Raw genomic sequence first — 461,373 nt, 5'->3', positions numbered from 1 at the left:
TGCTATTGGAATAAATCCTATTTCTAATATTTCATCAAAAATATCAAATTTCTTCTTTAAATTATCATACATACTACCAATTCCGTAAAAAATATTTAATATACTTTCTCCCAACTCATCAGATATTTTATAAATACCAGGATTGGGATATCCACCATTATATTCTAATAAAAAATCTCTATAATCTTTTGGTAAGGTTATATTTTGATTTTTCTCGAAAATCTCTAAGTTTCCGATAGATAGATTATCATGGGTTTTTTCAATAATTACCACGCTCTCACTCCTTATTCACTATTTTTACCATTAACTTTTGATTGTCCACCTATGTGTTTAAATTCATCATGAATATCTTTTTCTACAAGAATCATTGTTTCTCCATCTTGATGATGATGCCAAGTGTATCCTAAAGGAGGTCTCCTTATGTCGGAAATTGGAGGATCAGTATCTTTACTAAGTTTAGCTGCTTTATTTGCATTTTCAAAATCTTTTGGATTATTTTTAGGTGAATGAACTTCTATTTTTATCGACTCAACATTTGGATGCTTATAAGGTATAAAATCTGGATAGCCATCTGGATACCTTATTGATATACCAGTCTTATTAGTATATTTCCAAGTTCCGTCACTATCAACAGAGATATCCCCACCCTTTTTATACCACTTTTCAGGTATTGGTAAGTTCATCGGTTTATTCTTTAAAATCTCCTTGGTAAAGTCTTCTAAATCCAACTTACCTTTCCCCATCCCCTTATCAGTAGCCTTTTCAACTTTCTTAGGACTTATCCACTTCACAATTGAAGATTTCCTAACAAGTCTAATACCCGCGTTACCCGCTTTTATCGCTGGCCCAAAAGGGGTAATCGAGGCCATGGACAGTCCCTTGGCCATGTAGGAACTATCGGGATCCGTGATTGTTTTTAAGTCATCCAGGATTAAGAAGTTAGCTACTCCCAACCCGGCTTTATCAATGAGGCTCAGTTCTTTGGGTCCGTAATCCTTTGAAACACGAACGAGTCCTTGGTTCATCATGATGTATTCGCCCGTATGTGGATCAATTGCGTAGTCATTCACAGGATTACCCACATGTTGTTCTTTTTCCATTGCGGCATAGAGTGCTTTCATCTGCTCATCTTCAAAAGTATTTGCCCCTACTAGATTGCCAGGTTCATCACCGGATCCTTGTCCCCCATTTACGCCGTCCATCCCAGCCGTCCGTTGTGCTAAATCTGTCTGAAGTGTATTTTTCGCCGACAATGCTGCCCATTTATCCATTGGGAAGTCAATGGCCGTCACACCGTCTGTGAATAATCCTTCGATATCAGAAATCCATGTTTCCATCGTCTTCAGGTCATTCTCTATCGTCATCAAAGCCCTCGTCTGGTTCGCATCAAATTCATACAAATCGGCAATCGTTCGATCCCGTTTCCTCCGCGCATCCCGAACCCCCTCCTGCACATCACTATCATTCAAATGTGGAAGGGCAACGATATCGGCGACCTGATTCATAATGTCGTTCGCTTCGTCGGTGAGACTGCTTGTCAGTTGTGAAATTTCTGTAAGTCCGGCTTCAACTTCTCCTTCAAGGAATGTTTCACGGATGAACCCGTTCATATCTGGCTCCAATGCATCGAGTGCGGAATCCATTTGGGTGAGGACATTTACGTAATTGCTTTTGAATGTCATGAAAAACTGTAAGAACGGCAGGTGGCACTCCGCATAAAATGCACGGATTGCATCTCCTCCTTGTCCTTTCAATGAGTCTTCCATCGCAACGAGTCCTTCGACTGCGGTCTCGATTGCATTCATTTCATTTTCCAATCGATTCAGCATGGTATTATTCCGCCGCAAGCCATCGTGGAAAGGACTGATATTCACTACTTTCATAGCGCCATCAGTATATATTAAAAAGGAACCTATCAAATACATAAATCTGTATCTTGTCTTTGATAGGTTCCAAGGCATTTTATATTATTGAATTTCTGATGAAGATCAGTAAAGTCTACATCATTTTCTATGAAAAGCTTTGTAAGTACTTCCAGTTCATTTTTTCATAATTACACTATCAGAAGTTATCTCGTTTAGAACCTGACTTCCGATTCGTACAGCAAATGATACAGGCAGTAAATAATTTAAATGGAATTGTTTTGGCGCTCAAGAGGGGATTCAAAATCGACGATATTCCCGTCCGTGGATTAGTGCGCTCAAACCGCATCAAATATACTAGTAATTCTCATCCTTTCCTGCTATTCATATTTATGACCCCTATTAGCTATATTTACATACACCCTATTCTTGTTGTTTGCCGACAATCCAAGATAAAGAAGGTTTGTCAGTTTAACATCATGAGCAGTTACTTCAAAATCAATATATTACAACCATAAATCGTGGGATCAAGAAAAAAGTCTTGAAAGGTAATAAGCCAATCAAGGTAAAATTATGTTTAGAATTTTAAAATGACATCTAAGGTCTTAAATGAAGATGGATCGTTTGCTTTGGAGGCATATAGGTGGGGACTCTCCAAATTTAACAACTTAAACACTTCACCATTTTCGAATTCTATATTTTTTTTCAATTCTTCAATTACCCCTTTATAATCAACTTTGTCAAATATTTCATTGGGTAACGTAATTATTATATGTGAATATTTCAACCTATTAGTCCTACATATATATACGTTATAATCAAAAGCAGCTATTTCATAATCTTCTGGAAGACTATATATAGACACAGATGAAATTTCTTCACCTTTTTCCACTGATTCACAAAATTTCCTTTCAATTCTTTTTAGTGAAGTTATCTTGCTACTTTTAATTGACACCCCAGAAACGGCCATATAATTCGGCTCGAAATTAAGTGAATTAATAAAATTTATAACATATTTATAAAAATCTAACCACTTTTCAGAATCAAAGGAATCAATCTCACCATATAATACAATTGATGTTGTTAATCTCTCTTCCATCACTAAACCTCATCTCTTTTTACTTTTTTGGCGGTAAAATGAATATGTCTCCAGCTCTATCTATCAAGAGTCTTTGATTATCTTCCATTCTCTCAATTAAGTCTTCCACATTATCTGTTTTACTTGGAACCTCATATTGATCAATTTTTCGATCTTTCCTAACAACCATTATATCAGGTCTTCGATTTGGTTTAATTCCTGGTATTTCGTTTGATAGACCTTTGTTTAAATAAATTTTACTTACATCATCCTTCTTGGCCAATTCATCAGCTTTATCTATCATTGCTTCCCAATGTCCAGGTGTTTTATTAGTATGTGGTTTGCTAGGGTAATTAATTTTATCCTGTACATTTTCACCAGTACCCTTAGACTTATTTTCAACTGCAGAAGTCTTCTTAACGGAAAGATTCCCTTTATACTTGGATGGCTTAACTCCAGGGATGATAGCCAGCGCCATTTTTTTGAAGCCTTTTTGGATGATTGCCCTCGGATGGATATAATCCACAAATGCTAGCTTCGTACCTTCAAAATAGTTGTCGAGCTCACGAACACCACCGTCATCGAATTCTTCTTCCACTTCTTTAACCACTTCGTATTGAATCTGCTTTCTTGTCCCAAGTTGGTATTCCTTAATAATCAGGCCATTTTCATAGATGTGGAATTTTAACAGGTTGTAGCTTCCATAAGCCCCACGCTCGATTGTCTCGGTTCTTTTACTTTCAAGTGCCTGGAAGGCTCCTGCTTTGATTTCCGTGCCGATCAGATTATCCTGATCACTATTCCCTAGGCCCCCCGCAACCGCTGTGGCCTGTTGATCGATGGCTGTTTGCAATCCGCTGTTCAGTGTAATTGCCGCCCACTGTTTAGACTCAAAATGGACGCCGGTGAGCCCTTCATTGAAGAGACTTTCGATATCTGCAAACCATGTCTCCATGTTGGAAAGGTCATTCTCTATCGCTATTAAAGTCCTCGTCTGGTTCGCATCAAATTCATAAAAATTGGCAATCGTATGATGCCGAATTCCTTCCTGCACAGCACTATCAATATAAAAAGTAAATAAAAAACAAGGTTACTAACCAAAAAAGCTGGTAATCAACCTCGTTAATAGAGTATTTAAATATATAGATACTTCATAAATCACTTTAAACTCCAGAAGAGGTAATGATTACTTTGGGTTATTTTTTTTTGGGCGAAACTATTTAATCTTTGAATAAATCTTCATCTAAAAATAATTCGATATCATCTAAATTGACATTTGTTTCTCTTTTGTGAGGTGTAAATTTTAAAATAAATTCTTCAAAAGAGTTTGCTATAAGATAAAAATATTCTTTACCATCTTCGTCTACCTTTTCTCCTTCATGATACCAATAATAAATTTTACCTCTATAATTATCTTTTAATCCTAAACATATTAAATCTCCCCCGTCTGCGTCTGCAATAGGCATTATATCAGTCCCTAAAATTTCTAAATAAGTTTGAATTACCACTTCAATATCATAGGTATCATTTGTAATGCCATAAAAGCCGCCTATCGAGTCAAAACCATCCTTATGAATTACTGGGGCAATTTCAATTGGCTGATACATTCTATCCTCTTTTAAAAAACATCCTCCATATTCAAGTAAAAACTCTTTATATTCCAATGGTAATTTCACACCATAAATACGCTCTATTGTAACAATCGATTTATTTGCATTTTCTTTTTTTGAAACTACCATTTCCGTATCAATTATCTCATTTAATAAACTTTTTAATCCTTTATCCAATTTTATTTTCCTCCTCTTAAATCTGATGCTGAACCAATATGTGCTACATTCCCATGCAAATCTGTTGGAATCAATTCAATTTCAGTTGAACTTTGTTGAGACTGAACGTTTTAATACTCTACTCTATCTTAATTATCACCTGAAATTCTATCATCTAGCTTTTCTCTGTCTTCAGCAATTTGTTCATATGAACTAATAAGGTTACTAATATAATCAATTTGAACCTCTCTATCATCTTGAAACAAATGTATTGTAGCCCCCTTACTTATTACAGCTTCCATTGTTTTCTTAAAATCTTTTAATTCATCCGTATCAAAATAATCACATTCTAGCACTACTTTACTATCTTCTATATTTTCTTTAATATCTTGAGTACTCGCCCTATTATTCTGTCTGATAATAGATACATACTTTAATTTATTGGAATCATTATCAATTTTCAATTTCATCTTTACCATAAAATTTCACCTCCCTAAAAGTCTTTAATTGGTATTATAGGTTCACCCGAATTACTTTTCCTCCAATTCCCACCATGCCATCCTTTTAAATGTTCATTAAAATTTACCGAATAGATTATTTCTCCTTTATCGGATGTGGATATTTCGAAGCACTATAACTATGATGCCCTGCAGTTGGTTTACCATCAAATTTAGGAGTTTTACCCGCAAGAATATCTTTTAACTGTTCTTGAGACCAATCTCGAGAAAGTGGTTCATGATTTAATAATCGTTGTTGTTCTTGATACCAAAATTCTTTAACTCCTTTATCCCTTTTAGCAAACTTTTTATTCCAAATGTAGTCTGCATACTCTTGTTTTGTAATAGTTCTAATATCAATTTTATCTCTTAACTCTTTCACTTTCTTAGAACTCATTTGTTTTGTCGTAGTTGGATGCTCATTTAAATCTAGTCCTTTTATCCTCACTGCTATAACATTTTTTGTTTCTTTCACATGAGGGATATCAGAAATTTCCTTACTAACTTCATCCGTACCCTTAGGCGTATTTTCAACTGTGGGAGTCTTCTTTACAGGAAGATTCCTTTTATATTTGGAAGGTTTGACTCCGGGAACTATAGCGAGCACCATTTTTTAAAAAGCCTTTTTGGACGATTTCCCTTGGCTGGATATAATCCACAAATGCTAGGTTCGTGCCTCCAAAATAGTCGAGCTCGCGGACACCACCGTAATCGAATTCTTCTTCCACTTCTTTAACCACTTCGTATTGAATCGGCTTTCTTGTACCAAAATTCTTGCACAAAAAAAGCACTTGTTGCCTAATTGCAATCAAATGCTTAATAATTAGCTATATAAAATAAATCATTAATATTCTATCTTTAAACCAATGAGCCTGTTAAATTTCGTGATTTATCCGCTTATTCTCTGTAACACTTTTTCATTCTTTTTTATCCATCTTTTGCTTTAAGTATTCTGCAATTTTTATTTGTCCTCTTTCAATGGCAAAGGCATAAGCTTCCATTTCTTTCATACATACTCTATGATGGTACAACCATCATAGAGTATGTACTTTTTTTCAGCCTATTCTTTTCATTCTACTGCAAACATACTTCATTCGCATTAATCTATATATTCTGCCGTACCAATAAAGTCCAAATTACAGGTATTATTATCTACTAATTTAACAATTTTACCTTCTTTATTATAATCATAATTATAAATTAAAATGATAGTATTGTATTTAGACTTTAACTTAATGTTAATGTACTGTTGTATTAATTGATTATCATATGAAAAATCTACTAATAGCTTTTCTATGTCATCTTCAGCGTCAGTAATCCAATCTTTTTCAACTAAGTCCCTATCATAATAGCCTAATTTAAAATCTTTCTCAAAAATAGAGGGAATACTATCTCCATCTACATTATATTTTATTTCAGTGTACGTTTCGAGTTCATCAAAATCACTAAAGCGCCCTAACCATAAAGAAACATCGTTTTTCATTTTTTACCTCCTCAAACCTTCTGGTAAATCCATAATGCCATTTTTCATTCAATTTTCAGCCCACTCATTAAGCCCTTTAACAAAACTTTCATAGTCAGAAGCAGAATCAATAATCTTTAACATCTCATTATGTGCTTTTGTCGAACCTCTGCTTCCATGACGACCAGGTGGATTTACAAATTCAACGTCTTTGGTCAAAGACCTCATATCTTTAATGTCATCCATACTAATTCCCCACTGCTTAAATTTAGGAGTTCTTGCTACAAGATGCCATTCATGGTATCCTCCTGGACGTCTAATCCTATCTTCTATTTTACTTCTCAACTGAGGATTATTCCACATTTCATCAATTTTTTTTGCTGATAGATTATCAAACCATTTATTGAACTCATTATTTCTTACTGATGGAATTTTCACATCACTCAAATGCTTCCTATTACCACTAGTACTCTTACTAACTTCTCCCGCACCCTTAGACTTATTTTCAACTGCGGGAGTCTTCTTCACAGAAATATTCCCTTTATATTTGGATGGCTTAACTCCGGGAACTATAGCGAGCGCCATTTTTTTGAAGCCTTTTTGGACGATTGCCCTCGGATGGATATAATCCACAAATGCTAGCTTCGTACCTTCAAAATAGTTGTCGAGCTCACGAAAACCTCCGTCATCGAATTCTTCTTCCACTTCTTTTACCACTTCGTATTGAATCGGCTTTCTCGTCCCGAGTTGGTATTCTTTTACAATCAGACCATTTTCATAGATGTGGAATTTTAACAGGTTGTAGCTTCCATAAGCTCCACGCTCGATTGTCTCGGTTCTTTTACTTTCAAGTGCCTGGAAGGCTCCTGCTTTGATTTCCGTACCGATCAAATTATCCTGGTCACTGTTTCCTAGGCCCCCCGCAACCGCAGAGGTCTGTTGATCGATGGCTGTTTGCAATCCGCTGTTCAGTGTAATTGCCGCCCACTGTTTAGACTCAAAATGGACGCCGGTGAGCCCACCCTTGAAGAGACTTTCGATATCTGCAAGCCATGTCTCCATGATGGAAAGGTCATTCTCTATAGTCATCAAAGCCCTCGTCTGGTTCGCATCAAATTCATACAAATCGGCAATCGTAATATCTCTTTAAAGAAATGGCGGCAGTCGGATTTCCCAACTACCACCACTTTATCATTCATTCAAGTTAACTTACTTTACATCTTTAACAACAACTTCATACATATCTCCAACTTTTTCATCTTCCGGTACCAATGCGTAATAATTTTGATCATTATCTAAAATAAATTGAACCAACTTTGTGCTTGTATCATTCCAGTAATTTTTCATACTAGAATAGTATTCTTCCACATCTTCTTTATAATCCAACTGCAATATATATTCTTTTTCGGTCATCGCAAAAACAATTAAACTTCCTAAGAGATTTTTTTGCTTATTTTCTTCTTTATATTCTTGTAGTAAGAACCAGATTTGGCCTAATCCTATAGTTTTTTTGTATTTTTCATAGAAACTACTATCATCCATAACCTCATAATCCTGTATCAATTCATTGATAAATGAGTGCCATCTTGTTGGAATAATCTTTTCCAATAAAGGATTTTTGTCAATTCCTTCAATTATTTCACCTAACTCTTCAATTTCATGTTCATTGTTGTATTCATTTGTAGAGAGGGGCTTGAATTTCATTGAATTCTTGTAATGCGCCAAATCATATGGATAGTGATTATGATTTATGAGGCTTGCATCATCAAGTTCGAGTATCTTTGCTAGTGCTGCTGTTTCAAAGCTCCAATACCCTATATATCCCGGTTCTTTATGGGAATTTTTCCATTCGTAATCATAATGACCTTTAAACCATTCCTTTTCCATATACGTTTGCATGCTTTTAGAAGCTTCTCTTTTATCAGTTTGCGCAAGTTCTATAATTTCTCTCGTTTTTGCATATGGATTTTCTTTAAAATAAACATTAGTGATTTTTTTCCAGCCAATATCACTAGCACATAATAAAAAGTCAATCACTGAATCACTCATATTTTTCTTCTCAACTAACTTACTTAGTCGTTCTATATTCTTTTTATCCGTTTCTAATAATATTCCTAAGGAAATCACCCAAAGTAGATTTACATATCCAACATTCCTAGTCCCTGTATGCTCTAAATTATCAATTGCATTATGAAAATCTTCTTCTATTGTACTAATGTCTTCTCCTAAGGAATACTTTGCAATAACATTATCCGTCTCATTTATAAAATTTGATAGATAAGTTTCTTCTATGATGCTTTTATTATCATTAGGATATCTTTGAATACCATTTTTTTCATCTTCTTCTAAACTATTAATTTCCTCTCTATCTTCTTCAATAATTTTTTTATTATATTCTATTCCTTCTCTACATTTTTCTTCTATACATAAATGATCTCTCATTATATTTGATTCCTCCTAGCTTTTGAATTATGGCCATTCTCCAATGATTTTACCATTGGCATCTAGCTTATATGTTTTTACATTTCCAGTACTATCAACTTTTGATAGTACTCTTTCTACTTCACCTTTTTTTAATGATCTCGCAATCTTTGTTGCTAATTGTTTATCTCCATCAACAGCTTTCAATACTCTACTTTTTTTAGTTACCACACCTGTCAACCAATCATCTGACATTTGTTTTCCATCTTTAGCTTTTCCTAATTGTGAACTACCAAACTTAGCTTCATCAATAACATATTTGATATTTGAATCCACATTTGCATTTTCGTATAGTCCGTCAATCCCTTTTACTATTTTATCATCTATACTTGATGGTGCATCTCTGCCTATTGGCTTTAAGTCAAACCCAGCATCTTTTAAACTTTGATTGTTTACTAGATTATCAGTTGATTTTATTTCACCAAAATTACCTTTTTGTTTATTTGTAGCTGTTTTCGTATCAAAGTCATCCACATTTGTTTTTTTACTTCCACCAGAACTGCCTTTTCCCGTAGCCTTACCAATATCACTCTCAACTTTCTTAGGACTTATCCACTTCACAATTGAAGACTTCCTAACAAGTCTAATACCCGCTGTACCCGCTTTTATCGCTGGCCCAAAAGGGGTAATCGAGGCCATGGACAGTCCCTTGGCCATGTAGGAACTATCGGGATCCGTGATTGTTTTTAAGTCATCCAGGATTAAGAAGTTAGCTACTCCCAACCCGGCTTTATCAATGAGGCTCAGTTCTTTGGGTCCGTAATCCTTTGAAACACGAACGAGTCCTTGGTTCATCATGATGTATTCGCCCGTATTCGGATCGATTGGGTAGTCATTCACAGGATTACCCACATGTTGTTCTTTTTCCATTGCGGCATAGAGTGCCTTCAATTGCTCATCTTCAGACGTATTCGCCCCTACTAGATTGCCAGGTTCATTACCGGATCCTTGTCCCCCATTTACGCCGTCCATCCCGGCTGTCCGTTGTGCTAAATCTGTCTGAAGTGTATTTTTCGCCGACAATGCTGCCCATTTATCCATCGGGAAGTCGATGGCCGTCACACCGTCAGTGAACAATCCTTCAATATCAGAAAGCCATTTTTCCATTGTCTTCAGGTCATTCTCAATCCCTATTAAAGCCCTCGTCTGGTTCGCATCAAATTCATACAAATCGGCAATCGTATGATCCCGTTTCCTCCGTGCATCCCGAACCCCTTCCTGCACATCACTATCATTCAAATGTGGAAGGGCAACGATATCGGCGACCTGATTCATAATGTCGTTTGCTTCGTCTGTGAGACTGCTTGTCAGTTGTGAAATTTCTGTAAGTCCGGCTTCAACTTCTCCTTCAAGGAATGTTTCACGGATGAACCCGTTCGCATTCGGTTCCAGTGCATCGAGTACGGAATCCATTTGGGTGAGGACATTTACGTAATTGCTTTTGAACGTCATGAAAAACTGTAAGAACGGCAGGTGGCACTCCGCATAAAATGCACGGATTGCGTCACCACCTTGCCCTTTAAGGGAGTCTTCCAGCGCAACGAGTCCTTCGACTGCGGTCTCGATTGCTTTCATTTCATTTTCCAAACGATTTAGCATGGTATTATTCCGCCGCAAGCCATCGTGGAATGGGCTGACATCTACTACTTTCATATATTTGAAAAAGGTGCCTATCATAGACATGACTCTGTATATTGTCTTTGATGGGCACCATGGCATTTTATATTGTTAGAATTCTTGTAGAAATCCGTAAAGTCTACTTCATTTTCTACGCAAAACTTTGTTTGTTCATCTAGATCCTCTTTTTCATGATTACACAATCCTTGTGACTGCACGGACTACTATTACTGGAACACAATAGCTCTCTTTAGCTAGTGTCTATTATATATATAGAAAACGCAGTTTCTCTCTTTTTATGGAAAAAATTCGTTTTCTACTTCTCTCCCACTATTCTCTTTCTACTCTGATGTGTTGCTAAATCCGCATATCTCGTTGTAATCGGTAAACGACTATCTTTTTCTATAAAGTGTAACGTTAATTCTGTAGCCGTATCTAAATCAATCCAGTTACCACAGGAAACAAAAATAGGTTTTACGTTTTCTCTCGTTCGTAAGGATCTTCCATATACATCATTATTAATTACTATATCTGTGTATGCACCTTTTAAATTTTCAGGCATGATGAAATCGACATTCTCTATTTTTAAATAACTTTTCGCTATACCAATCGTTGGTTTGTTTAGATAAAAGGAAGCATGTGTAGCAATCCCCATATGTCTATAGTGCAAATAACCGTTGCCATCAAACATATATAAATCTGGATTTATTGTTAATCTTTCTACTGTTTTAAGCACCAAAGGCAATTCACGAAAAGCTAAAAAACCTGACATATACGGAATCTCTATTTTATCAAAGTACTCAATCTGCTCTACTACCTTTTTGGTTTCATGATCAATCACGACTATACAACAAATTCCATAGTCTATCCCCTTTTCAGACCAGTAAGCGATATCTACACCAGCTACAAGATTTATTTCACTTATGACAAAGCTATTTTCAAGTAAAATTTTAGGTTGCAATTTGTTTTGCATTTCAATAAAATCTCTAATCCATCTGTTAATCATCGAAAGTTGTCCATATATTTCAGATCACCTTCGTCTGGACCTGTTTTCTCTTCAATAAGATTTCCGTCTTCATCCCATTTTTTATATTGAATTGCTAACCCCGCAAATCTTTCCCCTTTAAACTCAATTTGTCCATTTTCATAATAACTTAATTGATTTCCATGTGAAGTACCCTTATTCATATTTGATATGGATTTAATCCTAGCATTTTTATAAAACCGAACAGACTGTCCTTCTTTAACCCCATCTTGATAATAAGAATAATATGCTAAATTATCATTATCATATAATTCATAAGCTAGACCAGTAAATGGTTTCCCACTATCCTCTGCATCTATGACATAATCCCCATAGGGTGGCGCAAACCATAATTCTTCATCAAAATCAACTCCATTTTCCATTACATATTCCTTTTTTAAAACATTACTTAACATTTTTAGGCACCTCCGAAATAAATTCAATACCTTCAGTAATATACTCACAATGCGGACATCGTTTCATCATTTGGCCGGCCGGCTTTAATTTTTTCCCGCTTCTTACAACATGTACTGTTAAATTTTCAATTTTAGCATTGGGGTTTGCTAATAAAGCTTCATTTATAGCATTAACCTCTGCATGTGAGCCAACTCCTTTTGTTCTTATATAAGAATTAGCTATATTATCTGGCATATTTTTTATTCGATCTTCAATCAAAAAGTGTAGTTTGCTAGAGATATTACCATCTATTTCATTAATAGCAAAATAATATTTCCCATTTGTTTTATCATACACACCCGCAAGTGCAGGACCCGCATCATTCTTACTTAGACCTGATAATTTACTAAGTTCCTTCGCTGTTTCACCACGCAAATTAATTCTTTGATGTAATTGCTCTGTTGTGAGTTTACCATACTTATTTTGTAGAAAATCAATTCTTGATAGTCCATCTACTCTGTTGACTCCCTTAGGAGGTTTACTCGTATTCAGCGAATTACTCGTTTCCTTAACACTAACTGCACCCAAAGATTCTTTTGGAGCTATTGCCTTCGCGCCACCCACAAAAGTTGTTGCGAGCCCTAAGCTGTCCAACCAATGTTCCTTGGAAAAGGGTTCTTCCGGTGCGATTGCCCCTTTAACCGTTCCAGCTAAACCGATAGTCCAGTAATTCGTAAAGTCAAAAGCTGAATTCCACATCTTATCCGTTCTGTTTTTTGCCCCCGAGATAATTCCACCTGAAATACCAAGTGTTGCATAGTTCGCAAAGTCATTAGGGGAATCCAATGCTTTATCCGTTCTTGTATTTACTTCATCTACAAAGCCAGTCCCGATTTCCTTAAAGCTATACAAAGATTTCATTACAGGATTAGGTGTAGAATTAGGAAAATCTTTTTGGCTATATTTCTCAAACTCTTTGTTAAATCCATTAATCGGACTTGCCCAAGTTGCCATGCCTGGATATGTGTAATTGCTAGCCCCAAATAAAGTTACAGGCGGGCTGTCCACCATCACCCCGGCTATGTTAGCCATCGGTGCAGTCCGTTGCGCTAAATCTGTCTGAAGTGTATTTTTCGCCGATAATGCTGCCCATTTATCCATTGGGAAGTCTATGGCCGTCACACCGTCAGTGAACAATCCTTCGATATCAGAAATCCATGTTTCCATCGTCTTCAGGTCATTCTCTATCGTTATTAAAGCCCTCGTCTGGTTCGCATCAAATTCATACAAATCGGCAATCGTATGATCCCGTTTCCTCCGTGCATCCCGAACCCCTTTCTGCACATCACTATCATTCAGATGTGGAAGGGCAACGATATCGGCGACCTGATTCATAATGTCGTTCGCTTCGTCGGTGAGACTGCTTGTCAGTTGTGAAATTTCTGTAAGTCCGGCTTCAACTTCTCCTTCAAGGAATGTTTCACGGATGAACCCGTTCGCATTCGGTTCCAGTGCATCGAGTACAGAATCCATTTGGGTGAGGACATTTACGTAATTGCTTTTGAACGTCATGAAAAACTGTAAGAACGGCAGGTGGCACTCCGCATAAAATGCACGGATTGCATCACCCCCTTGTCCTTTCAATGAATCTTCCATCCCAACAAGTCATAAGTGAAAGGTTCCTGCTTGTAAAATGATTCAGGCTTGCCATAGAACCTAACACCTTTTTTCAACTATTTTTATAATATTCTGTCTTTAAAAACATTCCTTATGCATTAATACAATTCTAGTGAACTAAAATATCTAGAAATTAAAAAATGAAGACCACAGTCATGAATAACTGTGGTCTTCCAGAAACAATTCAGACTATTAATTACCAAGTTTATTCTTTCAACATCTCAAGAAAACTCTCGAAATTAGCACTTACATATATTATGGCCGGATAAAAAGTATCGGATTCCTCGTGTAACCAAAGAGATACTGTTGGAATCATATTTTCCCGGAAATCTAAACAAATGAAGTCCCCACCAAATGCGGTGGCTATAGGGATTAATTCATCTCCAATCAACTCTGGATTATCTGTCAATCTATCGTCAATTTGACTTAAGACAACAGCAATATCATACTCGCCTAAATCTGATTCCTTAGGGTTTTCAGAAATACATAAAAAGCGTTCTAATACATTTTCTTTGCCATTGACAAGAAATTTATTAGTTATAGGAATCCCACCATTATAGTGTTTAATAAACTCTAAGAATGACTCTGGATATATTACATTACTGTAATTCTCTAATTTTTTTATTCGCTCATTGCTAGGTGCATGTATATACGAGTTTTTTTCTATTTTCATATTTCCCCCCTTCCACCTGGTCTATTTGCCCAATGATTTTGGGTTCTTCCACCATTATGATTCGTCACATTGTGAACACCAAATTCAACTAACTCCACTATTCTGTCTTCTTCACTATATTTCATTAAATTTTTACGTTATTCTCAATTAAATAATTATCCCCCAATTTCCCCTTAATTAAGGTTATAGTGTTTTCTACCTTCTTAAAAAACACGGTCTTTTCATTTTCATTTGAAAATCCTTTGAACTCAAAATTGATAGCATTGTCTTCAAAGAGACTATCGTATATATTCTGTATCTCTAAAAGCATATTATCAATTTCGTCTTCATCCTCAAGTTCTCCAACTAAGTCATTATCAACTAATTCACCTTGTTCATTATATATCCACATTGGGTAGCATTGATATTCCAGAAATATCTTAATAATGTTCATGGTTCTCCCCCTTTTTATTATGGTAATGATTTTGGATTTGCCCCTACAATAAAACCATTATTTCCAACAGTTATAGCAACTCTTTGTTTCTGTCCGTTGAAAACTACTTCATAAATTGGTCTTCCGTTTCCTCGACCTTGAGTTCCAACAACTTTCCCTTTACTTAACGCCTCCATCAGCAAATCTGGAATTTCATTTGATTTAATTCCCTTTGCTGCAAACTCATCTGCATGAAGCATTACATGTTCGAAACCAGCATTTGAATTACCTTTTTCAATCCAGGCTAATTTACCACTTGCTGTTTTTGTAATAGCCATCAGTTCATCAGGGTTATATTTTACACCATTATTCGCCAGTTCATCTAATAATTCCGCTGATTTCCACTTTGAGTTACCTATCCCCTTATCAGTAGCCTTTTCAACTTTCTTAGGACTTATCCACTTCACAATTGAAGACTTCCTAACAAGTCTAATACCCGCTGTACCCGCTTTTATCGCTGGCCCAAAAGGGGTAATCGAGGCCATGGACAGTCCCTTGGCCATGTAGGAACTATCGGGATCCGTGATTGTTTTTAAGTCATCCAGGATTAAGAAGTTAGCTACTCCCAACCCGGCTTTATCAATGAGGCTCAGTTCTTTGGGTCCGTAATCCTTTGAAACACGAACGAGTCCTTGGTTCATCATGATGTATTCGCCCGTATTCGGATCGATTGCGTAGTCATTCACAGGATTACCCACACGTTGTTCTTTTTCCATTGCGGCATAGAGTGCCTTCAACTGCTCATCTTCAGACGTATTCGCCCCTACTAGATTGCCAAGTTCATCACCGGATCCTTGTCCCCCATTTATGCCGTCCATCCCGGCAGTCCGTTGTGCTAAATCTGTCTGAAGTGTATTTTTCGCCGATAATGCTGCCCATTTATCCATCGGGAAGTCGATGGCCGTCACACCGTCAGTGAACAATCCTTCAATATCAGAAAGCCATGTTTCCATCGTCTTCAGGTCATTCTCTATCGTCATCAAAGCCCTCGTCTGGTTCGCATCAAATTCATACAAATCGGCAATCGTATGATCCCGTTTCCTCCGCGCATCCCGAACCCCCTCCTGCACATCACTATCATTCAAATGTGGAAGGGCAACGATATCGGCGACCTGATTCATAATGTCGTTCGCTTCGTCGGTGAGACTGCTTGTCAGTTGTGAAATTTCTGTAAGTCCGGCTTCAACTTCTCCTTCAAGGAATGTTTCACGGATGAACCCGTTCATATCCGGCTCCAATGAATCAAGTGCGGAATCCATTTGGGTGAGGACATTTGCGTAATTGCTTTTGAATGTCATGAAAAACTGTAAGAAAGGCAGGTGGCACTCCGCATAAAATGCACGGATTGCGTCACCCCCTTCTCCTTTCAATGAATCTTCCATCCCAACAAGTCATAAGTGAAAGGTTCCTGCTTGTAAAATGATTCAGGCTTGCCATAGAACCTAACACCTTTTTTCAACTATTTTTATAATATTCTGTCTTTAAAAACATTCCTTATGCATTAATACAATTCTAGTGAACTAAAATATCTAGAAATTAAAAAATGAAGACCACAGTCATGAATAACTGTGGTCTTCCAGAAACAATTCAGACTATTAATTACCAAGTTTATTCTTTCAACATCTCAAGAAAACTCTCGAAATTAGCACTTACATATATTATGGCCGGATAAAAAGTATCGGATTCCTCGTGTAACCAAAGAGATACTGTTGGAATCATATTTTCCCGGAAATCTAAACAAATGAAGTCCCCACCAAATGCGGTGGCTATAGGGATTAATTCATCTCCAATCAACTCTGGATTATCTGTCAATCTATCGTCAATTTGACTTAAGACAACAGCAATATCATACTCGCCTAAATCTGATTCCTTAGGGTTTTCAGAAATACATAAAAAGCGTTCTAATACATTTTCTTTGCCATTGACAAGAAATTTATTAGTTATAGGAATCCCACCATTATAGTGTTTAATAAACTCTAAGAATGACTCTGGATATATTACATTACTGTAATTCTCTAATTTTTTTATTCGTTCATTGCTAGGTGCATGTATATACGAGTTTTTTCTATTTTCACATTTCCCCCTACCTTCCACCTGGTCTATATGCCCAATGATTTTGGGTTCTTCCACCAATAGCTTCATCAAACCATTCGAATTGTTTACCATCTGTTGCATCCCACAGATATTTAGGTAGCTCAATTCGTTTTTGAACTTTTTTTATTTTCATGACAAAATCCACTTTTTGTACCTTTTTCAATAAAGTAGTCCCGATGAATCATTCGGGATAATATATAGTTATATTGCTCTCCCGTGTTCATAACTTATTAACCTTCCCATAACAATCCTTGTTAATAAATTACGTTATTCAAATCGCAACATCCTGGTAACCTACTTCAGTCACCTTTTCATCTAATAAACGAAGCCCCAGTCCATTTTCCACATCCCATGTACACCTAAAAAGTATACCAATATCACGGCCCTCAAAAATATCTCCATACGAAACAACAATTCCTTCCAAAGTAAACATCTCAATAAGTTGGTCGGTTGTTTTAACTAAGGGGTAATTCTCATTAAATTCAATATCATAACCCATTTCATGCCGTTTTTGTTGGTAATAGTCTAAAATAGGTTGCAAGAAGCCTTGCTGCAATTGCTCCCAATTTTGCATTAATGATTGATATGCCGTATATTGTTCTTCATCAAACTTACCATCTTCTTCACCTTTAACCATGAATGCTATCTCGGTTTCTTTCCCTAAAAAATTTATGGTAGTGTCCTTAGACCAAACATAATCATATTCGAGTTCACCAAAAATCAGATCGTTAATTTTCATTTTTAAAATCCCCTTTTTTTATTTTTCGGCAAATCCTTTGGGTTCAAACGCCCCTGCATTTATCTCACCTACACCACCTAGATGCCCGAACTTACCGTTTATCTCTGTCGGTACAAGCTGCACTGTCTTCACATCATTCAATTCATGCCATGTTAATTTGTTTTTGCTTCGATATTTTTCTATGTCCCTAGCAGTAATCCCACCAGTTCCCATCCCCAATTGACGTGCTAACTCGGGGGAATTGTTGAGCTGTTCGGCCAATTTATGATCTGATTGAACAAAATTATTAGTTCTAGCTTTCCCTCCCAAATCCCCTTTACCTCCTAACATATAGTCGATTTCCACCTGTGCTTTTGCTACTGGCGCGAAATCAGGGACTCCATTTTTATATTGTATACCATCAATACCGGCCTCATCTAAAAATTTTTTTAATTTTGGGTCAGTCGATGGCTTAAGGGAGGCTAGTGATTCACCCCTCGTCCCTTCAAATTGGGCATTTGGATTTGTTTTCGCAGGTGTTTGATTAATTCTTGCTTCATATGAACTAGCAAATTCAGTTTGCTTAAAAGCAGGTGGTACATCACTTCCATTATTACCTTTTTGTTTATTTGTAGCTGTTTTCGTATCAAAGTCATCCACATTTGTTTTTTTACTTCCACCAGAACTACCTTTTCCCGTAGCCTTTCCAATATCCCCCTCAACTTTCTTAGGACTTATCCACTTCACTATTGAAGACTTCCTAACAAGTCTAATACCCGCTGTACCCGCTTTTATCGCTGGCCCAAAAGGGGTAATCGAGGCCATGGACAGTCCCTTGGCCACATAGGAACTATCGGGATCCGTGATTGTTTTTAAGTCATCCAGGATTAAGAAGTTTGCTACTCCCAACCCGGCTTTATCAATGAGGCTCAGTTCTTTGGGGCCGTAATCCTTTGAAACACGAACGAGTCCTTGGTTCATCATGATGTATTCGCCTGTATGGGGATCGATTGGGTAGTCATTCACAGGATTAGCCACATGTTGTTCTTTTTCCATTGCGGCATAGAGTGCCTTCAATTGCTCATCTTCAGACGTATTCGCCCCTACTAGATTGCCAGGTTCATTACCGGATCCTTGTCCCCCATTTACGCCGTCCATCCCGGCTGTCCGTTGTGCTAAATCTGTCTGAAGAGTATTTTTCGATGATAATGCTGCCCATTTATCCATCGGAAAGTCGATGGCCGTCCCACCGTCAGTGAACAATCCTTCGATATTAGAAAGCCATGTTTCCATCGTCTTCAGGTCATTCTCTATCGTCATCAAAGTCCTCGTCTAGTTCGCATCAAATTAATACAAATCGGCAATCGTATGATCCCGTTTCCTCCGCGCATCCCGAACCCCCTCCTGCACATCACTATCATTCAAATGTGGAAGGGCAACGATATCGGCGACCTGATTCATAATGTCGTTCGCTTCGTCGGTGAGACTGCTTGTCAGTTGTGAAATTTCTGTAAGTCCGGCTTCAACTTCTCCTTCAAGGAATGTTTCACGGATGAACCCGTTCATATCCGGCTCCAATGAATCAAGTGCGGAATCCATTTGGGTGAGGACATTTGCGTAATTGCTTTTGAATGTCATGAAAAACTGTAAGAAAGGCAGGTGGCACTCCGCATAAAATGCGCGGATTGCATCTCCTCCTTGTCCTTTCAATGAGTCTTCCAGCGCAACGAGTCCTTCGACTGCGGTCTCGATTGCTTTCATTTCATTTTCCAAACGATTTAGCATGGTATTATTCCGCCGCAAGCCATCGTGGAAAGGGCTGACATCTACTACTTTCATATATTTTAAAAAGGTGCCTATCAAAGACATGACTCTTTATCTTGTCTTTGATAGGCACCACAGGATTTTATATTGTTGGAATTCTTGTAGAAATCCGTAAATTATATATCATTTTCTATGTAAAACTTTGTTTGAGCATCCAGATCATCCTTTTCATGATTAAACAATCCTTGTGATTGCACGGACTACTATCACTGGAGCATAATTGTTTTAAACTTTCACGATTGAATGAACAACAGGATCCCCGGTACTTTATCAAGAGAATCATCAATAGCTCCATTTAGCTAGTGTCAATTTTATTTATAGAAAACATAGTTTCACTCTTTTTAGGCAAGGAATTTGTTTTCTACTTATCTCCCAATACTCTCTTCCTACTCTGATGTGTTGCTAAATCCGCATATCTCGTTATAATCGGTAAACGACTATCTTTTTCTATAAAGTGTAACGTTAATTCCGTAGCCGTATCTAAATCAATCCAGTTACCACAGGAAACAAATATAGGTTTTACGTTTTCTCTCGTTCGTAAGCATCTTCCATATACATCATTATTAATTACTATATCTGTGTGCGCCCCTTTTAAATTTTCAGGCATTATGAAATCGACATTCTCTATTTTCAAATAACTTTTTGCTATACCAATCGTTGGTTTGTTTAGATAAAATGAAGCATGTGTAGCAATCCCCATATGTCTATAGTGCAAATAACCGTTGCCATCAAACATATAGATATCTGGTTTAGTTTTTAATTTTTTGACAGTTTTAAGTATTAGAGGCAACTCACGGAAAGCTAAGAATCCAGAAATGTATGGAACAGTTATTTCATCAAAATAATCAACTTGTTCTACTATTTCTTTTGTATTATAGTCAATGACTACAATACTACAAGTACCATATTCTTTTTTATCTTTAACCCAATAAGCTAAATCAACACCAGCAACAAGTTTAATTTCTTCAACTAAAAATGTATTCTGTAAATAAACCAATTTCTTTAATTCATCTTGCTTCTCAACAAATTTTTTTATATATTTTTCTTTCAATTGAACTTCTCCATATATTTTAAATCGCTTTCATCAGGATTCTTTTTCTCCTCAATAAGATCCCCTGTTTCATCCCATTTTTTATATTTTATTGGTATACCAATAAAATATTCTCCTTCAAGTCTCTTTTCTCCATTCTCAAAATAACTTACCTGATAGCCATTAGAGGCTCCTTTAAGTATATTTGATATAGATTCTACGTTTCCATTGTCATAAAACTCTACCATTTCACCATCATTTACTCCATTTTTATAATATGCATAATAGGCCAGATTTCCATTATTATGCAATTCATACGCAAGACCTGTAAAAGGATTTCCATTCTTTTCAGCATCTATCACTATATCCCCATAAGGTAGTGAAAACCACAATTCCTCCTCAAAATCGACACCTTTCTCCAGTACATAATCCTTAGTAAGTATCTCAATCTCCAATTTTAGGCACCTCCGATATAAATTCAAATCCTTCAGTTATATAGGCACAATGTGGACATTTTTTCATCATTTGTCCAGTTGGTTTTAGTTTTTTTCCACTTCGGACAACGTTTACTGTTAAATCATTAATTTTCGCATCTGGATTTGCTAATAATGCATCATTTATAGCTTTGACTTCTGCATGAGAACCAGCTCCATAGGTCATTTCAGCATAGGAATCATATACATCTTTTGGCATATTCCCTAAACGTTCTTTAATTAATGGATGGATTATTTCTGGAACTTTACCTGTAGGATTATTTGTTGCAAAATAATATTTCCCCGTTGTTTTATTAAATACACCCGCTAATGCTGGGCCAGCCTGTTTGTTAGTTAAACTGCTTAATTTACTAAGTTCCTTCGCTGTTTCACCACGCAAATTAATTCTTTGATGTAATTGCTCAGATGTGAGTTTACCATACTTATTGTGTAGATAATCAATTCTTGATATCCCTTCAGCTCTGTTGACTCCCTTAAGAGGTTTACTCGTAGTTGGTGGATTACCTACCCCCTTACCGCTAACGGTCCCCAAAGATTCTTTTGGAGCTACTGCCTTTACACCTCCTATGGCAATTGTTGCAAGCCCTAAGCTGTCCAACCAATGCTCTTTGGAAAGAGGATCTTCCGCTGCTAATGCTCCTTTAACCGTTCCAGCAAAACCGATGGTCCAGTAATTCGTGAAGTCGTAAGGTGAATTCCACATCTTATCCGCTCTGCTCTTTGCCCCTAAGATGACCCCGTCTGAAATACCAAGAGTTGCATAGTTCGCAAAATCGGAAGGAGAATCCAATGCTTTATCTGTTCGAGTGTTTACTCCTACTACAAAGTCAGTCCCGATTTCCTTAAAGCTATTTAAAGATTTCATTACGGGATTAAGAGTAGATTTAGGATAGACTTTTTGGTTATTCATCACATGCTCTTTATTAAATCCATCAATCGGCATTGCCCAAGTTGCCATACCTGGAAGTGTGTAAACGCTAGCCCAGTAAAGATCGCCCACCACTTCTTGGAATCGATGCCCAAACATAGCTGTGGATCCCCCCGAAATAGATGCCCCCAATAACGTTCCAGGCTGACCATCCACGTACATCATGCTAGCGATGGCGGCCACTGGTACTGTCCGTTGCGCTAAATCTGTCTGAAGAGTATTTTTCGATGATAATGCTGCCCATTTATCCATCGGGAAGTCGATGGCCGTCACACTGTCAGTGAACAATCCTTCGATATCAGAAATCCATGTTTCCATTGTCTTCAGGTCATTCTCTATCGCTATTAAAGCCCTCGTCTGGTTCGCATCAAATTCATACAAATCGGCAATCGTTCGATCCCGTTTCCTCCGCGCATCCCGAACCCCTTCCTGCACATCACTATCATTCAAATGTGGAAGGGCAACGATATCGGCGACCTGATTCATAATGTCGTTCGCTTCGTCGGTGAGACTGCTTGTCAGTTGTGAAATTTCTGTAAGTCCGGCTTCAACTTCTCCTTCAAGGAATGTTTCACGGATGAACCCGTTCGCATCCGGCTCCAATGCATCAAGTGCAGAATCCATTTGGGTGAGGACATTTACGTAAATGCTTTTGAATGTCATGAAAAACTGTAAGAACGGCAGGTGGCACTCCGCATAAAATGCACGGATTGCATCTCCCCCTTGTCCTTTCAATGAATCTTCCAGCGCAACGAATCCTTCGACTGCGCTCTCGATTGCTTTCATTTCATTTTCCAAACGATTTAGCATGGTATTATTCCGCCGCAAGCCATCGTGGAATGGGCTGACATCTACTACTTTCATTATAACATCGCCTGCTTCGGTCCCGATAATGTACTATGCACGACAGTCGCTATTTTTTCGTCTGATTCACGTATGAATTCAACGGATCTAGTCGTTGTTTTACTATTCTCCATTAATACAGTTTGATAGCTCATCAAAAGCTGTTCCAGTTGAATCGACAACTTCGTCTGTTTAGTCACGACATCCATCGTATTTCCCGTAATCGGTGGTTCAGCTCTTGGAATGAGTGACTCCGTTTTGCTATTCATTTCCCTTAATTGGTTTTCAACTTCTCCATAGTCTATCTTCACTTCGGTCGACATGATAGTTATCTCCCCCGTTGTTAGTTGGAAGTTTTCACTTCTTCTTTTTCCCTTGCCGCTTCCTCGGCCAATAGACGCTCGATAGTCTGTTGAATGGAGGCAATTTCTGCTTGAAGTGAAGCAATTTTTGCTGCAATTGCACTATATACGTTTGCGAACTGGGCACCTGCAATCTCCAAAAAAGCTGTGTGAATTCCCCCTTCACGAATAGCTTGAAAATCAGTAGCATGTCTACCATGCCAAGTCGTGGGCGAAAGTTCTGGTTCCAAACATTTATGTTCATTCATAGTGAATTGCTGCTGTTTTTCGCTTAGTGAGGATTGACACGCATTCAGACGTGCAACCTCCCCTTCCTTCTTACTCAATAATGCATAGTAATAGCCAAGCAATCCTCATTCCCCCTACCTTTTTTATTCACCTCACATTTACCCCCCAATGACTTATCGGTTACTCGCATCAAAGACACTGATTAATTCTAATATAAGGTTGTAAAAATTTTTCTACTAATCTTGCCTTGTAGCGCATTATGGAACATCATTAAATCTATTATCAATCTAGTAATAACTATCCATAATTAACTCATGTCAATTCTCCATTATATTGTTAATAAAGAATGATATGGTATTTATCCATTGATACTATAAATAGCATTCTAATCTCCCCTTTGTCAAAGACATCTAATATGACATAAATTTTCCACAAGACTATTATCCCTCTATATATTGTCCCTCCAGATTATTTGGTTCTTAATCACACCTACTTATACCGTATAAGTCTATGAAATCATGACTTATATAGTAGGTACTTCGAGGTTTTTATTCTAATTCCGTGACTTAAGATCCGTTTTCATGCGTATTCAAAAAAATGCTAGCTACAAGTGGTAATTAATAGGGATTGGACGTTGGATCATGCCCAAGCAAAAACGTTAAAAAGAAACCAGTGTCAATATACAGAAATCTCTAAAGCGAAAAGAAAAGGAAATCTCAGGGACGCCCGTGGAAGCACTGGTAACTTCAGAATGAGTAACTGAGTACGTTACTACTTTGCACAAGAGTAAAAATGACTGATTGACAGACCAAATCCAAATGTGGATCGAAAAAAAAGGCGAAACTACTATTCTGGGCGAACATTTCTAAAATAAGAAAAGCCAAAGGATCTCCAGATTAAGAGATCCTTTGGCGAAAATTGTTTAGTTGCATTCAATTTTAATATAGACAGTCAGGATATTTTTGGGTCATTTGATTCAAAACACCTATAATGTTGTGTGTCAATTAAATATGAAAGTTCGAACAATCTATTTTTTATTTGCCAACTATCTATTTAACATAATAGCGTATCTGACAACTAAACTGGATAAACTTGTCACACGTGCTATACTAAAAATAGTACTTAATACTTTTATCCTATCATTTATGCATAGTAACAATGAATAACGACATAAAATTATGAGGTGATGACATGGTTAAATTGCAGAATTCTCAGTTTGGAAAGAATGTTATTATCGAAGAAAATCCGCTTTCAAGATGGTTATTTTCTAACACGATATCTGCATGGATATGGTTAGTTTTAAGATTATACCTTGGTTACTCTTGGCTGATGGCCGGCATTGGAAAAGTTACTTCTGACGTATGGACAGGTGCTAATGCTGGTGTTGCAATTGAAGGATTTATGGGTGGTGCCCTTGCTAAAGCAGAGTCGGGGGACGTCGCAGGGTGGTATGCTTGGTTCCTTGAGAGTGTCGTAATTCCAAACGCAACCCCATTTTCTTATATGGTCGCTTGGGGTGAAGTGTTAATTGGACTTGGCTTAATCGTTGGCCTCTTAACAGGAATTGCAGCTTTCTTTGGTGCACTTATGAATATGTCCTTCTTATTGGCAGGTACCGTGAGTACAAATCCCGTTATGTTTATAATTGCAGTATTCTTAATTATGGCCTGGAAAGTTGCTGGTTGGTATGGGCTAGATCGTTGGGTGTTGCCTCGCTTAGGAACACCATGGTCGTCAAACAAATGAATTGTATAAATTGGATGATATCCCAAGTTCTTTTACTTGGGGTATTTTTTTAACTGCCCTACTTGTTTCCTAAAAAGGACTGCCTGCGCCAGACACAAGGACGAAAAATTCACATAGTCGAGTAGTAATAAAAAAAGAATAAAAAACCACATAGATATTGATCAGTTTTGTACTCTTATACAATTGCATTGTATAAGAGTAGTTCCGCACACTGGTACCAAACACTATGGAGATTCCATTACGCCAAGTTTTAGTTTATAAGAAACACGCTCTGTTCAATTTGTTTCATTTCATAGAAATAACCTTTTTTATCCATCAATTCTTCAAATGTTCCAGCCTCGACTATGGTTCCATTGTCCATCACAATGATTTGGTCCATCTTCTCTAATCCTGTTAAGCGATGACTAACAACAATTACAGTATCATCTTTTGCTTTTTCAAATAAATAGCTGAAAATATGCGCCTCGGTTAAAGCATCGATGGATGACGTTGGCTCATCTAGCAGCCATAGAGGCGAATTTCTGAGCAGGGCTCGGGAAATAGCTAGACGCTGTTTTTCTCCACCTGAAAGATTCTCCCCTTTTTCTAAGACTTTATCATCTAAGGAAAAGTGTCCAAGCTTCACTTGTTTCAACATCTCTTCCATTTCTGTATCACTTAATCCATCACTAGCAAGCAGTAAGTTATCTCGAATGGTTCCATAGAAAAAATGATTTTCTTGCAATACTACATTTGTATTCTCCCAAATACACTCCTGTGTTAACTGATCAATCGAATCATTGTTAAAACGAATCTGACCTTGGTTTATACTATAAAACTTTAAAAGCAACTGCAACAACGTCGATTTTCCAGAACCACTCGGACCGACTATAGCTGTTTTTGAACCCGGTGGAAATGTTGTAGTTACATTTGTTAACGTATTACGTGTTTCATCTGGAAAAGCAAAAGTTACATCCTTCATTTCAATTGAAGGAACGCCCTGTATAGTACGTTTTTCAAAACTTTCTTGTGGTTTCTCTTGTACAAAATCTTTACCAACGACTGCGGTAAGCCTTGACGCAGCTTGCCGACTCTCTTCTAAATAGCTTGGGAAAGCTGCCATAGAAGTTGTATTTTCAAAAACTGTCAATGAAACCATGACAAACATCGCAAGGTAAATCCCATCCAGTTGACCATCTGCCACTAAATAAGCGCCAACACCTAGAACAAGCAATGATATGAGAAGCGATAGAAACTTGTTAGCAGCCTGGCTGAACAAATTATGAATACTTTCACGTTCTTGTTCATCTAAGTAGGCATGTACAGATTGATGCAGTTCGCCTTCTTTTTCTTCTAGTTGTTGGTGTATTTTTAAATCACGAAAGCCATAAATAAATTCTGTCACTTTGGTAGACAATTCTCCGCGTCTCTGTCTCACCAGTCGATCCACTTTTCGCTGCGTTAAAGCAAAGATTGATGGAACAACAAAGGTAGTTACTATCAGACCGACGAATACGACCAATGCTACTTCTATTGAAAACAATGCTGTAAAAAAGATTGTACATAAAAATACTAATAGTAAAACAACCGGTGGGTAAAAAACGCGCAAAAAGAAATTTTGTAATGCCTCTACATCACCCACTACTCTAGCAAGAAGATCTCCGCTTCGATATTTGCGGAATATCGTTGGTGCTAATGGTTCTAACTGCTCGTAAAAGGAAACACGCATATTACTTAACATCGTAAATGTCCCTCGGTGAGAAAAATAACGTTCTCCGTAACGACTTAATGCTGATATAATTCCTAAAATTTTAACCGATGCAACGATAATCATTAAGGTATAAATTGAAGGTGTTAAAGCCGCCTTGGAGATCAAATACCCACTGGATGCAAATAAACTAACAGCTGTTATCCCAGATATAAATCCGCAGATAATAGAATAGAAAATATCCTTTTTTTCTACGAATAATATCTTGGTAACAAATCCTAAGTCCTTCATTTTGCAATCCCTCCTTGTTGAACAGACACCATGTCACGATACACTTCCACCGATTCCAGCAGTTCCTCATGTGTGCCAGTTGCTAAGAGTTCTCCGTTGTCCAAGAAAATAATCTTGTCGGCATTTTTAATCGTATGAAGCCTATGAGCAACTGTAATGACCGCTGAAGCTTTAGACAGTTCCTTAATAGATGCTTGCAAGATTTTCTCCGTCCGAAGATCGAGTCCAGTTGTCGGCTCATCAAACAGAATAACAGATGGACTTTTTAAGAATGCTCTCGCAATAGCTATTCGTTGTTTTTCTCCACCTGAAAGGTCTCTTCCTCCTTCACCAATAGCTGTATCATAGCCATGTTTAAGTGAATCGACCAACTCGGAAATTCCAGCCTTTTCAGCAGCTTGTACGATCTCCCCTCGAGTAGCATCCATACGTCCGCCAATCGCAATATTTTCCGCAATTGTTCCTGAAAATAAATAAGGGTTTTGTGAAATATAACTTAATCGATTAAACCAATGTTTCTCTTGAAAGTTTGACCTTGGTTTCCCATTGATAAGCATTTCTCCCTCTGAGACCGAAACAAGTCCGGCAATTACATTTAATAGGGTTGATTTCCCCGCGCCAGTTTTACCGACAATCGCTACTTGTTCATTTGGAACAATTTCTAGTTGAATGTTTTTTAATGTAAATGCATCTTCTCCATAAGTAAATCCCACACCACGCAGTTCAATTGCTAGTGGTACTTCTCTTTCCAAGCTTTCTACTCCCCATAAAACAGGTTTCTCTGTGTCACTTAGTTCATCTGCTAGCTTTTTAGCCGCCCCCATACTTCCCCTACCCGTATGAAAAGCACTACCTAAGTCTTTTAATTTCATGAAAAACTCTGGAGCCAATACCAACATGAAAAACGCGGTAAAAAACGTGATATTCTGAAACACAATTAAACTAAGTGCAAGTTCTAGGGCTATGATCCCCATACTTAGCATCGATATGAATTCTAATACTAAGGAATTTTGGAAAGCAATTTTAAGTACTTCCATCGTCGCATCACGAAAATCAAGACTGCTTTTTCGTATCGTTTCTTTTTGTTCTTTGGAACGACCAAGCAATTTAAGAGTTGTCAATCCCTGTAACGTATCGAGGAACCCTCCCGAAAAAGCAGCCATTTTATCCAATTGGTCTTCGGTTTTGTCTTTTGTTTTGATACCAATAATTATCATGAAAACCGGAATAAAGGGTGCAGTGATTATAATAATCACTCCTGTGGATATATGTTGTGTCAAGATAACCACTAGAATGATGAGTGGAATGATAGTAGCTTGAATTACTTGTGGGATATAACCGCTAAAATAACTGTCAACTTCATCCACAGTATCCATCATTACACTTACTTTTTTACCCGACTGTCCTTGAAGTGATGATTGCAACGTATTTCCAGAAAACTTATTCAAAAGGTTTTTCCGAAGATTCCCTTTAACCTGTGAAGCCATTTTCACTCCAGTTCTCCCACTAAGATACTGAAGGATTGTTCTTGCGGAAAACGCGAAGAACAATCCTATCAACAGCGGTACAACATCAGAGAATGATGCATCTTTTATAAAGATACGATCCACAATTGCGACTAATAAATAACCCTGTCCAATAATTGCTACACCTGTTGTGACAGCAAAAATGACCAAGAGAACCAGCTTTCTTTTCTGTTCTAATGCTAATTCCTTAAGTCCTACCATCTCTCTACACCTCCCGAAAAACAAGCTAATTTAGCGAAGTATCCAAAGTTTATACACTGGCAGTAATACCGCTACCTCCTCGTTATATGACTTAAGGATATTTGTTTGGAATTACCGCCAGAAAGCTACTTATATCAGTGGAAGACGCAAGAATCCTCCACTACTAAAAGTTTCAATTTATTTTTCTTTTGAAACAAATCCATCTTTTGGTGAAGTCCAGAATGCACATACTATTGCTGTGAAGATTATGGTACATGAAGCTACAAAGATTAGAATGTCATGTAGCATTCATCTTACTCCTTTTCCCTGTTTTCTATTACATACTCTTTATCAAAGAAGAAAGAAAATACTTCCAAAAACAGGAGTAGTGCTCCAGTCCTCCCTGCCAGTTTCATAAAATTTGACCAAAGTAATGAAAGCCGCAGTCCATTCATGGTTCCAGTTACAACACCGACCGAAACCCAGGCGCCCAACGTTCGGCTATTAGAATATAATGTTCGTTATTTTTCTTAATTACCACTCAATGGGCTATCATGAGTGGAACACCAACCCATATCGTTGCGTAAATAATATAAAATGAATAGGTAAGAAATATTAATTTCCACCTTCTATACAACATCTTTTCCCAAGCTCCGCTTTGAGTAAATTATACAACCAAGGTACATTAATACTATTTTCAAGTCGTAGACCCATTTTAACTGTAATTGACTGTTAGTAGGTGGATATCTTGTGACAGAAACGACGATCATGTGACCGCGATTGGGCATTCTTTAGTTGTAAAAAAAACACTTAAAATCCAGCTACTATTCTCTGATAATTATGACACCCACAGAAAAAAATGTTAAAATAACAGTTAGAATATAATTCACTACGAAAAGGGAGGGATATAGATGCCGAATTCTTATGTATTGCATGAAGATATGGGGCTGAATACCGGAAATGCATATGTTGAAAAAATTATTTTCAGTTTGACTAAAAGTGGAGCAATTCTAAATGCGAATAAAGATTTCTGTACTCTTTCGGTGGAAAAAATCCCTTCTATAATTGGTACATCTATGTATGAATTTGTTCATGAGGATGATCGGTTGTTATTCATTGAGCGAATTCTTGAATGCTGTGATGGAAATTTGATTCCGTTTACTTTCAGGTTCACTACTAGTAAAAGGGATGGCATGCCGTTTTATGTAAATGTATGCAGGTGGATTAATCAGAATGAAGTGCTTATACATGCCATACCGATTGTAGATACGTTCGCCTATACATCTGTTGAACGCTCGTTAATTGATAAAGAACTCACGGTATTTGACATTACAGATAAAGCTGCCATCAATACTGGTTTTGACGGGACTGTTATTGGTGTTAATGACGCTTATATTGAACTCTTTGGATGGACACGTGAAGAGCTAGAAGAGAAGAAAGCCTCAATGGTTCCTGATTTTCTTATGTACGAACTTATAGAAATTAAGGAACGACTCATTAAGGGCGAAAAAGTTGTTCGTTTGAACACAGTACGAATAACGAAAAATGGACTAATGCTTCCTGTTAACATCGTTTTATTGCCTTATTATGACAGCGCTGGAATGGTTCAAGGCGTTTTTGCGCTTTCGAGAAAGCTTGAGGAAACGCTAGAAATGAAATCGTTTGTTGAAAAGCAGTTGGCAAATATTTTGCAACAGGAAGTATTAATTAAAGATATTACGAGAAATTTGGAATTCGGAGTTTGCCAGTATGATGTTAAAAAGGGGATGTACCTTTACGTAAGCCCTGGAATAGAACAACTTGTCGGTATCTCCGTTTTAGACTTAATGAAAGATCCTACATTGTTTGTTTCAACATGTCATCCAGATGATAAAATTGAATTGTTTCGTTTTTTTGAGGAGTTATCTAAAGAAAGGACCGAAATTGAGTATCGCGTGCTAAATAAGGATGAAAAAGTTTGCTGGATTCGAACAAAGATTACCCCTGTTATTGATGGGGCGGGAGAAGTTGTAAGATATGTTTCAATTACTCAGGATATTTCTAAACTAAAAATGCAAGAGGAGCTTCTTAGGAAGTGGGACATGCTTAACATAGTTGGACAATTATCTGCCAGCTTTGCTCATCAAGTTAGAAATCCATTAACAACTATAAAAGGATTCATTCAATTATTTCCAATGGGGCCGGAAGATACGTTTGGTCCGATTATGACAGAAGAGCTTATTAAAATTGAAATGATTATAGAAGAATTTCTTCAACTTGCAAAACCGAGTAACGGAACAGGTTTTACAACTACCTCCATTTATAATGAAATAAACCGAACCATTTCATTGATGGAAAAAGAGGCAATACTTCATAATATTTCATTCAATATGAATCTTAATGATAAAGATCAATTCATTCATTGTGAACCGAAGCAAATTCAACAAGTGCTCATTAATTTAATAAGAAATTCGATAGATGCAATGCCAAACGGCGGAGAAATAACAATCGGGACAGTGGTCGAAGAAGGACAAGTCGTCAAAATCATACTTACTGATACTGGTATCGGAATACCAACAGAACGTCTCAATAAGCTTGGAGAACCATTCTATTCACTTAAGGAAAAAGGAACGGGTCTAGGCCTTATGGTTAGTTATAAAATTATTGAAAACCATCATGGATCTATTCAATTCAAGAGTAAAGAGGGTTATGGGACGACTGTAGAAATCACTCTTCCGTTAAGTGCCCCTGTGAATTGAAAATAATTAATACGGTTGACTATAGATTTAACAAGACTGACAGACTTTCATTCCTTTAAAAAGAGGTACTTGTGTCAGACCAAACGTGTTGTACATTAGCAAGATGATGCACAACACGAGTGGTCTCAGACACAAAGACGAATCATCCACATATTCGATTAATTATACGAAAAAACTAAGAAAACCGCACTATATGTTTTGATACGCTTTATAATTTCATATTTTATAGAAGTACAATTTACTTTTCCTTATCCGCTTCTTTTGGTTCATCGCTTCCACGATAGCGATTATAAGGTAGAACATTCCAAGTTCTTTCTTGTAAATAATCTTCACTCAGCACTCTCGGAATGTCCGCAAGAATCTTTTTAGCGACATCAAGTTCACGTTGGGATTCTTCCTTATCCTGATACAAGAATTCATCGGAAGCGGTAGTTGGAGCTAGCGACACTTTCTCCTCCAAGTCCTGAATGACCATTTCTTGTTGAACGCGCATTGACTCCCGGGCATCTGTAATCCACTCCGGTTGCAAACCTCGATTGACATCACCGACGCAACTAAACTCATCAAAAATGTCCCGATAAATTTGGTCTGCATTGGTGCGGACATCCAAGTTCGCCGCTTCCAAATCAAGGTTAGTGAGTTGCTCCACTGTCAAAGGTGTATTGCGTTTTCGTCCACCGAGCCTTGTTCTTGTTAAATAGAAAGGGAATATGCTATTAAGTGTTTTGCCAACCGGTGAAATGGATCTTTCAAACTCATCAAGCCCTTTTGGCTGAACCCCCTGCATCGCAATACGAGCTGATTCAGGACGTACAATTTCCTTCGGTGGCATAATCCCATGACGAAGCATTTCTCGTATACCCGTACCAGAAATATTGATCCGATACTGTTCATCATGTGGACAGGACTGCCCTGTAGCAGGACTATCACAACGTGTGCAGTAAAAGACTTCATGATACAGCCGAACCTCGATCCCTAACTCTTCCGGTTTAAACTCGTCAAATATACTATGACTCGCGTACTTATCATAATAATCACCAATTCCCGCGTGATCTCGCCCGATGAGCGCATGCGTACATCCATAATTCTTCATAATTAAGGCATGTAAAACAGTCTCACGCGGCCCTGCAAAAATATACGTCACTCGCAAAGGTGCAAGAATGGAGCGACCTTTTGGATAATACGTATCTAAAACGCTTCGATAAGACAACATACGGTATTCATGACGTGTATACTCACGTTTGGCCATCTCAACTAAAGGTTGAAGAAGTAAGCCATCCAATTCTTCTAAAGCGTTCTTATGAATATACTCATGACCTCTATGCAAGGGATTGGCCCCTGTTATAAAACCTGCCGCAGTACGAAACTTCTTCTCCTCATAAAATATACGCCACGTATCTTTTGGTTCCAGTCGAAGTTTCTCAAATGGTCCCCAATCCATTCGCCGTAATAACCGAATAGGTCCACCTAAAGAGACATCCCCCATTCTTCTATAAATTGCATCTACCCCTGGATGATTACGATCGGTTGTATCAAAAAGGGCAGATGCACGTCGTTCCTTATCATACTGAAAAACATCTTCTATTTTCATAATAGCGACAGGTTCATTGTTTTCATCGGCAAGTGTGATCTCATCTCCAACTTTTAAGGACTTGACGATTTCCTTGTTCCTATTACCTATTGGAGCAAAGCTTAGCGGCGCCGGCCATATTACGCCACTTGTTAATCGCCCTTTCGAAAGAACAGAATTATAATCAGCTTCGTTCATAAAGCCTTCATTGGGAGATAACACCCCTGTGGCAATCATTTCAAGCGTTATGGAAGCCTCCATGTCTACCATAATCGTTGGTAACTGCTTGGCCCTGACCAGCTCCTCTTCCCGCTCTGTTCCCGTCACAACCTTATCCACTAATTTGCCACCATGAGGCTGTTGTGGATAGTTCAAATACTTATTTTCCGCTACAACATTTACCATCTCATTTCCTCCCCCTTTAAATTGTTTGTCTATATATATTTAAAAATTCAGAACACTAACACCACTATACCCGCACACCCAAAATAAATCAAATACTCTGAAACTTTTAGTCATTTACTAAAGATACTACTATTTTACAGATTTAAATCACTTGCTAGAATAACTCTACGCAAAAAAAACACAGCCATGTTACGCACAAGCTGAGTTGCATTCTTTTTTTTACTATTTCAGTCAAACTTCTAACTACTAGTTATTCCAAGTTTATCAATCCAGAATTTTAATTGTAACCGTTTTACGTCCCCAATTTAGTGCGTCTTGTTCATTTTCCATGAAGACATCAATTCTCTCACCCTTAATAGGACTACCAGTATCTCCCGCGATGACCTTTTTGTCAGGATTTGAACGCAAGTCAATACCGATGTAGTTAGAGAATTGCGTGCAGGAGGTAGCAATCGCGTGACACTATTCACCTCATTGATTTAATTGTCACAAAAAGAAGGGAACTGGAATATTAAAAGCAATTGGAACTATTGTATATCCATAGAATATCAGTACTTCAAAAGAGGAACTTGAAGCATTAAAAAGTCCATTGGGTACGGACAAGATTTGAGATGGTGTCGGATATGGCGAGTGCTACGCTAGGCACAAATATTGGTGGTTCTATTCGAATTCCCGTAACGGGTTCGAGTTAAGGTCACTTCTTAAGCTAATGAAGTGAAATTTGGTTGTTTGGGAAAAAGCGTGCATGCATACGGTTCGTTTAACAGGCAACCATATAGTTGCTTCACTTGAACAATGTAGAATCGCGACAGGCACTTATTTGCAACAGTATCACTGATAAGAGAGCTGTGAAAATGAAGGTCTTCAAGCCCAACTCGCCAGTATTTTATGAAAACAAAAAAACTGTCAACCAAATCCGATTGGTTGACAGTTTATTCATATCAAAGGGGTCCTATGTCAGGAATGAAGTTACACTTTGTTGACGACAATTTCTTCCTCCACGAGATCTACACGGACTTTTTCAACATGATCTTCTAAAATAAGATCTGTTAATGGATCTTCGATTTTATCTTGAATGACTCTGCGAAGTGGTCGGGCTCCGAATCGTTTATCATAGCCTAATTTGACCAATGCTTGTTTTGCTTCTTGGGAAATCGTGATGGCAATATTATTCTCTTCGATTGTTAGTTGTAAATCAACAAGCATTAAGTCCACGATTTCCAGTAGATGTTCCTCTGTTAATTCGTTAAATGAAACAATTGCATCGAAACGATTGAGAAATTCAGGTTTAAAATAATCGCCCAGCATTTCGAGTTTTGTAACGGACTCATGTACTGTTTGATTGAAACCGACACTCACTTTTTTGTCACCTGTTCCAGCATTACTTGTCATAACAATGACCGTATCTTTGAAACTGACTGTCCGACCATGTGAATCTGTTAAGCGGCCATCCTCCATAATCTGAAGGAACATATTTTGAACGTCTGGATGCGCTTTTTCAATTTCGTCAAGGAGTAAAATTGAATACGGATTCCGGCGTACTTGTTCTGTTAATTGACCAGCTTCTTCATGCCCTATATAACCTGGAGGGGAGCCAATAATTTTAGACACAGCATGTTTCTCCATATATTCACTCATGTCGAGGCGTATTAACGTGTCACGTGAACCAAATAATTCTTCTGCCAGGACTTTTGTGATTTCTGTTTTACCAACACCCGTTGGGCCAACAAATAAGAAAGAGCCAATGGGACGATTTTTGGCTTTAAGTCCCGCACGGCTACGACGAATTGCTTTTGCGATTTTATCGACCGCCTCTTCTTGACCGATGACTTTTTTGCTGAGATTTTCCTGAAGACCTTTCATTTTCACTTGTTCTGCTGCTTGTAGTTTTGTCACAGGAATTCCTGTTTTCTCTTCGACAATTAACTCAATATCTGCAACAGAAACTTCTATTTTTTCCGCTTCCCCACTCTGTTTCGCTTCTTCCAATTGTTTACGTAATTGAATTTCCTCAAAACGTAAATTTGCCGCTTTTTCATAGTCTTCCACTTCTGCTGCTTGTTCTTTTTCTTGAATGATTTCGCCGAGACGCATACCAATTGAATCTAAATCTGAATTAGTGGTGACATGTGTAAGGTTTAAACGTGACCCGACTTCATCCATCAAGTCAATCGCTTTGTCCGGTAAAAAACGATCTTGAATATAGCGTTGTGATAAGGTAACAAAAGCTTGCACCGCTTCATCTGTATAGCGTACTTCATGGAAAATTTCGTAACGTCCTTTTAACCCGTTTAAGATTTTAATCGTATCTTCTGCAGATGGTTCCTTGACGATAATCGGTTGGAACCGACGTTCAAGTGCAGCATCTTTTTCGATTTGACGATATTCTTTCAATGTCGTTGCCCCAATGAGTTGCAAGCCCCCCCGTGCTAAGGCTGGCTTCAAAATATTGCCGGCATCCATTTGCGATCCTTCTGTTGAACCTGCACCAACGAGCAAGTGAATTTCATCGATGAATAAAATTACATCTGTTCGTGCTTGAAGTTCTTCAATTAGTTGTTTCATCCGCTCTTCAAACTGACCACGAATGCCCGTATTGGTAACAAGTGAAGCAACGTCTAATAAGTACACTTCTTTATTCAGTAGTTTCATCGGTACATCGCCTTCGAGGATTTTTACTGCGAGCCCCTCGGCGATTGCTGTTTTACCAACTCCAGGCTCACCTATTAGCACTGGGTTGTTTTTATTTCTTCTATTTAGCGTTTCGATGACACGTCTCACTTCTTGATCACGTCCGATGACCGGGTCTATCAGTCCTTTTCTTGCTTCGTCTGATATATTTTTACCAAGTTGGTCTAACAAACCGTTGCCGTGACCTTCTTCTGTTTGCTTTGTTTGAGTTTTTGCCTGTTGGCCACCGTTTGCTTTGAAAAAGTGATTCGCATTGTCACTAAATGACGGCATCTTGCCTGCCTGTAATTGACCTTGGATTTCTTGAAAGCACGTAAGACACATATTGATGTGCATACCTTGCTGATTCACTTGAAATCTTAAACTCATCGTCGCTTCGTTTTTACCACAATGTTGACACTGCATATTCGTTTCCTCCCTTTATCTTCATTTATCTATCCCGCTTGGCTTTGACTATATTTGATCTATGAATTTATTGTACACTGACCTTTTTTGACTTTCAAGAAACTTGCTTGAATGTCTTTGATTTCCCCAATGAATCCTCATGCCCAAACAGAGTTTCAACATTTGGGATTAGTATCGGATGAAGCTGGGCAACCGCAACAAGTCTAAATTGTGTATACCGAAAGTATGCGTGCTTACAAAACAATAATGTCTAGTGTATCATTGACATTTCAAGTCAATACCTAGAATTTGAAATAGGAGTGATCCTCTTGACCAGTACAATTATTTTAAATGACAAAGTAATTGATTTATGTAGTTATGAAGACGAAAAAGTAAATGGATTATATAAAGTTTCAGTTGAATTTAACGTAACAAGTGATGATTACCATGACATTACAACTTTACTTTACAATGGAACTTTTGACGTGAATATTCCTGAGCAAGACTTACTTTTTAGAGGTACGATTCATAATTATTCTACTTCCATTACAAATTTGTACGTAAAAGATCAAATCGGAAAGTTTAAATTGACTTTGTTAGAAGTGAGTCATAAAGAAGAGGAGTAGAATGGAGTTTAACGAGATTAAGCATATTTGTTCAGTTCCCGTTCTCTTTAAATAAAAATCGGTACCTATGCAACAAATAACAACGAACAATTCATACAATTACATAAGAATTTAAATGACACTAGATATTGAAAAAAATACCTAGCCCATGCCTAATAATCATGTAATTATAGTGGATTATCAGAATTGTTCCATGCATAGGTACCTGATATTTATTTTAGTCAGGATTTATAACAGCAATTGAATGATCGCTTCTTTCATTTGTTGAGCTGCTTTCTCTACTGTTGAGCGAGAGCAAGCAAGGTTCATACGGACAAATCCTTCGCCTCCAGGGCCAAAGACATACCCTTGATTCAAAGCGACTTTTGCTTTAGAGAGGAACAATTTTTCCAACTCTTCGGGCGTGAGTCCCAATTCCCGACAATCAATCCAAGCCAGATAAGTCGCTTCTAGTGGTAATACTTTTAATACGGGTAAATTGGATTTGAAATACTTCGTAATGAAGTGCAAATTTCCTTCAACATAGTCAAGAACTTCCTCCAGCCATTGTCCACCGTGATTATACGCGGCCTCTGTGGCAAGTGCACCAAATGAGTTCGACATAGTAACAGCGTATTTATCGCCTTCCATTACAAACTTCTCTCGTAGCGCTTTATTGGAAATTATGATATTCGATGTTTGTAAACCAGCAAGATTGAATGTTTTACTTGGTGCCGTACAAATGATGCTATTGTCAGCAAACTGTTCTGAAATAGCCGAAAATGGAATGTGTTTTCCAGGTTTGAATACAAGATCTTGATGAATTTCATCGGATACAACAAGGACTCCACGTTCCAGACAGATGTCACCGAGCCGTTTAAGTTCTGATTCCGTCCAAACACGGCCACCAGGATTTTGTGGATTACAAAGGAGAATCATTTTAACCGAAGAATCTATTTTTGAAATCAGATCTTCAAAGTCCATCTCAAATCTACCTTCATTGAACAGAAGTGGATTATATACGACCTGCCGATCATGATTTTGAATCGCTTTCATGAATGGATAATATACGGGCGGTTGAACAATGATTTTGTCACCTGGCTCACTAAAAGCTTGGACAATTAAATTTAAAGCGGTAACGACCCCTGGACTATGACAAATCCACTCTTTTTCTATTACCCAATTATGGTGGTCTTTCATCCAATCGATTATAGCTTCATAGTAGCTTGGCTTCCTCGTCGTATATCCAAAAATACCGTGTTCTGCTTGGGACTGGATTGCTTTGACTACTTCATCTGGAACTTTAAAATCCATATCCGCAACCCAAAGCGGAAGCAACTCTTTTTCACCGAACAATTCCTCTGTTGCATCCCATTTCACAGATGCAGTGTTCGAACGCTCAACTACTTTGTCAAAGTCGTATTTCATAAAAACCGCCCCTTTTTCTACTCATTTGAATTCAAATGCCCTAGTAAGTCTGACATTTTCTCTACTTAAAATTGGATTTCACTTCAAAGCTGTCTATTATGCAGCTCAGCACTAGCAGCTAGTCCTAGGACAAAAGTTGAACTTGAACCCGAAGCTGTCTATCCAAACCATATTTCGGATTGTTCCCTACAATGGTAACATAAGCGCAACCGTTAACATCGCACGAAACGCTTCCGAATCACTAAATTTGCCAATTCCTATATCTACTATTCTCCTTGTTGGAGTAACGCGCCCGTTTGCTTAATAGCGATGCTTCATCTCTGATTGGTAGTTTTATACAAAATTAATGATAATTTGTTGTCAATCAACGAAACAAACTGATTAACTAGTTACATGATCTAATCGTTAAATAACAAGATTAAAAAAATCAGACAACATATCACTGTCTGATTTCTCGCTACTGACTTAACATTTTAAATTTGAACTATGAATCCCTATTTTATGGTTTAATCAAATTTTTTTAGTTCTTTTTTCGCAAAGTAACTTTTTTAAAATAGTAATATACAATGAATCCTGAAAGAATAATGATTCCAGTCACATATTCATTGAAACCTTGTGAAAGCAATCCTGCCTGAATAAGAGTATAAACAAAGAATATAGTAATATTTCCTAATGCTGTTGCGATAATAAAATATGAAAGTCGAATGGTACTAACACCTGAAACACCGTTAATGATACTTGTAGGAGCAAAAGGAAATATTCTTGCCCCAAATACATACCATAGTCCACTCTGTTCTACTTTACTAATATTGGACAAATTAACTTTTTTCAGTACAAAATCTTGAAGGACATATCGAATACTTAGAAATACAATTATCGCACAGAGAATGCTCGTTAATATGCTCCACACGATACCTAATTGAAAACCAAAAAGAGTATTATTTATCAAAATGACAAGGAAAAGTGGTATTACAGGAAATGTATTATGAACCAACATAATCATGAAGGTAATGAACAAAGTGAAAGCTTTATTATCTCCTAATATAGAAGTGATAGACTCTATATTTCCGGAGATAATACTGCGAAATAAATCGGTATTTAAATTAACGAAGAACAAGATCATAATTACGAGAAAAATAATTGTCGCTTTTTTCCCCCTGTTCAATAAGCTCACCCTTCCTCGAAAACAATGCTTTAATTTTATATTCATCCTAGTGTTGATCTACCGTCTGGAATAGAAGTCCAATATTAAAGGCAATCGTTGATTACGGCCACTTGTGACATCTTATTTACCAGTCCACTCCAAGGGATTTACCACGCCACGCCAAATGTATTTGCCAGTTGTGTAATGCAATGTAGAAGTACAGACCTTTGCAACAAATTTGTACAGTTTTATGTTGACATTAAGAATCCACTCAACAATGCTCGGCGCTTTGGGATGCCTCCCGCAATAAGTCAGACAGATGGAGGCTAAGGAATGATACTAAACGCTTAATTGTATACATTGGATAGGTCCACATTATCAAGTTCATTTCAAAACATATTCTGCTAGCACGCTTTGTACTTTATAAACATTCAAGGATTTATTGAATTTCTTTTGAATTGGTACAGAACTTCCCGATAGCCAGATTTTCAGTTCAGCCTCCAGATCAAACGTTCCTGCAGTTTCTATCGAGAAATGTACAATACTTTTGTACGGAATGGAATGATACTCAACTTTCTTTCCTGTGACGCCCTGTTTATCTACAAGAATTAGTCGTTTATCCGTAAATATCAACAGATCTCTAATCAGTTTATATGCATGCTCCACCTTTTCAGTAAGTGCTAGTAAATCCTTCATTTCCTTCTCTACTTTGCTCACTTCAATTTCAGATACATTCCCCATTATGCCGTCAAAAATACTCATTATTATTCCTCCAATTCATAGTGATTTCTAAGCCTCTACTAAAAGGTACCCAGTACTAATACATTATATAATTGCCTCGGGACCAGATTCCTAAAATTATTGAACCATTCTCCCACATTATAATACTCATCTGAATCAATTCGTCCCGGTCAATCATTCGGACATCATTTCACTTCGCTAACATCAAAGACTGTTTCGTATATATACTGTTAGCAACCACTCATGCAGCTCTAGCATTATACATCTTAATCGCTGGAATCACTTCCTGAATCAACTTTAACACCAACTGGCTTTAAAGAGGTAGCTCCGTGTCAGACACAATGACGAACACTTCACATTTTCAAGTAATTACGCACAAAGTAAAGAAAAACTGCATGGATGTTGATTTATTTTGTATTATTATGAAATACTTGTATTTTTTTACTGAATAGGTACCTAAAATCTAAAACCCCTTAACCAATTTGCATAGGCTAAGGGGTTTCAGTGGTTCAATATTAGTAATCTTCATTTTGTTTGGAAGCAATTACATTTATAATAGACCCCAGTTTGCGGACTTGTATGTCAAATCGATCAACAGCGGCTTTACTGTTTGGAAAAACGATTTGCAGTGAGCCTTCCGATACACCAGTGATGTGGAATTTGTTGGAGTTTTTGTCCCTTGAAATGGTGGCAACCTTCCTTTCCACTTGCGTATAGGACTGTCGCGATATATTCTCCCGGATCATTTATTGAAAAACAGTCGGGAGCTGCGTGAAAAGGCTTATAATCACAAGATTTTAACTTGACTTCCTGTTGGATTGTTTTACCGTCCATGGAAGCTAGTGAAATCTTTTTCACCTGTTGTCCCCCTGTATTTACGAGAACTTCAGTCGTAAGGATGTCTTCTGACTCTTCAATTGTAAGTTTTAATTGTTTGTCTTCTTTCCTCACATGTACATAATACTTCCTATAGTCGTCAATTGAGTTGTCTTTACTGAATAGCTCTGCGCATAGGTACCTAAAATTATGAGCTCCCACTCAAGGATGGATTATTTTTATAGGTATAGGACAATATTACTATCATTCATGTTTAGTGCAATGCGCCTGCTCCATTATAAAACCTGCTTGATGATTTTCCACACCGATTTTTAAGAGTATGACTAACAAATCGGGGACAGCCCAGAATAGGGAATGCTTTTCATCATTTCTTCAGCGAATGTTTCTTTCCTTTCGTGTCTGTCACAATCAACTGCGTATCCGTCACTTCCATCCGTTTCCCAAGGATATTCGACAACTTGATTGTTTTTTTATCCAGTAAACTGTACTTGAAGACGCCTTTTTTATTGAAATAATACATCGTGGAGTGGTCATGCAGCACGGAAAGGAATTCTCCGCCCGCTTCGCGATTTCTATGGACATCAAAAAGGTCAAATGTTGCGCGTGCGTCAAAAGTAAATTCCTTCCTCTTTTCGCTGCTGCCATCCATCGCTGTGGAATAAAACACGAGCGTACTGTCCTTAAAATCATCCGGACCAATCGCGCGTGGACCCATATCTGTGTAGAAGATCCGGTCATTCCAAACAAACATATTACTCATCTGGCTCGGCTCTTTCATTTTCACCAAATCTTGTCCATCAATCTTCATCTTCATCACAGCGTAAGCGAATGGTAATTCATCCGCTTCATGAAATCCGCCGCTATAGTATGGGATGAAAATCTCTTCGTTATAGACAATAAATCGGGTATCTGAAAATAAGTATAAAGCACTGGAATAATCCCAACTGCTTATCGGTACGTCTTTGGACTTTAATAACACTTCACGTTTGTCGGTTGCCATATTTTTTTTGATAAGTTCAGAATACCCAACCTCATCCAAATCAATGAAATAGGTAAAGCCATCCTGTTCAACGGTTTTCCCTTTCGTGCTGACATATGAACGATAGCTACTGAGCTTCATCTTATCATCCATGGCACGGACTAAAAATGCCGAAAACTGTGCACGCGTGACAGAGTCTGATGGCATATATTTGCCGTTCGATCCGCCCGCGACACGCTGTTTTGCGATTCCGTTGATGTCTTGATAGGCCCAGTGTGACGGTGTGACGTCAATAAATGTTGCTTGCTTGTCGAGCGGCATGTCGAACGCGCGACGCAGGATCGCGGCCATTTGCGCGCGAGATGTTTTTTCACCAGGACGCATGTAGCCATTGTCGCCGCGGAGAATTCCTTTTTCATTCACCGTCGCCAGGATCTGATAATACGGTGATTTTTTGGATACGTCTTTGAATGCGACGGAGGTATTTTCCGTCAGTGGCATTTTTAATGCCTTGATGAGCATCGATGCGGCTTGCGACCGGGTGATTGGCTCATTCGGCTTGAATTTGCCATCCGGATAGCCGCCGATAATATTTCGGTCGGATAAATACATGATTTCATTTTTCGCCCAATGCTTACCCACGTCGGAAAACTGAGTGGCAGCCTGTGCTTGAAATGGGATCGCAGCGAAAATGAGCAGTAGAGCCGTCAATACGGCAGTCAGTTTACTTTTCAAAATGATAGAACCTCCTATTTTTTAATAAGGTGCCTGCGGAAAGAAATGATTCATTCCACAGGCACCTTAAATCCATACTGTTGAGTGGTTGGAAAACCAGTATGGTATCTCCATATAAAAAGCGGTACCAGTGTCTAATACAGTTCGAAATTGTGATGGATGCTGGTACCCTAAATTAATTTATACTCCTTCCATCAGTGGTCCACGTAGACATCCTTGTACATACCAATATTCATAATAGGGCCTAATTGCTCTACATACACATTGATGCCTAGGAAATAATTGTCGGTATTGTCCGGGAACTTAATGGAGAAAGAACCTGCTTTCTTGGCATCAGCGCGGAACAAGTTACTTTCTGGATCTCTTGTGACCACGGCAATCTGCTCGGCATCTTTTGGTAGTACATGTCTTCCTATCTCTCCATCTGCTCTCAAATCCAATGTCGCGGACGTCTTTTCCTCCAATATCCGCATGCTGAAATAAAAACTCGGGGCGGAACTTTCCACCACCATGCCATACCGTACTTCTTCTCCATCAGCAAAACGGACAGTGGCGATATACCGACCCGGTTTATCGATTCCGATACGGATATTATTATACTTGCCATTCTGATTGATCTCTTCAGCATCGTAGCAATCAGAGGGACTGTTCGAGAGACATTTGCTGAACTTCACGTTGTCAGATAGCTTATTTCCATCCATTGTGGAAAGCGAAACGTTCTGGACTTGTTCTTTAACACTGATTATAGCTGGTGTAGTTAGAAAATCTTCGGTCTCTTCCAATGTCAACTTCAGCTCGCCATCGACTTCTTTGATATGCACATAATACTTTTGGTAGTATTTCTTATCCGGATTTCCCGAATACACTAAAGCGACACTAAATGTACCCGTCCCTTCTTGTAGCGGGACTAAGTGGATCTTATCCGCCGTACGGCTATTGGGTTTATCGCTTCCTACCACTGCATGGAACAAACCGGTATCCTTATGATTGGAATCGAACATTTTAAACTGGTCCCACTTGTAGTCGCTTGCCCGCACCGTAACAATCGGCGCCTTCGCTTCCTCCGTCGCCTTCAGCATTTTAGCCGCTTGTCCTCTTGTAATGGACTCATTCGGGCTGAACCTGTCAGCAGATTTTCCTGTAGTGATGCCAAGTCTGTAGATGGTCAAAATATTCGGATCATGACCTGTCCCACGTTTCACATCTTCAAATGGACTTTTATACGACGTGAAGTCATAACGCGGCAAATCGAACGCTTTAACGAGAATCGAAGCCATCTGTCCACGTGTAATTGGATCGTTCGGACCATAACGTCCATCCCCATAGCCGCTGATGATGCTTTTTTCCGCCATAGCTGCAATGGCTTTGTAGTAGCCGTTCGCTTTCGGGACGTCTTTAAACCCTGGATCTTTCACTTTAGAGGTGTCCAACTTGATCATCTTCGCGATGATTGCGGCCGCCTGTCCTCTCGTGATAGAGTTTCCGGGTTTGAATGTGCCGTCCGGATAGCCTCCGATAATATTGCGTTCCGCCAAATTATAGACTGCTTCTGCAAAATGTTTTGATGATGGTACGTCTGAAAATCGCTCTGTACTTGCTGCAAACGTGCCGGATAAAGGCAAACCGCAAGCGAGCAATAGTGCGCCGAGTACCATAATAAGTTTCTTCCTCACTCACATTCTTCCTTTCTATTCTAGTAGTAGTTTTTGATATAGAAGAAACTATTCGCTATTACCAATGTTTTTCAAACTAGCTGATGGAAAACCAGGTTGGTGTCTCTATATAGTGAGCGGTTGGTTGACGGCTACTTCTTCTGGACTGCTGCCAACCTGGTTTTCCGAAAAAAATTACGGCGGGGTTCCCATACCCCTCCTTTGCTATTCTGCTATCACCCAACGATCTGAGCCTGCATCCTGCTTCATTGTAAACACCCGCTCCGCTACCCCTTCTCGCTCATATTGGTAGTGGATTTCAAACTCATTCTCAGAAACAGGAGCCGTTTTCCGATAAGATGCCTCTAAAAACAGTTCACCTAACCGGCTAATTTGTGTAAACGCAGGCGTTTCCGGCAAATTTCCGAAGCCCAACAGTTCGTCATACAAATACAAATCAAAATATTGCTCCGGTGTATATTCACCAGTAAGCTGTCCGGATAAATAATCCATATACATCGAATGGGTACGCTCTTCCGTTGCTATGCCTACAACTTCTCCATAAATTTTATGCACTGGGGTAATCGCTGCCCCCTGCACCGTTTTACTTGCTGGAAAATGGTTCACTAATAAATATTCGCGCGCATTCAATAGCTGGTCGTAACCTCCTACAATCGCGATTCCCTGTTTTTCATAACGATCCCTAATTTCAGATGGCAACGGTTTGCCGTTTATCTTCAACTGGCCGTTTTTCAGCACGACACGATCCCCCGGGACAGCAATCACCTCGTAATAGGCATCCATATATGTCGGTAAATGACTAGTCGTATTTGTCATCGTGCGTACAATGTCGCCCGCCTCATAGACAACCTCATCGAATAAATTCGCTTTGCGCTCAATGACCGTATGGAATGCATCCGAACTCCCTGTTAATGAAAATTTTTCTTTATCCACATAATATAGACCGTCGACTTGATCAAAATTCGGAAGTGACGCAAATTCCTCATAATCAACTGCTGACAGTTGATTCTTCTTCTGCAGTGCCGAGATTTGCGCCAAGTCATCCAGTGGATCATATGGGACACCTGGTCCCTTATTTGAAGAAAGAAAATTCAGAGGGTCGATTGTGAGTATAAAAAACAGTGCAACTACAGGAATCGCCGCAGAGACAAATAGCACTTGCCAAGAAAACTTTTTAACCGGTGGCCGTACACGTTCATGTACACGCTGCTTTATCCGCCTTTCCTGCTTCGATGTATCGCCCATCATTTGATCGAGCTTACTTTTGAAATCACTCAATTGCTCTCTACCTCCCCGTCCTCTTCCTCAAAAAATTCCTTTAGCTGCTGCTTTGCCCTTCGCAGACGTGTTTTCACGGTATTTTCATTCAGCTGCAGATAGTTTGCTATTTCCGCTATAGATTGCTCGTCATAATAAAATAATATTAAAGGCTCGCGGTATTTTAACGGAAGCTGGAAAAGATTTTTTTCAAGTGTGGCCAGCCGCTCTTGCTCCAACACTACTTCTTCTGCGCCTTTTGTCGAAACAAAGATTGTATCGAACAGTACATCTTTTTTATGCTTCCACGAGCGCAAATAATCTTTTGCACGATTGGCTGTCATTTTCGTTAAATAGGTCTTCAAGGATGCCTCATTGCGAAACTGGTCACTCTTTTGAAAATACGTAATAAATACTTCTTGTACAACATCCTCGGCAGTCGACCAATTCTTCACATATAAATAAGCGATACGCACTAAATAACGCGAATGCTCATCGATTATTTGATCAATAGTACTCATTTACAAACCCTCGCCCTCTTCTACGGCCACGTCATATCCCCCTCCACATACGCAACAAATTTCTCAAACGACTTTTTTTCTGTACTTCCATATCGGCATACTTCATAATTTGAAGTCTTCCTATTTGCATACCCTTCGGTTGTCGTAAAGCCAATCAGCACCCCTGCCTCTTTAGCCGCCGCGATGAAATCCTCAGTATAATGCCCATACGGATAGGCTAATGAAACCGCTGCCGGCACTTGCTCAATATTTTGCTGTAAATCCAAAAGAATCTCTTCTTTTGAACGATCTAACGCAATACCTGCACCTGAAACCTTATTAAGTGAATGCAATTCATATGTATGTGCTTCGAACTGGAAAACATCCGCCAGCTCTTCTAGATCTGCAGCAGTAAAAAACTGCAGCGGACCTTCCGCATCAAACAGCTGCGCTCCCTGCGCCCGATCCGTACGTGAGGAAATAATGTGCTGAAGCGCACGAAACCCGTAATGCTTCAAGACGGGATATGCATACTCCTTCGTTGACAATAACCCATCATCGAATGTAATGAGCACTGCTTTGCTCGGTACAACAAGACGCCCTTCCAAATAATCATACAGCTGATGTGCCGTCAGCGTCTCGAAATGATGATCCGCCAAGTACCCCATCTGCTGCTCAAATGCTTCCAAGGAAGTCGTACTATCCATCGTTCTCATCGACTCGCGAGGCAAAACCTGATGGTATACAAGCACTGGTAGACCCGCATCCATTGCAACGGACTGCTTAGAAATATATCCCGGTCGCTCTCCTATTGTAAGGATATACCAATCCTCTTCCTCCCGTACAATCGGATAGCGAAACCCTTCTTCCAACTCCAGTATTACGCTGCTCTGCAAATCAGCATCCTCGTAAACTGCCGTTTTTTGCAGCGTATGAACCGCAGCCAACCGCTCCGTATGTACAACTGTCGAAAGCCTCTTTTTTTCAACCGTCGCCTGCCCCTTACGGACAAAGGCTGTCATATTTCCCAATCGAAGCTCATAATATGCCTCATCCTCACCTGTGATAGCAACGGGCTGATCTGCCTCCAACTCGCCAATCTGCGTCAAGGCCGCCCCTTTCATGTAAATCGGCTGACGTTCCTGCACTGTCAACACCCGTTCAAATACCCGCTTCGTGAGAAACCGCTCCGCTTCCTTCCCCTGCGCAAACACTCTTCCTTGCGATTCAACCAAAATCCATATCGCACCAATACTCATTATAAATACAATCAAGCAAACAACAAACGACAATTTACTGGAAATCTTCCTCATTCCTTTACCTCCACTGTCTATTAAGCAACGTACAGACGTAGGTTTTCAGAAAAAGTTTCAAAAGTATTTTAAAAAGTTTTTTAGGGACGGGAGAATCTATGCGGAAGCGGGCGACTACACGCAAAGATGAGGATACTTCATAGGTTAATCCCTCATTTGAATTAGCTTTTGTATTTCTTGATAAATAAATCCGTTTGTCATTTGTTTAGCCCATCGCACGCAGGTATTTGAAGATACGCAAAAAACTCAGCCCTTTTTACGTACAAGGCTGAGTTGCATTCTTTTCTTTACACTTTCAGTAAAACTTCTAACTACTTTTAATCGGTAATAGTATCAATCTAGAACTTTAATTGTAACCGTTTTACGTCCCCAATTTAGTGCGTCTTGCTCATTTTCCATAAAGACATCAATTCTTTTCCCCTTAATAGAACTGCCAGTATCTCCCGCAATGGCTTCTCCGTATCCTTCAACCCACACACGTGTTCCTAGTGGGATTATTAAAGGGTCAACCGCGATGACCTTTTTGTCAGGATTTGAACGCAAGTCAATACCCGATGCCGTTACACCCGAGCATCCTTCACAATAAGCTGTATACGCTGTTGCTGTAACTGTCATCTCATTAGTTGCTGAAGCAACAGCTTTCTTTATAACATTGTTAGTAGATGTTTGTGCTGAAGCAGTTTTTGAACCTTCTACAACTAATTTTTCTCCTGGGCGGATGATATCACTTGAAATACCATTCTTATTTTTTAATTCATCCACTGAGAGGTTGTTATTTTTCGCAATTTCGAAAAGAGTATCACCCTTCACAACTACGTGTACTTCCATCTTATCTTCCACTTTTAGTTTTTGCGACGGATAGATACGAGTAGAATTTAATCCGTTCAAAGTTTGTAATTCTTCTACGCTTACATTAGCCTCTTGTGAAATAGACCATAATGTCTCTCCCGATTCTACCGTATGGACGCTAGATGCAGATGCTTGACCCGCCGCCCCTACTGATAATGTTGCTAGTGCCGCTAGTGCAATGATGTGTTTTTTCATGTGATGAATTTCCTCCCTTTCACTAACCTGCATTAGCATAACACCCGAAGATATCATAGCCGTTACAGAATTGTGTGCAGGAGATATCAATCGCGTGACACTATTCACCTCATTGATTTATTTGTAATAAAAAGTGCGGGAGTGACGGGGTTTTAGTACGGAATTGAATGCAATCTATTAATGTATAAATATTACAAATAAGCGGGAATTATAATAGAAAGGGATTCTGTCTTCGAAAAAATCATTTGAACAAGCTGATTTAGATGACACAGATATTGCAATAACCTGATTTAAAGAGTGTTCAGTTCAATAAGGCGCAGGCTAAGAAAGATGCAGAAGTTTTGTATTTCCATCGTAGTGGGAGACGGTCATGGTACAATGTGGTAAACAGTCATTGTGTAGTAGGAGGCATGGAACATGGAGCAAGAAAAAGACAAAGTTAGTGTTAAAAGTGCAGCTACTTGGTTTTGGAAATGGTTTTTAAATAATAAAGTTGTAACTATTTTATTGGTCTCATTATTGGTTTTGCTAAATCTCCTTGTATTTTCTAAAATCACGTATTTATTTAATCCAATCAAAGGATTTTTCAGTGTGATTGGTTTACCCATTTTAATGGCGGGTATTTTATTTTATTTGTTTAATCCTTTGATTGATTGGATGGAAAAAAAGAAAATCCCACGTATAGCTGGAATCGCGATTGTCTTTATGATCATTATTGGTTTGGTTGTGTGGGGGATTATCATTCTAATTCCAATCATACGTGAGCAGACAATGAGTCTAATTGAAAACTGGCCGAATTATTGGGACAAGGTCATTGCTCAATTCGATAATTTATTGAGAAGTAATATATTTTCCCAATTACAGGTTCAATTGACCGATGTAAATCAAAGCATTATAAAATCTATTTCTGAGCAGGCAAACAGTGTCGTGAATTCAACCTTTTCCGGAATTGGTAGTGTGCTAGGAACAATGACTAATATTGTAATTGCCCTTATTACGATGCCAATTATTTTGTTCTTTCTATTAAAAGATGGTCGAAATTTACCTTACTATACAATGAAACTCATTCCGACTAGGATGCGATTAAGTACATATAACTTATTAAAAGAAATCAATACGCAAATTAGTCAATATATCCGCGGCCAGTTATTGGTAGCTTTTTTTGTTGCATTAATGTTCTGGATTGGGTTTGCAATTATCGGTCTTGAATATGCAGTGTTACTAGCGATATTAGCTGGGGTATTAAATTTAGTGCCCTATTTAGGTTCTTTTCTGGCAATTATTCCAATCTTAATCATCGCATTAGTATCTTCACCCGGGATGCTTGTTAAAGTAATAATCGTTTTTGCCATTGAACAAACTCTTGAAGGACGGCTAATACAACCATTAATTTTAGGCAGTAATTTGAAAATACATCCAGTAACCATTATTGTAGTCTTGCTGACGGCTGGGAAATTATTTGGTATTCCTGGAGTGATTCTTGGTATTCCAGCGTATGCCGTAATGAAAGTGATTTTTGAGCATCTATTTATTCGGTACCAGACATATTCAGGTTTATATGAGCAGGACTATAATCCCGCCCCTAAACCAAGCACGCCTATTGAGAAGAGAAAAAAATAAGTGGCTGTGCAGGATGCTATACAGATCATCTATTATTTATTCATGCGACAAAATCATTTCTATTAACGAATAAAAGAGGTGCCTGTGTCAGACACAAAGAATAAAATTCACACATTCAATTAATCATACAAAGAAGATCAGACATCCACACAGATGTCTGATCTTCTTTCTAAATATATTACTGAAATGCACTCCCTAAATAGCATCGCTCGCAAGTTTCCGAAATTCATATTATGAAAATGAGCAAACATACGGAACTGTTTGATCTTGTATTTTGAGGAAGTTTTCTAAACCTTCCCTATCCATTTGCATGGTAGCTTTAAAAATCGGTACACCACACACCCGCAAACTTTGTATTTATTTGGATGCCTGTTTTCTATTCAGTATTCACTACCAGTTAGCTGGAAGGAAAAGACTGGGTGGAAAAGTGAGAGTAGAAATAAAGAAGCACTAAATAGCTATAAAGTATACAACTTCACGATATAAAAAGAGTGTGAATCTAAATGACGACTATGCAAGGTGAAATAGATAGTTGAATGTAAATAAGAAGGGAGCCAATTCAACGCGATTGGCCCCCTCACATTTTTAATCAATTACGGTTTATTTACTAGGTAGTTTTGCACGCAAGTAGCAGTCATTATTCGATTACATATCTGAATTTATTTCATAGATTTGCGATGCGGAAATATTAATCAGGCCATTCATTTCCAGCACGGTGATTTTCATGCCGGACGTGATGCCCGATACCGCGTCGCCGGGCTGCCCAGTCCTCCAGTAAACATGATTCTCAAATTCCACTTCGACCGTCCCTACTTTCTTCGCAGTGACGCGAAAGACATTGGTTCCGGAATCCCTTGTCATCTCCGCAATCTCTTCAGCATTTTTCGTTACGATCTTATGCTTGCCAATGTTTTCGGCCGCTTCCTTGTCATAGTAATCGTTATGATCGAACAGTGCTTTCATGTCGAATACGTAGGTCAGCTGCTCCCTTAATGTCTTGATATCATAGTGGAAGTAGGCTCTTTCCGGTTTTTTCGCTTCGATGGCGTATCGCACTTCCTTGCCTCCAACGAGACGCGCCTTGGCAATATAGCTACCCGGCTCATCAATGGCCAGGCATACGTTTTGCGTCCCCTCGCATTTCTTGTATGCTGCATTGTCGTTCAGTAACTTCCCTTCCACTGTGGAAAGACTGATGTTCTCGACCTTTTCGCCGGCATATACTGCAAGCGGTGCTTCTGTCGGCAGGTAGTCATTCGTCTCTTCCAAGGTCAGTTTCAATTCGCCAGTCACTTTTTTCACATGCACATAGTACTTCTTAAAGATATGTCTATGCTGTTCAATAGGAACATTCCCATTGTACCCGATCAAGTTAAGCATGGCTGTTCCTTCCTTCAGCGGAATAAGCTGCAGGCGGTCTGTTGAATAGCCAGCTATACCGTCCACAACAATCGGTTCGTAGAGGTCCTCGCCCGTTCTCCATTTAACGTTGTAGATCCCATCCATACCTAATTCTTTCGCTTCGAGCGATACCATCGTCGGTTTCGATTCTTCGGTCGCTTTCATCATTTTTGCCGCCTGGCCTCTCGTCACGGGCGCGTTAATGCTGAACCGGTCAGGAGATGTTCCGCCCGCGATGCCCAGTCTATAGAGAATAAGGATGCTGGAACCGTGCGACTCGTACCCAACGACGTCCTTGAACGGATTTTTGGTGGCTTCGAAACTATAGCGTGGCAGATCGAACGCTTTGACGAGAATCGAGGCCAGCTGCCCCCGTTTGATTGGATCATTCGGCCCGTAGCGACCGTCCTCGTAGCCCCCGATAATATTTGCCTCGGACAGCGCGGCAATCGCTTTATAATAACCGTTCGATTCCGAGACGTCCTTGAAATTCGGTTTCTTAACGTTCGTTAGATCCATTTTCTTCAATTTCGCAATGATTGCGGCTGCCTGGCCTCGCGTAATCGGATTGCCAGGCTTAAATGTGCCGTCCGGGTACCCTCCGATGATATTGCGTTCAGCAAGTTCATACACCGCTTCTGCAAAATGCTTTGTCGTCGGTACGTCAGAGAATCGCTGTTTGACCGCTGCGTTGCCGGTTAAAGGCAAACTGCACACAAGCACCAGTACACCAAATATTGTAAGTAGTTTTTTCTTCAATTGTTGCCATCCTCTCTATTTCATATGTTTCTTTCTTGTAAGCAACGTACAGACGAGAGATTTCAGGAAAAGTTTCAAAGAAATATAGAAAGAATAAAAGACGTACGCTGTGTCAGACACAAAGACACACAATTCACATACTCAAGTAATAATACAAACAGTATAGAAAAGTCACATAGGCATTGGTTTTCTTTGTATTATTATAGAATTGTATTGTATTTACTGAACAGGTACTTAAAATTAATTTTCACATTTCCAACTCATTTACCTTTTGTGCCTCACTGTTGCCGGTGACGCTGCACTCCTTCTTCTCCGTAAAGTGTACGTACAAACACTTCTTCAGCACGTTTCGTTCGGATATTGATGGCGAACTTTTGCTCACATACCGCACAATTAAAGAAGTCCGGGTCGCCTATCGCTTTTAAAGTGAAAAATTCATCTTTGATTTCGAGAAATCTTCTTTGAGCCATCTGTGTAAAATCACTTCCTGCTCAGAACCTTTCTCGGCTAAACGCTTAAGATAGCGAATGTTTTCCTTCGCCAACTGACCGAATGAATGGCCCGCCCAGTACATACTTGCGTCCGTATAGCCATTGTTTGTTATATCTGTAATTAGATAATCGGACGGATCGTGTGTGATTTTCTGCGACAGCATGCCGAGCATCGCCAGGGTAACCTGATCGGGTTCACCTAATTGCTGGTCAGAGACACGTGCAAACTGTCCGCGTATCCGCTCTGCCGGATCAAAAGGGTCATTCATATGTATCAACCGATGAAGAAATACGGAGTAATGCACTCGTGTAACAGACTTATCGGGATTATAGAATCCGAAATCCCCTGTAGTGATTCCGTTTGAATAAAGTGCACGTATGTAGTTGCTTGCCGGATGGTCTTTCGGCACGTCCATGAAATCGAGTTCGACTTTCACTTTCAGATCAAATGCGATGGTCAGTACCTTCGCCATCTCTGCACGGGTAATCGGTTGATTCGGATAGAGGTTACCTTTTACATCCGGTTCAAAAATACCTGCTTGCTGCAGTTTCTTCACGTCATTGAAGAATGCATTTTCCGCCGATATATCCTTGAACGAGACGAACGGCTTTGTTACCGGCAATTTTACCGCACGGTTAACGAGCGCTGCCGCAAGTTTTCGTGAGATGACTTCGGCCGGTCTGAATTCCCCGTTTTCATAACCGCTTATAATTTGCTGGCCCCTCATTTCATGTACAATTTCAACATACGGACTGTTCTTTGATACACCTGTAAACGGCCTCTTCACTATCACTTCAGCATCTACAGGCATAACCATGGCAGGCATGGCGAGTGCCGCCGCGAGGGCGAGTTTCCATATCTTTTTCTTCATTGAATTTCCTCCGATCTGCGCTCTCACTGTCGTGAGCCAACTACAGACACGATTTCCCAAGAAAAGTTTCAAAGTTTTTTTATCAATAAAAGATGGATTTTCTTGCCCAATTGTTGTGTGGTGAGAGTTATTGTGTGGTGTACTGTGTATTACACAAGAGTGATGCAACATACTCCCCTTGCGAAACGTAATATAAAAAGAGGTACCTGTGTCAGACACAAAGGCGAACAATTCATATGGCTGAGTAATTATATAGGATATAAATAAAAACCGCATAGTTATTGCTTTAATCTGTATTATTATAGAATTGCATTGTTGTTACCGAATAGTACCGCGCATAGGGTACCAAAAATTAATTTAAGCAAATAAAAAAAGACCCTACTTGTAGGGTCTTTTTCTAGCTATTATTAAGCTTTTTGAACGTTTGTAGCTTGTAGGCCACGTTGTCCTTGTTCAATTTCAAACGTTACACTTTGACCTTCGTCTAAAGATTTGAAACCTTCGCTTTGGATTGCTGAGAAATGTACGAATACGTCCTCTCCTGCTTCACGCTCGATGAATCCAAAACCTTTTTCTGCATTAAACCACTTAACTGTACCTTGTTCCATAATTATTGCCTCCTAGTGCGGATATCCACACAATGTGTTACTACCCTTGCTCAAATACTTAGACGAAAAACAAAATCTTTTCTCAATCTGAAAACGAACAAAAATAACTCTTTCTTAGAATAACAGATATATGTTAAAACAGCAAATGGTCCTGCTCTAAAAAGGGGTATCAGACACAAAGACGAACTACTTACACTTTTGAATAATTATACAAAAAAATAAAGAACTACACACCATAACGGTATCGTCTATACTCTTCTTCTAAAGAAGACACTACGACCATTCCCTAGAAGATTTTGTATTAAAGATATCCAGACATTATGGTCAGGGTTTGGAGATTTAGATTTCCCCATTCTTGCTAACTGCTGTTCATACCAACCAATTTCTAACAAGGAAGCACTCTTGTCTATTCGTTTAATCCCCGTTCGGATTGGTTTTGCATGAACGGTTTCATAACTGCCATTAAAGATTCTATTTGCCAAGTCCGGCACTAAGGCAAAAGGTCTTGCAATTCCAACCATATCAATTTCTCCGTTCGCAATAGCTTCTTCCATACCTTTTTGAGTACGAAAGCCGCCTGTGACTACAATTGGAGTAGTGATTAATGCCTGAGCCTTTTTTGCATAGTCTATAAAATACGCTTCTCTTTTTTTTGTAGTTTCTTTTACATCTACACCCATCATTATCGGATTCTCGTAATTCCCCCCAGAAATTTCAATGAGATCAATCCCTAATTCGGACATTTTCTGAAGAACTTCCATGGAGTCGTCTTCAGTGAATCCACCCTTTTGAAAATCAGCTGAGTTAAGTTTAATACCGATTGGAAATGATCTCCCGACTTGTTTCCGGATTTCTTTATACGATTCTTCCAAAAACCTCATTCGATTTGCTAAGGTTCCTCCCCATTCATCTGTTCGTTGATTGTGGTAAGGGGATAAAAACTGGTTGAAAAGGTATCCGTGTGCTGCATGGATTTGAACACCTGTAAAGCCTGCTTTTTTCGCAATTCTTGCCGCTTCTCCAAATCGGTTAATCAAGTCTTCAATTTCAGACACCTGAAGAGCACGTGGTTGGTTAAAGAATCGTTTTAAACCTCCTGTAAGAGGAACTGCACTTGGTGCTACAGGTTCTTTTGAAATCATTTTTGGTGACTGCTTCCCTGGATGATTAAGCTGCATCCAAAGGTGAGTCCCATTTTCAGTTCCCGCTTTCGCCCACTTCATTAACATCTTTAAATCACGTTCATCTTCCAAAGCAACGTTATTCGGCTCTCCTAAAGCATTTCGATCTATCATCACGTTACCTGTCATGACAATACCCGCACCCCCCTCAGCCCAGGTTTTATATAAAGTAACCAATGATTCACTTGGATTTTGATAAACCGTTCCCAACGCTTCACTCATGGCAGATTTAAAAATTCTATTCTTAATGATTGTTCCATTTGGAAGTGGTAGAGAAATACCCAAAACGGACTTTGATTGATTCATTTTTAGCATGTCTCCTTACTATTTCAGATATGTAGAAAACGCAAAGGTATTGATTTATTTTGTATTATCCAATTGTATTGTATACGCTGAATAGTGTCACGCAGGTGCCTAAAATTTAATAAGAAGCAAGAACGAACAATAATAACCAGACCAATAGCATTTAAGCTAAGGTCTGGTTTTTTATTATATGGAAATATCTTGTTCAGCAGCCTGACTAATTCGCTGTTTCTTAGACTTTCTAAAATAAAGCAATTCATATATACAAGGGATAACAATCAGAGTTAGCAGGGTCGCCATGGCTAACCCACCGATAACAACAATCGCGAGACTTTGTGATACTAAACTTCCCGTTTCTGCTTGTTTCACTAAAAGTGGAAGCATCGCACAGATAGTTGCAATCGCGGTCATGAAAATCGGTCTCATCCTTGTTGCGGTTGCTTCAATAAGCGCATCACGAATAATCATTTTTTGTTCATTTTGTTTTACTCGGTCTAAAAGTACAATCGCATTTGTTACGACGATACCAATTAGCATTAATGCTCCTAGAAGTGCCGTGATATCAACTGGTATTCCACTGATAAGAATTCCTAAAATGGCTCCTATTGCAGCTAGTGGTAGAGAGCAAAGAATAGCGATTGGCGCTTTGATTGACTTAAATGTGATAACCATTATTAAAAATACAATCCCGATGGAAACAAGCATAATGAGAAATAAATCTGTAAAATCATCTGCTTGTTGACTACTTGATCCTCCAACTAGAACATCGACATTCTCCGGAAGATCTATGCCTTTCTTGTCATTGTTATCGCCGAAAATTTCTAGATTTACTGCGCTCGAAATTTCCGATAGCTTTGCTGGATCAACTGAAGCTGTTACTCGGAGGTAGGCATCCCCATCTTTATGGAACTGGTTAGTTGAACGCTCTTCACTTTGTAACTTAGCAATGGATGATACAGGGACAAGACCCATATCAGTCATGACTGGTATATTTTCTATGTCTTCAGGTGTTTTCGTATCTAAGAGAGGTTCTAGAAATACAGTTTTTTGTTTATCATCTAAACTAATCGTTCCTATTGGTGACTTATTTAACATCACTCCTAACTGTTGTGCAATTTGTTCGGTGTTTCCTTTTGTTGGGTCTACAACGAGGGAGTATACGGTTTTCTTTTCATCTTGATTGGTCGTAACTTCCTCTACGCCTTCAAGGATCTGTACTTTTTCTTTTATAGTAGTTGCCACATCTTCTAAATCTGCTAAATTATCACCTACTACATCAATGATAATATTCGTACTTGCTCCTCCCATCATAAAGGAAGAGGTAGTTACTTCTAAGAGGGCATCAGGATATTGATCTTTTTTCTTTTCCATTTCTTTTACGATGTGTTCTGTATCATTTTTATCTTCTAATAAAATACTGAAGGTTGCTTCAGTCTGTGATCCAACCCAGCCATATTGTGCCGCTTCAGCTGGAGAACCTACCTGTGAAAACACATGTTTTACTTCATCCATTTTTTGAATAGATGACTCCAGTTCCATTGTTTTTTCCTTTACTTTTTCAATTGGTGTATCATTCGGATAACTTAGCGTGGTCAAGACATAGTCTGCAGAGGAGCTATCAACTGCACCTTTTGGGATGACAAAGTAAGTAGCGATGGATCCGATGAAAAGGAAGATGGAAATCGAGAAGACAATCCATTTATGGTTTAAGGACCATGTAACCATTTTCGGAAAACGAACGGCAGGCTTATATTCAGGCAACTTTGTATTCTTCAATAATCCCGCACTCATTAACGGAACAACCGTCAAAGCGACGAGCAGAGATGCGAGCAAAGAATAGGTAACCGTTAAAGCGAATGGTAAAAGGAATTCTTGAAGGCCACCATTTAATAAGCTCATCGGTAAGAAAACGGCTACTGTTGTTAATGTAGAAGCAGTAATAGCGACTCCTACTTGTTCCGTTGCACCAATAATCATTTGGACAGAGAATTTCTCTGTTTGCATTTTGCGAAAAATATTTTCGATGACGACAATACTGTCGTCAACTAGACGCCCAACTGCAACAGCGACACCGCCAAGTGTTAAAATATTCAATGTCACCCCAGACCATGACAGTAGAAATAGTGTGAAGCAAAGGGATAAAGGAATCGATACAATGGTAATAAAGGTAGAACGGATATTTCGTAGGAAGAGCATAATGACAATCGCTGCAAATAGTGCGCCAAGGAGTACTTCTTTTATCATCGTGTGAACAGAGTTTTCTACTAAATCAGCAGAGGACATATAAATAACTGATTCTTGCTGATTATACTTTTCATTGATTTCCTTTGTTACTTTTTCAATTTCTTTGCTAATAGTCACTGCATTGGATTGACTATCCTTTGTGATGCTAATATCTAAGCTATCCTTACCGTTGAAACAGCTAATGAAATTCGCATCTTTTGTTTCTTCAACCGTTGCAATATCCGCAAGCGTTAAATCAGGTGTAATCGTTAAACCTTTCAATTTTTCAATGCTTGTTAAATCACCTATTACTTTAATATTACTTGTTTTTCCATCGATAATCTTTTCACCGACAGCTACAGCAGTATTTTGACCTTGAAGAATCCCCATAACCGCTTGAAGAGAAATCTGATTTTCAGCTAATTTTCCATCATCAATCTTGACTGAAATGATGGAATCTGTAATCCCATAGACATCTACTTTGGAAACCCCTTTAATTTCTTGATAGAGAGATGGAAGTTTTTCACGTGCAAAATCCAGATTTTCGGTAGTCAAACCTTCATTAAAGCTGACGGCAATGTTAGCAATTGGAATCATAGAAGTATTTAGCTGTGAGATTGTCGGCTTGGAGAGATAGAGAGGCAAGGCTACATTGCTTAACGCTTCTTGTACGTCCTGTTTGGCTTGTTTCATATCAGTTCCTGCCTCGAAGAACAGATCCACTTTTGAAAATCCATCTCCAGTTGTAGAATAGACGGAGGTTTTACCATTTAATCCGGTAATTGCTCTTTCAATCGGGATAGTTACTTCGGATTCCATTGTTTTGGAGTCAGTTCCCTGACCCATGGAAATAATAGTGACTTGCGGATTATCGGCAGATGGTAAAAACTCCATAGGTAGTCTAAAGTAACTGACAACGCCTATCACTACTATTAAAATGGTTAATGCAGCTACAGCGGCCCTGTTACCAAAAGCCCATTTGGTAAATGTCGACATAGAAAGTCTCCTCCTAAAAACTAAAGTAATTCAAAAAAATCAGACTTGAAAGTATATGCTCCCTTCCTTCGTTTTAGTTGCATCTATATTGTATAAAATAGGAATATATTCCACATTGAACCTTAGTATTATCCTTTTCTAAGACCTAAGGCTTAGCGTTAATGGGTAGCAGGTTCTCATTGAATTTCGAATAGTTTCAGAACCGGATACTTTAAATTAATGATGTATGGAATAAAGCTCTTTATTACGCAAAAAGCAGTATACCTCCCTATTCCAAAGGAAGTATACTGCTCTTGTACATATTGTTAAACCATATTGTAGGTCATGATAGATGACAGTCACACTTTCAATTTAGAAACGACTCCGAACATCGGTCGTAATTTCCAGTTAACTGTTAACCACCTAAAGCAACATTCGCAAAAATTGTTCGAAATTCACGCCTGCCTCGTTCGGAATTTGCTCTTTTGACGTAGCTTCAATCGCAGCGGCTAAAAACGCCTCCGCAATCTTCATGGACTCCACTATGTCCTGTCCACGCATCATTCCACCCATTATGACCGATGCAAACAAATCACCAGTTCCCGAATAACTCTCGCCATTATAGTCACGGATACTATAAAATGAGCGATTTGCATCGACATACATATTGCCTACATAGCGTTTGTTCGCATCTGCTGACGGCGGATTCAAACCAGTAATTATGACGTTCGCCCCTGTTTCATGCTGTAGCTGATGGCCCGCCTCCTCTAGCACCTGAATATAATCTGACTCATTTTGATAGCTCTGTAGCTTCTCATACGACAACCCTGTAAGCAAGCAACACTCTGTACTATTTGGCGTAATAATGTCAGCGGACTTCACTAAATCCTTCATACGATCAAGTAACTCGCCTGTAAACATTTTATATACCTCGCCCGTATCGCCCATTACCGGATCGACAAGCAGCTTCGTTTCACTCGAATGAAACACGTGTAAAAACTGAAATATGTTATCAATTTGCTCTTTTCCTGTCACAAAGCCTGTATGTATGCCATCAAAGGTTGCACCAAGCTTTCTCCATTCCTCCACAAAACAGTCCATTTTTGACGTTAAATCCTCACAATAAAAGCTTGGATACCCAGTCTGCGCCGTTAAAATCGCAGTTGGCAATGGAACTGCCTGTACACCCATCACTGATAGCACAGGAATTGCAGCCGTTAACGAGCATTTCCCAAAAGATGACATATCCTGAATTACAGCAACTTTTTTAATCATATTCGCCACCTAACTAATCCTACTTGTACTCTCTTCATCGTATCATAATAAAGCAGAGGCGAAAATGCACCAATTAATATGGATTGAAATGAAATATTATATTACAGACAATACAATCTGACCCTTTACATTTTAATGAAATTGACACTTTAACAATAGTCAGCTCTTTGCTAAAGTTAAAGCAGTCAAAACATTCATTAAAGTGAGGAAGATGCAGATGCAAAATATACAAAATCAAGTCTATACAAAACAACGAACGAAAACATTTGATTTAGTGATTACAGCAATTTTAGCAGCACTTATTTTCACCGCAACATTGATTAATATTAAGTTACCATTCGGGCAAGGTGGACTGATTCACTTAGGGACATCTATGCTTTTCATGGCAGCGATTTTATTCGGTCCTAAAAAAGGGGCACTTGCTGGAGCAATCGGAATGGGCTTATTCGATATCTTAGGTGGCTGGGCAATTTGGGCACCAACGACAATTATCTCCCGCGCATTACAAGGCTTAATTGTCGGGAAAATCGCTTGGTCTAGTGGCCATAGAGGCGACAATATGGGGTTAAACATTTTGGGAGCAGTTGTTTCAATGCCCGTGATGATTGCAGTGTACTATATCGGGCAAGCGATTATGTTCAAAAGCTGGATTGCTCCTATGGCATCAATTCCTGGAGACATCATCCAAAACGTTGTAGGTTTACTTATCGCGATTCCAGTATGTATCGCACTGAAAAAAACACCGTACTTCAAAAAGAAATTTTAATACGTACAACTGAAACACGTCATCTTGCTGTTTTGCTTACAGCATAGATGGCGTGTTTCTATTTTTCTAAAATACAATTCAAAACAGGCACCTAAAATTCACTTTAACTTGTCTTTTTCGGCGTGAACCATGTGATAATGAACACTATTATAGAGATAACAAACATATAGAAGTACGTGTTACTTGCCGCACTACTATAACCTGTCGTAGATTCTAAAGAAACATTCAATAATTGAATAGAATAAATCGTCATGATAACTGCTGTACCAATTGCTCCAGCTAGTTGGCGAATTGTGTTATTAATCGCCGATCCATGAGTGGCTAATTCTCTTGGTAATACATTTAAAGCAGCTGTGTTTAACGGCATCGTAATAAACGCCAAACCAATACGTAATAAAATTGTACGAACTAAAATATATGCTGTTGTTGTTTCTGGTGATAAATCAATAACTGCATACATCGATATCGCAATTAAACCCGTTCCTAAAATGAATAAAGGTTTTGCCCCATATTTATCGAATAACTTACCTGTTACTGGGGAAAGCGTTGCATTGATAATAGCTCCCGGTAATAATAACAATCCTGCTTCAAGTGCTGTAAACCCTCGTCCATCCTGCAAATAAATCGGCATACATTAAAATTGTAATCGCAATATTAACTACTGTCGTCATCGTAAATATTTTAAATTTGAAGACATTTAAATTCAATAAAGGTTCAGTAGCCTTTATTTGTCGATGACAGAACAATATCGTTACAAGCAAACCTCCGACAATTGATGTAAGAACGATTAAATCATCCCCCCCTCGGCTGCCTGCACTGCTAAAGCCAAATAGAACGAATCCAAAGCCAACAGTTGAGTAAATCACACTGACTATGTCGAGCCTTTCTTTTGACGACGTTTCAGCAACATTAACTAAATACTTACTTGCTATAATAATAATCAATGTTACGAAAGGAATCATGATGATAAATAACCATCGCCAAGATAAATACTCTAAAATAAATCCTGCTAATGTTGGTGCAATTGCTGGCGCAAAAATAATTGCGAAGCCAACATTCCCCATAATTGTGCCACGTTTTTCCGGAGGGTATAAATATACAATGACAGTCATCATTAATGGAATGATAATACCAGCACCCACAGCTTGAACCATTCTACCTGTTAATAGTACACCAAAATTATTCGCACATGCTGCGACAATAGAGCCGATTAGTAAAATAACAATGAGCTGATAAATAACTGACGTGTTGAAAAACGTTTCATTAAGTAAGCTGTAATGGGTACTAACACACCGTTTACAAGCATAAAGCCTGTGGCTAACCATTGAATCGTTGCAGCATTCACATCAAAAACAACCATTAAATCACTAAATGCAACGTTTAACAATGTTTGATTTAATGTAGAAAAAAAGGTTCCTGTTATCATGATGATAAGTAGCAATTTTTTAGCACTACTCGATACTTCATTTTGCATATAAAATCCCTCCCCATATAGTACCTGTTATCGACAAATTGTCTAAAAAACAGCATAGCAGAAGAAGAAAAAAACCCATATACAATCAGGTCATTTCTGTCGATTAACAGAAAATTAAATATAAAAAAGGAACGATTTAAATGACTTTTAAAGAAGATTCTCGTCCCATACGTACATAGGAAATGCTTAAGGAAGCCCTACTAACACTTTTACAAGAAGGTCACTTACTACACCAAATTTCTATCCAAAAATTAACAAAGAGAGCGAATTTGAACCGGACCACTTTTTATTTACACTATCAAAATATCAATGAGTTGAAGGAACATTTAGTAAGTGATATTTTACACGTGCTAACTGACAAAATAGAAAACTTAACTTCCATTTTTGATAGGAATCGAAAAGAGCACTTGATACAGCTATTGGATTATCTTCTTAATCAAAGAAGTTACATACTTGCTTTAGTACAGTTTGAACAAGTTGAAAAACATTTACTTTTGTTGATGAAAGATTTAATAGTAACCCGCAGAAATCAATCTAAAATTAGTGGAAGAAAAATCATTGTAGATACAGATATTAAAGCTGCCTCTATTATTGGTGTCATTATATGGTGGTTAAAAGATGGCCTATACCTGGATTCAGCGTATATCGCAGAGCAAATTAATCTCATGAATCAATCTTAATTTTATTATCTATTAAAAATATGAAATGCCAAAACATTGATTGCACAACGTTTTGGCATTGATTTAGATTCTTGATAGCAACGTTCCTCTGTCAGGGTTGCCATGGTACCTGTGTCAGTTACAAAGACCAACAATTAACACACCCGAATAAACAAACAAATGCATTTTATGGTAAAATTACTATAAATATAAATACTCTATAATCACTTCTTACACAATAGATCAGCATTACGTAAGGGGGAAAAGTAAATGGAACCATACTTGATATTTGTAGGAGTTTTTCTTGTATTTGTATGTCCAAACCTTTTTTTGATAATGAAGGGTCAACCATATTCCTATTCAAAGAAATTGACTGCTCCGCCATGGGCAGACAAAGAGACCAAACAACTTTTCAGACAATTCAATCACGCCTGGTCAAGGAAGATTGAGAAAACTGTAAATGTGCGTGTAAAGAATAGAAATCGTACGCTAACAGATGCCGAACTGCGAGAACAGTGGTATGAACTAAAGAAATTTCTTTTGTTAGCAGGTATCTCAAAAAGACTTCCGATGTTTTCCAAAAAGGTAGACGATATTTGGCACTTCTTTTTAGAAGAAGAGCAGCTGTATAATCAATTCTGTTTAGATTTCATTGGTGAACAGATTGAACATCACCCTCATGAAACACCAACACTTCTTCCAAATGAACGCGCTTGGTTCGACGTGTTATATCTTTCTTTTTTCAACGTTACTTCCCGCTCGCATCTATGGGGGAAATTCGCGCAAAAAAAGAAAGAACATGCAAAATGGATAGAGCGTATAGTGAATGATCCAAAAGGAATCATTGAGTCGTTTGGGCGTCACTCATCCGATGCCGCCTCGACAGATACATTGGCTACCTTTCTCAAATTCGCACGACAACAAGTGATGAAGTCAAATGGAAAGCGTGTTAAACGAAAAGACGGCTATTGGTATGGTGCCTCACTATTCGCCTTATATGAGTATGAAACAGTTCAAGTGAAGAAGAAAAAAGTGACCGGTGCTTTCGCAGACGGATCACCAGGCTTTGCAACCGACTTCGATTATAAAGAAGAATGGAACGAGATTGTCACCAATGTGAATTCGTTTGAAGTGGGAACAGACGCCGGAGCTATGCCAAGTGCACCTTCGGATGGAGGGAGCTCTGACTCCGGGAGTAGTTGTAGCTCGTGTAGTGGGTGTTCTTCATAAGAATAAGTAAGTGGAGGGCATCTGTGCTTGACAAAAAGACAAATAATTAACACACGTGAATGACCATACAATAAAACCAGACATTCGCCAATTTGTCCGATCTTCATTCTATTATTATGTAATTATAGCGAATGATCTGAGTAGCTCCACGTGCAGGTAATTGAAATTAAAAAAGGAGCACTTTATGAAGAAGTGGTTGATTATGCTGGCTGGAAGTATTCTTATTTTACAAGGTTGCATTACAGGTGGGAAAGGTATACCTACCGAACAGAAAAGGGAGGAAAATACATTGAACCTAGAATTACTTAATGCGGTTGAACTTAAAGATACAAATAGCGTAAGTAGACTGATTACTAAAGGGGCAAATATAAACGTACAGGATGAAAACGGTCGTACTGCTACTATGTTAGCTACATATAATAATGACGTCGTCACGGTAAAAGCCTTAATTAAAGCCGGTGCTGACGTCAATATCCAAGACGACATGAAAAACAATCCTTTCTTGTATGCTGGCGCAGAGGGGTACTTGGACATTCTAAAGTTAACAATCGAGGCCGGTGCTGACCCCACTATTACCAACCGATATGGAGGAACTGCTCTCATCCCTGCCTCTGAAACTGGATATCTCGATGTTATCAAGGAACTTCTTACTTCGACTGATATTGATGTTAATCATGTAAATAATCTCGGTTGGACAGCCTTAATGGAAGCAATCATTTTAAATAATGGAAACCAAGTACAACAGGAAACTGTACAATTACTTATAGATTATGGAGCAGATGTAACTATTCCTGATAAAAATAATGTCACTCCTCTACAACATGCACGAAAAAAAGGGTTTAAAGAGATTGAGCAAATATTAGTAGATAGTGGTGCTATGTAACAGTATTTTTTTATTTACTCATTAATGTTTATCGCAAAAATATTATTATCGATATAATTTCATCACCACAATTTACTTAATACAACAAACACCGCTAGGATAATTCTAACGGTGTTTGTTGTTTTCAGCTCAATATACAGGTACCACCACTGGGCTAAAATTCATTTTATAACAGGGTCCATCGGTTCCTTCCCCGTTAAAACAGAAATGTAGATTAGGTAGTCGATTACGTAGGCCTCGCCAGATTCTCCAATCTTCCATACTAACAGATACTGGCTTCCCTTCGCTAAACCTATTATCTGGATGTAGATGATCTTGTTCATATTTAAAGTTTTTATTTGTCCAGTCAAGATTCAAGTAGTAAAGAACCTCTCCAACAACCCTACAACCTTTTTCCATGTTGAGTACATCTTCAATTTCACCATCTGTGACTCTCAAATTATTTATCTGGTCGAGCATTACAATAGTAATTTCATAAACAAAGTTATTGATGTTACTCTTTATCTGTTGCAGCTTATTTGTAGTGCCAGAACATTATCAATTGCTTTTTCTCTTGTAGTTTCATCTTAGAATCTTTCATTCAAGGATGTTTTTCATCTCAAATTGGGTTGGACTCAATCTTCCAATCTTTTCACTAAACCTACAAACTTCATCTGTAAGTAATTACTCTAAAAAGTGGGTATGTACAGTTCTGGGTTGTTTCTTTCAACTGTAAGGGTCATAATCTTATACACCATTTACCCCTCCGACATTATTTTCACACTACAAAGGATATAATCACACTATTCCAATAATTATAGATACTCATAAACTAATTTGTATTAACTCACAGCAATAACATGAGAAAAACACCCTGCATTTCTGTAAGACGTCATATCTCAGTAGTCCGCCTATACTTTCATTTCCCCTTCAGCATCCTTGCCAAGTACGCGTCAGATTCGCCCTTCGGAATGCTTAGACTCTTCCACTGCTCTCCTTTAATCTGTTTTCCAATGAACATGACTTGTCCAATATGGATAGCATAATGCGCCATTTGCCGCTCAATCGCATCTATGACGGAATGTGCCTGCCCGCGAATATGAATATTCTTTTCCAAGTCTTGCTCATGCAAGCTTTCCAGCGCATCAAAAAAAACGCGCCAGCCATGTTCCCAATGATCCATCAGCTGCGCCTTTAACAATCTTTTCGTTTCGAATTCCCCATCACGATTACGGTCCGGCTTTTCACCGTCCGTCGTCAGAAAATCCGTCCACCTCGAAACCATATTTCCACTTAAATGCAGAATAAGAATCGCGATGCTGTTTGAATCGTCGTTTGACGTCCAATGAAAATCATCCTCATTCAACTGGTCGAATGTTTTTTCACCTTGCCCTTTTAACCCGATGAACCGCTCTCGAACAACTCGTAAATATTCTGTTCCAATCGACATATGGTGTTCCCCCTCTAGTTTCAAAAATCAGTTCGCTGATGTATTCGATGATAACGTGTGAGAATATTTTCACCATTGCTTAAGGCTGAATAGCCAGAAATGCATAAATTCAAAAAGCACCTACGCCATCAAGTACAGGTTCAATATCGAGAGGCGGTTTCCGGCTGGATGTTAAATAACGAGGCCATCAAAACATCCCATTTTCGTTTGGTGAATCTTTCGGCACCGGTTGGCCAACATCCCACATTTCAACAATCTTGCCTTCATGAAAACTGAAAATATGGACAACCGCTGCCCCTAGGTCCTCCCCCTTCTGTTTGATGTGGGAATAAACCATCACGTTTTCTCCCTCTTCAATCGTCTGCTTCACTTCGAGCGTTTTGTTTGGGCTGATACCGTCATTCTCTTCCATCGCTTGCTTAAGCGAATCCGCATCCCCCGGGAAATATGGATTATGATGGCGAAAATCTGGGCTTACGTATTTTTTATAGGCTTCGTCAATCTTTCCAGAGACGATAAGATGTAGAAAGTCCACTGCTTGGTCTTTATGTGGTTTCATGATTTTAACATCCTTTCCTGATATCACTTCTTGATCAGCATATTATTGGTATTCTATAAAATAGCCAAATATCCTTTTCCAATTGTTTTGAAGTATGCATGCAATCCACTTAATATGCGGTCAGTCGCTTTAAAAACATCATAAAAGTTTAAACATTCACGATAGCTTCTTGCACAACGTTCCTAAAATCATGTAAATGATGGGTGCGTTTCTTCCCATTTTCCTAGTTTAATTCCAGAACCATAAAGTTGCCCATAATCCATCGAAATGTACATATTTCACCTCGATCTATGTATTTATAGGTACCATCCGCTTACCGTTGTTTACATATACTCATTATCGGTAATGATTAATGTGCAATGTTAGTTACTATTAAACGAAGGAGCATGGACAATGCCCAATCAAAACCAAGACATAATTACCTATTTTCAAAAACTGGACCGTAGCTTTTTCATGGATGCGCACAAGGAATTCGCCTATATGGACGAAGCAATTCCGATTGGGCATGAACAAACCATTTCCCAGCCTTCCCTCGTACTCGAAATGACATTGGCCCTCGATTTGCAGCCTTATTCAAAAGTGCTGGAAATCGGAACGGGTTCCGGCTTCCAAACCGCCCTACTCGCCGCCTTCTCGAACCCCGTTTATTCAATTGAACGAATTGCTGCCTTGCATGAACGGGCAAAAGAAAGATTAGAAAAGGCCGGTTTCTCCAACATCCATTTCAAGCTAGATGACGGTAGCACCGGTTGGGAAGAACACGCTCCTTACAACCGGATTATGGTGACCGCCGCTGCTACCCAGGTGCCACGCGAACTCATAGACCAGCTAGCTATCGGAGGGAAAATGATCATCCCAGTAGGAACACCCCTCCTACAGGAACTCTTGCTCTTGGAAAAAGATGAAGATGGAGAAATCCATACCGCAGTGTTGGAAGAAGTGAGGTTTGTCCCATTGAAAGGAAAGTATGAATAGGTGACAGCACTTATTCCGTATCGGTTAAAAAATAAAACGCAAAAGAAGTACCTATGCCAGACAAAAAGACAAACAATTCAAATGTTAAAGTAATATTAAAAAAGTAAAAAAATTGCATAGGTATTGAATTGAGTTGTATTTACTGAATCGATACCTAAAATTAAGATCTATTTGTATTTCGTCGCTTCAGCAATCCTTTTTACCTTTTGGGCATGGCGGGCAATAAAATGGCTCATATACTTTTCCAAAAACAAATGATTTGCTACTTTTCCTAAAATGCCAAAAGGGGATTTATATGAGAAAGTATCTATCATGCTCGTTTCTGTGCCCCTTTCAATGAATTCTTGTGTATGTGTAAAAGAATGAAAGGCTCCACGAACCATGGCATCGGTGAATCTGTTTGGCTTCACCATTTCAATGACTTGAGACGTTAATTTCTGTTTCATCCCTAAATGGGTCGTCTCCCAAGTAACGAAATCGATTCAATAGGAAGCCCGTCAATGATAGCTAGTATCGGATTTCAGGTTACATTTCATGCAATTAACCAGGTGTGCCAGCGTCTATTACAAATTTTCAAAAACCCCAGCATCCATTTCTGAATACCAGGGCCTAAATCATTCATATGTAGTTCTAAACATCCATCCCCCCAGCCATTAAAAGAGGTACACTGTGTCAAAAACAAAGACGAACAATTCACACATTCGATTAATTATACTAAAATCAAACACTCCGCCGATGCTAATCCAGATTCACACTCTCCGTATTACGGCAATCAGGATAATTACTGCAACCGTAAAATTTTCCGAATCTACCTGTCTTTAAGGTCAACTGCCCATTACACTTCGGACAAGCAGTATATAATAGTGAGGCATCAGTCTTGGATATCTTTTTCGCACGGCTCGTATGTGAACGCGCCGTCTGCTTGGCATCTTTCGCTTTTCGAATCGATTGCATGTGCTCAGCCTTGAATAGTTTCCTGTCTTTTTTATATAGAGCCAAAAGTTCCGCGAGCTTTTCATTGATCCCCTTCACCGTGGCCTCACTAATATGCTGCTCCTTGTACTGACTGATTGTCGTTAGAAGATCAGCGAACTGTATGACATGCGCTGAGGTGAAACCCTTATTGAATTTAAAAGTAGTGTTAGATGAAAATGCGATGATGGAACAGACATCCTGCATTCCTTCTTGTCCTATGTAGGTAAGTAAAGCTTGAACATGGCCGTAATTTTGCCGGATTGGATTGTACATTTTTGTTTTCCTTTTATATATAACTTGTGTCCAATATGGTTTAAATTCATCACCAAAAATCCAACCGCTGTAATGTTTCGTTTCGATAACAAACACGCCATACACGGAGGTCACAATATGATCTACTTGCGTCAGTCCCCGCTCACCATTCGGAATATAAACATCATGGAAGACAGTATATGCATCCCCTAATTTCCGAAGCTTAGTCTTTACAACCCACTCCCCATACTTCCCTTTAATAACCGGCATTTTCCGCTGCAGTATAATCCACAAGATCATGAATATGACGACAACTGGAAACGCACTAGAGGTCATAAACATCTTGATTGTAATCAATATCCCTTCATAAAATCCCGATATCATACTATTTTCTGCATTCATAATATCCCCCCAAGTTAATCACTCAGTTGTCGGTAACCAGTCAATGTATCTACTTTTCCAACTATTACAATAATATCATATAATACGAAAAAAGTTCCATAAAAATAGGTACCTATGTCAACCATAGGTATACCCAAGTCGAATCGCTTCGTCCAGTTTCCGGGTACGTTCTTCAAAAGTAATTTCAGCGTCAATGCCCTTTGGAATATGGGACGATACAGTCTTTAATTTGTCCATCACCCAGACGTCCCCCCCTACTTTATTGTTAGGTGCACGAAACTTTCATGTTTATTACAACAATCCGATTTGTTTTATGGTGAAAAGATCTGAATTGCGTTTGAATTGCGTGGTTTCCAGACAGCCATCATTAAAGCAATAGGCGTTTTCCCCAATTGCCGAATTAAAAACTTTTTTCACAAAAATGTCCCCTTTCCCCTACTTTTCTTCTATATAAAGAATAAAGGGGATATTCTTTATGACAACTTACCTATCTGAATACGCTCACTTCACAAACAAACACGATTTAGACGCAGCAACAAGACAACATGTACTTACGCACTGGAACGATATGAACCAAACCGAGCGGGCTGTTCTTGATATGATCCGTCGCTACTCCGTTAAATACGGCGCCGCCCACTTGAAGCACGAAACAATCGAAAAGGCCATTAAGAAATCCAATGCAACTGTTCGACGCGCCATTCGCAAATTAGAAAAGCTTGAAATTATCGAACGTATTCACTATATCCGCCCAGTCATGAGCGGTCTAGGCGCTAATATTTACGTCATTAAACCTACTAATGACCAGTCGAAATTGAACACCCCAGAGAATGACGAAAAGCCTTCTAGCAGTAAGTTTGAACCCGCTAATCTACAAACCGAAGCTTTTCTTTCTAAAGCGATAAAACCTAAAGACCTTAAAAGAACGTCTCCTACGGAAATTGTGCCTACTACACTTTTCGGTAAAATGAAATCTCTTCTTTCTTCAACGATCGGAGAAAGTAAATTAGCACGTAATTTTTACGGCGTCTACCGGAAACAGTCTCTGCAAATGCTGAAATTCAGTATTCACGAAGACAAAGGAGAACTGTTCGAGCAATTAGCCATGCATGCCCTTCGTATTGCGGTTCAAACAACCAAACAGAAAAAAGTCCGGAATCTGCCCGGTTATTATTCAGGTGTTTTGCGCGAACTCATCGGCAAGGCTTTATTCAGCGAGGCTTTCATGGATTATGATGTAGCCGTTGAAGGGTTTTTCTATCGATGAAATGATTGTGCGGGTTATTGTATGGTGCCGAAACTTTAGTGTTTATTTCGCAAACATGAAGGTTTCATGGATGGAACAACTCAGAATCGTGTTTAAATTGTGTGGTGCATATGCAGCCATCACTAAGTACAAGAAGCGATTGCTATTAATAGACTTTGTGATTATATTACAGTATGTTATACATGCAATGTCTTCAAGTATTTATGATAGTTTAATGCTATTGTGAAAAGAGAATTCTTAATTTCATAGGCAAAACTTTCAATTAAAAAGATGAGGAAGTACAGATTGTATGAAAAACCGTAAAATAAAACTAATTTTAGTATTATCTACTGTCTTGTTATTGTTGTTTACAAGTTTAAATGTCTTTACCTCTTACGTGAAGATGAAAAAGACGGTTGAAGAGTCAATCGGTAATCAAAGTCTTATAGCAGCAGAATCCATTGCGTCTGCGTTAGATAAAGAAACGTATCAGAAATTTTTGAATAATCCCGCAAAAAACGACTATTATTGGGAATTAACAAACTACTTAGTTGATGCAAGAGAAAAACTGGGAGCATTATTTGTATATACATTGGAAATCGATAATCCAAAAGTATCGAACGTAATGATAGGCGGATTACCCAAGGAGTTAGACGAGAGCTATAGTATTGGAGTGGTTTGTACAGTACCCGAAAAGCAGGTCAAAAGAGCCTTTGAAGGAAATACATATGTTACAACTGTAATTGAGGATGCCGACCATGGCTCTTATCTTTCTGTTGGAGTACCGATAAAGGATGAAGCAGGAAAGGTCATGGGCTACTTAGGTATCGATATTAGTGTTGATACACTTAATGATATTAAGGGGAAAGTATTGAAAAACAATATCCTTCTCTTCGTCTTTAATGGTGCCTTTATTTTGGTCGCTATCGGATCCTTCTTATTATTGCAAAGATGGTATCAAAAAGAAGTGGCAAAGGAAGTCGGGTATACAGAAGATACATACCAAGCTGAACTTAAAACGTTAATCACTTCCATATCTTCTTTAAGACATGATTTCACCAATCATATTCAGGTTTTACACGGACTACTTCAACTAGGGGAATCTAAGCAAGCTCAGCAATACATATCTTCTTTGTCTAAAGAAGTTCTGGCGCTAGAAACTCTCAAACTAAATATAGATCATCCTGGTCTTTCAATCTTACTGCAAACAAAGAAACTGGCTGCACAAAATTATCATATTGATATGAATTTTACGGTTTCTCATGATGCATTCGATAAAATAAAAACAACAGATTTAATCATAATTCTGTCGAACTTAATTGATAATGCAATTGATGCAACAATTGCATTACCTGTAGCCGAACGTAAAATAACAATTAACTGTCAAACGGATGTTACGCAGTATCTATTTAAGATTACGAATACTGGACCTAAAATTAGTGACAATGAACATATTTTTAAACAAGGATATTCAACAAAAAATGCAGAACAAGGAAAGATAAGAGGGCAAGGTTTATTTATTGTGAAGGAAGTTGTGAATAGATATAATGGGGAAATCACAATTGATTCAATAAATGATTTAGAGACTATGGCCCTTGTGGGAATCCCTCTAAAGTAAATTTGAATGAAAGCGTAAACTCCCTACTACTTGTGGGGAGTTTTTTTATTCATTCCGCTATTCACGCTACTAATTTTTGTTTTGTGCATTCTTAATTCGAATGATTATTCAACTGTATGCACATCTAGTAGACATAACGCTAGTGACATATAGTCATCGTATATTTAATGATAAATTTCGACAAAAATATCACTAGCGTCGCACGAAGTCGTTCTGAATATTAAGTTTTATTTTTCATGCTTTCAAAAGAAAAAACGAAAACACCTGAATAACGATAATAAATATCCATTTTTTTACTACAGCCATTGACTAGCGTATCAGAGACAACTTTTTACTGTTAGGGCACGCTTTTTCCTTGGATTTTTCTGATCCAAGTATGTGCTGGCTTCCATAAAGCTGCTTTTAGATAACGACTGATTTGCAGATAGGTTCGTTTACTTTTGGTCTGTAGCTGCGCTAAAATATTTAAACAATACACGATCATGGCGATATAGACTTGGTTATGTACGCTTTCCTGACTTTGTCCATAGAACTTTTTGATGTTCAAATGCTGCTTCATCCATTTGAAAAACAGTTCGATGGCCCAGCGAGATTTATACAGTTCCGCGATTTCAGCCGCTGGCAAATCAAATCGGTTTGTAAGCAGGTTCAGCTGATTGCCTTTGGAATCTAACACTTTAAGAAGGCGAAAAGCGTTTTCCGAACGATTCTGCACAGTGCCGATGATTAATTTTCAGTACCTACTAGCGTTGCATAGTATTCATAAATAGTAAAAAAAGATAGATTATACCACCTATAAAACAAAAAAAGGAAACACGTCCGTAAATGACGAATTGTTTTCTTTTTTTATACAGTAGAGTTTTTCTTAAAAAATGCTCTTTAGTAATCGGGCTTACAATCGCGAAATCTTCTCCAAAACGGATTTCTATCGGTTTGGAATCCGGCAACCTTTGCCTTCCTTTGCTTTTCTTTAACCGACGTTTACAGGTAGTTAAAAGTTGGCTGATTGGATTGAAAATATAGAGACGAACTACCCTTAAAAATGCCCATACTGACTTTTTAGGTTGATGAATGAGTCGCATGATTTCAATAAGGGCAAAGGTAATCAACGTGATAAACAGCTGATTCCAAATACCTGCGGGCGAATGGCTGAACAAATGGCTGACCTTTAAATGCTGCTTAATCCATTTGAAGAAGAGCTCGATGTACCAGCGGTTCTTGTATGTCTCTAAAATTTCTGCTTCACTTAAATCGAGACGATTCGTGATTAGAAGGCAGAACTACCAGAGGATGAACCAGGTAGACGAGTAACCTACAGGTGATTCTGACGATGAACTGCACAGCCTTGGCGGAAAGTTTGCTTTGCTGGCGATGTTTCACTTTTTAAGAACCGAGTGAGTGGGTTCCAATATTATGTGTTAACCAAGCAGTAAGCGTACCGTTTTTTGTTTAAAGTGCAACTAGATACTGACTTCAATCAAGCGGATCCCGTACCAAACATCTTGCGACTGCGTGGCCGAATGGCTAAATGAGTCAGCTCCATCAAACTGCACGAACGAGATTTACGTACTAATCGTCAGCAAGAACAGTTTGTGCAATTGAAAAAAAACTATCAAATTTTCCGGGAACACCCCTTTCTATTGGGGATTGGAAAAAGCATGGTCCTCTCAATCTGAGGTTCATGCTTTTTCTTTGATTCATCTAGCTTCCTTCATTTGCAACCCCAACTGTTTATTCAACTTCAAAAACCCTATACCCGTAAGAATTGCACTTATGGCACCTATAGCTGCGGCAATGCCGATATCGCCGAACATCATAGTAGATAGGACCAATCCAATTACGCCAACAATGAGTAAAAGTATGCCGATGATTTTCATTATTATTCCTCCTTGTATTCAGTGTCAGTACATAGCACCGGGGGGTGTTAAACAGAACTATCCACTCATTCCAGTTCTTCCAACACATCTGGATAGACAGCGGTACTAAAGATTTCTCCAGTGCCGGCATCCTTCGTGTGCACTGTGACGTTCAACTCGTCTCCATCCTTTCTAATCAGTTACTGTACATAAAAGAAGACAGGCGAACCTTCACTCGAATCATATGAAACTTTATAGTCATCCCCAATTTTCACTTGGTTGGAAATAAAGCCCTCACCTGAACCACCATTGTAAAGCTCTTTTGACAATTCATTTGGGACGACAGCTGAAACCCATTCATATACTTCTCCTTCATTCGAGACGAAATCAAAATTCATGTTCGAAAAATAGAGGCTGTCATCGTCTGTTTCAGATTCCTTCAAAAACCCTTTCACCTTAATCAATACATATTCAAATCCATCAGCAGCTGGCTCATTATACATATTTTCTTTTTCGATAATTGCCCAAGCTTCATTCCCACGAATCGATTCAAGCAGTGTAATTTCTATGGATGAATCATAGGCATTATAGCTATCATCATAAATATTTTCCTTTACGGTAATCGTTTCTCCAAAGGGTAAAGGATTTGATCTTGTGCCAACTGGCTTTTCAACGATTACTTCTTCTTCCACTACTTCTTCAGCTTCAACTTGTGATTCTGCAGCCGCTTCATTTTTCGGTGTCACTTCTCGGCTATTTTTTTCATTGATGTCACCACAAGCCGCAAGTACCAACAACAATAGTGCACTCCAAATCATCATTACTTTTTTCATATAATTGACCTCCTGTTTTTGTTTACTCTCTCATTGTAAATGCCCATAAAAAATAACCTTTGCGTATATCCACAAAGGTCATCGGTATTGCTCGTACATTTTTTCTGCTTCTTGTTTCATCCGCTGGGCAAGTTGGCTGGGATGCAGTACTTTGACTTCGCCGCCCCATCGGAATAGCCACCGGACAAGGCCGTCACTCATAGCAACTTGTGACTTTAATAAAAACGTCCCGTTCTGTTGATCTACAATGTTGGCTTTTAAACCAAAGCGATCAATGACTACATTAATTAATTTGTCATGAAACTTAGCTTCCAATGAAATCATATCACCGCCAAACATATGGAACATCCCACTTGTATAGGTTTTTAAATCGAAATAAGGATCGGCTACAAATCGCTCTTCCAGTACACGAACAGTGCGCATGCGGTCAACGCGATATTGCCGAATTTCATCTTCTCTACTAAAATGTGCCACTAAATAATAGCGGTCATTATTCCACACGAGCCCAAGTGGTTTTACGAAATAATCGTTTCCGTCATTACTTAGATGAAATTGAAGATCCGTTCCGTACCTTCCATATTGAAAGGCTACCATTCGTTGGTCATGGATTGCTTCATGCAACGACTGAACAGTTGATATGATTTCGACTGCTCCTTGTGGTGATTCCTCGGCTACAACTAATTCATTCGTTAACTGCTTGGCCAAACTTTGGCTTGTCAGTTTTCTAATTTTCATGAGTAATTGATTTGTATCCCGCCGTGGAATGAATTTTGCTGCTGAAATGGCATCCATCAATAAGCGAAGTTCATGTATTTTGAAAAGCCGACCGTCATAATAATAACTTTTGAGTAACCCATTTTTCTGTTGGACAGCGACAACTGGAAAAGCAGTTGAATTTTCAAGTGATTGGACATCGTCACGAACTGCCCCGATTCCTACCTTTACATGTTCCGGGAAGAGCCCATGAATATCATGAATCGTCATCATTGTTTTTTCATCCGTATACTCTTGCAGAATGCGTATCACTTCTAACAAACGATCTCTTGCTGTTAATTGTTCAGTCATCATCGAACTTCTCACCCTTTTATGGATAATTTTCAATACCTGCGCGACAAACGATCACCATTTCCCTCACACAGTTACTTCCACCCATTGCTTCCCCTTCAACTGCTCAAATACCTTCTCCACGGTCCCAACTCCAACATTCTCATACTTCGCTAAGATCACAAGCTCATTCGGCAATTGTCCAACCGTATCAATCTGGTCCTCCTTCAATTGTTTAAGAAGGCTTGGGCTTCCTGTAAATTCGTCGACTGTGAATGGAATCATGGCCAGTTCTTCTGTGACTACGATAGAGTCGGCTTTATAAAAGAAAAACAGTTCACCTGGTCGCTCAATTAATAGTTGTCTACGGACTTTCTCTTCTTCGATATACGTTTTTAATTCCCCAAAGAGGTTTTCGTCATTTTTTTCGGTATAGCGTTTGACGTGTTTGTGTAAGCCTTCGAGGTAGTTTGGTAATTCGCTCATAATGCGTGCTTGTTGCTCTGCTCCGAGACGGATGAGGAACGTTTCGGATTTGTCGAAGCGCTGCGACAACTGGAAAGCGTCGCGCAGGAAATATGGGATGTCGAGTGTTAGCCCTTTGTATGTCAGTGTTCGAATTGTTGTAAAGCCTGGTTGTTCTGGAACGGACGGCATGTTCACAGCGATAACAGCAGATTGTTGTTGACCGGGTTCTATTGGCTCTTTCTGTAGTGCTTGTCTAAGCATTTCTTCAAGCACTTTCAACCGCCCTTCTAGCTCGCTGAAATCATACGTTTCTTCTATTGGTGACGGATCCACATATTCCGGTACGATAAGGTCAATAGGACCGTATACTTCGACATACCATTTAACGATTGTGTAAGATGGCTTCCCATTAAAGAAGTGCTTCAGAATAGCGGAACCTACTTGTACCATGTGCCGCCTTGTTGCCGAATTGGTGAAAGTGATGAAGCGCATCACGAATTTCGGGTGTTAATGTCATTTAGTAGATTGAGTCGTTCTTTGAGGTCTGTCCATTGTTCGTTCGGTAGTTTTTCTGCTTAAATGACTTGTTACAATATATTTTCAACGAACGCTCTCGCATGAGTTAGCATTGTCCGTGTGCTAGAGAAGATACTGCTTTCTAGTTCGCACGCGACGAATGCAAGTTCTTTAGAGAGCGGTTCAAGATATTGATAGAAGTAGGTTTGATTATTCATATAGCATGTCCCCCGATTATCGCAAATTGTTTATATGGTATTATTTCACAATATTAGCAGGGGGGCGTTGTTCTTTTCACATCCAATTCGGTAAAAGTACATGCCGAAAATCCATGAGAATTTCCCACACTGGCACTTCTAATTCCTCATGAAAAAAACACCACATTTTTTTGCTGGTGTTTTGGGTTTATTAGATTGGTTATGGATTCACTGTGTAATGGAAGCACAGAAGTTTCCAGTAAATCCGAAAGCTCTTTGTCATTTACACAGTTTTTTCTTAATTCTTCAACTTCTGTCACTCTCAATTTAGTTAGATTAGCGATTTCTGCATCATCAAAACAAGTGCGAAGTTTTTTCCTTCATCATGTATGCCTTCAATTTTTTGGCTAGCCATCAGCTCCGTAACCATAGGTGGTAAGTTATTTTTTCGAAATGTAACATTTGAAAGTGATCCTCTTGAAGTTAATCTCTTAATGATTCTTTTAGCTGTTCGGGTAATCGCAATAAATAATCGATTCGCAGAGGATATCTCTTCACTTCTAAATATCCCCTGCTCTGCTCTCCACAGTAATTCAGTAGACATTTTTTTGAAACTGAGAGGCAACCTTTCTTGTATTGTTTTCCTAATTTGTAATATCAGTTGCTATTTTAACGACCGCCCGCTGTAGTAAACTGAGGGTAGAATCTATTGGAGGTGTGTGTCGTGGGCTACACTACACTCCTAATTGCTCGATTTATGTCACTTGACTTACTCGTTTACATCGCACTTTTACGGGATGTTAGATTACAACGATTTAAACATTCCTACCTCGTTTTCCAGCTTTATGGGTCTTGTCCTACAAATAAAAAGTAATGCGTTAAATTCGAAGCTTAGATTAAATGGATTGTATCCCTGTAAGATGATAAAGCAAGATCCCTTCACTCGGTACACTTTATTCAGTATCTTTCAATAGCTTTGGAAGTAGAGGTGGAGTAATATCTTTCAATCCAGCTAGACCTAAAATCGTTAAAAATATTTTTTGTACACCATAAAAAGCATCTTTAGGATCATAATACTCATTTAGTGTATGGAATCCTCCAGCTTCACCTCCACCTCCTAAAGTAACAGCAGGAATTCCAAGTGAAATGGGGATATTAGAATCGGTACTACCTGCCCCATCCAATTTCTGTTCGAATCCTAGAATGGATGTAGCAGCTGCAGCAGCTTGTACGATAATGGTGTCAGGACTTTGATAGCCTGCTGGACGGTTACCTACTAACTCCATTTCAACAATAATATCATCTGTTTTCTCCCAATGAAGATTTTCTTCTTCCGCTGCAACATTAATAATATTAATTATCTTTTTTTCTAAATTTAATAATTCTTCCTGGGAATTAGAGCGCAAATCGATTACCATTTCTCCGACTTCCGCAATCGTATTCACTGAAGTACCTCCGTGTATTAATCCAACATTATACGTTGTTTTGGGTACCGTTGGGGTTTCTAATGATGATATTTTAGCAATCGCCCTTCCTAGAGCATGTATAGGACTCGGTGTCCCAAAATTCCCGAAACTATGCCCACCAGGTCCTTTGTATGCGACTTTATATCTTTTACTCCCCGTTGCTAAGTACGTTATTCTGTCTGGAGCCCCAGGTTCTATGGATATAAAACCATCGATATCGACTCGATTTTCAAACAATTTCTTTACTCCTAGTAAATCTCCAAGACCTTCTTCACCAACCGTTGCCCCAATTATCAAATCCCCTTCAGTTTCAATATTAGCGTGATTTAGTGCTCGAATTATTGTTAGGACAGATGCCAAACCACGACCATCATCAGCAATTCCTGGTGCATACACTCTCCCGTCTACAATTTTAGCAACCGTATCTGTACCTTCAGGAAATACTGTATCTAAATGTGCACACAAAACGATTGAAGGACCATTTCCGTTTCCTTGGCGAACTCCGAATACGTTACCAACTTCATCCACCGTGATATTTTTTAATCCAAGTTCAGTAAGCTTCCTTTGATAGTAGATTCCTCTTTTTTCTTCATAAAACGTAGGTGCTTGAATAGCTGTCAGCTCAATTTGCTCGTCAGTTGTGTAATCATTATCTTCTTTTAAAAATAATAGTCCTTTTTCTACTCTAGAATTGGAACTTAGTAAACTGTAAACATCTTTTACTTTATCCGATACAGTATACCCTTGCATTTCTTCTTCAATTACATACTTTTCAGTCATTAGAGAATCCCTCCGAATCTTGAAATAAACCACAGTTGAACATCGCTATAATTGTCTAACGAAAACGACTCCGTAAACGATAGCGGAGACAGCTTAGCGCTAATTAAGCTAATCAATTTATTTATTTTGTATTCTTCAATTACATTTCACTTAAATTCGGAATAGAATATATTTTTTTCGGTCTTCCGCGCTTACCCGTTGCCTCTTCAGTAACTTCTATTAGCCCCATTTGTTCCATCTCATTTAATATTCTTCTTGTATTTCGATCTGTGTTTTTCAGAAGTGTCGTTATTAGTTCACTATTAAAACTTGTTATCTTCTTATATTTAATGAAAAAGTAAATCTTCGCCGGAATTATTGGTGTATATTTATTTTCTTCCAGAATTTTTTTCCATGCCTCTGGAAGTTTATCTGCTGTAAAGTTATTATTCTCCTCCAGAAATACATTCATTATTTCTTTCATTTGATTGACAAATATTATTTTTTTACTTTGATTTTTTTGGTGTTCTTCAAAGGAGTGTCCAACATTTTGCATTGCTTCATATACAGTATGTCCTGAGCCAATCCCGATTTTCAGTTCAATTGAAGTTTGTAGTTCAACTTTATTCACTAGTTGACTAAGTGATTCATTCAAATACAATAATTCAAAATCACCATAGGTTGTGTAAATTTGAAAACGATCTTCATTGGAACTGTCGAGAACGCCATTTAACTTTTCGGCAACTTTCAATAATGCAAGTTCAAGAGTTAATCGTTTTCTTTTCGCATCGTATGTGTTAAGTGCTGTAATCCTTTCTTTATTTATTTGCTCGATTCCAATAATCGCAACTTTTGATTTTTCAAAGATTTGACTTGTAGCTCGGGAGACAAGTAAATTAAAGACCGTTTGTATTGCTAGTTGGGAAGGTACGATTCTATAACAAGGGATTCCTAACTTTTGCAACTCTTCATAAACAGTTAATAAACAAGTTACTGCAACTTCCGTATTTTTTTCTTTATAATTTTCAACATGAAATTCAATGATCTCTACATACGTTTGTTTCCTTTCATATGGGAATAACTCTATTTTCAAAGTGGTTAAGCTATACTCTCTTAGCAGCTGTTGAATTGTTTCACCTTCAATTGAATCTACACTAATTGAAGATGTCGTTTTCTTTCGCTCAAGGAATATTTTTAATAAAGTCCCTAAAAAAGCGATTCCGTATAGTGGTGGAAAAAAACCTTCGTTTTCCTGTATCCAGCCTTTATCAAGTGCATAATAATAAGGAGTTTGTCCCGAAAAAATCCACTGTGCTACATCATACTTATTGTCATTAATAATATGCTCCAATTCATCTCGATGAAAATATTCAAATTCGACTAACTCAATTCGGAAATCGGCACTTGCGACTTCTTTTATTTGATTTAGAGAATCGCGAGGTCCAATTGCACCAATTCGGATTTTCAACTTATCTCATGTCCGCTTAAAATAGGAGCCGATTCAGAAACACTCATCTTTACTTCATTAAAAAGTGGATGGTGACATGCAACAGAGTGACCAGGAAGTATTTCTCGATATTCCGGGCTTTCTGTTTTACATATATCAGTCGCATACGGACACCTTGGATGGAAGTGACAACCACTTGGTGGATCGCTTGGATTTGGTATTTCACCTTCGATGAGCTGATGCCTTTTCCGCAAATTGGGATCTGGAATAGGTACAGAATCTAACAATGCATGTGTATACGGATGAAGTGGGTTTACAAATAATTCATCCCGATCTGCTAATTCCACCATACGACCTAAATACATGACGCCAATCCGATCGCTAATATGTCGCACAGCTGGCAATCCGTGAGCTATAAAAATGTACGTCAAATCCATTTCTTTTTGTAATTTCTTCAGTAAGTTCAAAATTTGAGCTTGAATCGAAACATCTAAAGCAGAAACAGCCTCGTCACAAACAATTACTTTTGGTCGTAATGCGAGTGCACGTGCAATTCCAATTCGCTGGCGTTGTCCTCCACTAAATTCATGTGGGTATCTTTTTAACTGATGTTCTCCAAGTCCTACTAGCTTCATTAAGCTGAGAACTTCATCACGTAATTTTTTTCCAGATGCAACCTTATGAACAACTAAAGGTTCCCCAATAATTTCTTCAACCTGCATTCTTGGATTAAGGGAAGAGTATGGATCTTGGAAAATCACTTGCAAATCTCGCCTAGCTTTACGAAGTTCTTCGTGACTAAGCGAGGCAATATCTTTATTGTCAAAATATATATTTCCTTCCGTTGCATCAAGTAAGCCAAGCATTAGTTGTCCAGTTGTAGACTTTCCACAACCAGATTCTCCAACAATTCCAAGTGTTTCTCCTTCAAATACTTCAAAGTTCAAGCCGTCAACCGCACGGACCAATGTAGTGGTTTTCTTGATATAGCCTTTTGTAATTGCAAAATGTTTCTTTAAATTGCGCACTTCCATAATTACTCTTTTTTCTGATGTGTTTGAGTCTTTTACTAACTCCATCCTATTCACCCCCTTATACTTTAATGCAGCGCTTCGCATGGGTAGAACTGACATACTCTAGCTCTGGATGTATTTTCGTACACTCAGCATCCGCAAGTGGACATCTAGGGTGAAATTTACATCCGGTTGGCATATTCGCTGGATTTGGTACAGTTCCCTCTATTGAATAGAGGTTATCTACAACATCATGAATTTTTGGAATCGACGCCATTAATCCACGTGTATATGGATGTAATGGATTTTCAAATAATTCAAAGACTGGTGCTTCTTCAACAATTTCGCCTGCATACATAACGATGACACGATCTGCAACTTCTGCAACAACGCCAAGGTCATGTGTAATCATCAAAATACCAGTATTTCCTTTTTCCTTTAAACTTCTCATAAGCGTTAAAATTTGGGCCTGTATCGTTACATCAAGCGCAGTTGTGGGTTCATCCGCAATTAACAATTTAGGATTACATGATAATGCCATTGCAATCATCACCCGTTGTCGCATCCCCCCAGACAATTGGTGCGGGAAACGCCCCATTGCTTTTTCAGCATCCGGAATTCCAACAAGTTCTAGCATTTTAATTCCTTTTTTCTGTGCTTCTTCTTTTGATAATTGATTATGAACAATTAATGTTTCCCTTAATTGATAACCAATTGTAAAAACAGGATTTAAGGCTGTCATGGGTTCCTGAAAAATCATGGACATCTCTTTACCTCGTAATGTTCGGTAATCTTTTTTGCTAATCGTACGCAAATTTTTTTCTTTGAATACCATTTCTCCATCGTACACCTCACCGTTTGGAGGGAGAATTCCCATTAATGCGAGCGAGGTAACACTTTTTCCACTACCTGATTCTCCAACAATTGCCAACGTTTCTCCTTCATTCATAACAAACGATACACCATTCACCGTTGAAACGTATCCGTCTTCTGTTTTAAAACGTACACGCAAGTCTTTAACATCCAAAATTTTAGTACACATAATCTCACCTCGCAATTAGTCTATAAGTTTTGGATCTAACACGTCTCGCAACCAATCACCTAGAAAAATAACACCTAAAACAGTTACAGTAATTGCAACCCCCGGGAATGTAGCGACCCACCAACTCGTTGCAATATACTCTCGCCCATCACTTAACATAAGCCCCCATGAAACATCTGGTGATTGAATGCCGAGACCAAGGAAACTTAAACTCGCTTCTAAAATAATTGTTGAAGCTACATTTAATGTAGCAATTACGATAAATGATGAAATTACGTTAGGCAAAATATATTTCACGATAATCCGGTAATCCTTTGCTCCAATTGCTTTTGCAGAACGAACAAAATCTCTCTCTTTTACACTCAATGTTTCACTTCGTACCATTCTCGCGTAGACGACCCAAGAAGTTCCACCGAGTACGAGAATTAAAGTTGTAACACTTGGTCCCAAAACAGCGAGGATAATTAACATAAACAAAATGTTCGGAATCGCGAGGAATGAATCGACGGTTCTCATTATTATGAAATCCCATATATAACCATAATATCCAGCGATAAGACCAAAGATAATCCCCAAAAATCCAGCTAGAATAACTGCACTAATTCCGACCAGTAAGGATATTCTTGAACCATAAATAATTCTACTTAATACATCACGGCCTAAATTATCTGTTCCTAATGGGAAATCTTTTGTTCCCCCTTCCAACCAAAATGGTGGAATAAGCCGATGCATAATATCCGTTTTGGCAGGGTCATACATCGCTAAAATCGGAGCGAAAACAGCCATACCTGTCATTGCTAATACAATTAGAAGACCGACAAATCCAGTCTTACTTCTAAGAAGTCTTAAAAAGAGGTTGTGAAGTTTACTCTTCTTTTTCCGATTAAGCATGTACTGAGAATTTTCAATTGTTTTAGTCATGTAATTCCCTCCTTAATCGTACTTAATTCTTGGATCTAGGAGTCTATAGACAAGATCCGCGATTAAATTACTTAATATTACGAATATAGCAATTATAAATGTTGCTGCTTGTACGACGCCCATATCACGCAAATTGACGGCCTGTACGAGTAATTGACCTAGACCTGGCCATGCGAAGACTGTTTCTGTAATAAGTGTTCCACCTATTAATGTCGATGTTTGCAGAGCCATAATTGTAACAACTGGTATTAAAGCATTTCGAAATGCGTGTCTGTTGACGACAATCGACTCTCTTAATCCTTTACTACGGGCTGTCCGGATGAAATCTTGCCCCAAAATTTCTAACATACTTGAACGAATTAGTCTTGTCATTTCAGCAGCAATTCCTGTCCCCAGTGTAATTGCCGGAAGAACCAGATGCAAAAAACCTCCTTTTCCCGATACAGGAAAGAATTGAAAGTTAACGGCAAATACTAAGATGAGCATAATTCCTAACCAAAAACTTGGCATTGCCTTTCCTAGTACGGCCCCGCTCGTAATGAACAAATCCATGAAACTGTTCCTCTTTACAGCTGAGAGTATCCCTAGCGGAACGGAAATAAGAATTGCAACAATCATTGAAGCAATTGCAAGCTGAAATGTTGCGGGCATTCGATCTAAAACAAGTTCTAGAGCGTCTGAATCATAGCGTAATGATTTTCCAAAATCACCTTTAACTAAATCACCTAAATAAGAAAAGTATTGAACAGGAAGTGGATCATTGAAACCAAGGGCCTCCTTTAATGATTCACGTTCTACATCCGTGGCTGTTTCGGGGAGCATTAAGGAAACCGGATCACCCGTTACTCGAACTAATAGAAAAACGATTAGCGTAATGAGGAGAAGGACAGGAATCGTTTTCAACAAATTTTGAAGTAAATATTTCATTCAAGTGTACCTCCTCTTTTAACAAAAAAAGAGGGGGAAATCCCCCTCTTATTTCAATTTAATATCGTCTGCGTAGAACATTTCATCCAATCTAGGTGTAAATTCAATTCGATCATTCACACCGTAAATTGACTCAAGTTGATATAGATAAATTTGTGGACGATCATCTGCTATAAACGCTTGTGCTAGTTTATATTGTTCTGTGCGCTCATCCAAGTTCATGTTAGACTCGGCAGTTTTCAACAAAGCCTCTGCTTCAGGGTTATTATAATCGGTTTCCCCTTTTGCTCTTTCAAATTGCAAACGATCTAATGCAAGAGAAGCATCAAACATTGAGTTACCATAACCAATGAAGAACATATCTCCGAATGTTCTTTCTGTATATTTCACATTAAATGCACTCCACTCCAAGAGTTCGAGTTTAACTGTAATCCCAACTTCTCCAAGCATCGCTACCATTAATTCTGAAGTTTCTTTATCCTTCAAGTAACGACCATTTGGTGCACTTAATGTAAGTTCAAGTCCATCTGCGTAGCCAGCCTCAGCCAAAAGTTCCTTTGCTTTTTCTGGATCATACAAAGTTTTACCAAAAAGATCCTCATTTGCACCTACGTTACCTGGTGTTACACGTGTACGTGTAACTTGACCAGCACCGTTAAGTAGTGAATCTACAATTGCCTGCTTATCAATTGCCAAATCAATTGCTTCTCGTACCAGTGGATCTGCTGTAACATTTCCTTCTCCAGTACGAAGGACAAGCATCATGACACGTTGTGTTGGTGTTGTAATTACAGAAGAACCATCACCTGCGTCAATACGCTCAACATCAGTTGGTGGAATGTTAACAGCAATATCTACTCCTCCAGTAAGAAGTTCAGAAACGCGAGTAGAATCTTCTGGAATTGCTCTAAATACAAGTTCGTCCCACTTAGGGGCTTCTCCAAAATAGTCTTTATTTGCTTCTAGAACGAGTCGGTCGTCTCTTTTCCACTCTTTTAATTTATATGGACCTGAGCCAACTGGTTCTTTCAAGAAAACCTCCCAGCCTTCTTTTTCAATATAATCTTTTGGAAGAATTCCTGAACCAAGTCTAGACAAACGGTTTAGTAAAGCCGGTTCTGGATTTTCAGTGATAATATCAAATTCATAATCGCTTTTTACTTTTACCTCTTGAATTTGTTTATAACTCCCAAATTCAAGCAGTGTTTCGTCTTTCGCGACACGTTCCAGTGTGAATTTCACATCATCTGCAGTCAATTCTTCACCATTGTGGAATTTTACGCCTTCTTTAAGTTTGAAGGACCATGTATTATCATCTATATTTTCCCAACTTTCAGCGAGATCAGAGATGAAACCCTCCGCACCTCCATTTTTAACAAGGTAGTTGAACATATTTACATGCACTGCTTCTGTACTTGTCGTATTATGATTATGAATATCAAACGATGTTACATCTGTCCCATTCGCAATAGTCAGAATTTTTGATTCATTCTCCACCGCTGTATCCCCGTCTTTATCCTTAGCTTTATCCGTGCTAGAGCTATCATTGTCTTTTGAACATGCTGAAACGATTAAAAGCAATACGAGTATAAATGTTAGCAAATACTTTCTCATTCTTTTCCCCCCTCTTATTTGTTTAAAAATGATAGAGCTAAATTACTTAAAGCACCAATTCCAAACAATATTGCTTTCTCATCAACATTAAATCGAGTTGTATGGATTCCATTGGAAGTAGAATCACCCGAACACGTACCTAACCGGAAAAATACAGACGGCACTTTTTGTGAGAAATATGCAAAGTCCTCTCCACCCATTGAGGGATTAGAGAAACCAACAGCATCTTGACCAAATGCAGATCTTGTTGTAGAAACGAAAAACGCTTTACATACATCATCATTTTTTAAAGCTGGAGTTACATAGTTATAATTTAAATTGCAAGAACCTCCAAATGCTTTTGCTATGTTCTCTGCGATTTGACTCATGTTTTCTTCCATAACTTCTCTTGTCTTTGGATTCAACGTACGAACAGTTCCATTTACAGTCACCGTGTTAGGAAGAATCGTCCCTTTTGTTCCACCTTGAATTTGTCCAACACTGAGCACAACTGAATCGAGCGGATCAATTTGTCGACTTACAATTTGTTGAAGTGCAACAAGAACTTGTGCAGTGATCATAACAGCGTCGACCGCTAGATGCGGATGTGCTGCATGTCCACCTCTACCTGTTACTGTAAGTTCGAATATATCCACGGCAGCACCGCTGTAAACACCATTCGAAACAGAAAATTCACCAACTTTTAATGCAGGTGCGACATGTAGACCGGCAATCATATCCATCACTGGATTTTCGAGTGCACCGCTTTCAATCATCTTTTTCGCACCGAGCCCAATTTCTTCAGCTGGTTGGAAAATTAGTTTAAGTGTCCCCTTTTCCAAGCCAATCTCGGAAAATACCTTTGCAACCCCTAACAAATTCGTCGTATGGACATCGTGACCACATGTATGAGCTACACCGTCATGAATGCTTCGATAGTTTTCATCGATTTCATCAAGCATTGGCAAAGCGTCCATATCTGCACGTAAGCCAAGAACTCGTCCATCTTCTTTTCCCTTCAAAATTCCAATAACACCTGTTCCTCCAATACTTTCTTGCACTTCATATCCCCATTGCCTCAGATATGTAGCTACCACTTTAGATGTTCGTTCTTCTTGAAAGGCTAATTCGGGATGTTGCCGTAAATCTCTCCGAATTTCAACAAGGTCGTCGTAGTTTGATAAAATTGCTTCGTATAATTGCGGATGTACATCTTTGAGTTTCTCAAAGTTCTCATTTATAACTTGAGTGACCAACTTACTTATCCCCCTTTCTAAGACCCATTTCTTCTCCATATTTGAATATAAATGATGCCATCATTTTAATTCCATCAATAAAATCTTCAACACGGATGTTTTCATTTGGTGCATGTGTGTAAGACGTGAAATTACCTACTCCAAACGAAACTGCTGGAATACCGAATTTTTCAGTTAGTTCATACATAGGACCAGTTCCGGGCGTATTCGGAATCACATTTGGTGGTTGTTTCGTATATTCCTCAATTGTCTCTAATACAGCTTTAACAATTATTTCAGATGGATGTGTACGTACTGCAATCTCTTTACCGAATGTTCGTATTCCAATATCAATAAATCCTTCGGCATCCAGATAAGTACGCAATAATACCAATATTTTATTTGGTAGTTGGCCAGGTACAAGTCGAAAATCAATTTTTGCAACCGCTTCCGAAGGCAATACAGTTTTTGATCCCTCACCTGTATATCCACTTTGAATTCCACAAATATTACATGTTGGTTCAAAAATATGCTTTTTCTTCAATTCTTCACCTTTTAAGTTATTAATAAATTCATCAATACCCAAGTGTTCCAATAAATCAGTCTCACTTATTTTATATTGTCTGATCATTCGTGACTCTTCTTCGGAAATAGGAGTAATATCATCATAAAATCCAGGAATTAATATTCGATCTTGTGAATCTTTCAGTAGATTCAATGCTTTAATTAATCGCCAAACCGGACTCCCAATAATTGAAGCTTGAGCAGAGTGAAGATCTGTATTTGCACCTTTGGCAAAAAGTTCTACATATAACAATCCTTTAACGCCAAGCGATACTTCAAGGCGATTCTCTGCATCCCTATAACCAAATTCCCATACACAACCATCAGCATTAATTTTTTCACTATGTTTATCGGTGAATGCTCCGAGATTAATACTTCCAATCTCCTCTTCACCTTCAAAGATGAATTTAATATCAATAGGCAATTCACCAACTACCTCTTTAATTGCATGAACTGCTGCCATACGTGCTATTAAGTTACCTTTATTATCAGCAATCCCGCGAGCATATAATCGATCCCCAACAAGTGTTGGTTCAAATGGTGGTGTATTCCATAATTCAATTGGATCTTCCGGTTGAACATCATAATGATTATAAAAACTTAATATTGTATTTGTTTCTCCTGTTAAATGCGAGAAAACAACAGGTTGTCCACCAGTATCTAAAACTTCTGCCTGAACATTGAACGCTTTACTAAACAGATGCTCAAGATAAGAGACGCTCTCCTTCATCCCTCTATTTTGGGCAGCCACACTTGGAATCTCGCAAAATTCTGTGAGCCAATTTAAATAATACTCACGATTTTTTTCAATATATTCATGTATAGGTTTCATCAATTCAAGCTCATCACCTTTATCGGAAAATTTCCTAAATTACTTATACCGACTTTATATCGAATCCAGAATTATGTCAATAGATTTTATCTAAATTATTGAATTAGTTAGATTTCTATGTATAATATAAACAATGCTATAGAAAAAATAAAAAATTGAGGAGAAATGGATGAAAATGCAAACAAATCTCGAGTTTTTAAAGGCAAATGAAGATATTATAAAACAAAATTTACTTACTCTTGTTAAAGCTGAATCACCTAGCCACGACTTACAGTTGTTAAAAGAATGCGAACTAACAATTAAAGAGATTTTCCGCAAACACTTTGGCAGTCGATTTACGTTAATAGAATATTCAACAGAATACAGTGCTACACATCTACTCTATGAAATGAAGAATAACTTGAAACCAAGAATTTTATTAATGAGCCATTATGATACAGTGTGGAATGCAGGCGAATTACAATTGGTGGAAGATGAAAATATTATATCCGGTCCAGGCATTTATGATATGAAAGCTGGTCTCATATCTTCTATTTGGGCTATCAATTCTTTATTAAACGTAGAAAAAGAACTTCCTTTCACCCCCGTTTTTCTCTTTACTTCGGATGAAGAAACAGGAAGTGAGTCTTCCAAAAAAATTATTGAATCGGTTGCCAAAACTTGTGACGTTGTTTTTGTTATGGAACCGCCAGAGTCACAAACAAATGCATTAAAAACTGAACGGAAAGGTGTCGGTCAATTCGAAATCAAAGTAACAGGGAAAAGTGCACATGCCGGTAATCATCATGAGGATGGATTAAATGCAATTGTAGAAATTGCAAAAATCATTGTTAAACTTGAGAGATTGACCGATTATTCTCAAGGAACTACCGTGAACGTAGGAACAATAAAGGGCGGTTCAACTAGTAATGTAGTCCCGGAAAAAGCGAGAATTGAAGTCGATTTTAGATTTACATCCGATGCTGAAGGTAAACGGATTGAACAATTATTTAAAACCCTTACAACTGAAGATGATCGGTTCTCACTATTAATTTCAGGTGGAGTAAACAGACCACCACTTGAAAAAAGTGTTGGAAATAAAAAACTATTTGAACTCGCGAAAATTGCAGGTAAAAAAATCGGTATGAACATAAATGAGTCCAGTGTCGGAGGCGGTAGTGACGGCAATTTCACATCTCAGTTAGGTATTCCAACAATAGATGGACTTGGAATTCCAGGAGATGGTGCACATGCGAGAAACGAACATATCCAATTCAATTCCTTTGCAGAAAAATGTGCTTTTATCGCAGAATTTTGCATGGTTGTAAGCCGCACTAAAACACTTTAATATAATCTATATATGTTGAACAAATGAATACGGTGTATGCGCTTTACAAAGGTTTTTGGGAGGCCACTGAAAAAGCCCTTGTACTAGAAATGAATTAGGATTCCCACTAATACCGCTTCGACGCTTTGTGGATGCCTCCCGCGATAAGCCAGAAAGACGCGCCTGCGCTGGATGGTCTATGTGAGAAAGAGCTTTTCATTATCTGTGATGAAATCTGCAACCTGGAGTGCGTCTTTCTTGACTATAAGTAGTATCAACTAGTAATCACATTATAGTCTCGGCATATACATCTTAAAATCACATTTCTCTCGATAATGAACTCCCTAGCGCAGGCGCGGCGAAAGGCCTCCCCAAAGCGTTCTACAATCCACACCCCGAATTAATACTCTCTCCTTATTGAGCGCCACAGTAAATTTAGCGAAATTCTTTAATTCAACATATATATTGATTATATTAAAAATAGAAGTTTGACCAAGGAATTCCCTTAGCCAAACTTCTATTTTTACATATGATTAAATATCATCGAGAAGTATATTTGTTCATGACTTTTCAGACCATGCTTCCCCTTCATTCCACTAAACAAACAAATTGCCGTACAACGGCTAGTAAAAAATGAACATACAATCAGAGCCATGATTAGAAATGAAGAGCAAGCAAAGGCTTTTAAGACAATCGGTATTGAAACAAGGCATGCGGATTTGGAAGGAAGCGTGGAGGAGATTGTTGAAGCTGCACGGGGCTGTGACGCCTTTGTCTTCACCGCGGGATCTGGTGGACATACAGGGGCAGACAAGACAATCTTGATCGATTTGGATGGAGCAGCTAAATCGATAGAAGCTGCTACAATACTTGGCGTCAATCAATTTATTATGGTAAGTGCGATTCATGCCAATAAAAGAGAAAACTGGGGCAGCATGAAATATTATATGACTGCAAAACATCACGCTGATAAAATCCTTGAACAAAGTGACTTGACGTATACGATTATTCGTCCTGGAGGTCTTCTCAATGAACCAGGTACCGGAAACGTTTCGATTGCCGAAGATTTACCTACTTCAACTATTCCACGAGAAGACGTAGCCAAGACGATTTTAGCAACTTTAACGAAGGAAAACACTTTTAATCGTTCATTTGATCTTGTGTCTGGTGAGGATCAGGTTTCGGATGCATTAAATAGGGTTTAATCAGGTAGATATGTGATAGAGATGAAAAGATTTAGTTTATTACAGGGTGTTCTACAGTCTTTGGACGTGAAATTGTCAATCATGTCATGGACAAAACGTAAACATACACTCGAAAGCAACAATCCCTATAATGCAGTACCTAGCTAAATGAACAGCCGGTAATTTCAGACAAAGAACATACAATAAGCCCTCATTTTCTTGGTATCGAAAATGAGGGCTTATTGTAACTATCATGGTTTACTGAATGTCTTTTTGTTAGTCATTGTCTTTGCCTCTGTCTCTGTCTCTGTCTCTGTCTCTGTCTCTGTCTTTGTCTTTGTCTTTGTCTTTGTCTTTGTCTTTGTCTTTGTCTTTGTCTTTGTCTTTGTCTTTGTCTTTGTCTTTGTCTTTGTCTTTGTCTTTGTCTTTGTCTTTGTCTTTGTCTTTGTCTTTGTCTTTGTCTTCGTCCTTGTCCTTATCCTTGATCTTCTTTTTATCTTTCTTATCCTCTTTATCCTTCTTGTTTTCTTTATCTTTCTTCCGCTCGTTGTCTTTCCTTTTACTTTGTTTCTTTTTTTTCTTTTCAACCAATGGTAAATTAAATTCCTTGTTAGGCAATTCACTCATGGATTTAGATACTATTTGTTGGAAGATGGTTGTAACGGTGACACCACTTGTTGCTGTCAAGTAATGGTCTTGATCTGTTTTATCATAGCCTAACCAAATCGCGCCTACGAGATCTGGCGTATACCCAACAAACCAATGATCTTTTGAACCAGCTACACCAGGGAAAGGTAGTTGTGTAGTACCAGTTTTTCCAGCTACGTCTATTCCGGGTATCTGTGCATTGCTAGCTGTTCCGTTATCCACAACACCTTTTAGCATATACGTCATCTTTTGAGCAACTTCCGGTTCTGTAACCTGCGAAGACTTGTCACTCCACTTACCAATTATTTTTCCTTCTGCATCCTTTATTTCTGATATAGCATGAGCTTTCATCATTATTCCATCGTTAGGATATGCGGAAAAAGCCTGTGCCATTAACAAGGGTGACGTTCCTTGGTGTAAGCCACCAAGTGCTAACCCGAGATTATGATCTTCTTTTTCTAAAGGAATACCAAACCGTTCAACTGTACTAAAACCTTTTTCAATTCCAATTTCATTTAATAGCCAAACTGGAGGTATGTTATAAGAGTTTATTAGTGCATCATACAGTGTCACATGTCCGCGGTATCGTTTATCAATATTTTGTGGTTGGTAGCCGTCTATATTGATTGGTTCATCAACCAGCATATCGTCAAAGTCATACCCCTGCTCCAATGCAGAAGTGTAAACAGCAAGCGGTTTTAAGGCTGATCCGGGTTGCCTTACTAAATTTGTCGCATTATTAAAACGTTTGTACGTATAGTCTCCTCTTCCTCCAACTAACGCGCTAATCCCACCCGTTTTAGGATTAAGAAATACGGATCCACTTTGAATAAGTTGATCGGGCTTGCTAACTGGAAAATTGTTTTCATTCTGATAGACTTCTTCCGTAGCGTCCTGAATAACGGGGTTTAGTTCCGTATAAATATGAAGTCCCCCAGATAACACTTCATTCTCAGTTAATCCGTACTTATCTACTGCTTCCTCGATTAGATAGTCCACATAATATGGATATTTTCCTTTATAATCGATGGTCTCTTTATCCGTTAATACAATCGGTTGATCTATTGTTTTATCGAAATCCTTTTGATTGATATACCCTTCGCTCTTCATTAATGACAGCACGATATTTCTTCGTTCAACCGCTTTTTCCATGCTTTTATAAGGCGATAAGTTAGATGGGGCTTTGACTAGTCCAGCTAGTGTAGCTGATTCGTTTAAAGTTAATTCACTAACATCTTTTCCAAAATAGACGTGTGCTGCTCGTTGAATACCCCAGGCGCCTTCACCAAAATAGATTTGATTTAGGTAGCGTTCCATGATGTCATCTTTTGAGTACGTTCTTTCTATTTTCTTTGTGAATATAAGTTCTTTGAATTTACGTGTATAAGTAGTTTCTGCTGTTAGAAATACATTTTTCGAAAGTTGTTGAGTAATTGTACTACCACCAGCAACCACTTCACCTTTAACTAGATTTTTCATGAGTGCTTTGGTAATCCCAAAGTAATTAATTCCGTTATGCTTATAAAATTGTTGGTCTTCCGTAGCGACAAAAGCTTCAATGAGTTCTGTTGGAATTTGCTCCAAACTCACTCCTTCTATTTTCGAGTTAGACACTTTACTAGCTACCTCGCCATTTATATCGTAAATATATGTAGGTTTTGGTTCAACAATGTCCAATTTACTTACATCACTAAATATCACTAAAATCGTAAATGCCAATAGACCAAAAAAGATAATACCTATGGAGACGACTACTAGTCTACTGATGAGTTTTTTCGATTTAAACCATTCTTTACTTCTGCTTAATCGTGCTTGTTTATTCCTTCGTTCCATTCTACTCAATCTAATACCACCTTCTACTTTATTGCCAAATAATTTAACACTAACTTCTGGCAACCCATACCTACTTTCCAACACTAAACTAACTCCAATACGATATCAATAGTGTCATTGTCGCATTCGATGCCAGGTATCACCACAAGTTGAAGAGCTCAAAGACAAACATTTTACACTTCTGAGTACTTATAAAAAAATATAGTGAAAGTTTCATAGGCATTAATGTAATCAATAGTACGATTGCCCCATGATCAGTCAATCATGAGACATGTAGGAATATTGTATCCAACAATTCAAAGCCATTATCAGCAACCATTTTCTTCCTGAACTAACTGACAGCTTGTTCAATTTCAGAAATCCTACACCCATAAGAATTGCCCCAATTCCTATTTTTTTATGTGTTCCTGGAAGTAACCATGATTATCCTGAATCATCATCAATATTTTTTCAGTAGTCATCTAATTTCTCACCCTTTTATTGAGATTGTTCAATCCCCCATCTACTTTGGAATAGCATTTGGGTAGCTATTATTCCGCTAACTGTCACACTGAATTAGCCTGACAAGTGTTTATTGTGGTAAAATGGAGAGGTTGGAATAATTATGAAACCTCTAGTTACTAAGTTACGTTTATCCTCAAAAGGGTACTCGTTAAACAACACCAAATACTAGGAATAGAGTTATCATTTCCTTCCCTACTGAAATATAAAAAGTTAGCATAACACAGGGATACTTCTATTAAGTAGCTACCCGAAATAAGAGAGGAATGAACGAATAGTGCAATCAGTTGGAGTTTACATGGAAACAGAGAAATCAGCTCTCACGGACAAGTGTTTAAAACAAGCTATAGCTAAATTACATTTACATTTGACAGAAGGGCAAATTGCAAAACACAAAGAGCTATTGACCGTTTTAATAAGCCAGTTTTCGAAAACGCTTCTTTCAAGTAACGAAGAAATAGAGGACTTAAATTTAGAATATGACATTGATAACTACTATTACAAAGATGGCACTTTACTTAAAGATACTATCGAAATAATAAGTACTTTTCGTCTGTCTCTCATGCAAGAAATTCAAAAAAAGGGTCTTCTGGAGCAATATAATACGGAAGGAGTAGCTAAACTTTACGAAAAAATCACATTTGTTTTTGACGATGCTATTCGTAACACTACTAAAAAGTTTAATGAAAGTAATCAAAAAGTAATTAAAGCAATTGAAAAAGAAATTTTGCAACTTGCTGCACCCATTGTTCCAATTAGAGATGGCATTGCAATTTTACCCCTAATTGGTGACTTTAGTGAAGAAAGATCAACTTACATTACAAATACTGTGATTCCGAAGGTAACGAAGTTAAATATCGAATTGTTGGTAATTGATTTTTCAGGAATCCATGTGATTGATACCTATGTCGCTCAACATGTTTTTCAAATAATCGATATCTTAAAGTTGCTCGGAATTGAAACTGTCATTACAGGCGTAAGACCGCAATTAGCCATGACTACTGTAGAGCTAGGGATAGATACAAAGAATTTGAAAACCTATGGTAACGTTCAACAGTTCTTGGAGACGTTTGATAAAAAAGAACAAGAGTAAATAGGTGAATAAATCCACATCCCTCGGTTACTTGAAATTGGGATATTCTATTTTCTCATTTAAATCAAAAGAAGCATCTTACCTGCATGAATCTGACTAAGTATTTTCCATATGAATACCTAAGAAACGGTAGCTGTGCTGGCAAGTAATCGTGATAGTCACGATTGTTTCTACACAGCAACCATAAGTTCAAACCGCATGACAATCACTATCTCTACGATAAACGCATATTAATTTTTACTCTTTAGTCTCCATCCTCCCATACCAAATCATAGCAATCCCCATATAGAATGTAGATCTTGAATCTTTTTACTCGAAGGGTTTTTCAAAGATCTGTACACTTACCATAACTTTGCAAGTTTAAATATTTTTACTCAATGTGGTTTATCTTAATGCAACATGGGTATACATAGATTACAAGGCGGAACTACCGAAGGATGAACCTTAGTAGACGAGTAACCTACAAGTGATTCCGACGATGAATTGCACAGCCTTGGCGGAAAATTTGCTTTGCTGACGATAGGTACACTTTTTTAAGAACCGTGTTATCAGGTTCCATTTCTAATGTGTTAACCAAGCAGTAAGCGTACCATTTTTTGTGAAAGTGCAACTTGAAGACTGATTTCAAAAGGGCAGATCGCGTACCAACCATCTTGCGACTGCATGGCCGGAATGGCTAATTGAGTCAGCCCTATCAAACTGCACTGACGAGAGTTACATGATTATTCGTCAGAAAGAACAGTTTGTGTGATTAAAAAACTATCAAATTTTCCGAGTGCCCCCCCTTTTTATCGGGGTATGGAAAAAGCATGATCCCCTTTGTATAAGGATCATGCTTTTTTCTTGTTTATGGAACTATCACTACCTGCAAAAAACTGCCCGCAAAAGCTGAATGACATCCAGCCTTCCGGACAGTTCCTCTTTTTATATTCTTACTAATTTCATACCCCTATTAAACAAATAAGCTTAGAAGTAAAACAAAACCGAGACCACTCACCGAAATAACAGTTTCTAGCACAGTCCAAGTTGCGAATGTTTCTTTCATCGTTAAGCCAAAGGACTCTTTAACAATCCAGAAACCAGTATCGTTAACGTGTGAAGCAATGATACTACCTGCACCTGTTGCTAATACCATTAATTCTAAATTGACATCTGTACCTGCCATCATTGGAATGACGAGTCCAGCTGTCGTTAATGCTGCAACCGTTGCCGATCCCTGTGCTACTCTTATAACAGCAGCAATCAGCCAAGCTAAAATTAACGGTGATATTGCACTACCTTCAAAAAGGACAGCGACATAATCGCCAACTCCACCATTGATCAATACTTGCTTAAGTGCGCCACCTGCACCAAGAATCAGTAACATCATACCGATAGCTCTGACTGCGTTTTCTGCTGATTCCATAAGCTGTTTCATTGGAATTTTCCGTGCGATACCCATTGTATAGATTGCCAGTAATACAGACAGCAACATAACAGTTGTTGGAGATCCAATCATTGTAACTAGGTCAAAAAACACGTTTTCTGTATCATTTGCATCTCTAGACAGTTTGACGATTGTTGAGAAAGCCATTAAAATAACCGGGAATAATGCAGTGAAAGCACTGATACCGAATCCTGGTGTATCTTCCAGTTTAAATTGTTTTGTTTCACCTATAGAAGCGATACTACCGCTTGTACTGTCTTTATCAAAAGCTTTTGGTACAAATTTTTTCGCGAACTTTGTGAATATTGGACCCGCGATAATGACGATTGGAATTGCAATTAGGAAACCGTAAAGCAATACCAATCCTACGTTTGCGCCGAATTCATTGGCAATAACTGTAGGACCTGGATGTGGCGGTAAAAATGCATGTGTAGCTGATAACGCGGCCGACATTGGCAGTCCTAAGTATAAAAACGGTACTTTTATTTGCTTAGAAATTTGATAAACGATCGGAATTAATAATACTAGACCTACTTCAAAGAACAATGCAATCCCTAGTATAAATGAGGCCACTACAACAGCCCATTGGATATACTTCAATCCAAATTTTTCAATCAACGTCATTGCAATACGTTGAGCACCACCAGAATCGGCGATTAGCTTACCAAGAATCGCTCCTAACCCAAAGACTAATGCGATACTACCTAACGTTCCCCCCATGCCAGTTTCAATTGATTTAACAATCTCATTTATTGGCATACCTAAAGCTAAAGCGATTAAGAATGAAACAACCACTAATGAAATAAATGTATTTATATTAAATTTCATGATTAATATGAGTAAAACAATAATCCCTAAAGCGACAATTACTAATGGCATAACTTTCTCCCCCTGTTAACTACAGTGTTGGTATAGTTTTAAACGATGTTGGCAACTATTCTAGAGTTCATCTCTATTTCTTTGATATACAGCAATTGATGCTACCAATTGTGATTTTATGTACTAACCTGTTTTATCATAACAAGCAACGGTAATCATCCTTCGGCAGACTGCATCAACAAGATCCTCTTGCAATTAACGTTGGTTGTAACCGATATACCTCAGGTTCCCCTTGTTCTTTTTCATTCATTTGCTTCATGAGTAATTTAACAGCCAGATTAGCCATTTCAATCATCGGTTGTGAAATGGTCGTAATTGAGGGTGTATAAAAACTAGCAAATGGCACGTCATCAATACCGATAACAGCTACATCTGCCGGGATTATTAAATTATGATTTTTTATATACTTCAGTACTTCCATGAGCACGAAATCATTCCCCGCCAATATGGCCTCTGGTGGAGCAACAAGCTCGAACAATTCATCAAGAGCCGATGATATGGCATCCGAGTCAGCCGTCTTCACATAGTCTGCGTTAACATTCAACTGATGACTCTCTAACGCTCTTTTATATCCTTGAATACGTTCAATTCGTGGACTTATATTTCGAATGATCGACGTAGTAACAATGGCGATTTTGCTGTAACCGCTTTCAGCGAAATGGTTAACAGCCAATTCTGCTGCTTTATCGTTATCGAGAAGAACAGTTTCAATCCCGAGATCCGCGATTGTCCTGTCCATAAAAACAAGTGGAAAACCAGATTTTTTCATTCTTTTGTATAAGTCGATATTTCCACCTGTTGGAAATATGATAATCCCATCCACTTGTTTCGCCATGAGCATCTCGATATATTCCTTTTCTTTTTCCGGTTCATCATCCGCATTACAGACAATTATATGAAAACCGTGTTCATAAAACTTGTTTTCAATCGCACGGATAATATGAGTAGAGAACGAATGAAGTATATTTGCGACAATGACACCGACGGTAAAAGTAGACTTCTGCGTTAAGCTGCGCGCTACTATGTTTGGACGATAATCCAATTCTTCGACTGCCAATTCAATTCGTTCTCGTGTAAGCTCACTCATATACTCATATCGTTTGTTTAAAAATTGAGAAACTGTACTTTTAGATACCCCTGCTAACTTTGCTACGTCCGCGATTGTTATGTTCTTCAAATGATCCAACTCCATTATCTAACTTTACACCATTATACACCGGAGTAAGCCATGAAGCCTCCATCTACTTGAATTGTTGTTCCTGTAACAAAACCAGAACACGATTCATCAACAAGAAACAGCATTGCCCCAAGTAAATCTTCAGGTTTACCAAATCGTTTCATCGGTGTAGCTGCAATAATTTTAGTTGACCGTGCAGTATGGCTACCGTCTTCATTGAGCAGCAGACCACGATTTTGAGTTGTTAGGAAAAAACCAGGAGCAATCGCATTTACTCTCATCCCTGTTTCCGCGAAGTGAACAGCTAGCCACATCGTAAAATTATTGATAGAAGCTTTTGCTGCACTGTACGCTGGTACTTTCGTCAATGGCGTATATGAACTCATTGATGAGAGATTCAATATAGAAGGTGTTTCTGATTTTAATAGTTCTTTTCCGAATACTTGTGTTGCCAAAAAAGTACCGGTAAAGTTTGTAGAAAATACTTCAGAAAAACCGTTTTCATCCAAATCGAAAAAAGTTTTACCCTCTTCTTGTTCATCATAGATCTCCGGATCGGTTATCGCATCAGCATGATTGCCACCTGCTCCGTTAATGAGCAAGTCTACTTGGCCGAATTGTTTAACGGTTTCAACCCGTGCACGCTCCAATGATGCTCTATCCAGCACATTCGCCGCTAATGCAATGGCTGTACCTCCAGCTTCTTTAATGCTGTCAACGATTTTCTGACCTTTTTCAGCGTCACGGTTTAGAATTACCACTTTAACGCCTTGGCGCGCTAATTCACGCGCCATTTCTGAACATAAAACACCACTGCCACCTGTTATGACGGCTACCCGTCCATTTAGGTTGTTATGAATTGGAATCATGATTCACCATTCGCTTTTTTCGTTTCATATGCGTCCCATAATCCTAATAAATACATGATGCCTAAAGCACGGTCATACAATCCGTAACCTGGTCGGCAAACTTCTCCCCAGATATGGCGACCATGGTCAGGTCTGACGTATCCATCGTAGTTCTGCCTATTTAGTTCTTCGACGACACCTTTTACGTCAATTGAGCCATCTTGCGTATAATGAGATGTTTCTACGAAATCACCGTTATCATAAATTTTCACATTACGGATATGCGAGAATGGAGCACGTGAAGCGTATTTCTTGGCGACTTGAACCATATCATTCTCCGGATTTGCGCCCATTGAGCCCGTACACATTGTAAATGCATTTGACTCGGAGTCAGAAATGGCAATCAGTCTTTCGTAACTTTCTGGACCTGTCATAATGCGTGGCAGACCGAAAATCGACCAAGGTGGATCATCCGGGTGAATCGCCATTTTTATGCCGCAAGCTTCTGCAACAGGTAAGATCTCTTTTAAGAAAATCTCAAGATTTGCCCAAAGTTGCTCTTCGTCCACTTGTTTGTATGCTTCGAAAAGATCTGTAATCTTATCCAATTTCTCCGGTTCCCAACCTGGAAGCGTCAGATCTGAAGCTTCACTTACTGTCCGGATTAACTCTTTTGGATCAAGGCCATCTACTTTTGCCTTTTCATAAAATAACGCCGTAGATCCGTCTTCTAGCGGATGGAACATTTCCGTACGTGTCCAGTCAAATATTGGCATGAAGTTGTAACAGATAACTTTAACGCCGAACTCTGAAAGATTACGGATTGTCTCTTTATAATTTTCAATGTATTTAGCACGATCTTCATTGCCAATTTTGATAGCTTCATGAACGTTTACACTTTCAACAACATCCGCATGGAAACCGAATGATTTAATGTAATCGACTTCTTCTTTAATGGCTTCTTTTTTCCAAACTTCTCCGGCAGGCACTTGGTGCAATGCCCATACGATACCTTTTGTGCCAGGAATCTGCCTTATGTGGTCGAGTGTGACAGTGTCATTGTCTCTTCCATACCAACGAAATGTAATATTCATTATGCCACTCCTTTTATTGTGAAATTTTGTTTATATATTGTTTACTCAGTTCCACTACTGCTTCGTACCCACCCGTTTTGTATGCTTTATTTAAATCACTGCCGATTCCAACAGCAACTGCACCCGCAGCAAGCCACTCATTTATATTGTCTAGATTGATGCCACCTGTTGGCATAATCTTCACTTGCGGTAATGGCCCGTTCACTGACTTAATGAATGACGGCTTAAAGTCGTTTGCAGGGAACAGTTTCAATACGTCACAACCTGATTCAAGCGCTTCCACCATTTCACGAATTGTCATACAACCCGGGAAATACGGAATGCCGTAACGGTTGCAAATACGTGCCACGTCTTTATTGAAATGAGGACTTACGACGAACTTCGCACCAGCCAAAATGGCATGACGTGCGGTTTCGGGGTCTAAAACTGTTCCTGCCCCTAAAAGAATGTCCTCATATTGCAACTCTTCGAACACTTTTTGAACGTTTGGCGTCGTATACGTCAATTCGATTGCCCGAATACCACCTTCAGCAGCTGCTTTTGACAACTGGATGGCTTCCTCTGCATCACTTCCGCGAATGACCGCAACAACTTTAGATGCCGCTATTTGTGCATGAGTTTCAAACTTTGACATGATTGTTAGCCTCCCTTAGTCGAATACAATAACAGCTTTGCGAACTTTATCTGGATTATTCTCCACAAATGTAAATGCTTCTTGCACATCAGCAAGTGCAAATGTATGTGTGATTAATCCATCGTGACGAAGTTTTCCTGTGTTTAACAATTCAACAACTCTTGGCATTTGGTTCGTTTGCAATCTTGAACCAACAATGGTTATCTCTTTTTTCGTTATTAATAACTGTGGAATTTGAGCCGGTCTTTCATCGAAACCAAGGACAACAACCGTTCCAGCTGGCGAAACAACGTCAATCCCCAGTTCAAATGTCATCGGCAGACACACTGCATCAATGACGACGTTTGCTCCCTCGCCTTGCGTCCATTCTTTCACGCGTTCTTTCACATCTTCCGACCCTACTTGGACTATCCTATCCGCTCCGTTTTCCCGTGCGAATGCCAAACGTTCTTCGCTTAAATCGGTCATCATAACAGATGCACCTTGTAGTTTGGCGAATTTCAAGATACAGATTCCGATCGGTCCTGCTCCTTGGATAAGAACAGTATCACCTTTCCCGACTCGACCTCTCCATGTCGCTTGAGCGCCGATTGTGTAAGGCTCCGCCATAACAGCTTCGTTCCAATCAAGCGTCGAATCGACTGCGTGGAGTTGCTTTTCAGGAAGAACGAAATACTCTCTCATCCCACCGTCTTCATGGACGCCAAACACCGATAGTTGTTCACAGACATTCGGACGTCCTTTGCGGCATGCGTAACATTCGCCGCAGTAACTAATCGGTTCTACGACGACATGGTCTCCGACTTTAAGCGTTGTGACATCCACTCCCGTTTCCACCACTTCGCCAGTTACTTCATGCCCGACCACGCGCGGCAATGTCGCAAGCGGATTCGTTCCGTGGTAGATATGCATATCCGATCCACAAATCCCTACGCGCTTCGTTTTCACCAGTACATCCGTAGTAGAAACTAGTTTCGGTTGTTCGACTTCATTGATGACAAGGTCATACGCTTTCCTGACTTGAACAGCTTTCATCTTGTCCACCTCACCTTTCGATACCTTTTTCTTGTCGGATGAAGGGCAATACTTCTTCTAAGTAAGGAAGTCCTTCATTGTCCCCGGATACAGTTGTAACAAGAGCTCCGACGCCATTTGCCAATTCCAGTCTTTCTTGCGGAGAAAAACCATTCAAATATGCGTAGATATAACCAGCATCGTATCCATCCCCTGCACCAACTGTGTCCACAGGATTGACTTTAAATGCTTCTTTTTCATACCAAGTACCATCCGTTAGAACTCTTGAACCGTTTGCACCATCTTTTATCACGAACTGATTTATTTGGAAACGCTTTGCACAGTCAATTAGTGCTTCATCTGAAGAATCTTCAAGAATTAGTTCGATTTCATCGAGTCCTGTCAAGAGAATATCTACATACGGGAATATTTGCATAAACGCCGCTCTTGCTTCTTCAATCGTCCACATTTTCAACCGTAGATTCGGATCAAATGAGACTGGAATTCCTGCTTCTTTTGCAATTTCAAGAACTTGTTTCACGATTTCAATATTTTTTGGATTTATCGATAAAAACACGCCGGTGAGATGAATCACATCAACTCCTTCAAACATGTCTTTCGTAATATCTTTTGGTTCCATTGTAAGCATAGGAGACTGATGGCGATAATAAAACGTCTTGCCCGAACCGTCTTCTTGAATTTCTTTAAAGTTTAGCGAGGTAGGATACCCATCCATGAGTTCGACATTCGTCACATCGATGCCTTCACCACGCGCGAAATTGTAAATGACCCGTCCAAACTCGTCATTTCCTAAACGGCTCACCCATTTTGACTTAAGACCAAGACGAGAGCATCCAATTGCAAAATTCAATTCTGCCCCGCCCACTTTACGAGAAAAGTTTGTTACAAATCGTAAAGGACCAGTATCTGCCGGATTCATCGTAATAAGACCATCACCAAGTGTTAGAATACTAAAATTTGAAGACACATAATTCCTCCTTTATGCCAATTCGAGCTGCTATTAGTTCTATAATTAATTCAATAAAACGGTTTACTAAATCGGTTTAGTAAATTATACAATGAAAAGGCTTACATAATCAAGCATTAGTTTATGAAATCTAAAAACTCTCTTTCTTACTCATTATTTTCAAGTGTTTTTAGAGAATGCTTTCTACAGATTCGTCCAGTTTATATAGGTATTCATTTATTCAACATATAGTCGTAAAAAAGTTTTCTGTTTAAAGTGGTTTATCTTAATTTCACCCGGGTATAGGTAGATTACAAGGCGGAACTACCGGAGGATGAACCTTAGTAGACGAGTAACCTACTGGCGATTCTGACGATGAATTGCACAGCCTTGGCGGAAAATTTGCTTTGCTGGCGATAGGTACACTTTCCAAGAACCGAGTGATTAGGTTCCAATCTCTATGTGTTTACTAAGCAGTAAGCGTACCATTTTTTGTGGAAGTGCAACTTGAAGACTGACTTCAAAAAGCAGATCGCGTACCAACCATCTTGCGACTGCATGGCCGAAAATGGCTAATTGAGTCAGCCCTATCAAACTGCACTGACGAGAGTTACATGATTATTCGTCAGAAAGAACAGTTTGTATGATTGAAAAAACTATCAAATTTTCCGAGTGCACCCCCTTTATTGGGGAATGAAAAAAAAGCATGGTCCTCTTAGTTTGAGGGCCATGCTTTTTTGTGCAATAAGGTGTTTGGTATTGACGATTTCTTATTGGCTTACGCTAGGTTTACCAATTGTCGCCATGTATTCTTTCTCCATACCGCCATCAAATCGACCTTCCCACTTGGACATTACAACGACTGCCAATGAGTTACCGATTACATTGACAACTGTTCTTGCCATATCTAGAATTCTGTCAATCCCAGCGATGAAGGCAAGTCCTTCAAGCGGTATTCCCACAGTTCCAAGCGTCGCCAGTAGTACAACGAAGGAAACGCCAGGTACACCCGCAATCCCTTTAGAAGTAACCATTAACACGACCATCAACGTAATTTGTTGCATAATACTTAATTCAATTCCATACATTTGTGCAATGAAGATCGCTGCAAGTGCTTGATAAAGTGTAGAGCCATCCAAGTTAAAGGAATAGCCTGTTGGGATGACAAAGGAAACAATGTCTTTCGGACATCCGAATTTCTCCATTTTCTCCATCACTTTTGGTAATACCGTTTCCGAACTTGATGTGGAATAAGCCAATAATAGCTCATCTTTCAAGACTTTGATAAGGTGGAAAACGCTTGTCCCGCACATTTTAGCAATAGCTCCTAGAACCACTATTACAAAGAACGCCATAACTGCGTACACCAGAACGAGTAATTTCCCGAGCGGAATTAAGGATTCTAGTCCAAATTTTGAAACCGTTACACCGATTAATGCAAACACACCAAATGGGGCAAATTTCATAATAAGATTCGTTACCCAGAACATCGCATCTGCGGTTCCCTGGAAGAAGGCCAGTATTGGCTCCCCTCTCTTACCAATTGCCGCAACACCTAAACCAAATAGGACAGAGAAGAAAATAATTGCGAGCATGTCACCCTCAGCCATCGACTGGATAATATTGCTCGGAACAATGTTCACGATAATATCCATAATGCCATTATTCGATACTTCTTCAGTTGTTTGTACGTATTGTGAAATATCCCCTTTTTCCATTGTAGAGATATCCAAACCGACACCTGGTTTAAATAAATTTGCTGCTAACAAACCAACAATAATCGCAACTGTTGTAACAATTTCAAAGTAAAGGAGTGTTTTACCACCGAGTTTACCTAATTTTTTCAAATCCCCTGTACCCGCAACCCCAACGATTAAAGTTGAAATAATAATCGGTACAACAATCATTTTAATCATCCGGATAAACATGTCCCCTATGGGTTGCAGATACTTTTCAACTGCAGGGTTGCCAAAGAAAATTGCTCCGACTGTAATTCCTAATATTAAACCTAGTAAAATCTGATACGCCAATGTAAATTTAAACTTTTTCATGTACCCACCTCTTTTCAAAATATGAAAACGCTTACGAATTCGTTTTTTAGAACTTGTAAGCAATTATATGTGGGCATTATAAAATCCGACAAAATCCGACATTTCATTTTAATCTATTAGTTAAAACCTTCTTCGTAATATAATAACTCCAGTATTCTTCCTATTGAACTTAGTTGTGTACGTTAAGATTGATTGTGTTTTTCAACCGTATCAAAGTACATCACTTGAAGGAATTTCTTTATATTTATTTTCACTTTCGTTGATTCATTACTGTTTTGATCAATTTCTTTCATCCGTCGCCGTATTTCCTCAAATTCAAAATAGCGAGGCGCATAATATTCAAACTTCGGATTCATATAATCGATTGACCCTAATGAAGCCAAATTCGTGACTGCTGTTAGAATCGTTCTCCGGATTCGTTGTTCAATCGACTTACTTTCTTTCTTTATATCCTTGTTCTCTGTTGTATTTGAACTAGCTACAGCCTCATAAAGATCTTTCAATGAAGGAAATTGAGTGCTCGACTCTTTACGATTCATTAAAAACTCCATCATCAAAACCATATCCTCACTACCTGGTTCGCTGATAATACCTAACTCATTTAACAATGAATAAACAATTTCTTTTACGCTCTTCCTCTTCGGTAAAACTCCAGTTGAACCGATATGAGCTAATGATTCTCGAATAGACATTAACGAATTTTTCAGCCGGAACTGTTCTGACATTTTCCTTAGGATGCTCTGCACTTCAACACGATTAATTGGTTTATGTATAAAGAACTCAACACCTTTTTCATAAGCTTCCCCAACCATTTCCTTATTTACAATTTGAGAAATCATAATGAATTGGCCTTGGAATCCCAGTGTTCTTAAATGTTCCATCGTTTCGATTCCATCAAGTTCAGGCATTAATAAATCAATCAAGACAAAATCTGGGTTTGTTGAATGGACAAGTGAGAGTGACTTGACCCCGCTTTCCGCTTCACCAATGACAACACCTAATTCACCTTCCGTAATTATTTTCGCCAACATTTTTCGACTGGCCGTATCGTCATCTATAATAAAATAGCGCAACTTGATTCATCTCACTTTCTAATGTTCTTCGTTGGAATTCGGATTTGAAAAATCGTTTCTTCATCCAAAGACTCTACTTGAATTTGACCTTCAAGCGTTTGTATTATATGTTGCACATGAGACAAGCCGATTCCCGTTGCGGCAACGCCATGATTGTTAAATTTCGTCGTATAACCCGCTTCAAAAATAATTGGCAAATCCTCTTCTAAAATCCCTATTCCCGTGTCTTTTAGTATGAAATGGGTGTATGCCGCTTCTTCGTAAACCGTTACTATAATTTCGCCTTTCTGCTCAATGGATTCAACAGCGTTTGCGGCAAGGTTATTCAATAGTGCGAGCAACGGGATTTGTTGAGTCGTCTCGAAATCAACGGAAAGCGATAGTTGAAAAGTGATTTTTTTCCTAAGCAAAATACTATATTTATCATTTGCGGTAACAACCAAGCTTAGCACTTCGGAAAGTAAGAGGACATCATTTCTTTTTTCTGTAGATATACTGGAAATCCCAGAAAGAATCCGTTGCGTGTCTTTTTTCACTTCGTGTATTTCTTGCGTGATAAGCAATGCTTGCACGCTTAACTCTTGAAGGTTTTCCTTTTTTAATTTCCGATATAACTCATGGCTCGCTGCCGTGATTTGTTCAATATGGTCCAATGACTTTTGTAGATAAAGACTTTCCGCATATAAGTCTGCACCCACGCCAAGCATTTCTTGCATCTGTTTCTTTTGTTCAGATACGGTGATCATGCTATAAAGTCCCACTACAAAAAAGCTGCGGAACAAAGCCGTCCCAGCTATTAATGCCCATTCACGAAAATCTAAATCCACATGCATTGACAATAAGTAGCGCATAAGATGCTCCGCGCTATTTCCGATAAATTCAAAAAGGAGAGCCCATGCGCCCAAAAGTAATGGAAACGCTTTGTATGGTTCAATTTTAATAATGCTAAATCCGATTGCAAATAGCACATAATACAAAAATGCAGGCAGGTGATTTTGTAAACTTGCCCAAAATGAAATAGTCTCAGTCGTAAAATCGCCAATTAATCGGAAACAAACCACCGTGATCCCCGTGATAAGACCCGTTCGAATCAATGGAATAGAAGGACGAATAAGAATGAGTAAAAAGAACGTAATACTTCCTAATCCAAAACGGAAATTCTCCCCGTTGAAAGGAATCACTTTAATCTCGCTGGCAATCGCGGTCAATAAAGCAATTACAACGTAAGTGACACCAGTAGTTCCGATACTATTTTTAAGTTTAGTTATAGACAACATGAATTTCTCCTTTTATGTCCCACCACACTGTTTGTGTACGATTATTATCAACCAATTGATTGATAAATGAAAGAAGTAAAATTTGTTTACTTGCGAAAGAGCGTACTGAATTCGTTTTGCAGTGTGTTTCCCTGTATTTTGGGTACACTACAGCTTACTGGAGGAGATAAAATGGCTAGCAAAAATAGGATTTTGGTACCTGGTGCACGACAAGCGTTAGATCAGCTGAAAGCGGACGTCATGCAAGCCCAAGGCTACGACGTGGATAAATCTGCACCCAATAACGTGAAATTCGAAATTGCGGAGGAACTCGGCATTCCACTATCAAAGGACTATAATGGAAAACTAACGTCGGAACAGGCGGGGAAAATCGGCGGCTCGATTGGTGGCAATATGGTGAAAGAAATGGTAAGAATGGCGCAAGAGCAAATGACAAAGAAATAAATCTAACGCTTGTCCGTAACCCAAGGGGCAGCGTTTTTATTTGTTGGACGGTTCGATGTAATGGTTGGACACTTTAACGCGTTCGTTGGATACTTCAGCTTAATGGTTGGAAACCACTACGTTCGTTGCAGAGTTCGGGATAATGGTTGGACACTCTGCCACGTTCGTTGGACACTTCAGCTTAATGGTTGGAAACCACCACGTTTGTTGGACACTTCAGCTTAATGGTTGGAAACCACCACGTTCGTTGGACACTTCGGCTTAATGGTTGGAAACCACCGCGTTTGTTCGACATTTCGACGGAATGGTTGGACACTCTACCACGTTCGTTGGACTCTTCAACATAATGGTTGGACACTCTACCACGTTCGTTGAACACTTCAGCTTAATGGTTGGAAACCACCGCGTTTGTTGGATAGTTCAGCTAAATGGTTGGGCACTCTACCGCTCTCGTTGGATAGTACGGGAACAAGACACCCCAAAAAAAGCACCAGCCAAATTGCAGCCGGTGCTACCAATTAAAACTTCGATCCAGTATCTCCGAACTCTTGGAGCAGTTCTCCAAAACTTTTATTTTTCTCACGTTCTTTGCGTTCAAGGCGAATTTGCTCTTGGCGTTCCTCTTCTTTCGTCTCTTCAGCAGCTGACAATGCCTTTTTTGCCGCTTTCAATTTTTCAAGAATATCATCATCAAGTGCATCGGAAAATACCGATCCTTCATTGTCTCTTTTTTTCGGCTGAGGTGCAGTTTGTTTACGTTTTTTCGCCATTCATTTCACCTACTCTCGTTCATTATCGTGTAACGATTGTTGCGACTCCCTGTCCCCCACCTATGCATAGCGTGGCAAGTCCGGATTTCACATCACGACGTTTCATCTCATGGAGAAGTGTAACTAGGATGCGTGCCCCACTAGCCCCGATTGGATGGCCAAGTGCTATTGCACCGCCATTAACATTCAGTTTTGATGCGTCAAATTCAAGTTCTTTTCCGACCGCGATTGACTGTGCTGCAAATGCTTCGTTCGCTTCTATCAAATCAATTTCGGATAGTTGCATATTGGCTTTAGTGAGTGCTTTTTTAACGGCTTCCACAGGACCCAGACCCATAACTGAAGGATCGACGCCCGCATTACCATTCGCTACGATTGTTGCTAGTGGCGTCAAGCCAAGCTCGTCTGCTTTTTCTTTCGACATAATAACGAATGCTGCTGCACCGTCGTTAATACCTGAAGCATTTCCGGCTGTTACACTGCCATCTTTTTTGAATGCCGGTCGCAGTTTACCGAGCTTGTCTGCAGTTGTTCCGGCTTTGACGTATTCGTCTTGATCGAAAAGGATAGGATCGCCTTTTCGCTGCGGGATTTCAATCGCAACGATTTCTTCGGCGAAAGTTCCGGCTTCAATTGCTGCCGCCGCTTTTTGTTGTGATGCTGCCGAAAATGTATCTTGCTCTTCACGGGTAATTGAATATCGATCACAAAGATTTTCTGCTGTGATGCCCATATGATAATCATTGAATGCACACCAAAGTCCATCTGAAATCATACTGTCGATAATTTTTTGGTCCCCCATTTTAAAGCCTTCTCGGCCATTTTTCATTATGTATGGGGCTTGGCTCATGTTTTCCATACCGCCTGCAACAATAATATCCGCATCTCCTGCAATAATTGCTTGACGTGCAAGATGCACAGCTTTCAATCCAGAGCCACATACTTTATTAATTGTCAGAGCAGGAACGGTTTCAGGTAGTCCCGCTTTCATTGCCGCTTGCCGCGCCGGATTTTGACCTAATCCAGCCTGTAGGACATTCCCCATGATTACTTCGTCAACGCTCTCTGGTGCCACCCCTGCACGTTTCAATGCCTCTTTAATAACTGTCGCCCCAAGATCTGTTGCCGGTATATCTTTCAATGAACCAAGGAACGATCCGATAGCAGAACGAACCGCACTGATGATTACGACTTCTTTCGACATTTCTTTTCCCCCATTCCCTTATTTAAGTTGCCTGTATATGCATCCCTTCATTACAATATACTAGAGGAGGGATGATATGTTCATTTTACCAAACAACGTCACAATAATCGAGGTTGGTCCACGCGATGGGCTACAAAACGAAAAGAAACATGTCAATGAAAATGACAAGCTAGCATTTATTGAGGCTTTACAAGGGGCAGGCATTCAAGAAATGGAGCTAACTTCGTTTGTATCACCGAAATGGGTGCCGCAAATGGCGGATGCAAAAACGATTGTAGAAAAGTCAAAAAAGGTCGGCAGGCAATTCGTCCTTGCACCGAATGACAAAGGTGCCGAGCTTGCAATTGAAGCTGGTGCGACCAGTATTGCCGTGTTCGTTGGGGTGAGCAATACATTTAACAAAAAAAACATTAACCAAACAACCGCTGAAAGCATCGATGCGCTGCAGCCCGTCTTTGCGAAATTAAAAATAAATGACGTTTTTATACGGGCTTGTATTTCAACTGCGTTTTATTGTCCGTATGAAGGGAAGATAGAGATAGAGGATGTCGTCGCACTTTGTAAACGATTTGTCGCTATGGGTGCGAACGAACTTAGTGTCGCGGATACGATTGGGAAGGCGAATCCCCGTGAAAGTTATGAGTTATTCAAGACATTGAAAGAAGAATTTCCAGACGTACTGTTGACAGCTCATTTCCACGATACACGCAAAATGGCGATAGCAAATATTTTTGCTGCGCTACAAGCAGGTATCAACCGTTTTGATACGTCTGCAGGCGGCTTGGGTGGCTGTCCATTCGCACCAGGGGCAACAGGCAATGTTGCGACTGAAGATGTTGTCAACATGCTCGATACGCTCGGCATCGAAACCGGTGTCGATGTAAAAAAAGTTTGTCAAGCAGTCCAAGTGATTGCGCCGCATGTGTCACGGCCAATTGACACAGGAATGTACAGATTGTTTGAGAACGATCAACTGTAAAGGGAGTTGAGTGGGTTGAAACGGCGCGTTCTTTATATAACCGGTGTGATCTCTAGCATTGTTACAGCGTTACTGAGCATTTTCGGATTTCTCGCAACGAATAGACTGATGTTTTTGAAGTTGAAGGATTCCAACTTTATTTTAGAACGTGAAATTATTTCGAAACGGTTCGATGAACATTGGTATGAAACAGTGCGCAAAGACAATATGTGGATTGAGTCACCAAACGGTTATTTATTGAAAGCGGTCTTTCTAAAACCACTTGAAACGGCAAGAACGGTAATTATTTGTCACGGCGTAACGGAAAATAAAATCAATTCAATGAAATATGCCCGTCTTTTTGAACGTCTTGGATTTAATTCTGTCATTTATGATCATCGACGACATGGTGATTCAGGAGGAAGGACGACAAGTTTTGGATATTATGAAAAGATTGATTTACAGGTAATTGTCCGTGCGGTACGGGAACGAATAGGAAAGCGGGCATTGCTCGGTATCCACGGTGAATCAATGGGTGCTGCAACGACGATATTATATGCAGGAACCTTTAAGGATGAAGCAAATTTTCATATCGTCGATTGTCCGTTTTCTGATTTCTCCGAGCAGATTCTTCATATTTTACGCACAAATACGCCTATACGATCATCAATGGCTCTACGTGTTGCTAACGTCTTTCTTAAAATGCGCGATGGCTATACCCTGAACCTTGTCTCTCCACGAGAAGTCGTCAGAAACATTACTAAACCGGTTCTGTTCATCCACAGTTTGGAAGACGATTTCATCCTTCCCTATATGACAGAGGAATTGCACGAAGCAAAGCAAGGCGACAAAATGTTGAAACTTTTTAAAAAAGGTGCACACGCCAAATCGTTCAATGATAATCCGGTGCAATACGAAAAAACAGTACAGGAATTTCTAGGACGGTTTAAATTTAGAGATTGAAGAAATAAACAAGTTATGAACCATTGAACTGTACCCCGAATTTCGGACACTTTGAAAAAAGACCCGAAATTCGGGGTTTTTGTTTAACTTTTTTTTGCGGGACCAAACGTAAATACCTTGCTACCGATCATAAATGCCCCGCTATCAATCATATCCTATGCGAACCGATCATTAACTACTCACGACCAATCATATCCCACGCCTACCGAGCATTAACTACTCACGACCCATCATATACCACGCCGACCGAGCATTAACGACACTCGACCGATCATATCCCACGCCAACCGAGCATTAACTACTCACGACCGATCATATACCACGCTGACCGAGCATAAACTTCACACGACCGATCATATACCACGCCAACCGAGCATTAACTACTCACGACCGATCATATCCCACGCCTACCGAGCATAAACTTCACACGACCGATCATATCCCACGCCTACCAAGCATAAACTTCACTCGACCGATCATATCCCCGAGCGTTTACTTATCCTCAGTAGGAAATCAATATATTCCTAGACAACAAAAAACCATCTTTCCTGTCAAGCGTTCAACAGAAAAAATGGCTTATTAAGTGATCGGTAGAAAGTTTAAGTAATCCGAGTAAATTTCAGGTGAAAGATTAACCTATGTATAAAAATTTGCAGGCTTTCCTTTTCACTAATCCTTTACATCCCCATTAATAACAGGTATTACGTAATTACTTTTTAACCTTTTTATCTTTTTTGTCACTTACTTTGTTCATTTGGTTCATCATTTGATTGATTTTTTTCTGTGAGGGTTTTTGTCCCATTTGCATCATCATCATACGTAACATGTCTTCATTAATCGGTGGGTTATCTTTCAAATATTTCATCATATATTGACGTGCAATGAAAAATCCGAGGGCCACACCTGCTAATAGCGCGACGATGATCAAAACGATCCACCATACTGTAGTCATCCGCTATACCTCCTCTACTTCAGTTATTCGATTTTACTCTACCATGATGGATTATACAACATTGCACTAGTGAATAGCAATGGACCACAATTAAATATTCTAATCATCGCATAAGAGAATTTCTTACTTCACACTATTTAAACAGACAAAATAGACCCTATTTTTGAGATTTGGGTCCTTTTTGTCCCTATCCTATAAATATCATGTCAAAGATATGCGGCTTCTTCATATGAACGAAAATCAGTCGTTTTGACAGGTTTCAGCCATCCCCATTCCCCGTGCCCATCCATAACAGCGAAGAAGCGATCTGCCGCCCCAGATAGGGCAACAAACAAATCTAAATCAAGCATGCGGGATCCGTCGCAAAAGACATTAAGCGAATACGATGATAACGAAATAAGAATGGATCCTTTGACGGGATGCGTCAGTTTGTATTCCCCATTTCGGGATTCAATCGACGTAAATCCTTCGCCAAGGTTTGCAATGATAGCCTCATCAATCATTTTCTCTTCAAGCCTGTCACATAAGTAATGGACTTCAGGCATACAATCATTATTCTGCTCGTCTTCTTTTAATAGGTCATACAACAGCCGTTCACGTCCAATGACGAATGGCTGGTACATTTCTTTCACTTTATAAATTCCGTATGATCGCAATATCGCCACCCCCTAGAGATAATCCTACATGGTTTGATATAAAAAGGTTGTCATATTGCGGAATAGAACTGCACTATTATTGTCGGAAAAGATGGATAACTAAAAATTCTGTCAAGTAGTCTTGAAAAACAGTCCCGATTGCCAGAGTTTCTTCGGCGATCGGGACTGTTTCATTTATTTTTAGTTGTTGATTAACATTTTCACAGTTGCAAGAACATTGTCCTCTGTGAAGCCAAATTCTTTGATGACAGTATCTCCAGGTGCACTTGCTCCGAAAGTGTCAATCGCAATGATTGCTCCTTCGTCACCAACATATTTATGCCACCCTAATGAAACACCCATTTCGATACCAAGACGTTTTTTTACGTCTTTCGGCAATACGCTTTGTTTGTATGCATCGTCTTGTTTCTCAAACAGGTCCCACGAAGGCATTGAAACAACAGTAACATCGATTCCTTCAGCTAATAGTTTCGCCTGTGAAGATACCGCTAAGCTAACTTCAGAACCGGTTGCAATTAAAATTGCGTCCGCTTGTTTTTTGCTTGCAGGGGATACGATGTAAGCTCCTTTTTTGACGCCTTCCATCGCAAGTTCAGCTGACTTCGGAAGGACAGTCAAGTTTTGACGAGACAATACTAGTGCAGTTGGCGAGTTCTTCGACGATACTGCAATATTCCAAGCAGCTGCAGTTTCGTTAGCGTCAGCCGGACGAATAACTGACAATCCAGGCATCGCACGAAGCGCAGCAAGTTGTTCAACTGGCTCATGTGTAGGACCGTCTTCACCAACAGCTACGCTGTCGTGTGTAAATACGTATGTGACAGGGATACCCATCAGTGATGAAAGTCGGATTGCGGGACGTACGTAGTCACTGAACACGAAGAACGTCCCACCGAATACATGTAATCCGCCATGTAAAGTCATTCCGTTTAACGCTGTTCCCATTGCAAACTCACGAACACCGAACCAAATATTACGGCCGGAATAATCGGTAGCAAGGAAATCTCCTGCTCCCTTAATTGTCGTCTTGTTAGAACCTGCAAGGTCCGCACTTCCACCAAAGAACGAAGGAAGCTGTTTAGCAATCGCATTGATAGCGTCACCAGATGCAGAACGTGTCGCGTGAGATGAACCCGCTTCATACGTCGGCAAAGATTTTTCGAAGCCTTCAGGTAGTTTACGCTCGATTGCATCTTTCAATTGCTTCGCAAGATCCGCATGTGTCGTTTCGTATTTTTCAAATAGTGCGTTCCATTCCTGTTCTTTTTGCACGCCCAATTTCTCGGCAGATTCTTGGAATGTTTCATAGACGCCTTCAGGTACATGGAAATCTTCTTCGAACGTCCATTTATAATATTCTTTTGTCAATTTCATTTCATCTTCACCCAGTGGCATACCATGCGCATCTGATTTTCCAGATCTGTTTGGTGACCCGTAACCGATGACCGTTTTAACTTCGATCATTGTCGGACCTCCGACATTGCCTTTAGCTTCTTCGATAGCTGATGAAACGTGGCCAATGTCGTTGCCGTCTTCAACACGGATGTAATTCCAACCATATGATTCAAAGCGCTTACGAATATTTTCAGAGAAAGACATGTCAAGCTCGCCGTCTAGTGAAATATCATTGCTATCATATAGGACAATCAGTTTATTTAACTGCAAGTGACCTGCAAGTGAAATTGCTTCAGCAGCAACGCCTTCCATGAGATCGCCATCACCGCATAGAGCGTATGTGTAGTGGTCGACAACGTCAAAACTTGGTTGATTGTACGTTGCAGCAAGGTGTTGTTCTGCCATTGCCATTCCGACTGCCATACCAATGCCTTGTCCAAGTGGGCCAGTTGTTGCTTCGACACCGACTGTATGACCGTATTCGGGATGTCCTGGTGTTTTAGAGTTCCATTGTCTGAAGTTCTTGATTTCATCCATCGGAAGTCCATAACCGCCAAGATGAAGAAGACTGTATAAAAGCATTGAGCCGTGTCCTGCTGAGAGAACGAAACGGTCACGGTTAAACCACTGTGGATTTGAAGGGTTGTGATGCATATGTTTCGTCCAAAGTGTATAAGCCATCGGAGCAGCCCCCATTGGTAAACCTGGGTGTCCAGAATTCGCTTTTTCGATTGCGTCAATAGAGAGCGTACGGATTGTGTTAATGGCTAGCTGATCAATTTGTTTAGTCATTGTGTACATCCTTCCCGTCATATGTAATTATCTACATATCTTAGTTTAGACAATTCGTGCAGTTAATGCAAAGCTCAGTTTAGATATTTTCCGCCACGGGCGTCTTTCACCTTATCAGGTGTCACATCATTGCCTTCAGTATCAAGAACTTTGACATTCTCAATTGTATTGCGCATTGATGAACGAAATGTCTCTAGATATTCTTTTCGCAGTTGTGTCTGTTCTTTAGCTTCTTCGACCGACAGACCTGACGTCTTCGATTTTTTTGATAGTTCATTAATTCGTTTCATTTTATCAGCTGATAGCATATTATTTCCTCCATTATAGTTTATGACTACAAACGTATACAAAAAGAGCAGAAAGTGCAATAAATCAGCCTTCCTGCTCCACCTCATATTCTTTATACCTGCGATGCACGGTCGCTTTACTAATATCATGCCCGAGTCCTTTCAAGACGCCAGTAATTTCTTCATAGGTTAGTCCTTTGTCCCTCAGTGAAACGATTTCAGCTATTGGCACTTCAATCCGTTCACGACCGTCCAAGTTACCCCTGTTTTTCAAGTTACGCTCGGGTCGATAGCCCTCCCTTACTGCACGTTTCATGCCCCTTTTAATTTTGGCGTTATGTAGTTTACGCTGGTACTCTTCGACGATTGCTAAAATCTCAAGTAACATTGTGTCCATTTCATTGAGCGCTATAGGTCCGCTATCATTATGTGAATAAATCGCCGTGTCCGTTTTTGCCAATAGATGTAAAACTGCCATCCTAGCATTTCCACGTCCAAGTCTGGTTTCGTCTTGGATTAGGATTGCATCGACTTCCTCATCACGGATGTAATCCAGCAAACTTAGAAGCCCCTCACGGTCAATGTCAAAACCGCTGTGCTTATCCATAAATGTCGCGACATGTTCGAGACCGAGTTCAGCTGCCAAGTCCACTAGCTCCTCTTCCTGCCTCACCAGTGACAGTTCCTGCGTTTCTTTCTCAGTGCTCACCCGGCAATAGATGACACATCTTTTATAGTGCCCTGTCATCGATTAACACCCGCCAGTTGTGTATTGTTTTCCCCTACAGTCCGTACAGCAGGCAAAAGTAAATCCTCGCCTTTTTTTATTGTAGCAGATGATAGGTCATTCAATTTTATCACTTCTTTGATCCATTTATCTGTAGACATATTATCCGAGTGAAGATAAGCGAGACCCCAAAGCGTATCCCCTTCAGTGATTGTTATTTTCGTGACCATTTGTTCCTTCTCGTATTTACTTACACCTATAATTGCAAAAACCATACATAAAACGATAATAAGTACAACATAGCTATTTCTTTTAATAAAAGTCATCATTTTTCCCCCTTACGAATACTTGTTCGGAATGCTTGTTCTTATTATAGAAAAGGAATATGAGATTGTCAACACTTATTCGAACCTGTGTTTGCCATTTATACAAGAGACTGATATAATGAATCTATCGAAAAGACTAGATTGTCGGGAATTTATTTCACGACTTTCGGAAATTAGCAGAATATAAGGTGAGAGGTGAATAGGATGCAAAAAATTTCAAAAAGACAGGAAGATATTTTATCTTTCATTAAATCTGAAGTGAAGAAAAAAGGTTATCCACCATCCGTGAGAGAAATTGGCGAGGCTGTCGGTTTGGCATCAAGTTCGACTGTTCACGGTCATTTAGCGCGATTAGAAAGCAAAGGTTTCATAAGAAGAGACCCGACAAAACCGAGAGCAATTGAAGTACTCGATCCAGAAGGCTTAGAAACGTTGAAACCCGGCGTTCTTCACGTACCTCTTGTCGGTAAAGTTACGGCTGGTCTTCCAATTACAGCTATTGAAAATATCGAAGAGTACTTCCCACTACCTGAATCTTTTGGTACATCGGAAGACAATCTGTTCATGCTTGAAATAGTTGGTAACAGTATGATTGAGGCCGGAATTTTGAATGGCGACTATGTTGTCGTTAAACAACAACAGACAGCAAATAACGGCGAGATTGTCGTGGCAATGACCGAATACGATGAAGCTACAGTGAAACGTTTCTTTAAAGAAAAAGATTATTTCCGTCTGCAACCTGAGAATGCTTCAATGGATCCAATCATCCTTGATAACGTATCAATTCTAGGTAAGGTAGTTGGCGTTTATCGTATGATTCATTAATTCTAAGTATGCAAAAGGGCTGTTTCCTTCGATTGAAGGAAACAGCCCTTTTTATTTGTAGCGTTGACGTGACAGTTTTCGGCTTTGCCATGACAGTTCACCGTCTTGCCCTCACAATTCCGCCGATTACCGTGACAGTTCGGCGTTGCCATTACAGTTTACCGCTTTGCCCTCACAGTTCCGCCGATTACCGTGACAGTTCGGCGTTGCCATTACAGTTTACCGCTTTGCCCTCACAGTTTCGCCGATTGCCATGACAGTTCGTTAAATTTAATTCCCGATTAAGTTTTCCTTAACTAATTTACCAATTGAGGACAACACAGCTACTTTTACATGCTCGTACGTCAAGCCACCTTGGACATACGCCGTATAGGGCGGTCTGATGGGGCCGTCTGCCGTCAGTTCGATGCTGGAGCCTTGGATGAATGTCCCTGCCGCCATGATGACATCGTCGGTGTAGCCGGGCATATACGACGGCTCAGGGGCGTAGTGCGCATTGATAGGTGAGTTTTCTTGAATTGACCGACAGAACGCAATCATTTGATCGGCATTTTCAAAGGATACCGACTGAATTAGATCAGTTCTTTTTTCTGTGTAATGCGGCGATGTGTTGAGTCCGAAACTTTCTAGAAGTGCTGCGGTGAAAAGCGCTCCTTTTACGGCTTGACTGACAACATGCGGCGCTAGGAAAAATCCTTGGTACATTTCCCGCAGCGTATCCAGCGATGCCCCGGCTTCTGCCCCTAGACCTGGTGAAGTCATCCGGTATGCACACTTTTCAACTAGGTCTGCACGCCCAGCGATATAACCACCCGTTCTTGCGAGTCCTCCACCTGGATTTTTGATCAGTGAACCTGCCATTAAGTCAACACCGACTTGAATCGGCTCTTGTTCCTCGACAAATTCGCCGTAACAGTTGTCAACAAACACAACGAGGTCAGGATTGATGGCCTTCACTTTACGTACCATTTCACCGATTTCATCCACCATGAAAGATGGACGGTCTGAATAGCCTTTTGACCGCTGGATACCAATCATTTTCGTCTTACTGTGAATGTTTTTAGCGACTTCTGCAAAATCGACTGTACCATCTTCATTCAAATCGATATGTTTATAGGTGATGCCATAATCATGCAGTGAACCCGTGTCTTTCCCTTTTCCAGAAACAATGGAGTCCAATGTGTCATAAGGTTTCCCTGTAATATAAAGGAGTTCATCACCTGGTCGCAGGATTCCGAAAAGACTGATTGAAATAGCATGTGTTCCAGATATAATTTGATTGCGTACTAGGCAATCTTCTGCTCCAAAAACGTCAGCGTATACTTGTTCCAATACATCTCGGCCCGCGTCATCATAGCCGTAACCTGTTGAGCCAGTCAGGTGAAAATCGCTCACCGTATTTTTACGGAACGCAGCGAGTACTTTCCGTTGATTGTAAAAGGCAGTTTTTTCGATACCTTTGAAAAATGGTGCAAGTTTCTCTTCGATTGCTTCCGCATTCTCAAATAAAAGGTCGTCTTGTTCTGTAAACATAATTGGTATTCCTCATTTCATTAAATAGTCACTTCATTATCTTATCAGTCTGTCCGTAGAGGTCAACGTTTACAAGGTTTTCGTCATTGATTATTAATTGTTATCTGTTAGAATTCTTAAGGGTATATTGAATGGAGGAAATGAAGTGGCTTGGGATGTTTTTAGTTTTATCGGTACGGCAGCATTCGCTATCTCGGGCGCAATTGTTGCGATGGAAGAGGAATATGATATTTTTGGCGTTTATATATTGGGTATGGTCACTGCTTTTGGCGGTGGTGCCGTTCGTAATGTTTTAATAGGTGTGCCTGTCTCTGTATTATGGGATCAGCAATTCTTATTTTTTGTAGCAAGTATTTTGATAACCATTATTTTCTTTTTTTCTAGGTATCTTCTTTCGCATTGGAATAGATGGGGTAATTACTTTGATGCAATTGGATTGGCTGCATTCGCCATTCAAGGCGCCATGCTGGCCATATCACTGAACATGTCAATTTATGCAGTTATGGTTGCAGCAGTTCTAACAGGAGCGGGTGGCGGTGTCATCCGTGATCTGTTAGCAGGTAGAAAACCACTGGTCTTTAAACGGGACATCTACGCAGTGTGGGCAGCACTTGCCGGCCTTATAGTCGGGCTCGGCCTATTCAAGAGTGATCTGGCACTTTATGCGTTACTTGTGGTGACAGCTGGTCTACGTATTTTCTCGCTTGTTTTCCAATGGAAATTGCCAAATGGAAAAATTCATTAAAACCAAAAGCGGAACGGGGATTTTACTCCCTGTTCCGCTTTTGGTTACGTCTAGACTTCGGGCACCTAGAGGCTCGGTCATAAGCTGGTCAGGCTATGTGGCAAAGAACGCCACTTCGTCGGCACGTCTTATGACTGCCGCGGGCCCACAGGATGTGGGTCATGTAGCTGTTGCCACAGGAAGTGGCGCACTTAAGCTACATTCATTTGTTACAGGCGCTTCCGCTTTTGGTTACGTCTAGACTCCAGCGCCTAGAGGCTCGGTCATAAGTCGCTCCAACTATGCGGCAAAAAACGCCGCTTCGTCGGCACGTCTTATGTCTGCCGCGGGCCCACAGGATGTGGGTCATGTAGCTGTTGCCACAGGAAGTGGCGCACTTAAGCTACATTCATTTGTTACAGGCGCTTTCGCTTTTGGTTACGTCTAGACTCCAGCGCCTAGAGGCTCGGTCATAAGTCGGTCCAACTATGCGGCAAAGAACGCCGCTTCGTCGGCACGTCTTATGTCTGCCGCCTCTGACCAGGCGCTTCCGCTTTTGGTTATTCCGTTTCGTCTTTTAAAATTACTGGTTTCGTTGGGACATATGTGGAGATCGCATGTTTATAAATTAGTTGTTGCTTGCCGTCCGACTCAAGCAAGACGGTGTAATTGTCATACGATTTAATAAGTCCTTTCAATTGAAATCCATTCAGTAAGAATACTGTTACAAATGTATTATTCTTTCGTAACGAGTTTAAAAACGTTTCTTGCATGTTAACCTGTTTCATACGCCGAATCCTCCAGTTGTCATAGCTATATTTCTAGTGCTCCACTTACTTTATTCGACCCGGATTATCGAAACCCTTCAAGATTGCCAAAATTCTATTTACAATTTCAGTAGTTCCCAATTCTGCATCGAACCAGCTGATGTCCAGTTTGTTGCGGAAATAGGTCATTTGCCGTTTTGCGTAGTTACGCGTATTTTTTTTAATTAATTCAACAGCGTCGTCTAGTAACAACTTCTCTTCGATATATTGATGAAGTTCTTTATAGCCAATCGCTTGTACAGATTGTACGCCACGAATTTCTTCATCCCATAATCGTTTCGCTTCCTCTAGAAGACCTTTCTCCATCATTATGTCGACACGGAGACCAATCCGTTCATAGAGCACATCCCGGTCCATTTCAAGACCAACAATGAGATGGTCATAAAGAGATGCGTGTCCTGCGTCGTCTTCATGATCTTCCTTTGTTTTACCTGTAACTTCAATGATTTCAAGCGCTCGAACAAGCCGGCGATGATTATTCGGGTGAATTTTTTCAGCACTCACCGGGTCAAGCTCAACCAGTTTTTCATACAGATATGCGGCCCCTTTTTCAGCAAGTTCCTGCTCCAAGCGTTTCCTTACTTCTAGATCCGCCGCTTCTTCTGTAAAACGGAAATCGAACAGTACGGATTGAATGTATAATCCGGTCCCCCCTACGATGATTGGCGTTTTTCCACGGCCCTGTATATCTTTTATCCACTTTCGTACATCCGTTTGGTACTCTGCAACAGAAAAAGGTTCATTCGGTTCTTTTACATCGAATAAATGATGCGGGATGCCATTCATCTCTTCTTCTGTGATTTTGGCTGTCCCAATATCAAGCCCTTTGTATACTTGCATCGCATCACCATTAATGACTTCCCCGCCAATTATTTTGGCAAGTTCAATACTTAACGACGTCTTTCCAGATGCTGTTGGTCCGACGATTGCGATTACTTCAGGATATTTGCTCATTTTTTTCAATCCAGTCATAAACGGTTTTGAATACGTGTTGACGGTTCTTTTCATGGAGCATTTCATGCCTGCCACCTTCAAACAAAAGTACCGTAACATCTTCTAGGCCCGCCTTATTGTATTGCTTTGCTACACTCCAAACCCCTTTTCCACTGTCACCTACCGGATCTTCACTCCCTGAAAAGAGGATAATAGGAAGTTTTTTAGGGATTTTATTTATTTCATCTATGTCATGGATTTCTCCAAGTCCTTTGAATAAATCCGCAAAAAAACGGGTGGTTGGGACTACTCCACAAGCAGGGTCAATCAGATACTTCTCAACGGCTTCAGTATCGGTGGAAAGCCAGTCAAATGGCGTTTTCGGTTGATGAACCGACTTATTAAAACCACCAAAAACGAGTTTGTTCAGGAAATTATCTGGCTGATCAAAACCGTTTTTCTTGCCGTGCATGTAAGCAACTGCCTGCCCTGCGAAGCGGCTTGCACCAGGGTCTCCGCCTGTTCCTGAAAATATTGCCTGGTCAACTTCATTGCCGTGGAGTTGGACATATCTCCGTGCGACGAACGATCCCATACTATGACCGAACAGAATGAAACGCGGGGATGGATACTGCTCCCGGAGTTTCGAAATGACTTCGAAAGCATCCTGAACAACGTGGTCAAATCCGTCTTCATCGGCAAAATGCCCTTTCATTCCGTTCATTTTTGCCGTCTTGCCATGTCCCCGGTGGTCGTGACCAGATACGATATATCCTTTCTCCACGAGATAGTATGCAAATTCTACATATCTGCCAATATGTTCGGACATGCCGTGAAGAAGATGGATATGTCCAACCGGATTACCTTCTGGTTTCATCACGATGGCATGAATTAAAAAACCATCTGACATTTCAAGTGTCGCTTCTCTCATTGGAATGTACCGTCCTTCGCTTTTGTCTCGATCAATATGAACATTTTGATAGGGAATATCGCGTTCCAGTTACGTTTCCGTAATATTTAGTACGGCAAATCACCTCTGAAGACCGGTTAGAGGTCTCTGACGCTAAGTTTCGAATCCTTGGGCTAGCGACTCAAACAATCCACGTGTACATGCATTCAGCACGATTACACAGGTAGTACGAATATACTTCTTCAATCTGCTTTCTACATCACTCGTTTGAACATTTTTTCCAGTTCATACGTCGTGAAATGGATAAGCACCGGCCTGCCATGTGGACAAGTAAATGGATTGTCGACTGCAGATAGATCATTCAACAGCCTTTCCATATCTGCTAGTGTCAAATGGTGATTTGCTTTGATGGAGCGTTTACAACTCATCATAATGGCTGCTTCTTCACGCAATTTACCGATATCAATTTTTCGTGTAGTCAACACTTGCTCAATAATATCTTCGATGATAACCGTCTCTTCTCCTGTTGGAAACCAAGATGGATATTCTTTTACTGCATAGGAAGAAGGTCCAAACTCCTCTAGGAAGATACCGACTTCCTGCAACATACTCATGTTTTCCTCAATTTTCGTTTTCTCGTCTGCTGAGTAATGGAACATAAGAGGAATTAGTAACATTTGACGTTCTTCATTATCCGTCTCACTCAATTTATCCCTAAAAAACTCATACTTTATTCGTTCTTGGGCTGCGTGTTGGTCAATCATGAAGAAACCGTCTTCATTTTGCGCAACAATATAGGTACCATGAACCTGCCCTACTGGCGCTAGAGCCGGGAATTTTTTATCTACTTCTTGTTGTTCAACTTCTTCTAGGGCAATCTGCGGTTCATTGACCATCCAAGGCGTTTGTTCAACGGGATCATTTTCAGGTAGATCATAAGAATCGTACGTTGGTTTTTCTAGTGGTTTCATTGACGGTGCTGACGGTGCTACCACTGTTGTTGGCCTTTCTGTTCGGAATTGATTCCACATATTTACTTGCTCAGATTGATTTTTCTTGGCAGGTTCTTTTTTTATAGCGTCAGGAACGATTGTGTTTTTCCGAATAGCCTTCTGGATAGATTCTTTAATGAGCGCCAGTAACTCGCCCTCTTTACTCATGCGGATATGTTGTTTGGAAGGATGCACATTGACGTCTGTCAAATAGGGATCCCCTTCAACGTTGATAACCGAGATTGGAGAGCGTCCAATCGGCAAATACGTATGGAATGCATCTAGAATTGCATGATTGATTGCATTGCTCTTCACCCATCTGCCATTGACGATTAACGTCATATAGTTTCTTGACGCACGTGTCATTTCGGGCAAAGTTACATGACCTGAAACTTTGTAATCCGCATTCTCGCCCGCGAAGCTCACCATTTTACGGGCGACAGCTATACCGTAAATATCTGAAAGCACACGGCGTTGATCTCCGCTTCCTGCTGTCTGCAATAGTACTTGACTGTAATGCGAAAGTTTAAACGCGATTGTAGGATGGCTTAGTGCAAGTCGATTGACGAGATCGATTGTATGGCCCAGTTCTGTTTGAATTGTTTTCATATATTTTAGTCGTGCAGGCGTATTGAAAAACAATTGAGAAACAGTAATGTCCGTTCCTTTGCGGAATGCCGCATTATCATGTTTGACAAGTCGACCTCCGTCAATTTGGACTTCTGTGCCTTCTGTTTCTCCGTCAGAAGTCCACATAATTATCTTGGACACGGATGCAATACTCGCAAGTGCTTCTCCCCGGAACCCAAGCGTTCGAATTCGGAATAAATCATGGTCATTTGATATCTTACTTGTTGCATGCCGCTCAAACGCTTGAACAGCATCTTTTTTAGACATGCCATTGCCGTTATCTGTTCCACGAATTGTCAGTAGACCGGCTTCCTCAAGTCCAATTTCAATCACAGTACTTTCTGCATCAATCGCATTTTCAACGAGCTCTTTCACGATGGAAGCAGGACGTTCGACGACTTCGCCCGCAGCGATTTTATTGGACAGCGTATCGTCCATCACTTTGATGATGTCTATCGGTCTCACCCTTTCTTAGGTCTGAGCTTTTCTTTCAATTCATGGATGTATTGCAGTGCCTGGAACGGTGTCATATTAAGTAGATCAGCATCGTTCAGATTAGTCAGCACATCTTGCTCTTCTGCCGACAAGGTAACCTGCTCATCGTGTTGAATATCAAAAAAGTTCAATTGCGTTGGTTCATCTTCATGAACCGTTCGTTTTTCCACATTTTCAAATGTAGTGAGTAATGTTTTTGCTCGGTTGAGAAGCGATTCGGGTAGACCTGCAAGATCCGCAACGTAAATTCCGTAACTTTTATCAGCCGGCCCCGCCATCACTTTATGGAGAAAGACGACTTTTCCATCCTGTTCCATTGCAGCGACATGAACATTTTCAAGTCGAGATAGTTCATTATCCAAATTGGTCAGCTCATGATAATGGGTAGAAAACAGTGTATTCGCTCCAATTTCATTGTGAATATGTTCCATCATCGCCTGCGCTAATGCCATACCATCATATGTTGAAGTACCGCGTCCGATTTCATCAAAAAGGAGAAGACTTTGTGCAGTTGCATTTGCGATTGCGAATTGAGATTCCATCATTTCCATCATAAATGTACTTTGTCCTGAAGCTAGGTCATCCGCTGCACCAATTCTTGTGAATATTTGATCGGTAACAGGAAGTGACGCCTGATCGCAAGGTACGTAGCAGCCAATCTGCGCCATCACGACAATGAGCGCTACTTGCCGCATGTATGTACTTTTACCGGACATATTTGGTCCCGTGATAAGCAACATATTCGCTTCATCAGTCAATTTGCAGTTATTAGGAACATAAAGAGAATGGTCAATCATCTTTTCAACGACCGGATGACGCCCGTTCTTGATTTCCAATGCTTTTCCATCGTGAAATACTGGTTTTACGTAGTTACGCTTTTCCGAAACCGCTGCGAATGAAAGAAGGACATCCAGTTCGCTTAAGACACTTGCAAGATGCTGAATATGCCTAATATGTGTTTTCATGGAATCCCGAACCTTACTGAATAACTGATACTCTAGCTCTAGTCCTCCCGCTTCCGCATTGAGGATAAGATCTTCCTTCTCTTTTAGCTCAGGAGTTATGTAACGTTCAGCATTCGCAAGCGTCTGCTTTCTTTCATATCGTTCCAAATCGGCAAGGTGGATATTGGATTTCGTAATCTCTATATAATAGCCGAATATTCTGTTGTATCCTATTTTTAACGATTTAATGCCTGTCCGCTCGCGTTCCTCGCGTTCAAGTTCTGCAAGCCACGCCTTACCATTTTTTGAAGCATCACGGTATTGGTCGAGTTTTTCATCGTAGCCATCCTTGATGATGCCGCCTTCTTTAACGGATAGTGGCGGATTTTCAGCAATTGCTAGTTCAAGAATGTGTAGCGCTTCTTCGCAACCGTCAATTCGTTCGGAAAACTGATTTAGTAACGGTCTTTCTGATTCATGAAGTGCTTTTTTGATGTTTGGGACACGACGGAGTGAGTTACGAAGTTGTGCAAGATCCCTTCCACTCGCACTTCCCATTGAAATTCGCCCAGCGAGTCTCTCTAAATCGTATACTTCTTTTAGGCTTGTCTTCAATTCATCCCGCAGAAAAAACTCTTCAATAAGTTCAGTTACTGCATCCAGTCGATTTTCAATGGCTCTTTTCTCAGCTAATGGCTGATGAATCCACATTTTTAATTTACGGGCGCCCATCGCTGTAACAGTCTCGTCAAGCAACCAGTAAAGCGTGCCATCCTTGCTACCATTGCGAATTGATTGGATGAGTTCCAGATTACGCATTGAATTGGCATCAATGGATAGTTTCGTTTGTTTCTGGATAAATTCGAATGGACGTATATGATCGAGTGCCGTTTTCTGTGTGCGCCTAACATAAGATACAAGCATGCTACATGCTTCCTTGACCTCGTTCGGAATTGCACCAAAAAGATTCTCCATTTCGAACTGTTCCTCGCCATACTCGATGGACAATACAATACTGCGTTTCGCCATGCTATCACTGAGAGCGAGATGCAGTCCTTCATCGACAACGACTTCTTTCATACCCAGTGCCTCGATTTCGGCAATCAGCGTCCGCTCGTCGCCTTCCACAGACTCCACTTTACCTTCACCAGTTGCTAGGTCAAGATAAGCGAGTGCATACTTATTGCCATCAATAATGTCAGCCGATCCGATGAAATGATTCGTGTTCGCATCAATTGTTTTTCCTTCAGTCATCGTACCAGGGGTAATGATTTTAACGACTTCTCTTTTGACGATGCCTTTCGCTTCTTTTGGATCTTCCGTCTGCTCACAAATAGCCACTTTATGCCCTTTACGTACGAGCGTTTCTATATAACCTGCAGCCGCATGATAGGGTACACCGCACATTGGAATCCGATCGCGACTCCCAGAATCCCGACTGGTTAATGTAATTTCAAGAATTTGAGATGCTTCTTCCGCATCCGTGAAAAACAGTTCATAGAAATCGCCTAATCTAAAAAACAGAAAGGCATCTTTATGTTCGGATTTCACTTTTAAATATTGTTGGATCATTGGTGTGTGTGTTGTCATTTTTTAACCTCGCTACAAATTCTATTTTTTATTATTATAACAAACTTGGGCAACGAAGAGCCCAAGTTCTGCGTGATTTTTACGGTCTTCAAAAATCTAAGCAAATACCGGACAACGAAGAGTCCGGTATTTGTGTAATTGCAACTTCGTTAATTCAACTTCGTTAATTCAACTTCGTTAATTCAAATTGCAACATTTCGATTCTAACTGCAACTCCACCATTCTAATTGCAACTTTACGATTCTAACCGCAACTTCACAGCTCTAATCTCAACTTTGCATTTCTAATGGCAACTACACATTTATCATCATAAACTTCGGCTATGAAGGGTGCGTACCTGCCCACCCACGAAATCCATCAAAAAGAAAAAAAGCCGGTAGTGTTTGCCGGCTCTCAAAATGACGATGATTCTCTACCTTGTTTCTGACTATGCCCTTGGTCACTGCCCCGCACTTGCGCTTGCTCATGTCCTGGACTGTGGTCATGATCATGTGATGATGATTCATCACGGAATGACCATTCCTCTTCAAAACTTTGTGGATGTACCGTAATACAGACTTTTGTTTCGCCAACAACTTCTGCCATCAATTCTCGTTCGATCGTAATGCAGAACTTTTCACCACATTCCGAAATAACCGCTTCTGTACAGTTCGGATGCTGGATAACATCAACGATGACTTCTTCATGCCCAGATGTCGGCTCGTCTCGATAATGCAAACGAATCCGGTCCTTGTAAGGAATTGACTCCGTAAACACAGATGTCTTTGAATGTTCTTGATGGGAATACCAAACATTGACGTCGAACTTACCGGTAACTTCGATGAATTTACCGACCTTTTTCGCCTGATGTGTATGGTTGATGACCCAACATCCGAGTATACTCGTCGGACTATTTGGCGGCTTCAGTGTCACAGTCGTCTCAGTCCGCTTCTTCCCCTTGGCAATAACCGTCTTCGTCACGATCTGACGTAAGTTTTTCAGTTCGATTCCTCCTCCATTCGCTTCAATCCATCTTATGCAACAGAAGCCCAGAGAGTGAGAAAAATCGGAAGGAAATATTTTCCCACCGATTGGTATACTTACTTATAGTTTTTCATATGTCGTATTTTTTATATAAGAACCTGTTTCTCCACGTCTTACATCGCCATCTGTCGCTTTGATGATTTCATCTGTGACAGTATTTGCGATTGTGTTCGATACAAGTTGAAGTAAATCATTCACTTCGCCTTGTGATTGTTTAAATTCCTGAACAATAGGAACTTCGTCAATATCACCTTGGATTTTTTCGATTTTACCTTCAATGATACCCAACGCTCTTTCTTTTCCGTACTGTTGGAAATTGACTGCCTGCTTTTGCAATGATTTTAGGCTTGCAATATTTTCACGGATTTTTTGATTTTCATTAATTTGCTCTTCTGCCCGCTTGAAAAACTCCACTTGTTCTGTGTTCGCAATCATTACTGCGATCTCGCGTGCTTTTGCGATAATTTCATCTTTTGAATATAACTTTTCCATTATGACATCACCTTTTCCTTTTCTACTACGCCGATAAACTCACCGTCGAGTGACCATGTTTTGGCCTCTATTATTTTCACATTGACTATTTTACCAATTACAGATTGGGGTGCTTTGAAATTGACGAGTTTGCTCTTCTCCGTATATCCAGCGAGAACTTCCGGATTACGCTTACTTTCGCCTTCAACAAGTACCTCAACGATTTTACCTTTGTAAGGTTTCATCGCTTCTGCGGATAATTCATTGACGACTTTATTTAATCGCTGTAAACGCTCTTTTTTCACGTCCATCGGAATATTGTCAGCCATTTTTGCAGCCGGCGTGCCATCCCGTGGCGAATAAATGTACGTGTAAGCAATGTCGAAACCAACTTCCCTGTACAAGGATACTGTCTCTTCGAATTGCTCGTCCGTTTCATTCGGGAACCCAACGATAATATCCGTCGTTAATGTAACGTTCGGTATCGCTTTTTTAATTTTCCCCACGAGCTCAAGATAATGTTCACGTGAATATTTTCGCGCCATAATTTTCAATATGTCGCTGGAACCCGATTGAACAGGAAGGTGAATATGATCGACTAGATTGCCGCCCTTCGCCAGCACTTCGATTAGATGGTCATCGAAATCACGGGGATGGCTAGTTGTGAAACGGATTCTCGGTATGTCGATTTTGCTTAAATCATCCATTAAATCGCCAAAACGATAACTCGTCTCGTCAAAATCTTTTCCGTACGCGTTAACGTTCTGACCAAGCAATGTAATTTCCTTATAGCCCTCTGCCGCTAACTGCCGTACTTCCTGGATAATATCTTGCGGACGTCTGCTTCGTTCCTTGCCCCTCGTGTATGGCACGATGCAATACGTACAAAACTTGTCGCAGCCATACATAATGTTGACCCAAGCCTTAATGTTTCCGTGACGGACTTTTGGAAGGTTCTCAATAATATCACCTTCTTTTGACCACACTTCTATGACCATTTCTTTTGATAAATAGGCCTCATTTAAAATATGGGGTAACCTGTGGATGTTATGTGTTCCGAAAATCATATCAACCTGATCATACTTTTTAAGAATTTTATTAACAACTGATTCTTCTTGCGACATACAACCACATACGCCGATTAAGACGTCAGGATTTCTTCTTTTCAACGATTGTAAATGACCTAGCTCCCCAAACACTTTGTTTTCGGCATTTTCACGAATGGCACATGTATTGAGCAACACGACATTCGCATCCTCAACGGTGTCTGTCGGTTCATATCCAAGGCCTATTAAAATACCAGCAATCACTTCTGTGTCATGTTCATTCATTTGGCAACCATATGTCCGTATATAAAACTTCCGATTCGCCCCCATCTCACGGAAACGCTCGTCAATTTCAAAGTTATCGTAGTAAGCGATTTCTTCTTTGCCACGTTTTTTAGCGTCTTTCAAAGAAGGTGGTGCGTAGGCTGTCTGAAAATAGTGGCTATAGTCCTTGTCAGCAGTTTTTGCTTGATTCGGCTTCACTAGTCCTTCATTCAATCGCTGTTCCTCGTTCATTTAACTTGTCCCCTTTCATACAAAGCCTTGGGAATTTTAACGTATGATTTCATTATACTTAATTGTTGACCACCTGTACAAGAAGTCAAAGCTTTGTCGGTTGTTTGTCACAGTTATGAAAAGCGGAAGGCGCCGTTTTAGACGCGACAGGCATAAGACGGAACGGCGTTCTTTGCTGCATAGCTGGGCTGGCTTTCAAGGAACCCAGCCTAAGTGCACCGCGTCCTGCGGCAACAGCTGCGTGACTCACATCCTGTTAGCCTCCGAGCGTCTGGCGCCTGAAGCCTAGACACCATTCAAAGCTAAAAACTTAGTCTTATCTTCAAAAAAAAGAACTTTCTCTCGTGATACAACTAAAAAGACCACAGGATATTAATTTATCCTGTGGTCCTGACTCTTTCTAATTTACATATTACGCTGTCGTTTTTCAACAAGTAATTTCAATGCTGTACGTCCTTCACCGTTAATCTCGATATCAGTGAAAGCGGGTGCACAGATGAGATCTCCGCCACTTGGAGCGACGAATCCACGTGCAATTGCAATTGCCTTTATTGCCTGATTTAAGGCACCAGCACCTACTGCCTGCATTTCTGCGTATCCCTGGTCCCGGATAACTGCAACGAGTGCTCCTGCAACAGAATTCGGATTCGAGCGAGATGATACTTTCAATGGGTTCAACATGATTCCTCCTTATTTTTCGGTGTCTATGGATCGGAAATCTCCATAAACCATCCTATGATTCGGAGGTGATGTTTAGACGCATGTCAGCCTTTGAATGTACGGTCAGCATTGATGGCAACACGTTCAACTCTGATAGCTTTTCCTGTTTCATCATCTAATACTGCAAAGAGTCCGTTCAATTGGGTACGTCCTGATTTAGGAACTTCAAAACGAACTGGTAAATTCGTACGGAAACGATAGATGACGTCTTCTTTTTTCATACCCAGGATTTCATCGTAAGGGCCCGTCATGCCAGCGTCAGTTAAATAGGCTGTTCCTCCTGGTAGAATGCGGTCATCCGCTGTCTGGACATGCGTGTGCGTCCCTACAACAACAGATGCCTTCCCATCAAGATGCCAACCCATTGCGATTTTTTCACTTGTCGCTTCGGCATGGAAATCGACGAAGACAAGCGGTGAAATCTCTCTTGCTTCCGCTACCAATTCCTCTGCCTTTTCAAACGGATCGCCGTGCGGAGGTAAAAATGTCCGGCCATGCAAATTGATGATAGATAATGTCACACCATTACGTGAAATTGTCGTCATCCCTTTACCAGGTGCTTCATCTGAAAAGTTCGCAGGACGGATAAGGTAATCTGTATCATCGATAAAATCGTAAATCTCTTTTTGGTCCCATGTATGATTACCCATTGTTACAACATCTACTCCAGCACGGAGCAGGTCATCGAATATCGCTTTTGTGATTCCTCTCCCGGCTGCTGCATTTTCCCCGTTCGCAATAATAACATCAGGGTTATACTTCCTTTTGAGTCGTGGTAAATAGTCAAATACCATATCTCGTCCTAGCGATCCTACAATATCACCTATAAATAATACTCTCATAAAATAATCTCTCCCAATAGAAAAAGAGGCTCCCGGACCGAAATGCACGGAAACCCCCTTTTCTTTATTTTGCGTATTCGACCGCCCGTGTCTCACGGATGACCGTTACTTTAATATGTCCTGGATAATCGAGCTCTTCTTCAATCCGTTTCCGGATATCTCGTGCTAGACGATGGGCTGTAATATCATCGATTTGGTCTGGGCGGACAATAATTCGAACTTCGCGTCCTGCCTGGATGGCAAATGATTTCTCCACACCGTCGTACGATTCAGAAATCTCTTCAAGTTTTTTCAGTCTGCGGATATAATTTTCAAGTGTTTCACTGCGCGCTCCTGGTCTTGCAGCGGATAATGCATCTGCTGCTGCAACCAATACGGCAATGACTGATGTCGCTTCAGTATCCCCATGATGGGATGCGATACTGTTAATAACAACAGGATGTTCTTTGTATTTCGTTGCAAGTTCAACACCAATTTCAACGTGACTTCCTTCTACTTCATGGTCAATCGCTTTTCCGATATCATGAAGGAGTCCGGCACGTCGTGCAAGCGTAACATCTTCTCCAAGTTCTGCCGCCAATAAACCTGCTAGATAAGCAACTTCTGTTGAATGCTTCAAGACGTTTTGGCCATAACTTGTGCGGAAACGCAATCTTCCGATGATTTTAATAAGATCTGGGTGTAGATTATGAATGCCAATATCGAAAGTTGTCTGTTCTCCAGTTTCGCGGATGAGTTCGTCCACTTCACGTCTCGATTTATCAACCATCTCTTCAATGCGTGCTGGGTGAATTCGTCCATCTTGTACAAGTTTCTCTAATGCAAGTCGTGCAGTTTCCCGACGTACCGGATCAAAGCCTGACAAGATGACCGCTTCTGGAGTATCGTCGATTATTAGGTCAATTCCTGTCAACGTTTCGAGTGTTCGGATATTACGTCCTTCACGACCGATAATACGGCCCTTCATTTCATCGTTCGGTAGATTAACTACCGACACAGTCGTTTCAGCAACGTGGTCTGCTGCAAAACGTTGTAAAGCGATGGAAAGGATTTCACGCGATTTTTTATCCGATTCCTCTTTTGCTCGTTGCTCTGACTCTTTTGTCATTACAGCGATATCTGTAGCAAGTTCTTTCTCCACTTCACTAAGGATGAGCCTTTTCGCCTCATCACGTGTCAGTGATGATATCTTTTCAAGTTCAGTTTTCTGAACCGAAACAAGTTCTTCCGCTTTTTGTTCCATCTGTTCGATATGCTGTTGTCTTCCGGTAAGCGCTTCTTCTTTGCGCTCCAGACCTGCGTCTCTTTTATTGAGAGCTTCATCTTTACGGTCATGATTTTCTTCCCGTTGCAAAAGACGGCTTTCTTGTTTTTGCAGTTCCGCCCTTCGTTCACGGATCTCTGATTCCGCTTCAATTCTCAGTTTGTGAGTTTCATCCTTCGCTTCTAGTAGTGCCTCTTTTTTAAGAGCATCCGCTTCACGCTTCGCCTCTTCGACGATTTGTTCTGCCGTAAATTTGGCACCACTCACTTTTGAATCGTTCACTTTCTTATTAAAGAAATAGGTAACAACGGCACCAACGAGCAGACCGAGCAAAGCGGAGATAATCAATCCTAATGACATCCAGGTCACCTCCTCTTGCTATTCTTTTCATTTTCAGTCGGCTCATATATCAACGTACAACATACTGCCAAATTCATTTCAATGGAATGAAATTATACAATTCTAATTGTATCTATGTAAATTTGACATGTCAAGGATACACAGGTCTTTGAGACACATTATTCTTGGAATAATAATAGTTTTTTCGGAGAATATATAAAAACCGATCACGCCCTACTAAGAGGACGAATCGGCTTTTTGTTTAACTTATTCTTCACCAAGTAGCAGTTCCAACTCTTCGTCTTCGTCTACTTCATGAGCACCAATCACATAGTTTGAGCTTGCAAGTCCATATGATTCACGAATTTTGTTGGCGATTTCCGAACGGATATCCGGGTTTTCTTTCAAGAATTGTTTCGAATTCTCTCGTCCCTGTCCGAGTCGTTCTCCTTCATAGGAATACCAAGATCCACTCTTCTGGACAACTTCGGCTTCGGCACCAAGGTCGATAATTTCTCCTTCTCGAGAAATTCCTTCTCCGTACATAATATCCACTTCCGCTGTTTTAAACGGAGGTGCAACTTTATTTTTCACAACGCGGATTCGTGTTTTATTTCCCACTATGTCATTGCCTTGTTTAATCGCTTCTCCACGTCTTACATCTAGGCGTACTGAAGAGTAGAACTTCAATGCGCGCCCGCCTGGAGTTACTTCAGGGCTTCCGAACATAACGCCGACTTTTTCACGGATTTGGTTAATGAATATCGCGATTGTGTTTGACTTATTAATGGCGCCGGAAAGTTTACGCAATGCTTGTGACATAAGTCGGGCTTGTAACCCGATATGCGAATCTCCCATCTCGCCTTCAATCTCTGCTTTAGGTACAAGCGCCGCAACGGAGTCCACGACAAAAATATCAACTGCACCGCTTCGTACAAGCGCTTCAGCGATTTCAAGCGCTTGCTCTCCCGTGTCAGGCTGAGAAAGTAATAATTCATCGATGTTAACGCCTAACTTACGCGCATAAATCGGATCGAGCGCATGTTCAGCATCGATGAATGCAGCAGTTCCTCCAGCTGCTTGTACTTCTGCAATGGCATGAAGGGCAACAGTCGTTTTACCAGAACTTTCAGGTCCGTATATTTCAATGACACGGCCGCGTGGATATCCGCCTATGCCGAGTGCAGCATCAAGTGCAAGGGAGCCCGTAGAAGAAGTTTCAACTTCCAGGTTTGTTTTTTCACCCAGTTTCATAATAGATCCTTTACCAAACTGCTTTTCTATTTGTTTTAACGCCATTTCTAAGGCGGCTTTACGATCGCTCAATTTATTTCCTCCCTCAAGGTAATGTTTCTGTTTTTCTTACTACCTCTAGTATACTCCTTTAATGAGAAATACTCAATCAAAAAGCGAACATTTATTCGATTAATTTTCTCGAATTAAATTTATAAGTGAGAATACCTGGGTGTTTAACATTTTTAATTGAGAAATCGGCTTAAATCTTAACTTTGGCCTTCTTTTGTAGTTAGGTGTTTAATCAGATAATAGAGCGCAAATCTTGCTGCTCTGAGACGGTTTGCGTTTCTTGAACCTGATAGTAACAACTTAAATGTCTCTGTCTCTGCATTCGTAGAAGCGATACCTATCCACACAGTGCCGACTGGCTTCCCATCATGTGGATCTGGACCAGCCGCACCTGTTAAACCAATTCCAATATCCGATTTGAACGTTCGTTTCACGTTTACCGCAAGGGCAGCCGCGCATTCTGCACTGACGACACCATACTCCGCAAGTAGGGACTGCTCAATACCAAGTTGTTCCACTTTCGATTTCTCATTGTAGACGACAATGCCACCTTCTAGTGACGAACTAATCCCTGGTTCACCGGCCAGTTCTGCCATAAATAGGCCTGCCGTCAGACTTTCCGCAGCAGCTAGTGTCCAACCGTTTCGAATGAGAAGTTCTGCAGCTTTGGATGCCAATGTATCATCATTAGTTCCGTAGATGTAGTCTCCAACTAGTAAACGTATCTCCTCTTCTATAGGCGCAATCAGCTTCAACGCTGCATCGGTCGTTTGTGCTTTTGCAGTGAGGCGCAATGTGACGGCGTCAGCTGTTGCCAGCGGCGCAACTGTCGGATTCGTTTGTTTTTCCAAAACAGATTGAATCCGGTGTTCAAGCTCCGCCTCCCCAATACCGTAAAACTTCAGAACTCGCGATGTGATAACTTCCTGTTTGCCAGTAACACCTAACAAATAAGGAATCGCCTCGTCCGTAAACATCGGCTCCATTTCATGCGGTGGACCTGGGAGAAGGATATAGCGTACTTCATCCTTTTCAACAGCCATTCCGGGTGCCATTCCTTTTCGGTTTGCTAAGACTTTCGCGCCTTTAAACACTAGTGCCTGTTTCTTATTATTCTCCGTCATAACCCTACCGCTACGTTCGAAATATTGCTGAATATAAAGAAGTGCCTCGTCATCGCTGACTAATGTTGTACCGATATGTTTCACGATGGTTTCTTTTGTCATGTCATCTTTCGTCGGTCCAAGTCCGCCTGTAAAGATTAGAATATCTGCACGTTTCATTGCAATTTCAATCACTTCATCCAAACGATCCGGGTTGTCGCCCACAACCGTCTGATAATGAACATCGATACCAATTTCTGCGAGTTTTAACGAAATGAATTTAGCGTTCGTATTCGTAATTTGTCCAAGTAATAACTCTGAGCCAATTGCAATAATTTCTGCCTTCATAGCTACTCATCCCCTTACATTGAATCAACCAGTACACGTCTGTTTTTATAGAAGTAATCGAAACCTGACCAAATTGTAAAGAAGAGCGCGATGTAAAGCATGATGACACCGAATGGTACACCAATCGACTCGAAAAATATATTATTCAACAACAGCGAAGTAATGGCTAAGATTTGTGCCACCGTTTTAATTTTCCCGAGCTGGTTGGCCGCTACGACTTCCCCGCCGCCTGCAAGGATAAGCCTAAGACCCGTCACAGCGAATTCCCGGCTAATAATAATGATGACAATCCATGACGGTGCTATTCCAAGTTCAACAAGTATGATCAAAGCAGCAGAAACAAGCAATTTGTCCGCCAGCGGATCCAAAAATTTCCCCATATTGGTAACAAGATTATTTTTCCGAGCGATATACCCATCAAGCCAATCTGTTATAGATGCAATAATAAAAATAAGTCCACCGATTAAATGTTCTTTCATCATTTCTGTACCAGCGATAGTTATAGTGCCCAATTTAAAATCAACTAGCATGAAAACCATAAAAACTGGAATGAGCAGAACGCGTGATACGGTTATTTTGTTTGGCAAATTCATAAAATACACCTTTCCTTTCAAAGAAAATAGTCATCTAAAGTAGATGACTATTACTCTTTCTTGTATTCAATCATAATATTTTGTGGAACAGTATCCTGTGGTGGCACACCGTATTCAAGTAACACTCCGTTGACATATATTTCTGTAGACTTAGGACGCCCAACACGGATTCGTACAGATTCGGTAGCCGTCACATCAAATTCAATCGATTCCCCTGCTACCATAATACGTGCAGGTGTCATCCATTCTTTTCCGGAATTATCTTTTACACCAATCCAAGATCCCCCGGTTAAACGGATTTCAAGTTTGAACGATTCTGCTCCAGTTAGTCCGTACACTGATGTTTCTCCGCTTGCGCTTTCAAAAGCTAAAGTCTGTTCCGGTTTTTCCGGTTCTACCTCTTCCTCCACAGGCTTTTCTTCTACTTTTTCCGTGTCTTTCTTAGGAGGAGTTGGTTTACTATTTTCCATTATTACCGGTTGATTCGTTTCGACGCCATTCACATCATCTTTCTTGCCAGATGACCCTTGATAGAGGGTCCAAATAACAACCACTATAACGATAATAAATAAAGCGACGATGATTTTCGGCATCATTTCATTTAACTGATCATTATTTCTTAAACCTCTTTTACGTGTCAATGTCGACGAAGCACGCTGACCCGCCTCTTCCTTGGATGGCACTTCAGGAGACGTATTTTTATACATAGATAGCATTTCATCAGAATCTAGACCTACTGCCTCTGCATATTGTTTGATGAATGCCCGTACATAAAAAGATCCAGGCATCATGCTGTAATCTTCATTTTCGATACCGGAGAGGTACCGTTTCTGTATTTTCGTTATTGACTGTAAATCATCCAATGTAAATCCTTTAGCCATTCTCGCCTGCTTGAGACGATCACCTAATCCGGTCACCAAAAACACCTGCCTATCAGAAGTTGAATAAACCCGATCCATCCGTTATTCCATGGTCGGACATCATATGGTTTTTTTCCATCATTTCATATGTAATTTCTTGATCTGGTTCTGTTCTTAATTCAATAATATAATCAAAGTCTTCAATACTGTATTCCGAGTGCTGAACAAACATATCCGGATGCTCCACAACTTTTATAGAGGGCATTCGCATCATTTCCCTGACAAGTTGCATGTGACGTTCGTCCTCCGCCTTACGCGTAACGATACCATCCAAGATGAAGATATTATCTTTTGAAAACTCATCGCCCGCTAAATTTTTCCGCAACGTTTGCTTAATCATCGTCGATGAAAGGAATATCCACTTTTTATTAGCACAAACGCTGGCCGCGACGACTGATTCCGTCTTCCCTACTCGTGGCATCCCGCGAACACCAATCAATTTATGGCCTTCCTGTTTGAATATTTCAGCCATGAAATCAACAAGAATCCCAAGGTCATTTCGAAGGAAACGGAATGTTTTCCTTTCGTCTGCATCACGCTGTATATAACGTCCGTGCCTGACCGCTAGAATATCGCGCAACTTTGGCTCACGGATTTTTATTACATGAATCGTTTCCATCGTCTCGGCGATTTGTTCAAAACGCGCAATCTGGTCGTCGTTGTCAGTTCGTAGCAGCATTCCACGATGTCCGCCATCAACACCATTAATTGTAACAATGTTCACGCGCAACATTCCGAGCAACGACGAAATATCACCCAGAAGGCCAGGCCGGTTAACCTGAATTTCATATTCAAGATACCATTCACCCATCAGACACACACTCCTTTGTCCTTTTTTTTGAACACGCACTACTATATGACGCACAAGAAGTAATATAGTTCTATGATAGCTGATTAAATGCATTATGAAAAGGAAAAAGGGGATTGTTTTAATCCCCTTCCCCAATCAATTACATTGCGTACAAATTTTGAATTGCGCTTGCATGCCTCCATGATGCAGGTATGCTACGGGGCAGGATTGAACTACATCCCCCCTTGTTGCCTTTCCACGCACTTCAAAATTCGTGCTATCACCGGAGGCTTAAACTGAATTAAATTAAATATACCAGCCGCCGTTCACTTTCATAATTTCACCTGTCATATAATCCGCCTTGCCGCTCAACAGGAAATTAACTGCTTCAGCGACATGTGCTGGTGTCCCGGAACTCATAAGTGGTATTTCATCGATAACCATCTGTCGTTCATCTAATGGTATGTCACTAGTCATTCGCGTTTCTATCCACCCAGGTGCCACAGCGTTGACGCGTATTCCTGAAAAGGCGGCTTCTTTCGCGTATGCTTTCACAAATGCGTGTTGCGCCCCCTTCACAGCGGAGTACATCACTTCTCCTGCCGCCCCCGTATTACCCCATATCGAGCCAATCATGACAACGTACGATTGCTCAAACTTACGTAATTGTGGAGATACCAGACTTATAAATCGTGCTGGGTTTTGTACATGGACTTTCCATAATGCATCCATGTCTTCAGTGCTTGTTTCCGTTAACAGTTTCATCATCGATTGCCCATTTGCGACAACAACAGCACTAATAGTTCGAACTTGTTGGACGAGTAATTCTGCTCCATCTTGTGCACTGAAATCTGCTTGGACTGTTTTAAAACTCAATTGCGGATAGGTCATACTCAGTTCCTGCTTCAAAAGAGTAGCATGTGCAGCATTTTCATTGTAATGAAGGAATAGCGACCAGCCTGCAGCCGCTAATGTTCGACTAATCGCATCGCCTATTCCACCTGATGCACCAAGTACAACGCAGTATTTCTGTTCCGTCATTCTGCCTTATCAGCTGGAACAATTGAATAGACCGTATAACCGCTTTCATCCGAAAACGTTTGGAATGCATCTTTCAAATTTTCGAGCGTTAATTTCTCAAGTGTTGGAACAACATCAAACAAATTCATGTTGTTAAACGTATAGCGAGTAAACTGGTTGGCGATAAACTCCGGAGAATTCAAAGAACGCATGAATTGACCAATTTTCTTTTTCCTCATTCGATTAAGTTCCAAGTCCGTGATTGGCCATGTTTCAACGGTTTTTTTCACAGTTGTTCGGATTGCTTTTTCGAGTTGTTCCGGCTGATCTGTATCAGAACCAATCATTGCGAAACCGAAGCCATTCTCCATTGTAAAATCATAAGAAAATGACTCATCAATAAGTCCATCATTATACGTTTCTGTATAGAATTCGGATGATCTGCCAAACAGGATATCCAGAACTAGACCCGCTGAAAGTTCCTGAATGAGCATCTCTTCTCCATCAATATCTGTATTAGTACATTTCATACCAATATTCAATTTCGGCTTCGATACGTCCATTGCAAGCTTCCGCTCAGTGATTGCTGCGGTATCCTTTTCAGTAGGGAAACTACGTACAATTTCTGCAGGATCATCGAATGTTTTTGCATCTTGATTTTTCTTGATGAATGCCATCATCTCTTCCGGATCAACAGCACCTACAACGAAAAGCACCATGTTGGACGGATGATAGAACGTTTCATAGCATTCATACAAATAGTCCGCCGTGATATCTTGAATCGATGCGACCGTACCAGCGATATCAATTTTCACGGGATGTTCATGAAACAGGTTTTCGATCGTACCGAAATAGAGACGCCAATCCGGCTGATCATCATACATCGTTATTTCCTGGGCAATAATACCCTTCTCTTTATCAACAGTCTTTTCCGTGAAGTACGGCTCCTGTACAAAATCAAGAAGAATTTCAGTATTGTCATATAATTTATCCGTAGCAGAGAACAAATAAGCAGTTCGTGTGAATGATGTAAACGCATTGGCAGACGCACCGTGCACACTAAACTTTTGGAATACGTCCCCATCTTCTTTTTCGAACATTTTATGCTCAAGGAAATGGGCAATACCATCAGGAACTGTCACTTCCTCTGTTTTTCCACGCGGGATAAATGTCCGGTCGATTGAACCATATTTAGTCGTGAACGTCACGAATGTTTTCGAAAATCCACGTTTCGGTAAAATATAGACGTCCAAACCATTGTCGAGTTTTTCATTATATAATGTTTCCTGTAAATTATCGAAGTGAATATTCTTCATCATTAATTAGCCTCCTTGCCCGATAACAGATAGACGATTTCTAGTTTAATTTCAGATGCCATATTTTTAACATCGTCTTTTGTAACGGATTCCCAGCCTGCAATGATTGTATCTGCTGTGAAATTTTCATCTAGCTCTTTGTATTGATCAAATACTTCAATCTGTCCTCTTGCAGAATCAAACGCACTTTTAATACCGTTAGCAAGTAAGGCTTTTGTCTGTTCCATTTCAAGGTCTGTAATTTCACCTTGTTGAAGTGCAGTAAGTTGTTCACTAATAAGTTTTACGGCTTTTTCTTCCAGTTCAGCATCAATTCCCGCCATTACATAGAGAAGTCCATAATGCGAAGAATAGGAACTAGATGCGTAATACGCCATGCTTTCTTTTTCACGGACGTTAATGAAAAGCTTACTATGCGCAAAACCGCCGAAAACTCCGTTTGTCATTTGCATTTTCGCATAATCAGGGTGACGGAATGTAACTGGAGTGGTGAAGCCTAAATGGAGTTTTCCTTGTTTCATGTCTTGTTTTTCGCGAACATGACGGACTTCCATTTCTTGAGTCGCCGTTTGTTGTGTAGCAGTTTGACGTTCATGCACTTTACGGCTATTGAATGTTAATAGCGACCTGATTTTTTCTGTCATTTCATCTTCGTCAATGTCACCGACAATGTAGATATCAATTTCATCTTCATTTAGCATACTTTCGTATGCTGCAAATAGGTCTGCAGATGTAAGTGCATCTACATCCTCTTCCGTTCCATATGACGGTGCAGATGCGGCGCTATCGGGACGTAATAATTCAAGCATACGCTTTTGAGCATAACGTGTCTTGTCATCGTAAAGCGAACGAATTCGCTCTTTCACAGACCTTTTTTCACGGTTAACAACTGTTTCATCGAACTGTCCGTCCACGACATTCGGGTCAAAAATGACTGTCTTGATCAAGCTTAGTACTTCTTCAAGCACGCCACCTTCAGATAGATATTCGTCATTTACACATTCAGCTGATAGAGACACGATATGCGTTTCTCCACGTTTTCCAGCATCTGTGTACAATACTGTGCCGTATAATTCATCTAACGCATTGCGGAACTCAGTTTGTGACCTATATCGACCGTTAGATTCTTCTAAAATATTCGCCAATACTGCGCGAGGAGCCGATTTCTTTTCATCAAGAGCCGTTTTCCACTTGACCGAGAAATTGACAGTTTTGAACTGTTCTGACTTGCGGATATATAATGTGACGCCCTCTTGTAGCTCAACTTTTTTGAACATATAAACACCTCTGTTTTAGTTAATATGCGGAATCCTCACTTCACTATACATTCCATAAGTCAAAAGATGCAAATAAACTAGCGGATGCATCGTAACTTATATGAAATATCGTATGCTGAAGGCCCAAAAATGCCCCTAAGTCCAACGTAACAGACTATCGGGGCATTTTCACTTTTTAACGATTTCCTTTGATATACGGTTGTCCACTCGCTTTTGGTGCATTTGCTCTTCCAATGAATCCTGCAAGCGCAAGAATGGTTAATGCATACGGCAAAATGTGGAAATAAACAGCCGGAACATTTTCCAAGTACGATATGCTTGATGAACTGATAGCAAGTGCTTGTGCGAACCCAAAGAACAATGCAGCTCCCATTGCACCAATCGGATGCCATTTACCAAAGATCATTGCAGCAAGTGCCATGAATCCTTGTCCGTTAATTGTCGCATGACTGAAATCATTCGTCATTGTTTGAGAATAGATAGCGCCACCAATACCAGCAAGACCACCTGAAATGATAACCGCAATATAGCGAATTTTAGTTACGTTGATGCCCATTGTATCAGCAGCCATCGGGTGTTCCCCAACCGACCTTAGACGAAGACCGAATGGTGTTTTATAAATGATGAACCAAGCTAAAAAAGCAAGGCCAATTGCCAATATCGATGAACCATAAATCCCAGTGAAAAACATTGGTCCGATAACCGGAATGTCATGTAAAATTGGAACGTTGAAACGCGGAATGCTTTGTTGGATGAAATCCGTCTGTCCTTTGTCAAAAATCATTTTTACAGAGAACAAAGCAATAGCAATCCCTAGCATGTTAATGGCAACCCCTGATACTACTTGGTCAGCACGGAATGTAATCGATGCGACCGCGTGCATAATGGAGAAGATTGCGGAAACAACCATTGCTACAAGTAAGGCAATCCATGGTGTCCAAGAACCAAATGCATCGGCATAAGTTAGATTGAATATAATACCGATAAAAGCACCCATTACCATGAGTCCTTCAAGTCCAATGTTAACTACACCTGCACGTTCCGAGAACACGCCTCCGATTGCAGTGAAAATAAGAGGGGCAGCGTATGAAATGGATAACGGAATGATGAAATATACTATCTCTAGAAAACTCATATCACTTTGCCTCCTTTTTCTTTTTCATCTTGCTAAGAAGAACTCGGATGATATAGCCCGATGCAACAAAGAATATGATAAGTGCGATTACAATTGAAACAATTTCAACTGGTACCCCTGCCTCATTCGGCATATTCCCGGCTCCATATTTTAACGAACCAAACAGGGAGGCCCCAAAAATAACACCTAGTGGCGTATTAGCACCTAGTAAGGCAACCGCGATCCCGTCAAACCCAATTCCCGTAAACGCACTACGTGTCACTATGTTCCCAAATGTCCCAAGAGCTTCCATCGCTCCTCCAAGCCCTGCGAAAGCGCCAGAAACAACCATCGAAAGAATAATGTTCTTTTTCACATTCATTCCCGCATATTGAGATGCATGGTCGTTAAATCCGACCGATTTAAGCTCATATCCGGTTTTCGTTTTCTCCAAAATGAACCACATAACTGCAACCATTGCCAGTGCGACAAAGATTCCGTAATGTAAGGTTGAGAAATCAGTCAAGTTAGATAAGAAATCTGAACGTAGCGACGCCGTCTGGTGGATTTTCTCTGTCTTATATCCACCTTCAGAAACTGCTTTTATTAACGCATTTACTGTATGAAGTGCGATGTAGTTCATCATTATTGTTACAATAACTTCGTGTACATGAAGTGTTGCTTTTAAAATACCTGGAATCAATCCCCACAGCGCTCCTGCTACTGCTGCCGCAATAAGGGCAAGTGGCAAGTGGATGAATATCGGTAATTCAAATGCCATGCCGACATATGCCGCTGCAAACCAGCCAACAATCAATTGTCCTTCGACCCCAATATTGAACAGCCCTGAGCGGAATGCAAATGCAACCGCAAGACCCGCTAGTATATAAGGGCTTATTTGCCTGATTGTTTCTCCGATTGAATACATATCCCCAAAGATTCCATTCCATAACGCGATATAGCCAGCAACCGGATCGTATCCGCTGAACCACATTACGGCTGCTCCCACTAACAATCCCAAAATAATCGAGATGATGGGTACCAGTATATTTACAAACCTATTCGACATGGTTATCATCACCTTCTTTCAGCGTAACAGCGCCCTTGTCCCTGGAGTGTCCTGCCATGAGTAGGCCGAGTTGCTGCTCTGTTGTTTCGGTCGGAATAACTGTATCAACAATTTCTCCGTCGTAAATAACTGCAATACGGTCAGAAACGTTCATGACCTCATCTAGTTCAAATGAAATAAGAAGAACTGCTTTGCCATTATCACGTTGTTCAATTAACTTTTTATGAATGAATTCAATTGCACCAACATCAAGACCACGTGTTGGAAGTGCTGCAATCAGTAATTCCGGGTTACGATCTACTTCTCGTCCAATTATGAGTTTTTGCTGATTACCGCCTGAAAGCGAACGGACTAACTCTTGCTCACCTTGTGTCCGCACGTCAAACATGTCGATGATTTCTTTTGCTTTCTTAGATACGAGTTTATAATTCATAATGCCTTTTTTTGATAAAGGTTCTTTGTAATACGTTTGCAAAGCCACGTTATAGCCAACGGTGAAATCGAGAACAAGGCCATGCTTATGACGGTCTTGCGGAATATGACCGAGACCGGATTCTGTTATTTCACGTGGTTTTTTCCCAGTTACATCCTTTGAATCTATGAAAATTTTTCCACTTTTCACTTTACGAAGACCCGCGATTGCCTCAATCAATTCTGACTGTCCATTGCCGTCAATTCCCGCGATTCCTACGATTTCACCTTTACGAACGGATAGATTTAACCCTTTCACTTTCGGTATTCCGCGATAATCTTCAACAACTAGATTTTCTACTAGGAGAACTTCTTCGGCTGGATAGGACGGCCCTTTTTCCGTTTTAAATGTTACTTGACGACCTACCATCAATGTTGCTAGCTCTTCCGGATTTGTTTCTGAAGTAATAACTGTTCCAATCCCTTTACCTTTGCGGATAACCGTCACCCGATCGGAGACATCCATTATTTCCTGAAGTTTGTGTGTGATGATGATAATCGATTTTCCTTCTTCAATCAGTTTCTTCATAATTGAAATTAACTCAGTGATTTCTTGCGGTGTCAAAGATGCAGTCGGTTCATCGAAAATAAGAATTTCTGCTCCACGATAAAGCGTTTTCAAAATTTCTACCCGCTGTTGCATACCGACCGATATATCTTCGATCTTTGCATAAGGATCTACATCAAGTCCATATAATTGCGAAATCTCGGCCACTTTTTTGGCAGCGTCTTTAACGTTGATCATGCCCATTTTTTTCGGTTCATTACCCAGAATAATATTTTCAGTGACAGTTAGATTTTCAACAAGCATGAAATGTTGGTGAACCATTCCGATACCCAACCTGTTCGCGACGTTTGGATCTGTAATAGCCGTCGCTGTTCCTCGTACCCGAATCTCTCCACCTTCAGGTTGATAAAGCCCAAACAGCACGTTCATTAACGTAGATTTCCCTGCCCCGTTCTCGCCTAATAAAGCATGGATTTCACCTTTTTTAAGCTGAAGCGTAATATCATCGTTCGCAACAAAATTACCGAACTCTTTTCGGATATTTAACATTTCAATAACATATTCCACTAGGTTCACTCCCTCGCGTCTGCGTATGTAAGAATCAATCACGCCTCGGTATGATAGCATCAAAGTTTTGAATTGAGTTTTTAACTCTCTGCAAAATCTGTGACATCCGTCGGAGGCTTTTGGTTACAATTCAGCAGGGGTTTGAACCCCCACTGAATTGTAGGCTTCGTTTGCATTCATCTCGCCATTTATAGAAGTGGGAGACTTCTGTTGCTGACACTTCGCTTTCAGTACAAAAAATTGCTGAATGAAGTTAAATTAACAGAAGAAAAGAAACCTCGAACGGCATCTTTTCTTCTAGTAATTTAAAGGAGAATCATGGAGACCGAAATAAATCGGCCTTCATGATTGCTTATTTCTTTTATTATTTTTTAGCTCTGAATTCTGGAACTTCGATTTCACCGTCGGCAATTTGCTTAGTGAATTTTTCAACTTCGTCTAATACATCTTGTGGAATTGCTCCGTGCGAATCAGCAAGTGCAATACCATTGTCAGCAAGACCGAAAGTTGTTACTTCACCGCCAGGGAATTCACCTTTAGCAGCAAGATCTGCCGTGTTTTTAACTGCAATGTCAACACGTTTAAGCATTGAAGTCAATGTAATGTTATCGTCGCCTACTTTACCTTCATCGTACTGGTCAGAGTCAACGCCGATTACCCATACATATGCATCTGGATCTGCTTTTTTACGTTCTTTAGCTTCAGAGAATACACCATTACCAGAACCGCCGGCAGCGTGGAAAATAATATCTACGCCTGAAGTGTACATACGATTTGCTGTTGCTTTACCAAGTTCAGCTTTTGCAAAGTCGCCTGTGTACTGTACATCCACTTTTATTTCAGGTTTCACTGCAGCAACACCTGCAAGGAATCCAGCTTCAAAACGTTCGATAACGGGAATTTCCATACCGCCAATAAAACCGATTTTATCGGATTTTGTCATTCGAGCAGCTGCAACACCCGCAAGGAATGCACCTTCTTGCTCTTTGAACATAAGGCTTGCTACGTTAGGCAGATCAGAAACTTCGTCAACAAGCGCAAATTGATTGTCAGTACGCTGTGTTGCGATTTCTTCGATTGCATCTTTCATAAGGAAACCAATCCCGAAAATAAGGTCGAAGTCACGTTGGACAAGTTTGTTTAAGTTCGGTGCGTAATCGGCTGGTTCTTTAGACTGTAGATAGTCAAATCCACCATCCTTTTTTTCAAGATTATTCTCTTTGCCGTATTCTTTAATTCCTGCCCAAGCAGATTGGTTGAACGATTTGTCGTCAACACCGCCTGTATCAGTTACCATTGCGATTGAAAAAGTATCTTCTTTCGAACCGTTTGTAGAACCTTCTTTGTCTTTCGCTTTATCCGTTCCGCATGCACCAAGTAGTGTGCTTGCAGCTAGAACCATCGATAAAGCTAAACCAAATTTACGTTTGCCCATTGTTGGAACCCCCTTGTTTTCTTCATATTAGTAGGACGTATTAACGTCTTATACCCTTTTGCGTACTACGTGGAAGCTGAATTTATCAGCTCGAAAATAATTTTTCGAGTAGAGGACCATTTCGCCTTCCTCACTGTAATGATGTTGCCGGAGGACAAGGAGTGGAACGTCAATCCCACACCTCAGGATGGACGATGCTTCATCATCGTATCCAACAGGTTCAATGTGCGCCACAGCTTGAACAATACGGATTGTACCTGACTTTTCGATTGCGTCGAATAGGGAATTATTCAATAACTCGTCCGTTCCAGACGAAAGATTTTTTGAAAGAACCTTATCAATACAATAGACGACCGGGTCGCCGTCCGCAGTCCTTACTCTTTTAATTGTAACTAGACGCTCATCTTCACTACATCCGAACTTTGCGATACTTTCTTCACATGGTATCGTCTCTAAAACGTCCATAAAAATCGTTCCCGGCTCCATCCCCGCATCACGAATCATAGAAGAAACGCTGGATAAGTTTTCAATGCCCGATGAAAACAATGGTTTTGGCTTAACGAATGTTCCAACACCATGTTTACGGACAATGACTTTATCCTCCTCTAATACACGAAGTGCTTCACGGAGTGTTGCACGGCTGACACCCAACGTACGAGCAAGTTCAAACTCCGAAGGGAACCGCTCATTCTCTTTGAATATTCCCGATTCAATGTCCTTTTTCAGACGTTCAATCACCTGGACATATAGATGCCTTTGGTCCGCCTTTACCATCATTACATCTCCCCCTCAACGAGGTCAGACCTCTGATGTTAAACGTCACTACTAATCATCCATACTATATCACTTTCGTCATATAAAATAAACAATACTTCGAAAAATATTATCAATGTGTTCTTTTGATGTGCTCAAATATACCTATTCTGCCATTCTTTTCAGGATTAAATATCCGTTTCTTCCTTACTCATTAGCACTTGACGCGGTTTACTGCCTTCAGGTGGTCCTACAATCCCCCGCATCTCCATCTGATCTACAATGCGTGCGGCTCTCGAATAGCCGACCCTGAAACGACGCTGCAATAAGGAGACGGAAGCTGTCTGCATGTCCGTCACAAGTTGAACTGCTTCATCGTAATAGTCATCCGTTTCTTCATGTGGTGCTACTTCTTCTATTTCTGTTGGAATCATTTCTTCTTGATATTGAGCTTTCTGCTGCTCAATAACAAATTCGACAACTGCCTCAACTTCTGCATCCGTCACGAACGCCCCTTGAATCCGGACCGGTTTTGCGACACCCGCCGGAAGGAACAGCATGTCCCCCCTACCAAGTAGTTTTTCCGCACCGCCGCCATCCAAAATTGTTCTTGAATCGATTGACGATGACACTGCAAATGCAATCCTAGATGGGATGTTCGCTTTTATGATGCCTGTTATAACGTCAACACTCGGTCGTTGTGTCGCAATGATCAAGTGAATCCCAGCAGCACGGGCCATTTGTGCGAGCCGTGTGATTGAATCTTCCACATCGCTGGAGGCGACCATCATGAGGTCCGCGAGCTCATCCACAATAACGACGATGTACGGCATGCGTGGATGCTTTTCCTCATTCTCTTCGTTCCAGACTTCGATATGTTCATTGTATCCTTCAATATTTCTAGTTCCTGTGTGAGAAAACAATTCGTAACGTCTTTCCATTTCAGAAACAACTTTCTTCAGTGCTTGAGATGCTTTCCGTGGATCCGTGACGACCGGGGCAAGCAAGTGTGGAACACCGTTATAGACATTGAGCTCAACCATTTTAGGATCGATCATCATCATTTTCACTTCATGCGGTTTTGCACGCATTAAGATACTGACAATAATGCCGTTGATACATACACTTTTACCACTACCTGTTGAACCGGCAATCAGAACGTGCGGCATCTTATTCAATTCTGCCAGCATCGCCTGTCCTGTTACGTCACGCCCTAGTGAAATCATTAATTTTGAATCAGGACGATTATTCTCTTTTGCTTCAATGACTTCCCGAAGACTGACAACTGCAACTGAACTGTTTGGGACTTCGATACCGATTGCAGACTTCCCTGGAATCGGGGCTTCGATACGAATTCCACTTGCTGCTAGTGCAAGTGCTATGTCGTCAGCGAGGCTCACGATACGGCTTACTTTGACGCCCGTATCCGGTAACACTTCATACTTCGTGACAGCCGGTCCAAGATGCACCTCAGTAACCTTCGCTTTCACGCCGAAACTAAGGAAAGTTCGTTCAAGTTTTTGCGCATTCGCCTGAATCGAATTGTACTCTTCCGATTGATCGATAATGGGCGTTTGTTTCAGTAATGACGGTGGAGGCAAGATGTAAGATTCATTCTCCTCTTCTCCTGTGACACCTGTATAAGCATTGACTTCTACGGCAACTTCCTGTTGTTCTTGTAGTTGCCCTTCTTCTACAACTGCCGCCTGCTCGTCCTCAACAGGCTTATCTCTCCTTTCACTAAAGGCCGAAATGATTGGTTGTGATACAACCTCTTCGATTTCCGGTTGGAGCGGAGGTAGATTTTGTACAGCTTGTTCATCAGCTGTATTAGCTTTTCTCTTCGAGCGAGTCGTTCTTGATTCGCTCGAAGATTTTTTAACTGCTGATCCTTTTTTGGGAATTGAATCTTTCATCGATTTAAGTAGTTTCGGGAAATGTTCGGCTGCATATGGAACAAGCGCTTTGCCGGTTAAGAGAACAACACCGATTAAAAACAATAAAATACCTGCAACTGTTGCCCCAGCTGAGTCAAACAACGAGTAGAACATGGCAAATAGAATTGCCCCCGTCATTCCTCCCCCGAGCGCTCCACTCCTCGACGTGATGCCATCATTCGTGATAAGTACTTTCCATGTTTCTTTAAGCGCCGAATTCGACATAAGAACACGGCTTTCATACAGTTCCTTGAACAAATGGACATGACTAAACAGAACAAAACTTGCCAGAATGAATAAACATCCTCCTACAACACGGTTTCTCCAACCGCCTACCTTCTGTTTTATCATGAACATAAGTGCCTGAACAATGAGCAAGAGTGGGATCGCAACATGCCAGTTACCGAAAATAAATCTAGACAAAGAAGAGAGGCCTCTCCCAGCAATCCCGAATTCAAATATAATGATGATGGCAAGACCAATCATCACCAGGCCCATCACTTCATAGATCAACGGATGCAAATCGGATGACTTCTTTTTCGGCGCGGTTGATTTCTTTTTCTTCTTACTTGATTTTCTAGCCATGTATTTATGGTACCTCCTTTTCAAAAAAAGGGTTTCCCGCCGGTCAGACGGCAAGGAAACCCTTTGTAGCATTATTATCGATTCTATATACTTTGAAATAAAGATTTCCTTCTACCCGTTTCCGCGCTCAGGGATACCTTATAAGGCGCCTTTGCTCAGTTTATACAGGTGTGAAAGTATTCATATGTTCAATAAATATAGTTGTTGTATTAGTATTCCATAATTATAGGAATAATCATTGGTCTTCTTTTCGTTTGCTGATACAGATACGAACTAAGTGTATCGCGTATCTCTTGTTTAATGTTTGTCCATTCGAACGTCTCTTTATTCACATACTTCTCAACAATTTTTCTGACAAGATTTGCAGACTCTTCAAGAAGCTCTTCGGATTCACGTACATAGACGAATCCACGAGAGACGATTTCCGGTCCTGCAGCGATGCGTTTCTGTTTACGGTTTAGTGTGACAACAACTGTAAAGATCCCATCCTGTGAAAGTAGTTTACGATCACGGAGTACGATATTTCCAACGTCCCCTACCCCAATTCCGTCAATCAGAATATTACCTGCTTGAACTCGTCCACTCATGCGCATCTTATTGTTTTTATATTCGACAATGTCGCCTTTATCTGCAATAAATATTTGTGATTTCTGAAGTCCTGTCTCCTGTGCAAGTTTGGAATGCGCAATAAGCATCCGATACTCGCCTTGAATTGGAACGAAATAGCTAGGTTGCATTAAGTTCAGCATCAATTTCAAATCTTCCGAACTACCATGCCCCGAAACGTGGACATTCTTACTTGAAGTAAGAACATTTGCACCAGCTTTTGCAAGATCATTCATTGTCTGGAACATCGAAACTTCCATCCCAGGAGATGGTGTAAACGTAATAAGAACTGTATCTGTTTCTTTGATACGTAAGTCTCTATGCTGTTTACGGACAATTTTCTCAAGCGCATCAAGCGGCTCGCCTTGGTTACCTGTCACGATAATAACAACTCTATCATCATCATACTTCTCGATTTCTTTAACTGGGATGACAATGTCATCTTCAATCGTTAAATAACCAAGTTTCATGCCGACTTCGAAGTAACTTTCTAGACTCTTCCCAACGACTGCCACCTTTTTACCTGTTTCCAATGCCGTATCGAATACTTGCTGAATACGGATAAAATTCGACGCATAAAGCGCGACAAGAATTCTACCTTCCGCTCCGTGGAACGTTTTAGATAGACTTTTTTCGATAACTGACTCAGATGTCGTATAACCGGGACGCTCTGCCTCGGAAGAATCCGACATTAGGATGAAGACACCTTCTTCACCAAGTGCCGCCATTTTCGCAATGTCGGGACGGTACTTCCCTTTAGCAGACTGATCGAATTTGAATTCTCCAGTATGGACAATTGCCCCTTCACTTGTATGGAATACGATTCCGAGTGAATCTGGTATGCTGTGTGTCGTATGGAAGAATGTTACGTACGTACCTTTAAAATTCATTCGGCTTTTGTTCGTCACTTCAAAAAACTTAACGTTCGAGGGTGCCGGCATTTCTTTCAAATGTTCTTTCGCCAATGCGATTGTCAATTTAGAACCATAGACAGGTGCTTGTACTTTTTGCAAAAGATAGGAAATCGAGCCGATTGCATCTTCGTGACCGTGCGTCAGGAAAATCCCTTTTACACGGTCTTTGTTTTCTTCAATATAACTTATATCTGGAATGACGATGTCAATTCCAAGCATTTCTCCTTCAGGGAACATAAGCCCCGCGTCAACGATAAACAGTTCGTCATCAACTTCGACCACGTACATTGCTTTCCCGATTTCTCCAACTCCACCGAGTGGAATGATTCTAATTAGTTCATTTTTTGTTTTTGTCACTTTGTTTCCTCCTATTAATAATTCCCGTCCATAACGACTATATTTCATTATACGGGACTGAAGCTATCTGTACAAACAAAAAAAGCCGGTAATTGATACCGGCTCCGATTAATTGAAAATATGAAGGTTTTTTCTATAGTTTTTCCAGACGTTATCAAAGGGTTCATCATTGCCTTCGAGCGCGACCAACGGCAATCTAACTCCCCCAGTTTCAACACCCAGTTTTTCTAGCGCGTATTTCACCATCACTGGGTTGGGAGCGGTAAAAATTGCACGGAATAAAGGTAGCAACGCTCTGTGCATCGCCCCAGCTTGTTCTGTCCGTCCATCTTTGAAGGCAGCAATCATCTGCTGCATTTCATTGCCTGCAACGTGGGAAGCGACCGACACAATACCTTTTCCCCCTATCGCCAAGGTCGGTAATGCCAATGAGTCGTCCCCGCTATAAACTGAAAACCCCTGATCCGTCCCTGAAATAATGTCCACCATCTGCTCCAGGTTTCCACTCGCTTCTTTTACTGCTCGAATATTTGTTATTTTCGATAAAGCGATGAGCGTTTCAGGAAGCATGTTGACAGCTGAGCGCCCCGGAATATTATACAACATCACTGGTAGGCTAGTTTCACCTGCGACATGCGCGAAGTGGGCGTACATTCCTTTTTGATCAGGTTTGTTGTAGTAAGGTGCAACGAGCATAATACCGTCAGCCCCAACTCGTTCCGCCATCCGTGTAAGCTTGACGGTTTCCTTTGTAGAAAACGTACCAGTCCCCGCGATGACTGGTATGCGCTTGTTTACTTCTTTTATCGTGAACGTAAAAAGTGCTTCCTTCTCTTCTACGGAAAGCGTAGGAGATTCACCAGTCGTACCACATACGACCAATGAATCACTCCCATTCGCAATCAGGTGTTCAATCAGTTTGGCAGTTTTGTCGTAGTCAATGTCTCCCGTTGATGAAAAAGGGGTGACCATTGCAGTCGATACGCGTCCAAGCTCCATTGTTATCAGCCCTTTACTTTGTTTTATTAGTTAAGCAGAGTTTCTGCGATTTGCACCGAATTAAGTGCCGCCCCTTTTAGGAGATTGTCCGATACAATCCACAGATGGAATCCAGCCGGGTGTTCTGGGTCTTTTCTTACACGGCCCACAAACACTTCGTCTTTTCCTTCTGCAAATAATGGCATCGGATACAATTGTTTAGATGGATCGTCTTGGACGACGACGCCTGGTGCATTTTCAAGTAGAGCGTGAAGTTCTTCTACAGAAACTCCCTCTTTACCAATTTCAATATAAACCGACTCAGAATGCCCTGTTACGACAGGTAGACGTACACATGTCGCCGACACGGACAATTTCTGATCACCAAATATTTTTTTGGTTTCATTCATCATTTTGAGCTCTTCAAGTGTATATCCTGAAGCATCGAAGGCATCAATTTGAGGAATCGCATTGAATGCGATTGGATAATGCCGTTCTGCTGAAGCAGATGGTAAAATAGCTGCTTCTATTTTCGAGCGGTTTTCAAACTGCAAACTTTGACTTTCCAACTCTTCAATTGCTTCAGAACCGGCACCTGATACTGCCTGATACGTTGAAACAATAATTCGATCCAATCCAAACTTCTCACGAATCGGTTGCAGCGCAGTCACCATTTGAATCGTCGAACAGTTTGGATTGGCAATGATTCCTGTATGTCCGCTTAAAGCTCCCGCGTTCACTTCAGGAACAACTAACGGAATGTCTTCTATCATCCGGAATGCGCTCGTATTATCAATGACGACCGCTCCTCTTTTTACTGCTTCATGTGCAAACTTTTCTGAAATAGATCCGCCCGCACTGAAAAATGCGATGTCAATGCCTTCGAATGATTCTGGAACCGTTTCTTCAACAATATATTTATGGCCACCTGCCGTAATTTCTGCACCTGCAGATCGCTTAGAGGCTAGCAGCTTAATTGATTGGACTGGAAAATTACGTTCAAGTAATTTTTCAAGAATTTTTGTACCCACAGCTCCCGTAGCACCGACTATTGCAACATTAACCTTTTTCATCTCTATCTCCCTTTCAGCTTATACGGATGCATAAATAATCAGGACATGCATTTTTTATACTGTTTTCCAAATTGCTACAAAAAACAGCATGATTAACATAAATACTTCTGTCCCTTACATCGTTAGCAGTTCATTGGAGGAATTATATCATATATCCGATTATTCTGCTCTGTATTTTTATTTTTTGTCATGAATAATTAATAACGGTTGAAGTTGTCTTTTTTCAAGAGCTGCAGCTGTAGCAGGTACCATAAGCGTGAAATCGGAGATAAGTGAATTTGGTTTTTTTACTGGATCATCTTGCCCAAAAGGGATGAAAAACACATTTTTCATATTGAGTAGCTTCATGAGGTTCATTGCGTTTAAGCCAAGTGCATCGTTTGTTGAAATACCTATAAGTACTGGACTTTCATTCCGTAACGTAGCTTTTGCAGCCATTAAGACAGGTGAATCTGTTGCCGCGTTAGCAAATCTGCTCATGGAATTCCCAGTCATCGGTGCGATAACCATACAATCGACAGGAGTTTTCGGTCCGAATGGTTCAGCTCCTACAATTGTAGAGATAACTTTTTCACCCGTTGCGGCTTCAATTCGTGCAATCCATTCTTCCCCAGTTCCGAAACGCGTTGCGGCTGTCAAAACAGAGTGAGTGATAACGGGCACAACGGTTGCTCCCGCGTCTTTTAGCGAATCAATGACTGGTATAATTTCCTCATACGTACAATGTGACGCCGTAATCCCAAGGCCTATCCTCTTTCCCTTTAGCATCGTGTTCCCCTTTCATCTTCTATACATTCTCTCGAGCGCATCCGCCAAAGCGATTGCTGCATCTACAGGAAAGTGTTTTCCCGGTAATCCGAGGAGTACTGTATAGTATTCAGATGAAAGTTGCGCCTTTAGGCAGCCCGGGGCTGACGCAAGGTCATAAATGTGCAGTCTGGGGTTCTCAGTAGCCACAAGCCATTTTGCGGGAATCGTGTTAATCAGCATTCCTTCTTTCATTGCCCAATCGTCCGTTAACTGCTCCGTCTTATATCCGTGGTAACAAGCTTCACCAATCTGAGCTTCAGACCTAGCAACGACAGTCACAACAGCCCCTAAAGATGCCAATGCATGTGCTGTCGCCTTACCAACCTTGCCGAAACCCGCCACGGAGAAAGGAGTCCCTGAAATACACCGTTTTGTGCGCGCATAGTATTCATGGATGAATCCCTCGGCAGTCAGCTTCGCATTTTGCCAGATGAATTGCTCTTCTTTTAGATAGCAATGGAGTGACAATCCTGCCTCTCTTAGAGGCTTCAGCCATGGTTCCGAGGCGACTCCTGTATAGAGTTCCGTTCCCTCTTCTAGCAATAAAGGAGGAATTTCGTTTTTCATTTGTAAAATCGGGAAAACAATTTGCCTTGGCGAATTGTTCGCAATCACTTCACCAAGTTCATCCGAATAATGATCGGTTCCAATGTGTTGAGTGGCAAATCCTCTTTCAAACATGATGTCGCTGCAAGCCGCCAATCTGCTGTCCGTCCCTATGAAGAGCCAGTTATTATCTTTCATCGCTAGCCAACTCATCCATACTATGCGTTTTTCCGAATAGAATACGATGTTCTCCAATCAAGACAATTTCGTGCCAAGGTATGAATTCATCCGAAGGTTCTTGACGGTTCTTGAATGAAAATCGACCGAACTTCTTTTTAATTTCAAATCCGATAATATCCCCTGTTCTCCCGTTAAAAATAAGGTCGGTATCCGCCAAATAACCATAGCGGACCCCGTCCTCAACTTGAATAAGCTCCTTCTGAGCAAGTTCTGAAAGTAGCATCGTCATTCCCCTTTCCTTCGTCTCCATCCATCATATGAGATGAGCACGGGAAAACTGACTAACGCTAGCAATCATCTATTAAATTCTTTTAGAACATCCTTTGGGGCGATGATGGATGTTGCCCGTTGCCCACTAAAGATGTCGTTTGCCATTCTATAAACCTGATTTAATTCGATATTATCGATAAGAGCTACGACTTCATCGACTGATTTATGCTCCTCCAAAATGAGTTCATTTTTACCGTTGCGGTGCATCCTTGCTTCTGAACTTTCAAGACCTAGCAGGAACCCGCCTTTTAACTGCTCTTTCGCATTATGCAATTCGTTTTCTGTAACGCCTTCTGTCAATATCGATTGAATTACTTCATTAATCGTATCGGATAATTCCCTGAGATTCTCAGGAGAAGTTCCGCCATATATCATAAATGCCCCCGTCGTTTTATACGCCGAGAAATAGGAATGAATTGAGTAGGCCAAACCACGTTCTTCACGGACTTCCTGAAATAGTCGCGAGGACATCGAGCCGCCTATTATGCTATCCAACACAATTAACTCTGGAATTCGTTTATCGTCTACAGTAAGTCCTGTAAAGCCAAGACAGATATGGGCTTGTTCAATATCTTTTTCTTTCAGCGTAATACCGCCGTGGAATTCAGGTAACGCTACTGGTGTCGCCTGTTCAATCTTCTCGTCCTTTTTGAATGAACCGAATTGAACTTCAATCAGCTGTATTAATCGATTGTCATAGTTGCCCGCTACGGAAATAACAACTTGATCAGGCGTATACGTGCGTCCCATGAAGTCATCTATCATTTTGCGGTTGAACGTATTGATTGTCGATTCATCACCAAGAACTGGTTTACCAATCGGTTGTTCTGGAAACATAACGCTCCATAACCGTTCATCTACATCATCATCCGGTGCATCTTCGACTGCTGCAATTTCATCAAGGACAATCGACTTTTCTTTCTCAATTTCTGCTTCATCAAACGTCGAATTGAAAAACATATCCGTTAAGATGGATAGCGCGCGAGGCGCTTGGTGTCCGAGTACCGTCGTGTAATAACAAGTCATCTCTTTCGATGTGAAGGCGTTTACGTCTCCCCCAATTCGGTCAAATTCCTCTGCTATCGTTCGCGCACTTCGCGATGGTGTTCCTTTAAAGAGCATATGTTCAATAAAATGAGCGATTCCAGCTTCTGATTCCTTCTCGTCTCCTGAACCTGCACCTACCCATATCCCTAGTGCTACCGAGCGTACATGCGGCATTTTTTCATGGACGATTCTGACGCCATTTCGGCATACATGTGTTTCTATCATTCTTGGAATCCCCCTTTTAAACTCTATTCTATTTTTATAGTATATTTGATGGATGAAGAAAAGCGCAAGCGGACCGAGTTAGAGAACTCAGCTTAAGTTCGCCACAAGAGAAAGGCAGTCTAAAGTCGCCCCGTCCTGCGACAACAAGGAGGGATGCAGTTCAATCCCTCCCGATTGACTTAAGACCCGAGTGTTTGGCCGCTGGAGACTGGACAATGAAGAAAAAGCCCCTCATCTTCACTTGAAGAGGGGCTTTCCATTCTAGTGCTGTATGTCGATTCAGCTATTCGCTTTTTCAGCTGCTTCTTTTTCTTCAAGAATGACAATTTTTCTAGACAAGTTAACACGTCCTTGGTTATCAACTTCAGTTACTTTCACGAACATTTCATCGCCCATTTTCAAGACATCTTCAACCACTTTAGTCCGCTCTTCTGCAATTTCAGAAACATGGAGCAGTCCGTCTTTACCTGGGAATAGTTCAAGGAAGGCACCGAATTTCTCAATGCGTTTCACTTTCGCCATATAGTATTCGCCAACTTTTGCTTCGCGAACGATATTCTCAATCATCGCTTTCGCTTTGGTATTCATTTCATTGTTTGGAGAAGAGATATAAATCGTACCATCTTGCTCAGTATCGATTTTAACATTCGTCTCTTCGATGATCTTGTTGATGACTTTTCCGCCTGGCCCAATTACGTCACGAATCTTGTCTGGATTGATTTTGATGACGATAATTTTCGGAGCATATTCTGAAAGCTCTTCACGCGGGCCTGAAATTGCTGTGATCATATGGTTTAAAATTTTCAAGCGACCTACTTTTGCTTGTGTCAATGCTTCTTCCAAGATTTCACGTGAAAGACCATCGATTTTAATATCCATTTGAAGCGCAGTGATTCCTTTGTCAGTTCCTGCTACTTTGAAGTCCATATCGCCAAGATGATCTTCCATCCCTTGAATATCGGAAAGAACAGAGTAGTTGTCCCCTTTTTTCACAAGCCCCATTGCGATACCCGCAACTGGAGCTTTAAGTGGAACACCCGCATCTAACATGGCCATTGTTGACGCACAGATCGATGCTTGTGATGATGAACCGTTTGACTCGAGTACTTCAGCTACTAGACGAATTGTGTATGGGAAATCAGTATCATTCGGGATAACCGCTGAAAGTGCGCGTTCCCCAAGTGCACCGTGCCCAATTTCACGACGGCCTGGTCCCCGGATTGGACCCGTTTCGCCAACACTGAAGTTCGGGAAGTTATAATGATGCATGAAACGTTTTGTTTCTTCAAGACCAAGACCATCGATGATTTGTACTTCACCAAGGGCTCCAAGTGTACAAACACTAAGCGCTTGCGTTTGTCCGCGAGTAAAGAGACCTGAACCGTGCGTACGTGGCAAGATGCCTACTTCAGATGCAAGTGGACGAATTTCGTCAAGGCCACGGCCATCAGGACGGATTTTTTCATCCGTAATAAGACGACGTACTTCTTCTTTAACCATATGATCCAAAACGCCTTTTACTTGTTTCATCGTCGCATCGTCCGCTTCGTTTTCTTTGTAGCGTTCGATTACTTCGTTTTTCACTGCATTGATAGCATCTTCACGCGCATGCTTCTCAACAGTTTGGATTGCATTAACAAGATCGGTTTCACAGCTATTTTTAATATCGGACATAATTGTTTCATCCAATGTGAATAGTGCAACTTCCGTTTTCGCTTTGCCGACTTCAGCAATGATTTTTTCTTGGAATTCAATCAGTTTAATGATTTCACCGTGTCCGAACATAATTGCTTCAAGAATGATATCTTCCGCAACTTCTTGTGCGCCTGCTTCAACCATGTTAATCGCATCTTTCGTACCAGCGACAACAAGGTCAAGTTCACTCTTCTCCAATTGTGCCGGTGTTGGGTTAACGATGAATTTCCCGTCGATTAATCCAATTTGAATACCAGCGATTGGTCCTTCGAAAGGAATGTCAGAAATCGACAATGCAAGTGAAGAACCTAGCATTGCTGCCATTTCAGATGAACAATCTTGATCAACTGACATAACAAGTGAAATAACTTGTACATCATTGCGGAACCCGTCTGCGAATAAAGGACGGATTGGACGGTCGATTAGTCGGCTCGTTAAGACCGCTTTTTCTGATGGACGTCCTTCACGTTTAATGAAACCACCTGGAATTTTCCCAACAGCATACATGCGTTCTTCATAATTCACTGTAAGAGGGAAGAAATCTAATCCTCGTGAATTTTTAGAAGATGTTGCAGTTGAAAGTACTGTTGTTTCTCCGTAGCGTACAAGTACTGCTCCGTTAGCCTGTTTAGCAAGTTGTCCCGTTTCAATTGTCAACGGTCGTCCTGCCCAATCAAGTGTATAAACTTTTTTCTCGGTCATAATTGAACCCCTCTCCATATCCCAGCCTCGACTGTATACGTGTATGTACTTAGTAGTAGTGTAAGTGATAGCGCTCAGTGAACACAAGTTTTTATCATCATTAACCGTCATCATGGCACATTTGTACAGTATACCACTTTATTGTGGTTTCTAGTATAGAATGGGCGAAATTAGTGGTGTTATGGATTTTTTTGTAGGAAATGAAACACGGAAGTAAAGGACATAAAGAATTCCTGCAATCTGCTTCGCCGCCAGTCTTAGGGCGGGAGACTGCCACCTACTAATACAACGCCACTGCGATAGCATAAGCATGTCGTAGTGCTTTATGTTCAAAGTAAAGGCATTGACATGGTTTTTCACGAGTAAGTTCATGGCGGTCATAACAAGTTAAACGCAATTAAAAATACGCACAAAAAAAAGCGGGCACAAGGCCCACTTTCTGTAGTCATCTTATTAACGGCGAAGGCCGAGTTTAGCAATAAGATCACGGTAACGCTGAACTTCATTGTCTCGTAAGTATCTCAAAAGTCTTTTACGAGTTCCGATCATTTTGTAAAGACCACGACGTGAGTGGTTGTCTTTCTTATGAAGACGGAAATGTTCTGTCAGGTTATTGATCTCTTCTGTAAGGACAGCGATTTGTACATCTGCTGATCCAGTATCAGTATCATGAATTTTGTATTCACTGATCAATTCATTTTTACGTTCTTGTGTGATAGCCATCTTCTTCACCTCCATATAGTAAGATATCCCCGGTTCCCGAGCAAGCGTTGGTGATTCGCGATGCCAAGGAATGGTTTGTGCACATTGGCACGTATTTATAGTACCACGCCTATTTTGGAAATGCAACAATCATCCGCGTGCTGCTAGAATCTCTTGTGCGCTTTTTTTGTCTTTGGCGATCTGTTCGACAAGCAGATCAATGGAACCGAATTTTTGCTCAGGACGGATATGTCCAACCCAGTCTACAAATGCTTCTTTACCATAGAGATCTCCGGTAAAATCGAGTACATGCACTTCTACGACGGCCTGTCTATCACTTGGATCATGGAACGTCGGTTTAACGCCAACATTACACACACCTTCATATGTTTGTTCATCCACAGTAAAACGCACTGCATAGACGCCATTTGCAGGCAACACTGTACTTTTCTCTGGCATAACGTTGGCAGTGGGGAATCCGAGCAGCCTTCCTCTTTTCTCGCCATCAACGACTATGCCGACTGTCCGAAAAGGTCTGCCAAGAAGCAATTCTGTCTCTTCAACATTACCTTTAGACAAAAGCTCACGAATCCGTGTTGAGGAAATCTTTTGCTCATTATCTGTTACTTTTTCGATAACAGTTGTACCGAATGCCCCGTCTGACAAAGTAGCCATCTGCTCCATGGTGCCCGCGCCCTTCGAACCGAATGTAAAATCAAACCCTGCAGTAACATGCAAAACATGTAGTTCCTTCAAGAAAATATCCACGAATTGCTTAGGCGAAAGCGAAGCAAGTGCCCAGTCAAACGTTACGATGAACAAAGCATCGATCCCCATTGCACTAAGAAGCCTAGCTTTTTCCTTATACTGCGTAATATAACCTACCTTATTTTCACCATCACCAAATAGATGAGAGGGATGCGGATCGAATGTCATAACAGCCGAGCGGATACCCAGTTCTTCGGCCTTTCTTTTCGCTTCGTTGATCACTGTCTGATGACCTCTATGCAAGCCGTCAAAGAAACCAATCGCAAGGGAGTAATTCGCATCATCGTCAATCGTAATTGTTTCTGGATAATGCAATTTGTAGATGTCCATTAGTATCGCCCCTTACCTGTTCAGTGGAAACATCTTTTCAGGCTTCATAAGACCAAGCTTGGTAGGATGCTTCCTGTATACTGCAAGTGCCTTGCCTTCATTCATAAACACGAGTGCCACTTCCGTGTCCAGCAGTGGATGCTCCGGCAACACTTGTCCATTTTCTACTTTCTCCAGAAGCTCCTCAGGGATTTCAATCGCAGTAAAATCACTTAGTGCATCTTCAAGCGGACGAAGTATCGTGGCTATTTGCCCTTCTTCTTGAAGCGCCCTCACTTCATCCAAAGTACGGCAATCGTCCTGCACGTACGTTCCTGACGATGTACGGACTAATGCCGCCATATGCGCCGGGAAACCCAGCAGCTCCCCTATCTGGACGGCAAGCGTGCGGATGTACGTTCCTTTGCCGCAAGCAACTCGGATGCGGAATGAAACTGTTTCACCTTCATACCATTGTACAGGATCCAACAATTCGATTTCACGAATGAACACTTTCCGTTCAGGCCTTTCAACTTCAATGCCTTTTCGAGCATATTCATATAACTTTTTACCATTCACTTTTACAGCAGAATACATCGGTGGAATTTGGACGATTTCGCCTGTCAATTTGGCGAGCGCTGCTTCAATTTCCGTTCGTGTAATATGTTTTGGTGATAAATCCGAAGCTACGACTGCTCCATCCGCATCTTCCGTTTCAGTTGCAGTCCCAATGGATACAACCGCAATATATTCTTTGCCAGAATCTGTTATATATTCAGCGACCTTCGTTGCCTGTCCTATACAAATCGGCAATACGCCCTCTACGCTTGGATCAAGTGTACCAGTATGTCCCACTTTTTTCGTACCGAGAATCTTACGCAACTTGAATACACAATCATGCGAAGTCATTCCTTTTTCCTTCCACAGGGGAAGTATTCCATTCATACACGCCACCACCTTCACAATTCTTACTATATGTAAAAAGGAGGAAGCCGGAAAGTCCTTGTGGACACCGACTTCCTCCTTTTTGTTACTGACTAGACTCCGGGTACCAGATGCTAGGGTCATAAATCAGTCCAGCTCTGCGGACAGTACCCCGCGACGCTGGCCCGCTTTATGCCCCTCGCATCTTAGCGGCACCCTACTCTTTTTCTACTTCATTGTCTTCGTTTTTCACCTGTTTAAGAAGTGATTCGATTCGAGTTCCGTATGCAACGGAAGTATCGTATTCGAACTTAAGTTCGGGTGTTATCCGAAGCCTGATTCGCTGGCCGATTTCAGTACGAATATATCCTTTCGCCTGATTCAGCCCTCTTAGCGTATCCTTTTTTTCCGAATCTTTTCCAAGAACAGAAATGTAAATCGTTGCATGTTGAAGATCACCAGTCACCTCGACATCAGTTACTGTAACAAAACCGATTCGTGGATCTTTAATTTTTTGACCGATGATTTCACCAAGCTCTTTTTTCATCTGCTCTGCAACACGATTAGCACGCATTGTCATGGATGGTCACCCCAATCCCGTTTTAATAATAGTCGAGCGTTAAGTTGGACATTTCCCATTCTGGATTTGACTCCAAAAGTCGGATTGCCCGCCTAACCTCACGCTCAGCTGCATCTTTTGATGAGGCAACAGCAACAAGAGCGATTGTTGTTCGTTGCCACAGATCCTGATGATCTAGTTCTGAGATGGAGACATTATAGTCATTTTTGACTCTGTCCGTCATCCGTTTTAAAACAGACCGCTTCTCTTTCAATGAAGCCGCCTCCGGAATGAAGAATGAACATTCCGCATAGACAATCATACTCGTTTAATTTCTTCCATGATGAAGGCTTCGATAACGTCGTCTACATGTATATCATCAAAGTTTTTGATTGTAATTCCACATTCATAGCCTTTTGCTACTTCTTTTGCATCGTCTTTAAAACGTTTCAACGTATCTATTTCGCCCTCAAAGATGACGATGTTGTCGCGAACGATACGAACGCTTGAATCACGAGTAATCTTACCGCTCGTCACATAGCTTCCCGCAATCGTTCCGATTTTAGACACTTTAATTGTTTCGCGTACTTCAACTTGACCGATAACTTTTTCTTCGTATTCAGGGTCAAGCATACCCTTCATTGCCAATTCGATTTCTTCAATCACTTTATAGATGACACGGTGTTGTCTGATTTCAACGCCTTCTTCTTCAGCCGCGCGTTTCGCGTTGACATCTGGACGAACGTTGAATCCAATAACGATAGCATTTGATGCAGCAGCAAGTGAAATATCAGATTCATTAATCGCGCCAGCACCTGTGTGGATGATTTTAACGTTGACGCCTTCAACTTCAATTTTCATAAGTGAAGATGCCATCGCTTCAACCGTACCTTGTACGTCTGCTTTTACGATTAAGTTCAATTCTTTGATTTCGCCTTGTTTCATATGATCAAACAAGTTATCAAGTGTTACACGTGTTTTCTCAACGCGTTGATCTTGCAGCGCTTCACCAGCTCTAGTTTCCCCGATTTGGCGTGCTGTTTTCTCGTCTTCAAAGACAACAAAACGATCTCCAGCTTGGGGTACATCGCTTAACCCTGTAATTTCAATCGGTGTAGATGGGCCAGCTTCTTTCACGCGGCGTCCAATGTCACTTACCATCGCACGTACACGACCGTATGTGTTACCAACTACGATTGGATCACCTACACGAAGCGTTCCATCTTGTACAAGAAGCGTTGCAACAGCACCGCGACCTTTATCAAGAGAAGCTTCAATAACACTTCCGCGTGCGCGAATGTTTGGATCAGCTTTTAGTTCAGCGACTTCGGCAACAAGAAGAACCATTTCAATCAACTGGTCAATTCCTTCGCCTTTTAATGCTGAGATTGGTACGAAAATTGCATCTCCGCCCCATGCTTCAGCAACAAGTCCTTGGTCTGTTAATTCTTGCATAACACGGTCTGGATTTGCAGAAGGCTTATCCATCTTATTCACTGCAACGATAATCGGAACTTCAGCCGCTTTCGCATGGTTGATTGCTTCGATTGTTTGTGGCATAACACCATCATCCGCTGCTACAACAAGAATCGTAATATCAGTCACTTTCGCACCACGTGCACGCATCGTTGTGAACGCCGCGTGACCTGGTGTATCAAGGAATGTTATTTTCTTGCCCTTTTCTTCGATTTGGTAGGCACCAATATGCTGTGTGATACCGCCCGCTTCGCCTTGTGTAACTTTCGTATTACGAATCGAGTCTAGAAGTGTCGTTTTACCGTGGTCAACATGCCCCATGATTGTAACGACTGGAGGACGTTCAATTGAAGCAATAGCTGTTTCTTCATGCTCCTCAAAGTACGTTTCAAGATCAGTTACATCGATACGAATTTCTTCTTCTACTTCAACTTCATAATCTGCGCAGATGAGTTCAATCGCATCTTTGTCCAATTCTTGGTTGATTGTAGCCATGATACCAAGCATGAAGAGTTTTTTGATGATTCCAGACGGTTCCCGGCCTAGTTTGTTCGCTAGTTCAGCAACTGACAGTGATTCGTAGAAAGTGATTTTTTCCGGTAACGGTTTTTCCACTTTTGGAATCGGGTTCGCTGGACGATATCTTCTACGCCCTTGGTTTATACCACGTGCTGGTGGACGTCCACCGCGACCGCCACCTGGACGACTTGGACCTCCGCCACCTGGGCGTCCGCCTTGTCCACTTGGTGCGCCTTGTGCTGGACGGTTGCCACCTGTTGAACCTTGCGCTGGGCGATTGCTACCCGTTGAGCTTTGCGCTGGACGGTTGCCGCCTGTTGAACTTTGTGCTGGACGGTTGCCACCTGTTGAGCTTTGTGATGGGCGATTGCCACCTGTTGAGCTTTGTGCTGGACGGTTGCCACCTGTTGAACTTTGTGATGGGCGATTGCCGCCTGTTGAGCTTTGTGATGGGCGATTGCCGCCTGTTGAGCTTTGTGATGGACGGTTGCCACCTGTTGAGCTTTGTGATGGACGGTTGCCGCCTGTTGAGCTTTGTGATGGGCGATTGCCGCCTGTTGAGCCTTGTGATGGGCGATTGCCGCCTGTTGAGCCTTGCGCTGGGCGATTGCCGCCTGTCGAACCTTGTGATGGTTTTGGAGCCATTTTTTGTTCAGCACCCTTCGTTTCTACTTTTGGCGCACTTGGTTTAGTGACATTGCCACTGAATTTACTATTCAGCTTTGTAATCGAATCATTATCTAATGTCGACATATGATTTGTAACACTTACATTTATCTTTCCAAGCTCATCAATAACTTCTTTACTCGTCCGATTCACTTGTTTCGCGTATTCGTGTACTCGTATTTTCGTCATTAGTCCACCCCCGGTTATATTCGTTGAGTAGCCCGGACACCTTTTTAGCAAAACCGCTGTCCGTTAGCGCAAGCACCACTCGCGACTCTTTTCCAACTGCATGTCCAAGCTCTTCTCGAGTCCCGAAAACATGCTTCTCAACGTTGTAAAATGCACTTTTATCAGTTAATTTCTTCAATGTATTTTTAGATGCGTCTTCTGAAATAATTACAAGACGCGCTTTGCCGGCACGAATTTCCCGAACAACCAAATCTTCACCCATTATAAGCATTCTTGCCCGCGCCGCCATGCCAAGCATTTGATAAATCTTTTTCGGATCTGTCATTTTAATGCCTCCCGGCGGATCGCGTGGAGAAGATCCTCAAATACCTGTTCAGGTACGGCCGTTCCAAGTTGACTTTCAATCGATCTGTTACGGCGCGCGGATTCAACTGCTTCTTCGGATTTTGACACATATGTCCCGCGGCCTGATTTCTTGCCAGTGAGATCGACTGAAACTTCCCCTTCTTTCGGGCGGACAATGCGGATCATTTCCTTTTTGGGAAACATATTGCCTGTCGCCGCACATTTACGCAAAGGAATTTTTTTCATGTTTGTCATGTGTGCTCAACCTTTCCTCTCAGTCTTCGTTTTCCGTATCCGTATACAGATCGATTGTTTCAGTTCCAACGTCTTCTGTTACTTCATCTTCAACGAAGTACGGGTCACTTTCGTTCGCGTCCCCATCCAACTGGACTTGTTCTATGATTAACGCACTAGTGGCTGACGGATAAATCCCAAGTTCACGTGCATCCGTTTCGCTCTTAATGTCGATTTTCCAACCAGTCATCTTGGCAGCAAGTCTAGCGTTTTGACCACGTTTCCCGATAGCAAGTGACAATTGATAGTCAGGTACAACAACCGTTGTCGATCGATCTTCTTCATTTACCTGAACGTCAATTACTTTTGAAGGACTCAGTGCATTTGCTACGAATATAGCTGGATCCTCTGACCATTCGACGATATCGATTTTCTCGCCATTTAGTTCATTTGAAATCGATTGAACCCGTGCACCTCTTGCGCCTACACATGAACCAACCGGATCTACTGCATCATTATTCGTATGAACTGAAATTTTAGAACGGTCTCCCGCTTCTCGTGCAATCGATTTGATTTCAACGATACCTTCAAAGATTTCAGGAACCTCAACTTCAAACAGTCTGCGAAGAAGTCCTGGATGTGTTCTTGATACGAACACTTGCGGACCACGTGATGTACGTTCAACTTTTGTAATATAGACTTTGATACGATCATGGGGTTGATACTTTTCTGTCGGGATCTGTTCCCCTACTGGTAAAACAGCTTCGACTTTCCCAAGACCTACATACAAATTTCGTGCGTCAAGGCGTTCAACAATACCGTTGACGATATCATCTTCCCTATCGACGTACTCTTCATAGATGATGCCACGTTCCGCTTCCCTCACACGCTGCGTAACAACTTGCTTCGCAGTTTGTGCTGCAACACGACCAAAGTCGCGTGGCGTCACTTCTTCTTCAACAACATCTTCAAGTTCATAAGATGGGTTGATTTTATGTGCATCTTCAAGACTGATTTGTAGACGCTCATCTTCGACTTCTTCGACAACGTCTTTTCTTGAATAAACTTTCATTGTTCCTTTATCAAGGTTCAAGTCAACGCGCACATTTTGTGCCTGATTAAAATTGCGTTTATATGCGGTTACAAGTGCCGCTTCGATTGCTTCCACTAATACGTCCCTAGAAATACCTTTTTGCTTTTCTAAGGCTGTCAATGCATCGAGTAGATCACTACTCATGTTAATCACTCCTACTATTCAATTATGCGGAAAAGTCGATTGCCAAACGGGCAAGTGCGATTTTATCCAGTTCGATTACAACTTTTAATTTTCTCGTCTTAATACGCATTTCAACTTCAGCGCCTTCAGGACCATATGCCACTAAATAACCTTCGAACTCTTTCATATCTTTAATGGCTTCGTACGTTTTAATGAATACGAACTGTCCAATCGCTTTTTGAAAATCTTCTTCCTTCTTCAACGGACGCTCTGCGCCTGGTGAAGACACTTCAAGAAAGTAGTTTTGCGGAATTGGATCAGTACGGTCAAGCTCTTCACTCAACTTTTCACTAACTTGAGAGCACTGATCAATATCAATGCTTCCGTTAGGTGTATCAATATAGACCCGTAAAAACCAGTCTCTTCCTTCTTTAACGAACTCTACATCGACAAGTTCCAATTCTAGTTCCTCTACAATTGGACCGGCGATTTTTGCGACTTCTTCCGTAATATTACTCATCTTAGCCCTCCCGAAATATTAATCAAATACGCCTCGGCGTATTTGCGCCAAGATTAAGTAGATTTAGTTCACTACAAAATCTGTGGCATCCGCCGGAGGCTCTAACTTTATTTGATGAAAGCCTGAACTCCTACCAAATAAAATTAAAAAACAGTACAGAACAACAGAAAAGAGCGGGAAATCCCACTCTTTTTGCGCAAGACTATTACAAAAGTTGTTCCCATCATACCATACGATATTTGCTGGTGCAAACAAACCGAACAAGAAGAGTTCGGTTTGTTTGCATAATTCCAGCTTCCTTTACGGGGATTATACAATAGATGTTAAACAACGCTACATATTGTATTTCAAAAAACCCAGCAAAAATCCTAGAAGAGGGACAGCTGATTCGCATCAGGCATACCTTCCAAACAACCTAATGCGTCCATATACTCGACAATTGTCTTCGAAACACGGCCGCGCTGTTGGAAATCTTCTTTCGAAAGAAATTCTCCGTCTTTCCTTGCTTCAACAATTGAATTCGCAACGTTCGTTCCAAGAGAAGGAACTGAATTAAATGGCGGAATCAGTGTATCGCCTTCAATAAGGAACGTTGTTGCGTCGGATTTATACAAATCTGGTCTTGCCAATGAAATACCGCGCTCCCACATTTCCAGCGCAATTTCAAGTACCGTGAGCAAGCTCTTTTCTTTCGGCGTTGCATCAAGCCCTTTTGCATTAATCTCTTTAACTTGCGCTCTAACCGACGCAGACCCCTTCGTCATCGTCAGTAGATCGAAGTCCGTTGCCCGTATTGTGAAGTATGTTGCATAGTACAGAATTGGATGATGCACTTTGAAGTATGCGATGCGTAGCGCCATCAATACATAGGCAGCTGCGTGTGCTTTCGGGAACATGTATTTAATCTTTTTACAAGATTCAATGTACCAGTTAGGTACGCTTTGAGCTTTCATTTCCGCTTCAAACTCCGGTGTCAACCCGCGGCCTTTACGGACAAATTCCATAATCTGAAAGGCCATCGACGGATCTAGCCCTTGATAGATCAAGTACACCATAATATCATCACGACAACCAATAACGTCTTTCAATTCGCAAGTTTTGTTCTGAATCAATTCCTGGGCGTTGCCGAGCCAAACGTCCGTACCATGAGACAATCCGGAAATTTGAATCAGTTCCGAAAACGTCGATGGCTTCGTTTCTTCAAGCATCTGCCGTACGAATCTTGTCCCAAACTCAGGCACACCAAGCGTACCCGTCTTACAACCGATTTGCTCCGGAGTGACGCCAAGCGAAGTTGTACCGCTGAATAATTCCATGACGCCTTTATCATCCGGTGGAATCGTAAGTGGATCAATGCCGGATAAATCCTGCAACATTTTAATCATTGTCGGATCATCATGACCAAGAATATCGAGTTTCAACAAGTTATTGTCAATGGAATGGAAGTCAAAATGAGTCGTCTTCCAACTCGAATTCAAATCATTCGCCGGAAACTGAATGGGTGTAAAATCGAATATATCCATATCATCCGGAACAACGATAATTCCGCCGGGATGCTGCCCCGTATTCCGTTTAACGCCTGAACAACCTTGTACCAGTCGATCGATTTCAGCGCCACGGAAGTTCAAATTATTATCATTCATATAGCCGCGTACATAGCCATAGGCGGTCTTCTCAGCGACTGTTCCAATCGTCCCTGCACGATAAACAAAATCTTCACCGAACAGTTCCTTCGTATAATTATGAGCATGTGCTTGATAATCACCACTGAAGTTGAGGTCAATATCGGGAACTTTATCCCCGTTAAATCCAAGGAAAGTTTCAAACGGGATATCCTGACCATCTTTTTTGAACGGCGTTTCGCATGTTGGGCACATTTTGTCTGGAAGATCGTAGCCAGAACTGACAGATCCATCATCGAAAAACTCGGCTACCTTACAGGTCGGACAAATATAATGTGGCGGCATTGGATTTACTTCGGTGATTTCCATCATTGTAGCAACAAGCGACGAACCGACAGACCCCCGAGACCCAACCAGATACCCTTCATCTAGCGATTTCTTCACGAGTTTATGCGATATAAGGTAGATAACCGCAAAGCCGTGACCAATAATCGATTTTAGTTCTTTTTCAATACGCGCTTCGATGATTTCCGGCAATTGCTCACCATAGATTCCGTGCGCCATCGAATACGTCAGTTCACGTACTTCTTCATCCGCACCTTCGATTGTCGGAGTATAAAGATCATCTTTGATTGGTTTTACGTTACCGATTCTTTCTAAAATTGCATGCGGGTTGTCGATGACTATTTCTTCCGCGACTTCTTGACCTAGAAACGCAAACTCTTCCAGCATCTCATCCGTCGTTCGGAATTGGACCGCCGGTAGCGAATGCCTGTTCATTGGATTGGCTCCACCTTGTGATCTGACAAGTACTTGGCGGAATGTTGCATCCGTTTCATCAATGTAATGGACATTTCCAGTTGCACAAACGGGTAAACCAACCTTTTTCCCAAGCTTGATTAGTTTCCGCATGATGTCTTCCATATTCCACTCATCGCGAATCAATTCAAGTTCAAGCAGATGCGAATAAACTGGTTTGGGATGGACTTCAAGGTAATCGTAAAACTTCGCAATCTCCTCTACTTCTTCCATCGGTTTCTGCATAAGCCCCTCGAACACTTCACCTTTATCACAACCAGAGCCAACAAGCAGCCCCTTACGGTATTTAACTAGCAATGAACGCGGAATACGCGGAATACGGTAGAAATAATCCATATGTGAGTACGAAACAAGTTTGAACAGGTTTTTCAATCCTTCATCATCCACCGCTAAAAGTGTACAATGCGATGGACGGGACCGTTTGTAGACGTCGCCTTCACCAATATGGCGGTTAAAGTCATCCAAGTATTCGATGCCTTTGCCTTCCGCATCTTTTAACAAACGAAGGAACAGATGTGCAGTCGCTTCGGTATCATAGATTGCTCGGTGAGCCTGAGTCAGTTCGATTCCGAACTTTTTCGCCAGCGTACCTAGCCGGTGATTCCCCATTTCTGGGTACAGGAAGCGGGCCAATTCGAGCGTATCGATAACCGGATAGGCCGCAGCTTCCAAGTCCGCCTTTTTACATGCTTGATAAAAGAAGCCCATATCGAATTTCGCATTATGAGCAACAAGAATCGAATCGCCAATAAATTCGACGAAATCTTTCGTGACATCCTCAATTTCCGGTGCATTTTTTACCATTTCGTCGGTAATTCCCGTCAATCTGGTCGTTGTCGATGATAGCGGATGATGCGGATTTGAGAATCTTTCGAACGTCTCAATAATCTCACCATTTTTCACTCTGACTGCAGCCAGCTCGATGATTCTGTCATACACCGCCGAAAGACCTGTCGTCTCAACGTCAAATACAACAAATGAATCATCTTCAAGCTTTCTATGCTGTTCATCAAAAACGATAGGCACTCCGTCATCAACTAGATTTGCTTCTAGTCCGAAAATGACTTTCACACCATGTTTTTTCCCAGCGTTATACGCCTCTGGAAATGATTGAACGTTCGCGTGATCTGTAATTGCGATTGCGGGGTGTCCCCATTTCGCCGCTTGTTCAACAAGTGCAGATGCAGATACAACGGCATCCATCTGACTCATCGTCGTGTGTGCATGCAGCTCAATCCGTTTTCGGTCCTTCGGCGCCTTGTCTTGTCTGATAATAGGAGACACTTCCATAACGTCTTGAGCCATCATAATAAGATCCCGTACGAACGTATCGTTTTGGATACCGCCGCGGGCTCGAATCCATGTCCCTTTTTTCAGCGCCTTCATCATTTCCGCATCTTCGTTATCACGCGAGAACATTTTAACAAGAATTGAATCCGTGTAATCTGTTACTTTAATCGTCAACAGTGAGCGTCCACTCCGCAGTTCACGAACATCCGTGTCAAACACATAGCCTTCTATTGTCACGCGACGTTCTTCGTCCTGAATTTGCTGAATTTCGAGCATAGGCTCATCTGGTTTAATTGGCGTTCCGAGACGGAATGGTCCAGATACAGTGCCACTTTCTTTCTGGGATGTTTCCCTTAGTTTTAAATCTTCAAGCGCTTTTTTACCATACGCTTCCTCTTCCGCTAGCCGTTGCGCCATAAATGCTTTACGGGCAGCTTCCGCTCCGCTATCTTCATCTGTCAATTTGAAATCGACGACAGGCCGCGGAAATCCGAATGATGTATACACATCCGTGATGAGTCCAGCATATTTGCCTTTCATCATTTGTAGTTCCAAATCATTCGTACAAGAAAGCGTCATTTTACCACCCGTCATGACCGGCTTTTGTCCAATAAGAAGTTCTCTGATTGGCGGAGACATATCACTCAACTCTTCGATGATAAATGGCCAATAATCCGTTAGTAATTGCCCATCTACTTCCTGGTTTCTGGATGTAATCTGAAGCTTAACCGTCGCAATGGCCGCAAATGTTTTATGGATACGTTGTGAAAACACTGTATAGACATCTACTGGTAATGGCTTGTCGAGCGTTAAATTAAATTGCCACACTCTTGATTTTCGGTGAATGTTCACACGGTTAAGTTCCGCATGTTCAAAGTGAATGACATATTGATCATCTGTCATCTCGATTTGTTGCAGCAAGATATATAGTTTATTTATAGCGTCCATAAGCCTCTCCAATCCTTCATCAGTAAGAAAAGCGCAAGGCGCAGTCTAGACGCGACAGGCATAAGTCGATCCGGGGACGTGGCGCTCTTTGCCACATAGCTGGATTGCTTATGACCGAGCGGCTGGCGCCTGGAGCTAGACACTGTTCTAGGTCAAAAAACACATTCTTTCTTAATCTTTCGAAAAAGAAGGGAAGTACCGACATGCGGCCTTCCCTTCTCAATAGTTATTCAGCTGTGAAAAATGCTTGTAACTTTTCAGTTAGTTCTTCTTTTTGCCATTCAGCAGTTTCTCCGGTTTGTCTGAATTTAATTTCGACAATGCCTTCTGAAGCTCTTTTCCCGATTGTAATGCGAATCGGTAGACCAATCAAATCTGAATCTGCGAATTTAACGCCTGCACGTTCAGGACGATCATCATACAGGACATCATATCTGTAAGATTTTAGAACACTATATAATTCGTCAGCCAATTCTTTCTGACTTTCATCTTTAAGATTTACAGCAATTAGATGGACATCAAATGGCGCAATCTTCTTCGGCCATTTCAATCCGTACTCATCATTGAATTGTTCCGCGACAGCTGCAAGTATACGTGATACGCCAATGCCATAACAGCCCATGATGTATGGTTTCGATCTGCCGTTTTCATCAAGGAATGTTCCGCCCATCGGTTCACTATATGTCGTACCTAATTTGAATATATGTCCAAGTTCAATTCCTTTGGCAAACTTAATGGTACCCTTGCCATCCGGAGACGCGTCTCCTTCGAGGATGAAACGAAGATCTTCATAGCGATCCACAGCAAAATCACGTTCTGGATTGACATTTGTCAAATGGAAACCATCTTCGTTTGCTCCGCATACACCGTTGACGATTGATGCGACTGAGTGATCTGCAATCACTTTAAGATCAAGAGGAAGTTTAACTGGCCCGATTGAACCAACCCCACAAGAAAGAAGCTCAGTAACATCACCTTCTGCTGCGAACTCAACTTCTGAGGCACCAAGTACATTTTTCAACTTAATATCATTGATTTCATGATCTCCACGACAAAGGACGGCGATTAGCTCATCATCTGCTTTGAAGATAAGTGTCTTAATAAGACGAGTTGCATCGACATTCAGGTATGAAGCAACTTCGCTGATTGTTTTTTGATCAGGCGTTGCGACTTTTTCTACTTCCCGCAATGCTTCATCCAGTTTTTCATAGTTGACATTCACTTCAGCCATTTCAATGTTAGCTGCATATGAAGAAGAATCACTATATGCAATTGTATCTTCACCAATGTCAGACAGCGCCATGAATTCATGTGTATCTGTACCACCGATTGATCCACCGTCTGCCATAACTGCACGGAAATCAAGCCCAAGCCTTGTAAAGATATTCGTATAGGCTTGCATCATTTCCTGGTATTTCTCATCAAGACTTTCTTCCGTCGCATGGAAGGAATACGCATCTTTCATGATGAATTCGCGTCCTCGCAGAAGTCCGAAACGTGGACGCTGTTCATCCCTGAACTTCGTCTGTATTTGGAACATTGTCAGTGGTAGCTTCTTATAAGATTTCACTTCATCGCGAACAAGTGAAGTAATTACTTCTTCATGAGTCGCACCGAGGGCGAATTCCCGTTTATGCCGATCAGTCATTCTGAATAGCTCAGGACCATATGAGTACCATCTGCCAGTTTCCTGCCACAGTTCCGCTTGTTGCATAGCAGGCATAAATACTTCTACAGCTTCGATTGCTTCCATTTCTTCACGGATAATTGTCTCGACTTTTTGAAGTACTTTCTTTCCCAAAGGTAGGAATGAATAAATTCCACTTGTATTTTGTCGGATAAAACCTGCGCGTAAAAGTAACTGATGTGATTTTACATCGGCATCAGAAGGTACTTCACGCATCGTAGGTATGAATGTTCGCGATTGTTTCATCTATGTTCCCACCTTAAGTAATGTTTTTGGAATTCCTTGGTATATAGGTCAATATAAAGAATCCCATTTAATTCGCTACGGCGCTCAGAGATACGTGCCGACCTAAGCCAAGTCGCTTCGGTCCTGCCGATAAAGGCAAAGTACGCCTTTCCCGACAGGCCCTACAGCGCTTGTCGGCGCTAAACGGCGCCTTGCGCTTTTCTTGTCTAGACTTCAGGCGCCAACCCCTCGAGTCGCTTCGGTCCTGCCGATAAAGGCAAAGTACGCCTTTTCCGACAGGCCCTACAGCGCTTGTCGGGGTTAAACGGCGCCTTGCGCTTTTCTTGTCTAGACTTCAGGCGCCAACCCCTCGAGTCGCTTCGGTCCTGCCGATAAAGGCAAAGTACGCCTTTCCCGACAGGCCCTACAGCGCTTGTCGGGGCTAAACGGCGCCTTGCGCTTTTCTTTAGAAGAAAAAGCGCTGTATATCATTCCAGGTTACTATAAGCATAAGTAACATCAGCAGAACAATCCCTACAAAATGGACCATTCCTTCTTTTTGTTTGGCGATTGGCTTACCACGAATTGCCTCAAACAGGAAGAATAATAACCTTCCGCCGTCAAGTGCTGGCAATGGCAACAAGTTCATAATCCCCAGGTTAATGCTTAAAATTGCCGCCCAGTTCATGAGACTATATATACCGTGCTGCGCTACTTCCCCAGTAGCTTGGTAAATACCTACAGGTCCTGATAAGGCGTCGAATGACAATTGACCTGTTACAAGCTGCCCGAGTAAATCGGCTATTCTTTTAAACCATACAATTGTTTCTTCCGCCCCATGTTGAACTGCTTTTAATGCACCTTTCTCTACTGGGCTTGTATACTTCACGCCAATCTGGCCGTATTCTTTACCTTTTTCTTCAAGTGTCTTTGGTACAACATCCATCATCACCGAATCACCGTTACGATCCACTTCAAGCTGGAGCAGTATACCGGGACTATTTTGAATGATTTCAGCAAACTCCTGCCATGTTTCGATGGGTTTGCCATCGACTACTTTAACGAAATCTCCATCTTTCATACCAGCAACCTGTGCAGGATCACCGCTAACCACGTTTGTAATAACGGGTTCATATGTCGGTACACCTTGTAACAGTCCGATCGTAAGGAATATGAAAAACGCCAGAATAAAGTTAAACAATGGACCTGCAAAGATAGTCATTGCTCGGCCGCCGAGAGACTTCGATTCGAATTGGCGATCATACGGGGCAATAAGTGTTTTCTGCCCCTTCTCATAGATAACCGCTTTTCTAGATACATTGTAACGGACAAGCTGCCCTTCTTCATCATAGCCTTCGATGAATAGTTCCTTTTCCAAATCAGATGACTCGGTTTCAAGGAATAGAACGTCAGGATTCGCAACATTGCGGTTCAAGTAAATCTTTTCAACTTCATTCGCAGCATTAATTAATAGACCTACACGATAACCAGCCTGTAATGCAACCGTATCAAAGTCTTCCCCTGCCATCCGGACATAACCACCAAGCGGCAGAAGTCTAACTGTATATAACGTTTCACCTTTTTGAATACCAATAATTTTAGGGCCGAATCCTATTGCGAATTCACGCACCATGATTCCAGCCTTTTTCGCAAACAAGAAATGTCCTAGTTCATGAAAAAAGACCAAAGTACCGAATACGATTATAAACGAAATAACGGTTTCCATGAAAAACCACCTTCACTGACCTCTTTGGCCGTTTCTAAAAAACTCATTCTACCATAGCATACACCATTTTTCGAGTAAGCGAATCTGTTTCCAAAATTGCTTCAAGACTCGGAGTTAGAATTGTTCGATGCGCCTCCATTACTCGTTCAATGATGTCTTCAATTTGCACAAATGGAATACGACCATTCATAAACAACGCTACAGCCACTTCATTTGCAGCATTCATGGCAGCTGGCATTGTACCACCTTCTTTACCAGCAGCATATGCAAGTCCCAACGCCTTAAAACGAACTAAATCCATTTTCTCAAAATGCAACATTCCAATTTCTTCGAGACGAAGCGGTTTCGCGTTTTGCATTGGAATCCGATCTGGATAGGTCAAAGCATATTGGATAGGTACGCGCATATCTGGTGAACCAAGTTGCGCCATGACACTTGTGTCTTCGAACTCGATCATCGAATGGATGATACTTTCCTTATGAAGCAAACAATCAATTTTTTCATAAGGCATTGCAAAAAGATGATGTGCCTCAATCACTTCAAGCCCCTTGTTCAACATGGTCGCCGAGTCGATTGTTAATTTATTGCCCATTGACCAATTAGGATGCGCAAGAGCTTGTTCAAGCGTCACGTTTGAAAGTTCTGCCCGGGTAAGATCCCTGAAACTTCCGCCTGAAGCCGTCAAAATGAGCCTAGAAATACGTTTCGGATCTTCACCGTTCAACGCTTGGAAAAGTGCTGAATGCTCACTATCCACGGGTAAAATCGGAACACCGTATTTACGGGCTTCGCTCATAACGATTTCTCCTGCTGCGACAAGTGTTTCCTTATTGGCAATAGCAATAGTTATCCCAGCGCGGATTGCTTCAAGTGTTGGTTTAAGTCCAACACTGCCGATGACGGCATTAAGCAATATATCTGCACCCGTACGTGCCGCAACTTCAACAAGGCCTTCATCTCCGTAAACAAATTCGATAGCGGGAAATTCCGTTTTCAGCATTTCGGCATCTTCACATCTTATTACAGATATCATTTGTGGATGATACGCTGAAGCAATTTCCCTTACACTATCGATATTCAAACCAGCTGAAAAAGATACGAGCTTAAATTTATCGGGGTTGGAACCAATGATATCCAGTGTCTGTATACCGATGGAGCCTGTAGCCCCTAGTAGACTTATTTTCTTCGTCATGTAGACACCCTTTCCCTTATCCTACAAAGTGTAGAAAATGAAGTAATGGCAGTACAAAAAGGAGACTATCGAACCTGTCTAGAATCCCACCATGACCTGGCAGGAGCTTTCCTGAATCCTTCACTTCATAATGCCTTTTTAGTGCCGATTCGACAAGGTCGCCCAATTGCCCGACAATCGATGCAATAATCGTCACAACAATAAGTATGATATATGTAGAAGCAATAGGGAAATAGATTTGGAAGATGCAAGCAAAAACAACAGCTGACAATACACCGCCTACAAAACCTTCCACTGTCTTGTTCGGGGAGATCTCCGGCCACAATTTACGCTTACCTATTTTTCTACCTGTGAAATAGGCACCGGAATCCGTAACCCAAATTACCATCAAAGCATATACGACATATTCGATTCCGAATATTCTCGTTTCAATCAAATAATAAAACCCAATTCCGACATACAACACACCCAAAACAGAAAAAGCTGCATGATCGAACGTAAATCGATTTTTAACAACAACTGTATAAATCAATAGCATAAGGACAATAGCAAATGTCATTTCGATTTTTGTATAACCAACCATTTCGAAGACGGTGCTGCTCCAATTGGCAGGCATAAGTAATATTGCAAGCGCAACCCATGTCAAAATACCTTCAATTGAAATTAATTGAATGTCCCTCATCCGTAAAAGTTCATATAACCCAATTGTTGCAATTGCATAAACTGCAATCGTGAAGGGCAACCCACCTATTACAACTAGTGGAACGAAAAAGATAAGCGCAACGATTGCCGTTAGTATCCTCTGTTTCAAACGTCTCCATTCCCTTCTACACTACCAAAACGTCTATTTCGCAATTGGAATTCTTCAATCGCATTCAGCATGCATATTTCATCAAAATCTGGCCACAACACGTCTGTAAAAGAAAGCTCGGCATATGCGAGCTGCCAAAGCATGAAATTGGACAACCTGACTTCACCGCTTGTGCGGATCAGTAAATCTGGTTCCGGTAAATGAGCGGTCATTAAATGGGATCCAATGAGTGACTCATCAATATCTTCAGGATTAATTGAACCATCCGCTACCAGTGCCACAATTTCTTTGACAGATTCGACAAGTTCTAGCCTGCTGCCGTAATTCATGGCAAAATTCAATGTTAAACCGTCATTGTGCTTTGTTTCTTCCATTGCCTTACTAATCGCTTTTTTCGTATGATCTGGCAACATATCAAAGTTTCCAATCATTTCTACCTTCACGTTTTGCTCGATTAATTCTGGGAGGTGAGTGCTAAGAAACTCCCCTGGAAGTTTCATCAAGAAATCTATTTCTAGTTTCGGTCGTTTCCAATTTTCCGTAGAAAAGGCATAAAGTGTAAGCACTTTTACACCAAGGTCATTTGCGATGCGTGTTATTACACGAACCTTTTTCATCCCTTCATGATGACCTGCAATCCTCGGTAAATTACGCCGTTTCGCCCATCTGCCGTTGCCATCCATAATAATCGCCACGTGGGCAGGGATATGCTTGCTTTTAACAGTTGTCATTCGGTCCGAAATTGAACTAGCTGCCACCACAGTTTTTTTCCCAAATATTTTTTCCAGCATATCGTTTCCTCCACTCAGCTACTATCAGAGCAAGTACATACTCTATCGTAACAAATTAGACGGTTAATTTCATTTTTTATTGCTGTTCATAAAGAACAAATACGGAAACGCCTGTTCAAGGGCGTTGGAGTCTCGACGCGGGGTAGGACCTTTCATAGGTTATCCACAGGCCGAGAGCTTTATAATTTCCTAAGCAAAGAAAAAGACGTCCTGAAATTAGGACGTCTCGGAATATAGAAAGTTCTTCTATCAGATTTCCATGATTTCGTTTTCTTTATCTTTTGCAATTTCATCGATTCTCACGATTTGTGAATCCGTCAACTTTTGGATTTCTTCACCATAACGGTGTAGTTCATCCTCAGTAATTGAACTACTTTTTTCAAGTTTCTTGAAATCTTCATTCGCATCACGACGAACATTACGTATCGCTATTTTTGCTTCCTCTGCTTCTTTTTTCACAGATTTCACAAGTTCTTTTCGGCGATCTTCTGTCAATGCTGGAACAGCAAGACGGATAACGCTACCATCATTAGAAGGTGTAATTCCGATATCCGATTTCATGATTGCCTTTTCAATATCAGCAAGTATTGTCTTGTCATAGGGTTGAATGACAAGCAGACGTGCCTCAGGTACTGAAATACCAGCCATCTGTGATATTGGAGTAGGAGCACCGTAATACTCAACAGTTAATCTGTCCAGCATTGCAGCACTTGCACGTCCTGCACGAATAGACGCTAGTTCTCTCGTATATCCACCAATTGCTTTTTCCATACGATCTTTCGCTTGATCCATTACTTCGTTAGCCATTATAAATTCCTCCTGACGACCGTCCCGATCGATTCACCTAGGACGGCTCTCTTAATATTTCCATTTTCCATAATAGAGAATACTACGAGTGGGATATCGTTGTCCATACATAGAGTTGAAGCCGTTGAATCCATTACTTCAAGCCCTTGGTTAATGACATCCAAAAACGATAGTTCTAAGTATTTAATTGCATTCTTATCTTTAGCCGGGTCAGCTGAATAAACGCCGTCCACATTGTTTTTCGCCATAAGAATGACGTCCGCTTCAATTTCAGCTGCGCGGAGCGCTGCTGTCGTATCAGTTGAGAAATACGGATTCCCCGTACCTGCTGCAAAAATGACGACCCGTTTCTTTTCAAGATGGCGGATTGCTTTGCGGCGTATGTATGGTTCCGCAACTTGTCTCATTTCAATTGATGAAGAGACACGAGTTTCAACGCCAATTTTCTCAAGTGAATCTTGTAGAGCAAGGGAATTCATAACCGTAGCGAGCATTCCCATGTAATCTGCTGTCGCACGATCCATTCCCATTTCACTGCCAACTTTACCGCGCCAAATATTTCCGCCTCCGACAACAACGGCAACTTCGACATCTAGGTCAACAACTTCTTTCACTTGTATTGCAACGTTTTTAATAACTTCTGGCGATAGACCGAAACCTTGATCACCAGCAAGTGCTTCTCCGCTTAATTTCAAGACGATACGTTTATATTTTGGATTGCTCATTTGTATCCTCCATCTATTCTTTTTTCTTAAGAAAAGCACAAGCGCCTATTATAAATGAACGCAGTCTGTAGGCCCACGACATGCATAAGATGGGCCGGTGACGTGGCATTCTTTGCACACATAGCCGGACTGGCTTATGCCCCAATCTCCTAGGCGCCTGGAGCTAGACACTGTTCCATGTTGAAAAACTTATACTTTCTTAGCTCTTGAAAAATGGGGAACACACGCATGTGTTCCCCATTTGTTAGTCTATAACGGCTCAGTTACCTTTAACTTGGCTCATAACTTCATCTGCGAAGTTATCTTCAGGTTTTTCAATACCTTCACCAACTGCATAACGGATAAATTCTTTCAATGTACCGCCAGTTGATTTCACGAAATCGCCAACTTTTTGATCGGAATTTTTAACAAATGCCTGATCAAGTACACAAATATCTTCGAAGTATTTACCGATACGGCCTTCAACCATTTTCGCAACGATGTTTTCTGGTTTACCTTCGTTAAGCGCTTGTTCTGTAAGGATTTTACGTTCGTGCTCAACTTCTTCAGCAGAAACTTGGTCACGTGAAACGTATTTCGGATTCAATGCTGCAATGTGCATTGCAACGTCTTTTGCTGCATCTGAATCTGTTGAACCTTCAACAATAGTAAGAACACTGATTCGTCCACCCATGTGCAAATACGGTCCGAAAGCATCGTTATCTGTTTTCGTACGAATTTCATAACGACGAAGTGTAATTTTCTCACCGATTTTAGCAACAGTGTTTGAAATATGATCCGCTACTGACAATCCGTTTGGCAATGTAGATGCAACTGCCTCTTCGACTGTAGCAGGCTTTGTAGCAAGAAGGTGTACAGCAAGATCGTTTACAAGTGTTTGGAAACCTTCATTTTTAGCTACGAAATCAGTTTCTGCGTTCACTTCAAGAATAATTGCTTCGTTACCGTCAACATGAATATACGTTGTACCGTCTGCAGCAATACGATCCGCTTTCTTAGCAGAACTAGAAAGACCTTTTTCACGTAGGAAATCAATTGCCGCTTCCATGTCACCGTTTGTTTCTGTTAACGCTTTTTTACAGTCCATCATACCTGTACCTGTTTTTTCCCGTAATTCCTTAACCATTTGCGCTGTAATTTTCATTTTTTCCATTCCTCCTATTTATGCCATCAATTCCGAAAAAAGACGATAAGGGTATAAGCCGCTTATCGTCTTTTCATTTACTGGATTTACTCTGCAGCTACAGTTTCTTCTTGAGTCGCTTCTTCGTCTTCGCCTTGTCTTGATTCAAGCAAAGCATCAGCCATTTTGCTAGTCAATAGACGTACTGCGCGAATTGCATCATCATTCGCAGGAATGATGTAGTCAATTTCGTCTGGATCACAGTTCGTGTCAACGATTCCAACTAGTGGAATGTTCAATTTGATTGCTTCAGCAACCGCGATGCGTTCTTTGCGTGGGTCAACAACGAACATAACATCCGGAATTGCTTTCATATCACGGATTCCGCCAAGGAATTTCACAAGACGTTCGTGTTGTTTCTTAAGTTGTCCAACTTCTTTTTTAGGAAGTACGTCAAATGTACCGTCTTCTTCCATTTTCTCGATTTGTTTCATACGTGCAACACGTTTTTGGATTGTGCCAAAGTTTGTAAGTGTTCCACCAAGCCAGCGTTGGTTAATATAATACATTCCAGCGCGTTCAGCTTCTTCTTTAATTGCATCTTGTGCTTGTTTTTTAGTACCGACGAATAGAACTTTACCGCCATCAGCACCAACTTGACGCATGAATGCGTAAGCTTCTTCAAGTTTTTTCACCGTTTTTTGTAGATCGATGATGTAGATTCCGTTACGTTCCACGAAGATGAATTTCTTCATTTTCGGGTTCCAGCGGCGTGTTTGGTGACCGAAGTGTACTCCGGCTTCAAGCAGTTGTTTCATTGAGATAACTGACATTTTGTATTCCTCCTGTTTTGGTTTAATTCCCTCCGTGCACCTCATCCGCCAAAACGACCTATCGGCACCATTCCTGACGTCCGTCCACGTGTGTAGTATTACCATTCGATAATATACCATATGATTATCTTTATTGCAACCTTCATAGTTTGTAATGAAGAATCCCATTGAACTCGCTTCGACTGCCCCTTGTAAAGCATCTTCGCTTAGTTTATATAGGTATTCATTTGTTTAAAATATATACTTCATCTGAATTTCAAGATTAACTCTATCTCTGTACGTCCTTTGCCTAGTTGCTTAGCAATTTCTTCTATAGACTGCCCCGCGTCGTGCAGTCTAATTACCTGCGTTCTTGCATCCTCGGCTTCAACTGGCGCCTTAGACTCCTCAGTGGCCTGTCCTGCTGCCTTATAAGACTTGAGAGCAAGATTAACTGGCATTTTAGGTATGCTTGTACGAATTACTGGTCGAACTTCTTCTGATGCCACAGACTCTTGTGAAGCACTTACAGTTGTTTTTTTGACAGCAGGTTGTTGAGCATAGACTGTAAGCTGTTCAATTAAGCGCTCATTCTCGTCTTTCAACTCCGATAAGTATGCGACAATCGAATTATCCATTTCAGCCATAAGCTTGCGCTGTTTTTTTTCGAGATCATCAAACTTCGTAACTTTAGTGTAAAGCAAAGCTAGGAAGTAAAAACTGATTATTTGTATGATGAATAGAAACACTAAGAAAATCGTTATCATCGTCATTAGCCTGTAAAGTCAACAAACGCACCTTTATAGGGGTGTATCGTCTTCTTTTCCTCTTCATTTTGTTGGTGGTCTCCGTTTTGTAACTCTCCTTGATCATGTTCCGGTCGATGTCCATCTGCCGCCGCCTTCGCTGCCTCTTCCGATTCCAAGACAGTTTCTTTGCCTTTCAACGCTTGCCGTTCCATAAGTGAATTGGCATGATCTAAGTTTAATTGGGTTTGTTGGTGCTTTTGTTCTGCGATTTTTCCCGCATCGAAGGTCTTGGGTATCGCAATTTGCAGTTCAATCCCCTTCAAACTCATAAGATCCCTCCATCAACAATTTCAGTTGCTAATAGTTTGCGAAGTTTGAATAGCGCTTTCGAGTGAATTTGAGAAATCCGCGACGTAGATAAACCTAAAATCTCACCGATTTCTGTAAGAGTCATTTCTTCTGTATAAAAAAAGCTCAATACAAGCTGTTCATTTTTATTTAGTTCATTGATTTTAGTAATCAAGTCACCAATCAATTCAGTCATCATAGTCTTCTGCTCAGGAGTCTTTGTACCTTCATCCTTTATGATAAACGACTTTTGTCCTTCATCGTCATCGTCATTGACTTTCTCATCAATAGAAAGGACGTTTGAAAAATAATGTTCATGGACAGTCTGATATACCTGATCTACACTTATTCCCATGTGCTCAGCAATTTCTTCTGGTGTAGCATGACGTTGCAACTTCTGCTCAAGCTTCATAATTTCTTCTTCTTGTTTTTTGGATTTTTCCCTAGAAGAACGCGGTAACCAATCTTCTTTCCGCAAGCCATCGATAATGGTTCCACGGATACGAAAAGATGCATACGTATCAAATTTCAAATCCCTACTTGGATCGAATTTCGTTAAGGCGTCAAATAGACCGTGAAGTCCTAGACTCATTATGTCATCACGCGAAACGTTACGTGGCAGTCCAGAGCTAATTCGTTGCACATGATAGCTGACAAGCGGCGTGTACTTACGGACAAGTATGTCTCCTGCTTCGGGATCACGATTACGAATCCACAGGTCCCAACATACGGCTTCCTCCATCAAATCCTGTTTCGACATCGAATCCCTCACTTTCCATGGTGATTCCGTCATAGTTACTCATATTATAGCAAAGAAACGTAAGAAAAGCGCAAGGCGCCTACTTAGACGCGACAGGCATAAGTCGATCCAGCGACGTGGCGCTCTTTGCCACATAGCTGGATTGCTTATGCCCCGAGCGGCTGGCGCCTGGAGTCTAGACACCAATCGAAGTAGAAAAAACTTATACTTTCATTCGAAAAAAGGCGACTGAACTGACCAGCCGCCGTACTTAATTGTCCAGTGAACGAATTCATCCGCTCTTTTTTCAGATTTCTTTTGTCCCTAAGTTTACTGTACGGATGTTCAGTATAGATTCTGTAGGATTAAATTCAATTGTACGGCCGCTCGAGCCACCTGTGTCTTCAGCAATAATTGGGATAGACAATCGTTTCAATTCTTGTTTAACGGCTTCAACATTTCGCGGACCAATGCGAATCGTGTCGCTTGAACCGAATTGAAACATTTGTGAACCACCCGCAATTTTCGCCTTCAAAGCCATCGGTCTGACACCTTCCGCCTTGAGCAATTCCATCAACGCGTAAATACCGGTATCCGCAAACTTAGCGACATTAATGCGATCCGATTTACCAAGACTGGAATCCGGAAGCATGATATGTACCATTCCCGCAATCTTTTTACGCTCATCGTAGAGCACAATTCCGACACATGAACCCAGACCTGAAGTTCTAATTGTCATCGGCTCTTTGACGATATTCATATCCGCAATTCCTACCCGAATTACCTCACTCAAAATCACCATCTCACATTACACCTAGTGAACGGAAAATTGTAACGTAAGATGAAGGGTCCGGAAGCAGGAAAAAGTGACCGTCTACACTTGAAATTCCTTCCTCACTTTCCTCACGAATCTGCGTGTCAATAACGATGACTTCATCGCTATAATGAGATACTTCAATCAGTCCGAAACTGACGATTGCACCAACCATGTCGACACTTAACGAAGGTACTGTAGGATAAATTTTCAAGCCTGTAAAATCGGACAGAGCGGACAAGTAAGAACCCGAAAGAATATTGCCTAGTTCCTGCATCGCAGATACTCCTATTTCAGGTAGATTAGGAGAGGCAAAATCGAATGTCTCGTCCCCAATCAATCTTCTAATGAAGTGATTTGCTGATTCCACAGGAAGAACGAAAAACATACTGCCGGACAAATCCCCCTCAATGCGAAGGAAGATTCCAGCAACTATTTTTTCGGCACCACCAGCAAGGTCAAACATCTCATCGAATGATACTAGTTTGACATTTGGAACATGCATATCGATTTTACGATTAAGCAGTTGTGACAATGAAGTCGCCGCATGCGCAGCTCCAATATTCCCCACTTCTTTTAATACATCAAGATGCATGTCCGTAATCGCGTTGTCAGAGTTCATCTGATATCACCCGCTTCACGGGCTCGAGAACTTTATCTAGATTTAGCATAACAAGAAGATGTTTATCCACTTTAGCGACACCAGAAATGAAGTCTGATTCGATGGAACCGACGACTTCCGGTTGTGGCTCGATTGCATTTACTGGAATGTCGAGTACATCATTCGCAGCATCTACAATCAGCCCTACATCATATTCGTCTAGTGTGACAATAATTATTCTTGTACTGTCATCCATCTCTTTTGAAGTGAGGCCAAACCGCTCACGCAAGTCGACAATTGGCGTAACGATCCCTCTAAGGTTAATAACTCCCTTAACATAAGCTGGCGTTTTGGGAACCCGAGTAATCGAAAGCACTTTTTCGATTGACTGAACGATATCAACACCGATGGCATATTCCATATCCAACAATTGAAAAACAATTACTTTCATTTCTTTTTGATTGAGTTTGTCAGTCATATTTTTCACCCCCGCTTATTTAATCAATGCGTTGCAATCGACAATGAGTGCAACTTGTCCATTTCCAAGAATCGTTGCACCGGATATCGCGAATACACTTTGCAAATAATTACCAAGCGACTTCAACACAATTTCCTGTTGCCCGATGAATGAATCGACAACCAGTCCCGCTAATCTTTCGCCTTTTCGGACAATGACTACAGACTGATAGCCATCCGATTCACTATTTTGTTCTGGTATTTCGAAAATTTCCGTCAAATTTAATAGTGGTATGATATTGCCACGGAAATCGATAACTTGTTGGTTATGTGCATTCATAATTTCAGAAGTCTGAATGATAGCCGTCTCAATGATTGATGACAACGGTATCGCAAACACTTCTTTTTTCAATTCTACTAGCATAACTGAAATGATTGATAGCGTTAATGGAAGTTGGACTTGGAATAAGGAACCTTGTCCTTCTTTTGATTCGATTGACATAAATCCGCCGAGTGATTCGATGGTATTTTTCACGACATCTAACCCTACGCCACGCCCAGATACATCCGAAATTTTTTCAGCTGTCGAGAAGCCAGATGCCAGAATGAGTTCAGCTACTTGACGGTCCGTCAGTGTTGCAGCTGTTTCTTTTGTAACAATGCCACTTTTAATTGCTTTTGCAAGGACACGTTCACGATTAACACCGGCTCCATCGTCTTCAAGCTCTATAAATACATGATTACCCGAATGATAGGCACGTAAAGTTACAGTACCTTCTTCTGGCTTCCCTTTGGCGACACGCTCAGCTGGACTTTCGATACCGTGATCCAGTGCATTACGAATCAAGTGAACAAGAGGATCCCCGATTTCGTCAATAACTGTTCGATCAAGTTCAGTTTCAGCTCCAATGATTTCGAGTTCAACTTTCTTGTTAAGATCACGTGCCAACTGCCTGACCATTTTAGGGAAACGATTGAATACTGTCTCAACTGGTATCATGCGCATGTTCAAGATGATGCTTTGCAAATCACCAGATACACGCGTAATCCGCTCGACCGTTTCATTCAATTCTGGGTTATGGATTTCACTTGCGATTGATTGAAGTCTCCCCCGATCAATAATCAGCTCTTCAAACAGATTCATGAGAACATCCAGTCTATCAATATTCACACGAATTGTTTTATTACCGGATTGTACACCTGAGTTCCGTTTTCCTTTTTGCTCAGTTGAACCGTTTTTAGCATCTGCATCGATAATAGTAGGCGTAATCGATTCTGTCTCTTTAGCAGACGCGTCATCGTTATCACGTTTCAAGTAATCAGTTGTAACAGGTATGACAGACACGCTTTCAATTTCGGACACTTTCAATACTTTGGCTTTCAAGACATCCGCATCTTCTTTTGTAATAAGCGCCACTGTAAACGTTTCGTTAAAGTCTTCATTTTCAAGCCGTTCTACTTTCGGCTCAGTTTTAATGATTTCGCCGGATTTTTCCAGTATTTCAAATACCATATACACCCTTGCCGCTTTCAATAAACAATCGTCTCGTAGTTTCACATTAATTTCAAATGCGCTAAAGCCTTGCTCAAATGATTGACTAAGGACAGTCATTTCGTACCCATCATAACGAAGTGAATCTTCATGGCTTACTTTATCTTCTAGTACAACAGCTGCTGCAGTTTCAGCTACCACCGCCCCACCAACTTCAATCCTGTTCAATGACTCTACAAGTTTGGTTACATCTTTTTTACCTGTTCCACCTGAGGCGATATCCATCACCATCTCTTCAAGGTAATCGACAGCTTGAAAAACAACATCCAAAATTTCAGCTGTAACACGAATTTTCGAATTACGGATTGCATCCAATACATTTTCCATCATATGTGTAAGATCGGCGATGTCTTCATACCCCATTGTTGCCGACATCCCTTTCAACGTATGAGCGGACCGGAATACTTCATTTACAATGGCAAGATCTAGCGGGTTTTTCTCGAGTTCCAACAGATGTTCGTTGCACGCTTGTAGATGCTCCTTGCTCTCATCTATAAACATTTCCAAGTATTGATTTGTATCCATCGTGACGCCTCCTTCAAGACTTTATAATGCCAATAATCGATTCTGAAATATCGTGTAAGTCAACGACCTCATCGGCAAAACCAGCTTCTTTTATTGCTTTTGGCATGCCATATACGACTGATGTCTTTGCCGATTCTGCAATAGTAATTGTTTTACCATTTTTCCGTAGAACTTCCATACCATTTTTCCCGTCATACCCCATGCCTGTCATGATAACAGTCAAAAAGTTCAACTCCGTATTCTCGGCAGCTGACTCCAACAGAACATCAACAGATGGGCGATGTCCCGCACGTGGGGGATCCACAGCGTCTAGACGGACATAGTAGTACATGCCCTTTTTCATCATTTTTAGATGTTTGCCGCCCGGTGCAATATAGGCAGTACCATTTTCAAGCAACTCGCCATCTTCTGCTTCTTTTACATGAATATCACAAAGACCGTCCAGTCTATCTGCAAGGGATTTTGTAAAACCTGGAGGCATATGTTGAACAACCAGAATTGGAACACCGATTAATGCGGGTATACCCGTCAGCACTTCCTGCAGTGCCCTAGGTCCCCCTGTCGATGTGCCTATTATAACAAATGTTTTACCTGTTTTGGGAATCTTATTTTGAGACACATTCGCTAACTGACTCCGATTAGGAATAAAGGTAGGTATTTCAACGGCTTTATCAACCGATTTAGTGGTTGATTTTGAAATAATTGGCTGCGTCAAACGTCGGCCCGTAATCTTTCTTGTCAACGTAGACAACTGTACCCCTGAAGCGGCAATAACTTTCCCTAGAATCTCCTCCTTTACCTCGTGGAGATTCAAGGATATTGCCCCACCCGGCTTCGCGACGAAGTCAACTGCACCATATTCCATAGCGAGCATCGTATTTTCTGTTCCAGTTTTCGTTGTGCTTGACAACATGACAATCGGCACTGGATGGCTCGACATAATTTCTTTTAACGCTTCGAGACCATCCATAATTGGCATTTCTACATCCATGGTCACAACGTCTGGTTTCAAACTTTTCACCTTTTCGACAGCCTCTTTACCATTACGTGCAGTACCAACTACTTCAATTTCGGGATGGCCCGACAGGAAATCGGATATGAGCTTACGCATAAATGCCGAATCATCCACAACAAGCGCTTTCTTGCGATTGCCTGTATTCAAATCATCCACGCCCTTTCGCGAATATACTCCTCATTTTGCTTAGGAACCCTTCTCCTTGATTGAACTCTTCTTCAGAACTTGGACTGACAAACGTCTCAGCAATTGCCATCATTCTTTTGGATATAGGTGCCTTTGGATATAGTAGTATAAATGGCTCCTGTGCAAGCACTGCCTTGTGAACTACTGGATCTTCAGGCAGGAAGCCAAGAATCTTAGTCTCTTTCCCTAGGAACTTACGCATAGCATATTGAAGTCTCGTTACAGCATCATTGCCATCATCACCCTTTGAAACACGGTTACTGACAATACTGAATACCTTTTCCGGGTCTTGCAGGCAAATGAATTTCATCATGGAGTAGGCGTCAGTGATGGATGTTGGTTCAGTTGTCGAAATGACAATAATTTCATCGACTGCAACAATCAATTCGATTGAACGTTGCGTTGCCCCCGCTCCCATATCAAACAAGATGAAATCATATCCTTGTTGTAAATATTCGAACGCTTGGATTAGCCTATCGAACATAGCTGCCGACCATTCCATCACCATATCCAGCCCAGAACCCCCAGAAATGAACGACAAACCTCCAGGTGCTTCATTTACCACTTCATCAATTTCTTTTTTATTAAGTAAATAGTCTGTCAAACTATTCCGCGGGGCCATACCAAGAAGAATGTGGATGTTGCCCATTCCAATGTCCATATCAATGATAATTACTTTCTTACCTTTAGCTAATAGGGCGTGGGCGAAATTTGTTGAAAAATTCGATTTCCCAACACCGCCTTTACCACTGACAATGGCAATTGATTTTGACAGTTTACCTTGGGACTTCAGCATCTTGAGCCTAAGTGTTTCCGCCTGATCACGCATCATAAGCACCCTTTACTAACAAGGAAATCAGTTTCATGCTATCTGCCTCAGTAATATCTTCTGGAACTTCCTGACCATCCGTGTAATACGCAGTTCCGATACCATAGTCCTTCATCAGATTAAACATTGGACCAATTGATCCGGTCTCATCCATTTTTGTGAATATGAACTTTTCAACTGAAAATGATTTGAACTGTTCAATGATTACCCGCATGTCTTCTTCTTTAGACGTCATTGAGAGAACTAGATATGATTCCATATCTAGTGAAAAATCGATTAGACGCGTCAAATCTTCTACAAACTTAGCTTCTTTATAATTTCGACCTGCCGTATCAATAAATATCAAATCACGGTCAGCCAGTCTCTCGATTGCTTGTTCGAAATCCTTGCTGTTATATGCAATTTCCACAGGAGCTTGCAACAAGTTCGCATATGTACGAAGTTGTTCAATAGCTGCTATTCGATACGTATCAGTTGTGATAAAACCGATTTTCTTCTTTTTTTCAAGAAGCGCCCGTGCAGCAATTTTGGCAATAGTTGTGGTCTTTCCAACTCCTGTTGGTCCAAGAACATTTATGAATTTTTTATTGAAAGAAATGCCCCCAAACGGTAAATCTCCGATTTCTCGTTCAAGAAATTGTTTCACAATAAGAAGTTGCTCTTCATTTGTGAAATCTTTTTTCTCCGCTTTCATCCTGCCGTAAAGATTCTCCCCTAACTCAGTGATGAAATTTACGGACAGACCCTGTTTTTCAAGATGTGCAAGTAGTGGTTTCACGTCATCAGGGAAACGAGAATGAGTAGCAGCTTGTTGCATATCTTTCAACATTTTTTTCATTTCGTTCATTTCTTTTTTTAGTTCTATTGATGTATCGTCTTCTTGTACCGGGCGTGAAGAAATAATAGAAGAAGCTGTTTCTTCTATTTTCGAAACCGGCTCATCAAAACCCGCAACAACTTCTACAGATTTCTTTTTATATAAACCTAGGAACCCTTTTGATTTAACAACAGTTGAACTAAGGATGAGCGCATCATCACCAAAGTCCATACGAACTTTTTTCATGGCTTCTACCATTGTTTCCGCTGTATATTTTTTCATTTTCATCAGATATCCACCACCCCAACACTTTGGACTTCAATTGAAGCCTCAAGTTCATTGTAAGATAATACCGGAATTTGAGGGAAGTATCGTTCCGTTATTTGTCTCAAATACATACGGATTGCAGGCGTACATAGGACAACCGGTGATTGGTCCATCAATGCGACACGTTCTACTTCCCCTGCAATCGACTCGAGAATTTCCTGGGAATGTTGCGGGTCAAGGGATAAATAATTGCCTTGTTCCGTTTGTTGGATACTATCCGCAATCATTTTCTCAACTTTGCCAGAGACGGTTAACACTTTAAGCGATTGACCAGCAGATGCATACTGATTTGTAATTTGCCTTGCAAGGGCCTGTCTAGCATACTCTGTTAAAACGTCGACATCTGATGTATATTTCGAATAATCCGCAAGTGTTTCAAAGATGATTGGCAAGTTCCGTACCGAAACATGCTCGTTCAGCAACTTCGCAAGTACTTTTTGAATTTCACCAATCGATAACGGTGTAGGCGTGAGCTCGTCGACAAGAATCGGGAATGTTTCACGCACATGATCGACCAGTTGTTTTGTTTCTTGACGGCCAATCAAATCTGCAGCATTCGCACGAATCACTTCTGTCAGATGCGTCGAAACAACACTCGGCGGGTCAACAACCGTATATCCGAGAATCTCTGCATCTTCTTTGACGTCTTCCGTTATCCATTTAGCTGGAAGACCGAATGATGGCTCGATTGTATCAATCCCTTCAATCGAATCGTCCCCGCCCGGACTCATTGCTAGGTAATGATCAAGAAGTAATTCCCCTCTTGCTAATTCACTTCCCTTAATCTTGATCCTATACTCATTTGGTTGTAACTGGATGTTATCCCTAATACGAACAACCGGGATAACGAGACCCAGCTCAATTGCCAGCTGTCTACGAATCATAACGACACGGTCGAGTAAATCCCCCCCCTGCGTCGCGTCAACGAGCGGAATAAGCCCATAGCCAAACTCGAATTCGATTGGATCTACATTTAACAGATTGACAATATTTTCTGGACTTTTTAGACCTTCCGTTTCAAGATCTTCTTCCATCTCCAATAATTCCTTAGGATCTTCTTCGACCTTGTTAGACATTATATAGGCGGCTACTGCAAGTGTAATCGCGATTGGAAGTGTAAATATGTCATTAATTGGTGTAGCAAGACCTAGTAATAGCACTGTTACAGCTGCGACGTAAAGAAGTTTAGGTTGTCCAAGAAGCTGGTTTGTTATATCTGAACCAAGATTTCCTTTAGACGCGGCGCGAGTAACAACAATACCTGTTGCAGTTGAGATAAGAAGGGCTGGTATTTGCGAAACGATACCATCACCGACCGTCAATTGTGAGAAGAGGATGGCAGCTTCTGCGAATGGCAGACCCATTTGAGCTACCCCTATTATCATCCCAACAAGTAAGTTGATAATAACGATAATAATACCGGCAATTGCGTCTCCTTTAACGAACTTTGTTGCCCCATCCATTGCTCCGTAAAAGTCCGCTTCATTACTTACTTTTTCACGTCTCGTTCGTGCTTCTGTTTCAGAAATCATACCGGCGTTCAAGTCAGCATCGATACTCATCTGTTTCCCTGGCATTGCATCGAGCGTAAAACGGGCAGCTACTTCAGAAACCCTTTCCGCACCTTTTGTAATGACGATAAACTGAATAATGACAAGGATGACGAAGATAACGAGACCGACGACGATATTTCCTCCCGTAACAAAGGTACCGAACGTTTCAACAACTCCACCCGCATCTCCGTTTGACAAGATTGCCCGAGTCGTTGAAACGTTAAGGCCCAAACGGAAAAGTGTAAGCAAAAGTAATAAGGTAGGGAAAATTGAAAACTGTAACGCTTCCTGCATGTTCATGGCTGTTAAAAGAACTAAAAGTCCAAGTGTAATATTTATAATTATCAAGAAACTTAAAAGCCATGGTGGAAGCGGGATGACAAGCATCGCAACGATCATGATTACCGCGGCGAGTACTCCTATATCTCTAAATTGCATGTCATCCCTACTTTCTTGTATTTAATCAAATACGCCTCGGCGTATTTGCGTCCAGTTTTTTTATTGAGCTTACTCAATTAACTCCTTTGAAAATCTGTGACATCCGCCGGAGGCTTTTGGTCAACAAGGAAGGATTGAACTACATCCTTCCTTGTTGACCAAATCAAATCTTACGTTGAATTCTGTATACATACGCAAGTATTTCAGCTATTGCTTTGAAGAACTCTTCAGGAATCCTTCCTCCAATTTCAACATCGTCATAGAGTGCTCTGGCGAGTGGCCGGTTTTCTACCATTACAATGTTGTTTTCAGCGGCAATCAATTTTATCTTTTGAGCGACAAAATCGACACCTTTTGCGACAACAATGGGCGCATCCATATCCCCGTCCTTATACTTCAGTGCGATTGCATAGTGGGTCGGGTTCGTGATCACGACATCTGCATTGGGCACTTCCTGCATCATGCGTCGCATAGCCATTTCACGTTGGCGTTGCTTAATTTTGGATTTTATAAGCGGATCCCCTTCGGAGTTTTTATATTCATCCTTAATATCCTGTTTGGACATCCGAAGATTTTTTTCATAGTCATATTTTTGATACATAAAGTCTAGAATAGAAATGAATAACAAGACAAATGCTGCTGTTATTCCCATCAATGCAGCAAGTTGCCCGACCGTCGTTAATATATCCCAGGGGCTTTTGAATGCCAGTCCTAGTACTTTATCAATATTCGACATAAGGATAAGCGTTGTAGTTGTTCCGATAAATGTAATTTTCAGTACAGACTTCATTAATTCTACAATGGCACGGATCGAAAAAATCCGTTTTAGCCCTTTGATTGGATCTATTTTCTTCAAATCCATTTTCAATGGTTCAGCAGTAAGAAGCAAACCGAATTGAAATAGATTCCCAGCCACTCCTGCAACAACCGCTACAAGCATGACAGGCAATAGAAGAAATGCCATTTGAATTAAGACATCTCCATAAATGAGCATTGCCTGATCCTCATCTAGATTGGATATAGGTATATATTCAGTGAATGCCTGATGGAAAAACACGAAAAAGCGGTCCCTCATAAATCCTGCAGCAAAAAACAGGAACAGGAACACGGAAAGTAGCAGGATTGCACTTGTAACGTCCTGACTTTTTAAAACCTGACCTTTTTTTCGGGAATCTTGACGTTTTTTCGGAGTGGCTTTTTCGGTCTTTTCCCCTGCGAAGAATTGCAGATCAAGCCGCAACATCATACTAGCCACCTCCAAGAATTAACATCAAGTCCCTCATACTAATGATCATCACTTCAAATAATTTCTTCATCATTTGGACCATGACACCCATCATAATAAACAGAACGATAAAACTAACCCCAATCTTGATTGGGAATCCTACAACGAAAATATTTAATTGTGGCACTGCTCTTGCAGTGATCCCAAGTGCTAAATCAACGAGGAATAGTGTCGCAACGATTGGAATTGACATTTGGAAGGCGATTGCAAATGAGGTTGCAAAAGTCCGAATGACAAAATCGGCTAGTCCCTCTTGACCAAAAGCCGGCCATAGTTGATCTGCCGGGATGAATTGGTAGCTATAATAAATTCCATCCAAGAGCATATGATGGCCGTTTAACGCAAGTAATAAGAGGATGGCCAACGAGTTGAAAAATTGACCAAGAAGCGGAGATTGCGCTCCAGTTTGGGGATCAATAACGTTCGCAATTGCAAACCCCATTTGAAAATCGATAAAACCTCCAGCAATTTGAATGGCAGACATGACGATGAACGCGATGATTCCAATGAATAATCCTGTCATTGCCTCTTTCACGACTAATAAAAGATACGCCCCATTAATCTCCAGCACAGGCATGTCGACCGCATAGACCATCGACCAAGCAAGCAAGGCACCAAAAATGATGCGCTGAGTAGTCGGTATTGCACGATAAGAAAATAGTGGTAATGTAACAAAAAAAGCAGTGACACGAGTCAAGATAAGTAAGTATGCAGCTAATGAAGGGACTAGTTCTTCCATTTAATCACCCGATATACCGTCCAAGATTCTCAAAGATATCTGCTGCAAACGTTGTAACCCTTGCTAGCATCCATGGACCGAAAATGACAATCCCAACTAACACAGAAACAATTTTAGGCACGAATGCTAGTGTCTGTTCCTGAATCTGCGTGGTTGCCTGGAAAATACTCACGGAAAGCCCTGTCACAAGTGCAAGGATAAGGAGTGGGCCCGAAGTCAAAAGAATGACCCAGATTGCACGCTCTGCTATCTCTATGACTAATTCCTGTGTCATTCAAAACCCCTCCTAAAAACTTTGCAACAATGATTTGATAATGAGATACCATCCATCAACAAGGACGAACAGTAGTATTTTAAACGGTAACGAGATCATGACTGGCGGTAACATCATCATCCCCATCGACATAAGAATACTCGCTACAATCATATCGATAACTAAAAATGGTATGAAGATCATAAAACCCATTTGGAAGGCGGTTTTAATTTCACTCAAAGCAAATGCGGGAACTAACATCGTCAGTGAGATGTCTTCTAGTGATTCAGGTCGATCCGCTTTATTGTAGCGAAGGAATAACTCCAAATCCTTCTGTCGAGTATGCTTACTCATAAATTCTTTGAGTGGGATACTTCCCTTTTCATATGCTTCTTCAAGCGAAATCTCGTCCGCAAATAGCGGAGTAAGAGCCTGATCATTCACTTGCTGAAACGTTGGAGCCATGATGAAAAACGTCAGAAACAGTGCTAGTCCAACAATTACCTGGTTTGGAGGCATTTGTTGCGTTGCAAGTGCGGTTCTAACGAATGACAGAACGATGACAATCCTTGCAAAAGAAGTCATTAAAATTAGAATAGCTGGCGCTAAGGACAAGACAGTCAGAAGTAACATCATTTTGATAGATGTCGATACATTTGACGGATCACTGTCTGAAAAAAACTGAGCAATATCATTCATCGCGGTTGCGCTCCTTTTCTGTCAACCGGCTGATATGCCGTTTTCTCTCTTCTTTCATCTCCTCAAGCCTTGTTTGAAAAACAGTACTGAAATCGGATGACTCTTCCGTTTTCACATTCGAGTCACTTTTCGATTTACCCGTTACTTTAGCAAGAATCCGATTGAGCATCCCGGATACTATCTCCGTACTATTATCACTCGCGTAGAATTCTACTAGTTTGTCAATTTCATCAGGATCCGTAATTTCTTTTAACAATCGGATATCGTCTCCAACCCCAATAAGGTAATAGGATTCTCCTATGACTACCAGTTGAATCGATTTATGCTGTCCGAGCGAAATACCACCCATGTTTTTCATAAGTCGATTTTTATCGTAGAGCTTATTTTTCCGATTAACGAACTTCAATAGACCAAATAATAATCCAAGGACGAACACTAAAGCGAATAACGTTTTTATGTAGTCCCCCGCGGAGGAACCTACGTCCGCCTTGTCCGTAGTAAGATCATCAGCGGGCGGTGTTAATGTGTCCTCATCAGTATCGGTATCCTTTTCCGGGTCTTTGGTAAACAAATCTGACACCGGTTTGTTCGGATCAGCGTCGGTGTCTGCATGAACGGATGCGTACGGCAATTGGGTTACTAGGAAGATAATCAGTATGAAAGCTGACAAGTACTTTTGTACATTCGTTGATTTCATCCCCCGATTATCCTAATGCTTTTTCGATTGCTTCAACAACACGATCTGCCTGGAATGGTTTGACAATAAAGTCTTTTGCACCAGCTTGAATCGCATCGATTACCATTGCCTGCTGCCCCATTGCTGAACACATGATGATCTTCGCCGCAGGGTCTTTTTCTTTAATCGCTTTTAAAGCTGCGATGCCATCCATTTCAGGCATTGTAATATCCATCGTGACAAGATCAGGTTTTAAATCGAAATATTTTTCAATAGCTTGTACACCATCTGCTGCTTCGCCAACTACTTCAAAATTGTTCTTTGTCAAAATATCTTTTATCATCATTCGCATGAAAGCTGCATCGTCTACTATTAATATACGTCTACTCATTGTCATTACCCCCGTTAAATTATCTTAAATTGTTTAAACGTTCTACTTGACTTAAAATGTCTGTGATTCGTACTCCGAAGTTTTCGTCGATAACGACAACTTCTCCTTTTGCGATATGGCGATTGTTCACTAAAATATCAACCGGTTCTCCCGCCAATTTGTCCAGTTCAATAATGGAACCGCTTGACATTTCCAAAATTTCCTTCACGGAACGCTTTGTTCTACCAAGTTCGACCGTTACTTGTAAAGGAATATCAAGGAGCATATTCAAGTTGTTGGACTCTGACTTGTTTAATGATGGACTTTCAAAGTTGGCAAACTGTGCCTGCTGAACTTGTACCTGCGGTTGTTGCGGACGCATTTGCATCTGCTGTTGTGGTGCTGGCTGTCCGTATTGTGCGTCATAAGCCGGTTGCTGCATCCCTTGTCCATATCCATTTTGTTCGTACGACTGCTGTTGCACTTGTTGTTGCTGTGTTGGCTGTTGGTGTACTGGAGAAGGTTGCTGTTCTGTTGGTCGAGTCATCTCGGCAACTGCCGCAGTTTCCTCTTCTGCATCACCGCCCATGAGAGAAGCAACTAATTTCTTCCCAAATCCAAGTGGAACTAATTGCATAATGTTTGAATCGATCAGATCGCCTACTTTAAGCTCAAACGATACCTTTATCATTAAATCATCTTCGGGAATAAGATCCCGCCCTTTGTCTTCAAGGACATCCATCAAATCGATTGTTGGCGGTGAAATGTCGACTTTCTTATTGAATAAAGTTGACATCGAAGTTGCCGCAGAACCCATCATTTGATTCATTGCTTCTTGGACAGCGCTTAAATGAATTTCACCAAGGTCCATATTCGGATTTAAACCATCTCCGCCCAACATAAGATCCGCAATGATTGCCGCATCACTTTGTTTAATAACGAGTAAGTTCATACCGCTAAGTCCTACTGTATAGTCGACCTTAATAGCAACGTATGGATGGATGAATTCTTCTTCCAAAGCTTCCTTATCGACAACCGAAATAGTAGGTGTCGTTATATCTACTTTTTGTCCGAGCAATGCAGATAATGCTGTTGCTGAACTGCCGAAAGAGATATTCCCAATTTCACCAAGCGCATCTCTTTCCATATCATCCAAATAATCTGCCGTTACTATTTCTTTTGGGCTAGAATCCCCGGGCTCATCGCTTGACAAAGGTTCCCCACGTAATAGTGCTTCAATTTCTTCCTGTGAAAGGATATTATCACTCATCATCTTCATCCCCTCCAATCTTTGTATCAATTATCTGAACAGCCATCTGGTTTTTCAAATGGCCCGGCTGTGCTGTGAATTTCGGTATATCTCCGATTTTTATGACAAGTGGATCATCAATTTTACGATTTAGCTTTACGACATCCCCCACTTGTAGGTAGAGGAAATCCTCAATCGTCATTTCTGCATTACCTAGTTCGGCGATAACAGACAAAGGAGCTTGTTTCAATCGTTTTTCAAGAACCACAGTTTGCTCTACTGTCGGTTCTTTTTTGTTGGTCTGCATCCAATAGCGCACCGATAAGTTCGGTACGATTGGTTCAAGAACGACGTGTGGAATACAGATATTAATCATTCCACTAGATTCTCCAATGATAATATTGAACGAGATAACAACGACCGTTTCATTCGGCGATATCATTTGAAGGAACTGCGGATTAACTTCTATCTCCGTCAAAAATGGATCGATATCAATGATCCCTGACCATGCTTCGCGTAAATTGTCAAAGGAACGTTCAAATAAACTTGTCATGATTTTTAATTCAATTTCAGTCAAATTATCAACTTTACCTGGACTCTCTCCGACTCCACCCATCATGCGATCGAGCATCGTATAAGCAATGTTCGGGTTTACTTCCATTAGGATATTGCCATCTAGCGGTGGAACTTCAAATATATTGATCAAGGTCATATTCGGAATAGAACGTATAAATTCCTCAAAAGGAATCTGATCTACCGAAGCTACATTGATTTGGACATACGTTCTTAGCTGTGCTGAAAAATATGTCGTTAATAGTCTGGCAAAGTTCTCGTGGATCCTAGTCAAACTGCGTATCTGATCTTTGGAAAATCGAAGGGCACGTTTAAAATCATACACTTTTACTTTCCTGGTCTCATCTTCTTTTTTCATGTCTTCTGCAGACATTTCCCCTGTTGAAATCGCAGACAATAATGCATCGATTTCACTTTGGGATAATATATCCCCGGCCATATGGTCACCTCCCGGTATCTGACTCTAGTGCGACTAGTTGCCTGTATTGGTTGAAATAAAGTATCCGATTGAAGTCGCTGCGACGCTCGGGGATGCCTCCCTCTCCAAGCCAGGTAGCTTCGGCTCCCCCTTGTAAGCCGCCTTCGCTCGATTTATATAGGTGTTCATTTGTTCAAATTAACTGGTTATTGAATAATATACGAAACGATGTAGATCTTTTGGATTTCCCCATTTTGCATAAGGGGGTTAAGATGTGCTATCAAGGCATCCTCGAAAGCCTGTTTTCCGGCTTTCCCCTCAAGGTCTTGCGCCGTCATCTCGGAAAGTTCCTGGATAACAATATTTTTAACTTGGAAATCCCTTTTCGCCAGTTCTTCTCCTGCTAATTTATTATCTGTCTGAATTTTCAACGTGATTTTGATAAATTGTCGGTTGCCAAGATTTGTTGTGATTTCTTCAATGTCAACGGAAGATTCAACAATTTCATCAATTGTTGGCTCTTTTGCTTCATCGTCTTTGTTCAGTTGCATAACAAGAATGAGTCCAACTACGCCGATAAGCGTGATGCAAACTAGTATAATAAGGGATACCGTCAGTACTTTATTCTTCATCTTCTTCACCTCGTATATGCGGATTGGATAATAACTGGACCGCCTTATAAAATTCGATAATACGGCTGTTTATCTCGTCAGCCGTATCAAAGACAACATATTTCGTTCCTGTCGTAAGGGTAATCGTCGTGTCAGGAAATGACTCGACTTTCTCAATGTACAATGCGTTCAATGTAAACTCGGTTTTGTTTAGGCGAGTAACTCGTATCATATGTAAGGGGCCGGGCACAGAGCCGGCCCGACCCTCCTTTTCTAGTAAAGCTATGTTAGATTAATTGTGTTGTCAATTAGTTATCGTTTCAAGTTGACGAGTTCTTGTAGAATTTCATCGGATGTTGTAATTATGCGTGTGTTTGCTTGGAAACCACGTTGTGCGACAATCATTTCAGTGAATTCTTCAGCTAGGTCGACGTTGGACATTTCTAGGAAGCCGGATTCGATTGCACCTGTACCACCATCTAGTGGAACAGCCACTACCGGCTCCCCCGAGTTAACAGATTCTTCAAAGTAGTTCCCACCTACTTTCGTTAACCCTCCTGGATTCGGAAACTTAGCCAACTCGATTTTATCAAGTACTTCGAGCACCCCATCTGCATCCACGTAAGAAACTGTTCCATCTTGTCCAATTGACATACTTTGCGCATCAGTTGGAATTTGAAAATGTCCCCCTCCTTCTCCTACTAGAAATTTCCCATCACCACTCACTATGTTTCCTGTGTTATCCATATAAAAGTTTCCAGCTCTAGTATAAACTCTTCCAGTTCCATCCTCATCTTCAACTTGAAAGAAACCATCTCCAGAAATTGCAAGATCCAATGTATTTCCAGTAAATTGTGTTGATCCACCTGTATGAATCGTATCAATTGCAGCAATTTGCGAGCCAAGCCCCACTTGTTTTGGGTTTACCCCACCGCGTATCTCTCCTGGCCCTGAAGCTCCCGCCACTGTCTGTGAAATCAAATCTTTAAAAATTGTACGGCCTTTTTTAAACCCGTAAGTATTAACGTTTGCGATATTGTTACCAATTACATCTAGTTTTGTTTGAAAGTTTCGTAGACCTGAAATCCCTGAATACATTGAACGTAACATTTATATTTTTCCCCTTTCGATTTTAAAAAGTGTAACCGCATCTATCAGTCAGCGGTTATTGGCATCCATAAAGGTCCTGCCGAATTTTAACTAAGCACAATTGTGCCATCGATGTTCGTGAATAATTGATCTTTCGCTTCCATGCGATCCATCGCTGTAATGACTGTCGAGTTTTTTGCACTTACGATGAGTGCAGCTTGGTCCATCAAAACAAGCGATTCTTTGATTCCCTTCAACTTTGCCTCGTTCACCTTCGCCGTGACATGTGCCCACTCAGCATCCGATATCTGGATGTTTCGTTCTACCAAACGCTCTGATGCATGTTTGCTTATTTTAAGTTCAGCAGGCTGCACCGCTTTGTTCAGATGTTCGAGAAACGATTGCTTTGGGCTTGGTGTTGATGGCAGTGCCTGTCCTTGATGAATAAGCGGCTGCAATGGAATACGATGGAGGTTTAGTTTATCCATACATTCGCTCCGCTCTTTGTTATTTGCTTATCGATGTAAAGTTTTTACCGTCAATGCGGGTACCGTCTTCTAATATATATTGTAGTTTTCCATCTTTATTAGATACCGAAGCGACTGTACCTGTCTTCTCTTCTTCACCGTCCAGATAGCCGACTTTCTTGCCGATTAGCATGCTCGCTTCAACAAGGCTATTCGTTCCGCCCGAACCAGACATCACTTCTGAAATATTAGCAGGTGTCAATTCTTTGCCATCGTCCAAAATGAATTTCACAGAACCATTGTCATACTTCACAGACACGATACGATTGACCCCTTCAGTGATGATAGGTTTGCCATCTTCACCTACAACCGACTGACCTTTATCATCAAGTTTTAGTTCATGCCAACGGACTTCTTTGCCGGCAAAACTATTGTACTGAATAAGTTGTGATTGACCTTGTGCTTCCGCGAACTTTTCAAATGACTTCGATAAGTTCATTGTCTGTTCAAGTGCAGAGAACTGCGCCATTTGAGCGATAAATTCATTATCTTTCATCGGGTTTGTCGGGTCTTGGTTTTGCAATTGGGTGATAAGTAATTTCATGAAATCGTCTTTCCCCATAACTCCATCGCCAGTTTTACGCTCATCTCGCTGCTTGTTAATTAAATAATCTGTTCCTGTAATCGGTTTTTGTCCTGCAATCGTCATTCGTTATACCCCCAAATCAATCATGTATTCTTGGAATGTCATTTCTTCTTCATCATTTTGTTCCTGTTGCTGGTCTGTCTCTTGCCCTTCTTTTCTGAAGTGCTGATTAAACGCTTGGTCACGATCATTTTTCGCTGTATCTTGCAATGTTTGCGAAACGTCGATTCGTTCTACTTGCAGATTTTGTTGAAGGAATGCACTTCTAAGCTGGTGCAACTGACTGTCTAGCATCTCTTTACCGAGTGCAGTGGATGCAAGAATTCTTGCTGTCATGATGCCGTTGACTTGAAGCAATTCAATTCGTACTTGTCCAAGATGTTCAGGATACAGTTTGATAAGCAAGCGGTTCGTCCCGTTAGTTTGACCGAAATTCGAACGTTTGAAAATCGTTTGCATTTCCTTGATCAACGCCTCATTTCGTGCGTTAGTTCGATTTTCTACTTCAGTAAGCGTAAGTTCACCTTTTGCAGTTACAACTGTACCTAAAGCACTACTGACGGCTAGTTGTGAGGTTTCCTTGCTATTCGATGCGCTAACCGGTGATTCAGGACCGTTTTTCGCAGTACCTTCATCTGTTGAAGGTACTTTGGTAGTAACTGCAGTCGTAACCGTAGTAGGTAAAACTTGTTGCTGTGTATCCTTGTTATCTTTTTTCATTGTTCCATCGTCTGTCATCGTTTGCCCTGTTTCTACTTGAATTGTAAATCGTACGCTATTTTTCGACTCCATCAATTGTACCATGACATTCTTCGCAGAACCGCTAGAATTAAGTACTTTTTCGCAATGTTCCCCCGCTGTAGCTAGATAACTTTGCAGCGAGAAAACTTGCTGTTCTTGTTTCATAAGCAAATCGATTTTCGGAGCGGTAAGTTCTGCCGTTTTAAGCAACGTCAGCAATTCAACTGCCTGTTGTTTCGGTATATCGCCTTTTCCTTCAAGCGCATCCGTTAATTGCTTGAAAAACTGAGGAGCTACTTTATCAATGGCGTTCAAAACCGTCCAAAAGTCATTCGTATTAGCTACTGCTGACAGTTCCTCTTCGTCAAGATCTGCTTGTTCTAATAGTTGAAGCAAGCTTTCAATCAGTTGTTTCGGTTCAAGATTGAGTAGACTTACAAGCTCTTCTAGATTCCCTAGATTGGAAATTGAATCCAGTTTACTTTCGCCATCTGTTAGGTTTTTAATAGCAATCCCAAGCTCTTCAATAGAAGTTGCATTAAAAATTGCCATTATCGATTCATCGGTTATCCCGTCGACAGTCAGTTCCTGTACAGGGGCAACAGCTAATGGGACATTTCCAGCGATACTGCTGAAAACCGATCCAAATGAATTTGTTGCTGGCTGACCTGACTGAACTTTATTCGACGAATTTTGCACATTCACTCCAGCGATTCCTTGTAATGATGCGATGTTCACTTATTCACCTCCCTTCAAAAGCAGCTTTATAAAGCCCCATTTACTTGGTCATCATTGTCGTATATTTCGCTGCATCTTCAGGTGTCATTTTTTCAAAAATAGCAGCAAGTGTATCTGATTTCAAATTCGTCAAGATGCGCATCGCCTCCGCGTCACTCATTTTAGTAATGACCGGTGCCGATGATTTTGCAGACATTTGCTCAAACGTTGTTACTATTTCATTAAAATCTCGTTTGGAGTCATCTTTATTGCGCACCAACACAGCAATCTCATCAAGGAGTTTCTCTTGTTCAATCAGCAATTTTTCATTCTCATTAGCTGACTTATCGAGATCTTGCTGAACCTTGAACAGTTGGGCTTCTTTCTCTTGAATTTCCGCCTGCATCGTCACGACTCGTTCTTCAAGGACGAGATCACCCATAACGGGATCTTCTTCTTTCTTTTCTGTGATGAATGGTAATTTACCAGACAACTCTTTCGCCTTGTCGAATACATTGACATCTGCAAATTTCGCAATGATTAGAACGAGTGCCGTTGTGAATAACAGTGGAATAAGTACCCAAAGTAAAAGTTTTTGGAAGGTGCCGCTTTTCCCCTCTTGTTCTACGTTAGTTATTTGTTCTGTTTGTTTAGCCTTTTTCACCACATTATCACCTATTTTCTCTTCTGCGGAACTTCAGCGTCGACAATTCATCGAGCTGAATCGCTTCTAGCTGTTCCATTTCAGCGCGATGATGTTCACGATCTTTTTCTTTCATTTTTTCGAATTTTCTAACTTCCAACGTTTTTTCCAAAAGTTTATTCTCATACCAATTCATTTTTGAGCGAGCCTGCATGACTTGTTGTTGTACCACTGTAATTCTTTTCTCTAAGCTGCTAATGAACCGAGCATAATAATGAATTTCATTAACCGAAAAACCGACCGCCATCTTGACCTGTTGTTCGGTGAGCGTATCTTCTTTCTTTTTCAGCAAGTCATACAGTTTAGTCGCAACTGTTTCGAATGCCTCAACTGATCCTTTAAATTCCACTTCAGTTTCGGTTTTTTCTTGCTCACGAAAAGTTAGCACCTTTTCAAAGCGATAATTATAAGGCTTCATACGTTCCCGCCTCCAGCACCGAGTGATACGAGCTCAGCAATACTGTCCTCGATTGAAATGTTATCTTTGAAACCTTGTTTTAAAAAATTTGTAATAAGTGGTTCAAACTCAATTGCTTGATCAATTTCTTTAGATGTCCCGCGTTTATAGGCTCCGATATTAATCAGATCTTCGGATTTATTGTAGGTGTAATAAAGTTCGCGCAATCTTTCTGCTGCTTTTACGTGCTCTGGATCCGCAATATGATTCATGAGCCGGCTAACGCTTTTCAATACGTTGATTGCAGGATATTGTCCTTTGTTCGCAAGTGTCCGATCGAGTACAATGTGTCCGTCCAGGATTCCCCTAACTGCATCAGCAATTGGCTCATTCATATCATCGCCATCTACAAGTACTGTATAGAATGCCGTAATAGATCCATTCTCATTGGTGCCCGTACGTTCCAGTAATTTTGGCAAGATAGCAAAGACAGAAGGGGTATAACCGCGCGTAGCAGGGGGTTCTCCGACAGCCAGTCCTATTTCCCGCTGTGCCATCGCTACCCGTGTTACTGAGTCCATCATAAGCATGACGTTCATGCCCTTATCTCTGTAATACTCAGCAATTGCTGTTGCGGTAAACGCTCCTTTAATACGCATAAGCGCAGGTTGGTCCGATGTTGTAGCAACAACAATCGACCTGCTCATGCCTTCAGGTCCGAGATCACGTTCGATGAATTCACGGACTTCACGGCCACGCTCACCTATCAGTGCTATGACATTCAAATCGGCTGTCGTATTGCGAGCAATCATACCAAGCAAAGTACTTTTTCCAACACCAGATCCCGCGAAAATTCCGACTCGCTGACCTTTTCCGACTGTCAACATGCCATCAATCGCCTTGACACCCACCGCAAGCTTTTCGCTGATCGGTGGACGGGTAAGGGCATTAGGAGGGTCTTGTTCTGTTCTAACAGTTGTCAACCCTCTCGGAAGGATGCTGTTATCGATTGGGTTCCCCATCGAATCAAGCACTTTTCCTACTAAATTCATACCTACTTTGATTTCAAGCGGTTTCCCCAAACTTTCAACAAGGCACCCGCTAGATATATCACGGATATTTGTATAAGGCATCAGAATGACGATTTCTTCCTTAAATCCTACAACTTCTGCTTTAATAATCGAGTCGGACTTGCCTGTATTATTTAAATGGATATGGCAGACATCACCGATTGAACTTTCAGGTCCTTGTGACTCAATCATCAAACCAACAACGCGGACAACACGTCCAAGCTTTTTAAAAGTCTTTACATTTGGAATGACCGCAATTAAGTCCTCTGCTTTTTTCATCGTCAATCACCACTTTCCATGATACCGATGAGTTTCTCCCTTAGTTCATTCAACTGTTCGTCAATGCTGACAACAATCCGCCCATGATTTGTTTCGATATAGCACTCGTTTGATTCAAAATCATCATTTGCAAAAATAAGGAATGGCACATTCGGCGGGAAAATCGATGCAAGTTCAGAACGATTATCGGATACAAGTTCGAAATAATCGAGAGAAACATACAATTTAATCTCTTTCATTTCACGTGTTTCTTTTAAGGCTCTTTTAACAACTGATAAATAAACTTCCTTATCATCTTGAAGTACTTGTCCAATAATCCGCTCTGTAGAAAGCATTGCAAGATCGAGAATGATGCGCTCCTGGCTTACAAGATATTGACGCGCATTTTCAGTGGATAACTCCGTCGTTTCATTTGCAGTACTAATAGAAGCTGCCATATCCGATAATGACTTATTATGCCCCTCTTCGTAGCCGACTTGAAACCCTTCATCATATGCTTGTTGCTGAAGTACTGTTTTTTCATTCTGCCAGGCTGCTTGCATCGATAAGATATCTTCAGTGGCAGTTTGTCTCAGTCGTTCGATTGCCTCTTTTTCCTGCTCATTTATCGTATTGGCCTCTTTCAACATGCGGTCCCGTTCAATAAGTATGGAATCTAAGGACAAACTCACTTCCGCGTCGACTTCTTGCGAAACATAAAGGCTTCGAATGGAGATTTCTTTCGTTTCTCCATCCTCCAATATCGTATTGAATGAACGAAATACGTTAGACAATGATGTCATCTCCTCCACCACGAGCGATTATGATTTCACCCGATTCTTCCAATCTACGAATCGTGCTCACAATACGAGATTGGGCCTCTTCGACATCTTTCAATCGTACAGGTCCCATGACTTCCATCTCTTCTTGGAACGATTCCGCCATCCGCTGAGACATATTCCTGAACAAGACTTCTTTCACTTCTTCACTAGAAACTTTCAGTGAAAGGATTAAATCTTCATTTTCACAGTCGCGAATAATACGCTGAATTGAACGGTTGTCCAATGTAACAATATCCTCAAAGACAAACATACGTTTCCGAATTTCTTCTGCGAGTTCCGGATCTTGAATTTCAAGTGCATCAAGAATCGTTTTCTCTGTTGTTCTGTCAACTCCATTAAGCACTTCGACGACTGCATCCACGCCACCCGTTTCCGTGTGATCCTGCGTTACTGTTGAAGATAGTTTCCGCTCAAGTACCGCTTCGATTTCACTGATGACCTCTGGTGAAGTCGAGTCCATCGTCGCAATTCTTCTCGCGATATCTGCCTGCATCTCTTGCGGCAATGCCGATAAAATCAGTCCAGCCTGTTCTGCCTCTAAGTAAGACAAGATAAGCGCAATTGTTTGCGGATGTTCGTTTTGAATGAAATTCAGAATTTGTGATGGATCTGCACGTCTTGCAAAATCGAAAGGTCGCACTTGTAAGGAAGATGTTAAGCGATTGATAATTGCTTGCGCATGATCTTTACCAAGCGCTTTTTCAAGTACCGTTTTCGCGTAGCCAATACCGCCTTGCGAGATATAATCCTGAGCAAGTGCAATGTTATGAAACTCTTCGATAATTTCTTCTTTCACGGATGCCTCAACTTTTTTGACACCTGAAATTTCAAGCGTTAGGCGTTCAATTTCGTCTTCATTCAAATGCTTATAAATTGCTGCTGATACTTCCGGACCGAGGGAAATGAGCAGAAGTGCTGCTTTTTGTTTTCCTGTCATCCCTTTTTCTTTCTTAACCACAGTTCATCCCTCCGTCATTCCTCGGCTATCCATGTACGCAATAGTTTGGCAAATTCTTCTGGTTTGTCTTTTGCCATCTTCTCGAGTTGTTTCCTCCGGACAGTTCCTTCTGTTTCAAGTTCATTATTAATATCATCTACATCAAATGTTGCAAGTTGTTCTTCCATAATCAGTTCTTCTTCTAGCTCTTCCGCTTTTCGACGATTCCTAATGAACATAAACACAAGAATACCGATAATAAGAAGAAGTACACCGCCAATTACGTAAATCCACCACGGAATTGTAGACGTCGGCGCAGAGAAGTCATCCACTTTACCATTAAAAGGCTGTACAGAGACGGCGATTTTGTCATTCAGTTCCGCCACCGTTAAAGCTCCAGCTGCCTCTTTGTCAATAGATGTACGAATGATTGTCTCAAGTATGCGCTGGACATCATCTTGCATTCCCGGTGGCATTGATGTTGGATCGTCTGCAGTTGGTGGTTCAACCATTACCTGGATTCCGATATCACGAATCTTATAAGGGCTTTCAACAATTTCTTTACGAATACGGTTCACTTCATTGTTAACCGTTTCTTCGATTTTTTCATAATCACCGTTTGAAAATGTCCCTTCCACGTAGCCAGTCCCATTATCTGTAGGGTCCTCTCCTGCAGGAGTCCCGCCCGCGACTGGGCCATTTCCTGTAAACGATTCAGTAAGACGCTGTACACTAAGTGCAATTCCTTCCATACTCTCTTCGTCGACAGGTAATACAAGATTCTCTTCTCTGTTTTCAAGTTGGAAGTCAATATCTGTTGTGACTGAGACAACAATTTTATCTTGCCCCATCATTGTTCCAAGCATCATCTGTACTTGGCGTTGCAAATCACGTTCGATTGTTTTTTTGAGGGTCATTTGATCCGTAATGCTAGGTCCATATGCATTATCGGTAGCCTTCAAGTCAAAGTACTCGGAGTACTGGTTCATGATGACAATATCATCGGTCGACAGATTCGGTATACTTTTCGATATTAGATTATAAAGTGCAGTAATCTGTGGTTCTGTGAACTGGTGTCCCGCATCGGTTTTCAACATAATCGACGCACTTGCCTGTTGCGTACTCTCATTCAAGAAAACACTCTCTGTCGGCAATGTGACCATTACTTTCGCATCTTTCACGCCTTCGATTCCTTTAATCAGGTTCGCAAGTTCAGTTTGCATAGAAGCAAGCTTAATCATATTGAACTCATTGTCAGTCGTTCCAAATCCTGCATTTTCTGCAAAGAACGAGTAATCAATCATTCCTGAATTCGGAAAACCTTCTGCCGCAAGGGACACTAGTAATGAGTCTACGCTGTCCCTCGGCACTAAGATCGATGTGCCACCTGGCGCAACCTTGCTTTTAACCCCTTGAGCATCAAGCTGTTCTTTAATGCGTCCGATTTCAGCGCGAGATACCTCCGAATAGAGCGGCACATATTCCGTTCTAGATAGAAAGAATGTTAAGAAAGCAGCGATTAAAATAATGGCGATTGTAGATCCAATATAAGTACCTTTTTGTTTTTTTGTACGACTCGACCAAAGCGTTTGTAAATCCGCCCTGATTTTCGTCACTCTTTCATTCATTGTAATCCCCCGGTCAGCTTACGTAATTCAATAATGGACAACTTATATGTCGCGTAAAATCAAACAGGCATCCGGATGATTTCTTGATACGCTTCAATTACTTTATTTCGAACTTCCATCGTTGCATTTAACGCAATCGACGCCTTTTGTGCTGTAATCATGACATCATGAAGTTCGACATCTCCGCCACGCACTAATTTTTCCGTCATCATATCGGATTCTGATTGTTTATTATTAACTTCTTGAATCGCATCTTTTAAAAAGGTTCCGAAACTTTGTTGCGCTTCATATGGGGTTGGAGTTGGTTTCATTTGATTTTCCATATTAAGCACACCTGCTGATTGCACAGGATTAAAAATAGACTGTATAGCCATTAAGGTAACATCCTTCCAGTATCATTATTTGCCGATTTCAAGAGCTTTCATAAGCATTGATTTATTAGCATTAATCACAGTTACATTTGCTTCGTAAGAACGTGTAGCGGACATCAGGTCGATCATTTCTCGCAACGGATCAACATTTGGCATTGAAACATATCCTTCATCATTCGCATCTGGATGAGAAGGATCAAAGACAAGTTTAAATGGCGTTTCGGTATCTTCTTTAATCCTAGAAACCGTAACGCCATTTCCTGCTGAACCTTTTATTTGTTTACCCATCGAAGCATTTAACATCGATGAAAATTGCCCTTCTCGTGGTTGGAATGTAACCGATTTACGGCGATAGGGTTGCCATTCACCGTCAACCATCTTCCCGCGCGTTGTATCGACGTTAGCCATATTAGATGAAATAACATCCATCCGCATACGTTGCGCAGTCAATGCAGATGCGGATGTATTCAAGCTATGGAATATCGTCAATGTCAGCGACCTCCTTTAATAACATTTTGTAGCGTATTGAACTTTCCGTTAATACGATCGACAACTGCGTTATAGTAAATTTGATTGGCCGCAAGATCTGCCTGTTCCTTATCCATATCCACGCCATTTCCATCTTGGCGATAACGTAGATTCGAGTAATTAAAAACACCGGGATGCGTCGTACTAGACTTAAAATTGATATGCCTCTGGTCTGTTTTATAAGCTTCTAACGAATTCGCTTGCACATCTGAAAAAACTTCTTTAAAACTGACATTTTTCGCTTTATAATTTGGCGTGTCGATATTTGCTATATTCTGTGAAATTGTTTTCCCTTTTGTTGCAGAATAATCTAACCCGCGCTCCAATTGTGTTATCGTCGATCCAAACAAATTCATTGTTTCCACCTCTTGTTCCCTCTATTGGTGAATCAAAATAGTATTCATTTTACATTACTAATCTAGTACTCTTTTCACATACTTCTATTGTAGCGGATTTTGTTGATTCTTGTCTATATTAGAAGAGTAATATCTATTAGTCCAAAACAACCTTTTTTCGAGTAGTTTAATTATATAACTAAGATATTTAGTTCCAAAGTCACCATTTTTCCATTACTTCTATATATCCCCTCTTGTTGTCAGTTAATTCCTTTCATTCCTTTTATTCCGGTTTAAATTTATAATAAAAAAGGCACTTCTTCCTGAATTCAGAAGAAGTGCCTTTTTACCTAATACATACTTATGATTTTTGTTTTTCAAGTTCTTCAAGGAATTTATTATTAAGGACCTTGATATATGTCCCTTTCATTCCTAGGGAACGAGATTCGATAACGCCAGCACTTTCTAGTTTACGAAGTGCATTTACGATTACAGAACGTGTAATACCTACACGGTCTGCAATTTTAGATGCGACTAGTAGACCTTCATTACCATCAAGCTCATGGAAAATGTGCTCAATCGCTTCGTGTTCACTATAAGAAAGGGAATTGATAGCCATTTGAACAACTGCTTTACTACGTGCTTCGATTTCAATTTTCTCTGATTTCTCACGTAAAATTTCCATCCCGACAACAGTCGCACCGTATTCCGCAAGGATCAAATCATCATCTTGGAAATCTTCTTTAAGTCTAGCCAAGATTAGTGTACCAAGACGTTCACCGCCACCAACGATTGGAACAATTGTTGTTAAGCCGTCTTTGAAGAGTTCACGATTTTCAACTGGAAAGACTGTGTGTGAACTGTATACATCCAGATTTGAAGATGTTTCTCTTACTTCAAACAAACGATTTGTATATTCCTCAGGGAATTTACGATCAACGAACATTTGCTTCATGCGTTCGTTTTCGATTTGGTGGTGTATTTCTAAACCAAGTAATTTCCCTTTTCTGCTTACGATAAATGCATTACAGTCGATAACAGAACTAAGCTTCTCAGCCATTTCCTTAAAGTTTACAGGTTTTCCTGCCGATTCTTGTAGCATTGCGTTAATTTCACGTGTTTTTGATAATAAATTCATTTGTTTTTTTCCTCCTCATAATAGTTGCTTAGCGTTTAGTGAATATTCTAAAGGTTTTTAATCATTAAATAAACTAAAACGTTTCAATTAAAGTATAAAATGTGATAAATCTTTATTTTTCGCGATATCTTTCAGCTTTTCATCGACATACGCGGGTGTTATTTTAATCGTTGCCGGTCCGATATCAGCCGCTTCATACGATAGTTCTTCGAGTAATTTCTCCAAGATAGTATGTAGACGCCTTGCACCGATATTCTCCGTATCATCATTCACTTCAAATGCAATTTCAGCAAGTCGGCTAATTGCTTCGTCAGTAAAATCCAAAACAACATTTTCCGTATTGAGCAATTTTTCATATTGACGGATAAGAGAAAAATCAGGCTCTTTTAAAATACGTTCAAAGTCATTCTTCGTCAGCTTTTCAAGTTCGACCCGAATTGGAAAGCGTCCTTGCAGTTCCGGAATAATATCGGAGGGTTTTGACATATGGAACGCCCCTGCCGCAATAAACAAAATGAAATCGGTCTTTACTGTACCGTACTTAGTCGAAACAGTCGAGCCTTCAACGATTGGTAATATATCCCGCTGAACGCCTTCCCGTGAAACATCTGCTGACGAACCACTTCCACCCCGACTAGCAATTTTGTCCATTTCATCAATGAAGATGATACCTGACTGCTCTGTAAGCTCGATTGCTCGTCTTGAGATTTCATCATGATCAATCAGCTTGTCAGCCTCTTCCGCTTCAAGTGCGATGCGGGCATCCTTTACTTTCATTTTGCGCTTGACTGTCTTTTTCGGCATAAGAGAAGAAAATGCGTCTTGCATATTCGCACCCATCTGTTCCATACCCGACCCTTGTAAAGCGTCAAACATAGATGGCTGCTGTGCAGTAACTTCTACAGTGACCATTTGTTCTTCAAGTTCCCCCACTTTGAGGCTCGTCGCAATCTCAGAGCGTTTACGCTTCACTTCGGCTACTTCTGCATAATCAGGTTCTTCCTGCTCTGCTTTTTGGCCAAACAACATTTCAAACGGGTTTTGCATACCGCCCATTTTCTTTTTTTCAGGAACAAGTAATTCGATTAGTCGTTCTTCTGCAAGAATAACCGCATGCCCTTTCACAGCTTCACGCTGCTCTTCCCGAACAATTCGAACGCCCGCTTCTGTTAAATCTCTTATCATCGACTCGACATCACGGCCTACATAACCTACTTCTGTAAACTTCGTCGCTTCTACTTTAAGGAATGGAGCATTTACTAGCTTAGCGATTCTTCTCGCGATTTCAGTTTTCCCGACACCTGTCGGGCCAATCATAAGTATGTTTTTCGGTATGATTTCACTTTTCTCGTCATCAGAAAGCAGACTTCTTCTGTACCTGTTACGAATGGCTACAGCCACTGCACGCTTGGCTTTGTCTTGACCGATAATATATCTATCGAGATGTGCAGTCAATTCCTTGGGTGTCAGCTCTTGTCTCTTTATCATTCGAGTACCTCCACAATAATATGATCATTTGTGAAAACGCATATTTCTGCAGCCGTCTCTAGTGCCGCTTGGGCAATTTCTGCTGCAGTGAGCGAATGCCCACTGTACTTTTTCAAAGCCCGGCCAGCCGCAAGTGCGTAATGGCCACCTGAACCGATTGCCAAAACACCATCATCCGGTTCAATTACTTCTCCTGTTCCTGACACGAGTAACAAACGCTCGTTATCCATTACAAGGAGCATCGCCTCAAGTTTCCGTAGAATCCGGTCACCACGCCATTCTTTCGCAAGTTCAACAGAAGCCCTTTGAAGGTTGCCATTGTACTCTGTCAGTTTGGCTTCGAACAATTCGAATAGCGTAAAAGCGTCCGCTACCGATCCCGCAAAACCTGCCAGTACTTTACCACCAAAAATTCGGCGGACTTTTTTTGCCGTATGTTTCATGACGACTGCATTTCCTACCGTCACTTGCCCATCGCCTGACATGGCACAAGACCCTTCATGGCGAATGGCAAAGATTGTCGTTGCATGGAATTCCATCAGATCATCCTCCTATGCTCGCGGATGCGTATTCATATATGTTTTCCTTAAATGCTCTTTTGTTATATGTGTATACACTTGCGTTGAAGATAAGTGACTGTGTCCAAGTAGCTCCTGAACGGTTCTCATGTCGGCGCCTCCCGCCAAAAGGTGGGTGGCAAAAGAGTGGCGAATCATATGTGGATAGATTTTAGAGTGAAGTGATGCGCGTTCCATCATCATGCTTAAGATATGGCGCACACCTCGATCAGTCAGTGGGTCTCCCCGCAAATTGACGAACAGCATGTCGTGCTCTTTCTGCTTCATCAAATTCAGTCTACTTTTCTCACGATAAGCATCCAGTGCAGATTGCGCAAAACTACCGAATGGTACATATCGTTCCTTACGTCCTTTTCCCATTACCAAAACAATGCCAAGGTGATCATCGATATCATGCGTTTTGACAGCAGTCAGCTCGCTGACCCGCATGCCGGTTGCGTAGAGTAATTCAAGGAGTGCATAATCACGCAAAGACTTTCTATCTTCCCCCTCACAGGATGAAAATAAGGACTCCATTTCCTCTTCATAAAAAAAAGCCGGAAGTCTTTCTTCCTTCTTCGGGTGATGGAGAGAACGAAATGCGCTATCACTAATGTCATACCTGTCATTTGAAAATTTAAAAAAGGAACGGATAGAAGATATTTTTCTAGAAATCGATGCTCTCGATAAACCCAAGTCATACAGTTCAGTAGCATAAAGTCTTGCTTCAGGGTAAGTCACATCGTTCAAATCTGTAATTCCTTCGACTTCCAGGAACGTCAGAAATGCATCAACATCTTTTTCATACTCTGATACTGTGTGATATGAATAGTTCTTTTCTAAGCGTACGTACGAAATGTATTCATCACGGATGATAGAAGGTTGTACTGTCATACACTTCATCCTCCCTGAATAAAAAGCCTTTAAGTTATTAAAGTATTTCGAGTCATTTGAATAATAACACATTATTTACGAAACGTCATAGTAAAGCGAGTTGACTAATAGCCGAAAGAAAGCGACTAATCCAGAAATTCAAAAGTCATCCACGATTCACTATACAATACATGTTGATCCTACGGCAACTATCAATAGCCAAGAAGTCTGACCTCTTTCAATTTGTTCATGTTCCTGACACAATTTGTTCATATACAGAGAAAAAGCACTGTAATCTAGACGTCAATTCTCTTATTCGCAACTTATCCAGCGTACTAGATTTTATAATTTCCAATATAAATTGAAATGAATAATTCCTTGTAAGGCACCTTCGCTTAGTTTATATAGGTATTCATGGCCAACGTAATTTAGACAATTAAAAGGAGAAGGCTTGGAATACATCCCTAGCCTTCTCCTTTTAATATCAAATTATTCAAGATAGTGATACTAACTGAAACTCACTAATCGCTTTAAGTGCACGTTCTGCATGCTTCTCAGCACGTTCCAATTTGGTCCTAACGCGTTTACCAAGTTCCGGGAAAAGACCAAAATTGATATTCATGGGCTGAAAGTTCTGCGGATTGGCTTCAGTGACATATCGCGCCATGCTCCCGAGTGCTGTTTCGTGCGGGAAAAGGATTAATTCTTTACCAAGTGCCAGATTGGCGGCGTTAATGCCGGCTATTAAGCCCGAACCTGCCGATTCAACATACCCTTCTACACCAGTCATCTGTCCTGCGAAAAATACATTGGGGTTTGCCTTTAACTGATAAGTCGCATCGAGCACACGTGGTGAGTTAATAAATGTGTTACGATGCATGACACCATAGCGGACGATTTCAACGTTTTCAAGACCCGGGATAAGCCTGATTACTTCCTTTTGCGCGCCCCATTTCATATGCGTTTGAAACCCTACGATGTTGAATAGAGTACCAGCAGCATCATCTTGACGAAGCTGAATGACTGCTTTTGCAAGTTTTCCTGTTACCGGATGTTCAAGTCCAACTGGTTTAAGTGCGCCGAATAACAAAGTCTGTGCTCCGCGCTGGGCAACCACTTCCACCGGCATACATCCTTCGAAGTAGATTTCTTTTTCGAACTCTTTAAGGGGTACAATTTCTGCCGCCACAAGCGCATTATAGAATCGTTCAAATTCTTCCTCATTCATTGGGCAGTTTAAATAGGCTGCTTCGCCTTTATCATAACGAGATTTTAAATAGACTTTGTCCATATCGATGGAGTCTTTTTCTATAATTGGTGCTGCAGCATCATAGAAATATAAATATTCCTCGCCTGTCAGTTTACGAATTTGTTCAGCAAGTGCCGGTGATGTCAGCGGACCCGTCGCAATAATCGTAATGCCTTCCGGTAGTTCCGTCACTTCTTCATTTATAATTTCGATAAGTGGATGGTTTCGAATCGTGTCGGTAACACGGCCAGCGAACTCGTGGCGGTCGACTGCCAATGCCCCTCCAGCAGGAACCGCACAAGCGTCAGCTGCTCGAATAATGAGTGAGTCGAGCATCCTCATTTCTTCTTTGATAATTCCAACTGCATTCGTCAAATTGTTCGCGCGCAACGAGTTACTGCACACGAGCTCAGCAAATTTGTCTGTATGGTGCGCAGGCGTCTGTTTTACCGGTCGCATTTCATATAAACGTACGTTCACTCCACGGCTAGCAATTTGCCATGCAGCCTCACTCCCAGCGAGGCCTGCACCTATCACATTTACGATGGGTGTCATCCCGTCACCTTCTCTCTAATGTTCTTGTTGTCTTGGCTTCAGCGCCTAGGGGCTAGGGTCATAAGCCAGCCCAGCTATGCGGCAAAGTACGCCGCGTCGCCCTCCGCTTTTCTTTTTTACTGCGTATCTTCTTTATAGTCACATTCTGTACATTGAATCTGTACACCTTTTTTCAGTTTCTTTTCAACTAGCGTGCTTTCGCATTTCGGACATGGTCTTGTAATTGGCTTATCCCATGAAACGTATTCACATTCCGGATATCTGTCACAGCCATAAAATATACGTTTTGTCTTACTTTTCCGTTCGACGACTTGTCCTTCTTTACATGTCGGACAAGTCACACCGATTGGTTTGATAATAGCTTTCGTATTGCGGCAATCCGGAAAATCGGAACAAGCCATGAACTTGCCGTATCGACCCAATTTATAGACCATAGGAGAACCGCATTTCTCACAGTCTTCGCCAGCTGGTTCATCTTTGATTTCTATTTTTTCCATCTCTGCATCTGCGATTTGCACATGCTTCTCAAAATCGCCATAGAAGTTATCAATAACCTTCTTCCATTTAATCAGACCATGCTCCACATTATCAAGTTCTTTTTCCATTTGAGCTGTAAACTCAAGGTCGATAATATTAGGGAAGTATTGATCTACGGCCTGGTGAACAATACCGCCAAGTTCTGTCGGAAGGAATCTTTTCGCATCGAGGACGACATAGCCTCGTTTTTGGATTGTGTCGAGCGTCGGTGCGTACGTTGATGGACGACCTATCCCCTGCTCCTCAAGCGTCTTGACCAATCTCGCTTCCGAAAACCTCGGTGGCGGCTGGGTAAAGTGCTGTTTGGGATCGATTTCACTAAACTTCACTTGTTCGCCTTCTTCAAGCGGCGGGAGGATACGGTCTTTCTCCTCTTCTTTATCATCATCACCTTCAACATACACTTTCATGAACCCTTGGAATTTAACTTGCGAACCATTCGCCCTGAAGCGAACATCACCATTCACAAGATCGACCGCAACCGTATCGAGTACCGCTGGCGCCATTTGACTGGCGACGAGTCGTTCCCATATGAGTTTATAAAGCCGTAGTTGATCCCGTGACAATACTGTTTTCATAGCTGCAGGTGGTCGCATAACAGATGTCGGGCGTACTGCCTCGTGTGCGTCCTGCGTTTTTGCGGTATTGCTTTTAGCTGCTGGCTTTGATGTCGCTACAAATTCTTGCCCATACATTGTTTCGATGAATGATCTTGCTTCCTCTTTTGCGCTATCGGCAATTCGAGTCGAGTCAGTTCTCATGTACGTAATTAGACCAACTTGACCTTCTTTACCAAGGTTGATCCCTTCATAAAGCTGTTGGGCAAGCATCATTGTTTTTTTCGCTCGGAAGTTTAGCTTTCGTGCCGCTTCCTGTTGCAAAGATGAAGTGGTGAACGGCAATGCTGGATTTCGTTTGCGTTCTTTTTTAACCACATTCGCAATATCGAATGTATCTCCGCTTAACCGGCTTAAGATTTCATCGACCTGTTGTTTGTCTGTAAGTTTTACTTTTTTCTTCGAATCGCCAAAGAAATCCGCTTCGAATATTGTATCGTCTTTTTCGAATTGACCGGAGATGCTCCAGTATTCTTCAGGAACGAATGCATTGATTTCATTTTCTCTGTCGATAATCATGCGAAGTGCAACGGATTGAACCCGGCCAGCGGATAACCCTTTTTTCACTTTTTTCCAAAGTATAGGGCTGATGTTGTAGCCTACAAGTCGATCTAAAATGCGGCGGGCTTGTTGAGCATCGACACGATCCATATCGATTGGACGTGGATTCTTAAATGATTCTTTAATTGCTTCTTTTGTTATTTCATTGAAAACAACTCGACAATCTGATTCGATATCTACGCCAAGCTGGTTTGCCAAATGCCACGCAATCGCTTCCCCTTCTCTGTCGGGGTCAGCTGCGAGAAAGATTTTTTTAGCTTTTTTCGCTTCTTTTTTCAAATCTTGAAGAATCGGGCCTTTGCCGCGAATCGTAATGTATTTCGGTTCGAAATCATTTTCGGTATCTACGCCCATCTGACTTCGTGGAAGATCACGTAAATGCCCGAGTGATGCACGCACTTTATATTTTTTTCCGAGATAGCGTTCAATCGTTTTTGCCTTTGCGGGCGATTCCACAATTACTAGGTAGTCTGCCATTAAGTGTATGCCTCCTTAAAGAGGTTTTGTATTTATTCATCAAAAGAGGTAGTTCAAAAAGTCCGGACTTGCACAGGACATGCTGACTTCTGTGTTACCGCAGGACGCGGAGTCTTTAACAGAAGTTCATTAATAGCTGTCGAAGGGCCGCTCGAAGCGGATCACGCGGCTGTTGCCACAGGACGTGGCGATCTTAGGCTGCGTTATTGTCAGCTTGCTCTTCCGCTCCTCACATATAAACAACATACGCTGCGGTGCTCGAAGGCTACGCTTCCAATTACTCCTCGGCTTTTTTGTCCTTCCTTTTGAACTTTAACCCAAAAGAATATCTGTTGCAAAATGTATACCAGTTTTAAGATTAAAGCAACCTTTTCAATGAAAAAGAGTTTTATTCATCCATTGAAAACGAGTGATTCGACGATTTGGAACCCGTTCCATACCGGTCTTGCACCTTCATCTATCAACCTATTTGGACCAGCTGATAACAGTGATGTGACTGGCCCGGGAACTGCATAGATATCTTTCCCGTGATCAAGTGCATGTTCGACCGTACTCATCGTTCCACTTTTATCTGCCGATTCGGTGACAACGACCGCATCTGACAACCCGCTTATGATACGATTACGCATCGGAAAAGTCCAACGTTCCGGGTTTACATATGGTGGGTATTCTGTAATTAGAAGATGATTTAGTGCTATTCTTTCGGCGAGTGCACGATTCTCTTTCGGGTAAAGATGGAAAAATCCATGCCCAAGTACTGCAATTGTTTTACCGCCGTATTTAAGTGCTGCTATATGTGCCATCGTGTCGGCTCCCGTTGCTAATCCCGATACGATAATAGCTCCATTTTCTACAAGTGGAGGTACAATAAGCGACATCACTTCTTGTGAATAAACAGTTGCTTTCCGGGCTCCAATAATAGCCACTTTAAATTGTTTCGCGAGTAATGTGTGGTCCCCTTTTGCATAGAGAACTGCCGGAGGATCAATAAGTACATGTAACTGGTCAGGATATAAGGGATTGGTGAACGGGATTGGGGTGATTGCATTCCGCTCATATAACGCTTCGTAGGGGGTGTCTGCGTTACGGCCTAGACTGTCTTTCAATTGACTCGCTTTTGACACAGAGATGTTTAGGATATGAGCAAGTTCAACCGCCTTGTAAACATATAACTTTTCGAGATTGGGGTCTATCTCGTAAAGTCTGTTTAATCTGTTCAAAGGCACCGGAAATACATAGTGGAGCGCTAGTAATCGCCTTTCGGCATCTGACAGTACCATCGGATCCCTCCTTTTAAAGTAAAAAAAAGATGCAGCGCATAAACTAGCACGCTGCATCTTTCATATTAATGTGTTTTACACTTTTCGTATAGACCTTTTTCTTTAATTACTTTAATTAATGTTTCGCCGATAACAGATGGCGTGTCCGCAACTTCAACGCCTGCAGCGTTAAGTGCTTTGATTTTCTCAGCAGCTGTTCCTTTACCGCCGGAAATGATGGCACCAGCATGGCCCATACGTTTTCCTTCTGGAGCTGTTTGACCACCGATAAAGCCAACAACAGGCTTCGTCATGTTCGCTTGAATCCACGCAGCTGCTTCTTCTTCACCAGTTCCACCGATTTCACCGATCATAACTACTGCATATGTCTCAGGATCTTCGTTGAATTCTTTTAGTACATCGATGAAGTTTGTTCCATTAACTGGGTCTCCGCCGATACCAACAGAAGTTGACTGTCCGATTCCAGCGTTCGTCAATTGAAGAACTGCTTCATACGTCAGTGTACCTGAACGTGAAACAACGCCTACATGGCCTTTTGTATTAATGTAGCCAGGCATGATGCCGATTTTACATTCGTCTGCCGTGATAACACCCGGACAGTTTGGACCGACAAGACGTGTTTTCTTGCCTTCCATGTAACGCTTAACTTTGACCATATCAAGTACTGGGATATGTTCTGTAATACAGATTGTCATGTCAAGTTCTGCTTCTACTGCTTCAAGGATTGCATCTGCAGCAAATGGAGCTGGAACATAAATAACTGATACGTTTGCGCCTGTTGCTTTTACAGCTTCTTCAACTGTGTTGAAAACAGGAACACCCGCCGCTTCAGTTCCACCTTTACCAGGTGTAACTCCGCCAACAATTTTCGTTCCGTACTCTAGCATTTGTTCTGTATGGAAAAGTGCTGTAGCACCTGTAATTCCTTGTACGATAACTTTTGTATCTTTGTTAATAAAAATACTCATCGTTTGTCCCTGCCTTTCTTAACCTACTAGTTCTACAATCTTTTTAGCACCGTCTGCCATCGTATCAGCAGCGATGATGTTCAAACCTGATTCATTCAAAAGTGCTTTACCTAAGTCGACGTTTGTACCTTCCAAACGAACAACAAGTGGTACTTGTAGACCTACTTCTTTAGATGCAGCAATAACACCTTCAGCAATAACGTCACACTTCATAATACCACCGAAAATGTTGACGAAAATCCCTTTGACATTTGAGTCAGAAAGGATGATTTTGAACGCTTCTGTAACTTTTTCAGCCGTTGCACTACCACCAACGTCAAGGAAGTTAGCAGGTGAACCACCGAAGTAGTTAATCGTATCCATTGTAGCCATTGCAAGACCTGCACCGTTAACCATACAACCAACGTTTCCGTCAAGAGAAATATAGCTTAGGTCAAATTTTGAAGCTTCGATTTCTTTTGGATCTTCTTCATCATAGTCGCGAAGTGCTTGGATATCTTTATGACGGTATAGTGCACTGTCGTCAAAGTTGAATTTCGCGTCAAGAGCAAGTACATCGTCACCAGCTGTTACAACTAGTGGGTTAATTTCAACAATAGATGCGTCTTTTTCTACGAACACTTGGTAAAGTCCAAGCATGAATTTCGCTGCTTTGTTTACAAGGTGCGTAGGGATGTTCATGTTATATGCCATGCGGCGTGCTTGGAATCCAGTCAAACCAACAACTGGGTCGATGACTTCTTTGAAAATCTTTTCAGGTGTTGCTTCCGCAACTTCCTCGATGTCCATTCCGCCTTCTTCAGAACCCATAAGTGTTACACGGTCTGTTGCACTGTCAAGGACAAGTCCAAGATAGTATTCTTTTTTGATATCAGAACCTTCTTCGATAAGAAGACGTTTGATCTCTTTACCTTCTGGGCCTGTTTGGTGAGTCACAAGTGTCTTACCAATCAATTCTTTAGCATAAGCACGAACTTCATCAAGATTTTTTGCAATCTTAACGCCGCCCGCTTTCCCACGTCCACCCGCGTGGATTTGTGCTTTAACTACGATAATGTCTGTACCTAGTTCCTTTGCAGCTTTTACTGCTTCCTCAGGAGAGAAAGCAACAAGACCGTTAGAAACTGCTACACCATATTCTCTTAGTAGCTGTTTGCCTTGATATTCATGGATATTCATCTTACATCCTCCATTCGTACTTCTAAGCTATTTAATTTACTGCCTTATCCATTGTAGTAAACATGTCAAACAATGTCCACAATTGAATTCCAAATGTAGAAATTTGTCGAATCTATTTCAAACTTTCATTTTTCGTTTTGCTCCATGTTCGCGGTCAATCTGATAAATGTAGGCAAATACTTCGGATACCGCTTTGTACAATTCTTCTGGAATTGATTCGTTAACGTTTAGTTGCCCTAAAATTTCAACGAGGCTCGGATCTTCCTGAATGGGAATATTATTCGCCTTTGCTTTTTCCAATATATTTTCGGCGATTTTCCCTTTCCCTTTCGCAACTACTTTTGGAGCACCTGCCGAAAACGGTTCATACGAAAGGGCGACCGCCTCTTTTCGAGTATGACGTTCTTCTGTCATATGCGGAAGTCAACTCCTTGCCCATCAATTTTCATTGTTTTCTTCTGTTTCTGCGTGTTTTTTTCTTCCTCGATAAAATTCTTGAAAAATACCCCTGACAATTTATAGCCCGTCGACTCGAGTCCCACTTTCAATCTCTCCTGAAGAGGCCCTCCTCCAATCGACTTAAGCGTCTCATCTGCATTAAAGACGGTCACCATTACGACCCTATTCTGGACTTGCATATCGATAATCGTCTTGTTAATAGAGTCGAGTTCGAGATAAAAAAGAATTCGTGCATATTCAGCATCTATTTTTCCATCTTTTTGCATTTGTCCATTCCACTGCAATGTCGCATCGATACGCTTGCCAAAAAACTCAAGTGGAACTTGCATAATCAGTTGATGTTGCACACCGTTTTCCCCCGACTGGAGTAACTGCCCATTCATCCTCGTGACGACTGTTTCTGCAGCATCACGGAGAGCCGCCGAGACAGATGGATCATGCATCAGAGCCAGTAGCTGCGGTTTCAACATTTCCGCAAGACGTCCAAAATCAGGTTCTTTTCCGAGTAACCCCGCCTCATAATTGAGCCCAAATGAACGTATGACCGTTTGTAGCGCATCTTTCAACGCTTTTCCATCAATCATCGAAGCAACAGCGACTTCTGCTGCCTGCACCGTTTTCTGGATAGCTGGGTTATCAGATCGTTCCGCCGTTTGCAGTAGTACCGCTAACTTCTCAGTCCCTTGCTGACCGAGTAGAGTGAGTAATTGTTCTTTATGCCCCTCCGCTAAGGTACTAGTTTGGAAAGGGGTTGCAGCTGCATTTTCTGCCGTTATCCGCGTATATGCCTGACTGAATTCCTGGACAAACTTCGTTGGCGATTGTGCAATTGGCTGTGCATTTACGGCACGATCAATCATTGCCGTGAGCACCGTTTTCTGCTGTGCATTTGTCCCCGGATCGGATGAAATTAACGTTTTCAAGTTTTCCAACGGGACTTTCTGTTGAGCTGGCGGAGATTCTCCAATCTGCTTGAGCATTGTCAGCACCTGCTGCACAATCGGTGTTGACGCTAAAGGCGCTTGAGGCTGAATGGCAGCCTGTCTATTCATAGTTGTGACGGGAACGTCCTGCGGTCCTGCCAGGACTGATTGCGATGCAGTTAAGGCATTACTTGGTCGTGCAACGCCTTCTCCTGAAATCAATGAAGCGAGCACTTGCGGTAGGTTCGCAAGAGATGTCCGTTCCGGTAAAATACCTGCACTTTTCAACATTTGCAGGGTAGCAAAACGGTCTTCTCCAGGCGCGGAACGATCCAATAACGTGAGGATGGATTGACCTAGTAGCGCTCCTCCTGTCACCTGGGCAAACGGCTTGGCCATCTTCTCTAGCGCAGATAAAATCGCATCTTTGACCTGCGACGTAACCGTGTTATCCAGGGCCAACGCATTTCGCAACGAAGTCAAAACACTATGCAACCCTTCTTTTGTTTCGACTCCTAAAAGTGACCGAAAGATATTCTCAGTAAGTGGCAATTTCAGCTCAATCATCTTCTGAAGTGACGCGAGTGCTTCATTGCGCGCGGCTGGTGGTACACCTTTTAATAACGTTTCCGCCTCCAGCAAACTATCCCGCGTCATCGGAATTTTATTCTTCATGACGAACGCCAACAATGCTTGCATTTCTGGCGTCTTTGGCAATTGCATTGCATCCATTAATCCGCCGAGTTGGCGCGCCTGCCCCTCTGTAGCTTGAAGGGGTCCTGAAATGATCTTCAGCTGCAATTCTGGCTTAACTGCATTTACTTGAAAGTAGTAGGAGTCACCCGCTCTCATCGGAATTTCCAATTTAGCGAATACCTTTTGTCCACCAATTTGGACTTCAGCCATTTGGCCGGGAAAAAGCTGCTTAATCTGCCCATGTACCATTTGACCTTCATTCAAGACAAGCGGCCTACTTGGGACTGCGCCCGCCGCCTGACTTGCCGATACTGCCGCAGCAGGAAAATTCATCGGTTCTTCCTCCCTCCGTCCAACATTGATTTAACAGGTTCAAAAGTTGTACGGTGATGTTCACACGGTCCATGTGTTTGAAGCGCTAGAACATGTTCCCCAGTCCCATATCCCGCGTTTTTCTTGAAATTATACATAGGAAAGTCGTTATGTAAATTATCCATAATGGCATCTCTCGTTGTTTTTGCAATAATCGATGCAGCCGCCACAGCTAAACTCAACGCATCACCTTTAATGACTGATTCTGTAGGACAATTTACAGCGAGTTTCATGGCATCCACGATTACGAAATCAGGATTTACAGTAAGTCCCTCTACCGCCTGTTCCATCGAATCCCTTGTTGCGGCGTAAATATTCATGTCATCAATCATATGGGCTGATTGGATATGCGCTGAATAAGCGATAGCGACGCTTTTTATCTGTTCCGCAAGCCGTTCTCGTTCTGCCTTTGATATAGCCTTTGAATCATCCAGTCCAATAAGTTCCGGCGTTTCGCGTGGCAGAATAACCGCTGCGGTAACCACAGGACCCGCTAACGGTCCTCTCCCCGCCTCATCTACCCCAGCGATCAACGCACCTTCAAACGGCGCATACGACCTATCAAACGCTTCTTTCAGCATATGATTGTGTTCTATGGCTTTCCGCTTTTCATACTGGCGCTTCCAACGACTAAGTGCATTTTGCACGCCGGTTCTTGAATCCTGCGCAAGCACTTCCATCCAAGACTCCGGTTCTTTAACATGTGTCAGCCGTTCCGTAATTTCCTTTATCGTTTTCAATCTGATCACTCTCCAGTAACAGTCGACTTATCAATCCATCTATTTATTAGTATATCGGCTATCTTTGTCACTTTTCGACTCCCATAAAAGAAAAGGCCGATTGCCGCGGAATTAATTCCGTGCCGGCATCGGCCTAGTCATTTTGTGATTGTTGTGCTGTGAAGTCGAATGTCAGTTTACCAAGGTATTCGTTACGAATATCACGGACAACCAACTCCGCCACTTTGTCATAATCGACTTCTCCACCGACAGCATACACTTTACGAAGTGAACCAATCTTTTCAAAAATCGGAAGGATTTCGTCGCCGATGGTTGTTAATCCATATCTGTCTGTCAGCCTAGCTGGATAATTTGTCTCTAGGAAACGAAGGCCATACACTGCCAAGTCTTCCATATTTACAATTTTATCCTTAATAGCGCCTGTCAGTGCAAGCTTAAAGCCAACTTCTTTATCCTCGAATTTTGGCCACAGAATACCTGGCGTATCTAAAAGTTCAAGCTCTTTTTCATATTTAATCCACTGTTGAGCTTTTGTAACGCCAGGCGTATTACCTGTTTTCGCAATATTTTTCTTGGCAAGTCTGTTAATAAGTGTCGATTTTCCAACGTTCGGAATCCCCACTATCATCGCACGCATGGCGCCCGGACGAATGCCCCTTGAACGCATTCTTTCCAACTTCGGCTCCAAAATCTCTTTCGCAGCTTTTATTACAGTCTGAAGCCCTCTACCTTCAAATGAATTGATGGCAACTGCACGCATTCCTTGCGCTTCAAAATAACGAATCCAGCGTGCTGTTTCCGTTTCATCCGCAAGGTCCATCTTGTTCAGTATGAGAAGTCTTGGTTTTTGATGAATGACTTCGTCAATCATCGGATTTCTAGAAGATAGCGGAAGCCTAGCATCGATTAATTCAAAAACGATGTCAACAAGCTTCAGTTTTTCGGTTACTTCTCGGCGAGCTTTCGCCATATGTCCGGGAAACCATTGAATTGTCATGTTGTTAGTTCCTCCCGTCAGTTAATAATTCCAAAATCTTTAATCGGCCAGAAAACGACTTTTGTACTACCAATGATTTCATCGATGGCAACAGCTCCAATATGTCTGGAGTCTTTACTCTTTCTTCTGTTATCCCCCATGACAAACACATGATCTGCCGGGACTGTCGTGCTTTGGATTTTCTCTTCAAGTGTGAAATCTTCAGTCAGCGGACTGTCTGCCACTTCCGATTTGTATTGATCGAGATAAGGCTCTTCGAACGGTTTTCCATTGACGTATAAAACGTCATCCCGGTATTCTACTTCGTCGCCAGGAAGTCCAATTACCCTTTTTATGTAATCTTTCTCTTCAGGTGCATGAAACACAACGACATCAAACCGTTTTGGTTCTCCAATTGTATAACCAATTTTATTAACAATCATTCGATCGCCATTCTCAAGTGTCGGCATCATCGAAACACCATCGACAACGATCGGCGTAAAGAGGAAAACTCGGATGATTGCTGCAAGGCCGAATGCGATTAAAAGCGCCTTGACCCATTCCCATGTTTCGTTTTTCTTCTTCTTTTCATCATTCATTGGCAAGGCCTCCTGCTTACTACTGTTCTTATTGTACAGTCTATTTATTTTTGAGGCAAAAAGAAAGGAGGCCGTTTGTGGGCCTCCTGCATTTTTTATCGAAGTTCTTTGATACGTGCAGCTTTTCCGCGCAGACTGCGAAGGTAGTACAATTTCGCACGACGTACTTTACCACGACGAATTACTTCAAGTAGTGTGATTTTTGGTGTGTGTACAGGGAATGTACGCTCAACACCTACACCGTTGGAGATTTTACGAACCGTGAATGATTCACTGATTCCGCCTCCACGACGTGATATAACAATTCCTTCAAATAGCTGAATACGCTCGCGCGTTCCCTCTACGATTTTTACGTGCAAACGAACTGTATCTCCTGCACGGAAAGCTGGGTGATCAGAACGAAGCTGATCTTTTGTGATTGCTGCAATAATTTGTTGCATAGTTAATCTCTCCCTATCCTCAGGTGCTCTTACACTTCTTGCCTTTGCAGCGGAACATCTGTCAGTATGTACTTACATAGAAGCACATAGTAGATAGTACCACAAATCACAAGTCGTTGCAAGGTCATCTACTTATTTATTTTCTCGCTTTAATTGATGAAGGAACTTGCGTTGATGCTCAGTAAGTGGTGCATCTTTCAGCAAATCTTTTCTGCGTTCGAACGTCCGGAGCAATGACTGCTGTTCACGCCATTTATCGATTTCTGCATGATTGCCGGATAACAATACATCCGGTACTTCCATCCCATTAAAATTAGATGGGCGTGTGTATTGTGGATGTTCAAGCAATCCTGTCGAAAATGAATCGAGCACTGGTGAATCAGCATTGCCAAGGACATTCGGTAACAGCCGGACAACACTGTCAATCACAGCCATTGCAGCGATTTCTCCACCCGTTAGGACGAAGTCACCAATGGATAACTCGTCCGTGACCAGATACTGGCGTATCCGCTCGTCATAGCCCTCATAATGGCCGCATATGAACACGACATGTTCTTCAGCAGAAAGCTCTTCCGCTTTCTTCTGTGTAAATGTTTCTCCCTGAGGACACATCAGAATGACACGTGGTGGTTTTTCAAGCCCTTCAGATATAGCTTCGACTGCTGCAAAGAGCGGTTCAGGTTTAAGAACCATACCCGCGCCTCCGCCATAAGGATAATCGTCAACTTTACGATGCTTGCTTGTAGAATAATCACGAAAATCGGTGACACCAAATGTGACTGCACCGTTCGCCTGCGCCTTTTTCATGATCGAGGAATGAAGAACACCTTCGAACATTTCCGGAAACAGTGAAAGGACATCGATTTTCATCATGAAAGAAGTCCTTCCATCGGATCAATGATGATTTTCTTGCCAGCTATATCGACTTCTTTAACGATGTCTTCGATATAAGGAATGTAGTGAGGCTTGCCTTTTTCAGGCGTTACCGTCCACACATCATTCGCACCGGTTTCAAGAATTTCAGTCACTTCACCTAGTTCGATACCTTCAGTCGTGAACACTGTACAACCAACGATTTCGTGGTAGTAGAATTCGTTTTCGTCCAAATCGCCAAGTTGGTTTTCCGGTATCATGAAAATACCGTTGCGATACTTTTCAACATCGTTAAGATTTGGATGATTTTCAAATGTTAACAAGTCAAAGGTCTTGTGCTGACGATGACTTGCTACAGTTAAGTAAATAGGTGTCTTGCTGTCCGGCATGAACAAGGCAAGCTTGTTTCCGACCGTATAGCGTTCTTCCGGGAAATGAGTACGCGAGATAACGCGGACTTCTCCACGGATACCGTGCGTATTAACAATTGTACCAACGTTAAACCATTGCATAAAAATCACACCTTCCTTTATTTTAAATAATAATAACTTAACAATCAGCATTCATGTGTTCAACTTAAATAGACAAAAAAGGAAGGAACATAGGCTCCCTCCTTTTTTGTATCAATCTATAATATCGATATAAACCTTCTTGCCGTGGTGACTGCCTGCTGCTGAATAAACAATGGTGCGTATCGCTTTCGCAACACGTCCCTGCTTTCCGATAACTTTTCCCATATCTTCGGGATTTACGGATAGTTTATAGATAACACGATTATCATGTTCATCCATTGCAATCCGAACATCCTCTGGATAATCGACTAACGGTTTAACGATTGTCTCAATCAGCTGCTTCATGTACACCCCTCCTGATTACTTACCGAGTTTAGCGTTATGGTATTTTTCCATGATGCCTTTGTCGGAAAACAGGTTACGGACAGTATCAGATGGTTTCGCACCCTCTTGAAGCCATTTAAGAGCTAGCTCTTCATTGATTTTTACTTCAGCTGGTTTTGTAAGCGGGTTGTAAGTACCAACCGTTTCGATTTGACGACCATCACGTGGTGAACGTGAATCTGCTACTACAATACGATAGAAAGGAGTTTTCTTTGCTCCCATACGTTTAAGACGAATTTTTACTGACATTTTTACTTGCACCTCCGAATAGTTTCACACAAGATAGTATATTATCAAGCTTTCTGTTGTTTGTAAAGTGTTTTTTCTTAACACCTTGAATTTCTTTCGAAAATCCGGGATTTTATTTAAAAAACGAATCCAATCCAGGCATTTTCATCTTCTTTTTACCTTTTTGTTGCATGCCGGTCATTTGTTTGACCATTTTTTTCATGTCTTCGAATTGCTTTAATAGCCGATTGACATCTTGAATGGTTGTTCCTGACCCTTTTGCAATTCGCTTGCGACGATTTGCATTGATGATCTCAGGTGTATTGCGCTCCGCCGTAGTCATCGATTGGATGACCGCTTCAACGCGTCCCATTTGGCCTTCGTCAACTTTAGCATTTTCGAGACCTTTGATTTTATTGGCACCGGGCATCATTTTCAAAATTTCGTCGAGTGGCCCCATCTTCTTGACTTGCTGAAGCTGATCAAGGAAGTCATCGAGCGTAAATGATTGCGTCCGGAACTTCTCTTCAAGTTCCTTCGACTTCTCTTCATCGACATTCTCCTGTGCTTTTTCAATAAGAGACATGACATCGCCCATACCAAGAATTCGGGATGCCATACGTTCCGGATGAAACGGTTCCAGTGCATCCATCTTCTCGCCCATACCGACAAACTTAATCGGTTTGTCGGTAACAGCTCGGATAGAAAGCGCCGCTCCGCCTCGAGTATCCCCGTCAAGTTTAGTCAGGATAACGCCTGTTATTCCGACAGTATCATCGAAACTTTTAGCGACATTTACAGCATCCTGCCCAGTCATTGCATCAACGACAAGGAATACTTCGTCCGGTGTACTAAGGTCCCGAATATCCTTCAGTTCCTGCATCAGTACTTCGTCAACATGTAGCCTTCCAGCTGTATCAATGATCACGACATCATGATGTTCTTTCTCCGCCTCTGCAAGCGCCTGGCGTACAATTTCAACAGGTGAAATGTCAGTTCCCAGTGCGAACACAGGCATTGTTAACTGCTTACCGAGTGTTTCCAACTGCTGAATCGCAGCCGGTCTGTAAACGTCTGCCGCGACAAGTAGCGGCTTTTTATTGTGCCGTTTGCGAAGTACGCTTGCCAGTTTCCCCGTGGTTGTCGTTTTACCCGCACCTTGCAGACCGACCATCATAATGACAGTAGGTGATTTTCGTGCAAACTGGATTGGGTTCTGCTCGCCGCCCATCAGATTCGTTAGTTCATCTTTAACAATTTTAACAACCTGTTGACCGGGAGTTAGACTCTTCATGACGTCATGTCCGACTGCACGTTCACTTACTGTTTTGACAAACTCTTTGACAACTTTCAAGTTAACATCGGCTTCAATAAGCGCAAAACGTACTTCACGCATCATTTCCTTGACATCAGCTTCGTCAATCTTACCTTTGCCCCTAATTTTCTGTAGCGTCCCTTGCAGGCGCTGGGCTAATCCTTCAAATGCCATGCACAGAGCCTCCTACTCATGATTTCTTAACGCACTTAACAATTCTTTGATTGTTTCCGATTTTTTATCTGTATCGGTTATGAGCTGCTCAAGATAATCTACAATTTCTGCTCGCTTCTGGAATTCTGAAAATAAATTCAACTTCATTTCATAATCTTCGAGCATCGCTTCCGTCCGGCGAACATTGTCATAGACAGCCTGACGCGATACGCCGTATTCACCAGCAATCTCACCGAGTGAAAGATCTTCTAAATAGTAAAGTTGCATATAAAGTCTTTGTTTATCAGTCAAAAGTGACTGATAAAAATCAAAGAGGAAGTTAATGCGTGTCGTTTTTGCAAGCGTCATACGCTTTGCCTCCCCGCTATGTTCTTCCTAAGTCATCATAGTATGACAACCTCGTACTGTCAAGCCATTTTACTTGTCTGTGTGAAAAAGCGCAAACGCCTAGACATTATCTTCTTGTTCAAGTCCATCCGCAAATAGGCCGTAGACATATTTTTCTGGATCAAACGGTTGTAGATCATCCACACCTTCACCGAGTCCAACAAATTTAACTGGGATATTTAACTTTTTCCTAATAGCAAGTACGATGCCGCCTTTTGCTGTGCCATCAAGCTTCGTCAAGACGATACCTGTAACATTCGTCGCTTCTTTGAATGTCTCCGCTTGGATCAATGCGTTTTGCCCCGTTGTTGCATCGAGCGCTAAGAGTACTTCATGCGGTGCACCTTCTACTTCTTTACTGATAACCCGGTGCACTTTTTGAAGTTCATTCATCAGATTCACTTTATTTTGAAGCCTTCCCGCGGTATCACAAATAAGAACGTCCACTTTGCGGTTTTTTGCAGCACGGATTGCGTCGTACATGACTGCAGCAGGGTCAGACCCTTCCGATTGACGGATTACTTCTACTCCAGCACGTTCACCCCAGACGACTAGTTGATCGATAGCACCAGCACGGAATGTGTCGCCGGCCGCAAGCATAACCGTCTTGCCTTCTGCCATAAGTCGCGCTGCCAACTTCCCAATTGTCGTCGTTTTTCCAACGCCATTAACGCCTACCATTAAGATAACAGTTAGACCGTCTTCTTGAATACGCAGTTCGTTGTCGAGTTCTTCGCCAGCTTGGTAGATTTCAACCAGTTTTTCAGAAATAACTGATTGAATGCCCGCTGTATCTTTAATATTTTTTCGCTGTACTTCAACTTTAAGTAAATCGATAAGCTCCATGACTGTTTCAAAACCGACATCGGCCTGTAACAGTAGCTCTTCCAATTCCTCAAAGAATTCTTCGTCAATTACTCTGAAACGCGCAACAAGATCATTCACTTTGGATGTGAACTGATCTCGCGTTTTTGATAAACCATCTTTAAATTTCTCTGTTACTGCTTCGTTTGTACCCGTGATTTTTTCCTTGAGTTTCTTAAAAAAAGACAATTATAGTCACTCCTTTACATGATTGCTTCTTCCGGCACCTCGGAAATTTTAACCGAAATAACCCTGGACACGCCTGATTCCTGCATCGTGATTCCATAGAGCACATCCGCACCTTCCATCGTACCCTTCCGATGTGTAATTACGATGAATTGTGTCTTCTCCGAAAACTTCTTCAGGTATTTACTGTAGCGTATGACATTCGCTTCGTCGAGCGCGGCTTCGACTTCATCAAGAATACAAAAAGGTACTGGTCGTACTTCGATGATTGAAAATAACAACGAAATCGCAGTTAACGCACGTTCTCCACCTGATAAAAGGCTTAAACTTTGCAGCTTTTTCCCTGGCGGACGTGCGACAATTTCCACACCAGTTTCAAGTAAATTGTCAGGTTGCGTAAGTATCAAATCCGCCTCACCGCCCCCAAACATTTCCTTAAACACATGTCGGAAGCGGTTCTGGACAGCATTGAATGTCGTCAAAAAACGCGTTGTCATTTCAGCGTCCATCTCACTCATCGCTTCGTGAAGTGTCGTTTTCGCTTCTAATAAATCATTACGCTGTTCATCCAAAAAGAGATGACGTTCAGATACTTCTTCAAACTCCACAATAGCTCCGGGATTAACGGGTCCCAAAACTGCCAGTTGACGTTTTAAAGATTCAACTTTTTCTCTGGTCTTCACTTCATCAAAATCGTCCGCAATAATTCCATCCGCAAACAATCCATATTCAGTTAGAAGCTGCTGAGTGACCGCTTCATATTTCACTTCGAGACGTGATAGCACGATAGAGACCGCATTCAATGCAGAGATTGTTTCTCCCGTACTAGCTCGAAGTTTTTGAAGCGTTGCACTTTTCTCTTCAAGTAAATTTGCAAGCTTTGTGCGGATTTCCCTGTCTGTCATAATCGATTTCTCGATTAATTTCTTGTCAGCAGATGCCCTTTCAATCTCCATTGCGATTTGTTCCGCGCTCAACTCTCCACCATTTTCATTACCAGTGAAATACTGCATTTCATCACGCAAGGCAGTCAATTTTACTTTGGCTTGAGCAGAAGCATCTTCCATTTCGTCGATTGTCACTTGCAGATGTGCTTTCTGTTCACGCAAAACAGCTATGCACTCTCGAAGCTCATTGTATCGACTTGTTAATGTAGCCTCTTCGTTCCTCCGATTAGTAGCTAGACGTTCAAGCGACTCCACTTTGGATTGAATTGCTTCTAGCTCACTTTTCACGCGTTTATGATTTTGATGTAATGCTGCTTTCTTTTCTAACAATTCCGATCCAGTATTCTCGACACCGCGTCTTCCCATCTCAGTCGATGCTATCTCTGATTCCACCGACTTAATGGCGATGTCAGTTTCACGAATGCCAGATTCCGCTGCCGCAATTTCAATTTGCAGACTGTCCGTTAGTTTACGTAACTGATCCACTTCGTATATCTGCTTGGCAACGCCCATTTTAGTGTCGCCTATTTTCTTAGTAGCGGACTCAATTGAATCAGCCATACGAGTTAGTTGCAGCTGTAACGTTTCGAGTTCAGCTTTTCTTGTGAAGACGGATGCCTGTCCTTTGACTCCACCACCTGTAAGTGAACCACCAGCATTCACAACATCCCCGTCAAGCGTCACGACACGGAAACGATAGCCGAGTATCCCCGCAATGGCCGATGCCCCTACGAGCGTTTTTGCGACAATCGTATTACCAAGTAAGTTTTCAGTGATAAGTGCATATGTAGCATCAGTCTGTACAAGACGATCGGCAGTTCCGATGTATTCGGGATGCTGTTCAACCGAGCGCAATGCTGCTGGTTGAATTTTCCGGGATTTCATCACATCTCTTGGAAGGAATGTTGCCCGTCCAGCGTTCTTCGCTTTTAAGTAGCCGATTGCTTTTCTCGCTTCCGGTTCAGTTGCCGTCACGATATGTTGCATCGCACCGCCAAGCGCTGTTTCCACCGCTTTTATATACTCTTTTTCAACGGAAATAAGTTCTGCGACTGCACCGTCAATTCCGGCTAGTTTTCCTGACTTTTTCGCAACAAGAATCTCTTTTACACCTGAATAGAAACCTGAGAAATCCGCTTCCATACTTTCAAGTGCACGAACCCTACCATGCATTTCATGTTGCTTGTTAAGTGCCTTTTGCATGAGTTCCTGCTGTGAAGAAAGTTCGTCCTCAGTCTTACGCAACGCCTTTGACAATTCACGATAGGCCGAATCCGATTCCTTCAATTTCCGTTTCAAGACAGTCAACGAATTCGCTTTCACAGATTTTTCCTGTGTAAGTTTTTCATAGCGTTCCTGCAAAATAGATGTCTGAAGTATAATTTTTTCGGATGAAGACTGCTCCCCTTGAAGACGCTCTTCCGCGTGCTTCAAGTCGTTGCGGATTGTCGCTTCCTCGTTCAACCTGTCAATATAAGCTGATTTCAATTCATCTATTTCTTTTTCCGTCTCTTTGACAGAGCGTTTCAGTATGTGAGAAATACCATCCATCTCAACTTTTGTTTTTTCGTATTCTATTTCTGACAGTTGCTGCTTTTCACGGGCCGCACCAAGTTTTTCTGAAAGTGTTGCCAACTCAGTTTCGGTATTAGCAAGTTCAAATCGAGACCTTTCAATTAACTGGTCAGCATTGCGACGTTTTTCAAGTGATAAAAGACGTCTTCCTTCCCACTTTTCTGTCTCTGCACTTGTGACTACAAGTTTTTTTTGTAACGCATCCAATTGTTCGTCCATTTTCGCAAGTTCTTTCTTCGCAAATTCGGACGCTTCTTCAGCTTTCCTTGATTCAGCCTCAAGTAAAATCTTCTTCTCCTGAAACTTTTCGGCTTCTTGCGATCTTTTCAAAATTTCATTGCGGAGATTTCCCGCATCAAAGGTCAGCAGAGACACATCCGCTTCACGCGTCTCTTCCGAAAGCACTTTATGTTTTTTAGCAGCTTCTGCACTATTCCGCAACGGCTCAATTCTCGATTCAAGCTCTTTTAAAATATCAAGCACACGGTCAAGATTGTCTTCCGTCTCAAATAATTTGTGCTCCGCTTTCTTTTTCCTCGTTCTGTACTTCAGAACTCCCGCCGCTTCGTCAAAAATGCTTCGTCTGTCTTCAGGGCGGCTATTTAAAATTTCATCTACGCGCCCTTGAGAAATCATTGAAAATGCTTCTTTCCCAAGTCCAGAATCCATGAACACATCATTGATATCTTTCAGCCGGCACTGTTGCCCGTTTAATAGATAAGCGCTCTCCCCTGATCGGAAAACGCGCCTGCTGACACTTACTTCCGTATAGTCGAGTGGAAAAAGACCTTTACTATTATCAAGAATAAGCGTCACCTCTGCAAAATTAAGTGATTTACGTGAATCACTCCCCGCAAAGATGACATCTTCCATTTTAGAACCTCGGAGCGATTTCGCCGACTGTTCGCCAAGAACCCAACGAATAGCATCTGTAATATTACTTTTTCCACTTCCATTTGGACCAACTACAGCTGTAACACCAGGGACAAAATCAATCGCAATCCGTTCAGCGAATGATTTGAATCCCATAATTTCAAGTCTTTTCAAAAACACGATTAATTCTCTCCTTCAGCCTGCCGACTCTTTAAATCTTGAATTGCATGGCGGGCTGCTTCTTGCTCGGCCTCTTTTTTTGATTTACCGAGACCAGTTCCAAGTTGTTCATCGCCAAGTCGCACGACAGTTACGAAACTTTTCGCATGAGCAGGACCTTTCTCTTCAACGATTTCATACCGCAATTGACCATTATTCGTCTGTTGAACGATTTCCTGAAGACGGCTTTTATAATCCATCACATGCGAAAAAGCACCGACACTAATTTTAGGGAAGACGACTTTTTCAAGGAATGGGATAACCGCCTCCATCCCTTGATCTATGTACAGAGCGCCTATAAACGCCTCAAACACGTCAGCGAGTAATGCAGGGCGCATTCGTCCACCCGTCTGCTCCTCCCCTTTCCCAAGCAGGATAAAGCGACCTAACCCAAGTTCGTTAGAAAACTTCACAAGGGACGGTTCGCAAACAATCGCTGCCCTTAGTTTCGTAAGTTCCCCTTCAGTCATATTAGGCTCTGTCGAATAAAGGAATCGGGACACACCTAACTCAAGAACCGCGTCACCTAAAAATTCCAATCTCTCATTATCCGTGAAATTTTTTCTCCGATGCTCATTCACATAAGATGAATGTGTAAATGCATTATACAGTAGTGATTTGTTTTTGAAATGGACGTCCAATTCATTTTGTAAGTCATCGAATTTGTTTCGAATCGCTACGGGTAAAAGCGCAATTGTTTTTTTTCCTTTGAAGTTGTTTGTATGGGTCATCATCGATTCTGCCTTTCGGTACATAATGTTTATAATTTTACCCTTTTCAACGCCACAGTGCAAAAAAAGTTTGCTATAAACCCGAAAAGAGACGCTTTCAATCCTTTCAAGTAGAAAGGATGAAAGAGTCTCAATCAGAATAGCAATTAGTTCACTTTCGTTTCGATATGCGAAACTGCGTCACCGACAGTTGCAATCTTTTCAGCTTCATCATCGGAAATTTCCATTTCGAACTCATCTTCTAATTCCATTACTAATTCTACGACGTCCAATGAATCGGCGCCTAGATCATCACGGAAAGAAGCTTCCATTTTAACTTCACTTTCATCGACGCCAAGGCGGTCGACAATTACTTTAGTTACACGTTCAAGTACTGTTGACAAATTTGTCACCTCCTCTCAAGAAAAGTGGAAGGCGTCGTTTAGATGCGGCAGACATAAGACGGATTGTCCGAGCGGCGTTCTTTGCCGCACGGGCGAGTCGGCTTATGCCCGAGCATCTGACGCCTGGAACTGGACAATATAGAAAAGTGGAAGCGCCTGGTCAGAGGCGACAGGCATAAGACGGGCCAGCGGAGCAGCGTTCTTTGCTGCATAGCTGGACCGACTTATGACCCGAGCCTCTAGGCGCTGGAACTAGACAATATAGAAATGCGGAAGCGGCCTGCTAGATGCGACAGGCATAAGACTGACCGGCGAAGCGGCGTTCTTTGCCGCATAGCTGGGCTGACTTATGACCCGAGCATCTGGCCGCTGAAGCTGGACAACAAAGAAAAGTGGAAGGCGTCGTTTAGATGCGGCAGACATAAGACGGATTGTCCGAGCGGCGTTCTTTGCCGCACGGGCGAGTTGGCTTATGCCCGAGCATCTGACGCCTGGAACTGGACAATATAGAAAAGTGGAAGCGCCTGGTCAGAGGCGACAAGCATAAGACAAACCAGCGGAGCAGCGTTCTTTGCTGCATAGCTGGACCGACTTATGACCCGAGCCTCTAGGCGCTGGAACTGGACAATAAGAAAAGCATAGGCGCTAGAGCAGACACCAAAGCGCTTTAACACCTCTATTACATTACCATACCACCATCAACATGAATCGTCTGACCCGTAATATAAACCGCATCATCCGATAATAAGAACAGGACAGTACGTGCTACATCTTCAGGTCTGCCAAGTTTGCCAAGCGGAATAACCGATAGCATTTGATTCTTCACTTCTTCGCTCAATGCATCCGTCATATCCGTCGTAATGAAACCAGGCGCTACTGCGTTAACATTAATGTTGCGTGAAGCAAGTTCTTTTGCCGCCGTCTTTGTAAAACCGATGACGCCAGCTTTTGCTGCTACATAGTTTGCTTGTCCAGGATTTCCAGAAACCCCAACAATCGATGCAACGTTGACGATTCTTCCTGCACGTTGTCTCATCATCTGACGAGTGACGCCTTTTGTACAAAGAAAAACACCTTTTAAATTGATATTAATGACATCGTCCCACTCGTCTTCTTTCATACGCATGAGCAAATTGTCTCTCGTAATACCTGCATTATTGACAAGGATATCAATAGATCCAAACATTTCCAAAGTTTTATCAACCATTTCTTTAACACCGTCAGCATCGGATACGTCTGCCTGAATAGCGAACGCTTCTCCACCGGATTCTGTAATCAACTTAACGACGTCATCCGCTTTATCCTTACTTCCGCTGTAGTTGACAGCAACTCGTGCTCCTTCTTTAGCAAGAAGTAGTGCTATTTCACGGCCAATTCCACGTGATGCTCCCGTGACAATTGCGGATTTCCCATCAAATCTACCCATTACGACCACCCTTTCGAAGCTTCGATTACCGTTTGCAATGTCTCTTCATCATAGACTGGGAACACCGTTACACTCCGGTCAATCTTTTTAACGAGGCCACTTAGTACTTTTCCTGGACCACATTCGATGAAATGAGTAACACCGAGGTCAAGCAATGTACGTACTGAATCTTCCCAAAGTACCGGGGAATAAAGTTGTTCGACGAGGAAGCCTTTTATATCAACACGATCCGTAACGACCGAAGCATTCACATTAGCAACAACTGGAATGGATGCATCCTTCATCGCTACCTCATCAAGTGCAGCCCGCAGTTTTTCTGCCGCCGGCTGCATAAGCGAAGAGTGAAAAGGTCCGCTTACATCCAGCGGAATCGCTCTTTTCGCGCCCGCTTCTTTCAATTGGACACACGCTTTCTCAACGCCTGCTTTCGTACCGGAAATAACGATTTGTCCCGGACAATTCAAGTTGGCCGGTTGGACAGCAAAACCATCTGCTGTAATAGCATCTGTTACTTCTTTTAACTTCTGCCCATCAAGTCCAAGAATTGCCGCCATTGCCCCTTCACCAGCGGGCACCGCTTCATTCATGTACAAGCCCCGCTTATGAACGACCGACACTCCGTCTTCAAATGACATTACACCCGAGGCAACGAGTGCCGTATATTCCCCAAGACTATGTCCTGCCGTAAAGTCTGGCGTAACGCCTTCGTCTATCAATCGCGAAGCAATCATCGATCCGACGGTAAGTAGTGCTGGCTGTGCATTGTATGTCAGCGTCAGTTCATCTTGAGGTCCTTCTAGAATTAATTGACTAAGTTGAAAATCAAGTACACGGTCTGCCTGTTCTAAGAATAGCTTACTTTTGTCATGCGTTTCCGCGAACTCTTTTCCCATGCCAGCCGATTGTGAACCTTGTCCTGGGAAAATGAATGCAATCTTTGTCATCAATTTTCCACCTTTCTTATCGTTTCACGAATTGTTCCACAAACATCATATTCCACCATCGTTCTCGCTTGCCGAACGGCGTTCAATATAGCATTCGCATTTGAAGAACCATGTGCTTTAATAACAGGCGAATTCAAACCAAATAAACCCGCCCCACCATACTCTGTGTAATCCATTTTGTTTTTCAGTCCACGCAAATCGTCTTTCACAAGTGCTGCAGACAGTTTTGACTTCAATGAAGCGCTATACACCTCTTTCAACATAGAGAAGAAAGCAGATGCAGTCCCTTCCAGCGTTTTCAGAACCATATTACCCGTGAAGCCATCTGTAATGACGACGTCCGCCACGCCAGTCAATAGATCACGCGACTCAACGTTGCCGATAAAATTAATGGGCGCTTTCGAAAGCAAGTCAAAAGCAGCCTTTGTTAATTCATTCCCTTTTCCTTCTTCGGTTCCGATATTTAATAAGCCGACGCGTGGATTTTCAAGCCCCCGCACCTTTGTGGCGTAGATACTTCCCATAACCGCATATTGTTCAAGATGAGATGGTTTCGCATCCGAATTTGCACCAAGGTCCAGCATGACAAATCCTTTTCCATCGATCGTCGGAAGTGTAGGTGCTAAGGCAGGTCTCTCAATACCATCAATCCTACCTACGATGAATAGACCTGCCGCCATTAAAGCACCTGTATTACCAGCAGAGACGCAAGCTGAAGCTTCGCCCTCTTTAACAGCTTGAGCCATCCTTACCATTGACGCATCTTTTTTCCGGCGGATAGCACGAACCGGCTCATCGTCTGGTTCAATTTTCTCTGTACAGTGAATCACTTTTAGGCGTGCATGCTCCTTCAAGAAAGGTGCCATCGCCTGTTCATCACCATAAATATGTATGTTTATATCTTCGAACTCAGCGAGACTTTTAAGCGCACCGGCAATAATTTCACCAGGCGCATGATCTCCGCCCATTCCATCTACAGCTATGATCATTTTAATTCCCCCTGCTTCCTATCAGTCGTCCGGTACATGTGAAATTCGCCAGTGAATACCGTTTCGTCATTGACCGTCGATGCGACCATGACTAATGTCCGCTTTTCTCCCAGACTTTCTTTCTTCACTTCTGCACGTGCAACAACTCTATCACCAGCTCTCACCGGTTTCAAAAAGTCAATGGTCGACTTCACAGTCAAAGCAAGATCATCATTCATAACTGCAACAGCAAGTGAGTTTGCCTGGGCAAACAGATGATGTCCACGCGCAATTCCGTTACGCTGGAAGACATGATCTTCAGTCACATCAAATATCGACAGCGCCCTCTTATCGAGTTCCATATCGATGATATCCCCAAAGACTTCATCGGAGTGAAGAGACTTCACTTCCTCTTTCATCGTTCGAGACGCAACCGTTTTCAAACGTTCCCGCAGTTCGGGAATTCCGCGCTCTAGCCTGTCCAAACGTATCGTCTGGACACTTACAGTAAAATGTTCCGACAATTCTTCATCTGTCAGGAATGGATTTTCTTCAAGCAACTTTCCAAGCAGTCGTTGCCTTTCCTTTTTAGGCATTCTCAATCGGTTCACCTTCCGGATTAGCACTTGGTACTAATAGCAGTATATAAAAATAGAAAAAAGAAAGCAAGCACAGAAATGCAGAAGGCGTCGTTTAGATGCGGCAGACATAAGACGGATCATCAAAGCGGCGCACTTTGCCGCACAGATGAGCTGGCTTATGTCCGAGCATCTGACGCCTGGAGCTGGACAGCACAGATATGCGGAGACGACCGTTTTTTTAAGGAACGCAGCCTAAGTTCGCCACGTCCTGTGGCAACAGCTGCATGACCTACATCCTGTAGGCCCGCGACAGGCATAAGACGATTTGGCGGAGCGGCGCCCTTTGCCGCACAGCCGAAGCGGCTTATGACCCGAGCATCTGGGAGTCGAAGCTAGACAGCACTGAAATGCAGAAGGCGTCGTTTAGCCCCGAAAAGCGCTGGAAGTCCACAGGAAAAAGGCGTACTTTGCCTTTATCCTGTGGACTGAAGCGACTCGAGGGGCTGACGCCTGGAGCTGGACAGCACTGAAATGCGGAGACGACCGTTTTTAAGGAACGCAGCCTAAGTTCGCCACGTCCTGTGACAACAGCCGCATGACCGACATCCTGCAGGCCCTCAATCAATCAATCAATCAATCCTATCGCCACTAAGAGCACCCGACTCTTCAAGATGTGATCGAAGAATCGCGTATTCCTGATCTTCCCAAAAGTGACGCGACTCTAATAGTTGTTCCGCGTCTTTCCTTGCCGTTTCGAGCGCCCTATAATCGTGGACGGGATCTGCTACTTTAAACTCAGGCATACCGCTTTGCTTTTTCCCAAAGAAATCGCCGGCACCTCTTAGTTCGAGGTCCTTTTCTGCTAAAACAAATCCATCATTTGTTTCTGTCATCGTTTGCATCCGCTCTTTTCCCTCTTCGGTTTTGGGATCAGCAAGCAGAACGCAATAGGATTGCTCGGCGCCCCGACCTACTCGCCCCCTAAGCTGATGGAGTTGGGCAAGTCCAAAGCGCGTCGCGTCGTAAATAAGCATGAACGTCGCATTTGGTACGTTGACTCCGACTTCAACGACAGTCGTCGACACAAGAACATCGATTTTACCTTCACTGAAATCGCGCATGATGGCATCTTTATCGTCCGAATGAAGACGGCCATGCATGAGACCGACTGTGTATTTACCACTAAAATGAGTCGAAAGCTGACTATGGACATCCACTGCATTTTGGACATCTAATTTGTCGGATTCCTCGATTAATGGACAAATAACATATGCCTGACGTCCGGCACTTAATTCATTTTCCATCTTCCGTAAAACTGGAAGAAGGGAATCCTCTTTCAACCAATGTGTTTCAATAAGTTTTCGGCCAGCCGGCAACTCATCGAGTATGGAGACATCCATTTCACCAAAAGCAGTAATAGCAAGCGTTCGTGGAATCGGAGTTGCAGTCATGAATAGAACATCAGGATTCAATCCTTTATCCCGTAAAACGCGCCGTTGTTCGACACCGAAACGATGCTGTTCATCCGTAATAACCAACCCAGGATTTTTAAAGATGACATCAGGTTGAATGAGGGCGTGCGTGCCGATAAGCAAATCCACTTCACCTGATGCAAGTTTTTCAAGCAAATCTCTTCTCGCCTTCGCCTTTGTAGATCCAGCGAGGAAAGCAACTGTAATGCCGTGCGGTTCAAGCCATTCTGCAAGCGTAGATGCGTGCTGTTCGGCAAGGATTTCTGTAGGTGCCATAAGAGCCCCCTGAAATCCTGCCGTGATAGCAGCATATAAAGCGATTGCCGCTACGACTGTCTTTCCGGAACCAACATCTCCCTGAAGGAGACGGTTCATCCTAGTCGGACTTTTTAGTTCCCCACATAATTCATTGACAACCCGCTTTTGAGCCCCTGTCAATTCAAATGGCAATGCAGCGATGAAAGTCTTCACTTTGGCAAGGTCATAGTCGATAGCTACACCTTTCTCCGCTTCTTTTCGTGCTTTCTTCATGCCCAGCATCTTCAGCTGGAACATGAGCAGTTCCTCATAGACAAAACGTCTTCTCGCATGTTTCACATCAGCAGGGCTTGTTGGAAAATGAATCATCTCAAGTCCATTTCCGATGGCTGGCAATCGATACATTTCACGAATATCAGCGGGTAGTGATTCTGCGTGCTGACCGACAGCTGCATCCAATGCACTTCGCATGAAGCGTCGAAATGTCTTCTGATGCATAACACCTTTCAAACTGTATACCGGCTCAAAATCAGCTTGATCTGTTTTTGGGCCGTCCTTGAAGTTGCTTACATTGATTACTTGCCTGCCCCGATCCCATTTCCCAGTAACTGTGACAATCGTCCCAAGTGACAAACGCTCTTTTAAGTAATGTTGATTGAAAAAAACCGCCTTCACAAGATGCCTTCCGGCAAGAAGACGGATTTGTAAACGGGATCTATTTTTCCCTAAGAAAAGAATGGAAGGCTCACTTTCGACCCTTCCTTCAATTGTGACTCGTTCATTATGCGGGGTTTCAGTCAAATCTTTTAACCTGAAGTCTTCATGACGGTACGGGAACGTCATGAAGAGGTCTTGAAGCGTTGAAACTCCAAGTGCCTCAAGCTGTTCGCCGGCCGCTTTTCCGACTCCTTTTATCGTCGTTACAGAATCATGAATTGACAGTGTCACTATCTACCTTATCCTTACCAAATATCTTCGCTTCAAGCGCTTTTCCGGTTGGCGTAGCAGCCAATCCGCCTTTAGCTGTTTCCCGTAACGCTGAAGGCATAGACTTACCTATTTTATGCATTGCTTCAATTACTTCATCTGTAGGAATACGGCTAACGACGCCTGCTAGTGCCATATCTGCTCCAACGAGTGCCTTTGCCGCTCCCATTGCATTCCGTTTCACACATGGTACTTCAACAAGTCCAGCAACCGGATCACAGACAAGACCTAACATATTCTTCATAACGATAGAAAATGCTTCTGCACTTTGTTGTGGAGTCCCGCCCGCCATTTCAACAATTGCAGCGGCTGCCATTGAACCTGCTGACCCCGTTTCCGCTTGGCATCCACCCGCTGCGCCTGATATCGATGCATTATTCGCAACGACAAACCCGAAAGCACCAGACGTAAATAAATAATTAATCATTTGTTCCCGTGTAGGATTCAATTTATTTTTCACCGCAAACAAAGTACCAGGTACAATTCCTGCTGCACCAGCTGTTGGCGTTGCACAAATCGTCCCCATTGCTGCGTTTACTTCATTCGTAGCGACTGCCTTACTGACAGCATCCATGACCACATCGCCGCAAAGAGATTTTCCTGATGCCATATACTTTTGAATAAGAACTGCATCGCCACCCGTAAGACCGGATGCTGAATGCACCCCCTGCAATCCTCTTTCTACCGCCTTCTCCATCACCGTTAAGTTATTGTCCATCTGCGCAATGATTTCTTCTCTTGTACGTTTTGTTATAAGTATTTCTTGTTCAATCATGATTTCTGAAATAGGCTTGTTCTGCGACTCTGCAAGTGCAACGAGCTCTTTAACGTTACTAAATAAAACGTCCATCTATGTTTGCCTCCTATTTTACAGTTCTTTAGTTTGCCAATGTCGAAACTTGCGTTACATTCGGCAATGATTCCAACTCATTTATCAGTGCTGCGTCGATCATTTGATCAACTTCAATCACCATAAGGGCCATATCCCCTTTTTCTTTTCGGTCAACTTCCATATGTGCAATATTTATATTTAGTTTTGCAATTGCGTTGGAAACGCTTGCAATAACACCGGAACGGTCATTATGAACGATGAGGAGTGCTGGGTAATGCCCCGATAATCGAAGCGGGAATCCGTTAAGCTCAACAACTTCCATCGTTCCGCCACCTATAGAAATTCCAGTCAGTTCCATAACTCCCTCACTGTCCCCAATTACAAGACGGGCCGTGTTCGGATGTACCGCCTCTTCCTCTTCAGGAATAAATTCAAAAGTCAATCCAAGTTTCTCTGCATCAGCAAACGCAGACTTTATACGCTCATCGAATGTATCATAATCTAATAATCCACCAATAATTGCTACATCCGTACCGTGTCCTTTATACGTTTCTGCAAAAGAACCATAAAGATGAACCCGAGCCCATTCCGGCTGTCTGCCAAACAGTGTTCGTGCGACACGGCCGATTCTTGCAGCGCCGGCAGTATGTGAAGATGATGGCCCTATCATAACTGGTCCAATTATATCGAAAACTGATCTGAATTTCATAAACGCTACCCCCTCTTAATAAGCACGTACTGTTATTCATTTTACATGAGTTTTGCTTTAAAGACAAAAGATGTTGTTCCTTGTCGACGCAAGTAAAAAGCAGTGCGGCTTTTTACAGGCGCACTGCTCGTTACTAGTTTATTCAACTGAAATGATATATGGATACAATGGTTGTTTTCCGTTATAAAGTTCAACTTCTGCGTGATCAAAGTTATCCTCTACATAACTTACGATTGTAGAAGCATCTTTCTCGCTAATGTCTTCACCATAAATAATTGTAACAATTTCATCATCTTCATCAATGATCGAGTTCAATAGTGTTTTCATGACATTTTCAAGTGAAGGTGCAGATGTAATAATCTTACCACCTGAAATACCCATGAAGTCGTCTTTTGTAATTTCAACCCCGTCAATCGATGTATCTCTTACTGCATGTGTAACTTGTCCCGTTTTCACGAACGATGCAGCCTCTGTCATCGCTGCGACGTTTACACTCACTTCCGCTTCCGGATTGAATGCAAGTATAGCAGCAAGTCCTTCGGGTACTGTTTTTGTAGGAACGACAGCTGCTTCAATACCGATCACATCGGCCGCTTGCTGTGCTGCCATAATGATGTTTTTGTTGTTAGGTAAAATGAGCACTCGTTCAGCACCGACCGCCTCAATTGCCTTGACAATATCTTCTGTCGATGGATTCATCGTCTGCCCGCCTTCAATAATGGCAGAGGCACCTACGCTTTTCAGTAATTCAGAAATACCTGCTCCCATAGCAACTGTTACGACCGCGTATGGATGTTTTACAACTTCTTTTTTCGCCGCATTTTGTACCGAATAATTTTCTCCGACGATTTCGAGATGCTGCTGACGCATATTTTCAATTTTAATTTTAATAAGGGAACCGAATTTCTGCCCGTAACTAAGTGCGTCACCCGGTTCTTCTGTATGGATATGTACTTTCGCAACTTCATCATCAGAAATAACAAGTAAAGAATCACCGAATTGACTCAATCCTTGGCGGAATTCGGATTCATCGTATGGACTCGTTTGCAGTTTATCATCCTCGAACTTAACCATGAATTCCGTGCAATATCCGAATTCAATGTCTGCCGTATTCATGAAGCCTTGGACGCTGCGATGATGTTCCGCACTCACTAAGTCATCCATGGAATCGACGATAGTTCTTGCTGGTAGTTCTTCACCTTTTAAGCATGCCAAGAAGCCTTCGTATACATAAACGAGACCTTGTCCACCACTATCAACAACTCCAACTTCCTTCAATACAGCTAATAAATCCGGTGTCCGCTCAAGTGATGCTTGTGCTTCTTTCACTATAGCTTCCATTACTTCAATAATGTCATCTGTAGTCGCAGCTTTTTCTACTCCGATAGTAGAGGCATCTTTTGCGACGGTTAAAATTGTTCCTTCAACAGGTTTCATAACCGCTTTATAGGCCGTTTCAACGCCATACTTCAAGGCACCTGCAAATTGTCCTCCATTGACAGTCGCTTCATTTTCAATCGCTTTCCCGAAACCACGGAATAACTGTGAAAGAATAACGCCGGAATTACCGCGCGCGCCCATCAGCAATCCTTTCGATAACGCTTGTGCAGTTTGACCGATATGGGCAACCGCATTTTCTTCAGTTTCCTTCGCTCCTGAAGTCATCGATAAATTCATATTCGTACCTGTATCACCATCAGGTACCGGAAAAACATTTAGTGAATCGACATAATCGGCATTTTGATAAAGATGATGTGCACCCAACTTTATCATTTCCGCAAATTTCAAACCATCTATGGTCTTCATAGAAATTATTTCCTCCTCTTACAGGTTCGTCACTCGGACTCCCTGGACAAAAATATTAACAGATTTCACAGTCATGCCGACTGTCTTTTTCAATGTATACTTCACTTTTGATTGTACTTGGTAGGCGACTTCTGAAATTTTAGTACCATATCCAACAATGATATACATATCGATATGCGTATCATCGCCAAGATTACGAACGATGACTCCCCGCGTGAAATTTTCTTTCCCTAGGATTTCAGTAAGGCCATCTCTTATCTGATGCCTTGAAGCCATTCCGACAATCCCATAACACTCGATAGCCGCCTCACCAACCACTTGGGTAATGACGTCATTCGTAATATCGATTTTGCCGTATTCATTCTTTACTTCGATTGACATGTGTAATACCCCCTGGATCCTTTTTCACTAACCCCATTGTACTATACCTGTTATAATAATAAAAGAAAGCGATTCTATGACTTTTAAACGTGTAAAGGCTTTTACCTTGAAAGATGTCACAAAAAAGGTTGCAACACGTTTACGCATATGATACATTATTATGGTATGCGAATAAAGAAGTAAATCACTTAATCAACATTCGCAAGGAGGTACTATTATGTCTAAAGAATGTGTTATTACAGGACGCAAAGCCCGTACAGGCAATGCACGCTCCCACGCAATGAACGCAACTCGTCGTTCATGGGGTGCGAACCTTCAAAAAGTCCGAATTCTCGTTAACGGTAAACCTAAACGTGTATGGGTCTCTGCTAGAGCCCTTAAATCAGGTAAAGTTCAACGTGTGTAAAGGACTGTAATTAAAGTTTAAGCGCCTTGGTATTTAAACTTTAAAGAAAATAAAACGCCGGGCTGAATTTCTTCAGCCCGACGTTTTTTCTTTTTTCCTTTTCTTATTCTTGGTGTTGCTCGCAGTAGCTTTCGGTGAATCATCCTTCTGGAAAACAACCATACACTTCCTTACTACTCCACTCACAAATTTCGGCATTGTGAAAGTATAAACTCGCAATTCCCCACTCCTTTCAGGAATCTGAACTCCTTACCATTAAGCATATGCCCTCATGGAACGATATAGTACAGACTTCTTCAGCCAGTTCATTGCTAGTAAATAATGTCATGCCAGTTTCGAGCGTAGCATCTACCATTTCGAATTTGAAACCGGTAAGTGTAAGTCCACTAACTACCCCATTGAATGAAAAAAATGATATGTATTTAAAACGATTATCCGACGTCACTTGATAACTTCCAGGTGTAAGTATAAAAAGTTCATTCGTCCCATTACGAATCGAGAATGACGTATCATTATGAGCTATTTGAAGCCGGTACAGAAGATGAAGGGCTGATTCCATATGATCCAGCCTCCCTCCTGTAACTCCCGTCAAAATGACACACTCTGGCCCGTAGGAAAGAGCACGATCTACTGCAAGTTCCGTATCAGTCTCATTTTTTTCCGAACGAAATCGTCCGATTATGCGGACTGCGGCGGCTATCTCATCGTATTCACTTTTCGAAACCGAATCAAAATCCCCCACTGCTTCAAGAGGAACAATACCTCTTTGCAGCAAGTGAAGTGCACCTCTATCCGCCCCGATGAATACCGTATCTTTATGATGAAATTCCGTCAAGTCAGCTATTTCTGAATCGGGCCCGCCCGCACAAACGACTGCATACTTCATTTTCTTAGCGCACCTTCACCAGCAGCTTTTATCCGGCGTAAAGCTTCTGCACGATCAGGTGCATTGTAGATAGCTGATCCTGCAACTAAGATTGTAGCACCCGCTTCAACACACGGTATAATCGTTTCTTCATTAATGCCGCCATCGATTTCAATTTCAATCGGAAGTCCTCGCTCACGAATAATATCGGCTAGCTGTTTCACTTTCGGAACGACAGAATGAAGAAACTTCTGGCCACCGAATCCGGGATTAATTGTCATGATTAGGACTAAGTCAATTTCATCTAGAACATGAAGAATCGTTTCAATCGGTGTATGCGGATTCAAAACAACGCCCGATTTCACCCCGTAAGACTTAATCAGTTGCAATGTGCCGTGCAAATGAGGGCACGCCTCTACATGGACCGTAATATAATCAGCTCCGGCTTTTGCAAATTGTTCAATATACAGGTTTGGATTTTCAATCATTAAATGGACATCCAGCGGCAACTTCGTTACTGGTCGAAGTGCCTCAACAACAATCGCTCCCATTGTAATGTTCGGAACGAAATGTCCGTCCATGACATCGATATGGATTAGTGCCGCGCCAGCTGCTTCCACTTCTTTTACTTCTTCGGCAAGCTTTGAAAAGTCTGCTGCTAAAATTGAAGGTGCAATTTTAATCATGTTTTTCATACCTCGGCTTTCGGTCAAGTATTTCTTGCATGAACTGCAAGTAGTGATCATAGCGATGACGTGGAATTTCTCCAGTCTCCACCAACTCTTTTACTGCACACTTTGGTTCTTTCAAGTGCAAGCAACCTCTGAATCTACAGTTTGGCGCAACTTCATCCATGTCTACAAAGTAACGAGACAATTCTTCTTTTTCGATATGATCGAATTCGAGAGAGCTGAAGCCTGGGGTATCCGCGACAAGACCACCTGATATCTCAAGCAACTCAACATGTCGCGTTGTATGTTTTCCGCGTCCGAGCGCTTCCGATATTACCCCTGTTTTCAATTCAAGCACAGGCAATACCGTGTTCAACAATGTTGATTTACCAACACCTGATTGCCCGGCAAGAACTGTAGTCTTGCCTTCAAAATAAGGTTTCAATAAGTCAGTCAGTTGAGGATCGTCAATAAAAGTCTCTATAACATCATAACCGATTTTCTTATAATACGCCGCTGATTCAGCTACCATTTTCAGTTCATCAGCATTCGCAAGATCCTTTTTCGTTAGGCAGATAATTGGTTTTACGTCGAACGATTCGACGACAACCAAAAACCTGTCTAATAGATAAAGGCTGAATGCCGGTTCCACTATGGAGAATACGAGCAACGCCTGGTGAACATTCGAGATTGGCGGACGGACGAGTTCATTGAACCGCTCATGGACTTCAGTGACTGTTGCATCATTATCTTCAACACGTACATAGGTCACGAAATCTCCAACCAGCGGATGAATACCACGGTTTCTAAATACTCCACGTCCTCGACATTGAATGATTTCTCCGTCATTTTCTACATAATAATACCCGCTGATTGCTTTTCTGATTTGTCCTTCTGGCATTCTTTCACCCCTTCTAATTAGAGTCACTCTAATTGACCAATTCTGCAATGATAGGTTTTGAATCGCGCGTAACCTTATATGACCCAGTCTGTCCTTCTTCCAAGTTAAATGAAATTGATCTTTCCGTCGTTTCTGTGATTGAAAACTCATCAAAAACATCCGTTATCTTATTATTTTTGTCTTGAATGTAAATTTTAATAAGTTGTGGGACTGGAGCAGGCTGTTCCACTACTCCCGAGTTGTCTCCATCATCCTCTCCATCACCTTCGTCACCATCTTCATCGCTAGGACTAGGGCTAGGCTCAATCACTTCAGGTACATACTCAATTGTCACCTTTTTAACAACGAACTTATCGGGTTTTTTCTCTGGACCTTTTGATACGACGACTTCAACTTTCCCACCTTTTACAATTTCCGTTTTCCCATTTGGTGTTTGCGAAATGACACTACCTTTAGGCACTGTTGAAGAATAATCTTCTCTCACGGTATTTATAGTTAAACCTGATGACTCTTCATAATCTTCCAGCCGGTCCTTGTCATATCCTCTTAGATCTTCAAGAATTTGCTTTTCTTGGCCTTTACTAACAGTAAACAGTAAATCGGTTTCACTGAGAATTACTTCCCCTGCATCTGGTTCTTGTCCAATGATTGTACCCTCTGGTTTATCAGAAAATTCTTCTATCGAATCAATCGACTTAAAAAGTGTATCGTCTAAAGAAGCCATAACTTTATCGGCATCATCGCCAATATAATCTTCTAAAGTGCTTTTTTCTTTACCGGTACTAATATACAAGGTGATCTCGGAGTCAACACCCCGTTTCTTATCTGCCTCGGGTATCGTTTTAATGGCTTCCCCTTCATCAACATCATCGGATTGCTGTCCCTCAGTTACAACCGTATTAAAGCCTGCGTCAGAGAGCACATCCCTAGCCTGCGCTTCTTCCATTCCTGCCACAGTCGGAATAACAGCCTTTTTAGGGCCAAATATACCTGGAATAAGGGACAACACAAATATCAGGATAGCAATGCCAGCAATTCCACCAACAATGAATGGCCATTTCTTGCGTTTTTTCGGTGGTGTTGGCGGCGGGGATTGTTCAATTGTTACTGGTTCGATCTTCTTAGTCGCTTCAACGCTATCAAATTTTGTAGTTTCACTAACGATTGGTATCGCGCGCGTGCGGTCATCATCGAACACAATTGCGAATTTCTTCTCATTTGCCCGTTCGGGTGACAGTACAGTTAGCAAATCATCATACATTTCATCTGCTGAATCATATCGATATGTAGCATCTTTCATAGTCGCCTTCAAAATAACATTTTCTAAACTTTGTGGAATTGAAGGGAATACCATTCTTACTGAAGGCGTCTCTTCTTGTAAATGCTTCAATGCAATCGCAACTGCAGTATCCGCTGTAAATGGCAATTCACCTGACAGTAATTCGTAAAGTACGATGCCTAATGAATAGATATCAGACTTTTTTGTCGCCATTCCGCCACGTGCTTGTTCGGGTGACAAGTAGTGAACCGTCCCAATGACTGAATTCGTTTTTGTATGAGCTGTTGCACTAAGTGCCATTGCGATACCAAAATCAGTAATTTTCACATTCTCATCCGAATCCATTAAAATGTTCTGCGGTTTAACATCACGATGGACGATTCCATTATGATGAGCATTCGCAATTGCAGATACAATCTGTTGCATAATCGGCAAAGCTTGCTTAGGCGTCAAGGCCCCATTATCTTGGATAAACTTCTTCAAGGTTTGTCCTTCGATATATTCCATCACCAGGTAATGCAGCTCACCCTCTTCGCCCACATCGAATATATCAACAATGTGCGGGTGCGTCAGACTCGTTGCGGAAAGTGCTTCTCGTTTAAACCTTCTTTTCAATGCCTCTTCATTCGCAAAATCATAATTAAGAACCTTAATGGCAACATCGCGGTCCAGGATGACGTCATGTGCTAGATATACTTTTGACATGCCGCCGTCACCAATATTCCTTACAATTTCATAACGTCCACCTATTCTTGATCCAATCATGGATTAGTCGCCTCCACTTCAGTCGAGTCGATTAGAATTACGGAGATATTGTCTTCCCCGCCCATCTTGTTCGCTAAATCCACAAGTTCTTCCGTCTTTTCATGCAACGTAGCGTTTGATAGAACTATTTCACTCATCGATTGTTGACTGACTTTATTGCTCAGACCGTCCGTACAAATAAGCATATACATGCCCTCTTCTAACTCAAGCGAATAAAGATCGGGTACAATCGTTTTTTCAGAACCAACTGCTTTCATAATCCAGTTTCGTTGTGGATGAACTGCTGCCTCTTCCAAGGTAATTTCCCCACTGTCAAGAAGTGCATTTACGTAGGAATGGTCTCGCGTTACTTGCCGCACACCTTTCCCATCGATTGCGTAGACACGGCTATCACCAGTATGCGAAATAAGACAAGAACGTCCACGAATGAGAGCTACTTCAAGCGTCGTTCCCATTCCCTTATACGCTTCATTTTCGTTTGCATGTTTGTAAAGTATGTCATTTGCGAGAATGACCGCTTCCTGCAGCCACTGCGCCAACTTATCTTCTGCTTCAAACGTCGAACTATCAAGTTTCATGAATTGCTCGCCAATTACTCTGACTGCTGTCGAACTCGCGTAATCCCCCCCAAGGTGACCACCCATACCGTCCGCTATCACGGCAAGCATTACGCCCCTTGGAAGTGTGTATACAGCCGCACTGTCTTCGTTAACCGTTCGTTTCTTGCCGATATCCGTCAAGACTTCAAATTGCAACGTCCATCCCACCTTTTGCCTCGAATTCTTAGCTCACTTACTTTTTTTTCGGAAAGCAGCAACAAAAAAGCCATCGCTGCCAAAGTGTTGCGGAAGTACTTGAAGCGTGTTATCTTCAATCGCCAATTTCTCGTTTCCAGTTAGTTGTGGCAAAGGGATTTTCTCCATATCCGTATGACGCTTAAGGAATCGTTCAACCATTCCCTGGTTTTCGGCATACTCCACTGTACACGTACTATAGACAATAACCCCGTCAGATTTAATCAATTCACGAGCAGTATCTAGAAGGTCTGATTGAATCGACGTCAACGCATCGAAATCAGCTTGTGTTTTATTGTACTTAATTTCAGGCTTTCTACGGATGACACCAAGTCCGCTACAAGGTGCGTCGACAAGAATACGATCGAATGAGGACAACTCGTATAGCTCAGTCAATTTCCTGCTGTCTCCACTCAATGCTTTGATTGACGTTAAGCCAAGGCGAGTCGCATTTGCTTCAATAAGTTTCAGTTTATGTTCATGTAAATCATGTGCAAAAACTTCACCTTTATCGTTCATTTTTTCAGCGATGTGGGTTGTTTTCCCACCAGGTGCCGCACACATATCGAGTACTTTCATACCTGGCGATAAATCAAGTGCAAGAACAGGTAGCATTGAACTTTCGTCTTGAATAGTGATAAGTCCTTTTTTATAGGCTTGCGTATTTGCAGGATTGCCACTATCTGAAATGATGCACTCCGGTACAACTTCGCCTTTTCTTACTTCAACACCTTCTGATTCGAGTAAAGCAATGACTTCGTCTGGCGTTGTTTTTGCTGTATTGACGCGAATTGTCATCGCTGCTGGATGATTATTTTCATGTGCCATAATGGCCGCGTCTTCTTCACCAAATTGTTCATTCCAACGCTTAATCAACCATTCCGGATGACTCGTTTCGATAGAAGTTTTCAACGTACCATCTTGCATTTCATCAAGTGAGCGGACACCTTTACGCAACACGGAGCGAAGAATACCATTTACAGTTGGTGCTATCCGTTTATGACCGCGTCTTTTCGCAATTTCAACTGCTTCGTGAACAACAGCATGCGGTGGAATTTTTGTTAAATAAACGATTTGATATAACGATAACCGAAGAAGCTCTCGAACCCAGCCATCCAATTTACCACGGACAAACGGCTCAAGATAATAATCGAGTGTCATGCGGTGTTGAAGTGTGCCATACGTCAATTCCGTTAACAAGCCACGATCTTTCGTTTCAATACCATACTTTTCAATTGTTCTATGCAGCAATAGATTGCTATAAGCTTGATGATCATTTATTTCCATCAATATTGAAAGAGCAGCGTCTCGGACGTTGCCATTCCATATTTTCTTTTTCGGTCTAGTATTTATATTCATTCAAAACGGTCCCCCTTACTCCATTTAGAGCCGGTTCCGCGAATAAATTCACCCGCCGGCATCCGTTTTTTCCCGGCTGGTTGAAGATCCGTAAGTGCAACAGCGATGTCATCGCCCGCTTTTACAATAATACGATCACTATCGATTGCAATAATCGTTCCTGGTAACGCACTGTCAGTTGTATGGATTTTCTCACTCCACCAAATCTTGACGTTTTCACCTTGGAATGCGGTGTATGCAACTGGCCAAGGATGAAGTCCACGGATTTTATCGTAGATTGCCTTTCCACCTTTAGACCAGTCAATCCGTTCTTGTTCACGGGAGATGTTACGCGCGAACGTCACGAGTGATTCGTCTTGAACTGTTTGTTTATTTGTTTCGTTTAAAATAGAAGGCAATGTCTCTTTCAGTAGTGCCGTCCCTGCCACAGATAATGCAGTGAACATACTTCCTGTGTGATCCGTATCAGAAATAGGCACAATCACTTGTGAAATAATATCGCCTGCATCAAGTTTTTCGACCATATACATGATTGTGACGCCCGTTTCTGTTTCGCCATCCATGATTGCCTGGTGAATCGGCGCACCACCGCGATATTTAGGTAGTAAGGATGCGTGTACATTAATGCAACCGAGCCGAGGGACTTCTAGCAGTTCCTTCGGTAAAATCTGGCCAAATGCTGCAGTCACGATTAAATCTGGTTTAAGCGCAATAATTTCCTCAAGTTCAGCAGAACCTCTCAGTTTTTCAGGTTGAATAATCGGCAGTCCAAGCCGTAGTGCTTCAACTTTTACTGGAGGTGGTGTTAAGACCCTCTTTCGCCCGACTGGTCTGTCCGGCTGAGTGACAACTGCCACGATAGTATGCCCTTCATCAAAGAGCATTGTTAGGACAGATACCGAAAACTCTGGTGTTCCCATAAAGACAATCTTCGTCATTTCAGCTCACCTCCACCGCTTTCCCCTACTATCTCTGCTTCTTCTGTTTCTTCTAATTCAGACGGATCAACAACACGAATGATTTTCGAATCAAATAATACGCCATTTAAATGATCGATTTCATGAAGAATCGCACGTGCTTCATAATCTTCTGCTTCTAATTCATAAAGTGCGCCATTGCGTTCTTGTGCTTCAATGCGTACGAAAAATGGTCTTTCTACTTCGCCGAATAAATCCGGAAAACTTAGACAACCTTCTACTTCTATTTCGGATCCTCCGGTTGCTGTTACAACAGGATTGACCATCTCAATAACGTCTTGCCCTTCGCCCATATCGACAATCGCGACACGCACTGCTTCGCCAATTTGTGGTGCAGCGATTCCTATGCCATCCGCCGCCACCATTGTGTCGTACATATCATCTAGCAGTTTTGAAAGCTTCTTATCAAATTTCACTACTTCTTTACATTGTTGTTGAAGAACCGGAGCCGGATGCTTCACAATTTCACGTATTGCCAAATCTATTCCTCTTTTCTGTCTTGTTATCTAAGATGTAATTTAACCTTGTACTGCGGATTGGGGGCTGACATGGATATTTCACGTCTAGACTCCAGCGCGGGCCTACAGGATGTAGGTCATGCAGTCTTTGCCGCAGGACGCGGCGACCTTAGACTGCCTTCCCCTTATCCAAGGCGCATCCACTTTTATTTTTAATAAATGGACGCCGGTTCTACATCAACGGTCATTATCAGTCCTGATTTAATCCAGTCCGTCCGGTAATACTTAATGAGCTGCTGCAGCGTTTCTGTCAACTTCGGCTCTTTTTTGTATTTTATCAAACATTGGTAGCGATATCTATTGTTCACTCGACTGATAGCGGAAGCAGTTGGTCCGATGACGACTGTTCCTGCAGATAAGTTCTGTTTTAAGTAGCGTGCTCCCTTTTCTGCAAAGTCAGCTACTTTCAATAAATCCTCGTGCGTAAACTGAACAAGCGTGACGAAATAGAAGGGTGGATAGCCATATTGTCTTCTGGCCGCCATTTCCATCGTATAAAAAGGCTCATAATGCTGTGCTTTCGCTAATTCGATTGCGTAATGTTCAGGGGAATAAGTCTGGATGAAAACCTCTCCAGGCAATTCGTGACGTCCAGCTCGTCCACTTACTTGCGTCATCAGTTGAAAGGTTTTTTCAGCGGCACGGAAATCAGCTAAATGGAGTGTTGTATCTGCGGCAAGCACACCGACAAGTGTAATATTCGGGAAATCTAGCCCTTTCGCAATCATTTGGGTTCCGAGCAAGATATCCGCCTGTCCTTCACTGAACTGTCTAAGAAGCCGCTCGTGTGAACCTTTTTGCCTCGTTGTATCGACATCCATTCGAAGGACACGTGCTGTAGGAAACAGTTTCGCAATTTCTTCTTGCGCTTTTTGGGTCCCTGTTCCGAAAAACCGGATATGTTCACTTTTACATTCCGGACATACGAGCGGCACTCGTTCTTCATGACCGCAATAATGGCATTTTAACTGTTCGTGTGCACGATGATAGGTCAACGAAATATCACAATTTGGGCATTCAACGACTGTACCGCAATCCCGGCAGAGTACAAAAGATGAAAAGCCACGCTTATTCAGAAACAGTACGATTTGCTCTCTTTTTTCCAATCGAATACGGACCGCTTCCGCAAGCGGCAATGAAAACATCGAACGATTTCCGGTTTTCAATTCCTCTCGCATATCAACGACTGTTACTGTTGGCAGGGCCTGATCTTTTGGTCGTTTCGTTAGTGTAAGCATGGTATATACACCTTTTGATGCACGTGCATATGATTCCAGTGACGGCGTTGCACTTCCTAAAATAACAGGACAATTGTAATACTCCGCGCGTTTAATCGCAACGTCCCTTGCATGATAGCGCGGTGTATCATCTTGCTTGTACGTCGATTCATGCTCTTCATCGAGAATGATAATACCAATATTTTCAAACGGGGCAAATATCGCCGACCTTGCACCAATGACGACTTTTACTTCCCCCCGTTTTATCTTCCGCCATTCATCGTATTTCTCACCGGCAGACAAGGCGCTGTGCATAACTGCAACGAGCGAACCAAAACGCTCTTTGAAGCGCGACGTCATTTGCGGGGTTAATGATATCTCTGGGACAAGGACGATTGCTTCTTTGCCTTTATCTAAAACGCGTTTAATGGCACGTAAATACACTTCTGTTTTTCCACTTCCTGTAACGCCATGAAGTAGGAATGTTTCTGCTTTTCGATTGTCTTCGGATGTTGCTATATGATCAAGTGCAATTTGCTGTTCGTCTGTCAAGATTTCGGGTATCGCTGTATCTTTCAATTGAGGCGCATCAGGTTCACGGTACACTTCAGCAAGTTCTTCGAAGGCTGCGCCTCTTTCAATGACAGTTTTCAGCACAGCCGGTTGAATTCCCGACTGTTCCATCAGTTGTTTTGCACTGATCGTTTTCCCTGCATGCTCCAACATCCAGCGAAGTAATTCAGCTTGTTTTTTCGCATTGGAATGACTAGAGTCAAGCAATGATTGCAGTGTTACCTCATCTGCCATTCGAATCATCCGCACTTTTTTCACAGCAGTTTGCTGCCCTACGGCCGTATCGACCGTGACAATCCCTTCTGAAACATACCTTTTTAACATTTTCATCAATTCTGCTGAATCTACTTCTTTCAACTGAATCCGTTTCCTGCCCGCAAGAAAAGCTTTAAAATCAGCGTCTTCAATTCGTTCCGGTTCTTCGACAATGATGAACTTTTCATATTTTGCACGCATCGCAGCAGGTAACATCACTTGGAGGGCATCAATTTCATATGACAACGTCTCAACCGCGAGCCAGCGCGATAATTCGAGCAGTTCACTAGAAATGACCGGATCCAAATCAATAAGTTCATCAATCGGTTTAATTTTGCCGAGTGCAAGCTCACTTTCGTCCTTCAACATTGTTACGTAACCAAGCACTTTCCTGGGTCCAAACGGAACTTTCACTCTGGTTCCAGGCTCAATCACAGATTCCAATGCTTCTGGAACGAGGTAATCAAACGGCCTGTCGATTGGATAAGCCGCTACATCTACAATGACTTCAGCGATCATTTAGTTGATCACTTTCTTCTTTAATAATTGTTTCCAGCAATAGAATGGCGAGTTCTTTTTTCGGCATTGCTCGGAATGGCTTATGTGTTCCGTTTTTCGAAAGAAGTGTGACAACGTTTGTATCCTTCCCGAATCCAGCATCCGGATCAGTCACGTCGTTGACGATAATATAATCAAGGTTTTTACTTTCTAGTTTGCCTATGCCATAACCCACTGCATTTTCAGTTTCAGCAGCAAAGCCAACAAGGATTTGTTTCGTTTTCATAGAACCGATTGTTTTCAAGATATCAGTTGTTCGTTCAAGTTCAATAACAGAGTCCCCTACTTGTTTCTTCATCTTTTGGGGCTGAATCTCTCTCGGGCGATAATCCGCTACAGCAGCGGCTTTGATAACGATTGCCGCATCATCGAATTGTGTTCGGACGGCTTCAAACATCTCTGCCGCACTTTCAATATCAATGACAGTTACTCCCGCTGGCTTGTCCAATCCAACAGGTCCCGAAATAAGGACAGTGTCTGCGCCGAGTTTGGCTGCTGCTTCTGCCATCGCATAGCCCATCTTGCCACTTGAAAAATTCGAGACATATCGTACCGGATCAATCCGTTCACGTGTCGGACCTGCCGTGATCACAACTTTCTTTCCTGAAAGCGGAAGATATTTGGACGTTGTAAACCGTTCTGTTATCAGTTCTACAATCTTTTCGGGTTCTTCCAATCGACCTTTTCCTACATAACCGCATGCCAAAAAGCCTTCAGAGGGCTCGATGAATTTATAGCCATCTTCGTGCAGCGTAGTAATATTTCGTATAACTGCTTTATTCTCATACATATGGACATTCATTGCAGGTGCAATCCAGACCTCAGCCTGAGTAGCTAAGAGTGTAGTCGTTACCATATCGTCAGCAATCCCATTCGCGAGTTTACCAATTACATTTGCTGTGGCTGGAGCAACTACGACAAGATCAGCCCAATCTGCCAAATCAATATGTGCAATCACGCGGGAATTTTTTTCATCGAACGTATCGAAAAAAACATCGTTTCGTGACATCGCTTGAAATGTAAGTGGTGTGACAAATTCCTTTGCCGATTCAGTCATAATGACCTTTACGTCCGCTCCTGCCTGAGACAACTTACTTACAAGTGCAACAGCTTTATAGACCGCGATTCCGCCAGTTACACAAAGGAGGATTTTTTTATTCAACAACATGATCTCATCCCTTCTAAAATGACAAACTCCCAAAGAAAAACTCGTTTCTAAGGGAGTATCACGTTTATTTATTATGATATGAAAAGCGTAAGGAGCCGTGAACAAATGAACGCAGCCTAAGTTCGCCACGTCCTGTGGCAACAGCTGCATGACCTACATCCTGTAGGCCCGCGACAGGCATAAGACGGACCGGCGAAGCGGCGTAATTTGCCGCGTAGCTGGGCTGACTTATGTCCCGAGCGTCTGGCGACTGAAGCCTAGACACCATTTCGAATCGAAAATCCCACTGTCTATTAAGTACAAAGATAGCTGGACTTATTAAACTTCGTCTTCGTAGACGATTGAATCGTCCGATTTCTTTTTAGAAAGTACACCGGCTGCCACTTCTTCAAGTGCTTTACCGACATTCTTGTTAGAGACATAAGAAGTAAGAAGCTTATTGCCCTCTTCTTGCATTTGACGCGCACGTTTTGAAGCGAGTGTTACAAGTGTGTATTTCGAGTCGATTTTTTCTTTTAGAGAATCGATTGATGGAGTTAACATTGATTATTCCCCTTTCAGCATACCTAGATAGATTTTTTCTACACGTTCTCTGCGGCAATGTTCGGCAGTGACAATGGCATTGATGCGATCGCAAGCATTTGTCACTTCGTCGTTTTCTACGACGTAATCGTACAAGTTCATCATTTCAAGTTCTTCACGCGCTTTCAAAATACGTGTTGCAATGACATCCGCTTCTTCAGTACCTCTTCCTACAAGTCTGTCTTCGAGTTCAGATAAACTTGGCGGTGCAAGGAAAATGAATAATCCGTCTGGAACTTTGGCACGCACTTGTGCCGCTCCGACAACCTCGATTTCGAGGAATACGTCTCTCCCAGCGTCAAGCGTTGCATTAACATAATCAAGCGGAGTACCGTAATAATTGCCTACGTATTCAGCATATTCAAGAAGTCTATCTTCTTCAACCAACTGTTCGAATTCAGCCCGCGATTTGAAAAAATAATCGGAGCCATCCACTTCACCTTCTCGTGGACTTCTCGTCGTCATTGAAATCGAGTATTCATAATTCGTATCAGGTTGTGTAAAAAGCTCTTTTCGAACCGTCCCTTTGCCCACACCCGAAGGTCCAGATAGAACAATTAGAAGCCCACGTTGTTTGTACATGCAATCCCTCTTCTTATCTAATCTAATTTTACAGTGGAGCTTCAGCACAATCATGCCGGCTCCGATCGTTATTGATCGAAACAATCTGTTCATATTATACCATATATGCTTGTTGTAGTGCTAAAATAGGGAAAAACGATTTGAAAGAGGAATCCTAATGGCATTTGATGGTTTATTCACAACGGCTATGGTGCAGGAGCTACAAGTCTTGAAAAATGGACGTATCTCCAAAATCCATCAGCCGAACGCACAAGAAGTCGTATTTCTAATCCGTGCAGACGGTAAAAATCAAAAACTTCTTATTTCAATTCACTCAGCGTATTCACGTATTCAGTTGACAGAAGAAGCGATTACAAACCCTTCTGAACCGCCTATGTTTTGCATGGTTCTTCGTAAACACTTAGAAGGTGGGTCGATTACTTCCATCGGCCAATTCGGGACGGATAGGATTATCACGATTGACGTGAAGGCGAAAAATGAAATTGGTGATGATATTAACAGACGATTGTATGTCGAAATCATGGGCAGGCACAGTAACTTGCTGCTTGTAGATCCCGACCGCGACATTATCGTAGATAGTATGAAACACTTGCCGCCATCGGTAAATAGTTACCGCACAATATTACCGGGTCAACCTTTCATACCAGCTCCTCCGCAGGATAAAACAAATCCATTTGCGGTAACTGAAGAACAATTTAACGGGTTGCTACCAGAGTTAGAAAGTGCCCGTGAAGTCGTCCAACGATTTTCAGGCTTTTCACCAGTTAATGCGGAGGAATTATTATACCGCTTAAAAAATGCTCCAGAAGCGAATAAATTCATCGTTTTCACATCGCTCCTTGGGTCATTCAAAGGAATAGCTAGCACACCAAACATTTCGGAAATTGGTACAAAAACCGTATTTTCAGCGACAGCGCTAACACATTCCGATAAGACGATTGCGGAATACGAGACGCTTGGTGATTTGCTGGATAAAGTGTATTTCGCTCGTGCTGAAAGAGAACGTGTGAAGTCACAAGCCGCGGACTTAGAGCGTTGGCTCGACAATGAAGTTGCTAAACTGAATTTGAAGGTGAAGAAACTCGTAAAAGAAAGAGAAGCCGCTGGAAAGCTAGATACATTCCAACTTTATGGAGAATTGCTTACTGCCAATAGTTATGCCATTGAAAAAGGTGCAACAGAAGCAACTGTCGCCAACTATTACGAGGAAGGGACAACTGTAACCATACCGCTTGATCCTAGAAAATCACCGATTGATAATGCGCAGCGGTTTTATTCAAGGTATTCCAAAGCGAAAACAGCACTTATTATGATTGCTGAACAGCTTGAAAAAACGGCAGAAGATATCGCCTACTTTGAAATGATTAAACAGCAAGTGTTACAAGCATCCCCTATAGACATCGCAGAAATACGTGAAGAGTTGGCGGAACTTGGTTTTCTGAAGGCCCGCAAGTCGAAAAAGAAACTGAAACCGAAAAAACCAGTACCTGAAACATATGTATCATCTACTGGTGTGAAAATTTCAGTGGGCAAGAACAATAAGCAAAATGACTATTTAACATTTAAAATTGCATCCCGGGAACAAACTTGGCTCCATACGAAGGATATCCCTGGATCACACGTTGTCATACACGAGGCGGATCCAGACGAAGAAACAATTCGTGAAGCGGCTATCCTTTCTGCTTATTTCAGCAAAGCACGCGGCTCATCAGCAGTACCTGTTGACTACACCGAAGTCAGGCATGTGAAAAAGCCGAACGGATCTAAGCCCGGTTTTGTTATTTATTTTGAACAAAGGACTATATTAGTTACACCAGATGAGGATATTGTTATGAAACTACGAAAATAACTTCTAACGGCGTCTTTTGCTTAAAATCCAGCTGACGTCTGTTGATTAACCATTTATTCACATAGAATACAGGTGAGTAGGGCTTGGGAAAACCCTTTTTCACTGGATCATTTTCGGTTCGATTTCGGCGAACTAATAACGACACTTTTTTCGATAAGCCTGTCGCGTCCCTACATTGTTCAAGTGAAAAATGCGGTTAAGTTTGAAAGAAATGAATAGATGACTTTCTATAGAGATTGTAAGTGCCCGAAGATGCAATTTCGGGCACTCTCGCACATTGTACAATGCGCTCCTTGCTTACCTTTAGCAAAGAGTATGCATGTAATCATGTGATACCTTATAGAAAGTGGCACTTCCTTACTAGTAAAAAGAGAAACCCTAAAGAAAGTTTCAGCCGCCAAAATTGTATCTTTGGCGGCTTTTATCCAGGTAGATGACCCTCTACTATAAAATGCTATTCCACATGGATATCATAATTGTGGAATAGCATTTTTTTGTTTTAAGAAAGTTATCTCTACTTTTTATTGTACTCAAATTAAGGACATATACGTTTTTCAAACTGAAACAGCTTCTAGTCTCCAGTGCTTTTCTAGTATTCTTTTTTAAAATTGTACCTACATATACTAAACAGATACACCATACCAAATTATTTTAGCAACTATCTCTAAGCCACTCTCCGCATTGAACGGGACAATACAATCATGAAAGTTTTTATTTGTTGATTCTGGACTTAATACAATCACTTTTTGCTGTTCAATTCTTCTATAGCGCCTGACGGCATATTCATTCCCAAAACAGTAAACGGCTATATCACCATTTTCCAATTTATCTCGTCCAATTTGTAAAGCAACGATGGGAGACCCATCAGGAAATAACAAATTCATACTTTCTCCATTTACTTTAAATGCTATTAGATCTTCTTCTTTCGAGTGCTTCCCTAAGAAACTGACAGGTAGTTTAATAAATTCAATTTCATCACATTCGATACCATCAGTCAGCGAGAAAACACCTGCCGAAATGCTTGGTAAACATGGAATATTTACCGTCTCCGCTATAGGAAATGCGTTTTCTTTAAAGAAGTATTCCATTGGGACATCAAAGTAATGCGCCAATTGTTGTAAAGCCCCGGCCCTTGGAAATTTATTTCCCTTTTCCCATTCTGAGATCGTTGCTTGGCTCATCCCAATCGCTTCGGCAAGTTCCACCATCGTTATTTTATTTCTTTCCCTCAATCGCTTCAAACGTCTGGAAAATAAACCTTGTACCAGATTGGTCATGAATAGAACCTCCATTTACTTCTCATACTGATTGTACATCATTTCGGAAGTATTCTTATTTAATACAACAAAAAAGCATGTGGTAACTATCCCCATGCAACTTCTCTTGTTATATCACTTTTAGTAATATATAATTATGTGAATAAGGGGTGAATTATGTGACATCTGAAAATGGAGTGCCATTTTATCTCATCCAAACACTTCATTCTTTACGATTGAAATATGGGATGAATTCTACTGAACTCGCCGAAAAAATTGGAGTCAGCCTAACTACATACGAAGAGTGGGAAAAAGATTCTTCTGCCATCTCTTTTAATCATATGTTGAAGCTAGAAGAAGTATTTCAAATGCCCTCGAAGTATATTTATTTCGGAAAAGATATAACTTTAAGTAATCCTGAAAGAACGAATAGAAAGTAAAGTAAATTATATTACCAACTGTAACATATTCCATTGTCCTGTGTTCAAAGATAACTGTAAAAGAAGTTACTTTATAATTAGTTTTCTGTGAATACAAAATAGTTACACATTTCAGAGAGGTGTTGTTCTGATAAAATGACCAATTTAGATTCTACACTTGACATTGAGTTAGTCATTTCAAAAATTTCGTCAGACCAATCAAAGTCGTTTCAAACTGCTTTAAAGGATTTCCAGACGTTATTAAAAGAAGATAAATTAGAAGATTCTATTCTGAAAAATGTCTCCTCTATTTATTATGTATTAGAAAAATTACATAAAGAAAAGAAAATTCATAGACGAGAATTCAACCGACGTACTGAATCCTTAATTAATATTGTTCTACTTGCGAAAGATGTAAACGCAAATAATATACGTATAAGTAAGTCTTGAATTGCCAGGACTTGCTATCAATATAGAACAATGCTTTTAATTAATCTAGATGAAGTCTTAAGTAATAGATCTATGTAAAAGATGCTATTCCACGATGGTGACATTCATCGCGGAATAGCATCTTTTATAGTATAGACGACTATTGATTAACCATTTTCTTACACGAAGCACCTGTAAGAAAAACATACCCGTCTACATTTGAACTTGTACATTTTTAGATAACTTTGGTTAGTCGACACATATTTTTTCTGGGATAATTCCCCATAAGAACTCCCATCAATTTACTCTGGTACTTTTTTACTTTTATCGATTCGATTGTAATCAGACAGTTGAATCACTCGAACATCGCGGGTATTCAACTCGTGGTAAATCCCTCTGCTATCCCGGAACGAAATGTAGCGATCTCGCTCGCTTTGGATTAGCTCTTCTGCTCTTTCTTGGGACTCCATATAAATAAACCTTCTGATATAATGCCCTTCATCAAAAAAGTAAGTTATTTTGAATTCTTTCATGCCATAAACCTCCTGAAATGCGTAAGCGCTCTAGTCCTCTAAATGCCACATCAATCTACCGTTAAGATTCTCCTTTCATTCTAAAAACTCAGCCTATCCATTTCCTTTCGCACCTATTCTTCAACCGTAGAAAGGCAATCTTCAAAAAAGTGTACACAAAACTATGTTACACTTAATTTGGGTAATAAATGGCTGATGATAAACAATCCAGATCATTAGGGAAGGTCAGCACTTACGTTTATCTGCGGTCTATACATATTTCTATTTTTCGGGGAGGGTTATCACTTACTATAAATAGACCTATTACAAAGCAGTATAAACTGCCTGATATGAGAGGAGTTATAGATTTATCGGACATGAAATGCGGGCTTATATGACAGTAATTAAATTAAATGAAGCAAACATCATCTGACTCTAGTAAAATTCCCCACATACTAGCGAATTCTTTATCCTATGCTTTTGTAAAGAATTGCTTTCTCTGTCATTCTTCTTTAATGAGGGTGTAACGCCCCCCACTTCTGGCTATTCATACATACACCCATTGCGCTTATTTATGCCCAATTCATTTTTAATCCGGATAACCGGAAAAATTGAGGAGGAACTATGAACATGACACTTTTAAAAAAGATGACCGGATTTGGAACAGCTGCACTTTTGGCGTTCGGACTTGCAGCATGCAACAGTGATGATGCAAAAAACGACGATGAGCAAACATCAGGAACAAAAACAACGGCCGGTGACTCTGTTGACCACACAATTACAGGGATTGATCCCGGTTCAGGACATATGGAATTAACGGCGAGAGCACTTAAAGAATATGATCTGACAGATTGGAATCTCACTTCGGGCTCTGGTGCCGCGATGACAGCTGCTTTGAAAAGAGCTTATGATAAAGAAGAACCAATTATCATAACAGCTTGGAGTCCGCACTGGATGTTTCTAAAATTCGACTTAAAATATTTAGAGGATCCTAAACTAGTATATGGTGATTCTGAAGAAATTCATTCAATTACTCGATTGGGAATGAAAGATGACTTCCCTGAAGCTTACACGATTTTCCAACGCTTCAATTGGGACATAGAGGATATGAGCGAAATTATGGTCGCGATTGAAGACGGGGTAAAGCCTGAAGAAGCAGCCCAAACATGGATTGACGACAATCAAGACAAAGTAGCAGAGTGGACAGATGGCGTGGCTAACGTGGATGGAGATACCCTTAAGCTCGTCTATGCGCCCTGGGATAGTGAAATCGCAAGTCATAATATGATGAAACTTGTTCTTGAAGATAAGGGTTATAAAGTCGAATTATCGATGGTAGAACCAGGTCCAATGTTCTCAGCTATCGCTGATGGAAGTGCAGATGCAACATTCGCTGCTTGGTTACCTATCACCCATAAAACCTATCTAGATAAATTTGATGGTAAATTCGAAGATGTTGGTATTAATATGGTGAACGTCAAACAGGGACTAGCTGTACCAACCTATATGGAAGATATCAATTCCATTGATGATTTAAAGAAATAATTCCAGAAAAACAGCCCATTGCTTTTAGCGATGGGCTGTTTTCATAAAATGTTTTGACAACTGATTTTTGCTGTGGTTTGATTGTAGAATAGATGGGCAATTAAACTTGTTTTCACTCCTTGTAGAAAGTAGGTATATACCTAAAATGACAATGATTAGTGCTGAATTAAAAAACTTATCAATTGGTTTACCGAAAAAAATGAAATATGGTACTGATAAAGAAATGGATACTGGCATCTGCAAAGAAACGATTGAGGAGGTCTTTTTAACAAAAGATGGATTTCGAGGAGATGGTGTAGCAGACCTTCGACATCATGGGGGGCTTGATCGCGCAGTTTGTTTCTATCCGCATGAGCATTATTCGCTCTGGGAACAGGAGTTTAACAAGCCCCTACCACGTTCAGCTTTCGGAGAGAATATAACAGTCACTAATATGTTGGAACAAAACGTTCATATTGGTGACATTTTCCGTCTAGGAGATGCTGTTATTCAAATAACGCAAGGCAGAATTCCATGTAGCACGATTACAAAGAGAACCGATATGCCTCCCCTTCTCAAAAGAATGGTGGAAACCGGTTTCACGGGTTATTTATGTCGTGTTTTAGAAGAAGGCTCTGTACGAAAAGATTCGACAATTACATTAGTAGAATCTCATCCAAAACAAGTATCCATTCTTTTTGCTAACCAGATTTATTTTCATCATCCAAAGGATATTGAAGGCATCAAAAAAGTGTTGGACGTTCAAGAATTGGCTCACGATTGGCGTGAACGGTTGACCAAGAGATTAGAGACATTAACTAATCGAGTCTAAAAATTTTCGCATGTTCTTATTTAGGTTACTAGAAAAAAAGCTATTCCATGGATTTCACCGTGGAATAGCTTTTTGTTTATTTCAACAAACCAGCCTTCAATTTCCCGTGCCACTCAAGTAAACTAGCCATCGACTCTTCATTGATGGCCCCTTTTTCTTGTGCGACTTCAGCAAGTGCACCGAAATCAGTCAGGCTTTTGTAAGTCAGTCCTGCAGATGCGAATGTTTCATCTGCACTTTGAAGTTCATATGTAAAAATAGAAACAATACCAGTCACGTCAATTCCTTCAGAACGCAGTGCTTCTGCCGCATTTAAGCTACTACCACCCGTTGAGATTAAATCTTCGATAATAACCGCTTTATCAGTATCAAGTATTTTCCCCTCGATTTGACGGCTTCGGCCATGTTCTTTCGCTTTCGAACGGATATACACCATCGGTAATCCAAGTATGTCCGCAACCCAAGCCGCGTGAGGGATTCCAGCTGTAGCCGTACCAGCTATGACAGTTGTTTCAGGATAATTTTCACGAATCAATCCTGCTAGGCCTTCCGCAATCTTTTTCCGTCCAACCGGATCTGACATCGTCAATCGGTTATCGCAGTAGATAGGGGACTCAATGCCTGATGCCCATGTAAACGGTTCTTCAGGACTTAATTCAACTGCACCAACATGTAACAGGATTTCAGCAACTTCTTTTTTCACCATTGTTATTCCGTCCCCTTCCAAAGTGCAAGTATGTGTTCGTATGCTGCTCGCGGATCCGTTGCCCCTGTAATTGCTCGTCCGACTACGATATGTGTCGATCCTGCAAGACGCGCTTCTTCAGGTGTTGCAATCCGTTTCTGATCATGTGCTCCGCCATCTGCAAGGCGTATACCAGGTGTCACTTTGAAAAAGGGTTTTCCGCAAACATCTGCAATCGTAGTCGCTTCATGGACAGAACAAACAACACCATCAAGACCTGCTTCTTTCGTCAGCTTAGCATAATGAAGGACAGATTCTTGTAGCCCAACACCGATCAACTGCTCTTCACGAACTTGACGCTCGTCTGTAGACGTCAGTTGCGTAACGCCGATGAGTGACGGCCGTGATGATCCGGATGATGTCCCTTTATCCAATCCTTCAAGAGCCGCCTCCATCATTGTCTTACCGCCAGCTGCATGAACATTTACAAGGTCAACACCGAATCCCGCAAGCACTTCCATCGCTAATTTCACTGTGTTTGGAATATCATGCAATTTCAAATCTAGGAATACATCATAACCTTGTTCTTTTAACCGAGCCACAATCGCAGGCCCTGCTTTATAATAAAGTTGCATGCCCACTTTGACATTGACGTCTCCATCAAAAGCACGCAGGAAGTCGAATGTCTTTTCAGCTGAATCAAAATCGAGTGCTATAATCGGGGATGTTTTCATAGACGGTGACTCCTCCCTATCAGTTCAGAAATATGATGAATGCCAAGCTCGTCCAACTTAGCTGGCAATTGTTCAATGATTTGCGGACAAATAAATGGATTGACGAAGTTCGCTGTTCCTACCGCGACAGCGCTTGCACCTGCAGACATAAAGTCGATAATGTCAGCCGTTTCTGTCACCCCACCCATTCCAATAATCGGAATATTGACCGCTTTACTTACTTCATAGACCATCCGAATCGCAACTGGTTTAACAGCCGGACCAGACAAACCGCCTGTGCCGTTCGCAATAACGGGTCGCCCTGTTTTCTGATCAAGACGCATACCAATCAGTGTGTTAATCATCGTAATGCCATCTGCTCCGCCTGCTTCAACCGCCTGCGCAATTTCCACGATGTCAGTGACATTTGGAGATAGTTTGACATACACCGGAACTGAAGACACTTCTTTTACCGCTCTCGTCAGCTCTTTGGCGATTTCAGGATCTGTTCCAAAAGTAATGCCTCCCGCTTTGACGTTCGGACAAGAGATATTCAGCTCAAGCGCTTTAACATTTGGTGCTTGAGATACGGCTTTAGCCACTTCCACGTAGTCAGCTGTTTCAGTACCCGCAACGTTTGCAATAATTGGCACATCAAACTGTTCAAGCCAAGGCAACTCGCCTTCCAATACGCCTTTTAGACCCGGATTTTGCAGGCCAATTGCATTTAGCATACCGGATGCTGTTTCTGCAACACGCGGTGTCGGATTGCCGAGCCTCGTTTCAAGTGTTGTGGCTTTGATCATAATGGCGCCAAGCAGTGACAAATCATATAGTTGACCATATTCTTTACCGAATCCGAAACAACCGGACGCAGGCATAATTGGGTTTTTTAATGATAAACCTGGTAATTCAATCGATAGCCTATTCATATTGCCACCACCCCTGCCGGGAATACTGGACCATCTGAGCATACTTTAATATATGCTTTTTCCGATCCTTCCGTTGTTTGACAAACACATGCGAAACAAGCGCCAATACCGCAGCCCATCCGTTGTTCGAATGACAGAAAGCCTTTTTTCCCTGTATACATTTTTTCAATCGCTTCAAGCATCGGTATTGGACCGCAGCTGTAATACGTTGCAAAGTCATTGCCAAGTTCCGCCATGACAGTAGTCACGAAACCTGCCGTTCCCCGCGAGCCGTCAACAGTTACGATATGTGTCTCGCCGAGTTTACTAAATTCTTCTTCGTAAAACACGACATCCTTTGATTGGAATCCTAAGACATGCGTGCATTTCACGCCCTTCGCCGTCAATTTCTTCGACAGCTCATACAACGGTGGTACACCGATTCCTCCGCCAATTAAAATGGCCGTTTCTCCCTGCGACGTTTCTTCAACAGGAAAACCATTCCCTAGCGGACCAAGTACATCAACTTCATCGCCAGTACGTTTCTGTGAAAGGATGGTAGTTCCCCGACCTTCCGCACGATAAATAATGGTCATTTCGCCGATTTCTTGATCAATGGAAGCGATTGAAATTGGACGTCTTAATAGTGGTTCAAACGAGTCTGACACACGAATATGGACAAACTGACCTGGGGAAGTAATTTCCCCGACCAATTTACCGTTTAACTTCATTTCGAAAATATTATGAGCAATCTGCTGTTGTGAAGTAACCGTCATTCGATCTTGGATGATCATATAGTTTCCTCCACTTTCCCCATTTCCTCAGTTTGGAATGTCATTGATTCGATAACGCGTAGCATTGCATCTGCCGTATCAAGTGAAGTGAAGCAAGGAATGCCATTTTCAACTGATTCGCGGCGGATTCTAAAGCCGTCACGTTCAGGTTGTTTTCCTTTTGTCAGTGTATTGATAACAATTTGTGCTTCCCCTTTTTGAATAACATCCAGAAGCGTTGGCCCTTCAGAACCAATTTTACCGATTGTCTTCACGCGGATACCTGCGTCCTCTAGAACAGAAGCTGTGCCTCCAGTCGCTAAAATATGGTAACCAATAGCTGTAAAGCGTTTAGCGATGCTGACCATCTCTTCTTTATCTTTGTCAGAAACAGTCATTATCACGGAGCCGTATTCTTTTATTTCCATACCCGCTGCAACAAGGCCTTTATACAAGGCTTTTTCGAGCGTAGTATCTTTCCCCATTACTTCTCCTGTCGATTTCATTTCAGGTCCAAGCGTAATATCTACTCGACGCAATTTCGCAAATGAGAAGACTGGTACTTTAACGTAGACGCCTGATGGAGCCTGAGCAAGTCCATTTTTATACCCTTGTTCGATAATCGATTGACCTAGAATGGCTTTTGTCGCAATGTTTGCCATCGGAATGTTCGTGATTTTACTTAAGAATGGAACCGTACGACTTGATCGTGGATTTACTTCGATGACGTAGACTTGCCCTTCTGAGATGACGAACTGGATATTGAGAAGACCTACAATTCCAAGTCCTTTTGCAAGGCGTGTCGTATAATCAGCGATTGTCTCCATCTGAGAAGCCGATAAATTTTGTGGAGGGAACACGGCAATCGAGTCACCCGAGTGAACGCCTGCACGTTCAATATGTTCCATAATGCCTGGGATCAATACATTTTCTCCATCGCATATGCCATCGACTTCGATTTCAGTTCCTGTCAGGTAGCGATCGACAAGTATAGGATGATCTGGGCTTGCTTCAACTGCGTGCTCCATGTAATAAAGAAGTTCTTCTTCATGGTAGACAATTTCCATCGCACGTCCACCAAGTACATAAGAAGGTCTAACGAGTACAGGATAACCGATTTCATTGGCAATCGCGACAGCTTCTGGTACTGAAACAGCTGTTTTTCCTAAAGGCTGAGGAATTCCGATTTCACGCAATGCACTTTCAAACTTATTACGGTTTTCCGCACGGTCAATATCTTCTAGAGATGTTCCTAAAATTTTCACGCCGCGTGCTTCAAGGCCAGCCGCTAGGTTGATAGCTGTTTGTCCACCGAATTGAACGATAACGCCTTCAGGCTGTTCTAGGTCAACAATGTGCATCACATCTTCGATTGTCAGCGGTTCAAAGTATAATTTGTCCGAAATCGAGAAGTCTGTTGACACCGTTTCAGGGTTGTTGTTGATGATGATCGCTTCGTAACCAGCTTCTTGAATTGCCCATACAGAGTGAACTGTCGCATAGTCGAACTCGACACCTTGTCCGATACGAATCGGGCCAGAGCCTAGAACGATAACACTTTTCTTCTCTGTTTTAATGGATTCATTTTCATCTTCATACGTGCCGTAAAAGTACGGTGTATCCGATTCAAATTCGCCTGCACATGTATCCACCTTTTTATAGACTGGAATAAGGCCATGCTCTTTTCGCCAATCGTAAATCGCACGCTCATCTGTACTCCATAGTTCTGCAACTGTTACGTCAGAGAAGCCCATACGTTTTGCAGTGCGTAACGTTTCATAGTCAAACGGATTCGCTTTTAAGACTAGTTCAAACTGAACGATTTTCTGGAACTTGCGTAAGAAAAAGGCATCGATTTGACTCCATTCGTGAATCGTCTCAACTGTCGCTCCTCTACGGAATGCTTCGCCGATGAAGAACAAACGCTCATCGCCTGCACGACGGATACGTTTTTCAATCCATTCGTCTGTCATTGTCGAACCATTTTTCAACGATAAGCCAAATTGTCCTGTTTCAAGCGAGCGAACTGCTTTCAAAATGGACTCTTCAAATGTACGACCGATTGCCATTACTTCGCCTGTTGCTTTCATTTGTGTACCTAAGTTCCGTTTAGCAGATTCGAATTTATCAAATGGCCAGCGCGGGATTTTCGTCACGATGTAATCGAGTGTCGGTTCGAAACAAGCATATGTTGTACCTGTGACCGGGTTCATCATTTCATCGAGCGTGAGTCCGACCGCTATTTTTGCAGCGATTTTTGCAATTGGATATCCCGTCGCTTTCGACGCAAGTGCAGATGACCGGCTCACACGTGGATTCACTTCAATGATGTAATAGTTAAAGCTGTATGGATCGAGCGCAAGTTGGACATTACATCCGCCTTCGATTTTCAGTGCACGAACAATTTTCAATGACACATTGCGCAGCATCTGATTTTCTCGGTCTGTCATCGTTTGACATGGGGCCGCGACGATTGAATCACCCGTATGGATTCCAACAGCATCAACGTTTTCCATATTACAAACTATAATTGCGTTGTCCGCTGAATCTCGTATCACTTCATACTCAATTTCCTTGTAGCCAGCAATCGACTTTTCTAACAGACATTGCGTGACGGGGCTGTATTTCAAGCCACCTGTGACGATTTCATCAAGGTCTTTATCGTTATAGCAAATTCCTCCGCCAGTTCCACCCATTGTAAATGCAGGACGAACGATAACTGGGTAACCGATTCTTTTGACAAGTGTATAGGCCTCTTCAAGGTTGTGGATAATATCGCTATCTGGAACAGGTTCACCTAGTTCATTCATCAGTGTGCGGAATAGGTCACGGTCTTCCGCTTGGTGAATCGCATTGAGCTTTGTCCCAAGAATTTCAATGCCAAGTTCATCCAAAATACCTGATTCGTGCAGTTCTATCGCCATGTTCAGACCCGTTTGGCCACCCAATGTAGGCAGAAGTGCATCCGGGCGCTCTTTTCGGATAATGCGGCTAATAAACTCGAGTGTAAGTGGTTCAATGTATACTTTGTCTGCAATTTCCGTATCCGTCATAATGGTTGCTGGGTTGGAGTTAATCAGAATGACACGATAGCCTTCTTCTCTCAACGAAAGACATGCTTGTGTTCCGGCATAGTCGAACTCTGCCGCCTGGCCAATGACAATCGGGCCTGACCCGATAACTAATATAGTTTCAATATCTGTACGTTTAGGCATTGAAATTCCCCTCTCGGCTGCTTGTTTTCATTATATCCATGAATCGGTCAAACAGATGTTTCGAATCTTCTGGTCCTGGTGATGCTTCCGGATGAAACTGTACCGAAAATGCTTCGTATTTTGTGCTTTTCACACCTTCAACTGAGCCGTCATTAAGTGCTTTGTGTGTCACTTCAAGATCCGTATCTGCAAGTGATTCTTCATCTACTGCGTAGCCATGGCATTGTGAAGTTAATTCCGTCCTACCTGTAGTCAAATCTTTTACGGGATGATTGCCACCCATATGACTGTTTTTCAATTTCACTGTACGTGCTCCACAAGCAAGGGCAAACAGCTGATGGCCAAGACCTATACCAAACATTGGAGCTTTTCCTAGCAACTCTTTAATCACTTCAACTGTACCTTCAACATCCATCGGATTGCCCGGTCCATTTGACAACACAATGCCATCTGGTGATAAAGAAAGAATTTCTTTCGTTGTTGTATTATATGGAACGACGATAACGTCACAATCTCTCTCATTTAATTCACGTAAAATACCATGTTTCATACCATAGTCGATAAGGATGATTCGCTCTCCGCGACCTGGACTTGGATAAGGTTTTTGTGTCGAAACGCGTGCAACAAGATCTGTCGGTAAGACGTAAGAAGCGACATGCGCAACCGTTTCTTGCACGTTTACTTCTTCTCCTGCAGCAGTCAAAATCCCTTTTAGTGCCCCTTTGTCGCGTAGCAACCGTGTTAATTTACGTGTATCGATTCCTTGAATTCCAGGAATGCCCTTCATCGTCAACAGTTCGCAAAGCGTCATGCCGCTTCGGAAGTTCGATGGCTCGTCCGCTAGTTCACGAACGACTAAGCCGCTTGCTGCTGGTTCAATTGATTCGTAATCGTCTCGGTTAATGCCATAGTTACCGATAAGCGGGTAGGTCATCACAATGATTTGTCCAGCTCCCGAAGGATTGGAAATGGTTTCCTGATAGCCCGTCATCCCAGTTGTGAATACTGTTTCACCGATTGAAGCCTCGTCGGAACCAAAAGCGATTCCTTCAAAAATTGTGCCGTCTTCTAAAATAAGCATTCTTTTTTTCATCATTGTCCATCCTCCCAAACTACTTTTCCACCGAAAATCGTTTTAACTGGCCAGCCTGTGCATGTCAAACCGTCAAATGGTGTATTCTTACCTTTAGATACAAAAGTTGTGCGATCTATTTTTGCTTCTTTGTTCAAATCAAGTAATACTAAATCTGCAGTGGCTCCAACTTCAATTTTACCGTATGGTAAGCCGAATACATCCGCTGGTTTTTTCGTCATCCAATCGATGAGCTGCTGCAATGTCCATGTTCCTTTTTTAACAAAGTTCGTATAAAGGAGCGGGAATGCTGTTTCAAAACCAGTAATGCCGAATGGTGCTTTTGCAAAACCGACTGCTTTCTCTTCTGCAGTATGCGGTGCGTGATCTGTTGCTATGAAATCCAGTGTGCCGTCGAGCAATCCTTCGCGTAGTGCTGCGAGATCTTCTGTTCCGCGAAGTGGCGGATTCATTTTCCAATCGGCATCATCGCCTGGAATATCATCTTCCGACAGTAGAAGATGATGCGGACTTACTTCAGCAGTCACATGGACCCCCGCTTTCTTCGCGTCACGGATTACTCGAACCGACTCTTTCGTGCTGACGTGGCAAACATGATAATGAGCGCCTGCCGCTTCAGCTAATAAAATATCCCGAGCGATATGGACCGATTCTGCTATAGAAGGAATTCCTGGAAGTCCCAGTTCCTTATTACGTTTGCCTTCATGCATAGCACCACCGTAGATAAGCGTATTATCTTCACAGTGTGCAACAATCGGCATACCGATTTTAGCTGCGTCCTGCATCGCTTCGTACATCATTCCAGCCTGTTGTATACCAACACCATCATCCGTAAATGCGAAAGCTCCGTGTTCTTTTAGTTCTGCGAGATTCGTCCGTTCTTTACCGGCTTCCCGAATTGTAATAGATGCGTATGGAAGGACACGGATTAAGGACTTCTGTGCGATTAAGTCATTGACAAATGTCAGATTTTCTTTTGTATCCGGTACAGGTCGTGTATTTGGCATTGCACAGATAGTTGTGTAACCGCCTTTTGCTGCTGCCAATGTTCCGCTTTCGATTGTCTCTTTATGCTCTCCGCCCGGTTCACGAAGATGCACGTGGACATCTATGAAGCCCGGTGCTAGTAAAAGTCCTTTGCCGTCGATTACTTCAGCGTGTTCTACTGGTAAATGCTTACCGATTTCCGTAATTTTATCACCCGTTACTTTTACATCTGCTGTGACAAGTTCCCCATCACCGTTTAGCATCTGAACCCCTTGAATAAGTTTCTGCATGTCAATTCCTCCCTTTCAATACTGTTTCTAATACGGCCATCCGTATGTATACACCATTTTCCATTTGTTTAAAAATCCGTGATTTCGGACATTCGATTAAGGTATCTGCTATTTCCACACCTCGGTTAAATGGTCCGGGATGCATGATGATTGCATTTTCTTTCATTAGCTGCTCGCGGGCTTCTGTCAGGCCGTATCTTTCATGATAACTTTCACCAGCAAAAGTTATTTCTGCCTCGTGTCTTTCATGTTGAACCCGTAGCAGCATAACCACATCACTGTTTTTAATCACTTCATCCCACGAGTCCACACTGTTGAATTCGCCTGCCCATTCAGCCGGGCAAAGGAATGTCACGTTTGCGCCAAGCTTCGTCAGAGCATCGGCATTGGACCGTGCAACACGGCTATGTGTGATATCCCCTGTAATCAGTACGTTCAATCCTTGAAATGAACCAAACTCTTCTTTAATTGTGAATAAATCCAGCAGTGATTGCGTCGGATGCTGACCTGAACCGTCTCCTCCATTAATGATAGAAACTGACGTTCTACCAATCAACTGCTCATAGTAACCATCTTCGGGATGACGGATAACAAGTGCATCGACACCGATTGCTTCCAGCGTTTTGACTGTGTCATAAAGCGTTTCTCCTTTTAATGTGCTGGAGAAGCTTGATTCGAATGGCAACACATCCAGTCCTAGTTTCCGTTGTGCCATTTCAAAACTCATTTTTGTTCGTGTGCTCGGTTCAAAAAATAAGTTACTAACACTATATTTCCCGGGCAATTCTCGGACTCCATGTTTTTTGAATGTATCAGCACGATCAAGGATTGCCATGATTCCTTCTTCAGTCAGGTGTTTCATCGAAACAAGATGCTGCATCTGGTTTGTCCTCCTTTTATTGAAATGCTTAAGGGCCTGGGTGCTGAAGCCTAGACATATTGAAAAACGAGCCTTCCCGATAAACGGAAAGGCTCGTTAGGTATGACAATCCAAACCCTACACTTATTGTGCAGAATGGGTGTCAAACGAACCTTTCCCTGACTCTCGGAACAGTGTTAAAAGGTTTTCTATTCTTTTTCGTCAACTAGACTTTCATTTGTTCTCCCCGGCAGGACCAAGTTGAGTATCACACCGATAATTGCCGCTAGGGCCATTCCTTCAATTTGGAAAGTATCACTAAATTCGATGCTCGCCCCCCCGATTCCAATGACTAGAATGACTGAGGCGATGACAAGATTACGCTGGCTGCCAAAATCAATTTTGTGATCCACGAGCATGCGCAAGCCAGATGAAGCAATAATTCCGAACAAGAGAATTGAAACCCCGCCGAGCACTGCCGTCGGAATCGTCGCAATCAATGCCATCACTTTTCCTAAGAAGGAGAAGGCTATGGCGAAAACAGCAGCTCCTAAAATGACATAGACACTGTAAACTCGAGTAAGCGCAAGAACACCGATATTTTCACCGTATGTCGTTTTAGGTGGACCTCCTACAAGACCACTTATGAGTGTTCCAAGTCCATCACCTAGTAATGAGCGGTTCAATCCTGGATTTTTTATGTAATCTCTTCCAACGATTCGTCCAAGGACAAGTTGATGGCCGATATGCTCCGATATTGTGACAATTGCTATTGGCACCATAAGAAAGAGCAGTGTAGGTGTAATGACGAAATCATAATCCACACCTGGAATTAACATTTCCGGAAATTCAAACCACTTTGCTTCCATAACTTTTGTAAAATCTAAGATCCCGATGAAAGCCGAGTAAATGTAACCGACGATGATGCCGATTAGGATTGGCATTAAGCTAATGATTCCCTTGAAAAACATGAGGCAGATGATAGCAGCTGCTAGTGTAACAAGTGCAGCCGAGAAATGAAGCAGGTTATATACCTTTTCATCTCCAACTTGGATGGTACTTGCCATGCTGATTGCAGTTGGTGAAAGTGCCAGTCCAATTACGATGATGACAGGCGCTACAACAATCGGTGGCAAAACTTTCATGATCCAATTGTAGCCCGTTTTCCAAATGAGCAATGAAATAATTCCGTAGACAAGTGCCACAAACATGCTTCCTATCATCGCACTGCCAATTCCACCCGTTTGAGTTGCGACTTGTATCGGGATAATGAAGGCGAAAGATGAGCCTAAGTACGCCGGCACTTGGAATCGTGTAACAAGGATAAAGACGATTGTTGCAATACCACTTGTCAGAAGGGCGATTGCCGGACTTAATCCGACGAGCTGAGGTACTAATATTGTTGCTCCAAACATGGCAAACATATGTTGTAAACTAAGGATAATCCACCTAGCTGGTGCCGGTTTTTCATGCACATCTAACACTTTTTCATCCATTGCCAATACCCCCGTGCGGATTACTTTATTTTGTATTCATATTATGTTGAGATAAAGAATCCCCTTATAAGGCACCTTCGCTACTATTTAGAATGAATCGACACGCTATCTTTGCCATCTGTTTCTTCTACACTCACAACGACTCGCTCATCACTTGAAGTTGGGATGTTTTTACCGACGAAGTCTGGTCGTATTGGCAATTCACGGTGACCACGGTCAACAAGTACTGCTAGTTGGATTGATGCTGGTCTTCCAAGGTCCATAACTGCATCCATCGCTGCCCGAACTGTTCTACCTGTATAGAGAACGTCGTCTACCAAAATTACTTTCATATCTGTCACGTCATGCTTGATGTCTACCTGCTGAACAAGCGGTTCATTGTTACTATGTTTCAACGTGAGGTCATCCCTATACAGTGTGATATCAAGTTCACCGGCTTTAATCGGTTTTCCTTCGATAAGTTCAATCTTTTCAGCAAGTCTTTTCGCTAAGAAAGCACCGCGTGTTTTGATGCCGACAAGAATACAACCGTCAATTCCTTTGTTGCGTTCAATTATTTCGTGTGCAATTCGAGTAACCGCCCTGCCAATTGCCTGTTCATCTAGAATATTTGCTTTTTCCGTCATTTCAACATCCTCCATTTCCCTTGTCTACTTCTTTCTTTCTCTCAAATGCCTTCCGGGAGCCGATCGGGTTGGATATTCTCCTATATGAAAAGCGTAAGGCGCCGTCAAGTGAACACAGCCTAAGTTCGCCACATCGTGTGGCAACGTCTGCGTGACCTACATCCTGTTGGCCCGCGACAGGCATAAGGCGGATCGGCGAAGCGGCGTTCTTTGCCGTGTAGCTGATCTGACTTATGACCCGAGAGTCTGGCGCCTGTAGCTAGACATAAAAAACCCTCCCGGCCTAGGATGGCGGGAGGGTATACGTGCAGAAATAAATGTACATAGAAACTGCGCGCAGCAGTTTGACTGTACTTCCGTGCAACCTTCCCAGCCTCTCTGGACTGATGTTAAAGGTATCGCTATTCAATTGCTTCGTTCAGTATACAATTTACTCTTCTGTTTTGTCAACGCTTTTCCTAACTTCATCAACCAAGTCTTTAAAGTCTTCAGGTAGAGGACTGTTGAATTCCAAGTACTCACCTGTTACGGGATGATCAAAACCGAGCGTACCTGCATGCAATACTTGTCCATTAAATTGAAGTGTTTTTTTCGGTCCATATTTCGGATCTCCAACAAGTGGATAACCAATATATTTCATATGCACCCGAATTTGATGCGTTCTGCCTGTTTCTAATCTGCATTCGACAAGCGTATAATCCCCGAACCGTTCGATTACTTTGAAGTGCGTTACCGCATGCCTTCCTTTATCAACGATCGCCATATTTTGTCGTTCCCGTTGATCACGGCCGATTGGCGCGTCAATTGTTCCATTATCATGTGGTATATGGCCATGGACAAGTGCAGTATAAACACGCGTTACTGACCTGTTCACAAGTTGGTCTACTAACGATACATGTGCCTTATCATTTTTGGCGACCATCAAAAGCCCTGACGTATCTTTGTCAATACGATGGACAATCCCTGGGCGCACCACTCCGTTAATACCTGAAAGGTCCGTGCAGTGGTGCATAAGACCATTTACGACCGTTCCTGATGGATGACCTGGCGCAGGATGAACAACCATGCCACGCGCTTTATTGACAACGAGTACGTCCTTATCTTCATAGACGATATCGAGATTTAATTCCTCAGCAACCATGTCAAGCACTTCCAGTTCAGGTTCTTCCACCGTCACTATATCTCCCAGTCTTACTTTATAATTAGGTTTCACTTGAATTCCGCTTACTAGAACAAGGCTGTCTTTCAGCCATGATTGAATTTGCGTACGGGACCATTCAGGATTGACTGCAGACAAAGCTTTGTCTATTCGGCTTCCTTTGTGTTCTTCAGTTATTTCAATTTCTATTTTTTCCATTACGACACCTTTTTCTTGTTCTTTTTTTCATCCATAATAATATGAATGATGATCATAATCACACCGACCGTTAACGCTGCATCTGCAACATTAAAGATTGGAAAATCGTAGTTGATAACCGGGATTGTGACATCGACAAAATCGACAACTTCCTTGCGCCACAGACGATCGATAAAATTACCAATCGCACCACCAAGAAGAAACATTAAACTGAATCCAAAGAGCGGTTGCCCTTTCGCTTCTTTATGGAAGAAATAAATAATACCAATTGCAACGGCAACTGTGACAATATAAAATAACCACATTTGTCCTTCAAGCATACCCCAAGCGGCTCCCTTGTTGCGATGAGAAAGAAGCCCTAAATAAGGATCTGCAATGCTAATTTTTTCGCCGAGCTCCATGTTTTTAACGACTAGCCATTTCGTAAACTGATCCAAAATAATGACGAATGCCGCTAATCCGTAATAAATGAACAATCCAAATACCCCCGTCCGACAGATTACGTTCCATTTTACCACATCGACACCTATATGAGCGCGTTTCAACGCTAAATGAGTAATATAAGAAAAGCGCAAGGCGCCGTTTAGCCCCGACAAGCGCTGGAAGTCTTGATGATAAAGGCGTACTATGCCTTTTCAGCAAGAATGAAGCTAAAGGAAGGCAGTCTAAAGTCGCGACTTCCTGTCGCAAAGACTGCATGACCCCCTTCGTGGGGGCCCAGGGGCTGGCGTCTGTAGTCTAGACACAGATCCATGTAAAAAAACTTATGCTTTCTTACCTTTTAAAAAGCCGCTGCAACCAGTCTTATAAAAAGACAGCAGCAGCGGCTTACAGTTTGATAATTTTACGAATAATGCACTTTTACAACTTCTGCACAACGTGTACATAGTGTAGGGTGTGTTTCGTCTGAGCCGATTGTTTCAGAAATCGTCCAGCAACGCTCACATTTTTCGCCATCTGCATTTTCAACAAGAACACTTACAGCATCCAGTTTCAAAGTACCTTCCGGCATGTTAGCGATATCTCCTTCAGCAAACTTCGATACGATAAAGAATTGTGCGAAGTCAATATCATCCGCTGCGAATACATCTGCCAGTTTTTCAGGGACAGCAACCGTTACTTTCGCTTCAAGCGATTTCCCGATAATTTTACTATTACGCGCTTCTTCCAGTGCCTTCAGAACATCGTCACGAACAAGCATCAATGTTGCGAAACGCTCACGCAATGCCTGTGCTTCTTGTCCAAGATCTTGTGCTTCTGGCATATCTGTCAGCTGAATACTTTCTTCGGTCTTGTGCTCGATAAATGCCCACATTTCATCTGTCGTATGCGGCACAATAGGTGTTAACAATTTCAACAGCGCAATCAGCGTTTCATACATCACTGTTTGCATCGCACGACGATGTGGATGATCTGCACCTTCGATGTAAACAACGTCTTTGGCGATATCTAGGTAGAACGAGCTCAATTCACCTGTACAGAAGTTATTCACCGCATGATAAACACCAGCGAATTCGTAGTTTTCATAAGCTTCACGCACTTCTTTGATCAAATCCTGTAGTCTCACATAGACAAATTTGTCTACTGTACGAAGATTTTCAAATGCCACAGCATCAGTAGCCGGATTGAAATCTGATGTATTGCCGTGTAGGAAACGCAATGTGTTACGAATTTTTCTATATACTTCAGAAACTTGCTTGAAGTTAGAATCAGAAACCCGTACATCCGCTGTATAATCAACAGATGATACCCACAGGCGAAGAATGTCTGCACCAAGCTGGTTCATTACTTTTGCGGGAATGATTACGTTCCCGATTGATTTACTCATTTTACGTCCTTCTCCGTCAAGAGTGAAACCATGGCTTAGCAAGCCTTTATATGGTGCATGGCCATTGATGGCAACACTTGTCGTGAGTGATGAGTTAAACCATCCACGGTATTGGTCAGATCCTTCAAGATACAGGTCCGCCGGGTAAACGAGATCATCCCGTTCTACTAGCACACCTTGGTGTGTTGAGCCTGAATCGAACCAAACGTCCATGATGTCCGTCTCTTTTGTAAACTCTCCGTTCGGACTGCCTTCGTGTGTGAAACCTTCTGGCAGTAAATCTTTTGCTTCTCTTTCGAACCAGATGTTCGAACCGTTTTCACGGAACAATTCCGAAACGTTGGCAATTGTTTCATCTGTAATAATTGGTTCACCGTTTTCAGCGTAAAACACTGGAATTGGAACACCCCATACACGCTGACGTGAAATACACCAGTCACCACGGTCTCGAACCATGTTATACAATCTTGTTTCGCCCCATGAAGGTGTGAATTTCGTATTTTTGATAGCATCAAGTAATTCGGTACGGAACGATTCAATTGAAGCGAACCATTGTGCAGTCGCGCGGTAAATAACCGGTTTTTTCGTGCGCCAATCGTGTGGATACGAGTGGGTGATGAATGATAATTTCTTAAGCGCGCCCACTTTGTCGAGTGCCTCTGTAACTGCTTTATTTGCATCTTCATAAAACAGACCTTCGAAGCCTGGCGCTTCATCAGTCATAACACCGCGATCATCGATAGGAGAAAGGGCATCAATACCATATGATTTAGACACGTAGAAGTCGTCTTCCCCGTGGCCTGGAGCTGTATGGACACATCCAGTACCCGCTTCGGCTGTAACATGATCACCGAGCATAACAAGCGAATCGCGGTCATATAATGGGTGCTTCGCAACAACACGGTCGAGTTCAGAACCTTTCAGTTCACGCTCAACAACATGGTCTTCCCAGCCAAGTTCTTCTGCGACAAACGTAAGTAAATCTTTAGCGATAAGGAATTTCTCTTCTCCCGCTTTAACAATAACGTATTCAAATTCCGGATGGACAGAAATCCCAAGGTTTGCAGGAATCGTCCATGGAGTTGTCGTCCAGATTAAGAAGTTAACATCTTCATCAATTACGCCAAGTCCATCTTTCACAGGGAAACTAACATAGATAGATGGTGATTTCTTATCCTGGTACTCGATTTCCGCCTCAGCAAGTGCAGATTCACTTGATGGTGACCAATAAACTGGTTTCAATCCTTTATAGATATATCCTTTTTTAGCCATTTCACCAAACACTTGAATTTGACGCGCCTCAAAAGCTGGTTTTAGCGTGATATATGGATTATCCCAATCGCCACGAACACCAATCCGTTTGAACTGGCTACGCTGATTGTCAATCTGACCAAGCGCATATTCCTCACACATTTTACGGAATTCTGCTACTGACAGTTCTTTTCTTTTTACGCCTTTGTTCACTAATGCCTGTTCAATCGGCAGTCCATGTGTATCCCAGCCTGGAACGTATGGCGCGTGGAAACCTGTCATTGATTTGTGGCGGACAATCATATCTTTCAATACTTTGTTCATGGCGTGACCCATATGAAGATCACCATTCGCATATGGAGGACCATCGTGTAATACGAAGAACGGGCGACCCGCAGTTCGTTCCTGTACTTTTTTATAAATGTCCATCTCTGCCCATTTTTCTTGCAGTAATGGCTCTTTGTTAGGTAAGTTACCTCTCATCGGGAATTCTGTTTTCGGCATAAGTAATGTATCTTTGTATTCCATGTTTTTTCCTCCTTTAAAATAGAAAAGCGCAAAAGGATCGCAGCCTTCGCCACGTCCTGTGGCAAAGACCCCATACCTACATCCTGTAGACACAAGGCACAGGCAAAAATAAAAAAATCCCCACCCCTAAAAAGGGACGAAGAATTATTCTCGCGTTACCACCCTACTTGTAGCAAACGAATTTGCTACCACTCAGACACCATAACGGGGTGTTTCCGGGATCACGTAAATCATTCCGCAATCCGGCTCGAGAGTGATTTTCATTTCCAATCCGTTGACCGGGCTTCCACCGCCCCCGGCTCGCTATTCTCAGATTTGGAAGGTACTTTCTCTTTCAACGCCTGTTCTAAATATATGCCTATAAGTATATGTGTGAATTAAGACTAAAGTCAAGTTTCCTTATGAATCCAGGTCGGCTGCCATTTCTAAACGCTCCGCATCGATTTCATACTCCAGTAAAACGTCCCAATCATCTGACTGAATCAGATCAAGTTGCGCTTCAATGAGCATTTTGAAACGTGTACGGAAAACCTTCGACTGTTTCTTAAGATCTTCAATTTCCACAGAAATTCTACGCGCGCGGGAAAGTGCCTCATTGACAATTCGATCCGCATTTTTTTCTGCTTCCTTGACAATCAATTTCGATTCTTTCATAGAGTTGCGACGAACGTCTTCCGCAGCTTCCTGAGCGATAAGAATCGATTTTTGTAGCGTTTGCTCGATTGAGTTAAAATGGGAGACCTGTTCTTCTGATTGTTTCAAATTGCTTTTCAATGTTTTGTTTTCTTCAAGTATATTTTCAAAATCTTTCATGATTTGTTCCAAAAACTCATTTACTTCATCTTCATCATATCCACGAAACTTATTGGCAAATTCTTTATTATGTATATCAAGTGGTGATAAAGCCATTTAAAGCATCTCCCCTTTAACTTATTCATTCTCTATTATACATGTTAAGGCATCAGATAACAGTTCTTTTTCAAACTATTATCTGACAAGTCATTCTAATTTCCCAACAATTAGCCGAATCTTATCTTTACGCGTTCTTCCTTCAATTGCAATCACTTTAAAACGGCCAGAACCTCTAATTGATACCATATCTGACTCTTGAAGTTCGAATGCAGGCTGATCCCTAACAGCCCAATTCACTTTCACTTTTTCCCCATGCACAAGCGTCGCCGCTTTTTGGCGTGGAATAGTTACTAATGCCGCTGTTACTACGTCGAGTCGTAATGAACTAACGATATGCATTTCTTCTGTCCATGTATCTGTCGTGACAATCCAGTCTTCCGGACGATTACTTTCTTCAACCGTCACTTTCGCTTTCCCAATCGATAAAAAATTAGCCGTCATATAATCCTTTAACTCATCTGCGACTGCAAACTGGACTTGATCATCAACCACTCGGATGTCCCCGAATTTCGAACGGTCAATGCCTAATGACATCATCGAGCCCAGGATGTCCTTGTGATCAAGTTTCAAAAACTTAGAAGCATACTTCACATCAAAAATAGCTATTCGATAATCGACTGGTTCTGGTACATAATAATCTGGATAGATAAGAACTCTTCGTCTTTCCGCTTCCGGAAAAGCTCCGTACAATCCGACCAATAGCATCGAACTGCCCGCAAGAGATTCTACAATGCGCTGCTGCCTAGGATCCAAGAATCCTGTTAGTTTTGGTGAATAGGTATCTTCCACTTCACGTATCCAGCCAATCGCCATTTCGATGAAAGGCTGTTCATCTTTTCTGAAATGCTGTAGTATAGTTTCCATTTCTCCGGCTCCTTATAGAAAAATCCTCACATAAGTGAGGACGACGTAATCATTTTATAAAAACATCCTAAATATTGCTTCAACGCCATCAGAGATAAACCTCAACGCAAATATACCAACGATTGGTGAAATATCAATCATTCCAAGAGGTGGGATGAATTTTCTAAAAAACCCTAAATAAGGCTCGGTAATCTTTCCAAGCATTATACCAAACTTAGTCTCACGAGAAGCAGGTATCCATGACATTAGTATATAGATAATAAGAAGTATTGAGTAAATCGATATTGCTCCTGTTATTCCTTGATAAATTAACCCTAAAATATTTTCCATTCTGTTGGTACACCTCATTCAATTTCTATCGTTCAAAATAATCGGAGATTGCACCAGCAACTTCCACATTCTCCGGCACGCAAAGGAAAATATCAGTTCCTATTCGCTGGATGTCTCCTCCAAGCGCATAAACAGTACCGCTTAGGAAATCGACAATTCGAATACCTTGATCACGCTCAATTCGCTGTAAATTCACAACAACTGCACGCTTATTTTTCAAGTGTTCAGAAATGTCTTGCGCCTCCGCATAGACACGGGGCTCAATAAGAATAACTTTGGAAGACTTTTGGACACTTTGCAAGCTGACAACCGTTGCTGACTGTTGTGGTTCGCCTGCTACTTGCTTCCTCATTGGTGCTCTGCTGCGTGGCTGCTCCTGCGCAGGACGCTGTTCTTCCCGGCGTGGCTGTTCTTGTACTTCTTTTTCTTCGTCGTCTAGGTAAAACCATTTCTCAAACTTGTTTTTAATGCTCATACGTCTCCCTCGCTTTCTGCTCCGACAAGTGCAGTCCCGATTCTTACATGAGTTGCACCTTCTTCAATAGCGATAATGAAATCATTTGACATTCCCATGGACAATTGAGTACAAGGTGCATGTGGCAATTTTTTTGCCGAGATGCCGTCTCGAAGCTCCCTTAACGAGCGGAATACGGAACGAATCTCATCCATATCCTTTGTGAAAGGAGCCATTGTCATTAAACCTATAATTCGAATTTTATCATAAGCCGCCACATCTTCAATAAAGCTATCAAGTTCAGCTGGTGTTACACCTGATTTACTTGATTCACCAGAAACATTCACTTGAATGAAACAATCAATAACATGATTGGAACGCTTATGAATTTCCTTAACCAAACTCATTCGATCAACAGAATGTAAATAGTCAATTCGATTGATGATTTCTTTCACTTTTCTGCTCTGAACATTACCGATGAAATGCCAGATGGCACCACTTTGTATCGTTTCCTGTTTCCCAAGTAGGCCTTCAGGTCGATTTTCGCCAAGATGTCGGATGTTTTCTTCCAGCACTGCAGATGTTCTTGCTGTCGAAACTTCCTTCGTAACAGCAACGACCGTAATTTCAGATCTGTTTCGACCTACGCGGTCACAAGTTGCTTGTATATCTTGTTCGATTTTTTGTATTCGTTGCTGTAGATTCCCCATTATAATCACTACTTTTCCTCAATCTTTCACTTCATTGTACCAACCTAGGCTGAACATATCAATAATGAATCATTTTTCTGCATTCTTTTTGCCCACAAGTACAATATCTTTACCGATTGTTGTAATCTCTTTAAGATTGACCTTTTTCGTATCCTTGTCTTTTGTATCAAAAAAACTGTTCCGTTCTCCACCACCTACGTGCAAGGATTCAACTTTTCCAGTTACAGTGTCAATTGTTGCATCCTGGACGAATCCAAGGAACGTTCCCTTAGTAGCGTCGATAACTTCTTTTTTTTGTATTTCTGAAAACCTCATAAAATCCCTCCTTACAATGAATATATGCACATAGGCACAAGAAAAAACGCAATGCAGTTAGCGCATTGCGTTACATTTATCATTATTGTTCCATCCCTTCCCGAATGGTTTGAACTGCACTCTTCTCCAATCGGGAAATCTGGGCTTGTGAAATGCCTAGTTCCTTAGCAATTTCGGTCTGCGTTTGTCCCAAATAAAAACGTTTTGAAAGAATTGATTGTTGCCTTTCATCCATACTAGATACAGTTTCTTTAACAGATACATACGTCAGCCACCGTTCTTCTGAAACCGTTTTGTCCTGTATTTGATCCATCATAAATACTGGATCACCGCCGTCACCGTTCATAGGCTCATGAAGGGACATTGGATCTTGAATTGCATCAAGGGCAAAGAGAATATCATCGGCGGGTATACCTGTTGCTTCAGACAAATCCGATATTCGCGGTTCTCTTTGATTATCATTAATGAACTGCTCTTTCGCTCTTATTGCCTTATAAGCGGTATCTCGAAGTGATCTTGATACTCGTATTGAATGATGATCACGTAGATGTCTTTTAATTTCTCCAATAATCATCGGGACTGCGTATGTTGAAAATCTGACATTATGTTTCAAATCGAAGTTGTCAATTGATTTAAGCAAGCCGATACATCCGACTTGAAATAAATCATCCGCTTGTTCCCCCCTGTATGCGAATCTTTGGACCAGACTTAGGACGAGACGCAAATTGCCAATGACGAGCTCTTCCCTTGCTGCATGATCTCCGCTCTGTAACCTGATAAACGTTGCTTTCATCACGTCGTTTGTGAGTAACGGCAATTCGGACGTATCGATTCCGCAAATTTCAACTCTTGTACGCACCATTCGCTTTTCCTCCGCATTCTGTAGATGACTGTACAAGATAGTCTGTCCGCAGTCGTCCAGAATATGCGGAAATTCGCATCGCCAATTTCAACCATTATGCAATCGGATGATTCAAGCTTTCACGCAGCTCCGAGATGATTTTTTTTTCGAGCCGTGAAATATAGGATTGAGAAATCCCAAGCAGTTCTGCTACTTCTTTCTGTGTCATTTCCTCTTGTCCCGTCAAACCGAAACGGCATTCCATAATGTAACGCTCTCGTTCATCGAGACTTGTAATGGCTTCAATCATATGCTGGCGCTCGATTTTTCTTTCGACATCATCAATGATAATATGCTCATCTGTGCCAAGAATATCCGATAATAGTAATTCATTACCATCCGCATCTGAATTTAACGGTTCATCAAAAGAAATCTCAGATCGTGTTTTGTTTGTTTTTCGAAGATGCATCAGAATCTCATTTTCAATACAGCGGGATGCATATGTGGCTAACTTGATGTTTTTGTCGGTCTTAAAAGTTTCGATTGCCTTTATAAGTCCGATTGCACCTATACTGATAAGATCTTCAATATGTGTATTTGTGTTATCAAAACGACGTGCAATGTAAACAACAAGACGAAGGTTTTTTTCAATTAGTCTGTCACGCGCGTTCATATCGCCTTCCATAAATGCTTGGATTGTTATTGCTTCTTCTTCCCGGGTCAACGGCTTTGGAAGGGACTCATGACCTCCGATATAGTATGTGCCGCTTTTCCTTTTAAAAAAGCTAGTGATTATCGACATCCATTTTCTAAATTTATACAGCATAAGCAGTTCCCCTCTCCCCGTTTAATGACTCCATTGCGGATACATGCAAGATTGCTCCCGCACCGTCCGGATAACGACGATCATTCTTTGTCACTACAATATAACCAGGTTGCAGCACGTTCCCTTCTCCTAAAACCCATTGCTTGAATCGAAAACCAACTGCCCAAGACTGTCCTTGCACCGTTACTAACCGAATCAGCCTTATTTGTTTGTGATAGACCTCAGGAAACCCCGACATTGAAGGTGTTCCTTGAGGATTCCAAGCAAGCAAAGGCTTCATCAAATCTTCCGGTATATGCTTTTCCAGCACCTTTAACGAAACAAAATGGACTGGTGAACCAGACAATGGCTCCGTGCAACCGTTACCCGAATCGACGAATACATCAACCTCTACTTCAGCATCCCAAATAGAGAGAACTGAAAAAGCACGAAGCTCGGAAACATGGCGTGCAGTTCTGACATCAAGCCATTTTTTCCTCATGAAATAAAGAGAAATGTATGCGACAACTGCATAGGCAAGAACTGTAAACGCTGAACTGGACATATGGATGCGATATTGAAAAGCCGTTAGTAAACCACCAGCAAATACCGCCCCTATCAAAACTATTGTCGCAGATTTTTTCCACAGCTCAAAAGCCTTTCCAAAAGCGCAAACAGTCATGCAAATAAAAGATAAAACCAAAACACTCACCGATGATGGAAAAATAACGACAGGCATCGCACCCGCAAAAGAGGCGAACAATAATCGTCCGCGGGCGGCTTGTACGTTTCCTACTTTGTTGGCGAATGAAAGAATTGCATAATTGAATAGCATATTCACTCCTACAATTAGTTCCCCATACATAAGCCGCCCTCCCTGACAACAACGATAGCACCTATGGCGTAAAATGTTTGTCGGAACTAGGGGCAGACAAAAAAAAGAAATCGACAGGATTCGATTTTAGATATCGAGCGTTTTAGTTAGTTGAATGAAGAGATATGATCGGTTAATCGGGGTATATGATTGCTTGGCCCGTTATATGATTGGTTAGACATGCTTTTTGATTGGTTGGCACGATATATGATCGGGCAGCAGGTTTTTTGATTGGTTAGCCCGTTATATGATCGGGCAGCAGGTTTTTTGATTGATTGGCACGTTATATGATCGGGCGGACATGCTTTTTGATTGCTTGGCCTGTTTTATGATCGGTTAGACATGCTTTTTGATTGCTTGACCTGTTATATGATCGGCTAGACATGCTTTTTGATTGCTTGACCTGTTATATGATCGGCTAGACATCCTTTTTGTTTGCTTGACCTGTTATATGATCGGGCAGTCATGCTTTTTGTTCGCTCGGCACGTTATATGATCGGGCAGACATGTTTTATGATCGCTTGGTCCGTTATATGATCGGTCAACATGATTTTTGATTGGTTGGCCCGTTATATGATCGGTTAGACATGCTTTTTGATTGCTTGACCTGTTATATGATCGGTCGGCCACGCTTTTTGATTGCTCGTCTCGTTACATGATCGGGCAGTCATGCTTTTTGATCACTTAGCACGTAATATGATCGGGCAGCATGCCAACAATAATCAAACATCACCTAATCCACTTCATAGCTAACCAAACGTAAAAAAAGCTTTCCAGAAAGCGCGGTTGCACTTTCTGGAAAGCTTTTGGTCTTACATCATTATTAACGACGACGATTGCGTAAAAACGTCGGAATATCGAGCGTGTCATCTTGTTGATTACCTTGAGGTTGGCGTGTTGGTTCCGGTTGTTGGAACTGTGGCGCTTCCTCTCTGCTACGCTCACGTGTTGGTGGCTGTTGAGTTGGCGGTTGCTGCTCACGCGTTGGCGGTTGTGTACGACTTGCACCGAAGCCCGGGCTTCTTGCAGGACGAGATACGGTAAGCTGCTCTTCGCTGAAGCCTGTTGCAATGACTGTTACGATAATTTCATCCTTCAAGTTGTCATTGATGACAGAACCGAAAATCATATTCACATCTTCATCTGAAGCTGAAGCAACGATATCTGCAGCTTCCTGTACTTCGAATAGGCTCAAGTTTGAACCGCCTGTGATATTCATAAGTACACCTTTTGCGCCGTCGATTGACGTTTCGAGTAGTGGGCTTGAAATGGCTTTTTTCGCCGCTTCAGCCGCACGATTTTCTCCCGTAGACATCCCGATTCCCATAAGAGCAGAGCCTTTATTGGACATGATTGTCTTAACGTCTGCAAAGTCTAAGTTGATAAGTCCAGGTACAGCGATCAAGTCGGAAATACCTTGAACCCCTTGACGTAGTACATTATCGGCTTCACGGAAAGCTTCGAGCATTGGCGTATTTTTATCTACAATTTCAAGTAATTTATCATTTGGTATGACGATTAGTGTATCCACAGATTCTTTCATAGATGTTATACCGCCGATTGCCTGTGTCTGGCGTTTTCGTCCTTCAAAAGTGAACGGCCTAGTAACAACACCAACAGTCAGTGCACCCAAATCTTTCGCAATTTGTGCGATGACTGGAGCAGCCCCAGTACCTGTTCCACCGCCCATACCTGCAGTAACGAACACCATATCAGATCCGCGCAATGCTTCTTCGATTTGTTCTCTGCTTTCTTCGGCAGCTTTTTTACCAACTTCCGGATTCGCACCTGCCCCAAGTCCGCGTGTCAATTTGCCACCTATTTGTAATTTCACTTCAGCAGTCGAAAGGTTTAGTGCCTGAGCATCTGTATTAACTGCGATAAATTCCACACCTTGCACACCATGTTCAATCATTCTATTTACAGCATTATTACCGCCACCGCCTACACCAATTACTTTGATGACTGCTAACGCGTCAACATTCGTATCGAATTCTAGCATCGTCTCTCCTCCTAGTCCATTTCATACAGTTGTTCATTGAATCATTCGAAGAAATTGTCAAAGACTTTCTTTGCTTTATCTAAAATACCAGGTTTCTTTTCTTTGTTCCGGTCTACTGACTTTTTCTTGTTGACCGGAGCCGGCGTATGATTATCAGAAGCCGAAACTGTCGCTGACTCAGGGACATGACCAAAATAAGAATCTTGCATATGTGCATAGCGTATAAGTCCTACCGCAGTTGCATACATCGGTTCTCTTACCCCGATATACTCTGGTGTATGAATACGGACCCTTGTTTTCAACACATGTCTTGCTAATTGTAGGATACCATCCATCTTCGTTATACCACCGGTCAATACGACTCCACCTGGTAAATCATGTACGCCCATGCGGTACAGCTCTTCCAGAACAAGATCAAAAAGTTCTTCAAGCCGAACACCGATAATTTCCGATATGTATCTTTGGCTGTACTGATCTTTTGAATCAGCACCAATGACAGGTACTTCAAACAATTCATCATCCGATGCATCATCTGAGAAAGCATGTCCATACTGATGCTTAATTTTTCTTGCCTGTTCAGTTGGCGTTTTCAAAATAATTGAAAGATCTTTTGTAATATGATCCCCGCCAACTGGTATGACTGCTGTCGCCATGAATCGGTTTTCGCCAAAAATGGAGACTGTGGTAGAACCACCACCGATATCAATAAATGCACTGCCGTGATTCTTTTCATCATTCGTCAGAGCAAACGTACCGGCAGCAAGCGGTTGCAAGTAGATTTCTTGGATTACAAGACCTGCTCGTTCCACGCAGCGTAGTATATTATGAATAAGTGTTTTTGATGTAGTAATAAGCGTTCCGTCCATTTCAAGCCGGACACCGATCATTCCCCGTGGATCCGTTATTTCATCATAATCGTCAACAATAAATTGTTTCGGAATGATGTTAACGATTTCCCGATCAGGTGGAACTGACATGACCTGCGCTGATTTCATAACCCGATCGAGGTCGTCATCAGTAATTTCACGATTTTCCGAGTTAACTGCAACAACTCCTTTGACGTCCTGTAACGAAACGCCATTTGCAGGAATGCCTAGAATGACTTCACGGATTTGCATCCCTATCATTCTCTCAGCCTGGTCAACCGCTTTTCGGATAGATTGGACAGTTGCATCAATATCGATGATTGTCCCTTTCCGAATACCCGCAGATTGAACATTGCCAACTCCGATAACGTGCAAGGATCCGCCATCCACTTCACCTACTAACACCTTAACTGACGAAGAACCTATATCAAGTGATACATATAATTCTGATTGGCTCAATTACTGGCACCTCCCAAATCAACTCTTAACTCCCATTCTATTGCATTGGGAGTGCATTGTCTAAATATTTTCGACATCTCTTATTCAAACCCCTTCATTAATGTGCATTTGTGTTGGTAACTTTCCCTCGCTCTGCCCATTTAACAAGCAAAATTCTTCTAATAACGGCGATATTTTGGAATAACCTTACACCGAATGCAAAAATTGCCGCAAGATATAAATCGACTCCTAGATGCACTCCTAAAAATGCCAGTGCGGCCGCCAGTACTATGTTAAAGAAGAATCCAGATACAAACACCTTATCATCGTATACTTGCTGTAAATGAGCCCTGATGCCCCCGAATAGCGTATCAAGGGCAGCCAGTACAGCAATTGATAAGTAATTTTCATATACCTGTGGAATTTGAATGTCTGATAATAGACCCATCGAAATTCCGAGTACAAGACCAAGTAATGGTAACCACATAAGTCATTCCCCTTTCGGCAATTCCTCTAAAAACTGATTTTCCAGCCTTTCTGGATAACCGCGGATTTCCACCGCCATTTCTGGTTTTCCAACTTCAAGGATTAAATCATCCAGATAAAAGTCATCGTGAATCGCCGAGGCTACTAAATAATTGTATACTTTTTCACTGTCTGCAAAGGTCGGAGAAATGATTTTCATGGAAAAGGGCGGTGTTGAAACATTCAACCCATTCACAGTGGTCATTCCATTAATATCTCTGATGGAGCTCAGTATCGTATATCGTTTGCCATCAATTTCAAAAATGAGGCCTTTAAAACGATTCAACTCATTGACAAAACGAGTGAGTAGATCTGGTGATATTCCGGTGATTGGTACACCGAAGGCCACACTTTCAGCAGCTGGCCGAACTTTGATAATAATGCCCGGTCCTTCAACATCAGTAACACCCGCTTGCCGATAGAGCTTGTCCACTGTTTGGGTTAGCGCCCTTCCAGTGTTTTCTATATTTAACGATTTGTATGTGAGTATTGTCTTGTCCAACTCCCGAATTTCAGAAAGCAATTCAGAGTGGAACTGCTTTTCACTTGCCAAGTCTTGACGGATTGCCCAAATGTCCCTCGTATCTCGTTCTTCTGGGTTTTTCATCGAATTGAATTGGATGGCAGTCATAAACCCGACAAGGAGCAAGATCAGCGTGAATCTCCAATGTATTGTTTTTCTCACCCGTCCAACCCCCTACACCATTACTCAACTCTCATTGCGCAAAGCCGACAGCCTAATATCCTTTGATTGTTCTGTAGTGACCACGATATTATCCCTGATTAGGCTGTCAATCACACCACCTTTTAAATGTAAGGCTGAAGAAAGAACGTTCATATCACCAATCGCCTCTATAACAAATGGCGCCGGATAAGTTCTTCCATCAACCGTAATGACTGGTCCTGTGCATTTTATATAAGAGTTTGATGTAATTCGTTGTCCATTTATCGCTAATCCTTGCGCTCCTGAAATCCTTAATTCATTGACGACCCGAAGTATATGACTTTCATGAACAATATAATCGTTCGGGTTCTGTTCAACAGGATCATAATCGGCATCTTTCAAAGTAACTTTGAGACCTTGTCCGATAGCAGGGATTGCACCAAGCAGCAAGCGAAGATTTTTCGCCTCATCAACGAGACTGGCATGATCCTTCTCCCCCATGGAGAAAGAACGTTCATACTCACGTATCTCTTCCTGCTTGGCGGCGATTTCATCGGTCAGTTCCTTATTTCGTTCCTGCTGACTGATTAGTCCTTCTCGGTAATCCTCTTCCTTGTTAAATGCAGGCGATTGAGTACTATCGTTCTCCTGGTTTATGCCGAGGGTTCGATATGAAAACGCGAGGATGAAACCCAGCACAAGAAAGACAACTGAAAAAAGAATACTTCTTCCCCTCTTTTTGTATGCATCATTCACCTTCTTCATCAATCGGCTCTTCCTCCTCCTCTACTAACCCGTATACCTTACTAAAAGGAGTGAAAAACGTCCCAACTTCCATATCTATTACACCTTTTTCATAACTGTTCAATTGGGCTGTTACATCTGGATAATAGGACATTTTTTCAGCAAACGTTGAGATGAATGCGCGGACCTCGAATCCATCGTCCATATAGACCGTAATACTATCCGAATCCTTTTCATCCCCTGAAACAATAATTTCTGAAATCAGGTGATAGACAGTGTCGTCCAGTTTCAGCAACTGTGCTGTTATCCGCTTCAGTGTATCAGGATTTTTGAAATTATTTAAGACAGGCGATTCAGCCTCTGGCAATAACATCCCGGTTGGGAACGTTTCCCCACTTTCTAACAGTAAACTATATTGTCCCCCGTCTTCAAGATAGGCAATCGTCTTCCATTCGGTAATTACGATTTCAATATTCCTAAACCATTCCCGTGACACCGATACCTTTTGTACGCCTTCAATTTTCTCCATAGATTCTTCGATGTCACCGGTACTGAAGCTCCAAAGAGAGTTGTCTATTGTTAAACCACTTTTTTCTTCATAAAATGCCTGCTCATGTAGAACGGCACCGCTAACCTTAATCGTCTCTAGCTTACTAAGGGGTGATTGAAAATAAAGGATAGCTAGGAGTGCAACAACAAACACAGTCAACATGAACAGGAATTTTTTATTCGTTTTTCTGCGACGCTTTTCCCGCAAGGATGGAATTCGCTCTTCGATGTCAATGACTTTGTCCATTTTGCCCCTCCTCTATCAACTCGTTTTTTTGCCCACTGTAAAATGCATGATGGTCCCTGCCGCTATCCACGTCGTCATCAAAGATGAGCCGCCATAGCTTATAAAAGGCAATGTGACACCCGTTACAGGCAAAAGCCCTGATACCACACCGACATTCAAAAACGTTTGAAAAATGATCATTGAACCCATGCCTGCAACCATCAGAAATGCATATCGTCCTTTCGTTCTGATTGCAATTCCAAAAGTTGATGCCAATAAAACGGTAAACAGCAACAATACCAACGTCGCCCCAATGAATCCTGATTCTTCCGCGATAATCGAAAAAATAAAGTCATTTTGTGGTTCGGGCAAATAGAGATACTTCTGACGGCTATTGCCGTAACCATGACCCACCAATCCTCCGGGCGCAATCGCAAACAACGACTGAATTCCTTGGAAGCCCTTACCCAGAGGATCACTCCATGGATCGATATACGACTTGATGCGATCCAATCTGTAAGGCGCCGCGGCAATTAGTGCAACAAAAGCACCTATTCCAGCAAAACCAAGAAATGCGAAAAATTTTAGTGGGTATCCTGCAATGAATAGAATAACGAACGCAGAGACAATCATAATAACAGCGGAACCAAGATCGGGTTGCAACATGATAAGAGCAGCAGGTAGCAGAATCAGTCCAAAGTGGCTAAACTGAAAAATACCTTTACCTTGAATTTTGTCCAAGCTGCACGCCAGTTTCCCAATAAGTGCAACTTTGACGAACTCGGCTGGTTGAATACTGAACGGGCCAAGTGCAATCCAGCTTTGTGATCCGTTCCGCATTGCGCCAACCCCCGGAATAAGGACAGCAACGAGTAACAAGATTGTCATCCAATATACAAATGTCCATGTTTTCGGACTCGATGTCAGAGGGCTTTTCATAATTACAAGTGCAATTCCGATTGATACCGCCATATAAATTGCTTGTTTCACGATGAACGGAGAGGAGTCGGCATAATGGACAGCCCCCCAATACGAACCGGCGGAATGGACAAAAGCCAATCCGATGAATGATAGCGCTACGGCAGAAACGATAAATGACGTTTTCAACTTAGCTTCCAGTGAACGCATCCTTCCGCAAATTTGCTGAATCAACTAAATGACTATATTTATATGTTGAAATCAAGAATCCTACCAACAATGCTTGGCGCTAGGGGATGCCTCCCACAATAAGCCGGACCGAAAATCACTGTCAGTCTTATTGCTTCGACTCCCCCTGTAAGGCGCCTACGCTAGTTTATATACCGTATTTAACGAACACCGGTGAGACTTATAGTTCCATAACCGCTTCTATAAACTGATCGCCCCTGGCTTCGAAACTTGGGTACTGATCCCAACTGGCACAGGCGGGTGAAAGCAGGATAATATCTCCCGCTACAGTAAGCGGATAAGCTTTTCGCACAGCGTCCTGTACATCTTCTGCCATCATAATGATTTCGATACCGCATGACGCTGCAAATTCCGCAAACTTCCCGGCTGTTTCTCCCACAGCGACGACTGCTTTTACATCACTCATGTAGGGGCGCAACTCTTCAAATGACTGGCCTCGATCCAATCCACCAGCAAGTAGAATAGTCGGTACATCAAACGCAGCTAATGCACTTTTCGTAGCTAGCGTATTCGTTGCTTTTGAGTCATTGTAAAACTTCCGGCCTTGTAATTCCTTAACGAATTGCATCCGGTGCCGAACACCAGTAAAGGAACTTAACACGCTCTCAATTGCTTTTTTGTCACAACCTAAAAGAATTGCTGCCGCAGTTGCAGCAAGAATGTTTTCAAGATTATGTTGTCCCGGCAACTTTATGACGGATCGCAATACATAAGGTTTCCCATTCCAGTATATTTGCTCATCATCAGCCGATATACCGTTTTCTTTCATTCCAGTCAAAGAAAAAGGAACTTTCACAGCAGATGAACGAGCCGCATACTTTCGAAGTTTCGGCTGATCATCGTTATATATAAAGTAATCTTCTGCTGTTTGATTTTTTGTGATGCCATATTTCGCCACCGCGTACGCTTCAGAAGTTCCATGATAATCGAGATGTGCATCATACAAATTCGTCCAAATGGCTATTTTAGGTTGGAACGTATCGATCCCCATTAGTTGAAAGGACGAGGCCTCAAGGACGATGATGTTGTCTTGCGTAGCTTTTTCGGCAACAGTACATGAGACCGTCCCAATATTTCCCGCGATTAGTGGGTGCTTACTGCCAATATTAAGCATATGGTACAGCAACGTTGTTGTTGTTGTTTTACCGTTCGATCCTGTAATCCCTACAATTGGCGCTTCACTTATCCTAGAAGCAAGTTCAATTTCTGTCCACACCGGAATCCCTTTGCCGATTGCTTCTACAATAACTGAATTACTATAGGGGATGCCTGGATTTTTCACAACGATGTCATATCCAGCGTCAAGAATATCAGCAGGATGACCACCACATATAACACGGATACCTTTCGAGCGAAGCTCTGCCGCTTCTTCATTACCTGCTTCTGGTGATGCATCATTAACCGTTACATGAGCACCAGATGCATGTAATAGCGATGATGCAGCACAGCCACTCTTCGCCAGACCCAGAACAAGTATTTTCATTCCGTTAAACTGATTGGCATTTTTCACTTACAACACCTCCAACAAGACAGGGACTATTGCCGCCAAAAACGCGACTCCCCAAAAAACAATAACAATTTTCCACTCGGACCAACCCGATAATTCAAAATGATGGTGAATCGGACTCATTTTAAATACCCGTTTACCCGTCGTTTTGAAACTAATGACTTGGATAATAACAGAAAGCGTTTCAATGACATAAACAATTCCAATGATGACAAGTAGGAATTCTTGTTTAATCAAAACCGAAATCATCGCGAGTGCCCCACCTAGTGCTAAGGATCCTGTATCCCCCATGAAAACTTTTGCAGGCTTGACATTGAAAACTAAAAAACCAAGCATTGCTCCTGTAACTACAAAGGCAAAGACCGCAATATCATGTTGTCCGTATATAAGAGCATGAACTCCAAATGCGGCAAAAGCGATAGATGATGTCCCCGCAACAAGTCCATCCAATCCATCAGATAGATTTACTGCATTGGAAAATCCGACAAGCCAAAAAACGAGGAATGCAACATAGAATACACCAAGCTCAATTTCAAATTCTGTGAAAGGAATTTGTACCGCAGTATCGAACGGTCCTAACTTCAAAAGGAAGAATGCAGCAACCGCAACGATAATTTGGCCAATCAGCTTTTGAATAGATGTCAGCCCAAGATTCCTTTTCAAGACGACGATTATAAAATCATCTAGAAAACCGATGATGCCAAAACCTACAAGAACGAGTAACAAGACAATCGTCTGTGTCGTCAGCACGTCATATATGTACGAAAGGGCAAGCGTCGAAATGATAATTGAACCGATGAAAATAAGCCCGCCCATCGTAGGTGTACCTGCCTTTTTCTGATGGGCTTTGGGACCTTCCTCACGGATACTCTGCCCAAACTTCAATCTCCTAAGGGCTGGAATAATAACAAATCCCAATAATGTTGAAATGATAAACGCGACCACAATGGCCGTCAATGTAGTGACAAGTGTCATAATATTTTTCTCCTTCTAACTTCTGATGCAGCAACTTATTTGCGCTGCACCAGACTTTGCATTTAAATGGTTATTCAGTGTAAACGTGAATAACATCATCAACCGTGATTAATGTTTCAGCTACTGGTAACTGGTATTTCACTTGTTCCCCGGAACCGTGCCATTCGATACGATACGTATACAATTGGCTAGTGATTTTCCCTTTTGTCATTCCTGTCAGATCCGGGACCCGATGTGTTAATGAATCGCCCCATCTATATTCTTTTTCAATTTGCCCTTCCCTACTCGTAATGCCAGCTAGCGGGGCAATTTCTTCAATGATTCGACCTACTATAGGCGCTGCTATGACGCCTCCGAACTGAATGGAGTTTTTCGGACTATCAATTGCAATATAGACGAGTAACTCGGGATCATCTGCTGGTGCAAACCCGATAAACGAAACGATATAATCACCGTCTTTATAAACACCATCGACAACCTTTTGTGCGGTACCAGTCTTTCCGCCAACACGCAGTCCATCTGTAAACGCATTACGGCCCGAACCATTTGCAACAACCGATTCTAGCGCTTCCCTTACTTGCTTAGATGTTTCCTCACTGATTACCTGTCGCTGCATTTCCGGACCAAATGATTGAAGTGTCTTTCCCTTATCATCTGTAATTTCCTTCACGATATACGGACGATAAAGATAACCGCCATTTATCGCTGCTGCAACTGCTTGAACTTGCTGAATCGGTGTCACTGAAATCCCTTGACCAAATGCAGTTGTCGCTTGTTCGACAGGTCCAAAGTTTTTTTCAGAAAAAAGAATCCCTTTTGATTCGCCTGCAATTCCTGATCCTGTTGATTCTCCAAAACCGAAGTCCTTGATATATTTGCTTAACTTTTTCGGCCCTAATCGCTGCCCGATTTCAACAAATCCCGGGTTGCATGAATTTTCAACGACTTCGAGAAAAGTCTGATCCTTATGTCCTTCTCTTTTCCAACAACGTAATCTAGCTTTTCCAATCATTACATAACCTGGATCATAAAAATGCTCTTTATGAAGATCAATGACCTTTTCTTCAAGTCCCGCGGCAAGCGTTAGAATTTTGAATGTCGAACCCGGCTCGAAAGTCATCCAAACAGGTAAGTTACGATTGTAAATGCTTGGGTCTACGTTTTGATATTCCGCAGGGTGAAAAGTCGGTGCGGAGGCAATCGACAGCAATTCGCCTGTTTTAGGATTCATGACAATCGCCAGTGCTTGAGTGGCATCATACTTTTCCATCGCCTGCAACATTTCACGCTCAACAATCTCCTGCATACGTAAATCGATTGTCAACTCAACAGACGCACCTTTGTCCCCGGTTTTAAAACCGTCGTCCACATGCGGAAGCGGAATTCCTTTAGCATCCGTATATAAACGAATCCTATCGCCCGTTCCTTTTAGAATTTCATCGTATGCGTATTCAATGCCTGCCAATCCATTACCATCATAACCCGTAAAACCTACCAATCTTGATAGTAGCTCTCCGTTCGGATAATGCCTTGCGAAATCAACGCCTGTATATAATCCATCTATTTGCAGGAGGGCTATTTCATCCGCCTGCTCTTTTGTAATGTTTTTTCCTTCAGGCGCTATTTTAACCATAACTTCTCTTTTTGCCATTTTCTCTTCTAGTTTGGCTGCATCTACATTTAGAATACTTGCAAGCGCAGTCGCTGCACTTTTCACTTCTCGATTTTGAGATGGCATGAAATAAAGTGTCGGCGCCAATCTATTCCCGACAATCAAATCCCCATTTCGATCAACAATGTCCCCGCGGACTCCACCGAATGGGATTTCACGATCCCAGTTCGCTTCCGCGCGACCTTTCAGCAATTCATGGTCAATGATTTGTACATGGAATAACTTTGCAACGACCATCCCTAGACAGATTAGAAATATGACAAATACTGCTCTCAACCTTTTTTTAGATTGCAATTGTATAAACGTCCGCAGCGGTTACACACCTCTCGTTTTTCTATCAACGTATGATGTGACATGGACGGCTATTCGTTAGCCACCTACAACGTCCTCTTCTCCGATGTCTTCCTCTACGGGTTTATAGATTTCTGATGGCGACTGCAACTTAATGACAACTGGATCTTCTAGCCCGATTACAGACCCTTTTGACAGGCTTTGCTCAGTTACATAGCCATCTCCGTTAAGCCGTAAATCAAGCCCAGATAACATTTTATACGAAAGCACCATTTTTTTCGACCATCCAGTAAAATCAGGCAATGCGGTTACACCTTTTGTATGCAATAGGACGACCGAGCCTTCTACGAGTTTCGTACCGGCATATGGATATTGTATATCGATTTTCCCGCCCTCACCAATGATTTCAGGGACAAAGCCGTCTTCTTGCAATTTTACAATTGCATCGGCCGAATCTTTCCCTGTGTAGTCACGAATGACAGTCGGCTCAACTATGTCTTCTCCACTCGGTACAATATTCATATAGCGCAAACTGTTATCCATAATAGAGGTGAACAGTTTCGAAACCGGATCAGAACCGATTTCTCCTGCTTTCAGTTTCGGCTGCTGAACAATTACATATGTTAGTAACTGTGGATCTTCTGCAGGTGCCATACCGAGAAATGAGTACAAATAATTTCCGTGTCCAGCTAAATAGCCATTACCCGATGGATTCGGAATTTCGGCAGTACCTGTTTTACCGCCTACTGTATAGCCATTAAGAGCAAATTTTTTACCGGTTCCATACTTAGAGGTAACTGTCGAAGCAAGTAATTCCCTTACTTCTTTTGCTGTTTTGGCTGAAACTGGATTTCCTTGTTCCTCCGGCTTCTGATCTTTTATGACTTTCCCCGTATTCGGATCGGTAATTTTATCGATCACATAAGGTTTCATCATGACACCATCATTAGCGATTGCTGTTGCTGCTTGCATCATTTGCATTAACGTGACCGTTGATCCCTGGCCAAAAGCAGTTGTCAATCGTTCGATTGGATACGTATCTAAAATTCTTCCTGGTGCTTCATTCGGTAAATCAATTCCAGTCTTTTCTCCAAATCCAAACTTCCGTAAATACTCAATATATGTTTTATCACCCATCCGTTCCAGTAAATAAGCCATCGAGACGTTCGAAGACCTTTGGAAACCTTCAAGGAATGAAATATAGCCCCAGCCTGTAATATTATGGTCGCGTATTGTTCGATCATAAAGTGTATACTGTCCCGATTTAAAGAAGTCGGTTGGAACCCACTTTTTTTCTTCAATCGCCGCAGCAACTGTAAACATTTTAGTCGTAGAGCCCGGTTCGATTGTCGTTTCTACAGCCTGATTCAACCAGTTCTCCGTAAGCCCTTCACGGGTAGATGGGTGAAATGCAGGACGCTGACTCATTGCTAATATTTTGCCCGTTTTTGGATCCGCTACTACAGCGAGTATTTTTTTGGGTGAATATTCGCTTTCAACACGATTCATTGCATCTTCCATGAAGTTTTGAATAGTCTTGTCGAGAGTCAACTGAATTTCATAACCGTCTTTTGCAGCGACAATTGCTTCTTCTGCTTTCGGTAACATGAAACCGAAGCCATCTGATTTGAAATCTACTTTGCCGTCAGTGCCATTTAACTCTTTATTATAGGTTTTCTCCAAACCCATTTTCCCAACAGTAGTTACATTTCTTTCACTATCTTCTTCTTTCATCGCAAAGCCAATTAAATACGATGCAAAAACGCCATTCGGATAATATCTTGTTTGGTCTTCAATGAACAGGAGTCCAGGTAGTTTCTGCTTTTTAATCGCCATAACCGTTTCGTGATTAATATCACGACCTGCCTTCCCGAATTCCACTTGATATGTACCTGCTTTCGCATTTGTCAGCCGAGATACAATCACATCTTTTTCAAGTGGTAAATAGTTAGCAAGTACTTCTGCAGTTTTTTCAATATCAGTGATATGCAACGGTTTTTTCGAGCCTTTGCTTGCATCTTTACTCAATACGGCAATGAGCCGGTAACTCAACGTATCGGAGGCGATTAGCTCTCCGTTACGATCGACAATCGTCCCCCGATCCGCTTTCAATACCGATTCTCTTGCGTATTTCGACTCTGCAAGCGTCGCCATCACTTTTCCTTCCGCTTGTCCTGTTGCTTGAATGAATAATATTCTTCCAAACAAAAGGAAAAAGAGCCCTCCGTATACCAAAAACATCAGAAAGGCTCCCCATTGGAATCGAAACTTTTTTTTCATTGTCCAGGCACAACCTTTACGTTGTTCTCGTTTGGATTCAGGCCAAGTTCCTTCGCTTTCTTCCATATCCGATCATATGTAGACTTTTCTTTCACTTGGATGGACAATTCCATATTTTGTTTTGTTGTTTCTGAAACATCCTTTCCAAGCAACTGCACTTCCCTGTTTGTATCATTAATCTGTGCTTGTGTATGTAAAATCATTGTTGAGAATAGGACAAGGATTGTTGCAAACAGCACGAACAGGAATTTCTCCCCGGCAGAAAAGACTTTTCGAGAAGGTCGTATTTGAGGCTGTTTTCTTGGAACTACTGGTGTTTCAAGTTCACGTATAGCTGACGTCTGGAATTTTCTTTGTTCTAATGCCATTCACACATTTCCCCTTTCACTTCTTTTCAACGATTCTGAGTTTAGCGGATCTTGCCCGCTTATTCTCTTCTATCTCTTTTTCACCGGGAACAATTGGTTTTCGAGTCACTAGCTTCAATATAGGCTCCATGCCTTCCGGTATTACTGGCAAGTTCGGTGGAAGATCCGGTAAAGAGGATGCTTCTTTAAATATCGTTTTACATAGCCTGTCCTCTAATGAATGGAATGTAATGACGCTAATACGTCCTCCAGGATTAAGCAATGTAATCGCATCCGTTAAAGAGTCCTCAGCTGCACCAAGTTCATCGTTCACAGCGATTCGAATTGCTTGGAATACTCTTTTCGCGGGATGCCCGCCCGTCCGTCTTGTTGCCGCTGGGATGCTTAGCTTGATCAGTTCAGCAAGTTCAGCAGTGGTTTCGATTGGAGATTGCTGTCTTGCTTCTTCAACTTTACGCGCAACTCTTTTCGAGAACTTTTCTTCGCCATAACGGAAAAAGATGCGTACCAAATCTTCATACGGCCAGTCATTCACAACATCATGTGCGGTTAATAGCGCATCCGTATCCATGCGCATGTCAAGTGGCGCATCCAAATTATAGCTAAATCCTCGTTCAGCTGTATCAAGCTGTGGTGATGAAACACCTAAGTCATAAAGAATACCATCTACTGCAGAAATCCCTATTTTCTCCAATTCAGATTTCAAGTTTCTGAAATTCGAATGGACAAACGTTACTTGAGGGAGATAATCCTTCAATCTCTCTTTTGCAACTTCAATCGCCGTTATATCTTGATCGAAGCAGATAAGTCTGCCTTCTGGCGATAATTTCTTAGCTATTTCTATACTGTGACCGGCTCCACCTAAAGTGCAATCGACATAGATGCCATCATTTTTTATATTTAGGCCTTCGACGGCTTCATAAAGTAAAACTGTTGTATGGTTAAAAATCGGAACCGCCCACTTTCAAAAATTCATTTTGTTTAAAAATCAAAGTCAATAATGTTTTCTGCAATTTCATTGAACGATTGTTCAGATTCATCATAATAGGCATCCCACAATGCTTTAGACCAGATTTCAATACGGCCTGAAACTCCAATTACGACACAATCTTTTTCAACCTTTGCATATTGGAGTAATGATGCCGGAATATTGATGCGACCTTGCTTGTCCAGTTCAACCTCCGTTGCCCCAGAAAAGAAAAATCTTGCAAATGCACGAGCATCTTTTTTCGTCACGGGTAAAGCCTTAAGCTTTTCCTCGAGACGCTTCCATTCATCCATCGGGTAACCGAAGAGACAATTGTCCAGGCCGCGAGTCAATACAAAGCCCTCACCTAAATGTTCCCGAAATTTCGAAGGAACAATCAAGCGACCTTTCATATCGACAGTATGCTGATATTCGCCCATGAACATACTCTTCACCCCACTATATGAAGTTAATGTACCACATCCCCCCACATTCCTCCACCTGTTTCCTAATATTTATGCTCTTTTAACGTGAAAATGTGTCAATAGTACTTGTTTCAGTGAGATTTTTCTGAATATAAAGAAAGACACCCTCGCAGCACAAACAGTGCTTGCAAGAGTGTCTTTCTAGTTCACCACTTATAAATAGATGATTTTGTGGGTCCCGTCCATTTCAAATGGTAATCCTAAAATATCCCGGATAAGGGTTGGTCCATAACTATTCAAATAGGTATACGGAGTGTAAAGTCGTTCTTGCAACACACCTTCTGGAGACAATTCCCCTTCCAGTATGCCAAATGTGCGAAGTTCGGCGTCATGCTTCAACAAAACTGCTTCTTCTGCTTTCCCTTTAAGGTAATCCAACTGTTTTGTGTGGAAACGAAGATTTTTTTCGAGCAATTCTTGCATCATAGGTCCTTGTTGCACAGCAAATTCAGCAATTTTTTCATACTGCTGACCCAATATCTTCTCCGTTTCATCCACAACCGAATTGAAACGTTCATCCTGTAACCCACTAGTGAATTGCTCCCGCGCAGTAGATACCGCTCCCGACATGACATCATCAAACGTGAAGTTTTTTTCGTCTAATGTATGCTTCACTTGTGGTGTTACCAATGTCATGGACATTCTCGGTACAATAATCGGCATTTTCATATCTAGATGATGGAACGCCTCTTTCAAGACTGCCCAATAAGCAATTTCTCCAGGCCCTCCAACGAATGCAAGTACCGGGAAGACCATGTCTTGCATCAGCGGTCTTGTCGCGACATTATTACTCAATAGCCAAGGTTCTTCTTGAGCGATTCTAAGCATCTCGGCTTTCGAAAACCGGAGGCCTGAGCTTTCATTGACGAAAAAACCATCTTTTCTTGAAAGAAGAACTCGACCCGTGTCATGAATGTAGAAGAGATTCGCCGCATCCAATTCAGCACCCATCGGAGAACCAAAACCTTTTTCTGCAAACAGTTCTTCTTTGTTCGAAATGACTTCAGCAAGCTGCTCAGATTCTTCAATTAGATGAACAAAATAGGACTTTTCTAGCTCCCGTAACTGTTTGGATGCTGAATCTATGAACAATAGTCCTTCTTCTTTGAAAAGACCGTTCATGAGCCTAACGAAAAACTGTGTAAACGATTTTTCCTGCTCCACCGCACCAAGGACTTCATCCAACAAATCTTTTGTATATGCCGTTTCACCAAACTTGCCAAAAATGTCTTTCACTAACGATTCCATCACCTGTTTGTCATACTGCGCATCGGATGCCATCAGCTTCAGTATGAAGTTCCCACGGTATTGATGTTTCGTTGCGCAGCCTTCCATTTCCGTATAGACGTGATTAATTTCATTCAAGTCATGATCCTCACCTGCGACCCAAAACACTGGAACAACAGGCACACCAAGTTTCTCCCTTTGCCTTTTCGCAAGTAAGATAACTGATATTGCTTTGTGAACAGAGTATAAGGGTCCCGTTAAAATACCCGCTTGCTGTCCTCCAACTACGGCAACTGCATTTTCCGCAAGTTCTTCAATATGCGTATTAGCATTCGCTGATATTCCAAAGGGTTCCATGAATGAACGGATTGTTTCTGCAAGCTGACGCCTTTCATACGTACGACCTGCGAGTTCCTTTAGCCTAGCGGGATAAGAGCTTTCTTCATTTTCATAATCAAAAAAAGTATGTAGAAATTCTTTATCGTTGTTATACGATTGCATCACTTTATTTTTTTCTTGTAATGCTAATGATTCTAATTCCATTATTCATGCCCCTTTGTAACTATCGGTATGAACAGAGTATAACATTTCAAGCTACAGGATTGAAAAATATACGCTTACACAATAAACACCGATACCTATCTTACATATTCGACGATCTTCATTACCATACCGGTAATGAAAAGAATGACATAGGCGGCCAATAAAACGAGAAAGTAAAATCGCCATGTTTTTCGCAAGAGCCGAGCAATTCGGAATTCCTTCACTTTGCTACGCTCAATGAAGGCATAGACAATCGCAATGATGATTGCAATCCCTATTATGTAAACCCATATTCCTTGTCCGAATATCGCTTGTGATACGACATAGACCGCTATAAATAGCAACGGAGTCGTGACGTCCGCGGCAAGCCCAAGGATGGATGCTGGAGCTTTACCCATCTTCCGCATAACAACCATGAAGGCAATCGTCACAATGAACGGAAACAAAATGATCATCCCTAGAAAAGCAGCAACCACTTCATTCATAGCTTCGCCCCTTTCCACTCAACGGCAAACAGCATCTGTTCATATGTCGCCAGAAACGGTAACGACTTGTTACGTCCATTTGCTTTTCGAATTACAGCAGTAACAATCGTCTCGATTTCCATCGGTCGGCCAGCCAAACGATCCACTAGCATCGACGAGCGATTGCGTGCAGTTTTTCTACAGACATCTGCTACGTCTTCGTACGAGAGAATCGACTGCATTTCTGGAAACGCATCTAGAAGTTCTTCATACAAGGCATTGAAAAGTGTGAGGCAATAATCGTTTGTAAGCAACTCACCATTCTCCACCTTGAGAATGGCTGTCAATGGATTGATCATGCAATTAATCAGTACTTTTCGCAGAAGGATCTGTTCCGCATCTGAATGACGCCTTATTGGAAATATGTCCGAATGTACCTGTCCAATTAAATCGAATAGGCTGTCGTCACCGTGGGCAGTTGCAATTGTTACCATCCCAACCCCATTATGTGAGACAGTACGGTCATCTATCCGGCGCGCTCCATGCTCGACAGTCGCAAATGCAACATGCGGAAATTCACAACTTTTCACCAATTCCAAATGCCCGATGCCATTCTGGACGAACAGGACAGGATTGATTATATGTGTTTCCTGCATTTCTGAAAGGAGATCACGGAGACCTGCATATTTGACCGCCACAACCCAAAGCGCGGTAGCCGATAGATTTCGGATATCCGTCGTCGCATGCACACGCAATACGTCTGTAGTATTGTCTTGATTAATGCGTTGAATTCCTTCTGCTCGAATTAGTTCGGCTTGCTCTTCTCTTCTCACGTAGAACGTCACGTCTATTCCAGCTTCGGACAAAAATGACCCAAGCAGTAGTCCAATTGAGCCTGCACCAGCAATGATTACCTCCATACGTTATCCCTCCTTTCAAATGAAAAGCGCAAAGCGCCGTTCAGCCCCGACAGGCATAAGACGGTTTGCGAGGAGGCGCACTTCAGCCACCACAGCAAAACGACTTATGACCCAAGGGGGTGGCGCCCGGAGCTAGACACTGTTCCGTATCAAAAACCGTACACTTATTTTTCTTTAATTGAAAAGGCCCACCTGAACTTCAGTGGACCTTTTTTGTTCTATACTCGATTATACAGGATAAACTGGATGTTTTCTTGGTGGTTGTGGAACATCTTTTGTACTGTAGAAACGATATCTATCCGCAAGCACACCTCTTAAGCTTGATGGCGCTACAATTTCATCAATAATCAGTTCAGATGCCATCTTATAAATATCGATTTCTTCTTTGTATTCCTTATGTTTTTCCTGAACAAATGCAATCCGCTCTTTTGGATCTTCAATCGCTTCGATTTTATTCGAATAGACTGCATTTACTGCTGCTTCAGGTCCCATAACCGCAATTTGAGCAGTCGGTAACGCGATACAGACATCCGGCTCAAACGCTGGACCTGCCATCGCGTACAGTCCAGCTCCATAAGCTTTCCGGACAATAACTGATATTTTCGGAACAGTCGCTGAACTCATCGCCATAATTAATTTCGCGCCGTGGCGAATAATTCCTGCACGCTCAACTTTCGTTCCAATCATAAAGCCCGGAACGTCGGCAAGGAATAGCAGAGGAATAGAGAATGCATCACAAAGATTAATGAATTTCGTTGCTTTGTCTGCAGAATCCACAAACAAAACTCCACCTTTTACTTTCGGTTGATTGGCAATGATACCAACCGGTTGTCCTTCGATTCTAGCCAAACCTGTAATAATTTCACCGGCAAATAATTTCTTAACGTCAAAGTAACTGCCCTCATCAATTAATGCGTCAATCGCTTCATACATATCAAATGGCGCGTTTTGGTTTTCCGGAATGATTGCTTCAAGCGTTCGGCCTACTTTCGCCTCCACTGTTTCTTTTAAAGCGGGTTTTTCTGTAAAGTTCGCAGGGAAATATGCTAGATAACGACGCGCTTCCGCAATCGCTTCTTCCTCATTCGCTGCAAGCACATCGCCGCAACCACTCACTGAACAATGCATGCGGGCACCGCCCATTTCTTCCAGTGTTACTTTTTCACCGATTACTTTTTCGGCCATGCGCGGTGAACCTAAATACATCGACGCATTGCCCTCTACCATAATAACGATATCGCAAAATGCGGGTATGTACGCACCACCTGCAGCGGAAGGACCGAATAGAACACAAATTTGCGGGATGAAACCCGATAACCTCACTTGGTTGTGGAATATCTTCCCTGCACCGCGACGGTTCGGGAACATGTCAAGCTGATCTGTAATACGAGCTCCTGCTGAATCGACAAGATATAGCATTGGTACACGGTTCTTCTCTGCAATTTCCTGAATACGAATAATCTTCTCAACCGTACGGGCTCCCCATGACCCTGCCTTCACCGTTGAATCATTCGCCATCACACAAACTGTCTGGCCGTTCACTTTCCCCATCGCCGTAACGACACCATCCGCCGGTAAATCCCCTGCTTCACAATTGGCAAACCTACCGTCTTCTGTATATTCCCCGTCATCGAAAAGAAGTTCTAATCGATCTCGGACGAAAAGTTTGTTTTGCTCTTTTAACTTTTCGTGATATTTTGGATGGCCCCCTGCAAAAACCCCTTGCAATTTCGCTTCAAGTTTTTCATTGTAAGCCGTCTGTTGTGTTATTTTAGTCATTTATAAAACCCCTTTCATCAACCATTTTCCCGCATTCCCTTATGTCTAGCTCCAGCACTTTTCGGGTCTACCAAGGCGCTTACGCTTTTCTAGATTTCGATTGTAGCTAGAACGTCTTCTTCGTTAACGAAATCGCCGACTTGGACATTAATCGTTGCTACTTTCCCAGCCGTTTCCGCTTCAACCGGAATTTCCATTTTCATCGATTCGAGTACGATGATAACTTGTCCCGCTGTTACTTCTTCCCCTACCGCTGCGTTCACTGTAAACACTGTACCTGCCATCGTTGCTTTTAATGCTGTCATTTTATTGTTTCCTCCTTTTGTTTTGCGCTCCATGTGTTTAAAACCGCTGTCGAATAGTCACCTGTAAGGAATTCCTCGGATTTCAGAAAATTATTGAATAGCGGTATATTCGTTTTCAAACCTTCAATTTCTACTTTTGAAAGGAAAGCTGCCGATTTTTGAATCGCTTCTTCCCGAGTTGTTGCGTGGACAATTACTTTTGAGATGAGTGGATCATAGAAAGGCGTCACTTTCCCACCCTCAACATATCCTGAGTCAATACGGATTCCCGTAGTATCTCCCCAATCAAGTTTCATAATTGTCCCCGGTGATGGCAAGAATTTAACCGGATCTTCCGCGTAAATACGGAATTCAATTGCATGGCCCGTCGATTTGATGCTCGTTTGATCTATCACAGGAAGCTTATTGCCATTCGCAATTTCAAGCTGCCATTCGACAAGATCGAACCCAGTCACTTCTTCAGTCACCGGATGTTCAACTTGAAGTCTAGTATTCATTTCCAAAAAGTAATGTTCATTATTTTCATCGACAATAAATTCGACCGTTCCTGCATTTTTATAAGAAACCGCTTTTGCTGCATCGACTGCCGCTTTATAAAGACGTTGGCGCGCTTCTTCCGGCAAGTGTGGTGAAGGTGATTCCTCAATCACTTTTTGGTTACGTCGTTGTACCGAACAATTACGTTCAAACAAATGGACAACATTTCCGAAGTTGTCTCCGAAAATCTGCACCTCGATATGACGGGCATTCGTTATGAATTTTTCAAGGAAAACAACATCATCCCCAAAATATGCTTTCGCTCGATTCTTTACGGATTGGAATTGTTGACTGAGCGCTTGCTCATCTTCACAACGAATCATACCGATCCCACCGCCGCCAGCACTCGCTTTCAGCATAATCGGATAACCGATCTCAACTGCTGCACGCACGGCATCTTCCAAAGAAGTAATTCCTTCATCAGTTCCAGGTACGACCGGCACCCCTGCCGCTTTCATCGTTACACGTGAACCGATTTTGTCACCCATCTTATCAATTGTATCTGCATCAGGCCCAATGAATTGGATTCCAGCAGCTTGTACTTTACGTACAAATTCTGCATTTTCAGAAAGAAGCCCGTACCCCGGATGAATGCCATCTACTCCCGCACGAACCGCAATTTCGATTATATCATCCGCTTTTAAATAGGATTGTTGAACTTGTGCAGGTCCTAGCAAGAACGCCTCGTCCGCTTCTTTCACGAACGGCATGTCCGCGTCTGCTTCAGAATAGACAGCGACAGTGGCAATACCTAGACGTTTACAAGTCTTTATGATTCTAAGAGCGATTTCCCCACGATTCGCAATCAGTATTTTATCCATATTAATCCCCCAAACGATTTGATGTGTATTTCTCCATCCCTCTCTAGTTTATACGATGAATGAAAGCGATTTCAACCTTTGTCTGAAAAAAACATCTTTTCATGCCATTTCAACTAGTCAATTTCCAAAAGTTTTAACTTCAAAATGGTTTAGTTCGATTAAAAAGTCGTGGCGGTCATAATAGGGCTCATGCCGGTCATAATCGTATCCGAGGCGAGCATAACTGGCCCCATGCCGGTCATAACAAGATGGACCGTCTCAATCAAAGCAAAAAACGCCTTATAACTAAGGGACATTACTTAACTTATTTAGTTCAATTAAAAAACCGTTGCACATGCATAGGACATGTACAGCGGTTTTTGAAACAATTTATTTTTTCGATAAAAACTGCGCCACTTCTTCATGGTGTGCATCACTTCCCCAAAGAATTGAACATTGACGCGACTCTTCAATCATTCGGTCACGAATAAAATCAGCTGTCCATTTCCGAATAGCAATCGTTTTATACGCTCGATGGACAGCTGGATGATGAGCGGACATTTTGGCAAGAAACCGTTGAAGCCCTTTTTCAGCAGTGCCCTCATAAATTTCAGTCGCCCAACCCGCTTCAAGCATTTGATCAGCCGTATGCACCCCAGCTTCAGACAGTAGGCGCAACACACGGTCATGCTTGCCATCTTTTTCAAACAGCAGCGTAGCACCGCCCCACCCCGTAGTAATAGCAAGTGTCCCTTGAATGAAACCAGCCTTTGCTGTGGATGACATGACCCTGTAATCACAAGCAGTAGCAATTTCACAACCACCACCTACGGCAGCACCATTGACGAGCGCAATGACAGGCATCGGCAGCGTGGCAACCCGGTATAATAGCCCCGACATTCTGCTTAGCATCGGATACGCCTCATCGGCCGTACGCAAGGTATGAAATTCAGATAAATCTCCACCCGAACAGAATGCCCGATCTCCCGCACCCGTAATGACCGCATATGCGACATCTTCATTATTTTCAATACGATTTAGAAATTGTTCGAGGCCATCCATAACCGTATAGTTAATAGCGTTGCGCATCTCAGGACGGTCAATTGTAAATGTAGCGATTCCATTTTCGATAGCAATTGTGTAAGACATGTCCATTCCCCCAATTATATATATTAAGTTGAAATAAAGATTCCCTTTCAATCCGCATGGATAAAGCAGTAATTAGGTGCATGAAGAAAAATGCACTGTGCCAGCAGCTGTCGCCACAGACCGAGTACAAAAGGACACACTGAAGAAATCTCTAGGAGCATATAGGACATAAAGATTCCCTTCAACTACGCTTCGGCGCTTGGGGATGCCTCCCGCCATAAGCCTGACCGCTGCGCTATCAGTCTTACGGCTTCGGCTACCCCTGTAAGGCGCCTTCGCTCAGCCTACATAGAAAAATCAATCATCAGTAGTATGTAAAAAAATGCGTTGTATCAGTTGCTGCCACACACCGGGTACAAAAAGACATACTGAACAACCTCTAGGAGCATGAAGGAGATCTAGATGCTAAGCGGCCGCTTTCGCTTTTCTTGTTGTCTAGCTGCAGGCGTCAGCCCCTCGAGTCGCTTCAGTCCACAGGATAAAGGCAAAGATCGCCTTTTCCCTGTGGACTTCCAGCGCTTGTCGGGGCTAAACGACGCCTTTCGCTTTTCTTGGGTATAGAAAAAAGGCCACCGTGAGCCATGGTCTCACGGTAGCCTTCATAGGCAAATCTTACTTATTCGCCTACAACTTCTTTTCCTTTGTAATGACCGCATGATTTACAAATGCGGTGAGCCAATTTGATTTCGCCACAGTTAGTACAAGTAGTCATTCCCGGTACTTGCAATTTATAATGCGTACGGCGCTTGTTTTTAACTGTTTTGGATGTTCTTCTTTTTGGTACAGCCATCTGGGGCACCTCCTTACGTTCGCCTATTCGTCCTTGGATTCAAAGAACTTTGCCAAATCGGCAAGTCTAGGATCCACTTTCGTTTCCAGTTCCTTACGGAGCCTGGCATTGTACACCTCGTCAGTCGCGTATGACCAGCCTTTTCCTTCAGCCTCTTGCATATCATCAGCATTTTCGCTGAAAATTTGAAGCGGCACTTCAAGGAGGACGAGCTCCTCAAATACAGGGGTCGGATCGACTACCTCACCCACAACAGGATGAATTTCATCATCTGATGCGAGAACTTCTTCATCCCAGCTGAACTGTTCGTCAGCTTCGATTACGAATGGTAATTCGACGTCTTCCCATGTTCGTGAACAGGGTAATGTCAACGTACCTTCGAGCCGGAATCGGCATATCAATTTCTTGGAGCTGATTGTACAACTTCCGGTCACTCGGACAGGCGTAATATTCCGGATTTCCGGATTCCGTTTTTTCACGGATTCAAGGTCGACAGCTTCGTCAAGCGGCATCGCACCTTGTCTGTATCTCTGCAATTGATGGATTGACCATTTCATGTCTATCACCTCAAGACAACAATGTTGATTATATAATGGGCGAAAAGGGATGTCAAGATATTTTCTTGTCACTTCGTCAGCCGCATAGGTATAATTAATATTCATTGTAGCAAAGGAGTGTCGAATTTGAAAGCTTCAGGAATTATCGTCGAATATAACCCGTTTCACAACGGGCATCTTTATCACGCGATACAAGCAAAAATAACAACTGGCGCGGATGTTGTAATTGCCGTCATGAGCGGTAATTTCCTACAACGGGGGGAACCTGCATTTGTTGATAAATGGTCCCGAGCAAATATGGCCTTAAAAAACGGCGTGGACATCGTTTTGGAGCTTCCTTATGCATTCGCGACATCTAATGCCCCATCCTTCGCCCGAGGTGCTATTCAGCTACTGGACGCTGCTCAGTGCAGTGCTTTCTGCTTCGGTAGCGAAGATGGTGAAGTTAAATCTTTCGAAAGAAGCCTTCTTCTTCTCAAACAAGCCGGCGACAATTATGAACAAACTGTGAAAGATGCTGTCAGCCGTGGACTCAGTTATCCAAAAGCGTTGAATGAGGCTTATACGATGGCCGCCAATTCCTCAACAATCAAGGGACCACTTGCTGATCTCTCGAAACCCAACAACATTTTAGGTTTTCATTATATGGAAGCTGCTAGGAATATGGATTCTGAAATGAAAGCCGTCACAATTCCACGCATTGTCGCCCAGTATCACGACGATGCTGTAGCAGGTAACCCAATTGCAAGTGCAACCGGCATCAGAAAATCCTTTTTTGAATCAGAGAAGCTCGGAACGATTACAGACTTCATGCCAGATACAGCACTCGAACTTCTACACGACTGGCAAGCGGAAAATCAATCTTTTGGAAACTGGCCGACTTTCTATCCCCAGCTCCGTTTCACAATTTTACGGGAAGGACCAAAACGACTTGCGATGATTGCAGACGTAACGGAAGGAATTGAGAATCTGTTGTACCGCGCGGCAGCCGATAACGGCACGTTTGAAGGTTTCATGAAGGACGTGAAATCTAAAAGGTACACTTGGACGCGGCTCCAGCGCATGCTTACTCATATATTTACCGGGTTCACGTACGATATACGGAGCAGTATGAAAACTCCTTCTTATCTACGATTACTTGGAATGACATCTGCCGGAAGATTATATTTGAATGAACACAAAAAAAGGCTGAAGCTTCCTCTAATTAGCAAAGCAGCCGCCTTCTCAAATCCGTCACTTGATTTCGATATCCACGCAGCGGATATGTACGCACTCGGTATCGGAAACGGCACTTCTAGTTCCCGAATCGGTATTGATTACAATACACACCCAATTATCGTTCAGTGAAGATGTTAGTTTGAGATAAAGATTCCGTTCAACTCCGCTTCGGCGCTCGGGGATGCCTCACGCCATAAGCCTGACCGCTGCGCTATCAGTCTTATGGCTTCGGCTACCCCTGTAAGGCGCCTTCGCTAAAATTTCTTGGCAGAAAATACATCATGCCAATTACTGGCACCACACACTGCATAGAAAAGACCACACCAAACAACTTACTTCTCTTCCAACGTCGCTAAATAATCAAGTGCATCATCTACAGTTTCCACCGGCACGATTTTCATTTTCGTGCCGATTTTCTCTGCCATCTTTACAGCTTCTTCGTAATTAGTCAGTATTCCAGGATTTGCCGCCCTTACTTCATCAGGTAAATCATCTGCTGGTGCGAAGAATATTTCCACGTCTTGGCGGGAAGCAGCAATCACTTTAAAGTCCGCGCCCCCAATTCTTCCGACGGTTCCATCCTCCAACATTTCTCCAGTTCCAGCAATGTTATATCCTTTTGTGAGGTCTTCATCAAGCAACTGGTTCATAATTTCAAGCGTGAACATCAGACCCGCAGATGGTCCACCTATATTCGATGTTTTGAAATCGACTTCTGGATCAGTCGTGAGTGTTCGATCCTCTTCAAAACGTACGCCAAGTCCTGCCCGTCCATCACTATCAGGTATCTCTTTCAAGACAAGTGTTACATCGAGCTTCTTGTCATCCCTATCCAACGAAATCTTTACTTCATCACCCAATTTCTTATCTCCAATAAGCGTAAAGAATTGTCCTGATTCTTTCAACTCCACACCGTCAACCACACGAATCTTGTCTCCAAGTTCCAAGATACCGTCGGCCGCCCCACCTTCGAGGACCATCATGACAAATACACCATCGTACTGGATATCAACAGGAATACCCGCTTTTTCAAATGCAACAGTAATCGCATTGAACTGTGAACCAGTCATGAGTTTCTTCTGTCGGATATTATATTCCTTGTCATTTTCTCCATCTCTTCTTACATTTTCAGCAGGAAGAAGCTTCTTCTTATCGGTGAATTTCGATAAAACATAAGAAGCTGGTGTCGCTTTTGAAACGGAAATCGTCATAAGACTGAACGTCCCAATATCGTTGTTATCTCCGCCTACCACTTCAACGAGTGGATCCAAGTCATAAGCTCCTCCCGGCTGCGATATATAAGAATCGAGCGGGTAAATGAACAAAATGGCTATGATAACAAGCAAAACACCTATCATACTGAATCGTTTCTTTCTCATTTTAGGACCACCTCCGTTAATAGCCTGTACTTTCTTTACATATATATAAGTGTAGCACCAAAAAAAGACTGACAAAAGATTTATACCTAATTTTTTCGTCATGCTTGGAAATCGAAAGGAGCCGAGTGCGTGGTCAACGGAATACATGCACGCCTTTATCATATGATAAATCTTTCAGTCGTTTGGGGACTTATCATTCTGTTCATTTTACAGCCAAGCGTTGCACATGCCGGAGCCGAAGCGGGCGCACAGTTATTTATCCATGCACTGCTTCCTTATTTACTGCCCTATATCATATTGACACAATGGCTTTTAAAAATGCCCAATCGTACACAGAAAGTACCGAAGTGGAGGCGTTTTTTGAAAGCATACGTACTCGGATCATTTGGCGGATTCCCGGTCGGTGCCGTAACAGTAACCGAAATGATGAAAAACGGTGAATTATCTCAGAAGCAAAGCGGCCTACTTCTAGCTGCATGCCATGCACCCGGGCCGATGTTTATCATCGGCTTCGTTGGAACAGAACTATTCGGAAATGTAAGTTCAGGGTGGAAGTTACTTGCGGCCATCCACATCGCGAATATTTTATTCTTTTTACTTGCAGTAGCTTTTCTGCACCGCGAAAGCGAAATAGAAACACCTCTTTCACAACCTCAAAAGAAAGTAAAAGGGGTACCACTTCTAGACGCTATCAAGGAAAGTTCGACAATCATTATTCTTGTCGCAACCACGGTCATTTTCTTTTCCTCTCTCGGAACCGTGCTGTCAACAGTTTTCACTTCGGCATTCACTGTGGAGATGGGGATTTCGAAAACAATTGCCTTAGCCATTTTCGAAATGACATCAGGTGTTCAATCAGCAACAGATCACTTTTACGGCTTGCCGTTTTTCCCTTTTCTTATCGCTGCAATCATTTCCATGAACGGATTGAGTATCCATATGCAAGTTTTTGTCATTGCAAAGACCTGCAAAATCTCGATGACCCCTTACGTAATCGGACGAATTTGGAGCATCATTGTCGTTCCGGTAATCTTCTACCTTATTTATTAATAGAAAATGGTTATGATGAAAGTTTAATTTCATCATAACCATTTAACAATCATCGAGTTTGATATTTCTTTTTCAACGCCTCTTCAACTTGCATTGGCACAAGTCCTGAGATTTCACCGCTGTACTTTGCCACTTCTTTGACAATACTCGAACTGAGGAACGAATACTGATTGTTCGTCATGATGAAAAACGTCTCGATACTCTCATCGAGAAACCTGTTCATAGACGTAATTTGCATTTCATACTCAAAATCGGAAACGGCACGCAATCCGCGAACAATTACAGATGCCCCTACACTCTTGGCATAATCAACAAGCAATCCAGAAGACGACTCTACTTTCACATTCGGAAACACAGACGTCACCTCTTCAATAAGCGCCATGCGCTCTTCGACAGTAAACAGTGAGTTTTTTGAGGAGTTATTCATCACAGCAACTCTGACGTCACCGAAAACCCTCGCTGCTCTCTTGATAATATCTAGATGCCCATTCGTTAACGGGTCAAAACTTCCGGGTACAACTGCAATTTTCGACATTATTGAAACCTCATTTCTCATAAATAGATACAGCGCTATTTCCATACACTGAACTTTTTATCTTATAATAACTGCCGTACGCTTCTGGTAATTCCAATTGCTTTTCATGCTCACAAACGATGACAGCGTTTTCAGTCAGAAGGTCTGCTTCTACAAATTCAAGTGCCAAATTATAAAATGCTGTTTCCGCATACGGGGGATCGATAAAAAGAAGTTTTGCTTTCTTCCCTTCCGCTTGCAAAACTTTAACCGCATTTCTAGCATCCGCACGCTTGATATGTAATTCTTCCGTAAATCGGCATTTTTCCGCGTTCGCTTTAATAATCGCACACGCTTTCACATTTTTTTCAAAGAGGAATGCCTCATCGATTCCTCTTGATAAAGCTTCAAGGGAAAGAGATCCGCTGCCCCCAAACAATTCTACGGCAATTCCACCATCAAAGTAAGGTCCGATTATATTGAATACGGACTCTTTCACTTTATCAGATGTCGGGCGTGTATCCGTTCCCTGTAAAGATTTCAAGGGAATACCTTTTCTAGTTCCTGCAACAACTCTCACTTGTCGCCCTCCTCTACCAGTGTTGACATTCTGATGATATCAATCGTATCTGCCGTTTTCTCGATACTTAAAAGGAACAACCGTTTAAACCAACTCTCTTCAAAATATAAATCACCTTCCAGTACTTCGAATGGCATAGTTACAACATCGTATTTTTGTTCATTATAAACATAGAATAGTTCTTTCCTAGGAAATCTAAATTTCCTAATGCCATTTTCAATGTAAATGGACCGCGCATTCGTCTTAATGGTATAGCCCGCAAGGTTTAAAATTCTCTTCGCTGGATACAGGGTCTTTCCATCCTTCAATAGAATTCGAATATCTGTAGTGCTAGTGCCATCAAACTTTATTTCCCGTGGATCTTCGATAAGAAACGGATGAGCAGTTGTATCATCATGAATATTTTTCGTGAAGTAAGATGTCTTAAAGCCAGTTATCTCTCCGGCTATCGCGTCCAAAACAGATGCATTAAGCTCTTGCCCCGTCATATTATTCAACACTTTTTTGAATTCCCCAAGTTCCTCTACTGTAATTGATTCAGTAAGAACTTGATAAGCTTTACGTGATTTCCCGAGTCCTATTGGCGTTTCTCCTAGAATCGAAGCTACCAGTTCGGCCGTCATGCGTTCGTTTTCGGGTATTGTAAAACGCGCATACATACTTTCCCTTAGCAATCGAACCGATACTTTATCCACATCCGCATTTTTTGAAACGATAAACCGGGTAGCATTAACAGCCTGACGTGTATCATCAATTACAATCGTTGAATGATTGGCATCAATTGCTTTAAGTACGTTATCCACTTCCCCAAGTTGTTCAGTATTGCCGCTTTCCCCAAATACCGAGAGCCTATCCCCAGCATAGAGCACAGGCAAATTATTCCGCTGCCAATAAAGTTCCTTGACTTCTCCCTTGCCACGGAATAATGAATAATTGATGTTCGTCATTTTTTTAGTACCCACTCGCTCCAAACCATTTACCCATAATCCACCAACCCCTGTTTCATCAGTCATATGGAATAATGTGTACGAGGCAGAAGAAGCATGTAGTGTAGCGAACGGTTCGTTGAATAGAGCTGTTTGTTTTAGAGGTCCTTTTTTGGGTATTTCATACGAAATGGATTGTCGTCCATTCTCCCCTTCAAGAAAAGCGATAGAATTCTCATCCATTCGATTGCAGGATGTTGCGTCCGCAAGATAACAAGAACGATTGGTGCTGGCTTTTGGCCAAACAATTTCATACCGCATGTCCAATAAGCCACTGAAATGCTGGCGGATATGAAGAGCATCGGGACGATTTACCACTTCAATCTCTTGGGTGAACTTTACAACGCTAGGCTCTTTACTGTCTGCGCCTACCGCTTGATAATAATGCATATAAATTAGAAGACCGTTCACAATCAGTAAAAGAAACATAGTCCTTACGATAAATTTCAAATCCTATACCCCCTAGGACGAATTGATGAATGCACCTTGGCGCTCACAATGGTATGATAAGTCTAGATTTACGTATTTAGAAAGGTAGTGTTATGTATGATATTAAATCAACGATTCATAGAGCTCGGCGAAGGATATGGAGATGTTTATGAACTATGCGAATTAATCAAGTCGAATAGCGACCGCCTGCATAGGACGTTCATCTTATCCTCTGAAACGCCTTCAGGTCATGCACTGTCACTCGCGGCAGCCTTCGAACCTGCAAATGACGGTAAGTTCATGCCTATTTACATTTGCCGGGAAGGAATTATCCAGCAGAATACCATCAAATCAAAAAGAAGGCTACTTTTTGAGGAAACAGCAGAGAAAGTTGGGAGCACGCCAGCAGTTATCGAGTTGAAAAACTCTTCAGTATTTGCGGAAACTGAGTTGTTTTATCAATACACAATTGGTATTCTGCGTATCAACAAGCTGCTCCCTCCATTAAGATAGTTCTTATAACCCGGTTTTATAATCATATTCTTTCGCTTTATCCGGTTTGGCATTTTCGTATTCCGTTTTCACAAATGGGCGGTAGGACGGCAAAACCTTTTTTACAGATGGAAGACGTTCTATTTTCCCCATGACCGTATCGACATCTTCCATATTGCAATAAAGGACAACATACTTCATTGTGCGTGATATATAATGGACATGACCGTATTTTCGAAATGACTTTGCTTGTTTTAAATGATGAAGATAGACAATAATACCTTGACGATCGATCATAGATTTCCCCTCTTTTCCTAACCCATACAATACCATAGGACTGAAAAGCCCTGCAACAATAGAAATGCAGAAGGCGTCGTGTAGCCCCGACAAGCGCTGGAGGGCCACAGGAAAAAGGCGTTCTTTGCCTTTATCCTGGGGACTGAAGCGACTCGAGGGGCTGACGCCTGAAGCTGGACAATAAGAAAAGCGGAAGGCGTCGTGTAGCCCCGACAAGCGCTGGAGGGCCACAGGAAAAAGGCGTTCTTTGCCTTTATCCTGGGGACTGAAGCGACTCGAGGGGCTGACGCCTGAAGCTGGACAATAAGAAAAGCGGAAGGCGTCGTGTAGCCCCGACAAGCGCTGGAGGGCCACAGGAAAAAGGCGTTCTTTGCCTTTATCCTGGGGACTGAAGCGACTCGAGGGGCTGACGCCTGAAGCTGGACAATAAGAAAAGCGGAAGGCGTCGTGTAGCCCCGACAAGCGCTGGAGGGCCACAGGAAAAAGGCGTTCTTTGCCTTTATCCTGGGGACTGAAGCGACTCGAGGGGCTGACGCCTGAAGCTGGACAATTGAAAAGCGGAAGGCGCCCGCTAGATGCGACAAGTAGGTGGGATGCAGTTCAATCCCACCCTGCTGGAGGACTTGAATATAAGGCGCTCTTTGCCTTTATATCCAAGAAGGAAGGCGGAAGACGCCTGAATCTGGACACTGAATATTGCTGACAACGTCAATATTTTGCCCTATAATGGGAAAAATAGAGCTGATTCTTAAGGAGGCATCTAAACTAAATGGGTAGAAAAACAAATGTGGTCCTTACAGTAGGTGCGGCAGGCGTTGCCGCGTGGGCAGCTTCCAAAGTTGTCGCAAAACCGGTACCACGTGAAGGTAAAAAAGCACTCGATTTCGATAATCCAGTCATTCTTGCCCACCGAGGTGGACTAGCAGAGGCTCCTGAGAATACATTGGCCGCATTTTCAAAATCGGCCGAGCTTGGCGTACATGGTTTTGCAGTCGATATCCGGTTAACAAAAGACGAGGAAATCATTGTTTTTCACGATGAATTTGCAGATCGAACAACAGATTTCTCTGGAAGAATTGCCGACTATACCCTTAGCGAATTGAAAATGGCTGATGCAGGTTATCAATTTGAAGATGAGGATGGAAATCATTCTTACCGTGGAAAAAACGTAGAAATTATTACCCTTCGTGAACTAATACAGAAGTTTCCGCATATGCTAATTGTTATTAATCTAAAAGATTCTCCTGATACATACGAAGGTAGCTTGATTCCTTCCAAACTTTGGAGACTTCTTGAAGAGCTGGGTGCTGAAGACTGTGTCGCAGTAACAAGCTCATATGATGAACAGACCGACAGATTTAACTTGTACGCACAAAACAAAGTTGCAACCGGTGCGGGTGATAACGAAGTAAAAAGAGCATACGCCTCTTTTACAAGCATGTTCGGTCATCTTTATAGTCCACGTGCAGACTTGTTCAGAATTCCAGAAAAACTGGGCGTATTTTCTCTCGGCACTGAAAGTTTCATGAAGTTTCTTACCCAAATTAATATTCCAGTTTATTTTGAAGGTGTGAATGATAAAGAGTCGTTCGTTAAACTTTTACATGTTGGAGCAGCAGGTTTCATCACAGACAGACCGACTGTCGCGATGAAAATTGTCCAAGATAACGTAGGCGATTAAACAAAAAACAGGTTGCATCCATGTCGACTTTCCGACATGGATGCAACCTGTTTTTTTATGTCTAGACTCCAGGCGCCAACCCCTCGGGTCATAAGTCGTTTTGCTGTGGGGCTGAAGTACGCCTCCTCGCAAACCGTCTTATGCCTTTCGGGGCTGGACGGCGCCTTCCGCTTTTCTTGTTTAAGCCGAACACGAACAGCCTCCGCCGGTGCCGCAACTTCCTCCGCAAGATGAGTCGGAAAAGAATGCACTGCCAGCCGGAACTTTTACTTCATCCGAAACCGATTTAGCGATAATTGAACCAATTTCGTCAAATATAAATTGAACGTCATTCTCAGCCAATCGAAGAGCCGCAACCCGTTCGTTCATATCAAGCTCACGTTTTTGTACGCGAATGCTTTTCATTACTATATTATGATCCGGATGGTATCTTCCGAATCGTTGAACTTCTTCATAACGTTCCTTCATTGCCGTGAACTCTTGAATCGACTTCACAAGTTCTTTGTCTGAATAGACATCATCATGGGCTTTGCGGTATTCAGCCACCGCTTCAGAAGAGAGCAACATTGCCGTTAAGTCTTCTGCATCTTCAATGATGGTGATCCATTCGTCTGTCATCATAGAATGATCCCCTCCAATCATCCATTTATCATAACAGAAGAGATGGTAAACTTGCATCTATTCCATATTTATTTCTTTAATATCCAAAAACGTTTTTTCAGAAAGAGCACGTGCTGCTTCTTCGAGATCAGAAAATGGTATCAGACCATCAGCCGTGTGCTGCGATTTTTCATGACCTTTTCCAGCAATTAGGACGATATCACCCGGCGCCGCGCAAAAAATCGCTTTTCGTATTGCATATTTCCGATCTAGTTCGGCTTCAATCGCCGAACATTCACCTCCGAAACCCTCCATAATATCCGAAATAATTGCTTTAGGATCTTCATTTCTTGGATTATCGGATGTAACAATGACAATTGAAGAATACAGGACAGCGAGTTCACCCATCTCAGCTCTTTTTCCTTTATCTCGTTGGCCGCCGCACCCAAAGACTGTAATCAGTCTCCCATAACACGAATTGGATAGCGTTTGCAATACCGCTTCGAGCGCATCTGGCGTATGAGCATAATCTACGTAAACTTTTACACCATCGCGCTCAAGTTGCTGCAATCTACCTTCTGGAAGCTGTAACAGTTCGCAGTGCAGCAAAATATCATCTAAGTAATAGCCAAGGACAAGAAGTGCACTAATTGCTGCTAATGTATTCATCCGATTATAATGACCCAGTATATCAGGATTCATTTTTAGTTCTGGGACTTGGACGTCTGCTGACGAATTCGTCCCAAAATAAACCAGTGGAACAGTTGCATTTTGAACCATTTTCACACATTCTTTATCATCATTGTTAACAATGAATGTTTTCGCCATTTGAATTAACCGCTTTTTCGCATTGATATAAGCAAACTTTCCACCATGTTCTTCGTAATGATCAGTCCCAATATTCAATAGTATTCCAATGTCGATATCACAATGATCTAAACGATTCGAAGACAATCCAAGTGATGATGCTTCAAGAACAATATGACTAACATTTTCATCAACACATTTCTTTAATAAAGGATGGAGGTATTCCGCGGGTAATGTTGTCATTTTGGGGCATTCATATTCAATCTTAACGCCATCGATAAAAATGCCTGTCGTACCGATAACAGCCACCCGATTTCCAAATTTGCTTAATAACTGACCGATGAAATGTGTAACTGTCGTTTTTCCATTTGTTCCAGTCACCGCAATCATTTTCATTCTTTTGGCAGGATTACCAACTAATTGCGCACTTGCATGAGACATGAACTTTGTGCAATCCGAAACCGTAATGACAACAACATCAGCTGGTATTTCTGTCAAATTCGTTCTATCAATAACAATAGCTGCAGCACCTTGTTCAATCGCTTTTCTAATATACTTCACACCGTCGCTTTGATTACCTTTCCTGGCTACAAACACGCATCCTTTCTTTACCCGTGAAGAATCTTCGGTTATTCCCGTGACAACAGTCCTGAGTTCCCCGCCATTGACTGTACAAGGCCAGTCTTTTATAAGCTCCGTTAAAAACAGCACCACTCTCCCCTTCCCGAACATTTTTCTGTGAAAATGAATATATTGAGAGCGAACATACTTTATCGTATGAAAAGAACTCAATGAACGTCACGAAGAAAGTTGGGAGCCTTATGATCATCCAGAAATTCGGTGGAGTAGCAATGAAAAATGAAGAAATGAGATTGAATTGCATTAACCATATAAAAGATGGACTAAATGAGTTTGGCGATGTCGTTGTTGTCGTATCTGCTATTGGTCGCTACGGCGATCCTTATTCGACGGACAGCCTTCTTCAGCTTACGGATGCTTTTTCATCTTCAGCAGCCGCAAGTGACCTTGCAGTATCCTGTGGCGAACTCATCGCTGCCGCAGTTATATCAGCCGAACTAACACGAGCAGGTGTCCCAAACATTGTCCTGCATGGCATTAAGGCTGGTATAATGACTGTTGGAGAATTTGGAGATGCTACGATTGACCACATCGACCCTGCGTCCATTTCTGAAAACCTTAAACAAACCCGTTGTATTATTATTCCAGGCTTTCAAGGGATCGATAACAACGGGCATGTCATGACACTCGGGAGAGGTGGCAGCGACTTGTCTGCAATCGCGCTTGCAGGAGCACTCCAAGCGTCCCATGTAGAGTTTTTTAAAGATGTACCTGGCGTTATGACTCATGATCCGCGCAAAGTGGAGAACCCCCGTAAACTGGACCTGCTGAAGTTGGACGATTTCATACCACTTCTAGATTGTGAAAGGCCAATCATTCAAAAACGGGCTGCATTACATGCAAAAAAAACGGCGACACCTCTTTATATAAGAGGTGTCGCCAGTACGGAGACAGGAACTTGGATTATTCCTTGAGCAGCAATGAACTTCATTGCTGCCTTTTTTCTTCTACAAGCTCACGAATCATAACCTGTGTATAATATTTTCCATATGCACCTGTCCCTAGATGTGTGACTTCCTTTTCAAGCAAGACATCACGGTGCGCGGGAGAATTAAGCCAACCATGGACTGCCTCAATTGCATCCACATAGTTGAAAGCAATATTTTCCCGTGCTTTACGATGTTCAATTTCTGCTTCTTTTAACCTATCCGCAAGATTACCGGTCACAGGAGATTCATGGGAAAAGTAATTTTCAAGCGCCATATCCTCACTATGTTTTCGTGCTACAACAGCAAGATCGTAATCACTCAAAAGTTCATTCAATCCATGGTTTTTCCGATAAATATTAGTTAAACTGAAGATTTGACGCTCCATTGCACGATCTACTTCCATCTGCATTGTTGATGATGGCCGATCTGCACTTACGATTTCCCCCATATAAGCCATGTCATAGGGCTGGTGCAGAATTAGTGTAATTGGATCAATAAAACGTATCGCTTCCAATTCCCCATCCACACCGTCGATATAAAGCTGCGCATAGACATTCTCATATTCAATAAGCAGCCTATTATTCACATCATCCCCGTTCAATGTAAATGTATAGATACTTTCTCCAATTTGTACAGCCACTTCTGACTCCACAATCGTAAATCGATAGATGTCTTTCACATCCTGCCCAATCTCAAAAGGCTCAACATCGGAGGATAAATCTGCAGTATAAACTTGATTTACTTTCCCTTCCCAAACGCCTACCATTAACTGTTGATCTTTATCGTATATCCACCAATCGTAACCATAGTCTGAGGGTTCAATTCGATCTGGCTTACCCAACTGCTCAAATAGACTGTCTACACTCTTACCGACAAACAGGGACAGGCCCGATTCAGGCCGTGCAGCTTGCGGTAGCGGTAAACCATCCCCACTTCCAGGCACTGGGATCGCCGTCCCATGTTTCACAGGCGACTCAAGCGGTTTATTTTCTTTCACTCGATCATCCATAATATAAAATATCAATAGGACGATGATGAGTAGAATTATTATTTTCCAAAGTGCTTTCATTTTTCGACCTACTTTCTTGAGTATAAAGTTTAGTCAGTTCTTATAAGGATAATACTACTAAATGATTTCTTCTTTCATTATACTTCGTCTATCTGTGAAAAATGTTAAGTATTATCTTATTTATTAAATCATACGTTTGTTGACACAATGTTGTCATTGCAACTGCTGGTGATTTGTTCTATTATAAATAGGTATAGGGAATTGGCTCAACGATATATAAGGAGGATATAAACTATGTATATTGAAGATACAGGCATTGAAAATATTGTTACTGACTTATCAATACTTGATGAAATCATGTTAAAACACGACCTTGTCCGCGCAGGTCAATGGGACTACGAACGCGCAACATTTGATAAGAAATATATGATCAAAGAAGGCACGTTTTATTTGCGCGTATTCAGTTATACAACTGATGGCGATGTTGATACACGCCAAGCGACTATGATCCTTAAAAAACCAGTTGTCGGCAAGCATTACTATCCACATGGCGTTGAATACGGCGAAGGGGAACATTTCCCTGAAAGCCTTGTCAAAGACTGTGTTGCAACACTAAAAGCAGTAAGCGAAGCACTACAGCCTTATAATCTTAAAAAATAACTATGTAATAACCGCCGGAGAACTCAATGTTCTCTGGTTTTTTTTATGTTTATTTACCTTTTTACTTTTCCCGACTAATCAATTGCCCATATTTTGGCTATAATTGAAAGAGTGAATAGTTTGGGGGAATATCCATTGGCAAAATGGCTTACAACACGAAACATTAGTATCATACTCATTATAATTTTTATTACTATAACTTTCATCTTTATCATTCCGATATCAATACCAATCATTTTTGCACTTCTTACGGCTTTACTGATTGACCCAATCGTTAGACTTACCGAAAAAAAGTTTAAATGGAGTCGAAAAACGTCGGTCATTTCAGTGTTCATTTTTATCCTAGTTATTTTAGCTTTGTTCTTCTATTATGCAGTCACTCAGTTAGTGGGTAAAATCATACATTTCACAAAGGTAGCACCTGACTATTTCAATTCGCTATCCGGCGTCTGGATTGATGCGCAAAGCAAATTATTCCAATTTACATCTGGAATGCCAAAAGATGTTGTCACTGCAATACAGAAAGAATTCAAAAACATATTCGAATCTATTCAAGAATCAATTCTGGGTTTACTCAGTTACGATAAGATTATGGCTCTAATGACTGAAGTTCCAAATTTCCTTGTCAACTTGAGTGTTTATATCATCGTACTTTTCTTATTTATGCTCGAATTACCTGAATTAAAGAAAATGTTATTTAGACACTTGACTACTTCTACGGCAGAAAAAGCACGGTTCATAATCGCTAAACTAAATTCTGCTTTTTTCGGTTTTATGAAAGCACAGTTTATTGTCAGTTTTATTATTCTTGGAGTTGCTTTTGTCGGACTGTTTTTAATTACACCTAAATATGCACTCATCATGTCCCTCACAATTTGGATTATCGATCTAATCCCCATCCTCGGATCAGTTATTGTCCTTGCGCCCTGGTCACTTTATCAGTTCATCAGCGGCGATATCGCAACAGGAACGAAACTTGCGATTTTGGCAGCAATCTTACTCATCATACGAAGTACAATCGAACCTAAAGTGATGGGATCTCAAATCGGCTTATCACCGCTCCCCACACTAATCGCTATGTTTCTTGGACTGAAGCTATTCGGCTTCCTCGGATTATTTATTGGACCATTAGCTGTCATTCTCTTTACAACAGCCCGTGAAGCCGGAATCTTCAAAATCAATTTCAGGATTTAAACAAAAACGCTTTCACATATTCGTGAAAGCGTTTTGTTCATTAAAAACCAAGTATTGCTTTAAACATTGACGTTACTTCCCCACCCTTATAAAAAACATAAAGAAGTAAATAAACAGCAACACCTGTTATTGCTGTGAAGAACCAAATAACACTCGTGATTGGACCAAGCTTCCGATGTCTGACCAAATTATTCTTCAATCCTGCATTAATCGTCACCACACCAAATACTGCTCCTGTTGTCGCAAGTATTATGTGGAAAATAAGGAAAATCGTATAATAGATTTTCAAATTCTCCGGACCGCCAAACGACGTATTACCAACCAATATGGTTCTCGAAACGTAAATGATTAAAAAAAGAATTGCTGATACCGCGGCTGCCAGCATCGTTTTCTTATGCGCTTCAATTTTCCTTTTACGAATTAAGTTCCATCCTATTGCAACTAGTACTGCTGATAAAACAATAAAAAACGTACTTATTGTAGGTAGAAAGGGCAGATTCATTCATTATTCCCCCGATTTGTAAAGTTTCCCTATATCTGTATATGTCGAATTAAATAATCCCATTGAATCTGTTGGCGACAGAAGGCTCCCCTTAAAAGGTGCCTTCGTTGTTTATATAAGTATCAAGATTTTCAACTTATAGCCTATTATCTATATAACGTCATTTTTTGACGTTCCAATAACGCGTTGGCAGTAATTTCTTCTGCATTGTCCTGCTCTTCTCTATGCCATTTAATAAAAATACTACCTAGGACACCAACATAAATGATTTCTTGGAACACTTTCATAATAATTCCACCAAGTTGCTGATCAACTAATGTAGGCATATTGGTAAATAATTCAGGACCTGAAATGCCTAAGCCCGCTAATCCTGAAAGTGTACTTGCGGGCACACAAAGCGCCATTGCCCGTAACCAAGATTCGCCTGATTTATATGTTTCATAAACAGGTACATCTACAAAAATGATAAGGGAACATGCAGGTGTGATCAATATTGCACTTAAAATAATATAACCTATTTTTTTCAAGCCATGAAGCTTCGGCTGTCCCTTCAGCGTATTAATGATTGGCCACCAGAAAAACACCGCCGCAACAAATAACGTGATAGTAAAAATTGTGTGCAATGGAGCACTTAATTTCACATTATCTAAAATAAGTGGAATATGGTAAACGGAAAACATACCACAGAATACCAAAAGACTGAGAATCGGTTTAGTAAAGAAAGTTATTATGCGGTCAAGAATCCCAATATCAAAAACTTTTTTCCACATCCAGTTAGGAATCCCCATCATGATTAATGGAGCAACCACAAGCAATAGAACCGCCATTTGAACCATGTGAATTGAAAATAAGATATGACCAAGTAAATCTACAGGTGAACCTTTGACAACATAAAGTATAACCATCCCGGACATGAATAAGATTATTTGTTTTCTTGTAACGGGATACGTATCCTGAAATCGATGACGCATTTTAGTCGTCAGTAATAAATATAAGGCCATACCAAGTATGATAATTAGTAAGAACCACGGACTCCACAAAGCTCGGAATCCAAATATACTTAAAGGCATTGCCATCGCTCCCTTTTTTAAAGTCTTTCTTTATTATAAAACTAATAGCGGTGTAACTCAATGTACGAACTATGACAATTGATAAGAAAAGTGCAAGGCGCCGTCTAGCCCTGACAGGCAGATATGAAAAGGAAGACAGTCTAAGAGCTCCCCGTGTTGTCTTAAACGGCTTCTTGACTACCTCCTAACTTGGCCACCGAAGAGGTAGTCAAGAAGCTACCAAGGAGGAATGAACGGCTTATAATCTAGGAGGAAACGCAGCCTAAGTGCGCCACTTTCTGAGGGCCTCCGGGTGGTTGGAGCTAGACACTGTTCCATGTTGAAAAACTTATACTTTCTAAGCTTTTAAAAAAAGAAAAAGCCTATGGAGAATAAAATCTTCCATAGGCTTTCTCGTCTATTGATATTACCACCAAACAATTGCTACAAACGTTAACACAACAATGAATCCAAAAATGGCTCCCGTATACATGAACATTTGTGGAATACCATGTCCTTTTTCATTCATGTGCATGAAGTAATACAACTGTAAGCCAACTTGCACAGCTGCAAAAAGCAGAAGCGTTGGGATAATCAAATACTTAGAAAATCCAGCTACGTCAGCTTGATAAGCCATAACCATTGAAAATGACATAATCGTTAAGAAAATCATAAGCGAGAACATCATAATCTGACCGCGCATTGACTTACGTGCGCGTCTTTGACCTAAGTTAAATTCAGCTGGTGACTTTTTATAAACTTGAACGTCAGACATATTAACCTATCACTCCCATCAAGTAGACTACAGTGAAGATGAATACCCAAACAACATCGATAAAGTGCCAGTATAACGAGAATGTATAGTACTTAGGCGCGTTATACAAGTTCAGTCCGCGCTTGGAGTTACGGAAGATGAGTAGCGTAAGCCAGACAAGTCCGATCGCTACGTGGAAACCGTGCGTACCAACAAGCGTATAGAATGCAGAACTGAATGCACTGTTATCAAACGTAAAGCCTAAATGTATATAGTGTACAAACTCATATACTTCGAGCGCAAGGAAACCAAGCCCAAGGAATGCAGTAATGACAAGCCATAGCTGCATTTTCTTGAAATCGTAGTTTTTCAAATGATACATCGCGTATACACTCGTCAAAGATGAAGTTAATAAAAGCAACGTCATGACGAAGACAAGCGGTAATTCAAAAAGCTCTTGTGTCGAAAATTCAAATCCACTTGGTCCTTTGTTCTTTAAAGCAAGATAGGTCGCAAAAAGCGTTGCGAACAAGATTGTCTCTCCGCCAAGGAACAGCCAGAATCCAACAAATTTATTCTTTGCCTCTAACGTTGCTTTTTCCGGATGATCAGGCCACGTCTCAGGGGTGAATTTTTTATTCAAATCCATTATTTTTGTCCCCCTTTACGTTTCATATCTCTTAAGATGTCTTCTTTCTTAACATAGAAGCCAAGATCGTCTTTCAATGAACGCATTGCCATAGCAGCGAAAGTCCATATAAGACCAATTACTAGTACTGCCATTCCCCATGATTCCTCAGTACGGAACATTGCTCCAAATCCTGCAATGAACAGCCCTAAACTTAACATGAATGGAATGAAAGAACCATTCGGCATATGGATATCTTGAACAGGTTCAGCCGGAGTAATTCCCGACAGATTACCTTCCATTTTTTCGATGTACACTGTATCAAGACCACGTACAAGTGGAGTCTGCGCAAAGTTATAGAATGGTGGTGGAGATTCAACCGCCCACTCTAGCGTACGCCCGTCACCCCAAGGGTCATTTGCTACACGTACATTTTTAATTGAAGTTACGATAATGTTATAAACCATAATCGTAATCCCAATAGCCATTAATAGTGCACCTACAGAACTAATTAAGTTTGCTGAGTTCCAACCTTGACCATTCATGTATGTAAATACACGACGCGGCATTCCCCAGAAGCCTAACCAGTGTTGAATAAGGAATGTTAAATGGAAACCGATAAAGAAGAACCAAAATGTAACTTTACCAAGTGCTTCATTTAGCATTGTACCGAACATCTTCGGCCAATATAGATGAGTACCCGCAAGTATACCAAATACAGTACCACCAACGATTACATAGTGGAAGTGAGCAACAACAAAGTATGTGTCATGCAATTGGTAATCAAGTGGTGCAGTACCTAGCATAACACCCGTAACTCCACCCATAACAAACGTTGGGATGAAACTCAACGCCCAAAGCATTGGTGTTGTTACTTTAATACTTCCGCCCCATATGGTTAGCAACCAGTTAAATATCTTAACCCCAGTAGGTATGGCAATAGCCATTGTCGCTACAGAGAAGATCGCGTTTGCTGTCGGCCCAAGACCAACTGTAAACATATGGTGAGCCCAAACCATGAAGCCTAGGAATCCAATAAGGACGGTAGCAAATACCATCGCTGAATAACCAAATAGTCTTTTTCGAGAGAAAATTGTGAAGATCTCCGAGAAAATACCGAATGCCGGTAAAATCAGAATATATACTTCAGGGTGACCAAATATCCAGAATATATGCTCCCATATAATGGTATTACCACCCATCACAGGATCGAAGAAGTTAGCACCAAACATTCTTTCAAATGTCAGAAGGAAAAGTCCTACTGTAAGTGGTGGGAATGCAAACAGAATCATAGCTGACGCAACGAACGTAGTCCATGTGAATAATGGCATACGCATATACGTCATCCCTGGTGCACGCATATTGATAATCGTTACGAGGAAGTTAATCCCTCCTATTAACGTACCACCACCGGCTATTTGAAGACCTATTGCATAAAAATCAACACCATGTCCTTCAGATGCCATTGCAAGCGATGCGTAAGATGTCCAACCTGCATCAGGAACTTGACCAAAGAACCATGATACGTTTAGGAATACTCCACCGAAGAAGAACATCCAAAAACCTAGTGAGTTAAGAAATGGGAATGCTACATCACGCGCTCCAATTTGGAGTGGCATAATGGCGTTCATAAATCCAATTAATATAGGCATGGCCGCCAGGAAGATCATCGTCGTTCCGTGCATCGTAATAATTTGGTTAAATATCCCTGCACTGACGAGATCGTTGTTTGGCGTTAAAAGTTGCAAACGAATGATCATTGCTTCTATACCGCCGACTATGAAGAAGAATCCTCCACCTAGGAGATAAAGGATACCGATCTTCTTATGGTCAACTGTTGTAAGCCAATCCCATAGCGTTGCGCCAAAACCTCTTTTTTGAGCAACTGAACTCAATTTGTTTACCTCCTCTTCAAATTCACGTTAATAGTTATTTTTCTACTGAAAGTCCCATGAGGTACTCAGCAATTGAATTTATTTCCTCGTTAGAAAGTTGTTTACCGAATGACGGCATCAAGTTTCCTGGCTTTTGTTTCTGAGTGTCTGAAATCCACTCAACCAAATTTTCTTGATCGTGATCCATAAAGCCAGCTACACGATTACGGTCACCAAATGACGCTAGGTTTGGTCCAACCGCTCCGCCTTCACCGACTGCAGATGTCGCATGACACATAATACAGCTTTGTTGGAATAATTCTTCACCTTGACCAGCTGCAGCAACATCTGTTGTTTCTTCACCAGTTGCTTGCATTGCTGTAACCCATTTGTCGAATTCAGCACGCGGTAATGATTTTACTTTGAAATCCATAAGTGCGTGTGATGGACCACAAAGCTCCGCACACTTCCCGTAAAACACTCCGTCTTGCACGTCTTTCGATTCTTTATCAAACGTTAAATAAAATTTGTTTACGTTTTCAACGTTTGTATCGAGTTTTCCTCCGATTGCCGGAATCCAGAAGGAGTGCTTAACATCTGCCGCAAGGAGGTTGAAATATACTTTTTCTCCAGTTGGTACAACAAGTTCTTGCGCTGTAACAATTCCGAGATTAGGATATTCAAATTCCCACCAGTATAACTTAGCCGTAACATCTACGACCAGATTTTCTGAATCGCCATCCTCGTTGACTTCATTCATCGCACTGACATCGCTTAGTTTATATGTGTAATAAACTGTAGGGACCGCTAGAAGTAAAACAAGGAGAACAGGAATAATCGTCCATACAAGTTCTAATGTATGGCTTCCTTCAACTTCTTTAGGAACAAAGTCCTCACCCAGTTTCGAGCGTCTGAAACGAACAATTGCAACTACATAAATAATCACTACTACTAGAATAACCAGTAACATGATTCCTGATGATAACATCAGCAATTTGAATTGATCTTTCCCGACTTGACCAGCCGGAAGAAGTGTGGATAGCCCTTCCTGACCACATCCCGCTAGAAACACGGTAAGAGCTGCTAATAAAGAAAAAAGACGCCACTTTTTGAGTCCTTTCATCATCGCTTAATGATACCTCTCTTTCTAAAAAAATGTTTTTCTTCTTGTGAGGACTGCTGACCTCTTTATATGAATTCCTATGCAAAGAAAGAATTCCAATATGTTAGATGAATATCGAGAAGATAATCATGGCCACAAAAAGGATCGTCATGTAATTCAATGAATAGATGAACATACCCGTTGCCCATTTTATATCATCTTTCGCTTTAAATCCTTTAAGTGCTAAATACAGCCACCCTATATTCAATGCGCTCGCAAGTACTAAGAAGCCTACCCCTAGCTCGGTAAGTAGAAACGGCAATGGAAATAAAAACAGTACCCATACCAACATCGATTTCTTCGTTCTTGCAAAACCTTTTACAACAGGTAGCATTGGAATATTTGCTGCACGGTATTCGTCTGTCCGACGCATCGCCAGCGCATAAAAATGCGGCGGTTGCCAAACAAACATAATCAGGAATAGCGCCAAGGCACCTGCACCAAGTGCTGGTTCAACCGCAGCCCATCCGATTAAAGGCGGAATTGCTCCCGAAACACTTCCAACTACTGTATTAGCTACGTGCCTACGTTTCGACCACATCGAATAGAGTACAACATAACTGAAGATACCTGCAAGTCCCCAAAGACCAGCTGCTATAGAAGCAGAAAACAATAGCACTTCGCCTACTACGATGAAAGTCAGCGCAAGTGTCAATACAGCCGGTGCCTTGAATCGCCCGGTAACTGTTGGTCTGGACTTTGTTCTCGTCATGACTGGATCAATATCCCGATCAATCAAATTGTTCAGTGCCGCAGATCCAGCAATTATCAATCCCGATCCGAGAAGAGCATAGACAAGCAAATCTATATTATGTAGAAAGTTTTTACCAGTGAACTGAAAAGCAAGAAATAGTCCCGTAAAAGTTGTGATCATGTTCGAATTAACAATGCCGATTTTAATGAGCGCAAGGAAGTCCTTATAAAGAGACACCGTCACTACATTCGATTCGACAGGTGTGGAAATTGTATGACCGTTTGACAAGTTACCCCTCCTTCCAAAGTTGTGAGCGTTAACCGCTACAGTTAACTATAGCGAAATTCGGGTAGTATTTCTATACATATACAAAATTTCTACCGAATTCCTTGAAATATCGACACATTTATTACTCAACACCCTCTATAGTAAATCATTTCGATGGGTCTTTTGTGAAGTTAAAGCGTCTTCTTTATGAACAATTTGTGAAAAGGACCATTACTGAGGCATTTTCAGCCAATCTTCGTTGTCTTTTTACTTATTTTTCGTTATCATCAAAAAAGCAGGGACCTTTTATACAATGGTCATCAATAAAAAAGTAGGTGTCAATTTTTTGAAATCTAATAGATATTTAAAATGGTTCGCAGTCGCATCGACAATAGGCATGCTTTTAATCTTACTTGGAGGGGCGCTTGTTACAAAAACCGATAGCGGCATGGGCTGCGGCAGACATTGGCCAGGATGTAACGGGCAACTTATTCCCGATGAGATTACCGCAGAAGTGCTTATTGAATTTTCACATCGGCTGGTAACTGGGTCTGTGGGAATCTTGATTGTCATATTAGCTGTCTGGTCATGGAAATCAATCGGACATATAAGGGAAACAAAATTCTTAGCAATCGCGGCCGTATTCTTCCTTATATTACAGGCATTGATTGGTGCCGCTCAAGTATTATGGGGTCAAGGTGATTTCATACTCGCGCTTCATTTTGGTATTTCTCTTTTAAGCTTTGCATCAGTCCTTCTATTAACCCTTCTCATATTTGAAGTGGATCGAAAGTTTGATGCAGATAAGTTACAAATAGGTAAACGATTGAAATGGCATACAATAGGCGTATCCGTTTACTCTTACTTTGTAGTTTATACTGGAGCACTCGTCCGTCATACAGAGTCTGGTCTTGCCTGCCTGGACTGGCCACTATGTCAGAACGCGGCATTCGCCCTTCCGCGTAACATGTTCGAGTGGGTTCAGATGGGTCACCGTACTGCCGCGGCATTTATTTTCGTCTGGTTATTAATCATCATGATCCATGCACTTCGTCATTACAAAAATCAACGCGTCATCTATTGGGGCTGGAGTATCGCATTTATACTTGTCGCACTCCAAGCAACAACAGGAATGTTGGTTGTTTTGACAAGACTAAACCTTTATATTGCTTTGCTTCATTCATTATTCATCACGTTGTTATTCGGTTTGTTAACGTACATGATTCTACTTGTATCAAGAAGTAAACTATCAAAATGAGTAGTAAGGACCAGCCCTTGGCCAGTCCTTACTACTTGTCTACCCAACTTATTAACAAAAATAACAAGAGCACCCGAATATAATTCGAGTGCTCTTGTTTTTATGTTAGTGCTCCAGTTCAACGAGCAAATCACCTGTAGCTATCGATTCTCCTGCAGCCACATATATTTCTTTTACTATACCATCGAAAGGTGCTTGTATCGTTGTCTCCATTTTCATAGCTTCTGTGATGAGCAAATGTTCTCCTCTTTTCACTTTCGCTCCCTTTGAGACTGCAACTTTCAAAACAGTTCCCGGCATAGTAGCAGCAATATGCGCAGCATTTGAGGTATCCGCTTTTTGTTTCCTAACTGCGACGGACTCTACACTCATATCTTCAATAATCACTTCACGCGGCTGTCCGTTCAATTCGAAATAGATGACTCTTGTTGCATCCGATTGCGGTTCGCTAATCGACACTAGCTTAACAATCAACGTTTTCCCTTTTTCAATCTCTACTTCGATTTCCTCGCCGAGACGCATCCCATATAGGAATTCAGGTGTATCAATAACAGATACATCACCGAACTGCTTATTCGTTTGCGAATATTCTTCGAAAACTTTCGGATAAAGGGCATAAGAAAGTACTTCATGGCTAGTAACTGGACGTTCCAATTTCACATTCAATTCATCCCGTAGCTTTTCAAAATTGACATCTTCCAATAATTCTCCAGGACGTACAGTAATCGCTTGGCGTTCTTTTAAAATAATCTTTTGTAGTTCTTCTGGGAATCCACCATATGGTTGGCCGATATATCCTTCGAAAAACTCAATAACTGATTCCGGGAAATCGATGGACTTTCCGCGTACAAGGACTGACTTTTCGTCAAGTTCGTTCTGTACCATAAACAAGGCCATATCGCCAACAACCTTCGATGAAGGTGTCACTTTCACAACATCTCCGAATAACAGGTTAACGCGAGAATACATGCTCTTCACTTCTTCCCAGCGCTCACCTAGACCTACCGCTTTCGCTTGTTGCTGTAAGTTTGAATACTGGCCACCAGGCATTTCATGTACATAGATTTCCGAATGCGGACTCATCATGCCACTTTCAAAGTGCTGATAATACTTCCGAACATCTTCCCAGTAGTACGATAAGTCTTCAAGTGATTTCACGTTTGCACGTACATTGCGTTTACCGCCTTGCAGCGCGTAGTGTAGCGAACTTGCCGACGGTTGTGAAGTTAGACCTGCCATTGATCCTAAAGCCGTGTCAACGATGTCTACGCCAGCCTCAATCGCTTTGGCATACATATAGATACCGTTTCCACTCGTATCATGCGAATGTAGGTGAATTGGAATGTCCACTGTTGCTTTCAATTCAGAAACAAGTCGATAAGCCGCCTCCGGTTTTAAAAGACCTGCCATATCTTTGATAGCAAGGATGTGGGCTCCAGCTGATTCAAGATCTTTTGCCATCTCTTTATAATAATTAACCGTATATTTCGCTCGGGAATCGTCAAGAATATCTCCTGTATAACAAATTGCCGCTTCGGCAACTTTCCCCGCATCCCGTGTTGCATCAATTGCAACTTCCATGCCTTTAATCCAGTTCAAGCTGTCGAAAATACGGAAGACATCGATCCCAGCATCCGCTGACTTTTTAACGAACTCACGGATGACATTGTCAGGATAATTTGTATAACCTACGGCATTTGCGCCGCGGAATAGCATTTGGAAAAGTACATTTGGAATTTGTTCTCGCAGTTTTAACAGCCTGTCCCAAGGATCTTCTTTCAGGAACCTATAAGCAACATCGAATGTTGCTCCGCCCCACATTTCATAAGAAAACAGGTCAGGCATCAGTCTTGCCGATTCAGCCGCAATTGACGTCATATCGGAAGTACGCACCCGTGTAGCCAACAATGATTGATGTGCATCGCGGAATGTTGTATCCGTCAAAAGTACATCGTCTTGTTCTTTAATCCATTTGATAAGCCCTTCAGCACCACGTTCATCCAAAATTTGTTTTGTACCCGGTTTTGGCGGTGTAAGAAGGTCAATTATCGGTTTTCTTACAGGATGTAGAACCGGCTTAGATTGTTTACCGATTCCCGGGAATCCATTAACAGTCACATTACCAATATAATTCAACATTTTCGTCCCACGGTCTTTGCGGTTCGGGAACAGGAATAATTCAGGTGTTGAATCAATAAAACTCGTATTATAGTTACCTGTTAAGAAGTTTTTGTGCTTCACAACATTCTCAAGAAACGGGATATTTGTTTTGATGCCACGAATCCGGAATTCCTGTAAATTCCTGTCCATTTTGGAAGCAGCTTCGCGGAAAGTCATACCCCATGTAGATACTTTAACAAGTAATGAATCATAGTACGGCGTGATGATAGCCCCTTGGAAACCGTTCCCCGCGTCAAGACGAACACCGAATCCTCCACCCGATCGGTAAACCGATAATTTACCAGTATCCGGCATGAAATCATTCAATGGATCCTCCGTTGTCACACGGGATTGGATTGCATATCCGAATAACGGAATCTTGTCTTGTGTTGGAATACCTGTTTCAGTAGCGTGAAGGTTTTTCCCGTCTGCAATATGAATTTGCGCGTGGACGATATCGATACCCGTCACCATTTCAGTAATTGTATGCTCAACTTGAATACGTGGATTTACCTCGATGAAATAAAATCGGCCATCCGATACGAGAAATTCTACGGTTCCCGCATTTTTATAATTAACATTTCGCATCACCTTTACTGCCGCATCGCAAATTGCTTCCCGTAATCCGTCTTCAAGTGAAATCGAGGGTGCTATTTCGACGACTTTCTGATGGCGACGCTGAATTGAGCAATCCCGCTCGAATAGATGAATGACATTGCCATATGTATCTCCAAGTATTTGTACCTCGATATGTTTTGGTTTATCGATGTATTTCTCGACATACACTTCATCAGATCCGAATGCAGATTTCGCTTCTGACCGCGCACGTTCAAAAGCCTCGTTGACTTCTTCCGCAGAATTCACAATCCTCATTCCGCGTCCTCCACCACCAAGAGATGCTTTAATGATGACAGGATAACCATTCGATTCGCCAAACATTGCGACTTCTCCGACTGTAGAAACCGGACCGTCACTACCTGGAATCACTGGAATTCCCGCTTTAACAGCCTGCTCACGTGCTTTTACTTTATCCCCAAACATATCCAGTTGCTTTGAACTTGGGCCGATGAAAATAATTCCTTCTTCTTCTAAACGCCTTGCAAATTCTGTGTTTTCAGCAAGAAATCCATAACCAGGATGGATCGCGTTCGCGCCACAATCTTTCGCTATCGCGATAATCCCTTCGATATCGAGATAAGCATCAATCGGCTTCTTACCTTCTCCGACTAGATAAGACTCATCTGCCTTGTAACGATGGAATGACCCACTATCTTCCGCTGAATAAATCCCCACCGTCGGTATATTCAATTCGGTACAAGCGCGAAAAACTCGTATTGCTATTTCTCCACGGTTGGCTACAAGAATTTTCTTAATCTGTTCCATCACAAGGCACTTCCTTTTCTAATTGTTTTTTTCATATTTTACGAACATTGAGACATTCGTTAATATTCCTAAAGCTAAAGATAACAGAATAACAGATGTACCGCCATAGCTAATAAACGGCAAAGTAACTCCTGTAAGCGGTATCAACCCCGTCAGGCCACCCAAATTAACGAATGTTTGAATTCCTATCATACTTCCAATTCCCGCCGCAAGCATGCGCGCATGGGGATCTTTTGCCTGAAGCGCAATAGATAAAGCCCTTAAGACGATGAAACCGAGTCCCCCTATTACGATAATAGCACCAAGAAGGCCTAATTCTTCTGAAATCACCGCCATAATGACATCTGTTTGCGGCTCTGGTAAGTAGCCCATTTTTTGAATAGAGTTACCAAGACCTCTCCCTTGCAAACCTCCAGAACCAATGGCAATATAGCCGTTCGCAATCTGATAGCCAGACCCTTGGATATAATCGAATGGGTTCAGGAATGATAGTATACGGCCAGCCCTACCTGGGGTCATAATCGATTCCCATTTGAAATAAAGGACAAGCGCAGCAAAGACAAGACCCACAGAAATTATCCCGCTAATTTTCATAAAGGTTCTTTTTTTAATACCGCTTGCTGCTAGGACCGAAAGTGCTGTGATGATTATAATGAACGAGCCTCCGATATCAGTCTCGAGCATAATAGAACCCACCGCTAATACTAAAATGACCACGGGCGGTAATATTGACTGGTTAATATTATCAATTGTGCCAGACTCATATTTTTTTGCGAAAACTCCTGAAAAATAGACAATTAAGACCAATTTCGCAACTTCTGAGGGTTGTAGATTACCAAAAGGCGTTTTTATCCAACTAGTGGCTCCAACATGATCACCTGTACCAACGAAATGGACCAGAAACAACAGAAATAGCATACCTATTACAGCAAAAATCATCAATTTTTTCCGTTTATAATTCTTGTACGGAAAAAAAGCCGCCAAAAAGAAAGCGGGAATGGCAAGTTTTAAATTTAACAACTGTTTTTGATAAAAAGAATCTGCCGGAAGATCATACCTACCTACCGCTACAACCATACTTGAACTGTATATCATGACAAGTCCGAACAGACAAAGTAACAGGTAGACAAAAAACAGTGGGAAATCAAAATAGCGGAATAGCTTTTTAGTATATGTTTTCATAGGGTTACCTCTTTTTCATTAAACAAAAAACTCAAACCATTATGTCAGTTTGAGTTTTCGGCTTATTTTCTCGTATATACTTCATGCAACACTGTCATTTCTTTCTCAAGTAAAGAAAGAATTTCATTGCCTTTCGGACGATCAATCAAACCTAGCTTTACAGCAAAGTCAATTTCACGAGACAAGCCATACATTTGTGTATCCAACACTTCTTCATAGAGTGGGCACTGCGGCATCGTCAAATGGTCCATCTGTACTTTTATAAGTTGACCAATCTTATCAGCATCAGCTTGAAGTTGCTTCAATGCCTTTTCCTGATACGTTTCCTTATTCGTTTCCTGCAATTCTATATCCATGAGGACGCCCCCATCAAACTTTTATTTCTTAATGGTTATTATCAATAAATTGTATCTTTCAAAACAGGAAAAAGCAAGCGTTTTCCCTTTGGCGTTTTACAAAACAAAAATACAAGTGCTAGTAACAGATGAACGAAGCCTAAATGCGCCACTCCCTGTAGCAACAGTACATAACCTATATCCTTCTCAAACAAATAATGCCGCCTCTTCAGCCCTTCTCATTGCCAGAGTCGCTATGGACTGATGTTAGGTAGTATTATCTTTATGTTACAACTTATCCATAGGACAAATTTCTCTAGTTTCCTAAGCCATCGAAAAGCAAAAGCTTTTCCTTGAGACATCAAAGCGTTATACTAGAAACAAAAGATAATTTAATTCAAGTAGGGGGATATTCATTTGGAATCAATAATTCCGATTAAAGGAAATGTACGTCATGTCATCACACTTGACCCGACCGTGTGGATTTTCGATGATCGTCGCGTTGATTTGAAAACGTACTTTACAGAAAGTCACATCGAAAAAGATGAACTAGAAGAATATAAAAGAGCTATGGGGAAACATTGGTCCCGTGAAATAATGGAAGGCGCAACGTTCCCGCCTACCCTGGAAACAGAAAAAAAGTTTGAAAAACGAAAAGTCCTTACTGGAACATACGGCATCCAATTGCGTCACTTTTTAAAAATCGCGGAGCCTGCCGAAAATGCACGAACATTAGCATTTGAAACATCAGACGGGGAAAGTCACTCATTCCCACTTACGAAAGTCGATGATATCATTTTCAAATTCAGCGACGAGGGTAAGCCGCTACTTGAGGGCGGGCCCGTGCATGTTGTCTTCAAAGACGGTTCGAACAATGATAATCCGATTCGCAACGTCATTGCGATCCGAGTTGACTGAAGGAGGATTTCCAATGCGTGTAAAATGTGTCATCTGTGACAACATCGGGCAACTTCCAGACGATTTGCCACTAGCAAAAACACTCCGGAATCGCCCTATCCATACGTATATGTGTCAGGAATGTAATAATCGGATTGCCGAAAAGACGATTGCACGAATCGCGACTGGAAATTTCATTTTCTACCGAAGTTCCCAGTCAATCGAAAAAGATTTCTGAGAAAAGCGTAAGGCGCCTGAAGCCTAGACACTGTTCCGTGTCGAAAACTTATACATTCTTACACATGTGTTGATTAACCAAAGTTAACCAAAAAATAACTTAGTCAAATACTAGGCGTCCCGAGTACGGTTGCTTTGGATTGAACAACCCCTATACCAGTACCGAGATATCTTAATGTGTAGGGATGCGACTTCGTCGCATCCCTACACATTTTTTCGGTAATCGTATGAGTGTCCTTCATCCGTCGCGCTCCAAATGCATAAGTAAACGTAATGCTGAAGCTTTTTGGGAACGCGACAGGCAACTATTCGCAACAGAATTACTGAAAAAAGTGTGGCTAGAAGTGACGGATTCACTTCTAGCCACACTAGGGTCCCTCGGTAAAGGTGTCGTGATTATTCAGCCGAAAGCGAACCGGAAACGATCCAATGAAAATGGATTTCCCCAAGCCCTACTCACCAGTATTTGATACAAATAGATAATTAATCAACAGACGTGACTTTCTTATATTCTAAAAAAGAAGACTCCATCAGATGATGGAGTCTTCTTTTTTCTCTTTATACTCATTCATCCTGCGCACTCGGTAGATGATTAAAATAAGAGCCGCCACGATGAGAGCCTCCACGATCGGGAGGAAAAAGCCAAGAAACGTCAAAATTAGACAGCCGATAAACAAGAAGGCATAGATCAGCAAAGTCTGTAAAGGCCTCAGTTTTCTAGCAAATCCCAGTTTATAAACAATTGCCGACATGAGGAAGACGAGGGCAAAAAGTACATAACCGGCAGCCGTATAGGAAGGCATCACTTCGTATATAAAGCGTGCAATACCCGACATCTTTCCGAATACGAACTCTGTATCGCCAACACTAGCACTCATTCAACACATTCCCTTCTGTAAAGCTTTTCTATAGGTCGGAATAGTAATAATCCCGTCACCGTTAAAGGACCTCAGAAAGCCGCACCTGACCTATCAGTCGACTAGACCTGTATGAGGTAAGGCACTCAAGATGCTTTCTTTTACTAAGATCACTTATGTTTAAACAGCGATTATTTCTTTTTCTGAACACGTTCGCGTTCGTTTTTATCAAGTATCTTCTTACGAAGTCTGATCGATACTGGCGTCACTTCACAATACTCGTCATCACCTAGATATTGTAACGCTTCTTCAAGCGACATAATACGTGGTTTTTTAGTTGTAACTGTTTGGTCTTTAGAAGCTGAACGTACGTTTGTCGCTTGTTTAGCTTTTGTTAAGTTGATTGTCAAATCGCTTTCGCGCGTATTTTCACCAACAACCATCCCAGCATAGATTTCAGTTCCAGCACCAACGAACATAATACCGCGGTCTTCTAGCTGCATGATGCTGTAAGGCGTAGCTGTACCGTTCTCCATTGAAACAAGAACACCGTTTCTGCGGCCGCCGACTTTACCTTTTGCCATTGGCTGGTAAGAATCAAACGTATGGTTCATAATTCCGTAACCTCTTGTCAATGTAAGGAATTCAGTTGAATACCCAATCAATCCACGCGCAGGTACATTGAATATTAGACGAACTTGTCCATTACCATTGTTGATCATATCAAGCATTTCGCCTTTACGCTCACCAATCGACTCGATAATAGAGCCTGTATGCTCTTCAGGAATATCAATTTGTAAACGTTCGATAGGCTCACAACGAACACCATCTACTTCTTTCACGATTACTGTTGGTTTCGAAACTTGCAATTCAAATCCTTCACGGCGCATGTTTTCAATAAGAATAGAAAGGTGAAGCTCTCCGCGTCCTGAAACAGTCCATGCATCAGGCGAATCAGTTGGATCTACACGAAGAGATACATCTGTTTGCAATTGTGATTGAAGGCGTTCGTCAATTTTTCTTGACGTTACCCATTTACCTTCTTTACCTGCAAACGGGCTATTGTTTACAAGGAATGTCATTTGTAACGTTGGTTCGTCAATGAACAACTCTGGAAGTGCTTCCAGATGATCTGCCGGACAAATTGTTTCACTAACGTCAATGTTCTCCATTCCAGATACCGCAACAAGATCTCCTGCGAAAGCTTCTTGGATATCAACGCGTTTCAAACCAAGGAATCCAGACATTTTCGTAACACGATAGTTTTTGACAGTACCATCACGTTTTATAACGGCAACCGACTGTCCGACTTGCATCGTTCCACGGAAAATCCGTCCGATACCGATACGGCCAACATAATCGCTGTAGTCAAGAAGTGATACTTGGAACTGTAAAGGCTCGTCTCTATTATCGATTGGAGCAGGGATATGTTCTAGAATTGCGTCATATAGTACACGCAACGTTTCTTCTTGTGTTGAAACGTCTGGTGATAAGCTTGCAGTACCGTTGAATCCTGATGCATAAATAACTGGGAATTCAAGTTGTTCATCATTCGCATCAAGTTCGATGAATAATTCAAGAACTTCATCAACTACTTCTTCCGGGCGTGCAAATTCACGGTCAATTTTATTAACGACAACGATTGGTTTCAAGTTCTGCTCAAGCGCTTTTTTCAATACGAAACGCGTTTGTGGCATACACCCTTCGTATGAGTCGACAACAAGAATTACACCATCTACCATTTTCAAGATACGTTCCACTTCTCCGCCGAAATCTGCGTGACCTGGTGTATCCAAAATGTTGATTTTTGTATCTTTATATTCAATTGCCGTATTCTTTGCAAGAATCGTAATTCCGCGTTCACGTTCAATTTCATTTGAGTCCATTGCACGATCATCTACTTGTTCGTTAGAACGGAAGATTCCCGATTGTTTTAAAAGTTGATCGACAAGCGTCGTTTTTCCGTGGTCGACGTGGGCGATAATTGCTATGTTACGTAAGTCACTTCTAAGTTTAGTCATGATTTCACTCCATTATTCTTTTTTCAGTTGATTAACTGTGTTATTATAGCACATGTAAAGATAATTCGAAAACATTTAATTGTAGATGGAGGTATTTTTTTGAAAAACATCAAATGGATTTTCGTTTTTTACTCCATTGCCGCTATCGCTTCAATGTGTGCAATCGGCGTTGCAGTCGGTATGAGCAGCCCCACGATTGCGATTGTAGCCATCGTTGCATTGATTCTAATTATGGGTAACGGATTTAAAACGAAAAAGAAATATAGAGAACAAGGCCTACTTTAATAACATTCTTTTCAAATGTGACGTTTCATGGTAATCGTAGTATTCGATGCCTGTAACGTCCTTTTTTTTATTGTTTTAGGTCAATATAGTTTGTCACTATATCTTGATGCAATCCAGGCCTCGCGACTATAAATGTATCCTGCCCAAGAAGGTGCGGGAAATCCCCTTTCATGTTTGTTGCAACTGCACCGACCTCCTGCGCAATAACAATGCCCCCAGCAACATCCCATGGCGACAGCCTCATAGACATGTATGCATCCAGCCTACCTGACGAGACATACGCCAACTCGAGCGCTGCCGAGCCATATGATCTTGTCCCTCTACACGTTCTAATCAGTTCAATAATTTTTTCGTTGTCAACGAAGTGATTCGGAGCCACCCAACTGGCATTAATACCAATAACGGCTTCTTCTAGTGGTGTAATCTCCAATTGCGGTAGCCGTTCATCATTGAAATAAGCCCCTTCATCTTTAGCAGCATGATAAAAATCATCGCGCATTACATCATAAATATAACCAAGCATACCGACGCCTTCTGCATATATTCCGAGAGAGATGGCAAAGTTCCGTTTTTGGTGGATGAAATTCATCGTTCCGTCAATTGGGTCAAGCATCCAAACGACCCCATCAAGCGTCTGAACGACATCGCCAAATCCTTCTTCACCGAGAATCTTATGGTCAGGAAAATCTCTTTTAATCCTGCTGATGAAGAATTGTTCGATTTCTTTATCAATATTTGTCACAAGGTCATTCGCACTCGATTTTGTATCGATATCGATTTGATTGAAAAAAGACACGCGAATTTTATGACCCGCTTCTTTTATCAACGACTTTGCATAACGATCAATAATTCCCCACTTCATAAAGCCACCCCTTCCAAACGACTATCTATAGTACACTATATCGAAAAAGGCATCCCATTACACTATCCCTGTTTCTAAAGGATGTGTATGGATGCCTTTTCTGGTCCGACAATCAGAATCATGCGAAGCCATTAAGTATCTCCAGCTCACGGTGAATTTCCATAAGCCTATGCTTGCTTTTCATTTTTTGCTTTGCATCATCTTCTTGCACAGCATCGAAAAGTGTTGCAAGTTCATAATCGAGTTCTAGGTTAAGTAGCTTCACATATTCTTTCTCTACATCGGCTTTGCGAATAACATGGACGACTTGTTTCATAGTTGACACCCCTTTTTCAGTATATAGTCCAAATTTTCCGTTAGTTATACTTAAAATATGCTACGACCAGAGTTCGCTCTAGTTATAAGCCTTGTTACTAAAGATTGTTCCCCTTTTTCTGTTATGATAAACGTGTAAATGTAATTGGGGGTAATGAAAATGGTTGGTCTTTTTTGGGAAAAAGATGATTTTGATGTATTTTCAATTGAAGGGCTAGAAAAGCGGATGGAAGCATTGCAAAATCGAATCCAACCCAAGTTTGGAACTCTAGGTATGCATTTTGCGGACCGCCTTTCAGCACATGGGACTGATGAGTTTTTTCCACATGTCGCAAAACACGCAAGACGGACAGTAAATCCACCAAATGACAGTTGGGTCGCCTTCGCACCTGCTAAACGTGGCTACAAAGCATTGCCTCACTTTCAGATTGGCTTATGGGGGTCACATTTATTCATTATTTTAGCGGTAATTTATGAGAATTCAGATAAAAAAGGGATTGCTGAGCGTCTAGATAGCAAATTGGATGTTTTAACTAGCCTCCCTGGTACTTATATCGTTTCTGGTGATCATATGAAACCCGAAGCTACAACTATCGAACAAGCGGGGGACGTTGGACTCGAACAACTTTTAGAGCGGTTACAAACTGTCAAAAAAGCGGAGTTCCTTGTCGGTCGGCATTTACCACGTGAAGACGCCGTTAAACTTTCCACCGAAGAATTCATGGCATTTGCAGAAGAGACTTTTGACCAACTGCTACCTGTTTATGATGTAGTTATTAATAAAAGATAAAAGCGTAAGCGCCTTGGTAGACCCCGAAAAGCGCTGGAAGGCCTTAAGAGAAAGGCGCTCTTTGCCTTTAACTTAAGGACTGAAGCGACAGAGGAAGGCAGCTTAGGATCGCGACATCCTGTCGCAACAAGGAGGGATGCAGTTTCAATCCCTCCCCACTGCATGACCCACGTCGTGTGTGCCCAGGGGCTAGGCGCTGGAGTCTAGATACTGCTCCAGGTGAAAACCTTATACTTCTTAGCATTAGATAAAAGGAATGCTCCCGCTTAACGCGAGGGCATTCCTTTTATTATTTCTTCACCACTTGTATCTTTCGCCATTTGAACAACACGGTAACAGACGTAACCGCTCGCTTCCTCAAATTCCTTGCACAATGTTTTTTCTTCCGCCATGGAAGGAACCACTTTTTTGAATCCCCGATATGCCTCCATCAGTTTTTCTCCTGCAATTCCTGATTCATATGCTTTTTCAACCGCCTCATAAAATGCCGCTACTGCGATAATTTCTGTGGTCGACCAATCATGCCTAATTGGATAATTATAATCCATGCTAAATCGCTCCCTTTACTCTCTTTAGTTCCATCTTTTACGAATTGTTTCCGCCTCATTCACCATACGCTCAACTAATTCTGCAACGGATGGTACATCGTTAATAAGCCCAGCAACCTGACCCGCCCATCCATAACCATTATTGGCATCTCCATCATGAATAAAACGGCGATTCGCTTCGCCACTGATTAAATCTTTCATCGCTTCATAATCAGCATTTTTAGCTTCCATGTCAATTATTTTCTTCGTCCAACTTCCCGTTAATGCTCGAGCGGGTGCTCCTAGTGTTCTTTTAATAACAGTCGTATCGGTTTCACTACTTGCAAGAAGTAGATTGATATAAGCTTGAGATGCATGGACACACTCTCTCGTCGCAATGAATCTTGTTCCCATCTCAATCCCCTCGGCGCCTAATGCCTGAGCGGCCATCCAACCGCGACCATCCCCGATACCACCGGATGCAATAACTGGGATTGAAACAGCATCGACAACCTGTGGAACAAGTACCATCGTTCCGATATCGTCACGCCCAAGATGTCCCCCACCTTCTTGTCCAACAACCATAACTGCATCAGCTCCGAGTGATTCCGCTTTCTGAGCCTGCCTTTTTGCAGCAACTAGCACAAGCTTTTTAACGTTGGTATTTTGAAGTTGGGCAAAAAATGGCGCGGGATTCCCACCCGTTACCGACATTACTGTAACGCCTTCCTCCAGAGCAGCTTCCACCATATGGGCATATGGACGTCCATGTTGTCCAATCGCAAAGTTCACGCCGAACGGTTTAACAGTCAGCGTTTTTACTTTTTTAATTTCAACGCGCAGTGCATCTGCTGAATCCAAACTCATTGCCGTAATTTGTCCAAGTCCACCTGCTTCCGAGACGGCAGCAGCAAGTTGGGCATAAGCCAAGTAAGCGAGTCCCCCTTGAATGATTGGATAATTGATATCGAGCAGTTCCGTTACTTTTGTTTTCCATTCCATTTGAATGCCTCCCCCGTTACTCCACTGACACTCTTCTTCATCCCCATCTACTAAACCTGCAAACAAAAGGCAGAAAAAGCTAGGTCACACGGATCCACATACCTGTTTCATAGTCCGATTCAAACTAAAAAAACCATCTACGAGGATATCTTGCTACCTCATAGACGGTCTTAATCACTGACTCTAGAAAATTATTTCGTAATCATATGAATTGGTTTACCTAAAGCGACTTCAGCCGCTTCCATTGAAATTTCACTCAATGTTGGGTGAGCATGAATTGTCATTGCAACATCTTCAAGCGTCATTCCTGCTTCGATTGCAAGTGCAAGTTCAGCGATCATATCTGATGCACTTTCACCCACAATTTGTGCTCCAAGTAGAAGCCCGTCTTCTTTACGTGATACAAGTTTGACGAAACCTTCAGAAGCATCAAGTGCAAGTGCACGTCCATTAGCTGCAAACGGGAATTTCCCTACTACTGTTTCATAACCTTCTTCTTTTGCCTGTTGCTCGTTCAAGCCAACAGCTGCAAGTTCAGGATCAGTGAAACAAACGGCAGGAATCGCCAAGTAGTCAACTTCAGACTTCTCGCCTGAAATTGCTTCTGCTGCAATTTTAGCTTCATAAGAAGCTTTGTGTGCAAGCTGAAGTCCTGGAACGATATCACCGATTGCATAGATATTTGGAATGCTTGTACGGCATTGTTTGTCGACTTCGATAAGACCGCGCTCAAGGAACTTGATGCCCATCTCTTCTAATCCGATTTCATCCGTATTTGGACGACGACCTACAGTAACCAGTACGTAATCAGCTTCGACTTTCTTCTCTTCTCCGCCTACTTCGTATGTAACTGTAACACCAGTAGCTGTCTCTTCAACGCCTTTAGCAGACGCTTTAACAACAACTTCGACGCCTTTTTTCTTCAAGCCTTTTTTAACAATTTGTGTCATTTGTTTTTCAAAACCTGCAAGAATGTCATTGCCGCCTTCAATAATCGTTACTTCAGATCCAAGATTTGCATATGAAGATCCTAGCTCAGTACCGATATAACCGCCACCGATAACGACAAGTTTACCCGGTAATTCTGTAAGACTCAAAGCACCTGTTGAATTGATAACGCGTTTCGTAAATTTGAATGTCGGGATTTCAATCGGACGTGAACCCGTTGCAATGATTGCATTTTTGAATTTATATGTTTGCGCAGAACTTTCGTCCATCACACGTACTGTGTTACTATCGACGAAATAAGCTTCACCTTGAACATAATCAACCTTGTTGCCTTTAAGAAGTCCTGCAACTCCGCCAGTCAACTTGCTGACTACACTATCTTTGAACGCTTGTGCTTTAGTGAAATCTAGTTTCACTTCTGTCGCTGTAATTCCCATTGAATCGGAATTTTTGGCATTGGCATAACGATGTCCAACAGCAATTAGCGCTTTAGAAGGAATACATCCTACGTTCAAACACACGCCACCAATATCGCCTTTTTCAACAACGATTACTTTTTGGCCTAATTGTGCCGCACGAATTGCTGCGACATATCCTCCCGGTCCAGAACCTACGACAAGTGTATCTACTTCGATTGGAAAGTCTCCTACTACCATTGTTTACGCCTCCATTAATAAAAGTTCCGGATTTGCGAGCAATCTCTTAAGGTGATTCAGCGCGTGTTGTGCAGTAGCGCCGTCGATCATCCGGTGATCGAATACCAATGACAATGCTAACATAGGTGCCGCTACAATTTCACCATTTTTCACAACTGGTTTTTCTGCGATACGACCAATTCCAAGAATTGCAACCTCAGGATGATTAATGATAGGTGTAAACCATTGTCCTCCTGCAGACCCAATATTCGTGATGGAACAAGAAGCACCCTTCATTTCAGCAGGTGATAATTTACCATCGCGTGCTTTTACGGCAAGGCTATTGATTTCATCAGAAATTGCGAAGATTGATTTACGGTCTGCATGCTTGATAACCGGAACAAGAAGTCCGCGGTCAGTGTCCGCAGCGATACCAATATTGTAATAATGCTTCTGAACAATTTCTTGTGTAGCATCATCGAGTGAGCTATTGAACGCTGGGAATTCACGCAATGTCGAAACAAGTGCTTTTACGACATAAGGCAAATACGTCAGTTTGATATCTTTTTCTGCAGCAATGTCTTTGAACTTTTTGCGATGTGCAACGAGTTCGGTAACATCCACTTCGTCAAGCAACGTAACATGCGGAGCAGTGTGTTTTGAATTGACCATCGCTTTTGCAATTGCTTTTCGGATTCCAGACATTTTTTCGCGTGTTTCAGGGAAATCGCCTTCAAGATGAACTGGAACCGGAGCTGAAGTTTCTTGCGCAACGCTTTCAGCTTGACCATCTTGATCCGCCACTGCTGGAGTTGCCGCTTGTGTTTGTCCACCATTCTTGAATGACTCGATATCTTCTTTCAAGATGCGGCCGTTTTTGCCTGATCCTGCAACTTGCTGAATTTCGACACCTTGCTCACGCGCAAATTTACGCACGGAAGGCATTGCAATAATGCGGCGATTCGGATCGACGTCTGTTTGTGCTTGCACACTTGCAGTCGGGGCAGCTACTTTTGTAGTTGCTTCTTCCTTAGGCGCCTCTTCTTTTTCAATCGGTTGACTCGCTTCAGCTGTTGCTTGAACTTGTGCTTCAGTTTCTGCGTTGTCATCCTCTTCAGATTTCACATTTTCATAACCAGGTGCATCGAAGCGAATCAATACATCCCCTACGACTGAAACTGTTCCTTCGGAAACGAGTATTTCTTCAACAGTACCCGTAACCGGTGATGGAATTTCCACAACTGCTTTATCGTTTTGGATTTCAAGAAGTATGTCATCTTCATTGATCTTATCGCCTTTAGCGACGAACCATTTTACGACTTCACCTTCATGGATTCCTTCTCCGATATCTGGTAAACGGAATTCAAATGCCACGTGATTCACCCTTTCTTAATTGATACCTTTTTAGAACGTCAATACTTTTTTAGCTGTTTCAATAATATCTTTCGCATTCGGAAGCCAAGCATTTTCACCTTGCGCAAATGGATAAATAGTATCCGGTGCAGTTACGCGAAGAACAGGTGCTTCAAGGCTTAGAATTGCGCGTTCTGTAATTTCAGCTACGATATTCGCAGCGATTCCTGCTTGTTTCTGCGCTTCTTGTACAACGATTGCACGGTTTGTTTTTTCAACAGATGCAATGATTGTTTCGATATCCATTGGTTGAATTGTACGCAAGTCGATAACTTCTACAGAGAAGCCTTCTTTTTCAAGCTCTTCAGCCGCTTTCAAACTTTCGTGAACCATTGCGCCGTACGTGATAATTGAAAGGTCTTTCCCTTCACGTTTCACATCCGCTTTCCCAAGTGGAATCGTGTACTCTTCTTCAGGAACTTCTTGTCTGAATGAACGGTACAGTTTCATATGTTCAAGGAAGATGACCGGATTGTCGTCGCGGATTGCAGAAATCAGTAACCCTTTCGCGTCATATGGAGTTGAAGGGATAACAACTTTCAAACCAGGCTGTGAAGCTACGAGACCTTCAAGGCTGTCAGCGTGCATCTCAGGTGTTGCTACGCCGCCTCCGAATGGTGAGCGGATTGTAACAGGTGCATTAAAACGACCTGCACTACGGAAACTCATGCGCGCAAGTTGACCACTAACTGAGTCAATTACTTCATAAAGGAAACCAAAGAACTGAATTTCCATAACTGGACGGTAGCCTGTGAATGCCAACCCGATTGCTAGTCCACCAATACCAGATTCTGCAAGCGGTGTATCGAATACACGCACTTCGCCAAATTCTTTTTGCAAGCCTTCAGTTGCACGGAAGACTCCTCCGTTATTTCCAACGTCTTCACCGAAGACGAGGACGTTTTCATCATTTTTCAGCTCCGTACGTAGAGCATCAGTTATTGCTTGAATCATCGTCATTTGTGCCATCGGTTACTTCGACTCCTTCTCTGTGTAAATGGCTAGTTGTTCCTGCAAGTTGTATGGCAGGTCGCCTTTGTACATGATGTTGATAAAATCGCTTACTTTTTGTTTAGGAGCTGCATCAGCTATTTTGATTGCTTCTTTAATTTCTTCTTTAGCGCGTTCAATTACTACATTTTCTTGTTCTTCATTCCAGATACCTTTTGCTTCTAGGTATGTACGGAAACGGATTAACGGATCGCGTTTTTCCCACTCGCTGTCTGTTTCTGAAGTACGGTAACGCGTAGGATCGTCTCCTGCCATCGTATGTGGCCCGTAGCGGTAGCAAAGCGCCTCGATTAGTGTTGGTCCATCGCCATTGATTGCGCGCTCGCGTGCGTCACGTGTAACCGCATACACCGCAAGAGGGTCCATACCGTCAACAAGAACACTTGGTATACCTGCTGCAATACCTTTTTGTGCAAGCGTTTTTGCAGCTGTTTGCATGTCACGTGGAGTCGAAATAGCAAATTGGTTATTCTGAATGATGAAGATTGCTGGAGAACGATATGCTCCTGCAAAGTTAATCCCTTCATAGAAGTCACCCTGCGATGTACCACCGTCACCTGTGTATGTCATAGCAACTGCTTTCGTTCCGCGTTTTTGGAAGCCAAGTGCAATGCCGGCTGCTTGAATATATTGTGCACCGATAATGATTTGTGGCGGGAATACGTTGACGCCTTCTGGAATATTACCACCTTGGAAATGGCCGCGTGACCATAAAAATGCCGTTGATAACGGTAATCCGTGGAATAACATTTGTGGAACGTCACGATAACCTGGAAGGATGAAATCCTCTTTCTCAAGTGCAAATTGTGAAGCAAGTTGTGAAGCTTCCTGCCCCGCTGTCGGTGCATAGAATCCTAGACGTCCTTGACGGTTCAACGAAATTGAACGTTGATCCAAAATACGTGTATATACCATACGAGTCATTAACTCAATGAGTTCTTCATCGGATAAATTCGGATCTGCATCCTTATTAACGATTTCGCCTTCTTCGTTCAAGATCTGGAACATTTCAAACTTTTCTTCAATCGCGTGAAGTGTTTCCACCGGATCGAACTGCTTGTCTTTTTTGGCAGCCATTTCGGCAACTCTCCTTTATAACTGTATTATGAACCATTAGTGTATTGATTGGTACAATCTATTCCCTTCACAGTATATCTAATCAGAACTGAATGGTCAAACATAGTAATCGCATGTACCTTTGCAGATAATGGCTATTAGAATTGATTGTCATTATCAAACTGTATTAGCACAATAAGACGTCTGTATTATAATAGAATACCATTTTCCCGCACTTTATATTTATAGAAAAAAGCATAGAATTAACTCTACTGCCTCACTACTGCTTATTCTTCTTTCTGTAAATTAGAGAAAGTGTCGTCCTTTAACACATTCACTTTGACCGTCGCATCATTAAAAGAGATAACTGCTGTATGGACTAACTCATTCTGTTCATTCACTTCGCCGACCTTATCCTTAAGTTCCTTTAGTTCAACTTCCTCAGCAACTAGCATTCCGTATAACTCCTCTTGAAGACTGGTAAGTTTTTTATATTCAACAACAAAGGCTGAATGGAGCTCATATCGGTTAGTTACAGCTTCTTTCAGCTCTTCTATACTTTTTTCAACAGCTCCATCTGTTTGTTCAATGATTGCATCGAGTTCGTCCACGGATTTGCTTGCTTTACTTATGGACTTTTCTTCTCCTTCTATATGAGTAAGTCGTTGTCCCAGCAATTCTTCAAGCTCAGCTACCTTTATTTTCAGCTCACCTAACTGTTGTTGCGTCAATTCCATCGTCTGTTTGAATAATTCCTGTTCCGATTTTTCAAGCTCCGTCAATTCAGCTTGCGCATCCTTATATGCTTGTTCGGCATTATTCATCTTTGTTATAGTAGCTGACAGTTGCGTTTTAATCGTCGAGTCAGAACTACACCCTGAGAGCACCAAAGTTACCGCTAATATGTATCCAATGATAGATTTCTTCAAAATTGCCGACCTCCAATTTCCCTCTACACTATAACGTTTTATATTTCACTATTCAACTTCGCGTTCAATTTCTTCCACCCCTATTCACATTCGTTTATACTATTGAATAGAGTAAAACCGAAAGGAAGATTGCACGATGATTTTAATGGAACATATTGTTAGGGAAGGACACCCTGCTCTCCGCAAACGAGCCGAAGAATTAAGTTTCCCATTGTCCGATGTTGACCGGAAACTTTGCGAAGATTTGATGGGGTACGTTATAAATAGTCAAGATCCCGAACTGAGTGAAAAGTTCGACCTCCGCCCCGGAATCGGCCTGGCCGCACCACAATTGGATAAATCGAAAAGAATATTTGCACTCCATATTACAGATGATGTTCAACAAGCAATTAGTTTTATTGCTGTTAATCCAAAAATCGTCAGTCACTCTATCGAAAAAACCTATCTTCCTTCAGGTGAAGGTTGCCTGTCAGTAGATCGCGATGTAGAAGGATATGTACCTCGTTATGCACGGATTACAATTAAAGCCTATGATCCCGATGGCCATGAATTCAAAAAAAGATTGAAAGGACTTGCCGCTATTGCTTTTCAACACGAACTTGATCACTTGAATGGTGTCATGTTCTATGACCATATTGATAAAGAAGTACCTTTTAAGGATATTCCCGGTGCTACCCCACTTGTACGCGATTGAAATGTTTTCTGTGTAAACAGAGCGAAGTTGAACGGAACCTTTATATCCTACATGCTCCTAGAGTTTGTTCAGTTTGTAGTATGTTGCCAAGTGTGTGGTACCAACTACTGCCACAATTTGAAGGGCAGTAGCTGATACCCCCCAAGTTACTGGTGATTACTTGGATCTTTCGACTACTCTTTTAAATAACGGATGGATCTTTCGACTATGTCGAAAATCCTACTTGACACAATGTTCTGAATATAGTATAATGATTTCGAGGAGTGATGTCGCCATGTACAAACGCCTAAAACGAAAATGGTTGAAACGGCTAAATGGCATACTCGGAAAAAAAACTATCGCTTAATTATGTTAAGTCCGCCATCAAATTGGTGGGCTTTTCTTTATTTTAAAGAGGTGTCATGCTAATATAAAGAGAATCAGTTCAAACGAACGTAAAAAGGAGAGCAAACGATGATTTATAAAATCTATTATCAAGATAACTTGCTTCAAATACCAGTCCGTGAAAATACGAAAAGCATGTACATCGAGGCGGATTCGGAAAGGTCAGTCCGTGCGAAGTTGAAAGATCGTGCTTTTAACATCGAATTTATCCAACTTCTTGAAGGTGTTCATCTTGAATACGAACAGGCTGCACCCTATTTCGAGCTTGAAGAGGTTTAAGTATGAAATCTATCAAAAACAATGAAACTGCCGTTTTCGCTTTAGGCGGACTAGGTGAAATCGGTAAAAACACATATGGTGTACAATTTCAAGACGAAATTATTCTAATTGATGCTGGTATTAAGTTCCCTGATGACGCATTACTCGGTATCGACTATGTCATTCCAGATTACACATACCTTGAACGTAATGTGGACAAGATTAAAGGCCTATTCATTACACATGGCCATGAGGATCATATTGGTGGTATTCCTTATCTTCTTCGTAAAATTAACGTGCCAGTATATGGCGGAAAACTTGCACTTGGACTTTTGCGTAACAAACTAGAAGAGCATGGTCTGTTACGGACTACGAAATTGATCCCTTTTGGTGAAGATGACGTTTTCAAGTTCCGTAAGACAGCGGTATCATTTTTCCGGACCACACATAGTATTCCAGATGCATTCGGTGTTGTAGTTAAAACACCTTCCGGTAATATTGTTCACACGGGTGACTTCAAATTCGACTTCACACCAGTTGGGGAACCAGCAAACTTGACGAAGATGGCGAAAATCGGTAGCGAAGGCGTACTTTGTCTGTTATCAGATAGTACAAATGCTGAAATCCCTAACTTCACAATGTCTGAACGAAAAGTCGGCGACAGCTTGAATGAGATTTTCAGAAAAGTTGAAGGCCGTATTATATTCGCGACATTCGCATCAAATATTCATAGACTGCAACAAGTAATTGAGTCTGCCCAGGTATTGGGTCGTAAAATTGCGGTATTTGGCCGCAGTATGGACAATGCCATTACAATCGGTCGAGAACTTGGTTACATCGATGCACCGAAAGAATTATTTGTCGATACCCAATCATTAAATAAGCTGCCGGCCAACAAAGTATTAATTCTTTGTACAGGTAGTCAAGGTGAACCGATGGCTGCACTTTCTCGTATCGCCAACGGTACGCATAGACAAGTTCAAATCCATCCTGGCGATACGGTAATTTTCTCGTCTTCACCGATTCCAGGAAATACACTTAGCATCAACAAAGCTATTAATGCACTATTCCGTGCAGGTGCTGATGTTCTCCATGGTTCTTTAAATAATATCCATACTTCCGGTCACGGTTCGCAGGAAGAACAAAAATTGATGATCAGATTGATCAAACCAAAATTCTTCATGCCGATTCACGGTGAGTATAGAATGTTGAAAATCCATACTGATCTTGCTGTCTCTTGTGATGTTCCTCGAGAGAACACATTCATCATGGGGAATGGCGATGTACTCGCCCTTACACAAGATGAAGCGCACCTTGCTGGTCGGATTCCTTCTGGTGATGTCTATATTGACGGAAGCGGAATCGGGGATATCGGCAGCGTCGTTCTGCGTGATCGCAGAATCTTGTCTGAAGATGGTCTTGTAATTGTTGTAGCAACTGTAGATCTAAAACGGAATCGTGTCGTTTCAGGACCAGATATCATTTCTCGTGGATTCGTTTATATGCGTGAATCTGGTGCAATGATTCACGAAGCACAACAGATGTTATCCAAACAGATGCAGCGCAAGCTTGCAAGCTCACCCTCAGATTTCGATGCACTGAAAAGTGAAATCATTGATGTTCTCGGACCGTATTTATACGATAAAACGAAACGTAAACCAATGGTGCTTCCTGTTATCATGGAAGTTTAACAAAGCTAAAAACCGTAAACGCCTATAAGCGTTTACGGTTTTTTTATTCATTAATACATCTGTTGATAAACCAAAATTAACCAGTGAATAATATGATTACCTACTGGGCGCTACGTGTATACTTTGGATTACTTTGGATTGAATGACTTCTATACGATTACCGAGATGTCTGGATATGTAGGGATGTGACTTTGTCGCATCCCTACATATTTTTTCGTTAATCGTATGGTGGTCCTTCATCCTTCGCGCTCCAAATACATCAGTACACGAAGTGATAAATCTTTTTGAGACGAAAGAATAGAGGGGTATCTACCTCGATAAAAGCCGCCAAAGATGCAATTTTGGCGGCTGAAACTCTCTTTAGAGTTTGCTCTTTTTACTAGTAAGGAAGTGTCACTTTCTATAAAGGTTCATAAGATTGGATGCATACTCTTTGCTACAAGTAAGTAAGGAACGCATTGTACCACGTAATAGAGTGCCCGAAATTGCATATTCGGGCATTTAACATCCTTCTAGAAAGTCATCTATTCACTTCTTTCAAACATAACTGCACTTTTCACTTGAACATTGTAGGTATGCGACGGGCAACTATTCGCAACAGGATTACCGAAAAAAGTGTGGCTAGAAGTGACTCCGTCACTTCTAGCCACACATGCCTCTCGGTAAAGGTGTCGTGATTAATTTGCCGAAAGCGAACCGGAGAAGATCCAGTGAAAATGGTTTATCCCAAGCCCTACTCACCAGTATTTCATGCAAGTAAATGGTTAATCAACAAACGTGATTCATTAATGCAGTGCTTTCTTTTCAAACTTATGGATTTCCTCATCCGATCCAATGACAATCAGGATATCTTCAAGTCGGATTTTTTCAATTGCTTGAGGAGATACAAGTATATGCTTACCTCGTTTGATGGCAACAATATTGACACCATATTTGGCCCTAATGTCCAAATCTATTAATGTTGATCCAACGAGTTTATCATTCGCCTTTATTTCCGCAATGGAATACTCATCTGACAGTTCAAGATAATCGAGTATATTATTCGATACCATATTGTTCGCAATTCTAATACCCATATCGCGTTCAGGGTGTACTACCTGGTCTGCCCCAATTTTACGCAACACTTTTTCATGGGAATCATTTTGAGCTTTCACTGTTATTTTTTTCACACCAATTTCCTTCAACATAAGTGTTGTCAAAATACTCGCTTGGATATTTTCTCCAATTGCAACGACTACATGTTCGAAGTTGCGGATGCCTATTGACCTGAGAACAGACTCATCAGTCGTATCGGCCGCTACCGCTTGTGTAGCAATGTGAGCATATTCATCCACTCTTTCTGATGAAATATCGATAGCCATAACATCAGCATCGAGCTCAATTAGTTCTCTTACAATACTCCCACCAAAACGACCCAAGCCAATTACCGCAAATTCCTTTTTCATAGAGCACCCTCCCCTATCCACTTACTGGATTCGATTAGTGTATCATACTGAATTAGCACGCTCAAATATCCATCTATCGTCTAAAGGCGCGACGTCCTCACTAGTACATCCTGTCGCAATATGGAAGAGATGCTGTTCAATCCCTCCCCACTGCATGACCAACATCGTGTGGGTCTTGGGCTTAGATGTAAAATCTCTATAATACAACTTATCTACAACAGTACGTGGTTTTACTATTTCCTAAACAATTAAAAATGCCCGATGTCGCGAATGCGCAATCGGGCTGATTCTTTACTCTTTTTTCATTTCATCTAGCACGCGGTTAACGCGCTTTTCAAGCATTTTCATGCCCCCGCCGCCTGCTTGGAAGTGACGTAACTGGCCGTCTTTATCAAACACATAATAAGCCGGAACATATTGGTTATCGAATTTATCCGTTAGTGTCGCTTCACTATCGACAAAAATCGGTTGAGTAATGTCGTGTTCAGCCGCTACTGATTTGATTTCAACTAGATCTAAATCGTCTTCAGAACGTGGCATATGAACTGCGATGACGTTTAAATCTTCTTTGTATTTGTCTCTAAATTCATTGACTTCAGGCATTGCTTCCTTACATAAGTGACAGCTAACAGACCAGAAATGGATTAGAGTTGGTTTTTCACCGACCAATTCCTCTTTTGTTCTTTCTCCATTCAACCATGCTGTTGCACCTGTAAGTTCAGGTAATTGATCACGTAGTTTCATGCTTTTTCCTCCTTCGTTTTTCAAAAAAATCCCCACTGCTAATATATGCACGGGGACTTCATTTGGTAAAAATTCAACTGTTACTTATAGTGTCTTCTGACCAGGTCTCCAGTTAGCCGGGCAAAGTCCGCCAGTTTGAAGAGCTTGAAGCACACGCAATGTTTCGTCAACATCACGGCCAATATTGTTGTGGAATACTGTTTGGTATTGAAGTTCACCTTCAGGGTTGATGATGAACAGGCCGCGTAGTGCGATACCTTCTTCTTCAATCAACACACCATAGTCGCGTGAAACTTGGTGGTTAGTATCTGCTGCTAGTGGATATTTCAACTGCTCTAAGCCATTATCTTTACGGTCTGTGTTGATCCACGCAAGGTGCGTGTGGATTGTATCCGTAGATAGACCGATAATTTCTGTATCCAAATCTTCGAATTCATCATAACGATCAGACATTGCTGTAATTTCCGTTGGACACACGAATGTGAAGTCCATTGGATAAAAGAATAATACTGTCCATTTATCGTTTTTCATATTTTCTTGAAGGCTTACTTTTCCAAAAGACTTATCTGCTAGTACCGCATCCAATGCGAAATCTGGTGCTTGCTTACCTACCATACGGTTAATCATTAAATAACCCCTCCACTAATTCTTTTGTGCCAGGACAACCGCCTGCACAATCCTTATCAAGACTAACAAAAAAATCGCCCTATTTCAAACGGAGCGCCTTGTCCAAACAGCGCCCTATTCAATATGTGGCAATTCCATGACGTATATACAGTCATTATGTTTACTCTTCTCCCAATTGAGGGAAAAGAGTTGTAAGTGTTATTTACAATTAGATGGTTTCGCAGGCCGTGCTAGGCAATATTCACAAGTTGGATCACTACAAGAGCTCTCACGCCATTCGTCGCACGATGGGCAAAATATGGAATCGTGTTCGTCATTATAATCTAATGGATCAAGGCAGATTTTGCAGTGATTGGGCAGTTCTACTATATTGCGGATCTTTCCATTTTTCATAAGAAAGATGCCTTCGATTTCTTTTTTATCTTCCAACAGATTACCAATCGATTCCCAACTAAGTCCGAGGTCTTCCATTGTCCATTTACGGTCATCCGGGTCCAAATAAATTACTTTCTTTTTTCCCAATCAAAGCCCTCCTTTATTCGCTATATTGTACCATGAAAAGCCAAAATTTCAATTGATGAAGGATGAGTGAAAATGCAGTTAACAATTCCAATTAATAAACTGGATATTCATCATTCGCATATGTCATTCACTCTTCCTATAAGATATGACAGTATGGGAAAGGATGACCTTGCGCTAACACTTAAGGCAAATGACTACGCTTTTTTCCAGATAGACAAGTCTTTAAGTGAAGGTAGCGTTAACGAAGATGAAATCTCTGTTACTGGCAAAGAACTTAAACAGTATTTTCTACCCTATATCGAAGACAAACTCTTTCCCACTTCGTTAGACAAAAATGGATTTCACAGATTTACAAAGTCTATCATGAAACGCTTTGAATACAAACTTAGAACTATAAATATGTCTTTCGTTATCCAAAGCGTCGATATAATACTCGGCCCTTTCGACATTGCTTTTTTAACTGTCAAAGTTCAATTAGATAACCAGGACCATGAACTAGCAGACGTTCTTGATTTCATGCATCATTTCAGAGCAGTCGAACCTCAGTTAGTAGAGGAACAAGGGATGGTAATTATCTGCCCCGAAAATGGAAATCACTTATCTATTCGACATCTACTTTTTGAATATCTATGTCCTTTTTTGGAAAAATTCATATTGCATGATGCTAAGTCGAACAGCTATTCCGGCTCTCTGCCTTACTTTGAAGATGAGAGGATGTATACAACCGCTTTCCTTTTCTGCCAGCAAGATTCTCTCATCACAGATGATCAATTGTATCGAATGGGTGCTTTGGACGGTAGATTACCTAATGGCCAGCTATTCATATCCGCTAATAATCCAGACTATATCCAGCGTTCTCTGAATCAGTCACTTCATGATAGATGGGCCCCAAACACGTATACAGTTACAACTGAGCATGCATTTGTAACTGTTACAAACTGCCTTCCTAAGGATATGAGCAGGGAACTTTCACAATACATGGGTACTCATTATTATAACTTTCTTCTCCATTATTTTTATAAGATAATGTTACTTCGAATGTCTTTCGAATATAGTCAAATCGAATGGGAAAAAGATGAGGAGTATGTAAAATCACTGATTAAGTTCATCACGCTATTTTCAGCCGGCTATTATTCTCAGGAAGTAAGTACACGTTCGGAAGGAAAAGAGCTCTCGCTTATGTTCCGACAAGCATTCAATATTGATTGTCTTTACAAAGAAGTGAATACAACTTTGCACGAACTGTACAAAAGCCAAGAAAATCAAGCTTCCGACAAGATGAACATGCTTCTTTTCATTCTCACTATTTTCACCGTCATTTCAGGAATTTATGGTATGAATCTCGTAATTGAAGACTGGGAATCCCCTTTTGGCTGGAGGCAATTTTCCAGCTACACGTTTTTTGAATGGATCTCACTTGTCACTGCACTGAGTGGCATTGGTCTTTCTGCTTATTTAGTTGTTACTACATTTGGCAAAATGATGATGAGTAAACTGCGCCGAAAGAAATCAAATTCCCGTATGAAATAATGACCGGACCCTCTTTTCTTAACAGGAGGATAATCCGGTTTTATTTATTATCAATCCAAGTTTGTTGATTAACCATTTTCTCACATGAATCATCTTTCAGAAAAGTATAAAAATTCACATTTACACGTGTACATTTCCGACTCGCTTTGGACGAAATGATCACAATACCTTTACCGCGGGTTAGATGTGGCCGCCGCGCAACCACAATGTTCAAGTGAAAAATGCAACTACTTTGGAAGATTAAAGAATAACTACCTTTCTATAAAGGTTGCAAGTGCCCGAAGATAAAATTTCGGGCACTCCATCGCTTTTAATAAAGTCTCTTTGCTTATTTTAGCAAAGATCATACAAGTAACAGTGTGACGCTATATAGAAAGTGACACTGCCTTACATTCGAAAAGGAAATGCTATAAAGAAGGAGTAAGCAGCCAAAATTTCATCTTTGGCTGCCCTTTGATGGATAAGTAACTGGTTATTTACTCGTTCCCAAAAACTTTAGCGCTTTATGTGAAGCCACTGAAAAAGCTCTTTTTTATAGTACGAACTAGTTGATTGTAGTGAGGAGCGGCGACTCCAGCGGGAACAGCGCGAGCTGAAGACCCCGCAGGAAGAGTCGTTACGAAGAACGGCTTTTGCGAGCACGGGGCAAGAATGCCTTAATTTCTGCAAAGAACGCAGAAATACGGCAAATCGAACCCTTTGCTGTTCGATTGGCTGAAGCCGTGCCCGCGGAAAGCGTCCGCTCGGAACGGAAATCAACGGGATTGAAGGATATCGTACTTTTTCAGTGCCCTCCATTGTGTTTATTTAAGTTTGTTTGGTTAACCAACACATGTATTATCAATCATGTCACTTATAGAAGCGAGATACTTCTGCTGAGTTATATTAAAGTAACGCTTGATTTTCGCTTGATATTTTGTATAATTAGAAGGGTTTTCAGTAAACTTCAAGTATAGTATTACTAAACTCCATTACGATTAGGGGGATGTCCATGGAGATTGGAAGCAGGATTAAAAGCCTACGCTTAAAAAAGGGGCTCACTCAGGAAGAACTTGGAGAACGGACTGATTTAACGAAAGGGCATATTTCACAGTTGGAAAGAAATTTGAATTCCCCTTCGATTGAAACGCTTTTTGCATTATTAGAAGTGTTAGGAACGACACCTAAAGACTTTTTTGACGAACCCAAGAAAAATGTACAAGTTGTCTACTCGACTGATAATCAGACGATCTACAGCGATGATGAGATGAAATATAGTATTCGGTGGTTAGTGCCCAGATCAAATGAGAATGATATGGAACCTGTCCACATCACATTTCACGCACAGGGCGAATTTAAAAAATTCGAGCCATCTCTTGCAGAAACATTTATATATGTTTTGAAAGGAAAAGTCGCCGTGATCATTGGGAATACACAACACATCGCTTCAAAAGGAGATGCAGTCTACTATGATGCATCCGAGCATCACTGTTTATCAAATGCATCTAACGGAACGAGCGAAATACTGCTCGTCGCGACTGAATCTTACTTATAAAGAAAAGGAGTGTCAGCATGACGACTCAGCCAATTATTCGATTCGAAAATGTTACAAAAAAATATAACCATGATACAACTGTATTGAACAGTGTTTCCTTTGAAATGGAACGTGGAAAGTTTTACACATTACTTGGTCCATCAGGTTGCGGTAAAACGACAATTCTTCGTCTCATCGCAGGTTTTATCGAACCCACGGATGGGACAATTTTCTTCAATGGGAAAAAGATCAACAACGTACCTGCCAATGAACGACAAGTAAACACGGTTTTTCAAGATTATGCGTTGTTTCCGCATTTGAATGTTTTTGAAAATGTTGCATTTGGGCTACGTATTAAGAAAGTGAAACAAGTCGAAGTCAAACGTCGTGTTATTGAAGCACTGAAATTCGTCAACTTGGAAGGCTATGAAAATCGGGAAATAGCAGAAATGTCCGGTGGGCAGCGTCAACGTGTCGCCATCGCACGTGCAATCATCAATGACCCAGAGGTTATATTACTCGACGAACCGCTATCAGCACTCGATTTGAAACTGCGTTCTGAAATGCAATACGAACTCCGGGAATTACAGCAACGATTAGGTAAAACGTTCGTATTCGTTACACATGACCAAGAAGAAGCACTCGCGATGTCCGATGAAATTTTTGTCTTGGATGCAGGAGAAATTCAACAATCAGGAACTCCACTCGATATTTATGATGAACCTATCAACCGGTTTGTCGCAGATTTCATTGGCGAATCTAATATCGTACCAGGAAAAATGATTGAAGATTTTGTAGTCCAATTTACCGGCAAAACATTTGAATGTGTAGACAAAGGGTTAAATCCAAATGAGAAAGTCGATATCGTCATTCGTCCGGAAGATTTGGAACTCACAACTGTCGATAAAGGGAAATTGAACGTGACAGTAGATACACAATTATTCCGCGGCGTTCACTATGAGCTTTCTACTTATGATGCTGATGGCAATGAATGGCTTGTGCATTCAACTAAAAAAGCGGAAGTCGGTGTAACGGTCGGACTTGATTTTGATCCAGAAGACATTCATGTCATGCGCTTAAACGAATCTGAAGAGGAATTCGATGCAAGACTTGAGGCATACGGGGTAGCGGATAATGAACAATAAACCACTACGCCCGTTGTACACGATTCCGTATACAGCCTGGATTCTACTTTTTGTCATAGCTCCGATTGCACTTATCATTTACTATTCATTTTTTGACTTAGCAGGTCATTTCACTTTGGACAACTATATAAACTTTTTCTCTTCTGTCTATTTAAAACTGACTATCAGTTCATTCTGGTATGCGTTTCTTATTACATTGTTCACGTTACTGTTTGCCTATCCGACTGCTTATTTCCTAACGAAGACGAAGCATAAGCAACTTTGGCTTTTGCTCATTATTATTCCATCTTGGATTAATCTTCTTCTAAAAACATATGCTTTCATTGGCCTTTTCGGACTTTATGGTCCAATAAATGCATTGTTAGAAACGGTTGGTATTGGCAGTCAGCAAATTCTATTCACTGATTTTAGTTTCGTTTTCGTATCCGTTTATATTTTCATCCCGTTCATGATTTTACCGATTTTCAATTCACTTGATAAACTAAATCCGGCGCTTATCGATGCGTCACGTGATCTAGGTGCTAATTCATGGACGACATTCAGGCGCGTCATTTGGCCCTTAACGTTAAACGGTGTTAAATCGGGAATTCAAGTTGTTTTCATTCCTGCCCTATCGCTGTTCATGATCACTCGACTGATTGCAGGTAACAAAGTCATTACACTTGGAACCGCAATTGAACAACAGTTTCTTGTCACGCAAAACTGGGGAATGGGTTCAACCATCGCCGTATTCCTAATTTTATTTATGTTTATCATCATGTTGATTACGAGCAGTAGCGATAGGGGGACGACAATCAATGGAAAAGTTAAGTAAGCTTCCTAAAATCTATTTGGTAGTCGTATTCATTATTTTATATGCTCCGATCTTCTACTTGATTTTTTACTCGTTCAATTCAGGCGGCAACATGTCTAATTTTGAGTCGTTTACGTTTGAACACTACTCGGCAGTTTTTGAAGATACTCGGCTGATTGTCATTTTAATCAATACAATTGTCGTCGCGTTATTGTCTGCACTCGTTTCTACTGCAATCGGTGTGCTCGGTGCATTGTCTATTGTTTTCATGCGCAATAAAGCGATGCGCAATGCCGTGTTGTCACTCAATAACATCTTGATTGTCAGCCCGGACGTTATCATCGGTGCATCTTTCCTTATTTTATTCACAATGATTGGCGTCAAGCTTGGATTCGCTTCCGTACTTATTTCACATATCGCCTTCAGTATCCCGATCGTTGTCATTATGGTACTGCCTAAGCTACAGGAAATGAGTCCAACGCTAATCGATGCCGCACTCGATCTTGGGGCTTCAAAACGCGATGTCTTGACACGCGTTATTATTCCATTTATTAAACCGGGAATACTTGCAGGATTCTTCCTCGCATTGACGTATTCTCTCGATGATTTTGCCGTAACATTCTTCGTCACCGGAAATGGGTTCTCCACGCTGTCCGTTGAAATCTATTCAATGGCACGCGCTGGTATTACGTTGACAATCAATGCATTATCGGGACTTATCTTCTTAGTGACGGTTGTACTTGTTTTAGGCTATTACGCCGTTAGCCGCAAAACCAAAACACCGCTTTCGGGGGTGAAAAAATGAAAGATATTTTACGTGGTGCGGTAGTGATTATTATTATTTCCGCTATTTTACTACTCATCAATAGCAAGTTAAATGAAAGCGGAGGAAGTGCCAGCAAGAATTCCATTACTGTGTATAACTGGGGTGAATACATCGATCCCGATTTACTTAAACAGTTCGAGAAAGAAACAGGCATTAAGGTTACGTACGAAACGTTTGATTCAAATGAAGGAATGATGGGGAAAATTGAACAAGGCGGCACATCCTACGACATTACAATGCCTTCTGAATATATGATTGAAATGATGAAGGAAAAAGATTTACTGTTGCCACTCGACTACAGTAAGATTCCAAACATCAAAAATATCGATTCCTATTTTCTCGATTTACCTTTCGATCCTGACAATAAATATTCGCTACCCTACTTTTGGGGGACGGTCGGCATTGCATACAATTCTTCACTTTTAGAGGGACAGACATTTGAAGAATGGGATGATTTATGGAACCCCACTCTTACACAGCAAGTTATTCTTGTCGATAGCGCACGTGAAACAATCGGAATGGGGCTAAACTCATTAGGCTATTCATTGAACTCCACCGATATGGACGAATTGCGTGAAGCGACAGATAAGTTAAAAACACTTAGCCCTAATATCAAAGCCGTCATCGGGGATGAAGTGACTCAACTGATGATTAATGGAGAAGCTGCTATCTCACTTACTTGGTCCGGCCAAGCCGCCGATATGATGTATGAGAACGAGGATATCGATTATATCGTCCCTGAAGAAGGCTCCAATCTTTGGTTCGATAATATGGTTATTCCCCGAACTTCACGAAATATCGATGGTGCACATGCGTTTATCAACTTCATGCTCGATGCCGAAGTTGCCGCACAAAATGCCGATTACGTCGGCTATTCCACACCAAATTTGGCAGCTCTCGACCTGATGGATACTGAAGTGACAGAAGATGAACGTTTCTATCCCGATGAAGAAACACGTGATCATCTTGAAGTATATAGAAATCTCGGCCTTGAAATGCTGGGTCATTATAATGAATTGTTCCTGGAATTCAAAATGGATATGAAGTAACGAAATGTCGATGCGGCCGTTTAGATGCGACAGGCATAAGACAGAATGGCGGAGCGGCGTTCTTTGCCCGGGAAGGATGCAGTTCAATCCTTCCTAGCTAGGCTAGCTTATGACCCGAGCATCTGGCCGCCTGAGACTAGACAATGTAACGAAATGAGGAAGGCAGTCTAAGTTCGCGACGTCCTGTCGCAACTAGGAGGGATATAGTTCAATCCCTCCTCACTGCATGACCTGCATCCTGCAGGCCCAGCGGAGTTCTTTTCCGCATAGCTAGGCTAGCTTAATCCCCTAGCGCCGTAGCTAATTCAATGGGTTTCTTTATTTCAACCTATATAGATCTGATAAAGACGCCCTTCATACACACGAAGGGCGTCTTTACTTTCTGTACAGAAGTCTCATTAAAAGCTATTCCCATGCGATTTATGGTATTATACTTTAGTGACACGAAACAGTTTGGAAAGTTGGGATAATTATGGCAGTCAAATCTAATAATTTTGCCTTATACGTTTTAATGTTCAATATGTTCATCGCCATGGCAGGCATCGGTCTTATAATCCCAATTATGCCTGAATACCTGGGCACGTTTGGCGTTGCTGGTCAAGCTCTCGGTTTTCTAGTTGCCATGTTCTCATTTTCACAATTTATCTTTTCTCCGATTGCCGGCGATCTATCTGATAAGCACGGACGGAAAAAGCTGATTATTATAGGATTGATTATTTTTGGTCTATCGCAACTTGCATTCGGAACCTCAACCCAATTATGGATGCTGTATGCCTCACGATTCTTTTCTGGCCTTGGCTCTGCATTCCTCATACCGCCTATGATGGCATTTGTTGCCGATATCACAACATACGAACAGCGAGGCAGAGGAATGGGCCTTCTCGGTGCTTCCATGTCGCTAGGATTCATGATTGGACCTGCAATCGGCGGATTCCTTGCAAAAGTTAGCTTACAATTCCCTTTTTACATCGCGACAGCAGCAGCCTTAACGGCAGCGGTTATTTCCATTTTTGCTTTACCAAATCCGGCGCCTCGTAGTACAGACAATCCTGGAATTGAAAAAAAGAGGGAAAACCTTGTCATGCAGATGAAGCGCTCAACTACAACCCCTTACTTCGTCATGCTAATTGTCATGTTTGTCTTTTCATTCGGTTTGGCTAATTTCCAATCTACAATTTCACTTTATGTAGACCATAAATACGGCTATACACCTGCCCAAATCGCTGTCATCATTACAGTTGGAGGGTTCGTCGGAGTCATCGCTCAGACATTTGTCATCAACAAACTGTTCAATCGATTTGGGGAAATGCGCGTCATTCAAGTCAATCTTATCATCGCGGCTTTTGCAATGATTGGCATTGTATTCGTCAATTCTTTCTTTATGATTCTTTTCGTAGCAACGATTTTCTTCACTGCTACATCTCTCCTTCGACCTGCCGTTAACACACTTATTTCGAAGCTGGCGGGCGAAGAACAAGGTTTTGCAGCTGGTATGATGACTGCATACATGTCTCTAGGTAACATGGTTGGACCTGCACTTGCGGGTATCCTGTTTGATATCAATATTATTTACCCATATATTATCGGTACAGTCATCCTACTGGTCTGTTTTGTCATTGCATCCTATTGGGCAAAACGAAACGGAGATTTACTTACAGGTCTATAAACCACGTCCGTTGATTAAAAATTTTCTTGCATAAAGAGCAGGTAAGTAAGGCTTGAAAAACTCCATTTTCACTGGATTATTTCCAGTTCGCTTTCGGCGAACTAATAACTACACATTTACCGTAAGGCATGTGTGGCTAGAAGTGACGGAGTCACTTCTAGCCACACTTTTTTCGGTAATCCTGTTGCGAATAGTTTCCTGTCGCGTACCTACAATGTTCAAGTGAAAAGTGCAGTTATGTTTAAATGAAACGAATAGATAACTTTCTATATAGAGTGTAAGTGCCCGAAGATGCAATTTCCGGCACTCTCGCACATTGTACAATGCGTTCCTTGCTTACCTTATAGAAAGTGACACTTCCTTACTAGTAAAAAAGAGAAAATCCTAAAGAGAGTTTCAGCCGCCAAGTAGATGCCCCTCTATTCTTTCATCCCAAAAAGCTTTAGCACTTCGTGTACCGATGCATTTGGAGCGCGACGGATGAAGGACCACCACACGATTACCGAAAAAAAGGTGCAGGGATGCGACGAAGTCGCATCCCTGCATATCCAGACATCTCGGTAATCGTATAGAGGTCGTTTAATCCAAAGTAATCCAAAGTAATTGTACAATAAGTGCCTAGAATTGGATTCAGTTATTTACTGGTTGTTTTTGGTTAATCAACACATCTGTCGATAAACATATGAAAGAAACCCCATCACACCAGATAGATTCCAGTATGATGGGGCTTTTATATTGACAAGACATCTTTCAAATCATCGCTTCTTCTTCGCCTTCAATAATTCAGAAATACTCTCCCCTGCTGTCGATGTCTCCTTGACAACTGGTTCGCGTACTAGACGTTTCTTCGTAAGCCCTTTGAACATACCGAAACGACGCAAGGTAATATCGATAAAGAACAAAATCATCGCTACTAAGATTAGCCATTCTGCAATCTGTATCTTTTCACCACTTTTAAAGGGGTGATCACGGAATGCCTCTGTCGGTTCTTCTAATACTTTTCCGCCTGTCCGTTCGGCAATTTTAGTCATCAGTGCTGCGTTCGGTACTGCCGGTTTATATTCATCGCTATACGGTACTGAAAGACCAGCTTCGAACAATCCGCCTTTATCATCCGATACACCGAAAAATACAAGACCCGGTTTGGCATCTACAGTTACCCGTACTTTACCGGGAGCAAGTGGCTCTGAGGTGAATGGTACTTCTTGCCCTGCTTCATCCACGACGGCTATGTCGAGGAATGCCGCCTTACGAGAACTGTCTGTTACCGTATAGGTGCCACCTCGTTCATGGGTGATGATGTAAGGGACTTCTTCATATGACGGCAGCAATCGTGCCACTGCAGTATTCCAAAACTCTGGGTAACCATCCCATCTTGCTAAATCACCCGTCCACTTCCCTGTTGAGTCTGATGTGAATGCAACAGTCCTTCCGAGTCCATACATCCATTCAGCAATGACTGGGTCTTCTTTATGGCTAATCCCTGCAATCGTCGCTGTCGTTTTCGCAGTCGTTGCAATATAGGCATTCATTTGCGGAACCCCTTCACTAAACAAAGACGTCCATTCAGGAACACCGCCTAGCGTCATATAAAATGGATTATCCTCGATATATGTTCGCGTCATCATCGACGTTTCTCGGGCCAGTATTGCCGGTACTGTCGACTCATCGACGACATCGTAAAACCGTCCGCCACCATTCTCCGCAAGATCTTCTAAAAGCGACCAGTCGGCATCTGAACCGATAGCAACTGTCGACATCGTAATATTATTTTTTCTACCTTCCGCAATCACTTCTTCGTAATCCGAAGGCATCGGTGATTGGCCATCTGTCATCAAAATAATATGTTTTCTTTGTAGCTTCAAATCCGCAAGATCATCATAGGCTTTTTGCATGCCCGGAAAAATATCCGTCCCCCCGCCTGCCGGAACGGAGAGGATTTGTTCGACTGCGTCCTTCTTATCTTCTAGCTTACCGATTGGAATGACTTCCCATACTTGATCATCAAATGCAGTGAAACCAAATGTGTCATCATCACGGAGAAGCTCTACCGATCGGGCAGCTGCTTCTCTTGCCAAGATGATTTTCGAGCCGGCCATACTTCCCGATCTGTCCATAACAATCATGAGCCCGAGCGAAGGAAGCGATTCTTTTCCTTTCACTTCCATCTCAACTGGAAGAAGCCGTTCAATCGGAGACTTGAAGTATCCGCCAAGCCCGAAACTTTCGTCCCCTCCGACCATCATGAAACCTGTACCAAAGTTTTTCACAGCCTGTTCAATGACCGTCATCTTATCCTCACCAACGACGTGCCCTGGCACATTATCAAATATGATAGCACCGTAGCCTAAATAACCCGACAGCGTTTCTGGTAATTGTTCCGCATCAACAACATCTACGCTCATCACGTTTTTATCCAGCAGTGCTGGGATTGCTGATGGATTACGGCTCGTCTGAACAACGAGCACACTCGGGGAACGTTCCATCATTGTGACGGACAGCATTCGGTTGTTTTCTAAAAAGCTGTCATCCGGTATAAGGAGTTTAGCTTCGTATTTCAGCAGCCCACTCCCGGTTGCCGATGTCCGGAATGAAAAAGTGTTCTTACCTGGCTCAAGTTTCACCGACTCTTTGATGATTTCCTTATCATTTTGATAAATGAGCAGTTCACCAATAGTTCGAGTAGATGATTCCACTTCAACCTGTAGCAACTGCTTCTCGCCTTCGTAAGCAGTCAGAGGCGTATCAAAAATCGAGATCGAAGCGTCCGCACTTCCTGGTCGTTCAAGTAAAACAGTGTCAATGATCACACGGCCTTCACTATATTTAGGCAATAATTCTTCAACCTTGCCCACTGTTTCCAAACCATCAGACAGTAATACGATCCGTGTCGCACTATCATTTTTAGCCACTGCTGCAGCGAGGTCAATCGCTTTCGCAATATCGGTTGCATCTTTTGATTCCATCTGTCCAATTACTGGAAGCGCTACGTCTGCATCTGTCAACTGTGAATCTGTTCGGAACGTCTCTGCGAATGAATACATACCCACTGACTGATTCACTTGAAGGCCTTTCAGACTTTCTGCAATCCATTTATCCGCTGAATTTCCGGCACTTTCAATTGAAACAGAGCGGTCTACAACAAACAATATTTGTTCTTTATCTGCTCGCAGCGTTATAAAAGGAGTTGCCAGTGCAAAGATGAGAGCAGCAATCGCAGTACATCTCAGAACAAAGAGAATGGTTCCTTTTCCAACAAGCCGCATGCCCGATGATTTCCATGTATACGCCATATAAAGCGCAATTGGAATGAACAATAAAAGCCATACAGGCTGATCAATTCGGATATCCACGTCTTCTTTGCACCTCCCATTCAATAAGTAGAAGAAGCAAAAGTGGCACGAGGAATAACCAGCCAATCCTATTTTTCCCTTCTTCATTCCCTTTCACATTTTCAGCGTGCCCGATTTGGTACGATGAACCCTGTACAAGCTCTTTTTCAGATTTCTCAAGCTGAACAGCAAACATCTTTTCTACTCCTCCGTCCAACGCTTTATAAATACCTGGACGTGTTGGCGCGATGAAACTCGAACCATCCGTAATTGTTGTGACATATTCATCATCTATCGTGTAGATTTCCAGTCCATTCTCTGTTCTACCCGAAAGAACCGCTTTGCGCTCATTCGGTACAAATAACCCTAAAGAATCTGTTTCAGAACGCAACAATTCAACTGTACTCCAAACAAATAGTGGGAAGGACGGATGAAGTGGCCAATCAGTCAGCTCAATATCTGCAAGTATGACAATGTCGCCGCGCTTCGATTTTTGGATGAACGGCTTATCGCCTACAGTCGCGATTGTCGTATACGATTTAAACGACGGATACAAGGCACTTACGTAGACGTCACTAATATTTGCAACCGTAAACAATGGATCTGAGGTGTTTTGTACAGCACCTGCAACTGGTTCAGTGGATTTATCGTTCCTTCCGACAATTATCACCGGCTTCGTTCCTTTTTTCAGGAATGAAACATCATTTGTCACGATAATGGACTCTTCCTGCGCAGCAAGCATTTCAGTCGTGGAACCGGTCGTAACGGTTAATCCGACAGCTTCAAATGCTCTCTTGACCAACTCATGCAAGTGCCCGTCGACAACAGCCTCCCCCGTCTCATGACCTAACAATACGTAGGCCGTATTATCGACTTCATAATCGTCCTCTACAACGATTTCGGCACTTAATAATTTACTTTCGGGTAATTCCTTGAACGATAAAAGTACTTCTTCCTCGCCTTCAATAGAAAAAGTTTCAGCTATCAATAAGTTACCGGTTTGTAGATCTTTAATATGTACGGCTCCGATTTGAGTATCATCTGAATCATTGGTAATTCTTATAATAGCTTCCGTTCCTTCAGGTGTCTTGACCGCTCCGAATTTATCGATGGAGACATTGATTTTAGGATTTTCATCCCCATGAATCGTCCACGCGATGTCACTTTCTCCTTCAGAAAAAGTTGCTTGATCTAGCGAATCCGTATAAATATGAATAGCAGCACCTGTTGTAGTGATTGACTTTGCAAACTCAATGGCCCGTTCCATATATTCATGTTCATATGTAACGGTTAATTTATCGATAGCATTCATGATTGCTTCGCCGTCTGTTTCCTCCCGCATGACGACAATGGGCTCTTTCCCAGTCGTCATAATTGTGATTGGTTCTCCCTGACGACTCGCGACTAGTTCCTTCATTGCTTCCTGATTTCGCGCAAATAGTGAAGTTCCTTCATTGCTAGCTAGCATAGTCGCAGACGTGTCCACAATAAGAATAGTATGACCACCGACCGCCTCTTCTTTAGTAAGATAAGGCCCTAGTAAAATAAATACTATTAGCAGAAGTGCCGCTATTTGCAGATAAAACAAGGCATTCCGCTGCAAGTTTTTCAAGTAAGGAGACACCCTTGTTTCCTGCATCGATTGTTCCCAGAACAATGTCGATGATATCGTTGTCGTTTCGTAGCGTTTTCGGAAAAAGTAATAGAGAAGGACGGCCAAAGGAAAAACCACCGTCCAACCATTCACTAACTTATCAAATCCCACTTAGCCGCCTCCATCTATCGCACCCATCCTGCATGGCGCATTTTTTTCGTTACGGTTTCCATGACCCCTTCAGCAACTTCTGCACGAATAAGTTGAATACCGAATTTGCGGGCAAGCGCTATCATTTGTGCTTCATGTACCGATTTCTTTTCCAGGTAATCTTGAACCGTACGCCTCGTCATAGTCACTTCGATGCCGTCACCGCTCTCGATGTCGACAAATCGAATATCCCCCTCGTAATTTGGAGCTTCTTCCACTTTCGAATGAATCGTTACAACACGTACGTCACCGCAAATTCCTGGCAGACGTCGGAAAAGATGTTCCCACTTTCCTACCTCTTCAAGTCCATCTGTCAGGATGAACAACACCGTTACTGCTTTTGGAATAGACGCAAGTGCTCGGTCCGTGAAATTTTCTGTTGATCCCGGATCCTCAATCGCTGAAATGAATTTCGTCACTGAAGAACGATGCGCAGCGCCTTTCTTTCTAAAAAAGGTATCCTGCTCATCAGTCCACGTGGAAAACGATAGTGTATCTCCACTTTTAAGCGCTAATTGCCCGAGCGCAATTGCCAGCTGACGGGCATAATTCCACTTTCCATCTGCCCCCATTGACTTCGTCGGATCGAGTAAAATATGGATACGCATCTCTTGTTCATCAAGAAACTGCTTAATGTAAGGCTTGTCCGTTCGTGCATAGACATTCCAGTCGATATGGCGCAAATCATCACCGGGATGGTATTCCCTGAAATCAGAGAAATCAAGGGAAGAACCGGTCTTCCTTGAACGATGCGTCCCTTTATGATGTCCTAGACGGCCCGACCGAGAAACAATTGACAATGCACCAAGCCTTTTCGCTAACCCATTAGGAAACAGTTCACCGTTCATTGCACCGATGCTCCTTGACGTACTTCTTCAAGCAATTTAACGATCAGTCCGTCAACGTCAACGCCCTCTGCTTCCCCTTCATAATTGATGAGAATACGATGACGTAACGCAGGTTTAGCAACTGTTTTAATATCCGCAATGGATACATGATAACGACCTGACACAAGCGCACGCGCTTTGGCGAGTCTAATAATTGACTGAAGTCCCCTTGGTCCGCTTCCGTACTGAACATATTTTGCCCAGTCATCCGTTGAACCGTTGTTGTTGTGGGTTGCTGAAACCAAATCGACCGCGTAATTAATCATTTCATCCGCAATAACAACTTCTTTGACCATTTCTTGCGCCATTACGATTTCTTCCGCATCCATTACTTTTTGAATTTCGATAAGTCGCGGTCCCGTTGTACGCAGAATAATTTCCTTCAGTTCTGATTTCGCTGGATACGGTAAAATTATTTTACAAAGAAAACGGTCCATCTGTGCTTCCGGCAATGGATAAGTTCCTTCCATCTCAATCGGATTCTGCGTTGCAAGAACGAAAAACGGACGTGCCATTTGTCTCGTCTCTCCAAGTACCGTCACCGTTTTTTCGCCCATCGCTTCAAGCAAGGCACTTTGTGTTTTCGGAGTAGCTCGGTTAATTTCATCCGCCAATACCATCTGGCTAAAAATAGGACCTTCTTTAAAAGCGAAGCGCTGCATTCCTTCTTCATTTCGTTCCAAAATGCTTGTCCCCGTTATATCGGCCGGCATTAAATCAGGCGTAAATTGAATCCGTGAAAATGACAAATCGAGCACTTCTGAAATCGTCCGAATTAGCATTGTCTTCCCAAGTCCGGGCAACCCTTCCAATAGTGCATGCCCATCTGCCAAAATCGAATAGAGAGAAAACTCGACCGCTTCCTGTTGTCCGACGATGAATTTTCCGATTTCCTCCTTAACTAATCCTAGTTTCCCACTCATTTCTTCAAACTGCTCTGGTGTAAATGGCATACGTACACTCCCATTCTGTCTTCATTCAATTGAGGAAAAGTAATCAGAGAGGATGTGCTGCAAATCTGGCGGCAGTTTCATCTTATCCGTACTCTTCAGGTAAGAATCTTTATAATCTCCAACAACTTCTTTATAAGGTCGAATTGTTCCTTTTTCAACTGGACCTTCTGTTTCTCGTTCCTCGATGAAACTCCCTTCACCAAGTTCTCCTCCAACAACGGACGAATCCCCTTTTTCCCCTACACGGTCATTCGGGATTGAAAGAAGACTCCTTCCTCCCGAACCTTTGCCAGCACCGGTTCCTCCTTGGCCCTGTCCTTGGCCTTGTCCTTGGCCCTGTCCTTGTCCTTGTCCTTGTCCTTGTCCTTGGCCTTGACCTTGGCCTTGACCTTGACCTTGGCCTTGACCTTGACCTTGGCCTTGACCTTGACCTTGACCTTGACCTTGACCTTGACCTTGACCTTGACCTTGACCTTGACCTTCGCCTTCGCCTTCGCCTTCGCTTTCACTTTCGCCTTGACCTTCACCTTCTGATGTCCCAGTTTTAGTATCAGCCTCTGTTGCTGAAGAGCTACTCCCTGAGCTTGCAAGGGCGGGTAATGCAGGTGCTTTACCGATTTCATTCAACGCACTATGTGCTTCACCTGCATTTTGCGCAAGTTTATCCGTAAGTTCCATAAGCTCACTAAGTTCTTTTTCTTCCGCCTCGCTTAACGATTCGGTTGGATCACCAGATGTCTTAGCTAACTCTTTTTTGTCTGCTAGACGCTGTTCTTTTAATCGTAATTCCTTCTGTTTCTTAACAAGTTCTTTCAACGCTTCTTCCGACGTTTCCGCTTCCAAAAGCTTTTCAGCGAGTTCCTGTAATTCCTTTTTCACTTCGGGTAATTCTTCTTTTTTAATCAATTCCTGCACATCTTTTTGCATCTCTTCAATAATCTTTTTTTCCTGTTCAATCGCTCCCGCTTCTAACTGCGCTTCAGAGGGAAACGTGATTAATAGGGCAAGACAAGCAGATATAATAATGAATCCACCTAGCATCTTTGGATTTACATACCGTTTCTCCCTTTTTTTAAATTGCTCAAATGCAACCGCCACTTTCGACTCGGCTGCAGCGATGATAGCAGGAGCAAGATGTGTTTCATTGACCTTGATATCCATCGCTGTTATAAGAAGATTATCTGGCATAAATTCGTCAAGCTGCCTTACCGCTTCAGCGTTGTTATATCTTTTGTAGACAATGAAAACGATTGTCGCAATGAGTAGCAATACTGCACCGATAAGCGCGATACGTCCATAATAAGGAAGGACAAATAGTCGAGAAGCGACAACTAAAAGGACCGCGAAAAGGGCGGCAGCAAACATTCCAGTCTGCACCGTATAAATGGCTTTTTCAAAACGTAGCCGGTACAGAGTAGCCAGCACATATTTCTTTAATACTGATTTCTTTTCCATTCGCCCACCTCCCTATTATTTTGAACGTTTCATATTAACACGCAATTTCTTTACTGAAATAAATAGTGAAATAACCGTTAGTGACAAATAGAAAATAAGATAGCCTATCCAAATCGGAAATTTCACTTGCGTCATTTCCGAAATGCTATCCCCCATTCCTGTCGAAAGGAATGATGCGAAGAGGATTGCAGGATTAATTGACGCCAGAATATGCCCAAGAATTGAAGTTGGCGGCGTACCTGTTCCCATGTGATTGAACTCTATCATTTGCATAACAATCAAGAATATGAACCCAGTGACGACCGATAGAAACAGCATTGTTCCATACGTTGCAATCATCGAAACAATCGTCCGGCGTATAAGCGTGGAGAACATAACACCTACACTGCCGATTGCAAGAAGCGTTACAAATAAGAAAAAGAACACTTTAACAAAGTCCAGTGGAGAGATACCGCCGAATAGGAATACTAAACTATAGACCGGTAATCCCGCCACAATGAGCAGCAACAGGAATGCGATTGATGACGACAACTTTCCTGAAATGATTTGAAATGAACTTTGTGATGTCGTCAATAAAATTGACAGCGTTTGTTTTTCCCTTTCCGAACTAATTGCTCCAGCCGTCAAACCCGGTGTGATGAATAACACAAGTCCTAGTTGGATAAATGCTAACAACCCAAACAAGATGAAACTTTCACTAGGTCTGAAATAAGACGTCCCTGACATCGTCATTGTCGCAAAGATGAAACCAAAAACAAAAATACACATTGCTATCAAGTAGAATAGGATACCAACGAAACTTTTTGGTGAGCGGAACCTTAGTTTCAATTCTTTAAAGAGAACCGGATTATTGAAATTCATCTTCATATTAATCGGCTCCTTTCGTAATTTCCATGAACACATCCTCCAGATTGGTCACGTGCTCCATGAATGAAAGGATTGGAACATTATTCGTGATCGCTTGCTTCAACAATTGGACCTGGTCTTCTTCCGTCCCTTTATATGAAAATCTGACGCCATCATTCGCATCCAACTGTTCGATATTCGACACATACGGATCTTCTTCGAAAAATGCGATCGTGTTGCCCAACGGTCCAGCCAAACGGACTGTAATAACTCTTTCTCCGCGCAGCTTATCCTGAATTTCGGCAACAGAGCCGTGTGCGATGAGACGACCATTATCAATTACCCCAATTTCATCACACATTTCCGCAAGTTCAGGCAAAATATGTGATGAAATTAAAATCGTCTTGCCCATCTTTTTCAATGTTTTTAGGATGTCTCTCATCTCAACACGTGCACGCGGATCTAGTCCAGATGCAGGTTCGTCAAGAATAAGAACTTTAGGATCATGGATAAGACTGCGCGCCAAGCAAAGCCGCTGCTTCATCCCACGCGACAAAAGATCTACGTACGCATGACGCTTATGTGACAGATTGACAAGTTCCAGCAATTGCGGAATAAGCTTTTGCCGCTCCGCTTCAGGAATGCCATAGCTCGCACCGTAAAAGTCCAGGTACTCGTCCGCCTTTAGCTGATCGTAGACGCCAAAAAAGTCAGGCATATAGCCAATCATTTTACGAACTGCCTCCGGATTCTTCCGGATATTCACTCCGTCGATGAAGACGTCCCCCGCAGTCGGTTGTAATAAGGTCGCAAGAATGAGGAATGTCGTCGATTTCCCAGCGCCGTTCGCACCAACAAACCCAAAAACTGTTCCTTCACTCAACGTCAAATTCAAATTATCAAGCGCTTTGAATTGGCCGTACTTCTTTGTAAGTCCTTTTATCTCTATCATTGCGACACCTCCCCATTCAGCTTCAGCATAGGAGCACGGCCTTGATTACCATTCTTTTCATCATGAAAAATGATTCGGACAACAACTTTTCCATCAGGCGTTATATAGTCGTTTACATTTTCCGTCTTCACCAATTTCCCAGACTCTGACTGCTCGTATTGACCCGATCGCACATTTAATATGCTGACATCATATAGTTTTGTTTGTATTTTCGATAGTTCCAGCGATGTCCATTTCATGTTCTTTCCGATTAACCCTGCTGGTAATTGCCATGTTTGATTGTACACGGCCTCATTAAAGTAATATTCGTCCGTACCATATCCCTGTGAATCTGGCTGAAACTGTCCATCCTCTGACAGCATCGACATCTCCATCATTTCAGGTTCAACTGTAAACACATCAGTCATCGTCACGTCTACCATTGCTGGTTGAACGAGCATCGTCAATGCTGACACTGAAGGTTTAACTTTAAGAAGTTCAATAGGTACAATCTGTGTATCTGTATAACCGATTACGGCTGGACTCGAAGTCTTGTTCATATAATCTCCGGAAAACGAGAGAATGCTATCTTTCCTCATCTTCGTTAAATCATCCATATTGACTGGTGCAGGATTCATATACGAATTGAACATCGATTTTCTCGGAAGCAACGTAGAGGTTTTTAACGTTTCATCCACTTGGGCAGTTTCCCCCGGTCCAAGATCACCGATTGGAATCAGTTTTGTTCCCGACCAAATCGATACATCCTTCAATGCAAACGGAAATCCATTGGTCACTGAACCCGTCAATTTTTTATCCGTTACATTTAATTGGATATCGTAATTCCCTTGCTTTTCGATCCTGGTTTCTCCGTACACTGTCCCTACATTCCAATAGCCAATATTTCGAAGATGCATTGTCGTACCTGCTGCGTCCTTTTCAACAATTGCTTGTTTATGGATAGTCCCTTGAGAAGACCTGAAAGGATCATTATTTGGCAACGAAGCACCAAGCGTTGTTTCAACAGGTGCAGTAAATGTAAAGTTCCCAGCTTTATTGGTTAGGATTGACTCCACATAATACCCTGTCAAACTACCATCCTGTTCAACATTTAATATTGCGGAATGTTGAATTTGTGCTCTTCCAATTCGATCTTTCGCTCCGTATGCAAATATGGCAATGGACGCCAGTATCGCAATGGATGGAATAATCCACCACGCATATTCTCGTTTGTCTTTCCGTTTAAGGATAAAGTAAAGCACTGGTATAATAAGAATAATATAAAATATAATTATTCCAAAAATTAATGGCGTAGATACTTTGAATGAAGGAAACAATTCATTGGTGCTAGCTACCGTATGGACAATTGCATTATTCGGACTGTCATAAGGATTCTGTCCCCATTGATTTGAATGTCCCGTCGCATCGAATAATGTCCCCCAGAACGCCGGCATTCCAACCATTTTAGCAATTGGGTCATCGCCGACTGAAAAAGCCGTTTGGACGATTTGCCCCTGGCCCAACTTGGAATAGGCAACGAGGACATTTCCTTCATCTTCAAGTAAAGACGATGCACCCGGATTTAATGCTGATAAATAAGATGGGATATTGCCTTCAAATCCTTTTGTTCCCGCCCACTTATTCAAAACTTCAGGATTCGCTTCAGAACTTGCTTTCAACGTCAAAGGCAAATGATCTGAAAAGACACCCGTCTCCGCTTTCACGTTATCGGAACCTCCGATTACTAAGATGCCTCCTGAACGAACCCATCCTATCAACGCATTCTGTTTCTTTTCAGATAGATCGGCAAGCGGATACTCATCGATGATGATAAAATCAGCCGCTCCCCATCCTGCCGCTTCTTCCGGGAAATTTGGTTCACCCATTTTCGACGCACTAATGATTTGGCTAGTAGAAGCATTCAAAATTCGGCTAGTTTTCAAAGCGCCAAGACGATCCGGATTATCCGTAAACATTACGATGAATTTCGAATCATCGTAAAACATGGTCGTCGTTAATGTTTGTGCTCCTTTATGTACAACTTCTTTCCCTTTTTCCCATCCGCCCTCGTATAGGTAAATTGTTTTCGTGTTCGACATTCCCCCATACATATTGTTCATATCAGTCATATTCGGGATGACAAGCGAAATCGTTTTGGTCTCCCCCGCACCGATATCAACAGGGATTGCTTCCCCACTTCCTGTCGTAAAGTAACTCGGAACGTCGATTACAAGATCCCCGTTAAATGCAGTTCCACTGTTCTCAATCACAATTACTACTGGAGCACCTTTTCCTTCCTTTGCTTTACCGTCGATGCCTGCCGTAACACTCACTTTCAGATCCGGAGCTGCAAGAGCATTGACAGCTGGAATGAAGGCAATCATTCCAACAAACAAAACCAACATTACCGCGAACTTTTTCCACATACTAATTTCCTCCTGTCATGCTGAATAGAAATCTATCAGTAGACTAATTGTTCTCATCTATTAGTACGAACGAGACAACCTAAAGTTCCTTTATTTCTCAATAATTGTAATCTTTTTGTAATCTTTCAGCATGACTTTGGACAATTTGTGTAAATGCATCCACTTGTTTTAGTGCAAACGAAGATTCATAGCCGATTAACCATGTATCTCGGGTTAACTCAAATTCTTCTTCATTGTTCAAAAGCGGCATTTTATTGACATCTTCATCACCGGTCAATGTAATTGACGGTAATATCGCATAACCAATCCCATTTAACGCCAGTTGCTTACAAGTCTCAATCTGATCGACTGTAATTTGACGCCCCGGATTTTGGTCGAAATGACGCTGCCACCAACGCTGAATTTCCATATGGTAATTCGAGTCACTCTTGAATTGAATAAATGGACGAGTCGTATCTTTCAATTCTTCGATTGACGTAATTTCACGGTCTACTAAATAGAGATGGTCTCGGAATAAATACGTTTTTTTACTCTTCCAATCTACCTGGCCCCGAACAATTCCAACATGAGCTTCTCCTTCATATAGTGCTTTGACAATTTCTGAACTCCATCCCGTTATCAGCGATATTTTGGCATCTGGATACATTTCAACATACTCTTTCAATACTTGAGGCAACCACGTCTGCCCTACGATGGATGCACATGCAATTTTCAATGTGCCGTGCACTTTGTCCGCCATCGATGCAATCATTTCAAACGTTTCTTCACGTTTTATAATCGCTTCACGTGCATAGCCGATGATCAATTCTCCCGCTGGCGTCGGCTCAAGACCTTTCTGCGAGCGGATGAACAATAACGTTCCCCATTCCTTTTCAATTGATTGTAGCCGCTGGGAAAGTGCCGGTTGCGATAAAAAAAGTCGCTCTGCAGCTTTTCGCATATTCCCTTCTTCCGCTAATGCTTTAATGATTTCAAGTTCTGTCGTTGTCATTCAAATACCCCTTTCCACGTGGAATTTTTAATATAAAGAGCAAGCTGATAACAGCAAAAATGGCTACAGTAATATACACCCATTGCAACGAGCCATCGAGCGCATTTTGTAACAGCTGTACTTTTGTTGCAGGTATCGTTTTTCTCATTTCATCCGTCAGAAGTAAATTGACATCATCTAAACTATAATTCAAATCATCCTTTTTGAACCGGGCCATTAACATGCCATTTAAAATCGCGCCAAATAATGCCGCCCCTACCGTATTCCCGAAATTCCGCATGAACATATTGGCAGCCGTCGCTGATCCTCGCTTCTCTCTTGGAACCGCCCCTTGGATTGTGACGGTGAACGATGTACTTGTCAGTCCCATGCCAACGCCCACAAAAAAGCTTGCCATCGCAGCCCACCAAGGTCCTGACCCAGCGTCCATCATGACAAATAAGGTTGTTCCAAATATGAGTGATACCCCACCTGCAAAAGATACATGAAACGTACCGTAGCGGATTAACAAATGACCTGCAACAGAGGATGCAATCGGCCATCCGATAGACATTGCCGTCAGGGTGAATCCAGCAATTATCGCCGGCTGTTCCATAACACCTGTAACGAATGTCGGCAAATAAGAGGAAACTCCAATCAATATGACCCCTGTCGTTAACGAAACAAGATTCGCATACAATATAACCGGGGTTTTCCACAATGCAAATGGCATTACTGGATCTATTGCTTGTCGTTCGACCCTAACAAATAACGCTAACGACCCGAGTCCTACAATAACGAGGGTGATACTGTAAAACGACAAGCGACCGAATGCCTGCCCACCCTCAACAAGCCAGTATAAAATAGTGGATAACGATAACGTAAGGAGGAGGGCACCTTTATAATCAATCGAAACCTTTTTCTCCCGCTTTGGTTCATGTAGAAACAGATAGATACCGACCATTGCAAGTATTCCAAGCGGCACATTCACCCAGAAAACAAACTTCCAATTCATATAGTGAACAATCAGCCCACCAATAACCGGACCTGATACAGCTGAAATTCCCCATACACTAGATAAATACCCTTGGACTTTCGCCCGTTCTTCCGTCGTATATATATCGCCTACAATTGTAGTTGCAATCGGCATTACGGCACCTGCACCAAGGCCTTGAAGTAACCTAAATACAATTAATTGCTCCATCGAAACTGCAAAACCACATAATATAGACCCAATAAGAAATATTGTCAATCCAATAAACAAAATTGGTTTTCGGCCAAATAAGTCCGCCAATTTCCCATAAATGAGTACAGTAACTGTACTCATCAGTAAATACGAAGAAAAAATCCAACTATATCTTGAAAAACCACCAAGGTCCGAAGCAATTGAGGGCATTGCTGTAGTCACAATCGTCGCTTCCACCGCACCGACAAACATTGCCAACATGACAGAAATGAGCACAAGTGGGCGATTCGTTATTTTATTATTTTTCACAGTCTAGATTCTCCTTTAAACAGAAAAGGGCCCCATTTAGGAGCCCACAATTTAACCAAAACAATTATTCAACCGAGTAAATATACCTTTTAAATTGTTTCATTATTACTCTTCGCGTTAATATGCCTGCAAATGTGCCGTCTTCTTCCGTCACACAAAGAAATGTATGGTCAATTAATAAATCGAGCCCTTTTTGGAATCGATCCGTCGTTTTTATGGATGGCAAATCAGTTTGCATAATTTCATCAACTTTTAAATCGTCAAGACGTTCATATTCAATACGTTCAAGTCCCAAAATAGAATCAGTAATCATCCCCATACTGAGCAACCCTTTTAAACGATATTTCGCATCAAGGACCGGTATAGCTGAATAACCTGTTTTTGTTAGTACAAGGAGGGCGTGCTCTGCATTATTTCCAACCTGAACATGCGCAACTTTTTCAGACGAAATGATAAAATCCGCTATCGGTGTGAAAAGAAAATCCCTATTGTTTATAGAAATCATGTAAATCTACTCCTTCTGTAGCTATGCTTTTCACCTTAAAACTACATATCTATCATATCATAAGAAGGACTTTCTATCCTTGAAAATGAAAAAGAAAACCCCTTCTGTTAAGAAGAGGCAGCGTAATAAAAAATGACAATTCCAATGAAAAATACAGCTACAAGGACAATCCAAATAATCGGATTCAATGTAAATGGATGCTCTTCAATCGGACCCGAAATTTGATCATCCTGTCCATCAACAACAACGGTCACCTTGTTCCATTTCTTTACGGCGATAAAGCTGATTATACAAATGACCAAAACAACGATAATAAATGGAACTGTCCATACATCCAAACTTATCTCTCCTTTTGAGAGTAGGATGTGCAAAACGACAATATTTATCCTTAAAACGGGGATTTGTTAAGCCATTGTCCGCCGTCGAGCGTCACAATTTCTCCATTCATGTAGGATGCCTTATCTGACATAATGAATGCCGCCAGTTCTGCAATCTCTTCCGGCTTCCCAAGACGACCCAAAGGAATCGATTCAAGTGTGCGCTTAGCTGCTTCATTAGACTCCCATAACTTTTCTGCGCCGCCTGTACGTTCAATCGGACCCGGCGCAATACCATTCACACGGATTCCATATTGACTTCCCCATTCAACTGCTAAAGTTCGAGTTAACGACATAACACCTGCTTTAGCTGCCGCGGAATGAATGACACCCGCACCTGCATCCCATGCATACGTTGCAAGCATATTCAATATCGATCCTTTTTGACCTTTCTCAATCCAGTACTTCCCAACAGCGCTCGAGCAATAAAATGTGCCATTTAGTACAATATCGATAACAGACTTCCAGCCGTTTGGTGATAAATCTTCTGCTTTAACGATGAAATTTCCAGCCGCATTATTTACTAATCCATCAATTCGGCCGAACTTTTCATCCGTGAAAGCGACTAACGCTGCAACTGATTCAACATTCCTCACATCCATCTGGAATGGATGTGCATGATCCCCAATTTCTTCTTGAGCCACATTTAACCTATCTATATCTCTACCCGTAATTACGACTTGTGCACCTTCATCGGCAAATTTCTTCGCCATGTATTTCCCCATCCCATTCGATCCACCTGTTACAATTATGACTTTTCCCTCAAACATAACAATTCCCCCTCTTATAATGAATGAATATTCACTCATAATTGTAACATGTTATCAAGTTCGTTACGAGAACAAAAGTAACCTCACAACGAAAAACGGACACCGAATTTTTTCAGTTGTCCGTTTATACGATTATTTCATAAATACTTTTCTACAATTTCCTCTACAGGAACTGCCTTGCTGTACAAAAAGCCTTGCGCCTTCTGGCATTTAGCTTCAAGAAGAATCATCGCTTGTAAATCCTTCTCTACACCTTCAGCAATTACTTCCATCCCAAGACTGTGAGCTAGATTAATAATTGTCTTCGCTATCGCTTTGTTTTTTACATCAAATTCAATATCTTTTATAAATGAACGGTCGATTTTTATGATGTCAATTGGATATTGCTTCAAATAACTAAGTGATGAATAACCCGTTCCAAAATCATCGACGGAGATGAAAATCCCGATTTTCTTTAGTTCATTTAATGTTGCTAAAGTTTCATCTATTATCGTCAATGCTCCCTCCGTAATTTCCACTTCAAGGGAAGACGGTAAGATGTCGTAGTAAGAAATCTTCTCTTTCAATTTATCGACAAAGTTTTCCATTCTAAATTGCTTTGGCGATATATTCACAGCTATCCTAACAGCTTTGAACTGCTTATCCTGCCACTCTTTCAGCTGTTTACATACTTGGTTTAATACCCAATCACCAATTCCATGTATAAGCCCTGAATCTTCAGCAATGGGGATGAATTGCGCCGGTGATACAAACCCAAATTTGCCATTATTCCATCTAAGAAGCGCTTCGAAACTACTAATATGCCCGGTTTTCAAATCGACTTGCGGTTGATAGTGAATCGTTAATTCATTTAACTCAATCGCCCTGCGTAAATGCGATTCCATCAGTGCTTCATCCGGGAAGGTAGAATTCATCGCTTCTTGATAAAAACGATAATGCGAGCGGCCACGATCTTTCACAAAGGTTAGTGCTTGTTCCGACTTCCTTAGTAGATTCTCAAGTGTTTTTCCATCTTCAGGATAAACAGCAATTCCGATGGATGCAGAAATGAAATACTCCTGATGATTATGATAAAATGGTTTTCCAAAATCATTCAATAACTGTTGTGCAAACTTCTCTGTCTTCAGCACAGAATGATTTTGCAATGAGACGATAAATTCATCGCTGCCATTACGATACAACCTGGCGGAAGCAGGACAGATTATTTTTATTCGTTCCGCAACCATTTTTAATATTTCGTCCGCACCATTATGGCCAAGTGATTCATTTATTAATTTGAATCGATCAAGTCCTAAATGAACGAAAGACAGTCTTGTTTCTCTTTGCAAGGCGTTTAGAGAATCCTCCGTAAAGTGTTCTTTCATCGCCTGACGATTCCACAAACCCGTCAAATGATCATGATAGCTCAGGAATAGAAGTTTTTCATTATTTTTCTGATGAATAGATGTATCCCGTACAATCAGTTGAACTTCTTCTACATCTCCATCAATTAAGACGGGAATTGCCTTAAAATACGCGGGTAATAAATATCCTTTTTTATGAAAAATAGTCGAATCTTCCATCTCAATTGATTCCCCCGCAAGTGCGCGGGACAGGAAGAGCTTAAATGCTTTTATATTATCCTCCCCGGAAAGATTCAAAATTGAACGGCCAGAGAGTTCTTTGAATCGATAACCGAACCCTAAATGAACGGCTCGATTCGCATAAATAATTTTAAAGTTTTGATCGATGGTTATGATTGGGTCAAGATTATGTTCAATGACGGAATTATATTTATGTTGTAACTCCAACTGCGACTTCCTTACAGTTACAGTATCTAGCCGTTCACGCAATTCAATGATGATAATTTCTCGTTCAAACTCTTCGGTATGACGTTGAAAATCCAATTCGAATAATACGCCTGCCCCACCTCGTATCGATTGGATTTCAGTTGTAAAATCAGATTGATTTTGTAATTTCCGCATCCTGCGCTTAATGGGGATCCATAAATCACCAAAAAAACAAGCAGCCGATTGTTCGATTTCAGTCGAAAAGTATTTTGTCGCCAATGAGTTAGCGTAAAGCACATCAAATTTACCTTGCTCATTTTTCTCAACAAATATGGTCATCTTAAAGGAGTGGTTCAAAATATATGATTCTACAATTTTTTCTAAACGGTCTTTAATCTTAACGTTTCTCATGTGTGCCTCCGTTTGTTATGCATTTATCCAAACTTTTATCGATTAATCCAGGTAAATATGCATCAATCGCCCGAGTACTTTATAGTTAATCATAAATAGATTGTACTTATATCGAAAAAGTATGTATCGAATAAATAAATATAATTATTATATCAGCATAATGCATCTTCGGAAGAATCAGTGTTTTCACTACCTTTTAGATCTGAAGTTGTACAATTCTTTCATTCTTGGTATTATATGAAATATATGTAACCATTCAATCTGCCAATGAAGGAGGCCAATTTTGAAAAACAAGCATTCCATCCGTCAATTGGCAATTGCCATCTACACGGTAAATCGACATGCCAAAACAGCTCCTGACAATAGACAACTTTACGCCTTAAAAAAGATGGCGATAGACAAGTTGCTTAGTTCGGGCATTGCCGAAAAAATCGGATTGCATTTTGTCGACAATCCAAAATTCAGCAAGCAACACTCCACGGTCCTCGTCCGATGTGACGAATTCCTCTTTCATACAATCCCAGAAAAAGAAGACTTTAATACTCTTCCACACCTCGGACAACAAGATCCAGCTTCTCGCAACCCTCAAGAACGGATGAGCTTGAAAACAGCGCGCGAGCTTCTCTCTAAATATGTTGGGCCCACCCACCCGATAATACCCGAGAAGAAAAAAACACTACCAAAAAAGTCTATTCATAGCATTCAGGATTCACAAAATTTCCGTTCATCTTATTTGGATGGTAAATAAGAAAAGCGCTGGAGTCTAGACAATAAGAAAGTCGCTCGAGTACCGCTGCTCTTGGTGAAAAACGTATACTTTCTTATTTTTAAAAAACGGGCTATTCCTGCTGGCTACCAGCGGGAATAGCCCGTTTTTTCTTCTATTACTTAATTTGCTCCGCGATTACTTTTTCAAAATCAACGAGAAGGATCATTCCGTTATCACGCTTGATAACTCCCGAAACAGGTACTTTATTTCCCGTATACATATCGGAAGCAGGTTCAATATCCGTAAAATTGATACGCTGGATTTGGGTAACAGCCGTCACATCTAAGACCACTGTTGTCCCGTCGAATTCAGCGACGATATATTTGGATTCATCACTATTATTATTAGTTGCATTTCCTGTTACTTTCTTCAAATCGATGACAGGAAGTACTTCTCCTCGTAATTGTATGATTCCCTCAATATACGGGTGTGAATGCGGTAATACAGTAACCGGAACGGGTTGAATAATTTCACGTACATGCTGAATGCCAAGTCCAAAATTACTATTTCCTACTTGAAACTCTACAAATTCAAAGACTTCATATGTTACTACATCCGATTTGATTGTATTCACCTACTCAGCTCCTACATGTTAATAATAGTATATAGATATCCCATTGAATCCACTTCGGCTCCCCTTCGTAAGGTACCTTCGCTCTGTTTACTTAGTATTCACCTGGTCAACATATATTGCACTTAATTAATATAATTGAACACTTACTTCTATTTTCGGCTTATTTCTATAATTATTTAGCTTTATTAATAACTTTTATATAGGACTTGTGTCCCTTGGTCGCTAAATCCTTTTTCAACAAGTTTCTTATACATTTCACTTGCAAGTTGTAGACCTGGAAGTGATAGATTCATCGCTTCAGCTTCTGCCAGCGCGATGTTTATATCTTTCATGAAATGCTTAACATAAAATCCAGGTTCAAAATCCCCGTCTAACATTCGCGGTGCCAAATTCGACAATGACCATGAGCCTGCCGCACCTGTCGATATAGACTTCAGCACAGTTTCAGGATCCAACCCTGCTTTTTCAGCATAGACCAGCGCTTCGCAAACCCCAATCATATTCGTCGCGATGGCAATTTGATTGCACATTTTTGCATGCTGCCCGGAGCCTGCCAGACCCTGATAAACAATTTGTTTTCCAAAAACCGCTAAAATCGGTGTAATGGCATTGAATACTTCTTCTTCCCCGCCACACATAATTGACAACGTCCCATTCTTCGCGCCAATGTCTCCCCCAGAAACGGGAGCGTCAATTGTCGCCATCTGCAACTTAGCACCAGCATTCGCAATACGTATCGCCAGTGCTGGGCTAGAAGTCGTCATATCAATGAGAATCTGACCTGCCTTACCAGTTGAGAAAATACCACCATCTCCAAAGTAAACTTCTTCGACATCCCCCGGATAACCTAGCATCGTGAAAACTAATTCCGCATCCTTCACCGCTGCAGCAACTGTATCCATCCAAACAGCACCTGCATCTATTAGAGACCTTGCCTTTTCTTTTGTGCGTGTATATATGGCCACTTCATAATTACTGTCTAAAAGATGGTTAACGACGCTTACACCCATAACACCTGTCCCAAGAAATGCGATCTTTTTGACTTCCATTTCAATTCCCCCTTTATCAAATGCACATCGGCGTACTTAAATTGCCTTCATCCGGCAGGGCTTAGCCCCAGTTGAATGAGGTTGAAAATCGTATTATCTTTTATCCTACCAAAGTATTTGTATTTTTCCATCATTCATTTCTATTTTTGATCAAAAAAAGGAGGACGGAACCCTGTGATAGGGATCCGCCCTCAAAAGGGGGAAATGAGAATGTTGCTGTGTTCTATCTTAATTTCCCCTCTTTTCTTGATTATTAAACATTGTTCGCAAAATATTTTCCTTGTTTTTTTGAGCAATTCTATAAGTGGCTTCCTTCTTCAAAGATAGTAATAGGAGCAATACCCTATTACTTCGTTATCAGCCTTTTTTTAGCCCTGCGTATTGATCCATGAGATTATCAAGCCTTCTGCTGAATTCTATCGTTTCAGCAGCAGTCAGTCCTTTTTCAGTCGCTGCTTTCATCATCTCTTCGCGTAATAATTCAATTTCTTCTTCTAAAGTCCACTCCAAGATAATCCCTCCATGGATTAACACATAGCTAACTTTTATTATACAGGAATACTCTCATAATAAGTGGTTTAACTTACGACATATTCCGACAACTTCAAATGGTCAGCAATAGAAAAGACTTTACGTTATACTAATTTTAAGGCACACTATAAAAGATTCAATAAACTAAGTTCTATATCTGTTGTAATAAAGAATCCCATTGAATTGGCTACGGCAACAGGCTATCGCTTGTAAGGCGCCTTCACTCAGTTTATATAGGTATTCATTTATTCAACTTATATATAATGAAACATTACGGCGTCTCAGACGTCAAATTTAACCAAGGAGGGGTTTACGATGAAAAGCAGATGGAGTCTTTTATACGCAGCAATCGCGACCACTTTATTACTTACCGCTTGTGGTACAAGTACCGACAAGGAACCAGAAAGCACAAATGGATCAGCGGATGTGGTTGAAAACGTAGACAAAGGTACAGTCACTGAAGGCAAGGAACCGGATACAGAAGTTGATGAAGTTGATGAAGTTCAAGAGGACATTATGAAAGATGCAGAACTGGTGGAAAGCGATGAACAAAGTTACGCTATTTCTGTACTACCTGACTATTCATTATTAAGTGAAGAACCTGGTAAGGACAGCCTCATTTCAGCAGACAATGAAGCAGTGTTTATGCGCATCGAGACGGTAGTTAAGGAAGACGGTACATATGACTACTTAGCCGAAAACATGATTGCTGTACTTGAAGCATCAGGGGACGGTAGCGCGCCAATTGAAGTACTAGATGAGAAGTCAATCCCTACAGCTGAAGGCATTGAAAACGCAAAAGTTCTGGCTATAAAAGCTGAAACTGCATCTATTACGGGAATTCTATTCGAACGTGACAATATGGTGGTTAAACTTACAATCTACGATTCTCCAAAAGAAGAATATTTCGAGCAATTTCTTCGTATGGCTGAAACAATCGTTCCTAAATAATGGACGACCATCAAGAGTCAAATGGATAACCATCCATTTGACTCTTTTTAATTGCAACAAAAGCGTTCGAGTCTCAGCGGGGGATATATCACCTTTCAAAAGCAATGTATATATATGTTGAACAAATGAATACGTCGTATGCGCTTACAAGGGCTTTTGGGAAGTCACTGAAACAGTCCCGATACTTAGCACTTATTAGAATTCCTGCCAATACCGCTTCGACGCTTTGTGGATGGTCTATGTGAGAAAGAGCATTTCATTAGCGGTGATGAAATTCTTAACCTAGAGTGCGGATTTCTTGACTATAATTATATATGTTGAATCCGGTATATATACTGAGCGAAGGCGCCTTAACAGGGGTCGCCGAAGCCATAAGACTGGCGGCGAAGCTGCTTGGCTTATGGCGGGAGGCATCCCCTAGCGCCGTAGCGGTTCAATGGATTTCATTTATATAGTATAAACTAGTAATCACCTTACAATCTCGCCATATATATCTAAAATCACATTTCTCTCGATAATGAATAACCTAGCGCAGGCGCGGCAAACGGGTCGCCGAAGCTGTAAGACTGGATGCGAAGCGCTAATCTAGGCTTACGGTGAGAGGCATCCCCAAAGCGCCAAGCGATCTACAATCCACAACCTGAATAACAGCTCTTGCATTATTGAGCGTCACAGTAAATTCAATGGGATTCTTTAATTCAACATGCATAGGTAAAGAATTATATATATTCCTATGTACTAAAAAAACGCAGCACCCGTTAGACGAGTTACTGCGTTTCACGATAAGTTCTTTACCGAAAGACCTAATTTCCGCACTAATTCAATTGCCTGGTCTTGTTCTTCAGTGGAAAGGGAGGACATGATAGATTCGATATTATTCGCATGCTCCGGGAAGATAGATGTCATTAAATTGACGCCGTCCTGAGTAATCGACATATATGTCACCCGCTTATCTTCTTCACAAAAGACGCGTTCCAATAACCCTCTTTTTTCAAGCTTATCGACAACGTAAGTCATCGAACCACTTCGAAGTAAGATTTTCTGCCCAATCTTCTGGATGGGCTGTCTCCCCCTGTGGTGAAGCAATTCAAGAACGGCGAATTCAGTTGGATTAAGTCCATGCTTTTCACTCGTTTTATGCGCTTCCTCCAAAATCACCTTACTCGCCCTTGAAAGAACAATAAATAATTTCAGTGCCCGTTCTGTATCTTTTGTCATAATGCAGTGCCCCTTCTATAATTACGCTCAATAGTCGCCCTCATTATAACGGCAAACACGTCTTCATGTCAAAAAACCAAGAAGACGTTTCGTACCTTTACTTACAGAGAGAGCACTCTTTTTTCAGCTGTATCTTTCATCGTGGCATGCCCCAATGCCGATGGAAATGTTACGATGAAGGTTGTTCCAATGCCGACTTCACTCTCAACTATAACCGTTCCACCATGTTCTTCTATGTTTTTCAAAACAAATGGTAATCCGAGTCCCGACCCGTCTGACTTGGTGGTGAAGAATGGCAAAAAGACTTGCTTTAATTGACGTTTATCCATTCCTTTACCGGTATCTGAAACCCCCAAAATAACTTTTCCAGGGCTGTCCAAATTTACAAAAATTGAAAGATTCCCTCCAGGAGTCATTGCTTCCATTGCATTTTTGAACAGATTGAGAAGAACTTGTTTAATTTTATCAGAATCACCGACAATCAATGAATCTTTAAGTATATTTTCTTTTTGTGTAATAGTGATTCCATCCATCAAGGCTTTCGGATAGACAACCTGAATCATATCCGCAACTAGCACACCCAAGGAGAATGTCGTTTTTTCATTCAATCCAGGCTTTGATAGGATAAGCATTTCGCTTAATATAGCCTCCATCCTATCGATTTCTTCATCAATAACGGAAAGGTATTTCATCGTATCCGCAGTTGCGGAAATCTTAAGTAATTGGACAAACCCTTTCAAAGTAGTCATGGGATTTCTAATTTCATGCGCTATACTTGCTGCCAGTTCACCAATCGTCGATAATGAGTTTGAATGGGCCAAACGCTTTTCCATGGCCATTTCTTCTGTTCGATCATTCATTCTTACCAAGTACGTTTGTGACTCGCTATCGTATAGTGTTGTTATCTGATAGTAATTAACATCATTCACATTTCTTATATACTTGGTTGTTATTTCAGCAAATCCATACAGATTTACGTCTTTAAAATAATTAAATATTAACTCGGAGTTGTCCGGAAACAATTTAACGATTGCTCCCACTGTTTTACCAATAAAATAGTCTTTCGGCAAGTTAAAAAAGGAAGTATGCAAATCATTGACATCGTAGATTATCCCATCACGATCAATAACAACCATGAAGCTATCTGAATTACGAAAAGCGTGTATATAGGTTTTATCCGACTTGTCCACAATACTTTGTGGAACATCAAATAGTGCAATCACCTGTTGAACATCATCAAAATACTCAAGATGCATCTTAACAATTTCTACTCTATTTCCAACCAGCCGAATATGCACTTCGAACGTTTTATTCTCAGTTTCCCCAAGATTACTAAAGACATTGTCCCAATGATTAACAGTCGGATTAATGAAAAATTCTTTAATATTTTCTTCTCCATCATTGACAAATTCTTCGCAAAACGAATTATTTACATGTAAAAGACTGCCGTCAAGATCAAAAACGGCACCGGGTCTGATTGTATCATCCAGTAGAAAAGTGATATGCTTCATTACCTTTATATTTTTATATTTCAAGTGTATTCCTCCACATCCCATTTTTAAACAATATGAAAAATAACACTGATTCATGCAGAAAGATTAAATTCATACAATAATAAGCTTATTCAAATTATTCCATATTTACGGTGTGATAGGAATGGTCCTTTTTACCTAAATAAGATGAATGCTTGACTTGATAATAACGTTAGAGAGAAAAGGGGTAGAGCTATGAACATTGTACTATCAACATTAAACGCAAAATATATCCATACAAATTTAGCCATTCGCTGCTTAAAAACTTATGCAATGCCAGAGTACAGTCCGGTCATTGCAGAGTACACAATTAAAGATCCGACCATGAATATTGTATCAGATTTATATCAAAAAATGCCGAATGTTGTCGGTTTTAGTTTATATATTTGGAACATTGAAGAAACAATAAAAGTGATGCGTATGCTAAAAAAAGTAAAACCTGACGTGAAAATTATCGCCGGTGGCCCCGAAGTAACATACGATTACGATTACTGGTTAGAACGTGTACCCGAAATTGATGTCATTGTGATCGGAGAAGGAGAACGAACATTTAAACATCTACTTGACGTCTATGCGGGGAAGGAAGACATAGCGGCTGTCCAAGGGATTGCCTATAGAGAAAGGGAACAACTGAAGATTACGGCGCCTGGGCCAAAACTAGATTTACGGGAACTTCCTTCCCCTTTCCAATTTGCAGAGGACATACCCGAGCTGGGCAAAAGAGTGACCTATATTGAAACAAGCCGCGGCTGTCCTTTTTCCTGTCAATTCTGTCTATCCTCTATTGAAGTAGGCGTCCGCTATTTCAACCGGGATGCCATTAAGGAGGATATCCGGTATTTGATGGCCAACGGTGCAAAAACAATCAAGTTTGTCGATCGCACATTCAATATTAGCAGAAGCTATGCGATGGAAATGTTCCAATTCTTGATTGATGAACATGTATCAGGCACTGTGTTCCAGTTTGAAATAACGGGAGATATTATGCGTCCTGAAGTCATCCAATTTCTAAATGATAATGCACCAGCAGGACTATTCAGATTTGAAATTGGAGTTCAATCAACAAACGATTTAACAAATGAATTAGTCCAGCGCCGCCAAAATTTCGAAAAACTTTCCCGTACCGTAATGATGGTAAAAGAAGGTGGGAAGATTGACCAACATTTGGACTTGATTGCTGGCCTACCCGAAGAAGATTATAATTCTTTCCGAAAAACATTCAATGAGGTTTTTGCAATGAGGCCAGAAGAGATGCAGCTAGGCTTCCTTAAGTTACTCCGTGGAACTGGCTTACGTATACAAGCCGAACAATATGGCTATCAGTTTATCGACGAAGCACCTTATGAAATATTTTCAAATAACGTATTGACGTTTGATGATATCCTGCGAATCAAACAGACCGAGGATGTTCTAGAAAAGTATTGGAACGACAACCGATTACCGCGAACGGTGGAATATCTTGTATCAGAAGTCTTTGAAACGCCATTTGATTTCTTCCAACAATTCGGCTCCTACTGGGAGAATCAAGGTTGGTCCAGAATCGGACATCAGTTGGAAGACTTATTCATACGCTTGAATGACTTCCTAATGAAAGATGGACGTGCCGATATGGATATCACACGCAGTCTACTAAAAATTGATTACCTTGCACACCATAAGTTCCAACCGCGCAAAGTTTGGTGGATTGAGGATATGCCAGTTGAAGAACGCTCTACTATCGAACAGGCATTGCTCGAAAACCCAACTTTATTAGGAGAACGTTTCAGTTCTTTACGTTTGAATAACCGAAATATCCGTAAGCAAACGTTCATCACACCGATTGCTGTTCAACCTGAAGATGTAGAAATTGGTATTGTACAAAAGGCTGCTGGCTATCTTATCACCGTCTTCAGACATGATGATACCCCGTTCTTTATGTTCCTAGAGCAATCAGGAAAAGCGCAAGGCGCCTTCTAGACGCGACAGGCATAAGTCGATCTAAGGGAAGGCAGTCTAAGATCGCGACATGCAGTCGTTGCCGCATAGCTGGATTGCTTATGACCCGAGCGGCTGGCGCCTGGAGCTAGACACTATTCTAAATCAAAAAAATATACTTTCTTATCTTTTGAAAAAGGCTGTCCCAATTTAAACTTGGGACAGCCTTTTTATTAACCAATAATTACCCTTTCTTTCGGGTAATGATATTTCAATTTCTTTGTTTTTCCTCCTAATGTAAAGAGGAACGAAATAAGCCCGACCCGTCCAATGAACATTAGTAACATAATAATCACTTTCCCAGTTACAGAAAGATCCGATGTGATACCAAGTGACATACCACATGTCCCGAAAGCTGATGTTATTTCAAACAGCAGTGCAATGACCGGCACACCGGGTTCTGTAATAAGTAGAATAAGGAGTGCCGTCATAACCATCACCAACGCCAAAATAATGACAGCATAAGAACGGAACACATCTATCAGTTTTATTTGCCGTTTAAAGACATTAATGACTTGATTACCGCGAGCAAAGTTTATAAGAAACAGCACTGCAATCGCGAATGTCGTCGTCCGAATTCCGCCGCCTACCGAACTTGGCGATGCACCTATAAACATCAGCGAACTGATGAAAATGTCCGTCGCTTCGCTAAATTTCGTCACATCATACGTTGTTAGTCCTCCTGATCTGGATGACACTGAATGGAATAACGCCGTAAATAGTTTCTCATGCCATGCCATCCCTTTGAACGAATGCATAGATTCCAAAATGAAAATCATAACTGCCCCGAAAACAAGTAAAAATCCAAACGTCGCTGTCGTTATTTTTGTGAATAAAGAAAAACGAAAATGAGGCACTTTTTTTGAAAAATAACTTTTCACTTCGATAAGAACCGGAAAACCGATGGCACCGAGGATAATTAGAATCATCGTTAATGTCTGAACGAAGTAATCATTGAAATACTGCGCGAGTGAAGTTTCTGCAATAGTAAAGCCCGCGTTCGTTGTCGCGGATACAGACATGAACATCCCGTTAAGAAGTGCTTCGCTAAATGTATCATAAAACCGCATAATATAAGCTGTAAATATAAGCCCACCGATGATTTCAATTAATAATATTATTTTAATAATTTCCTTGATTAGATGAACAAGTCCTGCAAGGTTATATTGATTATGTTCGACCATGATTAGTTGCCTTTCTCGTAAACCAATCCGCTTCTTAACAAGGAGCCAAAAAAATGTCCCTATCGACATAATTCCAATTCCACCAATTTGCAAAACAAGCATAAGCATACAAATGCCAAAAACCGAATAAGTACTTCCGATGCTGATGGGCGCCAGTCCAGTAACACTTACGGCACTTACAGCTGTAAACAAGCTGTCAATGAAACTTATCTTTACTCCAGGCAAGTATACTCCAGGCAAATTCATCAGTAGTAATGAAAAGGCGATGGCCAGAAAATAATAAAACACTATAACTTGTGCAGGTGTGAACCTGCGTAAATTCTCACGATTGAATTTCAACCAGTTCACCGTTCCTTTCACCAATAATATGGTGTCGTACCTATTTTAGAGAAGTCGCATGAAAAAGGAAAGGACGAATTTGATAAAAATAGAAAAGCAGCCATGCAATCACATAGCTGCTTTTCATATTATGCTTTCTTTTTGTTATTTCTAACCCCAGCCAAGTAGCCACTTAGCGCTATTCCAACAAGAACAATCCAGAATGTCACTTGCCATAAAGTTGAATGTGGGAAGCTTTCATCGAGGATTCCCAAGCCTGGATGTGACAGTGTAAGCACAGCCAATTTGACACCGACCCATCCAACAATAAGAAATGCTGCTGTTTCCAAGGTAGGAAACTTTTGCAGAAGAACAACGAATTGACGTGCAGCAAATCGCATGATCACTAAGCCAATAATACCACCCAATAACATGACGATGAATTGTCCACCGTTAATGCCACCTATATCGAAGTTACCAAGCTTAGGCAACGTTACAGCAAGTGCAACCGCCGCCAACATCGAATCGAGCGCAAATGCGATATCCGCAAGTTCGACTTTCACAACAGTCATCCAAAAACCAGACTGCTTACGTTTTTTAGCATCAGGATGTGTATCCTCACCTTTTCGCTGATCAATAATATTCTTAATGGAAATGAACAATAAGTAGATTGCTCCGAGTGCTTGAATTTGCCAAATATTCACTAGGAACGTAATCATGAACAAAGCTGCAAAGCGGAAGACAAACGCTCCTAATAAACCGTAAAAAAGTGCTTTCCTTTGCTGTTCACGTGGTAAATGCTTGACCATGACCGCCATAACAACGGCATTATCTGCTGCCAGTAATCCTTCTAGCACGATAAGTACAACGAGTACCCATGCATATTCCAATAATATTGCTTCCAAATCGATTCCCCCTGTTTTTTTGCAAAATAAAAGAGACCCTCACCTAATAAAAGGCAAAGGTCTCGCTAAGTCGGAATTTTAGTTTTGCAAAAATCCAGCTATCATAACCGATGGCAAAAGCCATGTATTGACGACTATGAAATAGGTTTCCCTATAGCTACTCCCCCTTGACATAAAGTCAAAAGTTATTAAGTTCGGGTTCTTTTGTTTGATTATACCATAGTTGGTCAAAAAGTAAATATTATTACCCGATTTTTATATGATAATCGCTATTTTTCTTATTCTTTTCATAAAATGCGGTCATGGATGGAATCGAGGCTAGGAAATCAGCACAGTGTATGCCGCTTCCTTGCAGTAGCTCCTCTGCAACTGTCGTATCGAAAGTGGCATCCCACATCATATAATCCAGTGTTTCCGCCTCCACGCCAAGTCTACGCTGTAAGCGGATTGAGGCAAGACCTCTTTCCGCAAGAAGCCGCGGCAATCTGCCTTTAGGCTTTTTGCCGGTCAATTCAACGACCATTGCGCAGTAAATCTCTTCAATCGGGTGCGGTGTAGGATCCGTTAAATGAACCGTTTTACCAGTAGCTCCTATGTGATTGGATAAATACACTGAAGCCTCGATTATATAATCAATCGGCACAACATTTATGCATGCCTTCGTTTTCCCCACATAAGGAATAATTGGCATCCATCGCAATTTATCGATCATATTCATAAAGAAATATGGCCCATCAAACTTAATTGTCTCCCCAGTTTTCGAGTGGCCTCGTACAATTCCAGGTCGGATAATAGTCACGGCTGCCTCCTTCTTCAGTTCTTCCACAAGTAGTTCCGCTTCAAATTTGGTTTCTTCATAATGATTTTTAAAAGAAGTCGGACGAATCAGCTCAGTTTCAAGCAACTTACCCTCTCGTTTTCCTGCAACATACGCTGTACTAAAATACACGAACCGCTCAATAGAAGAATGAGTCCGGACAAATTCAATCACTTGTCTCGTCCCCTCAACATTTACCTCCCGAGCAATTTCAGCTTTTACCGCGAGATCATATATGGCGGCGAGATGCCACACAGTTAACTTGTCCTCGTGCAAATCTTTAATCGTCTGCTGCGCCATCCCAAGTCCTGGTTGCGTAATATCCCCGACCAGAATTTCAAACGGAAAAGTAACATTCATTTCTCTCATAATAGATGAAGCTTTTTCCTTTGCGAGACCAGCTTGGCTAGATTGAACGACTACGTAAACCTTCTTCACTTCTCCAACACGTACCAATTCTTTTATCAATTGCGTAGCTATAAATCCAGGAAAGCCGGTAAAAAAATGAGTTCGCATATAATCCCCCCCTTATTTTGAGTATAACATTTGATTTAGACTGTTAGAAGAATATTCTGTTTACTGCCCGAATGGTTCCCTTAGAATAGTTATGATTGGACGTCTGTTGATTAACCATTTTCTTGCATAAAGAGCAGGTAAGAAATGCTTGAAGAACACCGTTTCACCGGATCATTTCCAGTCCGCTTTTGGCGAACTATTCATGACAACTTTACCGAGGGGCAAGTGTGGGTAGGAATGACTTCGTCATTCCTACCCACACTCTTTTCAGTAATCCTGTTACGACTAGTTGCTTGTGACGTTCCTACAACGTTCAAGTGAAAAATACAGCTGTTTTAGAAAAAAAGAATAGATGACTTTTTATAAGGTTATAAGTGCCCGAAGATACAATTTCGGGCACTCCTGCACTTTGTACAATGTGTTCCTTGCTTACTTTTAGTAAAGTGTACGCGTCTTATCATGCGATGAACTATAAGTAAGTGACTCTTCCTTAACTAAAAAAGACAAGACTATGGAGAAGACTTCAGCCGCCAAAATTGCATCTTTGGCGGCTATTATCCAGATAAGCAGCCCCGCTATTTTTTCGTCCCGAAAAGCTTTAGCACTTTGTGTACGTATCCATTTGGATAGCGACGGATGAATAAGCACCATACGATTACCGAAAAAATGTGTAGGAATGCGACGAAGTCGCATTCCTACACATAAAGACATCTCGGTAATCGTATAGAGGTCGTTCAATCCAAGCAATCCAAATATACTGTACACGTAGCGCCTGCTGTTTGATTAAGTTATTTACTGGTTGTTTTTGGTTAATCAACACATGTGTTATGATTGTTAACTTTGAGTTTATTACCGTCATGAAAAACTCAACAATTAAAAGAACCTCCCAATAAAGGGAGGCTCTACGGTTATTTACTTTCGACTGCACGTTTTCTCGTTTGTCGATCAAATAAGCTATAAATGATTGGTACAATATACAACGTGAACAAGGTCGAACTAAGTAATCCACCGATAACTGCAATTCCCATCGGTTGATTCATCTCGGTTCCTTCACCAATACCCAGCGCAAGAGGTAATAAGCCAAGAATAGTCGTCAGTGCAGTCATCAGGATCGGACGTAAACGATCCCTGGCCGAGGCAATAATAGCATCATATGAGCTGAGTCCCGCTTCTTTTCGTTGATTAATATAATCAACCAGGACAATCCCATTGTTGACCACGATACCAACGAGGACGAGAATCCCGATTATTGCTGTGACACTGATTGGCGTACTTGTCAGGAAGAGGCCTAACCCTACTCCAATGATCATAAGTGGCACAGAGAACATAATGACAAATGGGTATTTAAATGATTCGAACTGTGCCGCCATGACAATGTAGACAAGTACAACGGCTAGTAGTATCGCCATGACCATATCATCAATCGCACTTTCGAATAACTCTCTGTCACCGCCAAATGTTAGGTCAATTTCTTCCGGCAACTTAAGCCTGTCAATTGTATCATTCACTTTAGCCGTCATATCACCAAGTGATTGAGACGATTCATACTTCATAGTAAATGTTACCGAGTGCGCTTGATCGACTCGTTGGATAGAAACGGGCCCTTCCGCAATTTCGATTTTAGCAACTTCCCCAAGTCTCACAAATGTACCTGTTGGAGTACGGAGTTCCAATTTTTTTAACTGGTCCATACTGTTACGGAACTTCTTATCGTATTTCACATAGACACCGAACACTTCGTCGTTTTTCCCGATAATCTGTGTAGCTAATGAACCACGAGTCACACTGTTTACTGTTTGTGCAATTTGATAAGGCGCCAGTCCATTGTTAGATGCTTTTTGGCGGTCCACTTCAATTTGGATTTCTTGAACAGTATTTTGAAGATTATTTGTCACTTCCGTTACGGAATCAAGTTCGACCAGTTCATTGTTCAAGTTTGTAACTGCTTCGTTCAGACGTTCTTCGTCAGTATCCTTCAATGAGAATGTCAACGTATTCGGACTTGAACCCGCTGCTGTCTGCATCACGAAGCCTATTTTGGCAGCGTCACCTACAGTTTTCAACACTTTGGGTTGCACATCATCTACGAATTTAAAGATCGAGCGTTCCCTTTCCGCAAGTGGTACAAGTTTGACGGATATTTCTGCAATATTAGCTTTAGATGTACCTTGCGCGATATCCTGTTGCGTTCCACCAACAAGACTAACGTATACTTCCACATCATGCTCGTCTTTCAATTGCGCTTCAATTCGTTTTACTACTTCATCTGTCGCATCTGAAGATGAACCGTTTGGTAACTTCACTGTAATGCTGACAAATCCCTCATCAGTCGCTGGCAAGAATTCTGTTCCGACCTTAGTTAAAGCAAAACTACTTAACACCAGCACAATTAGTGTAGTTAACAGGACAACAGAACGATGTTTCAGTGCCCACTTCACCGATCTTTCAAAGTTATTCAATCCTTTTGAGCGGCGTCTCCGAGCTGCTATATTTTTCGTCGGTTTCTTTAGCATACGGCTCGCCATCATGGGTACAACCGTCAATGCAACAACGAGTGATGCGAATAAACTAAAGGAAATTGTCAAGGCAAATTCCGTGAAAATCTGTCCGATTAATCCGCTGATGAAAATAACTGGGACAAAAACGGCAAGCGTTGTTAACGTTGACGCAATAATGGCACCGCCAATTTCCTTCGAACCTTCAGAGGCTGCAATTTGCGGATCCTTCCCCATAGCAAGATGTCGCTCAATATTTTCAATGACGACAATCGAGTTATCAACTAGCATCCCTATACCAAGCGCAAGCGCACCAAGAGTCATAATATTAAGCGAGAAATCAGCAAAATACATTAGAACAAATGTCACAATGACCGAATATGGAATGGCAATACCAATAATAATTGGACTTTTTATGCCACGCAGGAAGAAGAACAATACAAGCATTGCGAAAATACCGCCTAAAATAAGCGACTGTCCAATATTTCCTATGGCAAGTTTTACATAATCCCCTTGGTCAAATAAAATATCTGACTCGACACCTTTGAATTCTTCTTTTTCCAACAGATTGTCAAGAGCCTCTTTGAAGGCGGTCGACACATCCGCTGTATTTGCACCGGATTCTCGCAACACGGACATCAGAACAGCCTGCTGGTCATTTGCACGCGTTTCTGTGGCAGACTCTGCTTCGACAAGTGCAACATCCGCCACATCTGCAATTGTTACTGTAGCGCCATTTAACGGATTCGCACCAATCGCGATACTCCGAATGTCGGATATGGTCATTAATGTACTGACAATACGGGTTGTGAGTTGCTTGCCATCCACCGTTTTAATTGGTTCACCAGGCATAGACACATTGTTTGCTTGAATCATCTTGACGATATCGGCTTGTTCAAGGCCATTCGCTACGAGTTTGTTCTGATCCATAATGATTTGTACTTCTTCTATCAATTGACCCGAAACGGAAACACTTGCTACGCCTTTCGTCCGGCGTAATTCAGTTTCTAGCTGATCCGCAATTTTCCGGATATCTGTATCATCCGCAGTTGCACGCAGTGACAATTGAATAACCGGGAACTGGGACGGATCAAATTTCATAAAACGTGGTTTTGTGGCACCTTCTGGGACTGGAATTTGATCTACCCTTTGCAGAATATCGAGCTGGACATCATCGATTTTCGTTGACCAGTCAAACATAAGTAAGATGAAATTGGCGCCCTCCTGCGAGGTGGATTGCATTGATTTCAATCCAGGCGCAGTCGAAAGACTCGCTTCGAGTGGTTTTGTTATTTTCTCGCTCACTTCTGCCGGAGATGCACCTGGATAACTTGTCACAACGACAGCAATCGGCGGATTCAATTCCGGTATTAGCGTCACTGGAATACGAAAGAATGATACCGCCCCTAAAATGATGATAAGAAACATAATGACAATCGTAAATACGGGCCTTTTTATAGAAAAATCACTAATTTTCATGGACACGTTCCTTTCTTTATTGGAAAAGCGGAAGGCGCCGCCTAGCCCCGACAGGCATAAGTGATAAAGGAAATCAGTCTAAGAACGCGACGTCCTGTCGCAACAAGGAGGGATGTAGTTCAATCCCTCCCCGCTGCGTACCTCACATCCTGTAAGCCTCCGAGTGGTTGACGCCCGGAGTCTAGACAACGACCAAAGTAGAAAAAATCGGTATTTTCTTATCTTTTAAAAAAGCTTCACTCCATTAATCATAATGAAACATGGTGTCGACTTCAAACGGGAGCGCCTAAAGCTTTGGTAACGGACTTAATTAATATCCTTCAACTGTTCGTAAATGATAAGAAAACCCGACAGGACGGATAGACCGTCTTGCCGGGTTTTTAAATTATAATTGGCTATATAATTCGATTTCCGGATACTTATCATGGAACCAACGCATTGCAAAATCGTTTTCAAATAAGAATACACGTTTGTCGTGGCGATCTTTTACTAGCATTGCTCGTTGCCCTGCCATCGATTCTTTGACGTCACTTTCGTTGACAATCCAGCGCGCAACTTTCGAACCGACGTGCTCCATGCGCACTTCGACGTTATACTCATTCTTCATTCGGTGCTCGAACACTTCAAATTGAAGTTGACCAACTGCACCTAAAAGTACTTCCTCAGTATGGAGCGTCCGGTAATACTGAATTGCTCCCTCTTGCACAAGCTGAAGAATTCCTTTATGGAAATGTTTAGACTTCATAACGTTTTTCGCTGTTACCCGAACAAAGAGTTCCGGTGTAAACTGTGGTAAGGCATCGAATAGGAAGTTTGATTTACCACCGATTACCGTATCCCCGATTTGGTAGTTACCTGTATCGTGAAGGCCAATAATATCACCAGCTACCGCTTCCTCCACTATTTCACGATCATCCGCAAGGAACTGCGTTGTCTGTGTCAGTTTGAATGTCCTGGAAATACGCGGAACCGTTACAGTCATTCCACGTTCGAATGCACCTGAAACAATACGAACGAATGCGATTCTATCACGGTGCATCGGATTCATATTCGCTTGAATTTTGAAGATAAAACCTGAAAACTCTTCCGAATACGGATCGATTTCTGTTTTATCTTTTGTTATTCGTGGTTGTGGTGGTGGTGAAAACTGTAAAAACGTTTCCAAAAATGTCTGCACACCAAAGTTTGTCAATGCACTGCCGAAAAATACAGGTGTCAGTTCACCTATTGCTATTTTCTCTTCATCAAAATCATTGCCTGCTTCGTTAAGAAGTAGAACGTCTTCAAGTGCTTGCTTATAATATGATGTTTCCATCATTGGATGTGGTTCTGCAAGCCCTCCGTCTTCATTGATCGCAAGAAAACGCTTGTCATCGTCGACCCGTACCTGTTCAACACGGTTGTTAAAACGATCGTAAATACCAAGGAACTCTTTACCCATTCCAATTGGCCAGTTCATCGCGTAAGACTGGATACCAAGCACTTCTTCCAATTCTTCCATCAGTTCAAGCGGTTCTTTCCCTTGACGGTCCATTTTATTAATGAACGTGAAGATTGGAATCCCACGCATACGGCATACTTTGAATAATTTAATCGTCTGTGGCTCGATTCCTTTTGCTGAATCGACCATCATGACAGCCGCATCGACGGCCATAAGTGTACGATATGTGTCTTCACTGAAATCTTCGTGTCCCGGTGTATCCAAGATGTTAACGCGCTTACCATCGTAATCGAATTGCATGACGGATGATGTTACCGAAATTCCACGTTGCTTCTCAATTTCCATCCAGTCAGAAGTTGCGAATTTTCCTGATTTCTTACCTTTTACTGTTCCGGCATCGCGGATTGCACCACCGAAATAGAGTAGTTTTTCTGTGATTGTCGTTTTCCCGGCATCCGGGTGAGAAATAATTGCAAACGTCCGGCGGGATGCAATTTCTTCATGTATTGGTTTGTCCATTATATATTGTCTCCTTCTGTTCTCTTTTCTTAGCATAGACACATTGGATGAGGATTTCAACAGTTTTTCATCAGAATTAAGTAACTATATATATTGAATTAAAGAATACCCCCGAAGCCGCTCCGGCGCTTAGGGGATGCCTCCCGCCATAAGCCAGGGCACTGAAAAAGTACAATCCCCTTCAATCCCGTTGATTTCCGTTCCGAGCGGACGCTTTCCGCGGGCACGGCTTCAGCCTCCTCGTCACTGCGTTCCTGCGGGGTCTTCAGCTCGCGCTGTTCCCGCCGGAGTCGCCGCTCTTCACTACAATCAACTAGTTCTTACTATAAAAAAGAACTTTTTCAGTGGCTTCCCATAAGCCAGGCAGCTTCGCCGCCAGTCTTACGGCTCCGGCTATCCCTGTAAGGCGCCGCTCAATATACATAGGTATAGCATTCCCCACGAGTATGGGGCAAAATAGCGTTGCTGGAGAACATAGATTGGGGTTTATTCAAGGTAATATGGATAGACACCGGTTGGCATTTTCAACATACAACAAGGAACCCCCTCAACCAATTTCCAGTTGAAAGCAGGTTCCTTCTGTTGCACACCTGCTTTCAAACATTCTCTCCCACTCTTACAGAAAACCATGTTTTTTAAATTCCTCTAATAACGGTTCATTTAACACTCTAAACTCAAAATCAAGATGCATGTCTGCCATCCAATTCAAATCAATCCTACGTAACTTAAATATTGCTCGATTATCGTCCGGGAAAAAAAGTTCTATCTGACATCTGCAATCAAATCGCTGGTCGACATTTTTTATTTTACCAGCTGTCACTCCATCCACATGTAAATTCAACCTTAACTTGTCAAATAAAATGGCAACTGCTAAATCATGACTATCATTACACCATTCAATTTCCTCTTTCGTTAAACAAAAGGACTGACACCAATACGAATAGCTAGCTTTACCATATTGACTAAAAAAGTTAAAATCACCACGATTAAAATAGAAAGAACTTTGCGCCCTCAACGTTTTATCAATTTCTTTATTGGTAAAAATAATGTAATCCTTACCCGAATTTGAGATCAAAGACTTTGGCATGGAGTAAAATGCCAAGTTTAATACAAAGCGTTCCACAGATCTGACAACTCCTTAATAAGTTATATAATAGTGCGTGCGTTCCACAATCATTTTTGTGCTTTTTTCATCAATTAGTATTAGGTGTCAAAATATCTTTTCAAGCGGGCATAATAGGATTCAAACCGAAAAAATTAATTAGATTTCAGGTCGAATACACCCTATCTCTGAAAATAGTTTCAGTAAGGATGACTTATTTTAGTAGTCAATAAAAATATGTTTTCAACAACAGTGAAACGACCTTTCTTTAGAAAAGTATAAGCACCTTGTCTTGGATAAAGAATCGAAGCTTAAAGTGCGACCCCTTGTAGCGGCAAAGTATAATAAATAAAGAGCCGTCCCACAACAGGACGACTCCCTTCCCAATCATCTTTCAACAAAACCTGTACCAAATTTCTTCTCTGCCTCTACCAGCGCAATCTCTGCGTCTGAGTGTGGGTATTTCGTAGAGCCGATAATTTGATAATCCTCATGCCCTTTACCAGCGAAAATGATAATGTCATCACGCTCTGCAACCGCTATTGCATGGCGCACTGCTTCCGGCCGGTCACCAATACATGCATACTGATTATGCCTCATACCCACTTCCAACTCTGCAAGGATTGATTCATATGGCTCGTCCCGTGGATCGTCCGTCGTTAAGATTACATAATCTGCGACGGATGCTTTATCTGCCATAATCGGACGTTTTATCCGATCACGGTTGCCACCCGTACCAATGACGAATATTAGACGACTTCCTTCCTTCTTATAAGGAAGAACTGCATCAATCGCTTTTTCAATAGCATCAGGTGAATGCGCATAATCCACATACATTGTAATCGGCAATTCTGTCGGTACTTGTTCCATACGCCCTTTAACAGCTGAAATCTTCCCTAGATAGTTAATAACATCTTCAGTCATCATTCCTTTGGCATACAAAGTAGCGATGACCGCGAGCGCATTATAGACACTGAATTCACCAATGAGGCTCATGTCAACTCGGAATTCACCATCGGGCGCAGTAAGCCTGAATGTCGTACCATTTGCCCGTAGCTCAATATCCGATCCACGAAAAACGGCTTCATTTTGGATACCGTATGTCAAAACTGGATAAGAAGTCATTTCCAGCAGCTTGTTGCTCCATTCATCGTCTGCATTGACAACGGCAAATTTACGCTTTTCCAAGTCTTGTCCTAGCTGAGAAAACAACAATCCTTTCGCCTGACCATAATTGTCCATTGTCCCATGATAATCGAGATGATCATGCGTTAGATTTGTAAAAACAGCGATGTCAAATTCCGTACCAGCCAAACGACCTTCCACTAGACCATGTGACGATACTTCCATCGTCATTGTTGTACATCCTTCATCCGCTGCACGGGTAATCATCCCTTGTGTAGTCAATACATCAGCCGTCGTGTTCTCAGTCTCATAAAGGGTTCCATCTAAATCGAAACCGATTGTTCCAGTAACGGCGGATTTCTCACCCGCCCGCTGAAGAATCGCTTGGATGATGCCACTGACACTCGTCTTGCCGTTCGTACCCGTTACCCCAATCATCGTCATCCGCTTCGATGGATAATCGTAAAAACGGGACGCCAACAAGCTGATAGCCCGTGACGTATTTTCAACCATTACAACCGCGACTTTTTCCAAATCGACATCGACTTGCTTCGAAGCAACGATCACCCTTGCTCCATTGTCCACGGCTTTCCCAACGTAATTATGGCCATCTACCGTAAATCCTTCGATACAGACGAAAATTCCTCCTGCATTGACCGCGCGCGAATCAATCGCGATATCCGTCACAGTCGGTGGAACCGCTCCTGCTACCCGTTTGACAGGTAACATTGAAAGTAACTTTTCCGTTTCCATTAAACCCCTCCGTTCAGTCCATCATTGCTGAAGTTACATATGCACGAAGCAGCTGTGCTGATGCTTTTAGCGAATCGATATGTGTCCGTTCCAATGCATGCGATGATTCGATGCCTGGACCAAACAATGCATGTTTCACGTCAAAGCCCGCTCGAATTGCAGCAGATGCATCTGAACCGTAAAACGGGTAAATATCAAGTTTGAACGGAATGTACCCTTCTTTGCAAAGGCCCGTCAAATGTTGTGTCAACGCATAATGATATGGCCCGCTTGAATCTTTGGCACAAATCGACACTGTATATTCGTCCGAAGTTTGCCCGTCACCAATCGCTCCCATATCGACCGCGATATACTCAACAGTCTCAACTGGAATATTAGAGTTACCACCATAACCGATTTCTTCATTGTTAGAAATATAGAAATGCGTCGTATGCGGAAGTTTGACCCCTTCTTCTTTCAATGAACGAATCAGTTCAAGCAACAGCGCAGTACTCGCTTTATCATCAAGATGACGTGACTTAATGAAACCGCTGTCCGTCGCTTCAAAACGAGGATCGAATGATACAAAATCGCCCACTTCAATACCTAGTGCACGTGTTCCAGCTGCATCAGTTACTTTCTCGTCAATACGCACTTCGATATTTTCCACGTTTCGTTCTGCAGTCCCTGCGTTTTTATAAACATGAACTGTAGTCTGGTGCATAAGGATTGTTCCACGGACTTCTTTCCCTGACGCCGTATGAATGAGGCAGTATTCTCCTTCAACCGCGTTCCAATTGAAACCACCAATCATTGTCAACTTCAGGCGACCATTGCTTTTCACTTCTTTCACCATCGCCCCAAGTGTATCGGTATGCGCTGTAAGCAGACGATGTCGCGTTGAATCCACTCCTTCAATCGTTGCAATGATTGCCCCTTTGTTTGTTTTCTTATGCGCTACCCCGATTTCATCTAGTTCCTTTGCTATTAACTTCATCACTTTTTCCGTATAACCTGATGGACTTGGTGTCTCCACAAGCCTTTTTAGTAGTTCAACAATACGTTTTTCATCAAATGTTGTAGTCATTTCTATTTCTCCCCTCTCTCGCGTCGAAATATGTAATTCAATCCCAATGTCGAATCATGTATGATAAGTATAAAGTAATATTGTGAGGTGCCCAATGAAAGATTCGACAATCGTCCATTCACGCAATATGTTTATTATACTTTTTTTTGCCTCTAGCGTCACCGTACATCTTTTCACGTCACTTCTTTTAGATTTTCATAGCGCAATGATTTCTGGCCTTATCGGATTGTTCATCGTCACTGTACTGTTTGTCCTTTATAAATCAGGGATGAATTCTCTTACTTTTCGAATCCCACTAATAATTGGGTACTTTTTATATATACTTATTTCAAACTTAGTAAATCCTGATTTAGTACACTTATTTTACCTTATCTTTCCTATCGCCTTAGTGGCAATCTACAATATCACTTGGTTAAACATGCTGATTATGGCCATCACAGGTATAGAAGTGTTTGTTTTATTTTACTTATTCAGTCCAATTTATAAATCAGTGGATGAAACTCAATTACTCCCCAATATAGCTTTCATTTTTAGCTTGGCAGTGTTCCTTTGCGTACTCTATTCTTTCAGAATCACACCTGAATGGAACAATATCTTCAAGGAAAACAAGAAGTTGGATGTTTTACTTACATCCAGAGAAAGCTATCTCGATCTCTTTTTTGAACATACGGAAGACGCAATTGTTGTGTTCGACTTAGATCAGAACATTGTCGCAATGAATCCCGCATTTGAAAAAACATACGGCTGGAAGCGCGAGGAATGCATGGGACGTTCTCCACGACTCTTCCCTTTGTCCGAGGATGCAACGATTGCAGAGAGGACAAAGAATTTATTGAACGGGGAAAGTTATCATTTTCTGCGAACAATAGAGATGAGGAAAGATGGTACCGTATTTGATGCTGAACTGACATTAGCCCCTATCTACGATTCCGAAAAAAAATTAGTCGCCACGTCATTCATTGCACGTGACATCACACTTAAGCTACAAGCTGAACAACTAAAAATCGATACAGAAAAACTAAAAGTAATCGGTGAGATTGCAGCAAGCGTCGCCCACGAAGTACGTAACCCTATGACATCCATTTCAGGATTCGTACAGATGATGAACAACGATCCCGCTAATCCATATCGCGCATACACCGAAATTATGTATACAGAAATAAACCGTATTGATTTGATAGTCAGCGAGTTTCTCGTCCTATCAAAACCGAATTTAAAAAAATTCACTGATTTCTACATTGAAAAGTCACTTCTAGATGTAGTATCGATATTCGAAACGGAATTTAGTAATCGGTCAATTTTTTGCGATGTTCAGATTCCTAAAAATAATGCAATCATTAGGGGTAATGAAGATGGTATGAAACAAGTCTTCATTAACTTATTTAAAAATGCGTGTGAAGCGCTTGTAAAAAACGGCATAATCACTGTCGTAGTCAAATTCCAAGACGAAAGGGTTACTATCTTCATCCGCGATAACGGTCCCGGGATGAATACCGAAACAATTGAAAATCTATTTGAACCATTTTACACGACTAAAGCAGAAGGTACCGGCCTTGGTATGCTCATTACAAAAAAAATCATCGTCGATCAAGGCGGAACGATAACCGTGACCAGCAAAATAAATCATGGAACCGAAACAACGATTATACTTCCACTAGTTTAAACGAAAAGAAAACCGCCACCCATTAACGGATGAGCGGTTTTACTATTTTTAATTTATTGCCGTATGGCGGAAATGCAAGTGTCATTGGAATGGACGTACTTTTTTTCATCATGGATTTTGCATGTGTGAACGTATCGAAACTTGCTTTTCCATGGTATGCACTCATACCTGATGAACCAACTCCGCCAAACGGTAAATTAACGTTACCAACATGCGCAATTGTATCGTTAATACATCCCCCGCCAAACTGCACGTTTTCAATGAAATAATCCGCAGCTTGCCCGTTTTCAGTAAACATATACGCCGCGAGCGGTTTTGGCAATTTACGAATACTTTGAATCGCTTCACCGAGATTCTCATACGTCATAACCGGTAAGATTGGACCGAATATCTCCTCTTCCATTGAAGCACTATTCCATGAAATAGCATCAAGCACTGTCGGTTCAATGAATAAATCTGAGCGGTCAGAACCACCACCACTTATCACATGTGCACAGTCTTTATTGATAATGTCAACTAGACGATTGAAATGTTTGTCACTGATAATTCTACCGTAGTCCGGACTTTTTGAAACATCTTTCCCGTAAAATTTACGGATTGCAGTAAGCATTTCTTTGACAAGTTTCTCTTTGACAGAATCATGAACAAGTATATAATCCGGCGCGACACATGTCTGTCCTGTATTAACAAATTTCCCCCAGACAATGCGTTCAGCTGCTTTTTTAATATTGGCAGACTGGTCTACAAGAGCAGGACTTTTCCCGCCAAGTTCAAGCGTAATTGGTGTCAGCCGTTCAGCTGCCGCCTTCATAATAACTTTCCCAACTGCTACACTGCCTGTGAAAAATATATAATCGAAGGAAGCGTGGATGAGTGCGGAAGTTTCTTCACGCTCCCCTTCTACGACTCGGATATAGTCTGGCGAGAATGTTTCTTTCACTATTTTTTTAATAATATGTGCCGTGTGGGCAGCTACCTCGGACGGTTTGACAATTGCGCAATTTCCACCTGCAATCGCTCCAACAAGCGGTTCCATCACAAGTTGAAACGGATAGTTAAACGGACCAATGATTAATACGGATCCGTATGGTTCACGAACAATGAAACTTTTCGCAGGTTTTAGATGAACAGGTGTCTTCACCGTCTCATCCTCCATCCAGCCTTCAAGATGCTTAATCATGTAAGAAATGCTTGAAAGGACGAAACCGATTTCCGTCACATAAGACTCGAAAGGACTTTTACGCAGATCTTTATGTAACGCTTCCGTAATTTCAGCTTCATTCGCAATAATTGCGTCTTTCAATGTCAAAAGCATTTCTTTACGGAATGCAAAACTTCTTGTTTGGCCTGAAAAATAATATGCGTGTTGGGAAGCAATCATCGATTCCACGTCTTGTGCAGTAAAGTTCAACTTATTCCCTCCATCCCTTTATACCTTCAATCATAGTTAGAATTGTTGCGGGATGCAAAAGTTAGCACTTTATTCCTTTATCAGGTCAAAAGGTGATCAATCAATTTTTGTATTTCAAGTCCTTCATCAAATGACACAAGTAGCGCAGTTTCACCGTTAGCTGCCGCAATGCACTCATCCGTAAGCGTTTTCACTGTATCGAAGGAAGTCAATATCTCAAAAGGACTGTCTTTTTGTGCCATGCTAAGTTCCGACCAATTGCGCAGTTTCAGAACACCTTCATCTCCATATACTGTATAGGACAGTTCTTCTTGTTGACCGATTCCCGAAACACCATTCAAGAAGACCGGAATGTCATCCGTGGTTTTTCCGATTGTAAGGACACTCGTTTCCGCAAGCGTTTCATCTTCAGGATAAACGGTTTGGTGGGAAGTAATCGCAAGTTGACCAAACATCCTGTACATAAGTTGAAGGTAATGCGGGAATACTTCTCGTGTAAAGCCGCCTTGTTTTCGCGAAGCGATCCACGGATTTTGTTGCCATACACGTGGCCAATGCGGGAAATAAGTTTGCAGTTCAATTCGAATGATTTGACCAATTTCACCTTCATTAACAAGTTTCATCATATGACGAACGGACGAACTATACATGAGCGGAAAATGCATTGCCGTTTGAATTTTACTGTTCTCTGCAGCCGAAGCCATAACTAATCCATCTGTCACATCGTGTGCAAGTGGTTTTTCACAAAGCACATTCAAGCCTTTTGAAATCGCTGCTGTACTCAGCGCAGCATGCGATACGGGTGGAGTTCCAATATAGATCCAGTCAGGTTTCATCGCCAAAACCTCCTCATAAGAGGATGCCGCAAATAATCCGTATGTATCCGCCATTTCAGAAAGTCGTTCATCATTTTCATCAAACAAGGCAATAATTGTTGCAGATTCGTTATTGCGTAATTGATTGATGATTCGCTCGCCAACAATACCTGTACCAACGAGTGCAAATGTAGTTTTCTTCATAGAAATAACCCCTTTTCACGAATAATTGTATGAAAGGAAAAAGGATAGGTCTAACGATTCCTTTTCACCCTTTGACGTTTTGTATTATAGCATTGAAGGGAATAGAATGTTCAAATAACAAAGAATTTAAAGGAGGAAATGGACATGACAACAACTGATACTTGGTGGGAAACGATCTTTGAAGGAAATCTTTCATTGGGGATTAATAAAGAACGTCTTGTAGAACTTGAAGAAGAAAATTTCCTTTATTTTGATGAAGAGAAGCAACTACAGGTGCCTACACACTGATAATTATTATAACTAACTTGTCAACGATACTAATTTCCAACGGACCATAAAAACAGCCTTTCCATGAATTTAAAATGGGAAAGCTGTTTTTTTATGTGTGTGAATGGTGAGTAGATCTTTTGAGTGTGTGTTGTTTAGTTTTAGGCTTATGTTGTGCAGTTCTAGGCAAGCGTTGTTTAGTTCCCTATATACGTCACTCAATACTGTGCCACAGATAATGTGCTGCATAACTTAAGTAAGGTGACCACTCTGGAAAGCGGGCAAGCATTTCATCTTGCGTGGGCTTACGATCCATCTTCCACACCTGCTTCAATGCGTTTTGCAAACCAATATCCGCCAGTGGGAATAAATTTGTACGTCCGAGCCCAGACATAAGGAAACCTTGTGCAGTCCAAGGTCCTACACCACGGTAAGCAACAAGTTTTGAAGTTACTTCATCGTCATCCATTTTCCTGAACTGCTCAAGGTCAAGCGTCCCCTCTGCAATCGATTGCGACAAGCCAATGACATATTCAGCCTTACGCGTGCTAAACTGCAGGTCTCGAATCACTGAGACGTCAAGCGACGCAATACGCTCAGGGGATGGATAACGCCAGACGTCATCTACCATCTCCCCAAATGATTCTACAAAACGTTGCGTCAGCGTATGTGAGAATGACAAATTGAGCTGCTGGTGAATGATGCTTTTCATTAGAGTTCCATATAATGAAAAACTTTTAACAAGCGGGGTTCCTTCATACTCAAGAAATAGCGGCCCAAGATCTGTTCCCGCAAAATGTAACCCGATTGCATCCAACGGTTTATCAAAATGAAAGATTGATTTAACCGTTTCAATTTGACTATCATCAATTGCATTTCCCACTATAAATGCAGGTAGTTGTTTCGTGCCTGTACTTTGCAACGTGATATTATTTCCCTCTTCCATAGGGATGCGCACTATGCGGCTTTGCAAATCCACAGAATTCACCGGGTCCCCTGCCAACCGAATAATTGCCCGATCGAAATCATAGACATAAGGCAATGAAAATTGAACGTCGATAAGAAACACCCCCTTTTTTTACAGCATTCTAGTGTCTAGTATACTCTTTTTTAAAAAACTTTTCCTAAAGGTGTTGACTTCTATTACAGACCCGCTATAATAATAAATGTGCAGTAAGCAGAAACACAATTTAATTCCCGGTTCCGTAGCTCAGCTGGGAGAGCACTACCTCGACAAGGTAGGGGTCGCTGGTTCGAGCCCAGTCGGGACCATACGAAAGGCAAAGCGTTGATATATAACGCTTTGCCGTTTTTTTGTTTTCGTTGACTTGTGCCGATGACTTGGTACAGATAACCGCTACTAAACGAAACAGATAACCGCACCGCATGTCACGTCATTCATTACGATGAAAATTCGTATTGAAAGGGCGTGTTTTTTTATGGGCGAAATTCATTCAGCTAAACGAAAAGGAAAACGGGTCATGACCGAAAGAATCGGCGTCCCATCGTCTTCCAATAATGATATAGACGTTCTTTTTCAATTCTTTTGTAATGCGAAACTTGCGGAAGGTCGAGCGAAAGGGACGATTAAAAAATATCAATTTATTTACGGCAACTTTTGCAAGTATTTAGACGCTCACGGAATCGGGCGTGATATGCGAAATATTGACGTTGATTTGATTCGGGATTATATTTCTTGGTTACTCGAAGATTACGTTCAATATAAAGACCACAAATTCAAGCCCGATTATTCGAAAAAGATAGGGTTGTCGCCGCACACTACTAACGACTATTTGAAAAACCTTCGAACAATCTTCCGCTTCCTTGCCGAAGAGAATAAGATTGATTCGAATCCATTCGAGGACGTCAACAACGTCAAATATACAGAAGCGGAAATCGTCGTATTAACCGCCGAAGAATTGAAATCATTACTCGAAGCCCCCGACAAACGGTCATATACGGGTTTCCGTGATTTCGTTCTAATGACGTTACTTATCGACACAATGGCACGAATCAATGAAGCGATATCGTTGAAGCTTTCGGACGTGGACTTTTCAAATGACACGGTAACTATACGGGCGGCAATCGCAAAGAATCGAAAATCACGGATAATCCCAATTCAAAAACAAACATCGAAATTGTTGAGGGAACTTATCAAGGAAATCGACGATTTCGATTCGGAATATATCTTTCTCGCGAATTACGGTGAACCTTTGACGCCTAACAATTTTAGAAATCATTTGCGGCGGCATTATATCAAGACAGCGGGAATCAAAAAAAGAGTTCATCCCCACCTATTTCGCCATACGGCGGCGACTATGTTTCTTGAAGCGGGCGGCGATATTCGTCACCTTCAATTGTTGCTTGGTCATTCCGATTTAAGAATGGTTATGCGCTACACTCACCTATCCAATCGAGCATTAAAGGAGCAACACGCCAAATACTCGGCAATGAATCAAATCACTGGGAAATTAAATCAGAACCGAAAAACAAAACGATAATAAAGGGGAAGAATGGCAATGACTACTTTTGCGGCTATCAATTTGAAAGAGTTACGACAACACGAAACTTTTGCAAGCGTTGGAGAAATGGACAAATCTATCTATGAATATATTGATTACATTCGCCATGACGTCCCGCAAAGCGTCATTGACGTTCTTCTCTGTCTTGGTAAGGCGTCTTTACGTTGCATTGGCATATCGTTCATGAAGCAAGCGACAATTGCGAAGGATACGGGCTATTCACGTAAAACAATCAATAAGGCGATTAAGACGCTTGAAACGTTGGGCGTCGTTGATTCTAAGCAAACAAAAACGAAAGCGGGTCGCCCTTCCGTTAAAGTTATGCGTATACTTCCCTTTCACCTTAAAAGGTTACAACAGGGGGTTACATCATACGAAGGCGACAAAGCCAACGGGGGCAACGTTTTGACGCTTATTGACGAGTTCGAACCATTTGTACAAGAATCACTAAAACAAGAAAATAATAATATAAGGGAATCGCAATCTATCATCGAAAAAGTATCGAAGTTATCAACAAATATGGACATTGATGGCAATCTGAAAAACGTTGTTCGCTATCTTGCGTTAAAGGTCGGCAACAAAGTCAAAGAAGGTCTTCGAATCGAATCCTTCGGGGCGTATTGTGAAAAAGTATTTGCGAATGAAGTCCGTCGCTTTGCCGTAATGCAATCAATCGCCGAAGAAAAGCATCAAAAGGAAGATGCCGAAAAGAATCGCTTTGACAACTTTGTCATGCGTTACTTTGGCGACCGTTTTGAAGTCATTGGGTCGTTTGCACAGCAAGAAGCCCGCCGCATGTATCAAGAAACAACGCAATCGAAACGTCCGAATCCCGTCTTTTACAATTGGCTTGAATCGTAATAGAAAGGGGAAACGTTATGAAGAAATCCGAAACGTTCAAGGTCGGAAAATATACGGTTCACATCGTCGAAGAAAACGAACCAGGTGAATCGGCAATTCGGAACACAAACCGAAAGGTCAATGAAATCATGAACAAATACTATTCGAAATTAGACCACAAGGACAAGCAATGCGAATAGAAAGCCCGTAAATCGTTTCTATGCGTCTTTATGTCATTCGTGAACAAAGAACACTCGAAGAGGCGACGACGCACCCCAATCAAAGCTGTGTGAAGCCGTTTCTTGCCGTACACAAAAGAAAACGCCAATCCTTTACGAATTGACGTTACTTTGACGGTATTCTAATAGTGTTTGAATTATAGTATCGTTTGGAAGGTCTTTCGCCGCTAATTCGTCAAGATACTTTCGTGAATCGCTTGCAACGTTTAGAACTTCGTCTCTTTCGAAGTCTAATTTCGACAATATCATAAAAGCATTGTACTGGTGGACACGTTCAAACGGCGTTCCTTCTTCGAAATTAATCGAAGCAAGGTCAACGGCTTCCCCTTCGGAAATAATGCGTTTATGCGCTTGGATTGCGTTTAATAGAAGTTTATCTTTCAAGTATTCATTCAACGTAAATCACCCGCCCCGAATCATTTTGCTTTAATTATAGCAGATTCGAAGGCATATCGTCCGCAAAGCGTGGTATGTGGGTGACCGTATTAATATGAATAGAAGAAAATTCCCCTTCGAATAGTTCGTTCATGCCTTGAAGGGGGTCACGAATGAAAATTCGAAGGGGAATCCGTCGGTTTATTCGGTTTGGTTATCTTCGGTCTTGATTGATTCGGTCGGAAGAATGCCGAAGTGCCGCCCCCGATCAATTTCTTCCTTTTGTCGTGAATATGAATCCGACGTTTGTGCATGTGCCGTCATGCTTCCCGTGTGGATTGAATAGCTGCTCGTTTTCTTCGTATTGAAATGAATCGGAATCACGCTACCACCTCCACAAGAATCGCTGCTTCGATATCACGGACGACAAGAACGGGCAAGGCGTTGATTTGTGCAATACGGAAAACCGTATATTCGGAGCGATTGCTTCGAAGCATTGCCGCCTTCCGTTTACAGTCTTCTTGGTCTTGCCGTATCGTTGCGCCCCATTCGTCACCACGGCGACGGTGTACTTTGTATTCCGTGGTATGTGTCATTTCAAACACCACGTCACGAAGCGTCATTTCGCACCGCCTTGAATCACTTGCAATTGCGATTCGATTGCTCGAAGTTCGTTGTCAAGGTCATCTTGCGACAATGCGGAATAACGGTTGTCTTCGATTGTCGTCTTCTGCTTGACTTCCCGACGCTCGACCAATAGCCCCGCCATCTTCGCAAGCAATTCGGTAGAACGGAAGTCGCCCTTCTTCATTCCCTTTTTCAACGCCGAAATAATGTCGGGAACGTCTTCTTCAAGTTCATTCATAACATATTTACGAACCGCCTTTTTGACCAATGGCTTTTGGCGAATTCGATAAAGTTGACGGTCTGAAATCCCGATTGCCGCCGCAATGTCATCATAAGAACGCCCGCCCTTATTCGCAAGTTCTTGAACGACTCGGATTTCGTTTTCATTTAGTCCGATATAAATATCATCCATTTTACAACCCTCCTTTCCACTCATAGATACGACGCATTATTTTCAGTTGTTTTTCAAGTTGTTCATTCGATAATTGTTTCAACGGCTTCCCGCCCGCAATTTTTTCTATTTTCGCTTCCAAGACTTCAACCCTTCGCTTTTCAAGGCGTTTAGCATCCGACAATACGGGCGAAGGTTTCTGGTCGCGACGTGCCGCTTCCTCTTCCAATTCCCAACGCTTGACGGCGGATTCTTCGACGAATTTTTGTTCCTTAACCGATAGTTTTGAAATATCGAAGCCATAAAGGGCAACGTTCATTCGTCGAATTACTTCGTCGGTTGAATCCCAAAGTTGAATATCTTCTTTTTTCAGCATATGTCCCGCCCCCTTTATTCACCGCCTTTCAATTTTGCAAGTTCGGCCTTCACTTCTTCGTTTCGTCGTACGGCTTCGTCAAATTCCTTCTTGGAAACCATTTCTTCATTTTGCTTCGCTTTTTGAAGTTGTGCCAAACCATACGCAATCTTCGTAAATGTGGGAACGTTATCAAGATTCCCTTGCTCGATTTGCTCGACGTATTGTTCTTCATGGGTCTTTTCCTTCTCGATAGTTACCACACCATTCGTGTGATACCATTCCGAAATATCTTTCACGGCGTTAGATTCCGAAGGTGGTTCGTAATTCAATAGTTTTCGGTCATTTCGATTAATCATTTTCCATCCCCTCCCGTTTCCTTTTCGAATTTGCTAAATCGACGAGAATGATATCCCGTCGAGATTTCAATTCATAACAAAATAGCGGTAACCGACAATCCTTCATCGAAGAATAGTCGTTCCGCTTCCCTTTTTCGCACTTGGATTTGCCGTTGGTCACTTTCCGCCATTTGAATTGACAAACGTTCCTCCTTTTCATCCTCGAATTGCATCCGTTCTTCAAGTTTATTTTCTTCTTCAAGTAAAGAATTAATATAGTACACTTCCGAAACCTTGACGCCTAACTCTTTCGCAATTTTGAGGAAGGTCTTGTCTTGTTCGTTATCAAGGCAATGGATAATGGCTTTTCTCGACTTACTCTTATATCCACTTCTTACATTGAACGTCGAATTTTTTAATTTCGACGGCTTCGTCATTTCGAATCACCTTCGAAGGAAATTTTCCCCGTTTCTTTATATCGCTTTACCCAATCGGGAAGATAGCCCGTCAATGCCATTTTTGTTGCCCAATCGGGGATAGAGTATGACACTTGTGTTCCGACTTCTTCACCAAAATAACTCGGATTCGGATTCGTCGGGATATCGTCGAATGATTGAAAAGCCTTCGATTTCCCTTGTGTTCTATCGTTACGATTATCATTACCAAGTTCAAGCATAAGACCGTCATAACTTCTCATAAGACTGTTTGCCTTTCCTTTAATTTTAGATAGTTCGTGGTAGCAAAGAAAAACTTCGGCTTGTGCTTTCTTCATACGTCGTTCCACTTCATTCCATTCGTTATCAACCGCTTCAACCTTCTTCACCCGTGCTTGACGAACAAGCGGAATAGAATCGAAGGCAATCGTCTTCCGAACGCCTTTCACACGTTGGAGCATTTCGTCAAGTTGCTTGACTTCGAAAGATTTGTCACGAAGTAAGTCTTCGACTTTTTTAACTGTTTCTTCGTCCACGTCACCCATTGCATACGCTTGAACGGAATCTTCGATTGCTTGAAGAATTATTGTGATTTCGCCGTTCAACGCATCCCGTTTTACTACGATTTCCTTGATTCGTTCATTTACTTTCGTTAATTTCTCGTTTTCAAATAGTTTCATAATAATTCCCTCCTTTCGATTAGTTTTCAATTAGTTGTGCAAATGCTTTTGCGTCGATTTCGTTTGTTTCGATATATTCAAGAAATTGCTTCGTTCTTGCTTCCGAAAGTTTTTTTCGATTCTTTTCGCAAGCCGTGACAAACGAAATCGACACGCCCAACGCCTTCGCAATGTCCGTCACACTTTTTCCATTTACAATCCGAAGAATCGTCAACGCCTTTCCATGTAATTTGAATACGTCTATCAATGAATTCACCACCACTTTATATTTGAATTAGATTTAAAATTGAACTTTGATAGCAAAACAAAAAGGACGCCGAAGCGTCCGAAGTAGGGAATTCGAAATCATGTCAACTGAATCTCGAATAAGTTGCCCGTTTTTATTTATCGGTTAATCCGAACTAAACAGGGGATGCGTTATGACATACGCAATTAGAGAAGGATCGGGCGAAACCTTTCTTTTTCGTCCTCTGATATAGAATTGAACCGCAGCCCTTTTCGACAAGTGTTTTTATAAAAGAATTTTTATTAGACGTTCATTCTTCGATATTCGTCTTCCGACAATGAAAGAATTTGTTCAATTGTCATGCCGTCAAAAGGCGTGTGACGCCCTATGTGCTTCTTTGTCGGTACACTCGGGCGATTGACTTCCGAATCCTTATTGGACGTCGTGGCGTTGTCGATTGATTCCGTGTGAACGTCTAATCCCAAACGTTGGCGTTCTTTCATGCGACGTTCTTCTCTTTCCTTCGCTTTTTGAATTTCGCCCGCAATGCGATTTCTTTCCTTCGCCGCAAGAATTAGTTCACGTTGCGACAATGGCTTTTGTGGCGTGTCGATTGATTCCGCTTGGTCGTCGCGTGAAGCGTTTTCCGCCATTTCTACGTCGCTTGGAAGTCCCGATAACGAATCTTGAACGGACGCCGGGACGCTTTCATGTGACCCCTTGCCGCTATCTTCTTTATTACGTCCATTCGTAACAATTGAAGAAGCGATTCTTTCCCTTTCGGAAGTTCGGACAATATCGCCATGACCTTGATTCGACTTTTCCTTATTCAATTCTTTTTCAGTATCAACAATTGAATTAGTTTTGTTGGTCTTTGAAGAAGTATCCTTTTCACTTTCAAAAAAAGCCGCTTTTTCCCCTTCTTGTTCTACTGGATTTAGTTCTAATGGATTTAGTTCAATGGCTTTTGTTAGTGTACCAATTGGGGATACATCTTCGACCTCGTTTGGTACTATGCTTGTATCCTCGTTTGGTACTAACTTCGAAGAATCTACACAATGTCCCCCACCTTCTTTAATAGATGTCGCCTGAAATGGTACTAACTCAATCCGATTAGAACCGAATGCCATTCCCGCCGAAGGAAGAACCCGATAAAAGTTCCTTGCCTTTTCGTATCCTTCACGAACCGTCTTCTTTTCAAGAATCGCCTTTCCGTCTTCCGTACGGTATTCACAAAGTTTTTTAATCTTACGATTGATTGTTTTCCGTTCCACGCCGCAAATTTCCGCAATCTTTTCTTGACTCGGGAAACATCCCCCTTTGTCGTCCGCAAATGAAGAAATTGCCGCAAGAACGCCGAAGCCGTCCCAACCTAATGCGCCGATAAACCCCCCGTGAATATTTCCGATTGAAACTTTTAAAAATAACCCTTCTTTTTGTTGTTCTCCTTTCGTCATAATAATGACCCCCTAATGTTCGAATTGAAACGACCCGATAAATCGCTTCCTGGTTCACAATTCAACCGAATAAGGTTTCGACAAGATATCACAAACGGAAAAGTTTCGACGTTGTACCTTTTGGGCGACAATCTTCCGATATATTTCGAAAAAATTATAGGAAAATTTTTATAGCGGCTTTCATATTTCGGAGATAGGGCGACCCTTTTTCGAATGTTGCCGATAGATTCGGAAGAAATTGATCGGGGTCGACGTAAGTCATTCGATTGTTGCCATACACCTGTCGGAAAGGATATCGAGGGGGAATAAGAAAGGACGCCGCATTGAACGCCTATTAATGAAGGAAGATGAATAATTGACCAACACAAAAAGCCCCGCCCTATTTTAGTATTTGGACGGGGTTCATTCGTTGCCGCTCATATTTCGGCGGTGAACAAAATGATTGAAGATATGCCGCCTTTATAGCAAATGGCAAAAAGACGTTCAATTTAATGTGGTTTCAATAACATTTCCTTCTTTGAAATCGTCGTCCCAAGAAATAACGATTTCCCACGGTGGAGAAGAATTTCCGGCGATAATCATTAGGGATTTAATCGTGTGACCCGCAAGGATAGTTGACGGAATTTTGTCGCTCAATACATTTGACTTGATTTTCGAACCGTCGCCAAATCTATCATAATTATAGAATTCAATAATGACGTTCCTCGCCTCGGCTTCGCCAATATTACGAATGATGAATTTGTCCTGCATACGTTTAGAACCCATTTCCTTCGTTCTATCAACTTGAAATTTCGCTTTCTTCTTAGATTCAAGACGTTCTTTTTCTTTGCGTCTTAGAATTGTGGTGCGTTGATGATTCAATACTAATGCCCATATGCCAGTAATCGAACCGACAATAGCCAAGCCGAAACTAACCCATTGTATCCACGTTGGCATTCCGAATTTCCCCCTTTTCACCTAATTGTTCTAATTTGATTCTATCAAACGTTGTGAATAGTGTCATATGTTGTCCCTTTGTTGCCAATACTTTCGTAAATTTGTTGCGTATATTCTCGATTCACCTTCTGCGCCGAATAACACCCCCCGTCCCCCCGTGTCCCCCCCTAAAATTCCAATCGCTATATAACCGAACAATGCGGCAATGCTTTTGACAATGGTTCGTCATGCTTGCTTCATTGCCGTGTCGTGCTTCGTCATGCTCTTCTATTGGTCATAACTTAACAGTATTGACCTACGAATGACGATGTGATAGTATCAATGATATCGAACAGTCATTACATATGGTCATAACTATGAGGGGGAAATTGAATGAATAAGAATCGCTATGGATATGCAAGGGTGTCGTCAATGGGTCAAGACTTGGAAGTACAGCTTCAAGCGTTGGAAGCGGAAGGTTGCACGACTATATATAAAGAGAAGTTCACGGGGACAACGAAGGAACGTCCGCAATTAATAGAAGTATTGTCGATGCTACAAGAGGGCGACACGTTGATAGTGACGAAACTTGACCGTCTTGCACGTAACACAAAGGAAGGGATTGAGATTGTCGAAGGACTATTCGAAAAGGGCGTTCGTGTCCACGTCTTGAACGTTGGTCTTTTGGAGAATACGACAATGGGACGATTCTTCCTTACAACGTTGCTTGCCGTCGCTGAAATGGAACGCAACATGATTATCGAACGGACGCAAGAAGGAAAGGCAATCGCAAAGCAAAGACCCGATTTCGTTGAAGGTCGTCCGAAGAAGTTCGGTCGGAAGCATATCGAAGACGCCCTTTTGAAACTCGATACAATGTCGTATAAGGAAGTAAGCGAATCAACTGGAATAAGCGTTTCAACGTTGTCAAGGGCGAAACGTAAAGCACAAGCGAAGGCAATAGAAACGGAAGTACGTCGTCCATAAACGGGGCGGCTTTTTCTTTTGTCGTATGTCCGAATGTGTAAAAGCGAAATACTTGACGAACCCCCGTCGTTATTGACGTTATTCGTGTTTTGGCGTCGAATATCCTCGGACATAAGGGGACGTATAAAGTCGGTATTACGGACTTTTGAAGCGATTGCCTTACGTACATTACGAACCATATGAAGCGAATCCCTTCAAAATACCCTCGACATTGATTTCGCATACCTTTCCTTTCGACCCCCTATCGTTATTAACGGTTGAAATTCGATTCGTGAAATGACGTTCACATACGCTTTCACCTCGAAGGCATATAAATATCACACGATGTCCGATCTTGGTCATACCGAATTCACACGACTTCACATTGTACGCACTAATGATTCATTCTACAATGAAATTACGATTTATGACGGCGGAAGACGGGAGTGAATTCAACGTGCATCTTCATTGAATCCAAGTCATGAACGATAAAATATATTTCGAACGTGGCGGCAAGTTCGTCAAATCACACAAGACCTTTCAAGTTGCGAAGAATTACTCAATCAATACCTTTCACACTTGGTCTACAACTAACTGAAATGAAATCAATTGTTCTAAAATCTTACGGCTTTATCAAAAACAAGATGTCTATTACAAAAATAATCATTTAACGAGCCAATCTATGTGTTTTACTACGGGTAATGAGTCCTCTTTTTTATTGAACAAATAAAGGGGGAAAAGAGTTCTGCACTTAGGAGTGTTGAAATAGACTGTGAAGCGAAACGAGAAAACCCCCTCCTTTTAAGGGGGGGGTGTAATTACTTATCTAAAAGCGAACTTAACCAACCGGATATTAAATCTTTCCCTAATATAAATGCTAAAATTAAAACAACAGAGTATATAACATTCGCTACTACGTTTGTCCCAACAGAATTCCAAAAGTTACTTTTCCCATTGTTTTTCTTATATTGTTGAAAGAAATGTTCCTCAACTTTTGAATAATATGATTTTGCAGCTTCAATGATATTCTCAAGGCTTATATCATTTAAAAGTGGCTCTCCAATATCCTTTTTTTCTCTGACCGTTAAAGGACTTCCTTTTTGAGTCTCCCTTGCTTGAAAGGCGTAAAACAAACCCTCTGAAAACTTTCTAATCACAAAGTCTCGTTCAATCTGAGTTATCTGCTTACCATCACAAAAGTTATTGATTCTATCGAAGGTGGACTTATCCAAAAAACGTCCCCCTCTTCTTCTTTGGTTTTTTGTTTCCCCATTCCTTTATTAAAAACTCAATGGGTAAGAACATCTCATCAGAGTCTGAAGAGAACCGCAAAGTTCGCAAATAAGGTCCTGAATATCGATAAAACAACTTAATGTCCTGCTCAAAATTTATCCTTATTAAGTCTTCATCATAAACTCCCCTGTCAATGCCATTTGCTAAGGTATTAAAAATATTTAGCAGTATCAATGTTTCATCCATAAAATCTTCTTCTGTTTCCAACATTAAATCATAATTGTTTTCTTCTACAGTCCTGCCATGAGCCAATTGATTTCTTTTTGCACGATTAGTGATTATTTTACTCATCATCTTTGGAACATCTTTGTGTTGCTCAATAATACGTTGAGTGAATTCTGTTCTTTTAAAATTACTATTGCGTTTCAAATATGTAATTAGAAGCAAAGACCCAATTGAGATTATCATGGCAGCGTAGGCTAATATCAAGCTACTCATTAGTTGAATCACTTCATATGTGTTTGTGTACAGTATATTTCCTCCTCGTATAAATTTAGAATTCTAAATTAACGCATAGTAATATTTTACTATAAAAATAGCAAAATAGATATATCTAAAATTCATGCTATTATTTTTTTTATAAACGTTTTGATTGAGCTTGGGTTTCTTATTACGTATTCAACTAATCGCTGCTATAACCTATGCTTTTGGGGTTGATGAAATAAGTACTATTACTTATGTTATTTTCTCTATTGCCCCCATAAAGAGAACCCGTTATCCTACGGAAGGTCTTTTTTGTTATTTTCTTTCCCTTTCTTTATATACAACGAAATCTACCATTTTCGGTTGTAAGACAAACGACAAAACGAAAATGAATAAACAGTGGTAATATCAAAATCACAGTCAAGGAATGGGGGCAATCCCGAAGGAATTTGGTTTGCCACTACTTGAAGCTCTTGCCGTTCGACAACAACGAATGAAAGTGGCGGAATAAACGTCGTTCCAATCATTAATTTATAAGGCGTTGGCTATATCGAATGGGATTAATGCCGTCACGAATGGCAAAGTCGGAAAACGAATCGGATGACGAAGGTTTCGAATAATATTTGAAGGCGCAAAAAGTCATCGAGGAATTTCCGTAACATTTGATTGTTAAAAATGCGAAAATCGAAAAGGAACATTCAAGTTTGTTTCTTCTTTCAAGTTACATTGGGCACAGCCAATTTATTCGCACGGCACATTTAGACCCAAACGGGCAAGCGAAGGAAGACACGGAACAAGCCGACCGATGAAAACATGAGGCAAGCATTCGAATATATGAAACAGATTGTGAACGACATTGACGTTGCGGTCAACCATAATGGGGAAGGCGAAACATTTGGCGTAACCCATTTATTGAACGGTGACAAGGTTTCCGAAATGGAACGATTTATTGAAGGACGATAACAGCGAAAGCGGTGAAATGTTCGTCGTTTTTTTTCGTTTACTTACATGTTTACATACACCATGCTACAATAGTGAAAATTATGACTTGAAAGGAATGTACGAAATGAAAGAGATTTACAAAAAAGTTCCTATGTTGTTTATAATCACGACGGCTATACTTGGCGGTTCGGCGGTATTTCATTTTCAACTTACATTTAGCACGTACGGTGACCCGATAATGTCGATGGGCGACCCGCTATGGGTATATATATTTATTTGCTTATTTGAAACGTTAAAAACCACGATATACTATTCATTTTACTTTGTTATTGTCTATTACTTATCAAAACTGATTATCCAGTCATTGTATGTATATATACGAAATTTGTTATCCACATTCACTCCAACCGCATAACGAACCAAACAAGGCGTCTTTTTTATTCCCTTTTCGTCAGTCATAACCGGCCTTTTCACCACGCGATTTAGTGGTCTCGCCCCCCTTCAAAAGCATGAAAGATTCAAATGCGGTACGGCGGAATTCGTTGAAGCGGTCCGTACGTTCTTCATTGACGGTACGAAAGAAAATCGAAGCATCATCGAAACAATTGCGAGGAAAACGCCTTTTTGTATATGGGAGACGCCCTACAAGCGAATTAGTCCGGCTTCGTGTGTGATAGTTCGATAAGTTGCAGATAAGCGCCTTTTATTCTTGCAGATAACAGCGCCTACATGGTATAATCGCGATATTGTAATGAATTGACATTATGACTTGCCGATGACTTTCGTTGATACCATTGACTTGTCGATGACTTTCGAATATATTAACGCTTGATTTCGTATTAACACTACCTCGACAAGGTAGGGGTCGCTGGTTCGAGCCCAGTCGGGACCATTGGGTGCCAAACCCGAAGAAAACCTTTAGGAACAAAGGTTTTTCCATAAAAAAGACGTTCAGGCCTTGTGCTTGGAGGTCTTTTTTTCTTTGGATTTTTACACCTAATGTCCGCCATTTGTCCGCAGCTTTTATTGCAGGTCATCCGTATGTTTTCAAATCGCATTGTGGAAAATATCTGCAACGTCACTATGTGAATTAGGTAATAGATGGGCATAAAATTCTAACGTAATTTTGGGATTTGTATGTCCAAGTCGAGCCGCTATTTTAACAACGTCGACTCCTTCCGCTATCAAGATGGAAACATGCTTGTGCCGCATATCATGAAAGCGGATCGCTGTCACTTTAGCCTCTTTTACAATGCGCTTCATGGCTCGGATTACATTTCGCGGATCTTGCATGGTTCCCGTATTCGTACAAATCACTAAGTCTTGATTTTGGTATAGGCCACCCACAAGTTCTTGCCATTTATCCTGAATTGGATAAAAAATTGGACATTGGACAACTCATTCGAACGGAATGGCTGAAGCAAAACATGAAGCAAGAGAATCTGGCAAATAATATTTGTTCTATTTCTCACTTGAGTAAAATCGAACATGGAGTGACAATGCCTAGTGATGCGGTTCTGCAACAGTTACTGCAAAGGTTGAATATATCGTTAGAAAGTGTAACTGCACACTCGTCTCCTGAACAATTTATACAGTTTCGCGAACATTTCCAAGATGTGATTAATCGGCGTGATAAGCCAGGAGCAGAGTCGCTTTGTGAGGAGATCCATAGCTATTTGAAGGCACATCCACTCTATGACTATCAATTCGACCTATCACTGATGGAAAACCGATTGCTACTCATGACTTCAGCTGATGTTATCGCTATCCAAAGCAACCTAGATATTTCAGCAACTATAAACTGTGAACCTTCACATAACCACCGCAATTGTGTGTATTATAATTTCGCAGCACAAACTTATACCTAATTATTTCTTTTTTCCTTCAAAACTGTTGTATTCAACATCCTCCCATATTTCCTTCACCTCAATTAACTCGTAATTATCCTCAAAACGAATTTCAATGGAGTAATTATACAAATATTCCAGATGATCTATATATAAGATGAGTGTATTTTCATCTTTCCACTGTCTACTTACCGAAATTACCCCAAAGGTAGTTTGGCTAATTAAAGGGGTATCACCTAAAGCAATTGATAAATCCTCCTCAATGCCATCATGTAGCCATACTTTTAACGCAGCTTCATTTTTACCTTTAAATGATAGACGTAGCTCTTTCCACCCTAATTCATTGGAATCGAAGACATAGCTTTGCTCATCAATTTTTTTTATGTCCTTAGGGGGCATAGATTGTTTCTCACTCTCAACCTTCACTCTATTTTCCAACTTTATCGACTCAAGTGAATTGTATTTTTCATTATTTGATGCAAGAGCCTCTTCTGATACAGCCGCATTCACAATGAACTTTACACTGTCTTTTAATTTATTGTTAGTTTCAGGTGCATCATATCCCGATGTAAATACTGCAACAATCTCTAAATCAGGGATAACATATATATATTGTCCGTATCCCCCCTGAGCAGAGTAAACATAATGACCCTCTATTTCATCAATAACCCACTGATAACCATAATGACTTCCTCTAAAATAAATAAATCGATCTTCTGATGACTTTTTGGTTGATTCTTCAATCCATTGCTCGGATATAAGTGTTTCCCCATCCCATTTACCTTCATTTAAATATAAAAAACCTATTTTCGCCATGTCACGTGGTGTCATTATTAGCCCATTGCCGCCTACTGCGATATTATCTCTCTCTACAAATTCTTTATTTTGTATGTTAAGCGGTTCAAAAAGATATGTATCTGCGAACTCTACTGTTTTCATGCCTGACTTTTTCTGAAGGATTGCTGTCAATAAAAAAGAATCTCCAGAACTATAATGGTATTGAGTATCAGGTGAAACTCTCATTGGTTTATTTAAAAGAAATGACACTGGATCTTTCACTTCCCAAATCATTACATCATCGCTACCACTATCATTACTATTATCATACTCAAGTCCAGATCGCATGGACAACAAATCCTTAACAGTAATTTGATTTTTATCACTGTCTAGGTTCTGAATATCTTTCTCCGAGAAGATATCCACGACACGCTCTTCCAATTTGAGGATCCCCTGATCTACTGCAATGCCGATGAGAGCTGAGGTTATACTTTTAGTAGCTGAATAGATTCGCTGCTTTATTTCAGGTGTGTACCCCTCACTATATTTTTCAGCAACAATATAACCATTTCTAGTAAGGATTACACTATTAGTTCCAGTTGCTTTTTCATTGACCTCATTAAAAAAACCCATCAACTTTTCCGTGTCCATTCCTTGAGCTTCAGGAGTGGATTTCCTCCACTCGTTTGTTGGAAAGTATTTTTCTTGCGTAAAGTATACATCTTCCATGTTTTGATTTTCGACAACTACATTTTGTTTACATCCAGTTAAGATGAGGAAAACCACAGCGATTAACATAAACCTTTTCATCATATTGCCCCTCTCTCGTAGCATATCGTAATGTCTAAACATATTTGGTAATGGAAATATCATTCACTACTCGGATTACGAGTAACATTTTCTAATAAGAAAACTGTTGTAGTATAAAGAATTATTCGAAAAAGTAATACAGACCACCTGCTTACTTTTTTGTCCGCAATTTGTCCGCATAATTAATTTCCTGTACCGAACTTATTTTACTGAATTGATTTACCTGTTCACTAAAACCTTATTAAATCAATCTTATCTAAACTCAACTAATTCAGCTTAACCAGTTTAACTAAGGGGTACAAAATCGACAAGGAAGGGGTCGCTGGTTCGAGCCCGGTCGGGACCATTGGGTGCCAAACCCGAAGAAAACCTTTAGGTACAAAGGTTTTTCCATAAAAAAGACGTTCAAGCCTTGTACTTGGAGGTCTTTTTTTTATTGTTTTTTTGTAATTGGGGAGTTGAATAAGGAAACAGCTTTACTCCTTCTTGAAGTAAAGCTACTGTTAGTTGAAGATTCATTAAAATTACCAAGTTAATTCATTTAAAAATGTAAGTATATCTTTGTTCACGTCATTCATATCCGTGCCTAATGTCATTAAATGTTTAGAGTTCGGATACCCCTTCATTGTTTTTTGATTCGTCGCAACGCTTTGAAAAATTACCTCTGCACTTTCTTTATACAATGGCTCATCTAATTCACCATATAATATGCGAATTGGTGATGTTAAAAGTGCTAATTTATCCATCGTTAAATCAATTAGCTGTTGGAACTCAACTAATGAATCGATAGAAATATTTTGAAGATGTTTCATTTCTACATTTATTTGTTCTTCATTTTTTCCTTCCAGTTGTTTGTATCCTTTTGCATAATGAAAGACACGTTTTTGTAGAAAAGTAGCTTCCCTATGTATTGGAACTGACATTATCACAACACCATTTATCTCCAACTCTTGACCAACTTTTAATGCAAACACACCACCAAGAGAAAGACCAATCACAGCTATTTTTTCAAAACCTTTGTCCTTCAACAACTTGTAACCGTTTAGTACATCTTGCCACCAATCTGACGGTCTATGTGTGAGAAGTTCTTCTGCTGTTAAACCATGTCCACTGTATAATGGTGCGTAGCAAGAATAATTGTTCTTTTGCAAATACCTTCCTAACTTTTTCATATCAATCGTATTGCTTGTAAAAGAATGTAATAGTAAAACGGCTTTCTCTCCACCTTTATAGAAAAAAGGCTTAGGGGGTACTATTTTCATCATTATTTTGAATACCTCACTAACATATTCTCAGAATTTAATTAAATAACAGAACATCGAATTTTTATAATTCCTTTAAAGTATAACATCCATTCATTATTGAACTAAACTGACCGTTGCTACAATACCATTTTTCAGACTACATCTTGTATTACTCACTACTCATTTTAGCAACTTGTGTAACTACTGCTGTAGAAGGTTTTACACTAAAATCCTCTGACAAATTTAGGCCGAATAAAACCGGTATTGTTCCAATTATAGAGATTTTTATATAGGTTCTCCTAGCAATACCGCTCCTAGAATATAGCCACCAACAGGATTTAAAAGCAACCAATTATTTGCTATAATAGCGTCTTTTTTAAGCATGTAAAACGGTAAATAATAGACCTACCCTCAAACCCTTAAAACTTAATCCCCTTTGACTTAAGATACATTGCAATAATAGTTCTATTTCATTAGTGAATAGAGTCTCTTCATTTTTTTCGGAACCCAACTAACTAATTGAAAATCATTTTCATCCTGTGTAAATGATTTCCTGATTCTTTTCTGGCAAGGGATTGAATACGTCGCATCCCTGAACTTTTTCTTTCATTCTCAGCAGGGATTTGTTCTGCGTCTGTATCTTATTTTGCCGTTATCCAATTAATTCCTAACGTTTTTTGATTTTATTGGTAGTTAATGATTTTTGATTCCTCATTAATTTGATACAATTGACTTCAGACATCCTCAGCATTCCATTCGACCTCCACTGCATTTGATTTTACACACTAAAGCAGAGTAATTCGGGAAGACAGGCAAGTCTTGTTTGATGAATTTAAGTTTAATGTTATGTACTTTTTTGTTTCATAACACTTTACTTTTATTTCTCACTATACAATTGACCGTATACTGTTGTTATATGCAATAGATACTAACTATTAGTCGGAGGTTTTTCTTTGAATGTTGTCATAAACAAATTTAAAAAATTGCTACTCAAAAACATTGTTTTGTACAGTATTATAGCAGTTTGTTTTGTTGGTTCTATACTGTTTGTTCAATACAATTACTCTTTTTACGATCGACCAATTGCTAAAGTTATCGAGACCAATCTCGAAGATTCAGTTCAAGTTGTTGATATGCATAACAATCGCGACCAGTTGTTCACACAGCAAATCATCGCTGTGATTAAAAATGGACAAGAAAAAGGACAACAAATCCATATAACGAACGAGTATTCAACTTCAGGTGCTTATGATCATGCATATCGAGTAGGAAACGATTTATTTGTTTCAATTGATGAGCAAACAAAGGCATCAGGCGATTTAACCGGAAGTATAAAAGATATTAAACGTGATAAATACATTGTTATGATCATGTGGGTGTTTATATTTGTTTTGCTTCTAATTGGGAAAAAACAAGGATTTTTTTCGATCGTCAGTTTAGCAGTCAATGCCCTCTTATTATCTTTTGCACTAGATGTTTATGTAAACAATTCATCTATCAGTTTACTTTGGATATGCGGGATAACTGTTATTTTATTTACCGTCACCTCTTTGTTACTCGTGAACGGTTTTAACGAAAAAGCATATGCTGCGATTGTCGCAACACTTTTAGGAACATTTTTATCCTTATTGATTGCCTACCTGGTCATATGGATCACTGCAGGAAGCGGGTTACGATATGAGGAGATGAGCTTTCTGACACGCCCTTATGAAATGGTATTCATGGCTGGTCTCTTCGTCGGTTCTTTAGGTGCAGTGATGGATGTCGCCATTACAATGTCTTCCTCTATCTTCGGGCTTTACGAGAAAGACAATCATATATCGACAAAAGCATTGAAGAAATCCGGTTTAGAAATTGGAAAAGACATTATGGGTACCATGACTAACATTTTGTTCTTTGCGTACATTAGCGGATCCATTCCAGTCCTTATTTTATATATAAAAAACCACACTTCACTGTCATTTGCCCTTTCTATGAACCTTTCTTTGGAATTAGCGCGAGCGTTGGCAGGTGGCATTGGAATTGTACTGGCAATTCCGATTGGTTTATACACTTCTATCTTCTTTGTGAATCGAAAGAGGCATAAATTATGAATGTATTGGTGTGGCTAGCAGCCATTTTGTTTATATTAATGATCGTCATTGGTGGAAAAAAAGGAGCACGGTCCTTCATTTCCTTATTCTTAAACTTTGGTGTCATCCTTCTTATCACATTGATCATGGCAGATCCGAATGCAAACCCAATTATCCTGACGATTATTGGGTGTACGATCATTAGTTGTATTAACCTTTTTTTCATCAATAAAGTGAACAGTAAAACAAAAACTGCATTACTTTCTACCGCCATCACAATTGTTATTTTATTGATTTTTATCAATCAAGTGACGAAATTAACGATGATTCAAGGGTTTGGCGAAGAAGAAATCGATGAACTGACCATATTTTCTCTTTATATTGGTGTGGATTTTGTTAAAATTGCAGCTTCAGTCATTATTATGAGTACAATCGGAGCTATTACGGACGTAGCCATTTCGATTACTTCCCCTATGCTTGAGATATTTAACCAACATCCAACTATTAGTAGAAGAGACTTATTCAAATCTGGGATAAACATTGGAAAGGATATTCTAGGGTCAAATACAAATACGTTGTTTTTCGCCTTTTTCGGGGGTTATATGGCATTACTTTTGTGGTTTAAAGACTTATCTTATTCTATAGGGGAAATCGTAAATTCAAAGATTTTCGGTAGTGAAATGATTACAATATTTAGTGCTGGAATTGGTATCGCACTGATTGTACCAATTGCTTCCTGGATTAATGCATATTATTTAGTGAGGACAAGGGAAAAAAAGAAAATAGGAACCTAACTAGCAAAGTCTAGATGCGCCCCTTTACTAGGAAGGATTTCGATCTGGCAATCATCAGTATTTGAAAAGCGATTGCATAATGGCTAACTAAAATCGACCAACTAAATGTCCACAGTATGATAAAGTACGTTCTACCCCTTGATAATCTAGGGGATACAAAATCGACATGGAGAGGACTGGATTGATTCCAGTCGGGACTATATCGTTAACCCCTTGTGCATAAAGGGTTACAGAGTAACACAACCCTTTATTGGGTTGTGTTTTTTATTATTAGTAATCATCGAATGACAAGTTTTTATTGGTTATTTTTTTAAATAAAAAAAGATGACCCGTCTAAATATGGATAGGTCGTCTTTAATTTTACATGCCTTCTGTTCGAAAAAAACCGTCAATAAATGATCTCCTGTTGTTTAACTACTACGAAGGCGCCTATTGTTTATTAATAAATATCATTTTACTACATTCGATGGCTGGTATTGATCAGAGACAATAAAATCGTCTTCTAATAGAACATATGGATGTGTTTCCATCAAACTCGTTTTGAGGTAGTCGGGCATTTTATTTCCTTCGTATGCACAAATTAATGGAAACGACAGCAGATTTACAGCTTCGTCTACTATTACCTCTAAATCTTTTATAAGATGCAGTGGCTCTTCCATAGTAGCCCACTCGACATGTGCCCATGCTCGGAAAGAGATTTCATTTTCAACATAGGGCTGAATTGTCTTACTGAAGTAATCAGCGATTGAAGGTGGATGATAACTACCACTTGACCAATAGAATTCGAGGCTATTTACATAGTGTATGAATTCCATTTGATCTTTCGTTAAACGTGTACTTAGTTCTTTGCGAATAATAGGATAAAGACGAGAATTCTCAATGAGAATCACGTAATCTCCCGCTGCAATACCATCTTGTACATAACTCAAAACCTGTATAATGTAATTTTCAATCCCATTATACTTATATAGTACATGAAGGTGACCATTCTTTTCGTCCTCGAACAACTGATTCATTTTGCTTTTTATTTCTCTTTTTGCAATACCATTTGAAATTTCAACCACAGTAACTACCTCCTTTATTATTAATTCGACATAGAATCCGGTAATTCCTTCTTTATACAGACAGGTAAGCTTTTGAGGTTATCCTCCAAATCCCCCCCATTCACTCCGTACGTGCAGCTGTCACCGCATACAGCGTACCAAGTAGTTCAATTCAATTTAAATCACCAAATTATATTATTATGATTAAAAGTTAACAGTGGCTCGTTATCCTCTTATAACTTTTATCCATTACACTATTCTTCCATTTCACCTCTATCGAAATCATCCCATGCTGCACTAGGTGGCATCCTGGACCATGGTTCAAATCGCAGTCAAACAAAGACGCTTTGTCCTAAATCGCATGGATGTTGTCCAAAAACGAATTGAGGTATTACATTTCGAGTAAAGATTGGTGAAGTGATTTTAAAACGGTTCAGATTCTATATGCTCGGGTTGACACTGTTATGATCGGGTGCAATCCTTGTATGCTCGGTCTGACACAGATATGATCGGGTGCAATCCTTGTATGCTCGGTCTGACACAGATATGATCGGGCATGAACCTTATATGCTCGGTCTGACACGGATATGATCGGGTGCAAACCTTATATGCTCGGTATGACATGGATATGATCGGTTACAAACCTTATATGCTCGGTCTGACACGGATATGATCGGGCATGAACCTTATATGATCGGTTTGACATGATATCTTATCAGTCGCTAATTCCTCAAACAAAAAATCCCTTCGCGTATAACAACGAAGGGATTTTTATTTATAAAGAAATCATTTAAGTAGTTTTCAATTCTAATCTTCGTGCAATTAAAGACAAAGCGTAATTGACAACAAAGTACATAAGTGCGATTAAAATGAAGATTGGAATCACATAGCTTTGCTGTTGTGCTTGAATAATTTTTGCGTGATGGAGCAGTTCTGGAAGTGCAATGACTACTGCCAGCGATGTATCTTTTAGAAGTGAAATAAATTGACTGACAAGGTTTGGTACCATTCTTCTGAGAGCTTGTGGCAAAATCACCGTTCTCAATGCTTGAACGTATGTAAGTCCTGAAGAACGTGCAGCTTCCATTTGTCCTTTTTCAATAGAATTCAATCCACCCCGAACAATTTCGGCAAGCATGGCCGATTCAAAAATGGTCAATGCCACAATAGCAGAAACAGTAATACTTAGATTAATACCTATCTCTGGAAGTGCAAAATAAGTAAACAATATAATAAGAAGTAGCGGTAAATTCCGTATTGTTTCCACAACTGCTGCTAAGATTTTTGAAAGGATAGGTATTTCAGCAAATCGTAATGTTCCGATTGCCCCGCCAATTATAAAGCTGAAAATAATTGAAATAAAGGCAACTTTTAACGTAACATAAAAACCTTCCATTAAAAACTTAAGATTATCTGGACTAAATGCACCTGAAAAATCCATTATGACACCTCCTTAATGGCTATTAGCAAGACGTTTTTCAAGGTATGATACGCCGAAGCTTAATGGAATGGTAATGACTAAATAAAATAGAGCAACGAATATGTACACATCGAAGACTACATAAGTCTTGGCCGATATGAGATCTGCCATATACATTAATTCGGCACCGGCAATAAGCGCCAATATAGATGAGTTTTTCACTAAATTAATAAATTGATTACCAATAGGAGGTATTACAATTTTTATTGCTTGAGGTAAAATAACCATTCTCATTGTTTGGCCATAGGTTAAGCCTGAAGATCTTGCAGCTTCCATCTGCCCTGTGGGAACTGACAATATACCAGAACGAATCGCTTCCGCAATAAAAGCCGACGTATAAATGGTTAATCCAATCGTTCCAGCAGTGAATGCTGAAAGGTACAGCCCTAAACTTGGTGTTGCAATAAAAAAGAAAAAAACAATTACAAGCAGTGGGATATTTCGGAAAAACTCTACATATGCAGTCGCTATCCAACGAAGCGGTGCAATCGGTACAATTCTCATGACCGCGATTAAAGCCCCGATAAAAAAGCTCCCAATTAGCGCGACGAGACTGATCATTAACGTAACTTTAAATCCATCCCAATACATATCGAAATAATTTATTAGAATTGAGAAATCCAGCATCTTTCCACCTCACTTAATTCAATTAGGATGGGCATTAATTGCCCATCCTGACTGATCAAACTATTTAATGTAACCATATATCTTCAATGTAGAAACACTATTTTATTTCAACAAACCTTCAAACCAACTGTCATAAATAGTATCAAAGTCCCCACTCGATTTTAGTGATTCTAGCGAAGTGTTAAGTGAATCTACAAATTCTTTTTCCCCTTTTTTTACAGCAATTCCATAAGGCTCTTCTGTAAATTGTTCCCCAACTATTTCAAAAGAATCATCTTCAGAAGCCATTCCTGCAAGGATTGAATCATCTGTTGTTAAAACTTCACCTTTTCCAGCTTTAAGTGCTGTAAAAGCTTCTGCGTAGTTTTCAAACTCTAAGACGGGTGCATCTGGAGCTGCTTCCCGTATATTATCAGTAGACGTAGACCCTTTTACAGCAATTACAGTTGTATCCTTTGTAAGATCGTCAATACTTTGAATAGGACTTCCCTTTTTCACGAGTAGGGATTGACCTGCATTGAAGTAAATTTCTGAGAAATCAACTTCTTTTTTACGTTCCTCTGAAACTGTCATTGTCGCGATAATTGCATCGATATCGCCTTTATTTAATAATGGGATTCTTGTTTTTGACGTTACTTCTACAAATTCAATTTTAGTTTCATCGCCAAGAATATCTTTTGCTAATTGTTTTGCAATATCGATATCAAAACCTTCAACGTCGCCTGTAGAAGGATTTTTTAAACCAAATAATTTCGTATCATATTTTACTCCGAAAATGATTTTATCACGTTTTTTAATTGTTTCAAGCACGTTTTCCTCTTTACTACCTGCTTTGTCGTCCCCTGAATTACAAGCTGCCAAAAGCATAACCGACATAAGCGCAGTTATCGTCAATAAAAGAAACTTTTTTGTCTTAAACATAAACACATCTCCCCTTTTGTTTTTAATGATTTAATATACGGCTAAGAAAGACTTTCGCCCGTTCTTCTTTCGGGTTTTCGAAAAACTCAACCGGAACTGCCTCTTCTAAAATTTTGCCTTGATCTATGAAAACAATTCGGTCTCCAACTTCTTTAGCAAATCCCATTTCGTGTGTAACGACAACCATCGTCATACCTTCTTTTGCAAGCGTTTTCATTACATCCAAAACTTCACCGACCATTTCTGGATCGAGCGCAGATGTAGGCTCATCAAAAAGCATGATATCGGGTTTCATAGCAAGTTCTCTCGCAATGGCAACACGTTGCTGTTGTCCCCCCGATAATTGAGATGGATAGGATGAAGCTTTGTCAGGAATCCCTACCTTTTCTAGGTAATACATCGCAGTTTTTTTTGCCTCTTCTGCTGACTGCTTCAAGACATTGATCGGTGCCAATGTAATATTTTGCAGAACTGTTTTATGAGGATATAGATTAAAGTGTTGGAATACCATTCCAATATTTCGTCTCAATTTGTTAATATCTGTTTTCTTGTCATTGACTGCGATATCATTAACGGTAAGAATGCCGTTTGTAATTGTCTCAAGTCTGTTTATACATCTGAGCAATGTACTCTTACCAGAACCTGATGGACCAATAATAACTACAACCTCTCCATCATTCATCGTGAGGTTAATATCATTCAATACATGAAAATCCCCATAATATTTGTTCACTTGTTCAAATGAAATCATGTTATTCTCCTTTCTAACAACCAAGTTCGTTGAATGTTTTTCTTTTTCTAAATAATCATGCTTGTATGCCATTCTATCTACTGACATTTTAATTGTCAACTTAATTTATAAAAAGTATATATATTTAATAGGGATATAGTATGTAATTATGTATTTTAAAGCATTCATATTCTTCCAAATATAAATAGTTTACTCCAACTTAAAGCAAAAAAAAATGCCCGAATGGATGGTTAATATCCTTTCGGGCAATCATATAGAAGAAACTAAATTTGTGCACCTTTCACTTTCGTTTCAGGCATCGTTTCCTCAGGTGTAATATCTTCAAACGTTTCGCCCGCTTCTTGAAGATCGCGAGTTCTATGTGCGATTCTTGAAGCTGCACAAGCAGCAACACTGGCAACGAGATCGTCTAAAAATGTATGAATAGCTTGACCTTTTTTCGTGTCTAGTTCGTTAATGATGCCCATTTTATTTTTATCGAGATGACCAAATGTTGTTACTGCAATGGAACCATATGTAAACACGGCACCCAGTGCTATTGTTTCATCAACCCCGAATAGACCTTCGTCAGACTCAACGATTTGTTGTAATGGGGCGGACAGTTTTCCCTGTTCTGCGAGTTCATCTAATTCAATTCCCACAAGGATCGCATGCTGAAGTTCCCGTTTTCGAAGGACACCTTCGATAGATTCAATGCAGTGGGCCATTGTAAGACCATTATTATACGGATATTGTAGTTCATAGACGATTTCAGCGATTGCTTCCAATGTCACACCGCGCCGTTTCAAAGCCGCTTTCGTTGCTTCAGTCACAACTTTTGAATGTACAATTTTTGTATCATCATGCATTCCTGCCAACCCCTTTTATAGTTAGTATATAAACAGAACACAACTATTATACCTGACCTTAACGATATGATACAATTTCAATATACACGCAATTTGAGGAGGCAACCAGAGTGAAATACGGAAAAATAGAAGATATATCAATTTACAGTAAAGCACTTGATGAGGAAATGCAGTTGCTCATTCATTTGCCCCACAACTTTTCACCTCTCTATAAATATTCAGTGCTGATTGCATCTGATGGGAAAGATTATTTTCAGTTCGGCCGTATAGGACGGGTCGTTGACGAATTAATTGACGCCGAAGAAATTGAAAACGTCATTGTAGTTGGTGTTCCTTATAAGAGTGTCAAAGAACGCAGGCGCATGTATCATCCCGATGGGGACCGACGTGAAGCCTACACCCGCTTCCTTGCTCATGAACTTGTTCCGTATATCGACGACAATTATCCAACATATCAGATTGGGGCAGGCAGGGCTCTTATCGGCGATTCCTTAGCGGCGACGATTTCTCTTCTAACTGCATCGAAGTATCCCAATATATTCGGGAAAGTGATTCTGCATTCCCCTTATGTCAATGATTTTGTGCTTGAAAAAGTGGAAGCTTCACAAGATCCTTCCCGTTTCTCCATTTATCATGTAATTGGAAAGGAAGAAACCCAAGTAAATACGCAAGTTGATGGTGTTCAAGACTTCCTTACGCCAAACAGAACATTAAACGAATTACTTGAAAGAAAAGGCTTCCCTTATTTCTATGATGAATTCAATGGAGACCATACCTGGAAGCATTGGCAACCCGATGTCCGCCGCGCCATTCAAATGGTTTTTGGTCACTAATTCAGACAAAACGGACATATTTTCAAGTATTCTGCTATAATCAAATTTATAAAGCTAAAACAATTATTCTAGGAGGTTTTTATTATGAAATACGGTGTCGTTGCTTTCCCATCAAAGAAACTTCAGGACTTGGCAAACGCTTACAGAAAGAGATATGATCCGCATTATGCACAAATCACGCCGCATTTGACGGTTAAAGGTGTATTCGAAGCGAACGATCAAGAAATTGAAGAAGTTGCAAAGGCAATTAAAGAAGTAACTAAAAAACACACTCCATTTGAATTAAACGTGTCAAAAGTGGGCACATTCGCTCCTATCACAAATACAATTTATTTTAAGGCTACCCTTAACGATGAATTAGCTGCTTTGCATAAAGACCTGAACAACGATTTCTTCGGTGAAAAACCTGAGTTTGCATTCGTTCCCCACGTGACGATTGCTCAAAAACTTTCTTCTGGCGAACACGATGATATCATTGGTCAACTGAAAATGATTGGTGTCGATCATACTGAAACAATTGATCGTTTGCACCTTACTTATCAACTTGAAGACGGCTCATGGACGGTATATGAAACATTCCGCCTTGACGAGGATAACTGAAAATTGTTTGAAGTAAGATTCGCAACTTCTGACCTTGAACAAGAAGATGCTTTTTCTGTCAGAAGAAAAGTGTTCGTGGAAGAACAAGGTGTACCACTCAACCTTGAACTAGATCATTTCGATAAAACTGCAGCACATTTCGTCGTATATTCATCAGAATCTCCAATCGGCGCAGGCCGTATCAGGGAAATCAACGACGGAATCGGAAAAGTTGAACGTGTCTGCATTTTAGGGGAATTTCGCGGGAAACATCTCGGAAACCTTATCATGCATGCACTTGAAGAACATGCTAAAACAACGGGTATGAACAAGATTATTTTAAATGCACAATCATATGCTGTCCCTTTCTATGAAAAATTAGGCTATGTCATTACTTCACCCGAATTTATGGATGCGGATATCCCGCATCGCGCAATGGAAAAAAGGATGATATGAAAAGCCTAAGTACGCCGTGTCCTGCGGCAATCGCTACGTGACCCCACATCCAGTGGGCCTCCTAGCGGTTGGCACCTGGTGCTAGACACCTACCTAAGTAGAAAAACTTATTCTTTCTTTTTTAAAATAAAAAAGGTTCGCATTGCTTTATAACAGCAATGCGAACCTTTTTCTTATTATCAGTTAGACATAAGCATTTATCGCGATACCTTTCCCTACTACTCTGGCGATCACCGGTGATAGATTAACTGGATTGGGACGGACAAATCCTTGATATGCCAAAGGTGCTGCCACAATGGGTTTTCCCTCTTCTTCCTCCCTTTCCCGTTCTTGATGCGAGGACTCTTTAAATTCATCCAAAAAGTCTGAATTTAACTTAACTTTGTTCACCCGATCAATATAAGCAAAATTATAAGCTTCCATACTCAATCGATTTGCATATATTTGAGATTGGATTGGTTGAATTGGTAAAATATAACCCATCGTTAACACCTCCATTTTTGCTAGTACTATTACTATATCCAGAAGTTAGTATTATTAAACCTATTATTCTGCTTTTTTATTAAATTATTTTATTGTCGGCCAAGCATATCTTGAATATCACTAATATTAACCGCTTTGCCATTCTTGACGATAGAATTAACAAGCTCATCTTCCGTCTGTTGAGGTACTTCTTTTTTGGCGAGCCTTCCGACTTTCCGTATAATTTTCCTCACTTGCCGTTCATCACTGAAATCTGCATATTGAATTGCATTTGCAAGTGCAAAAACTTCTTCCATCGGGACGCCTGTTTTTGATTCGATTTTCCGGAAAAATGAATCATTCATCTGTTATCTCCCCCTTTTTATACGCAAAAAGTGCGGCCTACAATGATAAGCAAGATGAATAGAACCACAATCAGGCAAAATGTTGACCCGCCGCCTTTTTCATTTTCATAACCGCCACAACCTCCGCCGCCGTATCCGCCGCCACCGAAAGAATTACATCCTCCAAACATAATAATACCCCCTTCCTTTCTTCGTATCCTATGCAGACACGAGAAGAAGGAAGAGGGCGCATGACTATTAAACCTTTCCTTTCGATTTAAAAATAACAGATGCAATGAATCCAAATAGGATCGCTGAACTAATTCCTGAACTAGTCACTTCAAACATGCCTGTCATAACACCAATCAGTCCATGTTTTTCGGCTTCTGCCATTGCACCATGGGTTAGGGCATTACCGAAAGAAGTAATTGGTATCGTTGCCCCCGCTCCAGCAAAATCGATAAACGGCTCATACAGACCCACCCCGTCCAACACTGAACCTGCAACAACCAAAATGCACAATGTATGTGCCGGTGTTAGTTTTGCTACGTCAAACAACAGCTGCCCCACAACGCAAATGAGACCACCTACAATAAATGCTGTAATGAAAATCGAAACCATAATCCACACTCATTTCATTGTTAATTCGATTGCATGCGCAATGCACGGAATCGTATCACCTTGTTGAAATGATAACGGAGATAATAGCGCGCCCGTCGCAATTAGAAGGACCCGTTTATATTCACCCGTACTCATTTTATCAATTATTTCCGCGAAGAAAACGGAGGCAGAACAACCTGCACCACTTGCCCCGGATAAAAATGATGCGTCAGCACCGTAAAATTCTTTACCTGCATCCCGGAAATTTTTAGTCACGTCAATTCCTTGATTGCTAGCAAGTTTTTTGTATAACTCAAAACCAGTTTTCCCAAGATCTCCTGTCATGATCACATCATAGTCTTTCACGTCTTTATTGTGACCTTTTAAATGGCGGGTAAGCGTATCTGCCGCTGCCGGTGCCATCGCCGCCCCCATATTCAGTGGATCTGTCATTCCGAGATCTATTGCGCATCCGATTGTTCCGCACTCTATAGAAGGAAACCCTTTTTTATAAGGTGCGACAGCTGCTACCCCCGCCGCTGTGACAGTCCATTGAGATGTCTCAGGCTTTTGTGAACCGTACTCATTCGGATAGCGGAATTGTCTTTCAACTGCATTATGCTGACTAGATGCTCCAGCAATAGCGCAAGTGGACATGCCCGTTTCTGTCAGCAATGCAGCCATTAAAAGCGAAGATACTGACGTTGCACAAGCTGAAAATAGGCCCATATAGGGAATTCCAACCGTTGTAGCCGCAAAATTTGAGGGTGTCATCTGGTTAATAAGATCGCCAATTAACAGGAAATCGGCGTCGCTTGGTACAGAATCCACTTTACTTAAGGCAATCATGCACGCATCTTCCATCATTTTTGCATGACCATGCTCATTTGTTTTCATTTCACAGCGCTCATCCTCGTAAACTTTATCAAATTTATCGACGAATAGACTTTTCTTTTCCAAAGGTCCAACTGTAACACCTGTTGCCACAATGGATGGGGTCGTTTTGAATGTCAGCAGGCCGCGCGCTACCATGATACGACACCAAATTTCACAAGTATTGTCTTAATGAGTGCAACAACAAATGCCGAAAAAACGCCGAAGAGAATGACTGAACCCGCTAGTTTGAACATGTTGCCGCCAACTCCAAGAACATACCCTTCCGTCTTGTGTTCAATTGCAGCAGAAATGACAGCATTGCCGAAACCTGTAATTGGAACCGCACTCCCCGCTCCTCCAAATTGGGCAATTTTCTTATACAATCCAAAACCCGTTAACAGCATCGCAAAAAATATCATCGTTGCAACAGTCGGGTTACTAGCCGTCCGTTCCGTGAAATCAAAATAAGTCATATAAAATAGCGACACAAATTGGCCAACCAAACAAATTGTGCCTCCCGTCAGAAATGCAAAAATGATATTCCGCATCAATGGTGTTTTAGGGGAAATTTCTTTCTCTAACTTCGCATATTTTTTTTCGTCCATCATGTCTCTTCCTTTATAAGCGATTTCAATTTTTCAATCTTTTTTCCCTGATCCTTTTTGTCATCCAAATCAATGAGCTTGTTCGTTTCCATCCATATTTTACTGTCTGCTGAAACGGTAACGTCCAACTCTGGGTAGCTATTTTCTAATTTTTTCTTGAGCTCCTTTTCAATCTTTTCTTTTTTGAAGCGCGAAAAAGTTGTAAGCGTAACGCCAGTTAGCAAGTCATTTTCATGAAAAACAGTGACCGCTGATGTGAGACGTTTGTCATTTATCAATACTTCTTCGGCTTTCGCATGATCCTCACTGGAATTGTTGTCAATCCGGAATCCGCTACCTGAACAGCCGGATAGTAAGACAACTGCGAAAAACACAAGGCTAAATTTACGGATACGCGTCCCCTCCATTTTTATACAGTATGCCTTTTCATACTAAACTTTATTCATTATTCACCTAAGCGCCCTAACACTATGAACTTTGCCGCATAAAGTATAAAGAATTGAGAAATGGAGGTGGAATTAATGGGATGTGGAAGAAATGAAGAAGATAATGAAAGAAAGCACCAAGATGACTGTGTATGTGAGGTTGTCAGGTTCATCAAACGTTTACAGGATGCTGGAACAGACGATGACTGTGTAGAATGTGAAACAGATTGTTTCATGGCTCCGCTTGGTAGCATATCCAGCCCTGCACGTAACCGTGTTAATACACGCGTTTTCATGCTATTGACGAAGAATGGTGATCCGTTCAAAGCAATGTTCCGTCCGGAAAGCCGAAGACATTACCTACACAATTGCTTCTCTACTTTTTTCAGAGTCCAAAACGTCTTTGACGGCTGCTGCGCAACATTGCAAGTACTAGCACCGTTAGACAGTAACAATAATCCGGTGGACATTATTAAAAACGGCAAGCTAGATCTTGAAGAACTTTGTAAAGTTACAAGGTTTGGTGCGACAGATTCATGCATCACAGTAGACTTGACTTGTTTCTGTGGAATCCAATGTATCAAAGATACGTATATCGACTTTTGCGACGTAGATTAATTAATACCCTGCAATGCCCAAACAACCCAACATTTTCAATCTGTTGGGTTGTTTTAATTTTTCTTCATCATTGTAAAAAGGCAGGACGGAGAGATTCCCCATCCTACCTTTTTACAATAATAAGAAAGTATAGGTTTTTCACATGGAGCAGTGTCTAGACTCCATCTCCTAGCCCTTGAGTCGCTTCAGTCCTTAAGTTAAAGGCACCTCCGTTTTCTTATTTAATTTCATCAAACGGCTTACCACGCCATAATACTTCTTCAATCTTCCCCATTTCCACGGCTATTATTTCATGATTGACACCTTCCAGATCAATCCATACTGTTTCTTCTTCAATCTTCTCAATCGTTCCAGATAGTGTTTCTTCCTCTAGAACAAATTGAAGTGGCTGATAAGCTTGGCGACGGAACGAATTACTTAAGTAAATAATTTTACGTTGAATGCCCGGATTCACTGGCACGACTTCGGTAACACTTATCTGTTCCTCATTTTCCACCACCAATTCCTCTTCATTGTTCAGTAAAAATACTGACGTGCTCTCCTCCACTATAATCGCAACTTTAATAAAGACTGGTGGCCCGTCAACAAACAATAACGGTTTATTTTGATAAATGTTAAGCACATCCTTTTTAACACAGTATATGCGCCCATTTTACGGATGTTCATAAAAAAAGCGCGCGACGCTGATTAGCCCCGACAGGCGTAGATGAAAAGGAAGGTAGTCTAAATTCGCGGCGTCCTGTCGCAGCGACTACTTACCTGTATCCTTGCAGGCACGAGGATGCGTAACTACAGAGCCCCTACAGCAAACCGTCTTATGGCCCATGGGGCTGGCGTCTGGCGTCTGTAGTCTAGACATCCATCCAAATAAAAAAGGTTTTCACCAGTGATCTAAAGATCACTGATGAAAACCGTTGCAAGACCAAGATAAATAATAACGCTAATAACATCATTTAATGTTGTGATGAAAGGACCGGACGCAACTGCAGGGTCGATTTTCAACTTATGCATAAGCAATGGGATGAATGATCCTGAAATCGTTGCGACAAAAATTGAGACAAAAATGGCAGCACCAACTAATAGACCAATTACGAATTCATTCTTCCACACGTAAATTAGACCAACTACAAATAGTGCACAGATAAAACCAGTCATCAATCCTGTTCCGGCTTCACGGATAAGTAGCTTGAATTTACTTTCGTCCTCAACATCTCCTGTCGCAATACCGCGCACTGCGACAGCAAGTGCTTGCGTTCCACTATTCCCTGCAGTACCCGCAATAAGAGGAATGAACGCAGCTAGAAGTGCCACTTTCGAAATTGTTTCTGTAAATAAGTCTATTAAATTAGCAGTAAGCATTCCGAGTACTAATAAAATAAGCAACCATGGAAGTCTTTTTTTCATAGCTGAGAATGAGTTTTTATCGAATGTATCCATATTGGAAACCCCAGCAAGTTTGGAGTAGTCATCTGATGCTTCTTCATCGAGTACATCGATAATATCATCGACTGTAATAATCCCAAGTATATGCTGTTGGAAGTCGACAACCGGGACGGCAAGGAAATTATAGTCCTTGATCATCTTGGCAACATCTTCCTGATCTTCTGAAACGAGAACACTTACGACTCGTTCACTCATTATAGAACTAATCAGTGTATCTTCATGTGCAATGATCAAATCGCGTAGCGATATAACACCTGTCAGGCGATTATTATCGTCAACGACAAATATATAATAAATTGTTTCTGCCTTCGGTGCTTCATTGCGCAAAATTGTCATCGCAGAACGGACTGTCGAATTCTGTGGAATTGTAACAAATTCCGTTGTCATGATCGACCCGGCCGTATATTCTTCATAATGAAGTAATGCTTTGATCTCAGCAGCAGCTTCTTTATTCATTAGCGTCAAATAGCTGACAACTTGTGATTTGTCGAGTTCATTCAGGACATCTACCGCGTTATCGACAAACATGAACGAAATCATGTCTGCTGCATACGTCGTGTCCATCTCCTGAAGGAACTGTTTGTATTCATCATCGCTAATTTCACTCGTCTCAAATATTTCCGCAAGTTCTTTTGGTGATAAGTATTGATAGATGATTTCACGGAGTTCTGGTTCAATTTTCTCGTAAAATATCGCTCTGTCATACGGATGAAGGCGTAGGTACTCATTTCGGAAAGATTTAATGTTGTGCTGGATAAGCGTCTCTTTCAACTTCTCTTCATCGAAAATAATTTCTTCTTTATGCTCTTCTTTTATGTTCACAGCTACACCTTCCTTTCTACTTCTATCGTGGATTAATAAAGTGAATAAGGGTATTATATACGAATACATATTGTGAAAAAGGGTGATGAAAATATGAAGTTCGATATTGTTGGTGATATTCACGGTTGTTATGATGAATTCATGCATTTGATTGACAAATTAGGATACGAGATGAGTACAGGTATCCCCCTACATCCCGATGGCAGATGTCTGGTATTTGTCGGAGATACGATGGATAGAGGGCCTCAGTCGATTAAAATGTTGAATCTTCTTTTCAAAATCCAAGATGAGCATACACTTTATTATTCCCCGGGAAATCATTGCAATAAGTTGTATCGCTTCTCCAAGGGTAACCAGGTTCAACCCACACATGGTCTTGAAACAACAGTAGCTGAACTCGATGCATTATCAAGTGATGCGCGTAAACATTTCTTAACTAGATACCGTCAATTTTACGAAGCGCTACCGTTATACCATACCCTTAATGAAGGTAATCTTATCATTGCACACGCAGGCATCCGTGAAGAAATGATTGGTGCACCCTATTCGGAAAAAATACGGGTATTCGTTCTCTATGGAGATATCACTGGCCAAAAGTTACCCGATGGTAGACCTCTTAGACGTGATTGGGCTGAGTACTACAAAGGGACTCCCTTCATAGTCTATGGTCATACGCCTGTAAAGGAAGTACGCTTTGTAAATAACTCTGCGAATGTTGATACAGGTTGCGTATTCGGCGGTAAACTTACAGCCCTTCGCTATCCCGAAATGGAAATTGTATCAGTTCCTTCTTTACAACCATTTGTGCCAGAGAAATTTACTGCGTTTGATTGATCTCAGTGTTGGTTAGTCGCTTTATATCTAACGGAATATCGCATCTAAACTCAACTTTTTCACTTGTAAGTGGATGTAAAAACCCAATCATCGCACAGTGTAAAGCCTGCCGACCAATCAACCCATGGGAGCCGCCATATAAATCATCACCATGTAGCGGATGGCCTGCCCACCTCATATGGACACGTATTTGATGCGTCCTGCCTGTATAAAGCGTTAGTGCAATTTTTGTTAACTGATGACCTTTTATGTCCGAACGACCCAGTACTTCTACATCTGTCCGAGCGAATTGGCCATCTTCACGCACAATTCGTTCGATAATGCTACCATCTTTTCTACCAATTGGTTGTACAATGCTGAATTGGTCCCTTTCAATATGTCCTTCAACCAGGGCGATATACTGTCGATGAAAACCGGAATTTGTCATCTGTTCACTAAGCAGATGATGAATATGCCGGTTTTTTGCAATACAAATTAGACCCGATGTATCCTTGTCAAGACGCGTGACGACATGTACTGTGGCTGGAAGTCTTTCCTTAGCAAACTTTCCAGCAACGGCATTCGCCATCGTTCCATTGGGGTGATCTCGCGACGGGATTGTACTTTGCCCTGCTGGCTTATCGACAATAATTAGCGCTTCATCTTCATAGACAATCGATAAATCACCTGTCTCTGGAAGTAAACCTGGGCTTGGCTCTTCTGATGGAAAAATAATAAGTACTTCATCACCTGACTGCAACGGATGTCGCACATTGCGTTCAAAACCATTCACGCGGATATCTCCGCCATCATATTTAGTCGCAGTTAACGTTCTTTTAGATATCCCTTTTGCGTGCAAGAATTCGCGTAGTAGTATACCGCCTTCATCCACCTGAAATACGAGGCGAAACCTGCGATCCAGCTCATCCCCCTTAGACATCGCTGTCAATGAATGAATCATGCACACGTCTCCAAAATGGAAACGGCCTGAACCTTCCGAAACGTACTTTTTCCTTTGAAACTTGATATTCAATCGACTTCACATCTTTATGTAGAAGTTGCAAATGGTCAACTGTTACCATGAAATCTGGTCCTTTTACAGGTGTTAGTGCACATTTATGATGTGCGGGTAGCACGAGTGGTGCGCCAACTGTACGGAACACCCGGTTGTTAATAGATGCCATTTCTGTCAATTGCATGGACGGTAGAGAAGGATGAATAATTGCTCCGCCCAATGCCTTATTGTATGCAGTAGACCCAGAAGGCGTTGACATACATAACCCGTCGCCACGAAAACGTTCAAAATGGTTGCCATTCAATTCAACATCCATGACGAGCGTCACATCAGGAGATTTCACCGTCGACTCATTTAGTGCAAGGTACAATGCGCTATCCTTATCGTTTCGGTAGTTAATCTTCACATCAAGAAGTGGGTATTCGAAAACTTCGAATTCTTTACGAGCAATAGAAATGACAAGCTTTTCAATTTCAGCCGGCTTCCAGTCTGCGTAAAACCCTAGATGGCCTGTATGAATTCCGACAAACGCGGTATCTTTCAATCGGTACTTATACTTATGAAAAGCGTGGAGTAAAGTACCATCTCCTCCAATTGACAAAACGATGTCCGGTTCTTCTTCATCGAAAAAAAGCCCGAAATCTGTCAAATATTCCTTTGCTTCATCCATAAGTTTGTTCGACAACGCATCGTTTCGTGTCTGTATTGCAAATTTCATAATTTCCCTCCTCCTTTCCCGTTCGCCTCTCCATAGCGTCTTGTCGCTGTTTCTTTGAATGCACTGAAATATTGTTGCGCATCCTGAATTTCATTACGAATCTGCGACATTTCTTCATCGAGCTGGAAGGCTGCTTCCGCTGCTCGTTCTAGACGATGCCTAATTTCATCCGGCATTTCGCCTTCGTATTTATAATTCAATGAGTGTTCAATCGACGCCCAGAAATTCATTGCTAACGTACGGATTTGAATCTCGGCAAAAATCGTCTGCTCCCCATGAATCGTCTGAACAGGGTATTTGATAATTAAGTGATAAGACCTGTATCCACTTGGTTTATTATGTGCGATATAGTCGCGCTCTTCAATCACTTCGAGATCATTCCGCTGTCGTAACGTTTCTACAACAGTACTAATATCATCGACAAACTGGCACATCAGACGAAGGCCCGCAATATCAGGCAGTTCAGCGGCAAGTTCTGCCGATGGTTCGAATGGAATCCCTTTTTCAAGTGTTTTGTCATAGATACTCGCGAGCGGCTTCACCCTGCCCGTCACGAATTCAACAGGCGTATGTACGTCTTCCAATTCATACTGAGCTCGCAAGCCCTTCAATTTCACTTTCAGTTCATCTACTGCTTGTTTATAAGGTTCAAGAAATTGATTCCACTGCCTCATCCGGACCCCTCCCAGCTGTTATTCCATATGTTGAAGTATCGAGCTGAATGCTTGCTCGACTGCCGAGGAGAATGCTTCCCCGTAATTATCATTACCCTCAATATTAAAAATAAGCATTGTCAGTTCATCTTTGAATCCAGGAAGCGGAATTATTTCATCCTTCCACGAAAGCACCGGATCTAAATTCGTCGTCAATACATCGACCATAAGTGGCCATACAGCCTGTGTTAAATGAAGATGCTCGTACCCTGCTTCTACTTCTAAAAGATAAACAAACGACAAGTTGTCTGAATCTGTTATCATCTTTCCAGCTGGTATACCTTGAGGCTTTTCTGCTTGTTCTGCTACTAAAAAGAGGATTTGTTCATCATTTCGAAGTCCACTATCAATTCGATTTTTAATGTTCACAATTTCTTCTTCCCTTCATGCGTCATTACGTTTATTCTATCATATGCTGCGCGGCCTTGCAGTCTAGAAAATGCGTTTCCCCACATAAATTGGTATACTAATGTTAAGTTATTATTTCGCGAGCGAACAGCTTAACGTCAGAAGGGACAGATCATGATGGATACGCACACAATTCGTACATTAATGGAAATAAATACACTCCAGTCTCTCGGAGCTGTTCAGACACAAACTGAACAAAATAACACATCCTCATCCCTCTTTAACACACTATTAGAGGAGATGTTAGGCGGCACATCCATAACGGATTCCTTATCTTCCGTTTCATCTACACTACTCGGAAACCTCAATACTATAGAAAGCTTGCGCTATGACGGAAAAAATGGTGTGTTTGAACCATCTTCTCTCAGCGCTATCCTATCCGCGGCGCAACAAAGTTCAGCTGTTCCCATGAAAAATACATCCATTGGGGATGACAGCTATCGCGATATTATTAGCCAAGCTGCAAACAAATATAACTTGCCCGATAAACTGATTTCTGCCGTTATCAAACAAGAATCGAACTTCAACAACGGTGTTGTCAGCCACGCGGGTGCACAAGGCCTTATGCAGCTAATGCCCGGAACGGCAAAGTTCCTAGGCGTAAAAGATAGTTTCGACCCTGTCCAGAACGTGATGGGCGGAGCCAAATACTTAAGACAAATGCTTAATCAGTTTGGCGGTAATATCGAGCTTGCCCTTGCTGCTTATAATGCAGGTCCCGGAAACGTAAAAAAACATGATGGGATTCCCCCATTCAAAGAGACACAGCAATACGTAAAAAAAGTGCTCGGCTATTTCAATGCATAAGATTGATAATCTAACCTACTGTTTCATGAACGGAGCGCTTTATTTGTGAAAAGAGTGCAGGGTTGATAGAATATCAATACAGTCAGAGCAAAGGAGATTGACATAATGATGCGAAAACCTTTGATCCCTTATGAGGAGATCGGTGCTACAAAGTTGTCGGAACTCATCGACCTGTTTTACGCTAAAGTGGCCGTACACCCGGACCTATACCCGATTTTCCCAGATGACCTGACAGAAACAGTACGCAAACAAAAACAATTTCAAACACAATATTTAGGTGGTCCCAATTTATATACTGAAGAACATGGTCATCCGATGATGAAAGCTCGTCATATGCCATTCCCAATTACACCAGTTCAAGCGGAAGCATGGCTAGCGTGCATGGCAGAAGCAATGGACGAAGTCGAACTTGAAGGAAATATACGTGATATCTATTATAAGCGCCTCGTCTTGACCGCCAATCATATGGTGAACAGGGCTGGGGAGGAGAAAACGTGAATCGACAAACATTACTGGAGAACCCAATCAGTACTTCCGCATGCATAAGGCCAATCGAGCTATATGTTTTCATCGATCCTTTATGCGGAGATTGTTCGTCGCTCCCGCCTTTACTCCGTAAATTACAAGTTGAATATGATCGCTATTTCACACTGCGCATTGCATTACGCACATCATTGCCTAAAATGAATCTTCAATGTCTGCATAAAGATGAGGATGAGCTGGCTTGTGAAAAAACACATCCAGCTTTCCCAAGTATTGCTGTTAAAACTGCAGAGTTTCAAGGCAAACGTGCCGGTTTTCGTTATTTATCAAAAATGCTTGAATATTCATTTTTGAAGTCAAGGAATGTATCGTCTTTTTCCGTACTCGTCGAAATCGCAAAAAAGTTAAATCTTGATGTAGACGAATTTATCCGAGACTTTTCTTCAAAAAACGTCTTGCGCTCTTTACAAGTCGATTTGTACATGGCCAAAGAAATGGAAGTCGACAAAGCACCTACTTTCGTCTTTTTCAATGAAAACATTGAAGATGAAGGATTAAAAGTGAGCGGCTTATACGACTACGATGTCTACGAACAAATTTTAGAAGAGTTAGTCGGCGAACCGATTCTGCCGGACATTCCCCCTCCACTTGAGGATTTGTTCCAACGTTTCGATACACTCTCCACAACAGAGATTGCTAGTATCTACAACATCACGGAAAAATCTGCAGAACGCGAACTCAAGAAACGCCTTCTCCAACAGCATGTCGAACGGATTCATTTCCAAGACATGACATTATGGCGTAAAAAAATGATATGAATTAAGTGAGCTACTTCATTGCCTGGAGATTCCGGGGAGAGAGGTAGCTTTTTTGTTGAGTGGGTTTTGGGTTGCTGGGTTACAGTTGATTAGTCGGAAAGGGCCATGACTTTATTTGGTCTGGCCATGACTTCACCGAGGCGCGCCATGACTAACCGACTCTTGGCCATGAAGTCAACGACGGGCCGTGACTTCTCCGAAGCGCGCCATGACTAACTAACTCTTGGCCATGAAGTCAACGACGGGCCATGACTTCATCGAGGCGCGCCATGACTAACTGACATTTTGCCATGAAGTCAACGACGGGCCGTGACTTCACCGAAGCGCGCCATGACTAACCGATACTTGGCCATGAAGTCAACGACGGGCCATGACTTCACCGAGGCGCGCCATGACTAACCGACTCTTGGCCATGAAGTCAACGACGGGCCATGACTTCATCGAGGCGCGCCATGACTAACTAACTCTTGGCCATGAAGTCAACGACGGGCCATGACTTCACCGAAACGCGCTATGACTAACCGACACTTGGCCATGAAGTCAACAACGGGCCGTGACTTCATCGAAGCGCGCCATGACTAACTGATACTTGGCCATGAAGTCAACGACGGGCCATGACTAACTAACTCTTGGCCATGAAGTCAACGACGGGCCATGACTTCACCGAGACGTGCCATGACTAACTGACTCTTGGCCATGAAGTCAACGACGGGCCATGACTTCATCGAGGCGCGCCATGTATAACTAACTCTTGGCCATGAAGTCAACGACACGCCCTATTCACCATAGCAATAATACACCTCATAAGAAAAAAGCCTTCCTAAAGCGAAAGGCTTTTCATAACTATCGATGATTCGTTTTCTTAGTACCTTTAATGTAAAATGTCCCGGTAGATTTTCCCTTCTTCACAAGTAACGACGAAGACAATACATACCGTGCTGCATTGGAATCTTTCAGGTTTAAAAACTTTCGGCACTCTTCGTTCGTAATGGAATTTTTCACCAGCATAAACCAATCATCGATACCTTTCGCGTATGGATTTTTGACATCTTTTTCGCAACCGCTACAGAGCCATGTCCTCAAACTCTTTCGTTGAAGTAACTGATGGCAATAATGACATATAAATCCTGTTCGCAAATCTTGATGGTTAATATGAAAATATGAACATAATGGAAAAGGGTTAAATTCATGTTGTTCTTTATCTATTTCCTTTGAAATTTCATTAATTTGGGCAGTCGAAAAAACTGTTTCGAATGGTCTAATTTTTTGCAAATAGAAAGGGATTTGCTTTTTATAAATAATAGGAAAGTCTTGGGGCACATCTTTCACTTTCGTGTTCGGATTTGCGAGAACGACTAAACCTAGTGTTTTCAGGTTAATCCCTCGTTGGCGGAACCATTCATCTAAATTTAATTTATTTGATTCGACTTGATAAACAGGGCAATCGATAATCGCTTGATCACCAGTTTCTAACACTTGTTCGAGATGTGGGGGGTTTTGGACAAATCGAATTGTGCCCTTAATATTTTTCACTTCAACGATTAAGACATACCGTTCTGTGATAATCAAAGTGTCAATCTGAAATGTGAAATTGGGGGAAACGCGTAATTGAACATCGGTAAATACTTTGGTACTTTCAGGAAATCGGGTACGTTCGATGTATGAATCGACGTTACACTCTC

Annotated in this window: 443 protein-coding genes, 1 tRNA gene, 4 pseudogenes and 1 other annotated feature (2 of these 449 cut by a window edge); of the genes and pseudogenes, 71 read left to right on the top strand and 377 right to left on the bottom strand. The window is 41.3% G+C overall.

The window, feature by feature from the left end; translation table 11 throughout:
• The 28 genes and pseudogenes from MKZ26_RS22140 to MKZ26_RS22010 all read right to left on the bottom strand — a co-directional run.
• On the bottom strand, positions 1-273 hold the 5' portion of the coding sequence (locus tag MKZ26_RS22140; protein ID WP_340767566.1) for an SMI1/KNR4 family protein. It extends 162 nt beyond the left edge of the window; the window shows 273 of its 435 coding nt (coding positions 1-273); its start codon is at positions 271-273; its stop codon lies off the left edge, out of view.
• A gap of 11 nt (positions 274-284) precedes the next feature.
• Positions 285-1,883 carry a T7SS effector LXG polymorphic toxin gene (locus tag MKZ26_RS22135; protein WP_340767565.1) on the bottom strand — a complete coding sequence of 533 codons (1,599 nt, stop codon included), beginning with the start codon at positions 1,881-1,883 and terminating at the stop codon, positions 285-287.
• Between the two features lie 556 nt (positions 1,884-2,439).
• A complete protein-coding gene (locus MKZ26_RS22130) occupies positions 2,440-2,961 on the bottom strand; it encodes a hypothetical protein (protein WP_067210841.1) in 522 nt (173 codons plus the stop codon).
• A gap of 19 nt (positions 2,962-2,980) precedes the next feature.
• Positions 2,981-3,895 carry a hypothetical protein gene (locus MKZ26_RS22125; protein ID WP_338656026.1) on the bottom strand — a complete coding sequence of 305 codons (915 nt, stop codon included), beginning with the start codon at positions 3,893-3,895 and terminating at the stop codon, positions 2,981-2,983.
• A 265-nt stretch (positions 3,896-4,160) separates the two neighbouring features.
• Positions 4,161-4,727: an SMI1/KNR4 family protein gene (locus MKZ26_RS22120; RefSeq protein ID WP_338656023.1), complete on the bottom strand. Its 567-nt coding sequence runs from the start codon at positions 4,725-4,727 to the stop codon at positions 4,161-4,163.
• Between the two features lie 128 nt (positions 4,728-4,855).
• A complete protein-coding gene (locus MKZ26_RS22115) occupies positions 4,856-5,185 on the bottom strand; it encodes a hypothetical protein (RefSeq protein WP_338656022.1) in 330 nt (109 codons plus the stop codon).
• A 115-nt stretch (positions 5,186-5,300) separates the two neighbouring features.
• Entirely contained in the window at positions 5,301-5,813 is a 513-nt protein-coding gene (locus MKZ26_RS22110) for a hypothetical protein (protein WP_340767564.1), read from the bottom strand.
• A gap of 307 nt (positions 5,814-6,120) precedes the next feature.
• Positions 6,121-6,213: pseudogene (locus MKZ26_RS22105) on the bottom strand (ankyrin repeat domain-containing protein); the annotation flags it as partial.
• Between the two features lie 89 nt (positions 6,214-6,302).
• Positions 6,303-6,686, bottom strand: a complete 384-nt coding sequence (locus tag MKZ26_RS22100) for an immunity 22 family protein (RefSeq protein WP_340767563.1) — start codon at positions 6,684-6,686, stop codon at positions 6,303-6,305.
• Positions 6,687-6,734: 48 nt separating this feature from the next.
• Entirely contained in the window at positions 6,735-7,754 is a 1,020-nt protein-coding gene (locus MKZ26_RS22095) for a hypothetical protein (protein ID WP_340767562.1), read from the bottom strand.
• A 120-nt stretch (positions 7,755-7,874) separates the two neighbouring features.
• Positions 7,875-9,107: a PoNi-like cognate immunity protein gene (locus MKZ26_RS22090; RefSeq protein ID WP_340763654.1), complete on the bottom strand. Its 1,233-nt coding sequence runs from the start codon at positions 9,105-9,107 to the stop codon at positions 7,875-7,877.
• Between the two features lie 27 nt (positions 9,108-9,134).
• Positions 9,135-10,799: a T7SS effector LXG polymorphic toxin gene (locus MKZ26_RS22085; protein ID WP_340767719.1), complete on the bottom strand. Its 1,665-nt coding sequence runs from the start codon at positions 10,797-10,799 to the stop codon at positions 9,135-9,137.
• A gap of 280 nt (positions 10,800-11,079) precedes the next feature.
• Positions 11,080-11,769 carry an endonuclease V gene (locus tag MKZ26_RS22080; protein ID WP_340767561.1) on the bottom strand — a complete coding sequence of 230 codons (690 nt, stop codon included), beginning with the start codon at positions 11,767-11,769 and terminating at the stop codon, positions 11,080-11,082.
• Positions 11,766-12,203 carry a toxin-antitoxin system YwqK family antitoxin gene (locus MKZ26_RS22075; RefSeq protein WP_340767560.1) on the bottom strand — a complete coding sequence of 146 codons (438 nt, stop codon included), beginning with the start codon at positions 12,201-12,203 and terminating at the stop codon, positions 11,766-11,768. Before MKZ26_RS22075 ends, MKZ26_RS22080 begins: the two co-directional genes overlap by 4 nt.
• Positions 12,193-13,839, bottom strand: a complete 1,647-nt coding sequence (locus tag MKZ26_RS22070) for a T7SS effector LXG polymorphic toxin (RefSeq protein ID WP_340767559.1) — start codon at positions 13,837-13,839, stop codon at positions 12,193-12,195. Before MKZ26_RS22070 ends, MKZ26_RS22075 begins: the two co-directional genes overlap by 11 nt.
• Before the next feature lie 226 nt (positions 13,840-14,065).
• Positions 14,066-14,533, bottom strand: coding sequence for an SMI1/KNR4 family protein (locus MKZ26_RS22065; protein ID WP_067210835.1), 468 nt, complete (start codon positions 14,531-14,533; stop codon positions 14,066-14,068).
• On the bottom strand, positions 14,530-14,658 hold the full coding sequence (locus tag MKZ26_RS22435) for an HNH endonuclease (RefSeq protein ID WP_418064626.1): 129 nt from the start codon (positions 14,656-14,658) through the stop codon (positions 14,530-14,532). The genes MKZ26_RS22065 and MKZ26_RS22435 overlap by 4 nt, the downstream gene beginning before the upstream one ends.
• Positions 14,658-14,966, bottom strand: coding sequence for a hypothetical protein (locus MKZ26_RS22060; RefSeq protein ID WP_340767558.1), 309 nt, complete (start codon positions 14,964-14,966; stop codon positions 14,658-14,660). Before MKZ26_RS22060 ends, MKZ26_RS22435 begins: the two co-directional genes overlap by 1 nt.
• Positions 14,967-14,983: 17 nt before the next feature.
• A complete protein-coding gene (locus MKZ26_RS22055) occupies positions 14,984-16,387 on the bottom strand; it encodes a ribonuclease YeeF family protein (RefSeq protein WP_340767557.1) in 1,404 nt (467 codons plus the stop codon).
• A gap of 226 nt (positions 16,388-16,613) precedes the next feature.
• Entirely contained in the window at positions 16,614-17,171 is a 558-nt protein-coding gene (locus MKZ26_RS22050) for an SMI1/KNR4 family protein (protein WP_338656031.1), read from the bottom strand.
• Between the two features lie 199 nt (positions 17,172-17,370).
• Positions 17,371-17,838 carry a DUF6985 domain-containing protein gene (locus MKZ26_RS22045; RefSeq protein ID WP_338656029.1) on the bottom strand — a complete coding sequence of 156 codons (468 nt, stop codon included), beginning with the start codon at positions 17,836-17,838 and terminating at the stop codon, positions 17,371-17,373.
• Between the two features lie 18 nt (positions 17,839-17,856).
• Positions 17,857-19,137: an HNH endonuclease gene (locus MKZ26_RS22040; protein ID WP_340767556.1), complete on the bottom strand. Its 1,281-nt coding sequence runs from the start codon at positions 19,135-19,137 to the stop codon at positions 17,857-17,859.
• 27 nt (positions 19,138-19,164) lie between these two features.
• Complete coding sequence (locus MKZ26_RS22035; protein ID WP_340767718.1) at positions 19,165-19,656, bottom strand: ribonuclease YeeF family protein; 492 nt, start codon at positions 19,654-19,656, stop codon at positions 19,165-19,167.
• 346 nt (positions 19,657-20,002) lie between these two features.
• Positions 20,003-20,692, bottom strand: coding sequence for an endonuclease V (locus tag MKZ26_RS22030; RefSeq protein ID WP_340767555.1), 690 nt, complete (start codon positions 20,690-20,692; stop codon positions 20,003-20,005).
• Complete coding sequence (locus MKZ26_RS22025) at positions 20,689-21,126, bottom strand: toxin-antitoxin system YwqK family antitoxin (protein WP_340767554.1); 438 nt, start codon at positions 21,124-21,126, stop codon at positions 20,689-20,691. The genes MKZ26_RS22030 and MKZ26_RS22025 overlap by 4 nt, the downstream gene beginning before the upstream one ends.
• Positions 21,116-22,957 carry a T7SS effector LXG polymorphic toxin gene (locus MKZ26_RS22020; protein WP_340767553.1) on the bottom strand — a complete coding sequence of 614 codons (1,842 nt, stop codon included), beginning with the start codon at positions 22,955-22,957 and terminating at the stop codon, positions 21,116-21,118. The genes MKZ26_RS22025 and MKZ26_RS22020 overlap by 11 nt, the downstream gene beginning before the upstream one ends.
• Positions 22,957-23,259, bottom strand: a complete 303-nt coding sequence (locus tag MKZ26_RS22015; protein WP_340767552.1) for a YwqI/YxiC family protein — start codon at positions 23,257-23,259, stop codon at positions 22,957-22,959. The genes MKZ26_RS22020 and MKZ26_RS22015 overlap by 1 nt, the downstream gene beginning before the upstream one ends.
• A gap of 20 nt (positions 23,260-23,279) precedes the next feature.
• Positions 23,280-23,648: a YwqH-like family protein gene (locus MKZ26_RS22010; RefSeq protein ID WP_067210853.1), complete on the bottom strand. Its 369-nt coding sequence runs from the start codon at positions 23,646-23,648 to the stop codon at positions 23,280-23,282.
• A gap of 1,069 nt (positions 23,649-24,717) precedes the next feature.
• On the opposite strand from MKZ26_RS22010, the gene MKZ26_RS22005 reads away from it, so the two are divergent.
• A complete protein-coding gene (locus MKZ26_RS22005) occupies positions 24,718-25,272 on the top strand; it encodes a DoxX family protein (RefSeq protein WP_340767551.1) in 555 nt (184 codons plus the stop codon).
• Between the two features lie 250 nt (positions 25,273-25,522).
• On the opposite strand, the gene cydC is transcribed toward MKZ26_RS22005, so the two are convergent.
• The 4 genes and pseudogenes from cydC to MKZ26_RS21990 all read right to left on the bottom strand — a co-directional run.
• Positions 25,523-27,250, bottom strand: coding sequence for a thiol reductant ABC exporter subunit CydC (gene cydC / locus MKZ26_RS22000; protein WP_340767550.1), 1,728 nt, complete (start codon positions 27,248-27,250; stop codon positions 25,523-25,525).
• Positions 27,247-28,977 carry a thiol reductant ABC exporter subunit CydD gene (cydD, locus tag MKZ26_RS21995; RefSeq protein ID WP_340767549.1) on the bottom strand — a complete coding sequence of 577 codons (1,731 nt, stop codon included), beginning with the start codon at positions 28,975-28,977 and terminating at the stop codon, positions 27,247-27,249. The genes cydC and cydD overlap by 4 nt, the downstream gene beginning before the upstream one ends.
• A gap of 177 nt (positions 28,978-29,154) precedes the next feature.
• Positions 29,155-29,265, bottom strand: coding sequence for a cytochrome bd oxidase small subunit CydS (gene cydS / locus MKZ26_RS22430; RefSeq protein ID WP_445683443.1), 111 nt, complete (start codon positions 29,263-29,265; stop codon positions 29,155-29,157).
• A gap of 41 nt (positions 29,266-29,306) precedes the next feature.
• A pseudogene (locus MKZ26_RS21990) lies at positions 29,307-29,596 on the bottom strand (cytochrome ubiquinol oxidase subunit I); the annotation flags it as partial.
• A 271-nt stretch (positions 29,597-29,867) separates the two neighbouring features.
• Between MKZ26_RS21990 and MKZ26_RS21985 the strand changes: the two are divergent.
• Entirely contained in the window at positions 29,868-31,694 is a 1,827-nt protein-coding gene (locus MKZ26_RS21985; RefSeq protein WP_338656010.1) for a PAS domain S-box protein, read from the top strand.
• Positions 31,695-31,932: 238 nt separating this feature from the next.
• Here the strand turns inward: MKZ26_RS21985 and MKZ26_RS21980 are convergent, their stop codons facing one another.
• The 3 genes from MKZ26_RS21980 to MKZ26_RS21970 all read right to left on the bottom strand — a co-directional run bounded on the left by MKZ26_RS21980 (position 31,933) and on the right by MKZ26_RS21970 (position 36,765).
• Positions 31,933-33,669: a sulfate adenylyltransferase gene (locus MKZ26_RS21980; protein ID WP_340767548.1), complete on the bottom strand. Its 1,737-nt coding sequence runs from the start codon at positions 33,667-33,669 to the stop codon at positions 31,933-31,935.
• A 264-nt stretch (positions 33,670-33,933) separates the two neighbouring features.
• Positions 33,934-34,077 carry a 3D domain-containing protein gene (locus tag MKZ26_RS21975; protein WP_340767547.1) on the bottom strand — a complete coding sequence of 48 codons (144 nt, stop codon included), beginning with the start codon at positions 34,075-34,077 and terminating at the stop codon, positions 33,934-33,936.
• 561 nt (positions 34,078-34,638) lie between these two features.
• The gene (locus MKZ26_RS21970; RefSeq protein ID WP_340767546.1) at positions 34,639-36,765 is read right to left on the bottom strand and encodes an ATP-dependent Clp protease ATP-binding subunit; all 2,127 of its coding nucleotides are present in this window, start codon (positions 36,763-36,765) and stop codon (positions 34,639-34,641) included.
• A 308-nt stretch (positions 36,766-37,073) separates the two neighbouring features.
• On the opposite strand from MKZ26_RS21970, the gene MKZ26_RS21965 reads away from it, so the two are divergent.
• Positions 37,074-37,370, top strand: a complete 297-nt coding sequence (locus MKZ26_RS21965; protein WP_340767545.1) for a DUF3219 family protein — start codon at positions 37,074-37,076, stop codon at positions 37,368-37,370.
• A 228-nt stretch (positions 37,371-37,598) separates the two neighbouring features.
• Here MKZ26_RS21965 and MKZ26_RS21960 read toward each other — a convergent pair whose 3' ends face one another.
• The 10 genes from MKZ26_RS21960 to MKZ26_RS21915 all read right to left on the bottom strand — a co-directional run bounded on the left by MKZ26_RS21960 (position 37,599) and on the right by MKZ26_RS21915 (position 49,000).
• Positions 37,599-38,777, bottom strand: coding sequence for a MalY/PatB family protein (locus tag MKZ26_RS21960; protein ID WP_187045290.1), 1,179 nt, complete (start codon positions 38,775-38,777; stop codon positions 37,599-37,601).
• A 520-nt stretch (positions 38,778-39,297) separates the two neighbouring features.
• On the bottom strand, positions 39,298-39,942 hold the full coding sequence (locus MKZ26_RS21955) for a TVP38/TMEM64 family protein (RefSeq protein WP_340742438.1): 645 nt from the start codon (positions 39,940-39,942) through the stop codon (positions 39,298-39,300).
• 363 nt (positions 39,943-40,305) lie between these two features.
• A complete protein-coding gene (locus tag MKZ26_RS21950) occupies positions 40,306-40,683 on the bottom strand; it encodes a PH domain-containing protein (RefSeq protein WP_067210880.1) in 378 nt (125 codons plus the stop codon).
• A gap of 582 nt (positions 40,684-41,265) precedes the next feature.
• A complete protein-coding gene (locus MKZ26_RS21945; RefSeq protein ID WP_340767544.1) occupies positions 41,266-41,613 on the bottom strand; it encodes a hypothetical protein in 348 nt (115 codons plus the stop codon).
• 250 nt (positions 41,614-41,863) lie between these two features.
• Entirely contained in the window at positions 41,864-43,213 is a 1,350-nt protein-coding gene (locus MKZ26_RS21940) for an S-layer homology domain-containing protein (protein ID WP_340767543.1), read from the bottom strand.
• A gap of 194 nt (positions 43,214-43,407) precedes the next feature.
• Entirely contained in the window at positions 43,408-44,886 is a 1,479-nt protein-coding gene (locus MKZ26_RS21935; protein ID WP_340767542.1) for an S-layer homology domain-containing protein, read from the bottom strand.
• A 204-nt stretch (positions 44,887-45,090) separates the two neighbouring features.
• Positions 45,091-46,164 carry a S26 family signal peptidase gene (locus tag MKZ26_RS21930; protein ID WP_340767541.1) on the bottom strand — a complete coding sequence of 358 codons (1,074 nt, stop codon included), beginning with the start codon at positions 46,162-46,164 and terminating at the stop codon, positions 45,091-45,093.
• Positions 46,161-46,664, bottom strand: coding sequence for a sigma-70 family RNA polymerase sigma factor (locus tag MKZ26_RS21925; RefSeq protein ID WP_067210890.1), 504 nt, complete (start codon positions 46,662-46,664; stop codon positions 46,161-46,163). Before MKZ26_RS21925 ends, MKZ26_RS21930 begins: the two co-directional genes overlap by 4 nt.
• A gap of 20 nt (positions 46,665-46,684) precedes the next feature.
• Positions 46,685-47,956, bottom strand: a complete 1,272-nt coding sequence (locus tag MKZ26_RS21920; protein WP_340767540.1) for a polysaccharide deacetylase family protein — start codon at positions 47,954-47,956, stop codon at positions 46,685-46,687.
• 333 nt (positions 47,957-48,289) lie between these two features.
• Positions 48,290-49,000 (bottom strand): LysM peptidoglycan-binding and 3D domain-containing protein, encoded by a 711-nt coding sequence (locus tag MKZ26_RS21915; protein ID WP_340767538.1) that lies wholly within the window; start codon positions 48,998-49,000, stop codon positions 48,290-48,292.
• A 417-nt stretch (positions 49,001-49,417) separates the two neighbouring features.
• Between MKZ26_RS21915 and MKZ26_RS21910 the strand changes: the two genes are divergently transcribed.
• The gene (locus MKZ26_RS21910; protein ID WP_340767537.1) at positions 49,418-50,620 is read left to right on the top strand and encodes an AI-2E family transporter; all 1,203 of its coding nucleotides are present in this window, start codon (positions 49,418-49,420) and stop codon (positions 50,618-50,620) included.
• Positions 50,621-51,265: 645 nt separating this feature from the next.
• On the opposite strand, the gene MKZ26_RS21905 is transcribed toward MKZ26_RS21910, so the two are convergent.
• From MKZ26_RS21905 to MKZ26_RS21880, 6 genes are all read right to left on the bottom strand, one after another.
• Complete coding sequence (locus tag MKZ26_RS21905) at positions 51,266-52,780, bottom strand: S-layer homology domain-containing protein (protein WP_340767536.1); 1,515 nt, start codon at positions 52,778-52,780, stop codon at positions 51,266-51,268.
• Between the two features lie 421 nt (positions 52,781-53,201).
• Positions 53,202-54,143, bottom strand: a complete 942-nt coding sequence (locus MKZ26_RS21900) for an S-layer homology domain-containing protein (protein WP_340767535.1) — start codon at positions 54,141-54,143, stop codon at positions 53,202-53,204.
• A gap of 407 nt (positions 54,144-54,550) precedes the next feature.
• A complete protein-coding gene (locus MKZ26_RS21895; RefSeq protein ID WP_025783429.1) occupies positions 54,551-54,751 on the bottom strand; it encodes a cold-shock protein in 201 nt (66 codons plus the stop codon).
• Positions 54,752-54,999: 248 nt separating this feature from the next.
• Entirely contained in the window at positions 55,000-56,238 is a 1,239-nt protein-coding gene (locus MKZ26_RS21890) for an NADH:flavin oxidoreductase/NADH oxidase family protein (protein ID WP_340767534.1), read from the bottom strand.
• Positions 56,239-56,421: 183 nt separating this feature from the next.
• Positions 56,422-59,454, bottom strand: coding sequence for an efflux RND transporter permease subunit (locus tag MKZ26_RS21885; RefSeq protein WP_340767533.1), 3,033 nt, complete (start codon positions 59,452-59,454; stop codon positions 56,422-56,424).
• A 402-nt stretch (positions 59,455-59,856) separates the two neighbouring features.
• Entirely contained in the window at positions 59,857-60,708 is an 852-nt protein-coding gene (locus tag MKZ26_RS21880) for a pyridoxamine kinase (protein WP_340767532.1), read from the bottom strand.
• Positions 60,709-60,925: 217 nt separating this feature from the next.
• On the opposite strand from MKZ26_RS21880, the gene MKZ26_RS21875 reads away from it, so the two are divergent.
• On the top strand, positions 60,926-61,474 hold the full coding sequence (locus tag MKZ26_RS21875; protein WP_340767530.1) for an ECF transporter S component: 549 nt from the start codon (positions 60,926-60,928) through the stop codon (positions 61,472-61,474).
• A 103-nt stretch (positions 61,475-61,577) separates the two neighbouring features.
• Here the strand turns inward: MKZ26_RS21875 and MKZ26_RS21870 are convergent.
• Positions 61,578-62,948, bottom strand: a pseudogene (locus tag MKZ26_RS21870) (DHA2 family efflux MFS transporter permease subunit).
• 182 nt (positions 62,949-63,130) lie between these two features.
• Here MKZ26_RS21870 and MKZ26_RS21865 point away from each other — a divergent pair.
• The 3 genes from MKZ26_RS21865 (at position 63,131) to MKZ26_RS21855 (ending at position 65,720) form a co-directional block, all read left to right on the top strand.
• Entirely contained in the window at positions 63,131-63,628 is a 498-nt protein-coding gene (locus MKZ26_RS21865) for a TetR/AcrR family transcriptional regulator (protein WP_340767529.1), read from the top strand.
• 249 nt (positions 63,629-63,877) lie between these two features.
• The gene (locus tag MKZ26_RS21860; RefSeq protein ID WP_340767528.1) at positions 63,878-64,837 is read left to right on the top strand and encodes a hypothetical protein; all 960 of its coding nucleotides are present in this window, start codon (positions 63,878-63,880) and stop codon (positions 64,835-64,837) included.
• 184 nt (positions 64,838-65,021) lie between these two features.
• The gene (locus MKZ26_RS21855) at positions 65,022-65,720 is read left to right on the top strand and encodes an ankyrin repeat domain-containing protein (protein ID WP_340767527.1); all 699 of its coding nucleotides are present in this window, start codon (positions 65,022-65,024) and stop codon (positions 65,718-65,720) included.
• An 898-nt stretch (positions 65,721-66,618) separates the two neighbouring features.
• On the opposite strand, the gene MKZ26_RS21850 is transcribed toward MKZ26_RS21855, so the two are convergent.
• Entirely contained in the window at positions 66,619-67,149 is a 531-nt protein-coding gene (locus MKZ26_RS21850) for a DUF1572 family protein (protein WP_340767526.1), read from the bottom strand.
• A 187-nt stretch (positions 67,150-67,336) separates the two neighbouring features.
• Positions 67,337-67,708 carry a nuclear transport factor 2 family protein gene (locus MKZ26_RS21845; protein ID WP_340767525.1) on the bottom strand — a complete coding sequence of 124 codons (372 nt, stop codon included), beginning with the start codon at positions 67,706-67,708 and terminating at the stop codon, positions 67,337-67,339.
• Between the two features lie 393 nt (positions 67,709-68,101).
• On the opposite strand from MKZ26_RS21845, the gene MKZ26_RS21840 reads away from it, so the two are divergent.
• Entirely contained in the window at positions 68,102-68,683 is a 582-nt protein-coding gene (locus MKZ26_RS21840; RefSeq protein ID WP_340767524.1) for a protein-L-isoaspartate(D-aspartate) O-methyltransferase, read from the top strand.
• 167 nt (positions 68,684-68,850) lie between these two features.
• Here the strand turns inward: MKZ26_RS21840 and MKZ26_RS21835 are convergent, their stop codons facing one another.
• The 4 genes from MKZ26_RS21835 to MKZ26_RS21820 form a co-directional block, all read right to left on the bottom strand.
• Positions 68,851-69,129 (bottom strand): SRPBCC family protein, encoded by a 279-nt coding sequence (locus tag MKZ26_RS21835; RefSeq protein WP_340767523.1) that lies wholly within the window; start codon positions 69,127-69,129, stop codon positions 68,851-68,853.
• A 292-nt stretch (positions 69,130-69,421) separates the two neighbouring features.
• A complete protein-coding gene (locus MKZ26_RS21830) occupies positions 69,422-70,312 on the bottom strand; it encodes an NERD domain-containing protein (RefSeq protein ID WP_340767522.1) in 891 nt (296 codons plus the stop codon).
• A 117-nt stretch (positions 70,313-70,429) separates the two neighbouring features.
• Complete coding sequence (locus MKZ26_RS21825) at positions 70,430-70,552, bottom strand: hypothetical protein (protein ID WP_340767521.1); 123 nt, start codon at positions 70,550-70,552, stop codon at positions 70,430-70,432.
• Positions 70,553-70,603: 51 nt separating this feature from the next.
• Positions 70,604-70,729 (bottom strand): hypothetical protein, encoded by a 126-nt coding sequence (locus MKZ26_RS21820; RefSeq protein ID WP_340767520.1) that lies wholly within the window; start codon positions 70,727-70,729, stop codon positions 70,604-70,606.
• Positions 70,730-70,787: 58 nt separating this feature from the next.
• On the opposite strand from MKZ26_RS21820, the gene MKZ26_RS21815 reads away from it, so the two are divergent.
• Complete coding sequence (locus MKZ26_RS21815; RefSeq protein ID WP_340767519.1) at positions 70,788-71,576, top strand: helix-turn-helix domain-containing protein; 789 nt, start codon at positions 70,788-70,790, stop codon at positions 71,574-71,576.
• Between the two features lie 289 nt (positions 71,577-71,865).
• Positions 71,866-73,173 carry a sensor histidine kinase gene (locus tag MKZ26_RS21810; protein ID WP_340767518.1) on the top strand — a complete coding sequence of 436 codons (1,308 nt, stop codon included), beginning with the start codon at positions 71,866-71,868 and terminating at the stop codon, positions 73,171-73,173.
• A 337-nt stretch (positions 73,174-73,510) separates the two neighbouring features.
• Here the strand turns inward: MKZ26_RS21810 and MKZ26_RS21805 are convergent.
• The 17 genes and pseudogenes from MKZ26_RS21805 to MKZ26_RS21725 form a co-directional block, all read right to left on the bottom strand.
• A pseudogene (locus MKZ26_RS21805) lies at positions 73,511-73,903 on the bottom strand (transposase); the annotation flags it as partial.
• 13 nt (positions 73,904-73,916) lie between these two features.
• A complete protein-coding gene (locus MKZ26_RS22425; RefSeq protein WP_445683468.1) occupies positions 73,917-74,441 on the bottom strand; it encodes a transposase in 525 nt (174 codons plus the stop codon).
• Positions 74,442-74,870: 429 nt separating this feature from the next.
• The gene (locus MKZ26_RS21795) at positions 74,871-75,050 is read right to left on the bottom strand and encodes a hypothetical protein (RefSeq protein WP_340767517.1); all 180 of its coding nucleotides are present in this window, start codon (positions 75,048-75,050) and stop codon (positions 74,871-74,873) included.
• A 179-nt stretch (positions 75,051-75,229) separates the two neighbouring features.
• Complete coding sequence (locus MKZ26_RS21790; RefSeq protein ID WP_340767516.1) at positions 75,230-75,862, bottom strand: hypothetical protein; 633 nt, start codon at positions 75,860-75,862, stop codon at positions 75,230-75,232.
• A 78-nt stretch (positions 75,863-75,940) separates the two neighbouring features.
• Complete coding sequence (locus MKZ26_RS21785; RefSeq protein ID WP_340767514.1) at positions 75,941-76,930, bottom strand: helix-turn-helix transcriptional regulator; 990 nt, start codon at positions 76,928-76,930, stop codon at positions 75,941-75,943.
• A 63-nt stretch (positions 76,931-76,993) separates the two neighbouring features.
• The gene (locus MKZ26_RS21780; RefSeq protein ID WP_340767513.1) at positions 76,994-77,824 is read right to left on the bottom strand and encodes a hypothetical protein; all 831 of its coding nucleotides are present in this window, start codon (positions 77,822-77,824) and stop codon (positions 76,994-76,996) included.
• Between the two features lie 137 nt (positions 77,825-77,961).
• On the bottom strand, positions 77,962-78,108 hold the full coding sequence (locus MKZ26_RS21775; protein ID WP_340767512.1) for a hypothetical protein: 147 nt from the start codon (positions 78,106-78,108) through the stop codon (positions 77,962-77,964).
• A gap of 310 nt (positions 78,109-78,418) precedes the next feature.
• The gene (locus MKZ26_RS21770; protein WP_340767511.1) at positions 78,419-78,691 is read right to left on the bottom strand and encodes a hypothetical protein; all 273 of its coding nucleotides are present in this window, start codon (positions 78,689-78,691) and stop codon (positions 78,419-78,421) included.
• A gap of 349 nt (positions 78,692-79,040) precedes the next feature.
• The gene (locus tag MKZ26_RS21765; RefSeq protein WP_340767510.1) at positions 79,041-80,333 is read right to left on the bottom strand and encodes a M20/M25/M40 family metallo-hydrolase; all 1,293 of its coding nucleotides are present in this window, start codon (positions 80,331-80,333) and stop codon (positions 79,041-79,043) included.
• A 139-nt stretch (positions 80,334-80,472) separates the two neighbouring features.
• A complete protein-coding gene (locus MKZ26_RS21760) occupies positions 80,473-81,780 on the bottom strand; it encodes a hypothetical protein (RefSeq protein ID WP_340767509.1) in 1,308 nt (435 codons plus the stop codon).
• Positions 81,777-82,838, bottom strand: a complete 1,062-nt coding sequence (locus tag MKZ26_RS21755; protein ID WP_340767508.1) for an ABC transporter ATP-binding protein — start codon at positions 82,836-82,838, stop codon at positions 81,777-81,779. Before MKZ26_RS21755 ends, MKZ26_RS21760 begins: the two co-directional genes overlap by 4 nt.
• Before the next feature lie 13 nt (positions 82,839-82,851).
• A complete protein-coding gene (locus MKZ26_RS21750; protein ID WP_340767507.1) occupies positions 82,852-83,814 on the bottom strand; it encodes an ABC transporter ATP-binding protein in 963 nt (320 codons plus the stop codon).
• A 15-nt stretch (positions 83,815-83,829) separates the two neighbouring features.
• On the bottom strand, positions 83,830-84,705 hold the full coding sequence (locus MKZ26_RS21745; RefSeq protein WP_340767717.1) for an ABC transporter permease: 876 nt from the start codon (positions 84,703-84,705) through the stop codon (positions 83,830-83,832).
• A 42-nt stretch (positions 84,706-84,747) separates the two neighbouring features.
• Positions 84,748-85,662, bottom strand: a complete 915-nt coding sequence (locus MKZ26_RS21740; protein ID WP_340767506.1) for an ABC transporter permease — start codon at positions 85,660-85,662, stop codon at positions 84,748-84,750.
• A gap of 48 nt (positions 85,663-85,710) precedes the next feature.
• Positions 85,711-87,276, bottom strand: coding sequence for an ABC transporter substrate-binding protein (locus MKZ26_RS21735; RefSeq protein WP_340767505.1), 1,566 nt, complete (start codon positions 87,274-87,276; stop codon positions 85,711-85,713).
• A gap of 14 nt (positions 87,277-87,290) precedes the next feature.
• Entirely contained in the window at positions 87,291-88,511 is a 1,221-nt protein-coding gene (locus MKZ26_RS21730) for a M20 metallopeptidase family protein (protein WP_340767504.1), read from the bottom strand.
• Between the two features lies 1 nt (position 88,512).
• On the bottom strand, positions 88,513-89,886 hold the full coding sequence (locus MKZ26_RS21725; protein WP_340767716.1) for a M20/M25/M40 family metallo-hydrolase: 1,374 nt from the start codon (positions 89,884-89,886) through the stop codon (positions 88,513-88,515).
• A gap of 169 nt (positions 89,887-90,055) precedes the next feature.
• Between MKZ26_RS21725 and MKZ26_RS21720 the strand changes: the two genes are divergently transcribed.
• The gene (locus tag MKZ26_RS21720; RefSeq protein WP_340767503.1) at positions 90,056-91,213 is read left to right on the top strand and encodes a M20 family metallopeptidase; all 1,158 of its coding nucleotides are present in this window, start codon (positions 90,056-90,058) and stop codon (positions 91,211-91,213) included.
• Positions 91,214-91,782: 569 nt separating this feature from the next.
• Positions 91,783-92,397, top strand: coding sequence for an SDR family oxidoreductase (locus MKZ26_RS21715; RefSeq protein ID WP_340767715.1), 615 nt, complete (start codon positions 91,783-91,785; stop codon positions 92,395-92,397).
• A gap of 255 nt (positions 92,398-92,652) precedes the next feature.
• Here the strand turns inward: MKZ26_RS21715 and MKZ26_RS21710 are convergent, their stop codons facing one another.
• On the bottom strand, positions 92,653-94,857 hold the full coding sequence (locus MKZ26_RS21710; protein ID WP_340767714.1) for a transglycosylase domain-containing protein: 2,205 nt from the start codon (positions 94,855-94,857) through the stop codon (positions 92,653-92,655).
• A 799-nt stretch (positions 94,858-95,656) separates the two neighbouring features.
• Between MKZ26_RS21710 and MKZ26_RS21705 the strand changes: the two genes are divergently transcribed.
• Positions 95,657-96,451: an STAS domain-containing protein gene (locus tag MKZ26_RS21705; RefSeq protein WP_340767502.1), complete on the top strand. Its 795-nt coding sequence runs from the start codon at positions 95,657-95,659 to the stop codon at positions 96,449-96,451.
• Positions 96,452-97,403: 952 nt separating this feature from the next.
• On the opposite strand, the gene MKZ26_RS21700 is transcribed toward MKZ26_RS21705, so the two are convergent.
• From MKZ26_RS21700 to MKZ26_RS21655, 10 genes are all read right to left on the bottom strand, one after another.
• Complete coding sequence (locus tag MKZ26_RS21700; RefSeq protein WP_067211010.1) at positions 97,404-98,756, bottom strand: gluconate:H+ symporter; 1,353 nt, start codon at positions 98,754-98,756, stop codon at positions 97,404-97,406.
• 175 nt (positions 98,757-98,931) lie between these two features.
• Complete coding sequence (locus MKZ26_RS21695; RefSeq protein ID WP_340767501.1) at positions 98,932-99,933, bottom strand: LacI family DNA-binding transcriptional regulator; 1,002 nt, start codon at positions 99,931-99,933, stop codon at positions 98,932-98,934.
• Between the two features lie 32 nt (positions 99,934-99,965).
• Positions 99,966-100,802: an SDR family oxidoreductase gene (locus tag MKZ26_RS21690; protein ID WP_340767500.1), complete on the bottom strand. Its 837-nt coding sequence runs from the start codon at positions 100,800-100,802 to the stop codon at positions 99,966-99,968.
• Complete coding sequence (gene uxuA / locus MKZ26_RS21685) at positions 100,799-101,875, bottom strand: mannonate dehydratase (protein WP_067211018.1); 1,077 nt, start codon at positions 101,873-101,875, stop codon at positions 100,799-100,801. Before uxuA ends, MKZ26_RS21690 begins: the two co-directional genes overlap by 4 nt.
• Positions 101,876-101,888: 13 nt before the next feature.
• Positions 101,889-102,509, bottom strand: coding sequence for a bifunctional 2-keto-4-hydroxyglutarate aldolase/2-keto-3-deoxy-6-phosphogluconate aldolase (locus tag MKZ26_RS21680; RefSeq protein WP_340767499.1), 621 nt, complete (start codon positions 102,507-102,509; stop codon positions 101,889-101,891).
• A gap of 15 nt (positions 102,510-102,524) precedes the next feature.
• Positions 102,525-103,544: a zinc-binding alcohol dehydrogenase family protein gene (locus tag MKZ26_RS21675; RefSeq protein WP_340767498.1), complete on the bottom strand. Its 1,020-nt coding sequence runs from the start codon at positions 103,542-103,544 to the stop codon at positions 102,525-102,527.
• Positions 103,545-103,554: 10 nt separating this feature from the next.
• Positions 103,555-104,511 (bottom strand): sugar kinase, encoded by a 957-nt coding sequence (locus MKZ26_RS21670; RefSeq protein ID WP_340767497.1) that lies wholly within the window; start codon positions 104,509-104,511, stop codon positions 103,555-103,557.
• 749 nt (positions 104,512-105,260) lie between these two features.
• Complete coding sequence (locus tag MKZ26_RS21665) at positions 105,261-106,541, bottom strand: cation:dicarboxylate symporter family transporter (RefSeq protein WP_340767496.1); 1,281 nt, start codon at positions 106,539-106,541, stop codon at positions 105,261-105,263.
• A gap of 182 nt (positions 106,542-106,723) precedes the next feature.
• The gene (locus tag MKZ26_RS21660) at positions 106,724-107,614 is read right to left on the bottom strand and encodes a response regulator (RefSeq protein WP_067211031.1); all 891 of its coding nucleotides are present in this window, start codon (positions 107,612-107,614) and stop codon (positions 106,724-106,726) included.
• A gap of 11 nt (positions 107,615-107,625) precedes the next feature.
• Positions 107,626-108,888: an ATP-binding protein gene (locus tag MKZ26_RS21655; RefSeq protein ID WP_340767495.1), complete on the bottom strand. Its 1,263-nt coding sequence runs from the start codon at positions 108,886-108,888 to the stop codon at positions 107,626-107,628.
• 174 nt (positions 108,889-109,062) lie between these two features.
• On the opposite strand from MKZ26_RS21655, the gene MKZ26_RS21650 reads away from it, so the two are divergent.
• A complete protein-coding gene (locus tag MKZ26_RS21650; protein WP_340767494.1) occupies positions 109,063-109,335 on the top strand; it encodes an alpha/beta-type small acid-soluble spore protein in 273 nt (90 codons plus the stop codon).
• Positions 109,336-109,853: 518 nt separating this feature from the next.
• Here the strand turns inward: MKZ26_RS21650 and MKZ26_RS21645 are convergent.
• Positions 109,854-110,105: a DUF3886 domain-containing protein gene (locus MKZ26_RS21645; RefSeq protein ID WP_067211039.1), complete on the bottom strand. Its 252-nt coding sequence runs from the start codon at positions 110,103-110,105 to the stop codon at positions 109,854-109,856.
• Positions 110,106-110,127: 22 nt separating this feature from the next.
• Positions 110,128-111,309 carry an acetyl-CoA C-acetyltransferase gene (locus MKZ26_RS21640; protein ID WP_340767493.1) on the bottom strand — a complete coding sequence of 394 codons (1,182 nt, stop codon included), beginning with the start codon at positions 111,307-111,309 and terminating at the stop codon, positions 110,128-110,130.
• Between the two features lie 76 nt (positions 111,310-111,385).
• Here MKZ26_RS21640 and MKZ26_RS21635 point away from each other — a divergent pair, with 76 nt between their 5' ends.
• The gene (locus MKZ26_RS21635; RefSeq protein ID WP_340767492.1) at positions 111,386-112,288 is read left to right on the top strand and encodes a hydroxymethylglutaryl-CoA lyase; all 903 of its coding nucleotides are present in this window, start codon (positions 111,386-111,388) and stop codon (positions 112,286-112,288) included.
• A 15-nt stretch (positions 112,289-112,303) separates the two neighbouring features.
• Complete coding sequence (locus MKZ26_RS21630) at positions 112,304-113,230, top strand: alpha/beta hydrolase (RefSeq protein ID WP_340767491.1); 927 nt, start codon at positions 112,304-112,306, stop codon at positions 113,228-113,230.
• A 709-nt stretch (positions 113,231-113,939) separates the two neighbouring features.
• Here MKZ26_RS21630 and MKZ26_RS21625 read toward each other — a convergent pair.
• The 6 genes from MKZ26_RS21625 to yneA all read right to left on the bottom strand — a co-directional run bounded on the left by MKZ26_RS21625 (position 113,940) and on the right by yneA (position 118,365).
• Positions 113,940-114,182: a YneF family protein gene (locus MKZ26_RS21625; RefSeq protein ID WP_067211048.1), complete on the bottom strand. Its 243-nt coding sequence runs from the start codon at positions 114,180-114,182 to the stop codon at positions 113,940-113,942.
• A gap of 206 nt (positions 114,183-114,388) precedes the next feature.
• The gene (gene sirA, locus MKZ26_RS21620; protein ID WP_067211050.1) at positions 114,389-114,838 is read right to left on the bottom strand and encodes a sporulation inhibitor of replication protein SirA; all 450 of its coding nucleotides are present in this window, start codon (positions 114,836-114,838) and stop codon (positions 114,389-114,391) included.
• A gap of 180 nt (positions 114,839-115,018) precedes the next feature.
• Positions 115,019-117,025 (bottom strand): transketolase, encoded by a 2,007-nt coding sequence (tkt, locus tag MKZ26_RS21615; RefSeq protein WP_338655923.1) that lies wholly within the window; start codon positions 117,023-117,025, stop codon positions 115,019-115,021.
• Between the two features lie 74 nt (positions 117,026-117,099).
• Complete coding sequence (locus MKZ26_RS21610; RefSeq protein WP_338655921.1) at positions 117,100-117,333, bottom strand: DUF896 domain-containing protein; 234 nt, start codon at positions 117,331-117,333, stop codon at positions 117,100-117,102.
• A 64-nt stretch (positions 117,334-117,397) separates the two neighbouring features.
• The gene (locus MKZ26_RS21605; protein WP_340767490.1) at positions 117,398-118,060 is read right to left on the bottom strand and encodes a YneB family resolvase-like protein; all 663 of its coding nucleotides are present in this window, start codon (positions 118,058-118,060) and stop codon (positions 117,398-117,400) included.
• A complete protein-coding gene (gene yneA / locus MKZ26_RS21600; RefSeq protein WP_340767489.1) occupies positions 118,057-118,365 on the bottom strand; it encodes a cell division suppressor protein YneA in 309 nt (102 codons plus the stop codon). The genes MKZ26_RS21605 and yneA overlap by 4 nt, the downstream gene beginning before the upstream one ends.
• 204 nt (positions 118,366-118,569) lie before the next feature.
• On the opposite strand from yneA, the gene lexA reads away from it, so the two are divergent.
• On the top strand, positions 118,570-119,190 hold the full coding sequence (gene lexA / locus MKZ26_RS21595; protein WP_067211062.1) for a transcriptional repressor LexA: 621 nt from the start codon (positions 118,570-118,572) through the stop codon (positions 119,188-119,190).
• Between the two features lie 270 nt (positions 119,191-119,460).
• On the opposite strand, the gene MKZ26_RS21590 is transcribed toward lexA, so the two are convergent.
• Positions 119,461-120,723 carry a methionine gamma-lyase family protein gene (locus tag MKZ26_RS21590; RefSeq protein WP_340767488.1) on the bottom strand — a complete coding sequence of 421 codons (1,263 nt, stop codon included), beginning with the start codon at positions 120,721-120,723 and terminating at the stop codon, positions 119,461-119,463.
• Between the two features lie 145 nt (positions 120,724-120,868).
• Here MKZ26_RS21590 and MKZ26_RS21585 point away from each other — a divergent pair, with 145 nt between their 5' ends.
• Together MKZ26_RS21585 and MKZ26_RS21580 are read left to right on the top strand one after the other, a co-directional pair.
• On the top strand, positions 120,869-121,468 hold the full coding sequence (locus MKZ26_RS21585) for a trimeric intracellular cation channel family protein (protein ID WP_340767487.1): 600 nt from the start codon (positions 120,869-120,871) through the stop codon (positions 121,466-121,468).
• Positions 121,452-121,709 (top strand): hypothetical protein, encoded by a 258-nt coding sequence (locus tag MKZ26_RS21580; RefSeq protein WP_340767486.1) that lies wholly within the window; start codon positions 121,452-121,454, stop codon positions 121,707-121,709. Before MKZ26_RS21585 ends, MKZ26_RS21580 begins: the two co-directional genes overlap by 17 nt.
• Positions 121,710-122,007: 298 nt before the next feature.
• Here the strand turns inward: MKZ26_RS21580 and hfq are convergent, their stop codons facing one another.
• The 122 genes from hfq to MKZ26_RS20970 all read right to left on the bottom strand — a co-directional run bounded on the left by hfq (position 122,008) and on the right by MKZ26_RS20970 (position 249,818).
• Entirely contained in the window at positions 122,008-122,235 is a 228-nt protein-coding gene (hfq, locus tag MKZ26_RS21575) for an RNA chaperone Hfq (RefSeq protein WP_067211068.1), read from the bottom strand.
• 45 nt (positions 122,236-122,280) lie between these two features.
• A complete protein-coding gene (gene miaA / locus MKZ26_RS21570) occupies positions 122,281-123,246 on the bottom strand; it encodes a tRNA (adenosine(37)-N6)-dimethylallyltransferase MiaA (RefSeq protein WP_445683467.1) in 966 nt (321 codons plus the stop codon).
• Positions 123,212-124,138, bottom strand: coding sequence for an alpha/beta hydrolase (locus MKZ26_RS21565; RefSeq protein WP_340767485.1), 927 nt, complete (start codon positions 124,136-124,138; stop codon positions 123,212-123,214). Before MKZ26_RS21565 ends, miaA begins: the two co-directional genes overlap by 35 nt.
• A 233-nt stretch (positions 124,139-124,371) precedes the next feature.
• The gene (gene mutL / locus MKZ26_RS21560) at positions 124,372-126,195 is read right to left on the bottom strand and encodes a DNA mismatch repair endonuclease MutL (RefSeq protein ID WP_340767712.1); all 1,824 of its coding nucleotides are present in this window, start codon (positions 126,193-126,195) and stop codon (positions 124,372-124,374) included.
• 5 nt (positions 126,196-126,200) lie between these two features.
• The gene (mutS, locus tag MKZ26_RS21555; protein WP_067211073.1) at positions 126,201-128,768 is read right to left on the bottom strand and encodes a DNA mismatch repair protein MutS; all 2,568 of its coding nucleotides are present in this window, start codon (positions 128,766-128,768) and stop codon (positions 126,201-126,203) included.
• A gap of 393 nt (positions 128,769-129,161) precedes the next feature.
• Positions 129,162-129,728 carry an outer spore coat protein CotE gene (gene cotE / locus MKZ26_RS21550; protein ID WP_231885693.1) on the bottom strand — a complete coding sequence of 189 codons (567 nt, stop codon included), beginning with the start codon at positions 129,726-129,728 and terminating at the stop codon, positions 129,162-129,164.
• 123 nt (positions 129,729-129,851) lie between these two features.
• Complete coding sequence (locus MKZ26_RS21545; protein WP_067211076.1) at positions 129,852-130,283, bottom strand: RicAFT regulatory complex protein RicA family protein; 432 nt, start codon at positions 130,281-130,283, stop codon at positions 129,852-129,854.
• Positions 130,283-131,824: a tRNA (N6-isopentenyl adenosine(37)-C2)-methylthiotransferase MiaB gene (gene miaB, locus MKZ26_RS21540; protein ID WP_340767484.1), complete on the bottom strand. Its 1,542-nt coding sequence runs from the start codon at positions 131,822-131,824 to the stop codon at positions 130,283-130,285. Before miaB ends, MKZ26_RS21545 begins: the two co-directional genes overlap by 1 nt.
• An 85-nt stretch (positions 131,825-131,909) precedes the next feature.
• Entirely contained in the window at positions 131,910-132,074 is a 165-nt protein-coding gene (locus tag MKZ26_RS21535) for a hypothetical protein (RefSeq protein WP_340767483.1), read from the bottom strand.
• Positions 132,075-132,229: 155 nt separating this feature from the next.
• On the bottom strand, positions 132,230-132,502 hold the full coding sequence (locus MKZ26_RS21530) for a stage V sporulation protein S (RefSeq protein ID WP_067211081.1): 273 nt from the start codon (positions 132,500-132,502) through the stop codon (positions 132,230-132,232).
• 86 nt (positions 132,503-132,588) lie between these two features.
• Complete coding sequence (locus MKZ26_RS21525) at positions 132,589-133,386, bottom strand: TIGR00282 family metallophosphoesterase (protein ID WP_067214009.1); 798 nt, start codon at positions 133,384-133,386, stop codon at positions 132,589-132,591.
• 64 nt (positions 133,387-133,450) lie between these two features.
• Positions 133,451-135,010 carry a ribonuclease Y gene (gene rny / locus MKZ26_RS21520; protein WP_067211083.1) on the bottom strand — a complete coding sequence of 520 codons (1,560 nt, stop codon included), beginning with the start codon at positions 135,008-135,010 and terminating at the stop codon, positions 133,451-133,453.
• A gap of 246 nt (positions 135,011-135,256) precedes the next feature.
• Positions 135,257-136,315: a recombinase RecA gene (recA, locus tag MKZ26_RS21515; RefSeq protein WP_067211085.1), complete on the bottom strand. Its 1,059-nt coding sequence runs from the start codon at positions 136,313-136,315 to the stop codon at positions 135,257-135,259.
• Between the two features lie 176 nt (positions 136,316-136,491).
• Positions 136,492-137,745: a competence/damage-inducible protein A gene (locus MKZ26_RS21510; RefSeq protein ID WP_340767482.1), complete on the bottom strand. Its 1,254-nt coding sequence runs from the start codon at positions 137,743-137,745 to the stop codon at positions 136,492-136,494.
• A 14-nt stretch (positions 137,746-137,759) separates the two neighbouring features.
• Positions 137,760-138,338: a CDP-diacylglycerol--glycerol-3-phosphate 3-phosphatidyltransferase gene (gene pgsA / locus MKZ26_RS21505; RefSeq protein WP_067211090.1), complete on the bottom strand. Its 579-nt coding sequence runs from the start codon at positions 138,336-138,338 to the stop codon at positions 137,760-137,762.
• Between the two features lie 50 nt (positions 138,339-138,388).
• Positions 138,389-139,297 carry a helix-turn-helix domain-containing protein gene (locus MKZ26_RS21500; protein WP_340767481.1) on the bottom strand — a complete coding sequence of 303 codons (909 nt, stop codon included), beginning with the start codon at positions 139,295-139,297 and terminating at the stop codon, positions 138,389-138,391.
• Positions 139,272-140,069, bottom strand: coding sequence for a DUF3388 domain-containing protein (locus tag MKZ26_RS21495; protein WP_067211096.1), 798 nt, complete (start codon positions 140,067-140,069; stop codon positions 139,272-139,274). The genes MKZ26_RS21500 and MKZ26_RS21495 overlap by 26 nt, the downstream gene beginning before the upstream one ends.
• Before the next feature lie 285 nt (positions 140,070-140,354).
• The gene (gene ymfI / locus MKZ26_RS21490; RefSeq protein WP_340767480.1) at positions 140,355-141,089 is read right to left on the bottom strand and encodes an elongation factor P 5-aminopentanone reductase; all 735 of its coding nucleotides are present in this window, start codon (positions 141,087-141,089) and stop codon (positions 140,355-140,357) included.
• On the bottom strand, positions 141,086-142,384 hold the full coding sequence (gene yfmH, locus MKZ26_RS21485) for an EF-P 5-aminopentanol modification-associated protein YfmH (protein WP_340767711.1): 1,299 nt from the start codon (positions 142,382-142,384) through the stop codon (positions 141,086-141,088). Before yfmH ends, ymfI begins: the two co-directional genes overlap by 4 nt.
• 2 nt (positions 142,385-142,386) lie before the next feature.
• The gene (gene yfmF / locus MKZ26_RS21480) at positions 142,387-143,661 is read right to left on the bottom strand and encodes an EF-P 5-aminopentanol modification-associated protein YfmF (RefSeq protein WP_340767479.1); all 1,275 of its coding nucleotides are present in this window, start codon (positions 143,659-143,661) and stop codon (positions 142,387-142,389) included.
• A gap of 175 nt (positions 143,662-143,836) precedes the next feature.
• Positions 143,837-144,796 carry an ABC transporter permease gene (locus MKZ26_RS21475; RefSeq protein WP_067211102.1) on the bottom strand — a complete coding sequence of 320 codons (960 nt, stop codon included), beginning with the start codon at positions 144,794-144,796 and terminating at the stop codon, positions 143,837-143,839.
• A gap of 1 nt (position 144,797) precedes the next feature.
• Positions 144,798-145,844 carry an ABC transporter permease gene (locus tag MKZ26_RS21470; RefSeq protein ID WP_067211104.1) on the bottom strand — a complete coding sequence of 349 codons (1,047 nt, stop codon included), beginning with the start codon at positions 145,842-145,844 and terminating at the stop codon, positions 144,798-144,800.
• Complete coding sequence (locus MKZ26_RS21465) at positions 145,834-147,390, bottom strand: ABC transporter ATP-binding protein (RefSeq protein WP_067211106.1); 1,557 nt, start codon at positions 147,388-147,390, stop codon at positions 145,834-145,836. The genes MKZ26_RS21470 and MKZ26_RS21465 overlap by 11 nt, the downstream gene beginning before the upstream one ends.
• A 364-nt stretch (positions 147,391-147,754) precedes the next feature.
• Positions 147,755-148,825: a BMP family lipoprotein gene (locus tag MKZ26_RS21460; RefSeq protein WP_340767478.1), complete on the bottom strand. Its 1,071-nt coding sequence runs from the start codon at positions 148,823-148,825 to the stop codon at positions 147,755-147,757.
• 48 nt (positions 148,826-148,873) lie between these two features.
• Entirely contained in the window at positions 148,874-149,602 is a 729-nt protein-coding gene (locus MKZ26_RS21455; protein ID WP_340767477.1) for a GntR family transcriptional regulator, read from the bottom strand.
• Between the two features lie 164 nt (positions 149,603-149,766).
• Positions 149,767-152,100, bottom strand: coding sequence for an FtsK/SpoIIIE family DNA translocase (locus MKZ26_RS21450; protein WP_340767476.1), 2,334 nt, complete (start codon positions 152,098-152,100; stop codon positions 149,767-149,769).
• 209 nt (positions 152,101-152,309) lie between these two features.
• Positions 152,310-153,977: a ribonuclease J gene (locus tag MKZ26_RS21445; protein ID WP_067211116.1), complete on the bottom strand. Its 1,668-nt coding sequence runs from the start codon at positions 153,975-153,977 to the stop codon at positions 152,310-152,312.
• A gap of 108 nt (positions 153,978-154,085) precedes the next feature.
• A complete protein-coding gene (dapA, locus tag MKZ26_RS21440; RefSeq protein WP_067211119.1) occupies positions 154,086-154,976 on the bottom strand; it encodes a 4-hydroxy-tetrahydrodipicolinate synthase in 891 nt (296 codons plus the stop codon).
• A gap of 26 nt (positions 154,977-155,002) precedes the next feature.
• A complete protein-coding gene (locus tag MKZ26_RS21435) occupies positions 155,003-156,028 on the bottom strand; it encodes an aspartate-semialdehyde dehydrogenase (RefSeq protein WP_340767475.1) in 1,026 nt (341 codons plus the stop codon).
• 177 nt (positions 156,029-156,205) lie between these two features.
• Positions 156,206-156,796: a dipicolinate synthase subunit B gene (locus MKZ26_RS21430; protein ID WP_067211124.1), complete on the bottom strand. Its 591-nt coding sequence runs from the start codon at positions 156,794-156,796 to the stop codon at positions 156,206-156,208.
• 12 nt (positions 156,797-156,808) lie between these two features.
• The gene (locus MKZ26_RS21425) at positions 156,809-157,582 is read right to left on the bottom strand and encodes a dipicolinate synthase (protein WP_340767474.1); all 774 of its coding nucleotides are present in this window, start codon (positions 157,580-157,582) and stop codon (positions 156,809-156,811) included.
• The gene (locus tag MKZ26_RS21420; protein WP_340767473.1) at positions 157,572-157,853 is read right to left on the bottom strand and encodes a YlmC/YmxH family sporulation protein; all 282 of its coding nucleotides are present in this window, start codon (positions 157,851-157,853) and stop codon (positions 157,572-157,574) included. The genes MKZ26_RS21425 and MKZ26_RS21420 overlap by 11 nt, the downstream gene beginning before the upstream one ends.
• Positions 157,854-157,918: 65 nt before the next feature.
• Positions 157,919-159,166, bottom strand: a complete 1,248-nt coding sequence (locus MKZ26_RS21415; RefSeq protein ID WP_340767472.1) for a M16 family metallopeptidase — start codon at positions 159,164-159,166, stop codon at positions 157,919-157,921.
• 279 nt (positions 159,167-159,445) lie between these two features.
• Positions 159,446-161,563: a polyribonucleotide nucleotidyltransferase gene (pnp, locus tag MKZ26_RS21410; RefSeq protein ID WP_340767471.1), complete on the bottom strand. Its 2,118-nt coding sequence runs from the start codon at positions 161,561-161,563 to the stop codon at positions 159,446-159,448.
• 453 nt (positions 161,564-162,016) lie between these two features.
• A complete protein-coding gene (gene rpsO, locus MKZ26_RS21405; protein ID WP_067211137.1) occupies positions 162,017-162,286 on the bottom strand; it encodes a 30S ribosomal protein S15 in 270 nt (89 codons plus the stop codon).
• A gap of 129 nt (positions 162,287-162,415) precedes the next feature.
• A complete protein-coding gene (locus MKZ26_RS21400; protein WP_340767470.1) occupies positions 162,416-163,363 on the bottom strand; it encodes a bifunctional riboflavin kinase/FAD synthetase in 948 nt (315 codons plus the stop codon).
• 12 nt (positions 163,364-163,375) lie between these two features.
• Positions 163,376-164,287 (bottom strand): tRNA pseudouridine(55) synthase TruB, encoded by a 912-nt coding sequence (gene truB / locus MKZ26_RS21395; RefSeq protein ID WP_340767469.1) that lies wholly within the window; start codon positions 164,285-164,287, stop codon positions 163,376-163,378.
• 196 nt (positions 164,288-164,483) lie between these two features.
• A complete protein-coding gene (rbfA, locus tag MKZ26_RS21390) occupies positions 164,484-164,846 on the bottom strand; it encodes a 30S ribosome-binding factor RbfA (protein ID WP_067211145.1) in 363 nt (120 codons plus the stop codon).
• A 22-nt stretch (positions 164,847-164,868) separates the two neighbouring features.
• Positions 164,869-165,147 (bottom strand): DUF503 domain-containing protein, encoded by a 279-nt coding sequence (locus MKZ26_RS21385; protein WP_340767468.1) that lies wholly within the window; start codon positions 165,145-165,147, stop codon positions 164,869-164,871.
• Entirely contained in the window at positions 165,144-167,675 is a 2,532-nt protein-coding gene (gene infB / locus MKZ26_RS21380; RefSeq protein ID WP_340767467.1) for a translation initiation factor IF-2, read from the bottom strand. Before infB ends, MKZ26_RS21385 begins: the two co-directional genes overlap by 4 nt.
• Positions 167,623-168,000, bottom strand: a complete 378-nt coding sequence (locus MKZ26_RS21375) for a YlxQ family RNA-binding protein (RefSeq protein WP_067211153.1) — start codon at positions 167,998-168,000, stop codon at positions 167,623-167,625. Before MKZ26_RS21375 ends, infB begins: the two co-directional genes overlap by 53 nt.
• Positions 167,997-168,275: an RNase P modulator RnpM gene (gene rnpM / locus MKZ26_RS21370; RefSeq protein WP_067211155.1), complete on the bottom strand. Its 279-nt coding sequence runs from the start codon at positions 168,273-168,275 to the stop codon at positions 167,997-167,999. Before rnpM ends, MKZ26_RS21375 begins: the two co-directional genes overlap by 4 nt.
• Positions 168,276-168,294: 19 nt before the next feature.
• Positions 168,295-169,491 carry a transcription termination factor NusA gene (nusA, locus tag MKZ26_RS21365; RefSeq protein ID WP_187045374.1) on the bottom strand — a complete coding sequence of 399 codons (1,197 nt, stop codon included), beginning with the start codon at positions 169,489-169,491 and terminating at the stop codon, positions 168,295-168,297.
• Positions 169,492-169,513: 22 nt separating this feature from the next.
• Positions 169,514-169,990 (bottom strand): ribosome maturation factor RimP, encoded by a 477-nt coding sequence (gene rimP / locus MKZ26_RS21360; RefSeq protein ID WP_340767466.1) that lies wholly within the window; start codon positions 169,988-169,990, stop codon positions 169,514-169,516.
• A gap of 368 nt (positions 169,991-170,358) precedes the next feature.
• The gene (locus MKZ26_RS21355; RefSeq protein ID WP_340767464.1) at positions 170,359-174,669 is read right to left on the bottom strand and encodes a PolC-type DNA polymerase III; all 4,311 of its coding nucleotides are present in this window, start codon (positions 174,667-174,669) and stop codon (positions 170,359-170,361) included.
• Between the two features lie 226 nt (positions 174,670-174,895).
• Positions 174,896-176,602, bottom strand: a complete 1,707-nt coding sequence (locus MKZ26_RS21350) for a proline--tRNA ligase (RefSeq protein WP_067211165.1) — start codon at positions 176,600-176,602, stop codon at positions 174,896-174,898.
• Positions 176,603-177,047: 445 nt separating this feature from the next.
• Positions 177,048-178,307 (bottom strand): RIP metalloprotease RseP, encoded by a 1,260-nt coding sequence (gene rseP, locus MKZ26_RS21345; protein ID WP_338655896.1) that lies wholly within the window; start codon positions 178,305-178,307, stop codon positions 177,048-177,050.
• Positions 178,308-178,350: 43 nt separating this feature from the next.
• The gene (locus MKZ26_RS21340) at positions 178,351-179,499 is read right to left on the bottom strand and encodes a 1-deoxy-D-xylulose-5-phosphate reductoisomerase (RefSeq protein ID WP_340767463.1); all 1,149 of its coding nucleotides are present in this window, start codon (positions 179,497-179,499) and stop codon (positions 178,351-178,353) included.
• A gap of 16 nt (positions 179,500-179,515) precedes the next feature.
• Positions 179,516-180,310, bottom strand: coding sequence for a phosphatidate cytidylyltransferase (locus MKZ26_RS21335; protein WP_340767462.1), 795 nt, complete (start codon positions 180,308-180,310; stop codon positions 179,516-179,518).
• Positions 180,307-181,101: an isoprenyl transferase gene (locus tag MKZ26_RS21330; RefSeq protein WP_340740392.1), complete on the bottom strand. Its 795-nt coding sequence runs from the start codon at positions 181,099-181,101 to the stop codon at positions 180,307-180,309. Before MKZ26_RS21330 ends, MKZ26_RS21335 begins: the two co-directional genes overlap by 4 nt.
• A 249-nt stretch (positions 181,102-181,350) precedes the next feature.
• The gene (gene frr / locus MKZ26_RS21325) at positions 181,351-181,908 is read right to left on the bottom strand and encodes a ribosome recycling factor (protein WP_067211177.1); all 558 of its coding nucleotides are present in this window, start codon (positions 181,906-181,908) and stop codon (positions 181,351-181,353) included.
• Entirely contained in the window at positions 181,908-182,633 is a 726-nt protein-coding gene (pyrH, locus tag MKZ26_RS21320) for a UMP kinase (RefSeq protein ID WP_340767461.1), read from the bottom strand. The genes frr and pyrH overlap by 1 nt, the downstream gene beginning before the upstream one ends.
• A gap of 259 nt (positions 182,634-182,892) precedes the next feature.
• Complete coding sequence (gene tsf / locus MKZ26_RS21315) at positions 182,893-183,777, bottom strand: translation elongation factor Ts (RefSeq protein WP_067211181.1); 885 nt, start codon at positions 183,775-183,777, stop codon at positions 182,893-182,895.
• Positions 183,778-183,863: 86 nt separating this feature from the next.
• The gene (gene rpsB / locus MKZ26_RS21310; RefSeq protein ID WP_067211184.1) at positions 183,864-184,589 is read right to left on the bottom strand and encodes a 30S ribosomal protein S2; all 726 of its coding nucleotides are present in this window, start codon (positions 184,587-184,589) and stop codon (positions 183,864-183,866) included.
• Positions 184,590-184,834: 245 nt separating this feature from the next.
• Entirely contained in the window at positions 184,835-185,335 is a 501-nt protein-coding gene (locus MKZ26_RS21305; protein WP_340767460.1) for a DUF6115 domain-containing protein, read from the bottom strand.
• A 5-nt stretch (positions 185,336-185,340) separates the two neighbouring features.
• Complete coding sequence (locus tag MKZ26_RS21300; RefSeq protein WP_340767459.1) at positions 185,341-185,646, bottom strand: RNA polymerase subunit sigma; 306 nt, start codon at positions 185,644-185,646, stop codon at positions 185,341-185,343.
• Positions 185,643-186,425, bottom strand: a complete 783-nt coding sequence (locus MKZ26_RS21295) for a FliA/WhiG family RNA polymerase sigma factor (protein WP_187045382.1) — start codon at positions 186,423-186,425, stop codon at positions 185,643-185,645. Before MKZ26_RS21295 ends, MKZ26_RS21300 begins: the two co-directional genes overlap by 4 nt.
• Positions 186,426-186,711: 286 nt before the next feature.
• Positions 186,712-187,206 carry a chemotaxis protein CheD gene (locus MKZ26_RS21290; protein WP_187045383.1) on the bottom strand — a complete coding sequence of 165 codons (495 nt, stop codon included), beginning with the start codon at positions 187,204-187,206 and terminating at the stop codon, positions 186,712-186,714.
• A gap of 1 nt (position 187,207) precedes the next feature.
• Positions 187,208-187,840, bottom strand: coding sequence for a chemotaxis protein CheC (locus tag MKZ26_RS21285; protein ID WP_340767458.1), 633 nt, complete (start codon positions 187,838-187,840; stop codon positions 187,208-187,210).
• Positions 187,830-188,297 carry a chemotaxis protein CheW gene (locus tag MKZ26_RS21280; RefSeq protein WP_187045385.1) on the bottom strand — a complete coding sequence of 156 codons (468 nt, stop codon included), beginning with the start codon at positions 188,295-188,297 and terminating at the stop codon, positions 187,830-187,832. The genes MKZ26_RS21285 and MKZ26_RS21280 overlap by 11 nt, the downstream gene beginning before the upstream one ends.
• 15 nt (positions 188,298-188,312) lie before the next feature.
• Positions 188,313-190,352: a chemotaxis protein CheA gene (locus MKZ26_RS21275; RefSeq protein ID WP_187045386.1), complete on the bottom strand. Its 2,040-nt coding sequence runs from the start codon at positions 190,350-190,352 to the stop codon at positions 188,313-188,315.
• Positions 190,353-190,365: 13 nt separating this feature from the next.
• Positions 190,366-191,514, bottom strand: a complete 1,149-nt coding sequence (locus MKZ26_RS21270; RefSeq protein WP_340767457.1) for a protein-glutamate methylesterase/protein-glutamine glutaminase — start codon at positions 191,512-191,514, stop codon at positions 190,366-190,368.
• Position 191,515: 1 nt separating this feature from the next.
• A complete protein-coding gene (locus MKZ26_RS21265; RefSeq protein ID WP_340767456.1) occupies positions 191,516-192,382 on the bottom strand; it encodes a MinD/ParA family protein in 867 nt (288 codons plus the stop codon).
• The gene (gene flhF / locus MKZ26_RS21260; RefSeq protein WP_340767455.1) at positions 192,375-193,487 is read right to left on the bottom strand and encodes a flagellar biosynthesis protein FlhF; all 1,113 of its coding nucleotides are present in this window, start codon (positions 193,485-193,487) and stop codon (positions 192,375-192,377) included. The genes MKZ26_RS21265 and flhF overlap by 8 nt, the downstream gene beginning before the upstream one ends.
• A complete protein-coding gene (flhA, locus tag MKZ26_RS21255; RefSeq protein WP_187045389.1) occupies positions 193,487-195,517 on the bottom strand; it encodes a flagellar biosynthesis protein FlhA in 2,031 nt (676 codons plus the stop codon). The genes flhF and flhA overlap by 1 nt, the downstream gene beginning before the upstream one ends.
• 163 nt (positions 195,518-195,680) lie before the next feature.
• On the bottom strand, positions 195,681-196,763 hold the full coding sequence (gene flhB / locus MKZ26_RS21250; RefSeq protein WP_340767454.1) for a flagellar biosynthesis protein FlhB: 1,083 nt from the start codon (positions 196,761-196,763) through the stop codon (positions 195,681-195,683).
• Position 196,764: 1 nt separating this feature from the next.
• Positions 196,765-197,541: a flagellar biosynthetic protein FliR gene (fliR, locus tag MKZ26_RS21245; RefSeq protein ID WP_340740401.1), complete on the bottom strand. Its 777-nt coding sequence runs from the start codon at positions 197,539-197,541 to the stop codon at positions 196,765-196,767.
• 4 nt (positions 197,542-197,545) lie between these two features.
• Positions 197,546-197,815 carry a flagellar biosynthesis protein FliQ gene (gene fliQ / locus MKZ26_RS21240; RefSeq protein WP_187045392.1) on the bottom strand — a complete coding sequence of 90 codons (270 nt, stop codon included), beginning with the start codon at positions 197,813-197,815 and terminating at the stop codon, positions 197,546-197,548.
• Positions 197,816-197,827: 12 nt separating this feature from the next.
• Complete coding sequence (gene fliP / locus MKZ26_RS21235) at positions 197,828-198,493, bottom strand: flagellar type III secretion system pore protein FliP (protein WP_067211217.1); 666 nt, start codon at positions 198,491-198,493, stop codon at positions 197,828-197,830.
• On the bottom strand, positions 198,486-199,190 hold the full coding sequence (locus MKZ26_RS21230) for a flagellar biosynthetic protein FliO (RefSeq protein WP_340767453.1): 705 nt from the start codon (positions 199,188-199,190) through the stop codon (positions 198,486-198,488). Before MKZ26_RS21230 ends, fliP begins: the two co-directional genes overlap by 8 nt.
• Positions 199,191-199,197: 7 nt before the next feature.
• The gene (locus MKZ26_RS21225) at positions 199,198-199,560 is read right to left on the bottom strand and encodes a response regulator (RefSeq protein ID WP_067211221.1); all 363 of its coding nucleotides are present in this window, start codon (positions 199,558-199,560) and stop codon (positions 199,198-199,200) included.
• Between the two features lie 19 nt (positions 199,561-199,579).
• Complete coding sequence (fliY, locus tag MKZ26_RS21220; RefSeq protein WP_340767710.1) at positions 199,580-200,809, bottom strand: flagellar motor switch phosphatase FliY; 1,230 nt, start codon at positions 200,807-200,809, stop codon at positions 199,580-199,582.
• The gene (gene fliM, locus MKZ26_RS21215; protein WP_340740403.1) at positions 200,802-201,800 is read right to left on the bottom strand and encodes a flagellar motor switch protein FliM; all 999 of its coding nucleotides are present in this window, start codon (positions 201,798-201,800) and stop codon (positions 200,802-200,804) included. Before fliM ends, fliY begins: the two co-directional genes overlap by 8 nt.
• A gap of 185 nt (positions 201,801-201,985) precedes the next feature.
• Complete coding sequence (gene fliL / locus MKZ26_RS21210; RefSeq protein ID WP_187045395.1) at positions 201,986-202,411, bottom strand: flagellar basal body-associated protein FliL; 426 nt, start codon at positions 202,409-202,411, stop codon at positions 201,986-201,988.
• On the bottom strand, positions 202,401-202,622 hold the full coding sequence (locus MKZ26_RS21205) for a flagellar FlbD family protein (RefSeq protein WP_340767452.1): 222 nt from the start codon (positions 202,620-202,622) through the stop codon (positions 202,401-202,403). Before MKZ26_RS21205 ends, fliL begins: the two co-directional genes overlap by 11 nt.
• An 80-nt stretch (positions 202,623-202,702) precedes the next feature.
• Positions 202,703-203,500 (bottom strand): flagellar basal body rod protein FlgG, encoded by a 798-nt coding sequence (gene flgG, locus MKZ26_RS21200; protein WP_340767451.1) that lies wholly within the window; start codon positions 203,498-203,500, stop codon positions 202,703-202,705.
• Positions 203,501-203,586: 86 nt separating this feature from the next.
• Positions 203,587-203,967, bottom strand: a complete 381-nt coding sequence (locus MKZ26_RS21195; RefSeq protein ID WP_340767450.1) for a TIGR02530 family flagellar biosynthesis protein — start codon at positions 203,965-203,967, stop codon at positions 203,587-203,589.
• 19 nt (positions 203,968-203,986) lie between these two features.
• Positions 203,987-204,655: a flagellar hook assembly protein FlgD gene (gene flgD, locus MKZ26_RS21190; protein ID WP_340767449.1), complete on the bottom strand. Its 669-nt coding sequence runs from the start codon at positions 204,653-204,655 to the stop codon at positions 203,987-203,989.
• A gap of 3 nt (positions 204,656-204,658) precedes the next feature.
• The gene (locus MKZ26_RS21185; protein ID WP_340767448.1) at positions 204,659-206,071 is read right to left on the bottom strand and encodes a flagellar hook-length control protein FliK; all 1,413 of its coding nucleotides are present in this window, start codon (positions 206,069-206,071) and stop codon (positions 204,659-204,661) included.
• 40 nt (positions 206,072-206,111) lie between these two features.
• The gene (locus tag MKZ26_RS21180; protein WP_340767447.1) at positions 206,112-206,714 is read right to left on the bottom strand and encodes a MotE family protein; all 603 of its coding nucleotides are present in this window, start codon (positions 206,712-206,714) and stop codon (positions 206,112-206,114) included.
• Between the two features lie 7 nt (positions 206,715-206,721).
• Positions 206,722-207,171, bottom strand: a complete 450-nt coding sequence (gene fliJ / locus MKZ26_RS21175; RefSeq protein ID WP_187045402.1) for a flagellar export protein FliJ — start codon at positions 207,169-207,171, stop codon at positions 206,722-206,724.
• Positions 207,168-208,499 (bottom strand): flagellar protein export ATPase FliI, encoded by a 1,332-nt coding sequence (gene fliI / locus MKZ26_RS21170; RefSeq protein ID WP_340767446.1) that lies wholly within the window; start codon positions 208,497-208,499, stop codon positions 207,168-207,170. The genes fliJ and fliI overlap by 4 nt, the downstream gene beginning before the upstream one ends.
• 2 nt (positions 208,500-208,501) lie before the next feature.
• Positions 208,502-209,272 carry a flagellar assembly protein FliH gene (gene fliH, locus MKZ26_RS21165; protein WP_340767445.1) on the bottom strand — a complete coding sequence of 257 codons (771 nt, stop codon included), beginning with the start codon at positions 209,270-209,272 and terminating at the stop codon, positions 208,502-208,504.
• Positions 209,265-210,278 carry a flagellar motor switch protein FliG gene (fliG, locus tag MKZ26_RS21160; RefSeq protein WP_340767444.1) on the bottom strand — a complete coding sequence of 338 codons (1,014 nt, stop codon included), beginning with the start codon at positions 210,276-210,278 and terminating at the stop codon, positions 209,265-209,267. Before fliG ends, fliH begins: the two co-directional genes overlap by 8 nt.
• Positions 210,279-210,292: 14 nt before the next feature.
• Positions 210,293-211,885 carry a flagellar basal-body MS-ring/collar protein FliF gene (fliF, locus tag MKZ26_RS21155; RefSeq protein ID WP_340767443.1) on the bottom strand — a complete coding sequence of 531 codons (1,593 nt, stop codon included), beginning with the start codon at positions 211,883-211,885 and terminating at the stop codon, positions 210,293-210,295.
• A gap of 59 nt (positions 211,886-211,944) precedes the next feature.
• Positions 211,945-212,259: a flagellar hook-basal body complex protein FliE gene (gene fliE, locus MKZ26_RS21150; RefSeq protein WP_187045407.1), complete on the bottom strand. Its 315-nt coding sequence runs from the start codon at positions 212,257-212,259 to the stop codon at positions 211,945-211,947.
• A 24-nt stretch (positions 212,260-212,283) separates the two neighbouring features.
• Entirely contained in the window at positions 212,284-212,745 is a 462-nt protein-coding gene (flgC, locus tag MKZ26_RS21145) for a flagellar basal body rod protein FlgC (RefSeq protein ID WP_187045408.1), read from the bottom strand.
• 2 nt (positions 212,746-212,747) lie between these two features.
• Positions 212,748-213,140: a flagellar basal body rod protein FlgB gene (gene flgB, locus MKZ26_RS21140; protein ID WP_340740414.1), complete on the bottom strand. Its 393-nt coding sequence runs from the start codon at positions 213,138-213,140 to the stop codon at positions 212,748-212,750.
• A gap of 340 nt (positions 213,141-213,480) precedes the next feature.
• Entirely contained in the window at positions 213,481-214,257 is a 777-nt protein-coding gene (gene codY, locus MKZ26_RS21135; RefSeq protein WP_067211258.1) for a GTP-sensing pleiotropic transcriptional regulator CodY, read from the bottom strand.
• An 87-nt stretch (positions 214,258-214,344) separates the two neighbouring features.
• Positions 214,345-215,742 carry an ATP-dependent protease ATPase subunit HslU gene (hslU, locus tag MKZ26_RS21130; RefSeq protein WP_340767709.1) on the bottom strand — a complete coding sequence of 466 codons (1,398 nt, stop codon included), beginning with the start codon at positions 215,740-215,742 and terminating at the stop codon, positions 214,345-214,347.
• On the bottom strand, positions 215,742-216,287 hold the full coding sequence (gene hslV, locus MKZ26_RS21125) for an ATP-dependent protease subunit HslV (RefSeq protein ID WP_156476072.1): 546 nt from the start codon (positions 216,285-216,287) through the stop codon (positions 215,742-215,744). The genes hslU and hslV overlap by 1 nt, the downstream gene beginning before the upstream one ends.
• A 9-nt stretch (positions 216,288-216,296) precedes the next feature.
• The gene (gene xerC / locus MKZ26_RS21120) at positions 216,297-217,196 is read right to left on the bottom strand and encodes a tyrosine recombinase XerC (RefSeq protein ID WP_340767442.1); all 900 of its coding nucleotides are present in this window, start codon (positions 217,194-217,196) and stop codon (positions 216,297-216,299) included.
• A gap of 472 nt (positions 217,197-217,668) precedes the next feature.
• On the bottom strand, positions 217,669-218,979 hold the full coding sequence (gene trmFO / locus MKZ26_RS21115; RefSeq protein WP_340767441.1) for an FADH(2)-oxidizing methylenetetrahydrofolate--tRNA-(uracil(54)-C(5))-methyltransferase TrmFO: 1,311 nt from the start codon (positions 218,977-218,979) through the stop codon (positions 217,669-217,671).
• Between the two features lie 116 nt (positions 218,980-219,095).
• Positions 219,096-221,171 carry a type I DNA topoisomerase gene (gene topA, locus MKZ26_RS21110; protein ID WP_340767440.1) on the bottom strand — a complete coding sequence of 692 codons (2,076 nt, stop codon included), beginning with the start codon at positions 221,169-221,171 and terminating at the stop codon, positions 219,096-219,098.
• A 392-nt stretch (positions 221,172-221,563) separates the two neighbouring features.
• On the bottom strand, positions 221,564-222,451 hold the full coding sequence (gene dprA, locus MKZ26_RS21105; RefSeq protein ID WP_340767439.1) for a DNA-processing protein DprA: 888 nt from the start codon (positions 222,449-222,451) through the stop codon (positions 221,564-221,566).
• 65 nt (positions 222,452-222,516) lie between these two features.
• Positions 222,517-223,419: a succinate--CoA ligase subunit alpha gene (gene sucD, locus MKZ26_RS21100; RefSeq protein WP_067211276.1), complete on the bottom strand. Its 903-nt coding sequence runs from the start codon at positions 223,417-223,419 to the stop codon at positions 222,517-222,519.
• A gap of 18 nt (positions 223,420-223,437) precedes the next feature.
• Positions 223,438-224,598, bottom strand: a complete 1,161-nt coding sequence (gene sucC / locus MKZ26_RS21095; RefSeq protein WP_187045414.1) for an ADP-forming succinate--CoA ligase subunit beta — start codon at positions 224,596-224,598, stop codon at positions 223,438-223,440.
• Between the two features lie 117 nt (positions 224,599-224,715).
• Positions 224,716-225,012: an EscU/YscU/HrcU family type III secretion system export apparatus switch protein gene (locus tag MKZ26_RS21090; protein WP_067211281.1), complete on the bottom strand. Its 297-nt coding sequence runs from the start codon at positions 225,010-225,012 to the stop codon at positions 224,716-224,718.
• Positions 225,009-227,009, bottom strand: a complete 2,001-nt coding sequence (locus MKZ26_RS21085; protein ID WP_340767438.1) for a hypothetical protein — start codon at positions 227,007-227,009, stop codon at positions 225,009-225,011. The genes MKZ26_RS21090 and MKZ26_RS21085 overlap by 4 nt, the downstream gene beginning before the upstream one ends.
• Complete coding sequence (locus tag MKZ26_RS21080; RefSeq protein ID WP_338655850.1) at positions 227,006-227,797, bottom strand: ribonuclease HII; 792 nt, start codon at positions 227,795-227,797, stop codon at positions 227,006-227,008. The genes MKZ26_RS21085 and MKZ26_RS21080 overlap by 4 nt, the downstream gene beginning before the upstream one ends.
• Before the next feature lie 124 nt (positions 227,798-227,921).
• A complete protein-coding gene (gene ylqF / locus MKZ26_RS21075; RefSeq protein ID WP_340767437.1) occupies positions 227,922-228,785 on the bottom strand; it encodes a ribosome biogenesis GTPase YlqF in 864 nt (287 codons plus the stop codon).
• 17 nt (positions 228,786-228,802) lie between these two features.
• Positions 228,803-229,363, bottom strand: coding sequence for a signal peptidase I (gene lepB, locus MKZ26_RS21070; protein ID WP_067211292.1), 561 nt, complete (start codon positions 229,361-229,363; stop codon positions 228,803-228,805).
• A gap of 95 nt (positions 229,364-229,458) precedes the next feature.
• A complete protein-coding gene (gene rplS / locus MKZ26_RS21065) occupies positions 229,459-229,803 on the bottom strand; it encodes a 50S ribosomal protein L19 (RefSeq protein ID WP_067211295.1) in 345 nt (114 codons plus the stop codon).
• A gap of 132 nt (positions 229,804-229,935) precedes the next feature.
• On the bottom strand, positions 229,936-230,673 hold the full coding sequence (trmD, locus tag MKZ26_RS21060) for a tRNA (guanosine(37)-N1)-methyltransferase TrmD (RefSeq protein WP_340767708.1): 738 nt from the start codon (positions 230,671-230,673) through the stop codon (positions 229,936-229,938).
• Entirely contained in the window at positions 230,673-231,188 is a 516-nt protein-coding gene (gene rimM, locus MKZ26_RS21055) for a ribosome maturation factor RimM (RefSeq protein WP_067214014.1), read from the bottom strand. The genes trmD and rimM overlap by 1 nt, the downstream gene beginning before the upstream one ends.
• Before the next feature lie 111 nt (positions 231,189-231,299).
• Positions 231,300-231,533 (bottom strand): KH domain-containing protein, encoded by a 234-nt coding sequence (locus tag MKZ26_RS21050; protein WP_067211298.1) that lies wholly within the window; start codon positions 231,531-231,533, stop codon positions 231,300-231,302.
• Between the two features lie 15 nt (positions 231,534-231,548).
• Positions 231,549-231,821, bottom strand: coding sequence for a 30S ribosomal protein S16 (rpsP, locus tag MKZ26_RS21045; protein WP_067211301.1), 273 nt, complete (start codon positions 231,819-231,821; stop codon positions 231,549-231,551).
• A gap of 112 nt (positions 231,822-231,933) precedes the next feature.
• A complete protein-coding gene (ffh, locus tag MKZ26_RS21040) occupies positions 231,934-233,289 on the bottom strand; it encodes a signal recognition particle protein (protein WP_340740418.1) in 1,356 nt (451 codons plus the stop codon).
• Between the two features lie 12 nt (positions 233,290-233,301).
• Entirely contained in the window at positions 233,302-233,637 is a 336-nt protein-coding gene (locus tag MKZ26_RS21035) for a putative DNA-binding protein (protein ID WP_067211307.1), read from the bottom strand.
• A gap of 99 nt (positions 233,638-233,736) precedes the next feature.
• On the bottom strand, positions 233,737-234,729 hold the full coding sequence (ftsY, locus tag MKZ26_RS21030; RefSeq protein WP_067211310.1) for a signal recognition particle-docking protein FtsY: 993 nt from the start codon (positions 234,727-234,729) through the stop codon (positions 233,737-233,739).
• 14 nt (positions 234,730-234,743) lie between these two features.
• Entirely contained in the window at positions 234,744-238,301 is a 3,558-nt protein-coding gene (gene smc / locus MKZ26_RS21025; protein WP_340767436.1) for a chromosome segregation protein SMC, read from the bottom strand.
• A 2-nt stretch (positions 238,302-238,303) separates the two neighbouring features.
• Entirely contained in the window at positions 238,304-239,071 is a 768-nt protein-coding gene (rnc, locus tag MKZ26_RS21020) for a ribonuclease III (protein WP_340767707.1), read from the bottom strand.
• A 146-nt stretch (positions 239,072-239,217) separates the two neighbouring features.
• Positions 239,218-239,454, bottom strand: coding sequence for an acyl carrier protein (locus MKZ26_RS21015; RefSeq protein WP_067211315.1), 237 nt, complete (start codon positions 239,452-239,454; stop codon positions 239,218-239,220).
• 679 nt (positions 239,455-240,133) lie between these two features.
• A complete protein-coding gene (fabG, locus tag MKZ26_RS21010) occupies positions 240,134-240,880 on the bottom strand; it encodes a 3-oxoacyl-[acyl-carrier-protein] reductase (protein ID WP_340767435.1) in 747 nt (248 codons plus the stop codon).
• Positions 240,880-241,824 carry an ACP S-malonyltransferase gene (fabD, locus tag MKZ26_RS21005; protein ID WP_340767434.1) on the bottom strand — a complete coding sequence of 315 codons (945 nt, stop codon included), beginning with the start codon at positions 241,822-241,824 and terminating at the stop codon, positions 240,880-240,882. The genes fabG and fabD overlap by 1 nt, the downstream gene beginning before the upstream one ends.
• Complete coding sequence (plsX, locus tag MKZ26_RS21000) at positions 241,824-242,813, bottom strand: phosphate acyltransferase PlsX (protein ID WP_338655839.1); 990 nt, start codon at positions 242,811-242,813, stop codon at positions 241,824-241,826. The genes fabD and plsX overlap by 1 nt, the downstream gene beginning before the upstream one ends.
• Positions 242,810-243,394 carry a transcription factor FapR gene (gene fapR / locus MKZ26_RS20995; RefSeq protein WP_067211325.1) on the bottom strand — a complete coding sequence of 195 codons (585 nt, stop codon included), beginning with the start codon at positions 243,392-243,394 and terminating at the stop codon, positions 242,810-242,812. Before fapR ends, plsX begins: the two co-directional genes overlap by 4 nt.
• 608 nt (positions 243,395-244,002) lie before the next feature.
• Positions 244,003-246,045: an ATP-dependent DNA helicase RecG gene (recG, locus tag MKZ26_RS20990; protein WP_340767706.1), complete on the bottom strand. Its 2,043-nt coding sequence runs from the start codon at positions 246,043-246,045 to the stop codon at positions 244,003-244,005.
• Positions 246,032-246,940, bottom strand: a complete 909-nt coding sequence (gene sdaAA / locus MKZ26_RS20985; protein WP_186671272.1) for an L-serine ammonia-lyase, iron-sulfur-dependent, subunit alpha — start codon at positions 246,938-246,940, stop codon at positions 246,032-246,034. The genes recG and sdaAA overlap by 14 nt, the downstream gene beginning before the upstream one ends.
• Before the next feature lie 28 nt (positions 246,941-246,968).
• Complete coding sequence (sdaAB, locus tag MKZ26_RS20980) at positions 246,969-247,631, bottom strand: L-serine ammonia-lyase, iron-sulfur-dependent subunit beta (protein WP_187045421.1); 663 nt, start codon at positions 247,629-247,631, stop codon at positions 246,969-246,971.
• A 138-nt stretch (positions 247,632-247,769) separates the two neighbouring features.
• Positions 247,770-249,437, bottom strand: a complete 1,668-nt coding sequence (locus MKZ26_RS20975; protein ID WP_340767433.1) for a DAK2 domain-containing protein — start codon at positions 249,435-249,437, stop codon at positions 247,770-247,772.
• Between the two features lie 18 nt (positions 249,438-249,455).
• The gene (locus MKZ26_RS20970) at positions 249,456-249,818 is read right to left on the bottom strand and encodes an Asp23/Gls24 family envelope stress response protein (RefSeq protein WP_067211331.1); all 363 of its coding nucleotides are present in this window, start codon (positions 249,816-249,818) and stop codon (positions 249,456-249,458) included.
• Positions 249,819-250,035: 217 nt separating this feature from the next.
• Here MKZ26_RS20970 and rpmB point away from each other — a divergent pair, with 217 nt between their 5' ends.
• Complete coding sequence (gene rpmB, locus MKZ26_RS20965) at positions 250,036-250,224, top strand: 50S ribosomal protein L28 (RefSeq protein ID WP_067211334.1); 189 nt, start codon at positions 250,036-250,038, stop codon at positions 250,222-250,224.
• Between the two features lie 72 nt (positions 250,225-250,296).
• Here the strand turns inward: rpmB and spoVM are convergent, their stop codons facing one another.
• From spoVM to gmk, 13 genes are all read right to left on the bottom strand, one after another.
• Positions 250,297-250,443 carry a stage V sporulation protein SpoVM gene (spoVM, locus tag MKZ26_RS22420; protein WP_418064629.1) on the bottom strand — a complete coding sequence of 49 codons (147 nt, stop codon included), beginning with the start codon at positions 250,441-250,443 and terminating at the stop codon, positions 250,297-250,299.
• A gap of 13 nt (positions 250,444-250,456) precedes the next feature.
• Complete coding sequence (locus MKZ26_RS20960; RefSeq protein WP_340767432.1) at positions 250,457-251,110, bottom strand: thiamine diphosphokinase; 654 nt, start codon at positions 251,108-251,110, stop codon at positions 250,457-250,459.
• Positions 251,107-251,775: a ribulose-phosphate 3-epimerase gene (gene rpe, locus MKZ26_RS20955; protein WP_340767431.1), complete on the bottom strand. Its 669-nt coding sequence runs from the start codon at positions 251,773-251,775 to the stop codon at positions 251,107-251,109. Before rpe ends, MKZ26_RS20960 begins: the two co-directional genes overlap by 4 nt.
• Positions 251,768-252,661 carry a ribosome small subunit-dependent GTPase A gene (rsgA, locus tag MKZ26_RS20950; RefSeq protein ID WP_340767430.1) on the bottom strand — a complete coding sequence of 298 codons (894 nt, stop codon included), beginning with the start codon at positions 252,659-252,661 and terminating at the stop codon, positions 251,768-251,770. The genes rpe and rsgA overlap by 8 nt, the downstream gene beginning before the upstream one ends.
• A gap of 28 nt (positions 252,662-252,689) precedes the next feature.
• Positions 252,690-254,705: a Stk1 family PASTA domain-containing Ser/Thr kinase gene (gene pknB, locus MKZ26_RS20945; protein WP_340767429.1), complete on the bottom strand. Its 2,016-nt coding sequence runs from the start codon at positions 254,703-254,705 to the stop codon at positions 252,690-252,692.
• On the bottom strand, positions 254,702-255,460 hold the full coding sequence (locus MKZ26_RS20940) for a Stp1/IreP family PP2C-type Ser/Thr phosphatase (protein WP_340767428.1): 759 nt from the start codon (positions 255,458-255,460) through the stop codon (positions 254,702-254,704). The genes pknB and MKZ26_RS20940 overlap by 4 nt, the downstream gene beginning before the upstream one ends.
• Before the next feature lie 33 nt (positions 255,461-255,493).
• On the bottom strand, positions 255,494-256,858 hold the full coding sequence (gene rsmB, locus MKZ26_RS20935; protein ID WP_340767427.1) for a 16S rRNA (cytosine(967)-C(5))-methyltransferase RsmB: 1,365 nt from the start codon (positions 256,856-256,858) through the stop codon (positions 255,494-255,496).
• Entirely contained in the window at positions 256,855-257,796 is a 942-nt protein-coding gene (fmt, locus tag MKZ26_RS20930; RefSeq protein WP_187045425.1) for a methionyl-tRNA formyltransferase, read from the bottom strand. The genes rsmB and fmt overlap by 4 nt, the downstream gene beginning before the upstream one ends.
• Entirely contained in the window at positions 257,793-258,314 is a 522-nt protein-coding gene (gene def, locus MKZ26_RS20925) for a peptide deformylase (protein ID WP_067211352.1), read from the bottom strand. The genes fmt and def (MKZ26_RS20925) overlap by 4 nt, the downstream gene beginning before the upstream one ends.
• 191 nt (positions 258,315-258,505) lie before the next feature.
• The gene (gene priA, locus MKZ26_RS20920; RefSeq protein ID WP_340767426.1) at positions 258,506-260,917 is read right to left on the bottom strand and encodes a primosomal protein N'; all 2,412 of its coding nucleotides are present in this window, start codon (positions 260,915-260,917) and stop codon (positions 258,506-258,508) included.
• On the bottom strand, positions 260,907-262,124 hold the full coding sequence (gene coaBC, locus MKZ26_RS20915; protein WP_340767425.1) for a bifunctional phosphopantothenoylcysteine decarboxylase/phosphopantothenate--cysteine ligase CoaBC: 1,218 nt from the start codon (positions 262,122-262,124) through the stop codon (positions 260,907-260,909). The genes priA and coaBC overlap by 11 nt, the downstream gene beginning before the upstream one ends.
• A 318-nt stretch (positions 262,125-262,442) precedes the next feature.
• On the bottom strand, positions 262,443-262,667 hold the full coding sequence (rpoZ, locus tag MKZ26_RS20910; protein ID WP_067211360.1) for a DNA-directed RNA polymerase subunit omega: 225 nt from the start codon (positions 262,665-262,667) through the stop codon (positions 262,443-262,445).
• Between the two features lie 3 nt (positions 262,668-262,670).
• On the bottom strand, positions 262,671-263,288 hold the full coding sequence (gene gmk, locus MKZ26_RS20905) for a guanylate kinase (protein WP_067211363.1): 618 nt from the start codon (positions 263,286-263,288) through the stop codon (positions 262,671-262,673).
• Positions 263,289-263,445: 157 nt separating this feature from the next.
• On the opposite strand from gmk, the gene MKZ26_RS20900 reads away from it, so the two are divergent.
• Positions 263,446-265,137, top strand: a complete 1,692-nt coding sequence (locus tag MKZ26_RS20900) for an Rqc2 family fibronectin-binding protein (RefSeq protein WP_340767424.1) — start codon at positions 263,446-263,448, stop codon at positions 265,135-265,137.
• A 623-nt stretch (positions 265,138-265,760) separates the two neighbouring features.
• Here MKZ26_RS20900 and MKZ26_RS20895 read toward each other — a convergent pair.
• Complete coding sequence (locus tag MKZ26_RS20895) at positions 265,761-266,414, bottom strand: XRE family transcriptional regulator (RefSeq protein WP_340767423.1); 654 nt, start codon at positions 266,412-266,414, stop codon at positions 265,761-265,763.
• Positions 266,415-266,572: 158 nt separating this feature from the next.
• Here MKZ26_RS20895 and MKZ26_RS20890 point away from each other — a divergent pair, with 158 nt between their 5' ends.
• Both MKZ26_RS20890 and MKZ26_RS20885 read left to right on the top strand, forming a co-directional pair.
• Positions 266,573-266,833 carry a helix-turn-helix transcriptional regulator gene (locus tag MKZ26_RS20890; RefSeq protein WP_340767422.1) on the top strand — a complete coding sequence of 87 codons (261 nt, stop codon included), beginning with the start codon at positions 266,573-266,575 and terminating at the stop codon, positions 266,831-266,833.
• A gap of 135 nt (positions 266,834-266,968) precedes the next feature.
• Positions 266,969-267,262, top strand: coding sequence for a hypothetical protein (locus MKZ26_RS20885; RefSeq protein WP_340767421.1), 294 nt, complete (start codon positions 266,969-266,971; stop codon positions 267,260-267,262).
• A gap of 281 nt (positions 267,263-267,543) precedes the next feature.
• Here MKZ26_RS20885 and MKZ26_RS20880 read toward each other — a convergent pair whose 3' ends face one another.
• A complete protein-coding gene (locus MKZ26_RS20880; RefSeq protein ID WP_340767420.1) occupies positions 267,544-267,774 on the bottom strand; it encodes a hypothetical protein in 231 nt (76 codons plus the stop codon).
• A 609-nt stretch (positions 267,775-268,383) separates the two neighbouring features.
• Here MKZ26_RS20880 and MKZ26_RS20875 point away from each other — a divergent pair.
• Both MKZ26_RS20875 and MKZ26_RS20870 read left to right on the top strand, forming a co-directional pair.
• Positions 268,384-269,298 carry a glycine betaine ABC transporter substrate-binding protein gene (locus tag MKZ26_RS20875; RefSeq protein ID WP_340767419.1) on the top strand — a complete coding sequence of 305 codons (915 nt, stop codon included), beginning with the start codon at positions 268,384-268,386 and terminating at the stop codon, positions 269,296-269,298.
• Positions 269,299-269,443: 145 nt separating this feature from the next.
• Entirely contained in the window at positions 269,444-270,109 is a 666-nt protein-coding gene (locus MKZ26_RS20870; protein WP_445683442.1) for an MOSC domain-containing protein, read from the top strand.
• Between the two features lie 76 nt (positions 270,110-270,185).
• Here MKZ26_RS20870 and pyrE read toward each other — a convergent pair whose 3' ends face one another.
• The 45 genes from pyrE to MKZ26_RS20645 all read right to left on the bottom strand — a co-directional run bounded on the left by pyrE (position 270,186) and on the right by MKZ26_RS20645 (position 317,623).
• The gene (gene pyrE, locus MKZ26_RS20865) at positions 270,186-270,815 is read right to left on the bottom strand and encodes an orotate phosphoribosyltransferase (RefSeq protein WP_187045436.1); all 630 of its coding nucleotides are present in this window, start codon (positions 270,813-270,815) and stop codon (positions 270,186-270,188) included.
• 2 nt (positions 270,816-270,817) lie between these two features.
• Positions 270,818-271,528 carry an orotidine-5'-phosphate decarboxylase gene (pyrF, locus tag MKZ26_RS20860; protein WP_340767418.1) on the bottom strand — a complete coding sequence of 237 codons (711 nt, stop codon included), beginning with the start codon at positions 271,526-271,528 and terminating at the stop codon, positions 270,818-270,820.
• Complete coding sequence (locus MKZ26_RS20855; RefSeq protein ID WP_340767416.1) at positions 271,525-272,439, bottom strand: dihydroorotate dehydrogenase; 915 nt, start codon at positions 272,437-272,439, stop codon at positions 271,525-271,527. Before MKZ26_RS20855 ends, pyrF begins: the two co-directional genes overlap by 4 nt.
• The gene (locus tag MKZ26_RS20850; protein WP_340767415.1) at positions 272,436-273,212 is read right to left on the bottom strand and encodes a dihydroorotate dehydrogenase electron transfer subunit; all 777 of its coding nucleotides are present in this window, start codon (positions 273,210-273,212) and stop codon (positions 272,436-272,438) included. Before MKZ26_RS20850 ends, MKZ26_RS20855 begins: the two co-directional genes overlap by 4 nt.
• A complete protein-coding gene (gene carB, locus MKZ26_RS20845; protein ID WP_340767414.1) occupies positions 273,209-276,406 on the bottom strand; it encodes a carbamoyl-phosphate synthase large subunit in 3,198 nt (1,065 codons plus the stop codon). Before carB ends, MKZ26_RS20850 begins: the two co-directional genes overlap by 4 nt.
• A complete protein-coding gene (locus tag MKZ26_RS20840) occupies positions 276,399-277,499 on the bottom strand; it encodes a carbamoyl phosphate synthase small subunit (RefSeq protein WP_340767704.1) in 1,101 nt (366 codons plus the stop codon). Before MKZ26_RS20840 ends, carB begins: the two co-directional genes overlap by 8 nt.
• On the bottom strand, positions 277,499-278,776 hold the full coding sequence (locus MKZ26_RS20835) for a dihydroorotase (RefSeq protein WP_340767413.1): 1,278 nt from the start codon (positions 278,774-278,776) through the stop codon (positions 277,499-277,501). The genes MKZ26_RS20840 and MKZ26_RS20835 overlap by 1 nt, the downstream gene beginning before the upstream one ends.
• Before the next feature lies 1 nt (position 278,777).
• Positions 278,778-279,656: an aspartate carbamoyltransferase catalytic subunit gene (locus MKZ26_RS20830; protein WP_340767412.1), complete on the bottom strand. Its 879-nt coding sequence runs from the start codon at positions 279,654-279,656 to the stop codon at positions 278,778-278,780.
• 188 nt (positions 279,657-279,844) lie between these two features.
• Positions 279,845-281,131, bottom strand: a complete 1,287-nt coding sequence (locus tag MKZ26_RS20825) for a uracil-xanthine permease family protein (protein WP_067211428.1) — start codon at positions 281,129-281,131, stop codon at positions 279,845-279,847.
• An 83-nt stretch (positions 281,132-281,214) separates the two neighbouring features.
• Entirely contained in the window at positions 281,215-281,757 is a 543-nt protein-coding gene (gene pyrR / locus MKZ26_RS20820; RefSeq protein ID WP_340767411.1) for a bifunctional pyr operon transcriptional regulator/uracil phosphoribosyltransferase PyrR, read from the bottom strand.
• A gap of 430 nt (positions 281,758-282,187) precedes the next feature.
• Positions 282,188-283,114 (bottom strand): RluA family pseudouridine synthase, encoded by a 927-nt coding sequence (locus MKZ26_RS20815; RefSeq protein WP_067211434.1) that lies wholly within the window; start codon positions 283,112-283,114, stop codon positions 282,188-282,190.
• On the bottom strand, positions 283,114-283,590 hold the full coding sequence (gene lspA / locus MKZ26_RS20810; RefSeq protein ID WP_067211436.1) for a signal peptidase II: 477 nt from the start codon (positions 283,588-283,590) through the stop codon (positions 283,114-283,116). Before lspA ends, MKZ26_RS20815 begins: the two co-directional genes overlap by 1 nt.
• Positions 283,591-283,958: 368 nt before the next feature.
• On the bottom strand, positions 283,959-286,721 hold the full coding sequence (ileS, locus tag MKZ26_RS20805) for an isoleucine--tRNA ligase (RefSeq protein WP_340767410.1): 2,763 nt from the start codon (positions 286,719-286,721) through the stop codon (positions 283,959-283,961).
• A gap of 129 nt (positions 286,722-286,850) precedes the next feature.
• Positions 286,851-287,068 (bottom strand) — a binding site (T-box leader).
• Positions 287,069-287,120: 52 nt separating this feature from the next.
• Positions 287,121-287,630 carry a DivIVA domain-containing protein gene (locus MKZ26_RS20800; protein WP_067211441.1) on the bottom strand — a complete coding sequence of 170 codons (510 nt, stop codon included), beginning with the start codon at positions 287,628-287,630 and terminating at the stop codon, positions 287,121-287,123.
• Between the two features lie 90 nt (positions 287,631-287,720).
• A complete protein-coding gene (locus MKZ26_RS20795) occupies positions 287,721-288,497 on the bottom strand; it encodes a YlmH family RNA-binding protein (RefSeq protein ID WP_340767409.1) in 777 nt (258 codons plus the stop codon).
• A gap of 54 nt (positions 288,498-288,551) precedes the next feature.
• Complete coding sequence (locus tag MKZ26_RS20790; protein WP_340767408.1) at positions 288,552-288,827, bottom strand: YggT family protein; 276 nt, start codon at positions 288,825-288,827, stop codon at positions 288,552-288,554.
• Between the two features lie 25 nt (positions 288,828-288,852).
• Positions 288,853-289,302, bottom strand: a complete 450-nt coding sequence (locus MKZ26_RS20785; protein ID WP_067211448.1) for a cell division protein SepF — start codon at positions 289,300-289,302, stop codon at positions 288,853-288,855.
• Positions 289,299-289,991 (bottom strand): YggS family pyridoxal phosphate-dependent enzyme, encoded by a 693-nt coding sequence (locus tag MKZ26_RS20780; protein WP_340767407.1) that lies wholly within the window; start codon positions 289,989-289,991, stop codon positions 289,299-289,301. The genes MKZ26_RS20785 and MKZ26_RS20780 overlap by 4 nt, the downstream gene beginning before the upstream one ends.
• A 69-nt stretch (positions 289,992-290,060) precedes the next feature.
• Positions 290,061-290,306 carry a PRC-barrel domain-containing protein gene (locus MKZ26_RS20775; RefSeq protein WP_067211451.1) on the bottom strand — a complete coding sequence of 82 codons (246 nt, stop codon included), beginning with the start codon at positions 290,304-290,306 and terminating at the stop codon, positions 290,061-290,063.
• 82 nt (positions 290,307-290,388) lie between these two features.
• Positions 290,389-291,168: an RNA polymerase sporulation sigma factor SigG gene (sigG, locus tag MKZ26_RS20770; protein ID WP_067211453.1), complete on the bottom strand. Its 780-nt coding sequence runs from the start codon at positions 291,166-291,168 to the stop codon at positions 290,389-290,391.
• A 94-nt stretch (positions 291,169-291,262) separates the two neighbouring features.
• Positions 291,263-291,973 (bottom strand): RNA polymerase sporulation sigma factor SigE, encoded by a 711-nt coding sequence (gene sigE, locus MKZ26_RS20765; RefSeq protein WP_082786644.1) that lies wholly within the window; start codon positions 291,971-291,973, stop codon positions 291,263-291,265.
• On the bottom strand, positions 291,963-292,817 hold the full coding sequence (locus tag MKZ26_RS20760) for a sigma-E processing peptidase SpoIIGA (protein WP_340767406.1): 855 nt from the start codon (positions 292,815-292,817) through the stop codon (positions 291,963-291,965). Before MKZ26_RS20760 ends, sigE begins: the two co-directional genes overlap by 11 nt.
• An 832-nt stretch (positions 292,818-293,649) precedes the next feature.
• A complete protein-coding gene (ftsZ, locus tag MKZ26_RS20755) occupies positions 293,650-294,828 on the bottom strand; it encodes a cell division protein FtsZ (RefSeq protein WP_067211458.1) in 1,179 nt (392 codons plus the stop codon).
• A gap of 41 nt (positions 294,829-294,869) precedes the next feature.
• Positions 294,870-296,153, bottom strand: coding sequence for a cell division protein FtsA (gene ftsA, locus MKZ26_RS20750; RefSeq protein WP_067211461.1), 1,284 nt, complete (start codon positions 296,151-296,153; stop codon positions 294,870-294,872).
• A gap of 97 nt (positions 296,154-296,250) precedes the next feature.
• Positions 296,251-296,619, bottom strand: a complete 369-nt coding sequence (locus MKZ26_RS20745) for a small basic family protein (RefSeq protein WP_067211463.1) — start codon at positions 296,617-296,619, stop codon at positions 296,251-296,253.
• 3 nt (positions 296,620-296,622) lie between these two features.
• Complete coding sequence (locus tag MKZ26_RS20740; protein WP_067211465.1) at positions 296,623-297,342, bottom strand: DUF881 domain-containing protein; 720 nt, start codon at positions 297,340-297,342, stop codon at positions 296,623-296,625.
• A gap of 24 nt (positions 297,343-297,366) precedes the next feature.
• Complete coding sequence (locus MKZ26_RS20735) at positions 297,367-298,086, bottom strand: DUF881 domain-containing protein (protein ID WP_340767703.1); 720 nt, start codon at positions 298,084-298,086, stop codon at positions 297,367-297,369.
• Positions 298,070-298,861, bottom strand: coding sequence for a cell division protein FtsQ/DivIB (locus MKZ26_RS20730; RefSeq protein WP_340767405.1), 792 nt, complete (start codon positions 298,859-298,861; stop codon positions 298,070-298,072). The genes MKZ26_RS20735 and MKZ26_RS20730 overlap by 17 nt, the downstream gene beginning before the upstream one ends.
• 15 nt (positions 298,862-298,876) lie before the next feature.
• Positions 298,877-299,968: a putative lipid II flippase FtsW gene (gene ftsW, locus MKZ26_RS20725; RefSeq protein WP_067211470.1), complete on the bottom strand. Its 1,092-nt coding sequence runs from the start codon at positions 299,966-299,968 to the stop codon at positions 298,877-298,879.
• Positions 299,969-300,167: 199 nt separating this feature from the next.
• Entirely contained in the window at positions 300,168-301,517 is a 1,350-nt protein-coding gene (gene murD / locus MKZ26_RS20720) for a UDP-N-acetylmuramoyl-L-alanine--D-glutamate ligase (protein WP_445683441.1), read from the bottom strand.
• Positions 301,518-302,489 (bottom strand): phospho-N-acetylmuramoyl-pentapeptide-transferase, encoded by a 972-nt coding sequence (mraY, locus tag MKZ26_RS20715; protein WP_067211472.1) that lies wholly within the window; start codon positions 302,487-302,489, stop codon positions 301,518-301,520.
• 70 nt (positions 302,490-302,559) lie between these two features.
• A complete protein-coding gene (locus MKZ26_RS20710; RefSeq protein WP_082786648.1) occupies positions 302,560-304,398 on the bottom strand; it encodes a penicillin-binding transpeptidase domain-containing protein in 1,839 nt (612 codons plus the stop codon).
• Between the two features lie 132 nt (positions 304,399-304,530).
• Complete coding sequence (locus tag MKZ26_RS20705) at positions 304,531-306,732, bottom strand: penicillin-binding protein (protein ID WP_340767404.1); 2,202 nt, start codon at positions 306,730-306,732, stop codon at positions 304,531-304,533.
• Complete coding sequence (gene ftsL, locus MKZ26_RS20700; RefSeq protein ID WP_067211479.1) at positions 306,729-307,100, bottom strand: cell division protein FtsL; 372 nt, start codon at positions 307,098-307,100, stop codon at positions 306,729-306,731. Before ftsL ends, MKZ26_RS20705 begins: the two co-directional genes overlap by 4 nt.
• A gap of 16 nt (positions 307,101-307,116) precedes the next feature.
• Positions 307,117-308,049, bottom strand: a complete 933-nt coding sequence (rsmH, locus tag MKZ26_RS20695) for a 16S rRNA (cytosine(1402)-N(4))-methyltransferase RsmH (protein WP_067211480.1) — start codon at positions 308,047-308,049, stop codon at positions 307,117-307,119.
• A gap of 32 nt (positions 308,050-308,081) precedes the next feature.
• Positions 308,082-308,513 (bottom strand): division/cell wall cluster transcriptional repressor MraZ, encoded by a 432-nt coding sequence (gene mraZ / locus MKZ26_RS20690; RefSeq protein WP_067211481.1) that lies wholly within the window; start codon positions 308,511-308,513, stop codon positions 308,082-308,084.
• A 192-nt stretch (positions 308,514-308,705) separates the two neighbouring features.
• On the bottom strand, positions 308,706-310,322 hold the full coding sequence (gene bshC, locus MKZ26_RS20685; RefSeq protein WP_340767403.1) for a bacillithiol biosynthesis cysteine-adding enzyme BshC: 1,617 nt from the start codon (positions 310,320-310,322) through the stop codon (positions 308,706-308,708).
• Between the two features lie 95 nt (positions 310,323-310,417).
• On the bottom strand, positions 310,418-310,807 hold the full coding sequence (locus tag MKZ26_RS20680; protein WP_340767402.1) for a DUF3397 domain-containing protein: 390 nt from the start codon (positions 310,805-310,807) through the stop codon (positions 310,418-310,420).
• Positions 310,804-311,706, bottom strand: coding sequence for a ketopantoate reductase family protein (locus MKZ26_RS20675; protein WP_340767401.1), 903 nt, complete (start codon positions 311,704-311,706; stop codon positions 310,804-310,806). Before MKZ26_RS20675 ends, MKZ26_RS20680 begins: the two co-directional genes overlap by 4 nt.
• Positions 311,707-311,934: 228 nt before the next feature.
• Positions 311,935-313,485 (bottom strand): acyl-CoA carboxylase subunit beta, encoded by a 1,551-nt coding sequence (locus MKZ26_RS20670; RefSeq protein WP_340767400.1) that lies wholly within the window; start codon positions 313,483-313,485, stop codon positions 311,935-311,937.
• An 89-nt stretch (positions 313,486-313,574) separates the two neighbouring features.
• A complete protein-coding gene (locus MKZ26_RS20665) occupies positions 313,575-313,790 on the bottom strand; it encodes a biotin/lipoyl-binding carrier protein (protein WP_340767399.1) in 216 nt (71 codons plus the stop codon).
• A complete protein-coding gene (locus tag MKZ26_RS20660; protein ID WP_340767398.1) occupies positions 313,787-315,148 on the bottom strand; it encodes an acetyl-CoA carboxylase biotin carboxylase subunit in 1,362 nt (453 codons plus the stop codon). Before MKZ26_RS20660 ends, MKZ26_RS20665 begins: the two co-directional genes overlap by 4 nt.
• Positions 315,149-315,517: 369 nt before the next feature.
• A complete protein-coding gene (locus tag MKZ26_RS20655) occupies positions 315,518-316,276 on the bottom strand; it encodes an enoyl-CoA hydratase/isomerase family protein (RefSeq protein WP_340767397.1) in 759 nt (252 codons plus the stop codon).
• Positions 316,277-316,892: 616 nt separating this feature from the next.
• Positions 316,893-317,066 carry a 50S ribosomal protein L32 gene (gene rpmF, locus MKZ26_RS20650; protein WP_067211505.1) on the bottom strand — a complete coding sequence of 58 codons (174 nt, stop codon included), beginning with the start codon at positions 317,064-317,066 and terminating at the stop codon, positions 316,893-316,895.
• A gap of 23 nt (positions 317,067-317,089) precedes the next feature.
• The gene (locus tag MKZ26_RS20645; RefSeq protein ID WP_067211507.1) at positions 317,090-317,623 is read right to left on the bottom strand and encodes a YceD family protein; all 534 of its coding nucleotides are present in this window, start codon (positions 317,621-317,623) and stop codon (positions 317,090-317,092) included.
• Positions 317,624-317,740: 117 nt separating this feature from the next.
• On the opposite strand from MKZ26_RS20645, the gene MKZ26_RS20640 reads away from it, so the two are divergent.
• The gene (locus MKZ26_RS20640; RefSeq protein ID WP_340767396.1) at positions 317,741-318,970 is read left to right on the top strand and encodes a nucleotidyltransferase; all 1,230 of its coding nucleotides are present in this window, start codon (positions 317,741-317,743) and stop codon (positions 318,968-318,970) included.
• A 203-nt stretch (positions 318,971-319,173) separates the two neighbouring features.
• On the opposite strand, the gene MKZ26_RS20635 is transcribed toward MKZ26_RS20640, so the two are convergent.
• Positions 319,174-320,220 (bottom strand): SepM family pheromone-processing serine protease, encoded by a 1,047-nt coding sequence (locus MKZ26_RS20635; protein WP_340767395.1) that lies wholly within the window; start codon positions 320,218-320,220, stop codon positions 319,174-319,176.
• A 129-nt stretch (positions 320,221-320,349) separates the two neighbouring features.
• Between MKZ26_RS20635 and MKZ26_RS20630 the strand changes: the two genes are divergently transcribed.
• A complete protein-coding gene (locus MKZ26_RS20630) occupies positions 320,350-321,270 on the top strand; it encodes a hypothetical protein (protein WP_067211514.1) in 921 nt (306 codons plus the stop codon).
• 49 nt (positions 321,271-321,319) lie between these two features.
• On the opposite strand, the gene coaD is transcribed toward MKZ26_RS20630, so the two are convergent.
• Genes coaD through MKZ26_RS20615 form a run of 3 tightly spaced genes read right to left on the bottom strand, consistent with a single transcriptional unit; the run spans position 321,320 to position 323,800 of the window.
• Positions 321,320-321,805, bottom strand: coding sequence for a pantetheine-phosphate adenylyltransferase (gene coaD / locus MKZ26_RS20625; RefSeq protein ID WP_067211517.1), 486 nt, complete (start codon positions 321,803-321,805; stop codon positions 321,320-321,322).
• 10 nt (positions 321,806-321,815) lie between these two features.
• Positions 321,816-322,364: a 16S rRNA (guanine(966)-N(2))-methyltransferase RsmD gene (gene rsmD, locus MKZ26_RS20620; protein WP_187045454.1), complete on the bottom strand. Its 549-nt coding sequence runs from the start codon at positions 322,362-322,364 to the stop codon at positions 321,816-321,818.
• Positions 322,361-323,800, bottom strand: a complete 1,440-nt coding sequence (locus MKZ26_RS20615) for a hypothetical protein (protein ID WP_187045455.1) — start codon at positions 323,798-323,800, stop codon at positions 322,361-322,363. The genes rsmD and MKZ26_RS20615 overlap by 4 nt, the downstream gene beginning before the upstream one ends.
• 96 nt (positions 323,801-323,896) lie before the next feature.
• Between MKZ26_RS20615 and MKZ26_RS20610 the strand changes: the two genes are divergently transcribed.
• Positions 323,897-324,292 (top strand): DUF7147 family protein, encoded by a 396-nt coding sequence (locus MKZ26_RS20610; protein WP_067211524.1) that lies wholly within the window; start codon positions 323,897-323,899, stop codon positions 324,290-324,292.
• A gap of 3 nt (positions 324,293-324,295) precedes the next feature.
• Here MKZ26_RS20610 and MKZ26_RS20605 read toward each other — a convergent pair whose 3' ends face one another.
• The gene (locus MKZ26_RS20605; RefSeq protein WP_067211526.1) at positions 324,296-324,568 is read right to left on the bottom strand and encodes a YlbG family protein; all 273 of its coding nucleotides are present in this window, start codon (positions 324,566-324,568) and stop codon (positions 324,296-324,298) included.
• 769 nt (positions 324,569-325,337) lie between these two features.
• Between MKZ26_RS20605 and MKZ26_RS20600 the strand changes: the two genes are divergently transcribed.
• Positions 325,338-326,249, top strand: coding sequence for a glycerophosphodiester phosphodiesterase family protein (locus MKZ26_RS20600; RefSeq protein WP_340767394.1), 912 nt, complete (start codon positions 325,338-325,340; stop codon positions 326,247-326,249).
• Positions 326,250-326,429: 180 nt separating this feature from the next.
• On the opposite strand, the gene MKZ26_RS20595 is transcribed toward MKZ26_RS20600, so the two are convergent.
• Entirely contained in the window at positions 326,430-326,870 is a 441-nt protein-coding gene (locus MKZ26_RS20595; RefSeq protein WP_338655768.1) for a YlbF family regulator, read from the bottom strand.
• Positions 326,871-326,927: 57 nt separating this feature from the next.
• Positions 326,928-328,367 carry a UDP-N-acetylmuramoyl-L-alanyl-D-glutamate--2,6-diaminopimelate ligase gene (locus MKZ26_RS20590; protein ID WP_340767393.1) on the bottom strand — a complete coding sequence of 480 codons (1,440 nt, stop codon included), beginning with the start codon at positions 328,365-328,367 and terminating at the stop codon, positions 326,928-326,930.
• Positions 328,368-328,477: 110 nt separating this feature from the next.
• On the opposite strand from MKZ26_RS20590, the gene MKZ26_RS20585 reads away from it, so the two are divergent.
• Positions 328,478-329,209, top strand: coding sequence for an amino acid kinase family protein (locus tag MKZ26_RS20585; protein ID WP_340767392.1), 732 nt, complete (start codon positions 328,478-328,480; stop codon positions 329,207-329,209).
• A gap of 13 nt (positions 329,210-329,222) precedes the next feature.
• Here MKZ26_RS20585 and MKZ26_RS20580 read toward each other — a convergent pair whose 3' ends face one another.
• A complete protein-coding gene (locus tag MKZ26_RS20580) occupies positions 329,223-330,293 on the bottom strand; it encodes a CAP domain-containing protein (protein WP_340767391.1) in 1,071 nt (356 codons plus the stop codon).
• Between the two features lie 234 nt (positions 330,294-330,527).
• Here MKZ26_RS20580 and MKZ26_RS20575 point away from each other — a divergent pair, with 234 nt between their 5' ends.
• The gene (locus MKZ26_RS20575; RefSeq protein ID WP_067211539.1) at positions 330,528-330,893 is read left to right on the top strand and encodes a YugN family protein; all 366 of its coding nucleotides are present in this window, start codon (positions 330,528-330,530) and stop codon (positions 330,891-330,893) included.
• Positions 330,894-331,028: 135 nt separating this feature from the next.
• A complete protein-coding gene (gene ytvI / locus MKZ26_RS20570) occupies positions 331,029-332,087 on the top strand; it encodes a sporulation integral membrane protein YtvI (RefSeq protein ID WP_067211542.1) in 1,059 nt (352 codons plus the stop codon).
• Positions 332,088-332,127: 40 nt separating this feature from the next.
• On the opposite strand, the gene MKZ26_RS20565 is transcribed toward ytvI, so the two are convergent.
• From MKZ26_RS20565 to cyoE, 7 genes are all read right to left on the bottom strand, one after another.
• Positions 332,128-332,589: a DUF420 domain-containing protein gene (locus MKZ26_RS20565; protein ID WP_067211545.1), complete on the bottom strand. Its 462-nt coding sequence runs from the start codon at positions 332,587-332,589 to the stop codon at positions 332,128-332,130.
• Between the two features lie 146 nt (positions 332,590-332,735).
• The gene (gene ctaG / locus MKZ26_RS20560) at positions 332,736-333,659 is read right to left on the bottom strand and encodes a cytochrome c oxidase assembly factor CtaG (protein ID WP_067211548.1); all 924 of its coding nucleotides are present in this window, start codon (positions 333,657-333,659) and stop codon (positions 332,736-332,738) included.
• Positions 333,660-334,065: 406 nt separating this feature from the next.
• Positions 334,066-334,413: a cytochrome C oxidase subunit IV family protein gene (locus MKZ26_RS20555; RefSeq protein ID WP_067211550.1), complete on the bottom strand. Its 348-nt coding sequence runs from the start codon at positions 334,411-334,413 to the stop codon at positions 334,066-334,068.
• 1 nt (position 334,414) lies between these two features.
• Entirely contained in the window at positions 334,415-335,041 is a 627-nt protein-coding gene (locus tag MKZ26_RS20550) for a cytochrome c oxidase subunit 3 (protein ID WP_340767390.1), read from the bottom strand.
• Positions 335,041-336,915, bottom strand: a complete 1,875-nt coding sequence (gene ctaD / locus MKZ26_RS20545) for a cytochrome c oxidase subunit I (RefSeq protein ID WP_340767389.1) — start codon at positions 336,913-336,915, stop codon at positions 335,041-335,043. The genes MKZ26_RS20550 and ctaD overlap by 1 nt, the downstream gene beginning before the upstream one ends.
• Positions 336,916-336,949: 34 nt before the next feature.
• The gene (gene coxB, locus MKZ26_RS20540; protein ID WP_340767388.1) at positions 336,950-338,020 is read right to left on the bottom strand and encodes a cytochrome c oxidase subunit II; all 1,071 of its coding nucleotides are present in this window, start codon (positions 338,018-338,020) and stop codon (positions 336,950-336,952) included.
• A gap of 100 nt (positions 338,021-338,120) precedes the next feature.
• Positions 338,121-339,038: a heme o synthase gene (gene cyoE, locus MKZ26_RS20535; protein ID WP_067211558.1), complete on the bottom strand. Its 918-nt coding sequence runs from the start codon at positions 339,036-339,038 to the stop codon at positions 338,121-338,123.
• A 325-nt stretch (positions 339,039-339,363) separates the two neighbouring features.
• Here cyoE and MKZ26_RS20530 point away from each other — a divergent pair, with 325 nt between their 5' ends.
• Entirely contained in the window at positions 339,364-340,275 is a 912-nt protein-coding gene (locus MKZ26_RS20530) for a COX15/CtaA family protein (protein WP_067214026.1), read from the top strand.
• Between the two features lie 105 nt (positions 340,276-340,380).
• On the opposite strand, the gene pyc is transcribed toward MKZ26_RS20530, so the two are convergent.
• From pyc to MKZ26_RS20515, 3 genes are all read right to left on the bottom strand, one after another.
• Entirely contained in the window at positions 340,381-343,818 is a 3,438-nt protein-coding gene (gene pyc, locus MKZ26_RS20525) for a pyruvate carboxylase (protein ID WP_187045464.1), read from the bottom strand.
• Between the two features lie 18 nt (positions 343,819-343,836).
• Positions 343,837-345,000 (bottom strand): FtsW/RodA/SpoVE family cell cycle protein, encoded by a 1,164-nt coding sequence (locus MKZ26_RS20520; RefSeq protein ID WP_067211561.1) that lies wholly within the window; start codon positions 344,998-345,000, stop codon positions 343,837-343,839.
• A gap of 62 nt (positions 345,001-345,062) precedes the next feature.
• Complete coding sequence (locus MKZ26_RS20515) at positions 345,063-345,356, bottom strand: YlaN family protein (protein ID WP_067211564.1); 294 nt, start codon at positions 345,354-345,356, stop codon at positions 345,063-345,065.
• A 396-nt stretch (positions 345,357-345,752) separates the two neighbouring features.
• Here MKZ26_RS20515 and MKZ26_RS20510 point away from each other — a divergent pair, with 396 nt between their 5' ends.
• The gene (locus MKZ26_RS20510) at positions 345,753-346,253 is read left to right on the top strand and encodes a peptidyl-prolyl cis-trans isomerase (protein WP_187045465.1); all 501 of its coding nucleotides are present in this window, start codon (positions 345,753-345,755) and stop codon (positions 346,251-346,253) included.
• A 13-nt stretch (positions 346,254-346,266) separates the two neighbouring features.
• Positions 346,267-346,470, top strand: coding sequence for a YlaI family protein (locus MKZ26_RS20505; RefSeq protein ID WP_340767387.1), 204 nt, complete (start codon positions 346,267-346,269; stop codon positions 346,468-346,470).
• A gap of 529 nt (positions 346,471-346,999) precedes the next feature.
• Here MKZ26_RS20505 and MKZ26_RS20500 read toward each other — a convergent pair.
• Positions 347,000-347,347, bottom strand: a complete 348-nt coding sequence (locus tag MKZ26_RS20500) for a YlaH-like family protein (RefSeq protein WP_067211573.1) — start codon at positions 347,345-347,347, stop codon at positions 347,000-347,002.
• 170 nt (positions 347,348-347,517) lie between these two features.
• On the bottom strand, positions 347,518-349,347 hold the full coding sequence (gene typA, locus MKZ26_RS20495) for a translational GTPase TypA (protein ID WP_067211576.1): 1,830 nt from the start codon (positions 349,345-349,347) through the stop codon (positions 347,518-347,520).
• A 99-nt stretch (positions 349,348-349,446) separates the two neighbouring features.
• Here typA and MKZ26_RS20490 point away from each other — a divergent pair, with 99 nt between their 5' ends.
• The gene (locus MKZ26_RS20490) at positions 349,447-349,632 is read left to right on the top strand and encodes a YlaF family protein (RefSeq protein ID WP_067211578.1); all 186 of its coding nucleotides are present in this window, start codon (positions 349,447-349,449) and stop codon (positions 349,630-349,632) included.
• 67 nt (positions 349,633-349,699) lie between these two features.
• Here MKZ26_RS20490 and MKZ26_RS20485 read toward each other — a convergent pair whose 3' ends face one another.
• Both MKZ26_RS20485 and MKZ26_RS20480 read right to left on the bottom strand, forming a co-directional pair.
• A complete protein-coding gene (locus MKZ26_RS20485) occupies positions 349,700-350,494 on the bottom strand; it encodes an inositol monophosphatase family protein (protein WP_067211581.1) in 795 nt (264 codons plus the stop codon).
• A gap of 118 nt (positions 350,495-350,612) precedes the next feature.
• Positions 350,613-350,810 (bottom strand): hypothetical protein, encoded by a 198-nt coding sequence (locus MKZ26_RS20480; protein WP_067211583.1) that lies wholly within the window; start codon positions 350,808-350,810, stop codon positions 350,613-350,615.
• Between the two features lie 159 nt (positions 350,811-350,969).
• On the opposite strand from MKZ26_RS20480, the gene MKZ26_RS20475 reads away from it, so the two are divergent.
• Positions 350,970-351,599, top strand: a complete 630-nt coding sequence (locus tag MKZ26_RS20475) for a YktB family protein (RefSeq protein ID WP_340767386.1) — start codon at positions 350,970-350,972, stop codon at positions 351,597-351,599.
• A 266-nt stretch (positions 351,600-351,865) separates the two neighbouring features.
• Here MKZ26_RS20475 and MKZ26_RS20470 read toward each other — a convergent pair whose 3' ends face one another.
• From MKZ26_RS20470 to MKZ26_RS20440, 7 genes are all read right to left on the bottom strand, one after another.
• Entirely contained in the window at positions 351,866-352,147 is a 282-nt protein-coding gene (locus MKZ26_RS20470; RefSeq protein WP_067211588.1) for a UPF0223 family protein, read from the bottom strand.
• Between the two features lie 24 nt (positions 352,148-352,171).
• Positions 352,172-353,128, bottom strand: coding sequence for an NAD(P)H-dependent flavin oxidoreductase (locus MKZ26_RS20465; RefSeq protein ID WP_340767385.1), 957 nt, complete (start codon positions 353,126-353,128; stop codon positions 352,172-352,174).
• A gap of 191 nt (positions 353,129-353,319) precedes the next feature.
• Positions 353,320-354,732 (bottom strand): dihydrolipoyl dehydrogenase, encoded by a 1,413-nt coding sequence (gene lpdA / locus MKZ26_RS20460; protein WP_067211592.1) that lies wholly within the window; start codon positions 354,730-354,732, stop codon positions 353,320-353,322.
• A 3-nt stretch (positions 354,733-354,735) separates the two neighbouring features.
• Entirely contained in the window at positions 354,736-356,085 is a 1,350-nt protein-coding gene (locus tag MKZ26_RS20455) for a dihydrolipoamide acetyltransferase family protein (protein WP_340767384.1), read from the bottom strand.
• A 30-nt stretch (positions 356,086-356,115) separates the two neighbouring features.
• Positions 356,116-357,093 carry an alpha-ketoacid dehydrogenase subunit beta gene (locus MKZ26_RS20450; RefSeq protein WP_187045468.1) on the bottom strand — a complete coding sequence of 326 codons (978 nt, stop codon included), beginning with the start codon at positions 357,091-357,093 and terminating at the stop codon, positions 356,116-356,118.
• 3 nt (positions 357,094-357,096) lie between these two features.
• The gene (pdhA, locus tag MKZ26_RS20445) at positions 357,097-358,212 is read right to left on the bottom strand and encodes a pyruvate dehydrogenase (acetyl-transferring) E1 component subunit alpha (protein WP_067211600.1); all 1,116 of its coding nucleotides are present in this window, start codon (positions 358,210-358,212) and stop codon (positions 357,097-357,099) included.
• A 266-nt stretch (positions 358,213-358,478) separates the two neighbouring features.
• On the bottom strand, positions 358,479-359,120 hold the full coding sequence (locus tag MKZ26_RS20440; RefSeq protein ID WP_340767383.1) for a YkyA family protein: 642 nt from the start codon (positions 359,118-359,120) through the stop codon (positions 358,479-358,481).
• 136 nt (positions 359,121-359,256) lie between these two features.
• On the opposite strand from MKZ26_RS20440, the gene def (MKZ26_RS20435) reads away from it, so the two are divergent.
• From def (MKZ26_RS20435) to rnjA, 3 genes are all read left to right on the top strand, one after another.
• Complete coding sequence (def, locus tag MKZ26_RS20435; protein ID WP_340767382.1) at positions 359,257-359,814, top strand: peptide deformylase; 558 nt, start codon at positions 359,257-359,259, stop codon at positions 359,812-359,814.
• Positions 359,815-360,267: 453 nt separating this feature from the next.
• Positions 360,268-360,477: a DNA-dependent RNA polymerase subunit epsilon gene (locus MKZ26_RS20430; protein WP_067211608.1), complete on the top strand. Its 210-nt coding sequence runs from the start codon at positions 360,268-360,270 to the stop codon at positions 360,475-360,477.
• A 2-nt stretch (positions 360,478-360,479) separates the two neighbouring features.
• Positions 360,480-362,147 (top strand): ribonuclease J1, encoded by a 1,668-nt coding sequence (gene rnjA, locus MKZ26_RS20425; RefSeq protein ID WP_187045469.1) that lies wholly within the window; start codon positions 360,480-360,482, stop codon positions 362,145-362,147.
• Positions 362,148-362,932: 785 nt separating this feature from the next.
• Here rnjA and MKZ26_RS20420 read toward each other — a convergent pair.
• The 4 genes from MKZ26_RS20420 to MKZ26_RS20405 form a co-directional block, all read right to left on the bottom strand.
• Complete coding sequence (locus MKZ26_RS20420) at positions 362,933-363,592, bottom strand: potassium channel family protein (RefSeq protein ID WP_067211613.1); 660 nt, start codon at positions 363,590-363,592, stop codon at positions 362,933-362,935.
• A 291-nt stretch (positions 363,593-363,883) separates the two neighbouring features.
• On the bottom strand, positions 363,884-364,336 hold the full coding sequence (locus MKZ26_RS20415) for a TlpA family protein disulfide reductase (protein WP_187045470.1): 453 nt from the start codon (positions 364,334-364,336) through the stop codon (positions 363,884-363,886).
• Positions 364,337-364,420: 84 nt separating this feature from the next.
• A complete protein-coding gene (locus tag MKZ26_RS20410; protein ID WP_067211617.1) occupies positions 364,421-364,963 on the bottom strand; it encodes a peroxiredoxin in 543 nt (180 codons plus the stop codon).
• Positions 364,964-365,161: 198 nt separating this feature from the next.
• Entirely contained in the window at positions 365,162-365,485 is a 324-nt protein-coding gene (locus tag MKZ26_RS20405) for a hypothetical protein (RefSeq protein WP_067211620.1), read from the bottom strand.
• A 72-nt stretch (positions 365,486-365,557) separates the two neighbouring features.
• On the opposite strand from MKZ26_RS20405, the gene MKZ26_RS20400 reads away from it, so the two are divergent.
• The 7 genes from MKZ26_RS20400 (at position 365,558) to MKZ26_RS20370 (ending at position 374,007) form a co-directional block, all read left to right on the top strand.
• Positions 365,558-367,015 carry a hypothetical protein gene (locus MKZ26_RS20400; RefSeq protein WP_340767381.1) on the top strand — a complete coding sequence of 486 codons (1,458 nt, stop codon included), beginning with the start codon at positions 365,558-365,560 and terminating at the stop codon, positions 367,013-367,015.
• 991 nt (positions 367,016-368,006) lie between these two features.
• The gene (locus MKZ26_RS20395) at positions 368,007-368,549 is read left to right on the top strand and encodes a helix-turn-helix domain-containing protein (RefSeq protein WP_067211624.1); all 543 of its coding nucleotides are present in this window, start codon (positions 368,007-368,009) and stop codon (positions 368,547-368,549) included.
• A 17-nt stretch (positions 368,550-368,566) separates the two neighbouring features.
• Entirely contained in the window at positions 368,567-369,673 is a 1,107-nt protein-coding gene (locus MKZ26_RS20390; RefSeq protein WP_067211626.1) for an ABC transporter ATP-binding protein, read from the top strand.
• On the top strand, positions 369,663-370,487 hold the full coding sequence (locus tag MKZ26_RS20385; RefSeq protein WP_340767380.1) for an ABC transporter permease: 825 nt from the start codon (positions 369,663-369,665) through the stop codon (positions 370,485-370,487). Before MKZ26_RS20390 ends, MKZ26_RS20385 begins: the two co-directional genes overlap by 11 nt.
• Positions 370,471-371,271 (top strand): ABC transporter permease, encoded by an 801-nt coding sequence (locus tag MKZ26_RS20380; RefSeq protein ID WP_340740462.1) that lies wholly within the window; start codon positions 370,471-370,473, stop codon positions 371,269-371,271. Before MKZ26_RS20385 ends, MKZ26_RS20380 begins: the two co-directional genes overlap by 17 nt.
• On the top strand, positions 371,268-372,341 hold the full coding sequence (locus MKZ26_RS20375) for an ABC transporter substrate-binding protein (protein WP_340767379.1): 1,074 nt from the start codon (positions 371,268-371,270) through the stop codon (positions 372,339-372,341). The genes MKZ26_RS20380 and MKZ26_RS20375 overlap by 4 nt, the downstream gene beginning before the upstream one ends.
• Positions 372,342-372,813: 472 nt before the next feature.
• Positions 372,814-374,007, top strand: a complete 1,194-nt coding sequence (locus tag MKZ26_RS20370; RefSeq protein WP_340767378.1) for an MFS transporter — start codon at positions 372,814-372,816, stop codon at positions 374,005-374,007.
• Positions 374,008-374,762: 755 nt separating this feature from the next.
• On the opposite strand, the gene MKZ26_RS20365 is transcribed toward MKZ26_RS20370, so the two are convergent.
• The 14 genes from MKZ26_RS20365 to MKZ26_RS20300 all read right to left on the bottom strand — a co-directional run bounded on the left by MKZ26_RS20365 (position 374,763) and on the right by MKZ26_RS20300 (position 392,938).
• Positions 374,763-377,360 carry a VWA domain-containing protein gene (locus MKZ26_RS20365; RefSeq protein ID WP_340767377.1) on the bottom strand — a complete coding sequence of 866 codons (2,598 nt, stop codon included), beginning with the start codon at positions 377,358-377,360 and terminating at the stop codon, positions 374,763-374,765.
• Positions 377,344-379,104, bottom strand: coding sequence for a vWA domain-containing protein (locus MKZ26_RS20360; RefSeq protein ID WP_340767376.1), 1,761 nt, complete (start codon positions 379,102-379,104; stop codon positions 377,344-377,346). Before MKZ26_RS20360 ends, MKZ26_RS20365 begins: the two co-directional genes overlap by 17 nt.
• A gap of 14 nt (positions 379,105-379,118) precedes the next feature.
• On the bottom strand, positions 379,119-379,991 hold the full coding sequence (locus tag MKZ26_RS20355; protein WP_340767375.1) for a DUF58 domain-containing protein: 873 nt from the start codon (positions 379,989-379,991) through the stop codon (positions 379,119-379,121).
• Entirely contained in the window at positions 379,988-380,983 is a 996-nt protein-coding gene (locus tag MKZ26_RS20350; protein WP_340767374.1) for an AAA family ATPase, read from the bottom strand. Before MKZ26_RS20350 ends, MKZ26_RS20355 begins: the two co-directional genes overlap by 4 nt.
• A gap of 21 nt (positions 380,984-381,004) precedes the next feature.
• The gene (locus MKZ26_RS20345; RefSeq protein WP_340767373.1) at positions 381,005-382,438 is read right to left on the bottom strand and encodes a hypothetical protein; all 1,434 of its coding nucleotides are present in this window, start codon (positions 382,436-382,438) and stop codon (positions 381,005-381,007) included.
• Positions 382,439-382,453: 15 nt separating this feature from the next.
• Complete coding sequence (locus MKZ26_RS20340) at positions 382,454-383,305, bottom strand: ABC transporter permease (protein WP_340767372.1); 852 nt, start codon at positions 383,303-383,305, stop codon at positions 382,454-382,456.
• 1 nt (position 383,306) lies between these two features.
• On the bottom strand, positions 383,307-384,236 hold the full coding sequence (locus MKZ26_RS20335; protein ID WP_340767371.1) for an ABC transporter ATP-binding protein: 930 nt from the start codon (positions 384,234-384,236) through the stop codon (positions 383,307-383,309).
• Positions 384,233-386,641, bottom strand: a complete 2,409-nt coding sequence (locus tag MKZ26_RS20330) for a hypothetical protein (protein WP_340767370.1) — start codon at positions 386,639-386,641, stop codon at positions 384,233-384,235. The genes MKZ26_RS20335 and MKZ26_RS20330 overlap by 4 nt, the downstream gene beginning before the upstream one ends.
• A gap of 97 nt (positions 386,642-386,738) precedes the next feature.
• Positions 386,739-387,632, bottom strand: a complete 894-nt coding sequence (locus MKZ26_RS20325) for a LysR family transcriptional regulator (RefSeq protein ID WP_067211655.1) — start codon at positions 387,630-387,632, stop codon at positions 386,739-386,741.
• A complete protein-coding gene (locus tag MKZ26_RS20320) occupies positions 387,613-389,058 on the bottom strand; it encodes an MDR family MFS transporter (RefSeq protein WP_340767701.1) in 1,446 nt (481 codons plus the stop codon). The genes MKZ26_RS20325 and MKZ26_RS20320 overlap by 20 nt, the downstream gene beginning before the upstream one ends.
• 112 nt (positions 389,059-389,170) lie before the next feature.
• The gene (cbpB, locus tag MKZ26_RS20315) at positions 389,171-389,611 is read right to left on the bottom strand and encodes a cyclic-di-AMP-binding protein CbpB (protein ID WP_187045481.1); all 441 of its coding nucleotides are present in this window, start codon (positions 389,609-389,611) and stop codon (positions 389,171-389,173) included.
• Positions 389,612-389,718: 107 nt separating this feature from the next.
• Positions 389,719-389,949: a hypothetical protein gene (locus MKZ26_RS20310; protein WP_067211663.1), complete on the bottom strand. Its 231-nt coding sequence runs from the start codon at positions 389,947-389,949 to the stop codon at positions 389,719-389,721.
• A 50-nt stretch (positions 389,950-389,999) separates the two neighbouring features.
• Positions 390,000-390,758 (bottom strand): 2,4-dienoyl-CoA reductase, encoded by a 759-nt coding sequence (fadH, locus tag MKZ26_RS20305; protein ID WP_067211665.1) that lies wholly within the window; start codon positions 390,756-390,758, stop codon positions 390,000-390,002.
• Between the two features lie 137 nt (positions 390,759-390,895).
• Complete coding sequence (locus MKZ26_RS20300) at positions 390,896-392,938, bottom strand: putative bifunctional diguanylate cyclase/phosphodiesterase (RefSeq protein ID WP_340767369.1); 2,043 nt, start codon at positions 392,936-392,938, stop codon at positions 390,896-390,898.
• Between the two features lie 283 nt (positions 392,939-393,221).
• Here MKZ26_RS20300 and MKZ26_RS20295 point away from each other — a divergent pair, with 283 nt between their 5' ends.
• The gene (locus MKZ26_RS20295; RefSeq protein WP_082786653.1) at positions 393,222-393,686 is read left to right on the top strand and encodes a YkyB family protein; all 465 of its coding nucleotides are present in this window, start codon (positions 393,222-393,224) and stop codon (positions 393,684-393,686) included.
• 136 nt (positions 393,687-393,822) lie between these two features.
• Here the strand turns inward: MKZ26_RS20295 and MKZ26_RS20290 are convergent, their stop codons facing one another.
• The 3 genes from MKZ26_RS20290 to MKZ26_RS20280 form a co-directional block, all read right to left on the bottom strand.
• The gene (locus MKZ26_RS20290) at positions 393,823-394,281 is read right to left on the bottom strand and encodes a chemotaxis protein CheW (protein WP_067211674.1); all 459 of its coding nucleotides are present in this window, start codon (positions 394,279-394,281) and stop codon (positions 393,823-393,825) included.
• 185 nt (positions 394,282-394,466) lie between these two features.
• Entirely contained in the window at positions 394,467-395,330 is an 864-nt protein-coding gene (locus MKZ26_RS20285; protein WP_340767368.1) for an NAD(P)-dependent oxidoreductase, read from the bottom strand.
• A gap of 357 nt (positions 395,331-395,687) precedes the next feature.
• Positions 395,688-395,840: an aspartyl-phosphate phosphatase Spo0E family protein gene (locus MKZ26_RS20280; protein WP_082786654.1), complete on the bottom strand. Its 153-nt coding sequence runs from the start codon at positions 395,838-395,840 to the stop codon at positions 395,688-395,690.
• 336 nt (positions 395,841-396,176) lie between these two features.
• Here MKZ26_RS20280 and MKZ26_RS20275 point away from each other — a divergent pair, with 336 nt between their 5' ends.
• A complete protein-coding gene (locus MKZ26_RS20275; RefSeq protein ID WP_338655701.1) occupies positions 396,177-396,812 on the top strand; it encodes a hypothetical protein in 636 nt (211 codons plus the stop codon).
• A 777-nt stretch (positions 396,813-397,589) separates the two neighbouring features.
• Here MKZ26_RS20275 and MKZ26_RS20270 read toward each other — a convergent pair.
• A complete protein-coding gene (locus MKZ26_RS20270) occupies positions 397,590-398,033 on the bottom strand; it encodes a MarR family winged helix-turn-helix transcriptional regulator (protein ID WP_067211682.1) in 444 nt (147 codons plus the stop codon).
• A 98-nt stretch (positions 398,034-398,131) separates the two neighbouring features.
• Complete coding sequence (locus tag MKZ26_RS20265) at positions 398,132-399,565, bottom strand: ATP-binding protein (RefSeq protein WP_340767367.1); 1,434 nt, start codon at positions 399,563-399,565, stop codon at positions 398,132-398,134.
• 192 nt (positions 399,566-399,757) lie between these two features.
• Here MKZ26_RS20265 and MKZ26_RS20260 point away from each other — a divergent pair, with 192 nt between their 5' ends.
• Complete coding sequence (locus MKZ26_RS20260; RefSeq protein WP_340740470.1) at positions 399,758-401,518, top strand: B12-binding domain-containing radical SAM protein; 1,761 nt, start codon at positions 399,758-399,760, stop codon at positions 401,516-401,518.
• 191 nt (positions 401,519-401,709) lie between these two features.
• Here MKZ26_RS20260 and MKZ26_RS20255 read toward each other — a convergent pair whose 3' ends face one another.
• The 9 genes from MKZ26_RS20255 to MKZ26_RS20215 form a co-directional block, all read right to left on the bottom strand.
• Positions 401,710-403,059: a TrkH family potassium uptake protein gene (locus MKZ26_RS20255; protein WP_067214027.1), complete on the bottom strand. Its 1,350-nt coding sequence runs from the start codon at positions 403,057-403,059 to the stop codon at positions 401,710-401,712.
• Positions 403,060-403,187: 128 nt separating this feature from the next.
• Positions 403,188-403,943 carry a TerC family protein gene (locus tag MKZ26_RS20250; RefSeq protein ID WP_340767366.1) on the bottom strand — a complete coding sequence of 252 codons (756 nt, stop codon included), beginning with the start codon at positions 403,941-403,943 and terminating at the stop codon, positions 403,188-403,190.
• Between the two features lie 244 nt (positions 403,944-404,187).
• Positions 404,188-405,276: an SDR family oxidoreductase gene (locus MKZ26_RS20245; protein WP_340767365.1), complete on the bottom strand. Its 1,089-nt coding sequence runs from the start codon at positions 405,274-405,276 to the stop codon at positions 404,188-404,190.
• Positions 405,277-405,711: 435 nt separating this feature from the next.
• A complete protein-coding gene (locus MKZ26_RS20240) occupies positions 405,712-406,041 on the bottom strand; it encodes a hypothetical protein (protein WP_340767364.1) in 330 nt (109 codons plus the stop codon).
• Between the two features lie 143 nt (positions 406,042-406,184).
• Positions 406,185-409,250 (bottom strand): efflux RND transporter permease subunit, encoded by a 3,066-nt coding sequence (locus tag MKZ26_RS20235; RefSeq protein ID WP_340767363.1) that lies wholly within the window; start codon positions 409,248-409,250, stop codon positions 406,185-406,187.
• A 385-nt stretch (positions 409,251-409,635) separates the two neighbouring features.
• Entirely contained in the window at positions 409,636-411,210 is a 1,575-nt protein-coding gene (locus MKZ26_RS20230; protein ID WP_340767362.1) for a peptide chain release factor 3, read from the bottom strand.
• Between the two features lie 616 nt (positions 411,211-411,826).
• Positions 411,827-412,333 (bottom strand): hypothetical protein, encoded by a 507-nt coding sequence (locus MKZ26_RS20225; RefSeq protein ID WP_340767361.1) that lies wholly within the window; start codon positions 412,331-412,333, stop codon positions 411,827-411,829.
• 366 nt (positions 412,334-412,699) lie between these two features.
• Positions 412,700-414,190, bottom strand: a complete 1,491-nt coding sequence (locus MKZ26_RS20220) for a UDP-N-acetylmuramoyl-L-alanyl-D-glutamate--2,6-diaminopimelate ligase (protein WP_340767360.1) — start codon at positions 414,188-414,190, stop codon at positions 412,700-412,702.
• Between the two features lie 13 nt (positions 414,191-414,203).
• Entirely contained in the window at positions 414,204-415,256 is a 1,053-nt protein-coding gene (locus tag MKZ26_RS20215) for a M42 family metallopeptidase (protein ID WP_340767359.1), read from the bottom strand.
• A 94-nt stretch (positions 415,257-415,350) separates the two neighbouring features.
• Here MKZ26_RS20215 and MKZ26_RS20210 point away from each other — a divergent pair, with 94 nt between their 5' ends.
• Entirely contained in the window at positions 415,351-416,919 is a 1,569-nt protein-coding gene (locus MKZ26_RS20210; protein WP_340767358.1) for a two-component system sensor histidine kinase NtrB, read from the top strand.
• 22 nt (positions 416,920-416,941) lie between these two features.
• Here MKZ26_RS20210 and MKZ26_RS20205 read toward each other — a convergent pair whose 3' ends face one another.
• Complete coding sequence (locus MKZ26_RS20205; RefSeq protein ID WP_340767357.1) at positions 416,942-418,330, bottom strand: aldehyde dehydrogenase; 1,389 nt, start codon at positions 418,328-418,330, stop codon at positions 416,942-416,944.
• An 80-nt stretch (positions 418,331-418,410) separates the two neighbouring features.
• A complete protein-coding gene (locus tag MKZ26_RS20200; protein WP_340767356.1) occupies positions 418,411-419,349 on the bottom strand; it encodes a Gfo/Idh/MocA family protein in 939 nt (312 codons plus the stop codon).
• A 144-nt stretch (positions 419,350-419,493) separates the two neighbouring features.
• On the opposite strand from MKZ26_RS20200, the gene MKZ26_RS20195 reads away from it, so the two are divergent.
• The gene (locus MKZ26_RS20195; protein WP_187045496.1) at positions 419,494-419,637 is read left to right on the top strand and encodes a hypothetical protein; all 144 of its coding nucleotides are present in this window, start codon (positions 419,494-419,496) and stop codon (positions 419,635-419,637) included.
• Positions 419,638-419,830: 193 nt separating this feature from the next.
• Here the strand turns inward: MKZ26_RS20195 and MKZ26_RS20190 are convergent, their stop codons facing one another.
• On the bottom strand, positions 419,831-420,676 hold the full coding sequence (locus MKZ26_RS20190; protein WP_340767700.1) for a DNA-3-methyladenine glycosylase family protein: 846 nt from the start codon (positions 420,674-420,676) through the stop codon (positions 419,831-419,833).
• Between the two features lie 139 nt (positions 420,677-420,815).
• Here MKZ26_RS20190 and MKZ26_RS20185 point away from each other — a divergent pair.
• From MKZ26_RS20185 to MKZ26_RS20170, 4 genes are all read left to right on the top strand, one after another.
• Positions 420,816-420,888, top strand: a tRNA-Val gene (locus MKZ26_RS20185).
• A gap of 167 nt (positions 420,889-421,055) precedes the next feature.
• Positions 421,056-422,117 (top strand): tyrosine-type recombinase/integrase, encoded by a 1,062-nt coding sequence (locus MKZ26_RS20180; protein WP_340767354.1) that lies wholly within the window; start codon positions 421,056-421,058, stop codon positions 422,115-422,117.
• An 18-nt stretch (positions 422,118-422,135) separates the two neighbouring features.
• Positions 422,136-422,999, top strand: coding sequence for a helix-turn-helix domain-containing protein (locus tag MKZ26_RS20175; protein WP_340767353.1), 864 nt, complete (start codon positions 422,136-422,138; stop codon positions 422,997-422,999).
• Between the two features lie 17 nt (positions 423,000-423,016).
• Positions 423,017-423,178 (top strand): hypothetical protein, encoded by a 162-nt coding sequence (locus MKZ26_RS20170; RefSeq protein ID WP_340767352.1) that lies wholly within the window; start codon positions 423,017-423,019, stop codon positions 423,176-423,178.
• A gap of 132 nt (positions 423,179-423,310) precedes the next feature.
• Here the strand turns inward: MKZ26_RS20170 and MKZ26_RS20165 are convergent, their stop codons facing one another.
• The 11 genes from MKZ26_RS20165 to MKZ26_RS20115 form a co-directional block, all read right to left on the bottom strand.
• Complete coding sequence (locus tag MKZ26_RS20165; protein WP_340767351.1) at positions 423,311-423,613, bottom strand: hypothetical protein; 303 nt, start codon at positions 423,611-423,613, stop codon at positions 423,311-423,313.
• 180 nt (positions 423,614-423,793) lie between these two features.
• Entirely contained in the window at positions 423,794-423,976 is a 183-nt protein-coding gene (locus MKZ26_RS20160) for a hypothetical protein (protein ID WP_340767350.1), read from the bottom strand.
• Positions 423,973-424,215, bottom strand: coding sequence for a hypothetical protein (locus tag MKZ26_RS20155; RefSeq protein WP_340767349.1), 243 nt, complete (start codon positions 424,213-424,215; stop codon positions 423,973-423,975). The genes MKZ26_RS20160 and MKZ26_RS20155 overlap by 4 nt, the downstream gene beginning before the upstream one ends.
• Positions 424,212-424,631 (bottom strand): phBC6A51 family helix-turn-helix protein, encoded by a 420-nt coding sequence (locus MKZ26_RS20150; RefSeq protein WP_340767348.1) that lies wholly within the window; start codon positions 424,629-424,631, stop codon positions 424,212-424,214. Before MKZ26_RS20150 ends, MKZ26_RS20155 begins: the two co-directional genes overlap by 4 nt.
• Position 424,632: 1 nt before the next feature.
• Positions 424,633-424,986: a hypothetical protein gene (locus MKZ26_RS20145; protein ID WP_340767347.1), complete on the bottom strand. Its 354-nt coding sequence runs from the start codon at positions 424,984-424,986 to the stop codon at positions 424,633-424,635.
• A gap of 14 nt (positions 424,987-425,000) precedes the next feature.
• Positions 425,001-425,324 carry a hypothetical protein gene (locus tag MKZ26_RS20140; RefSeq protein WP_340767346.1) on the bottom strand — a complete coding sequence of 108 codons (324 nt, stop codon included), beginning with the start codon at positions 425,322-425,324 and terminating at the stop codon, positions 425,001-425,003.
• A 71-nt stretch (positions 425,325-425,395) separates the two neighbouring features.
• Positions 425,396-425,740 carry a hypothetical protein gene (locus tag MKZ26_RS20135; RefSeq protein ID WP_340767345.1) on the bottom strand — a complete coding sequence of 115 codons (345 nt, stop codon included), beginning with the start codon at positions 425,738-425,740 and terminating at the stop codon, positions 425,396-425,398.
• A complete protein-coding gene (locus MKZ26_RS20130) occupies positions 425,737-426,417 on the bottom strand; it encodes a hypothetical protein (RefSeq protein WP_340767344.1) in 681 nt (226 codons plus the stop codon). Before MKZ26_RS20130 ends, MKZ26_RS20135 begins: the two co-directional genes overlap by 4 nt.
• Before the next feature lie 19 nt (positions 426,418-426,436).
• Positions 426,437-426,664 (bottom strand): hypothetical protein, encoded by a 228-nt coding sequence (locus MKZ26_RS20125; RefSeq protein WP_340767343.1) that lies wholly within the window; start codon positions 426,662-426,664, stop codon positions 426,437-426,439.
• A gap of 281 nt (positions 426,665-426,945) precedes the next feature.
• Complete coding sequence (locus tag MKZ26_RS20120; RefSeq protein ID WP_340767342.1) at positions 426,946-428,100, bottom strand: helix-turn-helix domain-containing protein; 1,155 nt, start codon at positions 428,098-428,100, stop codon at positions 426,946-426,948.
• 483 nt (positions 428,101-428,583) lie between these two features.
• Positions 428,584-429,036 (bottom strand): hypothetical protein, encoded by a 453-nt coding sequence (locus tag MKZ26_RS20115; RefSeq protein WP_340767341.1) that lies wholly within the window; start codon positions 429,034-429,036, stop codon positions 428,584-428,586.
• 372 nt (positions 429,037-429,408) lie between these two features.
• Between MKZ26_RS20115 and MKZ26_RS20110 the strand changes: the two genes are divergently transcribed.
• Positions 429,409-430,002, top strand: coding sequence for a recombinase family protein (locus MKZ26_RS20110; RefSeq protein ID WP_340767340.1), 594 nt, complete (start codon positions 429,409-429,411; stop codon positions 430,000-430,002).
• A 797-nt stretch (positions 430,003-430,799) separates the two neighbouring features.
• Here the strand turns inward: MKZ26_RS20110 and MKZ26_RS20105 are convergent.
• Positions 430,800-431,213 (bottom strand): hypothetical protein, encoded by a 414-nt coding sequence (locus MKZ26_RS20105; protein WP_340767339.1) that lies wholly within the window; start codon positions 431,211-431,213, stop codon positions 430,800-430,802.
• On the bottom strand, positions 431,206-431,712 hold the full coding sequence (locus tag MKZ26_RS20100; protein WP_340767338.1) for a DUF4760 domain-containing protein: 507 nt from the start codon (positions 431,710-431,712) through the stop codon (positions 431,206-431,208). The genes MKZ26_RS20105 and MKZ26_RS20100 overlap by 8 nt, the downstream gene beginning before the upstream one ends.
• A gap of 819 nt (positions 431,713-432,531) precedes the next feature.
• Between MKZ26_RS20100 and MKZ26_RS20095 the strand changes: the two genes are divergently transcribed.
• Positions 432,532-432,660 (top strand): hypothetical protein, encoded by a 129-nt coding sequence (locus MKZ26_RS20095; protein WP_340767337.1) that lies wholly within the window; start codon positions 432,532-432,534, stop codon positions 432,658-432,660.
• 103 nt (positions 432,661-432,763) lie between these two features.
• Positions 432,764-433,054, top strand: a complete 291-nt coding sequence (locus MKZ26_RS20090; RefSeq protein ID WP_340767336.1) for a hypothetical protein — start codon at positions 432,764-432,766, stop codon at positions 433,052-433,054.
• A gap of 632 nt (positions 433,055-433,686) precedes the next feature.
• On the opposite strand, the gene MKZ26_RS20085 is transcribed toward MKZ26_RS20090, so the two are convergent.
• Positions 433,687-433,986, bottom strand: coding sequence for a tyrosine-type recombinase/integrase (locus MKZ26_RS20085; RefSeq protein WP_445683440.1), 300 nt, complete (start codon positions 433,984-433,986; stop codon positions 433,687-433,689).
• A gap of 35 nt (positions 433,987-434,021) precedes the next feature.
• Between MKZ26_RS20085 and MKZ26_RS20080 the strand changes: the two genes are divergently transcribed.
• Positions 434,022-434,507: a helix-turn-helix domain-containing protein gene (locus tag MKZ26_RS20080; protein WP_340767335.1), complete on the top strand. Its 486-nt coding sequence runs from the start codon at positions 434,022-434,024 to the stop codon at positions 434,505-434,507.
• On the opposite strand, the gene MKZ26_RS20075 is transcribed toward MKZ26_RS20080, so the two are convergent.
• Complete coding sequence (locus MKZ26_RS20075) at positions 434,508-436,073, bottom strand: serine hydrolase domain-containing protein (RefSeq protein WP_340767334.1); 1,566 nt, start codon at positions 436,071-436,073, stop codon at positions 434,508-434,510. It abuts the gene before it with no gap.
• Between the two features lie 524 nt (positions 436,074-436,597).
• Positions 436,598-437,338: an alpha/beta hydrolase gene (locus tag MKZ26_RS20070; protein ID WP_340767333.1), complete on the bottom strand. Its 741-nt coding sequence runs from the start codon at positions 437,336-437,338 to the stop codon at positions 436,598-436,600.
• Between the two features lie 932 nt (positions 437,339-438,270).
• Here MKZ26_RS20070 and MKZ26_RS20065 point away from each other — a divergent pair.
• Together MKZ26_RS20065 and MKZ26_RS20060 are read left to right on the top strand one after the other, a co-directional pair.
• On the top strand, positions 438,271-439,410 hold the full coding sequence (locus tag MKZ26_RS20065; protein WP_340767332.1) for a YibE/F family protein: 1,140 nt from the start codon (positions 438,271-438,273) through the stop codon (positions 439,408-439,410).
• Positions 439,407-440,183 carry a YibE/F family protein gene (locus MKZ26_RS20060; RefSeq protein ID WP_340767331.1) on the top strand — a complete coding sequence of 259 codons (777 nt, stop codon included), beginning with the start codon at positions 439,407-439,409 and terminating at the stop codon, positions 440,181-440,183. The genes MKZ26_RS20065 and MKZ26_RS20060 overlap by 4 nt, the downstream gene beginning before the upstream one ends.
• Positions 440,184-440,632: 449 nt before the next feature.
• Here MKZ26_RS20060 and MKZ26_RS20055 read toward each other — a convergent pair whose 3' ends face one another.
• The 6 genes from MKZ26_RS20055 to MKZ26_RS20030 all read right to left on the bottom strand — a co-directional run bounded on the left by MKZ26_RS20055 (position 440,633) and on the right by MKZ26_RS20030 (position 445,853).
• On the bottom strand, positions 440,633-441,247 hold the full coding sequence (locus MKZ26_RS20055; protein WP_340767330.1) for an MEDS domain-containing protein: 615 nt from the start codon (positions 441,245-441,247) through the stop codon (positions 440,633-440,635).
• A 769-nt stretch (positions 441,248-442,016) separates the two neighbouring features.
• On the bottom strand, positions 442,017-442,667 hold the full coding sequence (locus MKZ26_RS20050; protein ID WP_340767329.1) for an amino acid ABC transporter permease: 651 nt from the start codon (positions 442,665-442,667) through the stop codon (positions 442,017-442,019).
• Between the two features lie 12 nt (positions 442,668-442,679).
• The gene (locus MKZ26_RS20045) at positions 442,680-443,333 is read right to left on the bottom strand and encodes an amino acid ABC transporter permease (RefSeq protein ID WP_340767328.1); all 654 of its coding nucleotides are present in this window, start codon (positions 443,331-443,333) and stop codon (positions 442,680-442,682) included.
• Positions 443,334-443,435: 102 nt separating this feature from the next.
• Entirely contained in the window at positions 443,436-444,254 is an 819-nt protein-coding gene (locus MKZ26_RS20040) for a transporter substrate-binding domain-containing protein (RefSeq protein ID WP_067211814.1), read from the bottom strand.
• Between the two features lie 22 nt (positions 444,255-444,276).
• Complete coding sequence (locus MKZ26_RS20035; RefSeq protein ID WP_067214032.1) at positions 444,277-445,005, bottom strand: amino acid ABC transporter ATP-binding protein; 729 nt, start codon at positions 445,003-445,005, stop codon at positions 444,277-444,279.
• 263 nt (positions 445,006-445,268) lie between these two features.
• On the bottom strand, positions 445,269-445,853 hold the full coding sequence (locus tag MKZ26_RS20030; RefSeq protein ID WP_067211817.1) for a phosphatidylglycerophosphatase A family protein: 585 nt from the start codon (positions 445,851-445,853) through the stop codon (positions 445,269-445,271).
• Positions 445,854-445,963: 110 nt separating this feature from the next.
• Between MKZ26_RS20030 and MKZ26_RS20025 the strand changes: the two genes are divergently transcribed.
• From MKZ26_RS20025 to MKZ26_RS20015, 3 genes are all read left to right on the top strand, one after another.
• Positions 445,964-446,686 carry an alpha/beta hydrolase gene (locus MKZ26_RS20025; RefSeq protein WP_082786660.1) on the top strand — a complete coding sequence of 241 codons (723 nt, stop codon included), beginning with the start codon at positions 445,964-445,966 and terminating at the stop codon, positions 446,684-446,686.
• A gap of 84 nt (positions 446,687-446,770) precedes the next feature.
• A complete protein-coding gene (locus MKZ26_RS20020; RefSeq protein ID WP_067211818.1) occupies positions 446,771-447,286 on the top strand; it encodes a YjcG family protein in 516 nt (171 codons plus the stop codon).
• Between the two features lie 3 nt (positions 447,287-447,289).
• Positions 447,290-447,721 carry a GNAT family N-acetyltransferase gene (locus MKZ26_RS20015; RefSeq protein ID WP_340767327.1) on the top strand — a complete coding sequence of 144 codons (432 nt, stop codon included), beginning with the start codon at positions 447,290-447,292 and terminating at the stop codon, positions 447,719-447,721.
• 183 nt (positions 447,722-447,904) lie between these two features.
• Here MKZ26_RS20015 and MKZ26_RS20010 read toward each other — a convergent pair whose 3' ends face one another.
• The 7 genes from MKZ26_RS20010 to MKZ26_RS19980 form a co-directional block, all read right to left on the bottom strand.
• Positions 447,905-448,204 (bottom strand): hypothetical protein, encoded by a 300-nt coding sequence (locus MKZ26_RS20010; protein WP_340767326.1) that lies wholly within the window; start codon positions 448,202-448,204, stop codon positions 447,905-447,907.
• A gap of 89 nt (positions 448,205-448,293) precedes the next feature.
• A complete protein-coding gene (locus MKZ26_RS20005) occupies positions 448,294-448,548 on the bottom strand; it encodes a stage VI sporulation protein F (protein WP_067211824.1) in 255 nt (84 codons plus the stop codon).
• Between the two features lie 17 nt (positions 448,549-448,565).
• A complete protein-coding gene (locus MKZ26_RS20000) occupies positions 448,566-448,718 on the bottom strand; it encodes a YjcZ family sporulation protein (protein ID WP_082786662.1) in 153 nt (50 codons plus the stop codon).
• A 67-nt stretch (positions 448,719-448,785) separates the two neighbouring features.
• Complete coding sequence (spoVAE, locus tag MKZ26_RS19995; RefSeq protein ID WP_067211825.1) at positions 448,786-449,148, bottom strand: stage V sporulation protein AE; 363 nt, start codon at positions 449,146-449,148, stop codon at positions 448,786-448,788.
• Positions 449,149-449,157: 9 nt separating this feature from the next.
• Positions 449,158-450,159 carry a stage V sporulation protein AD gene (locus tag MKZ26_RS19990; RefSeq protein ID WP_067211827.1) on the bottom strand — a complete coding sequence of 334 codons (1,002 nt, stop codon included), beginning with the start codon at positions 450,157-450,159 and terminating at the stop codon, positions 449,158-449,160.
• Positions 450,153-450,608 (bottom strand): stage V sporulation protein AC, encoded by a 456-nt coding sequence (gene spoVAC, locus MKZ26_RS19985; RefSeq protein WP_067211830.1) that lies wholly within the window; start codon positions 450,606-450,608, stop codon positions 450,153-450,155. Before spoVAC ends, MKZ26_RS19990 begins: the two co-directional genes overlap by 7 nt.
• Positions 450,608-451,015, bottom strand: coding sequence for a hypothetical protein (locus MKZ26_RS19980; RefSeq protein ID WP_156476079.1), 408 nt, complete (start codon positions 451,013-451,015; stop codon positions 450,608-450,610). Before MKZ26_RS19980 ends, spoVAC begins: the two co-directional genes overlap by 1 nt.
• A gap of 114 nt (positions 451,016-451,129) precedes the next feature.
• Here MKZ26_RS19980 and MKZ26_RS19975 point away from each other — a divergent pair, with 114 nt between their 5' ends.
• Positions 451,130-451,651 carry a CotY/CotZ family spore coat protein gene (locus MKZ26_RS19975; RefSeq protein WP_067211835.1) on the top strand — a complete coding sequence of 174 codons (522 nt, stop codon included), beginning with the start codon at positions 451,130-451,132 and terminating at the stop codon, positions 451,649-451,651.
• 217 nt (positions 451,652-451,868) lie between these two features.
• Here the strand turns inward: MKZ26_RS19975 and MKZ26_RS19970 are convergent, their stop codons facing one another.
• Together MKZ26_RS19970 and mgtE are read right to left on the bottom strand one after the other, a co-directional pair.
• Positions 451,869-452,273, bottom strand: coding sequence for a hypothetical protein (locus tag MKZ26_RS19970; protein WP_197485333.1), 405 nt, complete (start codon positions 452,271-452,273; stop codon positions 451,869-451,871).
• Between the two features lie 269 nt (positions 452,274-452,542).
• Positions 452,543-453,916, bottom strand: a complete 1,374-nt coding sequence (gene mgtE / locus MKZ26_RS19965; RefSeq protein ID WP_231885702.1) for a magnesium transporter — start codon at positions 453,914-453,916, stop codon at positions 452,543-452,545.
• Positions 453,917-454,009: 93 nt separating this feature from the next.
• Here mgtE and prpE point away from each other — a divergent pair, with 93 nt between their 5' ends.
• Complete coding sequence (gene prpE / locus MKZ26_RS19960; protein ID WP_340767323.1) at positions 454,010-454,750, top strand: bis(5'-nucleosyl)-tetraphosphatase PrpE; 741 nt, start codon at positions 454,010-454,012, stop codon at positions 454,748-454,750.
• On the opposite strand, the gene MKZ26_RS19955 is transcribed toward prpE, so the two are convergent.
• The 4 genes from MKZ26_RS19955 to MKZ26_RS19940 are packed head-to-tail and all read right to left on the bottom strand — an operon-like array spanning position 454,734 to position 457,544.
• Positions 454,734-455,690: an RluA family pseudouridine synthase gene (locus MKZ26_RS19955; protein WP_340767322.1), complete on the bottom strand. Its 957-nt coding sequence runs from the start codon at positions 455,688-455,690 to the stop codon at positions 454,734-454,736. The two genes, prpE and MKZ26_RS19955, sit on opposite strands and share 17 nt — an antisense overlap.
• Positions 455,662-456,462 carry an NAD kinase gene (locus tag MKZ26_RS19950; protein ID WP_067211841.1) on the bottom strand — a complete coding sequence of 267 codons (801 nt, stop codon included), beginning with the start codon at positions 456,460-456,462 and terminating at the stop codon, positions 455,662-455,664. Before MKZ26_RS19950 ends, MKZ26_RS19955 begins: the two co-directional genes overlap by 29 nt.
• The gene (locus tag MKZ26_RS19945) at positions 456,459-457,136 is read right to left on the bottom strand and encodes a GTP pyrophosphokinase (protein ID WP_067211844.1); all 678 of its coding nucleotides are present in this window, start codon (positions 457,134-457,136) and stop codon (positions 456,459-456,461) included. The genes MKZ26_RS19950 and MKZ26_RS19945 overlap by 4 nt, the downstream gene beginning before the upstream one ends.
• Positions 457,137-457,154: 18 nt before the next feature.
• Positions 457,155-457,544 carry a UPF0738 family protein gene (locus MKZ26_RS19940; protein WP_187045522.1) on the bottom strand — a complete coding sequence of 130 codons (390 nt, stop codon included), beginning with the start codon at positions 457,542-457,544 and terminating at the stop codon, positions 457,155-457,157.
• A gap of 153 nt (positions 457,545-457,697) precedes the next feature.
• On the opposite strand from MKZ26_RS19940, the gene MKZ26_RS19935 reads away from it, so the two are divergent.
• The 3 genes from MKZ26_RS19935 (at position 457,698) to MKZ26_RS19925 (ending at position 459,691) form a co-directional block, all read left to right on the top strand.
• Positions 457,698-458,390 carry a lytic transglycosylase domain-containing protein gene (locus MKZ26_RS19935; protein WP_340767321.1) on the top strand — a complete coding sequence of 231 codons (693 nt, stop codon included), beginning with the start codon at positions 457,698-457,700 and terminating at the stop codon, positions 458,388-458,390.
• Positions 458,391-458,495: 105 nt separating this feature from the next.
• On the top strand, positions 458,496-458,888 hold the full coding sequence (locus tag MKZ26_RS19930) for a globin domain-containing protein (RefSeq protein WP_067211850.1): 393 nt from the start codon (positions 458,496-458,498) through the stop codon (positions 458,886-458,888).
• Positions 458,885-459,691, top strand: a complete 807-nt coding sequence (locus MKZ26_RS19925; protein WP_340767320.1) for a DsbA family protein — start codon at positions 458,885-458,887, stop codon at positions 459,689-459,691. Before MKZ26_RS19930 ends, MKZ26_RS19925 begins: the two co-directional genes overlap by 4 nt.
• Positions 459,692-460,534: 843 nt before the next feature.
• On the opposite strand, the gene MKZ26_RS19920 is transcribed toward MKZ26_RS19925, so the two are convergent.
• On the bottom strand, positions 460,535-461,373 hold the 3' portion of the coding sequence (locus tag MKZ26_RS19920) for a nuclease-related domain-containing protein (RefSeq protein WP_340767319.1). The gene runs 82 nt beyond the window's last position; only the last 839 of its 921 coding nucleotides appear in the window; its start codon lies beyond the right edge, outside the window; the stop codon is at positions 460,535-460,537.

Origin of the sequence: Sporosarcina sp. FSL K6-6792, from assembly GCF_038004885.1 — a bacterium.
Taxonomy (GTDB): domain Bacteria; phylum Bacillota; class Bacilli; order Bacillales_A; family Planococcaceae; genus Sporosarcina; species Sporosarcina psychrophila.
Note: the sequence above shows the minus strand (reverse complement) of the source record. Positions and strands in the feature narration are given on the sequence as shown.

Bases quoted from the DNA above. Each gene is read 5' to 3' on its own strand.
- MKZ26_RS20060 (WP_340767331.1), top strand. From the start codon at position 439,407: ATGAATGTATTGGTGTGGCTAGCAGCCATTTTGTTTATATTAATGATC.
- pyrE (WP_187045436.1), bottom strand. From the start codon at position 270,815: ATGGTGAAAAAAGAAGTTGCTGAAATCCTGTTACATGTTGGTGCAGTT.
- coaD (WP_067211517.1), bottom strand. From the start codon at position 321,805: ATGTCGAAAATTGCAGTTGTACCCGGAAGTTTTGACCCGTTAACGAAT.
- rpsO (WP_067211137.1), bottom strand. From the start codon at position 162,286: ATGGCTATCACACAAGAACGTAAAAATGAATTGATCAGTGAATACAAA.
- MKZ26_RS22075 (WP_340767560.1), bottom strand. From the start codon at position 12,203: ATGTTAAGTAATGTTTTAAAAAAGGAATATGTAATGGAAAATGGAGTT.
- sdaAB (WP_187045421.1), bottom strand. From the start codon at position 247,631: ATGAAATTCAGATCAGTTTTCGATATAATTGGACCAGTTATGATAGGG.
- MKZ26_RS21850 (WP_340767526.1), bottom strand. From the start codon at position 67,149: ATGTCGATTGGAACAGAATATTTACGAGTTGTTCGAGAGCGGTTCATC.
- MKZ26_RS21400 (WP_340767470.1), bottom strand. From the start codon at position 163,363: ATGGACATCTACAAATTGCATTATCCAGAAACAATTACGATTGACGAT.
- flhA (WP_187045389.1), bottom strand. From the start codon at position 195,517: ATGCAATTTAGAGATATAGGAGTACTCGCCGCGGTAATCATGATCGTT.
- ftsL (WP_067211479.1), bottom strand. From the start codon at position 307,100: ATGGCATTAGAACAAAGAAAATTCCAGACGTCAGCTATACGTGAACTT.
- MKZ26_RS19935 (WP_340767321.1), top strand. From the start codon at position 457,698: ATGATGGATACGCACACAATTCGTACATTAATGGAAATAAATACACTC.
- MKZ26_RS21885 (WP_340767533.1), bottom strand. From the start codon at position 59,454: ATGTCGACATTTACCAAATGGGCTTTTGGTAACAGGGCCGCTGTAGCT.
- MKZ26_RS21665 (WP_340767496.1), bottom strand. From the start codon at position 106,541: ATGAAAAAGTTTAAATTTACATTGGCGTATCAGATTTTACTAGGTTTA.
- ymfI (WP_340767480.1), bottom strand. From the start codon at position 141,089: ATGACGGAACAGAAATACTGCGTTGTACTTGGTGCATCAGGTGGAATA.
- hfq (WP_067211068.1), bottom strand. From the start codon at position 122,235: ATGAAACAGGTTAACATGCAAGAAACGTTTTTAAACTCGTTACGAAAG.
- MKZ26_RS20005 (WP_067211824.1), bottom strand. From the start codon at position 448,548: ATGAATGATTCATTTTTCCGGAAAATCGAATCAAAAACAGGCGTCCCG.
- MKZ26_RS21735 (WP_340767505.1), bottom strand. From the start codon at position 87,276: ATGAGAAAGTATTTGCTAACATTTATACTCGTATTGCTTTTAATCGTT.
- rseP (WP_338655896.1), bottom strand. From the start codon at position 178,307: ATGGAAACCGTTATTTCGTTTATAATCGTATTCGGTACTTTGGTCTTT.
- MKZ26_RS20645 (WP_067211507.1), bottom strand. From the start codon at position 317,623: ATGAAATGGTCAATCCATCAATTGCAGAGATACAGACAAGGTGCGATG.
- MKZ26_RS21090 (WP_067211281.1), bottom strand. From the start codon at position 225,012: ATGACAGAAGAACGTCATACTCGAAAAGAGGCGGTCGCCCTTTCGTAT.
- MKZ26_RS20245 (WP_340767365.1), bottom strand. From the start codon at position 405,276: ATGCGAACTCATTTTTTTACCGGCTTTCCTGGATTTATAGCTACGCAA.
- MKZ26_RS20395 (WP_067211624.1), top strand. From the start codon at position 368,007: ATGGAGATTGGAAGCAGGATTAAAAGCCTACGCTTAAAAAAGGGGCTC.
- MKZ26_RS20385 (WP_340767380.1), top strand. From the start codon at position 369,663: ATGAACAATAAACCACTACGCCCGTTGTACACGATTCCGTATACAGCC.
- flhB (WP_340767454.1), bottom strand. From the start codon at position 196,763: ATGATGTTGCGGCTTGATCTGCAATTCTTCGCAGGGGAAAAGACCGAA.
- MKZ26_RS21590 (WP_340767488.1), bottom strand. From the start codon at position 120,723: ATGTTTACAGAACAAGACGACCTTTTATTTGAGAATGCGGAAGCAATC.
- MKZ26_RS21810 (WP_340767518.1), top strand. From the start codon at position 71,866: ATGAAAAACCGTAAAATAAAACTAATTTTAGTATTATCTACTGTCTTG.
- fabG (WP_340767435.1), bottom strand. From the start codon at position 240,880: ATGGGTAGATTTGATGGGAAATCCGCAATTGTCACGGGAGCATCACGT.
- MKZ26_RS21610 (WP_338655921.1), bottom strand. From the start codon at position 117,333: ATGCTATCAGCTGATAAAATGAAACGAATTAATGAACTATCAAAAAAA.
- cydD (WP_340767549.1), bottom strand. From the start codon at position 28,977: ATGGTAGGACTTAAGGAATTAGCATTAGAACAGAAAAGAAAGCTGGTT.
- MKZ26_RS21960 (WP_187045290.1), bottom strand. From the start codon at position 38,777: ATGAAATACGACTTTGACAAAGTAGTTGAGCGTTCGAACACTGCATCT.
- MKZ26_RS22085 (WP_340767719.1), bottom strand. From the start codon at position 10,799: ATGAAAGTAGTAGATGTCAGCCCATTCCACGATGGCTTGCGGCGGAAT.
- MKZ26_RS22110 (WP_340767564.1), bottom strand. From the start codon at position 5,813: ATGGTGCTCGCTATAGTTCCCGGAGTCAAACCTTCCAAATATAAAAGG.
- MKZ26_RS20145 (WP_340767347.1), bottom strand. From the start codon at position 424,986: ATGCTGAAAAAAGAAGATATTCAACTTTGGGATTCAACCGACGAAGTA.
- MKZ26_RS21900 (WP_340767535.1), bottom strand. From the start codon at position 54,143: ATGAAGAAAAAGATATGGAAACTCGCCCTCGCGGCGGCACTCGCCATG.
- prpE (WP_340767323.1), top strand. From the start codon at position 454,010: ATGAAGTTCGATATTGTTGGTGATATTCACGGTTGTTATGATGAATTC.
- fabD (WP_340767434.1), bottom strand. From the start codon at position 241,824: ATGACAAAGATTGCATTCATTTTCCCAGGACAAGGTTCACAATCGGCT.
- MKZ26_RS20840 (WP_340767704.1), bottom strand. From the start codon at position 277,499: ATGAAAAAAAGAATGCTTATTTTAGAAGACGGCACAATTTTTGAAGGA.
- yfmH (WP_340767711.1), bottom strand. From the start codon at position 142,384: ATGAAGAATATTCACTTCGATAATTTACAGGAAACATTATATAATGAA.
- MKZ26_RS20155 (WP_340767349.1), bottom strand. From the start codon at position 424,215: ATGACGCTTCGTGACGTGGTGTTTGAAATGACACATACCACGGAATAC.
- MKZ26_RS20785 (WP_067211448.1), bottom strand. From the start codon at position 289,302: ATGAGCATTAAAAACAAGTTTGAGAAATGGTTTTACCTAGACGACGAA.
- mutS (WP_067211073.1), bottom strand. From the start codon at position 128,768: ATGACAACACACACACCAATGATCCAACAATATTTAAAAGTGAAATCC.
- MKZ26_RS20450 (WP_187045468.1), bottom strand. From the start codon at position 357,093: ATGGCACAAATGACGATGATTCAAGCAATAACTGATGCTCTACGTACG.
- MKZ26_RS21525 (WP_067214009.1), bottom strand. From the start codon at position 133,386: ATGAGAGTATTATTTATAGGTGATATTGTAGGATCGCTAGGACGAGAT.
- MKZ26_RS19975 (WP_067211835.1), top strand. From the start codon at position 451,130: ATGGGATGTGGAAGAAATGAAGAAGATAATGAAAGAAAGCACCAAGAT.
- MKZ26_RS22135 (WP_340767565.1), bottom strand. From the start codon at position 1,883: ATGAAAGTAGTGAATATCAGTCCTTTCCACGATGGCTTGCGGCGGAAT.
- MKZ26_RS21635 (WP_340767492.1), top strand. From the start codon at position 111,386: ATGTTCATTTTACCAAACAACGTCACAATAATCGAGGTTGGTCCACGC.
- MKZ26_RS21970 (WP_340767546.1), bottom strand. From the start codon at position 36,765: ATGCAGTGTCAACATTGTGGTAAAAACGAAGCGACGATGAGTTTAAGA.
- MKZ26_RS21580 (WP_340767486.1), top strand. From the start codon at position 121,452: ATGGAAAAATTCATTAAAACCAAAAGCGGAACGGGGATTTTACTCCCT.
- pyrH (WP_340767461.1), bottom strand. From the start codon at position 182,633: ATGAGCAATCCAAAATATAAACGTATCGTCTTGAAATTAAGCGGAGAA.
- MKZ26_RS21770 (WP_340767511.1), bottom strand. From the start codon at position 78,691: ATGTCTACTGAATTACTGTGGAGAGCAGAGCAGGGGATATTTAGAAGT.
- MKZ26_RS20825 (WP_067211428.1), bottom strand. From the start codon at position 281,131: ATGGATGAAAAAGTGTTAGATGTGCATGAAAAACCGGCACCAGCTAGG.
- MKZ26_RS20325 (WP_067211655.1), bottom strand. From the start codon at position 387,632: ATGACAACGACAGAACTTGAAATCATTAAAGCATTAGCGGAAGAAGGG.
- fliQ (WP_187045392.1), bottom strand. From the start codon at position 197,815: ATGACACAGGAATTAGTCATAGAGATAGCAGAGCGTGCAATCTGGGTC.
- MKZ26_RS20430 (WP_067211608.1), top strand. From the start codon at position 360,268: ATGATTTATAAAATCTATTATCAAGATAACTTGCTTCAAATACCAGTC.
- MKZ26_RS22020 (WP_340767553.1), bottom strand. From the start codon at position 22,957: ATGAAAGTAGTAGATGTCAGCCCATTCCACGATGGCTTGCGGCGGAAT.
- MKZ26_RS21460 (WP_340767478.1), bottom strand. From the start codon at position 148,825: ATGGGCAAACGTAAATTTGGTTTAGCTTTATCGATGGTTCTAGCTGCA.
- MKZ26_RS21050 (WP_067211298.1), bottom strand. From the start codon at position 231,533: ATGAAGCAGCTGATTGAGACAATCGTTAAACCGTTAGTCGATTATCCA.
- MKZ26_RS21700 (WP_067211010.1), bottom strand. From the start codon at position 98,756: ATGCCATTAGTAATTGTCGCTTTAGGGATTATTGTTTTACTCATATTA.
- MKZ26_RS20045 (WP_340767328.1), bottom strand. From the start codon at position 443,333: ATGCTGGATTTCTCAATTCTAATAAATTATTTCGATATGTATTGGGAT.
- mraY (WP_067211472.1), bottom strand. From the start codon at position 302,489: ATGACACTTGTCACTACATTGACGGCCATTGTGGTCGCGTTTATCATT.
- MKZ26_RS21085 (WP_340767438.1), bottom strand. From the start codon at position 227,009: ATGAATTTTCCTGCTGCGGCAGTATCGGCAAGTCAGGCGGCGGGCGCA.
- MKZ26_RS21675 (WP_340767498.1), bottom strand. From the start codon at position 103,544: ATGAAAGCTGTTCAAGTCAGGAAAGCGTATGACCTTGTCATCAATGAA.
- MKZ26_RS20660 (WP_340767398.1), bottom strand. From the start codon at position 315,148: ATGGATAAAATACTGATTGCGAATCGTGGGGAAATCGCTCTTAGAATC.
- MKZ26_RS22090 (WP_340763654.1), bottom strand. From the start codon at position 9,107: ATGAGAGATCATTTATGTATAGAAGAAAAATGTAGAGAAGGAATAGAA.
- MKZ26_RS21815 (WP_340767519.1), top strand. From the start codon at position 70,788: ATGACAACTTACCTATCTGAATACGCTCACTTCACAAACAAACACGAT.
- fliR (WP_340740401.1), bottom strand. From the start codon at position 197,541: ATGGAAGAACTAGTCCCTTCATTAGCTGCATACTTACTTATCTTGACT.
- MKZ26_RS21275 (WP_187045386.1), bottom strand. From the start codon at position 190,352: ATGGATACAAATCAATACTTGGAAATGTTTATAGATGAGAGCAAGGAG.
- MKZ26_RS20000 (WP_082786662.1), bottom strand. From the start codon at position 448,718: ATGTTTGGAGGATGTAATTCTTTCGGTGGCGGCGGATACGGCGGCGGA.
- MKZ26_RS20520 (WP_067211561.1), bottom strand. From the start codon at position 345,000: ATGAAAACATATACTAAAAAGCTATTCCGCTATTTTGATTTCCCACTG.
- spoVAC (WP_067211830.1), bottom strand. From the start codon at position 450,608: ATGGACGAAAAAAAATATGCGAAGTTAGAGAAAGAAATTTCCCCTAAA.
- MKZ26_RS20130 (WP_340767344.1), bottom strand. From the start codon at position 426,417: ATGAAACTATTTGAAAACGAGAAATTAACGAAAGTAAATGAACGAATC.
- MKZ26_RS20600 (WP_340767394.1), top strand. From the start codon at position 325,338: ATGGGTAGAAAAACAAATGTGGTCCTTACAGTAGGTGCGGCAGGCGTT.
- MKZ26_RS20835 (WP_340767413.1), bottom strand. From the start codon at position 278,776: ATGCAGAAACTTATTCAAGGGGTTCAGATGCTAAACGGTGATGGGGAA.
- MKZ26_RS21795 (WP_340767517.1), bottom strand. From the start codon at position 75,050: ATGAAAATCATCGGCATACTTTTACTCATTGTTGGCGTAATTGGATTG.
- MKZ26_RS21495 (WP_067211096.1), bottom strand. From the start codon at position 140,069: ATGGGTGAATGGTATCTTGAATATGAAATTCAGGTTAACCGGCCTGGC.
- MKZ26_RS20200 (WP_340767356.1), bottom strand. From the start codon at position 419,349: ATGAAGAAAACTACATTTGCACTCGTTGGTACAGGTATTGTTGGCGAG.
- MKZ26_RS21430 (WP_067211124.1), bottom strand. From the start codon at position 156,796: ATGCTAAAGGGAAAGAGGATAGGCCTTGGGATTACGGCGTCACATTGT.
- MKZ26_RS20775 (WP_067211451.1), bottom strand. From the start codon at position 290,306: ATGAGGTTTTCAGAAATACAAAAAAAAGAAGTTATCGACGCTACTAAG.
- MKZ26_RS21785 (WP_340767514.1), bottom strand. From the start codon at position 76,930: ATGATGACTGAACAATTAACAGCAAGAGATCGTTTGTTAGAAGTGATA.
- MKZ26_RS20180 (WP_340767354.1), top strand. From the start codon at position 421,056: ATGGGCGAAATTCATTCAGCTAAACGAAAAGGAAAACGGGTCATGACC.
- MKZ26_RS20345 (WP_340767373.1), bottom strand. From the start codon at position 382,438: ATGGAAAAGAAATCAGTATTAAAGAAATATGTGCTGGCTACTCTGTAC.
- fmt (WP_187045425.1), bottom strand. From the start codon at position 257,796: ATGACGAAGATTGTCTTTATGGGAACACCAGAGTTTTCGGTATCTGTC.
- truB (WP_340767469.1), bottom strand. From the start codon at position 164,287: ATGAATGGAATACTTCCCCTGTGGAAGGAAAAAGGAATGACTTCGCAT.
- rsmB (WP_340767427.1), bottom strand. From the start codon at position 256,858: ATGAATATAAATACTAGACCGAAAAAGAAAATATGGAATGGCAACGTC.
- MKZ26_RS19990 (WP_067211827.1), bottom strand. From the start codon at position 450,159: ATGGTAGCGCGCGGCCTGCTGACATTCAAAACGACCCCATCCATTGTG.
- MKZ26_RS21950 (WP_067210880.1), bottom strand. From the start codon at position 40,683: ATGAGTATTTTTGACGGCATAATGGGGAATGTATCTGAAATTGAAGTG.
- fliI (WP_340767446.1), bottom strand. From the start codon at position 208,499: ATGAAAAAAGCAGAGGACTTAATTGCGGTCATTCCAAATGTAAAGACT.
- MKZ26_RS21355 (WP_340767464.1), bottom strand. From the start codon at position 174,669: ATGGACGCTATAAATAAACTATATATCTTGCTGCAACAAATCGAGATG.
- MKZ26_RS22035 (WP_340767718.1), bottom strand. From the start codon at position 19,656: ATGAAAGTAGTAGATGTCAGCCCTTTCCACGATGGCTTGCGGCGGAAT.
- MKZ26_RS21330 (WP_340740392.1), bottom strand. From the start codon at position 181,101: ATGCTGGAAAAAATATTTGGGAAAAAAACTGTGGTGGCAGCTAGTTCA.
- MKZ26_RS22060 (WP_340767558.1), bottom strand. From the start codon at position 14,966: ATGAACATTATTAAGATATTTCTGGAATATCAATGCTACCCAATGTGG.
- MKZ26_RS20605 (WP_067211526.1), bottom strand. From the start codon at position 324,568: ATGATCGATCGTCAAGGTATTATTGTCTATCTTCATCATTTAAAACAA.
- coaBC (WP_340767425.1), bottom strand. From the start codon at position 262,124: ATGTTGTTGAATAAAAAAATCCTCCTTTGTGTAACTGGCGGAATCGCG.
- MKZ26_RS22045 (WP_338656029.1), bottom strand. From the start codon at position 17,838: ATGAAAATTAACGATCTGATTTTTGGTGAACTCGAATATGATTATGTT.
- MKZ26_RS20110 (WP_340767340.1), top strand. From the start codon at position 429,409: ATGAATAAGAATCGCTATGGATATGCAAGGGTGTCGTCAATGGGTCAA.
- MKZ26_RS22130 (WP_067210841.1), bottom strand. From the start codon at position 2,961: ATGGAAGAGAGATTAACAACATCAATTGTATTATATGGTGAGATTGAT.
- MKZ26_RS20235 (WP_340767363.1), bottom strand. From the start codon at position 409,250: ATGAAAATTAGTGATTTTTCTATAAAAAGGCCCGTATTTACGATTGTC.
- MKZ26_RS20880 (WP_340767420.1), bottom strand. From the start codon at position 267,774: ATGAAAGAATTCAAAATAACTTACTTTTTTGATGAAGGGCATTATATC.
- MKZ26_RS20485 (WP_067211581.1), bottom strand. From the start codon at position 350,494: ATGAAGTGGGGAATTATTGATCGTTATGCAAAGTCGTTGATAAAAGAA.
- MKZ26_RS21680 (WP_340767499.1), bottom strand. From the start codon at position 102,509: ATGTCAAAGTTTGAAACTCATGCACAAATAGCGGCATCTAAAGTTGTT.
- MKZ26_RS20120 (WP_340767342.1), bottom strand. From the start codon at position 428,100: ATGACGAAAGGAGAACAACAAAAAGAAGGGTTATTTTTAAAAGTTTCA.
- MKZ26_RS21305 (WP_340767460.1), bottom strand. From the start codon at position 185,335: ATGATAACGATTTTCTTAGTGTTTCTATTCATCATACAAATAATCAGT.
- MKZ26_RS20970 (WP_067211331.1), bottom strand. From the start codon at position 249,818: ATGTCAATCGAAGTAAAGAATGAATACGGCAAAATCGATATTACGAAT.
- MKZ26_RS20735 (WP_340767703.1), bottom strand. From the start codon at position 298,086: ATGAAGAAGGTGAATGATGCATACAAAAAGAGGGGAAGAAGTATTCTT.
- ftsW (WP_067211470.1), bottom strand. From the start codon at position 299,968: ATGCGTTCACTGGAAGCTAAGTTGAAAACGTCATTTATCGTTTCTGCC.
- MKZ26_RS21650 (WP_340767494.1), top strand. From the start codon at position 109,063: ATGGCTAGCAAAAATAGGATTTTGGTACCTGGTGCACGACAAGCGTTA.
- MKZ26_RS20515 (WP_067211564.1), bottom strand. From the start codon at position 345,356: ATGGATATAGAATTGCAGGAAACGAATAAGGAAACGTATCAGGAAAAG.
- MKZ26_RS20415 (WP_187045470.1), bottom strand. From the start codon at position 364,336: ATGAAACTACGTGATCAATTACCTGAACTTACAGGTGCAACAGCATGG.
- MKZ26_RS20135 (WP_340767345.1), bottom strand. From the start codon at position 425,740: ATGACGAAGCCGTCGAAATTAAAAAATTCGACGTTCAATGTAAGAAGT.
- MKZ26_RS21710 (WP_340767714.1), bottom strand. From the start codon at position 94,857: ATGGAACGAAGGAATAAACAAGCACGATTAAGCAGAAGTAAAGAATGG.
- MKZ26_RS21765 (WP_340767510.1), bottom strand. From the start codon at position 80,333: ATGACTGAAAAGTATGTAATTGAAGAAGAAATGCAAGGGTATACTGTA.
- MKZ26_RS20075 (WP_340767334.1), bottom strand. From the start codon at position 436,073: ATGAAAAGGTTTATGTTAATCGCTGTGGTTTTCCTCATCTTAACTGGA.
- MKZ26_RS21720 (WP_340767503.1), top strand. From the start codon at position 90,056: ATGAAAATGCAAACAAATCTCGAGTTTTTAAAGGCAAATGAAGATATT.
- MKZ26_RS20580 (WP_340767391.1), bottom strand. From the start codon at position 330,293: ATGAAAGCACTTTGGAAAATAATAATTCTACTCATCATCGTCCTATTG.
- MKZ26_RS20020 (WP_067211818.1), top strand. From the start codon at position 446,771: ATGAAATACGGTGTCGTTGCTTTCCCATCAAAGAAACTTCAGGACTTG.
- tkt (WP_338655923.1), bottom strand. From the start codon at position 117,025: ATGACTAAACAAATTGATCAGCTAGCCATTAACACAATCCGTACGCTC.
- MKZ26_RS20960 (WP_340767432.1), bottom strand. From the start codon at position 251,110: ATGAAGTATGCAGTCGTTTGTGCGGGCGGGCCCGATTCAGAAATAGCT.
- MKZ26_RS20900 (WP_340767424.1), top strand. From the start codon at position 263,446: ATGGCATTTGATGGTTTATTCACAACGGCTATGGTGCAGGAGCTACAA.
- MKZ26_RS21890 (WP_340767534.1), bottom strand. From the start codon at position 56,238: ATGAATCAATCAAAGTCCGTTTTGGGTATTTCTCTACCACTTCCAAAT.
- MKZ26_RS20500 (WP_067211573.1), bottom strand. From the start codon at position 347,347: ATGAGTGCTAGTGTTGGCGATACAGAGTTCGTATTCGGAAAGATGTCG.
- MKZ26_RS21475 (WP_067211102.1), bottom strand. From the start codon at position 144,796: ATGAGTTTTCTAGAGATAGTATATTTCATCATTCCGTTATCCATTTCA.
- MKZ26_RS20710 (WP_082786648.1), bottom strand. From the start codon at position 304,398: ATGGTCGTTGCAAAGTTATTCCATGTACAAATCATTGACCATGAATTG.
- rpoZ (WP_067211360.1), bottom strand. From the start codon at position 262,667: ATGTTAACTCCATCAATCGATTCTCTAAAAGAAAAAATCGACTCGAAA.
- MKZ26_RS21510 (WP_340767482.1), bottom strand. From the start codon at position 137,745: ATGAAGGCAGAAATTATTGCAATTGGCTCAGAGTTATTACTTGGACAA.
- MKZ26_RS22080 (WP_340767561.1), bottom strand. From the start codon at position 11,769: ATGATTAACAGATGGATTAGAGATTTTATTGAAATGCAAAACAAATTG.
- MKZ26_RS21915 (WP_340767538.1), bottom strand. From the start codon at position 49,000: ATGAAAAAACACATCATTGCACTAGCGGCACTAGCAACATTATCAGTA.
- nusA (WP_187045374.1), bottom strand. From the start codon at position 169,491: ATGAGTAGTGATCTACTCGATGCATTGACAGCCTTAGAAAAGCAAAAA.
- rnpM (WP_067211155.1), bottom strand. From the start codon at position 168,275: ATGACAAACATGAAAAAAATTCCTTTGCGTAAATGTGCGGCGACAGGC.
- MKZ26_RS21295 (WP_187045382.1), bottom strand. From the start codon at position 186,425: ATGTCGAAACAGGATTTGATGGAGGAAGCCGTATGTTGGGACCTGTGG.
- MKZ26_RS20565 (WP_067211545.1), bottom strand. From the start codon at position 332,589: ATGAATCTGCCCTTTCTACCTACAATAAGTACGTTTTTTATTGTTTTA.
- MKZ26_RS20170 (WP_340767352.1), top strand. From the start codon at position 423,017: ATGAAGAAATCCGAAACGTTCAAGGTCGGAAAATATACGGTTCACATC.
- MKZ26_RS20220 (WP_340767360.1), bottom strand. From the start codon at position 414,190: ATGGAAACGGAAAAGTTACTTTCAATGTTACCTGTCAAACGGGTAGCA.
- MKZ26_RS21775 (WP_340767512.1), bottom strand. From the start codon at position 78,108: ATGAATAATCAAACCTACTTCTATCAATATCTTGAACCGCTCTCTAAA.
- dprA (WP_340767439.1), bottom strand. From the start codon at position 222,451: ATGGTACTGTCAGATGCCGAAAGGCGATTACTAGCGCTCCACTATGTA.
- MKZ26_RS21880 (WP_340767532.1), bottom strand. From the start codon at position 60,708: ATGATTAAAAAAGTTGCTGTAATTCAGGATATGTCATCTTTTGGGAAA.
- plsX (WP_338655839.1), bottom strand. From the start codon at position 242,813: ATGATCATAGCTGTAGATGGAATGGGCGGAGATCATGCGCCTGGTGAA.
- rsgA (WP_340767430.1), bottom strand. From the start codon at position 252,661: ATGCCAGAAGGACAAATCAGAAAAGCAATCAGCGGGTATTATTATGTA.
- yfmF (WP_340767479.1), bottom strand. From the start codon at position 143,661: ATGTTCAAAAAAGTTGAGCTACAAGAGGGCGTCACATTATATATCCGC.
- MKZ26_RS20830 (WP_340767412.1), bottom strand. From the start codon at position 279,656: ATGCAGCATCTTGTTTCGATGAAACACCTGACTGAAGAAGGAATCATG.
- lepB (WP_067211292.1), bottom strand. From the start codon at position 229,363: ATGAATGATGAAAAGAAGAAGAAAAACGAAACATGGGAATGGGTCAAG.
- MKZ26_RS21840 (WP_340767524.1), top strand. From the start codon at position 68,102: ATGCCCAATCAAAACCAAGACATAATTACCTATTTTCAAAAACTGGAC.
- lpdA (WP_067211592.1), bottom strand. From the start codon at position 354,732: ATGGTAGTAGGAGACTTTCCAATCGAAGTAGATACACTTGTCGTAGGT.
- MKZ26_RS20885 (WP_340767421.1), top strand. From the start codon at position 266,969: ATGACCAATTTAGATTCTACACTTGACATTGAGTTAGTCATTTCAAAA.
- lexA (WP_067211062.1), top strand. From the start codon at position 118,570: ATGCAAAAAATTTCAAAAAGACAGGAAGATATTTTATCTTTCATTAAA.
- MKZ26_RS20680 (WP_340767402.1), bottom strand. From the start codon at position 310,807: ATGAATGAAGTGGTTGCTGCTTTTCTAGGGATGATCATTTTGTTTCCG.
- MKZ26_RS21565 (WP_340767485.1), bottom strand. From the start codon at position 124,138: ATGAGAGAAGCGACACTTGAAATGTCAGATGGTTTTTTAATTCATGCC.
- MKZ26_RS20795 (WP_340767409.1), bottom strand. From the start codon at position 288,497: ATGGAAACTATACTACAGCATTTCAGAAAAGATGAACAGCCTTTCATC.
- rpsB (WP_067211184.1), bottom strand. From the start codon at position 184,589: ATGTCAGTTATCTCAATGAAACAACTGCTTGAAGCCGGAGTACACTTC.
- pyc (WP_187045464.1), bottom strand. From the start codon at position 343,818: ATGGAACAGATTAAGAAAATTCTTGTAGCCAACCGTGGAGAAATAGCA.
- MKZ26_RS21925 (WP_067210890.1), bottom strand. From the start codon at position 46,664: ATGAGTACTATTGATCAAATAATCGATGAGCATTCGCGTTATTTAGTG.
- MKZ26_RS20230 (WP_340767362.1), bottom strand. From the start codon at position 411,210: ATGGACAAACCAATACATGAAGAAATTGCATCCCGCCGGACGTTTGCA.
- MKZ26_RS21385 (WP_340767468.1), bottom strand. From the start codon at position 165,147: ATGATTGTCTATGCGGAATGTTCATTCTTCATTCCGGAGGCGGCTTCA.
- MKZ26_RS21855 (WP_340767527.1), top strand. From the start codon at position 65,022: ATGAAGAAGTGGTTGATTATGCTGGCTGGAAGTATTCTTATTTTACAA.
- MKZ26_RS20115 (WP_340767341.1), bottom strand. From the start codon at position 429,036: ATGCCAACGTGGATACAATGGGTTAGTTTCGGCTTGGCTATTGTCGGT.
- MKZ26_RS21225 (WP_067211221.1), bottom strand. From the start codon at position 199,560: ATGAGTAGACGTATATTAATAGTAGACGATGCAGCTTTCATGCGAATG.
- MKZ26_RS21645 (WP_067211039.1), bottom strand. From the start codon at position 110,105: ATGGCGAAAAAACGTAAACAAACTGCACCTCAGCCGAAAAAAAGAGAC.
- flgB (WP_340740414.1), bottom strand. From the start codon at position 213,140: ATGAATTTGTTTGGATCGACGATAACACAATTGGAGCGCGGGTTAGAT.
- MKZ26_RS20030 (WP_067211817.1), bottom strand. From the start codon at position 445,853: ATGCATGATGATACAAAAATTGTACATTCAAAAGTTGTGACTGAAGCA.
- dapA (WP_067211119.1), bottom strand. From the start codon at position 154,976: ATGGAGCTTGGACGCGTATCGACTGCAATGGTCACCCCTTTTTCATCA.
- MKZ26_RS21280 (WP_187045385.1), bottom strand. From the start codon at position 188,297: ATGACTGACAAACTCAATCAAAAAGAAATGAAAGTAATTGTTTTTCAA.
- MKZ26_RS19980 (WP_156476079.1), bottom strand. From the start codon at position 451,015: ATGGAGGGGACGCGTATCCGTAAATTTAGCCTTGTGTTTTTCGCAGTT.
- ctaG (WP_067211548.1), bottom strand. From the start codon at position 333,659: ATGCCTTTAAGTATATTTGGATTCCGAGCTTTGTGGAGTCCGTGGTTC.
- MKZ26_RS20355 (WP_340767375.1), bottom strand. From the start codon at position 379,991: ATGAACGGTGAACTGTTTCCTAATGGGTTAGCGAAAAGGCTTGGTGCA.
- MKZ26_RS20175 (WP_340767353.1), top strand. From the start codon at position 422,136: ATGACTACTTTTGCGGCTATCAATTTGAAAGAGTTACGACAACACGAA.
- MKZ26_RS21425 (WP_340767474.1), bottom strand. From the start codon at position 157,582: ATGAAAGATAATAACTGGCTCTTCATAGGGACGGACAGCAGATTGGCG.
- MKZ26_RS20610 (WP_067211524.1), top strand. From the start codon at position 323,897: ATGATATTAAATCAACGATTCATAGAGCTCGGCGAAGGATATGGAGAT.
- sucC (WP_187045414.1), bottom strand. From the start codon at position 224,598: ATGAATATCCATGAATATCAAGGCAAACAGCTACTAAGAGAATATGGT.
- MKZ26_RS22100 (WP_340767563.1), bottom strand. From the start codon at position 6,686: ATGAAAAACGATGTTTCTTTATGGTTAGGGCGCTTTAGTGATTTTGAT.
- rimP (WP_340767466.1), bottom strand. From the start codon at position 169,990: ATGAGTAATATTACGGAAGAAGTCGCAAAAATCGCCGGTCCAATTGTA.
- rnc (WP_340767707.1), bottom strand. From the start codon at position 239,071: ATGACCCATACAAACAACTTCAAAGGAAAAAAAACAATTGCGCTTTTA.
- MKZ26_RS21285 (WP_340767458.1), bottom strand. From the start codon at position 187,840: ATGAACTCTGACAACGCGATTACGGACATGCATCTTGATGTATTAAAA.
- uxuA (WP_067211018.1), bottom strand. From the start codon at position 101,875: ATGAATATTACATTTCGTTGGTATGGAAGAGACAATGACACTGTCACA.
- rpmF (WP_067211505.1), bottom strand. From the start codon at position 317,066: ATGGCTGTACCAAAAAGAAGAACATCCAAAACAGTTAAAAACAAGCGC.
- MKZ26_RS21455 (WP_340767477.1), bottom strand. From the start codon at position 149,602: ATGATGGTAAAGGCGGACCAAAGGCATCTATATGTCCAGGTGATTGAA.
- MKZ26_RS20505 (WP_340767387.1), top strand. From the start codon at position 346,267: ATGCGTGTAAAATGTGTCATCTGTGACAACATCGGGCAACTTCCAGAC.
- trmD (WP_340767708.1), bottom strand. From the start codon at position 230,673: ATGAAAATCGATGTCCTTTCACTGTTTCCGGAAATGTTCGAAGGTGTT.
- MKZ26_RS20850 (WP_340767415.1), bottom strand. From the start codon at position 273,212: ATGATCATCCAAGATCGAATGACGGTTACTTCACAACAGCAGATTGCT.
- pnp (WP_340767471.1), bottom strand. From the start codon at position 161,563: ATGACCGAGAAAAAAGTTTATACACTTGATTGGGCAGGACGACCGTTG.
- MKZ26_RS21865 (WP_340767529.1), top strand. From the start codon at position 63,131: ATGCTTAAGGAAGCCCTACTAACACTTTTACAAGAAGGTCACTTACTA.
- MKZ26_RS20855 (WP_340767416.1), bottom strand. From the start codon at position 272,439: ATGAATAGGCTATCGATTGAATTACCAGGTTTATCATTAAAAAACCCA.
- MKZ26_RS21640 (WP_340767493.1), bottom strand. From the start codon at position 111,309: ATGTCGAAAGAAGTCGTAATCATCAGTGCGGTTCGTTCTGCTATCGGA.
- MKZ26_RS20390 (WP_067211626.1), top strand. From the start codon at position 368,567: ATGACGACTCAGCCAATTATTCGATTCGAAAATGTTACAAAAAAATAT.
- MKZ26_RS21830 (WP_340767522.1), bottom strand. From the start codon at position 70,312: ATGAATGCAGAAAATAGTATGATATCGGGATTTTATGAAGGGATATTG.
- MKZ26_RS21745 (WP_340767717.1), bottom strand. From the start codon at position 84,705: ATGCTTAATCGGAAAAAGAAGAGTAAACTTCACAACCTCTTTTTAAGA.
- fliF (WP_340767443.1), bottom strand. From the start codon at position 211,885: ATGAATGAAAGAGTGACGAAAATCAGGGCGGATTTACAAACGCTTTGG.
- MKZ26_RS20140 (WP_340767346.1), bottom strand. From the start codon at position 425,324: ATGATTAATCGAAATGACCGAAAACTATTGAATTACGAACCACCTTCG.
- priA (WP_340767426.1), bottom strand. From the start codon at position 260,917: ATGATCGCTGAAGTCATTGTAGATGTAGCGGCTTATCCAATCGACAGG.
- bshC (WP_340767403.1), bottom strand. From the start codon at position 310,322: ATGGAATTAGAATCATTAGCATTACAAGAAAAAAATAAAGTGATGCAA.
- MKZ26_RS20210 (WP_340767358.1), top strand. From the start codon at position 415,351: ATGAAAGATTCGACAATCGTCCATTCACGCAATATGTTTATTATACTT.
- sigE (WP_082786644.1), bottom strand. From the start codon at position 291,973: ATGCTGTATAAATTTAGAAAATGGATGTCGATAATCACTAGCTTTTTT.
- MKZ26_RS19930 (WP_067211850.1), top strand. From the start codon at position 458,496: ATGATGCGAAAACCTTTGATCCCTTATGAGGAGATCGGTGCTACAAAG.
- ffh (WP_340740418.1), bottom strand. From the start codon at position 233,289: ATGGCATTTGAAGGATTAGCCCAGCGCCTGCAAGGGACGCTACAGAAA.
- MKZ26_RS21290 (WP_187045383.1), bottom strand. From the start codon at position 187,206: ATGGTGATTTTGAGTGAGGTAATTCGGGTAGGAATTGCGGATATGAAT.
- rny (WP_067211083.1), bottom strand. From the start codon at position 135,010: ATGTCATTAGGATTGATTATCTCCGCTTTGCTCGGTCTGCTCGTTGGT.
- fliY (WP_340767710.1), bottom strand. From the start codon at position 200,809: ATGAGTGATAATATCCTTTCACAGGAAGAAATTGAAGCACTATTACGT.
- MKZ26_RS20195 (WP_187045496.1), top strand. From the start codon at position 419,494: ATGACAACAACTGATACTTGGTGGGAAACGATCTTTGAAGGAAATCTT.
- MKZ26_RS22015 (WP_340767552.1), bottom strand. From the start codon at position 23,259: ATGTCGACCGAAGTGAAGATAGACTATGGAGAAGTTGAAAACCAATTA.
- MKZ26_RS21750 (WP_340767507.1), bottom strand. From the start codon at position 83,814: ATGTGTACTAAAATTTTGGATGTTAAAGACTTGCGTGTACGTTTTAAA.
- MKZ26_RS21725 (WP_340767716.1), bottom strand. From the start codon at position 89,886: ATGAAACCTATACATGAATATATTGAAAAAAATCGTGAGTATTATTTA.
- rpmB (WP_067211334.1), top strand. From the start codon at position 250,036: ATGTCTAAAGAATGTGTTATTACAGGACGCAAAGCCCGTACAGGCAAT.
- MKZ26_RS20300 (WP_340767369.1), bottom strand. From the start codon at position 392,938: ATGAGAAACGTTAAGATTAAAGACCGTTTAGAAAAAATTGTAGAATCA.
- MKZ26_RS20465 (WP_340767385.1), bottom strand. From the start codon at position 353,128: ATGGAATGGAAAACAAAAGTAACGGAACTGCTCGATATCAATTATCCA.
- pgsA (WP_067211090.1), bottom strand. From the start codon at position 138,338: ATGAATTTGCCAAACAAAATAACCGTATCACGCGTTCTGCTCATTCCA.
- MKZ26_RS19950 (WP_067211841.1), bottom strand. From the start codon at position 456,462: ATGAAATTTGCAATACAGACACGAAACGATGCGTTGTCGAACAAACTT.
- MKZ26_RS21910 (WP_340767537.1), top strand. From the start codon at position 49,418: ATGGAGCAAGAAAAAGACAAAGTTAGTGTTAAAAGTGCAGCTACTTGG.
- MKZ26_RS21035 (WP_067211307.1), bottom strand. From the start codon at position 233,637: ATGACGCTTGCAAAAACGACACGCATTAACTTCCTCTTTGATTTTTAT.
- MKZ26_RS19945 (WP_067211844.1), bottom strand. From the start codon at position 457,136: ATGAGGCAGTGGAATCAATTTCTTGAACCTTATAAACAAGCAGTAGAT.
- coxB (WP_340767388.1), bottom strand. From the start codon at position 338,020: ATGATGAAAGGACTCAAAAAGTGGCGTCTTTTTTCTTTATTAGCAGCT.
- MKZ26_RS20550 (WP_340767390.1), bottom strand. From the start codon at position 335,041: ATGGATTTGAATAAAAAATTCACCCCTGAGACGTGGCCTGATCATCCG.
- MKZ26_RS21545 (WP_067211076.1), bottom strand. From the start codon at position 130,283: ATGGAAAAGTTATATTCAAAAGATGAAATTATCGCAAAAGCACGCGAG.
- MKZ26_RS20410 (WP_067211617.1), bottom strand. From the start codon at position 364,963: ATGATTAACCGTATGGTAGGTAAGCAAGCACCAGATTTCGCATTGGAT.
- MKZ26_RS20675 (WP_340767401.1), bottom strand. From the start codon at position 311,706: ATGGAGGTAATCATTGCTGGTGCAGGCTCAATTGGACTACTGCTTGGG.
- MKZ26_RS21625 (WP_067211048.1), bottom strand. From the start codon at position 114,182: ATGACTACAGTATGGTGGATCGTTTTGATCATCGTCGCGCTATTAGCA.
- MKZ26_RS20555 (WP_067211550.1), bottom strand. From the start codon at position 334,413: ATGTCTGACGTTCAAGTTTATAAAAAGTCACCAGCTGAATTTAACTTA.
- MKZ26_RS20815 (WP_067211434.1), bottom strand. From the start codon at position 283,114: ATGGAAAAAATAGAAATTGAAATAACTGAAGAACACAAAGGAAGCCGA.
- MKZ26_RS21230 (WP_340767453.1), bottom strand. From the start codon at position 199,190: ATGAAATCAACGAATGTACAAAAGTACTTGTCAGCTTTCATACTGATT.
- MKZ26_RS20010 (WP_340767326.1), bottom strand. From the start codon at position 448,204: ATGGGTTATATTTTACCAATTCAACCAATCCAATCTCAAATATATGCA.
- rnjA (WP_187045469.1), top strand. From the start codon at position 360,480: ATGAAATCTATCAAAAACAATGAAACTGCCGTTTTCGCTTTAGGCGGA.
- MKZ26_RS22095 (WP_340767562.1), bottom strand. From the start codon at position 7,754: ATGACTATAGAGAATGACCTTTCCATCATGGAGACATGGCTTGCAGAT.
- MKZ26_RS20370 (WP_340767378.1), top strand. From the start codon at position 372,814: ATGGCAGTCAAATCTAATAATTTTGCCTTATACGTTTTAATGTTCAAT.
- rpsP (WP_067211301.1), bottom strand. From the start codon at position 231,821: ATGTCAGTAAAAATTCGTCTTAAACGTATGGGAGCAAAGAAAACTCCT.
- MKZ26_RS20475 (WP_340767386.1), top strand. From the start codon at position 350,970: ATGGTTGGTCTTTTTTGGGAAAAAGATGATTTTGATGTATTTTCAATT.
- MKZ26_RS22065 (WP_067210835.1), bottom strand. From the start codon at position 14,533: ATGAAAATAGAAAAAAACTCGTATATACATGCACCTAGCAATGAGCGA.
- MKZ26_RS20090 (WP_340767336.1), top strand. From the start codon at position 432,764: ATGAAAGAGATTTACAAAAAAGTTCCTATGTTGTTTATAATCACGACG.
- tsf (WP_067211181.1), bottom strand. From the start codon at position 183,777: ATGAAAATTACAGCGCAAATGGTTAAGGAATTACGGGAAAAAACAGGT.
- MKZ26_RS20480 (WP_067211583.1), bottom strand. From the start codon at position 350,810: ATGAAACAAGTCGTCCATGTTATTCGCAAAGCCGATGTAGAGAAAGAA.
- MKZ26_RS20380 (WP_340740462.1), top strand. From the start codon at position 370,471: ATGGAAAAGTTAAGTAAGCTTCCTAAAATCTATTTGGTAGTCGTATTC.
- MKZ26_RS20635 (WP_340767395.1), bottom strand. From the start codon at position 320,220: ATGAGAAAGAAACGATTCAGTATGATAGGTGTTTTGCTTGTTATCATA.
- MKZ26_RS21265 (WP_340767456.1), bottom strand. From the start codon at position 192,382: ATGCGTGATCAGGCGGAAACACTTAGGCTCAAGATGCTGAAGTCCCAA.
- MKZ26_RS21690 (WP_340767500.1), bottom strand. From the start codon at position 100,802: ATGATTCCAATTCATAACAACCTAAATGGACGGGTAGCCGTCATAACA.
- MKZ26_RS19955 (WP_340767322.1), bottom strand. From the start codon at position 455,690: ATGATTCATTCATTGACAGCGATGTCTAAGGGGGATGAGCTGGATCGC.
- MKZ26_RS21450 (WP_340767476.1), bottom strand. From the start codon at position 152,100: ATGGCTAGAAAATCAAGTAAGAAGAAAAAGAAATCAACCGCGCCGAAA.
- MKZ26_RS20800 (WP_067211441.1), bottom strand. From the start codon at position 287,630: ATGGCTTTATCACCACTTGATATACATAATAAAGAATTTGCCAATAAG.
- flgG (WP_340767451.1), bottom strand. From the start codon at position 203,500: ATGTTACGTTCAATGTATTCAGGGATTTCAGGTCTACGAAACTTTCAA.
- miaB (WP_340767484.1), bottom strand. From the start codon at position 131,824: ATGAACGAGGAACAGCGATTGAATGAAGGACTAGTGAAGCCGAATCAA.
- sdaAA (WP_186671272.1), bottom strand. From the start codon at position 246,940: ATGGACGTTTTATTTAGTAACGTTAAAGAGCTCGTTGCACTTGCAGAG.
- yneA (WP_340767489.1), bottom strand. From the start codon at position 118,365: ATGACTTTTATTAAAAGAAATAGCTATGTTGTACTTATTATCGTTTTA.
- MKZ26_RS20400 (WP_340767381.1), top strand. From the start codon at position 365,558: ATGCAGTTAACAATTCCAATTAATAAACTGGATATTCATCATTCGCAT.
- MKZ26_RS22050 (WP_338656031.1), bottom strand. From the start codon at position 17,171: ATGGTAAACAATTCGAATGGTTTGATGAAGCTATTGGTGGAAGAACCC.
- MKZ26_RS21790 (WP_340767516.1), bottom strand. From the start codon at position 75,862: ATGAAAAAAGTAATGATGATTTGGAGTGCACTATTGTTGTTGGTACTT.
- MKZ26_RS20745 (WP_067211463.1), bottom strand. From the start codon at position 296,619: ATGTGGTTACCATTACTTGGTCTTGTACTCGGAATTTCGATGGGTCTA.
- MKZ26_RS20655 (WP_340767397.1), bottom strand. From the start codon at position 316,276: ATGTCTTACACAATTGCTATCGAAAATGGAATCGCTACATTTACAATT.
- MKZ26_RS20595 (WP_338655768.1), bottom strand. From the start codon at position 326,870: ATGATGACAGACGAATGGATCACCATCATTGAAGATGCAGAAGACTTA.
- infB (WP_340767467.1), bottom strand. From the start codon at position 167,675: ATGACGAAAATACGAGTACACGAATACGCGAAACAAGTGAATCGGACG.
- MKZ26_RS21300 (WP_340767459.1), bottom strand. From the start codon at position 185,646: ATGAGTTTGAAGGGGATTGAACTGCAAATTGCGATACCCAAGACCTTC.
- ylqF (WP_340767437.1), bottom strand. From the start codon at position 228,785: ATGACAATTCAATGGTTTCCCGGACATATGGCGAAAGCTCGCCGAGAA.
- MKZ26_RS20095 (WP_340767337.1), top strand. From the start codon at position 432,532: ATGAAACAGATTGTGAACGACATTGACGTTGCGGTCAACCATAATGGG.
- MKZ26_RS20150 (WP_340767348.1), bottom strand. From the start codon at position 424,631: ATGGATGATATTTATATCGGACTAAATGAAAACGAAATCCGAGTCGTT.
- MKZ26_RS20050 (WP_340767329.1), bottom strand. From the start codon at position 442,667: ATGGATTTTTCAGGTGCATTTAGTCCAGATAATCTTAAGTTTTTAATG.
- fliL (WP_187045395.1), bottom strand. From the start codon at position 202,411: ATGAAGAATAAAGTACTGACGGTATCCCTTATTATACTAGTTTGCATC.
- MKZ26_RS20275 (WP_338655701.1), top strand. From the start codon at position 396,177: ATGAAAAGCAGATGGAGTCTTTTATACGCAGCAATCGCGACCACTTTA.
- MKZ26_RS20420 (WP_067211613.1), bottom strand. From the start codon at position 363,592: ATGAAAAAGGAATTTGCGGTAATTGGCTTGGGTCGTTTTGGTGGGAGT.
- spoVAE (WP_067211825.1), bottom strand. From the start codon at position 449,148: ATGGTTTCGATTTTCATTACAGCATTTATTGTAGGTGGTCTCATTTGC.
- fliP (WP_067211217.1), bottom strand. From the start codon at position 198,493: ATGAATGATATTGCTCAGTTTTTTTCAGACAGTGATCCGTCAAATGTA.
- pdhA (WP_067211600.1), bottom strand. From the start codon at position 358,212: ATGGCTGCCAAAAAAGACAAGCAGTTCGATCCGGTGGAAACACTTCAC.
- MKZ26_RS21375 (WP_067211153.1), bottom strand. From the start codon at position 168,000: ATGACAGATCCGAAAAAGATTTATCAAATGCTTGGCATGGCGGCGCGG.
- MKZ26_RS20330 (WP_340767370.1), bottom strand. From the start codon at position 386,641: ATGTGGAAAAAGTTCGCGGTAATGTTGGTTTTGTTTGTTGGAATGATT.
- carB (WP_340767414.1), bottom strand. From the start codon at position 276,406: ATGCCTAAACGTACAGATATTGAAACTATATTAGTTATCGGGTCAGGC.
- MKZ26_RS20335 (WP_340767371.1), bottom strand. From the start codon at position 384,236: ATGATAGAGATAAAAGGACTTACAAAGAAGTACGGCCAATTCAAAGCG.
- cydS (WP_445683443.1), bottom strand. From the start codon at position 29,265: ATGCTACATGACATTCTAATCTTTGTAGCTTCATGTACCATAATCTTC.
- sigG (WP_067211453.1), bottom strand. From the start codon at position 291,168: ATGGTGCGTACAAGAGTTGAAATTTGCGGAATCGATACGTCCGAATTG.
- MKZ26_RS20665 (WP_340767399.1), bottom strand. From the start codon at position 313,790: ATGACAGCATTAAAAGCAACGATGGCAGGTACAGTGTTTACAGTGAAC.
- MKZ26_RS21780 (WP_340767513.1), bottom strand. From the start codon at position 77,824: ATGGTACAAGTAGGTTCCGCTATTCTGAAGCACTTCTTTAATGGGAAG.
- MKZ26_RS21705 (WP_340767502.1), top strand. From the start codon at position 95,657: ATGGAAACAGAGAAATCAGCTCTCACGGACAAGTGTTTAAAACAAGCT.
- MKZ26_RS21875 (WP_340767530.1), top strand. From the start codon at position 60,926: ATGCAAAATATACAAAATCAAGTCTATACAAAACAACGAACGAAAACA.
- pyrR (WP_340767411.1), bottom strand. From the start codon at position 281,757: ATGACGGAAAAAGCAAATATTCTAGATGAACAGGCAATTGGCAGGGCG.
- flhF (WP_340767455.1), bottom strand. From the start codon at position 193,487: ATGAAAATGAAAAAATATACAGCGGAAACAATGGTAGAAGCCATGAAA.
- MKZ26_RS20585 (WP_340767392.1), top strand. From the start codon at position 328,478: ATGATCATCCAGAAATTCGGTGGAGTAGCAATGAAAAATGAAGAAATG.
- MKZ26_RS21350 (WP_067211165.1), bottom strand. From the start codon at position 176,602: ATGAAACAATCGCGAACATTCATACCTACGATGCGTGAAGTACCTTCT.
- miaA (WP_445683467.1), bottom strand. From the start codon at position 123,246: ATGACTGGATTGAAAAAAATGAGCAAATATCCTGAAGTAATCGCAATC.
- MKZ26_RS22040 (WP_340767556.1), bottom strand. From the start codon at position 19,137: ATGACGATAGAGAATGACCTGAAGACGATGGAAACATGGCTTTCTAAT.
- MKZ26_RS22055 (WP_340767557.1), bottom strand. From the start codon at position 16,387: ATGGAAGATTCATTGAAAGGAGAAGGGGGTGACGCAATCCGTGCATTT.
- MKZ26_RS20260 (WP_340740470.1), top strand. From the start codon at position 399,758: ATGAACATTGTACTATCAACATTAAACGCAAAATATATCCATACAAAT.
- MKZ26_RS20340 (WP_340767372.1), bottom strand. From the start codon at position 383,305: ATGAAGATGAATTTCAATAATCCGGTTCTCTTTAAAGAATTGAAACTA.
- fliE (WP_187045407.1), bottom strand. From the start codon at position 212,259: ATGGCTATACAGTCTATTTTTAATCCTGTGCAATCAGCAGGTGTGCTT.
- MKZ26_RS20350 (WP_340767374.1), bottom strand. From the start codon at position 380,983: ATGCCATTTACACCAGAGCAGTTTGAAGAAATGAGTGGGAAACTAGGA.
- rbfA (WP_067211145.1), bottom strand. From the start codon at position 164,846: ATGACAATGCGTGCTAATCGTGTTGCAGAGCAGATGAAAAAAGAGCTT.
- MKZ26_RS21860 (WP_340767528.1), top strand. From the start codon at position 63,878: ATGGAACCATACTTGATATTTGTAGGAGTTTTTCTTGTATTTGTATGT.
- MKZ26_RS20975 (WP_340767433.1), bottom strand. From the start codon at position 249,437: ATGAAGACCATAGATGGTTTGAAATTTGCGGAAATGATAAAGTTGGGT.
- MKZ26_RS21845 (WP_340767525.1), bottom strand. From the start codon at position 67,708: ATGAAACCACATAAAGACCAAGCAGTGGACTTTCTACATCTTATCGTC.
- MKZ26_RS21985 (WP_338656010.1), top strand. From the start codon at position 29,868: ATGCCGAATTCTTATGTATTGCATGAAGATATGGGGCTGAATACCGGA.
- cydC (WP_340767550.1), bottom strand. From the start codon at position 27,250: ATGAAGGACTTAGGATTTGTTACCAAGATATTATTCGTAGAAAAAAAG.
- topA (WP_340767440.1), bottom strand. From the start codon at position 221,171: ATGGCAGACTACCTAGTAATTGTGGAATCGCCCGCAAAGGCAAAAACG.
- mraZ (WP_067211481.1), bottom strand. From the start codon at position 308,513: ATGTTCATGGGCGAATATCAGCATACTGTCGATATGAAAGGTCGCTTG.
- MKZ26_RS20215 (WP_340767359.1), bottom strand. From the start codon at position 415,256: ATGACTACAACATTTGATGAAAAACGTATTGTTGAACTACTAAAAAGG.
- MKZ26_RS22435 (WP_418064626.1), bottom strand. From the start codon at position 14,658: ATGAAATATAGTGAAGAAGACAGAATAGTGGAGTTAGTTGAATTTGGT.
- MKZ26_RS21340 (WP_340767463.1), bottom strand. From the start codon at position 179,499: ATGACGAAGAAAATAAGTCTACTAGGGGCTACAGGCTCCATCGGTATA.
- MKZ26_RS22070 (WP_340767559.1), bottom strand. From the start codon at position 13,839: ATGGAAGATTCATTGAAAGGACAAGGGGGTGATGCAATCCGTGCATTT.
- frr (WP_067211177.1), bottom strand. From the start codon at position 181,908: ATGGCTAACGAAGTAATGGATCAAGCGAAAGATCGTATGGAAAAAGCA.
- gmk (WP_067211363.1), bottom strand. From the start codon at position 263,288: ATGTACAAACAACGTGGGCTTCTAATTGTTCTATCTGGACCTTCGGGT.
- MKZ26_RS22115 (WP_338656022.1), bottom strand. From the start codon at position 5,185: ATGGTAAAGATGAAATTGAAAATTGATAATGATTCCAATAAATTAAAG.
- MKZ26_RS20285 (WP_340767368.1), bottom strand. From the start codon at position 395,330: ATGGAAGTCAAAAAGATCGCATTTCTTGGGACAGGTGTTATGGGTGTA.
- MKZ26_RS21195 (WP_340767450.1), bottom strand. From the start codon at position 203,967: ATGGATAAACTAAACCTCCATCGTATTCCATTGCAGCCGCTTATTCAT.
- MKZ26_RS21470 (WP_067211104.1), bottom strand. From the start codon at position 145,844: ATGTCGAATAGGTTTGTAAATATACTGGTACCCATCATCTCGATTATT.
- pyrF (WP_340767418.1), bottom strand. From the start codon at position 271,528: ATGAAAACATCCCCGATTATAGCACTCGATTTTGATTCAGCTGAAAAG.
- MKZ26_RS21980 (WP_340767548.1), bottom strand. From the start codon at position 33,669: ATGGTAAATGTTGTAGCGGAAAATAAGTATTTGAACTATCCACAACAG.
- MKZ26_RS21835 (WP_340767523.1), bottom strand. From the start codon at position 69,129: ATGAAACAGAAATTAACGTCTCAAGTCATTGAAATGGTGAAGCCAAAC.
- sucD (WP_067211276.1), bottom strand. From the start codon at position 223,419: ATGAGTATTTTTATTAACAAAGATACAAAAGTTATCGTACAAGGAATT.
- MKZ26_RS21755 (WP_340767508.1), bottom strand. From the start codon at position 82,838: ATGGAGTTAGTAAAAGACTCAAACACATCAGAAAAAAGAGTAATTATG.
- MKZ26_RS21415 (WP_340767472.1), bottom strand. From the start codon at position 159,166: ATGATAGAAACACATGTATGCCGAAATGGCGTCAGAATCGTCCATGAA.
- MKZ26_RS20375 (WP_340767379.1), top strand. From the start codon at position 371,268: ATGAAAGATATTTTACGTGGTGCGGTAGTGATTATTATTATTTCCGCT.
- codY (WP_067211258.1), bottom strand. From the start codon at position 214,257: ATGAATTTATTATCAAAAACACGTGAAATTAACGCAATGCTACAAGAA.
- MKZ26_RS20575 (WP_067211539.1), top strand. From the start codon at position 330,528: ATGTATATTGAAGATACAGGCATTGAAAATATTGTTACTGACTTATCA.
- typA (WP_067211576.1), bottom strand. From the start codon at position 349,347: ATGACTAAACTTAGAAGTGACTTACGTAACATAGCAATTATCGCCCAC.
- fliJ (WP_187045402.1), bottom strand. From the start codon at position 207,171: ATGAAGCCTTATAATTATCGCTTTGAAAAGGTGCTAACTTTTCGTGAG.
- def (WP_340767382.1), top strand. From the start codon at position 359,257: ATGATTTTAATGGAACATATTGTTAGGGAAGGACACCCTGCTCTCCGC.
- MKZ26_RS21605 (WP_340767490.1), bottom strand. From the start codon at position 118,060: ATGACAGGGCACTATAAAAGATGTGTCATCTATTGCCGGGTGAGCACT.
- fliM (WP_340740403.1), bottom strand. From the start codon at position 201,800: ATGGCCGGGGATATATTATCCCAAAGTGAAATCGATGCATTATTGTCT.
- MKZ26_RS20470 (WP_067211588.1), bottom strand. From the start codon at position 352,147: ATGGATTATAATTATCCAATTAGGCATGATTGGTCGACCACAGAAATT.
- MKZ26_RS22005 (WP_340767551.1), top strand. From the start codon at position 24,718: ATGGTTAAATTGCAGAATTCTCAGTTTGGAAAGAATGTTATTATCGAA.
- MKZ26_RS20760 (WP_340767406.1), bottom strand. From the start codon at position 292,817: ATGTATGGGGAACTAATTGTAGGAGTGAATATGCTATTCAATTATGCA.
- MKZ26_RS20705 (WP_340767404.1), bottom strand. From the start codon at position 306,732: ATGAAAAAAAAGTTTCGATTCCAATGGGGAGCCTTTCTGATGTTTTTG.
- cbpB (WP_187045481.1), bottom strand. From the start codon at position 389,611: ATGATTTCTATAAACAATAGGGATTTTCTTTTCACACCGATAGCGGAT.
- MKZ26_RS21435 (WP_340767475.1), bottom strand. From the start codon at position 156,028: ATGAAAAAGGTTAATGTTGCAATAGTCGGTGCTACGGGAGCTGTGGGT.
- MKZ26_RS20895 (WP_340767423.1), bottom strand. From the start codon at position 266,414: ATGACCAATCTGGTACAAGGTTTATTTTCCAGACGTTTGAAGCGATTG.
- ileS (WP_340767410.1), bottom strand. From the start codon at position 286,721: ATGGAATACAAAGATACATTACTTATGCCGAAAACAGAATTCCCGATG.
- MKZ26_RS20780 (WP_340767407.1), bottom strand. From the start codon at position 289,991: ATGGGGAATCTACAGCAACGAATACAAAAAATCGAACAAGATATACAA.
- rpe (WP_340767431.1), bottom strand. From the start codon at position 251,775: ATGATTAAAATTGCACCTTCAATTTTAGCAGCAGACTTTTCAAAGCTT.
- ftsZ (WP_067211458.1), bottom strand. From the start codon at position 294,828: ATGCTAGAATTCGATACGAATGTTGACGCGTTAGCAGTCATCAAAGTA.
- MKZ26_RS20070 (WP_340767333.1), bottom strand. From the start codon at position 437,338: ATGATGAAAATAGTACCCCCTAAGCCTTTTTTCTATAAAGGTGGAGAG.
- trmFO (WP_340767441.1), bottom strand. From the start codon at position 218,979: ATGACACCCATCGTAAATGTGATAGGTGCAGGCCTCGCTGGGAGTGAG.
- xerC (WP_340767442.1), bottom strand. From the start codon at position 217,196: ATGACAGTACAACCTTCTATCATCCGTGATGAATACATTTCGTACGTA.
- MKZ26_RS20790 (WP_340767408.1), bottom strand. From the start codon at position 288,827: ATGGAAAATATTTTAGGGTTAATTTATCAAGGAATAACAGGAGCAATA.
- MKZ26_RS21420 (WP_340767473.1), bottom strand. From the start codon at position 157,853: ATGACGATGCTACTTTCAGAACTTGCTCAGAAGGAGCTTATTCAAGTT.
- MKZ26_RS20870 (WP_445683442.1), top strand. From the start codon at position 269,444: ATGACAATGATTAGTGCTGAATTAAAAAACTTATCAATTGGTTTACCG.
- MKZ26_RS21740 (WP_340767506.1), bottom strand. From the start codon at position 85,662: ATGAAATATTTACTTCAAAATTTGTTGAAAACGATTCCTGTCCTTCTC.
- MKZ26_RS22125 (WP_338656026.1), bottom strand. From the start codon at position 3,895: ATGGAGACATGGTTTGCAGATATCGAAAGTCTCTTCAATGAAGGGCTC.
- pknB (WP_340767429.1), bottom strand. From the start codon at position 254,705: ATGATTGGATCAAGAATAGGTGGACGTTATGAAATTGTAAGGAATATT.
- fadH (WP_067211665.1), bottom strand. From the start codon at position 390,758: ATGTTTGAGGGAAAAGTCATAATTGTAACAGGTGGATCGAATGGGATG.
- MKZ26_RS21920 (WP_340767540.1), bottom strand. From the start codon at position 47,956: ATGAGGAAGATTTCCAGTAAATTGTCGTTTGTTGTTTGCTTGATTGTA.
- MKZ26_RS21500 (WP_340767481.1), bottom strand. From the start codon at position 139,297: ATGGATCGGGTTTATTCAACTTCTGATAGGCAGGTGTTTTTGGTGACC.
- flgD (WP_340767449.1), bottom strand. From the start codon at position 204,655: ATGACGATTGCAGGACAAAAACCGATTACAGGAACAGATTATTTAATT.
- rplS (WP_067211295.1), bottom strand. From the start codon at position 229,803: ATGCAACAAATTATTGCAGCAATCACAAAAGATCAGCTTCGTTCTGAT.
- rimM (WP_067214014.1), bottom strand. From the start codon at position 231,188: ATGCAATGGTTTAACGTTGGTACAATTGTTAATACGCACGGTATCCGT.
- MKZ26_RS20035 (WP_067214032.1), bottom strand. From the start codon at position 445,005: ATGATTTCATTTGAACAAGTGAACAAATATTATGGGGATTTTCATGTA.
- MKZ26_RS20040 (WP_067211814.1), bottom strand. From the start codon at position 444,254: ATGTTTAAGACAAAAAAGTTTCTTTTATTGACGATAACTGCGCTTATG.
- MKZ26_RS20100 (WP_340767338.1), bottom strand. From the start codon at position 431,712: ATGAGTAGCTTGATATTAGCCTACGCTGCCATGATAATCTCAATTGGG.
- MKZ26_RS21205 (WP_340767452.1), bottom strand. From the start codon at position 202,622: ATGATACGAGTTACTCGCCTAAACAAAACCGAGTTTACATTGAACGCA.
- MKZ26_RS20875 (WP_340767419.1), top strand. From the start codon at position 268,384: ATGACACTTTTAAAAAAGATGACCGGATTTGGAACAGCTGCACTTTTG.
- MKZ26_RS21895 (WP_025783429.1), bottom strand. From the start codon at position 54,751: ATGGAACAAGGTACAGTTAAGTGGTTTAATGCAGAAAAAGGTTTTGGA.
- MKZ26_RS20730 (WP_340767405.1), bottom strand. From the start codon at position 298,861: ATGGACAAAGTCATTGACATCGAAGAGCGAATTCCATCCTTGCGGGAA.
- MKZ26_RS20320 (WP_340767701.1), bottom strand. From the start codon at position 389,058: ATGTTGGCAATGTTTGTCGGTGCGGTGGAAGCGACGATTGTGACTACA.
- MKZ26_RS20670 (WP_340767400.1), bottom strand. From the start codon at position 313,485: ATGACTAAAATAACACAACAGACGGCTTACAATGAAAAACTTGAAGCG.